The 444,935-nt window shown below is 66.3% G+C and carries 436 protein-coding genes, 5 tRNA genes and 45 pseudogenes (2 of these 486 only partly in view); 225 read left to right on the top strand and 261 right to left on the bottom strand.

All coding sequences use genetic code 11. The features are described 5' to 3' along the window. The 4 genes and pseudogenes from P1N55_RS08545 to P1N55_RS08530 all read right to left on the bottom strand — a co-directional run. A protein-coding gene (locus P1N55_RS08545) for a CheF family chemotaxis protein (protein ID WP_276278488.1) crosses the window boundary here: on the bottom strand, positions 1–251 show its 5' portion. The gene continues 616 nt to the left of window position 1, outside the view; only the first 251 of its 867 coding nucleotides appear in the window; the start codon lies at positions 249–251; its stop codon lies off the left edge, out of view. A 54-nt stretch (positions 252–305) separates the two neighbouring features. After that, positions 306–1,116: pseudogene (locus P1N55_RS08540) on the bottom strand (undecaprenyl-diphosphate phosphatase). A 112-nt stretch (positions 1,117–1,228) separates the two neighbouring features. Further along, positions 1,229–1,426 (bottom strand): hypothetical protein, encoded by a 198-nt coding sequence (locus tag P1N55_RS08535; RefSeq protein WP_276278487.1) that lies wholly within the window; start codon positions 1,424–1,426, stop codon positions 1,229–1,231. A 35-nt stretch (positions 1,427–1,461) separates the two neighbouring features. Beyond that, entirely contained in the window at positions 1,462–1,632 is a 171-nt protein-coding gene (locus P1N55_RS08530; RefSeq protein ID WP_276278486.1) for a hypothetical protein, read from the bottom strand. 17 nt (positions 1,633–1,649) lie between these two features. Between P1N55_RS08530 and P1N55_RS08525 the strand changes: the two genes are divergently transcribed. The 5 genes and pseudogenes from P1N55_RS08525 to rnhB all read left to right on the top strand — a co-directional run bounded on the left by P1N55_RS08525 (position 1,650) and on the right by rnhB (position 5,562). Next, positions 1,650–2,351, top strand: a complete 702-nt coding sequence (locus P1N55_RS08525) for a mechanosensitive ion channel family protein (RefSeq protein WP_276278485.1) — start codon at positions 1,650–1,652, stop codon at positions 2,349–2,351. Between the two features lie 60 nt (positions 2,352–2,411). After that, a complete protein-coding gene (locus tag P1N55_RS08520; protein WP_276278484.1) occupies positions 2,412–2,753 on the top strand; it encodes a DsrE family protein in 342 nt (113 codons plus the stop codon). A gap of 45 nt (positions 2,754–2,798) precedes the next feature. After that, positions 2,799–4,075: pseudogene (locus tag P1N55_RS08515) on the top strand (tRNA pseudouridine(54/55) synthase Pus10). A 246-nt stretch (positions 4,076–4,321) separates the two neighbouring features. Continuing rightward, a complete protein-coding gene (locus P1N55_RS08510; RefSeq protein ID WP_276278483.1) occupies positions 4,322–4,858 on the top strand; it encodes a ferritin in 537 nt (178 codons plus the stop codon). A 68-nt stretch (positions 4,859–4,926) separates the two neighbouring features. Then, positions 4,927–5,562: a ribonuclease HII gene (rnhB, locus tag P1N55_RS08505; RefSeq protein WP_276278482.1), complete on the top strand. Its 636-nt coding sequence runs from the start codon at positions 4,927–4,929 to the stop codon at positions 5,560–5,562. 526 nt (positions 5,563–6,088) lie between these two features. Here the strand turns inward: rnhB and P1N55_RS08500 are convergent. The 4 genes and pseudogenes from P1N55_RS08500 to P1N55_RS08485 all read right to left on the bottom strand — a co-directional run bounded on the left by P1N55_RS08500 (position 6,089) and on the right by P1N55_RS08485 (position 9,463). Continuing rightward, positions 6,089–7,642, bottom strand: a pseudogene (locus P1N55_RS08500) (preprotein translocase subunit SecD). Then, on the bottom strand, positions 7,639–8,502 hold the full coding sequence (gene secF, locus P1N55_RS08495; protein WP_276278481.1) for a protein translocase subunit SecF: 864 nt from the start codon (positions 8,500–8,502) through the stop codon (positions 7,639–7,641). Before secF ends, P1N55_RS08500 begins: the two are co-directional and overlap by 4 nt. Before the next feature lie 64 nt (positions 8,503–8,566). Then, the gene (locus P1N55_RS08490; protein ID WP_276278480.1) at positions 8,567–9,031 is read right to left on the bottom strand and encodes a DUF5812 family protein; all 465 of its coding nucleotides are present in this window, start codon (positions 9,029–9,031) and stop codon (positions 8,567–8,569) included. Positions 9,032–9,088: 57 nt separating this feature from the next. Then, complete coding sequence (locus tag P1N55_RS08485) at positions 9,089–9,463, bottom strand: hypothetical protein (RefSeq protein ID WP_276278479.1); 375 nt, start codon at positions 9,461–9,463, stop codon at positions 9,089–9,091. Between the two features lie 287 nt (positions 9,464–9,750). Here P1N55_RS08485 and P1N55_RS08480 point away from each other — a divergent pair, with 287 nt between their 5' ends. The 3 genes from P1N55_RS08480 (at position 9,751) to P1N55_RS08470 (ending at position 12,112) form a co-directional block, all read left to right on the top strand. Further along, a complete protein-coding gene (locus P1N55_RS08480) occupies positions 9,751–11,043 on the top strand; it encodes a glucose-6-phosphate isomerase (RefSeq protein WP_276278478.1) in 1,293 nt (430 codons plus the stop codon). Positions 11,044–11,113: 70 nt separating this feature from the next. Further along, on the top strand, positions 11,114–11,902 hold the full coding sequence (locus P1N55_RS08475; protein ID WP_276278476.1) for a CPBP family intramembrane glutamic endopeptidase: 789 nt from the start codon (positions 11,114–11,116) through the stop codon (positions 11,900–11,902). 63 nt (positions 11,903–11,965) lie between these two features. Next, positions 11,966–12,112, top strand: a complete 147-nt coding sequence (locus tag P1N55_RS08470; RefSeq protein WP_276278475.1) for a CopG family transcriptional regulator — start codon at positions 11,966–11,968, stop codon at positions 12,110–12,112. On the opposite strand, the gene P1N55_RS08465 is transcribed toward P1N55_RS08470, so the two are convergent. Further along, entirely contained in the window at positions 12,109–12,567 is a 459-nt protein-coding gene (locus P1N55_RS08465; RefSeq protein WP_276278474.1) for an NOB1 family endonuclease, read from the bottom strand. The genes P1N55_RS08470 and P1N55_RS08465 overlap by 4 nt on opposite strands. Beyond that, positions 12,568–12,807, bottom strand: a complete 240-nt coding sequence (locus tag P1N55_RS08460) for a PRC-barrel domain-containing protein (RefSeq protein WP_276278473.1) — start codon at positions 12,805–12,807, stop codon at positions 12,568–12,570. 406 nt (positions 12,808–13,213) lie between these two features. Between P1N55_RS08460 and P1N55_RS19675 the strand changes: the two genes are divergently transcribed. From P1N55_RS19675 to P1N55_RS19920, 5 genes are all read left to right on the top strand, one after another. Beyond that, entirely contained in the window at positions 13,214–13,411 is a 198-nt protein-coding gene (locus P1N55_RS19675; RefSeq protein ID WP_346430010.1) for a plastocyanin/azurin family copper-binding protein, read from the top strand. Positions 13,412–13,597: 186 nt separating this feature from the next. Beyond that, on the top strand, positions 13,598–15,406 hold the full coding sequence (infB, locus tag P1N55_RS08450; protein WP_276278472.1) for a translation initiation factor IF-2: 1,809 nt from the start codon (positions 13,598–13,600) through the stop codon (positions 15,404–15,406). A gap of 59 nt (positions 15,407–15,465) precedes the next feature. Next, positions 15,466–15,816 (top strand): hypothetical protein, encoded by a 351-nt coding sequence (locus P1N55_RS08445; protein WP_276278471.1) that lies wholly within the window; start codon positions 15,466–15,468, stop codon positions 15,814–15,816. Next, entirely contained in the window at positions 15,809–16,444 is a 636-nt protein-coding gene (locus P1N55_RS08440) for a site-specific integrase (protein WP_276278470.1), read from the top strand. The genes P1N55_RS08445 and P1N55_RS08440 overlap by 8 nt, the downstream gene beginning before the upstream one ends. Beyond that, a complete protein-coding gene (locus P1N55_RS19920) occupies positions 16,425–16,838 on the top strand; it encodes a tyrosine-type recombinase/integrase (RefSeq protein WP_407067193.1) in 414 nt (137 codons plus the stop codon). The genes P1N55_RS08440 and P1N55_RS19920 overlap by 20 nt, the downstream gene beginning before the upstream one ends. Here the strand turns inward: P1N55_RS19920 and P1N55_RS08435 are convergent. Continuing rightward, entirely contained in the window at positions 16,835–16,993 is a 159-nt protein-coding gene (locus P1N55_RS08435; protein WP_276278469.1) for a hypothetical protein, read from the bottom strand. The genes P1N55_RS19920 and P1N55_RS08435 overlap by 4 nt on opposite strands. A gap of 101 nt (positions 16,994–17,094) precedes the next feature. Between P1N55_RS08435 and P1N55_RS08430 the strand changes: the two genes are divergently transcribed. The 3 genes from P1N55_RS08430 (at position 17,095) to P1N55_RS08420 (ending at position 18,609) form a co-directional block, all read left to right on the top strand. Next, complete coding sequence (locus P1N55_RS08430) at positions 17,095–17,238, top strand: hypothetical protein (protein WP_276278468.1); 144 nt, start codon at positions 17,095–17,097, stop codon at positions 17,236–17,238. A gap of 582 nt (positions 17,239–17,820) precedes the next feature. Next, complete coding sequence (locus P1N55_RS08425; RefSeq protein WP_276278467.1) at positions 17,821–18,069, top strand: hypothetical protein; 249 nt, start codon at positions 17,821–17,823, stop codon at positions 18,067–18,069. Between the two features lie 72 nt (positions 18,070–18,141). Then, a complete protein-coding gene (locus tag P1N55_RS08420; protein ID WP_276278466.1) occupies positions 18,142–18,609 on the top strand; it encodes a zinc ribbon domain-containing protein in 468 nt (155 codons plus the stop codon). A gap of 3 nt (positions 18,610–18,612) precedes the next feature. Here the strand turns inward: P1N55_RS08420 and P1N55_RS08415 are convergent, their stop codons facing one another. Further along, positions 18,613–19,224 (bottom strand): hypothetical protein, encoded by a 612-nt coding sequence (locus P1N55_RS08415; RefSeq protein WP_276278465.1) that lies wholly within the window; start codon positions 19,222–19,224, stop codon positions 18,613–18,615. Positions 19,225–19,515: 291 nt separating this feature from the next. Here P1N55_RS08415 and P1N55_RS08410 point away from each other — a divergent pair, with 291 nt between their 5' ends. The 14 genes from P1N55_RS08410 (at position 19,516) to P1N55_RS08345 (ending at position 29,233) form a co-directional block, all read left to right on the top strand. Continuing rightward, complete coding sequence (locus P1N55_RS08410) at positions 19,516–19,971, top strand: hypothetical protein (protein WP_276278464.1); 456 nt, start codon at positions 19,516–19,518, stop codon at positions 19,969–19,971. A gap of 68 nt (positions 19,972–20,039) precedes the next feature. After that, complete coding sequence (locus P1N55_RS08405) at positions 20,040–20,351, top strand: hypothetical protein (protein WP_276278463.1); 312 nt, start codon at positions 20,040–20,042, stop codon at positions 20,349–20,351. Positions 20,352–20,425: 74 nt separating this feature from the next. After that, positions 20,426–21,001, top strand: a complete 576-nt coding sequence (locus tag P1N55_RS08400; RefSeq protein ID WP_276278462.1) for a hypothetical protein — start codon at positions 20,426–20,428, stop codon at positions 20,999–21,001. Between the two features lie 451 nt (positions 21,002–21,452). Continuing rightward, positions 21,453–21,692 (top strand): hypothetical protein, encoded by a 240-nt coding sequence (locus P1N55_RS08395; RefSeq protein WP_276278461.1) that lies wholly within the window; start codon positions 21,453–21,455, stop codon positions 21,690–21,692. 362 nt (positions 21,693–22,054) lie between these two features. After that, positions 22,055–22,456 carry a hypothetical protein gene (locus P1N55_RS08390; protein WP_276278460.1) on the top strand — a complete coding sequence of 134 codons (402 nt, stop codon included), beginning with the start codon at positions 22,055–22,057 and terminating at the stop codon, positions 22,454–22,456. 148 nt (positions 22,457–22,604) lie between these two features. After that, a complete protein-coding gene (locus P1N55_RS08385) occupies positions 22,605–23,045 on the top strand; it encodes a hypothetical protein (protein ID WP_276278459.1) in 441 nt (146 codons plus the stop codon). Between the two features lie 27 nt (positions 23,046–23,072). After that, entirely contained in the window at positions 23,073–23,315 is a 243-nt protein-coding gene (locus P1N55_RS08380; protein WP_276278458.1) for a Sec-independent protein translocase subunit TatA/TatB, read from the top strand. Between the two features lie 3 nt (positions 23,316–23,318). After that, the gene (locus tag P1N55_RS08375) at positions 23,319–25,538 is read left to right on the top strand and encodes a hypothetical protein (protein ID WP_276278457.1); all 2,220 of its coding nucleotides are present in this window, start codon (positions 23,319–23,321) and stop codon (positions 25,536–25,538) included. Between the two features lie 430 nt (positions 25,539–25,968). After that, on the top strand, positions 25,969–26,310 hold the full coding sequence (locus tag P1N55_RS08370; protein ID WP_276278456.1) for a hypothetical protein: 342 nt from the start codon (positions 25,969–25,971) through the stop codon (positions 26,308–26,310). Between the two features lie 32 nt (positions 26,311–26,342). Then, a complete protein-coding gene (locus tag P1N55_RS08365) occupies positions 26,343–26,600 on the top strand; it encodes a hypothetical protein (protein WP_276278455.1) in 258 nt (85 codons plus the stop codon). Next, a complete protein-coding gene (locus tag P1N55_RS08360) occupies positions 26,597–27,427 on the top strand; it encodes a hypothetical protein (protein ID WP_276278454.1) in 831 nt (276 codons plus the stop codon). The genes P1N55_RS08365 and P1N55_RS08360 overlap by 4 nt, the downstream gene beginning before the upstream one ends. After that, positions 27,424–27,825, top strand: coding sequence for a hypothetical protein (locus P1N55_RS08355; RefSeq protein ID WP_276278453.1), 402 nt, complete (start codon positions 27,424–27,426; stop codon positions 27,823–27,825). Before P1N55_RS08360 ends, P1N55_RS08355 begins: the two co-directional genes overlap by 4 nt. Before the next feature lie 72 nt (positions 27,826–27,897). Further along, on the top strand, positions 27,898–28,680 hold the full coding sequence (locus tag P1N55_RS08350; protein WP_276278452.1) for a hypothetical protein: 783 nt from the start codon (positions 27,898–27,900) through the stop codon (positions 28,678–28,680). Positions 28,681–28,879: 199 nt separating this feature from the next. Then, the gene (locus P1N55_RS08345; RefSeq protein ID WP_276278451.1) at positions 28,880–29,233 is read left to right on the top strand and encodes a hypothetical protein; all 354 of its coding nucleotides are present in this window, start codon (positions 28,880–28,882) and stop codon (positions 29,231–29,233) included. A gap of 523 nt (positions 29,234–29,756) precedes the next feature. Here the strand turns inward: P1N55_RS08345 and P1N55_RS08340 are convergent. Continuing rightward, positions 29,757–31,148: a DNA methyltransferase gene (locus P1N55_RS08340; RefSeq protein WP_276278450.1), complete on the bottom strand. Its 1,392-nt coding sequence runs from the start codon at positions 31,146–31,148 to the stop codon at positions 29,757–29,759. A 140-nt stretch (positions 31,149–31,288) separates the two neighbouring features. On the opposite strand from P1N55_RS08340, the gene P1N55_RS08335 reads away from it, so the two are divergent. The 4 genes from P1N55_RS08335 to P1N55_RS08320 all read left to right on the top strand — a co-directional run bounded on the left by P1N55_RS08335 (position 31,289) and on the right by P1N55_RS08320 (position 33,552). Next, positions 31,289–31,624 carry an ArsR/SmtB family transcription factor gene (locus P1N55_RS08335; RefSeq protein ID WP_276278449.1) on the top strand — a complete coding sequence of 112 codons (336 nt, stop codon included), beginning with the start codon at positions 31,289–31,291 and terminating at the stop codon, positions 31,622–31,624. Positions 31,625–31,757: 133 nt separating this feature from the next. After that, positions 31,758–32,540 carry a hypothetical protein gene (locus tag P1N55_RS08330; protein WP_276278448.1) on the top strand — a complete coding sequence of 261 codons (783 nt, stop codon included), beginning with the start codon at positions 31,758–31,760 and terminating at the stop codon, positions 32,538–32,540. Between the two features lie 152 nt (positions 32,541–32,692). Beyond that, on the top strand, positions 32,693–33,286 hold the full coding sequence (locus P1N55_RS08325) for a site-specific integrase (protein WP_276278447.1): 594 nt from the start codon (positions 32,693–32,695) through the stop codon (positions 33,284–33,286). Between the two features lie 38 nt (positions 33,287–33,324). Further along, entirely contained in the window at positions 33,325–33,552 is a 228-nt protein-coding gene (locus P1N55_RS08320; RefSeq protein ID WP_276278446.1) for a hypothetical protein, read from the top strand. Between the two features lie 19 nt (positions 33,553–33,571). On the opposite strand, the gene P1N55_RS08315 is transcribed toward P1N55_RS08320, so the two are convergent. The 3 genes from P1N55_RS08315 to P1N55_RS08305 are packed head-to-tail and all read right to left on the bottom strand — an operon-like array spanning position 33,572 to position 34,774. After that, positions 33,572–34,054, bottom strand: coding sequence for a hypothetical protein (locus tag P1N55_RS08315; RefSeq protein ID WP_276278445.1), 483 nt, complete (start codon positions 34,052–34,054; stop codon positions 33,572–33,574). Between the two features lie 39 nt (positions 34,055–34,093). Next, positions 34,094–34,498 (bottom strand): TraB/GumN family protein, encoded by a 405-nt coding sequence (locus tag P1N55_RS08310; protein ID WP_276278444.1) that lies wholly within the window; start codon positions 34,496–34,498, stop codon positions 34,094–34,096. Between the two features lie 3 nt (positions 34,499–34,501). After that, on the bottom strand, positions 34,502–34,774 hold the full coding sequence (locus P1N55_RS08305) for a hypothetical protein (protein WP_276278443.1): 273 nt from the start codon (positions 34,772–34,774) through the stop codon (positions 34,502–34,504). A 195-nt stretch (positions 34,775–34,969) separates the two neighbouring features. Between P1N55_RS08305 and P1N55_RS08300 the strand changes: the two genes are divergently transcribed. From P1N55_RS08300 to P1N55_RS08285, 4 genes are all read left to right on the top strand, one after another. Then, on the top strand, positions 34,970–35,152 hold the full coding sequence (locus P1N55_RS08300) for a hypothetical protein (RefSeq protein ID WP_276278442.1): 183 nt from the start codon (positions 34,970–34,972) through the stop codon (positions 35,150–35,152). A 341-nt stretch (positions 35,153–35,493) separates the two neighbouring features. After that, positions 35,494–36,354 carry a hypothetical protein gene (locus P1N55_RS08295; protein WP_276278441.1) on the top strand — a complete coding sequence of 287 codons (861 nt, stop codon included), beginning with the start codon at positions 35,494–35,496 and terminating at the stop codon, positions 36,352–36,354. Beyond that, positions 36,347–36,955 (top strand): gluconate 2-dehydrogenase subunit 3 family protein, encoded by a 609-nt coding sequence (locus P1N55_RS08290; protein WP_276278440.1) that lies wholly within the window; start codon positions 36,347–36,349, stop codon positions 36,953–36,955. The genes P1N55_RS08295 and P1N55_RS08290 overlap by 8 nt, the downstream gene beginning before the upstream one ends. After that, on the top strand, positions 36,952–38,625 hold the full coding sequence (locus tag P1N55_RS08285; RefSeq protein ID WP_276278439.1) for a GMC family oxidoreductase: 1,674 nt from the start codon (positions 36,952–36,954) through the stop codon (positions 38,623–38,625). The genes P1N55_RS08290 and P1N55_RS08285 overlap by 4 nt, the downstream gene beginning before the upstream one ends. A 68-nt stretch (positions 38,626–38,693) precedes the next feature. Here P1N55_RS08285 and P1N55_RS08280 read toward each other — a convergent pair whose 3' ends face one another. Continuing rightward, entirely contained in the window at positions 38,694–39,047 is a 354-nt protein-coding gene (locus tag P1N55_RS08280; RefSeq protein WP_276278438.1) for a DUF5811 family protein, read from the bottom strand. 230 nt (positions 39,048–39,277) lie between these two features. Between P1N55_RS08280 and pan2 the strand changes: the two are divergent. The 4 genes and pseudogenes from pan2 to P1N55_RS08260 all read left to right on the top strand — a co-directional run bounded on the left by pan2 (position 39,278) and on the right by P1N55_RS08260 (position 43,087). Next, positions 39,278–40,497, top strand: a pseudogene (pan2, locus tag P1N55_RS08275) (proteasome-activating nucleotidase Pan2). Between the two features lie 67 nt (positions 40,498–40,564). Beyond that, positions 40,565–41,257 carry a ferredoxin Fer gene (gene fer, locus P1N55_RS08270; RefSeq protein ID WP_276278437.1) on the top strand — a complete coding sequence of 231 codons (693 nt, stop codon included), beginning with the start codon at positions 40,565–40,567 and terminating at the stop codon, positions 41,255–41,257. Positions 41,258–41,296: 39 nt separating this feature from the next. After that, positions 41,297–42,511, top strand: coding sequence for an outer membrane protein assembly factor BamB family protein (locus tag P1N55_RS08265; protein WP_276278436.1), 1,215 nt, complete (start codon positions 41,297–41,299; stop codon positions 42,509–42,511). 105 nt (positions 42,512–42,616) lie between these two features. Further along, complete coding sequence (locus P1N55_RS08260; protein ID WP_276278435.1) at positions 42,617–43,087, top strand: pyruvoyl-dependent arginine decarboxylase; 471 nt, start codon at positions 42,617–42,619, stop codon at positions 43,085–43,087. Between the two features lie 69 nt (positions 43,088–43,156). Here P1N55_RS08260 and P1N55_RS08255 read toward each other — a convergent pair whose 3' ends face one another. From P1N55_RS08255 to truA, 3 genes and pseudogenes are all read right to left on the bottom strand, one after another. Beyond that, positions 43,157–43,501, bottom strand: a complete 345-nt coding sequence (locus P1N55_RS08255) for a HalOD1 output domain-containing protein (RefSeq protein ID WP_276278434.1) — start codon at positions 43,499–43,501, stop codon at positions 43,157–43,159. Between the two features lie 145 nt (positions 43,502–43,646). Continuing rightward, positions 43,647–45,434: pseudogene (gene pepF, locus P1N55_RS08250) on the bottom strand (oligoendopeptidase F). A gap of 136 nt (positions 45,435–45,570) precedes the next feature. Next, on the bottom strand, positions 45,571–46,368 hold the full coding sequence (gene truA, locus P1N55_RS08245; RefSeq protein ID WP_276278433.1) for a tRNA pseudouridine(38-40) synthase TruA: 798 nt from the start codon (positions 46,366–46,368) through the stop codon (positions 45,571–45,573). 96 nt (positions 46,369–46,464) lie between these two features. On the opposite strand from truA, the pseudogene P1N55_RS08240 reads away from it, so the two are divergent. Beyond that, positions 46,465–46,970 (top strand): annotated as a pseudogene (locus P1N55_RS08240) (N-acetyltransferase family protein). A 1-nt stretch (position 46,971) separates the two neighbouring features. On the opposite strand, the gene hisS reads toward P1N55_RS08240, so the two are convergent. The 5 genes from hisS to P1N55_RS08215 form a co-directional block, all read right to left on the bottom strand. Further along, positions 46,972–48,279 carry a histidine--tRNA ligase gene (hisS, locus tag P1N55_RS08235; RefSeq protein WP_276278432.1) on the bottom strand — a complete coding sequence of 436 codons (1,308 nt, stop codon included), beginning with the start codon at positions 48,277–48,279 and terminating at the stop codon, positions 46,972–46,974. A gap of 76 nt (positions 48,280–48,355) precedes the next feature. Continuing rightward, a complete protein-coding gene (locus P1N55_RS08230) occupies positions 48,356–48,955 on the bottom strand; it encodes a DUF7411 family protein (RefSeq protein WP_276278431.1) in 600 nt (199 codons plus the stop codon). Beyond that, positions 48,956–49,306, bottom strand: a complete 351-nt coding sequence (locus P1N55_RS08225; protein WP_276278430.1) for a DNA-binding protein — start codon at positions 49,304–49,306, stop codon at positions 48,956–48,958. A 441-nt stretch (positions 49,307–49,747) separates the two neighbouring features. Further along, positions 49,748–50,209 carry a 30S ribosomal protein S19e gene (locus P1N55_RS08220; RefSeq protein ID WP_276278429.1) on the bottom strand — a complete coding sequence of 154 codons (462 nt, stop codon included), beginning with the start codon at positions 50,207–50,209 and terminating at the stop codon, positions 49,748–49,750. Positions 50,210–50,292: 83 nt separating this feature from the next. Next, positions 50,293–51,336 carry a lysylphosphatidylglycerol synthase transmembrane domain-containing protein gene (locus P1N55_RS08215; protein ID WP_276278428.1) on the bottom strand — a complete coding sequence of 348 codons (1,044 nt, stop codon included), beginning with the start codon at positions 51,334–51,336 and terminating at the stop codon, positions 50,293–50,295. 78 nt (positions 51,337–51,414) lie between these two features. Between P1N55_RS08215 and thiL the strand changes: the two genes are divergently transcribed. Next, on the top strand, positions 51,415–52,281 hold the full coding sequence (thiL, locus tag P1N55_RS08210; RefSeq protein WP_276278427.1) for a thiamine-phosphate kinase: 867 nt from the start codon (positions 51,415–51,417) through the stop codon (positions 52,279–52,281). A 7-nt stretch (positions 52,282–52,288) separates the two neighbouring features. Here thiL and P1N55_RS08205 read toward each other — a convergent pair whose 3' ends face one another. After that, positions 52,289–53,485, bottom strand: a complete 1,197-nt coding sequence (locus P1N55_RS08205; protein ID WP_276278426.1) for a site-2 protease family protein — start codon at positions 53,483–53,485, stop codon at positions 52,289–52,291. Positions 53,486–53,673: 188 nt separating this feature from the next. Then, a pseudogene (locus tag P1N55_RS08200) lies at positions 53,674–53,923 on the bottom strand (DUF7123 family protein). A 331-nt stretch (positions 53,924–54,254) separates the two neighbouring features. Between P1N55_RS08200 and pyrH the strand changes: the two are divergent. The 5 genes and pseudogenes from pyrH (at position 54,255) to argS (ending at position 60,730) form a co-directional block, all read left to right on the top strand. After that, positions 54,255–54,941 (top strand): UMP kinase, encoded by a 687-nt coding sequence (pyrH, locus tag P1N55_RS08195; RefSeq protein WP_276278425.1) that lies wholly within the window; start codon positions 54,255–54,257, stop codon positions 54,939–54,941. Between the two features lies 1 nt (position 54,942). Beyond that, a pseudogene (gene lysS / locus P1N55_RS08190) lies at positions 54,943–56,582 on the top strand (lysine--tRNA ligase). 38 nt (positions 56,583–56,620) lie between these two features. Then, positions 56,621–57,064, top strand: coding sequence for a hypothetical protein (locus P1N55_RS08185; RefSeq protein ID WP_276278424.1), 444 nt, complete (start codon positions 56,621–56,623; stop codon positions 57,062–57,064). 57 nt (positions 57,065–57,121) lie between these two features. Further along, complete coding sequence (locus tag P1N55_RS08180; RefSeq protein WP_276278423.1) at positions 57,122–58,888, top strand: site-2 protease family protein; 1,767 nt, start codon at positions 57,122–57,124, stop codon at positions 58,886–58,888. A 51-nt stretch (positions 58,889–58,939) separates the two neighbouring features. Next, on the top strand, positions 58,940–60,730 hold the full coding sequence (gene argS / locus P1N55_RS08175; RefSeq protein ID WP_276278422.1) for an arginine--tRNA ligase: 1,791 nt from the start codon (positions 58,940–58,942) through the stop codon (positions 60,728–60,730). A 10-nt stretch (positions 60,731–60,740) separates the two neighbouring features. Here argS and P1N55_RS08170 read toward each other — a convergent pair whose 3' ends face one another. After that, complete coding sequence (locus P1N55_RS08170; RefSeq protein WP_276278421.1) at positions 60,741–61,553, bottom strand: MinD/ParA family ATP-binding protein; 813 nt, start codon at positions 61,551–61,553, stop codon at positions 60,741–60,743. Positions 61,554–61,892: 339 nt separating this feature from the next. Between P1N55_RS08170 and prf1 the strand changes: the two genes are divergently transcribed. Continuing rightward, on the top strand, positions 61,893–63,146 hold the full coding sequence (gene prf1, locus P1N55_RS08165; protein WP_346430026.1) for a peptide chain release factor aRF-1: 1,254 nt from the start codon (positions 61,893–61,895) through the stop codon (positions 63,144–63,146). Between the two features lie 16 nt (positions 63,147–63,162). On the opposite strand, the gene P1N55_RS08160 is transcribed toward prf1, so the two are convergent. Together P1N55_RS08160 and P1N55_RS08155 are read right to left on the bottom strand one after the other, a co-directional pair. Then, positions 63,163–63,576, bottom strand: a complete 414-nt coding sequence (locus P1N55_RS08160; RefSeq protein WP_276278697.1) for a GNAT family N-acetyltransferase — start codon at positions 63,574–63,576, stop codon at positions 63,163–63,165. Between the two features lie 296 nt (positions 63,577–63,872). Then, a complete protein-coding gene (locus tag P1N55_RS08155; protein WP_276278419.1) occupies positions 63,873–64,292 on the bottom strand; it encodes a hypothetical protein in 420 nt (139 codons plus the stop codon). Positions 64,293–64,537: 245 nt separating this feature from the next. Here P1N55_RS08155 and P1N55_RS08150 point away from each other — a divergent pair, with 245 nt between their 5' ends. Next, a complete protein-coding gene (locus P1N55_RS08150; protein ID WP_276278418.1) occupies positions 64,538–64,924 on the top strand; it encodes a hypothetical protein in 387 nt (128 codons plus the stop codon). On the opposite strand, the gene P1N55_RS08145 is transcribed toward P1N55_RS08150, so the two are convergent. From P1N55_RS08145 to ahaH, 11 genes and pseudogenes are all read right to left on the bottom strand, one after another. Then, on the bottom strand, positions 64,921–65,313 hold the full coding sequence (locus tag P1N55_RS08145) for a DUF6276 family protein (RefSeq protein ID WP_276278417.1): 393 nt from the start codon (positions 65,311–65,313) through the stop codon (positions 64,921–64,923). The two genes, P1N55_RS08150 and P1N55_RS08145, sit on opposite strands and share 4 nt — an antisense overlap. Positions 65,314–65,404: 91 nt before the next feature. After that, positions 65,405–66,097, bottom strand: a complete 693-nt coding sequence (locus P1N55_RS08140; protein WP_276278416.1) for a V-type ATP synthase subunit D — start codon at positions 66,095–66,097, stop codon at positions 65,405–65,407. A gap of 86 nt (positions 66,098–66,183) precedes the next feature. Continuing rightward, positions 66,184–66,936, bottom strand: a complete 753-nt coding sequence (locus P1N55_RS08135) for a bacteriorhodopsin (protein ID WP_276278415.1) — start codon at positions 66,934–66,936, stop codon at positions 66,184–66,186. 94 nt (positions 66,937–67,030) lie between these two features. Continuing rightward, positions 67,031–68,458 (bottom strand): ATP synthase subunit B, encoded by a 1,428-nt coding sequence (locus P1N55_RS08130; protein WP_276278414.1) that lies wholly within the window; start codon positions 68,456–68,458, stop codon positions 67,031–67,033. Between the two features lie 2 nt (positions 68,459–68,460). Beyond that, positions 68,461–70,221, bottom strand: coding sequence for an ATP synthase subunit A (locus P1N55_RS08125; protein WP_276278413.1), 1,761 nt, complete (start codon positions 70,219–70,221; stop codon positions 68,461–68,463). Between the two features lie 2 nt (positions 70,222–70,223). Then, positions 70,224–70,550: a V-type ATP synthase subunit F gene (locus P1N55_RS08120; RefSeq protein WP_276278412.1), complete on the bottom strand. Its 327-nt coding sequence runs from the start codon at positions 70,548–70,550 to the stop codon at positions 70,224–70,226. Continuing rightward, entirely contained in the window at positions 70,547–71,623 is a 1,077-nt protein-coding gene (locus P1N55_RS08115) for a V-type ATP synthase subunit C (protein WP_276278411.1), read from the bottom strand. The genes P1N55_RS08120 and P1N55_RS08115 overlap by 4 nt, the downstream gene beginning before the upstream one ends. Beyond that, the gene (locus P1N55_RS08110) at positions 71,620–72,204 is read right to left on the bottom strand and encodes a V-type ATP synthase subunit E (RefSeq protein WP_276278410.1); all 585 of its coding nucleotides are present in this window, start codon (positions 72,202–72,204) and stop codon (positions 71,620–71,622) included. The genes P1N55_RS08115 and P1N55_RS08110 overlap by 4 nt, the downstream gene beginning before the upstream one ends. 21 nt (positions 72,205–72,225) lie before the next feature. Continuing rightward, a complete protein-coding gene (locus P1N55_RS08105; protein WP_276278409.1) occupies positions 72,226–72,480 on the bottom strand; it encodes a F0F1 ATP synthase subunit C in 255 nt (84 codons plus the stop codon). Positions 72,481–72,708: 228 nt separating this feature from the next. Further along, positions 72,709–74,938, bottom strand: a pseudogene (locus P1N55_RS08100) (V-type ATP synthase subunit I). Next, complete coding sequence (ahaH, locus tag P1N55_RS08095) at positions 74,925–75,257, bottom strand: ATP synthase archaeal subunit H (protein WP_276278408.1); 333 nt, start codon at positions 75,255–75,257, stop codon at positions 74,925–74,927. Before ahaH ends, P1N55_RS08100 begins: the two are co-directional and overlap by 14 nt. A gap of 145 nt (positions 75,258–75,402) precedes the next feature. Between ahaH and P1N55_RS08090 the strand changes: the two genes are divergently transcribed. Beyond that, positions 75,403–76,023, top strand: coding sequence for a methyltransferase domain-containing protein (locus P1N55_RS08090; RefSeq protein ID WP_276278407.1), 621 nt, complete (start codon positions 75,403–75,405; stop codon positions 76,021–76,023). Positions 76,024–76,030: 7 nt separating this feature from the next. Here the strand turns inward: P1N55_RS08090 and P1N55_RS08085 are convergent, their stop codons facing one another. After that, positions 76,031–77,272 carry a DUF7094 domain-containing protein gene (locus tag P1N55_RS08085; RefSeq protein ID WP_276278406.1) on the bottom strand — a complete coding sequence of 414 codons (1,242 nt, stop codon included), beginning with the start codon at positions 77,270–77,272 and terminating at the stop codon, positions 76,031–76,033. Between the two features lie 151 nt (positions 77,273–77,423). Between P1N55_RS08085 and P1N55_RS08080 the strand changes: the two are divergent. Further along, positions 77,424–78,531: pseudogene (locus P1N55_RS08080) on the top strand (helix-turn-helix transcriptional regulator). 3 nt (positions 78,532–78,534) lie between these two features. Here the strand turns inward: P1N55_RS08080 and P1N55_RS08070 are convergent. Beyond that, positions 78,535–79,569, bottom strand: coding sequence for a phosphoribosylaminoimidazolesuccinocarboxamide synthase (locus P1N55_RS08070; RefSeq protein ID WP_276278403.1), 1,035 nt, complete (start codon positions 79,567–79,569; stop codon positions 78,535–78,537). Positions 79,570–79,704: 135 nt separating this feature from the next. Here P1N55_RS08070 and cofH point away from each other — a divergent pair. Then, positions 79,705–81,014 (top strand): annotated as a pseudogene (cofH, locus tag P1N55_RS08065) (7,8-didemethyl-8-hydroxy-5-deazariboflavin synthase subunit CofH). Positions 81,015–81,292: 278 nt separating this feature from the next. Here the strand turns inward: cofH and cofG are convergent. The 5 genes from cofG to P1N55_RS08040 all read right to left on the bottom strand — a co-directional run bounded on the left by cofG (position 81,293) and on the right by P1N55_RS08040 (position 86,126). After that, complete coding sequence (gene cofG / locus P1N55_RS08060; protein WP_276278402.1) at positions 81,293–82,399, bottom strand: 7,8-didemethyl-8-hydroxy-5-deazariboflavin synthase subunit CofG; 1,107 nt, start codon at positions 82,397–82,399, stop codon at positions 81,293–81,295. 33 nt (positions 82,400–82,432) lie between these two features. After that, positions 82,433–83,038, bottom strand: coding sequence for a 2-phospho-L-lactate guanylyltransferase (gene cofC / locus P1N55_RS08055; RefSeq protein WP_276278401.1), 606 nt, complete (start codon positions 83,036–83,038; stop codon positions 82,433–82,435). Beyond that, positions 83,039–83,767, bottom strand: a complete 729-nt coding sequence (locus P1N55_RS08050; RefSeq protein ID WP_276278400.1) for a hypothetical protein — start codon at positions 83,765–83,767, stop codon at positions 83,039–83,041. Between the two features lie 22 nt (positions 83,768–83,789). Next, positions 83,790–84,974, bottom strand: a complete 1,185-nt coding sequence (locus tag P1N55_RS08045; RefSeq protein ID WP_276278399.1) for a tubulin/FtsZ family protein — start codon at positions 84,972–84,974, stop codon at positions 83,790–83,792. A gap of 246 nt (positions 84,975–85,220) precedes the next feature. After that, positions 85,221–86,126: a complex I NDUFA9 subunit family protein gene (locus P1N55_RS08040; RefSeq protein WP_276278398.1), complete on the bottom strand. Its 906-nt coding sequence runs from the start codon at positions 86,124–86,126 to the stop codon at positions 85,221–85,223. A gap of 117 nt (positions 86,127–86,243) precedes the next feature. On the opposite strand from P1N55_RS08040, the gene tmk reads away from it, so the two are divergent. After that, on the top strand, positions 86,244–86,837 hold the full coding sequence (gene tmk, locus P1N55_RS08035) for a dTMP kinase (protein WP_276278397.1): 594 nt from the start codon (positions 86,244–86,246) through the stop codon (positions 86,835–86,837). On the opposite strand, the gene P1N55_RS08030 is transcribed toward tmk, so the two are convergent. Both P1N55_RS08030 and P1N55_RS08025 read right to left on the bottom strand, forming a co-directional pair. After that, positions 86,834–87,157, bottom strand: coding sequence for a hypothetical protein (locus P1N55_RS08030; protein WP_276278396.1), 324 nt, complete (start codon positions 87,155–87,157; stop codon positions 86,834–86,836). The two genes, tmk and P1N55_RS08030, sit on opposite strands and share 4 nt — an antisense overlap. A 44-nt stretch (positions 87,158–87,201) precedes the next feature. After that, positions 87,202–87,432 carry an Lrp/AsnC family transcriptional regulator gene (locus P1N55_RS08025; protein ID WP_276278395.1) on the bottom strand — a complete coding sequence of 77 codons (231 nt, stop codon included), beginning with the start codon at positions 87,430–87,432 and terminating at the stop codon, positions 87,202–87,204. Between the two features lie 112 nt (positions 87,433–87,544). Here P1N55_RS08025 and P1N55_RS08020 point away from each other — a divergent pair, with 112 nt between their 5' ends. Further along, positions 87,545–88,231, top strand: coding sequence for a potassium channel family protein (locus P1N55_RS08020; protein ID WP_276278394.1), 687 nt, complete (start codon positions 87,545–87,547; stop codon positions 88,229–88,231). A 1-nt stretch (position 88,232) separates the two neighbouring features. After that, positions 88,233–88,463 carry an Lrp/AsnC family transcriptional regulator gene (locus tag P1N55_RS08015; RefSeq protein ID WP_276278393.1) on the top strand — a complete coding sequence of 77 codons (231 nt, stop codon included), beginning with the start codon at positions 88,233–88,235 and terminating at the stop codon, positions 88,461–88,463. A 134-nt stretch (positions 88,464–88,597) separates the two neighbouring features. Here P1N55_RS08015 and P1N55_RS08010 read toward each other — a convergent pair whose 3' ends face one another. The 5 genes from P1N55_RS08010 to P1N55_RS07985 form a co-directional block, all read right to left on the bottom strand. Then, positions 88,598–89,110, bottom strand: a complete 513-nt coding sequence (locus P1N55_RS08010; RefSeq protein ID WP_276278392.1) for a DUF5813 family protein — start codon at positions 89,108–89,110, stop codon at positions 88,598–88,600. A gap of 45 nt (positions 89,111–89,155) precedes the next feature. Continuing rightward, a complete protein-coding gene (locus P1N55_RS19670) occupies positions 89,156–90,808 on the bottom strand; it encodes a histidine kinase N-terminal 7TM domain-containing protein (protein ID WP_346430009.1) in 1,653 nt (550 codons plus the stop codon). A 216-nt stretch (positions 90,809–91,024) separates the two neighbouring features. After that, a tRNA-Leu gene (locus P1N55_RS07995) sits at positions 91,025–91,109 on the bottom strand. A gap of 40 nt (positions 91,110–91,149) precedes the next feature. Next, entirely contained in the window at positions 91,150–91,491 is a 342-nt protein-coding gene (locus P1N55_RS07990; protein WP_276278391.1) for a ferredoxin, read from the bottom strand. 51 nt (positions 91,492–91,542) lie between these two features. Continuing rightward, positions 91,543–92,319, bottom strand: coding sequence for an MOSC domain-containing protein (locus P1N55_RS07985; RefSeq protein ID WP_276278390.1), 777 nt, complete (start codon positions 92,317–92,319; stop codon positions 91,543–91,545). Between the two features lie 91 nt (positions 92,320–92,410). Here P1N55_RS07985 and P1N55_RS07980 point away from each other — a divergent pair, with 91 nt between their 5' ends. Then, on the top strand, positions 92,411–94,735 hold the full coding sequence (locus tag P1N55_RS07980; protein ID WP_276278389.1) for an amino acid permease: 2,325 nt from the start codon (positions 92,411–92,413) through the stop codon (positions 94,733–94,735). A gap of 48 nt (positions 94,736–94,783) precedes the next feature. Then, entirely contained in the window at positions 94,784–95,722 is a 939-nt protein-coding gene (locus P1N55_RS07975) for an alpha/beta hydrolase (protein ID WP_276278388.1), read from the top strand. 5 nt (positions 95,723–95,727) lie between these two features. Here P1N55_RS07975 and P1N55_RS07970 read toward each other — a convergent pair whose 3' ends face one another. Further along, entirely contained in the window at positions 95,728–96,276 is a 549-nt protein-coding gene (locus P1N55_RS07970; protein WP_276278387.1) for a peptidylprolyl isomerase, read from the bottom strand. Positions 96,277–96,365: 89 nt separating this feature from the next. Between P1N55_RS07970 and P1N55_RS07965 the strand changes: the two genes are divergently transcribed. Continuing rightward, positions 96,366–97,352: an SDR family oxidoreductase gene (locus P1N55_RS07965; protein WP_276278386.1), complete on the top strand. Its 987-nt coding sequence runs from the start codon at positions 96,366–96,368 to the stop codon at positions 97,350–97,352. A 20-nt stretch (positions 97,353–97,372) separates the two neighbouring features. Here P1N55_RS07965 and P1N55_RS07960 read toward each other — a convergent pair whose 3' ends face one another. The 3 genes from P1N55_RS07960 to P1N55_RS07950 all read right to left on the bottom strand — a co-directional run bounded on the left by P1N55_RS07960 (position 97,373) and on the right by P1N55_RS07950 (position 99,763). Beyond that, positions 97,373–97,855: a carotenoid biosynthesis protein gene (locus tag P1N55_RS07960; RefSeq protein ID WP_276278385.1), complete on the bottom strand. Its 483-nt coding sequence runs from the start codon at positions 97,853–97,855 to the stop codon at positions 97,373–97,375. 49 nt (positions 97,856–97,904) lie between these two features. Beyond that, positions 97,905–99,047 carry a S1C family serine protease gene (locus P1N55_RS07955; RefSeq protein ID WP_276278384.1) on the bottom strand — a complete coding sequence of 381 codons (1,143 nt, stop codon included), beginning with the start codon at positions 99,045–99,047 and terminating at the stop codon, positions 97,905–97,907. Positions 99,048–99,169: 122 nt separating this feature from the next. Continuing rightward, complete coding sequence (locus tag P1N55_RS07950) at positions 99,170–99,763, bottom strand: NADPH-dependent F420 reductase (protein ID WP_276278383.1); 594 nt, start codon at positions 99,761–99,763, stop codon at positions 99,170–99,172. Positions 99,764–99,981: 218 nt separating this feature from the next. On the opposite strand from P1N55_RS07950, the gene P1N55_RS07945 reads away from it, so the two are divergent. Genes P1N55_RS07945 through P1N55_RS07935 form a run of 3 tightly spaced genes read left to right on the top strand, consistent with a single transcriptional unit; the run spans position 99,982 to position 101,525 of the window. Further along, positions 99,982–100,143, top strand: coding sequence for a hypothetical protein (locus tag P1N55_RS07945; protein ID WP_276278382.1), 162 nt, complete (start codon positions 99,982–99,984; stop codon positions 100,141–100,143). Positions 100,144–100,150: 7 nt separating this feature from the next. After that, positions 100,151–100,555, top strand: a complete 405-nt coding sequence (locus P1N55_RS07940; RefSeq protein WP_276278695.1) for a nuclear transport factor 2 family protein — start codon at positions 100,151–100,153, stop codon at positions 100,553–100,555. Positions 100,556–100,577: 22 nt separating this feature from the next. Then, the gene (locus tag P1N55_RS07935; RefSeq protein WP_276278381.1) at positions 100,578–101,525 is read left to right on the top strand and encodes a DMT family transporter; all 948 of its coding nucleotides are present in this window, start codon (positions 100,578–100,580) and stop codon (positions 101,523–101,525) included. Here P1N55_RS07935 and P1N55_RS07930 read toward each other — a convergent pair. Beyond that, positions 101,512–102,597, bottom strand: coding sequence for an anthranilate phosphoribosyltransferase (locus tag P1N55_RS07930; protein WP_276278380.1), 1,086 nt, complete (start codon positions 102,595–102,597; stop codon positions 101,512–101,514). The two genes, P1N55_RS07935 and P1N55_RS07930, sit on opposite strands and share 14 nt — an antisense overlap. A gap of 108 nt (positions 102,598–102,705) precedes the next feature. Here P1N55_RS07930 and ahbB (P1N55_RS07925) point away from each other — a divergent pair. Both ahbB (P1N55_RS07925) and mptA read left to right on the top strand, forming a co-directional pair. Next, positions 102,706–103,858: pseudogene (ahbB, locus tag P1N55_RS07925) on the top strand (siroheme decarboxylase subunit beta). 92 nt (positions 103,859–103,950) lie between these two features. Next, positions 103,951–104,895 (top strand): GTP cyclohydrolase MptA, encoded by a 945-nt coding sequence (gene mptA / locus P1N55_RS07920; protein WP_276278379.1) that lies wholly within the window; start codon positions 103,951–103,953, stop codon positions 104,893–104,895. A gap of 10 nt (positions 104,896–104,905) precedes the next feature. Here the strand turns inward: mptA and P1N55_RS07915 are convergent, their stop codons facing one another. Next, on the bottom strand, positions 104,906–105,712 hold the full coding sequence (locus tag P1N55_RS07915; RefSeq protein ID WP_276278378.1) for a TrmB family transcriptional regulator: 807 nt from the start codon (positions 105,710–105,712) through the stop codon (positions 104,906–104,908). A gap of 81 nt (positions 105,713–105,793) precedes the next feature. Beyond that, positions 105,794–107,416 carry a DUF255 domain-containing protein gene (locus P1N55_RS07910; RefSeq protein ID WP_276278377.1) on the bottom strand — a complete coding sequence of 541 codons (1,623 nt, stop codon included), beginning with the start codon at positions 107,414–107,416 and terminating at the stop codon, positions 105,794–105,796. A 181-nt stretch (positions 107,417–107,597) separates the two neighbouring features. Between P1N55_RS07910 and P1N55_RS07905 the strand changes: the two genes are divergently transcribed. The 5 genes from P1N55_RS07905 to P1N55_RS07885 all read left to right on the top strand — a co-directional run bounded on the left by P1N55_RS07905 (position 107,598) and on the right by P1N55_RS07885 (position 111,265). Next, positions 107,598–108,875 carry a cytochrome P450 gene (locus P1N55_RS07905; RefSeq protein ID WP_276278376.1) on the top strand — a complete coding sequence of 426 codons (1,278 nt, stop codon included), beginning with the start codon at positions 107,598–107,600 and terminating at the stop codon, positions 108,873–108,875. A 72-nt stretch (positions 108,876–108,947) separates the two neighbouring features. Beyond that, positions 108,948–109,517 carry an FxsA family protein gene (locus P1N55_RS07900; protein WP_276278375.1) on the top strand — a complete coding sequence of 190 codons (570 nt, stop codon included), beginning with the start codon at positions 108,948–108,950 and terminating at the stop codon, positions 109,515–109,517. A 91-nt stretch (positions 109,518–109,608) separates the two neighbouring features. Then, positions 109,609–109,682: transfer RNA gene (locus P1N55_RS07895), tRNA-Ile, on the top strand. Between the two features lie 171 nt (positions 109,683–109,853). Beyond that, positions 109,854–110,081: a DUF2249 domain-containing protein gene (locus tag P1N55_RS07890; RefSeq protein WP_276278374.1), complete on the top strand. Its 228-nt coding sequence runs from the start codon at positions 109,854–109,856 to the stop codon at positions 110,079–110,081. Positions 110,082–110,332: 251 nt separating this feature from the next. After that, entirely contained in the window at positions 110,333–111,265 is a 933-nt protein-coding gene (locus P1N55_RS07885; RefSeq protein WP_276278373.1) for a hypothetical protein, read from the top strand. A 5-nt stretch (positions 111,266–111,270) separates the two neighbouring features. Here P1N55_RS07885 and P1N55_RS19915 read toward each other — a convergent pair whose 3' ends face one another. The 5 genes and pseudogenes from P1N55_RS19915 to P1N55_RS07865 all read right to left on the bottom strand — a co-directional run bounded on the left by P1N55_RS19915 (position 111,271) and on the right by P1N55_RS07865 (position 113,837). Further along, positions 111,271–111,468: a helix-turn-helix domain-containing protein gene (locus P1N55_RS19915; RefSeq protein ID WP_455429089.1), complete on the bottom strand. Its 198-nt coding sequence runs from the start codon at positions 111,466–111,468 to the stop codon at positions 111,271–111,273. A gap of 39 nt (positions 111,469–111,507) precedes the next feature. Beyond that, positions 111,508–111,894 (bottom strand): annotated as a pseudogene (locus P1N55_RS20115) (helix-turn-helix domain-containing protein); the annotation flags it as partial. A gap of 83 nt (positions 111,895–111,977) precedes the next feature. After that, positions 111,978–113,049, bottom strand: a pseudogene (locus P1N55_RS07875) (radical SAM protein). Continuing rightward, entirely contained in the window at positions 113,046–113,348 is a 303-nt protein-coding gene (locus P1N55_RS07870) for a CGCGG family putative rSAM-modified RiPP protein (protein WP_276278372.1), read from the bottom strand. Before P1N55_RS07870 ends, P1N55_RS07875 begins: the two are co-directional and overlap by 4 nt. A gap of 69 nt (positions 113,349–113,417) precedes the next feature. Then, on the bottom strand, positions 113,418–113,837 hold the full coding sequence (locus P1N55_RS07865; RefSeq protein WP_276278371.1) for an SRPBCC family protein: 420 nt from the start codon (positions 113,835–113,837) through the stop codon (positions 113,418–113,420). A 164-nt stretch (positions 113,838–114,001) separates the two neighbouring features. Between P1N55_RS07865 and P1N55_RS07860 the strand changes: the two genes are divergently transcribed. The 3 genes from P1N55_RS07860 to P1N55_RS07850 are packed head-to-tail and all read left to right on the top strand — an operon-like array spanning position 114,002 to position 115,420. Then, positions 114,002–114,625: a helix-turn-helix domain-containing protein gene (locus tag P1N55_RS07860; protein ID WP_276278370.1), complete on the top strand. Its 624-nt coding sequence runs from the start codon at positions 114,002–114,004 to the stop codon at positions 114,623–114,625. Positions 114,626–114,678: 53 nt separating this feature from the next. After that, entirely contained in the window at positions 114,679–115,239 is a 561-nt protein-coding gene (locus P1N55_RS07855; RefSeq protein WP_276278369.1) for an isopentenyl-diphosphate Delta-isomerase, read from the top strand. 34 nt (positions 115,240–115,273) lie between these two features. Next, the gene (locus P1N55_RS07850; RefSeq protein ID WP_276278368.1) at positions 115,274–115,420 is read left to right on the top strand and encodes a hypothetical protein; all 147 of its coding nucleotides are present in this window, start codon (positions 115,274–115,276) and stop codon (positions 115,418–115,420) included. An 88-nt stretch (positions 115,421–115,508) separates the two neighbouring features. Here P1N55_RS07850 and P1N55_RS07845 read toward each other — a convergent pair whose 3' ends face one another. From P1N55_RS07845 to P1N55_RS07810, 8 genes are all read right to left on the bottom strand, one after another. Continuing rightward, the gene (locus tag P1N55_RS07845) at positions 115,509–117,179 is read right to left on the bottom strand and encodes a sensor histidine kinase (protein WP_276278367.1); all 1,671 of its coding nucleotides are present in this window, start codon (positions 117,177–117,179) and stop codon (positions 115,509–115,511) included. Positions 117,180–117,246: 67 nt separating this feature from the next. Further along, positions 117,247–117,573, bottom strand: coding sequence for a hypothetical protein (locus P1N55_RS07840; protein WP_276278366.1), 327 nt, complete (start codon positions 117,571–117,573; stop codon positions 117,247–117,249). 155 nt (positions 117,574–117,728) lie between these two features. After that, positions 117,729–117,881: a hypothetical protein gene (locus tag P1N55_RS07835; protein WP_276278365.1), complete on the bottom strand. Its 153-nt coding sequence runs from the start codon at positions 117,879–117,881 to the stop codon at positions 117,729–117,731. 65 nt (positions 117,882–117,946) lie between these two features. Then, positions 117,947–119,740, bottom strand: a complete 1,794-nt coding sequence (locus P1N55_RS07830) for a hypothetical protein (RefSeq protein ID WP_276278364.1) — start codon at positions 119,738–119,740, stop codon at positions 117,947–117,949. An 81-nt stretch (positions 119,741–119,821) separates the two neighbouring features. Next, positions 119,822–120,064, bottom strand: coding sequence for a hypothetical protein (locus tag P1N55_RS07825; RefSeq protein WP_276278363.1), 243 nt, complete (start codon positions 120,062–120,064; stop codon positions 119,822–119,824). Between the two features lie 69 nt (positions 120,065–120,133). Next, on the bottom strand, positions 120,134–120,499 hold the full coding sequence (locus P1N55_RS07820; RefSeq protein ID WP_276278362.1) for a hypothetical protein: 366 nt from the start codon (positions 120,497–120,499) through the stop codon (positions 120,134–120,136). Between the two features lie 186 nt (positions 120,500–120,685). Beyond that, on the bottom strand, positions 120,686–122,428 hold the full coding sequence (gene ilvD, locus P1N55_RS07815) for a dihydroxy-acid dehydratase (RefSeq protein WP_276278361.1): 1,743 nt from the start codon (positions 122,426–122,428) through the stop codon (positions 120,686–120,688). Positions 122,429–122,487: 59 nt separating this feature from the next. After that, positions 122,488–123,360: a hypothetical protein gene (locus tag P1N55_RS07810; RefSeq protein ID WP_276278360.1), complete on the bottom strand. Its 873-nt coding sequence runs from the start codon at positions 123,358–123,360 to the stop codon at positions 122,488–122,490. A 183-nt stretch (positions 123,361–123,543) separates the two neighbouring features. Here P1N55_RS07810 and P1N55_RS07805 point away from each other — a divergent pair, with 183 nt between their 5' ends. From P1N55_RS07805 to P1N55_RS07790, 4 genes are all read left to right on the top strand, one after another. After that, positions 123,544–124,509: a beta-ribofuranosylaminobenzene 5'-phosphate synthase family protein gene (locus tag P1N55_RS07805; protein ID WP_276278359.1), complete on the top strand. Its 966-nt coding sequence runs from the start codon at positions 123,544–123,546 to the stop codon at positions 124,507–124,509. A gap of 311 nt (positions 124,510–124,820) precedes the next feature. Beyond that, the gene (locus P1N55_RS07800; protein WP_276278358.1) at positions 124,821–125,657 is read left to right on the top strand and encodes an RAD55 family ATPase; all 837 of its coding nucleotides are present in this window, start codon (positions 124,821–124,823) and stop codon (positions 125,655–125,657) included. A gap of 84 nt (positions 125,658–125,741) precedes the next feature. Then, positions 125,742–126,623, top strand: a complete 882-nt coding sequence (locus P1N55_RS07795; RefSeq protein WP_276278357.1) for a hypothetical protein — start codon at positions 125,742–125,744, stop codon at positions 126,621–126,623. After that, entirely contained in the window at positions 126,616–127,155 is a 540-nt protein-coding gene (locus P1N55_RS07790) for a hypothetical protein (RefSeq protein ID WP_276278356.1), read from the top strand. Before P1N55_RS07795 ends, P1N55_RS07790 begins: the two co-directional genes overlap by 8 nt. Before the next feature lie 11 nt (positions 127,156–127,166). On the opposite strand, the gene P1N55_RS07785 is transcribed toward P1N55_RS07790, so the two are convergent. After that, positions 127,167–127,958, bottom strand: a complete 792-nt coding sequence (locus tag P1N55_RS07785; RefSeq protein WP_276278355.1) for an SDR family oxidoreductase — start codon at positions 127,956–127,958, stop codon at positions 127,167–127,169. Positions 127,959–128,054: 96 nt separating this feature from the next. On the opposite strand from P1N55_RS07785, the gene P1N55_RS07780 reads away from it, so the two are divergent. The 3 genes from P1N55_RS07780 (at position 128,055) to P1N55_RS07770 (ending at position 129,880) form a co-directional block, all read left to right on the top strand. Next, on the top strand, positions 128,055–128,378 hold the full coding sequence (locus P1N55_RS07780) for a transcription factor S (RefSeq protein WP_276278354.1): 324 nt from the start codon (positions 128,055–128,057) through the stop codon (positions 128,376–128,378). A 191-nt stretch (positions 128,379–128,569) separates the two neighbouring features. Further along, the gene (locus tag P1N55_RS07775; protein ID WP_276278353.1) at positions 128,570–128,938 is read left to right on the top strand and encodes an NUDIX hydrolase; all 369 of its coding nucleotides are present in this window, start codon (positions 128,570–128,572) and stop codon (positions 128,936–128,938) included. 66 nt (positions 128,939–129,004) lie between these two features. Further along, a complete protein-coding gene (locus tag P1N55_RS07770; RefSeq protein ID WP_276278352.1) occupies positions 129,005–129,880 on the top strand; it encodes a hypothetical protein in 876 nt (291 codons plus the stop codon). 45 nt (positions 129,881–129,925) lie between these two features. On the opposite strand, the gene P1N55_RS07765 is transcribed toward P1N55_RS07770, so the two are convergent. Next, positions 129,926–130,750, bottom strand: a complete 825-nt coding sequence (locus P1N55_RS07765) for a ZIP family metal transporter (RefSeq protein WP_276278693.1) — start codon at positions 130,748–130,750, stop codon at positions 129,926–129,928. Between the two features lie 87 nt (positions 130,751–130,837). Beyond that, positions 130,838–131,530 (bottom strand): SDR family NAD(P)-dependent oxidoreductase, encoded by a 693-nt coding sequence (locus tag P1N55_RS07760; RefSeq protein ID WP_276278351.1) that lies wholly within the window; start codon positions 131,528–131,530, stop codon positions 130,838–130,840. A 201-nt stretch (positions 131,531–131,731) separates the two neighbouring features. Between P1N55_RS07760 and crtD the strand changes: the two are divergent. From crtD to P1N55_RS07740, 4 genes and pseudogenes are all read left to right on the top strand, one after another. Then, positions 131,732–133,214: pseudogene (gene crtD, locus P1N55_RS07755) on the top strand (carotenoid 3,4-desaturase). A gap of 3 nt (positions 133,215–133,217) precedes the next feature. Next, positions 133,218–134,097: pseudogene (locus P1N55_RS07750) on the top strand (prenyltransferase). Beyond that, positions 134,090–134,953, top strand: coding sequence for a bisanhydrobacterioruberin hydratase (cruF, locus tag P1N55_RS07745; RefSeq protein WP_276278350.1), 864 nt, complete (start codon positions 134,090–134,092; stop codon positions 134,951–134,953). The pseudogene P1N55_RS07750 and the gene cruF overlap by 8 nt, the downstream one beginning before the upstream one ends. 42 nt (positions 134,954–134,995) lie before the next feature. After that, positions 134,996–136,099, top strand: a complete 1,104-nt coding sequence (locus P1N55_RS07740) for an NADH:flavin oxidoreductase/NADH oxidase (RefSeq protein WP_276278692.1) — start codon at positions 134,996–134,998, stop codon at positions 136,097–136,099. Between the two features lie 17 nt (positions 136,100–136,116). Here the strand turns inward: P1N55_RS07740 and P1N55_RS07735 are convergent, their stop codons facing one another. Next, positions 136,117–137,124, bottom strand: a complete 1,008-nt coding sequence (locus tag P1N55_RS07735) for a DUF368 domain-containing protein (RefSeq protein WP_276278349.1) — start codon at positions 137,122–137,124, stop codon at positions 136,117–136,119. A 57-nt stretch (positions 137,125–137,181) separates the two neighbouring features. After that, positions 137,182–138,502 (bottom strand): annotated as a pseudogene (locus tag P1N55_RS19660) (phosphoribosylamine--glycine ligase). 238 nt (positions 138,503–138,740) lie between these two features. Here P1N55_RS19660 and P1N55_RS07720 point away from each other — a divergent pair. The 4 genes from P1N55_RS07720 (at position 138,741) to P1N55_RS07705 (ending at position 141,429) form a co-directional block, all read left to right on the top strand. Further along, positions 138,741–139,013, top strand: coding sequence for a DUF7553 family protein (locus P1N55_RS07720; RefSeq protein ID WP_276278346.1), 273 nt, complete (start codon positions 138,741–138,743; stop codon positions 139,011–139,013). Between the two features lie 169 nt (positions 139,014–139,182). Then, positions 139,183–139,335 (top strand): DUF1059 domain-containing protein, encoded by a 153-nt coding sequence (locus P1N55_RS07715; protein ID WP_276278345.1) that lies wholly within the window; start codon positions 139,183–139,185, stop codon positions 139,333–139,335. Positions 139,336–139,425: 90 nt separating this feature from the next. Continuing rightward, positions 139,426–140,985, top strand: coding sequence for a 2,3-bisphosphoglycerate-independent phosphoglycerate mutase (gpmI, locus tag P1N55_RS07710; protein WP_276278344.1), 1,560 nt, complete (start codon positions 139,426–139,428; stop codon positions 140,983–140,985). Positions 140,986–141,132: 147 nt separating this feature from the next. Beyond that, positions 141,133–141,429 carry a DUF5789 family protein gene (locus P1N55_RS07705; protein ID WP_276278343.1) on the top strand — a complete coding sequence of 99 codons (297 nt, stop codon included), beginning with the start codon at positions 141,133–141,135 and terminating at the stop codon, positions 141,427–141,429. Here P1N55_RS07705 and P1N55_RS07700 read toward each other — a convergent pair. Then, positions 141,426–142,070, bottom strand: a complete 645-nt coding sequence (locus P1N55_RS07700; protein WP_276278342.1) for an RNA 2'-phosphotransferase — start codon at positions 142,068–142,070, stop codon at positions 141,426–141,428. The genes P1N55_RS07705 and P1N55_RS07700 overlap by 4 nt on opposite strands. Before the next feature lie 27 nt (positions 142,071–142,097). After that, a complete protein-coding gene (gene treF, locus P1N55_RS07695) occupies positions 142,098–143,660 on the bottom strand; it encodes an alpha,alpha-trehalase TreF (RefSeq protein ID WP_276278341.1) in 1,563 nt (520 codons plus the stop codon). 211 nt (positions 143,661–143,871) lie between these two features. Between treF and P1N55_RS07690 the strand changes: the two genes are divergently transcribed. Further along, positions 143,872–145,584 (top strand): alkaline phosphatase D family protein, encoded by a 1,713-nt coding sequence (locus P1N55_RS07690; protein ID WP_276278340.1) that lies wholly within the window; start codon positions 143,872–143,874, stop codon positions 145,582–145,584. A gap of 90 nt (positions 145,585–145,674) precedes the next feature. Next, complete coding sequence (locus P1N55_RS07685; protein ID WP_276278339.1) at positions 145,675–146,349, top strand: MBL fold metallo-hydrolase; 675 nt, start codon at positions 145,675–145,677, stop codon at positions 146,347–146,349. Positions 146,350–146,356: 7 nt separating this feature from the next. Here the strand turns inward: P1N55_RS07685 and P1N55_RS07680 are convergent, their stop codons facing one another. The 5 genes and pseudogenes from P1N55_RS07680 to P1N55_RS07660 form a co-directional block, all read right to left on the bottom strand. Beyond that, positions 146,357–146,668, bottom strand: coding sequence for a DUF7126 family protein (locus tag P1N55_RS07680; RefSeq protein ID WP_276278338.1), 312 nt, complete (start codon positions 146,666–146,668; stop codon positions 146,357–146,359). Beyond that, positions 146,665–147,582, bottom strand: a complete 918-nt coding sequence (gene guaA, locus P1N55_RS07675; RefSeq protein ID WP_276278337.1) for a glutamine-hydrolyzing GMP synthase — start codon at positions 147,580–147,582, stop codon at positions 146,665–146,667. Before guaA ends, P1N55_RS07680 begins: the two co-directional genes overlap by 4 nt. Next, positions 147,582–149,244 (bottom strand): annotated as a pseudogene (gene pyrG / locus P1N55_RS07670) (glutamine hydrolyzing CTP synthase). The gene guaA and the pseudogene pyrG overlap by 1 nt, the downstream one beginning before the upstream one ends. Before the next feature lie 139 nt (positions 149,245–149,383). Continuing rightward, entirely contained in the window at positions 149,384–149,566 is a 183-nt protein-coding gene (locus tag P1N55_RS07665; RefSeq protein WP_276278336.1) for a hypothetical protein, read from the bottom strand. 61 nt (positions 149,567–149,627) lie between these two features. After that, the gene (locus P1N55_RS07660) at positions 149,628–150,998 is read right to left on the bottom strand and encodes a hypothetical protein (protein ID WP_276278335.1); all 1,371 of its coding nucleotides are present in this window, start codon (positions 150,996–150,998) and stop codon (positions 149,628–149,630) included. Between the two features lie 100 nt (positions 150,999–151,098). Between P1N55_RS07660 and P1N55_RS07655 the strand changes: the two genes are divergently transcribed. Next, positions 151,099–152,349 (top strand): outer membrane protein assembly factor BamB family protein, encoded by a 1,251-nt coding sequence (locus P1N55_RS07655; RefSeq protein ID WP_276278334.1) that lies wholly within the window; start codon positions 151,099–151,101, stop codon positions 152,347–152,349. On the opposite strand, the gene P1N55_RS07650 is transcribed toward P1N55_RS07655, so the two are convergent. Then, positions 152,350–152,952: an alpha/beta hydrolase gene (locus P1N55_RS07650; RefSeq protein ID WP_276278333.1), complete on the bottom strand. Its 603-nt coding sequence runs from the start codon at positions 152,950–152,952 to the stop codon at positions 152,350–152,352. Positions 152,953–153,012: 60 nt separating this feature from the next. Here P1N55_RS07650 and P1N55_RS07645 point away from each other — a divergent pair, with 60 nt between their 5' ends. Continuing rightward, on the top strand, positions 153,013–153,855 hold the full coding sequence (locus tag P1N55_RS07645) for a PspA/IM30 family protein (RefSeq protein WP_276278332.1): 843 nt from the start codon (positions 153,013–153,015) through the stop codon (positions 153,853–153,855). Here the strand turns inward: P1N55_RS07645 and P1N55_RS07640 are convergent. The 6 genes and pseudogenes from P1N55_RS07640 to thrS form a co-directional block, all read right to left on the bottom strand. Then, positions 153,852–155,717: a COG1361 S-layer family protein gene (locus P1N55_RS07640; RefSeq protein ID WP_276278331.1), complete on the bottom strand. Its 1,866-nt coding sequence runs from the start codon at positions 155,715–155,717 to the stop codon at positions 153,852–153,854. The genes P1N55_RS07645 and P1N55_RS07640 overlap by 4 nt on opposite strands. Positions 155,718–155,775: 58 nt before the next feature. Then, positions 155,776–156,564, bottom strand: a complete 789-nt coding sequence (locus tag P1N55_RS07635; protein ID WP_276278330.1) for an ABC transporter permease — start codon at positions 156,562–156,564, stop codon at positions 155,776–155,778. Further along, positions 156,557–157,543 carry an ABC transporter ATP-binding protein gene (locus P1N55_RS07630; RefSeq protein ID WP_276278329.1) on the bottom strand — a complete coding sequence of 329 codons (987 nt, stop codon included), beginning with the start codon at positions 157,541–157,543 and terminating at the stop codon, positions 156,557–156,559. Before P1N55_RS07630 ends, P1N55_RS07635 begins: the two co-directional genes overlap by 8 nt. A 42-nt stretch (positions 157,544–157,585) precedes the next feature. Then, positions 157,586–159,510 (bottom strand): annotated as a pseudogene (locus P1N55_RS07625) (SLC13 family permease). A 50-nt stretch (positions 159,511–159,560) separates the two neighbouring features. Further along, positions 159,561–160,601 carry a hypothetical protein gene (locus P1N55_RS07620; protein ID WP_276278328.1) on the bottom strand — a complete coding sequence of 347 codons (1,041 nt, stop codon included), beginning with the start codon at positions 160,599–160,601 and terminating at the stop codon, positions 159,561–159,563. A gap of 58 nt (positions 160,602–160,659) precedes the next feature. Next, complete coding sequence (thrS, locus tag P1N55_RS07615; RefSeq protein ID WP_276278327.1) at positions 160,660–162,588, bottom strand: threonine--tRNA ligase; 1,929 nt, start codon at positions 162,586–162,588, stop codon at positions 160,660–160,662. A gap of 426 nt (positions 162,589–163,014) precedes the next feature. Between thrS and P1N55_RS07610 the strand changes: the two genes are divergently transcribed. From P1N55_RS07610 to P1N55_RS07585, 6 genes and pseudogenes are all read left to right on the top strand, one after another. Next, entirely contained in the window at positions 163,015–163,446 is a 432-nt protein-coding gene (locus P1N55_RS07610; RefSeq protein ID WP_276278326.1) for a universal stress protein, read from the top strand. Between the two features lie 63 nt (positions 163,447–163,509). Further along, positions 163,510–165,051 carry an ATPase domain-containing protein gene (locus tag P1N55_RS07605; protein ID WP_276278325.1) on the top strand — a complete coding sequence of 514 codons (1,542 nt, stop codon included), beginning with the start codon at positions 163,510–163,512 and terminating at the stop codon, positions 165,049–165,051. After that, positions 165,052–165,612: a DUF7504 family protein gene (locus P1N55_RS07600; RefSeq protein ID WP_276278324.1), complete on the top strand. Its 561-nt coding sequence runs from the start codon at positions 165,052–165,054 to the stop codon at positions 165,610–165,612. It abuts the gene before it with no gap. Between the two features lie 109 nt (positions 165,613–165,721). Continuing rightward, positions 165,722–166,232: pseudogene (locus P1N55_RS07595) on the top strand (gamma carbonic anhydrase family protein). Positions 166,233–166,293: 61 nt separating this feature from the next. Then, a pseudogene (locus tag P1N55_RS07590) lies at positions 166,294–168,238 on the top strand (hypothetical protein). 112 nt (positions 168,239–168,350) lie between these two features. Next, a complete protein-coding gene (locus tag P1N55_RS07585; protein WP_276278323.1) occupies positions 168,351–168,824 on the top strand; it encodes a redoxin domain-containing protein in 474 nt (157 codons plus the stop codon). A gap of 79 nt (positions 168,825–168,903) precedes the next feature. On the opposite strand, the gene P1N55_RS07580 is transcribed toward P1N55_RS07585, so the two are convergent. Genes P1N55_RS07580 through P1N55_RS07565 form a run of 4 tightly spaced genes read right to left on the bottom strand, consistent with a single transcriptional unit; the run spans position 168,904 to position 172,278 of the window. Continuing rightward, entirely contained in the window at positions 168,904–169,935 is a 1,032-nt protein-coding gene (locus P1N55_RS07580; protein ID WP_276278322.1) for a dipeptide epimerase, read from the bottom strand. After that, a complete protein-coding gene (locus tag P1N55_RS07575; RefSeq protein ID WP_276278321.1) occupies positions 169,932–170,942 on the bottom strand; it encodes a DUF1611 domain-containing protein in 1,011 nt (336 codons plus the stop codon). The genes P1N55_RS07580 and P1N55_RS07575 overlap by 4 nt, the downstream gene beginning before the upstream one ends. 31 nt (positions 170,943–170,973) lie before the next feature. Beyond that, on the bottom strand, positions 170,974–171,867 hold the full coding sequence (locus tag P1N55_RS07570) for a Vms1/Ankzf1 family peptidyl-tRNA hydrolase (RefSeq protein WP_276278320.1): 894 nt from the start codon (positions 171,865–171,867) through the stop codon (positions 170,974–170,976). Between the two features lie 45 nt (positions 171,868–171,912). Then, entirely contained in the window at positions 171,913–172,278 is a 366-nt protein-coding gene (locus P1N55_RS07565; protein ID WP_276278319.1) for a DUF5802 family protein, read from the bottom strand. Positions 172,279–172,419: 141 nt separating this feature from the next. Here P1N55_RS07565 and P1N55_RS07560 point away from each other — a divergent pair, with 141 nt between their 5' ends. The 3 genes from P1N55_RS07560 (at position 172,420) to P1N55_RS07550 (ending at position 174,789) form a co-directional block, all read left to right on the top strand. Beyond that, the gene (locus P1N55_RS07560) at positions 172,420–173,058 is read left to right on the top strand and encodes a DUF1405 domain-containing protein (RefSeq protein WP_276278318.1); all 639 of its coding nucleotides are present in this window, start codon (positions 172,420–172,422) and stop codon (positions 173,056–173,058) included. Positions 173,059–173,152: 94 nt separating this feature from the next. Beyond that, positions 173,153–174,091: a hypothetical protein gene (locus tag P1N55_RS07555; protein WP_276278317.1), complete on the top strand. Its 939-nt coding sequence runs from the start codon at positions 173,153–173,155 to the stop codon at positions 174,089–174,091. A 50-nt stretch (positions 174,092–174,141) separates the two neighbouring features. After that, positions 174,142–174,789 carry a metalloregulator ArsR/SmtB family transcription factor gene (locus P1N55_RS07550; RefSeq protein WP_276278316.1) on the top strand — a complete coding sequence of 216 codons (648 nt, stop codon included), beginning with the start codon at positions 174,142–174,144 and terminating at the stop codon, positions 174,787–174,789. Here P1N55_RS07550 and P1N55_RS07545 read toward each other — a convergent pair. Beyond that, positions 174,781–175,293 (bottom strand): YybS family protein, encoded by a 513-nt coding sequence (locus P1N55_RS07545; RefSeq protein WP_276278315.1) that lies wholly within the window; start codon positions 175,291–175,293, stop codon positions 174,781–174,783. The genes P1N55_RS07550 and P1N55_RS07545 overlap by 9 nt on opposite strands. 106 nt (positions 175,294–175,399) lie before the next feature. Here P1N55_RS07545 and gatD point away from each other — a divergent pair, with 106 nt between their 5' ends. Beyond that, positions 175,400–176,647, top strand: a complete 1,248-nt coding sequence (gatD, locus tag P1N55_RS07540) for a Glu-tRNA(Gln) amidotransferase subunit GatD (RefSeq protein ID WP_276278314.1) — start codon at positions 175,400–175,402, stop codon at positions 176,645–176,647. Between the two features lie 52 nt (positions 176,648–176,699). On the opposite strand, the gene P1N55_RS07535 is transcribed toward gatD, so the two are convergent. Then, the gene (locus P1N55_RS07535) at positions 176,700–177,488 is read right to left on the bottom strand and encodes a hypothetical protein (protein ID WP_276278313.1); all 789 of its coding nucleotides are present in this window, start codon (positions 177,486–177,488) and stop codon (positions 176,700–176,702) included. Between the two features lie 241 nt (positions 177,489–177,729). Here P1N55_RS07535 and P1N55_RS07530 point away from each other — a divergent pair, with 241 nt between their 5' ends. Further along, positions 177,730–178,626: a GNAT family N-acetyltransferase gene (locus tag P1N55_RS07530; protein ID WP_276278312.1), complete on the top strand. Its 897-nt coding sequence runs from the start codon at positions 177,730–177,732 to the stop codon at positions 178,624–178,626. Here P1N55_RS07530 and P1N55_RS07525 read toward each other — a convergent pair. The 3 genes from P1N55_RS07525 to P1N55_RS07515 all read right to left on the bottom strand — a co-directional run bounded on the left by P1N55_RS07525 (position 178,623) and on the right by P1N55_RS07515 (position 182,208). Beyond that, positions 178,623–178,901 (bottom strand): ubiquitin-like small modifier protein 1, encoded by a 279-nt coding sequence (locus P1N55_RS07525; RefSeq protein WP_276278311.1) that lies wholly within the window; start codon positions 178,899–178,901, stop codon positions 178,623–178,625. The genes P1N55_RS07530 and P1N55_RS07525 overlap by 4 nt on opposite strands. 101 nt (positions 178,902–179,002) lie before the next feature. Continuing rightward, positions 179,003–180,973, bottom strand: a complete 1,971-nt coding sequence (locus P1N55_RS07520; protein ID WP_276278310.1) for a potassium transporter TrkA — start codon at positions 180,971–180,973, stop codon at positions 179,003–179,005. Continuing rightward, positions 180,970–182,208: a potassium channel family protein gene (locus tag P1N55_RS07515; protein ID WP_276278309.1), complete on the bottom strand. Its 1,239-nt coding sequence runs from the start codon at positions 182,206–182,208 to the stop codon at positions 180,970–180,972. Before P1N55_RS07515 ends, P1N55_RS07520 begins: the two co-directional genes overlap by 4 nt. Before the next feature lie 104 nt (positions 182,209–182,312). Between P1N55_RS07515 and P1N55_RS07510 the strand changes: the two genes are divergently transcribed. After that, positions 182,313–183,500, top strand: a complete 1,188-nt coding sequence (locus tag P1N55_RS07510; protein ID WP_276278308.1) for an NAD-binding protein — start codon at positions 182,313–182,315, stop codon at positions 183,498–183,500. A gap of 5 nt (positions 183,501–183,505) precedes the next feature. Here the strand turns inward: P1N55_RS07510 and P1N55_RS07505 are convergent, their stop codons facing one another. From P1N55_RS07505 to P1N55_RS07490, 4 genes are read right to left on the bottom strand one after another with little or no spacing between them, the layout of a single operon-like run. Next, a complete protein-coding gene (locus P1N55_RS07505) occupies positions 183,506–184,990 on the bottom strand; it encodes an HPP family protein (protein ID WP_276278307.1) in 1,485 nt (494 codons plus the stop codon). 48 nt (positions 184,991–185,038) lie between these two features. After that, positions 185,039–185,764 (bottom strand): nucleoside phosphorylase, encoded by a 726-nt coding sequence (locus P1N55_RS07500; RefSeq protein ID WP_276278306.1) that lies wholly within the window; start codon positions 185,762–185,764, stop codon positions 185,039–185,041. Positions 185,765–185,810: 46 nt separating this feature from the next. Beyond that, a complete protein-coding gene (locus P1N55_RS07495; protein ID WP_276278305.1) occupies positions 185,811–186,293 on the bottom strand; it encodes a hypothetical protein in 483 nt (160 codons plus the stop codon). Between the two features lie 45 nt (positions 186,294–186,338). Then, on the bottom strand, positions 186,339–187,175 hold the full coding sequence (locus P1N55_RS07490; protein ID WP_276278304.1) for a DUF63 family protein: 837 nt from the start codon (positions 187,173–187,175) through the stop codon (positions 186,339–186,341). Positions 187,176–187,265: 90 nt separating this feature from the next. Here P1N55_RS07490 and deoC point away from each other — a divergent pair, with 90 nt between their 5' ends. Further along, positions 187,266–187,919: a deoxyribose-phosphate aldolase gene (gene deoC, locus P1N55_RS07485; RefSeq protein WP_276278303.1), complete on the top strand. Its 654-nt coding sequence runs from the start codon at positions 187,266–187,268 to the stop codon at positions 187,917–187,919. Between the two features lie 59 nt (positions 187,920–187,978). Next, positions 187,979–189,262 (top strand): tRNA (N(6)-L-threonylcarbamoyladenosine(37)-C(2))-methylthiotransferase, encoded by a 1,284-nt coding sequence (locus P1N55_RS07480; protein WP_276278302.1) that lies wholly within the window; start codon positions 187,979–187,981, stop codon positions 189,260–189,262. Between the two features lie 4 nt (positions 189,263–189,266). Here P1N55_RS07480 and P1N55_RS07475 read toward each other — a convergent pair whose 3' ends face one another. Continuing rightward, positions 189,267–190,178, bottom strand: a complete 912-nt coding sequence (locus P1N55_RS07475; protein WP_276278301.1) for a cation diffusion facilitator family transporter — start codon at positions 190,176–190,178, stop codon at positions 189,267–189,269. Between the two features lie 24 nt (positions 190,179–190,202). Beyond that, positions 190,203–190,760, bottom strand: coding sequence for an HIT family protein (locus P1N55_RS07470; RefSeq protein ID WP_276278300.1), 558 nt, complete (start codon positions 190,758–190,760; stop codon positions 190,203–190,205). A gap of 237 nt (positions 190,761–190,997) precedes the next feature. Between P1N55_RS07470 and P1N55_RS07465 the strand changes: the two genes are divergently transcribed. Then, positions 190,998–191,201, top strand: a complete 204-nt coding sequence (locus P1N55_RS07465) for a DUF7835 family putative zinc beta-ribbon protein (protein ID WP_276278299.1) — start codon at positions 190,998–191,000, stop codon at positions 191,199–191,201. A gap of 7 nt (positions 191,202–191,208) precedes the next feature. Here the strand turns inward: P1N55_RS07465 and map are convergent, their stop codons facing one another. From map to P1N55_RS07450, 3 genes are all read right to left on the bottom strand, one after another. Next, entirely contained in the window at positions 191,209–192,105 is an 897-nt protein-coding gene (map, locus tag P1N55_RS07460) for a type II methionyl aminopeptidase (protein WP_276278298.1), read from the bottom strand. Between the two features lie 38 nt (positions 192,106–192,143). Then, complete coding sequence (locus P1N55_RS07455) at positions 192,144–192,461, bottom strand: hypothetical protein (RefSeq protein ID WP_276278297.1); 318 nt, start codon at positions 192,459–192,461, stop codon at positions 192,144–192,146. Between the two features lie 210 nt (positions 192,462–192,671). Continuing rightward, the gene (locus tag P1N55_RS07450; RefSeq protein WP_276278296.1) at positions 192,672–193,520 is read right to left on the bottom strand and encodes an isoaspartyl peptidase/L-asparaginase; all 849 of its coding nucleotides are present in this window, start codon (positions 193,518–193,520) and stop codon (positions 192,672–192,674) included. 162 nt (positions 193,521–193,682) lie between these two features. On the opposite strand from P1N55_RS07450, the gene icd reads away from it, so the two are divergent. Continuing rightward, entirely contained in the window at positions 193,683–194,945 is a 1,263-nt protein-coding gene (icd, locus tag P1N55_RS07445) for an isocitrate dehydrogenase (NADP(+)) (RefSeq protein WP_276278295.1), read from the top strand. A gap of 199 nt (positions 194,946–195,144) precedes the next feature. On the opposite strand, the gene P1N55_RS07440 is transcribed toward icd, so the two are convergent. The 3 genes from P1N55_RS07440 to P1N55_RS07430 form a co-directional block, all read right to left on the bottom strand. Further along, positions 195,145–195,987, bottom strand: a complete 843-nt coding sequence (locus tag P1N55_RS07440) for a hypothetical protein (RefSeq protein WP_276278294.1) — start codon at positions 195,985–195,987, stop codon at positions 195,145–195,147. 138 nt (positions 195,988–196,125) lie between these two features. Then, positions 196,126–196,941, bottom strand: a complete 816-nt coding sequence (locus P1N55_RS07435) for a hypothetical protein (protein ID WP_276278293.1) — start codon at positions 196,939–196,941, stop codon at positions 196,126–196,128. Between the two features lie 65 nt (positions 196,942–197,006). Continuing rightward, positions 197,007–197,348: a cupin domain-containing protein gene (locus P1N55_RS07430; RefSeq protein ID WP_276278292.1), complete on the bottom strand. Its 342-nt coding sequence runs from the start codon at positions 197,346–197,348 to the stop codon at positions 197,007–197,009. Positions 197,349–197,830: 482 nt separating this feature from the next. Here P1N55_RS07430 and P1N55_RS07425 point away from each other — a divergent pair, with 482 nt between their 5' ends. Together P1N55_RS07425 and P1N55_RS07420 are read left to right on the top strand one after the other, a co-directional pair. Continuing rightward, positions 197,831–198,355, top strand: coding sequence for a DUF5817 domain-containing protein (locus tag P1N55_RS07425; RefSeq protein ID WP_276278291.1), 525 nt, complete (start codon positions 197,831–197,833; stop codon positions 198,353–198,355). Continuing rightward, positions 198,352–198,705, top strand: coding sequence for a hypothetical protein (locus P1N55_RS07420; RefSeq protein ID WP_276278290.1), 354 nt, complete (start codon positions 198,352–198,354; stop codon positions 198,703–198,705). The genes P1N55_RS07425 and P1N55_RS07420 overlap by 4 nt, the downstream gene beginning before the upstream one ends. 12 nt (positions 198,706–198,717) lie before the next feature. Here the strand turns inward: P1N55_RS07420 and P1N55_RS07415 are convergent, their stop codons facing one another. From P1N55_RS07415 to P1N55_RS07400, 4 genes are all read right to left on the bottom strand, one after another. Continuing rightward, positions 198,718–198,846, bottom strand: coding sequence for a hypothetical protein (locus tag P1N55_RS07415; protein ID WP_276278289.1), 129 nt, complete (start codon positions 198,844–198,846; stop codon positions 198,718–198,720). Positions 198,847–198,957: 111 nt separating this feature from the next. Further along, on the bottom strand, positions 198,958–200,175 hold the full coding sequence (gene hmgA / locus P1N55_RS07410; protein WP_276278288.1) for a hydroxymethylglutaryl-CoA reductase (NADPH): 1,218 nt from the start codon (positions 200,173–200,175) through the stop codon (positions 198,958–198,960). Positions 200,176–200,223: 48 nt separating this feature from the next. Continuing rightward, entirely contained in the window at positions 200,224–201,048 is an 825-nt protein-coding gene (locus tag P1N55_RS07405) for an aldo/keto reductase (RefSeq protein ID WP_276278287.1), read from the bottom strand. Between the two features lie 46 nt (positions 201,049–201,094). Then, positions 201,095–202,039: a MogA/MoaB family molybdenum cofactor biosynthesis protein gene (locus P1N55_RS07400; protein ID WP_276278286.1), complete on the bottom strand. Its 945-nt coding sequence runs from the start codon at positions 202,037–202,039 to the stop codon at positions 201,095–201,097. A 157-nt stretch (positions 202,040–202,196) separates the two neighbouring features. Between P1N55_RS07400 and P1N55_RS07395 the strand changes: the two genes are divergently transcribed. Beyond that, positions 202,197–203,306, top strand: coding sequence for a mandelate racemase/muconate lactonizing enzyme family protein (locus P1N55_RS07395; RefSeq protein ID WP_276278285.1), 1,110 nt, complete (start codon positions 202,197–202,199; stop codon positions 203,304–203,306). Positions 203,307–203,667: 361 nt separating this feature from the next. Here P1N55_RS07395 and P1N55_RS07390 read toward each other — a convergent pair whose 3' ends face one another. Beyond that, complete coding sequence (locus tag P1N55_RS07390) at positions 203,668–204,747, bottom strand: tyrosine-type recombinase/integrase (protein ID WP_276278284.1); 1,080 nt, start codon at positions 204,745–204,747, stop codon at positions 203,668–203,670. A gap of 129 nt (positions 204,748–204,876) precedes the next feature. Here P1N55_RS07390 and P1N55_RS07385 point away from each other — a divergent pair, with 129 nt between their 5' ends. Further along, complete coding sequence (locus tag P1N55_RS07385; RefSeq protein WP_276278283.1) at positions 204,877–205,347, top strand: helix-turn-helix domain-containing protein; 471 nt, start codon at positions 204,877–204,879, stop codon at positions 205,345–205,347. Between the two features lie 88 nt (positions 205,348–205,435). On the opposite strand, the gene P1N55_RS07380 is transcribed toward P1N55_RS07385, so the two are convergent. Continuing rightward, entirely contained in the window at positions 205,436–206,056 is a 621-nt protein-coding gene (locus P1N55_RS07380) for a hypothetical protein (RefSeq protein ID WP_276278282.1), read from the bottom strand. 407 nt (positions 206,057–206,463) lie between these two features. Here P1N55_RS07380 and P1N55_RS07375 point away from each other — a divergent pair, with 407 nt between their 5' ends. Then, a complete protein-coding gene (locus tag P1N55_RS07375) occupies positions 206,464–207,687 on the top strand; it encodes a copper amine oxidase (protein WP_276278281.1) in 1,224 nt (407 codons plus the stop codon). A 139-nt stretch (positions 207,688–207,826) separates the two neighbouring features. Here the strand turns inward: P1N55_RS07375 and P1N55_RS07370 are convergent, their stop codons facing one another. The 10 genes and pseudogenes from P1N55_RS07370 to P1N55_RS07325 all read right to left on the bottom strand — a co-directional run. Next, positions 207,827–208,405 carry a DUF1524 domain-containing protein gene (locus P1N55_RS07370; RefSeq protein ID WP_276278280.1) on the bottom strand — a complete coding sequence of 193 codons (579 nt, stop codon included), beginning with the start codon at positions 208,403–208,405 and terminating at the stop codon, positions 207,827–207,829. A 22-nt stretch (positions 208,406–208,427) separates the two neighbouring features. Further along, complete coding sequence (locus P1N55_RS07365) at positions 208,428–209,873, bottom strand: DUF262 domain-containing protein (RefSeq protein ID WP_276278279.1); 1,446 nt, start codon at positions 209,871–209,873, stop codon at positions 208,428–208,430. 126 nt (positions 209,874–209,999) lie between these two features. After that, entirely contained in the window at positions 210,000–211,757 is a 1,758-nt protein-coding gene (locus P1N55_RS07360; protein WP_276278278.1) for a hypothetical protein, read from the bottom strand. Positions 211,758–212,262: 505 nt separating this feature from the next. Then, positions 212,263–212,333, bottom strand: a tRNA-Pro gene (locus tag P1N55_RS07355). Between the two features lie 27 nt (positions 212,334–212,360). Continuing rightward, positions 212,361–213,824, bottom strand: a complete 1,464-nt coding sequence (locus P1N55_RS07350) for a sensor histidine kinase (RefSeq protein WP_276278277.1) — start codon at positions 213,822–213,824, stop codon at positions 212,361–212,363. A gap of 55 nt (positions 213,825–213,879) precedes the next feature. Beyond that, on the bottom strand, positions 213,880–214,776 hold the full coding sequence (locus tag P1N55_RS07345; RefSeq protein WP_276278276.1) for an RNA-guided pseudouridylation complex pseudouridine synthase subunit Cbf5: 897 nt from the start codon (positions 214,774–214,776) through the stop codon (positions 213,880–213,882). Between the two features lie 3 nt (positions 214,777–214,779). Then, entirely contained in the window at positions 214,780–215,358 is a 579-nt protein-coding gene (cmk, locus tag P1N55_RS07340; protein WP_276278275.1) for a (d)CMP kinase, read from the bottom strand. A 41-nt stretch (positions 215,359–215,399) separates the two neighbouring features. Then, positions 215,400–216,296: a DUF106 domain-containing protein gene (locus tag P1N55_RS07335; RefSeq protein ID WP_276278274.1), complete on the bottom strand. Its 897-nt coding sequence runs from the start codon at positions 216,294–216,296 to the stop codon at positions 215,400–215,402. 56 nt (positions 216,297–216,352) lie between these two features. Continuing rightward, on the bottom strand, positions 216,353–217,003 hold the full coding sequence (locus P1N55_RS07330) for an adenylate kinase (RefSeq protein WP_276278273.1): 651 nt from the start codon (positions 217,001–217,003) through the stop codon (positions 216,353–216,355). Positions 217,004–217,355: 352 nt separating this feature from the next. Continuing rightward, a pseudogene (locus P1N55_RS07325) lies at positions 217,356–218,222 on the bottom strand (homoserine kinase); the annotation flags it as partial. Positions 218,223–218,335: 113 nt separating this feature from the next. Between P1N55_RS07325 and P1N55_RS07320 the strand changes: the two are divergent. From P1N55_RS07320 to P1N55_RS07300, 5 genes and pseudogenes are all read left to right on the top strand, one after another. After that, positions 218,336–219,684 (top strand): annotated as a pseudogene (locus tag P1N55_RS07320) (NAD(P)/FAD-dependent oxidoreductase). Positions 219,685–219,730: 46 nt separating this feature from the next. Continuing rightward, complete coding sequence (locus P1N55_RS07315) at positions 219,731–220,351, top strand: hypothetical protein (protein WP_276278272.1); 621 nt, start codon at positions 219,731–219,733, stop codon at positions 220,349–220,351. Between the two features lie 48 nt (positions 220,352–220,399). Continuing rightward, positions 220,400–221,017, top strand: a complete 618-nt coding sequence (locus P1N55_RS07310) for a hypothetical protein (protein ID WP_276278271.1) — start codon at positions 220,400–220,402, stop codon at positions 221,015–221,017. Positions 221,018–221,067: 50 nt separating this feature from the next. Beyond that, positions 221,068–221,601, top strand: coding sequence for a hypothetical protein (locus tag P1N55_RS07305; RefSeq protein ID WP_276278270.1), 534 nt, complete (start codon positions 221,068–221,070; stop codon positions 221,599–221,601). Further along, positions 221,598–221,846, top strand: coding sequence for a hypothetical protein (locus P1N55_RS07300; RefSeq protein ID WP_276278269.1), 249 nt, complete (start codon positions 221,598–221,600; stop codon positions 221,844–221,846). Before P1N55_RS07305 ends, P1N55_RS07300 begins: the two co-directional genes overlap by 4 nt. A 13-nt stretch (positions 221,847–221,859) precedes the next feature. Here the strand turns inward: P1N55_RS07300 and P1N55_RS07295 are convergent, their stop codons facing one another. Continuing rightward, positions 221,860–222,462, bottom strand: coding sequence for a DUF6149 family protein (locus P1N55_RS07295; protein ID WP_276278268.1), 603 nt, complete (start codon positions 222,460–222,462; stop codon positions 221,860–221,862). A gap of 130 nt (positions 222,463–222,592) precedes the next feature. Here P1N55_RS07295 and P1N55_RS07290 point away from each other — a divergent pair, with 130 nt between their 5' ends. The 7 genes and pseudogenes from P1N55_RS07290 to carB all read left to right on the top strand — a co-directional run bounded on the left by P1N55_RS07290 (position 222,593) and on the right by carB (position 229,759). Continuing rightward, on the top strand, positions 222,593–223,843 hold the full coding sequence (locus P1N55_RS07290) for an NAD(P)/FAD-dependent oxidoreductase (protein ID WP_276278267.1): 1,251 nt from the start codon (positions 222,593–222,595) through the stop codon (positions 223,841–223,843). A gap of 49 nt (positions 223,844–223,892) precedes the next feature. After that, positions 223,893–224,111, top strand: coding sequence for a hypothetical protein (locus tag P1N55_RS07285; protein ID WP_276278266.1), 219 nt, complete (start codon positions 223,893–223,895; stop codon positions 224,109–224,111). A 51-nt stretch (positions 224,112–224,162) separates the two neighbouring features. Continuing rightward, the gene (locus tag P1N55_RS07280) at positions 224,163–224,579 is read left to right on the top strand and encodes a DUF7124 domain-containing protein (RefSeq protein WP_276278265.1); all 417 of its coding nucleotides are present in this window, start codon (positions 224,163–224,165) and stop codon (positions 224,577–224,579) included. Positions 224,580–224,630: 51 nt separating this feature from the next. Beyond that, on the top strand, positions 224,631–225,401 hold the full coding sequence (locus P1N55_RS07275; RefSeq protein ID WP_276278264.1) for a hypothetical protein: 771 nt from the start codon (positions 224,631–224,633) through the stop codon (positions 225,399–225,401). A gap of 52 nt (positions 225,402–225,453) precedes the next feature. After that, positions 225,454–225,991, top strand: a pseudogene (locus P1N55_RS07270) (DUF5815 family protein). A gap of 176 nt (positions 225,992–226,167) precedes the next feature. Continuing rightward, entirely contained in the window at positions 226,168–226,392 is a 225-nt protein-coding gene (locus P1N55_RS07265) for a hypothetical protein (protein WP_276278263.1), read from the top strand. Positions 226,393–226,516: 124 nt separating this feature from the next. Further along, on the top strand, positions 226,517–229,759 hold the full coding sequence (gene carB / locus P1N55_RS07260) for a carbamoyl-phosphate synthase large subunit (RefSeq protein ID WP_276278262.1): 3,243 nt from the start codon (positions 226,517–226,519) through the stop codon (positions 229,757–229,759). 61 nt (positions 229,760–229,820) lie between these two features. Here carB and P1N55_RS07255 read toward each other — a convergent pair. Together P1N55_RS07255 and P1N55_RS07250 are read right to left on the bottom strand one after the other, a co-directional pair. Next, a pseudogene (locus P1N55_RS07255) lies at positions 229,821–230,345 on the bottom strand (methyl-accepting chemotaxis protein); the annotation flags it as partial. Continuing rightward, positions 230,336–231,001: a PAS domain S-box protein gene (locus P1N55_RS07250; protein ID WP_455429088.1), complete on the bottom strand. Its 666-nt coding sequence runs from the start codon at positions 230,999–231,001 to the stop codon at positions 230,336–230,338. The gene P1N55_RS07250 and the pseudogene P1N55_RS07255, both read right to left, overlap by 10 nt. A 305-nt stretch (positions 231,002–231,306) precedes the next feature. On the opposite strand from P1N55_RS07250, the gene P1N55_RS07245 reads away from it, so the two are divergent. Beyond that, positions 231,307–232,233, top strand: coding sequence for a 2-dehydropantoate 2-reductase (locus P1N55_RS07245; RefSeq protein ID WP_276278258.1), 927 nt, complete (start codon positions 231,307–231,309; stop codon positions 232,231–232,233). Between the two features lie 177 nt (positions 232,234–232,410). On the opposite strand, the gene carA is transcribed toward P1N55_RS07245, so the two are convergent. Then, a complete protein-coding gene (gene carA / locus P1N55_RS07240) occupies positions 232,411–233,454 on the bottom strand; it encodes a glutamine-hydrolyzing carbamoyl-phosphate synthase small subunit (RefSeq protein ID WP_276278257.1) in 1,044 nt (347 codons plus the stop codon). Between the two features lie 101 nt (positions 233,455–233,555). On the opposite strand from carA, the gene P1N55_RS07235 reads away from it, so the two are divergent. Then, entirely contained in the window at positions 233,556–233,969 is a 414-nt protein-coding gene (locus P1N55_RS07235) for an Lrp/AsnC family transcriptional regulator (protein WP_276278256.1), read from the top strand. An 83-nt stretch (positions 233,970–234,052) separates the two neighbouring features. On the opposite strand, the gene P1N55_RS07230 is transcribed toward P1N55_RS07235, so the two are convergent. Then, the gene (locus P1N55_RS07230) at positions 234,053–234,427 is read right to left on the bottom strand and encodes a rhodanese-like domain-containing protein (RefSeq protein WP_276278255.1); all 375 of its coding nucleotides are present in this window, start codon (positions 234,425–234,427) and stop codon (positions 234,053–234,055) included. 102 nt (positions 234,428–234,529) lie between these two features. Here P1N55_RS07230 and P1N55_RS07225 point away from each other — a divergent pair, with 102 nt between their 5' ends. Beyond that, positions 234,530–235,396 (top strand): mechanosensitive ion channel family protein, encoded by an 867-nt coding sequence (locus P1N55_RS07225; RefSeq protein WP_276278254.1) that lies wholly within the window; start codon positions 234,530–234,532, stop codon positions 235,394–235,396. A 1-nt stretch (position 235,397) separates the two neighbouring features. Here the strand turns inward: P1N55_RS07225 and P1N55_RS07220 are convergent, their stop codons facing one another. Further along, positions 235,398–236,942 (bottom strand): DEAD/DEAH box helicase, encoded by a 1,545-nt coding sequence (locus P1N55_RS07220; RefSeq protein ID WP_407067192.1) that lies wholly within the window; start codon positions 236,940–236,942, stop codon positions 235,398–235,400. 185 nt (positions 236,943–237,127) lie between these two features. Beyond that, positions 237,128–237,754: pseudogene (locus P1N55_RS19910) on the bottom strand (DEAD/DEAH box helicase); the annotation flags it as partial. 230 nt (positions 237,755–237,984) lie between these two features. Here P1N55_RS19910 and P1N55_RS07215 point away from each other — a divergent pair. Further along, positions 237,985–238,812 carry an IS5 family transposase gene (locus tag P1N55_RS07215; RefSeq protein ID WP_276276370.1) on the top strand — a complete coding sequence of 276 codons (828 nt, stop codon included), beginning with the start codon at positions 237,985–237,987 and terminating at the stop codon, positions 238,810–238,812. 7 nt (positions 238,813–238,819) lie between these two features. On the opposite strand, the gene P1N55_RS07210 is transcribed toward P1N55_RS07215, so the two are convergent. The 3 genes and pseudogenes from P1N55_RS07210 to btuC all read right to left on the bottom strand — a co-directional run bounded on the left by P1N55_RS07210 (position 238,820) and on the right by btuC (position 241,461). After that, the gene (locus P1N55_RS07210; RefSeq protein ID WP_276278253.1) at positions 238,820–239,047 is read right to left on the bottom strand and encodes a hypothetical protein; all 228 of its coding nucleotides are present in this window, start codon (positions 239,045–239,047) and stop codon (positions 238,820–238,822) included. Positions 239,048–239,168: 121 nt separating this feature from the next. Then, positions 239,169–240,374, bottom strand: a complete 1,206-nt coding sequence (locus P1N55_RS07205; protein WP_276278691.1) for a heme ABC transporter ATP-binding protein — start codon at positions 240,372–240,374, stop codon at positions 239,169–239,171. A 17-nt stretch (positions 240,375–240,391) separates the two neighbouring features. Further along, a pseudogene (gene btuC / locus P1N55_RS07200) lies at positions 240,392–241,461 on the bottom strand (vitamin B12 ABC transporter permease BtuC). 59 nt (positions 241,462–241,520) lie between these two features. Between btuC and P1N55_RS07195 the strand changes: the two are divergent. Together P1N55_RS07195 and P1N55_RS07190 are read left to right on the top strand one after the other, a co-directional pair. After that, entirely contained in the window at positions 241,521–242,633 is a 1,113-nt protein-coding gene (locus tag P1N55_RS07195; RefSeq protein ID WP_276278252.1) for a PGF-CTERM-anchored ABC transporter substrate-binding protein, read from the top strand. A gap of 64 nt (positions 242,634–242,697) precedes the next feature. Beyond that, positions 242,698–243,435: a 5-formyltetrahydrofolate cyclo-ligase gene (locus tag P1N55_RS07190; RefSeq protein ID WP_276278251.1), complete on the top strand. Its 738-nt coding sequence runs from the start codon at positions 242,698–242,700 to the stop codon at positions 243,433–243,435. 19 nt (positions 243,436–243,454) lie between these two features. Here P1N55_RS07190 and P1N55_RS07185 read toward each other — a convergent pair whose 3' ends face one another. The 3 genes and pseudogenes from P1N55_RS07185 to P1N55_RS07175 form a co-directional block, all read right to left on the bottom strand. Next, positions 243,455–244,906 carry a dihydrolipoyl dehydrogenase family protein gene (locus P1N55_RS07185; protein ID WP_276278250.1) on the bottom strand — a complete coding sequence of 484 codons (1,452 nt, stop codon included), beginning with the start codon at positions 244,904–244,906 and terminating at the stop codon, positions 243,455–243,457. Between the two features lie 78 nt (positions 244,907–244,984). Further along, positions 244,985–247,507, bottom strand: coding sequence for an efflux RND transporter permease subunit (locus P1N55_RS07180; RefSeq protein ID WP_276278249.1), 2,523 nt, complete (start codon positions 247,505–247,507; stop codon positions 244,985–244,987). After that, positions 247,508–249,431: pseudogene (locus P1N55_RS07175) on the bottom strand (COG1361 S-layer family protein). Between the two features lie 224 nt (positions 249,432–249,655). Here P1N55_RS07175 and P1N55_RS07170 point away from each other — a divergent pair. Then, positions 249,656–250,282 (top strand): TetR/AcrR family transcriptional regulator, encoded by a 627-nt coding sequence (locus P1N55_RS07170; RefSeq protein WP_276278247.1) that lies wholly within the window; start codon positions 249,656–249,658, stop codon positions 250,280–250,282. A gap of 16 nt (positions 250,283–250,298) precedes the next feature. Here P1N55_RS07170 and P1N55_RS07165 read toward each other — a convergent pair whose 3' ends face one another. Both P1N55_RS07165 and P1N55_RS07160 read right to left on the bottom strand, forming a co-directional pair. Then, positions 250,299–250,556, bottom strand: coding sequence for a hypothetical protein (locus P1N55_RS07165; protein ID WP_276278246.1), 258 nt, complete (start codon positions 250,554–250,556; stop codon positions 250,299–250,301). A gap of 356 nt (positions 250,557–250,912) precedes the next feature. After that, positions 250,913–251,488: a response regulator gene (locus P1N55_RS07160; protein WP_276278245.1), complete on the bottom strand. Its 576-nt coding sequence runs from the start codon at positions 251,486–251,488 to the stop codon at positions 250,913–250,915. 140 nt (positions 251,489–251,628) lie between these two features. Here P1N55_RS07160 and P1N55_RS07155 point away from each other — a divergent pair, with 140 nt between their 5' ends. Further along, complete coding sequence (locus P1N55_RS07155; protein ID WP_276278244.1) at positions 251,629–251,916, top strand: hypothetical protein; 288 nt, start codon at positions 251,629–251,631, stop codon at positions 251,914–251,916. Here P1N55_RS07155 and P1N55_RS07150 read toward each other — a convergent pair. After that, the gene (locus tag P1N55_RS07150) at positions 251,913–252,764 is read right to left on the bottom strand and encodes an NAD(+)/NADH kinase (protein WP_276278243.1); all 852 of its coding nucleotides are present in this window, start codon (positions 252,762–252,764) and stop codon (positions 251,913–251,915) included. The two genes, P1N55_RS07155 and P1N55_RS07150, sit on opposite strands and share 4 nt — an antisense overlap. Positions 252,765–252,872: 108 nt before the next feature. Here P1N55_RS07150 and P1N55_RS07145 point away from each other — a divergent pair, with 108 nt between their 5' ends. Together P1N55_RS07145 and P1N55_RS07140 are read left to right on the top strand one after the other, a co-directional pair. Next, positions 252,873–254,096, top strand: coding sequence for a KaiC domain-containing protein (locus P1N55_RS07145; protein ID WP_276278242.1), 1,224 nt, complete (start codon positions 252,873–252,875; stop codon positions 254,094–254,096). Positions 254,097–254,150: 54 nt separating this feature from the next. After that, entirely contained in the window at positions 254,151–254,594 is a 444-nt protein-coding gene (locus tag P1N55_RS07140) for a universal stress protein (protein ID WP_276278241.1), read from the top strand. A gap of 2 nt (positions 254,595–254,596) precedes the next feature. Here P1N55_RS07140 and P1N55_RS07135 read toward each other — a convergent pair whose 3' ends face one another. Next, entirely contained in the window at positions 254,597–255,028 is a 432-nt protein-coding gene (locus P1N55_RS07135) for a universal stress protein (protein ID WP_276278240.1), read from the bottom strand. Positions 255,029–255,199: 171 nt separating this feature from the next. On the opposite strand from P1N55_RS07135, the gene P1N55_RS07130 reads away from it, so the two are divergent. Both P1N55_RS07130 and P1N55_RS07125 read left to right on the top strand, forming a co-directional pair. Beyond that, the gene (locus P1N55_RS07130) at positions 255,200–256,318 is read left to right on the top strand and encodes a hypothetical protein (RefSeq protein WP_276278239.1); all 1,119 of its coding nucleotides are present in this window, start codon (positions 255,200–255,202) and stop codon (positions 256,316–256,318) included. Beyond that, the gene (locus P1N55_RS07125) at positions 256,263–256,571 is read left to right on the top strand and encodes a protein kinase family protein (RefSeq protein ID WP_276278238.1); all 309 of its coding nucleotides are present in this window, start codon (positions 256,263–256,265) and stop codon (positions 256,569–256,571) included. The genes P1N55_RS07130 and P1N55_RS07125 overlap by 56 nt, the downstream gene beginning before the upstream one ends. Positions 256,572–256,574: 3 nt before the next feature. Here the strand turns inward: P1N55_RS07125 and P1N55_RS07120 are convergent, their stop codons facing one another. Then, on the bottom strand, positions 256,575–258,398 hold the full coding sequence (locus P1N55_RS07120) for an ATP-binding protein (RefSeq protein ID WP_276278237.1): 1,824 nt from the start codon (positions 258,396–258,398) through the stop codon (positions 256,575–256,577). Between the two features lie 89 nt (positions 258,399–258,487). Between P1N55_RS07120 and P1N55_RS07115 the strand changes: the two genes are divergently transcribed. Next, positions 258,488–259,279: an endonuclease/exonuclease/phosphatase family protein gene (locus tag P1N55_RS07115; protein ID WP_276278236.1), complete on the top strand. Its 792-nt coding sequence runs from the start codon at positions 258,488–258,490 to the stop codon at positions 259,277–259,279. Positions 259,280–259,384: 105 nt separating this feature from the next. Beyond that, positions 259,385–259,722: pseudogene (locus tag P1N55_RS07110) on the top strand (DUF7113 family protein). Position 259,723: 1 nt separating this feature from the next. On the opposite strand, the pseudogene P1N55_RS07105 reads toward P1N55_RS07110, so the two are convergent. After that, positions 259,724–260,973, bottom strand: a pseudogene (locus tag P1N55_RS07105) (DNA double-strand break repair nuclease NurA). A gap of 123 nt (positions 260,974–261,096) precedes the next feature. On the opposite strand from P1N55_RS07105, the gene P1N55_RS07100 reads away from it, so the two are divergent. Then, complete coding sequence (locus tag P1N55_RS07100; protein WP_276278235.1) at positions 261,097–262,014, top strand: sodium:calcium antiporter; 918 nt, start codon at positions 261,097–261,099, stop codon at positions 262,012–262,014. Here the strand turns inward: P1N55_RS07100 and P1N55_RS07095 are convergent, their stop codons facing one another. The 5 genes and pseudogenes from P1N55_RS07095 to P1N55_RS07075 form a co-directional block, all read right to left on the bottom strand. Continuing rightward, positions 262,015–262,407: a DUF7522 family protein gene (locus P1N55_RS07095; RefSeq protein ID WP_276278234.1), complete on the bottom strand. Its 393-nt coding sequence runs from the start codon at positions 262,405–262,407 to the stop codon at positions 262,015–262,017. 96 nt (positions 262,408–262,503) lie between these two features. Next, positions 262,504–263,742 carry an ornithine cyclodeaminase, nickel-pincer nucleotide-dependent gene (locus P1N55_RS07090; protein ID WP_276278233.1) on the bottom strand — a complete coding sequence of 413 codons (1,239 nt, stop codon included), beginning with the start codon at positions 263,740–263,742 and terminating at the stop codon, positions 262,504–262,506. A 68-nt stretch (positions 263,743–263,810) separates the two neighbouring features. Then, entirely contained in the window at positions 263,811–264,197 is a 387-nt protein-coding gene (locus P1N55_RS07085) for a hypothetical protein (RefSeq protein WP_276278232.1), read from the bottom strand. A gap of 75 nt (positions 264,198–264,272) precedes the next feature. Further along, a complete protein-coding gene (locus tag P1N55_RS07080) occupies positions 264,273–265,007 on the bottom strand; it encodes a class I SAM-dependent methyltransferase (RefSeq protein WP_276278231.1) in 735 nt (244 codons plus the stop codon). A 3-nt stretch (positions 265,008–265,010) separates the two neighbouring features. After that, positions 265,011–265,896 (bottom strand): annotated as a pseudogene (locus P1N55_RS07075) (aldo/keto reductase). A 77-nt stretch (positions 265,897–265,973) separates the two neighbouring features. On the opposite strand from P1N55_RS07075, the gene P1N55_RS07065 reads away from it, so the two are divergent. Beyond that, positions 265,974–266,675 (top strand): SOS response-associated peptidase, encoded by a 702-nt coding sequence (locus tag P1N55_RS07065; protein ID WP_276278229.1) that lies wholly within the window; start codon positions 265,974–265,976, stop codon positions 266,673–266,675. A gap of 105 nt (positions 266,676–266,780) precedes the next feature. Here the strand turns inward: P1N55_RS07065 and P1N55_RS07060 are convergent, their stop codons facing one another. Then, a complete protein-coding gene (locus P1N55_RS07060; protein WP_276278228.1) occupies positions 266,781–266,909 on the bottom strand; it encodes a hypothetical protein in 129 nt (42 codons plus the stop codon). Positions 266,910–267,030: 121 nt separating this feature from the next. Between P1N55_RS07060 and cysK the strand changes: the two genes are divergently transcribed. After that, positions 267,031–267,960, top strand: a complete 930-nt coding sequence (cysK, locus tag P1N55_RS07055) for a cysteine synthase A (RefSeq protein ID WP_276278227.1) — start codon at positions 267,031–267,033, stop codon at positions 267,958–267,960. An 18-nt stretch (positions 267,961–267,978) separates the two neighbouring features. Here the strand turns inward: cysK and P1N55_RS07050 are convergent, their stop codons facing one another. The 3 genes from P1N55_RS07050 to P1N55_RS07040 all read right to left on the bottom strand — a co-directional run bounded on the left by P1N55_RS07050 (position 267,979) and on the right by P1N55_RS07040 (position 270,216). Continuing rightward, positions 267,979–268,329 carry a hypothetical protein gene (locus P1N55_RS07050; protein WP_276278226.1) on the bottom strand — a complete coding sequence of 117 codons (351 nt, stop codon included), beginning with the start codon at positions 268,327–268,329 and terminating at the stop codon, positions 267,979–267,981. Positions 268,330–268,449: 120 nt separating this feature from the next. Beyond that, entirely contained in the window at positions 268,450–269,061 is a 612-nt protein-coding gene (locus P1N55_RS07045; protein ID WP_276278225.1) for a translation initiation factor IF-2 subunit beta, read from the bottom strand. 57 nt (positions 269,062–269,118) lie between these two features. Then, complete coding sequence (locus P1N55_RS07040; protein ID WP_276278224.1) at positions 269,119–270,216, bottom strand: CapA family protein; 1,098 nt, start codon at positions 270,214–270,216, stop codon at positions 269,119–269,121. 162 nt (positions 270,217–270,378) lie between these two features. Here P1N55_RS07040 and P1N55_RS07035 point away from each other — a divergent pair, with 162 nt between their 5' ends. Further along, on the top strand, positions 270,379–270,666 hold the full coding sequence (locus P1N55_RS07035; protein ID WP_276278223.1) for a HalOD1 output domain-containing protein: 288 nt from the start codon (positions 270,379–270,381) through the stop codon (positions 270,664–270,666). A 6-nt stretch (positions 270,667–270,672) separates the two neighbouring features. On the opposite strand, the gene P1N55_RS07030 is transcribed toward P1N55_RS07035, so the two are convergent. The 3 genes and pseudogenes from P1N55_RS07030 to P1N55_RS07020 form a co-directional block, all read right to left on the bottom strand. After that, on the bottom strand, positions 270,673–271,728 hold the full coding sequence (locus tag P1N55_RS07030; protein WP_276278222.1) for an ABC transporter ATP-binding protein: 1,056 nt from the start codon (positions 271,726–271,728) through the stop codon (positions 270,673–270,675). After that, positions 271,718–273,567 (bottom strand): annotated as a pseudogene (locus tag P1N55_RS07025) (ABC transporter permease). Before P1N55_RS07025 ends, P1N55_RS07030 begins: the two are co-directional and overlap by 11 nt. Before the next feature lie 4 nt (positions 273,568–273,571). Continuing rightward, positions 273,572–274,633, bottom strand: a complete 1,062-nt coding sequence (locus tag P1N55_RS07020; protein ID WP_276278221.1) for a thiamine ABC transporter substrate-binding protein — start codon at positions 274,631–274,633, stop codon at positions 273,572–273,574. Between the two features lie 140 nt (positions 274,634–274,773). On the opposite strand from P1N55_RS07020, the gene P1N55_RS07015 reads away from it, so the two are divergent. The 5 genes from P1N55_RS07015 (at position 274,774) to P1N55_RS06995 (ending at position 278,134) form a co-directional block, all read left to right on the top strand. Further along, positions 274,774–275,430: a sugar phosphate isomerase/epimerase family protein gene (locus P1N55_RS07015; RefSeq protein WP_276278220.1), complete on the top strand. Its 657-nt coding sequence runs from the start codon at positions 274,774–274,776 to the stop codon at positions 275,428–275,430. Between the two features lie 56 nt (positions 275,431–275,486). After that, complete coding sequence (locus tag P1N55_RS07010; protein WP_276278219.1) at positions 275,487–276,599, top strand: thiamine pyrophosphate-dependent dehydrogenase E1 component subunit alpha; 1,113 nt, start codon at positions 275,487–275,489, stop codon at positions 276,597–276,599. Positions 276,600–276,622: 23 nt separating this feature from the next. Then, the gene (locus tag P1N55_RS07005) at positions 276,623–277,372 is read left to right on the top strand and encodes a hypothetical protein (protein ID WP_276278218.1); all 750 of its coding nucleotides are present in this window, start codon (positions 276,623–276,625) and stop codon (positions 277,370–277,372) included. A 90-nt stretch (positions 277,373–277,462) separates the two neighbouring features. Beyond that, entirely contained in the window at positions 277,463–277,615 is a 153-nt protein-coding gene (locus tag P1N55_RS07000) for a hypothetical protein (RefSeq protein ID WP_276278217.1), read from the top strand. 57 nt (positions 277,616–277,672) lie between these two features. Then, positions 277,673–278,134: a nucleoside deaminase gene (locus P1N55_RS06995; protein ID WP_276278216.1), complete on the top strand. Its 462-nt coding sequence runs from the start codon at positions 277,673–277,675 to the stop codon at positions 278,132–278,134. Between the two features lie 2 nt (positions 278,135–278,136). On the opposite strand, the gene P1N55_RS06990 is transcribed toward P1N55_RS06995, so the two are convergent. From P1N55_RS06990 to P1N55_RS06965, 6 genes and pseudogenes are all read right to left on the bottom strand, one after another. Further along, positions 278,137–278,292 carry a hypothetical protein gene (locus P1N55_RS06990; RefSeq protein ID WP_276278215.1) on the bottom strand — a complete coding sequence of 52 codons (156 nt, stop codon included), beginning with the start codon at positions 278,290–278,292 and terminating at the stop codon, positions 278,137–278,139. 105 nt (positions 278,293–278,397) lie between these two features. Beyond that, positions 278,398–279,063: a helix-turn-helix domain-containing protein gene (locus P1N55_RS06985; RefSeq protein ID WP_276278214.1), complete on the bottom strand. Its 666-nt coding sequence runs from the start codon at positions 279,061–279,063 to the stop codon at positions 278,398–278,400. Positions 279,064–279,234: 171 nt separating this feature from the next. Continuing rightward, positions 279,235–279,429, bottom strand: a complete 195-nt coding sequence (locus tag P1N55_RS06980; RefSeq protein WP_346430006.1) for a DUF1328 family protein — start codon at positions 279,427–279,429, stop codon at positions 279,235–279,237. Between the two features lie 390 nt (positions 279,430–279,819). Beyond that, positions 279,820–280,050 carry an amphi-Trp domain-containing protein gene (locus tag P1N55_RS06975; protein ID WP_276278213.1) on the bottom strand — a complete coding sequence of 77 codons (231 nt, stop codon included), beginning with the start codon at positions 280,048–280,050 and terminating at the stop codon, positions 279,820–279,822. Positions 280,051–280,252: 202 nt separating this feature from the next. Then, the gene (locus tag P1N55_RS06970; protein WP_276278212.1) at positions 280,253–280,441 is read right to left on the bottom strand and encodes a hypothetical protein; all 189 of its coding nucleotides are present in this window, start codon (positions 280,439–280,441) and stop codon (positions 280,253–280,255) included. Between the two features lie 114 nt (positions 280,442–280,555). Further along, positions 280,556–281,450 (bottom strand): annotated as a pseudogene (locus tag P1N55_RS06965) (nucleoside hydrolase). A 269-nt stretch (positions 281,451–281,719) separates the two neighbouring features. Between P1N55_RS06965 and P1N55_RS06960 the strand changes: the two are divergent. The 3 genes from P1N55_RS06960 to arsB all read left to right on the top strand — a co-directional run bounded on the left by P1N55_RS06960 (position 281,720) and on the right by arsB (position 283,787). Next, a complete protein-coding gene (locus P1N55_RS06960; protein ID WP_276278211.1) occupies positions 281,720–282,118 on the top strand; it encodes an ArsR/SmtB family transcription factor in 399 nt (132 codons plus the stop codon). After that, a complete protein-coding gene (locus P1N55_RS06955; RefSeq protein WP_276278210.1) occupies positions 282,115–282,558 on the top strand; it encodes a low molecular weight phosphatase family protein in 444 nt (147 codons plus the stop codon). Before P1N55_RS06960 ends, P1N55_RS06955 begins: the two co-directional genes overlap by 4 nt. 65 nt (positions 282,559–282,623) lie before the next feature. After that, on the top strand, positions 282,624–283,787 hold the full coding sequence (arsB, locus tag P1N55_RS06950; RefSeq protein WP_276278209.1) for an ACR3 family arsenite efflux transporter: 1,164 nt from the start codon (positions 282,624–282,626) through the stop codon (positions 283,785–283,787). Between the two features lie 208 nt (positions 283,788–283,995). Here the strand turns inward: arsB and P1N55_RS06945 are convergent, their stop codons facing one another. Next, positions 283,996–285,516 carry a phytoene desaturase family protein gene (locus P1N55_RS06945; protein ID WP_276278208.1) on the bottom strand — a complete coding sequence of 507 codons (1,521 nt, stop codon included), beginning with the start codon at positions 285,514–285,516 and terminating at the stop codon, positions 283,996–283,998. A gap of 102 nt (positions 285,517–285,618) precedes the next feature. On the opposite strand from P1N55_RS06945, the gene P1N55_RS06940 reads away from it, so the two are divergent. After that, on the top strand, positions 285,619–286,683 hold the full coding sequence (locus P1N55_RS06940; protein WP_276278207.1) for a Brp/Blh family beta-carotene 15,15'-dioxygenase: 1,065 nt from the start codon (positions 285,619–285,621) through the stop codon (positions 286,681–286,683). A gap of 164 nt (positions 286,684–286,847) precedes the next feature. On the opposite strand, the gene P1N55_RS06935 is transcribed toward P1N55_RS06940, so the two are convergent. Both P1N55_RS06935 and P1N55_RS06930 read right to left on the bottom strand, forming a co-directional pair. Further along, positions 286,848–287,315, bottom strand: coding sequence for a nucleic acid-binding protein (locus P1N55_RS06935; RefSeq protein WP_276278206.1), 468 nt, complete (start codon positions 287,313–287,315; stop codon positions 286,848–286,850). Then, positions 287,315–287,566, bottom strand: a complete 252-nt coding sequence (locus P1N55_RS06930) for a hypothetical protein (RefSeq protein ID WP_276278205.1) — start codon at positions 287,564–287,566, stop codon at positions 287,315–287,317. The genes P1N55_RS06935 and P1N55_RS06930 overlap by 1 nt, the downstream gene beginning before the upstream one ends. 287 nt (positions 287,567–287,853) lie before the next feature. Between P1N55_RS06930 and P1N55_RS06925 the strand changes: the two genes are divergently transcribed. The 3 genes from P1N55_RS06925 to P1N55_RS06915 all read left to right on the top strand — a co-directional run bounded on the left by P1N55_RS06925 (position 287,854) and on the right by P1N55_RS06915 (position 290,372). Then, a complete protein-coding gene (locus tag P1N55_RS06925; RefSeq protein ID WP_276278204.1) occupies positions 287,854–288,273 on the top strand; it encodes a hypothetical protein in 420 nt (139 codons plus the stop codon). Positions 288,274–288,505: 232 nt separating this feature from the next. Continuing rightward, on the top strand, positions 288,506–289,108 hold the full coding sequence (locus P1N55_RS06920; RefSeq protein WP_276278203.1) for a hypothetical protein: 603 nt from the start codon (positions 288,506–288,508) through the stop codon (positions 289,106–289,108). A 49-nt stretch (positions 289,109–289,157) separates the two neighbouring features. Then, complete coding sequence (locus tag P1N55_RS06915) at positions 289,158–290,372, top strand: MFS transporter (protein WP_276278202.1); 1,215 nt, start codon at positions 289,158–289,160, stop codon at positions 290,370–290,372. A 9-nt stretch (positions 290,373–290,381) separates the two neighbouring features. Here P1N55_RS06915 and P1N55_RS06910 read toward each other — a convergent pair whose 3' ends face one another. From P1N55_RS06910 to P1N55_RS06860, 11 genes are all read right to left on the bottom strand, one after another. After that, positions 290,382–291,569 carry a redox-regulated ATPase YchF gene (locus P1N55_RS06910; RefSeq protein WP_276278201.1) on the bottom strand — a complete coding sequence of 396 codons (1,188 nt, stop codon included), beginning with the start codon at positions 291,567–291,569 and terminating at the stop codon, positions 290,382–290,384. A gap of 132 nt (positions 291,570–291,701) precedes the next feature. Continuing rightward, a complete protein-coding gene (locus tag P1N55_RS06905; protein WP_276278200.1) occupies positions 291,702–292,706 on the bottom strand; it encodes a deoxyhypusine synthase in 1,005 nt (334 codons plus the stop codon). 61 nt (positions 292,707–292,767) lie between these two features. Continuing rightward, complete coding sequence (locus P1N55_RS06900) at positions 292,768–293,331, bottom strand: SprT family zinc-dependent metalloprotease (protein WP_276278199.1); 564 nt, start codon at positions 293,329–293,331, stop codon at positions 292,768–292,770. 23 nt (positions 293,332–293,354) lie between these two features. After that, entirely contained in the window at positions 293,355–294,122 is a 768-nt protein-coding gene (locus tag P1N55_RS06895; protein ID WP_276278198.1) for a Nif3-like dinuclear metal center hexameric protein, read from the bottom strand. Positions 294,123–294,158: 36 nt separating this feature from the next. Next, on the bottom strand, positions 294,159–294,896 hold the full coding sequence (locus P1N55_RS06890) for a hypothetical protein (protein WP_276278197.1): 738 nt from the start codon (positions 294,894–294,896) through the stop codon (positions 294,159–294,161). A 45-nt stretch (positions 294,897–294,941) separates the two neighbouring features. Next, entirely contained in the window at positions 294,942–295,307 is a 366-nt protein-coding gene (locus P1N55_RS06885; protein WP_276278196.1) for a hypothetical protein, read from the bottom strand. 89 nt (positions 295,308–295,396) lie between these two features. After that, positions 295,397–296,194, bottom strand: coding sequence for an agmatinase (speB, locus tag P1N55_RS06880; RefSeq protein WP_276278195.1), 798 nt, complete (start codon positions 296,192–296,194; stop codon positions 295,397–295,399). Positions 296,195–296,196: 2 nt separating this feature from the next. Continuing rightward, positions 296,197–296,577 carry a translation initiation factor IF-5A gene (locus P1N55_RS06875; protein WP_276278194.1) on the bottom strand — a complete coding sequence of 127 codons (381 nt, stop codon included), beginning with the start codon at positions 296,575–296,577 and terminating at the stop codon, positions 296,197–296,199. Between the two features lie 67 nt (positions 296,578–296,644). Then, entirely contained in the window at positions 296,645–298,354 is a 1,710-nt protein-coding gene (locus P1N55_RS06870) for an ABC1 kinase family protein (RefSeq protein ID WP_276278193.1), read from the bottom strand. A gap of 18 nt (positions 298,355–298,372) precedes the next feature. Then, complete coding sequence (locus P1N55_RS06865) at positions 298,373–298,729, bottom strand: Hsp20/alpha crystallin family protein (protein ID WP_276278192.1); 357 nt, start codon at positions 298,727–298,729, stop codon at positions 298,373–298,375. An 88-nt stretch (positions 298,730–298,817) separates the two neighbouring features. Continuing rightward, positions 298,818–299,591, bottom strand: a complete 774-nt coding sequence (locus P1N55_RS06860; protein WP_276278191.1) for a GIDE domain-containing protein — start codon at positions 299,589–299,591, stop codon at positions 298,818–298,820. Between the two features lie 92 nt (positions 299,592–299,683). On the opposite strand from P1N55_RS06860, the gene P1N55_RS06855 reads away from it, so the two are divergent. Next, a complete protein-coding gene (locus P1N55_RS06855) occupies positions 299,684–300,613 on the top strand; it encodes a molybdopterin-binding protein (RefSeq protein ID WP_276278190.1) in 930 nt (309 codons plus the stop codon). On the opposite strand, the gene P1N55_RS06850 is transcribed toward P1N55_RS06855, so the two are convergent. From P1N55_RS06850 to ahbB (P1N55_RS06820), 7 genes are all read right to left on the bottom strand, one after another. Further along, on the bottom strand, positions 300,610–301,242 hold the full coding sequence (locus P1N55_RS06850; RefSeq protein ID WP_276278189.1) for an HAD family hydrolase: 633 nt from the start codon (positions 301,240–301,242) through the stop codon (positions 300,610–300,612). The two genes, P1N55_RS06855 and P1N55_RS06850, sit on opposite strands and share 4 nt — an antisense overlap. Before the next feature lie 99 nt (positions 301,243–301,341). Then, positions 301,342–301,758 (bottom strand): LWR-salt protein, encoded by a 417-nt coding sequence (gene lwrS / locus P1N55_RS06845; protein ID WP_276278188.1) that lies wholly within the window; start codon positions 301,756–301,758, stop codon positions 301,342–301,344. A 1-nt stretch (position 301,759) separates the two neighbouring features. Next, a complete protein-coding gene (locus P1N55_RS06840; protein ID WP_276278187.1) occupies positions 301,760–302,038 on the bottom strand; it encodes a 4a-hydroxytetrahydrobiopterin dehydratase in 279 nt (92 codons plus the stop codon). A gap of 58 nt (positions 302,039–302,096) precedes the next feature. Continuing rightward, the gene (locus tag P1N55_RS06835; protein ID WP_276278186.1) at positions 302,097–302,387 is read right to left on the bottom strand and encodes a hypothetical protein; all 291 of its coding nucleotides are present in this window, start codon (positions 302,385–302,387) and stop codon (positions 302,097–302,099) included. A 1-nt stretch (position 302,388) separates the two neighbouring features. Next, positions 302,389–303,732: a glutamyl-tRNA reductase gene (hemA, locus tag P1N55_RS06830; RefSeq protein ID WP_276278185.1), complete on the bottom strand. Its 1,344-nt coding sequence runs from the start codon at positions 303,730–303,732 to the stop codon at positions 302,389–302,391. Beyond that, on the bottom strand, positions 303,729–304,376 hold the full coding sequence (locus tag P1N55_RS06825; RefSeq protein ID WP_276278184.1) for a precorrin-2 dehydrogenase/sirohydrochlorin ferrochelatase family protein: 648 nt from the start codon (positions 304,374–304,376) through the stop codon (positions 303,729–303,731). Before P1N55_RS06825 ends, hemA begins: the two co-directional genes overlap by 4 nt. 68 nt (positions 304,377–304,444) lie before the next feature. After that, positions 304,445–305,500, bottom strand: a complete 1,056-nt coding sequence (gene ahbB / locus P1N55_RS06820; RefSeq protein WP_276278183.1) for a siroheme decarboxylase subunit beta — start codon at positions 305,498–305,500, stop codon at positions 304,445–304,447. Between the two features lie 103 nt (positions 305,501–305,603). Between ahbB (P1N55_RS06820) and P1N55_RS06815 the strand changes: the two genes are divergently transcribed. After that, positions 305,604–305,888, top strand: a complete 285-nt coding sequence (locus P1N55_RS06815) for a DUF7577 domain-containing protein (protein ID WP_276278182.1) — start codon at positions 305,604–305,606, stop codon at positions 305,886–305,888. A gap of 2 nt (positions 305,889–305,890) precedes the next feature. Here the strand turns inward: P1N55_RS06815 and P1N55_RS06810 are convergent, their stop codons facing one another. Next, positions 305,891–306,301 carry a DUF5778 family protein gene (locus tag P1N55_RS06810; protein ID WP_276278181.1) on the bottom strand — a complete coding sequence of 137 codons (411 nt, stop codon included), beginning with the start codon at positions 306,299–306,301 and terminating at the stop codon, positions 305,891–305,893. Between the two features lie 146 nt (positions 306,302–306,447). Further along, positions 306,448–306,642 (bottom strand): cold-shock protein, encoded by a 195-nt coding sequence (locus tag P1N55_RS06805; RefSeq protein WP_276278180.1) that lies wholly within the window; start codon positions 306,640–306,642, stop codon positions 306,448–306,450. Positions 306,643–306,754: 112 nt separating this feature from the next. On the opposite strand from P1N55_RS06805, the gene uppS reads away from it, so the two are divergent. After that, positions 306,755–307,687 (top strand): polyprenyl diphosphate synthase, encoded by a 933-nt coding sequence (gene uppS / locus P1N55_RS06800; RefSeq protein ID WP_276278179.1) that lies wholly within the window; start codon positions 306,755–306,757, stop codon positions 307,685–307,687. Positions 307,688–307,696: 9 nt separating this feature from the next. Here the strand turns inward: uppS and P1N55_RS06795 are convergent, their stop codons facing one another. Together P1N55_RS06795 and P1N55_RS06790 are read right to left on the bottom strand one after the other, a co-directional pair. Beyond that, positions 307,697–308,596, bottom strand: coding sequence for a hypothetical protein (locus P1N55_RS06795; protein WP_276278178.1), 900 nt, complete (start codon positions 308,594–308,596; stop codon positions 307,697–307,699). Positions 308,597–308,641: 45 nt separating this feature from the next. Beyond that, the gene (locus P1N55_RS06790; protein ID WP_276278177.1) at positions 308,642–309,250 is read right to left on the bottom strand and encodes an undecaprenyl diphosphate synthase family protein; all 609 of its coding nucleotides are present in this window, start codon (positions 309,248–309,250) and stop codon (positions 308,642–308,644) included. 123 nt (positions 309,251–309,373) lie between these two features. Here P1N55_RS06790 and P1N55_RS06785 point away from each other — a divergent pair, with 123 nt between their 5' ends. Continuing rightward, the gene (locus P1N55_RS06785; protein WP_276278176.1) at positions 309,374–310,717 is read left to right on the top strand and encodes a DUF92 domain-containing protein; all 1,344 of its coding nucleotides are present in this window, start codon (positions 309,374–309,376) and stop codon (positions 310,715–310,717) included. Further along, positions 310,714–311,130 (top strand): GNAT family N-acetyltransferase, encoded by a 417-nt coding sequence (locus P1N55_RS06780; protein WP_276278175.1) that lies wholly within the window; start codon positions 310,714–310,716, stop codon positions 311,128–311,130. The genes P1N55_RS06785 and P1N55_RS06780 overlap by 4 nt, the downstream gene beginning before the upstream one ends. A 22-nt stretch (positions 311,131–311,152) precedes the next feature. Here P1N55_RS06780 and dnaG read toward each other — a convergent pair whose 3' ends face one another. Further along, positions 311,153–312,451 (bottom strand): DNA primase DnaG, encoded by a 1,299-nt coding sequence (dnaG, locus tag P1N55_RS06775; RefSeq protein ID WP_276278174.1) that lies wholly within the window; start codon positions 312,449–312,451, stop codon positions 311,153–311,155. Positions 312,452–312,644: 193 nt separating this feature from the next. Between dnaG and P1N55_RS06770 the strand changes: the two genes are divergently transcribed. The 4 genes from P1N55_RS06770 (at position 312,645) to P1N55_RS06755 (ending at position 315,332) form a co-directional block, all read left to right on the top strand. Continuing rightward, positions 312,645–312,989, top strand: a complete 345-nt coding sequence (locus P1N55_RS06770; RefSeq protein ID WP_276278173.1) for a tRNA-binding protein — start codon at positions 312,645–312,647, stop codon at positions 312,987–312,989. A gap of 73 nt (positions 312,990–313,062) precedes the next feature. Beyond that, complete coding sequence (locus tag P1N55_RS06765) at positions 313,063–313,272, top strand: DUF3311 domain-containing protein (RefSeq protein WP_276278172.1); 210 nt, start codon at positions 313,063–313,065, stop codon at positions 313,270–313,272. A 1-nt stretch (position 313,273) separates the two neighbouring features. Continuing rightward, positions 313,274–314,800 (top strand): sodium:solute symporter family protein, encoded by a 1,527-nt coding sequence (locus P1N55_RS06760; protein WP_276278171.1) that lies wholly within the window; start codon positions 313,274–313,276, stop codon positions 314,798–314,800. An 85-nt stretch (positions 314,801–314,885) separates the two neighbouring features. Beyond that, positions 314,886–315,332: a YgaP-like transmembrane domain gene (locus P1N55_RS06755; protein WP_276278170.1), complete on the top strand. Its 447-nt coding sequence runs from the start codon at positions 314,886–314,888 to the stop codon at positions 315,330–315,332. A gap of 22 nt (positions 315,333–315,354) precedes the next feature. Here the strand turns inward: P1N55_RS06755 and P1N55_RS06750 are convergent, their stop codons facing one another. Then, positions 315,355–317,547 (bottom strand): amino acid permease, encoded by a 2,193-nt coding sequence (locus tag P1N55_RS06750; protein WP_276278169.1) that lies wholly within the window; start codon positions 317,545–317,547, stop codon positions 315,355–315,357. A 34-nt stretch (positions 317,548–317,581) separates the two neighbouring features. After that, positions 317,582–318,286, bottom strand: coding sequence for a universal stress protein (locus P1N55_RS06745; RefSeq protein WP_276278168.1), 705 nt, complete (start codon positions 318,284–318,286; stop codon positions 317,582–317,584). 102 nt (positions 318,287–318,388) lie between these two features. On the opposite strand from P1N55_RS06745, the gene P1N55_RS06740 reads away from it, so the two are divergent. From P1N55_RS06740 to P1N55_RS06725, 4 genes are all read left to right on the top strand, one after another. Next, positions 318,389–319,303, top strand: a complete 915-nt coding sequence (locus P1N55_RS06740) for an HFX_2341 family transcriptional regulator (protein WP_276278167.1) — start codon at positions 318,389–318,391, stop codon at positions 319,301–319,303. A gap of 254 nt (positions 319,304–319,557) precedes the next feature. Next, positions 319,558–321,063, top strand: coding sequence for a hypothetical protein (locus P1N55_RS06735; RefSeq protein WP_276278166.1), 1,506 nt, complete (start codon positions 319,558–319,560; stop codon positions 321,061–321,063). A gap of 229 nt (positions 321,064–321,292) precedes the next feature. Continuing rightward, entirely contained in the window at positions 321,293–323,995 is a 2,703-nt protein-coding gene (locus tag P1N55_RS06730) for a valine--tRNA ligase (protein ID WP_276278165.1), read from the top strand. 49 nt (positions 323,996–324,044) lie between these two features. Next, positions 324,045–324,437 carry a hypothetical protein gene (locus tag P1N55_RS06725; RefSeq protein WP_276278164.1) on the top strand — a complete coding sequence of 131 codons (393 nt, stop codon included), beginning with the start codon at positions 324,045–324,047 and terminating at the stop codon, positions 324,435–324,437. 10 nt (positions 324,438–324,447) lie between these two features. Here P1N55_RS06725 and P1N55_RS06720 read toward each other — a convergent pair whose 3' ends face one another. Together P1N55_RS06720 and P1N55_RS06715 are read right to left on the bottom strand one after the other, a co-directional pair. Continuing rightward, a complete protein-coding gene (locus tag P1N55_RS06720) occupies positions 324,448–325,221 on the bottom strand; it encodes a DUF1405 domain-containing protein (protein WP_276278163.1) in 774 nt (257 codons plus the stop codon). A gap of 70 nt (positions 325,222–325,291) precedes the next feature. Next, positions 325,292–326,764, bottom strand: a complete 1,473-nt coding sequence (locus tag P1N55_RS06715; RefSeq protein WP_276278162.1) for an ATP-binding response regulator — start codon at positions 326,762–326,764, stop codon at positions 325,292–325,294. A gap of 172 nt (positions 326,765–326,936) precedes the next feature. Here P1N55_RS06715 and pdxS point away from each other — a divergent pair, with 172 nt between their 5' ends. The 3 genes from pdxS (at position 326,937) to P1N55_RS06700 (ending at position 329,587) form a co-directional block, all read left to right on the top strand. Then, a complete protein-coding gene (pdxS, locus tag P1N55_RS06710) occupies positions 326,937–327,845 on the top strand; it encodes a pyridoxal 5'-phosphate synthase lyase subunit PdxS (RefSeq protein ID WP_276278161.1) in 909 nt (302 codons plus the stop codon). A gap of 6 nt (positions 327,846–327,851) precedes the next feature. Further along, positions 327,852–328,313: a thiol-disulfide oxidoreductase DCC family protein gene (locus P1N55_RS06705; protein ID WP_276278160.1), complete on the top strand. Its 462-nt coding sequence runs from the start codon at positions 327,852–327,854 to the stop codon at positions 328,311–328,313. Positions 328,314–328,384: 71 nt separating this feature from the next. After that, positions 328,385–329,587, top strand: coding sequence for a mechanosensitive ion channel family protein (locus P1N55_RS06700; protein WP_276278159.1), 1,203 nt, complete (start codon positions 328,385–328,387; stop codon positions 329,585–329,587). Here P1N55_RS06700 and P1N55_RS06695 read toward each other — a convergent pair. Then, positions 329,584–329,892 (bottom strand): hypothetical protein, encoded by a 309-nt coding sequence (locus P1N55_RS06695; protein WP_276278158.1) that lies wholly within the window; start codon positions 329,890–329,892, stop codon positions 329,584–329,586. The two genes, P1N55_RS06700 and P1N55_RS06695, sit on opposite strands and share 4 nt — an antisense overlap. Positions 329,893–330,093: 201 nt before the next feature. Here P1N55_RS06695 and P1N55_RS06690 point away from each other — a divergent pair, with 201 nt between their 5' ends. After that, entirely contained in the window at positions 330,094–330,678 is a 585-nt protein-coding gene (locus P1N55_RS06690; protein ID WP_276278157.1) for a DUF2150 family protein, read from the top strand. 302 nt (positions 330,679–330,980) lie between these two features. On the opposite strand, the gene P1N55_RS06685 is transcribed toward P1N55_RS06690, so the two are convergent. After that, positions 330,981–331,205 carry a hypothetical protein gene (locus tag P1N55_RS06685; RefSeq protein ID WP_276278156.1) on the bottom strand — a complete coding sequence of 75 codons (225 nt, stop codon included), beginning with the start codon at positions 331,203–331,205 and terminating at the stop codon, positions 330,981–330,983. 18 nt (positions 331,206–331,223) lie between these two features. Between P1N55_RS06685 and P1N55_RS06680 the strand changes: the two genes are divergently transcribed. The 4 genes from P1N55_RS06680 to hmgB all read left to right on the top strand — a co-directional run bounded on the left by P1N55_RS06680 (position 331,224) and on the right by hmgB (position 336,034). Further along, the gene (locus tag P1N55_RS06680; RefSeq protein WP_276278155.1) at positions 331,224–331,946 is read left to right on the top strand and encodes a hypothetical protein; all 723 of its coding nucleotides are present in this window, start codon (positions 331,224–331,226) and stop codon (positions 331,944–331,946) included. Positions 331,947–331,959: 13 nt separating this feature from the next. After that, a complete protein-coding gene (locus P1N55_RS06675; RefSeq protein ID WP_276278154.1) occupies positions 331,960–332,331 on the top strand; it encodes a type IV pilin in 372 nt (123 codons plus the stop codon). Positions 332,332–332,371: 40 nt separating this feature from the next. Continuing rightward, positions 332,372–334,603: a PKD domain-containing protein gene (locus tag P1N55_RS06670; RefSeq protein ID WP_276278153.1), complete on the top strand. Its 2,232-nt coding sequence runs from the start codon at positions 332,372–332,374 to the stop codon at positions 334,601–334,603. Between the two features lie 93 nt (positions 334,604–334,696). Beyond that, a complete protein-coding gene (gene hmgB, locus P1N55_RS06665; protein WP_276278152.1) occupies positions 334,697–336,034 on the top strand; it encodes a hydroxymethylglutaryl-CoA synthase in 1,338 nt (445 codons plus the stop codon). 138 nt (positions 336,035–336,172) lie between these two features. Here the strand turns inward: hmgB and P1N55_RS06660 are convergent, their stop codons facing one another. From P1N55_RS06660 to P1N55_RS06650, 3 genes are all read right to left on the bottom strand, one after another. Then, a complete protein-coding gene (locus P1N55_RS06660) occupies positions 336,173–336,880 on the bottom strand; it encodes a helix-turn-helix domain-containing protein (RefSeq protein WP_276278151.1) in 708 nt (235 codons plus the stop codon). Positions 336,881–336,940: 60 nt separating this feature from the next. After that, complete coding sequence (locus P1N55_RS06655; RefSeq protein ID WP_276278150.1) at positions 336,941–337,498, bottom strand: type IV pilin; 558 nt, start codon at positions 337,496–337,498, stop codon at positions 336,941–336,943. 368 nt (positions 337,499–337,866) lie between these two features. Beyond that, the gene (locus P1N55_RS06650) at positions 337,867–338,439 is read right to left on the bottom strand and encodes a hypothetical protein (protein WP_276278149.1); all 573 of its coding nucleotides are present in this window, start codon (positions 338,437–338,439) and stop codon (positions 337,867–337,869) included. Between the two features lie 143 nt (positions 338,440–338,582). Here P1N55_RS06650 and P1N55_RS06645 point away from each other — a divergent pair, with 143 nt between their 5' ends. Next, complete coding sequence (locus tag P1N55_RS06645) at positions 338,583–340,067, top strand: replication factor C large subunit (protein ID WP_276278148.1); 1,485 nt, start codon at positions 338,583–338,585, stop codon at positions 340,065–340,067. A 7-nt stretch (positions 340,068–340,074) separates the two neighbouring features. Here the strand turns inward: P1N55_RS06645 and P1N55_RS06640 are convergent, their stop codons facing one another. The 5 genes from P1N55_RS06640 to P1N55_RS06620 form a co-directional block, all read right to left on the bottom strand. Continuing rightward, positions 340,075–341,058: an amino acid ABC transporter permease gene (locus P1N55_RS06640; RefSeq protein WP_276278147.1), complete on the bottom strand. Its 984-nt coding sequence runs from the start codon at positions 341,056–341,058 to the stop codon at positions 340,075–340,077. Continuing rightward, complete coding sequence (locus P1N55_RS06635) at positions 341,055–341,798, bottom strand: amino acid ABC transporter ATP-binding protein (RefSeq protein WP_276278146.1); 744 nt, start codon at positions 341,796–341,798, stop codon at positions 341,055–341,057. Before P1N55_RS06635 ends, P1N55_RS06640 begins: the two co-directional genes overlap by 4 nt. Then, entirely contained in the window at positions 341,795–342,469 is a 675-nt protein-coding gene (locus tag P1N55_RS06630; RefSeq protein ID WP_276278145.1) for an amino acid ABC transporter permease, read from the bottom strand. The genes P1N55_RS06635 and P1N55_RS06630 overlap by 4 nt, the downstream gene beginning before the upstream one ends. 4 nt (positions 342,470–342,473) lie before the next feature. Beyond that, complete coding sequence (locus tag P1N55_RS06625; RefSeq protein WP_276278144.1) at positions 342,474–343,256, bottom strand: basic amino acid ABC transporter substrate-binding protein; 783 nt, start codon at positions 343,254–343,256, stop codon at positions 342,474–342,476. A gap of 63 nt (positions 343,257–343,319) precedes the next feature. After that, positions 343,320–343,835: a COX15/CtaA family protein gene (locus P1N55_RS06620; protein ID WP_346430025.1), complete on the bottom strand. Its 516-nt coding sequence runs from the start codon at positions 343,833–343,835 to the stop codon at positions 343,320–343,322. Between the two features lie 151 nt (positions 343,836–343,986). Here P1N55_RS06620 and P1N55_RS06615 point away from each other — a divergent pair, with 151 nt between their 5' ends. Both P1N55_RS06615 and P1N55_RS06610 read left to right on the top strand, forming a co-directional pair. Next, entirely contained in the window at positions 343,987–345,897 is a 1,911-nt protein-coding gene (locus P1N55_RS06615) for a methyl-accepting chemotaxis protein (RefSeq protein ID WP_276278689.1), read from the top strand. Positions 345,898–346,002: 105 nt separating this feature from the next. Then, positions 346,003–348,253: pseudogene (locus P1N55_RS06610) on the top strand (NADP-dependent malic enzyme). Positions 348,254–348,301: 48 nt separating this feature from the next. Here P1N55_RS06610 and P1N55_RS06605 read toward each other — a convergent pair. The 6 genes from P1N55_RS06605 to P1N55_RS06580 form a co-directional block, all read right to left on the bottom strand. Further along, entirely contained in the window at positions 348,302–348,553 is a 252-nt protein-coding gene (locus P1N55_RS06605) for a hypothetical protein (protein ID WP_276278142.1), read from the bottom strand. Positions 348,554–348,829: 276 nt separating this feature from the next. After that, positions 348,830–349,477 (bottom strand): ribonuclease H family protein, encoded by a 648-nt coding sequence (locus P1N55_RS06600; protein WP_276278141.1) that lies wholly within the window; start codon positions 349,475–349,477, stop codon positions 348,830–348,832. Positions 349,478–349,521: 44 nt separating this feature from the next. Continuing rightward, a complete protein-coding gene (locus P1N55_RS06595; RefSeq protein WP_276278140.1) occupies positions 349,522–349,764 on the bottom strand; it encodes a hypothetical protein in 243 nt (80 codons plus the stop codon). A 195-nt stretch (positions 349,765–349,959) separates the two neighbouring features. Then, on the bottom strand, positions 349,960–350,370 hold the full coding sequence (locus P1N55_RS06590; protein WP_276278139.1) for a hypothetical protein: 411 nt from the start codon (positions 350,368–350,370) through the stop codon (positions 349,960–349,962). Positions 350,371–350,415: 45 nt separating this feature from the next. Beyond that, positions 350,416–350,853 (bottom strand): pyridoxamine 5'-phosphate oxidase family protein, encoded by a 438-nt coding sequence (locus tag P1N55_RS06585; protein WP_276278138.1) that lies wholly within the window; start codon positions 350,851–350,853, stop codon positions 350,416–350,418. Between the two features lie 329 nt (positions 350,854–351,182). Further along, positions 351,183–351,437, bottom strand: coding sequence for a hypothetical protein (locus P1N55_RS06580; RefSeq protein ID WP_276278137.1), 255 nt, complete (start codon positions 351,435–351,437; stop codon positions 351,183–351,185). Between P1N55_RS06580 and P1N55_RS06575 the strand changes: the two genes are divergently transcribed. Next, positions 351,364–352,071 (top strand): dihydrodipicolinate synthase family protein, encoded by a 708-nt coding sequence (locus P1N55_RS06575; protein ID WP_276278688.1) that lies wholly within the window; start codon positions 351,364–351,366, stop codon positions 352,069–352,071. The genes P1N55_RS06580 and P1N55_RS06575 overlap by 74 nt on opposite strands. Positions 352,072–352,296: 225 nt before the next feature. Here P1N55_RS06575 and P1N55_RS06570 read toward each other — a convergent pair. Then, positions 352,297–352,441, bottom strand: a tRNA-Met gene (locus tag P1N55_RS06570). 140 nt (positions 352,442–352,581) lie between these two features. Between P1N55_RS06570 and P1N55_RS06565 the strand changes: the two genes are divergently transcribed. After that, entirely contained in the window at positions 352,582–353,574 is a 993-nt protein-coding gene (locus P1N55_RS06565; RefSeq protein WP_276278136.1) for a DUF7115 domain-containing protein, read from the top strand. Positions 353,575–353,580: 6 nt separating this feature from the next. On the opposite strand, the gene P1N55_RS06560 is transcribed toward P1N55_RS06565, so the two are convergent. Further along, positions 353,581–353,955, bottom strand: a complete 375-nt coding sequence (locus P1N55_RS06560; RefSeq protein ID WP_276278135.1) for a DUF5830 family protein — start codon at positions 353,953–353,955, stop codon at positions 353,581–353,583. 75 nt (positions 353,956–354,030) lie between these two features. On the opposite strand from P1N55_RS06560, the gene P1N55_RS06555 reads away from it, so the two are divergent. Then, positions 354,031–354,693 (top strand): TVP38/TMEM64 family protein, encoded by a 663-nt coding sequence (locus P1N55_RS06555; RefSeq protein ID WP_276278134.1) that lies wholly within the window; start codon positions 354,031–354,033, stop codon positions 354,691–354,693. Here P1N55_RS06555 and P1N55_RS06550 read toward each other — a convergent pair. Both P1N55_RS06550 and P1N55_RS06545 read right to left on the bottom strand, forming a co-directional pair. Continuing rightward, entirely contained in the window at positions 354,668–356,455 is a 1,788-nt protein-coding gene (locus P1N55_RS06550) for a PAS domain S-box protein (RefSeq protein WP_276278133.1), read from the bottom strand. The two genes, P1N55_RS06555 and P1N55_RS06550, sit on opposite strands and share 26 nt — an antisense overlap. A gap of 44 nt (positions 356,456–356,499) precedes the next feature. After that, positions 356,500–356,622, bottom strand: coding sequence for an HVO_2523 family zinc finger protein (locus tag P1N55_RS06545; protein WP_276278132.1), 123 nt, complete (start codon positions 356,620–356,622; stop codon positions 356,500–356,502). 107 nt (positions 356,623–356,729) lie between these two features. On the opposite strand from P1N55_RS06545, the gene P1N55_RS06540 reads away from it, so the two are divergent. Both P1N55_RS06540 and P1N55_RS06535 read left to right on the top strand, forming a co-directional pair. Next, positions 356,730–358,232, top strand: a complete 1,503-nt coding sequence (locus P1N55_RS06540) for a molybdopterin-dependent oxidoreductase (protein WP_276278131.1) — start codon at positions 356,730–356,732, stop codon at positions 358,230–358,232. A 154-nt stretch (positions 358,233–358,386) separates the two neighbouring features. Then, a complete protein-coding gene (locus P1N55_RS06535; protein WP_276278130.1) occupies positions 358,387–358,539 on the top strand; it encodes a hypothetical protein in 153 nt (50 codons plus the stop codon). 53 nt (positions 358,540–358,592) lie between these two features. On the opposite strand, the gene P1N55_RS06530 is transcribed toward P1N55_RS06535, so the two are convergent. Beyond that, complete coding sequence (locus tag P1N55_RS06530) at positions 358,593–362,876, bottom strand: LAGLIDADG family homing endonuclease (RefSeq protein ID WP_276278129.1); 4,284 nt, start codon at positions 362,874–362,876, stop codon at positions 358,593–358,595. Positions 362,877–363,400: 524 nt separating this feature from the next. On the opposite strand from P1N55_RS06530, the gene P1N55_RS06525 reads away from it, so the two are divergent. After that, a complete protein-coding gene (locus P1N55_RS06525; protein ID WP_276278128.1) occupies positions 363,401–363,589 on the top strand; it encodes a hypothetical protein in 189 nt (62 codons plus the stop codon). Here the strand turns inward: P1N55_RS06525 and trpG are convergent. The 4 genes from trpG to trpD are packed head-to-tail and all read right to left on the bottom strand — an operon-like array spanning position 363,586 to position 367,497. Continuing rightward, complete coding sequence (gene trpG / locus P1N55_RS06520; protein ID WP_276278127.1) at positions 363,586–364,236, bottom strand: anthranilate synthase component II; 651 nt, start codon at positions 364,234–364,236, stop codon at positions 363,586–363,588. The two genes, P1N55_RS06525 and trpG, sit on opposite strands and share 4 nt — an antisense overlap. Beyond that, the gene (gene trpE, locus P1N55_RS06515; protein ID WP_276278126.1) at positions 364,233–365,861 is read right to left on the bottom strand and encodes an anthranilate synthase component I; all 1,629 of its coding nucleotides are present in this window, start codon (positions 365,859–365,861) and stop codon (positions 364,233–364,235) included. Before trpE ends, trpG begins: the two co-directional genes overlap by 4 nt. Next, positions 365,858–366,505, bottom strand: coding sequence for a phosphoribosylanthranilate isomerase (locus tag P1N55_RS06510; RefSeq protein WP_276278125.1), 648 nt, complete (start codon positions 366,503–366,505; stop codon positions 365,858–365,860). The genes trpE and P1N55_RS06510 overlap by 4 nt, the downstream gene beginning before the upstream one ends. Beyond that, a complete protein-coding gene (gene trpD / locus P1N55_RS06505) occupies positions 366,502–367,497 on the bottom strand; it encodes an anthranilate phosphoribosyltransferase (protein WP_276278687.1) in 996 nt (331 codons plus the stop codon). The genes P1N55_RS06510 and trpD overlap by 4 nt, the downstream gene beginning before the upstream one ends. 179 nt (positions 367,498–367,676) lie before the next feature. Between trpD and P1N55_RS06500 the strand changes: the two genes are divergently transcribed. After that, a tRNA-Val gene (locus P1N55_RS06500) sits at positions 367,677–367,751 on the top strand. A gap of 520 nt (positions 367,752–368,271) precedes the next feature. Here P1N55_RS06500 and P1N55_RS06495 read toward each other — a convergent pair. The 4 genes and pseudogenes from P1N55_RS06495 to P1N55_RS20110 form a co-directional block, all read right to left on the bottom strand. Then, positions 368,272–368,400: pseudogene (locus P1N55_RS06495) on the bottom strand (cytochrome C biogenesis protein); the annotation flags it as partial. Further along, positions 368,397–368,603, bottom strand: a pseudogene (locus P1N55_RS19650) (TlpA family protein disulfide reductase); the annotation flags it as partial. The pseudogenes P1N55_RS19650 and P1N55_RS06495, both read right to left, overlap by 4 nt. Then, positions 368,600–369,205 (bottom strand): SCO family protein, encoded by a 606-nt coding sequence (locus P1N55_RS06490; RefSeq protein ID WP_276278686.1) that lies wholly within the window; start codon positions 369,203–369,205, stop codon positions 368,600–368,602. The pseudogene P1N55_RS19650 and the gene P1N55_RS06490, both read right to left, overlap by 4 nt. A gap of 529 nt (positions 369,206–369,734) precedes the next feature. After that, a complete protein-coding gene (locus P1N55_RS20110) occupies positions 369,735–370,094 on the bottom strand; it encodes a DUF7471 family protein (protein WP_455429083.1) in 360 nt (119 codons plus the stop codon). 186 nt (positions 370,095–370,280) lie between these two features. Between P1N55_RS20110 and P1N55_RS06485 the strand changes: the two genes are divergently transcribed. The 3 genes and pseudogenes from P1N55_RS06485 (at position 370,281) to P1N55_RS06475 (ending at position 371,662) form a co-directional block, all read left to right on the top strand. Beyond that, positions 370,281–370,820, top strand: coding sequence for a winged helix-turn-helix transcriptional regulator (locus P1N55_RS06485; RefSeq protein ID WP_276278124.1), 540 nt, complete (start codon positions 370,281–370,283; stop codon positions 370,818–370,820). Between the two features lie 148 nt (positions 370,821–370,968). Continuing rightward, a pseudogene (locus tag P1N55_RS06480) lies at positions 370,969–371,361 on the top strand (IS6 family transposase); the annotation flags it as partial. Positions 371,362–371,470: 109 nt separating this feature from the next. Continuing rightward, positions 371,471–371,662 carry a hypothetical protein gene (locus tag P1N55_RS06475; protein WP_276278123.1) on the top strand — a complete coding sequence of 64 codons (192 nt, stop codon included), beginning with the start codon at positions 371,471–371,473 and terminating at the stop codon, positions 371,660–371,662. Between the two features lie 443 nt (positions 371,663–372,105). On the opposite strand, the gene P1N55_RS06470 is transcribed toward P1N55_RS06475, so the two are convergent. Continuing rightward, the gene (locus tag P1N55_RS06470) at positions 372,106–373,065 is read right to left on the bottom strand and encodes a DHH family phosphoesterase (RefSeq protein ID WP_276278122.1); all 960 of its coding nucleotides are present in this window, start codon (positions 373,063–373,065) and stop codon (positions 372,106–372,108) included. Positions 373,066–373,167: 102 nt separating this feature from the next. On the opposite strand from P1N55_RS06470, the gene P1N55_RS06465 reads away from it, so the two are divergent. Continuing rightward, positions 373,168–374,826: a minichromosome maintenance protein MCM gene (locus P1N55_RS06465; RefSeq protein ID WP_276278121.1), complete on the top strand. Its 1,659-nt coding sequence runs from the start codon at positions 373,168–373,170 to the stop codon at positions 374,824–374,826. A gap of 48 nt (positions 374,827–374,874) precedes the next feature. Here the strand turns inward: P1N55_RS06465 and P1N55_RS06460 are convergent, their stop codons facing one another. Then, positions 374,875–375,042: a hypothetical protein gene (locus tag P1N55_RS06460; protein ID WP_276278120.1), complete on the bottom strand. Its 168-nt coding sequence runs from the start codon at positions 375,040–375,042 to the stop codon at positions 374,875–374,877. Positions 375,043–375,286: 244 nt separating this feature from the next. Here P1N55_RS06460 and P1N55_RS06455 point away from each other — a divergent pair, with 244 nt between their 5' ends. The 3 genes from P1N55_RS06455 (at position 375,287) to P1N55_RS06445 (ending at position 377,536) form a co-directional block, all read left to right on the top strand. Beyond that, the gene (locus tag P1N55_RS06455; RefSeq protein ID WP_276278119.1) at positions 375,287–375,673 is read left to right on the top strand and encodes a hypothetical protein; all 387 of its coding nucleotides are present in this window, start codon (positions 375,287–375,289) and stop codon (positions 375,671–375,673) included. 463 nt (positions 375,674–376,136) lie between these two features. Further along, positions 376,137–376,703, top strand: a complete 567-nt coding sequence (locus P1N55_RS06450) for a metallophosphoesterase (protein ID WP_276278118.1) — start codon at positions 376,137–376,139, stop codon at positions 376,701–376,703. A gap of 395 nt (positions 376,704–377,098) precedes the next feature. Further along, positions 377,099–377,536, top strand: a complete 438-nt coding sequence (locus P1N55_RS06445; RefSeq protein WP_276278117.1) for a hypothetical protein — start codon at positions 377,099–377,101, stop codon at positions 377,534–377,536. 17 nt (positions 377,537–377,553) lie between these two features. On the opposite strand, the gene P1N55_RS06440 is transcribed toward P1N55_RS06445, so the two are convergent. The 4 genes from P1N55_RS06440 to P1N55_RS06425 all read right to left on the bottom strand — a co-directional run bounded on the left by P1N55_RS06440 (position 377,554) and on the right by P1N55_RS06425 (position 380,408). Further along, entirely contained in the window at positions 377,554–378,093 is a 540-nt protein-coding gene (locus P1N55_RS06440) for an AAA family ATPase (protein ID WP_276278116.1), read from the bottom strand. Next, a complete protein-coding gene (locus P1N55_RS06435) occupies positions 378,059–379,207 on the bottom strand; it encodes an ATP-binding protein (RefSeq protein WP_276278115.1) in 1,149 nt (382 codons plus the stop codon). The genes P1N55_RS06440 and P1N55_RS06435 overlap by 35 nt, the downstream gene beginning before the upstream one ends. A gap of 80 nt (positions 379,208–379,287) precedes the next feature. Then, the gene (locus P1N55_RS06430; protein ID WP_276278114.1) at positions 379,288–380,010 is read right to left on the bottom strand and encodes an outer membrane protein assembly factor BamB family protein; all 723 of its coding nucleotides are present in this window, start codon (positions 380,008–380,010) and stop codon (positions 379,288–379,290) included. Next, positions 379,944–380,408 (bottom strand): outer membrane protein assembly factor BamB family protein, encoded by a 465-nt coding sequence (locus tag P1N55_RS06425; protein ID WP_276278113.1) that lies wholly within the window; start codon positions 380,406–380,408, stop codon positions 379,944–379,946. The genes P1N55_RS06430 and P1N55_RS06425 overlap by 67 nt, the downstream gene beginning before the upstream one ends. Before the next feature lie 256 nt (positions 380,409–380,664). Between P1N55_RS06425 and P1N55_RS06420 the strand changes: the two genes are divergently transcribed. Further along, on the top strand, positions 380,665–382,068 hold the full coding sequence (locus tag P1N55_RS06420) for a HEAT repeat domain-containing protein (RefSeq protein ID WP_276278112.1): 1,404 nt from the start codon (positions 380,665–380,667) through the stop codon (positions 382,066–382,068). After that, a complete protein-coding gene (locus P1N55_RS06415) occupies positions 382,055–383,542 on the top strand; it encodes a HEAT repeat domain-containing protein (protein WP_276278111.1) in 1,488 nt (495 codons plus the stop codon). The genes P1N55_RS06420 and P1N55_RS06415 overlap by 14 nt, the downstream gene beginning before the upstream one ends. A gap of 342 nt (positions 383,543–383,884) precedes the next feature. Here the strand turns inward: P1N55_RS06415 and P1N55_RS06405 are convergent, their stop codons facing one another. Next, positions 383,885–384,601: a hypothetical protein gene (locus P1N55_RS06405; RefSeq protein WP_276278110.1), complete on the bottom strand. Its 717-nt coding sequence runs from the start codon at positions 384,599–384,601 to the stop codon at positions 383,885–383,887. 420 nt (positions 384,602–385,021) lie between these two features. Between P1N55_RS06405 and P1N55_RS06400 the strand changes: the two genes are divergently transcribed. Beyond that, positions 385,022–385,378 (top strand): hypothetical protein, encoded by a 357-nt coding sequence (locus P1N55_RS06400; protein WP_276278109.1) that lies wholly within the window; start codon positions 385,022–385,024, stop codon positions 385,376–385,378. 13 nt (positions 385,379–385,391) lie between these two features. On the opposite strand, the gene P1N55_RS06395 is transcribed toward P1N55_RS06400, so the two are convergent. Next, complete coding sequence (locus tag P1N55_RS06395; RefSeq protein ID WP_276278108.1) at positions 385,392–385,706, bottom strand: lycopene cyclase domain-containing protein; 315 nt, start codon at positions 385,704–385,706, stop codon at positions 385,392–385,394. Between the two features lie 107 nt (positions 385,707–385,813). Here P1N55_RS06395 and P1N55_RS06390 point away from each other — a divergent pair. Together P1N55_RS06390 and yqeC are read left to right on the top strand one after the other, a co-directional pair. Then, a pseudogene (locus tag P1N55_RS06390) lies at positions 385,814–386,955 on the top strand (CBS domain-containing protein). Positions 386,956–387,377: 422 nt separating this feature from the next. Further along, a complete protein-coding gene (gene yqeC / locus P1N55_RS06385; protein ID WP_276278107.1) occupies positions 387,378–388,112 on the top strand; it encodes a selenium cofactor biosynthesis protein YqeC in 735 nt (244 codons plus the stop codon). Positions 388,113–388,125: 13 nt separating this feature from the next. Here the strand turns inward: yqeC and P1N55_RS06380 are convergent, their stop codons facing one another. Then, a complete protein-coding gene (locus tag P1N55_RS06380; protein WP_276278106.1) occupies positions 388,126–388,752 on the bottom strand; it encodes a molybdenum cofactor guanylyltransferase in 627 nt (208 codons plus the stop codon). Next, positions 388,745–389,320 (bottom strand): hypothetical protein, encoded by a 576-nt coding sequence (locus P1N55_RS06375; protein WP_276278105.1) that lies wholly within the window; start codon positions 389,318–389,320, stop codon positions 388,745–388,747. The genes P1N55_RS06380 and P1N55_RS06375 overlap by 8 nt, the downstream gene beginning before the upstream one ends. A 127-nt stretch (positions 389,321–389,447) precedes the next feature. Between P1N55_RS06375 and fdhF the strand changes: the two genes are divergently transcribed. Next, entirely contained in the window at positions 389,448–391,577 is a 2,130-nt protein-coding gene (fdhF, locus tag P1N55_RS06370) for a formate dehydrogenase subunit alpha (RefSeq protein ID WP_276278104.1), read from the top strand. Between the two features lie 9 nt (positions 391,578–391,586). Here the strand turns inward: fdhF and P1N55_RS06365 are convergent, their stop codons facing one another. Next, positions 391,587–393,812, bottom strand: a complete 2,226-nt coding sequence (locus P1N55_RS06365) for a CDC48 family AAA ATPase (RefSeq protein ID WP_276278103.1) — start codon at positions 393,810–393,812, stop codon at positions 391,587–391,589. 221 nt (positions 393,813–394,033) lie between these two features. On the opposite strand from P1N55_RS06365, the gene P1N55_RS06360 reads away from it, so the two are divergent. Then, positions 394,034–394,450: a universal stress protein gene (locus tag P1N55_RS06360; protein WP_276278102.1), complete on the top strand. Its 417-nt coding sequence runs from the start codon at positions 394,034–394,036 to the stop codon at positions 394,448–394,450. Positions 394,451–394,496: 46 nt separating this feature from the next. After that, entirely contained in the window at positions 394,497–395,804 is a 1,308-nt protein-coding gene (gene larC, locus P1N55_RS06355; RefSeq protein ID WP_276278101.1) for a nickel pincer cofactor biosynthesis protein LarC, read from the top strand. Here larC and P1N55_RS06350 read toward each other — a convergent pair. Both P1N55_RS06350 and P1N55_RS06345 read right to left on the bottom strand, forming a co-directional pair. After that, positions 395,801–396,613: a hypothetical protein gene (locus tag P1N55_RS06350; RefSeq protein ID WP_276278100.1), complete on the bottom strand. Its 813-nt coding sequence runs from the start codon at positions 396,611–396,613 to the stop codon at positions 395,801–395,803. The two genes, larC and P1N55_RS06350, sit on opposite strands and share 4 nt — an antisense overlap. A 25-nt stretch (positions 396,614–396,638) precedes the next feature. After that, entirely contained in the window at positions 396,639–396,833 is a 195-nt protein-coding gene (locus P1N55_RS06345; RefSeq protein WP_276278099.1) for a hypothetical protein, read from the bottom strand. 115 nt (positions 396,834–396,948) lie between these two features. On the opposite strand from P1N55_RS06345, the pseudogene radB reads away from it, so the two are divergent. After that, positions 396,949–397,658 (top strand): annotated as a pseudogene (radB, locus tag P1N55_RS06340) (DNA repair and recombination protein RadB). A 7-nt stretch (positions 397,659–397,665) separates the two neighbouring features. Here the strand turns inward: radB and phoU are convergent. Continuing rightward, positions 397,666–398,346, bottom strand: coding sequence for a phosphate signaling complex protein PhoU (gene phoU, locus P1N55_RS06335; protein ID WP_276278098.1), 681 nt, complete (start codon positions 398,344–398,346; stop codon positions 397,666–397,668). Between the two features lie 235 nt (positions 398,347–398,581). On the opposite strand from phoU, the gene P1N55_RS06330 reads away from it, so the two are divergent. Beyond that, positions 398,582–400,129: a TrkH family potassium uptake protein gene (locus P1N55_RS06330; protein WP_379690202.1), complete on the top strand. Its 1,548-nt coding sequence runs from the start codon at positions 398,582–398,584 to the stop codon at positions 400,127–400,129. 2 nt (positions 400,130–400,131) lie between these two features. Here P1N55_RS06330 and trkA read toward each other — a convergent pair whose 3' ends face one another. Next, on the bottom strand, positions 400,132–401,460 hold the full coding sequence (gene trkA, locus P1N55_RS06325) for a Trk system potassium transporter TrkA (protein ID WP_276278097.1): 1,329 nt from the start codon (positions 401,458–401,460) through the stop codon (positions 400,132–400,134). 177 nt (positions 401,461–401,637) lie between these two features. On the opposite strand from trkA, the gene P1N55_RS06320 reads away from it, so the two are divergent. From P1N55_RS06320 to P1N55_RS06300, 4 genes and pseudogenes are all read left to right on the top strand, one after another. Beyond that, positions 401,638–402,105 (top strand): universal stress protein, encoded by a 468-nt coding sequence (locus P1N55_RS06320; protein WP_276278096.1) that lies wholly within the window; start codon positions 401,638–401,640, stop codon positions 402,103–402,105. Continuing rightward, positions 402,098–404,337 (top strand): annotated as a pseudogene (locus tag P1N55_RS19645) (amino acid permease). Before P1N55_RS06320 ends, P1N55_RS19645 begins: the two are co-directional and overlap by 8 nt. A gap of 108 nt (positions 404,338–404,445) precedes the next feature. Continuing rightward, positions 404,446–405,399, top strand: coding sequence for a S49 family peptidase (locus P1N55_RS06305; RefSeq protein WP_276278093.1), 954 nt, complete (start codon positions 404,446–404,448; stop codon positions 405,397–405,399). After that, the gene (locus tag P1N55_RS06300) at positions 405,392–406,441 is read left to right on the top strand and encodes a DUF4350 domain-containing protein (RefSeq protein ID WP_276278092.1); all 1,050 of its coding nucleotides are present in this window, start codon (positions 405,392–405,394) and stop codon (positions 406,439–406,441) included. Before P1N55_RS06305 ends, P1N55_RS06300 begins: the two co-directional genes overlap by 8 nt. Here P1N55_RS06300 and P1N55_RS06295 read toward each other — a convergent pair. Next, positions 406,438–407,901, bottom strand: coding sequence for a DUF5518 domain-containing protein (locus P1N55_RS06295; RefSeq protein ID WP_276278091.1), 1,464 nt, complete (start codon positions 407,899–407,901; stop codon positions 406,438–406,440). The two genes, P1N55_RS06300 and P1N55_RS06295, sit on opposite strands and share 4 nt — an antisense overlap. 2,003 nt (positions 407,902–409,904) lie before the next feature. Between P1N55_RS06295 and P1N55_RS19905 the strand changes: the two are divergent. The 5 genes and pseudogenes from P1N55_RS19905 to P1N55_RS06265 all read left to right on the top strand — a co-directional run bounded on the left by P1N55_RS19905 (position 409,905) and on the right by P1N55_RS06265 (position 415,928). Next, a pseudogene (locus P1N55_RS19905) lies at positions 409,905–411,565 on the top strand (ABC transporter ATP-binding protein). Further along, positions 411,566–412,618: an SDR family NAD(P)-dependent oxidoreductase gene (locus tag P1N55_RS06280; protein ID WP_276278088.1), complete on the top strand. Its 1,053-nt coding sequence runs from the start codon at positions 411,566–411,568 to the stop codon at positions 412,616–412,618. Next, positions 412,597–413,535 carry an NAD-dependent epimerase/dehydratase family protein gene (locus P1N55_RS06275; RefSeq protein ID WP_276278087.1) on the top strand — a complete coding sequence of 313 codons (939 nt, stop codon included), beginning with the start codon at positions 412,597–412,599 and terminating at the stop codon, positions 413,533–413,535. Before P1N55_RS06280 ends, P1N55_RS06275 begins: the two co-directional genes overlap by 22 nt. Next, a complete protein-coding gene (locus tag P1N55_RS06270) occupies positions 413,532–414,797 on the top strand; it encodes a DegT/DnrJ/EryC1/StrS family aminotransferase (protein WP_276278086.1) in 1,266 nt (421 codons plus the stop codon). Before P1N55_RS06275 ends, P1N55_RS06270 begins: the two co-directional genes overlap by 4 nt. A gap of 81 nt (positions 414,798–414,878) precedes the next feature. Continuing rightward, positions 414,879–415,928: an N-acetylneuraminate synthase family protein gene (locus P1N55_RS06265; RefSeq protein ID WP_276278085.1), complete on the top strand. Its 1,050-nt coding sequence runs from the start codon at positions 414,879–414,881 to the stop codon at positions 415,926–415,928. A 15-nt stretch (positions 415,929–415,943) separates the two neighbouring features. Here P1N55_RS06265 and P1N55_RS06260 read toward each other — a convergent pair whose 3' ends face one another. The 8 genes from P1N55_RS06260 to P1N55_RS06225 all read right to left on the bottom strand — a co-directional run bounded on the left by P1N55_RS06260 (position 415,944) and on the right by P1N55_RS06225 (position 424,721). Then, positions 415,944–416,711, bottom strand: a complete 768-nt coding sequence (locus tag P1N55_RS06260; protein ID WP_276278084.1) for a methionyl-tRNA formyltransferase — start codon at positions 416,709–416,711, stop codon at positions 415,944–415,946. Next, entirely contained in the window at positions 416,708–417,721 is a 1,014-nt protein-coding gene (locus tag P1N55_RS06255; RefSeq protein WP_276278083.1) for a PseG/SpsG family protein, read from the bottom strand. Before P1N55_RS06255 ends, P1N55_RS06260 begins: the two co-directional genes overlap by 4 nt. Beyond that, positions 417,721–418,377: a fumarylacetoacetate hydrolase family protein gene (locus P1N55_RS06250; protein WP_276278082.1), complete on the bottom strand. Its 657-nt coding sequence runs from the start codon at positions 418,375–418,377 to the stop codon at positions 417,721–417,723. The genes P1N55_RS06255 and P1N55_RS06250 overlap by 1 nt, the downstream gene beginning before the upstream one ends. A gap of 191 nt (positions 418,378–418,568) precedes the next feature. Further along, on the bottom strand, positions 418,569–419,252 hold the full coding sequence (locus P1N55_RS06245) for a cytidylyltransferase domain-containing protein (protein WP_276278081.1): 684 nt from the start codon (positions 419,250–419,252) through the stop codon (positions 418,569–418,571). A gap of 110 nt (positions 419,253–419,362) precedes the next feature. Further along, positions 419,363–420,967 (bottom strand): capsular polysaccharide export protein, LipB/KpsS family, encoded by a 1,605-nt coding sequence (locus P1N55_RS06240; protein WP_276278080.1) that lies wholly within the window; start codon positions 420,965–420,967, stop codon positions 419,363–419,365. Between the two features lie 64 nt (positions 420,968–421,031). Further along, a complete protein-coding gene (locus tag P1N55_RS06235; RefSeq protein WP_276278079.1) occupies positions 421,032–422,039 on the bottom strand; it encodes an N-acetylneuraminate synthase family protein in 1,008 nt (335 codons plus the stop codon). A 473-nt stretch (positions 422,040–422,512) separates the two neighbouring features. Beyond that, positions 422,513–423,271: an acylneuraminate cytidylyltransferase family protein gene (locus tag P1N55_RS06230; RefSeq protein ID WP_276278078.1), complete on the bottom strand. Its 759-nt coding sequence runs from the start codon at positions 423,269–423,271 to the stop codon at positions 422,513–422,515. After that, positions 423,264–424,721 carry a glycosyltransferase gene (locus P1N55_RS06225; RefSeq protein ID WP_276278077.1) on the bottom strand — a complete coding sequence of 486 codons (1,458 nt, stop codon included), beginning with the start codon at positions 424,719–424,721 and terminating at the stop codon, positions 423,264–423,266. Before P1N55_RS06225 ends, P1N55_RS06230 begins: the two co-directional genes overlap by 8 nt. Positions 424,722–424,931: 210 nt before the next feature. Here P1N55_RS06225 and P1N55_RS06220 point away from each other — a divergent pair. From P1N55_RS06220 to P1N55_RS06200, 5 genes and pseudogenes are all read left to right on the top strand, one after another. Continuing rightward, positions 424,932–425,690: pseudogene (locus P1N55_RS06220) on the top strand (DUF4910 domain-containing protein); the annotation flags it as partial. A 35-nt stretch (positions 425,691–425,725) separates the two neighbouring features. Beyond that, positions 425,726–426,283: a DUF4910 domain-containing protein gene (locus P1N55_RS06215; protein ID WP_276278076.1), complete on the top strand. Its 558-nt coding sequence runs from the start codon at positions 425,726–425,728 to the stop codon at positions 426,281–426,283. After that, a complete protein-coding gene (locus P1N55_RS06210; protein ID WP_276278075.1) occupies positions 426,280–427,116 on the top strand; it encodes a hypothetical protein in 837 nt (278 codons plus the stop codon). The genes P1N55_RS06215 and P1N55_RS06210 overlap by 4 nt, the downstream gene beginning before the upstream one ends. A gap of 117 nt (positions 427,117–427,233) precedes the next feature. Further along, entirely contained in the window at positions 427,234–428,877 is a 1,644-nt protein-coding gene (locus tag P1N55_RS06205; RefSeq protein WP_276278074.1) for a hypothetical protein, read from the top strand. A gap of 11 nt (positions 428,878–428,888) precedes the next feature. Further along, positions 428,889–429,650 (top strand): CatB-related O-acetyltransferase, encoded by a 762-nt coding sequence (locus tag P1N55_RS06200; RefSeq protein WP_276278073.1) that lies wholly within the window; start codon positions 428,889–428,891, stop codon positions 429,648–429,650. 27 nt (positions 429,651–429,677) lie between these two features. On the opposite strand, the gene P1N55_RS06195 is transcribed toward P1N55_RS06200, so the two are convergent. Continuing rightward, on the bottom strand, positions 429,678–430,628 hold the full coding sequence (locus P1N55_RS06195) for a hypothetical protein (protein WP_276278072.1): 951 nt from the start codon (positions 430,626–430,628) through the stop codon (positions 429,678–429,680). Between the two features lie 85 nt (positions 430,629–430,713). Here P1N55_RS06195 and P1N55_RS06190 point away from each other — a divergent pair, with 85 nt between their 5' ends. The 4 genes and pseudogenes from P1N55_RS06190 to P1N55_RS19640 all read left to right on the top strand — a co-directional run bounded on the left by P1N55_RS06190 (position 430,714) and on the right by P1N55_RS19640 (position 434,226). Beyond that, complete coding sequence (locus tag P1N55_RS06190; protein ID WP_276278071.1) at positions 430,714–431,724, top strand: O-antigen ligase family protein; 1,011 nt, start codon at positions 430,714–430,716, stop codon at positions 431,722–431,724. A gap of 5 nt (positions 431,725–431,729) precedes the next feature. Next, positions 431,730–431,993 (top strand): hypothetical protein, encoded by a 264-nt coding sequence (locus P1N55_RS06185; protein ID WP_276278070.1) that lies wholly within the window; start codon positions 431,730–431,732, stop codon positions 431,991–431,993. A 104-nt stretch (positions 431,994–432,097) separates the two neighbouring features. Then, on the top strand, positions 432,098–433,039 hold the full coding sequence (locus P1N55_RS06180) for a glycosyltransferase family 2 protein (RefSeq protein WP_276278069.1): 942 nt from the start codon (positions 432,098–432,100) through the stop codon (positions 433,037–433,039). Between the two features lie 106 nt (positions 433,040–433,145). Beyond that, positions 433,146–434,226, top strand: a pseudogene (locus tag P1N55_RS19640) (glycosyltransferase family 4 protein). A gap of 36 nt (positions 434,227–434,262) precedes the next feature. Here P1N55_RS19640 and P1N55_RS06170 read toward each other — a convergent pair. Both P1N55_RS06170 and P1N55_RS06165 read right to left on the bottom strand, forming a co-directional pair. After that, the gene (locus tag P1N55_RS06170; RefSeq protein ID WP_276278068.1) at positions 434,263–434,787 is read right to left on the bottom strand and encodes a hypothetical protein; all 525 of its coding nucleotides are present in this window, start codon (positions 434,785–434,787) and stop codon (positions 434,263–434,265) included. A 3-nt stretch (positions 434,788–434,790) separates the two neighbouring features. Next, positions 434,791–435,264: a hypothetical protein gene (locus P1N55_RS06165; protein WP_276278067.1), complete on the bottom strand. Its 474-nt coding sequence runs from the start codon at positions 435,262–435,264 to the stop codon at positions 434,791–434,793. Positions 435,265–435,414: 150 nt separating this feature from the next. On the opposite strand from P1N55_RS06165, the gene P1N55_RS06160 reads away from it, so the two are divergent. The 3 genes from P1N55_RS06160 to P1N55_RS06150 all read left to right on the top strand — a co-directional run bounded on the left by P1N55_RS06160 (position 435,415) and on the right by P1N55_RS06150 (position 439,163). Next, positions 435,415–436,320: an alkaline phosphatase family protein gene (locus P1N55_RS06160; protein WP_276278066.1), complete on the top strand. Its 906-nt coding sequence runs from the start codon at positions 435,415–435,417 to the stop codon at positions 436,318–436,320. Between the two features lie 69 nt (positions 436,321–436,389). Then, positions 436,390–437,721 (top strand): sulfatase, encoded by a 1,332-nt coding sequence (locus tag P1N55_RS06155; protein ID WP_276278065.1) that lies wholly within the window; start codon positions 436,390–436,392, stop codon positions 437,719–437,721. Then, positions 437,718–439,163 (top strand): sulfatase, encoded by a 1,446-nt coding sequence (locus P1N55_RS06150; protein ID WP_276278064.1) that lies wholly within the window; start codon positions 437,718–437,720, stop codon positions 439,161–439,163. Before P1N55_RS06155 ends, P1N55_RS06150 begins: the two co-directional genes overlap by 4 nt. On the opposite strand, the pseudogene P1N55_RS06145 reads toward P1N55_RS06150, so the two are convergent. Beyond that, positions 439,155–440,235, bottom strand: a pseudogene (locus P1N55_RS06145) (glycosyltransferase family 4 protein). The gene P1N55_RS06150 and the pseudogene P1N55_RS06145 overlap by 9 nt on opposite strands. Before the next feature lie 137 nt (positions 440,236–440,372). Here P1N55_RS06145 and P1N55_RS06140 point away from each other — a divergent pair. Next, positions 440,373–440,720 (top strand): annotated as a pseudogene (locus tag P1N55_RS06140) (transposase); the annotation flags it as partial. Here P1N55_RS06140 and P1N55_RS06135 read toward each other — a convergent pair. The 6 genes from P1N55_RS06135 to P1N55_RS06110 form a co-directional block, all read right to left on the bottom strand. Continuing rightward, a complete protein-coding gene (locus tag P1N55_RS06135) occupies positions 440,615–441,124 on the bottom strand; it encodes a hypothetical protein (RefSeq protein WP_276278771.1) in 510 nt (169 codons plus the stop codon). The pseudogene P1N55_RS06140 and the gene P1N55_RS06135 sit on opposite strands and share 106 nt — an antisense overlap. A gap of 94 nt (positions 441,125–441,218) precedes the next feature. Further along, on the bottom strand, positions 441,219–441,830 hold the full coding sequence (locus tag P1N55_RS06130) for a hypothetical protein (protein WP_276278063.1): 612 nt from the start codon (positions 441,828–441,830) through the stop codon (positions 441,219–441,221). Positions 441,831–442,015: 185 nt separating this feature from the next. After that, positions 442,016–443,482, bottom strand: a complete 1,467-nt coding sequence (gene secY, locus P1N55_RS06125) for a preprotein translocase subunit SecY (protein ID WP_276278062.1) — start codon at positions 443,480–443,482, stop codon at positions 442,016–442,018. Positions 443,483–443,488: 6 nt separating this feature from the next. After that, positions 443,489–443,986 (bottom strand): uL15m family ribosomal protein, encoded by a 498-nt coding sequence (locus tag P1N55_RS06120; RefSeq protein ID WP_276278061.1) that lies wholly within the window; start codon positions 443,984–443,986, stop codon positions 443,489–443,491. After that, positions 443,986–444,450, bottom strand: a complete 465-nt coding sequence (gene rpmD / locus P1N55_RS06115) for a 50S ribosomal protein L30 (RefSeq protein ID WP_276278060.1) — start codon at positions 444,448–444,450, stop codon at positions 443,986–443,988. Before rpmD ends, P1N55_RS06120 begins: the two co-directional genes overlap by 1 nt. Next, positions 444,450–444,935: the 3' portion of a 30S ribosomal protein S5 gene (locus tag P1N55_RS06110; RefSeq protein ID WP_276278059.1), read on the bottom strand. 153 nt of this gene lie beyond the right edge of the window; 486 of the gene's 639 nt are visible here — the last part of the coding sequence; its start codon lies off the right edge, out of view; it ends in the stop codon at positions 444,450–444,452. The genes rpmD and P1N55_RS06110 overlap by 1 nt, the downstream gene beginning before the upstream one ends.

Genomic DNA, 444,935 nt, shown 5'->3' with positions numbered 1-444,935 from the left:
TTGTTCCCGATCTCGAGTACCGCCGTGTCGCCCGGCGGTCCGTCTGGCACGACGGCGTCGGGGTCGCTGGGGACGCGTATCTTCGAGTGGGGGATCTGTTGTTTGCCGCCGTTGGTGGCCAGGATGAGGCGCTTGTTGGTGACGACGAACCGGCAGGATTGCCACTGGGGGTCCGCGACCGGGTCCCCGTCCCGGACGACGTACTGGAAGTCGCCGGACGTGTCCACTATCTTCTGTTCGTCGCCACTCATGGCCGCAACTACTGGAGCGTTGTCGCCGAACGATATATAACTTCCATCGTGTTCTCAGAGTGCGACGAGGAGGCCCGACGACGCCGAGGCCGCCGAAGGCGGTACAGACAGCCCAGAACGGTACCGTCCGGACCAGACGGACCAGCGCACCGACGGTCAGGTACCCGACGACGGCGCTGACTCCGAGTGCGACCACGGCCTCGCCCGGTTCGATGGCGGGGACGCCGTCGTCGACCAGCACGAGTGCGTTGGCTGCCAGCGCGGCCGGAATCGACAGCAGGAACGAGAGCCGGAGCGAGGACTCGCCCTCGTGACCCCGCAGGAGCAGGGCGCTGACGGTGGTCCCCGACCGCGAGACGCCCGGGAGGATGGCCAGTCCCTGCAGGACGCCGACGAAGACGGCGTCGAGGCCGTCCGGAATCTCGCGCTCGCCCAGCGACAGGGCCGCGGCGAACCGCTGGAGCAGGCCCGTCAGGACCAGCAGGCCGCCGACGAACGCCAGGAACAGGCCGCCCTCGAGGTCCGAGACAGCGGCGTCCAGCAGGAGATACGCCGGGAGTCCGGTGACACCCGTCGCGACCGTCGCGACCATGATGAACGAGAGGTCGGCCGTCTCCGACGCGAAGGGGCGCCGCGAGAGGTCGCGGACGGAGGCCAGAATCTCACGGACCTCTGTGCGATAGTAGACGATGGCCGAGACGGCCGTCCCGGCGTGGAGAAAGAGCGCCAGTCGTGTCGCGGCCGCCGAGGAGACGCCCGTGAGCGCCGTCGACGCCAGCGCGACGCCACCCTCGCTGGAGACGGGGATCCACTCCAGGACGCCCTGGAGGATTCCCAGTACGACGGCGACCAGCATCGGGTTCATATGCACGGTGCAGTCGGTTCTCGGACATAGGCGGTTCGGTTTCGCGAGCGCTCTCGGTCCGGTCGCCCCCCGCCCTGGCCGGCCGGAGCGGCCAGTATTTATACTGTGATGTTCATTTATTGATATGCAACTGGGAAGTCCTCTCGTGGAGGCCCTGGCGGCCCTGCCGGTCTGGCAGGGTTTCGCCGTCCTCGTGGCGTCCGGCCTCGTCCTCGCCGCGCTGGTCAACGTGCTCGGCGACCGGTACATGCGCCGGGTCACGGACCGCATCGACGGCGAGGTCGACGACATCGTCCTCCGGGCGGTCCACACCGGGCTCTATCTCACCCTCTCGGTCGGCGGGCTCTACGCCGGCACGCAGGTGTACGAGGTGTCCCCGGACGTCGCCGTCCCCCTCGAGGCCGGGACGCTCTCTGTCGTCATCGTCGTCTGGATGCTCCTGTTGATCCGGGCCGGCCGGAAGGTCTCCGGGGCCGTGCCCGACAGCCGGTACGTCGACCGCCAGGTGGTCCCCATCCTCCAGAACGTCTGGAGTGCCCTCGTCTCCGGCGTCGGCGTCTTCCTCCTGCTGGTGCTGTGGGACGTCGACGTCACCCCCCCTGCTGGCGTCGGCCGGCGTCGTCGGCATCATCGTCGGCCTGGCCGCCCGCGACACGCTCGCGAACTTCTTCGGGTCGCTGTCGCTGTATCTCGACGGCACGTACAAGGTCGGCGACTTCGTCGTCTTAGAGACCGGCGAACGGGGCCGCGTCGAGGACATCTCGGTGCGCTCGACTGTCATCCGGACCCGCGACGACATCCTCGTGACCGTCCCAAACGCGACGCTGAACAGCGCCGCCATCGTCAACGAGTCGACGCCGCGGCGCAAGCGGCGCATCCGCGTGCCGGTCGGCGTCGCCTACGGCACCGACATCGACCACGTCCAGGAGATCTTGATGGACGTCGCCGAGAACGAGGAGTTGGTCATCGAACGCCCGAAACCCCGCGTCCGGTTCCGCGAATTCGGCGATTCGTCGCTGAACTTCGAACTGCTGTGCTGGGTGTCGAATCCGGCGCTGACGGCGCGTGCGACCCACAAACTCAACAGCGAGATCTACCACCGGTTCCAGGCCGAGGGCATCGAGATCCCGTTCCCGCAGCGCGACATCTCCGTCTCGATGGCCGACGTGCCCGGCGACTTGTTCGAGCGCGAATCGACCGGGATGCCGACGGACGGCGGCCACGACGAGCAGTGATCTGCGCGACCACTCTACTCCCTGAGTGAAGTTTTTCTGCTGACACGTTCAGTGGTGCGTATGGGCGCACTCGTTCATCTCACCACCGACGTCGAGGCCGACCGACAGCACGCACTGCGCTCGACGACCGTCCTCCAGACAAACGAGGAACTGGGACTCGAGGAGGTTGCCCTGCTCTTGCACAGGGACGCCGTCTGGATGGTCGCGCCGGACGGACCCGATCGGGAGTGGGTCGTCGACCTCGTCGACGCAGGTATCACGGTCACACTCGGCCGGACGTGCCTCGACGCACGCGACATCTCCTACGATGCCGTCCCGGATGGCGTCGACCTCGTCCCGAGCGGCGTCAGCGAAGTCGTCCGGCGACAGCAAGCGGGTGCCGCCTACGTCAAGATACCGTGAGGACGGGTCGAAACGCAGTTACGGACCCGTCTCGTCGTACCGACAATGACCGTACTCGAGGACGCCCGGGCCGCTCTGGAGACCGGGCCGCTCTGTGACGCCTGTCTCGGCCGCCTCTTTGCCGACCGCAGTTTCGGCCTCGCGAACGCCGACCGGGGCCACGCCCTCCGGGTGACGCTGGCGCTCGAAGCCGACGAGCCCTTCGAGCCCGACGCCGACTGCTGGGTCTGCGAGATGGAGACCGACCGCATCGAGTGGTGGGCCGAGCAGGCCGCGACCGCCGCCCGCGGCTACGACTTTTCGACCTACCAGGTGGGAACGCGCGTCCCGCCACTGCTCGAGGAGAACGACGCCCTCCTCCGTGAGGACGTCGGCCTGGACGAGGACGCCGGCGAGCAATTGAAAACCGAGTTCAACCGGGAGGTGGGCAAGCGCATCGGCCAGCGCACCGGTGCCGAGGTGGAGTTCGGTCGCCCGGACGTCCAGTTCACGCTCGACCTGGCGACCGACGGGGTGGACGTCCGGGTCAACTCCGCGTTCGTCTACGGCCGCTACCGGAAACTCGAGCGGGACATCCCCCAGACGAAGTGGCCCTGCAACGACTGTAACGGCACCGGGCTGTGGCAGGGCGAGCCCTGTGAGGGGTGTGGGGCAGCGGCTACCGCTACGACGAGAGCGTCGAACAACTGACCGCGCCCGTCGTCCAGGAGGCGATGGACGGCGAGAGCGCGACCTTCCACGGCGCCGGCCGCGAGGACGTCGACGCGCTGATGCTCGAGTCGGGCCGCCCGTTCGTCATCGAGGTCGACGAACCACGGGTGCGAGACGTGGACACCGACCAGCTCGAGGCCGACGTCAACGAGTTCGCCGACGGCAAGGTCGAGGTCGAGGGCCTGCGTCTGGCCACCTACGAGATGGTCGAGCGCGTGAAGGAACTCGAGGCCTCGAAGACCTACCGGATGGACGTCGCGTTCGACGCGCCCGTCGCGGCCGAGGCCCTGCAGGACGCCCTCGACGAGCTGACCGGCGCGACCATCCACCAGGAGACCCCCCAGCGGGTCGCCCACCGCCGGGCCGACCTCACCCGCACCCGCGAGGTCTACGACGCGACGGGGGAACTGGTCGACGACCGCCACGCCGACATCCGCATCCACGGGGCCGGCGGCCTCTACGTGAAGGAACTGGTCTCGAGCGACGAGGGCCGGACCGAACCGAGCCTCGCCGGGCTGCTGGGCGTCGGTGCCGAGGTGACCGCGCTGGACGTCGTCGACGTCGAGGGCGAAGACGAACCGTTCGAGAAAGCGGCGTTCCTGAAAGAGTAGGACCCCGGACTTCGTGGGGCAGGAACGGTCGTCCTCAGAAATCGGACATTTCTGATGGGCTGTGCAAGAGCGCCGCTCTTGCGAACGCGGGGGTTCACTGAGAGCGCGGCCCCTTTCAACTCCGCCCAGGCCGTCCGGCCTACGGCCGGGGTTTTCTGGCTCTCCGAAGAAATCATCGCTAACGTAAACTCCACCGGTGGGTCGACCCCAATAGTGATGCTGTGTTGGCGAGTAGTTACTGGAGCTATGCTGAACGAGCCCATCGAAGACGCATTGAACGAACAGATCAACGCCGAGATATTCTCCGAGTACCTGTACCTCTCGATGGCCGCTTACTTCGAAGACGAGGGGCTCCCCGGATTCGCGTCGTGGATGCGGGCCCAGGCAGACGAGGAACACGAACACGCGATGCGGATCTACGACTACGTGCTCGAGCGCGACGGACGCGTGACGCTGGACGCCATCGACGCTCCACAGACGACCTGGTCGGACCCGGTGACCGCCTTCGAGGACGCGTACGAACACGAGGTGGAGATCTCGAGGTTGATCGACGACCTGGTCGCGCTCGCTCGCCAGGAGAACGACAACGCGACCGAGAACATGCTCCAGTGGTTCGTCGCCGAGCAGGTGGAGGAGGAGGCGACGGCACAGGACATCCTCGACCAGCTCAGACTGGTCGGTGACGACGGGCCCGGGCTCCTGCTGATCGACCGGGAACTCGCGCAGCGACGCGGCGGTGCAGATGGGGACGAAGGCGCCGAAACCGAGGCTGCACCGGAGTAACGGAGTCTGGAGCGTCTCTGTGGCCACCGACCGCAACGCCTAACCCCCTGCCCTCGAACCGACCGGGCATGCGATTCGGCGTCGACGAGGCCGGCAAGGGCCCGGTCCTGGGGTCGATGTTCGCCGCGGCGGTCCGGGCCGACCCGGCGACACTGCCCGAAGACGTGGGCGACTCGAAGGGAATCGCGCCCGAGCGCCGCGAGACGCTGGACCGAACGATCCGCGAGCGGGCCGACGCCGTCGCCGTCGCCGAGGTCCCGGTCGAGCGCATCGACGACCCCGAGACGGACATGAACACGCTCACCGTCGCGGCCCACGCCGAGGCGCTCGCCGGCGTGGCCACCGACGGCCTCGCGGGGACCGTCGACGCGGGCGACACCGATGCCGGGCGGTTCGGGCGCCGGGTCGCCGACCGGGTCGACGTCACCGTCGAGATTCGCGCCGCGCACGGGGCCGACGAGACGGACCCGCTGGTCGGCGCGGCCTCCATCGTGGCGAAAGTGGCGCGTGACGCCCACGTCGACGGGCTGGCCGAGACGTACGGCGAGGTGGGATCGGGGTACCCGAGCGACCCGGCGACCCGCGAGTTTCTGGCCGAGTACGTCGAACGGGAGGGCGAGTTGCCCGCGTGTGCACGCACGTCGTGGTCGACGTGTGCCGACGTCCTGGCGGCCGCCGAGCAGGCGTCGCTGGGCGAGTTCTGAGCGGAACGCCGCGGCCGCTCACGGGCGGTAGCGACGGAAGAATCCCCCTGGACACGGTTTGGACCTGGACGGCAGATGTTTTCGACAGCCCGTTCGGCCCGTCCAGCAGCGTTGCCAACGTTAGCCGGGCTTCCACCGGCGTTGTCCTCGCGGACTTTAGCTGGGCTTTCACCAGCTTTTGTCGGCGTGCCGGGTTCCCGAACGCCGGTCACCCGACGTCCGGTACTTGGCCTTCACACCGTTCCGGCCGGCCGGAACGGTTGTGGGCTGTGGCGGTTCTGCTTCAGAGCGTTAACCTCGGAATCCTGTTACGGATCGCTTGGTTGTTGCCCCCAACGCATCCCGTCTCCTCCTGTACGGATGGTTTGAGATGCGTCGTCCAGTGTGTCCCCGCGTTCCAGCGGGAATAGATAGTAGGGCGGCAGGGATAATAAATCATTCTATCAATATTTTGCATTGAGTGACACGAGTGGGTCGCACGCCACCGCTGGCCGTGCCAGTTCGTGCCGTGGAAAAACCCGGCCGCTCAGTCCTCGTCGAGCACGAGGTTCCGCAGGATGTCGCCGTAGGCCGGTCGGGTGACCAGCACGCCCAGCAGGACGCCGACGATGGTGATGATGGCGAACCCGGAGAGGTCACCCAGCGGGAGGACCACGAGCGGGCTCATCGCGATGATGGTCGTCGCCGCCGCGGCGCCGATGACCCAGAACGCCTTGCGGAACCGGCTCTCGAAGACGCGGCCGGTCCGGACCTCCCCTTGCTGGAGGATCTCGTCACCGATGATGATGAGGTCGTCCACCCGTCCCGATGACGGCGATGAACCCGGCCAGATGCGAGAGGTTCAGCGGGTACTGGACGAACGAGACGAAGCCGAGCAACAGGAACACCTCCGAGAGTGCGGTGACGACCATCGGGGCTGCCACCTCGATGCGACCGTAACGGACGTAGACGACCATGCTGACCGCGATGACCGCGAGGATGCCCGTGATCAGCGAGTTCTGCTGGAAGCCCTCGGCGAGCGCGGGGTCCAGCGAGAGGCTGTCGTCGTTCTCGAAGTCCAGCGGCGCGGGCAGGCGACCGGACTTCAGGCTGAGTTCGACCTCGCGGGCCTCCTCCATCGACCCCGTCGACATCACGAACGTCGGGTCGTTGACGAACTCGCCGTTGGCAAAGGATGCCCCCAGCCCCTGCGTGACCGGCGCGACGAAGACCGGTTCGCCGTTCAGCGTCGCGACGATACAGCGCTCGTTTCCGTTGAGGCTGCTGGGGTTACTGTGGTTGTAGTTGTTCGGGTTACAGACCGTCTGGCCGTCGAAACCGCTGGCGGCCATCGTGCTCGCGAACTCCTCGGCGGCGCTGGCCTCGACGGTCACCGGGACGCCCGGCCCGGAGTCGCTCTGGCGCGCGGTCCCGATGCCCGCGAACTCGTCCTGATCTAAGACCTGCTCGCGGACGTGGCTCCCGTTCTCGACGGGGTAGACGGCGTAGACGCGGACGACGCCCCGCTCTTCGAGGATGTCGACGAGTTCGCCCCGGTCACGGTCGGGGCGGTGATGCTGATGAACGTCTGTCCGCCCGGCACCGCCACCTCCTGGACCGACCCGCCGCTGAGCGCCGACTCCGTGATGCGGCGGTCGACGCTGTCGACGACCTGGCTACGTGTCTCGTCGGTGACGCCGTCGCGTATCGTCTCCGGCTGGAGCCCCTCGGCTTCCAGTGCGGCGCGGAACTCCGACTCGGTGACGTTCTTCGAGAACACCTCGACGGTCCGGGTCTCGTTCGCGGCGCGGACGTCGATGGGGTCCAGGCCGAGTTCGTCGGCCACGGCCTCGGTCACGGCGGACTCGTTGTCGAAGGCGACGTCGACGCCCTCCGCGGTCATCCCGACGACGGGCGCCCGGATCCGGGTCCCGCCGCTGAGCTGGATCCCGAACTGGAGGTTGGTCAGCTGTCCCTCGGCGGCGGCCCCGTCCTCGGGCGCGGCACCCGGCGGCGTGCCGGGGACGAACAGCGCGACGGAACTCGCGAGCAGGAGGACGACCAGTAGCGCGATGCGCCAGTTGTCCCGCAGCGTGCTCATCGGTTCACCCCCTCGTACTTGTACCAGCGAAGCAGCGTGACGTTGAGCATGTAGGTGTTCATCAGGTCCGCGGAGAGTCCGAGCACGAGCACGAGGCCGATGTCGGCCATCAGGTCGATGCCAAAGAGCGTCGCGGTGACAGCCATCACGGCCATCGCGGCGATGGAGGTCACCGTCATGGTCACACCGGTCCGCATCGCGCGGTAGGTCGACTCGTAGAAGCTGCCCGACCGGCGCAGCACGTGGTTGTTCAGCAGGATGTCCGAGTCGACGCTATACCCGATGAGCATCAGCAAGGCGGCGACGATACCCAGGGAGAGCTTGATGCCAAGCAGGTTCATGACCGCGACGGGGATGACGATGTCCGAGAACGCCGAGATGACGATGGCGATGCTCGGGACGAAGGTCCGGAAGAAGACGAACGCGAGCAGACTCATCCCGACGAAGGCCACGCCCAGTCCCAGCACCGCCAGGCGCTGGTTCTCCGCGCCGAAGATCGGCGAGGTAGAGCCGCTTCCGAGGACGGTCATCCCGTCCCTGGACTCGGCGCTGTCGCGGATGTCGTCGATGTTCGAGGACTCGAACGTGACGATGTAGCGATTCTCGGCCTGCTCGATGCCCTGTACCGACGAGACGGGTTCGTCGAAGGTGGCGCGAATCTCCTCCTGTGACAGCGTCGTCTCGACCGTGATCTCCGACCCGCCGGTGAAGTCGATGCCGAAGGCGACGGGGGCCCCGGTGACTGCCCACCAGCCACCGATGACCGCCAGCGCCAGCACCAGCACCGCCAGCGGTATCGCCACCAGCTGGCGGTTCGTGTACCGGGTGTAATCGACCTCCGGGACCTCGTACTCGACCATGCGCGACGGTGTGGTACGACTCCGAATAAGCCTTCTCAATCCCGGTCGACCGCTCCACCGCCCGTCAGTCCGGCAGGTACCTGACGCTGACGACGCCGGCCGCGGTCCGCACCTCGACCCGGTCGACGCCGAGTCGGGCGGCCCGCGTGACCGTCGCCTCGTCTTCGACGACGTCCGCGGCGGCGTCGTCGGTCTGCTCGTCGGCGACGGTGAGGACGTGAATCTCGCCCTCGCCGGCCCGTTCGCGCGTTGTCAGTTCGCCGACCGACTGCTCGGCCGCCAGCGACCTGACCTGGGCGGTCGGCTCGAGGGCCACCCGCTCGACGGGAATGGTCCGCCGGTCGTGTATCTCGGCCGTGTAGGTCACCTCCATCGGCGGTTCGGGTTCGACGGTGGCCTCGACGACCTCGCCGGCCTCGACCCCGGGGTTCTCCGAGAGGGTCAGCACCTGTGCGTCGGCGACGTCGCGCAGCGTCACCGTCGCCGCTTCGGCGTGGACGACGAGGAAGGTTCCGTCCTTCGTGGTCATGTCACCCGGTAGTCGGCGCGCGCTCTTCCGGGTTTCGAAGCGGACCGGCACGCCTGCTCAGGCGTCCACGTCGCGTCGGAGGAAGCGATGGACGGCGTACATCAGGCCCACGGCCAGCAGCGGCGGCACGAGGCCGGCCAGTTGCGGGAGCGAGTAGAGCATCTCGACGACGGCGCTGTCGGTCGGTTCCTGGAGGCCCGGGGGCACCGACGCGACGAGACCGACGTACAGCGACGCGACGAACACGAGCGCCGAGAGCGCGAGCGCGCGGTCGTACCGGACCGAGGACCCGGTCCGACGGTGCCGGCGCGCGACGAGCAACACGGGCGCGAGCAGCGGCGCCACGACCAACAGGCCGACGAAGACGACGAAGGCCCGCGAGAAGGTGAACGTCCCCCCGGTGACGGCGGCCGACTGACCCAGGAGTACCACCAGTCCGAGGGCGAACACCAGCGCGATGGCGAGCGAGAGGAGGACGGCGACCGCGACGTAGCTCTTGAAGAGCCACGACTCGCTGGCCCGGAACGCATACGGGAACGCCCGGGAGCCCGTCGTAGGGCTCCGGCACGGCGTCGGCTGCCGACTCCGTCGACGTGTCTGTCATCACCCGGGCTAGGGGCCAGGAGGTGGTTAAACGCCGTGTTTCGTCGCGGCAGGGACGACATGGCCGCCACTCCGTGTGCCAACAGTATTTGTGGGCGGGGCGAGAGTCCCCGCGTATGCACCTCGACATCGGTCCCGCACTGGCGGCGACGGACCCCGGCATCGACGAAGCGGCCCTGGAGACACTCGACGACAGGGTCGCGTCCGCCCACGAGCGCATCGCGGCGGGCATGGCCGACGACGAGTTCGGCTACGCCTCGCTGAACCTCCCCGAGACGACCGACGCCGAGGCGATCCGGGCGGCCGTCGACCCCGTCTCGGAGATGGAGTACGTCCTCACCGTCGGCATCGGCGGGTCCGCGCTGGGCGCGAAGGCGATCACGGCGGCGCTGGCCGAGGACCCGGGGCGCCACGTCGTCCTCGACAACGTCGACCCCGAACACGTCGAGCGGACGCTCGCGGACCTCCCGCTTTCCGAGACGGCCATCAACGTCGTCTCGCGTTCGGGGACCACCGCCGAGACGCTGGCGAACTTTCTGGTCGTCCGCGAGGCCTACGAGCGGGCCGACGTCGACTGGACCGAGCGCATCGTCGTGACCACGGGGGAGGCGGGCCCCCTGCGTGAACTCGCGGACGACCACGACCTGCCGACGCTACCGGTCCCCGAGGGGGTCCCCGGCCGGTTCTCGGCGCTGTCGTCGGTGGGCCTGGTCGCGCCGGCCATCCTCGGGCTCGATATCGAGGCCGTCCTCGCGGGCGGGGCGAGCGCGGCCGACGACCTCGGCCCGTCGCTGTTTGACTCGCCGGCCTACGCCTACGGCGCCGTCTGTTACGCCCTCGAGGAGGCGGGCGCGTCGGTCAACGCGATGATGCCCTACGCCGAGCGCCTGGAGGTCTTCGCCGAGTGGTTTGCCCAGCTATGGGCCGAGAGCCTCGGGAAGGCAGGTCGCGGCCAGACACCCGCGCGGGCCCTCGGCGCGACCGACCAACACTCCCAGCTGCAACTGTATCGGGCCGGACCGGGCGACAAGGTGGTCACGTTCGTCCGCCCCGGCGAGCGCGCCGACGTCCCGATCCCCGATCCGGGCCACGACTCGCTCGCCTATCTCTCCGGGACCGACCTGGGCGACCTCATCGACGCCGAGTACGAGGCGACGGTGGCGAGCCTCCCGGCGGCCGACCGGCCGGCGCTGGACCTCCAGGTCGACCGGCTCGACGCGCAGGCGGTCGGCGAACTGCTCTATGCGATGGAGGCCGCCTGCGTCCTCGTGGGCGAACTCGCCGACGTCGAGACGTTCACGCAGCCCGCCGTCGAGTGGGGCAAGAACGCGACCCGCGGGCTGATACGGGGCGTCGAGACCGACGAGACCCGCATCGTCGCCGAGCGGACCACCTACCGCATCGACTGACGCGACGGTCCCGGCGGGGCCGACCGGTGGGGTCTTGAACGTCGGCGTCCAAACTGGTGACACACATCGCATGGCCCTCTCTCGCCCGTACGTCGAGGTCGCTGACAGGCAACTGCTGGTCGTCAACGTCGTCCGTGCCCTGGCCGTCGTCGCCGGCGCGTTCCTGCTGGGGTCGATCTTCCAGAGCCTCTTCGTCGCGATGCTCGGCTCCCCGTCCCAGGAAGCACTGCGTCAGTCGCCGCCGTTCTACTTCGTCGCGAACGCCACCTTCTTCGTCGGGTTCTTCGCGACGGTGCTCTGGGTCCTCAAGCTGCGTCACGACGAGCCCCTGATTCACGTCCGGACGCCGCGGTGGGCCGACGCGGGGTGGGTTCTCGGCGGCGTCGCGGCTCTGTTCGTCGCCGCCGTCGCCGTCGGCGCCGCGCTGGACGCCATCATCTCGGTGCTGGAGTCGGTCTTTGGCGTCTCGACGACCGTGGCGACGAACCAGATCATCGACATCGGCCAGGCCAACCCGGAGCTGTTCCTGTATCTCATTCCGCTCCAGCTGCTGTTTGTCGGTCCGGCCGAGGAACTCCTCTTTCGCGGCGTCGTCCAGGGACTCTTGCGCCGTTCGTTCGGCGTCGTCCCCGGCATCGTCTTCGCGAGCCTCCTCTTTGGCCTGGGCCACGTCTTCGCGCTCTCGGCGGGCGACGCGTGGACGATGGTCTTTCTCACCGCCTCGCTCGGGCTGATTCTCGGTGTGCTCTACGAGTACACCGAGTCTATCTTGGTGCCCGTGCTGACCCACGCCCTCTGGAACGCGACCCTGTTCCTGTCGCAGTACCTCTCGGCCGTCGGCGTCGACCTCCCGGTCTGACACTATCGCCGCATGACGGCTGTCTGACGGGTGTTTAAGCCAGTCGTTTGAATAGGTCGTGGTATGCCCACCCGGTTCACGGTCGTGTGTGACGACGACCAGGCCCGGGCCGTCGAGATGCTGGCGCGCCGGTACGGTATCACCGAGGACGAGGTGCTCCAGCAGCTGATCGATCTGGGGCTGGAATCGCTCGAGGAACGGCCGGTCTAGGCCGGATTCTTCCGCGAGAGCGAGCTGCCACAGACGGGACAGCGGTCGTGGTTCTCGTCGAACTCGCGGCCACACCCCGCACACTGGAAGTGCCAGTCGCGCTGTTCGGTGATGCCCTCGCGGGCGATGACCTCGACGCGCACCTCGAGTTTCTCGGCGACGTTCTGCATGGCGTAGTCGTCAGTGACCAGCCGCCCGTCGAGTTCGAAGGCGGCGGCCACCAGGCGAACGTCAGTCTCCGAGAGTTCGGCGAGGTCGCCCGTCTCGCGGGCCGCGCGTTCGATACGTTCGACGGTGTTCCCCTCGGGGATGTGAAGGTGCATCCCGGTGCCCTCCAGCGCGTCGAAGCGGAAGGCCGCCTCGTCCTCCAGTTCCTCGCGGACGAGCGGTATCGACGCGGCTTGCTCGCCGGTGTGATACTCGTTGATGAAGGCCGACGAATCCAGAACGTACATCTACCGGTCGATTATCATGTGGTCCTTGACCGCGCGGACCCGTTCGACGGGGACGATGAGCCGTCCCTGGTCGCTGTACTCGAAGTCGGTGTTGCGGAGCGTCTCGGCCGGTTCGATGACGAGGTTCTTCAGCGCCCCCGAGGAGAGGTCCATCGTGATGTTATAGAGGCTGCCCAGTTCGGCACCGTCTGCGCCCATCACGTCCTTCCCCGAGAGGTTCTCTGCGAGTATCTCTGCCATACTCTCCTTTCCGAGTCCGGTACCATAAACGCCACGGGGTGTCAGACGGGCGTCGGCCCCAGCGTTAAGCGTCGCCGGGCCCGAGACTGTGTATGAGTCGACCACGACGCCACTTGCTTGCGTCACTCGCTGTGGGACTGACCGGCGCGTTCGCCGGGTGCGGTGGCGACGGCGGTGACGAGACCCCCACCGAGGACCCGACGCCCACCGAGACGGCGACGGCGACTGCTACCGCGACGCCCACGGCGACACAGACGGCCACGCCCACCGCCACGGTAACGGAGACGCCGACACCGACAGCCACCGACGCTGTCGACGCCGCCCAGCGCGTGGCTGTCGGTCCCGGCGACTTCGTCTTCGACCCGGAGACGTTCTCGGTCCCCGCCGGAAGCACCGTCCTGTGGGTGTGGGAGAGCAGCAACCACAACGTCAAGCCGTCGTCGACACCGGACGGGAGCGACTGGACCGGCACCCCGGGGACAGTCAGATCTTCGACACCGGCCACACCTACGCGTACACCTTCGAGGTCCCCGGCGAGTACGCGTACTTCTGCCGGCCCCACCGGAGCCTGGGGATGACCGGGTCGTTCACCGTCACGGAGTGACGGCGTCGGCGGGGCAGACTCGCCGCCGTGTTCGACCCCGTCCCCGAACCGGGCACCCAGTGACACCGCGACCGCCGCCGGGAAGGCACAATCGCCACGTGGTGGCGCCACACACACGGTCTCGGGCGATGACGATGAACTTAACTGGCACCGGAAACTCCCTCAAGACAACTTCTGGAGCCATCTATGTCTGACACGGACGCCACACCAGAGACCGACGCCGCATCCCTCCGAACGCCGATCGTCGCCGTCCTGGGCCACGTCGATCACGGCAAGACGAGCCTGCTGGACCGCATCCGCGGATCGGCCGTCACCGCCGGCGAATCCGGGGCCATCACCCAGCACATCGGGGCGACGGCGGTCCCCCTGGAGGTCATCTCCGAGATCGCGGGCGAACTCGTCGACCCGACGGACTTCGACCTCCCGGGCCTGCTGTTCATCGACACGCCGGGCCACCACTCCTTTTCGACGCTGCGCTCGCGCGGCGGGGCGCTGGCCGACATCGCCATCCTCGTCGTCGACGTCAACGACGGGTTCCAGCCCCAGACGCTGGAGGCCATCGACATCCTCAAGCGCACCCAGACGCCCTTCGTCGTCGCCGCGAACAAGGTCGACACGATTCCTGGCTGGAACCCCAACGAGGGCGCACCGATCCAGCAGACGATGGAGAAACAGTCCGAGCGCGTCCAGTCGGACTTAAACGAGAAACTCTACGAGATCATCGGACAGCTGTCCGACAACGGCTTCTCCGCGGACATGTACTGGCGAGTCCAGAACTTCCAGAACAACATCGGCGTCGTCCCGGTCTCCGCGGAGACCGGCGAGGGCATCCCGGACCTGCTGACCGTCCAGATGGGCCTGTCCCAGCGCTACATGAAAGAAGAGATGGAGATCGACGTCGACGGGCCCGCCGTCGGGACCGTCCTCGAGGTCAAGGACACGCAGGGCTTTGGCGCGACGCTCGACGCCATCATCTACGACGGCACCATCCACAAAGACGACACCATCGTCGTCGGCGGGCTTCAGGGCCCCATCGTCACGGACGTCCGCGCGCTGCTTCGCCCGCGGCCCTTAGAGGAGATTCGCACCGAAAAGCAGTTCGAGCAGGTCGACGAGGTGGCGGCCGCCGACGGCGTGAAGATCGCCGCGCCTGACCTCGACGACGCCATCGCCGGCGCGCCAATCCGCGTCGTCCGCGACCGTGACCGCACCCAGGTCATCGCCGAGGTCGAGGAGGAACTGGCCGAGATCGAGGTGACCACCCAGGAGGAGGGCGTCGTCGTCAAGGCCGACACGCTCGGGTCGCTGGAGGCCATCTCCAGTACGCTCGCCGAGGAGGAGATTCCCATCATGCGCGCCGAGGTCGGCGCCGTCGCCCCGCGGGACGTCCGCGTCGCCGAGACGGCCAACGAACCGACCCACCGGGCCATCCTGGCGTTCTCCGTCGACGTGCTCGACGACGCTCGCCGACTGGCCGACCAGGAGGGCGTCGAACTGTTCGAGAACGACGTCATCTACCAGCTCGTCGACGAGTACGACGAGCACGTCACGGCCATCGAGGAGGCTCAGCAGGAACAGATTCTAGAGAACATCACCCGCCCGGCGAAGTTCCGGATTCTGCAGGACCACACCTTCCGGCAGTCCGACCCCGCCGTCGTCGGCGTCGAGATCCTCTCGGGGGCGTTGCGCCGGAACGTCAACGTCGTGAAGTGGGATGGCAACGAGGAGAAGCGCGTCGGCCACTTAAAGACCATCCAGGACGAGGGCGAGGACGTCGACGAGGCCCGGACCGGCGAGCGCATGGCCGTCTCCATCGACGGCCCGACGGTCGGCCGCCAGATCGAGGAGGGCGACGACCTCTGGGTGGAGATCCCCGAGAAACACGCGAAGATCTTAGAGCAGGAGCTCACCGAGGACATCAGCGTCGACGAGCGCGAGGCACTGTCGATGTACTTAGAGAAACAGCGCAAGCGGGATCCGTTCTGGGGGAAGTGAATCAGACTTTACTTAACCCATACGTAAGACCTTAGTTCCGGGCGCATAGACACATCCTCATGGAAGAGGGTTACACCAATTTCACATTGCGGATGAAAGAGGAAGATCGGGACGAGTGGAAGGACGCCGTGGAATACTCCGACCAATTCAGTAGCCTAAGCCAATTAGTCCGCTACTCTGTTGAACAAGAGATTAGGCGCATAGAAGACCGCCAAGAAGGAGACCTAACTAAAGAAGAAAAAGAAATCCTGAGTAAAATAGAACACGAAGAAAACAGAACTAGAGACATACTAAGAGACATTCAAGAAAAACTAAACGAATTACAAGAAACAAATCTATCCATTAGTGAGGCCAAAGTGTTAGAAAAAGAACAAACCGCTACAATTCTAGAAGGAATTGAAGATGAGTGAAAACGAAAGTAAAGAAGAAAAAACTAGAGGGAGTAATAAAGAACGAGAAAAAGAAATACAAGACTTAACCCTCGAATCTTACTATAAAGACCTAAAGAGCGACCGACCCGACAAAGACACAGCAGGAATCTACAGAGAGACTTTCATATACTTAGAAGAATGGATTCAAGATAAAAATAGCATAGACTCATGGAGAGATTTACAGCCAGAACATCTGTCCCTGTTTCGGTCGCATCTGAAAGACGACGAAGGACTTTCAGGACTCACTCGAAAACAGCACTTCCAGCGCCTAAGGTCGTTCTTTCGAGACCAAGATGACACCGAGGAACTGGTTGAGAAGATCAATGGGTGGAAGTTCGAACGGCAGACCTTGGAGGCTAAAGAGACTAACAACGAGGTTAATTTCCTAACCATACCGGAATACCAGAAAATAGTTGATGCCTGCCAATCCACAAGAGAAGAGCTAATAATCCGTGGTCTCTGGGAGTTAGGAATTAGGCGAGCAGAATTTGCGGAGCTGAAGATAGACCATCTCAACCGAGATATACAGACCGTAGACGTAGACAATAAAGAACTGGAAGACCCGAGAGATACCATATTCAGAGGAATTGAAACCTGTACTATCTGAATGGCTCGACTACGGAGGACGTGACCAATACAGTAAATCCGCCGACTCCGACTATTTGATCGTAACCCAACACTCCGAACAGGTGAGACCCAATTATATTAACAAAATCGTTCGGCGGGTAGCAGACAGGACAGACGTGACTAAGGAGATCACAGACGACGCTAAAGGTAATACAAGATGGTTCCCCACAGCTCGACATTTCCGCAACTCCTACGCTACCCACAGAGCAAATTCTGGTATGGTCCTAAGCAAATTATCCACTCTAATGGGGCACATGTCGGAAGAAACCACGGCTCGCTACTGTGCCGATCTCACTGAGGAGCTAATAGACGCCAACGACAACCACAGACCCAAATCTAAAAATATGGCTGAAGAACTGGCAAGAGAGCTTTAATCCTCCAAGTGGTCGGCGTCCTCGATCTCCGTGAATTCTAAGCCCTCCCCTTCAATGCGGAGAAGCTCCCCATCCTCTTCGTGTACCACAATAGCCGTCCTCTGGTCGTCATCAATGAAACAGTCCATCTCATCTGTAACCTCTCTTGAATCCATATTAGAATAGAATAGACTCGAATGTAAAATAGTTTCTAGTATTAATAACTTGCGATAAACTTTTAATATAGTAGATATAACAATAATATAGTAAGATAACAATGAGCCTCCAACAGATAACAAGAGAAGAGAAGGAAAACGAACAAGAAGACACACTAGCCAGAGTATGCGACACCCATTCTCTCCTCTACGATCCCGACGAGAACTGTCCCAAATGTATAGAAAACGAGCTTCTCAACTCCTAAGCTCCTTGTTCTATAAATAGATGTGGCGAGACACAACAGAAATAATGTTGTGTGTGTTGGCAGGATACACCCCTAAATTATAGAGAGAAAGTAAAGAGACGAACTATTCTAATACCTTAACTAGAAGTAGAACATGAGCCGTTGTTGGGGACGACTATAAACTATTGTTGAAGTGAACGAATGAACGTAGTGAATGAGAGAACGAAACAATACACTACTTAGAAAGACACTATATTATTAGTATATTAGAGAGTAGAAGACTTGTAAAGGTAGAAAAACAGTATTTACACCCCATTTACAAAAAGTATAGAAAGGTTTATAGGGGTGTAAATACTTTTAGCAAAGGCAAGAGTTGTTCTTTAGCTAAGGGTATATTTTGCTCTGCGCATTTACTTAATGCGCTTGAGCAAAAAAACGACCTACTCTCTACTCCGTCGCCGTCCCTCGATTCTCTTAGACTGTTGAGAGTGCCGTGAGAACTTATTAAGTATATGAGCTAATACATTCCACCAATGTCTGGAGAAGAGTACGACATAAAGTGGAGACGAGATAGCAATAAACCCCGACCAGAAGACGAGTTAGATGTTGAAAGCCGAAGAGAAGCATTACAGGAAATCCTCGAAGACCTTGATGTTGAAGAAGAAGTTGAGCCTGAAGCCTGTTGGACGGAAATTAGGAGGAGATCTGCCCTACTTTACCATCGCCAATTTAGCCCTCGCTACAACCCAAACGGCAATAATGCTCAAAAACTACATAGAGAACCAAGGAGACAAAGCCGTTCTATCTGACGAAATAAAAGAGAAGATCGACGAATACCACGAAGACCAATAAAGACTACCCGACTCATAGAACAGTCTTAGAGACTTAGGTTTATCAGAGTAGCTGGTATACAACACGCATATAATGGCATACTGTTCCAATTGTGGGGCTGAACACGACCCAAGCGACTCATTCTGCCCGTCGTGTGGTGACGATCTCGACGGGCCAACCGAACCCGAGAGACAAACGGAGAGCGAATCACCGACAGCAAAGGAAACTGGAACGTGTGTGAAATGCGACTCAGAAATATCGGTAGAGGCAGATAAGTGCCCAAATTGTGGTTATGAACCAGCAGCTCACGGAATCCTCGGTTCAATAGGAGTTGGTCTTTCGGCGGGTGCGTCTATCCTCTTGGGCGGTCTCATCCTGATTATTTGGGTCGTAGCAATTGGTACAGACTTTGGCATTCAGGGCGCACTCACACTCACCGCCTTCTTTGGGTTTATCCTACTATTCCCACTCGGGATTCTCTATGCGACCATACAGAAAGAGATGAAAACACCGACCGGGCAGAAGAAGGACTGGCGAGAAGAAATTCTCGGAGACGACTAACGGTTAGAAGTCAACGTGGCGAACGATGGAGAACCTAAATCGCTCGTGAGGAACCCAATGTTCCATTCGTTCAGGAGTCCCGCCCTCACCCTCATACTTCTCTGCCTTCTCCAGTAGAATTTCCGCTAGCTCCTTCATGGGAACAGCACCGCCTCGGTCTTCGATCTCCTCGATTGCCTCCTCGGTTACGGGGTGCGTTCGGTCGTCATCAGGTCCCGAAATCTTGTAGACTTCGCCCCCAGTTTCCTGATCGAGATACGTATTCACCCGATCCAACATTTCGATAGAAGCCATCTCAGTCCATACTATCGTTTCCAGCAGCTCGTCGTCTATGTCCAATTCATCCTCTAACGGAGAACGAACAGACCTCTGGCTGTATCCTTCCGTACTCTCCAGCTCTTCCTTCAGTTTCTGGGCGATGGTGCGTGCCTGTTCTTCCGTTACGTCGTAGTGTTCGTAGACGATCCCAGTTCGTTTCTCGACGTTCACTCGGTCTTTAACAGCCCACTCTGGAACGTCAAACACGCCACCCGTTTCTACAGACTCGTTTTCTTCGTCGCTCCCCGAGCTGTCACCACTACTGAGAGCGTCCGAAACCTTATCGAAGAGTCCCATAACCGAGAGTGTGAGTCCAAGTACACATTAACTTGCGGGGCTCAGTCCAACTCCCCACTCACACACAAAGACCCCATCCCTGTACCCTTAACACACACAACCGAATTATTGTAGCGAGATGCTACATCTATTTTTGAAACGCCTGAAAAACGGCAATAGAGAGAATATAGAGGTTTAGAGCTATAGCCATAGAAAACATACCCTCCCTATACCAGTAACACACACAACTAAGATAATGTAGCAAAACACAACAAAACTTATAGGAGAGAAAGAATAAAGTAAGTAGTACAAATGAGCGAAAAAGTACAATTGAATATCAAAGTGGAAAAAGAAACGAAAGAAATAATCGAACAAGAGAGCGAGCGCATAGGTGGTTCTAAGCGGTTTATGGGAACATACGTGGATAGAGTCATACAAAATGAAGGAGACGATTCTAAGGCTATTCTGGAGCGCCTAGATAGGATAGAGGATGAGTTAGTAGATACCGAAACAATAGAGAAGAGTAGACCACAAGAAACCCAAACAGATGAGAGCCAAACAGAACTGGAGCAGAAGGTAGAGCAAGGAGAGCCAATCGACCCAAGCGAACATGACCTTACGCAGATGAAAGGGTCCGGTCAAGCAATGGAAGCTGCTGAGTTAGTCGTTAGGCACGAGAAGGGAATGACGGAAGAAGAGATCGAGGAGCTGTTCTCTTCTATGTTCGATTACTCGGTTAACGCTGCGAGACAGAAAGAAAGGCTCTGATGGGTCGTCTAAACAAGATCGACATAGTAGACGACCAAACCCTACGAAGTCGTCTCGTAGATACAGAGATGGGCGACTGGGGCTGGCATAAGATGTCGGAGACAGGTAACGAGACTATCAGCCCACACAGGAACGTAAGCAATCCGAAGGAGTGGTATATGGACACTCACGGGAGAAACCTGAACCAGTTCCTAACCGACAAGGTAGCAACGGACCTAAGCGAAGAATACGTTACAGACGAAAGACAGAAAGAAGCTCTCCAAATCCTAAAGTCACGGCTCGAACACATCAGAGAAGATCTGGATGACGAGCTAGTTCGGGACCGAGTGGAGTTTCTTATGGTGGAAGTTCAGAACCAGATTAACAACCTCGAAGACTAACTATTCTCCTCCCTTTCTGCCGTAAATCAACAGCAGGCGACAGCCCTTTAGTGTCATATATTCAATAATTATGTATGAGCGTTACAGTATACGACGAAGAAAATGACGAAGAAGTTCAGATGGGTAGAGTTCCGATTGAAGACAACTGTGAGGAGTTCCTTCGGACCTTGTACGACGCCGAGGAGTACCTATCGACGCAGACAATAAAAAGTCTCACAGGACTAACACGGCAGAATATACACTACCGATATAACAAGTTCGGACGCAAAACATACACCGAAATAATAGACGTTAGAGAAGTTGAAGACGACTATCTCCCTCGTCACAAAGACCAGATGTTAGAGGCTGCTCTAACAGACAAAGGAGAGAAGCTAATTGACCAAGGGCTTCTCGGAGATCCAAACGCAGAGATGGAGCAGGAGACCGTCGAGATCACCAAGGAAAGGTATGAGGACATGGAAGAAGAAATAGACAGTCTCCACAACCAAGTCAACGCTCTCCGGGATCAGCTCAACGAGTTAGAAAGATCTTCCAGAAAGAACCGAACAGAGATCGAGCAGATCAAGAGTGGAAGCAGAGAATGGGCATCTTCGCATTGGCAACGAAGAAGGCTCTTCAGAAGACAGATGTGGGCTTCAGAGAGTGCTTAGAAGAGGCTCGTGATGAGAAGCAATAGTTTTCCCCACCTTTTCCCTTCGACCCCCTTCAAACCCGTCTAACAGGCGTCTAATCTAATACCCTTCAGAGACCCGTCTAGGTGGGGTAAATGGGCTCGCCCGACATTATATGTTCATATAAGAACTAAAAAGACGCTACAGCACAACCCAAATTCAAATCTTCTTAGAATAACTCAAATTCAACCTCTAAGAGAAACCGAACCCCAACTAATGAGAGATCACCTAACCCCATCCTCCAGTAACACACACAACTCTCTCTTTACTGTGAGTCACTACACGAGAAGGAAAGTCCAACTGTACTAAGAATACCTAACCCTATATCCGAATAACACACACAACTAAAATAATGTAGCAAAACACAACAAAACTTAAAGGGTGGGTGAATAAATATACATATACAATGCGAGAAAATACTGATCCTAGAATGGACAAAGACGCAGAACAGTACGACAAATACAGACAAGAAAAAACACAAGAAGCTAAGAACGAGATTCAGGAACACGAAGACCAGATTCTTAAACTGGTTAAAATCAATGCTGGCAGTCAAGAAGTGGTTTACCTGTTACCTGACGAAATCGACCCACGAGACCTAAGCGGGATGAAAGGAGGATCTGACAAGTGGGCATGGATTGAGACACAAGAAGCCTACAAAAATATAGCATAACAATGAACGACACACAACACAAACCTAAGACAGAAGCACGAGTTGAAGAGTTACAGAATAAACTAAATGCGTTCGAGTACTTGAAGATTTCAGAGGTACAAGACGATATAAGTCTAGATATACAAACAAACGAACTTGGAATTAAAATAAGTCGAACGGAACAAGTTGATATTGACACTCTCGCCTATGTGATAGATCCAAAGGCGACAGTGGAGTTTTACAGTACTCCTGAAGAAGTTGTTAACTCGGAACGATAAACTCCTTATCTTTTTCTTTCAATTGCTTTTAATCGGGTTAGAATCGTCTCTATAAGAAAAATATAACTGTAGGGCAATTCTATAGAGGATTAGAGGTAAACCAGAATGCCCTTTGAGAAAGTTAGCGGTCGAGCAAGCGGAGATGCGACAATTAGCCTCAGAAAATCAGGAGGAATCGGAATCAGTACCGCAGCAATGGAGCAATGGTTCGAAGACGCTGAAGGGGCAGAGATCTACTTCGATGAAGAAGAGCGACGGTTGGGGCTCAAGCCTGTCGAGGAGTCCACTGACGACTCTTATTCCCTCTCCCGGTCGAACTCGGGCGGGTCTATCGTTCCCATGTCGATCCTCAAGAGGTACGATCTCGTGCCTGAAATCACGCAGAAGTACGAGCCCGAGATCGAGAAGATCAATGGAGACACCGAGCTGATCACCATTTCAGTAGAAGATCCCGTGGGCACGTATGGGTCGCCCGCAGAAACGAAGACGAAGAAGAATAGAACTTAACTGTTCTATACTATTCTAGAGTCATATTTGGGCTAGAGATACATCTAACCTCAATATTTATATAAACTTAGTAGGCCATCCTATAACGATTCTAGAACAATGTAGAAGGATTTAAATACTACTTGTGATTATTTATAGAATCGCAACAATGGTTTCAGAATATGTAATGGGGTTACATCACAATCAATCTCTTGACGAGATGGATTCGTGGGACGCCCTCGCCTTTGGTATCGGTAGTATAGGATTTATGATTCAGCTTGGGATTATCGGGACGATCTCTGTGTTAGGATTTGACCTCACAGCGTCAGTCTTCTCCGACCCATTCACAGTTACAATCGGGTTTATAATGGTAGAGGCTTCGGCACTCGCCATTTTCCTTACTAACAGGTTTACAGCCTCCACATTCGGACAGATGAGCCTATTAGAGCAAGGGTCGCTATTGACAGCACTTGGGACGCCTATATTAGTAGCAGTTTCCCCTGCCGTTATGGGATTCGTCCAGACGAACGTGTGGACTATGCTAATCTTCGGTGGAGTCGGCGTCACTGGACTCTTCCTAAGCGCAGTCGAGCCACGAACGGCGAAGTAAACCCTCTAACACGGTGATTTTCAATTTATGTTCACTCCACTATTCGCAGGCATTCCGGGCGGTCCAGAGTTGTTAGTTATAGCAGGAATTGCGGTCTTGCTATTCGGAGCTAACAAGATCCCCAAGCTAGCCAGATCCTCAGGTCAGGCAATTGGGGAGTTTAAAAAGGGTCGTCAGGAACTCGAAGAAGAAATAGAAGAAACTACAGAGATTAATGAAGAAAAACTTAACAAAGAGGAACAGACACAAAAAGAAATAACTACAAATTAAACTATGACAGAAACAGAACTAGAAAACAGAAACGAAACAGTAGAACAGGCAAGAAAAGAAGAACAGAAGGGCTATATGCTCAATCGTAGGCGGATGCTCCAAGCAACCGCAGGAGCAGGAGCGGCAGCCGTAGGATTCGGAGCAGGAGGAGACGCAGTACCTCAGCAGCTACAGGCAGTAGACGACGCAGAAGCTTTCGCTCCCCTCGTCGTGGGCGCAGGCGTCGTCTTGGGTACTCTCTCAGCCTCCGCCATGACGGACATAGCAGGCGAGACCACAGCTATCGTCCACGACTTCCTAACGGACGCAGACACGCAGATCAAAGACAAAGATAGCCCTGTGAGAGAAGCGGCACACAGTACCGCTATACAGGCTCAGGGCACTTCTACGCAGTTCTTGGACAATTACGAGAACAACCTTCGGTTTATTGAAGGCAACGTCGAGCAGGTAGCCGACCGAGACCTTATCACAGACTTCGACACGATCACGTCGGAAAGTGGAGCGGTTAGTATTGCTGAATCCGCCGCCTCCTCGTACCTGAACAAATCCGTCGATCAGGTCTTAGAGACGTACAACTTCCAAGCCTTGAGCGCCAAGCAGATTATGGAACAGCTTGATACAGCAGGCTTCTCTGGCGATTATGGAGCTGTTGAGGTTATCCATGCGTCACAGTCCTCGGATCTAAGCAACGTGAGCGGTCAGGCTCACATAATCTTAGAGGATAATATAACATTCGACACTGGTGGCGGGACTGCGGCAATGAATCAGTTCGACAACTTATACATCAAGGGTAATGGATACAGCATCAACTCAGACGCCACCTATACTATCGATCAAAACAGCGGTTGTTCAGTCGTATATAAAGATGTGACAGTGGACAAGATCCGTCAGGAGGACACTGCTAACTACTACAATACTACTGTTGACAGCTTCACAGACAGCTCGGGAGTCGATTTCTACCAAGAGAATTCAGACCTTGCGAGCAATAGTATGAACGAAGTTAGTAATCCTATTGATATTCCAGTTACGGGTTCTTCCTCGATAACTCTCGACCCAGCCGACATTTCCAGCACTGTAACGACTACAGGCGTCACGAACAGCTCGGAAGAAACTGTAGATCTTCCAGCCGTAGAAGAAACGCTCGCTTCCAGCTATTACTCCGAGGACAACCCCGCCACGCTAGCAGTTCCATACGATACCAGCGCAGGGGCATTTGTTGACCATACCACTAAGTCGTTAGTGGTTAGAACTTCGACTTCAGGCACGGCAGACTATGCGAAAGTGCTTCCAATGGTGGAGTTCTGGGATGTAATCAATACCCGAGACTCTCTCTCCTCGAATGCGTTCGATTCAGTAGCGCAGTACGCTACAGATATGTACAACGACTACATCAGCCAGAACGACACTGTAGGCGACCTAAGCGGTGACGAGCGGGCAGAATTCAGCGATCTGGTGAAAGACATTAACACCGACGACCCACGTTCGGTTATTCAGAGCTATGTCGGCCTATATGATGGACTAATGCGTCCGTATGAAACCTCTGTAAAACTTGAAGGAGTTAGTACCGGAGACACATACTCGGGCGTACTATTCAGCACGGACCTAATGTCGCTCACAGGCGGCACAATCTCCGCTGGTGATATATTAGATGTGGACGGCGGGAGCAACTCAGAAACGTTCACGAGCGTAGCTCAAGGCGATACTGTCACCGTCTCGAATGTACCGATCCAGTCCATTACCAGCGCCACCGACAGCGGCGGAACTGATGTTTCCGCTGATGTTTCTGTTGTGGACGGCGAAGCTGGAGAGGTTGAATATTTCGGGTCGTCTACTATCGACCTAACTCTGGAATACAACTACGGAGTCCAGAGAGCCTTCGTTGTAGACACAGACTCTCTCGAAGGTAAAATGGCGAAAGACCTCACTGGCGAGGACTTCGTAGTTAACGAAGTTCTCGACGGCGGAGAGAGTGTAGGAAGCCTCGACGTGAGAGACTACGACTTCAAGGATACCGACCTTACAGAGTCCGCTAACGCCCTCGAAGACCTCGAAGTAACGATTAGCCGCACAGACGGCAGCGGAGGAGGCGGTGGTGGAGTCATTGACGAGAACAACGCCATCTATGTGATCCTCACTGTTGTCGGTCTCGGTGGGGTCGTCGCATGGCTAAACCGACAGGGCGGTGAAGGAGGCTCTGGAGGCTCCAGATCGGGCGGGTGGTAAAATGCCCCGAGACGCCCTAATTACAGGGCGCTCGCTCTTCATCAGTTTCATCTTTACCGTAGGCTATGCGCTCTTCAGCGACATAGTGAGCGACCTAACACCGCTCGGTCTTCCATTAATCCAGCGTATTGTATTGTTCTTTGGAATAATCCTCACTCTAAACGCCTTCTTCAGGTACTACCAAGACGTGGCACAGTGATAATATGATTTGGATATTATACCAACTCGCAAAGATTCTATTTAAGCCCAAGATTCTGATAGTGACAGGGCTATTCTTCGGTGTTCTACACCTTACCGGGATATATCCGTTCCCTGTATTTGTAGCAGATACAGTCCTGCTTATCGGAGATATAATCGCTTGGGCCTCAAATAAAATTCTCGAATCAATAGCACAACATTTACAAGACAGTTTTAGTCTTTAGTGTAATATATGAAGACTAGTGTATTCCTTTCGTTTTTGGTTATATCTAGTTGTTTTCTTGGAGTGGGAACAGTAGCAGCACAAGAACAACCAGATGAAGACGAAACGACGGAAGAAGAGCAAGCGCAAGACAAAGCACAGGACGAAGAGAACAGTAGAGACACAGAACCAAATAAAATTCAGACTTTGAACAGAGACGTAGGAGAAATAAGAATTACAGAAGTTAGGTGGTACGATAACAGAGTAGAAATAGATGTAGAAAAGATAGGAACAGGAGAAGTTCGAATCTCCTACGTACCTAACCAACGGGCAGAAATCAAGAAACATTCCAGTGGGAAGGTACAGTTTTAAGAGAAAACGAAGGGACTCTAATAGCTCATGGAGTGGATCGAGTAGATGAAGTCACTATCTCGGCAGGTTTCCCTGTCACTCAAACCGTCATAGAGCGCCCCTCAGTCTTCGAGTTATGGGAAGAGATCACTTCTAAAGCAACTTCCGAATATATCCCACACGCAGCATTTGCGGGCGGTATTGGGGCAATTATCGGACTCTCCCTATACTTTAGAAGAATCAAGAAGAGAGCCAAAGGAGGATTTGAAGAAATGCTTACAGGTAAATATCATAAGAAACCAGAACAATGACAGAACAAAATACACAGCAAAAAAGAAGCGTAGGGCATAGAGTTTTAGATGGATTAGGACACGGATATACAACCTTACGTTCATATATTCCTATCTTGCTCGTAATAGTTGGATTAATTGCGACAGCTTACGCAGTTGTACGGTTCAACATAACACCTTCCGACGTTCCAATATGGGCGTACATTATGGTCTTGTCGTGTCTTCCCCTAATTCTCCTCGCTTACGTCTTAGCGCCTAAAATAAACGATCTCCTCGGGTTATGGAATCCGAAGCGAGGAATGATTATCGAGCTGAACGCAACCCAAGCCGACCGAGAAGGGAACGTAGAGGCACGAAAGTCTCCATTTCTCGCACATAGAGCGCACCCCGACCTGATCGAACAAGTAGAGTTCAACGGACTGAAGCGAACATTCAATGTCGCAGATATGAGGCTCTGGTTCGTTACCCACTTCGACCCCGAAGAAATGGAAGCGCAAGCCGCAGCAATTAGCGACGTTCCAGAAGAAGTTCTAATGGCTCACCAAATGGCGCTCGAAGAGCAGAGAGCGAGGAATAACGTACTCGTGAGGGGCGCTCGGGCAGTCGTAAGGCAAGCAGACAAGATCATAGACCAGACCGCCGAGCAACACCACTACAGCCTTGAACAGAAGGAGCAGGGAATGAAGCACTACGACCGTAAGAGCGCCGTTGAAGCCGTTAAAGAAGAGATCCCAGAGTTCGAGAAGGCAATGGAAGGAGACTTCGTTAAAGATGAATTCAAAGACAAACTAGAACAAGAAAGCAAAGAAGAACAAGAGAATACAAAACAGAATGGTGGTGAAGAATGAGTATAGACAGCGAAAAATGGAATGGAAAGGATCTGCGAGGAGCGATAGAGAACGGAAACCTCCAAGCACTCGTCCATGTCGGAATGATGGACCAAGACGACGCCGACTACATATCTGATTATCTCCAGAAATACCGTCCCAGAAAGGCTACAGATCCAGTTGACCCGAAGAAGACAAACAAATACAAGAAGCTCGTAGAGCGGGCGACAGGGCGGCAGATCTCGGAGATAATGAACAGGTCAGATATAGCCCAAGCCGCCTATATGTCGGGTATACAGTCCGACAGAGTGGAAGCTACGGGTTACACCAAGATGCTCGATCTATTCCGACCTGCTGCTAATCAGGGCATATTCAAAGGGGCAAAGGGTAGTGGGAAAGCACGAAAGGAGGAGACTTAGCCCTTCGAGCAGTTGATTTAGGCATAGTTGACTACGTAGTTACCAACATCAAGTTCGAGGGCATTGGAGAGTATGAAGAAACCCGAGAACAACAACTCTGGGCGTGGTTCGACAACCCAGAAGATCCCGACGTTACCCGTAATGCCCGAGGTTACGTTCACGGAGAAAATGTCTACGATACTTGAAGAAGCAAAGAAGCCCGGTGAGCGGCTAATTCTAATAGACGAGTTCTCCACAGTTGGAAACTACATCACGGGCGGAGGAAATGATAAGAACAAGGTCCTCGGCAAGGTCATAAACGCTCTAAGAAAGAACCCGAACGGATCAAATAGATTCGTAGTGGTCGGACACCAGCACGACAACGACATTCTCCCTATTGTAAAGCACAACTCCGACTTCTTAGTAGAAGCTACAGGAAAGGTTGAGACGGGCGACGTAGACCACGCCAGCATATACACCAGCGACGGCGAAGACTCGGCGTGGGACGACTACCAGAGCCGAAATGAAGCATTCCGAGTCCACGGGCTGAAAGATATTCCCGACGACTCCCCCTATTCCATTGATAGCAACCACTTCGCACACATAGAATTTGACTTAGATAACCCAGAGAAGCAGATACAGCGAGGTATGCTGATAGATGGATGGGAAGCCTTCCAAGAGGAAGAAGACGATCAGGGCGGCACACAGGACGACAGAGCGCCCTCACAGTGCCAAGCCGTCACCAAGAGCGGCGACCAGTGCGCTAAGGAAGCTCGCTACCCCACAGAAGAGCCTCGATACTGTGGCACTCACAGAACACAAGTTCCCGACGATATATCAAAAGCCCCTACTTCCGAAACCAAGGAATCTATCTAGAATCTGATAAGTGGCCTCGCACGGGCGCACGCTCGCCCGCATAGCCCGGTATACCACACACACACCTGCCCCGCCATAGACACTCATATGTATACACGTATTGATACAAATAGTGACCAAAAACTAGAACGAAACTAAACTAGAATACAAACAAACAAGGTAAGATTTAACAATAAGATACAATATAAACCTAAATGTTATGTCTGAATGGTATAGAACGCTGAAAGACAGCGGTTTTAATTATATTGCGACAGTAGAATCAGAAGAAAAGATATACAACTACCTTCTAGCAACAGAAATAGATCTATTTTACTTAGAAGATATATGGGTTTCAGTTCTGGAAGGCAAAGCAAAACTAATGTTCGAACATGACGCTGAAACGGTTCTAAACAGAGCTGAAAAAGTAGAGATTCACAAACCAGAATATATCGTTAACGAGGTGATCAAAAATGGAACCAATCTTAATTATTGCGTCTACAGCAGTAGCAACCTACTTCGGGACGAAATGGTATCTCACCCACGAGCAGAAGACCGACTACTGTTTCTCGTGTAGAACAGAAAGAGCAGGAGAGTGTTGTTCAGAATGCGGAGATGAGTTAGTATACTGTAGCACGCAACCAATTTCGGACGAGTACGAACCGATCTACGGAGGTGAGAGAGATGATTGAGCTGATGCCTACGCTGATCGTGAATATAACTCTCGGAGTAACTTTGGGTCTTGTACTTGCTCAACTGATCCTACTGTTCGAGATGTTAGTCTTCGCAACCCAAGTATAGAGTAAACGAATGGAGATCCAGTATATTTTCTATTGGGAACAGATGCAGAATGTTACTTATCTCGGAGTTCGTCTATCGTATAACTCCTAATGCGCTCTAAATCGTCAAAGGTAGTGTCTGGATCTTGTTTATAAACCCTATTGTCTTCGATGACGTATCCCTTCGATTCGAGCTTATGAAGACTCGTGCGAACCGTACTCTCAACGTTGCCAGTACTCCTCATCAAGTCTTTCACTGTCAACCCATCATCTGACTCGAAAATCATCTTCGCTACCTCATACTGAGACATAGACGTAGCTCTATTCTGGTTTTGTGAGGATCAGGACATTCTCCTCGATATCGTCGTAGTCAGCCGTTGTCGCTGCCATATTTCGCCACAGGTTCACTTCTGGCTCCTCGAAGCCAACTCGGTTCTGTGCTAACTCGCCCAGAATTTTAGCTGTCTCTACTTCAACCTGCCAGTAACTCCCGGAATCGCCTACAACATAAGCTGCCTTTCCACCGGGTGCAAGGAGATCATACACCTGCTCGAAGTGGTGTTGCATCCCGGCGAAGTACTCCTCAATAACTCTCGGATAGTACTTCCCAAAGCCGTGTGAGATATCTTCTTCCTCTATAATCCGCTCCATTTCAGCCACAATAGAGTCTACCCGGTCATTCTCCCTGATATTAACCTGCTCGCCTTCATCATCAGCAACATAGATGTTCTTCGTGTGCGAGCGAATGTTGGCCTTCTTGATTTTCTGTAGGTCTTTATTGTCGTCTGCGGCGTTCAGCCAAATCAGTTCGAGGCGCTGATTTCGAGTATAGTCATGTTCAGCCGGATAAGGAGGCGACGTAATGAGATAATCAACCTCTCCTTCGTGCTTGTCGGAGTTGAGCAATTCAGACTCTTCCCGTAGAGTATCAGCTAACTTGCGAGCATCAGCACGGAGGATCTCAGCCTCACCGGGATCAACCTCACCTGCTGCCATCGCCTGCTGGACACTCTCTAAATCGTCCTCTATCTCTTGCAGCTTGTTCTTCAGAATAGTGAATACGTCCTTGTCTCCCTCTTGCTTCCTATCTCGGGTAGCCTCTGGGCCAAACCTAACGTTGCCTACATCCTCAGGGAGAATCGCAATCATTGCTAGGCGGAACAAATCAGTCACGTCATTGTCAGGCATCTCCTCGACGTGGTACTTCAGCACCTCCATCTTCTTCAGCGGCTTCTCGGAGAGCCAACCCTTGGGAGTCTTCTTGGGTTCGGTGAAGTCGTACTGAGATAGATCTACTTCATCTCCATCCGAGCTGCCGAAGGAATCCAGAGTCGTGTTGCCCTGAGAACTAATCTGTTTGAATATCGGTTGAAGCGTAGACAGTAGCTCGGAACGACGGGAGCGGAATTCATCTAAATCCACATCCCAGTTTGTTTTACACCGAGCAGAGAGAACTGATGCAGGGGACGTGTCCGTTCCTATACTGTCAATCCCGAGCTTCTTAGCTGCTAAGGTAGTCGTTCCAGTTCCATTGAATGGATCTATGAGAAGGTCATCCTGCTCAATATCGAATTCATCCACGAGACTGGTGATTACTCTGTCCGAGTAGGCGTACACGAACCTATACCAGTCGTGTATATCAACGTCGTCCAGTCGCCCGATATTACTCTGGTGTTTCAAGTTATCTGCGTCTGCGTTTTGCGGGGTATTCATATTTGTGTTCCTCTCTGGAGGTACGCTGTCCTCTCATCCAAGTTGGGACTAGATATCTTTATAGTTTTTCGATGGTCGTCTAGAAAGGTGTTCGATATGGACCAAGCAGTTATTCAAGAGACAATCATCTGATCGACCCGATGATCGACAGCACCGACCTCACTGAACAAGAAAAATTACTCAAGAATCTCGCAGACGAGAAACGACTACGTATACTCACACACGTCGTTGATGGACCAGTCGCAGCACCAGAGCTAGCCGAGAAAGACGAATTCGAAATAGATAGTGAATCAATCCTCTACCACCTCAACAGACTCGAAAACACTGGAATCATCGAATCATCCACAGTACAAGGGCCATACAAACGACCGAGGAAAGAATTCAGGCTCTCTGGTAACGGTCGCCGTCTTATGCTCGAAGTAGTCGAAAACGAATACCACTTCGAATTCCGAGAGCCACCCGTCGCACCAGAATAATTCCTTCTCTACCTCATCAACCTTCTCAGCTGACGGAATAAATCGAATAACTATAAAGATACCAAACGGATGACTTTCTAGTTATGTCAAATCGAGGATAGGTTATTGTATCGAAGTGTCATCGGTTCGCTCGATGGCAGGTAAATACCAGCGAATCATCGAACACGTGTTCGAACAGAAAGTAGAACAACTGGGTCAAACCGTCGAAGACCCACTTGAAGAAGACGTTCCATTCCACCGGGACGATATCGGAGACGCCATGGACGAGCTGGACATTGAAGTAGGGAACGTCCCAGACATTCCATACGCCTACCGAAGCCGCCGTCCACTCCCTGATTCAATCGCACAGCACGGGTATAGTGCGATCATCATCGACGACAACCGCCCCGGTGAAGACCCAACATATCTCTTCACCAAACGCAACCAGCTGATCCCCGTCCCCGACACTGTAGACGAAACCCACACCACCAGCGTCGATGCACTCCCTGAAGCCGTCCGTGACTACATCGGAGAAGATGAACAAGGCGTACTCACACAAGTACGATACGCAGAGATACTGGACGACTTCACTGGACTCGACACCTACCACCTCACCAGTCACCTGCGGTTCCGAGTCCAAGGGAGAGAGGCCGAGCTGGACGACCTCTACATCGGAGAGGACGATAATGGGTCACATCATGTCCTTGCAGTTGAAGCGAAGGGGAAAGGTGAAACCCTCAATCGAAATCAGCTAATCCGTAACACCCGAGGAATAGAACACAAGAGTCAGTACCCCAACTCAGTCAGGACACTGGCTGTGAAACTGGACGATGAAGGCGATATCTACCTATTTGAATTCGAGGTATTTGAGGACGCAGATGGAGACGACCGAGTAGAAACAGAACGGGTGTGGAAGTACACCTTCGAGTCGGAGTAGCTGAACAACAACTCTTCTGACGTTACTCTGTACTATTGGAGTAAACGGGTTGTAGTACAACTCGTGTAGATATTCCTGATGAAGCCCAATATAGAACGAAAATAGAGAAACATACAAAGATTTTTAAACGGAAAGAACATAAGTAACCGTGTATGGTTAGAATAGATGATTCAGAACATGAGGTCAAAGTATGGTTAGATTATCCTGATGAAGTAGAACAGGTAGAAGAAAAAGCAAGGAGTAGAGATTGGGAACAAGAAATTTTAGTTCAATTATGCGCCCGTGTTGGTTGCCGAGTTTCTGGAGCGTTGACCGCTAAACCTGAAAATCTCCGTTGGAATAGCGATGGAGAATATTGGGAAATGGAGCTGAAGGGCAAGAACACGAAAGGTGGAGTAAAGACTGTCAGAGATGCTTACGTCCCGAAAGAAGTCAAGAATAATCTTGACCGATACCAGTCTGAGAGAGAAATTGATGATTCTGAGCCGTATGTGTCTAAGAGTGTAGACACTGCTCGACGTTGGATTCGTGAGATTACTAACGAATTAGCTCAAGAGACTGGAAATGAGCGGTGGCAACACGTCTCCAGCCACGATCTCCGCCGAAGTTGGGCTAATCATCATCTGGTCGAAGAATCCGTGAATGTGAGAGTTATGATGGAGATTGGCGGTTGGAGTAGTTACCAAGCCATAGAACCCTACCTCGGAAAGCCGACCCCGAGCAAAATTGGGAGCGAAATGAAGTAGCCGACAACACTTTAGGAACTTTTTATAAATGTATATGTATGGGAAGCAAGAAAGAAACAGTAATAGTTGAACTCGATGAAGAGAAACTAGAACAAGTTAAAGACGTGATCCGAGAAGCTGATCGAGATAATATCCCACTGAACTTGACATACATATCCAAAAAGTGTGATCTGGACGCTCGAAGTATCACATACGCCGTCGCCATCCTATTCTACAGGGGCGAGATCTACACTCCAAATCGGAACAAGATCGAGCTTACACCCTGAGCCTTCTTTCTTGCGACCCCTATTCTAACCATTCCGCTACTTCCTCAACAACATTAGAAAGGCTATCAGCACCGCCAGAATAGCCTTCTAATGCTTCTTCGTTGTGTTGCTCAAGTACGTAGACAAACTCCGTAGAGGCGTACTTTCCTTGCCTAATCTGGACTTCTGAACGCTCGCCAGAGAATCGGCTAAAGAAATAGGGCGGGTCGATGTAGATCTTCTTCAGATTGAGGCTGAACAGGTCGGCTACATAGTCCGTAGAAGTAGAGCCAGAATCAGCCACGAAACGAGCATTTAGAAGCGTGGTTTTCTGCCACAACTGGTAATTGTCGTAATGGAATGTATGCTGTTCTTCCCCGTTCTCGATTAAACGAATCCGCCCGAAATCCGACTTAGAAAACCACTCAGAGTCAATCTCCCAGAACTCCTCTGGTTGGTCTATACTCGGTAGCGATACAAACGGAAGCGCACCCACGGACTTAACGAATGTTCTTCGTTCCATGTCTAATTAATTTGTATTCTAGTTCTATTTATATTCCTGTTAAACTTTGGCCGTGGAACCGTTATTGTTGTCTCTGTTTTCGTTGCTAGAAGTTTCCACAGGCTTTGTAATAGAATCATAAACATCGTACATCTCTAAGAGGACCTGAAGACTCTGGCGAGCATTCAATACCAGCATACGCTCTTCCCGGTCGTCGGGGCGATTAGAAGAAATCTTAGAATAGAGTCGGTCTAAGTCGTCGTCTACCGTGTTCAACTGGTCGAGGGTCGGATCTTCAGGCAAGAGGTAAACGCTCCAGTCTCCCTTGCGATTCAGACGCTTAATCCAGTTATTAGTCTCCTCCACCAATTGCTCTTGTTTCATCTTCGTAACCTGAATAGGGAGAGTTTCAGGATCTTCCTCTTCATCGTCTTCCTCCGTGTCGGAGCTGAAGAACCCGAACATCAGTCATCCCAAGAACTGGCTAAACATATCCTCACGCTCGATCTCCTGATACTCGCCCACGAGAGCCCGAGTCATAACCTCAGAGAACTCCGCCGAACACATCTCAATAATCTCCCGAAGCCCCGTCTCCTCACTCGACGCCTCTATAGCAAGGTCATAGGCTTCAATACGGAAACGATCATTCCCCTGCGTCTTATCCTCAAGCCGTTCCAATTGATCTTGGAGTTCCTCTACTTGCTCTTCTAAGCTACTGTCGTCCGTGGTGGAATCGGACATTATGAAGGTCGCCTCACCTTCTCATACGGATCGGCTAGGGAAATAAGTTACGTAGAATCTAAGTAAGACACGGACCCGTTCTGGGGCAAGTGACGGGCGCCGGCCACACCAGATTCGTGCCGGAGGTGGGACTCATCTCCATCCCGCGGGCGAGTAATAATATTTAATTAGCGGGCGTGTCTACCCGCAGACACGATGCTCGGTCTCTCGACACCTGACCTCGTCCTCCTCAGTATCGCGCTGTCGATGCTGGTGGCAGCCGTCGGGGGTCTGACCTCCTCGCTGAGTCTCTGGACCGCACTCGGTGCGGGCAGTCTGCCCGCCGGCGGCTCCATCGGCTACGCGCTGTTCTGTGACCCGCCCGACGACACGGCGTGACGCCGGCACTGGTTGCCGGTAGTCGGTCCCTACTCCCGCCCTGAAACGTCGAATCTGCGTGTTTTGCTGGCTGAGCACGCTCCCCCGCGCCAGGGCCGTCTCCCACCGTGACGACCGACCGGATTCGAGGCGGCGACGCCAGCAACCGACTCAGCGAACCCGAACGAGGCGGAGACTGGAACTGTGGCGTTCGTACGGTTTCTTCGGACGACTTTCCGGTTCTGCACCCTCGCTCGACCGTGCCCGCGGCACTTCAGGGACTCTGTTACTATGCCAGTCTGGTCGTTCTGTCCACGTATATGTGGGAGAAACTACAGCGGTCTTCGGTCGCCACACCGGTGGTGCCCGAACACGTCGCCCTCGCGTCGGGGGCCGGCTTCCTGCTCGTGGCGGTGGCCACGTCGGCCAGGATTCCGGTCGCCGTCGTCGGTGGCCTCCTGGTCGCTGCGGCGCTGTTCGTCGGTCCGTCGGCCGCGCTCGGTGGGACCAGTGGTCTCGTGATACACGACCTGTTCCGCGGTGCCGTCGGCGTTGGGACGCTCACCCTCGCCGTCTGGCTCTGTGTCTTCGTCGGGCTACTCGCGTGGTTCTCGCCCGCCCTCGCCGGCGGCCGTGCCCGTCTCTCGGTCCGGTCGCCCCCGCGCGCGCTCCGGTCCTACGTCGTGGGCACCGTCGTCGCCGGGCTGTACGCCACGGCGGCCTCGGCGTGGGTGGCGACGGTGGCCGGCCACGAACGGTTCTACACGGCCGCAGCCGACCTGCTCCCCGGCGTCCTCGTCGCCGGCCTCGTCGGCGTCGCCGCCATCGTCACCGCGCGACGTCTCGGCCGTGCTGTCTCGGTCCCGCGAGCGACCGTGGGGACCCGACCCGGCCGGCTGACGACCCTCGCCCTGTTCGTCGTCGGGGCCGCGTGGCTCGTCGGGGCCATCGGCACCGACCTGCTCGCGCACGACCTGGGCCTGTTCCCGACCGACATCCAGCTTGCCTACTACGTCGCCGGCCTGCTGGGAACCGGGTCGCTCGTGGCGACCGTGGGCAGTGCGGTGTTACTGTCCGTTTACCGCTACGGCGAACTCGCGGTGGTGCTGTCGGCGCCGCTGGCCGGCGTCCTCTCGTGGGTCCTGGTCAGTCTCGGTCGGACACGGGTCCAGTCGCCGACGCCGGACATCGATTTCGTCAACGGGGGGACCGATAATGACTGACAGCAAGTCGACCCTGACGGACACGCGCGACGACCTGCCGTCGCTCTCGCGGCGCCAGCTGCTCGCCGCGCTCGGCGGTGCGGCCGTCGCCGCCGGTGGCTACGGGTACGGCGTCGGAGGCGGTGCGGGCCTGACTCCCGGCGGCGGTGGCGACGCGAGTGACGCGCCCGCCTCGGACGCCCACATCGAGACACTGACGGCCCTGGCCGAGGCCATCTACCCGCCCTCGATGCCCGTCGACGAGTCGTGGATCGAGAACCGTGTCTTCGGCCGCGTCGAGCCCCAGGAGGGCCACTTCGACCAGCTGGTCGCGGCCGTCGAGGCCGTCGACGAACACGCGCGGGCCCGGTTCGGCGGGCCGGTGACCGCCCTCTCGCCCGGGCACCGCCGCGGCGTCCTGCACTCGATGGGCGCCACCGAGGTACACCCGACGGCGGACGGCACGACCGCCGAGCGGGTCCGCTTTTACCTCCTGGGCGACCTGCTCTACGTCATGCTGACCGCGCCCGAGAGCAGCGACCTGACGGGCATCGCCAACCCGCCGGGGTACCCCGGCGGCACGGACGTCTACAAGCGCGGGCCGGGAGGTGACGGCCAGTGAGCGACGGCAAAGACCGGTCACCGTCGCCGGCCGACGTCTGTATCGTCGGCGCGGGGCCGGCGGGCGCTATCATGGCCTACTCGCTGGCGCGCCGGGGTCACGACGTCGTCGTCCTCGACGCCGGGGAGCGCTACACCCAGCAGGACCACCACCGCCGCATGGAGATGTGGTTGCGCCCCGACTTCGAGCGCGAGGCCTTCTGGGTCGACGAGGCCCGGGACCGCTACTCCTCGACCGGCGACATCTTCGCGCGCCTGAACAAGGTCCGTGTCAAGGCCGTTGGCGGCACGTCGCTGCACTGGGACGGGAACACGCCGCGGCTCCACGAGAAGGACTTCGAGATGGAGTCCCGGTACGGCCTGGCGACGGACTGGCCCATCTCCTATGCCGACCTGAGCCCCTACTACGACCTCGCCGAGCGCGAGATGGGCGTTTCGGGTATCGACGACAACCCCCACGGGCCGCCGCGGGACTCGCCGTATCCCCTCGAGGGGTTCGCGCCGAGCTACTCCGACGAGCTGTTCAGGGAGGCCTGCGACGAGCTGGGCATCTCGATGGCCACCCAGCCCAAGGCCATCAACTCGGAGGCCTACGACGGCCGTTCGGGCTGTATCGGCTACGGCGTCTGTAACGCCTGCCCGTCCGGCGCGAAGTACAGCGCCGAGGTCCACGCCCGCAAGGCCGAGGCCGAGGGCGCCCGAATCGTCGACCAGGTGCAGGTGCTCGCTATCGAACACGACGACGACGGCGACTCGGTCGAGTCCGTCGTCTACGTCACCCCCGAGGGCACCGAGTACCGCCAGGAGGCCGACCACTTCGTCGTCGCCGCGGGCGGCATCGAGACGCCGCGCCTCCTCCTGCTCTCGGACTCGGACCAGTACCCTAACGGCCTCGCCAACTCCAGTGGCGCCGTCGGCCGGTACCTCATGGACCATCCGAGCGTCGAGACGCGGGCGGTGCTGGACGACCCCACGTGGCAGAACAACATCGGCTGGGTCTCCAGTCGGAGCGACGAGTTCTACGACCACGAGGACCCGGTCCCCGGGAGCTTCCACCTCACGTTCGGCAACAACGCGGCGTCGAACTCGGGCGGCGCACAGACCCGGGACCCGGCGATGTCCCAGCTCCTCGGTGCGGTTGGCTCCGTCGAGGACATGGCCGGCCTGGCCACGGACCCGTTCAGTCAGACCCAGCTGGGCGAGGACCTCGAGCTCCCGACGACGGACGGGCCGCCCTATCCCGTCTCCATCCGAGGCGCGGGCGAGATGCTTCCCCGGGCCGAGAACCGGGTGACGCTTGACCGCTCGACGACCGACACGTACGACCGGCCGGTCCCCTCCATCGAACTCTCCGACAGCGACCACGAGCGCGAGACCATGGCGTACTGTCTCGAGGTGCAGGCCGACATCATGGACGCCCTCGGCGCGGAGATCACGGGCACGCTGACACTCGAGGACCGCGAGATGAGCTCACACCACATGGGGACCACCCGGATGGGCACCGACCCCCAGGAGAGCGTCGTCGACGAGTATTGCCGGACCCACGACCTGGGGAACCTCTGGATCGCCTCCTCGAGCGTGTTCCCGACCGGCGGTGCCAACAACCCGACGCTGACCATCGCCGCCCTGGCGCTGCGGACCGCCGACGTCATCGACGAAGAGCTGCGCTAATTCGGTGCGAAAGACCGCTCGAGACGTGCCGGCGGCGGCCGGACAGAACGAGTGCGTTCGGTGGCGACTTACTGTGCGGTCGGGGCGGTGTCCTCGCCCAGCACCTGCTTGACCTGCAGGGCGGCCGAGGCGGCGATACCCTGGGCGAGCTCGTCGCGTTCGTCCGACGTGATGCTCGAACTCTCGGCGTCCTCCGGTCGGTAGTCCGCGCTGACGACGGAGCCGACGGGCGGCTGGACCGCGATGGTCGCCCGCGGGCCCGTCTCGCTGTTGTGGATCTCAGAGCCCACTACGAACTCGCTGGGGAGCAACTCGCGGGTCCGGGCCGCGACGCTCGCCAGGTCCTTCCGGAGCTGGTCGCGTTGCTCGGCGGTGAGCGTCACTTCCTCCGTCTCTCCACCGAACGGCGAGTTTCCATACATGGACGTTCTCCCATACTTAGGGGGTGGGGTACTAAAACCCGGTGGCTTTACAGCGGCGCCGAGACGCCCTGCTTCGCCGGCACGCGACGGTCGACGCGACGAGGGATCACGGACTCCTGTGACTGGTCCGACCCGGCATGTCGTCGCGCGAAAAACCTTCGGCCTCCTGTGAAACACTCCCACGACCCAAAGGAACTTTGTCCCCCAGCCCTCTACTTACGGCCACCCAAATGTCGCGTAGTCCCTCGCTTCCGGAGCGACCACGGTTGGAGCTCGACCCCGACATGACGCCCGACGAGCGTCTGGAGGCCCTCCGGCAGCACTTCGCAGAGATTGTCCGCGTGAACGAACAGCTCACAGAACAGCTCGACTCCGCCCGGAGCCGGCAGGAGGACCTCACCGGCCGGGTCGAGAAGCTCGAACGGGAAACGAGACGCTGAAGACGTCGTCGCTGTACGTCGCGACGGCCGAAGAACTGACCGACGACGGCGTCATCGTCAAGCAACACGGCAACAACCAGGAGGTCCTGACGGAGGTCTCGCCCTCGGTCCGGGACGATCTTGAGGCCGGCGACCGGGTCGCCATCAACGACTCCTTTTCCATCAAGACCATCCTCGACCCGGAAACCGACTCGCGGGCTCAGGCCATGCAGATCTCCCAGTCGCCCGACGTCACCTACGACGACATCGGGGGTCTCGAGGACCAGATCCGCGAGGTCCGCGAGGCCGTCGAGGCGCCGCTGGTCGACGCGGCGCAGTTCGAGACGGTCGGCATCGAACCACCGAGCGGCGTCCTCCTCCACGGGCCGCCCGGCACGGGCAAGACGATGCTCGCGAGGGCCGTCGCCAACGAGACGGACGCGACGTTCATCAAGATGGCCGGCTCGGAACTCGTCCGGAAGTTCATCGGCGAGGGCGCACGCCTGGTGCGTGACCTCTTCGAACTCGCCGGCGAGCGCGAACCGGCCATCATCTTCATCGACGAGATCGACGCCATCGCCTCGAAGCGCACCGAGTCCAAGACCTCCGGCGACGCCGAGGTCCAGCGGACGATGATGCAGCTGCTCTCGGAGATGGACGGCTTCGACGACCGCGGCGAGGTCCGCATCATCGCGGCCACCAACCGCTTCGACATGCTCGACCGCGCCATCCTGCGCCCGGGCCGGTTCGACCGCCTCATCGAGGTGCCCGAACCCGACGCCGAGGGTCGCGAGCGCATCCTCGAGATTCACACCGAGGAGATGAGCCTCGCGGACGCGGTCGACTTCGCGGCGCTCGCCGACGAGACCGCGGGGCTCTCCGGGGCCGAACTCGCCTCGCTCGCGACAGAGGCCGGGATGTTCGCCATCCGCGACGACCGGACGACCGTCGAGTACGACGACTTCCGGGACGCCCTCGCGAAGATCCGCGAGGAGGAAGACGAGAACACCGGCCCCATCGCCTTCGTCTGACGGCGACCCGGGGACGGCAAACCAGTGTGGGAACACAAATTTATACGCCACCTCGCTAGTGGCAGGCGTGGAATCACCGTTCGAGATTCTCGGCGTCGACCCGGACGCCGACGACGCCACCATCGTCGACGCCTACCGCGACCGGGTCAAGGAGGTCCACCCGGACCAGGGCGGGTCGGCCCGCGAGTTTCGGATGGTACAGACCGCCTACGAGCGCATCCAGGCGGGCTATCGACCCGGCGACCCGGTCCCCGACCCCGACCCGGCGGCCCCGGCGGACCCGGCCGGCGCGGACGAGGAACCCGACACCGAACCCGCGGAGCCGCCCGACCCCGAGGGGCTCCGGGTGGAGTATCTGGACTACGAGGCCGTCGTCGACCGGGGCTGGTCGCTCGAGGACCCCGACCTCTTCGAGCGGGCGGCCGACGCCGACCTGGGGGCGGCCGCGTACGGCGAGTTCCGGGCCAGCGAGGACCAGACGCTGCTCGAGGCCGCCGAGGAGAGCGGCCTGCACTGGCCCTTCGCCTGTCGCGGCGGCGCCTGCACGAACTGCGCGGTGGCCGTCGTCGACGGCGAGATGCCGTCGCCGGCCAGCCACGTCCTCCCGCCGGACCTCTTCGAGCGGGGCATCCGCCTCTCGTGTATCAGCGCGCCGGTCTCCGACGACATGAAGATCGTGTTCAACATGAAACACCTGCCGGAGGTCGCGGAGTTGCTGTTGCCCGCCAGCCGGTTCGAGCAGGCCCGCTCTCCGGAGTGACGCCGCGCGTTTAAGCCGCCCCACCCGGTAGCGCCTGCCATGACAGAGGCGGGACAGACGAGACGGGCCTTCCTCGCGGCCGCCGGTACCGCCGTCGTCGGGTCGCTCGCGGGTTGTCAGTCGGGATTCGACCCGCTGGCCTCGACGGCGCTCGACGAACACGCGGCCACGCAGTTCCGCCAGGGGCCGCTGAACCAGGGGTATCAGGACCGCTCGATACCCGCGGCCGTGACGGAGGCGTGGTCGGTGCCGACGAACCGTGGTGACCACACCGCCGCGAAGGGGAGTCCCGCACCGACGCCGGACGGCGACGTCGTGCTCGCCGACGACACCGGACGCATCCGCCGGCTCTCGCCCGGCGGCGAAGTGCTGTGGGCCGCGACCATCACGCAGGCGACCCGCGGGAGCCACGGCACTCCGGTCGTCGCCAACGACACCGCCTACGTCGGCACCTACGACGGGGCGCTGTCGGCCATCGACCTCGCGTCCGGCCGCCGCCAGTGGCGCACCGAGCTGGGCGACGCCATCGGAGCGAGTCCCACCTACTACAACGGCACGTTGTACACGGCCGTCGAGCACGCCGCGCCAAGCGGGAGCGTCGCGGCCGTCGACGCCGCCACCGGCGACGTCCAGTGGCGCGACACCTGGCCGACGAACCACCCCCACTCGACGGTGGCGCTGGACGTTGAGGGCGGCCGCCTTCTCTTTGGCTCGAACGACGGGCACGTCTACGCCTGGTCGTTCCCCGACCTGGAACGTGAGTGGTCCTACGACACCGGCGGCGACGTGAAGGCGCCTATCGCCATCGCCGACGGCGTCGCCGTCGTCCCCTCGTGGGCCGCGACGGTGACAGCGCTGGACGTCGCGGACGGCTCGGTCCGCTGGACCTTCGAGACCGGCCAGGACAACATGTGCGCGCCGGCCGTCCACGACGGCACCGTCTACGTCGGCAGCCACGACGACAACGTCTACGCCATCGACCTGGAAAGCGGCGAGGAGCAGTGGCGCTTCGAGACCGGCGGGTGGCTCATCGGCAGCGTCGTCGCCACGCCCGACCACGTGCTGATCGGCTCGTACGACACCCACCTCTACGCGCTGGCCCGCGCCGACGGCAGCGAGACGTGGCGCTTCGAGGGACGGGGCCACGCGACCAGCGCGCCGCTGGTCACCGAGGACGCGATCTATTACGCCGAACGGGCCGTCGACGGCGAGGCGAGTCGGCCCGGGATGTGCTACAAGTTGATCTCCGAGTAGTTCTGGTGCTCTCTCCGAGTGCCACGTCTGTCACCGACCCTGTCACCAGAGACGCCGACACCGAGAAGCGAAACCCCTTACCTTCCGGGTCGTCCACCAACGCCTATGAGCACGATTCGGGTCGTGTGGGGGACCGCCCACGGCCCGACGGAGCTGTCCGCGTACGACGCCGCCCTCGCCGAGGCGGGCGTCCACAACTACAACCTGGTGACGCTCTCGTCGGTCATCCCCGCCGGGCCGGACATCGAGGTCGCCGGGACGGCGCCGGACCTCGGGCCGCCGGGCGAGGCGCTGGAGGTCGTGCAGTCGGCCGCCACCGCCGCGCCGGGCGAGCGAGCAGCCGCAGGCATCGGGTGGGCCCGCACGGCCGACGGTCCCGGCATCTTCTACGAGGTCGACGGCGAGGATCCCGACGAGGTGCGCCGGGAGATCCGCGAGGGACTCGCCGCTGGCCGGGACCTGCGCGAGTGGGACTTCGTCGAGGAGACCGTCCACGTCGAGTCGGTCGCGCCCGCGGACGACTACGCGAGCGCGGTGGTGCTGGCCACGTACGGCGAGAGTCACCCGGTCGTCTGAGTGGCGGCGCTGGCCCGCAAGTCGTCAGCACCTCGCGGGGCGCGAGATACACTCAGCTTCCCGGTCCGCTCAATCACAGATCGCTTTCTCGAATACCGGTCCAGTGTCGGTACTCTGTGTGGGGTCACACACACGGAGCGCGCCGTCGCTGCGAAGGTAGACCTTCCATCCCAGAACGGAGAACTGCAGCAGTGTGGGGCGGGTCGACGGCGGGGTGGTCTCCGAGAACAGTCGGTCGACCGACTCCAGGTCGATCTCGTCGTACAGCGAGGGGAGTTCGAGTGACGCGACGCCTTCGGCGGCCGCGACAGCCTCGACGACCGCTTCGGCCGGGCTGCGTCCGGCGTCGCCGCCGAACCGCGTTCCGACGACTGGGGTACAGTCACACCGCGGTGACGGTTTCGAATATTGCATCGCGATAGTGTAATATCTCCACAATATTAAACTCACGTTGAGTCTCGATAACAATGTACGTATCCCCCGTGGGCCGGTATCCGGACTGCCGCTCGGTCGATGCCCGGGGCCGTTGGGTGGCCACACGCCCGCTGCGTCGGCTGTGTCAGTTTAGCCTCGCGAACTCGTCGAGGTACTCGGCGTAGGTGTCGAGCGCCGACTCGACCGGTTCGGGGCTGGCCATGTCGACGCCGGCGTCACGCAGGAGTTCCAGCGGGTACTGCCGGGAGCCGCTACGCAGGAAATCAATGTAGCGCTCGGCGGCCCCCTCCCCGTGTTCGAGGATGTTGTCGACCAGCGCCACCGCCGCCGAGATGCCGGTGGCGTACTGATAGACGTAGAACGCCCGGTAGAAGTGCGGGATGCGCATCCACTCGCGGGCGATGCGGTCGTCGAGTTCGGCGGGGCGTAGTACTCGCCCTTGAGGTCGGCATAGAGGTCGTCCAGGCGGTCCGGCGTCAGCGGCTCGCCGGCCTCGGCCATCTCGTGGGTGCGGTGCTCGAACTCGGCGAACATGGTCTGTCGATAGAGGGTCGAGCGGAACCGTTCGAGGTACTCGTTGAGGACGTGCCGGCGCAGTCGCTCGTCCTCGACGGTCTCTAAGAGGTGGTGGGTCAGCAGCGTCTCGTTGACCGTACTGGCCACCTCGGCGACGAAGATCTCGTAGCCCGAGTAGACGTAGGGCTGGGTCTCGCTGGTGTACTCCGAGTGCAGCGAGTGGCCCAGCTCGTGGGCCAGCGTGTACATCGACTCGACGTCGTCCTGGTAGTTCAGCAGGATGAACGGCTGGGAGTCGTACGTGCCCCCGGAGTACGCTCCCGATTGCTTGTGTTTCGTCTCGTAGACGTCCACCCAGCGGGAGTCCAGCCCCGTCTCTAGGCGACTCTGGTAGGCATCGCCCAGCGGCGCGACGGCGTCGACGACGTACTCGCAGGCCTGCTCGTACTCGATGGTCGGGGACTCCTCCTGGACCAGCGGGACATAGAGGTCCCACATCCGCAACTTCTCGACCCCGAGCGCCTCGCGCTTGAGGTCGGCGTGCCGGTGGAGGGTGTCGAGGTTCTCGTCGACGGTGTCGACCAGAGTGTCGTAGACCTCCGCCGGAACGTTGGGCCCGTCGAGGGCGGCCTCGCGGGCGGTGTCGTAGTTGCGCGCCCGGGCCATCTTCACGTCGGTCTTGACCGAGTTCTTGTAGGCCGCGCCGACGGCGTTGCGGACCGTCCCCCACTCGTCGTAGAAGGCCTCGTAGACCCGCTCGCGGAACTCGCGGTCCGGATGCTTCTGGAGGGTGGTGAAGTTGTTGAGCGTGATGGGCTGGTCGTCGCCCTCGGGGTCCTCGACGGTCGGGAACTCCATGTCGGCGTTGGCGAGCATGTTGTACACCTCGCCTGGCGCGCCGGTGACCTCCCCGAGTTCGGCCAGGAGCGACTCGACCTCGGCCGAGCGGGTGTGGTTTCATTCGGAGGACGTCGTCGAAGTAGTGGTCGTACTCCTCGAGGGCGGGTTCGGCGTCGACGAGCGCGTCGATGTCGCCGTAGTCCAGCTCCTGCAGTTCGGGTTCGAGAAAGGAGGCCGCGCTGCTGGCGTCGGCGGACAGCGACTGGGCGCGGGCGGTCAGCGCCTGGTAGGTGTCGTCGGTCGTGTCCTCGTCGCGGCGCATCCGGGTGTAGGCCGCGACGTTCGAGACGGTCCGCATCGTCCGCTCGTAGGTCTCTAGGGTCTCGAGCAGAGTGTTGGCGTCCTCGGTCGCCCGGCCCTCGTAGGCCGCGAGGTCCTCGACCAGCGACTCGGCCTCCTCGAAGGCCGCCTCCCACTCCTCGTCGGAGGCAAAGAGACTCTCCAGGGACCACTTGTACTCCTCGTCGACCTCGCTGCGTACGGGTACCGAACTCATGGCCCGGCGTAGGGTCGGCCCGGAAGTAAGCCTTTCCAGGCTCACTCCAGGTGGTGTTTCGTCGACCGATTGCGGATACGAACAGCCAGAAAGCCCCGGCTGGCTCTCTGAACCAATGCTAGTCTAAACCTTGCTCTCACTCCAGCCCTTCGAGGACGCTGTCGGCGACGCGGGCCCCGGCCCGGCGCTCGGCACGCAGGTCGGCGAACACCTCCTTGGCGCTCGCGGCGGCCTCGGGGTCCGTCTCGAAGGTCACGTCCGGGTACGCCACGCCGGTCAGCACCAGCGGGGACGCCGGGGCGGGAGCGACGCCCTCGGGCCCCGGCAGCGGGTCGGGCCCGAGGACCCGGTCGACCTTCTCGAGTGTGGCCTCGCTCCGGGCGATTTCGGCGACGAGGCCGACTACCCGCCGGACGAGCTGGCGACAGAACCCCCCGGCCCGGAGCGTGACGACGAGGAACGCGCCGTCGCGCTCCAGCGAGCCGCGAAGGTGCCGGACGGTCCCGGACTCGTCCGGGGTGAGGTTGTGGAAGTCGTGCTCGCCGGTGAGCGCGTCGAGGGCCGCCCGCGCCAGGTCCTCGTCGGCGTCTGGCGCGTGCAGGTGGTACGTGTACCGGCGCTCGGTGGCGTCGTGTGTCGCGTGGAAGTCCGCCGGTGCGGGTGCACTCGCCCACACTCGGACGCTCGCCGGGAGTTCGCTGTTGAACGCGGCCGGCGAGAGCCACTCGGGGGCCGCAAAGGCGACGGTCTGGGCGACGGCTGAGACGCCGGCGTCCGTGCGCCCGGCGGCGGCGTACCCCTCGGGGGTGTCGCCGTCGGTCACGCCGAGGCGGTCGAGCGCCGACAGGAGCAGCCCCTCGACCGTCTCGACGTCGGGCTGGCGCTGGAAGCCGTAGTACGGCCGGCCGTCGTAGGCGACGCGGAAGGCGCGCATCGACGGCCCTTGGCGGGCAGGGCACTTGTGCCGTCCGGCTCTCGCTCGGCGAGAACGGCGGCGGGGTTTATTGCCGTCCCGACTAACCCCCGAGACATGGAGTCGTCCGCCGAGGAAGGCACCGAGTTTCCCCGCCCGCCCCTGGAGTTCACCGACCGGGCCGGCCACGACATCCGGATCACCGCCTACGACGGGGGGCCCGACCCGCTCGCGGAGATGTACCTCGACTACGACGACGACTCGCGGGCACAGGGGCTCCCGCCGCGCGGCGAAGCCCAGATCAGGGAGTGGCTCGACGACCTGCTCGCGGAGGGGCTGAGCGTCGCCGCCTGGCACGAGGCCCGGGTCGTCGGCCACGCGGTGCTGTTCCCGTACGACGAGACGGCGGAGTGGCCATCTTCGTCCACCCCGAGTACCAGACCATCGGCATCGGGTCACGGCTCATCAGGGTCCTGCTGGGGTACGGCCAGGCCAACGGGCTCGGCCACGTCTGGCTGGCAGTCGAGCGGACGAACCTCGTCGCGATGAACCTCTACAAGTCGGTCGGGTTCGAGACGACGGTCCGGGACCGGGCCGAACACGAGATGGAACTCGAGCTGTGACTCACTCGGCGAAGTCCTCGAAGGTCGGCCGGTCGTACTCGCCCGGGAACTCGGCGAGCGGCGCGGTGGTCTGTTCGCCCTCGTCCATCTCCTTGAGCGTCACCTCGTCGTTCGCCAGGTCCTGCTCGCCGACGATGACGACCGTCTCGGCGTTGATACCGTCGGCGTAGCCCATCTGTGCGCCGAAGGAACGGCCGGCGACGTCGCTCTCGACGACGTGCCCCTTCTCGCGCAGGTCGCGGGCGATCCGTGCGGCGGTCGGCCGGGTGTCGCCGACCTGCAGGACGTAGTAGTCCGTCGAGAGTTCCTCCTCGGGCCAGACGCCGGCGCGCTGACAGAGGAGGCCGAGCGTCGCGTGGCCCGGCGCGAACCCGACGGCCGGGGTCGGCTGGCCACCGAAGCCCTCGATGAGGTCGTCGTAGCGGCCGCCGCCGAACACCGAGCGAGAGACCTCGCCGGTCGAGTCGAAACACTCGAAGACGACGCCGGTGTAGTAATCGAGCCCGCGGGCGGTCGTCAGCGAGAGCGTCAGGTGCTCGCGGACGCCGAAGTCCGCCGTGGCCGCGAGGACGGCCTGGAGGTTCTCCGTGGCCTCCCGAACTGCCTCCGAGCCCGTAATCTCGGCCAGCGCGTCGAGTTCGTCCGCCTCGACCTGGAGCATCTCGTCGAACTTGTCGGCCTGGCCGTAGTTCAGGCCCGCCTCGACCAGCAGGTCGTGGTACTCCTCTTGGTCGACCTTCGCGCGCTTGTCGACGGCGCGGATGGCCTCGCGGACGTCCACGTCGGCCTCGAACGATTCGAGGAGGCCGGCGAGGATGTCGCGGTGGGAGACCCGAATCTCGAAGTCGTCGCCGGTCAGGCCGAGGTCGGTCAGCATGTCGACGGCGACGGCCAGGATTTCGGCGTCGGCGGCGGGCTCCGACGACCCGAAGATGTCGACGTTGGTCTGGTAGAACTCGCGGAAGCGGCCCTGCTGGACCTGCTCGTAGCGCCAGAACGGCCGGGTCGAGACCCACTTGATCGGTTTGGAGAGCTCCTGTTGCTTGGCGACGACCATCCGGGCGACGGTGGGCGTCAGTTCGGGTGTCATCGCCACGTCGCGGCCGCCCTTGTCCTCGAAGCTGTAGAGCTCCTCGACGATCTCCTCGCCGCTCTTGTCGACGTACATTTCGGTCGGTTCCAGCGCCGGCGTCCCGATCTCACGGAAGCCGTAGCGGCGAGCGGTGTCCTCGAGCGTGTCCATCACCCACCGGCGGGCTCCCATCTCCTCGGGGTAGAAGTCGCGAAAGCCCTTGACGGAGTCGTACATGTCGCGGCCTACAGGCACCGTGCGCTTGAACCTGTCCGTTCGACCCGGACGGCGGCTGCCGCCCGTCCTGGACCGGTCAGGTGCGGCCCCGGACGCGGGACTGGGTGTGCTCGGGGAACACCGACGTCACGGCGTCGGTGCCGTACTCCTGGGCCAGCAGCGCCCGCAGTTCCACCTCGTAGTCGCCCTTCCGTATCTCGTCGCTCGGTCCCGTCTCGACATCGAGCGAGGCGGCGGCCATGGCGTCGATGGCACCGCGGCCGACGCCAGCCAGCGGTGCCAGGTAGTCCACGTCGAAGCGGTCCTCGACGCTCTGGGCGAACGGTCGCTCCACGGTCGGTACGCGGTCGTCCCGGCGGGTGCCGTCGGCGACGGCGTCGAGCGCGTCGGTCCACCCGCCTTCGGCGACCGTCTCGACGGCGTGCTCGTGGACCCGCTGGATACCGTTGCGCGGAAAGCCGTCGGCGTGCATCCGGTCGACAGCCTCGCGGGCGACGGCGGGGTCCAGTTCGACCGTCTCGTGAGCGAACCCGACGCTCGCGGCCGCCTCACGGGCCGGTTCGGGGTCGACGACGCCGAACGTACAACTGACGAGCCTCACGTCGTAGAACTGCTCGAGCAAGAGGGCGGCGAGCGTCGAATCCTTCCCCGCGCTGTACAGCAACCCACAGCGCATCTACCGGCGCTTGATGTCGAAGCTCTTCGAGTCCGGCGTCAGCTCCGAGAGCAGCTGTTTCATCTTTTCCTCGTCGATCTGCTCGCCGAGACGGCCGGCCCGGGCCAGCGAGACGATCTGCTGTTCGACCTGCTCGCCGACCTCCGGCTTGGACATCTTGACGGTGTTGAGCCGCTTCCGGGCCCCGTCGGAGAGGTGCTGGCGGAGGATGGCCTTCTTCTGGGCCTCGGCCTGCTCCTGGGCGGCTTGCTGGGCCTCGGCGTCCCCGCCCTCGCTCTGTTGCTCTTTGAGCTGTTCCATCTTCTTCTGGCGGAGTTCCTCGAGCTCTTCCTCGCTTGGGTCGCCACTCATGACTGGCTAGACGTACTGGAGTCGGGCGGAAAACAATTTCGGGAGGTAGCGAGGGCCTGAGCGAAGCGAAGGGCCTCGAAGCGGAACGGTGACCAGAGGGAGCCGTGAAGCGGGAGGTAGCGAGGGCCTGAGCGAAGCGAAGACCCTCGAAGCGGAACGGTGACCAGAGGGAGCCGTGAAGCGGGAGGTAGCGAGGGCCTGAGCGAAGCGAAGACCCTCGAAGCGGAACGGTGACCAGAGGGAGCCGTGGAGCGGGAGGTAGCGAGGGCCTGAGCGAAGCGAAGACCCTCGAAGCGGAACGGTGACCGGAGGGAGCCGTGGAGCGGGAGGTAGCGAGGGCCTGAGCGAAGCGAAGGGCCTCGCCATCTCGAGCGGGGAGCGTTAGCGACTCACCCGCCGCTCGAGGCGGTCGAGAGTGACGGAAGAACTGGAGAGCGGTGGTCAGGCGTAGCGTTCGAGGTCCGGACGGTCGAGGGACTCGAGGACCTCGCTGGCGGTGTCGTCGAGGAGACTCCGGCCCTCGCCGGTGACGCGGCGGCCGTCGTTCTCGCTGGTCTCGACGTAGCCGGCCTCCTCGAGCTGCTGGAGGGCGGTCCGGATGATGTTCCCCGAGCCGTCGGTCTTCTGGTGTGGTCGGACGCGGTAGCGGGTCGTGCCCTGCTTGGAACTGCCGTACTCGGTCTTCAGGCGGTTGACCCCGACGGGGCCGTCGACGGCGACCTTGCGGAGCAGGCTGGCGGTGCGTCGCGGCCAGAAGTCTTCCTGCTCCGGGGGCAGTTCCTTGTCGACGCCGGTCTTGGTGAACGCGGCCCACTCCGGTGCTTCGATGGCGTCCTCCTCGGCGAGCGTCTCCGTGAGGGCCTCGATGAGGTCCTCGGCGGGAACGTCGTAGAGTGTCGTCATTGCCGCTTTCTTTCCGTCGCCGTCATTTAAGCGCATCGTTCCCTGGTCCGGAGAGTGAACCGTTCACGTGCCCCCTCGCCGCGTCACTCGTCCTCGCGGTTCAACTCGACGGCGCGGTCGACGCCCAGCGCCGTCGCGACGCCGCTGCCGACGATCGTCGGGAGCAGGTAGGTCGCGCCGCGGTGGACGAGGACGGCGGAGGTGGCCGCCGCCGCCGGGACCGGGGCCGTCGAGACCAGCAGCGTCACCAGGACGGCCTCGATGGCGCCGGACCCGCCGGGAAGCGGGGCGAGACTGGCGATGCTGCCGACCGGGATCACGAGCAGCACCGTCGACGGTGGGACGCTGTACCCGACGGCGTACAGCGACGTCCACAGCGAGGCGGCCAGACAGGCCCACCCCAGCGCCGAGAGGCCGAGCGTCTGGAGCAGCGTCCACCGGTCGGTCGCGACGCGATCGATAGCCTGGAAGAAACTCTCGATGCGGTCCTCGATGATCCGGGCGGTGGGCGGCGAGCGACGGGGCGCGATACGGCCGAGGAGGCGGATGAGCGGGGTGAAGAGCCTGACGACGGCGGCCTCCAGCTCGTAGCGGTACCGCCAGCCCAGGTACGCGGCGACGGGGAGACCGACGGCCAGGACGGCGACGGCGGCGGCGGCAAAGAGGAGGTTCCGGCCGAGTCGGACTGCCCCAGCCGCGACGAACGTGAACCCGACGATGGCGTAGCCCACCGAGGGGACGAAGTGGATGGTGTCGACGCTGGCGATGGCCGCCAGTCCGGTCTCGTACTCGCTGTCGGCGGCCGTCGAGATGAGCAGCGCGCTGAGCGGTTCCCCGCCCGCCTGGCCGAAGGGTGTGACGTTGTTCGAGAAGACGGCGCCAGCGAAGAGCAGGACTGCGCGGTGGGCCGCGATGGGCGCGTTCAGCGCGCGGAGGATGGTCCACAGCGCCAGGCCCCACGATGTGAGCCAGACGACGGCGATGGCGACCACAACCGCCACCGCCGCCGGGTCGGCGCGGGTGAGCGCCCGCACGGTGTCGTCGACGCCGACGACCAGCACCAGCGCCGAGAGCACGACCAGCGTGCCAGCGAAGCCCAGGACCGTCGCCCACCGGCTCTCGTCCATATCGGTGCCCTCGCGCGTCGCGGGTATGAAGGCACCGCAATCCCCGACCGTTTTGGGCACCGATCACCACTGACCGGTATGGACGAACAGGCCGCGCTCGCGCTCCTCGGTGACCGGTTGCCCGCGGCCGGCGACGACTGTGCCGTCGTCGACGGCCAGGTCCTCACGACGGACATGCTCCACGACCGCACCGACTTCCCGGACGGGACGACCCGCTACACGGCCGGCTGGCGGGCCGTCGGTGCCTCGCTGTCGGACGTGGCGGCGATGGGGGGTCGGGCGACGGCCGCAGTGGCCGTCTACGGGGCGCCGGCGTTCGACGCCGATGACCTCCTGTCGTTCGTCGACGGGGCCAGCGACGTCTGTACGGCCGTCGGCGCCGAGTACGTCGGCGGCGACCTCGACGGCCACGAGGAGTTCACCGTCGCGACGACGGCGCTGGGCGCGGTCGAGGACCCGGTCCTGCGCTCCGGGGCCTCGCCGGGCGAAGCGGTCTGTGTCACCGGGACGCTGGGCCGGACCGGGGTCGCGCTCGAACTGTTCGAGCGGGGCGAAATCGAGCGCGCGAACGCCCTCTTTCGCTTCGAACCGCGGGTGGCTGCCGGGACCGCACTCAGTCCCTACGCGACGGCGATGCTGGACTCCAGTGACGGTCTGGCCCGTTCGCTCCACCAGCTGACGGCGGCCAGCGGCTGTGGCGCCGCCGTCGAGTCGCCCCTGCCCATCGACGAGCGCGTCGACGAGGTGGCGGCCGACGCCGCTGAGCGCCGTGAACTCGGCCTCTTTCTCGGCGAGGACTTCGAACTTGTCTGCACGGTGCCGGAACCGGACCTCGACGCCGCCCGCCAGGCGGTCCCCTGCCCGCTCCACCGCATCGGCCGAATCACCGAGTCGGGCGTGACGCTCGACGGCGACCCGCTGCCGGACCGGGGCTACTCGCACTGACCGGCGGTCAGGCGGCCACGATCTCGAATGGGACCGGCGTGAAACAGGCCAGGCCGAGCGCGAAGGTCACCACACCCAGGGCGGCCCGCCGGCGGTCGAGCGTGTCGTCGACCGTCGGCCTGGCCGGGCCGGCGTACGCAAGCCCGGTCGCGAACAGCCCCCAGAACACCCACAGCGTCCAGACGCCGAAGCCGACCGGCGGCGGGTCGCGGGTGAAATAGAGGAAGCCGGCCAGCGCGAACAGGCCGCCCGGGACGGCCGCGGCGACCGTCTCCTGGCGCGGGCCCAGTATCGCGCGGACGATGTGCCCACCGTCGAGCTGCCCGACCGGCAGCAGGTTCAGGAAGGTGAAGAACATCCCGGCCCACCCGGCGAAGACGATGGGGTGGACGGCCGTGCCGGGGCCGTACTCCGCGCCGAGTCCCGCTGACCGGACCAGGAACTCGAGCGCCTGCAGGAGCAGCGGGTCCTGGAAGGTGATGACGTAGTTCGCACCGCCCTCAGCGACCCGTTCGGGGACGGTGATGGGGTCAAGCGAGAGGCCGACGACCGTCACGACGGCCGTCGCGACCAGGCCCGCAAGCGGGCCGGCGACGCCGATGTCGAACAGGACCGTCCGGTCCGGGATGCGGCCGCGGATGTTGATGACCGCGCCCATCGTCCCCAGCAGCGACGGGAATGGGATGAAGTAGGGAAGCGTCACGTCGACGCCGTGGTACCGCGCGGCCGCGTAGTGGCCCAGTTCGTGGATGCCCAGCACACCCAGCATCGCGACGACGAACGGCCAGGCCTCGAGGACGCGCCAGGGCTGTTCGAAGACCGGGATGTAGTACCACCGGCTGGCGCCGACGTACAGCGTCGAGGCGACGGTCACGAGCAAGAGGACCACGTTCAGCCACGGCACGCCGCCCGTGTCGGTCCCGGTGGGTTCGGCGACGAGTTCGTACGGTGCGGTCCGGCCCCGCGAGGCGTTGTCGAGGGTCGTCCCGCCGTCCGTCGGCCCTGTGGCGGCCGACCGCCGCTGGAGGGAGACCGTATAGCCCCGCTCGCGGAACAGGGGGCGAAGCTCGGCGAGGAGTGTCTCCGGGGGAACCAGCGAGTCACCGACGTACCGGACCGCCTCCCCGTCTCGCCGTACGGCCGTCACGAAGAACATGTCCGAGAACTCGGCCGGCGCGGGCGGGTCGTCGGCGGAGCGACTCATCGTCACTCGATATGGGCGCTGGCTACTAATATACTGTCGGCCATACCGGGCCGAAGGACCTCACTACCCGGGTAGGGTCGGCTATCCGGGCGTGTGACGGTGTGGCGTTCGGTGGACCCGCCGGGTCGGGCCGACCGGATGGGTCCGAAAGCGCGGACGATCGAAGGAGAGGGGACCGGCTGGGGCGGTTACGCGGGTTCGATGCGCCACGTGGTCGCGCTGGTGTAGGACCACTTCTCGACTTCGAAGCTCGGACGCGCTGTCTTTCAGCTTGACCATCAGCGCGCCGATCTCTTTCGGGGAGAGGCCGACTTCGTCCGCGATGAACTTGCTCTTGAAGTACATCTCGCCGTCGGCCGCCTTCTCGGTGAGGAAGGACTTCAGGCGTTCTTCTTTGGAGGGCTCTTCTTTCGTAGCAGGGGAAACTGTCGCGCTCATCTGTGTCACCTCACTACCCCCTTGCTCCGGGATGAGTATATAAAGAAAGGAACCTTCGAGTCTCTTCGGTCACTTTCAGCCGAAATCAACGAAAAATCGACTTTACGACGGTTCGAGAGGTGCTTAGAAATTTTACAAACGCTTCTGAGGGGGTAATTTGGCGAGCGACTGTGGGCGCTCTATTCCCTGTGTAAAACCGATTTCTCACGTACTCAACGCCGCATTTAACGGAATTTATTGCCGGGTGTGGCGTGGCGTCGGCCGGTCGAGGCGGCCGGTTCGTCAGTGGGCTTGACAACCCTTAAGACCGCATCGTGGCTACGCCGGGCCAATGAAAGTCGTCGTCTCCGTCGGGGGGAGCGTCCTGGCTCCCGACCTGGAATCGGACCGAGTCGAAGCCTACGCGGACGTCGTCCGGACGCTCGCGGACGCGGGTCACCGCCTCGGCGCCGTGGTGGGCGGCGGCCCGACCGCGCGGGAGTACATCGGCACCGCTCGCGAGCTGGGGGCAAACGAGATCGAACTCGATCAGCTGGGCATCGCCGTCACGCGCCTGAACGGCCGCCTGCTGACGGCCGCGCTCGACGACCTGGCCGCGCCCGCGCCGGCAGAGAGCTACGACGAGGGTCGTGCAGCCATGCGCCGGGGCGAGGTGCCGGTCCTGGGGGGTATCGTCGCCGCTCAGACCACCGACGCCGTCGCCGCCTCGTTCGCCGAGTACGTCGACGCCGACCTGCTCGTCTATGCCACCTCGGTGCCCGGCGTCTACGACGCCGACCCGAACGAGGATCCCGACGCGACCCGCTTCGACGAACTGACCGCCGACGAACTCGTCGACATCGTCGTCGGCAACGAGATAAACGCCGGGAGCAACGCCCCGGTCGACCTGCTGGCCGCGAAAGTCATCCAGCGCTCGGGAATCGAGGCGGTCGTCCTCGACGGGACCGACCCCGACCGCGTCCGCCAGGCCGTCCAGGACGACGCGGTCGACGGCACGACCATCGTCCCGGGGGCCTGACATGGCCGAAGACCCGTACGAGGTCGGTCGCGGCGGCCGGCGGGCGTTCTGGGCCGACTCGGTCGCCGACGCCGTCGAGGCCCGCGACTCCGAGGACCCCATCGTCGTCAAGGGCGGCGTCTCCCCCTCCGGCGTGCCCCACATCGGTCACTTCAACGAGATAATGCGTGGCTACTTCGTCGCCGAGGCACTGCGGGACCGCGGCCACGAGGTCCGGCAGGTATTTACCGCCGACGACAAGGACCGCCTGCGGAAAGTCCCCCGACAACTCGCCGACCTGGAGTGGAACGTCGTCGGCCTGGGCGAGGTCGACGCGGGCGCGCTCGGCCGGAACCTCGGCAAGCCCTATACCGACATCCCCGACCCGTTCGGCTGCTGTGACTCCTACGGCGCGCACTTCACGAACCTGCTGAAAAAGAGCGCCGAACTGGTCGGCGTCGACGTCGAGTTCGTCTCGAACACCCAGTGTACGCCGACGGCGAGTTCGAGGCGGTCACCCGACGGGTCCTCGAGCGCGCGGACCGCGCCCGCGACGTGCTCGCTGACTACCAGAACAAGGTCGACGAAGAGTACGTCCCGTTCGTCCCGCAGTGTGAGGCGTGTGGGAAACTCACCGAGGGCGTCACCGACGTCGACCTGGAAGTCGGCGAGGTCCACTACGTCTGTACGGACGTCGAGGCCGGCGACCAGACCATCGAGGGCTGTGGGCACGAGGGCGCCGCCTCGCTCCGGGACGGCAAGCTCCCGTGGCGCTTCGAGTGGCCCGCCCAGTGGGAGATTCTGGGCGTGGACTTCGAACCCTTCGGCAAGGACCACGCGGAGGGGTCCTGGCCCTCCGGCGAGGACATCGCGGAGAACGTGCTGGACATCCAGCCGCCGGTCCCGATGGTCTACGAGTGGTTCACGCTGGACGGCGAACCGCTCTCCTCGTCGTCGGGCAACGTCGTCACGGTCGACGAGGTGCTCGACCTCCTGGAACCGGAGGTCTTCAAGTACTTCTTCGTGAAGACCCCCCGCAAGCAGCGGGACTTCTCGGTCGAACACGTCGACCAGCTCGTCGACGAGTTCGACGCGTTCGAGCGGGTGTACTTCGGCGAGGTCGACCCCCACGAGGACGACGAGCGGGAACTGGCCGAGCGCGCGTACCCGATGGTCGTCGACGACCCTCGCGAGGAGCGCGTGCGCATCCCCTACACGTTCGCCGCCGTCCTGGGGATGACCGACGACCCCGACATGCGCGAGGATATCGCCCGGAAAGAGGGCCACATCCCCGACGACGCCCCCGAGTGGGCCGTCGAGGGCGCCCTGGCGCGGGTCGAGCGCGCCCGCAACTGGGCGCGCCGGACCGGCAACGAGTTCGACTACGAACTCAAGCGCACCGCGATGCCCGACGCCGACTTCGACGCGGCGACCGAGGCCGCGCTGGACGAACTGGCCGACTTCGTCGCGGAGGGCCACGACGGCGAGGAGATACAGGGCGAGATCTACGAGACGGCCAAGCGCCACGACATCGATATCGGCGAGTTCTTCGCGGCGGGCTACCGCCTGCTGTTCGACGACACGCAGGGCCCGCAACTGGGCCCGTTCATCGCGAAACTCGACCGCGAGTTCGTCGTCGCCCGGCTCCGCCGCGAGGCGTAGGCCGGCCGGTACACTGATTTGTCGGTCGGTCGCCACGTATGCACCGCCGCCGCGCCATAACGCTCGCCGGGACGACGTTGCTCGCGTCCCTGGCCGGGTGTTCGGTCCCGACGTTCGACGAGTCGAGTGGCGTCACTCTCGAACGCGTCACGGTCCGGAACTACCTCGACGAGTCGGTCCCAGTGAGCCTGCTCCTCGTGGCCGACGAGACAGTCGTCCGCTGGACGACGCTCACCGTTCCCGGCCCGCCCAACCCGTTTGCGGCCCTCGAGGACCTCCCCGACTCGCGACGGCCGTACGTCCTGTACGCGCAGGTTCCCGAGACCGACCGTGACAGACCCGTTCGCGCCGACCTCGTCGAGGACGCCGGCGAGCAGTCCTGTCTCACGGTGACGTTGGAAGTCCGCGCGAGCGAACGGGACGAGTCGACGGTGCCGACCGTCGTCTACGGGACCATCGGTCGCTGTCGCGACGCCCAGTGACTGGCCGACTGCGTGGAACCAAACTCTCTTGAATCGGTGCCCCCTCCCTAGCGGTAGATGGTGAGCACGCTGACGTGGGTCCTCGCGGGCCTCGTCGCCTACAGCTTCGTGGCGATGGTTCTCCGTGCCCGTGGCGTGGTACCCGAGTACGTCCGGTTCAGCGGCCCGATTACGACGATACACACCCAGCGCGGCAAGGCGTTCCTGACCTGGCTGGCCCGCCCGAAGCGGTTCTGGCGGGCCTGGGGGAACCTGGGTGTCGGCATCGCCATCGTCGTGATGGTCGGGTCCTTCCTGCTGGTCGCCGTCGGGGCCGTCCAGGCCATCCTCGACCCACAGCCCTCCGCGCTGAACGAACCGCGCAACGCGTTGGCGATCCCCGGCGTCAACGACTTCCTCCCGCTCTCGGTGGCGCCCGAGATCGTCCTGGGCCTGGTGCTCGGTCTGGTCGTCCACGAGGGCGGCCACGGCCTGCTCTGTCGGGTCGAGGATATCGACATCGAGTCGATGGGGCTGGCGATGCTGACCGTGGTCCCCGTCGGGGCCTTCGTCGAACCCGACGAGGAGGCGCTCCTGAAGTCGGACCGGGGCGCACAGACCCGGATGTACGCGGCGGGCGTGACCAACAACTTCGCGCTGGCCCTGGTCGCACTCGTACTCCTGTTTGGGCCCGTTGCGGGCGCGATCGCCGTCGTCGACGGCGTCCCGATCGGGGGCACGCTGGAAGGGACGCCAGCCGCCGACGCCGGCCTCGAGTCCGGCGACGTCATCACGGCCGTCGACGGCGACCCCGTCGCCAATGGCCGCGAACTGGAGGCAGTCCTCGCGGCGACCGACAACCAGACCGTGACCGTCTCGCGGCGCGACGGCGAGGCCGTCCGCGTCGAGCGAGCCGTCGTCGTCGCCAGCGCCGTCCAGAGCTCGCAACTGCGCAACGGCGATACCATCACCGCAGTCAACGGGACGGCGGTGGACACCCGCAGCGAGTTCGAGCGGGCCGCGCGCAACACCACCGTCGCGACGCTCCAGACCGAGGACGGCCGGACGGTGACCATGCCGCTTGGCAGTTACGTCCTCGTGGCCGAGGACGGCGCGCTGGCCGACGCGGGCGGCCCCGCCGGCGGGTCGATGGTCGTCACCGAGCTCGACGGCCAGCGGATCCACGACTCCCAGGCGCTGCTCGCCGCGCTCGACGCGACCAGTCCGGGCGACCGGGTGACCGTCACCGGCTACGTCGACGGCGAGCGCCGAACGTACGAGGTCACGCTCGGCTCGACTGCGGGGTCGGAGAACGGCATCCTCGGCATCAACGCGCTGGCGGGGGTCAGCGGCGTCTCGGTCGACGACTTCGGCATCGACGAGTACCCGGCCGCCACCTTCCTCTCCTTTATCGGCGGCGAGACGGACGACCCGACGGCCGACCGGGGCTTCTCGTTCGCCCAGCGGGTCTTCGGCGTGCTCATCTTGCCGTTCATCGGGGTCGCCGGCGGCTTCGGCTACAACTTCGCCGGGTTCACCGGCATCGCGACGAACTTCTACACCGTCCAGGGGCCCCTTTCCGTGCTCGGCACCGGCGGCGTCTTCGTGCTCGCCAACGCGCTGTTCTGGACCGGGTGGATAAACGTCGTCATCGGGCAGTTCAACTGCGTGCCGACGTTCCCGCTCGACGGCGGGCACATCCTCCGGACGACGACCGAGTCGTTCGTCTCTCGGCTCCCGATTCCCGACCGGCGCCGACTGACGACGGCCGTCACGCTGACCGTGACGCTGTCGATGATCGGCGGACTCATCCTGATGGTGTTTGGGCCCCGACTGTTCACCTGATCGGTCGACCCTTTCGTTACCCATTTACCCCCCGCCGCGAAAGCCGGGCGTATGTTCCTGCAGCTCCGCGCGGAGGTCGAGGACGCCCTCGAGTCCGCGCTCACGCGTCTCGACCTGCCGACCGACGACCTCGGTATCGAGGAGCCGCCGGCGGACGTCGACGCCGTCCTCGCCTCGAGCGTGGCCTTCCGCCTCGCCGGCGAGGTCGGCGCCCCGCCGCCGGAGGTCGCCGCCCAGGTCGCCGACGAGATCGACGCCGCGGCCTTTCCCTACGTCAGCACGGTCGCGACACAGGGCCCCTACGTCAACTTCCTGCCCAGCGACGCGTACTTCGCGGACACGCTCGATGCCGCGACCGACGGCGACTACGGCCGCCTCCCCGCCAGACACGAGCGCGTCGTCGTCGAACACACCTCGGCCAACCCCACCGGCCCGGTCCACGTCGGCCGGGCGCGCAACCCCATCATCGGTGACGCCGTCGCACGCGTGCTCGACTACGCCGGCTACGACGTCGACCGCCACTACTACGTCAACGACGCGGGCCGCCAGATCGCGGTGTTCACGTGGGCCTACGAGGCCTTCGACGAGAGCGACCTCCCGGAACCGGAGCGAGACGCCCCCGAGTACGAGATGGTCCGCTACTACCGCAAGGGCAACCAGTTCCTTGAAGAGGCCGACCCGGAGCGCGTCGAGTCGGCCGAGAGCGAGATTCAGGCCATCCTCCAGGGTCTCGAGGACGGCGACGAGGAGACCTACGAGCGGGTCGCCGAGGTGGTCGACACCGTGCTGGACGGAATGTGCGACACCCTCGAGCGCCTCCCCGCCGAGTTCGACGAGTTCGTCAAGGAGACCCGGTTCATGCGCGACGGCTCGACCGACGACCTGGTGGGCCGTCTGAAGGAACTGGACTGTGCGGTCTACGAGGACGACGCCTGGCAACTCGATCTGCCGGATTTCGAGAAGCACCTCGTCTTCCTGCGCTCGGACGGCACCTCGCTGTACACCACGCGGGACCTGGCCCACCACGAGTGGAAGTTCGAGAACTACGACCGCGCCGTGACGGTCCTGGGCGAGGACCACAAGCTCCAGGCCGACCAGCTCTCCGCGGCGCTGGACCTGCTGGGCAACGACACCGACCAGCTCAGTCAGGTCTTCTATTCGTGGGTCAACCTCCCCGAGGGCGGGATGAGCACCCGCGAGGGGACCGGCATCGATCTGGACGACCTGCTCGACGAGGCAATCGACCGCGCCCGCGAGGAGGTCGAGTCGCGGCTGGACGACCGGACGCGCAACGACCTCGACGAGGACGACGTCGAGCGCATCGCCCACCAGGTTGGCATCGGGGCGGTCCGCTACGACATCGTCTCCAAGCAACCGACGAAGGGCATCACCTTCGAGTGGGACCGCGCGCTCGACTTCGAGGCCCAGTCGGCGCCGTACGTCCAGTACGTGCACGCGCGGTGTTGTGGGATTCTCAGCGAGGCGCGGAACCGTGCCTCGGACAGTCGAGCGGTGGAACCGCGAGACGATGACGTCGAGGACGGGGTGCCCACAGCGCCGGACGCCGACGTCCTGCAAGAACCCGAGGAACGCGACCTCCTGCGGGTCCTCGCCCGCTTCCCGGCCGTCGTCGAGACGGCCGCCGACGACCTCCAGCCACACTCTGTCGCCACCTACACCCGTGACCTCGCGGAGACGTTCAACGCCTTCTACCGCGAGTGCCCGGTCCTCGACGCCGACCCCGAGACCCGTGCCGCACGCCTGGCGCTGGTCGCCGGGACGCGCCACACCGTCGCGAACGCGCTGGACGTGCTGGGCGTCGCTGCGCCGGACTCTATGTAGGGCCCGCGACTCAGTTGAACAGGCCGAAAACGCCGCCGGAACTCTCCTCCTCGTCGTCGGATTCGGATGTCTCGTCGACGAACCACTCGTCGTCCACGATGGTCTCGACGTCCTCGGTGGCCGTCTCGCCGTCGAAGAACACGCCCTCGAGCGCCTCGGCCAGTCGCATGAAGGCGTCCGAGGCAGGGGCCTCCGGGGCGCTGAACACGAGCGGTTCGTCGGCCGTCGCCTCCCTGCTGTCCGGGACGACCGCGAGCAGCGGGAACGAAAAGCGGTCCGCGATGGCGGCCACGTCCGTCTCGCGGGTCACCCGGTTGAGTATCGCGCCGACGACGGCCCCGTCGATGCGGTCGGCCAGTTCGGCGGTCTTTATCGTATCTCTCACGGCCACGTCGTCCGGCGTCGTCACCAGGACGATGCCGTCGGCCAGCCCCAGCGGGACCGCCACCGCGTCGCTCAGGCCCGCACCGGTGTCGACGAGCACCACGTCGTAGGCGTTGCGCAGCGTCTTGACGACCCGCCGGAGGTTGGCGGGGTCGGCGTCGGCGAAGGCGTCGAGCGACTGGTCGCCGGGGATGACCGTCAGCCCGCCGGGCGCGTCGGTGAGCGCCTCGCTCACGGGGCCGTCACCGGCGAGCACGTCGTGGAGGCTCCGGTCGGGCTCGACGTCGAGCATCGCCCCCAGGTTCGCCATCCCGAGGTCCGCATCGACGACCGCCACGTCGTACCCCAGCTCCTGGAGTCCGGCCCCGAGGTTGACCGCGGTCGTCGTCTTCCCGACGCCGCCTTTCCCGCCCGCGATTGTACAGACGTAGCCCGCCATGTTCTGATTGCTTGTCTTCAGGGTAGTGGGGCATATAAATCCTGCCGGCCGAACGCGTGCTGTCGGCTGTTCGCCGGAGCGTGTGTCTGTCCCTCCCCTGACGGGTGTTTCAGCACCGGAACCGCTCGTCCGACGGTCGGCCTGTCCGTGCGCTACGGACCGCCCTCGTTTCTGTTCCGCGGTTCGCTTCGCCCACCGCTCCACATCGAGGGTCTTCGCTTCGAACAGACCCTCGCTATCTCGCGGGTCACTGCGTTCCCCGCTCGACATCTGGGCGGCCCTCACTGCGTTCGGCCCGCCCCGTTCAACAGTTTCTTACCCACCACTAGCCAAACGGGGATAATGAGTGAGCAGGAACAGGAGCAGTCGGACAAACAGAAATACGAGTTCCGCAAGGTCATCGAGGAGCTCAAGGGATACAGCGGCTCGGGCACCCAGCTGGTCTCTATCTACGTCCCCGAGGACAAGCAGCTGAGCGACGTGGTCGCCCACGTCACGCAGGAACACTCCGAGGCGTCGAACATCAAGTCCAAAGACACCCGGACGGCCGTCCAGGACGCGTTGACCTCCATCAAAGACCGGCTTCGGTACTACGACAACCCGCCGGAGAACGGGATGGTGCTGTTCTCGGGCGCCATCGACACCGGCGGCGGCCGGACGGACATGGTCACCAAATCCCTCGAGAGCCCGCCGGACCCCATCGAGTCGTTCCGGTACCACTGCGACTCGGAGTTCCTCACCGAGCCCCTAGAGGAGATGCTGGCCGACAAGGGCCTGTTCGGGCTCGTCGTGCTCGACCGGCGCGAGGCCAACGTCGGCTGGCTCAAGGGCAAACGCGTCGAGGCCGTCAAGTCCGCCTCCTCGCTGGTCCCCGGCAAGCAGCGCAAAGGTGGCCAGTCCGCACAGCGGTTCGCCCGTCTGCGCCTGGAGGCCATCGACAACTTCTACCAGGAGGTCGCGGGGATGGCAAACGAGCTGTTCGTCCCCGAGCGCCACGAGATGGACGGCGTGCTCGTCGGCGGCCCCTCGCCGACGAAAGACGAATTCCTCGACGGCGATTACCTCCACCACGAGCTCCAGGACATGGTGCTCGGGAAGTTCGACGTCGCCTACACCGACGAGTCCGGGCTCTACGACCTGGTCGACGCCGCCGAGGAGGTCCTGGCCGAACACGAGATGCTCCAGGACAAGCAGGTCATGGAGGAGTTCTTCAAACAGCTCCACGACGGCGAGAAGGCCACCTACGGGTTCGACCAGACCCGGAAGAACCTCAACATGGGCGCCGTCGAACAGCTGCTCATCTCCGAGGACCTCCGGAAGGACGTCGTCGCCTACACGTGCGAGAACAGCCACGACGAGTTCGAACTCGTCGATGCGAACGCGAGCACCGGTGACCACGACTGTACCCGCTGTACCGCGACGGTCCCCGCCGAGGAGGGCAAACGAGAGGACGCCATCGACCACCTGATGGAACTGGCAGACCAGCGGGGCACCGAGACGGTGTTCATCTCCACCGACTTCGAGAAGGGCGAACAGCTGCTCAACGCCTTCGGCGGCGTCGCCGGCCTCCTGCGGTACTCGACGGGCGTGTAAACGACGGAGACACCGCTCACTCTATCTCTTCGGGCGACTGGTAGCGGGCGTAGAGCACGGCCGTACACGTACAGGGAGAGGCCTCGCAGTCCGCACAGTCGGTCCGCTCCTCGCGCCAGTAGCCGTCGATACGAGCGACCTCCCGGAAGCCAAAGGACTCCAGAATCCCGGCGATGGCGACGTCGTCGTCGCGCTCACGCCCGAGCGCGAACAGCGCCGTCGCGCCGTTGTCGGCACAGGTCTCCAGGCAGCGTTCGACCAGTTCGGTCCCGATACCGCGCTTCTCGAAGCCGTCTTTCACCGCGACCGTCCCGATGACGCCCACGCGGTCTGCGTGCTGCAGCGCCTTCGACAGTTCGGTCTCCGGGACGTTCAGCGACGACCGGAAGGCGTCCTGGTCGAGGACCCCACCCACGCAGAACCCGATCACCTCGCTCGGCACGGGGTCTCCCGGCCCGGTCCGGTCGGTTATCGACGGCTCGCCGAGCAACGAGTCGGTCAGGTTCGCCGCGAGCGACGTCTCCGTCTCGAAGCCGGTGTCGATCTGTGCGACGTGCCCGAAGTGCGCGTCGTCGGCGTCGAGTGCCCGCGTCAGTAACTCGGCCGAGACGTCCTCCGGTCCTAGCTGTTGCTCGGCGATGTCGACTGCCGCGGGGACGTGGGACCTGTGGACCGGGTGGATGCTGTACGCGTCGAGGACCGGGACGAACCGGTAGCGACCGGAGTTCAGCGTGTCGTTTCGCTCCTGATACCCCGACCACAGCCCCTCGAGCTCCCCGTCGTAGTTGATGTGGAAAAAGAAGTTCCCGATGGAGGTGTCGTGGGATTGGTCGAGTAGTAGATGCCGTTCAGGTAGCCGGTCTCGGACACCTGTCCCTCGAACTTCCACTCGATGTCCGAGTCGGGCATCTCAGAGACGCTCTCTATCTCCGTCCCACGCTGTGTCAGGGTCGCCGCCGCCGACTCGGTGACGAGCTCGCCGTCGACCTCCTGCTCCCAGGTGGTGATGTACTCGCCCGCGATCGGATACTGCCGCTCGAGATATTTGTTGTAGGCCACGTCCTTCGCCCGCATGACGCCCCCGACCAGCAACGCCGCCCCGATACCGACAACCACGTTCTCCACGGCGATCCCGAAGAGGTCCATGAGCGACCCATTTGGTGACGTTTACGTAAGTTCTATCGGTCGACTGGGGGCCCAAACGTACCGAGATGGATACCAGACGTACCAGTCCCGTCCGGGAGACGTCGTCTTCGGTACGTCCGGTGGACCTCGTCGGTTCGTGGGAATGTCCTCGAACGACGGTGTCACCGGGTCGGTTCGGCGCCTCGCCGGGGAGTATTGCACTACACGGACAAACTCTTAACTCGTCGCTCCCCGTAGATAGGACAATGACCACCGACAGCGAGCGCGTCAACAGGACGGACCCGTCGACGGTGTCGGACCAGGCCGACCGGGTCCTCGTTTCCTTCCGGTCGCCCGAGACCGACCCCGACGAGAACGAGGGCTGGTTCGTCGCCGACAGCGCCTGGCTCGAGGAGAACATGACCGAACCGACTTACCTCCGGTACCTCCGGTGGGCCCACGCCGGCCCCGTCGCCGTCGGCGACGAATGGGATGAGTTCGTCAACTGTGGCTGTGCGAGTCCGGAAGACGTGATTCTGCGCGTCGAGCGTGTCGAGGGCGGCACCGGCATCGGTGCGGACACGACCATCGACGTCGTCTCGCGAAAGCGGGTGCTGGAAGCCGACGACGCCAGTGCGGTCCGGGCTCCCTAGAGCAACTGCGCCAGCTGGTGGCGACGCGCCCCGAGGTTCACGAAGGCGTCGTCGCCGAACGAATCGTCCAGCCAATCGACGACCAGCAGCGGGTCGGTCCCCGCGCGCTCGACCCGTTCCAGCAACGCCGTGATCTCCTGGCGGTGCAGCGCGAGCGAGTCGAGCAACCCGACGAGCAACGCCATCGGTACCGCCGCCTCGGGGTTCGACGGGAAACTGTCGTCGAGCGCGGTGAGGTCGGGCACCGTATCCGGCGGGTCCTCGACGGGGTCCATCGTGAGACACGACCGGCAGAGACTCACCCCGACGGTCCCCTCGGGGAGGTACTGGCGCAACTCCTCGGCCACCGGGACCGCGACGGTCTCGCCACCGCAGTTCGAACAGGCCATGCCGGTAGTGCGTGTGGCGACAGGAAGAGCGTGACGGCTGGCACCCCCGGACCAGCAATCAGCGCGAGAACGAGAACGGCTCGGACGGGGGTCAGTCGTCGGCGGTGACGGGTTCGACTTCCTCTTCGGCGGCCTCCTCGGCCGCGATGGCGTCCTCCTCGGCCTCCTTCTTGGCCTTGATCTTCTTCATGCGGAAGATCTCCTCGCGTTCCTGTTCCTCGAGTTTCTGCTCGATGTACTCCTGGTTGTCATAGAGGTCGGGCAGGAGCTTGAACTCCAGGGCGTTGACGCGGCGCTTGGTAGTCTCGATCTCCTCTAACATCTTCTTCATCGCCGTCTCCACCTCGGCGGCGAGGATGATGGTCTCGAGCAGCTCCTCGTAGGCCTCGGCGGCCTCGTCGATGCGCGCGGAGGTACCCATCACGCCGTAGCCACGCTCGTCCAGCGACTTCTTGACCTTGCTGGACTCGATCTGGGGGACGACCACGCCCATGATGTTCTTCGACTGGGTCGTCAGTTCGGGGTGTTCCTTCAGCGCGGCGGCGGCGCCTCGCACGGCGACGTCCCCCTCCATCGCTCGCGCCATGTTGATGGCTCGCTGGGCCCGCTCGTAGTCGTCGCCCAGGTCCTCCCGGACGTCCTGGGCCTGGTCCAGGATGTCCATGAACTCCATGATGAGGCCGTCACGCTTCTTCTCCAGCGTGTCGTGCCCACGCTCGGAGAGCTCGATGCGGTCCTCGATCTGCATCAAGTTCTTCCGTGTGGGTTTGACGTCCTTCGCCATTACCGACTCTTTCAGGGCGGAGTCAGTTAACCGTTTTCAGTCGTGACTGGCGAGTGGTACACGAAAAAATGTCGTCGCGTCGGTCGTCAGTCGTCTGCCGGGGCCGCGCCGCTCGCGGTCGCCTGCGCAGCGCCGTCGAGGACGCTGTGACTGCGCAGCAGGATGAACCCGAAGCCGACCTTCGCGACGAGGTCGATTACCATGAAGCCGGCCGTCTCGATACCCAGCGTCACCAGGCCGAGCCCCTCGGTCCCGACGAGCCACCAGACCGGGTATATCAGCCAGACGACCAACACGAGGTTACGCAACGTGCGGAACGTCTGTTGGGTGTCGCTGGGCAAGTCGGCGACCCGGCCGGAGAGCGAACTGAACAGGAAGTACAGCAACACGAGCAGGAACGCCGTGCTGATACCCCACCAGACGAGTCGCTCCGCGCCGGCCGAGAGGACGCCGCTCCCCGCGCTGAGCGTCGCGACGACACCGGTGCCGATCATCAGCACGTCGAGGCTCACCAGCGAGGCGATGGTGTTGCGGTCGGCACCCGCGAGCAAGCCGAGGTCATAGAGCAACAGCGGCGTGGTGAACAGCCAGTCCGTGTACCGGGCCCAGTAGATGGGCACCTCCTCCCCGCCCAACTCGATTATCGTCAGTCCGAACCCGAGCGCCATCGCGAGGTAATTCACGAAGGCGATCGCTGTTATCAGTATCGTCGCGATGTAGAACTTCTGTCTTCGTTCGTCGGTCTCTCCCCAGCCGCGACCGATGAAGTACAACATGCCGAGGAACATCCCGGCAGTACCGAGCCACAGCCATATCGATTCGCCACCTGGTGCAGGCATAGTGCACCGGACACTACGTAGCACCTGTCAATATCTGTCATGCCAAAATAGTTAGGGACGGGGCACCACTGCGACGGCGAACCGCTCGCCGACGCTATGCTTCGGCTTCGACGGCCTCGGCCGCGGCGTCCTCGTCCTCGCGGTAGTTCTCCTCGATGAGCTCCTCGTCGATGCGGTTGAGCGCCTCCTTGGGCAGCATCGAGAGCAGGTCCCAGCCGAGTTCGAGCGTCTCGTCGATGTCGCGAGCCGTATCGAAGCCCTGGTCGACGAACTCGGACTCGAACCGGTCGGCGAAGTCCAGATACTTGTTGTCCAGGTCCGACAGGGCCTCGCGACCGACGATGTTCACCAGGTCCCGCAGGTCCTCACCCTCCGCGTACGCGGCGAACAGCTGGTCTTTGACGTCCGCGTGGTCGCCACGGGTCAGGCCCTCGCCGATACCGTCGTCCATCAGGCGCGACAGGCTGGGAAGGACGTTGATCGGCGGCTGGATGCCCTGGCTGTTCAGGTCCCGGTCGATATAGATCTGGCCCTCGGTGATGTAACCAGTTAGGTCCGGGATGGGGTGGGTGTCGTCGTCGCCGGGCATCGTGAGGATGGGCAGCTGCGTGACAGAGCCCTCGCGGCCCTCGATACGACCGGCCCGCTCGTAGAGCTGGGCCAGGTCGGTGTACATGTACCCGGGGTACCCACGCCGGCCGGGGACCTCCTCACGTGCGGCGCCGATCTCGCGCAGCGCCTCACAGTAGTTGGTCATATCAGTCAGGATGACAAGCACGTGGTAGTCCTTCTCGAAGGCGAGGTACTCGGCCGTGGTGAGCGCGAGCCGCGGCGTGATGGTCCGCTCGACGGCGGGATCGTCCGCGAGGTTCATGAAGACGACGGAGCGCTCCAGCGCGCCGGTGCGCTCGAAGTCGTCCATGAACTCGTTTGCCTCCTCGGCCGTGATACCCATCGCGCCGAAGATGACTGCGAACTCCGAACCCTCCTCGTCGTCGCCGCCTTCCTCTTCTTCGGGCACGGTCGCCTGGCGGGCGATCTGGAGCGCCAGGTCGTTGTGTGGCAGCCCCGAGGCCGAGAAGATCGGCAGCTTCTGGCCACGGACCAGGGTGTTCATGCCGTCGATGGCCGAGACACCCGTCTGGATGAACTCCTCGGGGTACTCCCGCGAGAAGGGGTTGATGGCCGCGCCGACGATGTCCTGGCGCTCGTCCGGGACGATCTCCGGCCCGCCGTCGATGGGCTGGCCGGTCCCGTCCATGACCCGCCCCAGCAGGTCCTCGGTGACGGGCATCTTCATGGTCTCGCCGAGGAAGCGAACGGACGCCTTCCGGTCGATACCGGAGGTGCCCTCGAACACCTGGATGGCGACGTAGTCGCTGGTCGACTCCAGCACCTGGCCACGGCGGGTCTCGCCGTCGCTCGTCTCGATCTCGACGATCTCGTCGTAACCGACCGGTTCGTCGGTCTCGACGAAGACCAGCGGTCCGCTGATTTCCGTGATTGTCTGGTACTCTTTCATCGTTAGTACTTCTCCTGGAGTTCCGCAGCGAGGTCCTCTTCTAAGTCGTCGACGTACGCGCCGTAGTCCTCCTGGACCCCGATCCGGTTGAGTCGCGGCGCGGCGTCGATGTCGGTGATCTCGTCGACGGGGACGCCCGCCTCGAGCGCGTCGAAGGCCTCGTCGTTGAACGTCTGGATGGCGTTCACGATGCGGTAGGTCTTCTCGGGCTCGCAGTAGGTGTCGACGTCGTGGAACGCGTTCTGCTGGAGCCAGGCCTCACGCAGGTAGCGCGCGACCTCGAGCGTGAGCTGCTGGTCTTCCGGCAGCGCGTCCTTCCCGACGAGCTGGACGATCTCCTGGAGTTCGGCCTCCTCGTCGAGCACGTCGATGGCCCACTGTCGGACCTCGGGCCAGTCCTCGCGGACGTTCTCGACGAACCAGTCGTCGAGCTGGTCGCGGTACAGCGAGTAGGACTCGTTCCAGTTGATCGAGGGGAAGTGCCGGCGCTCGGCGAGGTCGGCGTCCAGCGCCCAGAACGTCTTGACGATACGCAGCGTGTTCTGGGTGACCGGTTCCGAGAAGTCCCCGCCGGGCGGGGAGACGGCCCCGATGACAGACACGGAGCCCTCGGTGTCGTTGATGTTCTCGAAGTAGCCGGCGCGCTCGTAGAACTCGCTGAGGCGAGCCGAGAGGTACGCGGGGTACCCCTCTTCGCCGGGCATCTCCTCGAGGCGCGAGGAGATCTCGCGCATGGCCTCGGCCCACCGCGAGGTGGAGTCGGCCATCAGCGCGACGTCGTAGCCCATGTCGCGGAAGTACTCCGCGATGGTGATGCCGGTGTAGACACAGGACTCCCGGGCCGCCACGGGCATGTTCGACGTGTTCGCGATGAGGCAGGTCCGGTCCATCAGGGCGTTCCCGGTGGTCGGGTCCTCCAGTTCCGGGAAGTCCTCGATGACCTCCGTCATCTCGTTGCCGCGCTCGCCACAGCCGACGTAGACGACGATGTCCGCGTCGGCCCACTTCGCGAGCTGGTGCTGGGTGACCGTCTTCCCCGAGCCGAACGGACCGGGGATGGCGGCCGTCCCGCCTTTCGCGATGGGGAACAGGCCGTCGAGGATACGCTGGCCCGACACGAGCGGTTCGGTCGGGGTCTGCTTCTCGTCGGCCGGCCGCTGACTGCGGACGGGCCACTCCTGGCGCATCGAGATCTCCTCGCCGTTGTCCAGTTCGACGACCGTCTCCTCGACGTCGAACGAGCCGGACTCGGCCGAGACGACCTCGCCGCCCTCGTAGTCGGGCGGGACCATCACCTTGTGGTCGATGCTGGGCGTCTCCGGGACGGTCCCGACGATGTCGCCGGGTGCCACCTCGTCGCCGGCCGAGACCTCGGGGGTGAACTCCCAGGTCTTGTCCAGGTCGATACCGGGCGCGTCGACGCCGCGGTCGAGGTACGGGGACCCCATCTTCTCCTCCAGCACGTCGAGCGGGCGCTGGACGCCGTCGTAGATGGCGTCGAGCATGCCCGGCCCGAGGTCGACGGAGAGCGGCGAGCCCGTCCCCTCGACGGGTTCGCCCGGGGAGACCCCCGAGGTCTCCTCGTAGACCTGGATGGTAGTGATGTTTCCTTCGATCTCGATGACCTCGCCCATCAGCCCTTCCGAACCGACGTAGACGACGTCGTTCATCCGGGCGTCGAGGTCCCGAGCCGATACGACCGGTCCCGAGACGCTTTCGATGATGCCGTCCTCGCGGACGTCTGTGTCTGTTGCTTGGCTCATGATTAGTCTTCGTCCATCAGGTCGATTCCGATGGCTCGCTTGATCTGTTCACGCAGTCCGCCGCTCCCGGCGCCGCTCGCGCCGAGGGTCACCAGCACCGGTTCGACGCTGGTCTCTGCGTCCTTCCGGACACCACGGGAGAGACGCTCCATGTCGTCGTCGTGCATCACGACGATGCCGACGTCGTCGTCGGTGAGCATCTCCTCGACGGCGTCGTCCAACCGTTCGTCTTTCTCCTCGTTGGGGATGTCCGCGAACTTGCGGACGCCCGCCAGTCGGAACCCCGTCGTGAACTCCGGGCTCCCGACCACGGCTATCTCCTGGCTCATAGTATCACCAGTTCCTGTTCTATCTCGTCGGAGTCCAGCCCGGCCTCGCGACCGCGCGAGATGGCGCGGATGTTGTCGACCTCCCGCTCTTTCGAGAGGATATACGAGAGGACGGGACAGACCGACAGCGGATACCGGTTCGAGAGCTGCTCCGCGTACTTGAGGAGGGCGACGTCGAGCGCGCGCTCGAAGTCGATGAGGTTCTCGGCGTCCTCCAGCGTCTCCAGTGCGTCCTCTAAGTCGTCACCGTACGGGCTCTCCCGGACGGCGTTGACCAGCTGGTCGGTGTCGGTCGCCAGCTGGGCGAGCTGGCGCTCTTTGAACAGCCGACCGCCCTCGATGTAGTACTCCGCCGGGTCCATGTCGGCGCCGCTCCGGGCGAGCCGGAGGGCGTTCCGGAGGTTCCGGAAGTCGACCTCGGCCTGGAGGAACTCGATGTACAGCCCGGTCGGGCTGTCGACCTCCGGCCCGGTCGGGAGTCCCGACAGGAGCATCTCGTAGAACGCGCGGTCGACGGCGTTCTCCAGCGGGACGAGGACGCCGCTGTCCTCGAAGTCGCCGTAGGCAGCCGTGAGGGCGTCGCCGAAGATGGTCGTCTCGAGGGTCTCGACGACCTCCTCGATGCTCTCGGCGGCCAGCAGCTGCTCGAGCAGTCGCTCGTCGAACTCCCCGGCGTCGATGAGGTCGTCTTCGACCTCGGTCTGGGACGCCCCGGAGTAGATGCCCCGGATGATGGTCTTGATATTCCAGGCGTCGAACTTCCGCAGGTACCGGGCGATGTAGTCGTACAGCTGCCCCTCGGCCCAGTCCAGCAGGTCGTCGAAGTGCTTGGCCAGATTGCGGTTGAGGGCGTACTCGACGAGGTCGATACCGCTGTATCGAGCGCCGAGTGCGTTCATCTCGGTCTCGTACTCGGTCTCCTCCATGAAGCGGGCGATCTCGCCCGTCCCCATGCGGACCAGCTTCCGGTAGTCGTCGTCGTCGAACAGCGACGCGCGGCGGGACCGCACGCGAGCGACGACGTACTCGTAGTTGCTTCCTTGACCGCGCTTTGCGTCCGTTCGCAGGCTCATTGTGGGTCGAAGAGGCGGTCGCTGATGTCTCGCAGATTGTCCTCCCAGACCGTCTCCAGCAGCGAGTCGAACGTGTTGTTCACGCGGACTCGGGAGGACTCGCTCTCGACGACGACACCACCGAGGCAGTCTCGCTCTCCGGCGAACGCTGCACCGTCGTAGTCTGTGAGGACGTCTTCGAGCAGGTCCTGATCGTCGGCCCGGCCGTAGACGGCCAGGTCGTCGCCGTCGTCGAACTCCGCGACGGCGGCGTCCAGGAGCGCCCGGGTGAGCTCTTCGCGACGGTCGCCTCCGAGGTCGGCGAGTGCCGCCTCGACGTCGGCGCGGACGTCCTGGAGGACGTCACGGCGGGCGCCCAGTCGGGCCTGCTTGGCCTGCAGTTTCGCCGAGGAGAGGCGCTGCTCGCGCTCCTGGGAGATCTCCCGATCGACTTCTGCCTCGCGGTCCTCGCGGATCTGCTCGGCGTCGGCTTCCGCCTCGTCGATGATCTCCTGGGCGCGCTCGTCGGCCTCGTCGCGAATCTCGTCTGCACGCGCGCGGGCTTCGTCTCGAATGTCCTCTACGACTGTTTCAAGGCTCATTGTTGGAAAAGGGGGGTGCGTTTAGACGACGAAGACGACGACCAGCGCGAGGATGACGAGTGTCTCCGGGAGGACCGTCAGGATGAGGCCACGCCCGAACATGCTCTCGTCTTCGGCGACGGCACCGACAGCGGCAGCACCGATCCCACGCTCGGCGATACCGGCGCCGAGAGCGGCCAGACCGACGGCGAGTGCTGCGCCGGCGGCCGGCGGAATTGCTGGTGCGCTCGATCCCTGCAGTACAGCGTTGACAACGGGTGCGATGGATTCAATCATTGTTTGAAGTCCTCTCTGAGGTTGCTCGTGTCCGAACAGGCGTATGTGGCGCGACGTACTTCATAAAACTTCCCAAACTTGCTCAGCGCGTCGCTGTTCCGGCGATTTACGCTCTCGCTGGGCTGGGGATGAGAACTGATAACAGCCACCCCCCGTCGTGACTCGCCCGGCCGCGCCGCTCGTGGTTGGTGCAGAACCGGAAAACGGGTCACTGCGGTCCGGGACGCGTCAGTCCTCGGTCGTGTAGGTGCGCTCGTAGCCGAACGGGTTGTAGGGCTTGCCGCCGCCCTCGTAGAACTTCCCGAAGAACTCGACGTACTCGAGACGAACCCCCTGCAGGCCGGCGCTCGTGATACCGAGCACGAGCACGAGCAGGTGGCCGATGACCAGCACGAGCAGGCCGCCGATGACGCCGGCGATGCCCGAGTGCATCAGGCCGCCGAACATCACTTCGGTGACCTCGTGGCCGTGGTAGGTCCCCTGTTCGAGGTAGTACGCGGGGGCGTGGTTGATGCCGAAGTGCCACTCGGCGTCGGCGCCCGAGCCCGTGACCCACACGCCGAAAGAGGAGATTGACCACGAAGGCCATCCCCGCCTTGGCGAGCAGCACGGCGGCGAGTCGGGTATACGAGAGCACGTTGACGAGCACGTTGAGGAACTCGACGCCCTCGATGGGCTCACCGACGACCAGCAGGATCAGGCCGGCGAAGAAGACGGCCAGTCCGGCCAGGCCGATGACCGGGTCGAACCCGGCAAAGCCAAGCGGGAACGGGTGGCCGTTGAAGACGCTCTCGGGACCGACCAGCAGGCCGGGTGCGCTGCCCGAGGCACCGGCGAAGATCCAGGCCCACAGTCCAAAGAGCATCATGAGCCAGGACCCGCTCTCGAGGACCGCGTCCTTGAGGCCGTGGTTGAGGTTCTCGACGAAGTCGAAGATCCAGCCGACTGCGAGGTGGAGCATCCCGGCGATGAGGCTCAGGACGAGCCAGCCGAGTGCGTACTCGCCGTAGTGGGGCTGGAGGCCCTTGTGGATCGGCGGGTTGCCGCCCCAGACGATCTCACCGAGCTGGTGCAGCCCGAATATCTCGCCGTAGAGGACGCCAAAGAGCATCGTGAAGCCACCGGCCCACATCGCGACCCCGCCGAGGCTCCTGACGACGTCGCTGTCGAACCGGCTGTACAGCGCGTAGCCGATCAGCAGGTAGATGCTCCCGTACCCCAGGTCGCCGATCATGAACCCGAAAAAGGCCGGGAAGGTCAGGAAGAAGGCGATGGTCGGGTCGAACTCGCTGTACTTCGGCCGGTTGATGACCTCGACCAGCGCCTCGAAGGGTTTGACCGTCGCCGGGTTGTCCTGGATGACCGGTGGGGCGTCGCTGCCCATCGTGACGATGCCGCCGTCGGAGCGCACCGTCCCGCCGTCGGCGGCGGCCTCGCGGGTTTCGCCCTCCTCGTCGGCGGTGGCGGCGCCCTCGTCTGCGGCGGGTGCCGACGCCTCGTGTTCGACCGCCTCGGCGGCGTGTGCGTGACCGTCGGAGTCGTACTCGGCTATCTCGAGTTTCTCGATGTCGACGGCCTCGCCGACCTCGCTGCGGACCGCGTTCTCGAACTCCTCGTAGCGGTCGTTCGGGAGCCACCCCTCGGCGATGAAGGCGTTCTCGGTCGTCGCGAACGTCAGGGGTGCCTCGGCCTTCTGGACCTCGATGGAGAGTTTCTCCTCGGCGGCCAGCAGGAAGCCGGCGTAGTCCAGCCGGAGGTCGTCCAGTTCGTCCTGGACCGTCGTGAGCTTCGACTCGAGTTTCTGTCTGCGGTGCTGGAGCTCCTCGAGGTACGACGAGGGGTCGCCGTCGCCATCGGGGATCTCCAGCCCGGTGAACGTCGCCCCGACCAGGGCGTCCTGGACCGCGCTCTCGTCGGCCCTGGCGAAGATGGCGACGACGCCGTCCTCGTGGTCGACGCGGAACGTGTCGACTGGACTGTCGGCGAGGGCGACTTTCACCTCGTCGGGGTCGGCCTCGCCGACGACGACCGACAGCGACTCGTAGCCACGGAGGAGGTCGAGGTCGATGCCCAGCGTGACGAACGGCTCCATCGCGTTGATGCGCTCTTCGACCTCGCGGAGTTCGCCGCGGAGGTCGTCACGCCGGTCGTCGAGCTCGTTGACCTGCTCGCGGACGGACGCCAGTTCCTCCTCGATTGCCTCGTCGGTCACCACGCGGGTCGGGCCCGCGTCGTCGGCGCTGACGTCCAGAATCGACTCGAGCGACCGGACGGTGACCAGCTTCTCCGAGGCCTCGTCGGCGCCGTCGACGGGGTCGCCCGGCTCGAACCCGTCCCACGCGCCATCGTACTCGGTGACGTGGAGCATGTCGAGGTCGTGGACCGCTTCCACGATGTCCCGCATGGTGCGTTTCGACCCGGTCACCGAGACGCGGCACATCTTCTCAGGTCTGAGCATGTACCGCCTCCTCGAAGAGGTCTGTCACGTATTCGACCACCTCGTCGACACGTTCTTCGGCCGCTGCCTCGAGCTCGTCGCGGGCCGCCTCGCCGTCGGCGAGAATCTCCTCGCGCTCGGCCTCGATCTCCGAGCGGGCGTCGGCGAGCCGCTCTTCGGCCGCCGCCTCGGCCTCCTCGCGGGCCTGCTGGCGGATTTCCTCGGCCTCCTCGCGAGCCTCCTGGATCCGCTGCTCGCGGTCTTCCTCGGCTTCGGCGACGATCTCGTCGGCCTCCTGCTCGGCCTCTTTTATCTTGTCGAGAACTTCTGGCCGTGGCATTCTCTAATCGTACGGACGTTGCCAGAGCGCCTATTTGGTAGTTGCGAAACTTGCGCGTCGCGAGCGCACCGTAGCGCCGCCACAGCGGGTCAGCCGCCGTCCGAAATCCGGGGAATTATGACCGTCTCGCCCCAAGTACGTGCCAATGGGAGTTCTCGAGAACAAATCTCGCGCGCGGCTGTTCTACAAGTACCTCTCGAAGGTGTACGACCGGGTCAACCCCTTCATCTGGGACGAACGCATGCGCGACGAGGCGATCGACATGCTCGGACTCGACCCCGACGACCGGGTGCTGGACGTGGGGTGTGGCACCGGCTTCGCCACGGAGGGTCTGCTCCGCCACGTCGACGTCGTCTACGGCCTCGATCAGAGCCCCCACCAGCTCTCGAAGGCCTACGAGAAGTTCGGCAAGCACGGCGACGTCCGCTTCCACCTCGGCGACGCCGAGCGCCTCCCGTTCACGGACGACACCTTCGACGTGGTGTGGTCCTCGGGCTCTATCGAGTACTGGCCCAACCCCGTCGACGCTCTCGTGGAGTGTCGCCGCGTCGTGAAACCGGGCGGTAAGGTGCTCATCGTCGGCCCCGACTACCCCAAGTCGTCGGTCTTCCAGAAGATGGCCGACGCGATCATGCTCTTCTACGACGAGGCCGAGGCCGATCGGATGTTCGAGGCGGCCGGCTTCGACTCCTTCGAGCACCACATCCAGCAGTCCCGGCCGGGGAGTCCACGCGCCATCACGACCGTCGCGGACGTCCCCGAGTAACGACGGCTCACTGGACCGACGAGTCCACGTCGAGGTCGGTCCGCTCGACCTCGAGTTCGGTCCCCTCGACGGTAGTCACGGTCACGTTGTACGCGCCGCGAGGTTCGACCGTCCACAGGGTCCCGTCGGCCCCGGTCTCACCGACGCGCTGACCACTCACCGCGACGGTCCCCTCGACCGGCGCGCCGGTCTCGTTGTCCGCCACGACCACGCGAAGCGGGCCCGTCTCGTACGCCCGGTTCACGGTGAGGCGGACGGACTCCTCGACGGTCGTCTCCGAGGACGTCGGTTCGACCGTCGAGAGCTGGCGGTACTGTATCTCGCGGAACACCTGGGTCGACCCGCCGTCGAGGTACGCCGTCAACCGGCCGTTGGAGTGGTCGGCGGTCAGCTGGTAGATGTTCGTCCCCCCGAAGCTCTGGACGCTGGGTAGCTGGCGGTCGTAGAGCCACGGGTACAGCGACTCCGCGCGGTCGGCGGCGTTACGCAGGCGGTCGCCTTCGCTCTCGGCGAACTGGTCGGTGGCCCCAGGAGACCGCTGGTCGCCGAGGTGGGTCTCGCGGACGTACTCGCTGTCGGTCACGAACGCGAGCGTGTACCCGTCAGTCGCCGTCTCGAAGTAGACGGGACCGCTCGTCGACTGCCCGGACAGCGACCGGCCCAGCTGTGTGGCCACCGGCCCGGTGAGCATCCGGAGGTTCCCCTTGGTGTTCTCGAGCTGGGTCCGTCGCTCGCGCCCCAGCGAGAAGTCGGGGTTGTTGCGCTCGGTGCGTTCGATTCGCCGCAGGCCGTCCGCGAGCGACCGGGCCTCGGCGTCGACCAGTGCGCGCACCGTCACGAACTCGGCGACCGACCCCGAGTCGCTGGCGGCCGCGAGCGCATCGCGCTGCTGTCGCTCGAGCTCGAGCCGGCGCTCCTCGATGGCGTCGAGGCGGGCATCGACGAGCGCCGCACGGGCTCGTTGCGAGTCGGCGCGGATGAACCGCTCCTCGAAGGCCTTGGTCTCGTGTTCCTGGTGGAGTTGCCGGGACCCGGCCGCGACGGCCGTCCCGACCTCGACGTCCGGCGAGGTAAAGGCCGTCGTCCGGACCTCGCTCTCGGGAATCGACAGCTGGTTCGTCGTCCCATTGATGGGCGTGATCTGGTACGTGCCGCCGTCCCCGGCGGCGAGCGCGGGCGTCGCAACCGCGGCAGGAGGCGCCGTCACCATCACGAGGATGGCGACGAGGAGGGCGGGGGATGGGCGCATCACCACGGCGTACAGCCCGCCAGTACAAAAATCCCTGCATTCCCTACCCCGGATAGACGGCGGAGAGTGCTCAAGACGTTTCAAAACGTCCGGAGACGTTTTATTCTCGGATGGAAAGGGTTTGCTCCGGACCGTGCAGTCTCGAGGTGAAATGTCCCCGCGGGTACTGGCCGCCCTCCTCGCTCTCCTCCTCCTCGTTCCGGCCGCGACCCCTGCCGTCGGTGCGACGCTGGGTGGCGGCGGCCCCGTCGCACAGACGACGCCCACTACGTCGGTCACCGAGAACACCACGTTCTACCTCCAGATACGGGCGAACGGTGACGCGCGGTGGACGATAACCGACACGTACGCCCTCGAAGACGAGAACGACACCCGGGCCTTCGAAGACCTCGCCACCGCCTACGTCGAAGGCGAGAGGGAGGTCGGGTGGGAGCAGTCGTTCCGGCGGGCCAGCACCGCCGCGAGCGAAGCCACCGGCCGGCAGATGAACGTCACCAGCGTGCGGCGAGATTACGTCGTCAGCGAGGGGAAAGGGACCATCGTCCTCGAGTTCACCTGGACCAACTTCGCGACCGTCGAGGGCGACCGCCTGGTCGTCGGTGACGCGTTCAACACCACCGACGGCACCTGGCTGGGCCACCTGACCGAGGAACAGCGACTCGTCATCTCCCCGCCGACGGGCTACGGCGTCCTGAGCTCGCCCCCCTTGACGGCCGTCGAAGGCGGGGAACTCCGGTTCGAGGGGCCCCGGACCTTCGAACCGGGCTACCTGCGGATCGTCTACGCGGGCGACGCCCCCACCACGACCACCGCGCCCGAGACGCCCGACGACGGCCCTGTTCGGCGGCGGGTCGCTCTGGCTGGGCGGCGCCGCGGTGCTCATCCTCGGGCTCGTCGTGGCCGTCGGCTACATGGCCAGGCAGGGAGCCGCCCCGCAGGCCGCAAGGACGAACGACGCTGACGGTGACGCCGAGGCCGCTGCGAGCGACGACGTGATGGCCGACGCGACGGACTCGGACGACAACGCCGACGTCGACGTCGAACTGCTCAGCGACGAGGAGCGCGTGGAACGCCTGTTAGAGCAGAACGGCGGCCGGATGAAACAGGCCCGCATCGTCAAGGAGACCGGCTGGTCGAACGCGAAGGTCTCGCAGCTGCTCTCGTCGATGGACGAAGAGGGCCGCATCGACAAACTCCGCATCGGCCGGGAGAACCTCATCTCGTTCCCAGACGAGGACATCGGCGACTTCGAGGAGTAGCCCTCAGAGCTCTGCGGCCGCGTCGACGGCCTCGGGGAGCGAGGGTGCATCAAAGACGTCGCCGCCGACGTAGGCGTTCGTCCCGGCACAGTAGAGGTCGCGGGCGACCTGGACGACCTGCTCGTCCAGCGGTTCCGGGTCGAGATCACAGAGGGACTTCCAGTCGGCGATACCCGCCTCGGTGGCTCGCTGTTTCGCCTCGGAGACGGCTGCGACCCACTCGGGCTGGGTGCGCTTGTGGTACTGGCGGACGACCTCCTTCGAGACCTGCTGGCCGTCGTAGGAAAAGCGGTTCTCGTCGAAGGTGCCGACCACGTCGGCGACCCGTATCTGGCCGCCGTGGTACAGGCACTCGATCTTCCCGTCCTCGTGGACCAGGTCGGCCGTCTCGGCCTGGCGATTGAGGATGTGGTTGACTGCCAGCGCGAGTTCCTCCAGCCGGTCGACGCTGGCGGCCCCGGCGATACGGTCGGCTTCCTCGCGGTCGAGGTAGCGGTCCTGTTCCTCGTACTTCGTGGAGAACTCGACGACCGGCGTCTCGAGGTCGACCGGTTCGTCGGGCCACTCGTCGAACGAGAGCCCGTGGTCGGCCGGGTCGGTCCGCGAGCGCAGCGAGGACCCGACCGGGACGCGGTTGCGGAAGACGATCTCGAGGGGGACGAGGAAGTTCTCGCCCGCCTCGTCGTGGTAGGCGTCGTAGTCGTAGGTGCCGTCGGCGAAGGGCAGGTCGGGGACCTGGGTGAGCGAGATGACCATCTCGCGTGGCGGCTGGCCCACCGAGAGCGCGTCGCCGAGATCCAGCACCTCGTCGTGGCCGTCGACGCGGACCCCCTCGTAGTGGGTCGACACGTGGTTCTCCGCTAACAGCTGGAAGTTGAACGCGCCCATCGTACACAGCGAGGCGCCCTTGTCGGGTATCTGGTCGGGCATCTTCCCCCAGTCGAACACCGAGTAGTCGTCCGTGAACACGAACGAGCCACGGCCCAGCTCGTCGGCCGTCGCGGGTTCGTCTACGCGGAAGTCCTTGACGCTCGTCATTGTGACCGCCTTTTCGGGCCGTGACAAAGAGGTTTGCACTTCGACAGCGCGCCGGTCACCAACCTTTTTCTCCGCCACTCCCCTTCCGTTGGACAATGTCCGACGCCCGAGTCCTCGCGCCGTCCGGTCGACACCGTGGAGTTCAGTCACCGACCGGTGACCGACCAATCCTTCGAGAACGCGCTGGCGAAGGCTCGCGACGGCGTCCGCCTCTCGGTGGCCGACGGGGTGGAACTGCTCACGACCGGTACCGACACCGAGGGCATCGACCCGCGACGGAAAGAACGGGTCCTCGAGGCGGCCGACCGGCGCCGGGCCGAGGTGGTCGGCGACGAGGTCACCTTCGTCGCAAACCTCAACAACAACGTGACGACGGCCTGCAACACGGGCTGTCTGTTCTGTAACTTCAAGGACCGCTCCGAACAGTTCCGGAGCGACTATCAGGAGTCTCACGGCGGGTTCACGAAGACGCCCGCCGAGTCGCGCGACATCGTCGCCGATGCCGTCGACCGGGGTATCTACGAGGTCTGTTCGGTGTCGGGACTGCACCCGGCGCTCACACTGGACGACGAGCACCGCGAGCTACTCGAGCGCAGCGACCGGGGCGACCTGAACTACCGCTCGCCGGGCGAGTACGACGTCGACCCGGGCACCTACTGCGCACAGATACGGGCGATGGACGTCGGCGGCGTCCACGTCCACTCGATGACCCCCGAGGAGGCCTACCACGCCCGGCGCGGGACCGACTGGTCCTACGAGGAGGTGTTCCGCCGACTGAAGGCCGCGGGCCTCGACAGCGTGCCGGGGACGGCCGCCGAGATTCTCGTCGACGAGGTACGCGAGGTCATCTGCCCGGGGAAGATCGGCACCGCGGAGTGGCTGGAGGCGATGGAGGCCGCCGCGAGCGTCGGCCTGGGCACCACGGCGACCATCATGTACGGCCACGTCGAGAACGAGATGCACCGGGTCATGCACCTAAAAACGTCCGCGACCTGCAGGACCGGACCGGCGCCATCACGGAGTTCGTCCCCCTCTCCTTCGTCCACGAGGCGACGCCGTTGTACGAGCGCGGCATGGTCGAGGGCGGCGCCACCACCGCCGAGGACGAGTTGATGATCGCCGTCTCGCGCCTCTTTCTGGACAACGTCGACCACATCCAGTCGTCGTGGGTCAAGTACGGCGACACGCAGGGGCTGAAGATGCTCACCTGCGGGGCCGACGACTTCATGGGGACCATCCTCTCGGAGGAGATAACCAAGCGGGCCGGCGGCGACTACGGCGAGTTTCGCTCGGTCCGGGAGTACGCCGACATGATCCGGGCCATCGGTCGGACGCCGGTCGAGCGGTCGACCGACTACACCGAGCGTCGGGTCGTCGACCCGGACGCCGACGTGATCGGCCCGCGACTGGGGCCGAAGGCGGACGGGACGCCGCTGCTCGAGTGAGCCCGCAGCTCGACGGGTCACCCGCCCGGACGGGAGACGTGAAACTCTCTATCTGTTGTCATTGTGCGCAGAAAACGGTTTGAAACCCGGGAAATTGTCAGAGGCGGACCCGGGCCACTGAAAACAGAGGGTGGGACCGGTATATATCTCTGGCCTAGTTGACTAGGTTTGACTGGTATCTGACATCCCTGAGTGCTGTCTCGAGGGTGTGGGCATCGCTCCGGACGCGGCCCTCGTGGGGTCTCATCTCGACCCACCCAGAACCATCTCGCCCCGGTTCACGGATCGGCCGGCGACTGCTCCCCGGCGAGCACCGCGCGGAACCGCTCGCCGGCCGCGGTGTCGGCGTCGATGGCGGCCTCGACCCGTGGCGAGAGCCACCCGGACTCGACGAACCGCTCGTAGACTGGGAGGCGTTCGGTGAGCGGGACCCCGGCCGCCTCGGCGACGGCCTCCAGTTCGCGCAGCGCCGGCCACTCGTACTCGGGGTTGATGTGGTCGACGGTGACCGGCGAGACGCCACCCAGGTCGTCGACGCCGCAGTCGGTCAGGTCGCGGGCCGGCGCCAGGTTCGGCGGGACCTGGACGGCCACCTCGTCGGGCAGTCCCGCCCGCGCCATGGCGGTCACGCGGCGCATCGTCGCCAGGTCCGGCGACCCGCCCCGCCAGCGCTCGTTCTCGACGACCGGCTGGACGATGACCTCCTGGATGTGGTCGTACCGGTCGTGGAGCTCGGCGATGGCGAGGATGCTCTCGGCGCGGGCCCGCCAGTCCTCGCCGATGCCCACGAGAATCCCGGTGGTAAAGGGCACGCCCAGTTCCCCCGCCGTTCGGAGCGTCGCGAGGCGCTGGCCCGGCGACTTCGACCGGGGACCGCCGTGGGCCTGTACCTCGGCGGTCGTCTCCAGCATCACGCCCATCGAGGCGTTCAGGTCGGCGACGGTGGCCATCTGCTCGCGGGTCTGGTCGCCGGGGTTCGCGTGCGGCAGGAGCCCCTCCTCGAGGGCAATCTCACAGGCCTCGCGAAGGTACTCGTGGATGCTCTCGTGGCCCAGCTGTGCCAGCCGGTCGTGTATCTCGGTGTAGCGGTCGTCGGGATCGTCGCCGAAGGTAAAGAGCGCCTCCGTACAGCCGGCGTCGGCCCCGCGGTGGCAGATGTCGCGTATCTCCGCCGGCGTGAGGAGGTCGGCCTGGCCCGGCGGATCGTAGTACGTGCAGTAGGTGCAGGTGTACCGGCAGGCGGTCGTCAGCGGGACGAAGACGTTCCGGCAGTAACTGAGCTCGGTTGCCGGGTCCACGTCGGCCGGCGTGACCGATAGCAGGCGCTCGATGGCCGCGTCCGCTATCGAGACGTCCACGTCGTGGTCGGCGGCGCCCGGTATCACGTCACGGGGTCGGGCCCCGACCACCAAAAGCCTTCACTCCCGGGTGACGCCGACCCGACCGTCCGTCACGTCGAGTTCGAAGCCGGCGTCCCGGAGCCAGTCGACCGCTGCGCCGTCGCCGTGGAGCAGGACCTCCGCGAGGTCCGCCGGTTCGTCGACGTCGGTCGCCAGGCGGCGGGAGTCGACCTCCGCCAGGCTCGCGCCGACGTCGCGGGCGATGCGTCTGTGGTCCCGTATCGAGGCGCCGTGGTAGTCCACCCGGAAGTCGGGATGGCGGCTGACGAAGGCGTTGGTCCCGCCGCCCAGGCCCGGTGCCAGCACGACGTCCGTGTCGGGCGTGAACAGGCGGGCTATCGCCTCGGGCGTCGCCAGCGGCAGGTCGGCCATGACGACGGCGAGATCGCCCCGCGAGAGGTAGTCGTTGACCAGGGCGTCGAGCCCCCGGTCGTCGACGGTCGTTGGCGCCGGGCAATCTATCGGCGCCGTCGTCACCACCGTCGGATCGTGTCCAGCCCCGTCGAGCGCCGCGAGGACGTCCGTGAGCATCGCTTCGGTGAAGGCCAGTCGCTCGTCGGCGTCGAGAACGGGTGCGAGGCGAGTCTTGGGATTCGACCCCGAGACGGGGACGACGACGCGCATCTACAGTTTGCTGTAGTCGTCTCCCTGCTGGGAGTACAGGTAGTAGCCCCCGCCGGCGAGCAGGAGGAGGACGACGAGTGCGCCGCCGGCTATCAGCAGCGTCCGGGTCGTCTGCTGGCTCTGCTGGGCACTCTCGGCGGTGTTCCGGGCCTGGTTCGCCAGGTCGATGGCGTTCTGGAAGTTGCCGTTCTCGTAGGAGGAGACGGCGCTGTCGACGAGACTCTCGGCTTCCTCGTTGCCGCCGGCCGCCTCGATGCTCTCCTGAGCGGCGTCGATGGCCTCACGGGCCTCCTTGCTGTCCTCGGTGAAGTGGTGGGCCGTGTCGTTCTGGAACTCCTGGGTGTTGTTGCCGGTCTGGCGCGAGAGCGTCGCGACCGTGAACCGTTCTTCCGGCGCGTACGTGTAGTTCTCGACTGCCGGGACCGTCCCCGACAGCTCGATCTGGACCTCGTCACCGTTGTCGTCGATCTCCAGGTCCTGGGAGATGTTCTGGCTCCCGTAGGTGTCCTCGCTTATCTGGGTCCCGGCACGGAGCACCGTCACCTGCCAGCTGACGCTCTCCAGTTCGGTCGTTCCTCGGAGCGTCCACTGGTTGGGCGCGTCTGTGAACGGGTCGTCGATGGTGTACGTGACCGTGACCTCCTCATCAACTGCCGCCTCGGACGGAACACCGTCTGCAGCGACCGAAAACGCGGTGGCCGTCCCCGCAAACGCGAGCAGGCCAACCACACACAGCAGAGCGAGTGTTCCCTTAGAACAGCGGATCGAGTTCATCTTCGTCGTCTTCGACTAACTCCTCTAAGTTATCTTCGCTTTGGCGCCTGATGTCGTCGATGTTGTCCTGTGCCTCGATGGCGACCTGCTGGAGTTCCTTGATGCGCGGGACGTTGTGCACGCCGGCCAGCAGGATGGACGCGGCGACCTTCGGGGAGTTGGTCGGGTAGTCCCCGCCGCGGACCTCCATGGAGCCGGTCTGCTCCTCCAGCCACTTCCGCCCGCGCTCGATTCCCTTCCGGTTCAGGTGCTCGGGTGGGCCGGCCATGACGAGTAATGCTCGCTCGGCGCCCTCGATCTCACAGGGCAGCGTGAGGCGGCCGAGCGCGGCCTTGCGGACCAGGGACGTGATCCGGTTGGTCGTGTTGGCCGTGTCCATGCCGTCGTCGGTGCCGTCGTCGCCGCCCTTGAACCGCGAGAGCAGGCCCCCGCCGTTGGAGGATATCTCGACGTCCTCGGAGGCGTACCCGACCGTCGAGACGCCGCCGCCGTCGAGCGTGTTGATGATCTCCGAGGAGTCGACGACGCTCTCGGCGACGTTGTCGCCGGCCGAGACCTCGCCCGCGCCAAAGAGGACACCGAAGCGACGGACGATCTCCTCGTTGATGTGGTCGTAGCCGCCCTCGACGGATTCGCCGGTCTGTCGCCAGGCGTCGTTGTCGAACACCATCAGGTTGTCCACCTCGCGAACGAACGTCTGGAACGAGCGGGCGGCGTTCAGCGTGTAGATGCCACCCTCGTCGCTGCCCGGCAACACGCCGAGCCCGTAGACGGGTTCGGTGTAGATGCGCTTGAGGTGCTTCGCGACGACCGGCGACCCGCCGGACCCGGTCCCGCCCCCCAGCCCCGCGACGATGAGGAACGCGTCCACCTCGTGGACGGGGATGTTGTCGATGGCGCCCTGGATTTCGTCGATGTCCTCCTCGGCAATCTCCGCGCCGAGCTCGTTGTCGGCACCGACGCCGTGGCCTTTCACGCGTGCCTGTCCGATGAGCACGCGGTTCTCTTCCGGTACCTGGTTCAGACCGAGCAGGTCGGCCTTCGCTGTGTTTACCGCGACAGCAGCGCGGACGATTCCCGAGTTCGTCTTCTCGTCGTACTCGAGGAACTTGTCCACGATCTTGCCGCCGGCCTGCCCGAAGCCGATCATCGCGAGTTTCATGCTTTGGTTCTCCGGTTAAAAAGGGCAATGCGGATTGTACGGATGCTTTATGCCCAAATCTCAATCGTGAGACCCCAATTCGGCAACGAGAATAAACTTCGAGAAGGATTGTTCTACAACGTGATTTCCTGTGTCTCGACCTTCGAAACCGGTAATCTGTTCCAACTGACGCGGATAAACTCCACGGGAGTTCTCAGTGTCGGTTAATTTCGTTCGCGCCTATTGGAAACGGCCGGTCGGGTGGGGTCACCCCTCGACGCCGAGGTACGACCCGAACGTCTTCATCTCGTCGGGGTCGACGCCGAAGGTCTCCACGTCGTTGGTCGCCGGGGCGTTGACGAAATCGAGCCCCTCGTACTGGTCGCTCCCCATCGGAAACCCGAGCGCGCCGAGCACCGGTAGCCCGATCTTCGCGAGCGGCATCGGGAGCGGGACGATGGTGATGGGTTTCCCCTCGGCCTCGAAGACCAGCTCCGTGGCCTCGCGCAGGGTCAGCACCTCCGGGCCACCGACCTCGTACGTCTCGCCGACGTGCTCGTCGCCCTCTACGGCATCGGCCAGCATCGGGACGAGGTCCTCGACCCAGATGAGCTGGAAGGTGGCCTTCTTACCGCCCCCGGGCAACGGGTAGAGCGGGACGCCGGGCGCGAATATCTGTTTCAGACGTTTGGTGAAGTAGACGAACTCGTCGCCCTCGCCGAAGACGATGGAGGGCCGGAAGATTATCCACTCGAGGTCCGAGTCCCGGACCACCTCCTCGGCCTTCCCCTTCGCGCGGAGGTAATGCGTCGCCGCGTGCGGGGCCGCACCCAGTGCGCTCATCTGGAGATACCGGTCGACGCCGTGCGCTTCGGCGGCCTGTACGCAGTGTTTCGTGCCCTCGAGGTGCACCCGCTCGTGCATCTCGTTGCCGCCCTCCGGCTTGAACAGCGGCGTCAGCGCGGGAAGGAAGACGACCGCGTCCTTGTCCTCGAAGGCTCCCTCGATGCTCTCGTAGTCGGTTACGTCACCCGTCTTTCGCGTGACGCCCGTCGGGAGGTCGGCGTCGTGCGGGTTCCGAGAGAGCGCCGTGACGTCGTGCCCCCGTTCGTCAAGCTCTTGACACAGGTACTGTCCGATGAAGCCCGTCCCACCGACCACGAGTACGTTCATACCTGACATATCGACCGGCCATACTGTAAAGGTACGGCGCAACTTGTATGGTCCGTGACCCGATAGCACGCCGGACGACGTCGGGGTGCTTACGTACCCGCGGGCCGACACCCGGATATGCTCGTCACGCTCGAAGGCCTCGACGGCAGCGGGAAGTCGACGGTCTGGGACCGTCTCGCGGCCGACGACGCCCTGCCGGCCGACGCCGTCTTCACCCGGGAGCCCACGGATACCTGGTACGGCGACTGCGTCCAGCGCTCTATCGACGACGACGGTGCCGACTCGCTGGCGGAGCTGTTCCTCTACACCGCCGACCACGCCGCCCACCTCGGGGAGACCGTCGAACCGGCGCTGGCGGACGGGCGACTCGTCGTCTCCGACCGCTACTCGGACTCGCGGTACGCTTACCAGGGCGCGACGCTTTCCGACGCCGACGCGTTCGAGGACGCCCTGGCGTACGTCCGGCGGGTCCACGAACCCTGGACACGGCCGCCTGACCTCACCGTCTACCTCGACGTCGACCCCGAGACGGCCGCCCGGCGCAGCGGCGCGACCAACAAGTTCGAGGCGGCCGACTACCTCGCGGACGTGCGCGAAAACTACGAACGGCTCCTCGCGGCCGACCCCGAGCGGTTCGTCCGCGTCGACGCCACCGAGTCACCGGACGCCGTCTACGAGCGGGCCCGCGAGGCGATTCTCGCCCGCCGCTAGTTCAGCGAGGCCGGCAGCTCCACCTCGTCGGGCGCGGGCATCCAGACGTAATCGAAGGTCATCCCGACCGCCAGCGGGACGGCGATGGTGAGAAACAGCGTCGGCCCGGGTCCGAGGCTCAGGCCGTCACCGAGCGGGAGCGGACCGCTCAACACGAGCAGGACGACGAACATCGCGACCGGACAGAGCAAGAGCGCATAGAGGAGGCTGCCCCATCGCGTCTTCAGTCTGACGCGGAAGAACCGCGTCATCAGTGCCGTCATCGCGCTGTTGAGCAGGACGATGACGAGCAGGCCGACGATACCGAGGACGCTGACCATGCCACCGCTACGGGGCCAGTCCTCTTTTCCGTGTCGGAACGGCCTCACTCCAGACAGATGTAGGTCCGCGTGTCGGCGACGCCCTCCAGGTTCCGTATCTGGGAGGACACCGAGTGCATGACGTCGTACACCTCCGTCCCCGACGCCTCGGCGATGATGTCGTACTGCCCGGCGACGATGTGGGCCTCGCCGATACCGTCGGACTCTCTGACGGCGTTCAGGAGTTCCTCGGACTTCCCGGCGACGGTCTTGATCATAATGAAAGCATTTACCATACTATGCTATGACGTGCCAACCAACGAAAAGGTTTCCCGCGGGGCGGGTCGTCCCGCGCCAGTCCGTCGATTTCCCGGGGTACTTTTATTCACCCGTCTCGTACGGCCCCACATGAGATTCGTTATCGTGGGTGCAGGTCGCGTCGGTCTCCGGACCGCGCGCGTCCTCAAAGAGAGCGGACACGAGGTCGTCCTCGTGGAGGTAAACGAGACGACCATCGAGCGCGCGCGAGACGCCGGCTTCGAGGTCATCGCCGGCGACGCTGGGATGGAAGACACGATCGAGCAGGCCTACCTGGACGGCGCCGACGCGCTGGGCGCGCTCACCGGCGACCTCAACACCAACTTCGTCGCCTGTATGGTGGCCAAGGAACACGGCTGCCGGACGGTCATGCGCATCGACGAGGACTACCGCGAGGAGATCTACCGCCGCTACGCCTCGGAGGTCGACGAGGTCATCTACCCCGAACGGCTGGGCGCCATCGCCGCCAAGAACGCGCTGCTTGGCGGGAACATCCGCGCCGTCGCCGACATCGCACAGAACCTCCAGCTCGTCGAGTTCACCATCGCGGAGGGCTCGCCGATGGAGGGGTACTCGCTGTCGGAACTCGAACTGCCCGCGGACTCGCAGCTGATGGCCCACGCCAAGGGTGACTTGCCACTCGGCCTGCCGAACGCCGACGAGACGCTCGAGGCCGGCGACAAGGTGGTCGTGCTCGCGGACTTCAACAACCTCGCGGACGTCCGGAGCATCGTCGTCGGTGACTCCGAAACGGCGACCGCACTCGGAGGTGCCTGAGATGGTCACTGCATACGTCATGGTCAAAGCCCACACCGGCGACGCGGACCGCCTGCGAAACGAGATCGAAGCCATCGACGGGGTCGTCGAGGCCCACATCGTCGCCGGCGACGTCGACCTCATCGCGAAGGTCGACGTCGACACGCCCGCCGCGGTCAAGGACGTGGCCGCCACCCACATCCAGGACATCGAGGGCGTCGAGAGCACGCAGACGTATATCGCGATGGACTGAAGACTAAATTTTTACTTCGGGGGGTTCCACCGGAACCCCCACTCGCAAAAGTTTAGTACAAAAAGCCGCAGCGCGCGGAACCGCGCGCTGCGGGGAAACGGCTCGCTTCGCTCGCCGTATGCACAGGGTACTACCTACAACGGCGTGCCGCCGCGGTTCCCATCGCTGCCGCCCGTACTCGCGGCGTCCATCAGGTCGGCGACGACGCCGACGTAGTCGTAGCCCGGGACGATGCCCTCGACGTACGTCCCCTGGACGTACTCGACGAAGGCCTTCGCGACGTCGGCGGCCTGATTCCCGGTCCCGAGACTGAACCGGTAGGTGACGACGACCTCCTCGCCGTCCTGTTCGACGACGTACTCGTCGAGGTCGACCGACACGCGGGTGGCCTTCGGTGCGTCCTCGAGTCGGCGCTCGAACGTCTCGAACCAGCCGTCGCGGACCGCCTCGCCGACCTCGTCGCTGGTCGCGGCCTGGAGCGACGGCGCTCGGACCGTCACCTCGACGTCCGTCCGCCACTGTTCGCCCTCGCTCGCGGTGACGTGACCCGCGAACCCCGTCGTCTCGACGGCGTAGCCGCCGCCGGCCGGCACGAACGCGTCGTGCCGGTCGAAGATCCTCCCGACCTCCGGTGGTACCTCGGTCATCGGCCATATATTGGCGTCTGGCGCGGAAAAACGCGTCGTCTGTGGCTACCTCACGAACTCGACGCCGGTGAGTTCGAAGCGCGCGCCACCGCCGTCGCTCTCGGTGACCCGGATCTCCCAGTCGTGGGCGTGGGCGATCTGCTGGGCGATGTTCAGTCCCAGGCCGGTTCCCGCGTCCGTGGTGGAATACCCGGCGGCGAATACCTGTTCCCGGGCCGCTGTTGGGATGCCGGGACCGTCGTCGGCGACGTAGAACCCGTCGGGCAGGTCACCGATGGTCACGGTCACGTCCTCGCCGCCGTGTTCGACGGCGTTCCGGAGCAGGTTCTCGAGCAGTTGCTGGAGCCGACTCCTGTCGGCCCGTACCACCCGGTCCGTCTCGGTGACGACCCTGGCCCCCTTCGTCTCGACGTCCCCCCAGCACTCGGCTGCCAGCGTCGCGAGGGAGACGGGCCGCATCTCGGAGACCGATTTCCCCTCCCTGGCGAGAGTCAGCACGTCGGCGATCAGCGTCTCCATCCGCTCGTGGGCCGCGGCGACGGCTGCGAGGTGGTCGCTGTCGTGTTCCGCCCGGGCCATCTCCAGTCGGCCGATGGCGACGGTGAGCGGATTCCGGAGGTCGTGGGAGACGACGCTGGCGAACTGGTCTAACTGCTCGTTCGTGCGCTCCAGTTCCGCCTCTCGCTCTCGTCGCTCCGTGACGTCGTAGCAGATGACGACTCGTCCGCGCCGCCCGTCGTCACCGATGTGCGAACTCGAACACAGCAGGTGACGCTGTTCGCCGTCCGTCCGAACCGCCGCTTCGGTCTCGCGTCCGTCGGCAGCGGTGAGTGCCGGGCGGACGTCGCCGTCGACTGGCTCGAGGACCGCGGTCACCGGCACTCCCGTGACGCCGCCCGTGATGTCGAACAGCGCCCGAGCGGCCGGGTTACAGTCGACCACGCGGTCCTGGTCGTCGAGGATGAGGACGGTATCGGTGAGCGCGTCGAGCGCCGTCCGTCGGGCCACCGGCGAGACATCGAGGAATCGGCCCCTGAACACGACCACGGCGAGGACGCCGGCCGTCAGGAGGAAGCCGAACGGCGCGACGTCGAAGGGGGCGAACGCGACGTCGAACAGCGAGACGAGTGTCGCGCCGACCGACGGGACGACCGCGAGCGCGAGCAAGGTCGTCTGTGTCCGTCGCACTCCCCTCGACTGCGTCGCTTCCAGCGCTAGCATACCCGTCCCGACCGCGACGAACAGGTACGAGACGCCCGCGTGTACCCAGAACCCGTGATTGTACTCGGGGACGAGCACGACGTTCTCGACGGCTGTCGCCGGGCCCAGGACGAACTGGTGGGCCGGATTCGTCCAGATGAGCACCTGCATGACGACGATCCAGCAGCCGAGCGCGCCGAGCACCGTTCGCGAGACGTCGACCCGCTCGGTCACCTCGAACGCGAGCACCAGCCACCCGACCGCCGCGAGTTCGGCGGCGAGCACGAGCACGTTGTAGACCAACCGCGAGAGCCCGTAGTCGCTCGTCGAGATGTCGACCGCCGCGGCGAACGCCCAGAGCGCCGTTCCGGTGACGAACAGCGCGAACCCCAGGCTCCCGGGCTTGTCACGGTTTCTGACCGGGAGTGCGAGGAACCCCACCGAGAGCAGAATCGCGAGAATCCGGCCCGCAACGAGGAGTTCTGGACTGAGCGACATCGGTGTCCTCACCGTTCGCTACTCTGACGGGGGATTTCAACTATTCGTCAAGTGTATGACACCTGGTTCGAAACGGGCCGTACTGCTTCGGTTCGAGGCAACGAATGCGAGGGATGGGATTCGAACCCGATGCAAACGCTCACTCCGTTCGCGTTTCCGTGATTCGAATCCCACCGTTCGATTCCCACGACTCTCACGTCCGTTCGAGTCGGAGAATGCGAGGGATGGGATTCGAACCCATGGACCCCTACGGGAGCGGGTCTTAAGCCCACCGCCATTGGCCAGGCTAGGCGACCCTCGCGCACTCGGTCATGCACACCGAGGGGGAAAACGGGTTTCGATTACCAGTCGACCGAGAGGGTGCCGTCGCCGTGGGGGTCGGGCGCGATCTCCTCGTTCGTTCGGCGGTCGACGACGTGGATGATGCCGCGGCCCTTCTTCGCGGGGCAGGCCTCTGCGGCCGCGACGTTGTGGTCCAGATCCTCCTCGCCGATGAAGTAGGTCCGCGGGGTTGCGATGCCGGTGTCGAGGTCGAGCTTCCAGTTGCGGGACATCTCGGCGCACTTCCCGGCGCCAAAGCACTTGTTTGCCTCGAAGATGATCTTGTAGGGCTTTGCCTCGACGGGCGGGGCGTCCTGTTCGCCGAACTCGCTTGGGTCGACGGGGTCGTCGGCCTCGGTCATCGGTGTCTGTTCGACGTCGACGGCCTTTCGATTGTCGGTTCCCGCGAGCGCTCAGTCGACGAGCGCAACCTCGTCGCCAACGCGGACGGCCCCGCCGCGCCCGGCCGTGGGGACGCTCGCGATGAGCATCACGGTGTAGCAGTGGTCGAAGGCGTCCCGGTCGGCGAAGTCGGGGAACGTTGCCTCGCGGCGCTCAACGAACCGCTCGCGGAACCCCGGCGTGGGGTCGCCGGTGTCTGGGTCCCGTTCGGGGACGACACAGCGGCCACAGGGCGTGTCCCCCTCGAAGCGGACGTCACCGACGCGGAAGGCGGGGGCGTCGTCGCCGACGAAACGGTCCTCCCAGAACGCCGGGACGCCACCGACCTCGACGTTGGCCCGGAGCCGTCGCCGCACGCTCTCGACGGTGAGGCCGTCGAACCACGAGGCGACGGTCTCTACGGTGGCGGTGCTGACGACCGACGGCCCCAGTTCGCGGCGGTCGACGAAGCCCAGCTCGGCGTCGCGCTCGAGTGAGAGGTCGAGGTCGAAGACCGACCCGAACCACGCCGCCGCTCGCCGGCGACCGGTCGCGTCGTCGACGTCGAACGTGGCGGCGCCGTGTCCGGGCGCCGAGACCGAGAGCCGCCCGGTCTCGGGGTCGTAGTCCGTCGTCACGTCGTGGACCTGGTCGGTCCGCTTTCCGTTGACGACGTCACCGTCCCCGTCGAACAGCGCGAACTCGCGGTCGTGGGCCAGCGTGCCACCGTCGACGATGCGTGCGGCCGCGCGGTCGACGCCGTCGAATCCCTTCACCGGGTAGACCGTGAGCCGCTCGAGGTGGGCCATTGGGGAACCGTCGGCGGCCGTACTATTGAGGGCTGTGGCCCGGAGCGCCAATTCGGGACTTTTTATTGACCCTCCTGAATATACTTGCCCAATGGTACAGCACACACGGACGCTCGATTTCAAGATCGCGTTCGCGATCGGCCTCGGGACCATGATCGCGGCGGGTATCTTCTCGCTGTCCGGGACCGCCGTCGCCGCCATCGGGTCCAGCGCCGTCATCGCGTTCGTCATCGCCGCGGCCATCGCGGGCGTCACCGCCGCCGCCTACTCCGAGTTCGCCTCCATCTACTCGGAGAACGGCGGGGGCTATCTCTTCTGTTCGCAGACGTTCGAGGACCGTGACCTCCTGACCTACGCCATCGGGATGTCGCTGTTCCTCGGCTACACCGGGACGACCGCCTTCTACCTGGCGACGATGGACGAGTGGTTCTTCCGCTTTGTCCTCCCCGAGTGGCTCCACTTCCTGCCACACGGCACGACGGGCGTCGTGACCGCGCTCTTGCTGGGTGTGCTCAACGCCCGCGGGACCGAGGAGAGCGGGGGGTTCCAGCTCATCGTCACCGGCGCGAAGGTCGCGGTCCTGATCGCCTTTATCGCCGGGGCGTTCACGTTTCGTGGCCCCGGCACCGCCGTCGGCAACTTCGCGACGAGCTTTGGCGGCGACGCCATCAGCATCCTCGCCATCTCGGCGCTCGCGTTCATCACCTTCTTTGGGTTCTCCGCCATCGCCGCCAGCGCGGGCGAGATAATCGAGCCACAGCGCACGGTCCCGCGGGCCATCGCGGCCAGTATCGTCACCGTGACCGTGCTCTACGCGCTGGTCATCGTCGCGATGGTCAACTCGCCGGTCCCCGCCGAGATCATCGCCCAGGAAGGTGAGACGGCGATGGGCCGTGTCGCCGCCGGGTTCCTCGGGAGCATCGGCGAGTCGCTCATCGTCGCCGGGGCCATCTTCTCGATGGTGTCGGCGTCGAACGCCTCCGTGCTCGCCGCGAGTTCCATCGGGTCGCTGATGGGCCGGCAGGGCCAGGCCCCCCGGCGGTTCTCGCGCATCCACCGCGAGTACGGCACGCCGTTCTGGAGCGTCGCCACGGCGACGGCGACCATCATGCTGCTCATCGTCATCTTCATCGGCGTCTTCCCGACGGAGGGCGGCCTCGGTTCGGCCGTCGGCCTCAATCTCGGGCTGACGGCGCTGACCGGGTTCGCGACGCTGAACCTCCTGCTGCCGCTTGCCGTGGTCAACGTCGCGCTCATCTACTCCCGGCGGAAGTACCCCGACATCGACCGCGGCTTCCGGGTCCCCGGCGTCCCCGTGGTCCCGATCATCGGCGTGCTCGCGAACCTCGGGCTCATCTACAATCTCCCGGACCGCGGGGTCATCACCGGCCTGGTCCTGACGGGCACGCTCGTCGTGGCCTACCTCGCATGGGGCGGCAAGCCCGACACCGAGGAGATGTTCCACGAGGTCGTTCCGGAGACCCCGAGCCCAGGCGCTGCGGAGGCCGAGGCGGCCGCGCCCGGCGAACAGTTCCGCGTGCTGGTCCCCATCGCCCGCCCCGACCGGACGCTGCGGTACGTGAAACTCGCCGCCGCGCTCGCGAACGTCTCCGAGAAGGACGCCATCGTCCACGTCCTGAACGTCACCCAGGTCCCGGACCAGACGCCCTGGGAGACGGTCGTCGAGACGGCCTCGAAGCGCACCGAGATCATCAAAGAGGAGGTCGACGGCGCCGACCTCGACGTCGAGTACACCGTCGAGGGCCACACCTGCCGAGACATCGCCTTCGACATCCTCCAGACCGCCCGCGACGACGAGGCCGACCTCATCCTGATGGGCTACCCCGAGCGCCACCAGGAGGTCACCGAGACGGTCGAGCGCGAGGCCCCCTGTGACGTCTTCTTCGCCGATCGGACCGTCGACGAGTCGGACCTCGAGATCATCAACATCGGCGCCGGCGGGGGGCCACACCACCAGGCCGTCCTCCCGCTCGTGAACGCGCTGGGCCAGCGCGGGAGCGCCCTGCACCTCATCAACGTCGCCTCCGGCGAGGCCGGGGCCGACGAGACGCCCGGGACGACGCTGGACGCGCTGGAGGGCGTCGAGACCACGCAGGTCCACAACGTCCGGGCCAGCTCGGTCGCCGACGGCCTCGTCGAGACGGCCGCCGAGAACGGCGGCGTGCTGGTCATCGGGGCCTCCAGGGACCGCTGGCTCCGCCAGGCCATCTTCGGCAACACGCCCGACGAGGTGGTCGCACTCGCCGCCGAACGGGGCGTCCCCGTGCTGGTCTACGCCAGCCAGACGCCGCTGTCGGACCGCCTGACCGAACGGCTGTTCCCGGTCACGCGCTACCTCAGAAAGCGGTTCTCGCGCAAAGGGTCCAAACGTGGCGGCAGCCCCGACTGGGGCTGAGCGGGCGAGCAGGACAGTCTTAAGCCGCTCTCGACTGTCTCTGGGTCTGTGACCCGAACCCCGCACGACGATGTCGCGGCGTTTCTGGACGACCTGGCAGCGTCCGGAACTCCCGACGTCGCCGACCTGGCAGTCGAGAGCGCCCGGACGGTCCACGACGACCTCCTGTCTGTTCCAGCGGGCGAACGCGACCCCGTCGAACGCGTCCGTAATCTCGAGATTCCGGGTCCCGACGGGGCGGTCGGTCTCCGTATCTACGACCCGGCCACCGCCGGGCCTCGCCCGCTGTTCGTCTATTTCCACGGTGGGGGCTGGGTTTTCGGCACTGCCGACGCACACGACCACCTCGCGCGGGCCATCGCGAACGCGGGCGACTGCACCGTCGTCGCCGTCGACTACCGCCTCGCGCCGGAACACCCGTTCCCCGCGGCGCTCGCGGACTGCTACACGGCGACGGAGTGGGTCGCGGACCATCCGGACGTCCTCGGCGGCGACCCCGAGCGCCTCGTCGTCGGCGGCGACAGCGCCGGCGGCAACCTCGCGGCTGCGACCTGCCTCCGAGCCCGCGACGCGGACGGGCCCGACATCGCTCACCAGGTGCTCGTCTATCCGGTACTGGATCGAAATTTCGAGACGGACTCCTACCGGGAGAACGCAGAGGGCTACCTCCTCACGCGTGCGGCGATGCGGTGGTTCTGGGACCACTACCTCGAGTCCTCCTTCGACGCGAAGAACCCCTACGCAGCGCCCCTGGAGGCCCGCGACCTCTCGGGGCTCCCGCCCGCGACGGTCGTCACGGCCGAGTTCGACCCGCTCCGGGACGAAGACCTCGCCTACGCCGAGCGGCTACGGGACGCGGGCGTCCCGGTCGAGGTGCGACGCTACGAGGACATGATTCACGGGTTCCTGCCGATGCTGGCCGACCCGGACCTCGACGCCGCTCGCGAGGAAGTCGCCGCCATCGGTCGGACGATACAGTCGCTCTGACCGCGTCAGCGGTGGATCTCGACCGACTCGAGCACGATGTCGTCGGTCGGGTTGTCGCTGTGGTCCGTCTCGGTGCTGCCGATCGCCTCGACGACGTCCATCCCGTCCGTGACTTCGCCGAAGACGGCGTGCTTGCCGTCGAGGTGCGGCGTCGCGGCCAGCGTGATGAAGAACTGCGAGCCGTTGGTGTTCGGGCCGCGGTTCGCCATGCTCAGTTTCCCGGGGCCGTCGTGTGTCAGGTCGTCGTGGAACTCGTCGTCGAAGGTGTAGCCCGGGCCGCCCCGTCCCGTCCCCGTTGGGTCGCCCATCTGGATCATGAAGTCGTCGATGACCCGGTGGATGTCGATGTCCGTGTACAGCGGGTCGATACGCTTCTCGCCCGAGTCGGGGTCCTCCCAGGCGCCGGTGCCGGGGCCGACCTCGGTCCCCTCGTAGTCGTTTGCCCCTTCCGCCAGACCGACGAAGTTCGCGACGGTGTTCGGCACCTTCTCGTCGTACAGTTCGACCTCGATGTCGCCCTCGCTGGTGTGGAGCGTGGCAGTCAGGTCACTCATACCCGGCCCAAGGGGAGTGGGCGGGAAAAGCCTGCCCACTGGGGCTGCGACCCGACGGTTTTTTGCTGATTGCCTGACCCCTTCCGGGCATGCACATTCTCGTCACGGGCGGGGCAGGCTTCATCGGTGGCCACCTCGCCGAGCGGTTCGCCCGCGACGGCCACGACGTCGTCGTGCTGGACAACCTCGATCCGTTCTACGACCTGGACATCAAGCGCCACAACGTCGAGACCGGTCGCGAGGCTGCCACCGAGGGCGGCGGAAACTACGAACTGGTCGAGGGCGACGTCCGGGACGCCGACCTCGTGGCCGACCTGGTGACCGACGCGGACTACGTCTACCACCAGGCCGCCCAGGCGGGCGTTCGGCCGAGCGTCGAGAACCCCCGGAAGTACGACGCGGTGAACGCCGACGGCACGCTGAACGTCCTGGACGCCTGCCGCGACGAGGGGATCGAACGGTTCGTCATGGCCTCCTCCTCGTCCGTCTACGGCGTCCCGCAGTACCTCCCCTATGACGAGGTCCACCCGACGACGCCCGTCTCGCCCTACGGGGCCTCGAAACTGGCCGCCGAGCGCTACGCCTGTGCCTACGGCGAAGTGTACGACTTCCCGGTCGTCGCGCTGCGCTACTTCACCGTCTACGGGCCTCGGATGCGCCCGAACATGGCCATCTCGAACTTCGTCTCGCGCTGTATGAACGACGAACCGCCGGTCATCTACGGCGACGGCACCCAGACGCGGGACTTCACCTTCATCGAGGACGTCGTCGAGGCCAACGTCACCCTCTTAGAGGAGGACGCCGCCGACGGCGAGGCCGTGAACATCGGGTCGACGGACAACATCGAGATCAAGACGCTCGCCGAGGAGATCCGCGACCAGATCGCCCCGGATCTGGACCTGGTCTACGAGGAGCGCCACGACGCCGACGCCGAGCACACGCACGCCGACACGTCGAAGGCGTCGGAGTTGCTGGGCTACGAGGCGAGCCACACCATCCGCGAGGGCGTCTCGAAGTTCATCGACTGGTACGCGGACAACCGCGAGTGGTACGAACCGCTCGTCCGGCGCTCCTGAGGCCGACTTCGAGGGACCTCTCAGACCCGCCCGACCAGCTCGGGCAGCAGTGCCGTGACGAAGATGATGGCGAGCCACCCGGCGAAGTTCCACCAGGGGACGCCGTAGAAGCGCGGCCGCGAGACCCACGAGGGTGGGTACCGCCACAGGCCGTCGCGGAGGCCGACCGGGTCCGTCGCCACGTCCGACAGCGTCGCGAGGACCGCGGCGAGTGCGGCCGCCGGGACGGCTCCGGGGACGACGAGCAGGGCGAGGCGGTAAAACAGGTAGACGACCGCCGGCCACACCAGCACGACCGTGACGGGGACGCCCGCGACCTGTGGCTCGATGGCGTGTTCGAGCAGGCCCAGGCGGACGACCGCGGCCTCGAGCACGAACGCCAGCGCCGCGCCACCGAGGAAGAGCGCGGCGGCGTCCGCCAGCGGCCACGTCACGAGCGCATGGGCCACTGCGAGTGCGACCAGCACGAGGTTCGTCACCTGGAAGCGATGGCGAGGATCCATCGGTGGCGGGTCGGGCCGGCGTCACAAAGGTCGTTCGGGAGCGCCCCGCTCAGTTGGCCAGGCCGCGGTGGCGGCGCCGTCCGTCGCGTGGGTCCCGACGCCGGTGACCGTGTTGCCCACCGCGGCGATCGGGTGGCCCGCGCCGCCGGTCACGGGGGTCTGGGCCCCGCTCGGCGTCGCGCCGGCCCTCGTTGCGCTCGTCGCTCCGGCCGCGCCGGCGGTCACCCCAGCGCGGCCGCGACCCGGGCACCGGGCGCTCCCGGAGGGTGACCGACTCGGCGCGCTCGGTCCCGTCGCGCAGGAGCGTCAGCGAGACGCTGTCGCCGGGGTCGGCGCTCGTCAGCAGGTGACTCGTCAGTTCCTCGGTCGACCGGACGGGTTCGCCGTCGATGCCGACGACGACGTCGCCGCCGGTGGGGACGTCCCGGCCGCGGACACGAACGACCCGGTCACAGCCGCGCAGGCCCGTCTCGGCCGCGGCGTCGCCGACGTCGACGATGAGCACGCCCGTGGGTTCGTCGAGGCGGTTCGCCTCGGCGACGGTCGGGGAGACGTCGACCGTGCGGACGTTGAGGTACGCCGGACGGAACACGCCCTCGTCGATGAGCGCGGGGACGACGCGGTTGACGATGACCGGCGCGATGGCGAAGCCGATGTTGTCGCCACCCTTCGCGCGGTTGACGCCGACAACCGTCCCGTCCAGTCTGAGGAGCGGGCCGCCGCTGTTGCCGGGGTTCACTGCGGCGTCCGTCTGGACCGTCTCGGGGATGGTGAAGCCGGTTCCCGTCGGACTCGAGCGGTTCGTCCCGCTGACGTAGCCGACGGTGATGGTGCCGTCCAGGCCCATCGGGTTGCCGATGGCCGCGACGCGCTCGCCGGGGTCGGGGTTCGCCTCGGCGACGGGGAGCGCGACGGCGTCCTCGGGCAGGTCATCGACGGCGACGACGGCGAGGTCGGTGTAGGGGTCGTCGCCCACCACCTCGCCGGTGCGCCACTGACCGTCGTGGAAACGCAGCTCCACGTAGTCGGTGTCGCCGACGACGTGCTGGTTCGTGAGGACGTAGCCGTCCTCGACGACGAAGCCGGACCCGGCCCCGCCGCGCTGGCCGCCGGTCTCGGTCGTGACGTACACCGAGACGACGGAGGGAATCGCGTGCTCGTACAGCTCCTGTATCGTGCGAGTCTCTGCCATGTGTGTGTGTGTTTCGAGTCACGACGGGGGCATCCCCGCCAGGCTGACTCACATTTGGTAACAGATAACACTATTTGACGGTTTCGGCAGTTGCGAAACGATCGCGTTCGATTTCCGGAGGATCACTCCTCGAGCAGTCGGAAGGCGATGTCCCGGCCGTAGGTCTGGCTGAGCGATATCCAGAACCGGGCGAGGTGCTCTAGGTGCTCGGCGGCGTCGACATCGCCGGCCCGCAGCGGGTCGAACCCGAGGTCCCGCGCCAGCCCGGCGACGACGTCGCAGGCCCGGAGGTCGTCGCCGGCGAGGAACATCGTCGCGGGCTGGCCGTCGACGACGGGGTCGGCCAGCCGCTCGGCGCCGACGGTGTTGAACGCCTTGACGACGCGGGCCTGTGGCACCGTCTCCGCCAGGCGGACGGCCAGCGAGCGGTCGTCGCTCGCGAAGGGGTACTCGTTGGTGGTGTCGACGACGGGTTTCTCGGCGAGTTCGTTTTCGAGGTAGGTGGCGACGTCGGTCACCGCCCCTGCCGGGAGCGCCAGGACGACGACGTCGCCGAAGGCGGCGGCCTCGCGCTGGCCCCTGACCTGGACTCGGGTGCCGTCGGCCGCCGTCGAGTCGGGCGTCCGCGACCCGAGGACGACGTCGTGTCCCGCCGCCGCCCACCCCGACGCCAGTGCGCTCCCGACCGCTCCCGTCCCGATGATGCCGATATCCATACGTGACATACAGGCTACATGCTCGAAAGCGTATCGCCCACCGGCACCGGATTTTTCACCGCCCGCCGCGACCACCAGTCTGTGACAGACGACAGGGACCCGGAGGACACGCTCCGGGAGTGGAAGGACGCCATGCAGGGCGAACACGCCGACGCCATCGCGAACCCGGACCCCGACGCGGACCACCGCATCGAGGGGTCACACAGGTCTCCTACCGGGTGTACTTCGCCTACGACGAGGGTGCTGGGACGCTCGAACGGGACCGCACCGAGCAGGTCGACGACCTCTCTGACCCCGAACTGCGCGCCTGTTCGTGTGGGGTCCGCGGGATGACTCCCGAGGAGGCGCTCGAACACGTCCGCACGGCCAGGGAAGACTGAGATGCCCGTGACCGCCCGTGAGACGGTCCGGGCCTACTACGCGGCGCTCCGGGCCGGCGACCCGCTGGGTCGGTTCTTCGCCGACGCCCGTACCGGTGACGACCCCGTGGTGAAGGCCGGCATCTCCGAGCGCCTCGTCGGGACCGACGCCGTCCGCGAGGGCCTCCGGACCCAGACGGCGACGACCACGGACTGGACCGTCGAGAGCGAGGCCCTCCGGGTCACCGACCGGGAGCGACACGCGTGGTTCGGCGACCTGGTGCGACTGGGCTGGAACGACCTGGCACGCGACGCCGCGTACGACCTCGAGACGCGCTGGAGCGGGACGCTCGAGCGCCGGCCCGCAGCCAGCGACGGGCCCGGAGACTGGCGGTTCGTCGGGATGCACGTCAGCACGGCACGGGCCCTCTGAGCGGGACCGAACCGAGTCCCCTATGGGGCTCGGAGCCGGCACTGCCGACGTGGACCATCGATTCCGTACCGTCGCCCTCTTCGTCACGCTCGCCGTTCTCTGGGGCTTCTCGTTTCTCGCGATCGCCGTCGGCCTGGAGTCGCTCGAGCCAGTCCTCTTTGCGGCCTTCCGGTACGACGTCGCCGCCGTGTTGCTGCTTGGCTACGCGCTGGTCGGCGAGCGCGAGTGGCTCCCGACCGACCGCGCCAGCCTCGCCGCGATACTGGGTGGCGGTGTCTTCCTCATCGCCGGCAACGGCTTCCTCTTCGTCGGCCAGCAGACCGTCCCGAGCGGGGTGGCGGCCATCCTCCAGAGTCTGGTGCCCATCGCCACGTCGCTGTGGGCGCTGGGGCTGCTCCCCCAGGAACGTCTCTCGGCGCGAGGGGCGGTCGGCATCCTGCTGGGCTTTCTCGGCGTGGCGCTGGTCGTCCGCCCGGACCCGACCAACCTGCTCGGGGCGGGCATCGTCGGCCGCCTGCTCATCCTCTGTCAGGTGCTCTCGGTCTCGCTGGGCGGCGTCCTCGTCCAGCGGGCCCGGCCGACGCTGGGGAACGCGGCACTGTCGGGGTGGTCGATGCTCGTCGGCGCGCTCGTTCTCCACGGCGTCAGCCCCACCGTCGGCGAGGCGTTCGCGCTCCCCGCGACGCCCGTCGCGTGGGTTGCTGTCGCTTACCTCGGCGTGTTCGCCACCGCCGTCGCCTTCTTCATCTACTACACGCTGCTCGACGTCCGGGGCGCGCTGGAGACGTCGCTGGTCGCGTACATGGTGCCAGTCGTCGCCACCGTCGCCGGCGTCCTCGTCCTTCGGGAGTCCGTGACGCCGCTGACGATAGTCGGGTTCCTCGTCGTCGCGAGTGGCTTTTTCGTCCTCAAGCGCGAGGCCATCGCGGCGCTCGCAACCGAGCTTCGGGCTGCACTCAGAACGCCGTGAGGTCCTCGAGCACCGCGGCGGCGCCCCCGTCGTCGATGACCGCGCGGGCCTGCTCCAGTCCGTCCTCGATGGTGTCGGCGTTCTGGCCGGCGTAGATGCGAAGCGCGGCGTTGAGCGCGACGGCGTCGGCGAAGCCATCCTCTCGCTCGCCCACCAGGACCTCCTCGGTGACCGTCGCGGAGTCTGCGGCCACGTCTGCCACCTGCAGGTCCTCGCTCGTGAGGTCCATGCCGTAGTCGGCGGTCAGAATCTCGAAGTCGGCGATGTCGTCCTCGTCGGACGCCTCGCCCTCGACGGGCCACTCGGCGACGATGGTGTCGCCCGGGCGCACGTCGTCGTAGCCCTCCATCCCCTGGAAGAACAGGGCGCGCTCGACGGTGCTCTGTTCGGACGCGGCGAGCGTGCGGGCCATCTTCTTCGCGAAGGCCAGGTGGTAGAAACTCCCCAGGTGGACGCTGGCGTTGGCGGGGTTCGCCAGTGTCTCGACGGTGTTGACGAACGAGCGGACGCCCATCTCGTCGCGCCGGTCCCAGAGGGCGTGGATGCCCGGGTTGAACTTCGGCTGGTAGTAGAAGCCGAAGCCGACCTCGTCGACCATGTCGGCGCTCTCCTGGGGTTCGAGGTCCGTCCGGACGCCCAGTTCGTCCAGGACGTGCTTGTAGGCGTCGTGTTTCTGTGTGGGGATGCGGTCGCCGGAGTGGGTGACGATCGGCGTCCCAGCGGCGGCCGCCACGACGCCCGAGGCGACCCCGAGGATGGCCGACCGGTCCTTGCCGTCGTAGTTCGCCCCGCAGTCGACTGGGTCGGCGTCGGGCTCGGCGGTGACGACCGACTCCTCGCGCATGACGTCGACGTACGCCCCCAGTTCCTCGGGCGTGTTTCGCTTCCAGCGATTGGCGAGCCAGAACGCGCCCAGCGTGAGCGGCTCGGGTTCGCCGTCGAGGATCCGCTGGAACGCCTCACGTGCCTGCTCGCGGGTCATGTCCTCGGCTGACTTGTGCCCGGAGCCGACGACTTCCGTCATCAGTCGTTTCAGCGGCCATTCGCCGTACTCCCGCGTCGCTTGCGCCATGTGCCGGGGTTGGGGTTTGAGTTCAAAGCGGTGTCGCTTCGTTCCCAGAACGCAGGAACGCCCCGACAGCCCGAAAGTGATACACCCATTCGTTCCTAACGAGAGCCAATGACCCTCCAGTCGGGTGATTGGCGCGAGGACATCGACGACGTGGACGCCGCGCTCATCGACGGGTTCCAGAGCGACTTCCCGGTCCAGGAACGGCCCTTCGAGGCCGTCGGGGACCAGCTCGGTATCACGCCCGAGGAGGCACTGGAACGCGTCGAACGGCTCCGCGACGCCGGCGTCTTCCGGCGGTTCGGGGCGGTGCTGAACCCGCCGGTCATCGGGTCCTCGACGCTCGCCGCAGTGAGCGCCCGAGGAGCGCTTCGACGAGGTGGCCGAGGTCGTCAACGGCTACCGCCAGGTGAACCACAACTACGCCCGCGACCACGAGTGGAACATGTGGTTCGTCGTCACCGCCGGCTCCCGGGAGAAACGCGACGAGATCCTGGCCGACATCGAGGCCCGGACCGGGCTGTCGGTGCTGGTCCTGCCGATGCTCACCGACTACTACATCGACCTGGAGTTCCCGGTGGTGAACGGGGATAGATTCGCCCGGGAGAGCCGTCCGACGGACGGGTCTCCGGACGAGCGAGTAGCGAGGGATCGGAACGGTCCCTCGGACCGTGCAAACGGGCCGGAGGCCCGTGAGCAGACGGCGAAGTCGCGAGCACGGGAGAGCACCGAGCACACCGACGCCAGCGCCACCCGGATCAGCGAGGACGCCACCTCCGACCTCACTGACCTGGACCGACGTGTCCTGCTGGAGATCCAGGAGGGGTTCCCGCTGTCGGCGACGCCGTACCGCGACATCGCGGCGGCTGTCGACGCCGACGTGACCGAGGTCATCGACGCCATCGAGGGCCTGCTCGCCGACGGGTGTATCAAGCGCATCGGCTGCGTGGTCAACCACATCGTCACCGGCTTCGACAGCAACTGCATGGTCGTCTGGGACGTCCCCGACGACGAACTCGACGAGCGCGGCGAGGCCGTCGGCGAGTTGCCATACGTCACCCTCTGCTATCACCGCCCGCGCCGCCCTGACCAGGACTGGTCGTACAACCTCTTTACCATGATCCACGGGCGCGAGGCCGACGCCGTCGACGCCAAGATCGACGAACTCGCCGCCGACCACCTCCCGTTCGCCCACGACCGCCTCTATTCGACGGCGACGCTGAAACAGACCGGGGCTCGCTACGACGACATCGTCGGCGAGTGAGTCCTCGAGCCCGTCGATGACGAACGTTCCGTCGCAGACCCCGATCTGCCCTTCCGAAAGCAATAACCGCGTCTCGTCCTAACGACGGGTCAATGAGCCAGCAACTCCCGGACGTGCAGGCGTCGAGTCCGGACGTGACAGTCGGTCTCAACCGCGTCGGCGTGACCGGCGTCGAGAAACTCCTCAAACTGGGGCGGAAGAACCAGGACCCCATCGTGCTCATGGCCGAGTTCGAGGTGTTCGTCGACCTCCCCTCGTGGCGGAAGGGAGCCGACATGTCCCGGAACATGGAAGTCATCGACGAGACCCTGGAGACGGCGGTCTCCGAGGAGGCCTACCGCGTCGAGGACGTCTGTGGGGACGCCGCAGAACTGCTGCTCGAGAAGCACGACTACACGACCCGGGCCGAGGTCAGGATGGAAGCGGAGTACGTCACCCGCGAGAAGACCCCCGAGTCCGGGATGGCGACACAATCGACCGCCGACATCATCGCCTCGGCGTCGGCAACCGAAGAGGGCACCAGCGAGGAGATCGGCGCCCGCGTCGTCGGCATGACGGTCTGTCCCTGCTCGCAGGGGATGTCGACGGCCCGCGCCCGCGAGACGCTGCGAGGCCTGGACGTCGAGGACGAGGTCATCGAGGAGTTCCTGGCGAACGTCCCACAACCGGGCCACTCCCAGCGGGGCCACGCCACGCTGACCGTCGAGAGCGACGGCGCGCCGGAGGTCGACCTCAACGAGCTCATCGAGGTGGCTCGGGACTCGATGAGCGCCCGCATCTACAACCTCGCGAAGCGCCCCGACGAGGACCACATGACCTACGAGTCCCACAGGGACGCGAAGTTCGTCGAGGACTGCGTGCGGTCGATGGCCGAGGGCGTCGTCGAGCACTTCCCGGACCTGCCGGACGACGCCATCGTCACGATGAAACAGTCCAACGACGAGTCCATCCACCAGCACAACGCCCACGCCGAGCGGGTCGCCGAGTTCGGGACGCTCCGGACCGAGGTCGAAGAAGACCGCCTCGCCGACGACTGAGACAAGCGGCTCAGGGCGGGCCGATGGGCGTCGCGTCCGCCCAGTGTTCCGTGAAGGCGTCGCGGACGTCACGGGTGAACTCCGGGTCCTTCAGGTCGATGACGCCGAAGGTCTCCTCCCGTCCCAGCGGGTGGGGTACCTCGATGCACACCTCGACGTCGTCGATGAGCTCGAACGTCGTCGAGACGTTCTGACTGGCGCGGGCGGCGTAGTTGTCGTACGGCGAGAGACGCTCGTAGTACTCGCGGTTGGCGGCGTCCGGGAGGTCCTCGAAGAGGTCCGGCCGGACGAGCAGGGACACCTCGACGCCCCGCTCCAGCGCGGCCTCGAGCTGGTCGACGATGCGCTCGGTCGCCGCGAGGATGTCCATCTGCCTCGCGGGCGCGGTGCCCACGACGACGATGTGGTCGTCGGCGGCCGCCAGGCGCTCGAGCAGGAGGTCCAGCGTCTCCTCGGGGCCGACCGCCGCCGTCCAGAACGGCTCCTCGACCGGGTCGCCGGTCTCCAGCTGGTCGCCCAGGTCGTCGACGATGTCCTCGTACTGCTGGGCCTTCTCGTCGAGCTCGCGCTTCTTGTCCTCGAGCAACCGGTCCAGCGCCGTGTCCGGTTCGACGGCGACGTACTTCTTGGGGCGACTCGCCGTCTGACTCCGCACCAGGTTGTACGTCTCGAGGCTGTTCAACACGTCGTAGACCCGCCCCATCGGGACGTCGCTCGCCCGGGACAGCTCTTTCGCCGTCGTCGGACCGGTCTCGAGCAGCGAGCGGTACGCCCGCGCCTCGTACTCGGAGAGCCCCAGATCGCGTAGGCTGGCCATGGTCGTTCCTGACGGCCGGGTCGCAAAAACGTATCGGGCGTTTACTGTTTTCGCGAGTGCGCCCCGACTGCCTGCGACTGCTTACCGGTCGCCCTCGCCGTCGGTGAGGACGGCCTCCAGGGCGGCCGGCGTCGACGCCGACCCGGCGACGGCGCCGTCCTCGACAACTCGGGCGGTCCCGTCGCCGTCGGGGTCGGGGACGACGGTCGTCTCGTGGTCGGCCAGACGGAGCGCCGCCCGGTGGAGGTCCGACCCGGCCTCGGTGCCCACCGTGACGTGCCGAGGGTCCTGGAGGCGGGCCGCGACAGTGGCGTAGCCCGCCACCTCGACGCCCATGCGTTCGGCCGCGCCGGCGAACGATTCGACGGCCTCCCGGGCCGTCTCCCGGTACGCCTCGTCCCCGGTCAGCGCCGCGAGGTCGACGAGCGCGTCGGCCAGTTCGACCGTCGCGTCCAGTGGGTGCAGCGACCGGCCACAGAGTCCGGCCCCGCTGTCGGGGCCGTCGCGGAACGCGCCACTGGCCTGCTGGCGGTGCTTGACGGTCCAGTCGGCGACGGCTTCGGCGGGTCCGGCCTCGCCCAGCACCTGCCAGCTCGCGGTCAGCCCCTGGAGCAGCTGGGCCTGGTCGCCCAGCAGCCCCGACTCGCTGTCCGCGCCGTCGTAGTGGGTCACCTCGCCGTCGTCGACCAGCGTCTCGCAGACGTGGTCGCGAGCGCGCCGGGCGTAGGACGCCGCCCGCTCGTCGTCCGTGTAGGCGTGGTACCAGCACAGCGCGTCGACGGCCAGGCCGTTCCGGTCGGCGAACACCGTCCCGTCGACGTGGGGCGCGTCCGCGTCCTCGCGCTCGCCGGCGCTCATCCGGTAGTAGTCGTCGTCGCCGGCCTGGCTGCCCGCGAAGGCGTCGCCCGTCCAGAGGTCCGTCGTGAGGTACTCGATGGTCCGGACGGCGGCGTCGCGGTAGGCCTCGGTCCCCGTGTACCGGTAGCCCAGCGCGAACGCCCGGACGAGCGCCGCGTTCTCGTCCAGCAGTTTCTCCCGGCGCGGGTTCCCCCAGTTGCGCTCGGTGGCGTACCGGTAGAACCCGCCGTCGTAGGTGTCCAGCAGGTGCGTTCGAATCGCTTCTAGCGTCCGCGTCGCCTGGTCGCGCGCTCTGACCAGCGCGAACTCGATGGTCCGGGGCAGCGGAAACTTCACATCTCCACCCCAGCCGCCGAACTCGTCGTCGAACGACCCCAGCAGCTGTTCTATCATGTGCTCCTCGATGCGCGGCCGCAGGTCGCCTGCCGGCGGCGCCTCGTCTTGCAGCTGGCGGGGCACCGACCCGGCGGACTCGCCCTGGGCGTCCCAGGACTCCCGGACGCTGTCGAGGATGCCCCGGAACCCCTCCGGGCCGAGGAACGTCGCGCCCGTGATGACCTCGCCGCTGGGCGTCAGGAACACCGTCGAGGGGAACCCGCCCATCGTGTAGCGCTCGCGGACCCGTGGGTTCCGGTCGGCGTCGACCCGGACGGGGACGAACCCGTCGTTGATGTTGGCCGCGATGCGCGGTTCGCCGAACGTCGCCCGGTCCATCGCCCGGCACTCCGCGCTCCAGGGCACCGAGAGCGACAGCAGGACCGGCTTGCCGGCGCCGGCGGCGCGCTCGAAGGCCGCGGGCCCCCACTCGCGCCACTCGACTTTCGTGTCCGCCGCGAACTCGTCCATGGCGTCGTGTCGGAGGTGGGCGTACAAATGCCCTCTCATGGGCGACGAAAGACGGAACTGTCGGCTGTCCCAATCCGCAACATGGCCAGCCACCAGGCGGCTCGCGAGGATTCGGGACCGGTCACACCCGGCGACCGACCCCCCACGCTCGGACGCGTCCCGGGTCGACAACACGCTCGCGATGCTGCGGGACCCGCTGGGTTTCTACGACCGCGCGGGGCGCGTCGACGCCGACGTCGTCGGCTACCACGTCGCGCGGACGCGGGGTTACTTCCTGACCCACCCGGACCTCGTCGAGCAGGTGCTGGTCACCGACGCCGCCGACTACGAGAAGGGACAGCTGCTCTACGATACGCTGGGCCAGTTCATCGGCGAGGGCCTGTTCCTGCTCGAGGGCGAGGAGTGGCAGCGCCAGCGGACGGCGCTCCAGCCCGCGTTCTACCGCGAGCGCATCGAGACCTACGGCGAGACGATGACCGACTTCGCGCGCGACACCGCCGGCGGGTGGACCGACGGCCAGCGGGTGGCCGTCCTCCCCGAGATGCAGTCGCTGACGCTGCGCATCCTCGGGAAGACGCTGCTCGACGTCGACGTCGACGCGACGGCCGCCACCCTCGAACCGTTGCTCGACGCACTCCGGGACCGACTCGACCCGCGGACGCTCTCTGCCTACCTCCCGCTGTCCGTGCCGACGCCGGTCAACCGCCGGGTCCGGCGGACGCGGGCGGCCTTCGAGTCGACGCTCGACGACGTCGTCGCCAGGCGCCAGCGCGAAGACGCCGCGACGCGCGAGGCCCGCGACGACGTGCTCTCCCTGCTGCTGTCGCTGGACGACGAGACGATGGACCGCGAGCGCCTCTCTCACCAGTTGCTCACCTTCCTCGTCGCCGGCCACGACACGACGGCGCTGACGCTGACCTACGCCTGGTTCCTGCTGGCGAACCACCCCGAGGTCCAGCGGCAACTCCACGCCGAGCTCGACGCGACGCTGGACGGCGCGGACCCGACGCCGGCGGACCTCTTCGAGCTACCCTACCTCGACGACGTGCTAACCGAGGTGCTGCGACTCTACCCGCCCGCGTTCACCGTCTTCCGCCAGCCGACCCAGCAGGTGACGCTGGGCGGCTACGACGTCGGCCCCGAGGCGCAACTGACGCTCCCGCAGTACCTCGTCCACCGCGACGCGCGGTGGTACGACGACCCCGACGCCTTCCGCCCGGCGCGCTGGACCGACGACTTCGAGGCCGACCTGCCGGACTACGCCTACTACCCGTTCGGGGGCGGTCCGCGCCACTGCATCGGGATGCGCTTCGCGCGCATGGAGGCGAAACTCGCCATCGCCACCATCGCCCAGCGCTACCGGTTCGAGGCGGGCACCGAACCCCCGCTGGACCTCGCGATGCGCATCACGCTCGCGCCGGCCGAGCCGGTCCGCGTGCGGGTCCACGAGCGTGGGTGACCCGGGCGAGCGACCGCCAGTGCCAGCTGGCCGTCTCGAAAGGCGTTTGGGGCCGGCCCCACTACGACGGGTATGCTCCGGGTCATCGGGCTGCTGTTGCTCATCCCGCTGTTCGACATCGTCCTGCTGGTGACGGTCGCCATCCCCTTCTTCGGGCCGCTGGTGACCGTCGCCCTGGTCGTGCTGACCGCGCTCGTGGGGATGTTGCTGGTCCGCGCGGAGGGCCGGGCCACCCTCCGGGCCATCCAGGAGAAGGTCGTGACCGGCGAACTCCCGACGAACGAGCTCATCGACGGCGGCCTCCTCATCGCGGCCGGCGCGTTCTTCCTCACGCCCGGCCTGGTGACGGACTTCGTCGGCCTGCTGCTCGCGGTGCCGTTCACGCGGTACCCCATCCGCGCGGGACTTCGGCGGTGGGTCATCGTCCCCTACGTCGACGCCCGGACCGGCGGCCTCGGCAGCGGCCAGATCTACATCGGCGGCTTCCCCGACGAGGACGGCGCGCCCGCGGGCTCCGGAGCGGGCGGGCCCGGCCCTGGCGGCGCCTCCGGGTCCGGCGGTGGCTCGGGGACCGACGACCGCTCCAGCGGGTTCGACCCGGACCAGGCCACCGACGTCGACTTCGAGGAACGCGACAGCTGACTGGCGGTTCCCTGGTGCGGTTTCCCACGCTCGGCGGGGCGAAACGTTACCCTTTTCAATACCCCTCGGGTACACTCTGATGCGCTCACCTGGGCCAATAGCTCAATCAGGTTGAGCGCTCGGCTGATAACCGGGAGGCTCTCGGTTCAAATCCGAGTTGGCCCACTCCAACCGGCGACCGGTTCCGGTCGCTATTGGGGTCAAAACTCCCCAGCCATCTCATCTACGACGACATTCGCGAGCGATGCCACCGTCGGGCGCGCCAGCGGTCGACGCGCCGCTCGGACGAACACGTTCGGGGACAGCGATTGCTCGGTGGGGACGGACTATCCCGGTATGGCAGCGGACACCTCAGTCACCGAACTCGACGTCAGCGCCATCGACGGCGAACCGTTCCCCGAGATCGTCTCGGCCCTCGAGACGCTCGGTTCCAAGGAGACGCTCCGACTCGTCAGCGCCTTCGAACCGGTCCCCCTCTACGACGTGTTGGACGCACGGGGATTCGCCCACGAGACGGAACGAGTCGACAGTAACATGTGGCATGTCACCATACGACGCGAGTGAGGCACACGACGGGTGACTCGCTCGCAACTCGTCTCCCAGGGGTCACGGGGCTTCGTCGCCGCGAGCGCCGGCTTTCTCCTGGCCGCCCACGTCGCGATGCTCCTGGACGCCGGCCGGCGGGTTGTCGTCCCGCTGGCGCTCTACGGCTTCGTCCTGCACGTGCTGTTCGGGAAGGCCTACGCGCTGGTCCCCTCGTACTTCGACCGGCCGCTCGCGGCCCCGCGTGCCCCGCTGGTCCACTCCCGCTCTCGGTGCTCGGTGCCGCCGGCATCGCGCTCTCGCCGGTCGGTCCCGGGTGGGTCGGACCGCTCGGTGCGGGCCTGTGGGCCGCCGGGGTCGCCGTCTTCGTCGCGACGCTCGGGTGGACGCTCCGGGACAACCTGACGGGCGCCGCCACGGGGACCGGCGGAGCCAACGCCCACCGCGAACCGGTCGACCGGGCGGCCAACGCCGTCGTTCCCGTCGCGCTGGGCTACCTCGTGCTCGGGACTGGCGGGCACCTGTGGACGGTGACCGGCGGGGCGCCGCTGGCGACGATGCAGGCGTCGCACCTGCTCGCGGCCGGCACGGCGGCGCTGTTCGTCTTCGGCGTCGGCTTTCGGCTGTTCCCCCGGTTCCTCGTGGCGAGTCCGCCCCGCACCCTGGTCGCCGTCGTGCTCCCGACCGGAGCGGCCGGACCCGCCCTCCTCGGGGTCGGGCTGTTCGACCCCCTGTTCGTGCTCGTCGGGGGTGCGTTCGAGGCGTTCGCCGTCGTCGGGTTCGCGCTGGCGTACCTCGTCCTGTTCGCCCGCTCGGACCGCCGCCGGGTGGGCTTCTATGCGGTGCTGGTCGCCGTCCTCGCGGGCGTCGCCGGGGTCGCGCTGGCGCTCGCCACCCTCGTCGTCGGGCGCGACCCGGCGCTGGTTAGCGCCCATTACCGGACGATGCTGCTGGGCTTCCTCGGCCTGACCGCCGTCGGCGCCGCCTACCAGTTCTACCCGCCGTCGGTCGGGCAGGTACCGTTCGCGTCCGACCGGACGGCGCTGGTCTCGATCGCGCTACTGGCCGGCGGCCTGGCTGTGCAGGTGGGCGGCGGCCTGACCGGGCTACCGGTGCTCCAGACGGCGGGCGAGGCCGTCGCGCTCGGCGGGGCTCTCCTGTACGCGTGGCTGCTCAACGGGGCGTTCGCTCGACAGCGCGGCTGACCGGCTCAGTTCTCGACGATGCTGCCCAGCAGTTTCGTCTCGGCGGCCGCGAGGTGTTCGGCGAACGTCGAGACGGTGATGTCGAGCGCCTCGGCCACCTCGCCGGCGTTGGCCCCTTTCGGGTACTCGAAGTAGCCCATCTCGACCGCCGTCTCGAGCACCTCGCGCTGGCGGTCCGTGAGCTGGCCGCGGTCGACGAGCACGGAGTCTTCGCTGGCAGCGGTGCCATTCTGTCGGAGCGAGCGCAGGGAGACGCCCTCGTAGAGGTCCCGCATGCGGGTCACGATGGCTCGGACCCGGTCGATGTCCGGCGCGTAGAACGTCAACAGCAACTGGCCGTCCTCGGCCTGGACGTCCGAGACGGGACAGGCGAACTCCTCGACGGACTCGCAGGGACAGGTCGCCGCCCGCTCCTCGAGACGGTACCGACCGCCCCGGTCCGCTTCGAACACCCGCTGGACGTCGGTCCGGTCTGCGACGGGCCCGTCGTCCGTCACGGTGAACTCCTCGACCTCTCGCCCGTCGGTGCCCACGGTGCTCCGGGCGACGTTGGTCACCACCGTGCCGGCCTCGTCCGAGATGTTCGCGATGGGACAGGCCTCGCCGGAGTCGACCGAGAGCTCGACTCTGATCCCCGATGCGCTCATACCGGTCCCTTCGACACACCGGTACAAAACGCTCCGCGCCAGTTCCCAGTGGCTGAAAAATCCCCTCAATCGGCCGGGTGCTGGTCGGGGACCGACCCGTCGAATCCCGGGGTCGTAGGCACACAGCGGATCCGCCGCCAGCGGGTCGCCCGTCGTCGCGTAGGCCCGCGACCGGCTCCCGCCACAGACACCCCGGTACTCGCAGGCCCCGCATTTGCCGGTGAGCGCGTCGTCGTCGCGGAGGCGCTGGAACAGCGCCGAGTCGCGGTAGATGGAGACGACCGACTCATCGCGGACGTTTCCGGTGGACTCGGGGAGGAAGCCCGACGGGTACACTTCGCCGGTGTGGCTGACGAAGGCGAACCCCTTGCCGGCACGGATGCCGGTCCGCCGTCGCGGCGGGGCCGCGCCGCCGTCGCGATCCTGGATGCCGACGCGGCGGAAGTGGGGGGCTTCGGTCGTCTTGACGCCGAACGGGGCCGCCTCGCGGACCTCGTGGAGCCACGCCATCACGCGCTCGGCCCGGGCCGGGTCGACGGGCGTCAGCACCCGGCCCCGGCCGACCGGCACGAGGAAGAACACGGACCAGAGGACCGCCCCGAGTTCCGCGACCCGGTCGCGGATGGCCGGCAGTTCCGACACCGTCTCCGCACAGACGGTGGTGTTCACCTGCAGCGGTACGTCGAGGTCACGGGCCGCCTCGGCAGCCGCCATGGTCGACTCGAAGCTGCCCGAGACGCCCCGGAAGCCGTCGTGGGCGGCCTCCGTGGCCCCGTCCAGCGAGAGCGCCAGCCGTCTGAGTCCCGCTCGCTCGAGGTCGGCCAGTCGCTCGCGGGTGAGCGACGACGTCCCGCTCGGGGTCAGCGTCATCCGCAGGCCCCGCTCGGTCCCGTACTCGACGAGGTCGGCCACGTCGTCGCGGGCCAGCGGATCGCCGCCGGAGAGGACGACCAACTGGCCCTCGCCGAACGCGGCCGCGTCGTCGAGCAGGGCCATACCCTCCTCGGTGGACAGTTCCGCGGGGTGACGCTGTGGGTTCGCGTCGGCCCGGCAGTGCTTGCAGGCCAGCCCGCAGGCCTGGGTCACCTCCCAGATGAGCACCAGCGGCCGCTCGTCGACGGCGACGGCCGGGGTCATCGACCCTCGACGTGGACGCGGGTGACGTGTCCGCCACAGCCACACTGCTCGACGTACTCGCTAGCCACCTGCGCCCCGAACTCCGCTTCCAGCGCGTCGAAGAGGTAGGTCTCCGGGTGGCCGTGGGCGGCGTGGGTCACGAGGTTGACGTGGTTCCCCGGCGTCGTGTGCTCGACGGCGGTGAGGGCCTGTTCGACGACCAGCGCGCGGTCCTCGGCGTGGACCGGCCGTTCGAGGTTCGCCGACCAGGAGTTGTCGTGGACCGACTCGGTGACCGGCGGGACGTCTGTCTCGGGCATGCTCCCAGATAGCACTGCCACCGCCCTCTGTCCTCTCCCGCAGATGTTCGGGTGCTTAAACGGGTCCGGTCACGCGGCGACCTGGCGCTCGAGCCAGTCCAGCTGGGCGGTCAGCTCCTTGCGACGCTGGCGTTCCACGATGGTCGCGTCCAGCACCTCACCGATCACCGCGAAGTCGACGGCGCTGAACTCGGTGGTGGCAGTCACCTCGGCCCCCGCCGGCACTTCCTGGACGGTGTACTCGGTCCGCATCGTCTCGAAGACGCCCTCGCGTTGTTCGTAGGCGAAGACGGCCCCCTCGACGTCGACGACCTCCAGTTCGAGTTCGATGTCGAAGAGTCCCATCCGGTTCTGGAGGGTGATACGATCGCCGTCGACGGTCACGTTGTCCAGGCCGAGCGCGTCCATGAACGGCTGGACGTCCGTTATCAGGGCCCTGACCGTCTCCGGGTCGGCGTCGACCGTCCGCGAAAGCGTGACCCGTTCCATGGTCGAACGCGGCCGCCGACGCAGATAAGCCTTGGCCGGGCCCGAACGGGTTCGGCCCGTCATTTACCGGGGTTCGGCGGGCAAGTGATATAACTACGGGCGAACAAACCGAACATGTTCGGGACTACACCCTCCATAGCAGGGCGAATATCTTCGGACATACGATGCCACGCGCAGAACTCTCGCTCACGATACCGGAGGGGACCTGGATCGGCGACGTCTCGCGGAGCCACGACGTCACCTTTCGCATCCTCGCGGCACTGCCAGGCGACGAGTCGGGCGTCGGCCTCGCCGAGGTGACCGCGCCTGACTTGCCGGCGGTGCTCGCCGACGTCGAACGGCGCGACGTGGTGACCTCGATGGAGATTCTCTCCCACCGCGACGACACGGCGCTGATACAGTTCGAGACGTCGATGCCCCTGCTGCTCTTTCCCGTCCAGGGCTCGGGCATCCCGCTGGAGATGCCCTTCTCGCTCGAGGACGGCGAGGCCTCCTGGGAGGTGACGGCGCCACAGGAACGGCTCTCGCAACTGGGCGACCAGCTCGACGAGTTCGGCATCCCGTTCCAGGTCGAGCGCCTCCACCAGCGTGTCGAATCCGAGCAGCTGCTCACCGAGAGCCAGCTGGAACTCATCGAGGCCGCCGTCGAGCAGGGCTACTACGACACGCCACGGGACTGCTCGCTGACGGACCTGGCCGAGGCCGTCGGTATCGCGAAATCCACCTGCAGCGAGACGCTCCACCGGGCTGAGGAGAAGATCATCAAGCAGTTCGTCGACGAGCGCTGACCCGCGCGGAAAGTCGAAGCGCGTAAGAATCCCCTCCGAGATTGTGCTGACATATGAGCACCGACGCCGACGGCACACACAAGAACGCCGAGCAGGACGTCATCGCGGTGGACGCCGACGACAACGAGCAGGGACTGGTCAACCGGCTCGAGGCCCACACCGGCGACGGCATCCGGCACCGGGCGTTCACGGCGCTCCTGTTCGACGAGGACGACAACGTGTTGCTCGCCCAGCGGGCCGCGACCAAGCGCCTCTGGGACACCCACTGGGACGGCACCGTCGCCTCCCACCCCGTCGAGGGCCAGAGCCAGGTCGAAGCGACGAAGGAACGACTCGACGACGAACTGGGCATCTCGCCCGACCAGTACCGCGACCTCCGTGTCACCGACCGCTTCGAGTACAAGCGCTACTACGAGAACGCGGGCCTCGAGTGGGAGGTCTGTGCGGTCCTGCAGGCGACGCTCACCGACACCACCCTGGACCCGAACCCCGAGGAGGTCGACGGCCTCATGTGGGTCCCCTACGACCGCCTGTGCGAGCACCCCGAGTACTACCGGCAACTGCGCCTCTGTCCCTGGTTCGAGATCGCGATGCGGCGCGACGACGAACGCTAGCTATCTTTTCACGACCCGAATCCGTGAGCGCCGGATGCCCGCTGGCTTCCTCGCGCCGCTCGGTATCGTCGCCGTCGTCTTCGTCGCCGTCGACCGCCACCAGGAGACCCGCCTGGTCGACTTCCTGACCGCCGGCCGGGAGCGCCTCGCGGCCTTCGCCGGCGTGGCGCTGGTCCTTTAGGGGGCGCCGCGCTCACCGGCGCCGCGGAGATGTTACTGGCCGCGGGTCCCTCTCGTCCTCTCGGTCGCTTGCCGGGCGCGCCGCTGCCTCACTCCCGGGCGGCCCGCGGCAGCTCGATTTCGACGGTCGTCCCCGGCCCGTCGACGAACGACAGGGTCCCGCCGACGTTCCGGACGACCCACTTCACGAGCCACAGGCCGACCCCCGATCCGTGCTGGAGCGGCGTCTCCTCCCCGGCGCTGATCACCTCGCGCTCGTGGTCGGCGATGCCCGGCCCGTCGTCCTGGACGCGGACCGTCACCCCCTCGTCGCCGGCGTCGACGTCGATGGTCACCGTCACGGGGCCGTCGCTGTGTTCGACGGCGTTGTCGACCAGTTCCTCGAAGGCGAGTGTCAGCGACGGCCCGGCCAGCACGCGGAGGCCGTCCGGGCAGTCGGCGACAACCGCCGCGTCGGGGTAGCGCTCGCGCGCCTCGGCGACGACGGGGTCGACGAGGTCCGCCAGGGCCAGCGGCCGCGGCGTCTCGGCGTCGAGCGCCTCGGAGACGGCACCGATCTTGTCGCTCCGCTCGACCACCTCGTCGACCGTCGAGAGGATGCGGTCGATGCGTTCGTGGCCGTCGGCGTCGGCGTGGTCCGCGAGCAGGTCGGCGTTGCCCCTGACGACGTTCATCTCGTTGCGGATGTCGTGGCGCAGCAGGCGGTTGAGGACCGTGATGCGCTGCTCGCGCTGGCGGCGCTCGGTGACGTCCCGGAGGCTGACGAGGTGCCCGGAGACCGCGCCGTAGGTCCGGTACAGCGGCGTCACGCGGACGTCGTAGTAGCGGACCGCGCCGTCGTGTTCGAGGCGCGTCTCGGTGTGGGCCCGCTCGTCCGGGCCGGGGATGGCTGCGGCCAGTTCGGGCCGCTCGTCCTCGAGGCGGCGGCCAAGCAGGGCGACCGGGTCGGCGTCGAAGAGGGCCGCGCCGGCGTCGTTGACGTCGACGATGCGCCCGGCCTCGTCGACGATGACGACCCTGTCGTCCATCTCCTCGAGGATGGCCTCCCGTCCCAGGTCGCGGGTGACCGGCGCCACGTCGAGCAACTGCCCGCCGAGAATCGCCGCCGAGAGGACGACCCCCGAGACGACGTAGCCCAGGCTCGTCGGGTCGAACGGGGGCGGGAGCACCGCGAGCAGGTGCAGCGAGTGGGCGGCCATCGGCACCGTGATGACGGCCACGAGCGCGACGCCCTGGGTCCGGAACAGCTGGTTCGTCCGCACCATTAGCCGCGCGAGGAGGACAGCCCCGACCAGCACCAGCGCCAGGACGTAGGCCAGGTGGGCCCAGCGGACCAGCCCCCAGACAGGCACGAGCGTGCTCAACTCTCCGCGGCTCGCCGTCTCGAGGCCGCGCCAGACCAGTCCGTGCGAGGGGTTGGACCACACCAGTGTGACGAAGACGGCCGGTTCGACCAGCAGCAGGCCCACCCGGCGCCGACTCAACCAGTGGGGATGGCCGGTGTACTCGAGGACGGCGACGAGCCAGGCGATGGGCACGACGACAGACAGCGTCAGCTGGACCTGGAGGAGCCACTGCATCCTCGCCAGGTCGTGGACGGCCAGTTCCAGCCCGTAGGCGACCGTCCAGAGGCTCGCGGCGACGACGAACGTCGCGAGCGGACCGGCGCCGGGCCGGTCGCGATGGAGCCAGACCAGGAACGCGACGCCCATGCCGACGACGGACGCGAGCAGGACGGTCGCGAGAGTCGCCAGCGCCATGTTGGTCGGTCTACCGTGGACGCCCTGATAAGGGTTCCTCGGCGATTACAGGGGTTGAAAATCGGTGTCACTCCGCCCGCGAGCGCAGCGCCGACCAGACGGCGATGGCCGCCAGCAGGAACGCGGGCACCAGCGGGAGCGTCAGGTACGCCGCCCTGAGCGTCAGGCCGAGCGACGCGACGACCCCCTGGGCGGCCGGGAGCACGAGGATGGCGCCGGGGACGACCAGGAACGCCACGACGACCATCCCGACGAGCGTCCACCCGTGCCAGCCGAACTCGTCGCTCGTGCCGGCCTGTTTCGGCGGTTCCCCGCTCGGGCGGTGGACGTACCCCTCGGCGTCGGTCCCGGTCTCGGTCTCGCGCTGCTCGCTCGCCGCGTCCGAATCAGCCATCGGACTCACCGTCCGGCCCTGCGGTGTGGACCCCGGGCCGTTCGCGGCCGGAACGGACGCCGCTGGAGATCCCCCGGCTAGCGTGTCCCGCGTCCTGTACTGCCTGCATACCTCGCTGTCGGACCAGCGAGCGCAAAACGCTGGCGGTCCGGAGACTACTTTGGCGGTCCGTCCCCGATGTCGACCAGCGCGGTCCTGTGGCCGTACGTCTCGCCGTGGCCGTCCTGCTCGTCAAGCGCGGCGTCGTGTTCGGAGAAGATACCCTCGAACGCACACTCCCGACACACCAGATGATACAGCCCGCTCATGGACAATCGTATCTATGTATGTCTGGATAAAATTTTCGAACGAACGGCGCTGAAGGAAGGGCCGACTACCCGCGGTACAGGACGAAAAGCACCAGCGCCAGTACCACTCCGACCACCGGGAGCGCGTTCTCGGCCGCGCCCAACGTCGAGGACACTCCGGCCGCACCGCCGGTGGTGGCCGTCGGCGTGGCCAGCGGGTCGGTGCCCGCCTTCACCTCCGCCGCGTCGTCGGTGCCGTCCCCGTCGGTGTCGGCGTCGGTCGGGTCGGTCCGGAGTTCGTCCTCGCGGCCGTCGCTCAGGCCGTCGCCGTCAGTGTCGGGGCCCGCTGGGTCCGTCTCCCCGGCTACCTCCTCGGCGTCGTCCAGGCCGTCGCCGTCCGTATCGGCGACCGTCGGGTCGGCCCCGACCGCGAGTTCGCGGGCGTCGGGGAGCCCGTCGCCGTCGGTGTCTCTCACCGTCGGGTCGCTCCCGACCGTCACCTCACGGCCGTCAGTCAGGCCGTCGCCGTCGGTGTCCGGGGTGAACGGTCCGGTCCCTGCCGTCCGCTCCTCGTCGTTGGTGAGGCCGTCGTCGTCGTGGTCGTCGATGCGCACGCCGGCGTACAGCCACGGGTCGTCGGGCAGCGTCTCGTCGTGGCGCCCGGTCAGCACCCGGTCGAGGAACGCGTCGAGGTTCCGGCCGGCCACCCGCTCGACGATGTCGGCAAAGACCGCCCGGGTGATCTCGCCGTCGTGGCCGTTCATCCAGTACATGACCTGCTGGAAGGTCTGCTCGCCGTCGGTCTCCTGCTGGATGCGCGCGTCGACGAGCGCCACGACGCGGGCGCCCTTCGAGTACTCGACGTCGGCGTCGGGCCACGACTCCGGGGTCGTCAGGTCCGCTCCGGCGTACGTCGTGTCGGTGACGTGCTGGCGGAACGACCGGTAGGTGACGCCGCCAGTGCGCAGGGCGACGAACGCCGCGTAGTACTGGGCGCTCCCCTCGTCGACCCACGCCATCGCACGGCTGGTGTCGTAGGCCTGGCGCTCGTGGACGTACTCGTGTATCCAGGTGTTATCGAGCGTGCCCGTCTCGCTGTCCTCGTGCACCCAGTAGGACCCAGACGACCCGGCCGCGCCGCCGCCCCGTATCGGGTCGGGCGCGACGAAGACCGTGAGGTCGTCCTTTCGCGGCGCGATACGGAGCTCACGCATCCCGGCCAGGAGCGTCGTCTCGATGGCCGTCCGGTTTGCCCGCAGGTCGGCCTGGTCCGGGACGACGACGCGGACGGTCCCGGCGTCGCTCTCGTTGCGGAACGTCTCGTGGGGGCCCAGGTGGACCCGAAAGTCCGTCGCGACCCCCGGTTCCCCGTCGGCGACGCGGTACTGCGGCTCGAAGACCGGCTGCTGACCCGTGTACCACCACTTGACGTACGGCGTCACCGCCCCGGTGCCGAACTGTGCCCACTCGTCGGTGCCGTAGCCCGAGCGCCCGAACCCGTCCCCGTGCATCGCAGAGGCCCGGTACGTGACGCTCGGGTCCGAGGGCTGTCCGTCCCACGTCAGTACGGTCCGGCCGTCTTTCGTCTCGCTCTCGAAGCCCCGGTCGCCGGTCACCACGGCGTCCTCCGGGAGGGACAGTTTCAGCTTCGACAGTGTCCCCGGCGGGTCGAGGGAGACGGAAACACGGATGACGCCCGGGTCGTCCGGGACCCGCTCGAACGTATACGTCGGCGAGAGTACCGGCTGACTCGCCGCCAGCGCCCGCGAATTGTCCGATTCCAGTGCGCCCATCGCATCCGTCGGCTGTGCGAGTGCGGGCCCGACCGCCGACGTCACCAGGAGCAGTCCGACGAGCACCGCCGTCCCGTGCCAACTCATCCAGCTGCCCTCCTCGGGTGGCCGGGTAATATCTTGGCCCCCGGCTATCAGGGTCGAAACTGGCCCCGGTGCCGGACTGGCTCACCCGCGCGTGATATCGATAAGGCCGCGCTTGACCGCGTCCATGAACCGGTCGTCGAGGGTCATCTCCTCCCACTCGTCGGGGCGCTCCTCCGCCGGAATCTCGGTCAGCGACTCGAGCAGCGACTCGTGGACGAACCGGCCGTGTTCTCCACACTCGACACAGGTGCGGATGAGCGACTTGACGGCGAACTCTCGCTCGACGGTCGCCTCACACCTGGCACAGACGTACGTCTCGGGCACACCCCTCGCTACGTGCCCCTGCTATTCGGGTGTTGTGACTCGCGGCCGTCGCCGGCCCCCGTCGGGACCCTACGAGGCGGTGCTGGCGCTCGCCGGTTCCGCGCTCCACCGCCGGCGCACGTACAGCAGCGGGAGCATGACGAGCGCCGCCGTCGGCACGGTCACGACGAGGACGACGGCGATCAGGATGCTGCCCGTCGCCACCAGCCGCGGCCCCCACACGAACGCGTAGACGACCAGCCAGCACAGTGTCGTCCCGAGCGCGGTCACCGCGCCGGCGGCAGCGCCACGGCGGAACGAGTACGCTCCACGGCGCTCGACGACGGTCCACCAGGCGGCGGCCCCGACGGCGGGGACCGGCAGCGCTAGGAAGACCGCCGGGGGACCCGTGGTGAACGGGAGCAACTGCCCGAGGGCGTCGGTCACCGCGCCCATGCGCCACAGCAGGACCGTGCTCCAGAGGAAGGCGTACGCGCCGGCGGCGAGGGCCCACCTGGTCGCGGGGCGACGCCGGTCGCGGAACGGGGACCAGCCGGCTCCATGCGCGTCGCTGTGGGTGCCTGCACCAAAGAATTTGGCACGGAGCGGCCGGCAGCAGCCGATAGGGACGGCCGGACCGCCTCAGTCCCACTTCGCGCCGGGATTCGTCACTGCACCGTTGGCCGCCGACCCGAACGCCTGCTCGTACTTCGCCAGCACCCCGTTCGTGTACGGGGGCTCGGGTTCGTCGCGTGCCTCGAGGCGCTGCTGGATCTCCTCGTCGGAGAGGTCGACCGCGAGCGTCCGGTCGGGGATGTCGACGGTGACGTGGTCGCCGTCCTGCAGGGCGCCGATTGGGCCGCCGACGTACGCTTCGGGGGCGACGTGGCCGATCATCGGCCCCCGCGTGGCACCGGAGAACCGGCCGTCGGTCAGCAGCGCCACGTCGTCCTCGTGGCCAGCGCCGACGACGGCGGCGGTGACACCGAGCATCTCGCGCATCCCGGGGCCGCCGCGTGGCCCCTCGTTGCGGATGACGATGACGTCGCCGGACTCGATCTCGCCGGTCTGGACGTACTCCATGGCCGCTTCTTCGCCCTCGAAGACGCGGGCGGGGCCCTCGTGGTGGAACTTGTCGTCGCCGGTCACCTTCAGGACGCCCCCGTCGGGCGCGAGGTTGCCGGTGAGGATCTTGATGGCACCCTCCTCCTGGTAGGGCTCGTCGACGGTGTAGAGGTAGTCCTCGTCGATGGTGTCGTCGTCGGGCAGTTCGCCCTGCTCCTCGAGGTGGGCGAGTTCCTCCGCGATGGTCCGGCCGGTCACGGTCATCGCGTCGCCGTGGAGCAGGTCGGCCTCGAGCAGACGGCGGACGACCACGGGCACGCCGCCGACCTCGAAGAGGTCGTTCATGACGCGGGTGCCGCCGGGCTGGAGGTTCGCAATCTTGGGCGTCCGCCGGGAGATCTCGTCGAACTCCTCGATGGAGAGGTCGATGTCGGCCTCGGCGGCCAGCGCGAGCAGGTGGAGGACGGCGTTGGTCGACCCGCCGATGGCAACCTGCAAGGCGATGGCGTTCTCGAAGGACTCCTTCGAGAGGATGTCGGAGGGCGTGCGGTCGTTCTCGATGGCGTCCAGCACGAGGTCCCCGGCGCGTTCGGCCACGTCGTAGCGCTCCTCGTGTTCCGCGGGCGGGGCGGCCGATCCGAGCGGGGCCAGCCCCAGCGCCTCGGAGATGGAGGCCATCGTGTTGGCGGTGAACATCCCGCCACAGGAGCCCGCGCCGGGACAGGCGTGGCGCTCCATCTCGTCGAGTTCGTCCTCGCTCATATCGCCCTCGGCGACGGCGCCGACGCCCTCGAAGACGTTCTGGATGGTGACCTCGCGGCCGTCGTGCTCGCCGGGCATGATCGAGCCACCGTAGAGGAAGACGCTCGGGAGGTCCGTCCGGATGGCGGCCATCATCATCCCGGGCAGGTTCTTGTCACAGCCCGCGACGGTGACCAGGCCGTCCATGCGCTCGCCGAAGGCGACCAGTTCCACGGAGTCGGCGATGATCTCGCGGGAGATGAGACTCGCTTTCATCCCCTCGGTCCCCATCGAGATGGCGTCGGAGATGGTGATGGTACCGAACTCGATGGGCATCCCTCCGTTGTCGTCGACGCCATCGTAGGCGGCGTCGGCGACGTCGTCCAAGTGGACGTTACACGGGGTGATGTCGGCCGCCGGGTTGGCGAGGCCGACCATCGGCGAGGCGAGGTCCTCGTCGTCGTACCCCATCGCGCGGAACATCGCTCGGTGCGGGGCGCGTTCGGTCCCCTCTGTCACGTCGTTGCTCGGGAGGTCCGGGTCCTTGCCCGGACGCTCGCGGCCGTCCTGCTGGCTCATACTCGGCAGTTGCCGCCGGGAACCTTAAGAACACGGACTATGGTGTTCGGTCGCGTCCCTCACTCGCGGCTGTCGCCGCCGTCGGCGTGGGCCGCCAGTGAGTCGTAAATCTGCTGTTCGATCTCGCTGGGGTCAGGTTTGTCCTCGTGGTCCGAGAGCCGGCCAGTCACGTAGGTGAGGACGCCGAGGTCCTGGAGCAACTGGCGCGTCTCGCGCATCTCCAGATCCAGGGCGAGCTGGACGCCGTGGAGAGAACTCGACTCGGCGACGGCGTCTCTGACCGTCTCGGGGGTGACGCCCTCGGGGAGGTCGACCCCGCCGAACTCGGGGGGCTCCTCGTCGGCCGTCGCCAGCGGTGTCGTCTCGGCGTGCCCGTCCTGGCTGTGGGTGTCCTGGCCGTCGCTCGCGGATGCCACGTCGTCCGCGGACTCGTCACTCGCGCCGGCCCCGCCGTCGGCCGTCTCGTTGCTCGACGTGTTCGGTTCGTGGATGCCGTGTTTCATCATGTTCCGGCGCACCGTCTGTGCGGTGACGTCGACGTCGAGCGCCTCGGTCATCGCCGCGAAGGAGTCGTACCGTTCGTACACCTCGCGGAGGCGGTCCGGGTCCTTGTATGCCGGTGGTCCGTCTGCCGCTCGCTCGCCACCGGCGGACGAGTCGGTGGTCGCTGGTGTTTCCGGGGCTAGCTCCGGCAACTCGGCGGTGTCGAACGTCATCGAGACGTCGACGCAGACGCGGCCGTCGCGGTATTCGGCATCGGCGACTTCGACGTGCTCGGCCCCTGCCGAGAGGTCGAACGGGAGCGCCACTCGCATCGTGGTCGAGAGGGCCTCGCCCTCCGTCGTCGCCGACACACTCTCTACGCCGACGCCCTCCGCCCGTTGGGCCTCGACGAGGCGGGCGAGCGCGTGCAGAGAGGTATCAATCGACATGTCGTCCGGAGGTTTCCCGCTGATGAGTATGTATCTTTCGCCGGGCCTGTCAGGCGTGTTCAGCTACGGCGTCGTCGGGTTGGTGACACACTACGTCCCGGGAGGTCGTCACTCACGTACCATCGGGACGGCGGCCGTCCGAAAGACGCTACCTTGATTTCTGGGCGTCTCGAACCGGCGGCCATGGCGACGGTCACGACGGCCGCGCGACTCCACTTCGGCTTCCAGAACCTCGCGCTGGCACACGAGCGACTCTACGGCGGCGTCGGTCTTGCGCTCGCGGAGCCACGGCTCGTCCTCGAGGCCGAACGGGCCGACGGCGTGGCCTGTGCCGACGAGGACGTGGCACCGTACGTCCGCCGGGCCGTCGAGGTGCTGGGCGTCGAGGGGGCCGCGGTCACCGTCGACGAGCGCTACCCGCGCCACGTCGGCCTCGGGAGCGGGACCCAGCTCGCGCTGGCCGCCGTCGTCGCCGTCGGGCGCGCCTACGACCGGGCGGTCGACGTCCGGCGCCTGGCGCCCGCGCTGGGCCGAGGCGGGCGTAGCGGCGTCGGCGTCGCCACCTTCGAACACGGCGGGTTCGTCGCCGACGGGGGCCACCCGACCGAGCGCTTCACCGCCGAACCGCCGGCCGAGGGCGACTGGGACGTGCCCCCGGTCGTCGCGCACCACGACCTGCCGACCGACTGGCGGTTCGTCCTCGTCGTGCCCGACGCCGGCCCCGGGCAGAGCGGGGCCGAGGAAGACCGGAGCATGCGCCAGACCGTCGAGCGGGCCGACCCCGGCATCGCCGACGAGATTGCGATCCTGCTGACCCGCCAGCTGCTCCCCGCCGTCGCGACGGGCGATCGTCGCGGGTTCGGCCAGGCGGCGGCCCGCCTCGGCCGACTCAACGGGGCCTGGTACGCCGACGAGCAGGGTGGCGTCTACCGGCCGCCCGCCGGCCAACTCGTCGAGCGACTCGGCGACGAACCCGCGATAACCGGCGCCGGACAGTCCTCGTGGGGGCCGGCGGTCTGGGGACTGACGGACGCCGAGCACGTCGACGTGGCCCGTGCGGCCGGACAGGCGGCACTCGAGGCGGCCGGCGTCGACGGGCAGGTGCAGGTCGTCGCGCCGCGAAACGAGGGTGCGCGCGTTCGCGAGTGACCGGCTCCGGGTCCCCGGCCCTGTCAGATCCGCGACGCGGCGGACTGACCGGGTCGGGGGCGCCGCTCTCGCCCGGACGGTGGCGCCTCACAACTCGGTCGGGCACTGCCACGCGTGGTCACGATTCCGCCCCGAGGTCGCGGTTCGAGGGACTCTGTAAGTCCGACACTCGTCACGTAGGACGGGAAGCGTCTTTCGAATCATCTCGTCTGCCGAGCGTCCGCCCGGACTCTCTGCACCGATTGCTACTCACGTAGACACCACCCGCCCGCAGGCCAAGCGTTTATGAACTCGTGTGGGCGAGTGGGTGTATGGACCGTCTCCCGTTCGGGGTCCGGCAGCTGGACTCGGTCATCATGGGTGGTGCACCGGCAGGGAGCGTCGTCTTGCTCTCGGGCGAGGCCGGTGCCGGGTCCCGGGAGTTCATGCACACGAGCGCGGTGATGAACGCGCTGGGTCACGTCGACGAGGACCTGTTTGACCTGCACTACGGGTCGCTGGCGGCCGACGCCGTCCTGCCCGACGAGATCCACTACCTCTCTTTCACCGCGAGCGAGGCCCAGCTGAGCGCCGAGCTGCGCATGGAGATGGACGACGAGCTCGTCGCCGCCGGGATAGACGGGCTCGAGTTCCACGAGCTGTCGGAGCGGTACTTCCACATGAGCCCGGTGCCTCGCCAGTGGTACGCCGACCAGACGCCCAACATCAAGGACCTGCGGGCGCGCCACGAGCGGACCGACCTGCTCGAGGCGTTCGGGATGACGCTCAGCGACGTCGCCCCGGGAAACCTCGTCGTCATCGACTCGCTGTCGGACCTCGTCAGCGCGCTGGGTGAGGACGTCGACTGGACCGACATCACCTTTCTCGTCGCCGGCCTCCAGAAGGCTGCTTTCGACTGGGGCGGCCTCATCCTGTTGCACGTCAACCCCCAGACGCTCTCGAGTGTCAGACACGGGCAGCTCTCAGATGCCGCCCACGGGACCCTCGAGTTCGCGTGGGCCTCGGGCGGGTCAACCCGGGCGCGGACGCTCGTGGTCAAGCAGTTCCGGGGCGCACTCTCACAGATCGAAGACGAGAACATCGTCCAGTTCGAGACGGAACTGGGCGACGCTGGCTTCGACATCAGCGACGTCCGCAAGATACGGTAAGCACGCCGTACGTGCCATCACGAGTCTCGTTCGTTGAAATCGGCGGACAACGCTTATCACTGTGCCAGAGGTATGAAACCCGTAATGGCGAGTGAGCCGACCGAGGAGGGGGTGGTCACCGTCGACCTGTCCGACGGACTCGACGAGTGGCTGGACGAACAGGCCGCCGAGCTCGGCGTCACCCGCGACGTACTCGTCACCCAGTTGCTCGCGTCGTACCGCGCCACCACCGAGCTCGAGGAGGACCGGCCGCTGTCCTCGCTCGTCGACGTCGACCTCGAGGCGGCCGTCGAGGAGTCCGTGGGGGACCGTATCGACGCGGCGGCCGCCGCGTCCGTCGACGAGCGCCTCGACGCCGCGGTCGACGACCGACTCCCGGACCTCGCCGACGCCGTCGAGAGCCGTCTCGACGACCGCTTCGAGCGCGTCGAGAGCGACTTCCAGGAGAAGCTCGACGACGTCCGCGAGCGGGTCATCCAGCTGAAACGGGAACTGGACACCAAGGCGCCGGCGGGCCACGACCACGAGGCCTTCGAGACGCTCTCGGAGCTGGAAGAGGAGGTGTGGGACCTCTCGGCGGCGGTCCAGTCGCTCCGTGCGGACGCCGAGGCTCACCGCGAGGAGACCGAGGAGAGTCTCTCGGACCTGGAGGACCGGTTCGAGGAGACCGAGGACCGTCTCGAACGGGTCGCGTGGGTCGTCAGCGACCTCCGGAGCGACGCGGGGGGGCGGGACGCCCATCAGCAGGCCGTCGAGCGCATCAAGCGGGCGGCGGCCCAGGAAGGGATCTCGACGGCGACCTGCGAGAACTGCTCGGAGCGCGTCGACGTCAGCCTGCTGACGGACCCGGAGTGTCCCCACTGCGGGTCGACCGTCTCGGACGTCCGCCCCGAAGGCGGCATCTTCCGCAAGAAAGCGCGGCTCGTGACCGCCGCACAGCTCGAGGCGGGCGATACCGATGAGTGACGAGGACCCCTTCGAGGCGTTCGACCCGGTCGACGACCGGGAGGGCGACCCGTTCGAGGGCTTCGAGCGACCCGGCGAGACGGACGCGGACGAGGACGAGGCCCAGACGGCCGAGGCCGACGCAAGGGCGACCGACGATCCGTTCACCGACCTGGACCCCGGAGACGGCGCCGCGGCCGAGCAGCCGGCCCCGGGCGCCGACGACCCGTTCAGCGACATGGCGGACCGGGAGGGCGACCCCTTCGACGCCGAGAGCGTCTTCGAGCGCGTGGACGTCGACACCATCGACGCCGACAGCGTGTGGGCCGAGATAACGGGCGACGCCGACCTCTCGGACGCCCCCGCCGAGTCGCGCTACGCAGAGGTGTCGAAACACCGCTACTGCGAGCAATGCGAGCACTTCTCGGCGCCGCCGGACGTCCGCTGTACCAGCGAGGGGACCGAGATTCTCGAGTTCACCGACATGGAGCAGGTCCGCCTGCTCGACTGTCCGGTCGTCGCCGAGCAGCGCGAACTCGCCGACGAGGAGTGAGTCCCGGCCGGCTAGCTCTTCCGGGGGTCGGCGGCGACGAGGTTCGTCCACCCGCCGTCGACGGTCAGGGGCGTCCCCGAGATGTACCTCGCGTAGTCGCTCGCGAGCAACAGCGCGGCGTCCGCGACGTCCCCGGGGTCGCCCAGTCGCTTCAGCGCCGGAATCTCCGCCCACTGTGCCTCGGCCGCCTCGGTGGCCAGCGTGTCCGTGTTCTCGGTGTGGAGCGCGGTCCGGATCATCCCTGGATGGATGGAGTTGACGCGGATGCCCCGTTCGCCCAGTTCCGCCGCGAGGCCGTAGGTCAGCAACGTCACCGCCCCCTTCGACGCCGAGTAGGGGACCTCGCCGCCGGCGCCGTTGAGCCCCGCCACGCTGGAGACGTTGAGGATGACGCCGCCGTCGTCCATCGCCGCCGCGGCCAGCTGGGCCCCGAAGAACGTGCCCTTGACGTTGACCGCGAACAGCTCGTCGAACTCGTCTTCGGTCACCTCCATGGCCGGCTTGCGCCAGTATACCGCCGCGTTGTTGACCATGACGTCCAGGCCGCCCAGTTCGACCGCCGTGGCCATCGTCGCCTCCAGGTCGTCCATGTCGGTGACGTCGCACTCGACGAACCGCGCGGCGGCGTCGGTGTCCGACTCGATGACCTCGGTGGTCGGCCGGTCGGCCTGCCGCGGCTCCCGGCGCACGTCCGCGACGACCACGTCGGCGCCGTGTTCGGCGAACCGGACGGCGATTGCCCGACCGATGCCACTCGCCGCACCGGTCACCACTGCCACCTTGCCTTCGAGCAGGGCTGTCATACGTCACCACCACACAGGCGGGCGAGGTAAATCTCCCGTCGGCGCCCGCGCCGCCGAGGAGTAACGACTTTGCCGCCGGCACCCACACCTCCGGTCATGCAGTTCTGTGACGACTGCGGGTCCATGATGCACGCCGACGGGGACGAGATGGTCTGTCAGTCCTGTGGCGCCCGCGTCGAGAAAGACGCCGACCGCGCCGCCGCGTTCGTCACGACGGACGAACAGAGCGACGACGACGTCATCGAGACGGAGGAGGGCGCGAACTTCGAGGGCAAGCCGACCGCCACCGACGTGACCTGCGACGAGTGTGGCCACGGCAAAGCCTGGTACACCATCAAACAGACCGGGTCGGCCGACGAACCGCCGACGCGATTTTTCAAGTGCCAGGACTGTGGCCACCGCTGGAGAGAATACAACTAACTCCCTGCGGGTCCGTGCTCCCCTATGACACTCGAAGCCCGGACCCGCGAGGCCGTCAGGGCCGAACTCGAACGCCTCGTCGACGCGTACGGCGAGGTGCCCGTCGACCGCGAGACGGTCACGAACGAGCCAGACCTGTTTTCGGCAGGGCGCGAACTCGCCGAGGAGGGGTGGCTGGGCGAGGCCGGGGCGTGGGTCGAGAACGAGGCCGGCGAGATCCTGCTCGTCCGCCACGAGGGCGCGCCCGACACCTGGGGACGCCCGGCGGGGCCCACGACCCCGGCGAGGGCCTCGCGGACACCGCCCGGCGTGCGGTCCGCGAGACGACGGGCGTCGAGTGCGACCTCACGAGCCTCTACTTCGCCCGCTGGAAGACCGTGGTCAACGCCGCCGACGACGACGAGCGGTTGCACATGCTCACCGTGGAGTTCGAGGCCGCGGCGACGAGCGAGGACGTGAGCGCCGGCGCCGACGGGGTGCTCGAGGCGTGCTGGTTCGGGACGCTCCCGGACCGTCTCCACGAGGTTCCCGCGCGGAAGGTGGCCGACGACGGCGAGTGACCGGACACTCAAAACCCGCTTGAAGCCACCTGAACCCTCTTACGCGGGCCGTACTAAGGCGTGTGTATGAAGCGCCGCGCGCTCCTCGCGCTCTGTGGGTCCCTCTTTGCGACGCCCGGTTGTGTCTCGCTGACCGGCGGGCCGCTCGACGGTACCGACACCCTGACGCCTGCCCCGCCACCGGACATCGACACGGACGATGGGACGCGCACGGGCGTGGGGACCGTCACCGTCGAGTCAGCTGCCGTCCAGCAGGGTGTCGTCGGCCCCGACAGCCCCGACTCTATCGGGGCGTTCGACGACGCCGAGCGGTACCTCGTGGTGACCGTCGCCGTGGACGGCCCGGCGCCCGAGCGGGAGGCGTTCGCCCTTCGGGTCGGTGACGACGTCGTCCGACCCGCGACGTTCACCAACGGGCTCTATCGCGACGGGAACTGGCGGGTCCGATACGGGTCGGCGGGGGGCCCGCTCGTCTTCCCGCTCTCGGCGGTCGGTGCCGACGACGATGTCCGCCTCGAGTGGCCCGGCGGATCGTGGACGCCGCCGGACCGGGTCCGCGAGCGCCTGACGGTCCGCCTCCCCGGGTTCGCCGTCTCCCTGGACGGGCCGACGGAGGTCGGGCCCGACGACGACCCCGAGATAACGGTGTCGGTGACCAACGTCGGCGACGTCGGGGGCCGGTACGTCCTCGCGATGAACCGCTCGGGGCCCCGCGTCGCTTTTGCCCCCGTCCGGCGACTCGCCGGTGAACTGGACCCTGGGGAGTCCGTGCGTCGGACCTTCGACGCGAAGAGCCCTTACGACGCAGACTCACCGACGGTGACGACCTACCTGCTCGACGCGCCGGGCGACCGGCAAGACGCGACACTGCGCATGGTGCCGGCCGCGGAACCGACCGGGACGGCGACCCGGCAGGACCGCGCTCACGTGACGCCACCGTAGCGACCCGCTGGCCTCGCGGGCCCAGAAAACGTGGTGCGCTGCCGGTCAGACGAGCGTCCAGGCGACGACGACGACCACCGCGCCGAGGACGGTCGACCCGACGGCGTGGGTCCGCAGCTCGTCCAGCAGGTCGTGGGAGTGTTCGTGCAGCGAACAGGCCTCGTCGATCTCGCTGCCGGCCTCGCAACTCGGCAGGAAGTCCATGGCCACGTGGAGGAAGATACCGGCGGCGAAGCCGAACACGAGCGCGTTGACGACCGGGGCGTCGGGCACCGTCACCAGCGCCATGGGGATGGCGGTGAGGCCGACGCCCGCAGCCGGGAGCAACAGGCCGGTGGCGGACTGGCCGTTGCGGGCCAGGCGGCGGGCGGCGGCGTAGCCGGCGGGCCCCTTGTGCGAGACGATGGCCAGGCCGAGCAAGAGCCCCAGCGACGGCATGGAGGCGTAGACCAGACCGATGATGAGCCCCGCCGAGAGGGCGTGGGCGGCGATGGCCGCCGTCGTCGTGTCGATGCCCGCGTCGACGTGGGTCAGGCGGTGGCCGATGGTGTGAGTGGCGTAGCCGGCGACCACGCCCAGCGCGATGCCGATGCCGCCGATGCGTGGGGTGCCCGCAGCCGTCCCCAGCCCCATCGCCTGGGGGACGAGGAACATCGCGGCCGAGGTTATCATCGCCCCGCTCGCGAGACCGTAGCCCCAGACCAGGCGGTGTGGGCTCGTCCGGTCGGCGTTCGCCCCCAGCCACGCGCCGAGCGCCATCGCCGCGAAGGCCACCCAGGAGATGACCAGCACCTTCTCGGCCCCGCTGGTGACGGCAACGGCCGTCAGCACGACCAACCCGACGACGCTGGCGACGCCGGCCACTGATATCTCCCGCGTGTTATTAAACTGCAACCCCGTTATTAGCCATTAGTTTAGACGAGTGGGATTCTTAGTAATAAATCCGTCGGTGCCGCCCTAGCGCGTGGCCTCGCGGTAGTCGCCCCAGTCCAGGACGCTCCCGTTCAGTTCCTCCTCGGCGACGTCCTCCAGGGCCCAGCGGACCATCCGGGCGACGGCCTCGGGGTCGCGACCACCGTCGCCGGACAGCGACGTCGAGACCTGTCCTGGGTCGACGGCGCCGATGGGCACGCCCAGGTCGACGGCGAACCCGCGGACGATGGCCTCCGCCGCGGCCTTCGAGACGGCGTAGGACCCGTAGCCGGGCATGCCCTCGCGCGCAACGGCTCCGGTGGGGACGACGATGCGCGCGTCGTCGGCCAGGTATGGCATCGCCTCGCGGACGGTGGCAAACACGCCCCGAGCGTTCGTCCGCATGTGGTCGTCGAAGGCGGCGTAGGACTCCTCTGACAGCGGCGTCTCGCCGGGGGACCCGTGGTAGACGCCGGCGTTGGGGACGAGGTACGTGATGGACCCGCCCGCTTTGGCCGCCTGTTCGACAAGGCGTTCGACGTCGAACTGGTCGCGGACGTCGGCCCGGAGCGCCGTCACCGCCCCGCCCTCAGACTCGATGTCGTCCGCGACCGCCTGTATCTCGTCGGCGTCGCGCGCACAGAGTATCACGTGCAATCCGGCCGCTGCCAGCGTGCGTGCCACCTGTTCGCCGATGCCCCGGCTCGCCCCGGTGACGACGGCAGTTCGGTCGCTCATACGGGGAATGTGGACGGCTGTCATGTTCAGGGTTTTCCCGCCAGTACCGCTGTCGCTACCGGCGGTCGACGGTGCGAACGCACCCCGTCGATTCGACGGAGGTCCCGGCAGGCGCCCGATGCCGGCCGTGTGTGCCTGTCGGTCCCACACCAACCCAGTATGGCGCGCCTTTATTGTCGTTCCAGCGCGGACATGTACGCAATGAGTCATCTGTCCGGGACGGAGGTGCTGGTCGTCGGTGGCGGGTTCGGCGGTCTCTCTGCCGCGTGCTACCTGGCCGACGCCGGTGCCGACGTCCACGTGCTCGAGAAAAACGAGCAACTCGGGGGACGGGCCTCGCGCCTCGAGGCCGACGGCTTCCGCTTCGACATGGGGCCGTCCTGGTACCTGATGCCCGACGTCTTCGAGCGCTTCTTCGCGTACTTCGGGCGCGAACCGGGCGACTACTACGACCTCCAGCGCCTGGACCCCCACTACCGCATCTTCTTCAAGGACGGGGACCGCCTCGACGTCAACGGCGACCACGACGAGATGCGTGAAAGTTCGAGGCCTACGAACCCGGCGCCGGCGAGGCCTTCGACGAGTATCTGGCGACCAGCGAGCGCCACTACGAGACGGCGATGAACAAGTTCGTCTACGAGGACCGCTCGAGCCTGCGGGACTGGGTCGACCTGGACGTGCTGACCGCCGCGCCCGTGGGCCTCCAGCTCGTCGGGTCGATGCAGGGCCACGTCGAGGACTACTTCGAGCACCCGAAGCTCCAGCAGATCATGCAGTACACGCTCGTGTTCCTCGGCGGGTCGCCGGCGAACACGCCGGCGCTGTACAACATGATGAGCCACGTCGACTTCAACCTCGGCGTCTACTACCCGGAGGGCGGCATCGGCGCCGTCGTCGACGCGCTGGTCGAACTGGGCGAGGAGATGGGCGTCACCTACCAGACTGACGCCGAGGTGACCGAGATCGACCGCCGGAAGGACGGCTTCCTCGTCGAGACGGTCGACGGCGAGCAGTTCCACCCCGACCGCGTCGTCGTCAACGCCGACTACGGCCACGCCGAGCGCGAACTGCTCCCCCAACACGAGCGCCAGTACGACGACGACTACTGGGAGTCGCGCACGTACGCCCCGTCGGCGTTTCTGCTGTACATGGGCGTCGAGGGCGACGTCGACCCGCTGGCCCACCACACGCTCGTCCTGCCGACCGACTGGGGCACTTCGAGAGCATCTTCGACGACCCGGCCTGGCCCGAGAACCCTGCGTACTACTGCTGTGTCCCCTCACAGACCGACGACACCGTCGCGCCCGACGGACACTCGAACCTGTTCGTGCTGGTCCCCATCGCGCCGGGCCTCCACGACGGCGAGGCCATCCGCGAGGAGTACCGCGAGAAGATCCTCGCGGACATCGCCGCCAACACCGGCGTCGACCTGCGCGACCGCATCGTCTTCGAGGAGCAGTTCGCCGTCTCCGAGTTCGGCGAGCGCTACAACGCCAGCGAGGGCACCGCCCTCGGCCTGGCCCACACGCTGCGCCAGACGGCCCTGCTCCGGCCGAACAACCGCTCGTCGGCCGTCGACGGCCTGTACTTCACGGGGTCGTTCACGACGCCGGGCATCGGGATGCCGATGTGTCTCATCAGCGGCGAGCACACGGCCGAGGCGCTCATCGAGGACTGCGAGTAACGAATGGACACCGTCACGGACCGCCTCTCGGACGTCGTGCCCTCCGCCGAGTCGCGCGTGGGGTACCTGCTGCGGCTCTCGCGGCCCCGCTTCTGGCTCTACCTGGGCGGCCCGGTCATCGTCGCCGTCGCCTACGCCGCCGACGGGCCCGCCGACTTGTTCTCGCCGCTCGCCGTGGCGCTGTTCCTCTACTTCACGCTCCCGGCCAACGTCTTCCTCTACGGCGTCAACGACGTCTTCGACGCCGACGTGGACGAACACAACCCGAAGAAAGACGAGGGTCGTGAGGTCAGCTACCGGGGCGACCGGGTGGCGCTGGCCGTCGTCGTCCTCTCGGGGGTGCTCGCGCTCGCCTTCCTCCCGTGGCTCCCGCCACTGGGTGCTCGCGCTGCTCGCGTGGGGAGCCCTCTCCGTCGAGTACTCGGCCCCGCCCTTCCGGTTTAAGACGACGCCGTTCCTGGACTCGCTGTCGAACGGCCTGTACATCCTCCCCGGCGTCGTCGCCTACGCCGCCATCGAGGGGGTCGCCCCGCCCGCGACGGCCGTCGCCGGCGCGTGGCTCTGGACGATGGGGATGCACACCTTCTCGGCCATCCCCGACATCGAACCCGACCGCGAGGCGGGCATCCGGACGACGGCGACGTTCCTCGGCGAGTCCAACACGTACTACTACTGCGTGATGACGTGGCTGCTGGCCGCGTTCGTGTTCACCTACACGCACTGGGCCTTCGGCCTCGTCCTGTTGCTGTACCCGGGGCTCGTCTTCGGCATCCTCGCGGTCGGCGTCGACATCGACGAGGCCTACTGGTGGTACCCGGCCATCAACACGCTCGTCGGCACGGTGTTCACGCTGGGTGGCCTGTGGGTGATGCTCTATGGCTGACCTGGACTGGTCGCCGCCCCGGACGCGGGCCGAGGCCACCGCCCGGCTGGACGCGCTCGTCCGCGAGCACCGCTTCACCATCGCCGTCGTCTTCCCGCTGGTCGGCGCGGTGACGCTCCTGGCGAGCGCCGAGGGCCTGCTCCCGCCGCCGCTGGCGTTCAACCCCTTCTTCGTCCTCTTCGGGACGCTCGTGATGCGCCTGCCGCTCGTCGCCGGCGTCTTCCCTCTGATAACCCGGAGGGGCGCCCTCGCGCTGGCCGTGCTGACGGGCTACGCCTACGGCATCGAACTGGTCGGGGTCCGGACCGGCTGGCCCTACGGCGAGTTCGCATACGGCGTCGACCTCGGCCCGATGCTGCTGGGCGAGGTGCCGCTTGGACTCCCGATATTCTTCTTCCCGCTGGTGTTGAACAGTTACCTCCTGGTCATCCTCCTGCTCGGGCGGCGCGCCGCCTCGACGCCGATCCGCCTGCTGGCCACGCTGTCGACGGTGCTGCTGGTCGACCTGGTGTTAGACCCCGGCGCCGTCGGCATCGGCTTCTGGGCCTACGAGGTCCAGCAGTACTACGGCGTCCCGTGGTCGAACTACCGGGGGTGGCTCCTCTCGGGGACCGTCGCCGTCGTCCTCTTCGACGTCGGCTTCGAGCGGGCGGGCCTGCGGCGGCGCCTCGACGAGTGCGAGTTCATGCTCGACGACCTGGTGAGCTTCGTCGTCCTGTGGGGGGCCATCAACCTCTACTACGCCAACTGGATCCCGGTCGCGCTGGCGGCCCTGCTGGGTGCTGGCCTGCTTGTGACCGACCGCTTCGATTTCGACCTCTCGGATACCCGGGTGGGCCGGACCGTCCTCCGGTAGCCGGACGACGGGACTTTGAGCCCACCCGCCCAAGCGGTGACGATGAGCGACCTCTTTACCCCGCTGGAACTGCGCGGGACGACGATTCCCAACCGCGTGATGGTCTCGCCGATGTGCCAGTACTCCTGTGCGGACCGCGACGGCCTCGCCACCGACTGGCACCGCGTCCACCTCGGGTCGCGGGCCGTCGGCCGGGCCGGCCTGGTGATGACCGAAGCGACCGCCGTCGAGGCCCGCGGGCGCATCTCGCCCGAGGACCTGGGCCTCTGGAGCGACGACCACGCGGCGGCACTCGCCCCCATCGTCGACTTCGTCCACTCGCAGGGGAGTACCATCGGCGTCCAGTTGGCCCACGCCGGCCGGAAGGCCTCGACCCGGCGGCCCTGGGAGGGCCACGCGCCGCTGGGCCCCGACGAGGGCGGCTGGTCCGTCGTCGGCCCGACCGACGAGCCCTGGCCGTACGAGGACGCCGAGCCCCCCGAGACAGAGCGCCTCGACCAGGCTGGCATCGAGGGCGTCGTCGACGCCTTCCGGACGGCCGCCGAGCGCGCTCGCGACATCGGCGTCGACGTCGCCGAGGTCCACGCCGCCCACGGCTACCTCCTCCACGAGTTCCTCTCCCCGGTAACCAACCGCCGCGAGGACGACTACGGCGGCGATTTCGAGGGGCGTTCGCGGCTCGTCCGCGAGGTGACCGCGGCGGTCCGCGAGGTGTGGCCCGACGACCGGCCGGTCTTCGTCCGCATCTCCGCGACCGACTGGCTCCCCGACCGGGATTCGTGGACCGTCGACGACTCGGTCCGGCTGTCGGACCGCCTGGCCGACGTCGGCGCGGACCTCGTCGACGTCAGCGGCGGCGGCATCCTGCCCGACTCCCGGCCTGCATACGCGGGACCGAACTACCAGGTCGAGTACGCCGAGCGCATCCGTGCGGAGACCGAGGCCGATATCGCGGTGGGTGCCGTCGGCGGCATCACCACGCCGGAACAGGCCGAGGCCGTCGTCGCAAACGGGCGAGCCGACCTCGCCATCGTCGGCCGGGAACATTTGCGGGACCCCTACTTCACGCTCACCGCCGCCGAGGCGCTGGACGCCACCGACGAACTCGAGGGACCGCCACAGTACCGGCGCGCAATCGGCTTCTGACGCCGGCCGCCGACGGCTCACACCGAGTCGAGATCCAGGTCGACGGCGTACCACTCCAGCGCCAGCAGGACGAGGGCGCCGACGACTGCCGCACCGGCGAACGCCAGGACGACGTCCTGTGAGAAACCGGGGTCCTCGGCCACGCGCTGGACCGGCGCCCGCAACGCGCCGACGACCAGGCCGACCAGGAAGGCCAGCGTCGCCCGCCGGTTCCGGTCGAGCGCGCGCCGGACCACTCGCGAAATGGTAAACAGGCCGACCAGGCCGCCGAGAACGAACGTCACGACGACGGTCCCCGTCGTCACGACCTGGTTGAGGGATCCGCCGGTGACGAGCGCGGCCAGCGAGTCGACGAACTCGCTGAGCGTCGTCGACATCCGGGTGTACTGGCCGAGGATGACCAGCAGGAGCGACCCCGAGATACCCGGGAGGATCATCGCACTGACGCCGACGGCGCCGGCGACGAAGACGATGAAGAGCCCGCCGCCGTCGAGAAATGCGATGGGCCCGGACAGCAGGAACGCGACGACGACGCCGACGACGCCCGCGACGACCTGCAGGCCGGTCTCGACGTCGAGCGCGCGAAGCAGGATGACCGCCGAGGCGGCGATGAGACCGAAGAAGAAGCCAAACAGCAGCGCCGGAGTCTCCTGGTTGGCGACGTGGATGACCCGCGTGACGACGACGACGGCCGTGACGATGCCGACCAGCAGCGCGGCGAGGAACCAGACGTCGACCTCCTCTAAGATGGCGAGTGCCCGCCGGCCGGAGACGCCGCCGTCGACCGGCGCGAGTGCCCGGAGGAGGGCGACGGCGCGTTCGGGTGTCACCGCGGTGACCGCGGCGATGAGCCGTTCGTAGATGCCGGCGATCAGCGCGATAGTCCCGCCCGAGACGCCGGGCACGCCGTCGGCGGCACCCATACAGAGTCCGATGACGAAGGTCTTTGCCCACTCGCGAACCGGGGGTATCGACCCGCGGAGCGTCGGCAGGGACTCCGTCGCCCCATCAGGCGTGGTGGTCATTACGAGTGGGTTGTGCTATCGGCCCAATAGCCCTTGTGGACCGCGGCCCGATCCCGCTCAGTCCCGGCCCGGCCCGAGATACCCCCACGCCTGCAGGCGGTCGCCGTCACCGTCGATCCACCGCTCGCCGATGTCGTCGCGGTAGTACATGTTCGGCATCACGATGTCGTCGATCCGGTCGTACGCCTGCTCACGCGCCGCCTGCATCGTCTCTCCTTTGCCGGTCACGACGATGGGCATCCCGTTATTCCCCGCAGCGCGCCATTGCCCATCGATTTTCTTCGCGTCTTCAAGATGGATTCCCTCCCGACTCTCGGTCTGAAAGACCACGGCTGCATTCCGGGAGTTCTCATCGTATGTCTTCTCGTCATCGAACGGGAAGGGTGGCAGGACGACGCGGACGCCGATCTGGTACCCATTGTGAACCTCCAATTCTGGGTCATTTCCGTGTGCGAGGTTGTAGAAGAACCCCCCCCCGTCGACGACTCGAAGGACTCTTCCTGGAGTGCGATGGTCGGGTACCCGAACCGCGGCGTGAACTCGAGCGGGTAGATGCCGGATTCGTTGACGATGCAGTTGATGTCGATGCTCCCAACGTAGCCTTCGTTGGCCAGCCACCCTTCGAGCTTGCCGAAGGTCTCTTGGAACAACTTGTTCTGGGCAGCCCAGAACATCGAGGTTCCCATCTCTCCGGTGGATGGTCCGATATTTCCCGGAAATAATTTCTTATGCTCAAAATTGAAATTGACCTGCTCAATGAACTCCTCACCGTTGAAGAACCCACAAATAGCGATCTCGACGCCCTCGACTTTCCGCTGTAGCTGAAACCCCTTCATCCGATGCCCCCACGCCTTCTTGTAGGCCTTCAAGACGTCAACCACGTCACTCCCATCGTCTTCGTTGCCGACATACAAGAGCCGTTTGACGTTCTGCACTTCCCCGAGTGGTTTGATGACGTAGGGGGCTGGGTTCTCCTGCACATGCTGGATACCCTCGTCGAAGTCGTGGAAGATGTGGTGCTCGATGGTATTGACACCGTGCTCTTCGAGGATGTCCATCGCGTAGCCACGGTCTTCTTCGAGGTGGTCAGTGTTCGGCGTTCCTCCAACGACGGCCTTCCCTTGCTCACGGAGCTCGTTCGCAAGTTGACCTGTGCCGACATCCGAACCAACCCATATATCGTCGAAATGATGACATCAGCCCACTCAACATCTGCCCGCCAGTCGTCAGTTTTCGGCACGAAACCATCGCCGATTTCCTTGTCACTCTCGGCCTCGATGTAGTACTTCACGTCGTGGCCCTCGCGGTGAACCTGCCACGCGAGGTCGGTGATCAGTGCGGCGTCGGCGGAAATGAACAGGAAGTGCTTGGATTCCATCGGTCTGAGTTACACGGCGGTCCCTGCGTCGCCGTCCCGGTGGTTCTCGCGCGCTTTGCGGGCCCGTCCGGAGACAGTCTCGTTGCGCGCGGCGTCGCGTACACGAGGGCGGGGTCGTCGCATACCGGCCGTGGGACCGGGCGACTCCTAAAGATGTGGGCTCGGTCCGGCGTCACCGATGGCTGCAGGATTGCCCACCAGCCGAACCGTTTTATCCCTCATCGCAGAACCACCATGTATGACACGCGAGGAACTCGCGACAGCGAGCGACCTGCTCGAATCGGCAGCCCAGGACACCGCAAGCGAGGACGCCCGCGAGCGCCTGGCGGACCTGGCCGACCAGCTCGACCGCCTGTCGACGGCCGACCGGGGCCCAGACCACGGCCGACTCGCGCGCATCCAGTCGGCGCTCGCGGACCTAGAGGACGGCGACGGCGCCGACGTCGCGGCGACGCTCGAGAACGCCGACGACCAGCTCAACGCGTACCGGTCCGACCTCGAGGGCGTCTGAGCGACGGCCACTCGGCCCGGCCCCGCTCGTACGACGGGGTTACCGACCGACGGAACCGCTCCCGTCGGGCGGTCGTGCGCGGCCGGCGCCACCGCCCGTCCCCGACCTTACCGGACCTAAGTCCCTGCTAACTACGGCCCGCCGCCGTCTCTCTCCGGTGGGTCCCACCATGGCACACCAATACAGCTGCAGCGCGTGTGAGTTCCAGGTCCGGTCCGAGGACCAGGACGAGGTAATCGAACTGGTGCGAACACACGCCCAGGACATGCACGACAAGTCGTTCAGCGCAGACCAGGTCCGCGACGGCATCCAGACGGTCTGACGACGGACTCGACGGAGCCCGCAGGGCACAGCGTTCCGAATCAGGTCGTTGACCGACAGTAACTTACCCCGGTCACGACTTCTCACAGGCATGGACGCAGGGCTGATTGTTCTGGACGGCTGGGGGCTGAACCCCGAGACGGACGTCCGTGACGCGGTCGCGGCGGCCGAGACTCCGAACTTCGACCGCTACTGGGCTGACGGGGCTCACTCGACGCTCGAGACCCACGGACGACGCGTCGGGCTCCCGGAGGGACAGATGGGCAACTCCGAGGTCGGCCACCTCAACATCGGCGCGGGCCGCGTCGTCAAGCAGGATTCGGCGCGCGTCTCCGACAGCATCGCTCGCTCGCGCGGCGACTCACCGCCGGACGACGCCGCCGAGGACCCGCCCTTCTTCGAGAACGAGGAGATTCTCTCTGCCTTCGAGTACGCCGAGAACCACGACGGTCGGGTCCACTTCATGGGGCTGGTCTCGGACGGCGGCGTCCACTCCTACCAGGACCACCTCCACGCGCTCGTCGAACTCGCCGGCGAGCGCGGCACCGACGCCGTCTCCCACGCCTTCACCGACGGCCGCGACACCTCGCCGACCGGCGGCGAACGCTACCTCGCTGAACTCGAAGCCCACGCCGAGGAGCACGGGACTGGGCACGTCGCCACCGTCGTCGGGCGCTACTACGCGATGGACCGCGACCAGAACTGGGAGCGCACGCGCCGGGCCTACGACGCCCTGGTCCACCGGGAGGCAGATCACCACGCCGAGGACCCGGTGGCGGCCGTCACGGAGTCCTACGAGCGCGACGTCACCGACGAGTTCGTCGAACCCACGACCGTCGGCGACCACGCCGGCATCGAGGACTGCGACGCGGTCGTCTTCTTCAACTTCCGGTCGGACCGCGCCCGCCAGCTGACCCGCATGCTCGCGGACATCCGGCCGGAGGACTGGGGCGACGACACCACTCCGCCGGACGTCCGACTGGTGACGATGACCCGGTACGACGAGACGTTCGACCTGCCCGTGGCGTTCCCGCCCAACCAGCCCGAGCACGTGCTGGGCGAGGTGCTGGCCGACGCCGGGAAGACCCAGCTCCGACTCGCCGAGTCCGAGAAGTACCCCCACGTCACCTACTTCCTCAACGGCGGCCGCGAGGTGGCCTTCGACGGCGAACGCCGCGAGATCATCGAGAGCCCGGACGTGCCCACCTACGACCTCCAGCCGGAGATGAGCGCCCCCGCGGTCACCGACACCGCGCTCTCGGTCATCGAGAGCGAGGACCCCGACGCGCTGGTGCTCAACTACGCGAACCCGGACATGGTGGGCCACACCGGCGACTTCGAGGCCGCTATCGAGGCCGTCGAGGCCGTCGACGAGCAGCTCGGTCGCCTGGTCGAGGCCATCACCGCGGCCGGCGGGCACGTCCTCGTCTGTGCCGACCACGGCAACGCCGACGACATGGGCACCGAAGACGACCCCCACACCGCCCACACCACGAACCCGGTGCCGTTCATCTACCTCGGCCCAGACCAGACTGCTGGCGGGTACACGGCCCGCGACGGCGGTACGCTGGCCGACCTCGCGCCGACGATGCTCGCGCTCATGGACGTCGACCAGCCCGCGGAGATGACCGGCGAGTCGCTGCTCGAGTAGGGTCGGCGGGGCGGCCGGACCGGCCGGATGTTCGGCCCCATGCGTTCTCTCGACGGGTCGTTCCTCGCTCGCGGGACTGCCTCGAGACGGTGGATCCTCACACAGAAACCATAATGTTTTTGATTATCAATACGCAGTCCCACCCGGATGGAGTACGCAGACACCATGCAGCTGTTCGAACAGGCCTTCGAGTATCCGGCCGACAGGACGACGGTCGTCGAGCAGTTGGGCGAGGTCGAGCTGGCGACGCCGGCCGGCGAGTCGACCACCGTGGGCGCGGTCTTGCACCGGACCGACGAGTCCTCCTACGCGTCCCCGGACGACCTCTACGCGTCGCTGGTGGGGAACCTGGAAGACGGGTTCGTCGGCCGGAAGTACTACGACGACCGGGCGGGCATCGAGACGGGCGTCGACGAGGTCAGGGGTGAGAACGTCTCCTTCTAGTCGATTCGAGTGAGGTGCCGTGGGGGGACGCGGTCGGTGGTGTAGGTGGCGACGCCCCGCTCGACGACGTTGTGGCCGTCGGCGGTCATCGCGGCGGCGTCGACCGCAAGGACGACGGGGTCGGCGGCGTGGCGCGAACCGACCTCGCGAGCGTCGGCGACCGTCGCCGAGAGGTGGACCTGCTGGCGCCCCATCGGCCGTAGCCCCTCGTCGAATATCGCGTCCAGGTTCCGGGGTGCCGTTCCGTGATACAGCTCGTCGGGAGCCACCCCGTCGCCCGCTTCGAGGTCGACGTCGACGGAGTGGCCGTAGGCGGCCCGGATGGGACGGTTCTCTCCATCGCCGGCCACCTCGAACCGGTCCTTCGGGTCGGTCGCGACGACGCCCGCGACGTGCTCGCGGGTCGCCCAGTCGTACTGTTCCTCGACGGCCGCGACGAGCGCGTCGAAGGGCGTCCAACCCGCCGCGTCGAGTTCGATGTCGGCGTCGTCGGGGAAATGCCTGAGCGCGCCGCTGGCGAACTTCGAGAGGCGCCGGCGGTGCGCCCCGTCCAGCACGTGCTCGCTCTCGGCCCCGCAGTCCGGGCAGGTGGTGCCTTCGTGGTAGCCGTGGGTGGGACAGCGCGCGATGGCGTCGGGCATCGCGTCGTCGTCGGCGACGGAGGGGTTTCAGTTCGTCGCCCGCGCCCGTCCGGGGAGGGGCGTCTCGTCACTCTCCTCGAAGGTCCGGGCGAGCGCCAGCGCCACGCCGTTGGTCCAGCCGAAGCCGACTTGCACGTCGTACTCGCCGACGTCGCTCGCCTCGCGGCCGGCGACGACGTCGTACTTCTCAAGCATCGCGCCGCTCTCCCAGTACACCCGGCGGTTCAGGTCCAGCCACCGGTCGGCGATCTCGCGGGCCAGGTCGTCGTAGCCGTACCGGCACAGGCCGACGACGGCCATGTACTGCAGCGGGGCCCAGCCCTGCGGCCAGTCCCACTGCTGGTCCGTCTCGGTGAGCGTGGTCACCAGGCCGCCCGACTGGAGGAACTCCTCGCGGAGGGTCGCGGCGACGGCAGCGGCCTGCTCGTCGGTGGCGACCTCGACGAACAGCGGGACGACGGCGGCCAGCGTCCGGCGGTCGGTGCGCTCGCCGGCGGCGAAGTCGTAGTCGGCGAAAAAGCCCGCGCTCTCGTCCCAGCAGTACTCGGTGACGACGTGGCGCCGGCGGCCGGCGAGGCGCTCGTAGCGGTCCGCGGCGGCCGCGTCACCGGTCCGGCGACACCAGTCGGCAAGCGTCGCCTCCAGGTCGTACAGCATGGCGTTGAGGTCGACCGGCACGAGGTCCGTCGTCCGGAGGCTGGTCATATCGCCGGGGTCGGCCTGCCAGCGCGAGGAGAAGTCCCAGCCCGACTCGGCGGCCGCGCGGACGTCGCGGTAGAGCGACGCTCGGCGGTCGGGCGCGACCCGTTCGGCGAGTTCGACGTCTTCGCGGTAGGACTCCGGCCGTGGGCCCGCGTGGTCGTCCCAGTAGCGGTTGGCGACGACGCCGTCGTCGAGGCGGACGACGCGGCGGTGGGCGGGCGTCTCGGGGCCGAGGGCGTCGGTGCCCGACAGCCAGTACTCGTGCTCGCGGCGTAACTGCGGCAGGTACTCGAGGCCGGCGTCCAGCCCCTCGGCCTCGACCAGTAACTTGACGTACTGACAGAAGACGGGCGGCTGGGAGCGCCCGAGGTAGTAGCGCCGGTTGCCGTTCGGGACGAACCCGTAGCGGTCGACGAGCGCCGCGAAGTTGTCGGCCATGTCCCGGACCCGCTGTGTCTGTCCGTCCGCCGCCAGCCCGACGGCCGTGAAGTAGGTGTCCCAGTAGTATATCTCGCGGAACCGGTTGCCCGGCTGGACGTACGGACGTGGGAGCGCCAGGAGCGTCGAGTGCGCCCGGCCGTCGTCGGCCGGGCTGTCCAGGAACGACCAGAGGTCGTCGATGTGGGCCAGCATCGACGTGTCCGTCGGCGTCTCCAGCGTGGGCGGGTCGCGGTCCGGGAGGTCGAAGTGTTCGGCGACGAACGACGCGAGGTCGGGGTCGTCGGCCGCCGCGAACCGCTCGCGGATGGTCTCGGGGGCCGTCGTCGGCACGCTGTCGACGAAGGTCTTCGAGTCCGCGAAGGTACTCGACCGCTGGACGGCCTCGAAGAGGGGACCGGAGAGCTGGGGATACGCCGACCTGTCGGTGTGCGTCCCTGGGCGTGTCATCGACTAGACGACTTCCAAGGGTTCACTTAGGGGTTCGGATTCGCACACGGGACTGTCACGAACGACGATTCGATACTCGCCCGGTTCCGTACGGAGACGCGACGGGCGGAGTGCCCCGCGAGCGGTCGCGTTCCCACGTAAGCTCGAGTTAGCGTGGTCGGCAGCTCGCTAAGACTCGGATTACAATCTGCCCGCGTCGCCTGGGGCGGGTATGCCTGATGAATCAGCCATCGACGCGGGCCGCCGGCGGGTCCTGGCTGCGACACTGGCCGCCGCGCTCCCGGTCGACGGGGTCGCCCGCGCCCACGGCGTGCCCGACCTCCCGGCCGCGAGCGTCGCCGACGGGACCGGCGACCAGTCGGTGACGGTCTTCCCCCAGGGCGTCGCCAGCGGGGACCCGACGACGAGCGGCGTGATTCTCTGGACGCGAGTCGCACCCGACGCCGTCGACGACGGGACGCCCCTGCAGGTGACCGTGGCCCGCGACGACTCCTTCGAGGACGTCGTCGGTTCGTGGTCGGTCCCGGCCGACCGTCTCGGCGACCACGACGGGACGGTCAAGGTCGACCTCGACGGGCGTCTCGACCCCGACACCGAGTACGCCTACCGGTTCGCCTCCGACGGCGCGACCAGTCCGGTCGGCCGCTGCCGGACGCTCCCCGCGGCCGACGCCAGTCCCGACAGCGTCCGGCTCGGGCTCGCGACCTGTCAGAACTACCGCCGGGGGTACTACGGCGCGTTCCACCACCTCGCGGACGAATCCGTCGACTTCCTGGTCCACCTCGGCGACTTCATCTACGAGCGCGGTGGGGACGGCGACGTCCCCGGCCGGTCGCTGTCGCTGCCCAGCGGGGAGTCCGTCGCGATGGGGCTCGAGGACTACCGCCACCTCCACCGGACCTACCGCTCCGACGCCTTCCTCCAGGAGGCGCTGTCGGTCCACACGCTGGTCCAGACCTGGGACGACCACGAGATAGTCAACAACCGCTACTGGAACTACAGCGAAGAACGGCCGTACGCGGGCGAAGGCGACCATCCCCGGAACGACGACGGCGAGTTCATGACCCGGCTGTTCGCCGACGGCATCCGCGCGTGGTGGGAGTACACGCCCACGCGGGTCCCCTACGACCCCGACGCCGAGTCGGTCCTGGATCAGCTGGAACTCTGGCGGTCGTTCCGGTTCGGGGACCTCGTGGAACTGCTCGTCACCGACGAGCGCCTCTACCGGACCAGCCCGACCGACGGCTCGCAGCTCGGCGCCCGGCCCGACGACGGTGCGAGCGACGGGAGCGGCCGTGACGATGAGGGCGAGGACGACGATAGGGAGAACGACGACGGCGACGACCTGGCCGAGACGATGCTCGGGTCGACCCAGCGCGACTGGTTCACCGACCGCCTGTCCGAGTCGTCGGCGGCGTGGGCCGCCTGGGTCAACGAGGTCCTCGCGATGGAGTTCGACCTCGACCTGGGGGCCGTCGACGTCCTGAACGGCGACGCCTGGGACGCGTTCCCCGAGGAGCGCGAGCGCATCCTCGACAGCGCCGAGGCGGGCGAGGCCGCCTTCGTCGCGCTCACCGGCGACATGCACAGCACGCTCACGGGCTACGTCGAGCGCGACGGGGACCGCGCCGGCGTGGAGTTCATGACGCCCGCGGTGACGAGTCGGAACCTCAGGGACCTGCTCTCGCTGCCGAACGACCGCGAGACCCGACGGCTCATCGCCGACTTCGTCAAAGACGAGAACCCACACGTCGAGTTCTTCGACAGCCACCGCTGGGGCTACGCCGTCGTCGAGTTCACCCCGGACGCCTGCACGTTCTCGGCCTACGCGGTCGACCGCGCGACGGACTCGACGGACGCCAGCCGACGGCTCCTGACCCGATACCGCTGCCCGGCCGATAGCTACGAGCTCTCTCGGGTGTGACTCAGCGGCGGCCCGGTCACGCGGTTCGGGCCCGCTCTCACGGCCCTGCCAGCCCGACAGTATTAGTTATCGCTGGCCCAACGCCCCGGTATGGTGACGGCACTCGCGGACGGCGTGTGGTGGTACGACCTGGGCGGGGTCAACGCCTACCTCGTCGACGACGGCGGCACGCTGACGCTCGTCGACGCGGGGATGCCCTGGCACGGGAACGCGCTCGTCTCCGGTATCAACCGGGCGGGCTACGAGTTCACCGACCTGGACCGGATCTTGTTGACACACTACGACTTCGACCACGTGGGTGGGCTCCCGTCGTTCGACGGTGTCGACCTGACCATCTACACCGGCGTGGCCGACGCGCCGCTGGTGACCGGCGACAGGACGCCGTCGGTCGGGACGCTGAAGGGGGCGGTCCAGCGGGTCGCCTCGTTCGTGGTCGACGCGCCGTCGAACCCCGTCGAGACGGTCGCCGACGGGCACACCGTCGGCAGTTTCACCGCCTATCACACCCCGGGCCACACCCGGGGCCACGTCTCCTACGTCAGCGAGGACCTGGGGGTGGCCTTCCTCGGTGACTGCGTTCGCGAGTCCGGCGGCGAGTTCGTCCCGTCGCCGTGGCACCTCAGCGCCAACACGCGCGAAGTCCCGGTGAGCATCCGCCGCCTCTCCCACCGCGCCGGCGACTTCGAGGTGGCCGGCCCGGGTCACGGCGTGCCCTTCCGCGTACGGGGGAGCGAGCGGCTGGCGGCGCTGGCCGAGACCCTCTGAAAACGACCTACAGCTCCTCGGCGACGGCCTCGGCGCTCAGCAGGTTCGGGTCCACGACGAGGTCGGTCTGGCGGCTCGCGAAGTCCGGCAGCGACCCCTCGGCGTAGACGACCACACGCAGGTCCGGGTTGAGGTCCTTCGCGACGACGATGGAGGTGGCCTGTGCCATCTCGGTCAGCAGGTACACCTCGGCGTCGTGGATGCCGGCCTCCTCCAGCCCGGGGCGGTTGCCGACGTCGGCGACGGTGACCTCGTGGCCCTCCGCCTCGAGTGCGGCCGCCACGCTGTCCGGGTCCGAACCGACGACTGTCACCTTCATTCGTACTCGATGGTCGCGGGCGGTTTGTGGGTCACGTCGTAGACGACGCGGGCGACGTTCTCGTGGGCGCCGGTGATGCGGCTCTGCATGCGCTGGAGCGTCTCCCAGTCTATCTCCTGGGCGCGGGCGGTCATCCCGTCGCGCGACTCGACGGAGCGGACGGCGACGACCCAGCCGTGGACGCGGTTGTCGCCCTTGACGCCCGTGGCCTTGCCGATGACGGCGGCGAGCGCCTGCCACGGCTCGTACTCCTCGAGTTCCTCCTCGACGACGTGGTTGGCCTCGCGGGCCACCTCCAGTTTCTCCTCGGTGACCTCGCCGATGATGCGCACGGCCAGGCCGGGGCCGGGGAACGGCATCCGCTCGGAGATGATCTCCTCTAAGTCCAGCGCGCGGGCCACCTCGCGGACCTCGTCCTTGTAGAGGTTCCGCATCGGCTCGACGATGCCCTCGAAGTCGATGCGCTCGGGGAGGCCGCCGACGTTGTGGTGCGATTTGATGGTCCCCTCCGATTCGATGCGGTCGGGGTAGATGGTCCCCTGGACGAGGTAGTCGGCCTCGACCTCGCGGGCGACGGTCTCGAACTCCCGGATGAACTGCTCGCCGATGATGTGGCGCTTCTCTTCGGGATCGGTCTCGCCCTCGAGCTCCTCGAGGAACCGGTCCTGGGCTTCGACGATGCGCAGCGAGTCCATGTAGTCGAACGTCTCGCGGATCTCGTCGGTCTCGCCTTTCCGCATGAGACCGGTGTCGACGTACACCGCGGTCAGCTGGTCGCCGATGGCCTCGTAGGCCAGGGCGGCGGCGGTAGAGGAGTCGACGCCGCCCGAGAGCCCGATGACGGCGTGCTTGTCGCCGATCTGCTCGGCGATCTCGGCCTTCGCGTCCGCGATGAACTCCTCGACGTCGACCATCAGTGGCTCACCTCCTGCTCGGCGTCAGCCTCGTGGGGATTCTCGCCCAGCACCGCCTCCAGCAGGCCGACGAAGGGCGGACTCGCCCGCGTCGGTCGGGAGCGGAACTCGGGGTGGAACTGCGTCCCGATGAAGTAGGGGTGGTCGTCGGGTGCGAGTTCGAGAATCTCCATGCGGTTGTTGTCGCGGCCGGAAAAGTGCAGGCCGCCGGCCTCCAGGTCCTCGATGTACTCGGGGTTGACCTCGTAGCGGTGGCGATGGCGCTCCGTACAGGAGTCGCCGCCGTACAGCGCGGCGGCGAGCGTCCCGGGTTCGATGTCGGTCTCCTGGGCGCCCAGGCGCATCGTCCCGCCCATGTCCTCGACTTCGTACTGCTCGGGCAGGATGTCGATGACGGGGTGGGGCGTGTCCTCGTCGAGTTCCGTCGAGTGGGCCCCATCGAGGCCGAGGACGTTCCGGGCGTACTCGATGACCGCGAGCTGGAAGCCCAGACAGAGCCCGAGGTAGGGCACGTCGTTCTCGCGGGCGTAGCGGATGGCCTCGACCTTCCCGTCGGTCCCCCGGGAGCCGAAGCCGCCGGGGACGACGATGGCGTCGGCGTCCTCCATGCGGAGCGTGTGGCGGTCGTTCATCTTCTCGGAGTCGACCCAGGTGACGTTGACGTCGACGTTCTTCTCCAGGCCGGCGTGTTTCAGCGCCTCGTGGACCGACATGTAGGCGTCCTCGAGGTCGTACTTGCCGACCAGCGCGACCTCCACCTCGCCCTCGGTGTTCTGGGTGACGAGGTCGCGCCAGCGATTTTCTCGCTTCCCCTCTGGCAGGGCCTCGTCGGCGATGTTCAGTCGCTCCATCACGTACTCGTCGAGGCCTTCCTCCTCGACCATCAGCGGGACGTGGTAGATGTCGTCGACGTCCGGGTTCGAGAAGACAGCCTCGGTGGGGACGTCACAGAACAGCGCGATCTTCTCCTTCGTGTCGATGTCGAGCTTGTCCGAACACCGGCCCACCAGGATGTCCGGCTGGAGGCCGATGCTGCGCAGTTCTTTCACGGAGTGCTGGGTCGGCTTGGTCTTTTGCTCGCCGTTCTTCGAGTAGGGGACGAGCGTGACGTGGGTAAAGAGGATGTCCCCCTCGTCTTCCTCGTGGGCGAACTGGCGCAGCGCTTCGAGGTAGGGCATCCCCTCGATGTCGCCGACGGTGCCGCCGACCTCGATGATACAGACGTCGTTGCCCTCGGCGGCCTCGCGGATGCGCCGCTTGATGTCGTCGGTGATGTGGGATGATCTGGACCGTGCGACCGAGGTAGTCGCCGGCGCGCTCCTTCTCGATGACGTGCTGGTAGGTCTTGCCCGTCGTGACGTTGTGGTCGAACGTCATGTCGATGTCGAGGAACCGCTCGTAGTTCCCCAGGTCCAGGTCGACCTCGCCGCCGTCTTTCAGCACGTAGACCTCGCCGTGCTGGAACGGGTTCATCGTCCCGGCGTCGACGTTGAGATAGGGGTCGATCTTGACCGCTGTCACGTCGAACCCCGCGTTCTTGAGAAGACGGCCCGTGCTGGCGGCGGTGATGCCCTTGCCCAGGCCTGACATCACGCCACCGGTGACGAAGATGAACTTCCGACCCAGTTCCGGGTCGTAGTCCGTTTCGGGTTCGGTCGGCATACTGACGGTGAATCCCGTGTCGTCAAAACGGTTTCGGAGCGCGCCATCTTCGCCACCGCGTGGCACTGTCGAGACACCGAACGTTGGACCCGGTCGGCCCGGAAACCTAGCGGTCGAGCCGAGGCCAACCGCGACAGTGCTACGTGGGGACGAACCGGTGGACCGTCACCAGCACGGCCAGCGCCAGCGCGGAGAAGATGGCGTCGTCGAGCGCGGCACCGACCGTCAGAAAGAGGGCCAGTCCGGCGGCGAACCCGGCGACCAGCGAGACCGTCCCGTGTCGGGTCGTCCGCGCGACACTCGGCCTGGCAAGTATTGCCATGGCGTATTAATTATCATGATGTATATTAAGTATATTGTCCCTGAGAGCCCGCCACCTGCGCCTATGCGACGACCGGACGCGAGATGATCCAGAGCGAGAGGACGGTGTAGCCCACCATGACCACGACGAGCGGGGCGTGGGCGCGCCGACCCACACGGCGGCCGTACCGGTCGGTGGCGACGGCGTGGGCCGCGACGACGGCGACGAGGTGGCCGCCGACGACCAGGCCCACCTGCGACGCCCAGAACCCGGCCACCGGGAGCCAGGCGGTGAGGGCGGGCGTGAGTGCGCCGCCGGTCGCCAGCCCCACGAGCGTCCCCAGGTTTCGCAGCACGAACGGGTAGGTGTGGGCCACCTCGTAGGCCGCGGCGATGGGCACCACCGACCCGGCGAACGCCGTCGCCGTCGCGGTCCATCCGGTGGGGCCGGCGATTCGGTCGACGGTCCAGACGGCGATGCCGTAACTGGCGAGAAAGAGCGCGAACCCGCCCAGGTAGAGGCCGACTGCCGTCGGCGTCGGGCCGCCGTCGCCCGTCAGCGCAGTCAGCAGCGCCTGGAACTCCGGCGTCTCGGTGAGGCCGTCGAAACTGACGGTGTACACCGCCGCGACGGCAACGGCGACGACAGAGCAGTCGGCCACCGGCCGGGTGCAGGCCCGCCACGGGCCGCGAGCATAGAGGCGATAGTGGCCCCGCTCGCGCTCGACGGACAGCGGCGAGACGCGGGCGAGCAGGCGGTAGAGAACCGCGAACGTGTCGGCCCGGTGGAGCCAGGGCCGGCCGAACGCCAGCGCGCCCACCACCATCGCGAGTGCGTAGGCGGCGACGGCGGTCGCGGTGAGGCGCGGCGAGCGCGGGACCGTGGTGAGGTTCTCGACGACGCCGACGAGGACGAGGAAACCCGCGAGCGCCGGCCAGACGCCGAGGCGGTCGGGATACGCCCAGCGTCCGAGTTCCCGCCCCTCGAGCCACGAGAGTCCCTCGTAGAGCGTCGCCCACGGCGAGACGACGCGCCAGGGGCTCCCGACCAGGATGGCGACCAGTCCGAGCCCCTTCAGCCAGACCGGCCAGAACAGGACCGTCGCGACGTTCTCTGCACGGACCTGCGGCCCGAGGAGGCCGCCAGCGACGACGGCGACGAGCGCCAGCAGGCCGAGCGCGCGCCCGCCGACTACGCTGGCGCGGACGACCCCCGGCGGCACCGTGACAGCCCAGTCGACCGCCACCCGTCCCGTCCGGTCCTCGCCCACGGCGAGCCAGCCGGCCGTCACCGCGACGGTCAGCCCGGCCCCGCCGTAGAGCAGCCACAGCGGAATCGGCGCCTCGATGCCCCCACCGACGGCGCCGTGGGCGCTCGCGACGCCGGCCGTCCCGACGAGCGCGAGCACGGTGAGGAGGGCGGCCGGAAGTGCCGGCTGCCAGCGACGACTCATTGCCGGCACTCGCCCGTCGGCGGGCAAGTAGGTACCGCTCTTGCCCGACGGGCGCACACGATAGATGGGCTTATCCCCGGCCGACGGGGAGTGAGCGACGATGCGACTCCGGACCGTCGTCGTCGCGCTGGCCGTCGTCGCTGCCCTCACGGGTGCCGTCGCCGTCGGGTTCGTCGGGAGCGGCGGCGGCCTCGACCAGCAGTGGGTGAGCGACACCGCCAGAGAGAACGAGGTGAACCACCACGCCGTCGGTGTCGGCCCGCACGACGAGGTGGTCGTCGCTCCCGTGGCGGCCGTCCCGAACGCCGAACCCATCGGCCCCCACTCCTGTTCGCTCGTCCGCCTGGACCCACGCGACGGTACGGCGCTGTGGAACTGGTCGGTGCCCGCCGAGGACTGCTTCACCCACGCGCTCACCCAGCCGGCCGTCGTGGACGTCGACGACGACGGCGACCTGGAGGTCGCGGTCAGCACGACCCAGCACGCGCTGGTCGTCCTCGACGCCGACACGGGGGTCGAAGAGTGGCGCGTCCCGCTAGACACGTACGGCTACGGCCAGCCCGCGGTGGGCGACGTGACCGGCGGGCCGGGCCTGGAACTGGCGACCAGCGACATCGGCGGGACCGTCGTGCTCGCGCGGAGCGACGGCACGACGGCCTGGCGGGCCGAGACGGACATGCCCGTCTGGGCGCGCCCGTGGCTCACCGACGTCGACGGCGACGGGAACCGGGAGGTGCTCGTCGGCGGCGGCGACGGGGTCGTCGCCTTCGCGGGCGACGGAACGGTCCTGTGGAACGTCTCGGTCCCCGCGACGGAGGTGACCGTCGCGGACACGGCCGGCGGGACGACGGTGCTCGCCGGCGACGACCAGACCCTGTCAGCGCTCGGCGGTGCGACGGGCGACCAACGGTGGAACCGGACGGTGTCCGGGACACCTCGTATCCACGCCACCGGTGACGCCGACGACGACGGCGATACGGAGGTGTACGCGGGCGTGGGCGACAACACCGTCGTCGCGGTCGACGTCACCTCGGGCCGCGTCGAGTGGGAGACGCCCCTGGGCGGGGGCGAGCGTCAGTCGATGTTCGCGCCGGTGCTGGGCGACGTCGACGGCGACGGCACCCGGGACGTGGTCGCGGTGACCAACGACGGCACCGTCGCGGTCCTCGACGGCGCGACCGGCGAGGAGCGGGCGGCCTACGAGCGGGACGTCCGTATCTGGACGTTCGCCTCGACGGCTGACCTCGACGGCGACGGCGACGACGAGATTCTGGTCCGCTACGGCGACGGCCGCGTCGTCGTGCTCGACTGGACGACCGGCGGCGGGTCCGTGCTCCAGACCGTCGGCTGATCAGCGGTGCGCGCGGAAGAACGCGGCGACGACGTCGCCCACCGTCGCGGTCTGGCCGACGAAGTGGTGGTCGGCCCGGAGCGACTCGACCGCGTGGCCCCGGTCCCGCGCTCGCTCGACGACCGGCCGCCAGTCGACAGTGTCGTCGCGCCCGCCGTAGACGACCTGGGTCGGACACCGGACGCCGTCGAGCGCGTCGGCCACCGACTCGCCGCCACTCTCGGCCGGCGGGGCGAGCGCCGAGAGGGCCGCTGGCGCGTCGGCCTCGCTGTCATCGCTCAGGGCTGCGGCAGCCCGAATCGCGATGCCCGAACCGAAACTGTACCCGAACAGCCCCACCGAGGCGAATCGCTCGGCGGCCCACGCGACGGCCCGCTCGGCGTCGCCGCGTTCGCCCCGTCCCTCGTCCCACGGCCCGTAGTCGATGCGGAGGACGGCGACGTCGGGCGCGAGCGCGTCGCTCACGGCACGGAGCCGCTGGTCCGACCGGGACCCTCCGAACTGCGGGTGTGGCGGGCAGGCGACGACCGCGCGGTCGGCGGCCGGCGAATCGAGCGTCCCGACGACGTCGCGCCCGCCGGGGAGACGCACTGGCTCGCTCATCGTCTGTCACTCGCGCCCTGCGTGTAAGAAATTTAAGTCTACGGCCCCGAATCTGCTGGTATGGGAATCCTCTCACGTGCGTCCTACGTCATCCGGTCGAAGCTCAACGCGGTCCTCAACCGCGCCGAGGACCCGACCGAGACGCTCGATTACTCCTACGAGCAGTTGCGCAACGAACTCCAGGACGTCAAACAGGGCATCGCGGACCTCACGACACAGAAGAAGCGCCTCGAGATCCAGAAGCGCCGTCTCGAGGAGAACGTCGAGAAGCACAACGACCAGGCCCGGCAGGCCGTCAAGCAGGACCGTGACGACCTCGCGCGCCAGGCCTTGGAGAAGAAGAAACAGAAGATGACCCAGATCGAGGAACTGGACAGCCAGATCCAGGATCTCCAGGCCCAGCAGGACCGCCTGGTCGAGCAGAAAGACGAGCTCCAGCGCCAGATCGAGCAGTTCCGGACCAAGAAAGAGACGATGAAGGCCCGCCACGAGGCCGCGCAAGCGTCCGCGCGCGTCAACGAAGCCATGACCGGGGCCGGCGACGAGATGGCCGACGTCAGCCGCGCCATCGAACGCGCCGAGGAACAGACCGAGGACATGGAGGCCCGCGCCCAGGCGATGGACGAACTGCGCGAGGACGGCGTCCTCGACGACCAGCTCTCCGACAAGGACCAGCTCGATCGGGAGCTGGAGGAGCTCCAGCAGGACGGCGAGGTCGACGCCGAACTGGACACGCTGAAAGCCGAGATGGGCAAAGCCGACGAGCCCGCCGAGTCCGAGACGGACGTGGATCTGGAGGCGGAACTGGAGTCGGACGGCGATGACGCGACCGAGGCGTCGACCGTCGACGACAGCGAGGTCGAGTCAGAGCTCGAGGAGCTGAAAGAGGACGAGCAGTCCTAGCGGCGAAGCCACCAGTAGCCGACGCCGAGGACGACGGCGACGACGACCACGCCCACGCCGAGGACGACCACGCTGCCGGCCGCGCCTTCTTCGACGGCCACGTCGACCGCGACGTCGTGTGGGCCGTCACGGACCGTATCGCCGTCCGCGTCCGTCGCGACGACCGTCACGGGCAGCGAGTGCGAGCTCGGGACCGCGTCCTCCGCGACCGACACCTGGAACGTCACGACCGCCGACTCGCCGGGGGCAAGCGACGCGACGTAGGTCTGTGGGGCCTCGCTGGAAAACGGCGGCGCGGGCTCGAACTGCGGCTTGACGTCCCGGAGCGGTTCGTCGCCGACGTTCTCGACCCGGACGCGAATCCGCGTCTCGGAGTCGGGCGGGACGGTGGTGTTGACGCCAGTCACGGCAAACAGGTCGCGGTCGACGACGGAGACGGGGACGGTCAGCGGGCCGGTCCGGACGGGTCGGTCCGACGCCGTCCGCGCCGTGACGTTTACCGGGAGCGAGTGCGTGTTCGTGACGGCGTCGGGCGACACCGAGAGGTCGAACGCGACGGTCGCGGACTCGCCGGGGTCGAGCGACTCGACGTACGCTCGCGGCGCCTCGCTGGAAAACGGCGCGGCCGCGTCGAGTCGCGGTTCGACGTCCCGGAGCGGCCGGTCGCCGACGTTCTGGACCCGGACGCGCAGTGTCCCGTCGGTGCCCGGCGTGTAGGTGGCGTCGACCGCCGAGAGCGCGAGCAGGTCGGCGTCGCCGACCGGGACCGACAGCACCCGGACGTCCAGGTGGCGGCGCTGATCCGCGGTGTCGGCGTCCAGTCGGTACTCGACGCCGACGGTGACCGGGCGGGGACCGCCCTCGGCCGCCGCGGGCACGGCCACCGGGAACGCGAACGGGCGGCTGGCGCCCGGTTCGAGGTCGCCGACCGGGACGCTCGGCTCGCCGAAGCGAAGCGACGTCGAGGGCGAGGACAGCGTCACGACGACGTTCCGCGCCGTCCGGTTCCCCCGGTTGGTGAGCGTCCCGCTGACCGTGCTCTCGACGCCGGCGTGCAGGTCGGCGGCGACGTCGCGCACGGCAAACTGCAGCTCCGGTTGCGGGGTCACCCCGACGGCACCGAGGGCCTGTGACACGTCGAAGCCGTTCTGGTCCGTGTAGGCCGCCGTCGCAGTGAGCGCGTACTCCTCGCTGCGGGCGTCGCCGTCGGCCGAGAGCGTGTAGGTGACTGTCGCCCGGTCGCCGCGGGCCAGGCGGCCGAGGAACCGGCTGGCCGACTCGCGCCCACTGAAGGAGAGGTCGGTCCCCGCCGCCGAGAGCGCGAGCCGGGCGTCGCTGGCCGTCGCCGAGCCGACGTTCTCGACGGTCACCGAGACGGTGCCGCGTTCGCCGACGGCGACGTCGGACTCGACGTCGACGATGCGCAGGCGCGGCCGGTCGGCGACCCTGACCGTCGCCCGGACGGTATCACTCTCCTCGTCGTTCCCGTCGCCGAACACGTAGTCGACGGTCAACGGGATCTCGTAGGTTCCTGGCTCGGTGTCGGCGGGAACGACGAGCCGAATCGGTACCGAGGCGCGTTCGCTGTCCGGCATCCTGTCGAGGAAACGGGGGCCGGACTGGATGGTAAACGGTGTCTCCCCGGCCGTCGCTTCGACAGTCACCTGCCTGGCAGTGATCGCCTCGTTGTCGACGTTGTCCGGGTCGTTGACGAGCTCGACGATCACCGTCTGTTCGCTCCCGGGAAACAGCGTCGGCTCCGGGACGCTGGCGCTGAAGTTGGGGTCACGTGTGGCGCCGGTGACGACCAGCGGCTGGGCAACGAGGAGACAGACGACGAGGAGGAGGGCAAGGCGGTTCATCGCGTTCGGGTTTCGATGGTCGATAGACGACGGGCGAGGTGAAAAGTGTTTGTCACGTTCATAGGTCGGCCCTGAGGAAGAGCGCCCGTGTGACGGCGAGCAGGACGAACGCGGCTAGCAGGAGGACGATGGCCCCGGCGACATCGTAGGTCTGGTCGACGAGAATCTCGGTCGTGTCGTAGTAGCGCGTGGGCGAGACGGCTCCGAGCGCCTCGAAGTCGGTGGCGGCGGTCACCGAGTCGAAGACGAAAAGCAGGAAAACGGTCGCGATACCGCCCCGCTGGGCCAGATCACCGCGGGGAACCAGGACCGAGAGCAGCATCCCGATGCTGGTACAGGCAAGCAGGTACGGGACCGAGAGCAGGTGGACCATCACGAGGTCGACGACGTGGATGGATTCCCCGATGAGGAGCACCGCGGCGTAGACAAACAGCGGCATCAGGAGGTTGAGGACGACGATGGGCGTCAGCAGTGAGAGGTACGTTTCGACGACGACGCGCGAGCGGGAGACGGGTGTGGCAAGCAGGAGGTCGAGCCGGCCGTTTTCGACGTCGCCGGCGATGGCCCCGCCGGCGGTGTAGGCCATGTAGAGGCCAAACAGCAGGACCCAGACGAACTGGTAGAACTCGGCGGCGAGAAATCCCTCGATGGTTCCGAAGGCGCCCCCGCCGAAGCTCTCCTGAAACGCGTCCGGGAGGCTCTCGACGTAGGCTTCGAAGTCGACGCCGGACGCCTCCACCGACGGGAAGATACCGATGACGAGCAGGCCAAAGAGCCCGAGACCGACCGCGAGCGCCAGCGTGCTCCGGACGCGGCGGTTGGCCTCGTAGCGGGTCACCTCAAACATCGTCCGCCTCCATGCCGGTCACTGCCGCGTCCCTCCCGGCGTCCGGGTCGTCGCCGGACCCGGTGGCTGTGTCCCCGTTCCGCTCCGACGCAGTATCGACGGGTGCGTCGCCATAGAAGTGCATGAAGACGTCCTCGAGCGGCGGTTCCTCGATCTCGAGGTCGACCAGGTCGTACCCGGTGAGGTGGGCGACCAGGTCGTCGTAATCGCCGGTGAACGTGAACTGGGCCTGCCGGCCGACGAACTCGGCGTCGCGGACGCCGGGGAACTCGAAGTCGGCGGCGTCGACGGGGTCGGCCGTTGTCACGCGGACCCGCTTCCCGCCACGCGCCAGGAGGTCCTCGACGTCCTCGAGGGCGGCGAGATGTCCCTCGCGGATGATGCCGACGCGGTCACAGACTCGCCGGACCTCGCCGAGGATGTGCGACGAGAAGAAGACAGTGAGCCCTCGGTCGCGCTCCCGCCGGAGGAAGTCGTTGAAGTGCTCCTGTTTCAGCGGGTCCAGGCCGGAGGTCGGCTCGTCCATGATGACCAGGTCGGGGTCGTGCATGAACGTCTGGACGATGGCGAGCATCTGCCTGTTGCCCGTCGAGTAGGCCCGTATCTTCCGGTCGAGCGGCGGGTCGAACAGGTCCAGCAGTTCCCCGCGGCGCTCGTCGCCCTTGAGCTCGGCCTGGTAGTCGAGGAAGGTCCGACCGGTCACGCCCTCGTCGAACCCGGGCGTGGCCGGCAGGTAGCCGACGTCGGCTTTCGCCTCGAGCAGCGCCTGTTCGTCGCGGACGTCGCGCCCCAGCACCGTCGCCGACCCCGCCGTCGGCGACTGGAAGCCCAGCAACATTCTGATGAGGGTGCTCTTTCCAGCCCCGTTGGGGCCCAGGAACCCGAAAATCTCGCCCTCGCGGACCGAGAACGTGAGGTCGTCGTTGGCCACCGTCTCCCCGTAGACCTTGGTGAGCCCGTCGACCTCGATGGCGGCCATACGTGTCAGTACGCGGTTACGACTCTTAAGCGTCCCCGTGGGTCACAGCGGCCAGACGAACGCCACCGCAAGGGTGGTGACCACACAGAGGAGCAACTGCAGGGGGACCCCGACCCGGAGGAAGTCGGTGAACCGGTAGCCGCCGGGCCCGTAGACCATGAGGTTCGTCTGGTACCCGATGGGGGTGACGAACGCGTGGGCCACGGCGAAGGTGACCACGAGCAGGAACGGGAAGCCGGCGACGCCGGTCCGGGTGGCGGTGGCGACGGCGATGGGAATCATCAGCACGACGGTTGCCACGGGCGTGATGATCGCGGCGACGAGGGCCGTCACGAGGTAGAACAGCGCAAGGACGAACAGCGGCGGGAGGAGGCCGGCCACCCCGACGAGCAACTCGCCGACGAACGCCGCGCCGCCCGTCTCGCGCATCGCCAGGCCGAGCGGCAGGAGGCCGGCCAGCAGGAAGACGACGTTCCAGCTGACCGCATCGTAGGCCCGCGAGGCGCTCAGCCGGTTCATCGCGACCATCGCAACGACGCCCCCGAGCGCGGCGATGTAGATGGGGACGACGTCGAGCGCGGCGAGCGCGATGGCCGCGAGCAAGATACCGACCGGGAGCAAGGCCCCGGCGTCGAGGTCGGGCGGTTCCACGTCGTGGATGACGTCGAACAGCTCCGGCGGCCCCTCGGTGAGCGAGAGATAGCCCTCCTCGTCTAAGTGGAGTATCTCGTCGATGGGTGTCTGGACGAGAAGTGTGTCGCCTGCCTCCAGCGTGACGCCGGCGAGGTCCTCCCTGACGATGCTGTCGCCCCGTCGGATGGCAAGCGCCGTCACGTCGAAGCGCGAGCGCAGCTGCGCGTCGGCCAGCGTCCGCCCGCGGAGCCTGGACTCCCCGTGGACGACGGCTTCAGCGAGGATACCGGCGTGCCCGCTCTCCGCGAGCAGTTCCTCGGTCACGGACTCCCGGGGCAGCTGGCGCAGGCCGAACGACTCCCCGAAGCGGTTGACGGACTGGCGACTCCCCCGGACCGTCAGGACGTCCCCCGCTTCGAGGGGCCGGTCGGTGGCCGTCGCGAAGAAGGAGTCGCCGTCGTGGTCGACTTGGAGGACGTCGACGTCGACGAGGCTCCTGACCGCGGCGACGGCCTCGATGTCGGCGTCAGCCGGAGTGGCTCGCCCAGCGTCTCGGCGGCGGTGGCACGAACCTCGTCGGGGACCGTCCGGTCGAGCGCCTCCGAGACGGTCAGGCCGACGAGCGGCGAGGACTCGCGGACCTGCAACTGCGCGAGGTACCGGTCCATGTCGAACTCCTCGGTGAAGTCCGCCGCGGGGTGGACCCGCTCGGGGACCAGCCACCGGCCCACGGTCAGGAGGTAGGCGACGCCGACGAGCAGGACCACCACGCCGACGGGTGTCAGCGTGAACATCGAGAGGCGCCGTCCGAGCAGTTGGGCGGCGAAGTCGCTCGCCAGCAGGTTCGTCGCGGTCCCCACGAGGGTGAGCGTCCCGCCGAGCATCGCGGCGTAGGAGAGGGGCAGCAGGAGCCGCGAGGGCGAGAGCCCGTAGCGGTCCGACAGCCCGGTCACCAGCGGGATGAAGATGGCGACGACGGGCGTGTTGTTGACGAAACCCGCGCTCACGCCCGTCGTCCCGACGACGGCGGCAAGCAGGCGGCGCTCGTCGCCGCCGGTCGCCGTCGCCAGCTTCCCGCCCAGCCAGTCGACGATGCCGGCGTCCTCGACGCCCGCGCTCAGGATGTACATCGCGACGATGGTGACGACGGCCGGACTGGCAAAGCCCTCGATGGCCGCCCGTGGGGAGACGCCGGTGTGGGGCTCGAGCACCGCGAGCGCGACCAGGACGGCGATGGCGGTCATGTCCGGTGGGAGCCACTCGGTGACGAACAGCACCAGAGCGGCCCCGACCAGCGCGAACACGATGAGCGCGCCGGTCGACAGGGGCGTCATGTGTCGGCGAGACGACCGTTGGGTAGAAAAAACCGTAGGCCACCGGGCTCTCAGTCCCAGTCGACGTCGACCGAGCGGTCCGTCTCCCGGAGGATGAAGGGGCCGATGGAGAGTGTCCGCTTGGTGATCGTCACGATGCGGAGGACGTACGCCAGCAGGATGGTGAAGGGCGCCAGCGAGAGCGTCGTCGTCGCCGCGAGGATCCACAGCGAGTCCGCCGCGCCGGCCGTGACTCCCGTGAAGTCCCGCGGGTCGAAGAACACCTGCGCGACGATGGCGACGGCCAGGGCCGGCACCGCGACGTACAGGAGCGCCCGCGAGAGGTTCGACAGCTCCCACTGGAAGTACAGCGTCTTGAAGTGCTCGCGGGCGGGGCCGAACAGTTCCAGGGTCTCGGCCAGGTCCCCGAGCTGGTCGTCGACGTCGGCCGGGAGCGCGTCGGCGTGCTCCTCGCGGATGCGCCGGGCCGCGTAGAGCTTCCAGGAGTAGTTGTAGTTCAGGGCGGCCTTCAGCAGGTCGAACTCCCCGAAGGTGGCCCCCTCGAGCGCGTCGGTGACCGTCTCGGCGTTCCCCACGACGGAGTCTACGTACCGCGTCAGCGACGTCTTCGCGTCCTCGCTCAGGTCGCTCTCCTCGACGCTGTCCCGGATCGTCTCGGCCTGCTCGCCCGTCGCCCGGACCAGCGAGCGCAGGAAGGCCGAGGGCTCGGCCGGACTCACCGTCGTCCCGACGGCGTCGGCGACGTCGTCCCGGAACCGCATCGCGCCCTCCATCCGGTCGCGCTGGTCGCCGACGGCGCCCAGCTCCTGTGAGAGGAGCAGCTGACTCAGCGTCAGGACGAGGGTCACGCCGGTGATGGTGCCCGTGATGAGCGCCTGGTAGAGCGTCTCGACGGGGTCGCCCCGCGTGAGCAGCGTCTGTGCCGGCGTCGGGTGGAGCACGCCGGCGGCAACGACGGCGACGAACAGGACGGCCGAGAAGACGCCTGCGACGACGCGCCTGTCGGCGTCGAGCAAGAGCCAGAGGAACTGCGTGCTCTCCTCGGCCCGTTCCTCTATCGTGTCGCTCGGCTGGTCGGCCGAGTCGTCCATGTCCCCTCGTCAACCGTCCGACGTAAAAACCCACGCTCCCCGGTCGGGGGTCGTTCCGCTACCGGCCGGCAAAGAAGGTGACTGCGGTCCGCTTCTGGTCGATCTCGGTGTGGAGGTGGTCGCGGAACTCGCCGAGGTCGACGTCCTTCTCCTCGTTTTCCTTGCGGTCGCGCACGGAGATCGTGCCGTCGTCTTCCTCGTTGTCGCCGATGATGAGCATGTAGGGCACCCGGTCGTCGTGGGCCTGCTGGATCTTGCGGCCGACGGTCCACGAGCGGTCCTCGATCTCGACGCGGACGTCGCCGAGCTCGTCGGCGATCTCCTCGCAGTAGGGGATGTTGTCGTCGCTGACCGGCAGGATACGGACCTGCTCGGGGGCCAGCCACGGCGGGAACTTCCCGTTGTAGTGCTCGGTCAGCACCATGAAGAACCGCTCGTAGGAGCCAAAGAGCGCTCGGTGGATGATGACCGGGCGATGGTCCTCGTTGTCCTCGCCGGTGTAGGTCAGGTCGAACCGCTCGGGCATGTTGAAGTCCAGTTGCACGGTGGGGCCGTCCCAGTGGCGGCCCAGCGCGTCCTCGAACGCGAAGTCGATCTTCGGCCCGTAGAAGGCGCCGTCGCCCTCCTCGACGACGTAGTCGATGTCCTGGCCCTCGAGGACGGCCTCCAGCTGGGACTCGGCTTTCTCCCAGATCTCGTCGCCGCCGACGCTCTTCTCGGGGCGGGTGGCGAACTGGACCGTGTAGTCGAGGTTGAACGTGTCCAGCGTGTCGAGGATGATGTCCATGATCGCGAGGACTTCGGTCTCGATCTGGTCCGGCCGGACGAACAGGTGGCCGTCGTCGATGGTGAATGCCCACGTGCGCGAGAGCCCCGAGAGTTCGCCGCGCTGTTCCTTGCGGTAGACCTTCCCGTCCTCGAAGTACCGCACCGGGAGGTCGCGATACGACCAGGACTTCTGGTCGAAGATGGTCGCGTGGCCCGGGCAGTTCATCGGCTTCAGGCCGTACTCCTCGTCGTTGACGTCCAGCAGGAACATGTCGTCGACGTAGTTCTCGTAGTGGCCCGACTTCTTCCAGAGTTCCGTGCGGAAGACGTGGGGCGTCTCGACCTCGTCGTAGCCGGCGTCGCGGTTGAGGCCCGCGACGTAGTCCGACAGCTCGTTCAGTATCTTCTTGCCGTTGGGCTCGTACAGCGGGAGACCCGGCCCGGTCGTGTCGTCGATGGAAAAGAGGTCCATCTCCTGACCGATCTTGCGATGGTCCCGTTCCTTGGCCTTCCGCCGGTTCTCGAGGAACTCGTCGAGTTCGTCTTCGGTGGGGAAGGCGGTGCCGTAGACCCGCGTCAGCGTCTCGTTGTCCTCCTCGCCACGCCAGAAGGCTGCGGAGATCTCCAGCAGCGCGAATCCGCCGATCTCGCCCGTCGACTCGACGTGGGGACCCTGACAGAGGTCGTAGAACTCGCCTTGCGTGTAGAAGGAGACGGGATCCTCGCCGGCGGCCTCCGTCTCGAGAATGTCCTGCTTGAACGGGTTGTCCTCGTAGCGCTCGAAGGCCGCCTCGCGGTCGACCAGTTCGCGCTCGATGTCGTAGTCCTCGGCGATGATGGCCTGGGCCTCCTCGCTGATGGTCTCTAAGTCGTCCTCGTCTAAGTCGACGCCGGTGATGTCGTAGTAGAAGCCGTCGTCGGTCCACGGTCCGATGGTCAGCGTCGCCTGGGGGAACTCGCGCTGGAGTGCCTGGGCGAAGACGTGGGCCGCGGAGTGACGGAGCACGTCGAGGTACTCCTCGCTGCTCTCCGTGACGATCTCCAGTGTGACGTCGGTCTCGATGGGCGTGTGCTTGTCGACTAGGTCGCCGTCCACCACGCCGGCGACGGTGTCCTTTCCGAGTCCGGGCCCGATTTCGTAGGCGACGTCTTCGACCGTGCTGCCGGACTCCATCTCGAGGGTGGACCCGTCCGGCAGCGTGACCGTGACCGTACTCATATACCTGCATACGATAGCGGCCGGGGATAAGTGTATTGAGATAGCGAGGGTCCGACCGCAGGGAGGACCCTCGAAGCGAAACGGCGACCGCAGGGAGCCGTGGAGCAATAGCGAGGGGCGCGAACGAGCGCAGCGAGTGAGCGGCCCTCGAAAGCGAGCGGGGAACGCAGTGACCCGCGAGCAATGGCGAGGGCCTGAGCGAAGCGAAGGGCCTCGAAGTGACGCGGTGAGCGAAGGGCGCGACCGAAGGGAGCGCCTCTCGGGAAAGCGAGCGGCGAAGCCGCGAGCAGCGAGGCACGCCTCCGGTGGGACCCTCGACAAAAGCGCCTCGCTGAACCGACGAGCGCGACGCGGCACCACTCCCGTCGGGTGAGAGCGACCACCGAGAACTATGTGGGCCGGGGACGCACTCCCGGACGAGCACCCATGTACGACCACGTACTCGTCGCGACCGACGGCAGTTCGGGCTCTGTCGAGACGATCTCGCACGCGATCTCCATCGCACGCGACAACGACGCGGTGTTACACGGCCTCTATGTCGTCGACAAGCGGCTGCACCAGGCGGCCGAGAAAGACGTCAAAGCGGACGTCCGCGAGTCGCTGCGCGAGGAGGGCGAGGTGGCGCTCGACGACGTCACCGTCCGCGGCGAGGAGGCGGGGCTTGAGGTCAGGACGACCATGGCCGAGGGCATCCCGTACAAGACTATCGTCGAGTACGCCGACGAGGAGGGAATCGACCTGATTACCGTGGGGACCCACGGCCGGACCGGCCGCGACCGCGTGGCCAACCTCGGGAGCGTCACCGAACGGGTCGTCGAGAGCTCGCCGGTCCCGGTGCTGGTCGTCCACATCGAGTGAGCCGCGGTGCCTCGTTAGGCATCACGCCTTTTATCCAGGAGTCCGACCCACCGATAGAACCACATGCCTGTTCAGACAGGGAGTCAGACGCTCGACGACATCCTCGACGGGGGGATCCCGGAGAACCGGACCGTGCTCGTCACCGGGGGGCCGGGGACGGGGAAGTCGACGCTCGCGATGCAGTTCCTGCAGGCGGGACTGGACCGCGGCGAGGACTGCCTTTTCATCAGCACCGAGCAGACGTTCGAGGAGCTCGAGGACTCGTTTTCCGCGTTCGACTTCCGGATGGACGACGAGAATCTCACCGTCACGTCGCTGCACGCGACGCCGGGACAGACCGTCGACGGCGACAGTGAGCGCGAGCTGACCCTCGAGACACTCGAGGGCGGCACGATGCTCGGCGGCGAGTACTCCGCCCCGTTCGAGTCGAAGTACATCACCCAGTACTTAGAGCGGTTCGCCCCGGCCGACCGCGTCGTGCTCGACTCGGTGTCGGGGCTGTCGGCCATCGGGGACGACCGGGACGTCTTTCGGCGGACGCTGCTCGATTTCATTCGCCTCCTCAACGACGAGTTCAGCGCAACGGCGATGTTCACCGCCGAGGAGTCCGAACCGTCGCTGGCCCAGTCGGACGTCAAGACGGTGGCTGCCAGCGACGCGGTCCAGTTCAACGCTCACGGCGTCCTTCGCCTCTGGCGTGAGAACGTCGGCGGCGACTACCACCGGTTCCTCGAGGTGGTGAAGATGCGCGGCGTCGATCACGACTCGCGGATCCACGAGCTGACGTTTACGCCGGCGGGGATCCGCGTCTCGCCGCGCCTGCGGACCCACCCCGGGGAGTTCGTCCCCTCGGACCACATGGCGACCGGGATTCCGGGCCTCGACGCGCTCATGGGCGGGGGCATCGTCTACGGGGGGACCTTACTGTTGAAACACGACGGGCAGGCCAGTCCCCACTCTATCCTGACGAACCTGATGGCGCAGGCTGTCGACGACGGGATGGCCATCGCCATCGCCCCACCCGTGGAACTGCCGCCCAAGCGGCTGCGCAGTATCATCGACGACCGCATCGGCGACATGGACGAGATGCTGAACGACGACCGGCTCTTCCTCATCGACTTCGCCGACATCTGGGAGAACACGCGGCGCAACGTGTTCAAACCCCACACCTACGAGGACGAGGACACGGCCGGAGTCTTCCGGACCATCGACGACCGGCGGGGCGACCAGTCGATGTTTACCGTCCTCAACGTCGAGTCACAGCTGCCGGTCTTAGAGAACGACGAACTCCGGCAGGTTCGCTTCTGGGAGGAGCAGAACCTCTACCGGGCCGACGACACGACGATGTACCTGTTCAACCCCGCGACGCTGTCGGACGAGCTCGCGGCGTTCTACGAGAACGGAGCCTGGCAGACCCTGGAGACGTGGGTCTCGGACGACGGGCTGCAGTACCTGGAACTACAGAAGTCACCCAGTGGATTCATGGGGGCGACTCGCCTCGTCGAGTACGTGCAAGACGAACCCTACATGCGGATTCAGCAGCCACCGGGTGCGGGGACGAGTGTGCCTCGGCACGAGTCGCCCACCTCTCCGGAGGGCCAGTAGATGGCAGAACCGGACCCCCAGCCCGGGACGAACACCCTCGTGATGGCGCCGTCGCTGAGCAGCGCGAAGCAGTCGACCTGTCTCTCGCTGCTCGAAGCCGACAGGCGCCAGCGACTCGACGTGTTGCGAATCACCTACTCGGCGTCGCCGACGGAACTGGTCGAGTCCTGGCGCGAGACCCACGGCGCTCTCCCCGGCCGGATGGGCATCGTCGTCGTCGGCGACGGCGCGGGCCTCGGGCGGCCGAGCGACGAGGACCTGCCCGAGAGCGTCTTCGTCACGACGGCCAATCCAAACGACATCACCGGCCTGGGGATGCGCCTCAACAACTACCTGGCCGACGTCGAACCGGAGAGCCAGCTGGCCGTCTGCTTCGACTCGCTGACCGAACTCCTCCAGTTCGCCGACATCCAGTCGGCGTTCAAGTTCCTCCACATGTTCGCCGGCCAGCTGCGCGAGGTGGGCGCGGTGGCGCACTTCCATCTGGACCCCGGTGCCCACGAAGACCAGACTATCAGTCGGCTGAAGCCGGTCTTCGACGAGGCCGTCGACTGTGCCTGACCGCACCCCTATCGGACCCGTCGCCGACAGGTCGAGTCCGGCGTAGTTGCCTCCGAGTGATAGGTTACTCGACCGGTATCTTTTCGGACCGCGCACTCGCTGTTGGTGTATGGACAGCCGTGAGTACGAGTTCGAGGGCGACTCGCCGGAGATACACGGGTACGCACACGTCAGCCGCGAGTCGACCGTCGTCGGCGACGTGACCATCGGGGCCAACGCGAACGTCTGGCCGGGCCGTGCTGCGGGGCGACGTCGGCCCGGTCGAGGTCGGCCGACAGACCGCCATCGGCGACGGTGCGATCCTCCACGCGTCGACGGTCGGCGAGAAGGTGATGGTGGGCCACGGCGCCGTGCTCAACGACGCCGAGGTCCGCGACGGCGCGCTCGTGGGCTTCAACTCCACCGTCAGCGAGGCGGTCATCGGCGAACGATCGATCGTCGCGATGGGCACCGTCGTCCCGCCGGGCTACGAGGTGCCGGCGGAATCGTTCGTCCGGGGCAGTCCCGCGACGGTCACGCCCTTGGAGGAGACGAACATCGACCCCGACCAGGTGTTCGAGGCGTTCTCGTCGGGTGACTACGCGAACCTGGCCGCGCGTCACGAGGACCTCTTCGAGTGACTCCCCTGGTGGTCCGCCACCGACGAGGTACTTATAAACAACGCGCGTACACACTCCAGTTATGGACGACATCGTCGACCTGGTGACCAAGTCGCTCGCCGACGAGACGGACCGCGAGTTCGGCGCCCGGGTCGACGAGCAGGCCGACGCCCTCCGCGAGGCCATCGCGGCCGGCGAGTTCGACAACGAGGGCTTCTCGGTGGGGCTGGAGGTCGAACTCTACGCCGTCAACGCGAAACCGGAGCCACCGGAGCCGGCCCCCGAAACGAGCGACGACGAGGACGGCGAGATCGACCCGGCGGACCTGGACGAGGACCTCTCCGGGTCGTCGACGGGCAGCACCGCCTGGGACGGATCGCTGGAGGCCCCGGCCGAATCCGAGTCAGGGGGCGGGACCTCGCTCGAACCAGCGGGCGACACGCCGTCGCCCGGGACGGTCGACGACGAAGACGACGCCGACGACGCCAGCGACGCAGACGAGAGCGACGACAGGGAACGGTTCGGGCCCGGCGAGGGCCCGTCGCTGGACATCGACCCCGACAGCCCGCTTGCCGAGGACCAGCCGGGCGTCGAGGCACCCGACCCGAGCGACGACGAACCGGCCGTCGAGGCGACCGAGGCGGCAGACGACGAGCCGTATATGGACCCCGAGGACTGGGAGGGCCGGCTCACTCGCCTGCCCGACGCCGTCTTCGAGGGCGAGGCCAACAAGGAGCTGGGCCTGCACAACGCCGAGGTCAACACCGCCCAACACCTTCGACGAGACGGGGATGGAGGTCCAGACCACGGCCGTCGAGATGCAGACCAAGCAGGCCCGCCAGCAGGCCGAGAAGCACAACTGCGACCTCGTCCTCGACGCGATGTGGACCATCCCGCCCGAGGAGGGCAGCCGGGCGTACCTCTCGGCCCACGAGGTCCGCGACGGCGTGACTATCGCCGAGAACATGCGCCAGGCGCCGCGGTACGTCGCTCTGGACAACGAGGCGCTGCACCACGCCGCCGGCGCCATCGACTTCGAGGTCCCCGGCTACAGCGGCTCGTTCCCGAGCATCCTCTTCGAGTCGCTGGCCACCTCGATCCAGCCCCACCTCGGGATTCCCGACGCCGCAGCGTTCCCGGCGTACTACAACGCCGCCATCCGGACGCTCGGGCCGCTGCTCGCCCTCTCGACGAACTCGCCGTTCCTCCCGGCGGACCTGTACGACGAGGACGTCGACGGCGAGTGGCTCTGTGAGAACACTCACCACGAGCTGCGCATCGACGCCTTCGAGCAGTCGGTCAACACCAGCGCGAACCCGAAGGTCCGGGTGCCACGAGACATCGACAGCGTCACCGACGTCGTCGACCGGGTCGTCGCCGACGACCAGTTCGGCCCCTTCCTCCGGGAGTGGCTCGAGGACGGGCCACGGGAGAGCCTGGAGGACGACATCTGGGAGTTCGATCACAAGCGAGGGACCTACTGGCGGTGGCTGCGCTGTGTCGTCGGCGGGACGCCGGTCGAGGGTGCCTGCGACGAGCGCTCGCTGCGCATCGAGTACCGCCCGCTGCCCACCCAGCCACACGTCGACGACATGATCGGCCTGCAGGCGCTGACCGTCGGCCTCGTCCGGGGGCTGGTCGCCGTCGACCACCCGCTGGGGGAACTCCCCTGGCAGGAGGCCGAACGGAGTTTCTACAGCGCCGCCCACGAGGGGCTGGACGCGGACCTCTCGTGGGTCACCGTCGACGGCCGGCGCATCACCGACCACGACGAGATCTTCGAGGAGGTGTTCCGGTACGCCCGTCTGGGGCTCGGCGAACAGGACGTACCCGAAGCTCGCATCGACGAGTACCTCGCCCCCATCGAGAACCGCTACGCGGCGGGCGAGACGCCCAGCTCCTGGAAGATCGCTCGCGTCCGGGAGTCCCTCGAGGACGGCGCGACCCTGCGGGCGGCCATCACCGACATGCAACGGGACTACCTCGCGGCCTGTCGCGACTATCACTCCTTCGACGAGTGGCTGTGAGCGGCGGGCGCGACGTTCGTCTTCGACGACCGCGGCCTGCGGGTCGAACGTCGGGCGCGTGCCTCGTCCTGTCTAGCCACTTTTATTCGCCCGTGATTCCAAGGGTCGGGCGATGGTTTCCACTGGTGACACAGCCCCGACGTTTACAGCGACGGTAGCCAACGGCGAAGTCGAAGCCTTCGACCTGGCCGACGAACTGGGCGACGGCCCGGTCGTCCTCGCTTTCTTCCCCGGCGCGTTCACGCCGCCGTGCTCGAACGAGATGGTCGCGCTCCAGGACCACCTCGGGGACTTCGAGGCCGCCGGCGCGACAATCTTCGGCGTCAGCGCCGACTCGGCGTTCTCCCAGAACGCCTTCCGCGACGAGCACGACCTTGGCTTTTCCCTCGTCAGCGACATGGACCGCGACGCCATCGAGGCCTACGGCCAGCGCATCGACATCGAGGACCTCGGCCTGCTGGGCGTCGCGAACCGTTCGGTGTTCGTCGTCGACGACGACGGCAAGGTGACCTACACCTGGGTGGCCGACGACCCGACGAACGAGCCCGACTACGCGGAGCTCCTCGAAGCCGTCGAGAGCGCCTGAGGTCACCCGACTACGGTTTCTCGACCCCGCCGTAATTCCACGGTGGGACGCGGCTCGTCCGGACTGCTGACGGCCAGGGTTAGTCCGCGCGCCGCGTGCCCGTCCCCGCCTCGACCGAGCGGAGGTCGAAGACGGCCCCGTCAAGCGGGACGCCCTGGTAGGGGTCTTCGGCCAGCAACAGCGCGCCATCGAGGTCGACGTAGTCGACCAGCGGCGCGAGGTGGACGGCCGCCGCGATGGAGGCGTCGGACTCGACCATGCACCCGAGCATCGTCTCGAGGCCGTGAGCGTCGGCCGTGTGGAAGAGTCGCTTCGCGGCCCGGACGCCGCCGCACTTGACGAGTTTCGCGTTGACGATGTCGCAGGCGTCGGCCACCCGCGGGACGTCGCTCGGGGCGACACACGACTCGTCAGCCGCCACTGGAATCGACGTGGCCTCGGTCACCGCGGTCAGTCCCCTGAGGTCGTCGGCCGCGACGGGTTGTTCCAGCATGGTCACGCCGGCGTCCTCGAGCCAGTCGACGGCGGCGGCGGCCTCGTCGGGCGTCCAGGCCGCGTTGGCGTCGACCCGGAGCTCGGCGTCGGGGGCCGCGTCCCGCACGGCGTCGAGGCGGCCCCGGTCGTCGTCGGTCCCCAGTTTCACCTTCAGGAGCGAAAAGCCCGCCTCGGCGGCCGCCTCGGCCTTGCTCGCCATCTCCGCGGGGGTGTCGATGCCGACGGTGTAGGTGGTCGGCGGGACGGCGTCCGGGTCGAGGCCCCACTGCTGGTAGAGCGGAACCCCGAGCGTGCGGGCCGACAGGTCGGCCAGCGCGATGGAGACGGCGCTGCGGGCCGCCGGCTGGTCGGGCGCGTGCGCCCGCATCCGTCGCTCGACGTGCTGGCCGGCGTGGGGGTCGCCCACCGACTCGACGATCCCCAGCAGGTCGGGGAGCACCGCCGCGACGCTCTCGGCCGTCTCGTCGTAGTACGAGGAGGGCGTGACGGCCCCGACGCCGGTCGTCCCCTCGTGGGTCAGCTCGACGACGACGGACGCGCTGGTGCGGGTCGTCCCGCGGGCGATGCCGAAGGGCGCGGCGATGGGGAGGTCGAACCGCTCGACGGACCCGTTCATAGGATCGCGTCGAGGACGTCGTCGGGGACGCCAAAGCGGACGGGGTCGGTCGCCGGGACGTCGATGGCCTCCTCGTAGGTGGCGACGGCGTCTTCCGCCGCTCCCTCGTCGAACCCGCGGGTGTTCAGCATCCCGGCGACGACGGACGCCTCGGCGACGGGGTCGGCCAGGCGCTCGTAGAGTTCGGCGTACTCGTCCAGCGGCGGGATGCGGACCGACTCGTAGCCACGGATGGCCTGGTGGTCCTGCTCGTGACACAGGACGAGCGCGTCGGGAGCCGACCCGTGGAGGATGCTCGTCGTCACGCCGGAGTAGGCGGGGTGGGCGAGCGCCCCCTGGCCCTCGACGATGAGCAGGTCGGCGTCCGTGGGCGTCTGGACCAGGCGCTCGACGGCCCCGGCCGCGTAGTCGGCGATGACCCGGTCGACGACGATGCCCCACCCCTCGATGGCGACGCCGGTCTGTCCGGTCGGGACAACCTCGGCGTCGATGCCACGCTCGCGGGCGGCGTCCCTGAGTTCGTAGGAGGCGGTCATCTTCCCCGTCGAGCAGTCCGTGCCGACGGTGGTGACAACGCGGGCGTCGACGTCGCCGGCGGTCCCCTCGGCCACGGTGAGGTCCTCCGGCGGCTTGCGGATGTCGTGGAGGTCGGCGTCGTGCTCGTCGGCGAGTCGGACGAACTCGTCGTCCTCGGCCAGGAAGAAGTGCAGGCCCGAGAGGACGTCACAGCCGCGTTCGAGCGCCTCGCGGACGTCGGGCCGCCAGGACTCGTCGAAGCCGCCGCCGATGGGCGAGATCCCGATGAGGAGCGCGTCGACGTCGGGGGCGTCGGCCATCGAGGCGACGATGGGGGCGTCCTGGACGTCCGGGAGGTGGTCGTGGACCCGGTCGCCGGCCAGGTCGCGGTCGAGGACGGCCCGCACGTCGTGGTCGCCGTAGCGGAGCAGCCCCACGGCGGTCTTGGCGTGGTCGGGAAACTTCTCGTGGGCGAGGACTGCGAGTTCCATGTCCGAATCGACGCGCCCGCCGCGCCTAAAGTTATGGCACTCGGAGCCGGACCGTCCACAGCGACCGGACGGCGTCGTCGAGCGCGGGTTCGGGGTCCCCCGTCGCGTCGACGGCCCGGGTCGCCGTGGCGAGGGCCGCGAACTCGTGGATGACCGAGCGCTCGCCGACGACGTACAGCCGCTCCGGCGACACCGTCTCGATGGCCGCCCGACACCGGTCGAGGTGGGTGTCGATCTGCTGGTCACGGAGACGCTCGAAGCGCGACTGGGAGAACCCGCCCTTCGAGTGCTGGCTCTTGAGGTCGGAGTCGAACCCGTGGAAGGCGGTCCGCTCGCGCCCCTGGTACTCCCCGAGGGCAAAGAGGCCCGACCGTACCAGCGCGACGGCGTACTCGCCGGTCGGTTCGAACCAGGACCGTTCCAGTTGCACGCGGTCGGCCCACGAGGCGAAGGGATCCGGTGCGACGGGGACCGAGAGACACGCCGACAGCAGGCCGGCGTCGTCGGTGACCGCGAGGCAGGGGGCGGCACGCGCCACGAGTTCGGCCCGGTCGCCGAAGGCCTCGCGGACCGACTCGGGCAGGTCGCTCTCGGCGGCGACGTACGCGGTGAACACCCCTTCCGGGCCCGTCTCGAAGGACGCCAGGCGGTCCAGCACCGCGGTCAGGCGCTCACCGCGCAGTTGTTCCTCACTCCGGAACGACCGGTCGCCTTCGTCGTCGTTCAGGCGCGCGACGCGGTCCTCGAGTTCCGCGACGCGGTCCTCCAGGCGATTGACCTCGCGCGCTGCCTCCTGGCGCTCCGTCGTGGCGTCGGCCCGCCGTTCCTGCTCGGCCTCGAGTTGCCGTTCGAGGTGGTGCTTCTCCGCTTCGAGGGTCTCGACGCGCTCTTTCAGCGCCGCTCGGCCGAGCAACCGGTCCAGCATCGACTGGAAGGCGTGGGGGGACGGGCTTAAATCCTGCCGACCGCGCTACTCGGCCCGCTCGGGGTGCGTCGGCGTCCCCTCGGCGACCGAGAGCAGATGGGCGGCGTGGTCGGCCTTCGCGAGGAAGACCTCGCGGAGACTCGGCGGGTTCCGGACGCCGATCTCCTCTAAGACGTCCCGGGGAATCGCCAGCGTGTCGGCGGGGACTTCCTGGGCCCCGTGGACCGCGAAGTGTCGGGCGCCGAGCTTCATCACCAGCGGGAGATCTGTGCGCTCTACGCCCTCGCCGGTGGCGTACAGCTGCTGGTTGACTCGCTCGTGTTGTTCGCGACACATCGTGGCCGCCCGGTCGTCGGTCGGTTCGACGTAGAGCCGACCGAGGTAGTAGCCGCGGGAGAACTGTTCGAACATCGGGTCGTGTGAACATACAGCACGACAGCATATAGTAATTGGCCCATACACTTATATCGTCGCACAATGACACCGCCGCTGTGTGGTGGTTCCGACGGCGACTCCGACAGGGCTTTCCCCCGAGGCCACCCGTACGGTGACATGGAGCCCGAACGAGGGCCGCTCCCGCGTCGGTACGCCCGGTACTACCTGGAGAACACGCCGAGCCTGGTGTGGCTCATCGTCGTCAACGTCGTCGCGATGCTGGTCGGGGTCCGCTTCTACGTCGAGACGATGCCCGACGTCTTCACGTTCCTCTGGCCGCTGTACGCCGACTCGCCCGCCGCGCTGTTCCTGATGACGCTGTCGCTGGTGACGCTGGTCCCCTTCCTGGGCGAGTCGCTCGACGACGTCCCCGTCTCGGTCCCGCTCGCGTACCTCCATACCATCGCGTTCGTCTGGCTGGTCAAGATGGGCCTGTGGACGTTCGTCGCGCTCAACCTCGGGTTCGACGCCTACTTCCCGGCTCCCTGGGCGTACTTCGGCATCATCGTCACCCACCTCGGGTTCGTCGCCGAGGGACTGCTGGTCCCCCACTACGCCCGGACGACCCGCGGCGCGCTGGCGACCGCGCTGGTCGTTGCCCTGGCCAACGACGTGGCCGACTACGGGTTCGGGTACTTCCCGCCGCTCCGGTACGACCCCGGCCTCGCGCTCGTCGCCGCCTCCGTCGGGCTCTCCGTCGGCGCCGTCGCCATCGCGTGGCATCTGCTGCCGAAACTCGGCGAGACGGCTCGATAAACGCTATTGGACGGTCTGTGTGGGTGGGGGCGGTCGGTGAACGGAGTGAACGGAGCTGTCGATTTTTAGGGTCTCTGGGTCTACTGGGGATACGATGAACCAACTGCAGGCCGTTCTCCTCGCGCTGATCGCGGTTCTCGCTGTCGTCGTGGCCCCGGCCGCATCGGCCCAGACGGCCACCGAGTCGGCGACGTCGTCGCCGACGGCGACCCCGGCGGCGAACGACAGCGAGGCCGACGAGCCGGCCCTCGGGACGCAGTTGACCGCCTTCCTCCAGTCCAGTTCGGCCGCGGCCAACGACTCCGTGGAAAACGGGATGTGGAAGGCGAACTTCGAACGAGCCGACGCCACGCAGCGTGAACGGCTCGTCACGGAGCGGGCGGGGGTTCTGGAACGCCGTATCGAGCGCTTAGAGACCAGGAACGAGACGCTTCAGCGACGCTACGAGAACGGGGACCTGACCCGTCCGGCGTACGTCGCCCAGCAGAGCCGCCTGTCGGCCCGCATCGACGCGCTGAAAGGCGCCGTCGCGGACACCGATAGCGCGGCCGCCGACGTCGGGGTCGACGACGGCAGACTCGACCAGCTCAAGCGGAGCGCCAGCGAACTGCGCGGCCCCCAGATCGCCGACGTCGCTCGCGGTCTCGCCGGCGGGCCGAAACTTGAGGTCCCCGGAAAGGGGACCCCCGGTCCGGACGCCGACGGCCCCGGCGCGCCGGGCGAGGTGGACGTGAGCGGCAACGGAACCGGGGCGAACGTGACGCAGGCCGCCGAGAACGCCACGGCGGACGGCGACAGTGCGCCGAACAATGGCGAGGACGCTTCGAAGGACGGCGAGAATACCAGCCGGGGCGGTGAGAACGCCCCGCGGGGCCCGAAGGAACCCGGCCCGCCGGAGAACCCCGGCCAGGGCGGGCAGCCGGACGCAACGGAAACCGAGACCGAAATCGACAGTGCGACCGAGACTGGCCCCGACGGTGGCGGTATGGTCGGCAGGGCCATCGAGGTGCTGGTCGCCGCCGGCCTCGTTTGAGACGAGCGCGAGAGTCACGCTTTTTACCCGCGGCCCCTAACCTCAGGTGAATGGACTCTGCTGCGTTACTCGACCTCCTGGGAAACGCCAACCGCCGCCGAATTCTGCGGCTCCTGGCACACAAACCCTGTTACGTGACGGAGATAAGCGAGTACCTCAGCGTCAGTCCGAAGGCGGTCATCGACCACCTGAAGAAACTCGAGGACGCCGGCCTCGTCGAGTCCCGAACCGACGAGCAGCGCCGCAAGTACTTCTCTATCGCCCGGAACCTGCGGCTCGAGGTCCGGGTCTCGCCCTACGAGTTCGGGACCAAGAGTGCCTACCCGGCCAGCCCGAGTTTCGACATGTCCACGTGCCGCCATCTCACTATCGACGTCAGCGGCGATGACGCCGGCGACCTGAAAGCCCTCACCCGGGAACTGCAGCGACTAGAACAGCTGGAAAACGAGCTGTCGCTGGCCCAGCGGTGGGTCCAGGGCCGCGTCACTGATGTCCGCGACCGGATCGACGAGCGCGTCGAGAACGGGGACGGGCGCCTGTTCGCCGAGATCGTCAGCGCGCTCTCGAACGGACACCGGTCGGTCGAGGCCATCGCCCGCGACATCGAGGCGCCGCCCGAGATGGTCGAGGAGGCGCTCGGGCGACTCGAGCGCCAGGACATCGTCGAGTCCGACCGCGACGGCTGGGCGTTACGATAGGTCCCGCGTGAGGCCGTCCCGGAGGTCGCGACCGAAGTAGTGACCGATTACGGCCAGCAGGAGGCCGATACCGGCGGCGATGGCGAACAGCCTGGTCCCGTCGAACCCCTCGAAGACGAGGGCCCGCGGGAGGAACTGGAGGAAGATGGCCAGGCCAGCGACGGTCCCACCGGCCAGCGCCATCTCGACGTACCGCCCTCGTCTCGAGAGCAGCCCGTAGACGAACCCGCCCAGCGCGATGCCCAGGACGCCGGTGAACGGGATCAGCGGGATCACGCCCCCGACGCCCATCCCGAGCGCGACGGCGACGAACGACCCGACGAGCGCCCGGAGCGAGAAGAACCGGCCGAGGCCGCGCTCGCCGTTCGCCGTCGACTCGCGGGCCGCCGCCCCGTCCGTCGTCCGACCCAGGCTGCCGACGTCGAATCCCAGAGTGTCGTCACCGGCAGTCGAATCACCCGACGGCTCGCGGTCGCGGGTCCGTTCCTCCGTTCGCTCGGACATACCTCCCTCTGGGGGTGGGACGCCTATGGTCCTTTCGGGCGTGTGTCAGAACCTGGCCCGTCCCGAAACGAGTGGGTTCAAGTCGCGCGGGCAGGAAGGGGCGCGCATGAACGCAGGCGACCGGGTCCGCGTCGACCGCGCGGGCCAGACCTACGAGGGCGTCTTGCTCCCCTCCAGTACGCCCGACCACCTCGTCGTCAAGCTCGACGGCGGGTACAACGTCGGCATCGACCGCGCGGACGCCGACGTCGACGTGCTGGAGTCGGACGTCTACGACGTCGAGAGCGCCCAGGACGAGCAGGCCCAGTCCGAGATCGAGTTCGACGACGACCTCCCGACGGTGTCGCTCATCTCGACCGGCGGGACCATCGCCTCGACCGTCGACTACCGCACCGGCGCGGTCACCGCCCAGTTCGACGCCGAGGACGTCCTGCGGGCGGTGCCGGACCTCGCGGGGATGGCCAACTACCGTGGCCGCGTCGTCGCCAACATCCTCTCTGAAAACATGACGCCGGCCGTCTGGCAAGACCTCGCACAGGCCATCTACGAGGAGATCGAGGCCGGCGCGGACGGCGTCGTCGTCATGCACGGCACCGACACGATGCAGTTCTCGGCCGCGGCGATTGCCTTCATGCTTGACACGCCGGTGCCCATCGTCTTCACCGGCAGTCAGCGCTCGGCGGACCGCCCCTCCTCGGACAACGTGATGAACGCCGTCTCGGCCGTCGAGGCCGCGAAGAGCGACTGCGCGGAGGTGCTGGTCTGTATGCACGAAGACGAGTCCGACGACCGCTGTGCGCTCCACCGTGGGACCCGCGTCCGCAAGAACCACACCTCCCGCCGGGACGCCTTCGAGACGGTCGGCGCGAGACCGCTCGGTTGGGTCGACTACGACGTCGACGGCGACAACACGGTCACCTTCCGTCGCGAGTACACCGAGCGCGGCACGACCGACCTCGCGCTGGCCGAGGACCTAGAGACCGACGTCGAACTCGTGAAGTTCACGCCCGGGATGGACACCACGCTGCTCGAGACGGCCGCCGAGCACAGCGAGGGCATCGTCATCGAGGGGACGGGCCTGGGTCACGTCAACACCGAGTGGATCTCGGTCATCGAGGACCTCGACGTCCCCGTCGTCATGACCAGCCAGTGTCTCGAGGGGCGGGTCTGTGACCGCGTCTACGACACCGGGCGTGACCTGCTTGACGCCGGCGTCATCGAGGGCGGGGACATGCTCCCCGGGACGGCGAAGGTCAAGCTGATGTGGGCGCTCGAAAACAGCAGCGACGTCGCAGACACGATGCAGGAACCGCTCGCCGGCGAGATCCAGGACCGATCGACGCCCTGGCTCTGATCGGGTCTCTCTCGAATATGGCCTCGAAAAATTCGCTCGGTTCGGTCGGCTCTTACTTGTTTCGAGCGTTGCCGGGCGTCGTCAGCACGACGTCGTCGTAGTAGTACGTCGCGTCCTTACCGAAGTTGATGCTGTTGAAGATGAACTCGAGGAACTGCGTGCTCGGCGCGAATACGTTGTATCCGCGCTCGTCGACGACGAGTTTGTTGTTGATGCGCCACTTGAGTGCAGCGCCGTCTCTGAACCGCTGGAGCTGGGCTTCGACGTCGACCCAGCCACCTTCCTCGGGGTCGATGCCGAGTTTCTTCGGGAGGCCGAGATCGATCCACTTGTCGGTGACGAAGTTGCCGTCCTCGTCGGACTCGTAGACGTACGCGCGGAACTGTGCGTCACCCGTGTCGCTCGCGCCGCTGTCCTGATACGCGAGGATCGGATAGGCACTGATGGCCCCGTCTGCGTTCCCGAGGACGGGCCAGACACCGGACTCGTGTGCTTCGCCGTCGGTCTCCCACGCCGGGTCGATGTAGAAGCGGTACGAGAGACGGGAGCCTCTGCCAGCGTACCAGTACGAGCCGTCTGCATCCTGGTACTTTTTGCCCTGATAGCGGTAGAACCCGCTCGTCTCGGCCGTTTCGTCGATGTCGATACAGAGCCGTCCCGAATCCGTCGTCCATGCCTCTGGAGCCCGGCGGTCGACGACCCACCCCGCGCTCGAACTCGTGTTGTCAGCGGCATCGTCGCCGTCGCTGAAGTCGAGGTCGAACACGGCGTTGGGCTGCTTTGCCTGTGCGCCCGTCGCAGACAGGGGAAGCATTGCTGCGCCGGCCGCGAGGCCACTCATCTGTAGAAACGTTCGTCGGTTTGGCAATTCATCCATCAGGTGGTTAGACAATTGACAAGTATATAAAATTATGTTATCTATAGAATATGATTGGGCAGTGTTAACTTCTGTACCAATATGGTTCGAATGTCGTATTCAGGGGAAGCGTGCATAGACTCTCCCTAGTGCGGTCTCGATTCCACCGGTGTGACACTTACGAACCCGCCGTAGGTTTTTGACCGATGACGACCCACTTCCCGGTATGTCCATCCGGGTTCGACAGGCACGCCACGACGACTACGACGACGTGGCCGCCTTCTGTGCCGACGTCTGGCCGGACCGCGAGATGGTCGACTACATCCCGGAGGTGTTCGACCGGTGGATCGACAGCGACGGCGCGGACCAGCGGACCGTCGTCGCCGAGGCGGCCGACGGGTCGGTGGTGGGCGTCTGTCAGGGCCTCCTGCTCTCTCCCACCGAGGCGTGGCTCCAGGGGATGCGGGTGGACCCCCACCACCGGGGCGGAGGCCACGGCCTCGCGATGGTCGAGGACCTCTTCGCGTGGGCCCGCGAAAACGGGGCGACGGTCGCCCGGAACATGGTGTTCTCGTGGAACGGCGCCGGCCTGGGACAGTCGGTCGCCGCGGGATTCGAGCCAACCTGCGAGTTCCGGTGGGCTCACCCCGAACCGCGCGACGCCAATCCGTCGCTGCCCGTCGCGTCGGACCCGGCGGCGGCCTGGACGTACTGGACACACAGCGACGCCCGGACGGCGCTGTCGGGGCTGGCGCTGGACCCGGGCCGGAGCTGGGCGCTCTCGGAGCTGCCGCGGGCGACGCTCGACCGGCTGGCCGACGAGCAAGCCGTCTTCGCCGTCAAAGCGTCGGGGACGCGGGGCATGGCCTGTCGGGTCCGGACCACTGAGGACCCCGCGGACGACGGGTCGCTGGCCGAGTACGCCGTCGGCGCGTGGGCGGACGCAGACGCCGCGGCGGCGCTGTTCGACGCGGTTCGCAGCGACGCCGCGGCGCTGGGGGTCGACCGGACGCGGGTGCTGATTCCAGAGACGCCGCGACACGTGGCCGAGGCGGCCGCTGCCCGCGCCGGCATCAGCGAGTGGCCGGACTTCGTCCTGACGGCGGACCTGACGGGACTCTAGCCGCCGCTGACCGGCGGGAACAGGGCAAGTTCCGTCTCGGGGTCGACGGCCGTCTCCATGCCGTCGCCGCGGGCGAACGGGTCCTCGCCGTCGACGAGCACCTGGATGTGCGGCGCCAGGTCGCCACCCTCGTCGAGGACCTCCTCACGCAACCTCGGGTGGGCCGCGAGGAGCGCGTCCAGCGCTGCCTCGACGGTGGCGCCACCCTCGACGTCGACGGTGACCGACTCGCCGCCGGCGACGTCGCGCAGGTGGGCGAACAGTTTCCACTCCATAGTCGGGTAGGGGTGCGCGCGCGTAAAGAGCGTTCCGTCGACTCAACGGGTAGTGGTTAGTTACGAGATTGCGGTCGTGACCAGCCGGGGCTTTCTGGCTCTCAAAAACGATTGCTGCTAAAGTAACCACCGCCACTCAGCGGTCCTCGATGTCGGTTGCATCGTCGACTGCGTCCTCGTCCTCGCCGTCGGTTTGCTCGTCGGGCACGCCGGTCTCGGACGTCTCGTCGGCAGCGTCTGCCTCGCCCGGCGGCGTCGGTGTCGGCAGCGTCGCTCTCCCCCTCCGACGGCAGGCGGTCCTCCGGGTCCCAGACCTCGACGTCTGCCGAGGAGGTGAGGAAGTCGTCGATGTCGACGTCCTCGTCTCCCGCCTCGGCCGTCAGCGAACCGAAGCCGCCGTCCTCGGGCGGGTCAGTGTCGTCGTCTCCGTCGGCTTCGACCACGCCACCCTCCCCCGTCGGGGGGTCGGTACTGTCTTCGCCGCCGGCGTGTCCGTCGGCCGGTCCCGTCGTCGCGTCGTCGCTCGCGTCGGGGCCACCGTCGGCTGGTTCCCGGTCGTCGTCCGTGTCGGCCGATTCGGAACCGTCGCTGTCGGCTGGTTCGGGAGCGTCGGCGTCATCCACATCCTCGACCTCGAGTTCGGTGGCCGGCGCGTCCTCGGCGTCGGTGTCCGTCGGCACTGTCTCGCTCCCCGTCTCGCCGGTGTCGTCTGCTCCGTCGGCGTCGGCCACCGCAGCGGTCGCCGCATCGGCGGCCGCACTCGCGTCCGCCGTCGCGCCGTCCGTCGGAGTGTCGTCGTCGGCCGGTTCGTCTCCGCCCGTTCGCTCCCCTCCGGCGTCCGCCCCGTCCGGGAGGTCGCCGTCACCTTCAGCATCGGTGGCCGGTGACACCTCGGGGGGCGCGTCCACGTCGGCGTCCGTCGCCGTGCCCTCGGCGTCCGTCTCGATGCTTCGCAGCGCCGCCGGTTTCGCGATGAGATAGAGGACGTCGCCGGGCGCGAGCGACTCGCCCGAGGCGGGAATCGTCCGCGGTGCGCTCTCCTCGCGGGTGATGGCGACCACCGTCGCGTCGACGGTGCCGACCGTCGCACCGTCGAGGGCGCTCCCGGGCCCGACGGTGACGGTGCCCATCGTCTCGTCGGCGGCCCGCAGGAGCGAGGCGAACTCGCGGTCGGGGCGCTCCTCGACGGGCAGGGTCACGAGGCGGTAGCGTTCGGTCTGGTCGACCTTCGGCGTCTCGGCGGCGTCGATGGCGACGGTGACCGTCTCGCCGGCGACGCCGCGCAGCTCGCCCGTCAGGAGTCGCCGCGGCGGGTCGGTCCCCCAGACCTGGACCAGGTCGCCGGCGCTGGCGGCGTTGGCCGGGTCGGCTCGGATGGCGACGGCGTTGGTCGAGGGGGGCAGCGTCGGGCCGATGCCGGCCGCCCGCGACCCGATGGCGAGGTAGGTCACCGCCCCGCTCTCGTCGAGTTCGACGTCGACGTGGCCGACGCCGTAGTCGGCCTTCAGCCGCGAGACCAGCCGGGTCCGGAGCTCGTCTCTGGTCAGCCGGCGGGGGAAGAGGAACCGCCGGTTCTCGAGGGTCTCCTTGGTCGCCTCGGGCATCGGGTCGTAGCCGACGATGTCGTCTATCGTCTCGGGGAGCTTGACCGAGGTGACACGCCCGACCGTCTGGACGATCTCGCTTACGTCGGCCTCGACGTCACGCCCGCCCGTCGTCACGAAGAGGTCCGTCCCCAGGCGGTCGCCGATCTTCAGCCCGGTGTACGAGGCGACGCCGCCGACGGCGAACGCGGCGAGGTTCGGCAGGACCGCCCGCAACTGGAGCACGTCCTCGTCGCCGACGATTACCTCCCCGAGGGCCGTCGTCGTCCCGAGGTACAGCGCGACGACGGTCAGGCCAAAGAGCACGGCCAGCCCGTTCGGGACGTGTTCGCGGACGTACCAGCGATAGAGGAGCGCGACGAGCCCCGAGACGGTGGCGACGGCGATGCCGAGCCCCAGCAGTTCGGCCCCCTCCTGGAGCACCATCGCGGTGGCGTCGCCGCTCTGGAGGAGCACGGTCCCAGTCACGCGACCGCCTCCGCGAACGCGTCGAGTGCGTCCCTGTCGCCGACCGCGTACAGTTCGTCGCCGGCCTCGACGGCGGTGTCGCCGCCCGGGCCGACCCGCCACCCACCCGGTTTTCGGACGGCCATGACGCCGACGCCGTAGGTCCCGCGGACGCCGGCCTCGCCGAGGGTGGTCCCGTCGAGGGCTCCGTTGGGGCGGACGCTGAGTTTGCGAAACCGGTTCCCGGCCCGCCGCAGGAGCGAGACGAGTTCGTACTCCCGGCGGACGCCCCGGGGCTCGACGACCACCTTCGGTTCGGCGGCCCGCAACAGCGGCTGGACGTCCGTCCGGGTGACGGCGACGGTGAGTCGACCATCGCCGCCGGTCGTCGTCGGCGCCCGGACCGGCGCGGGCGGTTGCTCGGGGCCCTCGACGTCCGGTTCGTCGGGCGTCTCGGGTTCCGCCGGCGGCTCGACGGCCGCGTCGGGCTCGCCACACCGCGCGCTGACGACGGTGCCCCGGACCTGCGCGTCCGTCGTCAGAATCGTCACCTCGTCGTTTCGCGCCAGGCCGGTCGGCAACAGCGCGTCGACGGAGACGGCGTGGCGACCGGTCCCGACGCGCTTCGAGAGTCCAGAGAACGGTGGAGCGGCGACCACGGTTGCCCGCCCCCGCTCGTCGACGGAGACGGAGACATCGCCCAGGTCGAACTCGGTCTTGAGCCGGTCTTCCAGCCGGGCCTCGAGTTCGCCGATTCTGAGGTCGGCCGGGAAGGTCCACTCGCTTCCCCGAATCTCCGCCCGGAGCGGCTCGGCGAGTGGTGGGTACCCCTCCATGTCGGCCACTTCCCCGACGACCTGGATGCGGACCTCGTCGCGCCCGCCCATCATCTCGATGACGTCGGTCGAGATGCGCCGGTCGCGCAACTTCTCGAGCGAGAGGCGCTTGGGGAACTCCGCACCCATCTTGTCGCCCTTGCTGTGGGCGTACATCGACACCATTCCGACGAGCAGTATCGCCGTGACGATGCGCTCCGCGTTGGGCAACTGCGTTATCGACTGGTCCGCGAGCGCCAGGAGCCCCCCGCTGACGCCCGCCAGGGCGATGGCGAGCAGGGCCACCGGGAATCCGGGGAGCGTTACCCCGGTGAAGTACTTGAATCCGAACCCGAGCGCCCACGAGACGAGCGCCGGGATGACGCCCACGAGCAACCCCAGATAGATCCCCATGAGAATTTCGAGCGGAAGGGAAGCCATGTCCCCACCGTGAGCGGCGAGTGCCAAATGGGTTCCGGCAGTTCGGGGCCGTTTGCCGGTCGAATGATAGCATATATAGCCCGTCGAGTCGGAATCGAGCAGGTATGGACTGGTCGCGCGACTGGCTCGGGGCACGGGCGACGATACTCCTGCCGACGCTGGTGGCCGTCCTCTCCTTTGCGACGGGGGTCATCAACATCAGCGACGTCACCGTCTCGGGACCGCTCGCGGTGTACATCCCGGAGACCATCCAGCGGACGGCCGGCTTCACCGGCGCGCTCACCGGGTTCTCGCTGCTGTTGAGCGTGGTCGGCCTGCGCCGGCGACTCCGAACCGCCTGGTACGCCACCGTCGTCTTGCTCCCGGTGTCGGCGCTGCAGGGACTCGTCCAGACGTCGGCGTTCTCGTTCCCGCTGGTCGTCCTGTCGCTGGTCTCGCTCCCGACCATGCTGCTGAACCGCCACCGGTTCACGCGCGACATAGACCTGACGACGGCCCAGCTGGCCGCCGGGGCCGCCCTGATCGCGGCGCAGGTGTACGGCACCGTCGGCACCTACGCGCTGCGCGACGAGTTCGGCAGCGTCTCGACGGTGACCGACGCCTTCTACTACTCCATCGTCACCGCCAGCACCGTCGGCTACGGCGACCTGACCCCACAGACCCAGCAGGCGAAGCTGTTCGCCATGTCGGTGGTCGTCCTCGGGACGGCCAGTTTCGCCATCGCGCTGGGGTCGCTGCTGGGCCCGGCCATCGAACAACGCCTCTCGGAGGCACTCGGCAAAATGACAGACGCACAACTCGACCTGCTCGAGGACCACGTGCTGGTCCTCGGGTACGGCGACATGACAGAACCGGTTATCGAAGAGTTTGCGGACGCCGTCGACTACATCGTCATCACGGAGGACACGGACGTCGCCTCGCGCCTCAAGCAGCGGGATATCCCGGTGCTGACCGCCGACCCCAGCGACGAGGATCCGCTGATACGGGCCGGCATCGCCGACGCGCGTGCGGTGGTGGTCGCGACCAGCGACGACGCCCAGGACGCCCTGGCGATACTGACCGCGAACAACCTCAACCCAGACGTGAACATCGTCGCGGCCGCCGCCGAGCGCGAGAACATCGAGAAGCTCCGGCGGGCGGGGGCCGATACGGTCATCAGTCCGATGGTCATCGGCGGCCACCTGCTGGTCCAGTCGGCGCTGGGTCGGGAGGGCATGGAGAGCCTGGCCGATCACATCACCGAGGTCGACGACGAGGAGGCGGCCGCGGAGATCACCGGCGAGGGCGAGTAAGTCGCCTACGCGTGGCCGCTGTCGACGATGGCCACGTCCGTCTCGACGTCCTCGAGGCGCTCGAAGGTCGGCGGCGAGACGAACCGCGAGGCTGCGCTGCGGTCCTGACTGGCGCCGATGACGACCAGGTCGTACGCTCTCCCGGTCGACGAGAGGAAGTCGGTGATGGTCGCGCGACTGACCCGCGTCTCGATGTCGCCGTCGAAGGGGTCGACGAGGCTCGCCAGCATCTCCTCGGCCCGTCGCCTGTCGTCCCGGTCGCCGATGCACGTGCCGACGGCCACTCGCCCACTCTTGCCCGCCAGCCGCGTCGCGAAGTCCACCATCCGGTTGGCGACGTCGCTGGCCCGCCGGACGGGGACGAGGACGTCCTTCCAGCGGGTCCGCTCGCTCCGCGAGCGGTGCACGACGACGTCTAGCTCGGCCCGGAACAGGCGACGGAGGAAGGGAGAGAGGGCGCCGTGCTCGCTCTCGTAGGGCGCGACGACCAGGTCGCAGTTCGCCTCCTCGGCCGTCTGGATCGCCGTCGCGGCGGGCGTGCCCGTGTCGACGGCGACGGCCACCTGACAGGGGACCCCCACCTGTGTCTCGATCCGCGCGGCGTGGGTCTCGAGCCAGTCGACCTGGGCCTTGAGGTTGTCCGCGCCCGTGAGACTGCCCGGCGTGTCGCCGCCGGTCGGGTCCAGGGCGTGGCCGCCGTCGTGTTGGGGCGTCTCGTCGGCGGTCTCGAGCAGCGAGCGTTCGGCCTCGGCGGCCGCCGTATTCGAGACGAGGTCCAGCAGGACCACCTTGCCCGCCTCGTGGGCGGCGGCGAGTCGCGCCCCGAGCATCGCCGTCCGGCCGGCGTGATCCCCGCGCATCGGGACGAGAACCCGGTCGTCGCCTTGGGTCGACTCGTAGATGTAGGTGGCGCGGCGGTCGTAGAACTGGTCGCGCCAGACGACGAAGACGCCGGCCACGAGCGAGCTCGCGAGAAAGATGCTGCCCAGGAACGCGAGGCGCTGGTCGGGGCCGACGAGCAGCGTCAGCAACGCCGTCGCGTGGGCCGACGGTTCCTCGATGTCCAGCGGCCACGTAATCGCGCCAGTGGCGAAGACGGCGAAGGCAGCGGCGGTCGCGTTGACCTGGAAGGTGCCGGTTGCGGTCGTCAGCACGGCGCCCGACAGCCACAGCGCCGCCAACCCGCAGGCGGCCCCGATGGTCAACCCGGCGACGAACTGCCCCGGGTTCGAGTACTTGCCGTGCGGGTCGACGAACAGCGTGAAGGTGCCGGCCGCGAGCGGCGGGAAGAGCAGAAAGCTCAGCGACGGGACGGCGTTGGCCACGGCGGTGACAACCCAGATGAGCAACGGGACGAACACCAGTACCGAGAGATGGACGAGGTGGTCGGTCCGCTCGAGCCACCGCCGCAGATCCCGGAGCTCGCGCCGTTCGAATCGCCGGACCCGCGCTGCGACGAGGCGGACCCGCTCGGCGATTCGGTCGAGCATATCCCGTCGAAGGGGCGAGCGTCGGTTAAACGCACCGGCGGCGGGCGGTCACAGCGACGCTGCGGCGCTCAGGCCGAGCTCGATGGCCCGCTCGACGTTGTCCTTCGCCTTCTCGGGCAGCTCGTCGGCCTCGGTCTCGCCCTTCTGGGTCCCCTCGACGAGGTTCCCGTCGACGGTGCAGATGGCGCCCGCGCGGAGCCCCTTCCGGCGGGCCAGCGAGAAGAGCGCGGCGGCCTCCATCTCCACCGCGAGGAGCCCGGCGGCCTCCCAGTCCGCGACGTATTCGTCGGTCTCGGCGTAGAACGCGTCGTCGGTGGCGACGGGGCCGACGTGGACGTCCTCGCCGTTGGCCTCGGCGGCGTCGACGAGCGCCGAGAGCACCGCGTAGTCCGGCACCGCCGGCACGGTCTCGGACTCGTATCGTTTCGTCGTCCCCTCGTCTTTGGCAGCGCCGGTGGCGACGACCATGTCGCCGATCTCGATGCCTTCCTGCAGCGCGCCGGTCGTGCCGACGCGGATGAGCGTCTCGACGCCGACGGCCGCGAGTTCCTCGACGGCGATAGCCGCCGAGGGCGACCCGATGCCGGTCGAGCAGATGGTCAGGTCGCGCCCCTCGTAGGTGGCGTTGACGAGCTTGTACTCGCGGTTCTGGGTGACCGTCTCGCTGTCCTCGCAGTGGGCGGCGATGCGGTCGACGCGCCCGGGGTCGCCGGGGACGAGCGCGACGTCGTTCAGGTCGCCCGGTTCGACGAGCAGGTGGGGCTGTTTGGCCATGTGGCGGAGTTCGGCCGGCCCCCTCAAAGTCGGCGGGGATTCGCGGCTACAGCCCCAGCAGATCGACCGTCACCGGGACGAGCAGCGCAACCGTCACGCCGTAGATGAACGACGACAGCGCCCACTGCTGGACGATCCGTTCCCGGTCGGCGTCCAGTCGGCCGCCGGCACGGGGCATCGCCACTCGCTCGAAGAAGTAAAAGACGAACAGCACGAGGCCGGTGGCGCCGACCAGGTGCGGAATCGCCGGGACGCCGTTCAGCGAGGCGACCGTCGGGAGGACGAGCGAGAGGACCAGCACGACGGCGCCGTACAGCAGGGTCGCCACCGTCCCGGTGACGTGGTGGACGGCGACGGCGAACACCTGACTGACCTCCGTCGGGTCGGAGCCGGTCAGGCCGGCGGCGGCGACGTAGGCGGGGAGGTACCCCTCGGGCTGGACGACCATCGGGACGTTCATCAGCACCGCCGCGACGAACCCCGAGAGCAGACAGACCACGACCCACTGGCCCAGCGAGAGGGTGAGCATACCTACCGCGTCGGCAGGGGGGGCAAAGAGCGTTTTGAACCCGCCTTATTGGGGGAGAAAGAGGAACAGCACCACGTTGTTACTCGCCGGGCCGAGGCCGACGGCGGCGACGAAGGAGATCAGCAGGCTCGCCTCGGCCGGTTCGTCCTCGAGATACTGGTGCATCAGGACGACCACGGCCACGGCGACGAGCAGTTTGACGAGGATGAAGAGCCACCCCGACCCGAAGACGGGGGCCGTCGGGAGCGCCCCGGCGAACTCCATGATCTCCCTCGGGAGCGGCGAGCGCTCGCCGATGCCGAGGATGTCCGTCCCAACGGCCGTCGAGACCCCGTCGAGCGCGTGTGCGAACACGACCACCGGAGCGGCGTAGCGCGTGCGGACGAAGACCGGCGTCCGCCAGAACGCGACGACGGCCACCGTCACCAGCGAGACGATGGCGGCGACGACGACGGAGGCCGTCGGCCAGACGACGCTCAGGCGGTCCGACTGCACCGCCATCGCGATGGCGATGACCAGCAGCACCGTCAGGACGCCCGTCCCGACTAGGCCCAGGTTACGGCTGATGTTCCTCGCCGACCCGCGCTGGACGCCCACCAGCGAGAGGACGACCCAGGTCAGCCCGACGGTGATGAACGTCGTCATGTACACCGCCGGCGTGCCAAACAGCGGCTGGACGGCGGCGTCGTAGGCCGCGATGGGGCGCTGGTTGAACGCGTGGAGCACCCCGCCGATGGCCATCCACGGCGCGAGGGCGACGACCGTGCGCTGATCGATAGGCGGTTCCAGCGCCCACAGGAGCGACCCGACCAGCACCGTCCCGCCGACGAGCACGAGGAGATACAGCAACGGCGGGAGTCCGAACCCCGTAGGCAGTATCATCGTTCTCCACGCGGACCCGGAGGGGGGAAAACTTTCCGGAGACGGCGTGCTCGTCGGGACGTTTACGTGCTGGCCCGGTGTCTAGCCCCCATGGACGTCCCCGAGCGCATCGAGCACACCGTCCTCGGACCGACGACGACGCCCGACGACGTGCGGGCCTGCCTGGACGCGGCGGTTCGCCACGGCATGCGAGCGTGCGTCCCCCCGTGTTACGTTCCGCTCGCCGACGAGTACGCGAACGTCCCGCTCGTGACGGTGCTCGACTTCCCACACGGCCAGGGTGCGACGGCCCCGGTCTGCCGGGCCGCCCAGCAGGCCTGGGACGACGGGGCCGACGAGCTCGACGTGGTGTGTAACGTCGGCCTGCTGAAAGCCGGTGCGGACGACGCCGTCCGCGACCACGTCGCCGAGGTGGTCGCGGCCGTCCCCGTCCCGGTGAAGGTCATCGTCGAGGCGCCGCTGTTGACCGACGCGGAACTCCATCGCGTGGGCGCGCTCGTCGCCGAGGCGAACGCCGACTTCTGCAAGACGGCCACCGGGTTCAGCGAGGGCGGCGCCACCGTCCACGACGTCGAGATACTGAGCCAGTACCGCCCGGTGAAAGCCAGCGGCGGCGTCGGGTCGTGGGCCCAGGCCGAGGCGCTGTTCGAGGCCGGGGCCGAACGCATCGGTGCCTCGAGCGGCGACGTCATCGTCGAGGAGTGGCGCGACCAGCGCGGCAGCGAGGGAACCGACGGGGCGTGACCGGACGGGGCCAACCGTCGCCCTTTTTGCTCCCGGCACGAACTGTCGGGTGACCGCAGATGGCTCGCTACCACATCGAGACGTACGGGTGTACCTCCAACCGGGGGGAGACCCAGCAGATCGAGCAGGCGCTCCGCGAGGGGGGGCACCACCCCGCCGAGGGCCCCGAATCGGCGGACGTGGCCATCCTCAACACCTGCACGGTCCTCGAGAAGACGGAGCGCAACATGCTCGAGCGAGCCAGGGAACTCGACGCGGAGACGCCCGCCGACCTCGTGATAACGGGGTGTATGGCCCTCGCCCAGGGCGAGCAGTTCCACGCGGCCGGCGTCGACGCCGAGGTGCTCCACTGGGACGACGTGCCCCAGCACGTGCTCAACGGCGAGTGTCCGACCGTGACGCCCGACACCGAGACGGTGCTGAACGGGGTGGTCGGCATCCTCCCCATCGCCCGCGGCTGCATGAGCGACTGCTCCTACTGCATCACCAAGCAGGCGACCGGCCGCATCGACTCACCCAGCGTCGAGGAGAACGTCGAGAAGGCCCGCGCGCTGGTCCACGCCGGCGCGAAGGAACTGCGCATCACCGGCCAGGACACCGGCGTCTACGGCTGGGACACCAATCAGGGGACGAGCCTCCTGCCCGAACTATTGGACCGAATCTGCACCGAGATCGACGGCGAGTTCCGGGTTCGCGTCGGGATGGCGAACCCGAAGGGACTGCACGGCGTTCGCGAGGAGCTCGCGGCCGTCTTCGCCGAACACGACGAGCTGTACAACTTCATCCACGCGCCCGTGCAGTCCGGGAGCGACGACGTACTCGCGGACATGCGCCGCCAGCACGACGTCTGCGAGTACCTGGAGGTCGTCGAGGCGTTCGACGACGCGCTGGACTACTGGACGCTCTCGACGGATTTCATCGTCGGCTTCCCGACCGAGGACCCCGACGACCACGACCAGTCGATGGACCTGCTCCGGGCGACCAGCCCCGAGAAGATCAACGTCACGCGCTTCTCGAAGCGGCCCGGCACCGACGCCGCCGAGATGAAGGGGCTGGGCGGCCAGACGAAGAAGGACCGCTCGAAGGCGATGACCGAATTGAAGATGGACCTGACCGGGCAGGCCTACGAGGAGATGGTCGGCCGGACGTCGTCGGTCCTGCTGGTCGAGGACGGCACCGAGGCGTCGCTCGTGGGCTACGACGAGGCCTACCGCCAGGTCGTCGTCGCCGACGCCGAGGACCGCGGTCTGGCGGTCGGCGACGTCGTCGACGTGGAGATTACGAGCCACAACACCGTCTACGCCTTCGGCGAACCGCTCTCCCGGGCGCGACTCGCCGACTGAGCCGCTACCAGTCCGCGAGCCGTTCGACCTCGTCGTCGTCCTTCCACTCACCGAGCTCCTTGGGGTCGACGTGGACGAAGACGTCGTCGACCTCCGGCAAGTCCCTGACCGACTGGATGACGGCCGTCTCGATGTCGTGGGCCTCGTTCAGCGTCCGCTCGCCCTCGACCTCGATGTGGAGGCTCACGTCGATCTCCGGGCCGACGTAGTGGGCGATGACGTCGTGGGCCCCTTCGACGTCGGGGTGGGCCAGCGCCCGGTTCAGAATCTCCCGGCGGAGTTCCTCGGGTGGTGCACCGCCGACGAGATACGTCACGTTGTCCCGGACCACGTCGACGCCGGTATAGAGGATGCCGACGGCGACGACGATGGCTGCCAGCGGGTCGGCGACGGGGAAGCCGAGTAAGGCCCCGGCCACGCCGACGAGCGCCGCCCCCGCGGTGAGGATATCGTTGCGGTTGTCCTTGGCCGTCGCGACCAGCGCCGGGGAGTTGCGCTCCCGGCCGGCCGCGAGACAGTAGCGGTAGAGGCCGTACTTCGCGGCCGCCGAGAGGAGGAGGACGCCCACCGCGGCGGGCCCGCTCGTCACGCTGACGTTCCCCGTCAGGAGGGCACTGCCGGCCTGCCAGAGGACGACGCCGCCGGCGACGAAGATGCCCGCCGCGACGAACAGCGAGACGAACGGCTCGATGCGCTCGTGGCCGTGGGGGTGTTCGAAGTCCGGCGGCTGGGTCGTCAGGTAGAGGCCGGCGACGATGACCAGCGAGTAGGCCGTGTCGGCCGCGCTGTTGACCGCCTCGGACTGGACGGCGAGGCTCCCGGAGGCCAGCCAGACGACGCCTTTCAGGACGACGAGCGTCAGGTTGACCGCGAGCACCAGGAGGCCGACCCGCCGGAGGGTGCTACGGCGCGACATCTATCCGGAGGTAACAGGGGGGAGTCAAAGACCCTTCGGGGGCGTCTCGACCCGGACAGCGGTATCGGGGCCGGGCAGGATGGTCCCGTCCTGCTCGGCGAACGCCTCGTGGAGGCGGTCGTAGGTGTCCGCGACCGCTTCGACGACGACCTTGGTGTCGGCGACGACCGGCATGAAGTTGGTGTCGCCCTCCCAGCGCGGGACGACGTGGGTGTGGAGGTGGTCGCCGATGGAGCCGCCGGCGGCGGGACCGCCGAGGTTCAGGCCGGCGTTGAAGCCGTCTGGCTCCATCGCCGACTCCAGAGCGGCGAGGGTCCGCTGTTTCAGGTGTGCGTGGTCCAGCAGGGTCTCGTCGTCGAGGTCGCCGTACGAGCCGGTGTGGGTGTGGGGGATGACCATCGCGTGGCCCGGGTTGTACGGGTAGTTGTTCAGCAAGACGTAGGCGTGATCGCTCCGGGCGACGACGTTGTGCTCCCGGTCCGCGTCGTCGTCGCGGAACGAACAGAACACGCAATCGACGTCGGGGTTCTTCTCGTCGCGTTCGACCCACTCGATTCGCCACGGTGCGAACACCTGGTCCATGTGGCGACAGTCCGGCCCGGTATCCTAAACGGCTTCGCCGTGTTCGATAGGGGTATATAAATGCGTCGGCCGTTCACGCCGGCGAACAGTTCGTTCACGGTCGAACTAGCCCCCCTACCGTCCACCGAAATCCCGTCCAAATCCCCCTCAAACCGGCCTTGAGCGCCGTAAAACGAACTGAACGGTGGCGAACCGAATGGGGTATTTATGCACATCTCGCCCCGAGACGGGAGTAGCATGGCAACAACGAAGCAAGGCGTCGACCACGAGGAAGGCTGTACGGCTTGCGGATCCGAGACACCGCACGCGGTCAGCGTCGAGATACTGACCGAGAGTCCCGACACCGAGTCGGAGAACGCCGCCTTCTCCCGGGAACCCTACCGGGTGAGCACGTGCCTGGTCTGTGGTACGACCGAGACCACGCGGATGAACAACGCCTGAGGGGGGCCTATCGCGACCGGGTCGTCACTTCCACACCGTCCTCGGTGACGATGACGGTGTGTTCCTTCTGACTGACGTACTTCCCGTCTTCCTCCTTGAGCACGGGGTAGCCGTGGACGATGTCGGCCTGCTTGAGCCGTCGCAGGGCCATGCTGGCCCGCGGCGAGTCGAGCCACCGGGCGGCGAACGGCAGCGTCTTGTACTCCTCGACGACCTGTTCGAGGACCTGTCGGGCCTGTCGATTCCGGACAGACCCCTCCCGTTCGAGGGCGAAGATCTCCTCGTCGGCGCCCTCCTGGACCTTCCCGCGGCCGTCGGTGGCGAACGGTTCGATGGCGACGACCATCCCCGGTTCCAGCGTCGCGCCCTGGGAGACCTCGCGGTTCGGGATGTTCGGCGACGTGTGCTGTTCCCAGTGGCCGAGGCCGTGGCCGGTGAGGTTGACGACGGGGTTGTACCCGTAGCCGTCGATGACCTCCTCGACGGCCGCCCCGATCTCCCCGACGTCGACGCCAGGGCCCGCCACCTCGAGCGCGGCGTCCAGCGCCTCCGCCGACGCCGCGGTCAGTTCGTCGTGGCCCGAGAGGTCGACCGTCACCGCCGTGTCGGCCAGCCAGCCGTCGACGTGGACGCCGATGTCCAGGTTGACCATCTCCTCGCCGAACGTGCTGTCGTCGTCGCGAGACGGCGTCGCGTGGGCGGCCTCCTCGTCGATGGAGATGTTGACCGGGAACGCGGGTTCGCCGCCGAGTTCGCGGATCTTGTCCTCGGCCCACTCGGCCACTTCGAGGTGGGAGACGCCCACCTCGACTCGCTCTGCGGCTTCGTCGCGGACCTGTGCCAGAATCTCGCCGGCCTCGCGGCACTTCTCGTACTGCTCGGAGTCGAAATCCACATCGCTCATGGCTCCGGGTTAGCGGGTCCGACTGAAAGCGTTTGTCGTTACGCCGGCCGCCGCGTCCGCGTCAGGGCTCCGTAGGCGGCGAGGACGGTCACCGTCAGTACCGCGGCGGCGCCGGCAAACAGGCCGACCAGTTCGCGGGGCGAGAGGGCGCTCCCGGGGCGGCCGGTCACCAGCGCGTAGCGCGTCGCCAGCGGGTCGACGTACAGCACGAGCACGCTGCACCCGAACAGGACGACACAGCCCGCGGCGGTCCCGGCCTGGAGCCAGCGGGTCCCGCGGCGTGCCGCGTCACGGGCGACGACGACGGCGGCCAGGGCGGCGAAGCCACAGGCGAGTGCGAGGAGGGCGAGACTCACTGGCGACTATTCGGCGGCGAGGCGAATAACTCTTGAGTCCGATTCCTGACGCCGATATGCGAAGGGAGACTCTCTGAAACCGCCGTGTTCGATCCGATTTCAACGGTTGATACGTCCCGTCTGACGGAGGCCGGTCCGTTCAACGGCGAGTTGAACGGTCTGAAGGATGCCCTTGACCGGGGACGGACGGCGCCGGGACCCGAATCCCGCCTACCGTTCGGCTCGCGCGGTCTGCAGCGCCTCGGTGTTGTACTCGACGCCGACGTGGCCGGCCGCGTCCATCACGACGACGCCGGCCTTGCCGCCGGTCTCGGCGTCGAAGGCCGCGAGGGTCTCGTCGGCGGCCTGTCGCGGTCCGAAGGTCGCCAGCGCCTCGACGACGCGCCGGGCGAGACCGAACCGCGCGATGGCCTCGCCGTCGCCGGTCACGCTCGCCCCGCCGCGCTCGTCGGCGTAGAAGCCCGCGCCCAGTTGCGGGACGTCGCCGACCCGACCGGCCAGCGCGAACCACCGGCCGGCCGTCGAGGTGCTCACCGCGAGCCGGTCGCCGTCGGTCGCCACCGCGCCCACGGTGTCGGTCCCCTGGAAGTGCTCGCGCACCCACGCCAGGTGGTCGCGCCGGTCGCGGCCCGGCGGGTCGGCCGCCGTCCAGCGCTCGCGCGTCTCGTCGGTCAGGAGCGTCTCTCCGGTCTCGATACCGCTCGCTCGGGCGAGTTCGACCGCCGGGTCGCCCGCGAGCAGGAGGTGGGGCGTCTCGCGGGCGACGACGCGCGCCACGTCGGTTGCGTGTGCCACGCCGGGCATCGCGCAGGCGCCCCCGGCGACGCCGTCGGCGGTCATCACGCCCGCGTCGGTCCGGACCGTCCCGTCGCTCTGGACGGCGCCGCCGACGCCCGCGTTGAACGTCGGGTCCCGTTCGAGCGGCCGGACGGCCGCACAGACCGCCTCGAGCGGGTCGGCGGCGGTGCTCGCGTCTGCCGCGGCCGCCCCGAGCGTCTCCTGTCGGGCGGCGGGGTCCTCGGGCGCGCTGCCGGCCCCGCCGTGGACGACGACGTGCATACCCACAGCTCGAGCGCCGGGGAGAAAACGTCTCGCCAGAGTGACTCCCTGGTATCCCCAGTATTGTGGTGGGCCACCGATCCCGTCGCAGTCGTGTGGTCCTCGTTACCGTATCAGGCGCAAAACGGCAATCCTTTACCATCGACTATCAATCACGCGGATATGGGCTACGATTACGACAAGGTCGACGTCCCCGAGGCGGGACAACAGATCGAGGTCACGGAAGACAAGACGCTCGACGTCCCCGAGAAGCCGATCATCCCCATCATCCACGGGGACGGTATCGGGACGGACGTCGGCCCGGCCGCCCAGAAGGTGCTGGAGGCCGCCGCGCAGGCGACCGGTCGCGACATCGCCTGGATGCGCGTCTACGCCGGGTCGTCCGCTCGCGACATGTACGGCGAGAACCTGCCCGACGACACCGTCGAGGCCATCAAGGAGTTCAACGTCGCCATCAAGGGGCCGCTGACGACGCCCGTCGGCGCCGGCTTCCGCTCGCTGAACGTCGCCCTGCGAAAGACCCTGGACCTGTACGCGAACGTCCGGCCGACATACCACATCGACGGCGTCCCCTCCCCGGTCAAGGAACCCGAGCAGATGGACATGGTCACGTTCCGGGAGAACACCGAGGACGTCTACGCCGGCATCGAGTGGGAGGCCGGCACCGACGAGGTCGAGCAGGTCAAGGACTTCGTCGAGGACGAGATGGGCTTCGACAGCACCATCCACGACGGCCCCGTCGGCATCGGCGTCAAGCCGATCACCGAGTTCGGCACCAAGCGCCTCGTCCGCGAGGCCATCGACTACGCCATCGAGAACGACCGCGACTCGGTCACCCTGGTCCACAAGGGCAACATCATGAAGTTCACCGAGGGCGCCTTCCGCGACTGGGGCTACGAGGTCGCCGAGGAGGAGTACGGCGAGGACGTCCTCACCGAGGACGAGCTCTGGGAGGAGTACGACGGCGAACAGCCCGAGGGCACGCTGGTCGTCAACGACCGCATCGCCGACAACATGCTCCAACAGCTCCTGACCCGTACCGGCGAGTACGACGTCATCGCGACGATGAACTTAAACGGCGACTACATGTCCGACGCCGCCGGCGCCCAGATCGGTGGCCTCGGCATCGCCCCCGGCGCGAACTTCGGCGAGGCCCGCTGTCTCGCAGAGCCGGTCCACGGCTCCGCGCCGAAGTACGCCGGCGAGGACAAGGTCAACCCGACCGCGATGATCCTCTCCGGCCGCCTGATGCTCGAGTACATGGGCTGGAAGGACGCCGGCCAGCTGGTCCGCGATGCCGTCGAGGAGACCATCTCCTCGGGCCAGGTCACCTACGACCTGGAGCGCCAGATCGAGGGCGGCACGAAGCTCGCCACCAGCGAGTTCGCCGACAAGGTCGTCGAGAACGTCGAGCGACTCTCGTAGAGAGTCGCTCGTGCTCTGACGGCGAAGCCGTCAGAACATAGAGAAGCTGGCCTGAGGCCAGTGCTCTGATCTTCGCGGTGCCAACCGTCGAGGCGGTCCCGTAGCGACCACCTGACGCTGCCGTAGCGCCAGACCGGCGCGCACTCGCGCAAGCGAATGCTGCCGCCGACGTGGCAGCAGGTCTCCTTTCCCGACGCGGCTACCTATCCCGGACGAACAGTGGCAGTCGCTGGCCAGTGCGGTCCCCGACGGTGGACGGTTCGTCGGTCCAGGCGGGCCGGTCGACCGACGCGGTCCCGACGTCGGTCACACGGGTCTCTCGCCGCACCTCGACCGGTCGACCGTTGTATATCGCCGAGTAGGTGACGTGGGCGACCACGACGACCCCGTCGTACCGGACGTGCATCTGGAGTCTGAGGTCGGACGGATCGCTGAGGACGATCGGGACGACGAAGTACTCGCGGTTGTCGAACCCGCTGCCGGCAAGCAGGACGCCGCCGTCGGGCGTCCGTCGCGTCGGTGCGACGTTCACCCCCGCGAGGTCCCCTTTCAGGTGGTGCCGCTCGGTCAGGTCCGTTATCGGGGCGTCGCTCTCGGTGCTCCACTGGCGGACGTCACGCTCGCCGTCGGCCTCCTGGTTCCAGTAGCGCGTGACGACGTACGTCCCGTTGCTCCAGAACTTGACCGCCGCCCGCTCCTGCCCGCCACCGGCCGTGTCCCGTTCCTGGTAGAACCGCCCCTGGTAGGCCCCGGGGCCGGGTTCGACCGTCCGCGTCTCGTTGGTCCGGCGCAGCACCGTTCCGTCTTCCGCCCGTATCTCCTGGACCGTGGTCAGTGTGTAGCTCGTCGTCGCCAGCGACCGGACGTGTGCGTCGACCACCTCCGCCGCGACGACGCCGTCGCTGGTGACGCCCGGCGGGTACCCCTGGCCGTCGGTGGGCACCGGTGCCGGCGTCACCGTCGCTCGGTCGTCCGAGGAGACGACGCCGCCACAGCCGGCAAGTGCGACGGCGAGCGCGAGGACCACGGCGTACCGGCCCATTGGTCGTTCCAAGGGAGCCAGTCACAAACCGTTTTCGCGGGCTCACGGCAGCCAGGGCGCCGTCTGTGGACCCGCGGGGACGTCGCGCCAGTGTTCCTTTCCACGCCGAATCCACCTGACGGTCCGGAACGCCGCCGGTCAGGAGAAGCCGGTGTACTCGTCGCCCGGTGTGCTGTTCTCGACCCACGGCGGCTTCGCGACCGGTGTCGTGCCGACCGCCGTCACCCGCATCGTCCGCTCGACGCGGACCCGCTCCCCGTTGTGGGTCGCGTCGTAGGTGACACGGGCCGCGCGCACGACGCCGTCGTGGCGGACCCGCATCGCCAGCGAGAGGTTGCGCGGCTCGGCGACGACAAGCGGGACGATGAGCAGGGTCCTGTCGCGCACGCCGCTGCCGGCGAGCAGGACGCCACCGTCGGGCGTGCGCCGCACCGGAGCGACGTCGACGCCGGCCAGGAACCCCTCGAGGTGTTGTCGGTCAGTCAGGTCCGTGATCGAGGGGTCACGCTGTCCAGGCCACCGCCGGACCTCCGGTTCCCGGTAGGGATTTGCCGTCGTGTACCGCGTGACCAGCAGGGACTGGTTACCCCAGAACTCGATAGTCGACCCGCCCCCGTCCTCGTACAGGTTCGTCTCGAGATAGAAGTGGCCGCGATACGACTCGGCGCCCCGCGAGACGCGCCGAGTCTGGTTGATGCGGAGGAGCGGCTGTCCGTCGGGTGTCCGGACTCGCTGGCGCGTGGTCAGCGTGTAGTTGGTCGTCGAGAGCCCCCGGGCGTGTGCGTCGGCGAGCGTCGCGGCGTCGACGTGCCCGTCGGTGACGCCGGGCGGATACCGCACCGCGTCCGTCGGCACTGGCGCGGGTGTCACCGTCTCCGGTGGCTCCGAGGAGACGACGCCGCCACAGCCGGCAAGCACGACGGCGAGTGCGACCAGGAGCGTGGCCCGGCCCATTCGTCTATCTGGGGCTTCGAGGGACAAACCGCTTTCGCGGGGTGGCCGTTCCCCGCACCGTCGGTTCACTCAGCCTGCCAGTCCACGTCGACCCGCGGCGGGCTGAACACGTCGATGCCGGTCACCGGCTCGTCGGTCCGGTTCTCCGCGCGGTGGGGTTCCCCGCTCGACACGACGTAGGAGTCGCCCGGGCCGATGACGTACTCATCGCCGTCGGCGACGAAGGTGAACGTGCCACGGACGACGAAACCGACCTGTTCGTGGTCGTGGCTGTGCTCCGGGACGACCGCGCCCGACTCGAAGTGGAAGTGCTGGACGCTCATCCGTTCGCCGGCAGCCATCTGTGTCAGGTGGACGCCGTCGACGACTTCGACTGTCTCGTTTGCCGCCTGTGGGACCTCTTCCATGCCCGCCCCGACACCGCCGGCGACCCTAAGCGTTGGGTAGTGTTAACTTGAGATATTCAGGTTGTGAACAGCCAGAAAGCCCCGGCTGGCTCCAGTCGGGGGTGGTTCGAAAGACCTCCGGTCTGTCGTCATCACGAGAGAGCTTCGCTCTCTCGAACGACCTCCCTGCGCTCCTCACTACGTTGCGGTGCTTGCTTCGGCCGCCTTCCCGGAGCCAGCCACCGGGAGAGCAGAGCTCTCCCGAGCAATCGGCGCGAAGCGCCGATAACGCCCCTTTCAGTCCCGCCCAACGCTGGATGGTCAGCCGGCATGGGTGGGACTGAAAGGGGCCGTGCTATCGGCGAACCCCGACGATGCAAGCACCTACTGGAGCGCAGCGAGTCGCGGGAGCCGATAGCACGGGGGCTTTCTGGCTCTGCAGGTTGACCACCGCCAAGCGTTGGGTCGGTGGATTCACTACGCTCGCGCCCCGACGCACGGCCATGTACGCGGTGGTCGGCTGTAGCGAGTGCAGCGCCCTCTGGGTCGTCGAGGGGCGGCCGGAGACGACCCGATGTCCCCGGTGTGGGACGCGCAAGCAGCACGCGAAGCGGCGAAAGTTCGTCGAGACGGACGACGAAGCCCACGCCCGCGAGGTCCGGGCCTCGATGCTGGCCAACCGGCAGGGCGAGGGCGACGCGTTCGCCCAGCTGGATTCCTACGCCGACTTGGACCGTCAGGTCGAGTCGTCGGGAATCGACGACGAGACGTACCTCGAGTCCTCGGGCATCGACAGCGAGGCCGTCGCCGCCGCCGGCGAGCGCGCCGAAGGGGGCGCACGAAGCGGGTCGAGCCGCAAGGAGACGGTCCGTGCGGCGCTCCGTGACCTCGACGACCCGACCGAAGACGCCGTGGTCGCCTACGCCAGCGAGCGCGACGTCCCGGCCGATTACACCCGCACCGCACTCGAGAAGCTCCGCCGGGCTGGTGAGGTCACCGAGTCGGGCGGGACCTACCGCCTGCTATGACCCGCCGGCTCGACGTCGAACCCGGGCCCGCCGTCGTCGGCGCCCTCGTCGGACTCGCCGGCCTGCTGTATCTCGTCACGCCGGTCGTCCGGCCGAATCCGATACCCGTCGGCGATGTCGCGGTCAGCACGGTGGCCCTCTCGGCGGCGGTCCTCACCGCAGGGTTCACGCTCGGCGCCGTCGTCTTCGCCCGCCGTGGGCACCGGCTGTTCGCGCTCGCCCACGCCGTCTTCGCGGTGGCGTGGGCGCTGCTGGTGGTCGGGCCGCTCGTCGGCAGCGGCGGCGTCCTGCTGGCGGGCGTCGTCGTGCTCGTCGCCGGCGTCGGCTTCCTGGTGAGCCAGCGGCGGTGAGACGCGGGCCGGTCAGAGCAGACCGAACGTCGTCGCCAGACCGACCAGCGCCGCGAGCGTCGTCGCGAGCAGCTTCAGGTGGTGGAGGAGCCGATGGGCGCGCGATACCGTCGTCTCGGCGTCGGGGATGTTCAGGGACATGGTGGTGGTGCGCCCGCGGGGATGGCCCGTCGGACGCACGGCAAGGTACCGGACGGCGAGGGATAAACCGGCGCCAGCCACGGACCGGAACTGAAAGTGGTCCCGTGGGTGTCAGCGCCCCAGTTCAGCGTGGGCCGACGAGAGGTGCCGCGAGGAGAGCGCCGCGAGCAGGGAGAGTTCGCCGGCCAGCACACCGGCGGCGATGACCTCGGCGACTGCGTCGGCGTTGCTCCCTGGCGGGTCGCCCCCGCCGGCGTAGCCCAGCACGTCCAGCGCCTCGGACTGGGTTGGCAGGCCCGTGCCGCCGCCGACCGACCCGACCTCGAGCGAGGCGAGCGTGACGGAAGCGTAGAGCCCCTCTTCCCGGGCGTCGACGGTGGTGATGGTGTTGCTCCCCTCGACGACCTGGGCGGCGTCCTGGCCGAGTGCGAGGAAGGCGGCGGCGACGACGTTGGCGGCGTGGGCGTTGAACCCCAGCGCGCCGGCCTTCGCCGAGCCCACCAGGTTCTTGCGGGTATTGGCCTCGACGATGGCCGCCGTCGTCGTGTCGAGGCGCTCCTCGACCTGCTCGTGGGGGATCAGCACGTCGGCGGCGACGGTCCGGCCCCGGCCCTCGACGGCGTTGATGGCCGCGGGCTTCTTGTCCGAACAGAGGTTGCCCGAGAGCGCCACGAGGTCGGCGGGCGTCTCATCCTCGATGACGTCACAGGCTGCCTCCGTGGCGATCGTGGCCATGTTCATCCCCATCGCGTCCTTGGTGTCGTAGGAGAACCGGAGGAAGACGTTGTCGCCGACGACGTAGGGCGTCACGTCCTGCAGTTCGCCGTGGTTCGTCGTCGACTCGGCGGCCTCGGCCAGGTCGTCGACGTGCTCGCGGACCCAGGCCGACACTTCGCCGGCCTCGGCGACGTCCTCGACGCGGAACACGGGCGCGCGGGTCATCCCGGACTTGAGGACGCGGGCGGTCGCGCCGCCGGCGTTCCGGATGGTCGCGACGCCGCGGTTGACCGAGGCGACCAGCGCACCCTCCGTGGTCGCCAGCGGGAGGTGATGGTCGCCGGATGCGGCCCCGCCGTCGACGGGCAGCGGGCCGACGACGCCCATCGGGATCTGGGCGGCCCCCACCATGTTCTCGATGTTCGGTTCGGCGTCGGCGGCGTCGAATGCGTACGCGCCGACCGTCTCGAGGTCGGCCCCGGTCTCCTCGGCCAGCAGGTGCCGGCGGGCGGCGGCGGCCGTCCCGGCGTCGGCGTGCTCCTCGAGCTCGTACAGTCGCAACTCGCCCTCGCGGACCCGCTCGGCGAGCGCGACGGCGTCGGCATCGGTCATACAGGCCGGTAGCGGGGGAGGCCCCTAACAGTTGCTCTCTGTCCCGCGTCAGAACGGCAACTGCGAGCGCAGGAAGTGATACCCTGTCTTCAGTCGGTTCGGGTTCCGGATACGTGCCATCTCTTCGTCGGTCAGTTCGAAGTCGAAGACGGCGAGGTTCTCCGCGAGGTGCTCGCGGCTGGACGCTTTCGGGATGGTGGCCACGCCCTCCTGCTGGACGAGCCACCGGAGCGCGACCTGTGCCGGCGACTTGTCGTAGCGGTTGCCGATGGTCACGAGCACGGGGTCGTCGAGGACGCCGCCGCGGGCCAGCGGGCTGTAGGCGGTCAGCAGGACGTCGTGGATCTGACAGTAGGTCAGGAGTTTGCGCTGGTCCCAGTAGGGGTGGTACTGCACCTGGTCGGTGAGGATGGGCGCGCTCGAGGTCTCGCGGGCCCGCCGGAGCATCGGTCGCGGGAAGTTGCTGACGCCGACGTGCCTGACGAGGCCGTCGTCGACGAGGTCGTTCATCGCGCCCAGCGTCTCCGACAGCGAGGCAACGAGCGGCACGTTCGGCTGGTGGATGAGTAGCAGGTCCAGGTAGTCGGTGCCGAGGCGCTCGAGGCTCTTTCGGGTCGAGCGGCGAACGCGCTCCGCGGTGCGGTTCCGGGCGTCGAGTTTCGTCACGAGGAAGAGGTCGTCGCGGTCGACGGCGGCGTCATCGATGCCGCGACCGACCTGTCGCTCGTTGCCGTAGGCCTGTGCGGTGTCGACGTGGCGATACCCCATCTCGAGTGCCGTCGCGACCGTCTCCCGGCACGCCCGCCCGGTCAGCTGCCAGGTTCCCAGTCCGAGCGCGGGGACCGAGGCGCCCCGGACCTGAATCTCCTCCATGGGCCATCCAGGGGTGCGACGGACAAAACGCCGATGGTCGGGGCGGCTACTCGTCTCGCAGGTGGGCGACCAGCTCGCCCGCCTCGGCCGCGACGATCTCCTCGACGCCGAGCGCCGCGGCCTCCTGGTCGCCGGGCAGGCAGAACACGGGCGTCGACTTCGCGACGCCGGCGGTCGTCCGCACCGCGACGATGCCGGTCCCGATGTGCTCGAACAGGAGCGTGCGAAACGCCTCGCCAAAGCCCGGCAGCGCCTTCTCCAGCAGGGGGTGGACCGCCTCGATGGCCACCTCGTCGCTCCGGATGCCGGTCCCGCCCGCCGTGACCACGACGTCGACGTCGTCGCGGCCGACGAGCGTGTCGACGGACTGTTGCACGCCGTCGAAGTCACCCCGCAGGCGCTCGCGGGCGGTGACCGCGTGGCCGGCCCGTTCGAGCGCCGCGACGATCTTCTCACCCGTGGGGTCACGCTCGTCGCCGGCGGTCCCGATGGTGACGACCGCCGCGTCGACGCTCGCTGACTGAGGCCGGGCCGACGCGCCCTGCTGTGGTTGCGCCGACTTGCTCCCCACCGGGCCCGACTGCGCTGGCTCGCCCGCGTTCGACGCTCGGTCCTGCTGGGCGGGTCGCTCTTCCGGTTCCGTGTCGTCCTCGGCCGTCGAGACGAGCGGGTCGGCGCCCCGTTCGGTCGCCGCCGTCGCTTCTCCTGCCACCTCGGCCGGCGTCTCTCGGGACTGTTCGGCCGCCGTCTCGTCGTCCCCGTCGGACTGCTCGGTCTCTGTCGCGTCGGCCGCTGTTTCGTTCGATTGCTCGGTCCCCGCTTCGTCGGCCGTGTCCTGCTCGTCGTCGGTCGGGTCGCCCGATTCGTCGGCGTCCGGGGCCGTATCGTCGCTCTCGTCCGTCGATTCCTCGGCCACGTCCGCCTCCTCGTCGTCATCGTCGTCGCGCCCGCCGAGTCCCCGGCGCGTGTCGCGAGACTGGAAATCGACCATATCGGTCAGACGGCAGGGCCGGGTAAATATCTCCGGATGGGGGGCGAACCTGTCGGCATCGTCGCCTGAATCTCCCTCCGTGGGCTCGAAGCGGTCCGGTGCGTGACTCGATGGCCGCTGTACCAGGACTCATTAGGATGGCGACACGACGGTCGCCATGGAAGTCCGTGAAGTCGACAGTTTCGCGATATCGATCCCGCTCGAGGAACCGGTGGCGTTCGCGACCCGCGTCGTGGAAGAACGCGACCACGCTATCGTCCGCATCCGCACCGAGGACGGCCTCGAGGGCGTCGGCTACACGCTCGGGTACGGCGGCGCCGGTCTCGTCGCCGACGCAGTGGCTGAACTGCTCGCCCCGATGGTCGAGGGAGAGGACCCACGCGACACGACGCGGCTCTGGCGGGAGATGTTCGACGGGACCGTCCAGATCGGCCGCAAAGGCGTCCTGCTGCGGGCGATATCGATCGTCGACACCGCGCTCTGGGACCTCAAGGCCAAAGCCGCGGGGATGCCCCTCTACAAACTGCTCGGCGGGAGCAACGAGCGGATTCCCGCCTACGCCAGCGGCGGCTACTACCGCGACGAGAAGGGGCTGGACGGTCTCCGGGACGAGATGGAGCGGTACGTCGAGCGCGGCCACGACGCGGTGAAGATGAAAGTCGGGCGCGAACCGATCGACCGCGAGGTCGAACGCGTCGCGGCCGTCCGCGACGCCATCGGTCCCCACCGCACGCTCCTGATGGACGCCAACGGCAAGTGGGACACCAAACAGGAGGCCGTGCGGGCCTGTCGGGCCTTCGCCGAGTACGACCCCTACTGGATCGAGGAGCCAGTGATGCCCGACAGCGTCGAACTCATGGCCGAAGTCAACGACGCCCTCTCCTATCCCGTGGTCGCGGGCGAACTGGAGTTCTCCCGGTACGGCTTCGCCGAGCTCCTCCGTGAGGGCGCCATCGAGATCGTCCAGCCGGACGTCTCCGTGGTGGGCGGGGTCACCGAGTGGCTCCGGGTCGCCAACACCGCCGCGAGCCACGACGTCCCGGTGGCCCCCCACTACAACTGGGACCTGCACGTGCAGTTGCTCGGCGCGATCGAGAACGGGCTCTGGGCGGAGTACTTCTACCGCGACTCGGATGTAAAGGCGTTCGACGACGTGCTCGAACACCCGCTGGAACCCGAGGACGGCGACCTCCCAATCCCCGACCGGCCGGGCCACGGCGTGACCTTCGACGAGACCGCACTGGAGTCGTACCGGCTCGACCGCTGACGTCCGGCGGCGGTCGTGCATGCGGATAAACTGCCCCCATCCCACGTCACTCACGCTAGAATCGCCTTTCTTTCTGACGTGGGCATACGGCGCGCTCTGCGCGCCGTTTCACCGGACGCGAACGCAGTGAGCGTCCGGCCGTTTTTCCCCACGTTTTTACAAGGAGCCCTCTCCGCAGCGAGCCGGAGGCTCGCGAGGAAGGGCGACGCCGTAAAAAGTGGTAGTGGGACCGCCGGAGACTCGCTGCGCTCGTCTTCGTGCTCCCATTTTCGCTCCGCGAAAAGTGGGACCGCCGAGATGAACCAACCGGATTCGAAGATGTGAATCCGGGAAAGGTGGTAGCGACTCAGAGTCATACACATCATTCGAGGTAATTCCGCCTCGATTCCATCCGCTTGAGCAGGTCTGGTTGGTCGTAGTGGGTGCGAATGACCTCCGGTGTGGCATTCACCCGTTCGGACAGAACCTCAGGTGGCCACCCTTCGTCACGATGATGTGTAATCGAGCCCGTCCGAACCCGATGTGGGGACCGTGCTGAAGGACACCGCGACTCGTAACCGTGCTCGCGGGCTTCACACTCATCTGGATCGCGGTCGTGGGGACAGAGTCCGTACCGGCAGGGTTGGGTAATGATATTGAACCGTGAACGGATGGCTCCCTTCGACATCCTGCCAGATCCCTTCCGACTGGAGAAGAGAGGTTTCCGACCAAATTCGTCCTCTACCTCGGGACGAGATACTTCGATGTACTCTTGCAGTAATTCGCCAACCTCGTTGGATAGCCCTACTGGTCGCTCACCTTCTCTCTGGTTCTTGAGTGGTGTATCAGTATCTGGCCGGTGGCGAAAGTAGACGAAAGGAATCTCAACGGCTTCTAAATCTTCGGGGTCAAGATCGTCTTGGTGTGCGAGTCGTTCGAGGTCGTCGTCGACGAGGTAACAGTCGCGAAGGTCGAGAGAGCGGAGAGCACCAAGCCGAGCCCCAGTATGCCATGCAAGAGCGAACAGCGTGTGATCTCTACTCGCAAATTCGTAACGTCGGAGATTACCGAGAATTGTGCTGGCTCGCTGGGCCGATAGTTTTTCTTCATTAGCTCGTTCAGCCTTCGAGAGTGTCGGCACGTCTACCTTCGCTGGCAGCTCTGGCGGGACGGCTTCTACGTCGGCACAGAACTCCAGGAACAGTTTGATTGTGCCCAACTGGTTATTCAGCGCACTCTTACTCAGACCATCAGCCTTACGCGATGAATTATACCGAAACACATCACGTCCGGAGAGGTCATTGAGATTGTTGATATTCTCTTTTTCTAGCCATTCGATAAATTTCCGAACCCGATAAAAATAGCTCTGGACCGTTTCATCCGACTTTTCAGCACGTTGCCCGTCGATCCACATTTCTAGAGCTTGACGGGGATCAAGCGGATCGAGATTTTTCGGATTCATCTACCGTCAAAGATTCGACCCGGCCACATAAACGTTTTCACGAATTCGTGAACACAAAATAGAGTAGATGAATTAGTAGCCATATTTTAGCGAATGGATTTTTACACAGCGACTTCGAAACCACAAAACATGGATGACGACGAACAGCCGGATTGGCTGACGGAGATGGACGAAGAAATATTGGAAATTCTGTCCACAGGGCTTACTCTCGGTCCGACGGCTATCGCTCAAAATATAGATCGGTCGCGAGAGGGTGTGTCCAACCGCCTGAACTCCCTACAGGCAGGTGGGTTAGTAGAGAAGGTAGACCGAGGAAAATACAAGTTGACAGATGAGGGACTAAGAATCCACTTGGGGTGGGATTCAATCAAAACCTATGGTCAGACTGTGGCGGAAAGAATTGGTCAAGTCCGAGAAAGGGCAAAGAAAGAGCGACTAATTCAGCAAGATCTTGGCGTCTCAAAAATAGAATACGAGAGACAAGTGATTGAGGAGCACGAACGACTAAAAGAGCTAAAACCGGATGATGAAGATATACTCTCCGAAGCGATTGAAAACGTTGAGACGAGATTACGCGAGGAGAAACAGAATGACTCTTGAGGGATTTAGACTCAATCAGCCGGATAAAATGGAGGCTCCGTGCCAGTAGTAATTGTCGTAGGCGGTTGTAATTAGTCTTGATTCAGTCCTATTCTAAATCGTCTAAATCAATTGGGGCAAGAGCACGTTCTTTTTTTAATAGATATATCGGATTAGTGAATGGTAAGTAGCTCCCCTTTCCACGATACTGCTCGCTATATCTGAGTTTAAATGCTTCATGAGCTATTGTATTGTAATCTGCCCAACCCAGCAGTAAGCCGATAGCCGAATCAAAGCGATTTATACTTTCGCGAAAATCTATCCCCTGTAAGATACAGAACGCAAAATAATCTATATGTCTGCCCCTCAGTACCAATTTATCAGTGTCTTCAGGTCTGCCATACTCCATTTCATAAGTTCTAAATCGTGTTATATCAATTGAAGACTTTACATCAATATTTTTATCATTAATTTTGAAATCTGAATCACCATATTCCGGTTTGCTGTTTTTATGTGATTCCTCATGCAGATACTCCCATTTGTTATCGACCGCAAAATCACGGAGAAAAGCTCGGAAAGTGTATTCACCTAAGTTCCCGATAAGCTTTCTTTTTATTTGTTTAGCTTCTGGATCTTTGTTGGATGGACGATCTTGTGCTTGTGCTAGCGCTTGATTTTTCGCATCGTTGAATTCGTCTTCTGTATAGCGATACCAATAAACCACTGTCAAACACTCTATGTGATATTTGATTGTTAAGTAAAAAAGACTACTTCTACAACACTGAGTATAGCGAGAAATCAGAAATCAGATTCATTTTGTGTTACAGATATCCAGATATATTGCGTTATTAGGGTAGATGGAACCGGCTTTTCAAATAGTATTTCCCTGCACGACTATCGACCCACACCATCTTCTAATCATGAAATACCAGACGGTTTCAAGTTCTTACGATCTATAATGCGAGCTATTGATGCAACGACGTAACTTGCTTACCACTCTTTCTGCCAGTGCGGTTTCTGTACTGGCGGGCTGCCCTGGAGTACTCTCAGAAGAAAGTACGACTCCCACTTCCGAGCCCACCTCCGCCCACTTCGACGCCTAAACCACAGCCAAAGGTTAGTTGGTCAGAGGACTGGGTGAGCGGAACGAAGTACCGCGTAACCGCCAACGTCCAACTCAATGGAGCCGAAGAGGTGCTGGTCAAGCAGGGAACTACCTCAGGTGACACTATAGCTACGATTGCCTCAAGTGGGAACCACACGATTGCTGGACCAAACACGAGCAAGGGACCGATTGAGATGGGGCGGGTACTCTTTCTCGTCCGGCCGACGGAATCGGAACTTGAAGGATTGAACACGAGTGAGACCGTCGGAAACCACTCTGTCGGAAGCCAAGAACAACCGACGTTTCCCGTCCATCTAAGTGGCCTTCATGGGAGCACCGACCCGAACCTCGAAACGAGCGGGTCTATCTCCAGAACCTTCGAACAGAAGACCGATACTGGCCCAACAGCGCTCTCGCTGGAGGTTCCCGAAGTCCTGTATCAGTACTACAAGAGCCGGGACAGGACCCGCGAATACGGCGCGTACGTTTCAGACACGTACGACGACCAGTACATCAAGGGGATTGTGAACGAGTTCGAGCGTTTCGGCAAGGAGCGGGGACTGAACGACGCTGGGATTATCAATCAGATGATGACCTTCGTTCAAAATCTAAAATATACGAGCGACAAGGTCTCCGCCGGGTATAACGAGTATCCAAAGTACCCGATTGAGACGCTGGTGGATCGAGAAGGTGACTGTGAGGATAGCTGTATTCTTTTGGCGTCGATGCTTGAGCAGTTTGGATACGGATCTACGCTCCTAGTCTTCCGTGACAAGCAGCACATGGCGCTCGGTATTGCTGGTGGTGAAAACATCCCAGGGACGTCCTTCCAGAACGACGGACAGCAGTACTACTACGTCGAGACGACAGCGAAAGGCTGGGGAATTGGAGAACTGCCTCCCGAGATGGAAGGCGGCACTCCCGAGTTCCGACCGATACATGATAGCGGCGTGCTGGTGTTCTCCTACGCCGTTGACACTCCTGCTTCAGGTGGTGCAGCCGTCGAAGTTACGATGCAGAACGTAGGTGATGGGACGGGTACGGCTCAAGCAAAAGTCGGATTCGAGAACGCGAACGAGAATCTGGTCGCATCAGCCCAGAGCCAAGCCAAGCAACTCGAACCACAAGCGGAGTACACTACTACTCTTAATATCCTGCCACCGGATGATCAGCAGCTACGCGCGAAGGTTCAGGTGATTATGGATGGTACTGTCCAAGATACGATAACGAGCAAGTGGAAGAGTCCACAGGCTTAGAAGTCAATTCTGCAGACACAACCTTCCCTAAGTGAGTACACTGTGACAGATATAATGGATTATGAGCGAATATAGTACCAAACTAGAATCAACAGTTAGTCAAACTACGGTGGACAGTGGATACCGGACGCTCACTTCTTCATTGAACAGAAAGCAATCTCGCTCTTCCTGATAGGAACTCCTCTATCATTCTTTTTCCCCTCTCTTCAACCAGAGCCTCAACGTTCGCGATGTTGGAGTATTTGTCGAATTCACTCGACTCTATGCCTGTGAAATTCTCTATTTCGGATTTAAGCCATGGATCCGAAATTTGATTTAGACTCTTGGCACTTTTTGAAGTATTCTCTCTCTCCGGGATTTCTGCGAGATTTGCAATGTGATTTTCATATCGCTGCAAGTCTTCATCAGCTGAACTCTCAAATTCTTTGCTCGGTATTATATGATCAATTGACATTCTGCCCGCATCCGTTGGCCGTTTCTCTGTCAACACATAATAATATCGAAGAAGAAGCTTCACACGACTGCTTGGATTTTTATTATTTAATTGATCTTGTCCCTCGATGTGGCCATCTTCAACCAAATCCTGAAGAAGACTTTTCCAGTCTTCTGAATCTACAGGAGAAAATAGAGAACTATCTTCGGTGAGGTTCTTGAGATTATTTGCCGTTCTTGTATCACTTGAGCCACTCCAAAGCCTTGTAACATACTCATAGATCATACGATCAAATAGCACGGCACCCTTATTTTCGAGTTTGATAATTTGCTGAAGTGCTGGACGTTGGCTTACCCAGAATTTCCCAGTATTTCAGCATACAGAGTAAGTAGTTAACAGCAACTGCCTCAGAAGTCATCCGAACTAATGGATCACCCCATGCCTTCCAGAAACTAACTATACTGTGCCCAGAAATATACGATTCAATATGATTTAATTGCTGCTCAAGTTCCGTAGATCCCCAGTTAATATTTTCATTTTTGGCTAAGGCCTCGAAATCATCTTTAGAAATGCCATTGAGATAATACCCACTCATCAACTTGAATCCAATTCGAACTTTCCGCTCAAAACTATATCCCTCCTCGGGGAATAGAGTTGGAACTTCTAATCGACTATACAGCGTTGCAGGACGATCCCATCGAACAGCTTCTTGACGTGAGACCTCCATCTCTTTTTGATACAATCGTTCAATGTCTTCAAGAATCTCGTCACTGGGATTTTCAATATCTATGTTGTACGCAGGTTTGGCAGACAAAATTTCAACAGCAGTTAAATCAGTTCCTTCACTGTTGATGATCTCAAATATTTTCTTTTCGTCATTTGCGGTAGCGTCCCTCACTTCCATATATCCTATCTTTCTGTTGCTGAGTGTTGTATCAAGATCGTCTAAGGCTGAAAACACCCTATTTATTTGATCCCAATTACGATCAATCTCTTTTCTTATTGTCTCTTCTTTGGAATTCTCGTTGTTTCCGGGAGTCTTACCGGCCATCAGCCAGTCGTATAGATCGTCCTGGGAGAAATCACTCATATCCGGTGTCGTTCGGCCGCCTGAACGGTACTCTATCCAATCAAGCAGCTGTTCGGTATCTACGAAACGGTATCCAGAAGGAGGGTCTACTATATAATCTAAGTTTGATATTTCATCTCTGAAATCGAAAGGTTTCGTAATTCCACTGGCCTTCTTTCTTTTAGGATGTACCGTTAGAATTATATCTAACAAACTGATAAGATTCTCATCTTCTCCTTGGTGTGAAGAGTCAGCGTAAGACACCGAATCGGTCTCCTCATCATCATCCGGTAGATCTTCATCAATTTCTTCATCCTCGTCGTCTACATCTTCTTCAAATTCACCAAAGTACTGATCAACATATTTCCAATATTGTTCTCTCAGATCGTCCTCGGAGACGCCCAGATTAAAACCAATGGCAGATCTTGCCCAGTCATAGACTCTTTCTGGATTCCTCATTTCATCTAGAGCAAAGCGTCTCTGCCTACCATCAAGGAGATATTTTTTATCCGCATCTTTTGAGAGAACGATGACTCCAAGGGGGTATCCTTTAAAAACACTTAGGCAAAGTTTGAAATTATCTTTATCCGTCCAAGTTAATTTCCTCTGGAATCTTGGCAACTCAATTTGGCTATCATCTACAAATGAGTTAATCGACTCAGTATTAAGATCGTAACCGGGCATAGCAATTCGATATGATGACTGTTATAAAAAAATTACCCTTATTGATAAATCTTATATAATATCCAATACATCGCCATTTAATGGCCTGAGTCTTAATTGTGGTCAGTGGCAATTTGAGATTCTTAATCATTTTAATTTCTCGTGGCCCCTACTTAATTCACTATTTGGGATATCCCAATATGCATATGCTCCAATATAATTCACAACACATCGAAATTTGGCATCCTGAGGTAGTATTGAACGGACCTGCGGTCTTTCCACATCCGAAATTGCCCGCTCTATAGCGGCGTTGAGATCGTCAGTGTCATCCCACTGCCGACGAGCAAGTCTTTCTCGTATCTCTCGCTCACTAACCGCCTGAACAGAGTCGAGCGAACACCACCGAACAGACTCCCGAACGTCCGGGTCTTGCAGGTGGTCATTCGGGTCAATCCCCTCAGCGATCGATTTCGAGCAGGACCAGAAACGACGATTCGTTGCCCAATACAACGCAAGCTTCCACGTCGCCGCTTTGTCTGCATAGGTTTCCCGGTTGTCTTCGGACTCAGCGAAAGTCTCCGTGGCGTCGAGCAGGGAGCCGAACGTCGCGCTCAGGTACTTGCCAAGGTACGCGCCAGCTGTCGATTCCAGATCTTGGCCGTCGTCACCGAACTCTATCAATTCGTGCGACCGGGTTCGCTCGCGGACCCAAGCTTCATCGTGGTTATGGTCACCGAACCGGTACCAGTCAACGAAACCTTCGTCGTCTTGGAACTCAGGGTCAAGGTCGTCTAGGTCATCACGATAGATTAGCGGATACACGTCGACGATCTCGCCTTGTCCGTAGTCGGCCCACTTCTTCGCCAGCTCCGGTTTGTCGCAAAGCCACGGGAGACCATCCTTGTCTCGGGTAGGAACGTCGAAGAACAAAACGTGCAAGTGCGGGTATCCCTTTTCAGTGAACTCCAGCGCCTTGATGTAGTCCGGGCGGTCACGTGGTCGCCCGGTCACGTCGTTGTCGAGGTCGGGACGCCAGCCGGGAACGTCGGCGCAACGAGTGTCCGATTTCGTCGAGGGGTCTGAGTCGAAATACGACAACAGTCGGTTGAAATTGTCGTTTATTGAGTCTATGCCATCAAGCAAGGAATCCTGACGATTCGGGTCGGTCGTCAGCGTCACCAGAACAGCGTTATCCGCGTTCTGGTAACCGTATTCGAGTGCATCATTAAACCGAGCGAACTGTTTGGAGACGCGCCCTGAGTCATTAAACCGAGTTTTGTAGTCCTTCGTCATCCGCCGAGTGGTCTCACCGCCACGTCGATCGACGAAGTGAACGTCGAACAGTAGCTTGTAGTCCTTGATGCGATTGAGGTAGGATGTAAAACCGTCTTTCAGCAGCTCACGGAGGTCATCATCCACAGAATCTACACGAGAGAGGTAGTTACGGAGAAACTCGCGATCGTAGGTGACACCCTCGTTTTGACGTGTTTGACTAATGCCTTCTGTAATCAAGTCAAGAAGCCGGAGGGTCGGAGTCACGAATAGGACCCCTGAAGACCGCGATTTCCGCACATAGGGGCCTTCTGGTTCAACGAGATCTTCGATGAACCGATAGACGAACTGGTAATCTGGGTCGGACCCTTCGACACGTTGGCAGTTCTCAGGAGACACCCCTTTGACAGCGTAGGAGACAACGTGAGACAACGGCGTTCCCTCTGGATGACCCGCTATGAACTTTGCAACCCGTACACGCTCTTCGTCACGTTCGGTCAACGAGCCATCTATGAGCTGACCGTAGCCGAGTAAGTCGCGCTCCTCCAGGAGGTCCGCTAAGACGGGAGTGTTACATCTGTCGGCAAGGTCAAGACCGCCCAGATGTCCTGGTGGGTCGACACGGCTGCGCATCAGTGCGACCCCCCACAGGCAGGAACCGCGTTTGTCGGACAGGTGAACGCGGTAACGATTCCCCTCCCCCTTCGGGGTCGGGGGAGACGCTCAGGCTTCCGGGTCGCCCCGCAAGGGGGCGCTTCCGGCTGGTCGAGCCGGTGCGGACCGCGATTGGCGCTCGCGGTCCGGTCCGGGCTGCTCGCTCCGCTGTGCTGCCGGGCAAACCTGTTCTCCCGCTCCTTCGCTTTCGGTGGTTTGTGAAGACTGGCCGAAACAAATGGAAAACACACCGATGCGCCAGCCCCCGTGAAGGGGGCTGTCGCGAGGTCGACGAGGAGAGAAAGAACCGATTCCCATTCAGGAAGGGTGGCTCGGTGGGTGGGTTGGCGATACCAGTTATCGGAAAGACTGTGAGGGGAAAATCTGGTATTTAAAGAACGATTTATTTTCTCGAATCGGCAAGAGGTAAACTGACCGCTCGCATAGCTAAACTGTCGCAGTGAGCATCTGTGAAAACGTTGAGTGGGACCGCCGAGATTCGAACTCAGGTCCGACGCACCCCATGCGCCGAGGATACCGCTACCCCACGGTCCCGCATTTCGGCAGAAGGTTGTCCCCGACTTATGGGTGTCGTTTCGCCGCCGCCGCGGGCACGTCACCGACGCGGGGGAGGCGGACCTCGAACACCGACCCGCGGGGAACGTTGTCGGTGAGTTCGACGGTGCCGTCGTAGCGGTCGACCAGCGCCCGGACGATGTAGAGGCCGAACCCGGTCCCGTCGCTGGCCGGCCCCTTCTGACCGCGGCCGAAGACGATGTCCTTCTTCGCGTCGGGGACGCCGGGGCCGTTGTCGGTAACGAGTGCCGTCACCCACTCGTCGGCCGTCTCGACGGCGACGGAGACCTCGGGCGTGTCGGCGTCGTTGTGGCGGATGGCGTTGGTGAGCAGGTTCTCGAAGACCTCCGCGAGCATGGGGTCGGCGTCGACGACGACGTCGGGGCAGGGGTCGGACAGCGAGACGTCGGCCTCGGGGAAGCTGGTCTCGACGGTGTTGGTGACGGTCCGGAGCAGCTCTCGGAGGGCGACTCGCTCGAGCGGTTGGTGGCGTTGCAGGGTCCCGTTGAGTCGGTTCACCCGACCCACGAGGTCGGCGATGGCTTCGCCGCGCTGGCGGATGGCCTCGACGTGGTCGCGATTGTCGTCGGTCGTCTCGAGCAGGTCCGCCCGCGCGAGGACGACGTGGATGCCGTTGAGGACGTTGTGCCGGAGGACCTGGTTGAGAAACGAGAGCGTCTCGCGCTGGTCCTCAAGTTCCTGTTCGTAGGTCACCCGGTCGGTGACGTCACGGAGCGCCGAGAGGTGGTGGCCGGGGTAGACGTCGCTCGTCGCCGCGAACTCGACGATGCGTCTGGTCCCGTCGGCCCGGACGAGCGGGAACTGGCCGCGGCCGGCCTTCTCCTGGCGGAACGCGGACCACGCCGTGTCGAAATCGAAGTCGGTGGCGGCGAAGTCCTTGATGGACAGCCCGACGAGGTCAGTCCGGTCGACGCCGAACAGCGTCGCGGCGGCGGGGTTGGCGTCGACGTAGGTGCCGCTGTCGTCGGCGACGACGAGGGCGTCGTGGGTCCCCTCGAAGACGGCCCGGAACTTGCCGGCGGTCTCCTCGAGACGGCGACGCTGCTGGTGGTCGCGTGACTCGAAGTAGCCCACCAGGAGACCGCCGACGGCGCCGGCGATGCCGGTGTTGACCGCGACGAACGGCCCCTCCGAGAGCGGCTGGCCCAGCACGGCGACGTGTGCCACGGTGCCCACGCCGATGCCGAGGCCGACGGCCGCGCACGCGAAGGTCCACCGGGAGATGCGGGCGAGGTCCGACGCCGGGACCTCCTGCCGGTAGAGCCACGGGCCAGCGGCGACCAGGAGGGCCGCGAGTGCCGCCGGTGCGAGGATGCCCATGGCCATCGTGAGGAGCGTCTGCGTGTGCCTGAAAACGTGGACGAGCGGGAACAGCGACAGGAAGAGGCCAAAGAGGCTCACTCGCGCGGCCATCTCTCGACGTCGGTCGCCGCCTCGTGTGCCAGCCATTCCCAGGTCTACGCCCGATTTGCCGGCAGTCGCTATATGTTCGTCGATGGACTCGCTAGACGAGCACCCGTTCGAGTGACACGACGACGCCCGCGTCGGCATTGGGGTCGCCCGCGAGCGTCCCCAGACAGACGGCGGCCCCGTCCGGGGTGTAACAGGCAACCAGCGCGTCGCGCTCGGGCGCACGCTCGCCGACCTGTGCGGGCGCGACGTCGAGGACGCCCGGGGCGTAGACCGGTGCGCCGTTCGCGACCTCGCGGGCGGCGCTCGGGGCGATGGTCACCCGGGGGAGGTGGACCAGCGCCCGTTCGGCTGGCTGGACGACCTCGCGCAGGGGCGCGTCGTCGCCCTCCTCGGCGAACGCCAGCGCGTCGATCAGGTCGTGCATCGTCGCCAGGTCGCCGTCGTCGAAGGTCCCGGTCGCGGTGCGCCGGAGGTCACCCATGTGGGCGCCGGTCCCCAGCGCCAGGCCGAGGTCGTGACACAGCTTCCGGACGTAGGTGCCAGACTCACAGCGGATCCGGAGGAGCGCCCGGCGCTCGTCGCGTTCCAGAACCTCGAGCGCGTGGATGTGGCGGCTGCGCAACCGGCGCTTGACGGCGCTCTTCCGGGGCGGTTTCTGATAGATCTCGGTCTCGAACTCGGCGACGACGTCGTCGAAATCCGCGGGGGCCGTCTCGTGGAGCTCGAGGACGGCGACGTACTCCTTGTCGGCGTCGTCGAAGACCCGGGCCATCCGGGCGGCGTCGCCCAGCAGGGCGGGGAGACAGCCCGTGACCTTCGGGTCGAGGGTGCCCCCGTGGGCCACACGGTCCTGGCCAGTGGCGTCGCGGACCCACCCGGCGACCTGGTGGGCGGAGGGGCCGGGGGGCTTGTCGAGGTTGACGACGCCGAACGCGAGCAGGTCGTCGGGCGAACGGTCGTCCGGTGGGCCACGGAGCGGGGGCGACATCGGTCAGAACTCGTAGCGGACGTTCTCGATGGGTGCCTTGCCCTCGTCGCCGTCGAGGCTGTAGGACTCGACGGCGTGCAGGGTGACGCTGAGGACGCCCTGGGGGTCCCAGCGGGCCGTGTTCACCGACAGATCGTAGATAGAGAGGTCGTCGAAGTCGATGTCGTAGTAGTCGCTGTAGCGCTGGGCCTCGCTCGCACCGCGCTCGCGGGTCTCCGTGCGGGCCTGCTCGAAAGGCTTGTTCTCCCGGGTGGCGATGCGGTCGGCGCGGACGTCGAGTGGCGCGGTGAGCCACAACTTCATGTCGGCGTACTCGCCGGCCATCCAGCCAGCGAGGCGGGACTCGAGCACCAGGTCGTCGCGCTCCTTGGCGATGTTGCGCAGGCGCCGGTCCAGGTCGCGGTCGATCTGGTCGTCCTCCTCGGCGGCCTTGTTCAGCTCCAGGGGCGTCATCCCCCGGTCTTCGGCCAGCGAGCGGAAGATGTCCCCCCCGCTGACGTGTTCGTACCCCAGGGCGTCGGCGAGGCTCTTCGCGAGCGTGCTCTTGCCGCTCCCGGCCGGCCCGGAGACTGTGATCAACATATCCGAGTTCGCGTGACCCGCGTAAAAGAGGCTGTCTGTTCCTATCCGGTCGGGGACGTCTTGACGTTCAGCGCCTTCCTGATGACCTGGGTAAAGGAGAGCGAGCACAGGAAGTACCAGACGATCCAGGCCTGCATCGGGCCGACGACGCCCTCCTTCCAGGTGGTGACCTCACCGAGGATGGGGAGGACGGCGACGGGCGACGGGAGGCCCGACAGGCCGGGGCCGAAGACCATCCAGTAGATCCACAGGAAGATGGGGATGTTGATGAGCATGATCCAGACCATCGGGCGGAACTGTTTCTTGAACATGCCCATCTGGTCGGACATGAGCTCCATCTGCTCTTTTTCCAGTTTGTCCAGCGCCTCCTGGTCGTCGCGCTCTTTGGCCTTCTTGCGGCGCTCCTTGAGGTCCTCCATCTTCGCCTGGTGGTCGCCCATCCCGGACATGTCCATGAGGTTGTCCTGCAGGATGGTTGAGTTCGCGCCGGTGATGACCGCCAGGACCAGGATGACGAGGTAGAAGGGGAGGATGTTCGCCAGCGGCCCCAGCGCGATGTCGAGGACCCCGCCGATGGCGTCCCGGACGGAGTTGATGGAGTACCCGGCAAAGAGGCCGAGCGTCGCCAGGCCGGCCAGCTTGTCCCAGGTCGACCAGCCCCCGTCCTCGTCGTCGTCCTCGCTGGGTGCCGCCTCCGACTCCGAGAGCGCCTCGCGGACGCCCTCCGGGTCCTCGATGACGAACCCCTCGCCGTCGGCGTCGACGAGCAGGCCCGACTCGATGAGTCGGCCCCACTCGCCGCTCGTGAGGTCGTCGCTGACGTCGGCCCAGGTGACTGTGCCCTTCTCCTCTGCGACCGAGAGCGCCGTCGCGAGCGCCTCGGTCATCTCCTCGCCGTCGTCGGCGAGTCGTTCTACCTTCGGCGCGGTGCTTGCCATTGAGATGTATTCAGCGACGGCGGCTTATCAAGTTTACTGTTCGTGCGCGAGCGGGATCAGGCCGTCTCGGCGTCGATGGCGTCCCGGATGTCCGACCAGACGCCGTCTGGCGCCTGCTCGCCGTCGATAGCGACGAAGCCAGCGTGGTCCTCGTAGTGGGCGATGACGGGCGCGGTGTTCTCGTCGAAGACGTCCAGGCGGTTGCGCACGGACGCCTCGTTGTCGTCGTCGCGCTGGATGAGGTCGCCGCCACACTCGTCACAGACGCCCGCCTCCTCGGGCGGGCTGAACTCGACGTGGAAGTTCGCGCCACAGTCGTCACACACCCGCCGGCCGGTCAGGCGGTCGACCAGCTCCTCGCGGGCGACCTCGAGCGACAGGACCACGTCGAGGTCGGTCATGTCCTCGAGTTCCTCGGCCTGGTCGAGGTTGCGCGGGTAGCCGTCCAGCACGAAGCCGTCGGCGGAGTTCAGCGCCTCCTCGACGATGGCGTTGACCACCGCGTCGGGCACGAGATCGCCGGCCTCCATGTACTCGCGGGGGGTGTCGTACTCCGTGTCCATGTCGCTGATGTCCATGTCCTTGTTCGCGCGGAGCGCGTCGCCGGTCGTGACGTGCTCGACGCCGTAGGTCTCGGCGATGTTCGCGCTCTGTGTCCCCTTGCCCGCTCCCGGCGGGCCCAGAATCAGGATTCGCGGGTTCGACATACTCGGCGGTTCTCGGGCGCCCGTTAAATGGTTGTCCAAACCGCTTCGGTGTCGGGCGGCGGTCGGGTTCCCTATCAGTCGGTCAAAAAGAATATCAGTAACGTCGACAATTCTACGCGTAATGGGGTCCTCGCTGCTTCGACAAGTGTTGGCGCTCTTCCACGGTACAGAGGAGGAAACCGACGGCACCGACGACGGTCCGGAACCGACGACGACCATCCTGCGCACCTGCCCGGACTGCGAGAAGACGTTCATCGTCGAGGACAGGGACACCTGCCCCGACTGCGACACCCCGATGGACGAGACGCCCAACGAGCGCGACTTGGGGTTCTGGTAGCCCCTCGTCAGAACAGTCCGCGCCCGACCCGATGCGGGTCTGGTAGACGCGGGCGTCGACACCGCGGTCACCGAAGGCGTCGAGCATCGCGCTCGCGATGGCCCGCTGATCCCCGCCGTGACACGCCGCGATGACGGTGGGACCGGCCCCGGAGATGGTGACGCCGGTCGCGCCCGCCGCGAGCGCGGCCTCCCGGACCTGTGCGTACCCGTCGATGAGCTTCGCCCGGGCCGGCGTCACCACGCTGTCGTGCATCCCCTGGCCGACGAGGGCCGGGTCGTCGCGGTGCATCCCGGTCGTCAGCGTCGCCGCGTTGCCGACGGTCTCGACCAGTTGCTCGACGCGTGCTTGCTCGGGGACCACCCTGCGGGCGTCCCGCGTCGAGACGACGATGTCGGGGAGACAGGCCACCAGCGGGATGTCCGCGTCGACCTGGGTGACGCCGTCGGGCGTCGCGATGGTGAACCCGCCCATTATCGAGGGCGCGACGTTGTCGTCGTGGGCGTCGCCCGAGACGACGGCCTCGCCCTTCGCGGCGATGGGGACCAGCTCCTCGCGGGTGTACCCGCGGTCGTACAGTTCGTTGAGGCCGACGGCGGCCGCGGCGGCGCTGGCAGCCGACGAGCCGAGTCCGGAGGCCGGGCGGACGCCCTTGTCGATCTGGATGTGTGCGGGCGCCTCGAGCGCCTCCGCCACGGCCCCGACGGTGTTTTTCTCGGGGTCCTCGGGGATGAACTGGCTCCCCGCGCCCGTCACCTCGATTGTCGTCCGGTCGGCCTTCGAGAGGCGGACGACGTCCGCCGGCCGCTCCAGCGCGACGCCGAAGACGTCGAAGCCACTCCCGAGGTTCGCGCTGGTCGCCGGCGCCCGGACGGTCAGCATGCCTGCGAATTTTTCCAGTGACGGCAAAAAGGTAGCGAACCGCTCCAACCCCGGCCACGGGGTGACAGCCCAAAAACACAAGGTAAATCCGCGGGCCCCGGATACGCCAGGGTATGATTGGCGTCGTCGGCGGCGGCATCGCCGGACTGGCTGCGGCCTATCGGCTGCAACAGCGCGGCCACGAGGTCCGCGTCTTCGAGGCCAGCGACGACCTCGGGGGGCTGGCCGCCGTCTACGAGACGGCCGGCGATCCCATCGAGAAATTCTACCACCACCTCTCGAAGTCCGAGGAGACCATCGTCGAGCTGGCCGCGGAACTGGGCCTGGGCGACGACGTGGAGTGGCGCGTGGGCGAGAACGCCTACTACGTCGACGGCGTGGTCCACCCGATGGACACGCCCTGGGAGATCCTGGCCTACACCTCTCGCTGTACGACAAATTCCGGCTGGGGATGCTCGTCCTCGACGTCGACGTCCGCGGCGGCGTCCCCTCCTTCGACAGTTACGAGCGCCTGGAGGACTACGAGGACGTCCCGATCGAGGCGTTCGTCGTCGAGCACACGACGCGGGGGGTCTACGACAACTTCTTCGAACCGCTGCTGGACGCGAAGTTCGGCGACCGGAAAGACGACGTCAGCGCCGCGTGGCTCCTGGGCCGCGTGAAGTTCCGCGGGGAGCGGGACATCCTGAACGGCGAGATTCTGGGCTATCTCGACGGTGGGTTCGGCCGCCTGCTCGACGCGCTGGTCGACGCTGTCGGTCCCGAGAACATCGAGTCGGGAACCAGAGTCACCGACCTCGAGACGACGGACGGCCGCGTCTCGGCCCTGACCGCCGAGAGCGACGACGGGACCCGAACCCACGAGGTCGACGGGGTCGTCGTCGCGACGATGCCGAACGTCCTGGAGGAGCTGACGGGCTACCCCTGTGACATCGACTTTCAGGGGACCGTCTGTTCGGTCGTCAGCATGGACGAGTCGCTGCTGGACACCTACTGGCTCAACATCGCCGACGAGGCGCCCTTCGGCGCGCTCATCGAGCACACGAACTTCGTCCCCGCCGAGCGATACGGCGGCGAGCACCTGCTCTACGTCGCCCGCTACGTCCAGGACCCCGCGGAGGCCATCTGGCAGCAGGACGACGACGCGGTCCGCGAGACGTGGCTCTCGGGCATCGAGGACCTCTTTCCGGACTTCGACCGCGAGTCGGTCGACTGGGTCCGCACGGCGCGCAACCCCCGGACGGCGCCGGTCTACGAGCGGGGCTACCTCGACATGGTGGTCCCCTACGACCTGGGCGAGGCGGTGGCCGAGGGGGTCTACTACGCCGGGATGGCCTCGCGGGCGCAGTACCCCGAGCGGAGCCTCAACGGCGCCATCGTCGCCGGCTACGAGTGTGCCGACCGCATCACTGAGCGGGAGGCCGCCGCGCCCGGCGTCGAGCAGTCGGTCGGCCGGGAGTAGCGCCGAGGTCGCCCATTCTTTGTGCTGGCTCCCCACGTGCCGGTAGATGCGTCGCCGGTCGCTCCTCGTCGGGGTCGCGGGCCTGTTCGCCGGGTGTGGGAGCCCCGGGTCAGACACCACCGACGGCGACGGGGTGACGGTGACGCCGGCCCCGGTACCCTCTCCGACGGCGGTGGCCCCGCGGCGGCACTTCGCGGACGAGTTCTGCCCCCGGTTCGACCGGCGCACCGACCAGACCGTCTGTGGCCACACGCAACCGGCTGACTCGGGCCTCCGGTTCACGACGGACCGGGCCGTGGCACGGCTCGTCGACGACCGCCTCGCGGACCCGCTCCGGGTGACGCTGTCGTGGTCGCTGGAGGGACCCCTCGCCGTGTTCGCCCGGACCTGGTACCTCCGCCGGCGCGACGGCGACGGCTGGACCGGCGTCGAGACAGCCGCCGCCGGCGACCCCGTCGTCCGTATCGACGGCGGGGACCAGTTCCACTGGGTGCTCGACACGCGGTCCCACGACACCGGGGCGGCGACAGTCTCGGTGGCCGTCCCGCTCTCGCCCGGCCGGTACGCCTTCGCCGTCCAGACCGTCGGCGGCGAGTCGCGGCTCCACACAGAGTCGGTCGTCCTCTTCGACGTGGTCGCGCCGGAGGACGACGGGACACCCGGGTAGCTGACGCGCGGGCATGGCACTCTTGGGGGTTCGGTCCGTACGGCGGGTATGCGACGCCGCGCGTTCCTCGCCGGGGTGACGGGCCTGTTTGCCGGGTGTGGCGGTTTCGCTGCCGGCCGCGGGAGCGACGACTCGGCGGACCGAGAGACGGTGACTCCCGCGCCGGTGCCGACCGAGGAAGCGACGCCCGGCGTCGGCCGCCGTCGCTTCGCGGCGGAGGGCTGTCCCACCATCGACCACCGCACCCACCAGACCGTCTGTTCACACACCCAGCCGTCGGACGCCAGCCTCAGACTGACGCCGGACCGGGCCGTCGCGCGCCTGGACGGCGACCGCCTCCTCACGCCGGTGCGGTTCACGCTCCAGTGGACCGCCAGCGGGCTCCTCTCGGTGTTCGCCGACAGCTGGTACCTCCTGCGAAAGCGCGGCGACGAGTGGACGGGCGTCGCGACGGCCGCCGGGCGGGACCCGGTCCGCCGCCTCGAACCCGGCGAGCGGTTCTACTGGGTGCTGGACACCGTCGACCACTACAGCACCGACCGCATCGAGTCCGTCGTCGCCGACCTCTCGCCCGGGCGGTACGCACTGGGCGTCCAGACGGTCGGGGACGCGTCGGCGCTCTACTCCGAGTGTCTCGCCTTCTTCGACGTCGTCTCGAACGGGTGAACCCGCGCACGCGGCGAACAACCCAAACCGCTGGCCAGTCAAGGAGTCGTATGCGTCGCCGAACACTGCTCGCGTCGGTCGCGGCCTCGCTCGGTGCCCTGGCCGGGTGTCCCGGCCGAACGACCCCGGAGCCAGTGCGCTCGGTCACACCCGCGCCGGTCCCCACCGGCGACGAGCCCGACGACGAGCGAGCGACGGTGGCGACGGCCTCTTCGACCCCCGTGTCTGTCTTCCAGTTCCCCTCGTCGCTGGGCTGTCCGTTGCTCCCCGGCGACGCGGACGTGTACGTCTGCTCGCCGCGGGCCTACTCGGGCGGCCTCGAGCTGTACCCCGACCAGAACCCGTTCATCCTCGGCCCGGCCCGACGCCCCGACGACAGGCTCTCGTTTACCCTCACGAACCGCTCGACGACTCCCTTCGAGACACGGACCGGACGGTGGCTGCTCGCTCGGAACGACCCGGACGGCTGGAACGTCCTCGCGAGGGGCGCCGCGACGGGAGACTCACGATCGGCGCCGACGAGGTGGTCGGCTGGACGCTCGCGCTCGGGACGGACGGCGAGACGTCGCCCCAGCCGACCGTGACCGCGGGAGAAGGGATGGACCGAGGCGGGAGCGGGAACGCGACCGGCGACGAGAGCGGGGACGGTCCAGCGAACGAGACTGACGACGGAACCGCGACCGAGCGGTCCGTCCGGCGGACCGTCAGCATCGACGCCGTGGAGGGAATCTACTCGTTTGGCGTCCACGGCTTCCACGAGGGAGGCCGGCTCGTCGCGTTACAGGCGCCGTTCGTCATCGACGTCCGCGGCGCGGAACGCTCCCGGTGACGCCGGGCCCGGCTCAGTCGCTCCGGGCGTTCTCGACGTCGTCGTCGACGACCGGCGAGTCGGTGACGCTGACGTCCTCGGGTTCCTCGGTCCCGCCGACGACCACGTCGCCGTCCTCGGTCTCGACGTAGACGTCGTCGGCGAACCCGCCCACGGCGTGGGGGTGCTCGGGGTCCTCGAGCCGCTCGGGCGTCGAGGGGGCCTCGACGACGCCATCGGCCGGTGCGAAGGCCCCGAGCGGGTCGTCGATGGTGATGTCGTGTGTCTCGAAGAAGTCGGCGTAGCGCTCGTAGTGGACCTCGAGTTCGTCGACGGGGATCTCCATCATCTCCGTCCACCCGTGGTTGTAGAAGTCGAAGTTAGCCTGGAGGTGCGTTATCTCGCGGGCCTCGGCCTCCGAGTAGTCGGCCTGGAGCGCCGCCACGTAGGTGTCCATCGTGGCGTCGAAGAAGTCGTCGAGATGGTCGCGCCGTTCCTCCCGGCGGGCCTCGTCGGCCTTCCCGATGAATATCTTGGTGTGGAGTTTCACGAGCCCGTAGTTGGCGACCGACCGGATCCCGGGGGTGGTCAGCGCCTTCTTGCTCGCCCAGTGGCGCGGGTTCTGGTGGAGCTTCATCTCGACCCGGCCTATGGACTGTGTGGTCTTGAAATCCCCGACTCTACCCGCTCTCGACCGCCCTCCGCCGGCTTTCGCAAACGATACCCAGATAGCAATCCACATTAGGCCCTATCCTCTACCGTCGTGCATGAGCACGTCGCACGTGATTATCGGTGACGGCATCGCGGGAGCCTCCGCGGCCGAGACAATCCGGGAGAAGGATCCGGACGCGTCAGTGACCGTCCTCACCGACGAGGGCGAGGCGCTGTACAACCGTATCCTCATCAAGGAGTTCGCGAAGGGCAAGCTCCCCGAGGCCCCAATCTCCATCCACGACCCCGAGTGGTACGACGACCGCGACATCGACCTGCAGCTCAACACCCACGTGACCGACATCGACACCGACGCTCACGAGGTCAACACCCACACGGGCGACACCTACGAGTACGACAAACTCCTCGTCGCCACCGGCGGGACGCCCGCCCAGCTGCCCGTCGAGAACTCGGACGCCGACGGCATCGACCACTTCTGGACGTTCCAGGACGCCCGCCGCATCGCCGAACACGCCGAGGACGCCGAGCAGGGCATCATCGTCGGCGCCGGCCTGCTGGGCATCGATCTGGCGGCGGTCTGTGCCGCCCAGGGAGTGGACGCGAAGTACCTGATGCGTGGCAACCGCTGGTGGCGCTACGCGCTCTCGGAGGACGGCGCGGAGATCATCCACGACGCCCTGCGCGAGAACGGCGTCGAACCGGTCTTCGAGTCCGGCGTCGACCGCTTCGAGGTCGACGACGACGGGCACGTCACCGGCGCCGTCGACCCCGACGGCAACCACTACGACGGCGAGTGGGCCGGCGTCGCCATCGGCCTCAACTTCAACACGGAGTTCCTCGGCGACACCGACATCGAACTGGACGACGGCGTCGTCGTCGACGAGTACATGCAGACCGCCGCCGAGGACGTCTACGCAGCCGGGGACATCACGCAGTTCTACGACACCATCCTGAACTCGCGGGCCCAGAACGGCGCCTGGGGGTCGGCGAAAGAGCAGGGCTCGGTCGCCGGCCAGAACATGGTCGCAGACGACGAGGCAAAGGAGTTCCGCTGGGTCTCCTCGTACTCGATTACGCACTTCGACTTCCCCTTCCTCTCCTTTGGCCACCCCGCCCGCGGCGACGACGAGGCCGAACGGAAGTACTCCGACAGCGAGTGGCGCCGGCTCGCCTTCGAGAACGGCCAGCTCATCGGCGGCGTGCTCATCGGCGACCTCTCCCAGCAGTCGAAGTTCAAGAAGCTCATCCGCGAGGAGCGCCTGGTCGCCGAGAAGAAGGAGATGCTCTTGGAGAAGGAAGTCGACCTCGAGGCCGTGAAGGAAGCCGCGCCCGCCACCGCCGAGTAGACACCGACACCGTCGCCACCGTTTTCTCGCTCCCGCCCGTAGCACGCGTATGCTCCGTTCGCTCCTCGACCGCCTGTGGGGCCGCCGTCTCGAGGCGGGATCCGACGCGGACGCCGAGGACGCCGACGACGGCGGCTTCGTGCGGTCCGTCCTCGACGCCTCGGTCCTGACCGGCCACGGTGGCGGCAACCCCGAGGCGGAGCGGGAACTGGCCGCCGTCCAGCGGGAGGCGGCGATGCTCGAACGGGAAGACCGCGACCGGGACTGACCCGCTCTCGAGAACGACGCGCTTTTTTCCGCCGCCCCCGCTCTTTGCGACATGGACGGCGGCAGCGGCGATATGACCCTCGCGTTCGACTTAGACGCCCTCAAGCAACTGGCCTATCCCGACAGCGTGTTCACCGACGCGCGCCAGTGGTCGGAGTACGTCGGTGTCATCTCCGAACAGCCAACCTACGTGGTGACGAACTTCACGCGGAAACACCGCATCCGGCAGGACTTCTTCTCGGGCCCACGCGGCCGCGAGGAGAGCCTCACCAACGTCCGAGACCAGTTCGACACCGACCGTCACGTCTTCGTCGGCACCGGCGCGGACGACGCCGAACTGGCCGAGTCGGTCGGGTGGGAGTACCTGTCCGTCGAGGACGCCGCGGCGGCCGCGGGGTGGGAGCTGGGCGAACCCCAGGCGCCCGACGCGACGGACGACGAGGACGAACGGCGCGACGACTGGCCCTGACACGGGCGACGTTCAGCCAGATTTATCTTTCCGTCACGCGCCGGATGTGACATGACTCTCCGAGTCGGTGCCGCGCTCGCGGACGGCCTCGACGACCTCTTGAGCCGGCGCGGCGTCACGGTCCTCGGCGTCTTCCTCGTCTACAGCCTCCTCAACACCGTCCTCTGGCAGTCTGCGTCTCCAGCCATCGACCGGTCGCTGGCCGCCGTGCTCCCCGGTGCGACCCGGGCCCCGCCGGCGGTACCGACCCAGTCGCCGCTGGCGCTCGACCTCTCGCTCGGTGCCGTCTTCGCCCTGCTCGTCGTGCTGTTTGCCGCCGGTGAGCTCCTCCGTATCCTCGCCATCCGCCTGTTCGCCAGCGAGGCGGACGTCTTCGACCCGGCGGTCACGGCCGACCTGGGGCCGACGATGGTGACGGCGCTGGTCGCCGCCGTGCTGACGGCCGTCGCTGTCGCACTCGGGACGCTGGTGTTCGTCCTCCCCGGCGTCGTCCTCGCCCTCCTGTTCTTTTTCGTCCGCCAGGAGATCGCGCTGAACGACAGTGGCGTCCTCGAGGCCATTCGCGAGAGCATCCGCCTGGTGACGGACAACGCCGTCCCGGTCCTCGCACTGGCGGCGGTGCTGTTCGTCCTGGGCGTCGTCGTGTCGCTGCCGCTCCAGTTGGTGGGGATTCCGGGCCAGTCGCTCGCGGTCACGCTGGTGACGACGGCGCTCTCGCAACTGGTGACCGTCTTCGGCATCGCCGTCGTGACAAGCGCCTACCGCCGTGTCGCCACCGGCCACGCGCCCGGCCCCGCTCCCTCTATCGACGAGGCGTTGTGACCTCCCGGCCGGTATCGCGGCTTTTAACCACGCGAGGACCCACTCTCCGGCAATGGCAGAACCGCGCGTTCCCGGGGGCCGCGAGTCCGAACTCGAACTCCCCTGTGGCGAGGTGGTCGACACCCACGACGACCTCCACATGGGCATCCGGGAGTTCGACTGCGACTGCGGGGGGACTCACGCCGTCGTCCTGGACGCCCATCCGCTGGCCCGCTTCGTCCCCGAGTTCCTAAGAGGAGATACTCACCGAGACCATCGAACCGGCCGACGACCACGAGCAGTTCACGATGGCTCACCTCATGGGCGTCGTCATCGAGGAGTTTCCCGACCAGGTCGCCGTGGCCGACGCGTCCGACGACGGCGCTGTGGGCTTTGCGCTGGCGTGGGTGACCGACTTCGACTCGCGGCGCCTCCACGAGATCGTCGTCGAACTGCTCGTGGAGCTGATGGAGCACGCGGTCAGCCACGCCGAGGACGACGTGGTAGTCGAGGAGTTCGAACAGCAGATGCTCCAGTTCGACGTCGCGGCGTTCGTCGACCAGTACCGCCGGGAACGGAACTTCGACGACCGTCACGACACCGCCATCTGAGCCTCGGGTCGGTACTGCTTCCCGGCGGGCCCTCGGTCGACCGCCGAAAAATTTTCAGACGGTTGTCGTCTTCGTATGACACGGGCTACCACCTCGCCGTCTGTCGGTTTCGCCGAAACCGCCGTACGACGGTTGTCTGACGGTGTTATATGGTGTATGAGGCCCTGAATGGGTATATGGCCATACGTCATGGCGAGTTCGAGCGCATCCGGTCCGTGCTCGAAGACGCCGACGCGGATGAGCCCATGACCGCCCGGGAGATACTCGAGGTGCTGGCGGAACACGACGAGGAGTTCGAGAGTGCTCACCGCGTCGCGACGGTACTGGGGCGGCGCGCCCAGACTGACGACGTGGAGGTCATCCAGGGGCAGCCATATCGGTACCGGTTCCTCGACAACTGATTCTGGCCGGGCAGGGGTGAGACGGCCCCCGTGTGACGGACCCGCATTACGAAATTCGAAATCGGACTTCGAGACTCGTACCATTTCGCCGGGCTTATTACGATGTGTGGGCTCGGGTCGGGTAATGACAGCCGAGGAAGACCGCACAATCCTGCTCATCGGGAGTGGCCCGATCAAGATCGGACAGGCAGCAGAGTTCGACTACTCCGGTGCGCAGGCCTGCCGGGCGCTCCAGGAGGAAGGCGCCCGCGTCGTCCTGGTGAACTCGAACCCCGCGACCATCATGACCGACCCGGAGATGGCCGACAAGGTGTACCTCGAACCCATCAACACCGAGGCCATCTCCGAGATCATCCGGAAGGAACAGCCCGACGGCGTCATCGCCGGCCTGGGCGGCCAGACCGGCCTCAACGTCACCGCCGAGCTCGCCGAGGAGGGCGTCCTCGAGGAACACGACGTCGAGGTCATGGGCACGCCGCTCGACACCATCTACGCGACCGAGGACCGCGACCTGTTCCGCCAGCGCATGGAGTCGATCGGCGAACCCGTCCCGGCCTCGACGACCATCTCGCTCGACGAGGACGAGTCGGTCACGGACTTCGACGAGGAGGCCTTCCGCCAGCGCGTCGAGGACGCCGTCGAGGCGGTCGGCGGCCTCCCGGTCATCGCCCGGACGACCTACACGCTCGGCGGCTCCGGCTCCGGCGTCGTCCACGAGTTCGAGGAGCTCGTCGAGCGCGTCCGCAAGGGCCTGCGCCTCTCGCGTAACAGCGAGGTGCTGATCACCGAGTCCATCGAGGGCTGGGTCGAACTGGAGTACGAGGTGATGCGCGACGCCGACGACTCGTGTATCATCATCTGCAACATGGAGAACATCGACCCGATGGGCATCCACACCGGGGAGTCCACCGTCGTCACGCCCTCCCAGGTCATCCCCGACGAGGCTCACCAGGAGATGCGCGACTCCGCGCTGAAGGTCATCCGCGAACTCGGCATCCAGGGCGGCTGTAACATCCAGCACGCCTGGCGCGACGACGGCACGCCCGGCGGCGAATACCGCGTCGTCGAGGTCAACCCCCGCGTCTCCCGTTCCTCGGCGCTGGCCTCGAAGGCGACCGGCTACCCCATCGCCCGCGTGACCGCGAAGGTCGCGATGGGCAAGCGCCTCCACGAGATCGAAAACGAGATCACCGGCGAGACCACCGCCGCCTTCGAACCGGCCATCGACTACGTGGTCACGAAGGTCCCGCGCTGGCCCAAGGACAAGTTCCGCGACGTGGACTTCGAGCTCACGACGGCGATGAAGTCCACCGGCGAGGCGATGGCCATCGGCCGGACCTTCCCCGAGAGCCTCCTGAAGGCGCTTCGCTCCTCGGAGTACGACCCCGCCGTCGACTGGAACGAGGTCGACGACGACGAACTCGAAGCGGAGTACCTGATCAAGCCGACGCCCGACCGCCCCTACGCGATGTTCGAGGCGTTCGACCGCGGCTACACGGTCGAGGAGGTCGTCGAGCTGACCGACATCGAAGAGTGGTACGTCGAGCGGTTCGAGCAGGTCGCCGACGCCGCCGAGGCCGCCCAGCACGGCGACTTCGAGACGGCCGCCCAGGCCGGCTTCACCGACCAGGAGATCACCGCGCTCGCGGGCGGTGAGTTCAACGACACCCACGCCTCCTGGCTCCCGGCCGTCGACGACGAGGACGAGGAAGCCGTCGAGGCGGCCACGGACGGTGCCGGGGTCTCGGTCGACACGGTCGAAACACAGACCACCGACCGCGACTTCAAACTGGTCGACACCTGCGCCGGCGAGTTCAGAGCGACGACGCCGTACTACTACTCGACGCGCGATCCGGTCTCGGGCATCGACCGCGACGAACTGATGGTGAACCGCGACTTAGAGAGCGTGGTCGTCGTCGGCGGCGGCCCCATCCGCATCGGCCAGGGCGTCGAGTTCGACTACTGTTCGGTCCACGCCGTCCAAGCACTCGAGGAGGCCGGCATCGAGGCCCACGTGGTCAACAACAACCCCGAGACGGTCTCGACTGACTACGACACCTCCGACGGCCTGTTCTTCGAACCGGTCACCGCCGAGGAGGTCGCCGACGTCATCGAAGCGACGGAGGCCGACGGCGTGATGGTCCAGTTCGGCGGCCAGACCTCCGTCGACATCGGCCATCCCCTCGAACAGGAACTCGAGCGCCGCGACCTCGACTGTGAGATCATGGGGACGTCCGTCGACGCGATGGACTTAGCCGAGGACCGCGACCGCTTCAACAAGCTGATGGACGAACTCGGCATCGCCCAGGCCGAGGGTGGCACCGCGACCTCCGAGGAGGAGGCCCTGGAACTGGCCCACGACATCGGCTACCCGGTGCTCGTCCGTCCGTCCTACGTTCTGGGCGGCCGCGCGATGGACGTCGTCTACAACGACGACGACCTCCAGACCTACATCGAGGAGGCGGTGCGTGTCTCCCCGGACAAGCCGATCCTCGTCGACGAGTTCCTGGCCGACGCCGTGGAACTGGACGTCGACGCCGTGGCCGACGGCGACGAGGTCCTCATCGGTGGCGTGATGGAACACGTCGAGACCGCCGGCGTCCACTCCGGGGACTCGGCGTGTATGATCCCGCCGCGCTCCCAGGAGATCAAGGACGTCATGCCCCGGATCCGCGAGGTGACCGAGGACATCGCCGACGCGCTCGATACGGTCGGCCTGTTGAACGTCCAGCTGGCGGTGCGTGACGGCGAGGTGTACGTCCTCGAGGCGAACCCGCGCTCCTCGCGCACGGTGCCGTTCATCGCGAAGACGACCGGTGTCCCCATCGCGAAACTCGCGGCGAAGGTGATGGCCGGCGCCTCCCTCGACGAACTCGACGTCGAGGAGCAGATCCCCGAGCAGGTCTCGGTCAAGGAGGTCGTCCTGCCCTTCGACCGCCTGCCGGGCTCTGACCCGCGTCTCGGGCCCGAGATGAAGTCCACGGGCGAGGTGATGGGCACCGCGGGCTCCTTCGGCAAGGCCTACCAGAAGGCCCAGATGTGCGTCGGCAAGCCCATCCCGCTCGACGGGACGGCGCTGGTCGACCTCCCCGTGCTGGGCTACGAGGAGCACTTCGAGGTCCAGGACCTCGACGACTACGCGGACGTCGAGGCCGTCGTCGAGGCCATCGAGAACGACGACATCGACCTCGTGGCCTCGCGCAACCGCGACGTGCTCGAGGCCTGCGTCGAGAACACGGTGACGTACTTCTCGACAATCGAGAGCGCAGAGGCCGCACTCGAGGCCATCAACTCACAGGACCAGCCCCTCGCCGTGCAGGCCATCAGCGAGCGCCCGAAGACCGCGCGCAAGTGGGGCGGCGAGTAAGGCGCTCCCCCCCGCCACTGTGGATCGCCCGCGGTGGCCAGTCACGGTCTTTGGTCCGCCCTCACAGCTCGCTCTGGATGTCCAGGGCGTCCATGCTGTCGACGTCCTCGCTGATCTCCGTCACCGTCGCCACCTGTTGCTCGTTCGCGGCAGCGATGGCTTTGGCCTCCTCGGCGACCCGTTCGAAGTCCTCGGCGGTCTGGTCGACCATGCTGGCGATCTCCTCCGTCGAGGCGGCCTGGTCGTCGGTCGCGTCGGCGACCTCCTCGACGCCGTCGGAGACGTCTTCGACGACCGCCGCGATGCTCTTGAACGTCTCGCCGGAGCCACGGACTTTCTCTGCCCCCTCGACGACCACCTCGTTTGTCTCTTCCAGACTCTCGACCGTTTCGGCGGTGTTCGCTCTGACGGAGGCGACGATCTCCTCGATTTCCGAGGCCCGTTGCTGTGACTCCTCCGCGAGCGATTTCACTTCGTCGGCGACGACGGCGAAGCCGCTCCCGGCCTCGCCTGCGCGTGCCGCCTCGATGGAGGCGTTCAGCGCGAGCATGTTCGTCTGGTCGGCGATGTCGTTGATCACGTCGACCACTCGTCTATCTGTTGGATGCTCTCGTTGAGCTCCCGGATGTCGCTCGTGACCTCGTCGGCCGCCGCTTCGATCTCGGACATGATCTCGATCGTCTCTTCGGCCTCCGTTGCACCCTCCTCGGCTTCCGCTCGAGCCCGTGTGCTGATACTCTGGACTTCGTCGGCGGTCGCGGCGATCTCTTCGACGGTCGCGCTGAGCGAGGCGACCTCCTCCGAGACCTCCGTGACCGCTTCGAGCTGGGCCGTCGCCTGGTCGCTGATGTCCTGTGAGTTCTGTGCGACGTCCTCCGAGGAGGCTTTCAGCTCGTCGACAGCGCGTTTGATGCTCCCGGTCGCCCGCTTTCGGTCCGAGATATCGTGGAACGTCTCGCTGATCGCGACCACGTCGCCCGCCTCGTTCCGGATGGGCTTGACGACGAGCTCGGTGGGGATCACCCGCCCGTCGTAACTCTCCTTTTCGACCTCGGCGCGTATCTCGTCCGTGCCGCCGTCGACGATCTGTTTGAGCGTGCAGTTCCCGGTACCACAGACCTCCGGGTTGCAAAACTGGTCGTAGCACTTGATCGCCTCGCTCTCCTCGGCGTCGACCCCACCCAGTTCGGTCATCGCATCGTTTTCGACGACGACATTGAACTCGAGGTCCAGGATGCGCATCGCCGCCCCCGTCGATTCCATCACCGCACGGAGGTTGTCGGTGAGAACCGTCTCCAGTTCGTCCCCGGGGAGTTGTTCTCCCGCCTCGATGCGTTGTGAGAAGTCGGTTCCGGCCGTCGCACCACCTTCCATCGCCATAGTGGTGTATCTCGGCACAGTATTTCAAATTATACCCAATATTCTCACACAGTGAGAATCGAGCGCTACTCGACGCTCTCCCCGTCGCTGGCGTGTCTGTGCCAACACGGGAACCAGTCGGTTCGCTCCGACCGAACAATTACCCCCTAGACTGGCGTAGCCCCGGTATGAAGTTCGCAGTGTTCGGTGCCGGTGGTATCGGCGGCTATCTAGGTGCGAGACTCGCCGACGCTGGCCACGAGGTCCATCTGATTGCCCGTGGAGACCACCTCTCGGCCCTCCAGGCGGACGGGCTCAGACTCGAGAGCAGCTTCGGCGATACCACGGTGGACTGTCCGGCGACAGACGACTCCAGTGCGGTCGGCCCCTGTGACTACGTGCTCTTCTGCGTGAAGGCTCAGGACACCCGCGAGGCCGCGACGGAACTCGACCCATTGCTCGGCGACGACACTGCCGTGGTCTCCCTGCAGAACGGCGTCGACAACGAGCAGTGGCTCGCCGAGGCGATAGGCGAGGGCCACGTCGTCGGGGGCGTCGCCTACATCTTCTCGACGATTGCTTCGCCCGGCGTCGTCGAACACACCGGCGGTCCAGCCCGGTTCGTCTACGGCGAACTCGACGGGGAGCGAACCGACCGCATCGAGGCGCTGGACGCGGCATTCGGCGAGTGCGTTGGGGTCGACGCCGTCCTCGCTGACGACATTCACGTCGAACTCTGGCGGAAGTTCGCGTTCATCTGCGCCCAGTCCGGGATGACCGCCGCCACGCGCCTCCCGGTGGGGGCTATCCGCGAGGCGGACGCCTCGTGGACCATGTACCGCCGCATCGTCGAGGAGGTCTGTGCGGTCGCTCGCGCCGAGGGCATCGCCCTCCCCGACGACACCGTCGACGAGTGGCTGGACTTCGCCCGCGACCTGGACGCCGACTCCTCCTCGTCGCTGTACTACGACCTGACCCACGAGAAGCCCATGGAGCTCGAGGCGCTCAACGCGGCCGTGGTCGAACACGCCGCCGACGTCGACGTCGAGGTCCCGATGAACGAGGCCGTGACCGGCATCCTGGCACCGTGGGCGGAACGGTTCGCCGAGGGCTGACCGGTCGAAAAACTGGCGGCCCGTCGCTCCACTCAGGCCCTCGCTGCTCGCGGTTCCCTGTGGTCACCGCTCGCTATCCGAGGGCCGCTCCCGTCGGTCGCGCCCCTCGCTATTCCTCCACGGCTGGTTTCGCTCGCCGTTCCGGTACGAGGCCTCTCACTACGTTCGAGCCCTCGCTTACTGCGTCATTCCCAGCACGTCGTCGAAGAAGCCCAGCGAATCGTGGGGACCGGGATGGGCCTCGGGGTGGTACTGACGGGTGATGATGTTCAAGTCGTCGTTCTCCAGGCCCTCCGGCGTGTCGTCGTTGACGTTGACCTGCGTGACGTCGAGTTTGTCGCCGGGGTCGGCGACGGTGTAGCCGTGGTTCTGGGTCGTCATCACGACCTGGTTCGAGCGGAGGTCACGCACCGGCTGGTTGACGCCGCGGTGGCCGAACTCCATCTTCTCGGTCTGGCCGCCAAGGGCGTTTGCGACGACCTGCTGGCCGAGACAGATGCCCGCAAGCGGGACGTCGCCGACGTACGTCTCGACGAGTTCGCCGGCCGCCTCGAAGTTCTCGGGGTCGCCGGGGCCGTTCGAGACAAAGAGGAGGTCGGGGTCGATGGCCTCGACGTCGGACTCGGTGGCGTCGTAGGGCAGGACGTGGACGACGGCGTCGCGCTCGACCAGCGACTCGATGATGGACCCTTTCGCGCCGCAGTCGACCAGCGCGACGGTCGCGCCGTCGCCATCGGCGTTGTGGACCGTCGCGTCCGCGACGGAGACCTGCGACCCGATGTCGACGTGTTCGGACATGTGCTTGCACTGGCGCAGTTCCGCCAGCGCGTCTTCCTCGGTGACGTCGGGGCCGGCGGCGATGCCACACTTCATCGCCCCCTCGTCGCGGATCTCGGTGACGATGTCGCGCGTGTCGAGGTGGTCGACGGCGGGGACGCCCTCGCTCTCGAGCCACTCGGCCACGTCGTCGGTCATCTCGCGGGCGACGGCGCCACGCGGGTGCACGCGGTCGGACTCGAAGCGCTCCTCCCGGACGCCGTAGTTCCCGATGAGCGGATACGAGAACGTGAGAATCTGCTCCTCGTAGGAGGGGTCGGTCAGACTCTCCTCGTAGCCGGTATAGGCGGTCGTGAACACCACTTCGCCGCGAGCGGTCCCAGGGGCGCGGGCGCGGGCCTCGATGACGCGTTCGCCCTCCAGCGCTACGTATGCATCAGCCATTACGAGATGCGTATACAATGTCGCCTCATAAGGATTGCTTTCGAAGGTGAGTTACGATTTTCGTAATCCTCAAGTCGGGGGAGGGGTACTCTCCCATCTCGATGGACGACCTCGACAGCCAGATACTCTCGATACTCCGGCGGGACGCCCGAACCCCGTACACGGAGATCGCAGACCAGGTGGGTACCTCGGAAGGGACGGTCCGCAACCGCGTCGAGCGACTCGTCGACGAGGGCGTCATCGAACGCTTCACCGTCGCGACGAGCACCGGGAACGTCAAGGCGATGATCGAGGTCGGCGTCGACGTGGACGTCGACACGGCCGCCGTCACCGACCACATCGCCGAGTGGCCCGCCGTCGACTTCGTCTGGCAGGTCTCGGGCGAGCAGGACATCGTCGTGGTCGTCGACGCCGCCGACACCGGCGCGGTCAACGACCTCATCACGCAGGCCCGGGAGCTGGACGAGGTCGTGAGTACGAAGACGAGGCTAATTCTGGACGAGAGAGTTGGATGAACGATTGCGCGAGGTCGGACCGCGACCGCGAGTGACGAACGGCGACGCCCTGAGCGCCGAGATCGGCGTGTCCGTCTCTGTCCTCACCTGAGTTTCCAGAGCAGCGACCGGAGCTTGTAGGTCAGCGACCCCCGCTGGTAGCCGCGCCAGGCGCTCATCCCGCCACGGAGCGTCGCCGCGTCGTACCCGGTGTCCTCGAGCAGCGCCGTCGCCCGCTTCGCGACCACGCCCATCTTGCACACGACGACGACGTCCCGGTCGGTCGGGACCTCGTCCAGGCGATCGCGGAGCGACCCCTCGTCGCCACGCCGCAGGTCGCCGTAGACCGGGATGTTGTGACTCCCCTCGATTGCCCGCTCGCTGAACGACCCCGCCGGCCGGATGTCGAGCACGAACGGGTCCTCCGCCGCCGACGACTCGAGACGGGCCTCCAGCTCGTCTGGATGGACGAAACGCATCGTTCGAGTCTTGGCCCGAGGGCACAAAACAGCGACGTTTCGCGCGGTCACGGCCTCGGCACGGCGCCCGACATTCATGTACCAGGGGTCGGAAAGAGTGGTATGCAGGTTCCGGACCCGTTCTCGGGGAACCTCTCGTCGACCTACGCACAGCTGGTCGAGGACGGCGCGGAGTTCCTCATCGCCGCCGCCGTGCTCTATGCTGCCGGCCGACTCGTGTTCGTCCCGCTCGTTCGCTGGGGACTGGGACGGTCGAACGTCGACCGGACGCTCGAGAGCGCCCTCGTGAGCAGCTCGCATCTGCTGGTGGTCATCCTCACCGTCGTCGTCGCGGCGAGCGTCGCGGGGTTCCAGGGCACGCTCGCAGGGTCGACGCTCGTCGCCGCCGGCGTGACCATCGCGGTGGGCCTGGCCGCCCAGGACGTGCTCGGCAACTTCGTCTCCGGCGCGTTCATCGTCACCGACCCGGACGTCAACGTCGGCGACACCATCCAGTGGGACGGCAACCGGGGCGTCGTCGTCGACATCGACCTCCGGGTGACCCGGGTGCGAACGCCCGACAACGAACGCATCATCGTCCCGAACACCGACCTGGCGACGAGCGCAGTGATAAACGAGACGTCGACGGGCCCCATCGGTGTCTCCTACGAGTTCGGCGTGGGCTACGACACCGACCTGGACCAGCTGGAGGCCATCGTCAGGAACGTGGCCCGCGACCTGGATCACGTCGCCGAGAGTCCCGAACCCATCGTCGCGGTCGACGACCTCGCGGCGACGGCCGTCGTGGTCGTCGGCCGCGTCTGGGTGCCGAACAACCGCCGGAACCGGGTGCCGTCCGTCCGCTCGGCGTTCATCCGAAGCGTCCACGAGGCCTGTCGGGCGGAGGGCATCGACTTGAGCGAGACGAGCCAGCACGCCGTCGCGGGCGAGCTGGCGGTCCACGACCCGGATCCCGACCGGTCCGGGTGACTCAGTCGCCGTTCGTGAGGCCGTCCAGCAGGTGTGTCGCGCCGTGCTTGTCCAGCGGGTCGTTCGCATTGCCACAGTGTGGCGACTGCACGCAGGCCGGACACCCGTCGGCGCAGTCACACGACCGTAGCATCGACAGCGTCGTGTCCATCAGCCCGGCCACCTCCCGGTAGGCGGCGCGCGTCAGTCCGATACCGCCGGGGTACCCGTCGTAGATGAAGATGGTCGGCTCGCCGGTGTGGGGGTGTCGCGGCGTCGACAGGCCGCCGATGTCCCCGCGGTCACAGAGATACTCGAAGGGGAACATCGAGATCATCGCGTGCTCGGCGGCATGGATCGATCCGGGGAAGTCGCCTGCGCCACCGTCGGCGGCCGTCTCGGCCGTGCCGGCCCGCTCGTAGTCGCCGCGCCGGAGCGGCGCCTCGATGTCGCTCGGGACGGTGTAGTACAGCGCCTTCGTCTCGAGGCTCGTCTCGGGCAGGTCGAGCGGCCGCTGGCCCAGCACCTCGCCCGAGGAGCCGTCACGGCGCTCGTAGCCCGTTATCTGCTTGCGCATCGTGACCGAGGCAAAGCGCACGGGCACGTCCGCGCGGGCCGGCAGGGCGCGCTCGTCTACGTCCGTCTCGACGGTGATTGTCTTGTCGTGGAGCACGCGCGTGTAGTAGTCCGCCCATGTCCGGTCGAGTTCGGCGACGCCCGCCGACAGGTCGAGGTCTGTCACCTCGTACCGGCGGCCCTGGTGGTGGTAGACGGCCCCGGGGTGGGCGTCGCGCAGCGCGTCCTCGAAGGGCAGGCGCGCAACGACGTCACCGTTCGCGACGAGCTTCACCTCCCGGTCGTCGACGGTCCGCAGGTTCATGTCGTGGTGGGGCCGCCCGTTCGAGAGCCACCGGATCCCCCGGTCGGTGGTCCGGCGGTCGAGTTTCCCCGCCGACTCGAGGTCCGCGACCACGTCGGGGAACGTCTCGCCGAAGTGCCGGTCGTCGTCGGGCGAGAGCCAGTTCTCGCCGGCCGCGGCCAGCACGTGGTCCGGGAGCAACTGCTCGTTCTCGGGGTTGGTGACCGCTCGCTCGGCCCCCGTGGTGAACAGCGCGTCGGGGTTGCGCAGGACGTACTGGTCGAGCTGGTCTTCGCCGCCGACGAGGACGACGAGGGCGGGGTCTTCGCCCCGGCCCGCGCGGCCCGCCTGCTGGAAGGTCCGCATCCGCGTGCCGGGGTAGCCGTCGACGAGCACGGCGTCCAGGCCACCGACGTCGACGCCGAGTTCCAGCGCGCTGGTCGACCAGACGCCACGGAGGTCGCCCGACTGGAGCCGTGACTCGAGGTCCCGCCGGCGCTCGTCGGTGAGCGCGGCCTGGTACGCCCCACGCCGTCGGCCAGGTCGTGGTGGCCGCGGCTCCGGAGCTCGTCGGCGCTGTCGCTGGCGTAGCGCTCGGCGGTCTGGCGCGACCCGGCGAAGACGACCGTCTGGAGCCCGCGTGCCACGAGGTCGACGAACAGGTTCTTGGTCTCGACGTGGCTGGACTTCCGGCGGCCGCTGCCCCACCCCTCGCCACCCTCGTACTCCGGGGGGTTCCACAGCAGCCAGTGGCGCGGCCCGCTGGCGCTCGTGTCCTCGTCGACGAGCGCGAACGACGACTCGGGCTGGCCGGTGACGCCGGCGGCGTGCTCGACAGGGTTCCCGATGGTCGCCGAGCAACAGACCCACTCCGGGTCGGCGTCGAACCGTTCGGCCATGCGCTGGAGGCGGCGCATGACGAGCGCGACGTGGCTCCCGAAGATGCCCCGGTAGCCGTGGACCTCGTCGATGACTACGGTCTCTAACCGCTGAAAGAACCAGTCCCACAGGCGGTGGGCGTGGGGGAGGATGCCGTAGTGGAGCATGTCCGGCGTCGTCAGCAGGACGGTCGGCTGGCGCTCGCGGATGGCCTCCTTCTCGGACTTGGACTGTCGCCCGGTGTACTGGGCGACCGAGACGCCCGAGGCGAAGCCCAGCCCCTGCGCCAGGTCGGAGAGCGTCTCGGTCTGGTCGTTGATGAGCGCGACCTGCGGGGCGACGTAGAGGGCGGTCGCGCGCCGGTCGAGTGCCCGCTCGAAGGCCGGAATCGTGTACGCCAGGCTCTTCCCGCTGGCCGTCTCCGTCGCGAGGACGACGTTCTGCCCGTCTCGAACGGCCTCGACGGCGGCCGTCTGGTGGGCGTAGCACTCCGTGATGCCCTCGTCCTCGAGGACGCTCTCGAGTCGCGAGTCGAGGTCGACGTCGGCGAACCGGGCGTCGCGGCCGGGAACGGTCCGCTCGTCGACGATCTGGCCCTCGTAGTACGGTCGGGTCCGGAGCCACGCGATGGTGTCGTCCACGGGCGGGCTACGGGCAGGAACAGTATCGGTCTTGCCGTTTCTGGCCGTGGTGACAGGGCCTCGAGAGTCGTCACTCGAACAACCAGCCGGTCTCAGTCCGCAGCGTGACTGCTCGTCGCGGTCGCTCGGCCGGTCGTCACGTCCGTTCGCTTGGCTCTGGTGAATCGCTGTATAGCGCCGGTTTCGACCGTTAGAACTAGGAGTATGAAGCGGGAAACCGCCGATGATCCATGTCGAAGATCTCCCGCTTCACAAAGAAAGCGGTCCAGTTAGCTAAAAATGCTGTTGGTGAGCGAGGCGAAGTCGCCGCCCCCGAAGGGGGTGGCGGCTTCGCCGAGTATGCGGTGGTGTCGCTGCACTGTCTGCGGGTTTACCTGGAAAAATCCTACCGAGAGGCACTTGATTTGCTGAGCGAGATGCCACAAATACTCGGGGAGATCGGCCTCGACGCGGCCGATCTCCCCGACCATTCCACGCTAGTCAAGTGGTTTGACAGAATTAAGACAGCACTCTGGCGAGTGCTGCTGCGCCTGTCGGCGCAGCTGCACGACCCGAGCGGTCACGCCGCCATCGACGCGACGTTCTTCGACCGCGAAAACGCTAGCAAGCACTACTGCCGACGGACGAATTACCGCGTCCAGACGCTCAAAACAACTGCTCTCGTGGACACAGAAAGCCAAGCAATTCTGGACGTTCACTGTACGACCGAGAAACGTCACGACACACAGCTCGGCTGGCAGGTCGCCCGCCGCAATGCGGGCGACCTCGCCAGCCTCGCTGCCGACAAAGGCTATGACTGGATGGATTTACGCGAGAAACTCCGCGAAGAGGGCGTAAGACCGCTGATTAAACATCGAGAGTTCCGGCCCATCGATCACGCGCACAACGCGCGGATCGATGGGCCTCGATACCGCCAGAGAGCGATGTGTGAGACCGTTTTCTCGACGATCAAGCGCACGCTCGGCGACGCTGTGCGTGCGCGAAATTGGTACGGTGAATTTCGTGAACTCGTTTTGATGTGTGTCGTTCACAACATCAAGCAGTCTCTGAAACCGTGAAATCAAGCTACGTCTGGCGATTCACCACGGCCGTTCGCTTCATCTCCTCGCGGGCCTCGCGGAGCCGATGCTTGCTCTCCCCGAACGCCTCGAAACACTCGCCCAGCCGGTTCATGTTCTCGCTCATCTCGCCCATGAGCTCGGTCGTCTCGTTCATCGACGCGACGAGGTCCCGGGTGTTCTGCCGGTACTGGTCGAGGTCGAACGTGGCGTCGGTGGTGGACTGCTCGGACATACTCTGATGAATGACCTGCCCGTGTGTGGTGACTATACCTAACTTTGTTGGGCCTCGGTGGCCACTGGCCGTGTGACGATCTGGACCGGGGGACTTCTCGCCGTGCCCTTGCCGGGTGCCCTCACTGCTGGACTCTCGTGTCCTGCCCGGAGTCGCCGGACTGTGGCAGGTCGCGGATGGCTGCGGGCAGCGAGTCGACGTCCGTGACGGTCGTCCGGCGGGAGTCTATCGCCGGGACGCCCTCGCCCGCGACGGCCACGAGACGGCGGGCGGCCGCGACGACGGCCTGGTTCCCGTCGCCGACGTCGCCGGCGACGACGGTGGCCTCGGCCCCGCGTGCCAGTTCCCTCGCCCGGTCGCGCGAGCCCTGATCGATGCCGGCGAACGGCGGGACCGTGACCACCTCGCAGTCCAGTTCCCGCGCTCGCTCGGCGGCGGCGTCACCGGCCGGAACCACGCCGACGGACACCTCGAAGCCAGCGGCGACCAGTCGCGCGACGGCCGCCGCGGCCCCCCGCCCGGTCCCGACGACGTGGACCTCCGCCCCGGCCGGGTCGCGCTCGGCCAGCGGCGTGACCAGCGGTGCGTCGGTTCCCGGCTGCGTGGTCACGAGCGTCTCCGCGTCGAAGGCGTCGCCGAGCGTCTCCCTCGTGAGGACCGATGCGGGGTCGCCCGCGGCGCGGACGTTCCCGTCGGCGAGCAGGAGTAGTTCGTCGCAGTAGCGCGCGGCGAGGTTGAGGTCGTGGATGGCCGCCACGGCGGTCTTGCCGTCGGCCACGAGGGCACTGACGAGTTCGAGCGTCCGGACGGCGTGGTTGATGTCGAGGCTGGCCGTCGGTTCGTCGAGCACGAGCACCGGCGTCTCCTGGGCCAGCGCCCGCGCGAGCAGGACGCGCTGACGCTCGCCGCCCGAAAGCGAGGTGAACTGTCGGTCCGCGAATCGGGTCACGTCGGTCCGGTCCATGGCCGCCGCGACGGCCTCGCGGTCCGCCGGGCCGAGGCGCTCGAACCGGCCGAGGTGCGGCGTCCGCCCCATCTCGACGACCGTCTCGACGGTGAAGTCAAACGAGAGCGTCGTCGCCTGGGGCGTGCTCGCGACGAGGCGACTCACCGCCTTCGCCGACCGGTCGGGGAGCGGGTTGCCCGCGACGCGGACTCGCCCCTCGTCGGGCGTCAGCGTCGCCCGGAGCGCCCGCAGCGTCGTGGTCTTGCCGGCGCCGTTCGGGCCGACGAGGCCGACGAGCGTCCCCCGGTCGACGGTGAAGTCGACGTCCGAGAGGACCTGCACGTCGCCGAACGATACCGACAGGTTCCGGACGTCGAGCATCGGCGACTCGCCGGCAGTCATAGTTCGTGCACCTCCCGCTGGCGGAGGAGATAGAGGAAAAACGGCGCGCCGAGCGCGGCCGTGACGATGCCGACGGGCACCTCCGCGCTGCCAGACCGGGCGAGCGTGTCCGTCGCGACGAGGAAGGAGGCCCCGCGAGCGCCGCCGTCGGCAGCAGAATCCGGTGGTCGGGGCCGACGAGCAGGCGCATCACGTGCGGGACGATGAGGCCGACGAAGCCGATGATGCCGGCGACGGCGACGCCCGCGGCCGTGATGACCGCCGAGACGGCCAGCAGGACGCGCTTCGTCCGCTCGACCTCGATACCGAGGCCCTGTGCGTCCTCCTCGCCGAGCAACATCACGTTCAGGTCACGGGTGTAGGCCAGCAGGACGAGAAAGGGGACGGCGACCAGCAGGAGGCTGGTCGAGACGTCGAGCCACGTCGCGCTCTTGAGGTGTCCCATCAGCCAGAACAGCGCCCGGCGGATGCTCTCGCCGGCCTGGAGCAGGAGGAAGGAGACGACGGCCCCGAGGAACGTCTGGATGGCGACGCCGGCCAGCAGCAGGGTCGCGACCGGCGTCTCGCCGTTGCGCGTCGCGATGAGGTAGACCCCGAAGGCGGCGACGAGCGCCCCCGCGAAGGCCGCGCCGCGCAGGCCCAGACCGAACGGGACGGCGAAGGGGACGACGATGAACCCGACGGCCCCGACCGCCGCGCCCGAGGAGACGCCGATGATAGAGGGGTCGGCCATCGGGTTCCGGAAGATGCCCTGCATGATGGTCCCTGCCGCCGCCAGCGAGAACCCGACGACGGCACCCAGCAGGATGCGCGGCAGGCGGACCTGCACGACGATCTGCCGCTGGACGTCCTCGACGGGGTAGGCGAACGGTGACGTGGTGACAAGCCGGGGCACGCCGCCGGCGAGCTCGACGCCGGTCGGCAGGGCGAGTGCGTTGAGGAGTATCTTCCCGACGGTGGCCGGCGGAATCCAGACCGGCCCGATGCCCGCACTCACCGTGACGACGGCCGTGAGCAGCGCCACGAGGGCGGCCGTCCACGTGAGGAGCCGTCCGCTGCGTCGCATTATTGAAAACCCACTTGCAGTAGGTAAATATTTATTGTTACTCCGTTGCGGATAGAGTGATGAGACGGTACGCGACACTGCTGGTCGGATTGCTCCTCGTGACGTCGCTTGTCGGTGTCGCACCCGCCGCCGGCGGGCCGGCGGCGACGACGAGCGAGCACTGCACGTTCCCGGTGACGATGACCGACGCGACCGGGACCGAGATACCCATCGAGGAACGCCCCGAGCGCGTCGTGACGACGAACCCCTCGGCGGCCCAGACGATGTGGGAGATCGGCGGCCGCGAGCAGGTCGTCGGCCTCACCCAGTACGCCTCGTATCTCGACGGCTCCGAGAGCCGGACCAACGTCTCGGCCGGGTTCGGCGTCAGCGTCGAGACGGTCGTCGGCGCGGAACCGGACCTCGTCATCGCGCCCAACGCGAGCGCGGGCGACGTGGAACCGCTCCGCGAGGCCGGCCTGACGGTCTATCACCTCCGGGCCTCCGAGGACATCGCGGACGTCCGCGAGAAGACCGAGACCGTCGGGCGAATCACCGGTAACTGCCAGGGCGCGGCCGAGGCCAATGCCTGGATGGACGCGAACGTCGAGGCCATCCGCGAGCAGACCGCCGACGTCGAGGATCGTCCGACGGCACTCTACCCGCTCGGGGGCGGCTACGTCGTCGGCGGGGCGACGTTCATCGACGCACTGCTCCAGCTCGCGGGTGCGGACAACGTCGCCGCGCGGGACCACACGGGGTACCCGCAGCTGAGTGACGAAGTCCTCCTCACGCTTGACCCCGAGGTGCTCGTTCTGGCCGCCGGTGACGACTCGCTCGTCACCCAGGAACCGTACGCGAGCACCACCGCGGGCGAGACCAACAGCACCGTCGTCGTCGAGCGGCGCTGGCTCAACCAGCCGGCGCCACGGAGCGTCGTCTTCGCCGCGCACAACCTGACGCGCCAGCTCTACCCCGACCGGTACGACGAGGACAGTTACGTCGCCCGGTCGGACGTGACAGTCGCCACCGAGACGGAGACGGCGACACGGACGGACGAGCCGACACCGGCCTCGCCCGCCCTGACGACCGAGCCGTCGACGACAGACGGCGGGAGCGGGCCCGGATTCACGCCGCTGGCCGCGCTCGTCGCCGCCCTCGCGGCGTCGCTCCTGGCGCTGCGCCGCCGGTAGGCTCGGTCGCACTTCGAGGGCATCGTCCCGCTGAAGGCACTCCGGAGCGAACGACTGCCTACCGATGGAGAAACAGGCCATCCGCGAACGGGTCTGGGATGCGCTCGAAGCGTCGGGCGCGGCGCGGTTCCCGTTCCCGCCCCACGGGCGCATCCCCAACTTCGCCGGGGCCGACGCGGCGGCAACCCGACTCGCCGACACCGACGTCTGGAACGACGCCGAGAGTGTCAAGGCCAACCCCGACGCCCCACAACTCCCCGTCCGCCGGGCCGCGCTCCGGGCGGGCAAGACGGTCTACATGGCGGTCCCCAGACTCCGCGAGGCGGCGTGTTTCTACGAACTCGACCCTGAGCGACTGGACGACGTCGAGGCCGCACCGACCGTCTCGCACGTGGCCGACCACGCCCGGCAGGTCCGGCCCGAGGCCGTCGAGGGGGTCGACCTCGTCGTGTCGGGGTCGGTCGCCGTCACCGAGGACGGCGCTCGCGTCGGCAAGGGCGAGGGGTACAGCGACCTCGAGTTCGCCGTCCTCCGGGAACTGGACCTGGTCGACGCGGACACCACCGTCGCGACGACGGTCCACGAGCTGCAGGTGGTCGACGGCCCCGAGAGCGCGCTCGGGACGGCCGCCGTCGAGGTGCCCGTCGACGCCCACGACGTGCCGATGGACCTCGTGGTGACGCCCGACCGGACCGTCGAGACGGCGACGCCCTTCGACCGGCCGGCAGGCGTCGACTGGGCGGCGCTCTCCGAGGCGCGAATCGACGCGATGCCGGTGCTTGCCGACCGGGCGCCGGACTGACGTCGTTTCCCGCCGCTGCTCAGGACTCCAGCGCGGCCACGCAGTCCCGGATGAGGCCGTCGAAGTTCTCGGGCAGCGTCGGGTGGTAGGCCCGGTCGGGCAGGTCGCGCACGTCCAGGCCGTTCTCGACGACGATCTGGAGCATCTTCGCGAACGAGTCGGCGTGGTAGTGCAGGCCCTGCCAGCCCAGCACGGTGCCGTCCTCGGCGTCGACGACGAGCTTCGAGAGCCCCTCGGGGACGTCCTTGGACTTGAAGACGCCGTCGTCGCTGGCTTGCCGGGTCGCGGTGACCACGTCGTAGCCAGCCTCTTTCGCCGACGCCTCGGTGTGGCCCACCCGAGCGAACGGGTAGACGCCCAGCCCGGAGAAGATGACGTGGTGGTGGACGTTCTCGTAGGGCTGGGGGTCGGCGCCCGCTTCCTGGCGGAGGATGTTCGCGGCGGCGGTAAAGCCCTGCTCCTTGGCGACGTGGAGGATGGGCTCTCGCCCGTTGACGTCGCCGACGGCGTAGACGTGGTCGGCGTCTTCGGTCTGCATCGTGTCGCGCACCCAGTCGCCCGCGGCCGAAATCGAGGTGTTTTCCAGCCCGAGGCCCTCGACCGTGGGCCGGCGGCCGGTGAAACAGAACAGCTGGTCGGCCTCGTAGGTGGCCTCGCCGCCATCGCCGGACTCCGTCCGGCTGTCCGAGGAACTCCGTTCCTCGCTATCTTCGAACTCGACGTGGAGTCGAACGCCGCCGTCGTCGGTGGGTTCCAGTTCGCACTCGTAGCAGTTCGTCGGAATCTCGACGTCCCAGTTGTCCTCGTAGATGCGGCGAGCCTCGTCGCCGAAGGCCGGGTCGGCCTCGTCGATGGGGCGCTCGTCGTGCTCGATGACGGTCAGTTCCATCCCGCCGGCCTCCGCGAGGTAGGGGACCATCTCCATCCCGATGTAGCCAAAGCCCATCACGATACCCGAGTCGGGGAACTCGGTGGCGTCTAATACGTCGGCGCTGGTCATGAAGTCGACCTCGTCGATGCCCGGCGTGTCCGGGACGTTCACCGACGACCCGGTGGCGACGACGACGTAGTCGGCCTCGAACTCCTCGCCGCCGGCCCGGACGGTGTGGTCGTCGACGAACGTCGCGGTGTCGTGGACGAAGGTGACGTCGTCGCGCTCGGCCATCTCGTGGATGGAGTCCCGGCGGTGGCCGGCCCACCCGAGCGTGTGGTCGTCTTTCTGTTCGACCACCGCCTCCAGGTCGACGTCAGGCGGGTCGCCCGTCAGGCGGTGGTCGTGCCGGGCCTGGAACCGGTGGGCGGCCGCCGAGAGGACTTCCTTCGACGGCATGCACCCCTCGAGGATGCAGAGGCCGCCGCCCGGGTCGCCGTTGTCGATGAGCGTGAGTTCGATTCCGTCTTCCTCGACGAGGTCACCGGCGACGGCAGCGCCCGCGCTCCCGTAGGCCCCGATGATGACGACGTGGGTCATATCCGGGGCAAAGTGGTGCGCCGGGATAAAGCCTTCAGTGCGCGTGTGACTGTCCGACACGAGCGAGGAGCGGTCGTCTCAGTCGTCGTTGCTCTCGGTGGGTCGGGGCGGCTGCGGACGGCCGACGTCGAACAGCGACCCGACCAGCCCGCGTCGGCGGAGGATGCGGTCGCGGACCACCAGCACCGACGGGAGCACAAGCAGCGACGTGAGGAACGCGTAGGCCACCGACATCGCGGTGAGGATGCCGAACTGGCCGATGGCGGGGAACACCGCCAGCGCGAGCACGCCGATGCCGAAGACGGTGGTGAGCATGCTGCCCAGCAGCGCGCCGCCGGTCCCCCGGACGGTCCGGTCGAGCGCCGTCACCAGGTCGTTGTCGTGCATCTCGTCGGCGAACCGGTGGGTGACGTGGACGGAGTAGTCGACGCCCAGCCCGATGGTGATGGCGAGCATCGTCGCCGTCAGCGCGTTGAACGGAATCTCGAGCAGGCGCATCGTCCCCGCCAGCAGCGCGACGGTGACGATGACGGGCACGACGTTGGCGATGCCCAGCGAGGGCTGGTCCTCGAGCACCCAGTAGATGAACACCAGGAACAGCGAGGCGCCGGCCAGCGCGATGGCCAGCGACTGGATGGCCGACTCGAAGATGACGTCGGAGACGGCCTGGAAGACGACGATGGAGCCGGTCGCGGTCGCCTCGTAGCGGAAGTCCTCGGCCACCTCGCGGGTGTCTTCGGTCACCTCGGCGTCGGTCGCGTCTGACTCGACGGTGTAGACGACCCGTGCGCTCCGGAAGTCCTCGGTGATGTAGTTGAGCGCCTGGTCACGGGCCGGCGAGTCCAGCAGGTATGCGTATATCTCCCCGAGGTCGTCGTCGGGGACGCCGTTGTCGTTGCGGTCGTTGGCCTCGACGAGGGCGCGGAACTCGGGGTCGCGTTCGGCGTGGTCCTGGATGACCGTGACGATGGATGTCGAGGACGCGCGCCCGTCCTCGCGGACGAACGAGTCGGGCGGGTCGTCGCCCGCGCGATACATCTGTTCCAGGGCGTAGTCTTTCTTCATCGGCCCCTCGACGTAGACGGTGGCCTGACTGCTCTGGGTCGTCGCGAACTTCTCCTCGAGGAAGTTCAGGTTCTCCGTGACGCTGTACTCGCTTGGCCGGAACGGCTCGGGGAGCGAATCGATGAACTCGGGGTTCTCCTCGGGCGGGAGGAAGTCCTCCTGGGAGAACGACGTCGAGACGCCGGTCGCGTAGGCGCTCGCGCCGGCCGAGACGACCAGAATCACGAGCAGGAAGATGACGGGCGCCCGCTCGGCGATGACGACCCCGCCCCGGAGGACGCCGCCGAGCGCCGAGGACTCGCTTGAGCCCAGCGCCGATTGGCTGAAGGTCGGGATGGGGTACCGCTCGCGCAGGCGGTCCAGCTCGACCTTCGCGGCCGGGAGGAAGACCCCGAAGATGAGGAAGGTGAAGATGATACCGACGGCGGCCACGTACCCGAAGTCCTGGATGGGTGGCAGGTCGCTGGTGACGTTCGCCAGGAAGCCGATGACCGTCGTGCCGGTGACGATGAAGAACGCGACCAGCAGCTGGTCGGTCGTGATGCGCATCGACTCCACGATGTCGGTCCCCTCCTCGCGTTCCTCGCGGTAGCGGTTGACCGCGTGGATGCCGAAGTCGATGCCCACCGCGAGCAACAGGGGCGGGACGGCGATGAGCATCTGCGAGAAGGCGATACCGGCCAGACCCATGAACCCGAACGTCCACACGATGGCCATGAAGAGCGCGAGCAGGCCCAGCGCCATGTCCGCGAGGTCACGATAGGCAAGCGAGAGGAAGACGAGGATAAAGAGGACCGCCGCGGGCACCGTCAGGATGAGCGAGTCGCCGACGACGTTCGAGAACTCCTGGGCGATGATGCCCGAGCCGAACACCCGGATGGTCCCCTGGTCGACGGAGGACACCGTGAACTCGGCCTGGCGCTGGATGCTGGTCAGCGGACTCGAGCCGCCCTGGCCGGACCCAGAGGAGATGCCGGCGGGGATCTCGTGGGTCACCAGGCCGATGGTCGCGGACGCCGACGCCGACCCGCGGTTGAAGTCGTTGCTCACGAGCGACCCGAACCGCGGGTTCGTCTCGGCTGCCTCGCGGACCGCGACGTCTATCTCGCGCTCCGTCGCGGACTCGACGGCGCGAATCTGTGCCTCGGTGGTCGTCGCCGACGGGTCGAGTTGCTGGGCGACGATGGCCGCCGCGCTCGACGTTGAGGTCACCCGGAGGTCCTGGTGTTGCTCCAGCCGGTATTGGGTCTCCAGCATCCGCAGGATGGCGTCCTTCGAGAGAACGTTGTTCCCCTCCTGGATGAGCTGGGTGGCGCCCGTATCCGGCGAGAAAGCCGGCGAGAACTCAGTGTTGACCCGCTCGAGGGCCTCCTCGGCCGGGAGGCCGGTGGTGAACTGTTCGGTCCCGGCCTCGGTCGAGACGCTCCCGAGGCCCACGCCGAACAGCACCGTCACGACGAGGAAGGCCAGGATGACCTTCCGGGAGTCGTGGACGATGCGGTCGTCCGCCCAGTCGATGTACCGCTGGTAGTCCATCTATCTGAACCTGACGTAGCCGCCGATGGCCACCACGGCGACCAGTCCGACGACCGCGATGGTCCCGAGCGGGAGGCCCCCGCCACCGCCGCGTTCGGTCACCTCGATGGGCACGCGGTAGGTGTCGGAGATGGGGGTGTCACCGTCCGGTTCCTCGTACTGGAAGTCCAGCGAGACGGGGTAGGACTTGGCCATCGCGCTGCCGCTGGCGCTGATGCCAAACCGGATGGTCGCGGATTCGCCGGGGTCGAGCGACGGGATGAACGCCTCGTCGTCGGAGACCGAGATGGGCGAGTCGGCGAACAGCTTCGCCGAGATGTCGGTCAGCCGTTCGTCCCGGTCGTTGGTGACGGTCAGTTCGATGGTCGTCGACTGCCCGGCCTGGACGCTCGTGTTGCCGGTATCGACGGTGAACTCGTCGGTGCTGGGGTCGACGGTCGCGCGGACCTCGATGGTGTCGCCGCGCTCTCGCTCGCCGTCGGGGGCGCGGTAGGACGCGCTGAAGTCGAACTGTCGCGGCCCGGCGTCCGCGCTGTCCGAGACGTCGACGCCGAACTCGACCGGCGCGGACTCGCCGGGCGCGAGGTCACCGACGGCGTACTGGGTCTCCTGTGGCGAGAGGTTGCTGTGGTCGCTCTCCCAGTGGAGGACGACGTTCCGGACGGGGCGGTCGCCGGTGTTGATCAGCGTGCCGCGGATGCGCCCGTCGGTGCCGGCCCGGAGGGAGGCGTCGACGTCGCCGAGTTCGAACGCCTGTTCGGGCTCGGGCCGCAGGCCGAGCGGTATCGGGTCGCTGGCGGCCGAGTCACCCTCGGGGTCCTGGTAGCCGACGGTCGCCGAGAGGGCGTAGACCGTCTCCCTGGCGTCGGCGCTGACGTTGGCCTCGACGCGGACCGTCCGCTCTTCGCCGGGTTCCCAGGTCCCGATGAACTGGTTGGCCGAGGACGCCCGGCCGAATGTGACGTCACTGCTCTCGGAGACGATGTTCACGGTGGCGAGGTTGGCCACGACCGGCCCCTCGTTGCGGATCGTCACCGCGTAGGTGCCACTGGACCCGATGGGCGCGTCGCTCTCGATGTCCGTGACGGTGAACTCCTGGGCGCGGGCGACGGTGATGCCGACGGACGACTCGGGCGAGGTCTGGCGGGCCCCATCCTCGTCGTCGAACTCGACGGCGAGGCCGAACTCGTAGGCGTCAGGTTCGGCGTTTGTGGCCGCGCCGACGCGGTAGCGGAAGGTGCGCTGCTCGCCGGCGTCCCAGGACTCGACGAAGCGGGACCCGGCCTCGGCGCCGCCGACGGTGATATCCTGACTGCGCGAGGTCAGCGTCACCGACGCATCACTCGCGGCCTCTTTCCCGGTGTTCTCGACGGTCACGGCGACCGCACCGGTCGAATCGACGCGGGCGTTGGACTCGACGTCCACGACGTCGAACGTCGCCTGCTCGGAGACTTTCAGAGTGACGTCGATGGTCCTGCTGACCGACGATTCGTCGCGTGCCCCGTCGGTCTCGGATATGAAGTTCGTGTACTCATACTCGAGTCGGACCGGAATCTGGTACTTCCCCGGCTTGGCGTCCTCGTCGACCGAGATGTCGAAAGGCACCTCCGTGGTCCCCTCGGGGAACGTGCCCACGGCCTGCTTGTTCGTCTGGACCGTGATGGGCGCGCCGCCGGTGTTCATGCTGACCGTCAGCCCGCGTGCGGTCGTCACCTCGTTAGTGAGCTTGTCGTTCGTCGACCCGGATTTGACGGTCCCGCTGTTGACGAGGACGACGTCGAGCGTCGTCTCCTCGCCCGGTGCGACGGTGTTGTCGACCAGGGTCGCATCGATGTCGGGACTCCCGGTGACGGCCCAGCGCCGTCCCGGAGAGGACGACCAGGGCGGCCATGCCCACCGTGAGTACGAGCGACCTGGTCTTCATGCACCCACCCCGTCCGTCGGTGTGACTTTCGGCGGTACGGCACTCCCACACGGGGCGGTCCAGGGCGACCACTCCGACACTCCTCGTCGGTTGCGAGGCTCGAACAACCGTTCAACCATTTCTATCGAACGAACGTTCGGTTCAAGTATCAACGTTGTGGTTCGACCCGATTGCGGGGTCCGACCGAAAAGATATATCTGTGGCCGAACGAATATTCGGTCGGGATGAGTGAAGGGTTACCGTTCGCGGGCGAACCGGCCGATTCTCACGAGGCAATCATGCGAGCGACGTTCTGTGCCCTCCAGGAGCACGGTTACGCGGGCCTGTCCATCCAGCGCATCGCCGACCAGGCCGACCTCAGCAAGTCGACGTTCTACCACCACTTCGAGGACAAGGAGGACCTCCTGCTCTCGTTCGTGGAGTTCATGCTCGCCGAGTTCGACCGCGTCTTCCAGCTCGAGTCGACCGGCGACCCGGCCGAGGACCTGCGGACGTATCTCGCCTTGATCACCGGCGACCACCCGGCCATCGCCGGCCGTCCCGAGGAAGACGAGGTGCTCTCGACGTACCTCGAACTGCGCGCACAGGCGATCCGGAACCCCGAGTTCCGGGCGAAGTTCACCGAGATGGACGAGGGATTTGCCGCCCAGCTGTCCGACCTGCTGGCGGACGGTATCGAGGCCGGCGTCTTCGCCGACGTCGACCCGGACCAGACCGCCAGGTTCCTGCTGACGATGGCCGAAGGGAGCATCTTCAAGAACGCGACCCGGACCGACGACCCCCTCCCGTCGCTCCAGGAGTCGATAGACAGGTACGTCGAACGCGAGATTCTCGCCGACCGGGCGGCGTAGTCCGGCGGTATCGGAGTCAGGACGTGCTGCCGTAGCCACGACCGAGGAGCAGACCGGCCACGTTGAGGACGACGACACCGAGGAGGACCAGCAGCGACTGCGCGTCGAGGCCGCCAAATAACAGCAGGGGATACGCGAGCGGGGACAGCACACCAACCCAGAAGCCGACGAACCGCAGGGGGCGGAGCGCGAGCGACTGGACGAGCGAGCGGACGGGGGCGTTCTCGTTGGGGACCGATTCGGCGGGCGATTCGAAGGGCGTGACGATAGACATAGGTATCCTCCTCGCCACACACTATGCCACCTACCCCGATATAAACCGCAGACCGTTACGGATAATTCGCATCGTTCGGGACGTTTTGCGGCGGGTCAGGCGGTTCATTCCCTCGTTTCACGGTCCGCTAAAACGTTTTTTTTAGATGGCTTTTTTTTACGTTTTATTCTTCTTTCTCAGGCAGTATAGCGGAACTCGACTCCGGTCCGGACCTGCCCCCCGCGGGGCTCGCCGTCGGCCAGGGCCGTCGTCGCCGACTCGACGAGCACCGCGTCACGGTGGGCGCGCTGTCGCTCATCGGCGTGATACTGACCGTCGACGGCGTGGCCGTACTCCAGTTAGGGAGCACCCACGGCTCAGTTAGGGTGGCGGTCGATCTCCTTGAACGCGGCGTCGACGTCACGAAACTCCGACAGCGTCTCGTCCATCTCCGTTTTCAGCGCCTCGGCGCGCGCTTTCAGCGACGCGATGTCCTCGTTTTCGTCCAGCGACTGGGCCGTCTTCTCGGCCTCCAGGAGGGTGAGTTTCGAGGTGACCTCGAGGTATTCGGCCATCCGGTCGTCGTACCGGCGGGCGGCCAGCTGCTGGTCGATGGCGGCCACCAGGTCGTCCTTGTCGATGGGCTTGCAGAGGTAATCGTCGAACGGCATATCGAGGATGTCGAAGTCCGGGTCGACGGCCGTAATCATGATGACGCGCGTATCGAGGTTCCGCTCGCGAATCTCGGCGAGCACCTCGTCGCCCGAGACGTCGGGCATCCGCCGGTCCAGCAGGATGACGTCGACGTCCTCGCCGACCTTCTCTAGGGCCTCGGCCCCACCGTAAGCCGTCTCCGTCTGGTACTCGTTGCGGAGGCGCAGTGCGTAGACGTCGGCGACGTCCTTCTCGTCGTCGGCGACGAGTACCGTCGCGTCACTTGCTGACTCTGACACGGGTGGGTCTACTGTCACCGACGTATATAATATTTCGGCGCCAGGGATCCGGATCAGACAGGCTGGCGGGGTCTGGACCCGCCACGCCCGGAGCGTAACGGAACTTTAAAGATTGCGTCAGGGTGAATTCTGACCTACGAATGCTCGCGCTACCGCTCCAGGTCATCGACAGCTTCTTGCTGCAATACACTATCGGTGATATCCTCCTGTTCGGGTTCGTAGTCGGCGCTATCGGCATCCTGCCGACGCGCTCGCTCCGGATGCTCGGGCTCCACACCATCGCAATCGGGGTCATTCTGCTGCTGACGCCGGCGTCGGCGATGGAACCGAACGCCGGGAGCGTCCTCGCGTCCTCGTTCCAGTACAAACTCTTTGGCCTCGTGTTGCTGGTCATCGCCCCGGTGCTGTACGCCGTCGGCCGACGCTAACCCAGTTTGTTCAGTGCGGTGAAGAAGTCGAGCGGCGGGCCGGCCAGCCGGACCGGTTCGCTCCCGCGCGCGAGCGTCACGCGCTCCGGCGGCGTTATCTCTTCTCTGATGCGGCCGTCGCTCACTACCACGGCACGCGGTGCGTCGTGTACGGCGACGGTCACGTCGCTGTCGGTGCCGACGACCAGGGGCGGCATCGGCTCCTCGCCGGCCATCTCCGTCACGACGAGGCCGGCGACGTCCGGGTGGACGAGCGGGCCGCCCTCGCTGAGGTTGTAGGCGGTCGACCCCGTCGGCGTCGCGACCAGCACGCCGTCGGCGTGACCGCGGTTGTACCGGGACCCGTCGACGGTGATCTCGAACGTCGCGCCGCCGCCGCTGCCGCGGTGGCCGGCCTGGACCACCACCTCGTTGAGGGCGGGGGACAGCTCCCAGTCCGAGCCGCGGGCACGCAGGCGCGGCACGGCCCGGGTCCGCGCGCTCCCGGTCTTCTGGATGTGCTCGACCTCCGCGACGACCGTCTCGACGGCCTCCTCCGGGGCGATGGCGTTCAGGAACCCGACCTCCCCGAGGTTCACGCCCATGATGGGCGTCGACCCGGCGCCGCGGGCCGCAAAGAGGAAGGTGCCGTCGCCGCCGATGCTGACCACCAGGTCACATCCGTCCATCGCTTCGACGGGGGCGGTCGACGCCCTCGACCCGGCCCACTCCTCGTGGTCGCGGAGGGCCGCCCCGGTCGTCTCGTCGACGACGACTGACGCGGACGCTTCCTCGAGGCGCGTTACCAGCGTGACGGCCAGCGACACCGCCCTGTCGTTGTCGCGCTGGGCGACGATACCGACGCTCATTACGTCACCGTTCCGCCCGACCGGTTATAAACCCTCTACGACGGGCTTATGGTGGTCCGCACGTGAACTCGTTTCCATGGGTCGCTGGCGTGGCCGGAGGTCGGGCGGATGAGCGACGGGAGCTCCGACGACGACTGGTTCGAACGGGCGTTCAGAGACGAGGAGGCCGACTCGGAGGCGGAATCGTCGACCGACGACGACGGACCGTTTGCGGATTCGACCGACGACACCGACGCCGGATCTGACCAATCTGACAGCCCCTTCGAGAGCGGCGACGGGGACAGCCCCTTCGACGACGCCGGGACTGACCAATCTGACAGTCCCTTCGAGAGCAACGACGGGGACAGTCCCTTCGAGAGCAACGACGGGGACAGTCCCTTCGACGACGCCGAGTCTGACCAGTCCGACAGCCCCTTCGAGAGCGGCGACGGGGACAGTCCCTTCGGCGACAGTGGCAGCGAGAACCCGTTCGACAACGAAGACGGGGAGAACCCGTTCGCCGACACCGGCGGCGACAGCTCGTTCGACGACGGCGGCGACGGCGGCGATGGCAGCCTGTTCGACGACGACTTCGCGAGCGAGTTCGGGATGGCCGGCGGAGGCGACGAGGAGTTCCAGGACGAGGACTTCGACTCGGACATCCCCCGCATCGACATCGGCATCGAGGGGCTCGACGGGATGATCCAGGGCGGGATCCCGAAGCGCCACCTCGTCGTCGCCATCGGGTCGGCCGGGACGGGCAAGACGACGTTCGGCCTGCAGTTTCTCCACCACGGCCTGGAAGTCGGCGACACCTGCATCTTCATCACGCTTGAGCAGTCCTACCGGAGCATCATGGACACCGCCGACGACCGGGGGTGGGGATTCCGCGAGTACGAGGACGAGGACAGACTGGCGGTCATCGACCTCGACCCGGTGGAGATGGCAAACAGCCTCGACAACATCCGTAACGAACTGCCCGACCTCATCGAGGACTTCGACGCCGACCGGCTGGTGCTGGACTCGGTATCCCTGCTCGAGATGATGTACGACCAGCCGGCCAAACGCCGGACCGAGGTGTTCGACTTCACCCGCTCGCTGAAGGAGGCGGGCGTCACGACGATGCTCACCTCCGAGGCCAGCGAGGACAACCCCTACGCCTCCAGACACGGCATCATCGAGTACCTGACCGACGCCGTGTTCGTCCTCCAGTACGTGCGCGGGTCGACCCAGGAGACCCGCCTGGCAGTCGAGATTCAGAAGATACGGAACGCCAACCACTCCCGGGAGACCAAGCCCTACGAGATAACGCGGGACGGCATCTCAGTCTATCAGCAGGCCAACATCTTCTGAGGTCGACGTGGCCGTTTCGTCAACACTTATCTGATTACCCGAACAGGCGTTCGTATGGTTCTGCTAGTCCCCTTCGACGGGTCGTCCCTCTCGAAAGCGGCACTGGAACGCGCCGCGGAGTTCAGCGAGTACCGCGGGGAGGAAGTCGTCGTGCTGAGCGTCATCCCCGACTCGGTGGAACTCGCACTCGAGCGGGACTGGCTCGACCCCGAGGAGACCTTCGACATCGACAAGATAGCCGAGAAGCTCGAAGGGCAGGCCGCCGAGATCGCCCCGAAGGCTCGCTTTCGCGCCGAGATTCCGGAGAACGTCAGCTCGATGGCGTCGAACACGACCGACGTGGTCCGGACCATCCGGACCGTCGCCAACGAGGAGGACGCCTCCATCATCTTCATCGGCAGCGAGAACGCCGGGCGCGTCTCGACGCCGGTGACCAGCGTCGGCGCACCGGTCTCCGAGGACCCGCAGTACGACGTCCACATCATCCGGCACGCCTAGGCCTACCTGATGACGGTCACCGGAACGGTCGCGCGCCGGACGACGAGTTCCGCGACGCTGCCCAGCAGGATGCGCGAGACGCCGGACCGGCCGTGGCTCCCCATCACGATCTGATCGACGTCGTGGTCGGCGGCGTAGTCGACGATGGTCTGGGTCGGCCGGCCGACCTCGAGGACGCGCTCGACGTCCGTGACGCCGGCCTCGGAGGCGTCCTCCTCGAACTCGTCGAACAGCGCTTCGGCGCTTTCCTTCTGGTCCTCGTACCACTCCTCGGAGAAGGAGGGGACGGACGCCTGGGCACTGTACCCGGCCTCGGCGGGGTTGATGACGTGCAACAGGACGACCGTCGACTCGGGGAACTCTTCTAGGACGTACGCCAGGGCGTCGGCCGCCTGTTCCGACCCGTCGACTGGTACGAGTATCCGTTTGCTCATGGTACGAGTGGACACCCCGTCGGGCTTGAATGTTCGCCTCGAGTCCGGTGCCGGCGTCCCTTCCCGCTCGACCCGCCGTGGTCGGCGCGACGCCAGTCGCCCTGTCATGTCCGGAAATTATTTCTTCCCACGTGACAGTTGTTGTGGACGACTATGGCTGGTGGGGACTCGATGGGCAGGGGGACAGCGGGCGGTGGCCCGGGCGAGCAGGACGCGGGGGCCGCCCTCGAGCGGACCAGACCGCTCGAACTTCGCGAGGACGACGAGGAGTGGGTCCTCTGTGCCTACCGGGAGGGGCCGGCCACGCCCATCTCGACGCACGAGGCCCGCATCGGCGGGGTGCGAGCGGGTCGGGAGACGATGGACGACGACGGTCACCCGTGTCTGCTCCAGTGGGGCGCCACGGACCGCCTGGGCAACGTCTACTGGAACCCGCTGTACGAGCGACTCGAAGTCAGGTACGACGACCTGCTCGAGGCCTGGGCCGTCGTCCCGGCCGAGGGCCACGTCCTCTTCGAGACGGCCCCGGCGAAGCAGCGAGCCTGCTCGCTGGGACGGTCGGTCCAGCACGCGTACCACTTCAAGCACCTCGAGGTGTACTCCCCCGACGACGAGCGCCAGCAGGTCGTCGACCACCGGTTCGTCGAGGACCCGCCCGCCGCACCCGCCAGCGCTGGCGTTGCGGACGACCCGGAGCAATCGACTGACGGCGACGCCGGCCCAACCGACGGGTCACCGGACGACGACTCGCCGACCCCGGCGCAGGTCCTCGACGCGGCCATCGCGGACCTCTCTGCGGTCACCGACGTCGACACGTCGGGCCCGGTCCACCGCTACCGGGCGACCGACGCGGACGACGAACCGGTCGAGATCGCGACCCTGTCGCCGGCCTTTACGAGCGACCGGTCGGTGATGACCGCGTTCATGTCGGCGGTCACCGACTGGGAGACCATCGCGGACGCGGCCCACGTCACGGCGGTCCGCGACGTCGGCATCGGCCCGGCCCCGTGGGTCGCCTACCCCGCGGGCGAGGGGACGCTCGTGGACCACGTCGCGGACCTCTCGATGCGCCAGCGACTGCGCGTCGTCTGTGACCTCGCGTCGGCGCTCGACATCGCGACCCGATACGACCTCCCGCGCCGGGGCATCCGCCCGGAGACCGTCTGTCTCGTGGCACGCGGCGACGAGATGCGGGCGACGCTGTCGGACTGGGGGCTCCAGTGGGCGGTGACCGATGCCGTCGGCGAGCAGCTGGTCACGCCCTACACGGCCCGAGCAGCTGGACGGTGAGACGACGCCGACGACGGGCACCTACCAGCTGGGCGCGCTCGCGTACCGGTTGCTGGTCGACCGGGCGCCCTTCGAGGCGGACGTCGACCTGGCGGCGGCCATCCGGGAGGGCGACCTCACGCCCCCGGGCCAGGTGAACCAGGCCGCGTCGCCACTCGACGACGTGCTGGCCCGGGCGATGGAACCGGAGCCACGGGACCGGTACACCAGCGCGACGGCGTTCCGGGACCGGCTGGTCGACGCGTTCCGGTAGCCGTCAGTCCCGGCCGTGGCGGGTCACGCAGGTCGAGAGCCCGATGAGCTCGACCGGTTCGGAGTTGTCCGGCGAGTAGACGACCCGCTGGCCTTTCTCCATGTAGGGCACCTTCGACTCTAAGTTCGACGGGATGTTGACCGCCTTGATGGCGTCCTCGTCGCCCAGGTTCAGGACCATCGTCGTGTTGATCTGCTTGAACACGGGGTCGGCGATGTCCTGGGGGTCCTGCGTGATGAGATACAGGCCCAGGCGCTCCTTGCGACCCTGTTTGGCGGCCTCGGTGAACTTCCCGATGACCTTCCGGGCCTGGACGCTGTCGGCGTCGGTCAGGAAGTTGTGGGCCTCGTCCATCCCCACCACCAGGGGCGTCTCCTTGATGCGGTCGTAGGTCGGATCGTTCGAGAGCTTCTGGTCGATGAGGAGGCTCGAGACGGCCAGCACGACGGTCGAGGCCGTCCGCGAGTCGGTGATGTGGTAGGTCGGGATGACCGTGAGCCCGCCGTCCCGGACCAGCTGGGGTATCTGGTCGGTGATCGGCCGGGCGTCCTGGTCGAAGACGGCGTCGAACCCGCGCACCCGGCGTTTGACGGCGTCGAAGGTGGCCTCGTGGACGTCGCCGGCCTCGTGGAGTTCCTCCTTCATCGCGGGGTCCGAGAGGAAGGTCTTGAAGTCGTCGTAGGTCCCGCTCGACCCGTACTGGCGCCGGAACCGCGGGAGCAGCGTGTTGACGAGCGCGCCGTACTGGTTGTCGTTGAGCGCCGACCCGGCGATGAGCCAGGGGTTCTCGTAGACCAGCGAGAACGGGACGGTGAACTCGACCTGCTCGGCGCCGTGGTGGCTGGCGCTGTAGTCGGCGCCGGCCACCTTCGGGACGAACGCGATGGTGTCGTCGTAGCCGCCGTGGGCGACGCCCTCGCGCTCGCAGCGGCGCGCGAACTCGTCGGTCATCGCCGGATTGTCGTCGTGCATCTGGGCGTACTCGTCCTGGGGGTCGAACTGGACCACCGCGAGCTCGGGGGTGCGGCCGTCGCCCATCTCGTAGGTCCGCCCGAGGTACTGGCGAAGGACGTTCTTCGAACTGTGGGTCTTGCCCGACCCCGTCCCGCCGGCGACGAGCGTGTGCCGGAAGACCAGCGGGTCGCCCGCGTCGTAGTCGTCCTTCAGGCGGTAGTCGATGGTCGGCGGTTCGGCCGCCGTCCGGACCTTCTCGCCGCCGACCGAGAGGTGCCCCAGGAAGACGCCGTCTTCGGGAATCTTCAGCCCGGTCTTTATCTCGGTCTTGTCGGTGGCCTCCCGGACCACCGTCTCGGGCTTGGGCACGCGGTCGGTCATCCGGCGCTTGAGCTCGCCGCCGTCGGTGTACAGCACCGCGACGGGGTCGAGCTCGGCGATGAACTTGAAGTCCTGCTCGTCGATGCCCTGCTCGCGCATCGCCCGGCGAGCGTGGATCTCGGTGGCGTCGTCGGCCCGGAACTCCTGGGCGTACTCTAAGGCGGTGATGCGACAGAACAGGCGCTCGCCGTCGGGGTAGGGGACCAGCAGGTACTTGCCGATGCGGACGGCCGAGCGGTTCGCGGCGGTGACGTAGGCCCGGAGGCAGGTCTCGTCGGCCTCCTCGCTGATGCGGAGGCCGCCGGCCGCCGAGAGGACGCCGAGGCCGGCGTCCGGGGCCACCGGGTCGGTGTCCATCTGCTCGAAGGTGTCGTCTGTCGAGTCGACGCTCGTCGCGGCTGTGGCGGACTCACCGACGGGGTCGCCGTCGTCGGCCGGGTCCTCCCCGGCGTCGTCGGCGCTGAAGTCGGTGAAGTCCCCGAGGTCGGACATACCGGGGCGGACGGCGCCGAGCGACAAACCGCTTTCCCCACCGGAGCGGAAGTGAAACCTTACGCCGGTGGGCCCCCGACTCCCCTCACATGGACGGGTTGCGGGTGATGACGTTCAACGTGCGATACGACACGGCCTCCGACGGGCGCGACGCCTGGCCCCACCGGCGCCGCCTCGTCGCCAGTACCGTCCGGTTTCACGGGCCGGACGTCGTCGGCATCCAGGAAGCGATGGCCCACCAGATGCGCGAACTGGAGGAGCTGCTGCCCGGCTACGACTGGGTGGGCGACCCGCGGGACTCTGTCGCGGCGGGCGGCGAACACACCGCCGTCGGGGTCCGGACCGACCGGTTCGAATGCGTGGCGACGGAGACGTTCTGGCTCTCGGAGACCCCGGAGACGCCCGGCAGCGTCGGCTGGGACGCCCGCTACCCCCGCGTCGCCACCCACGCCCGCCTGCAGGACCGCCGGTCGGACCAGCGCCTCCTCGTCCTCAACACCCACCTGGACCACGAGGGCGAACGGGCTCGACGGGCGGGCATCGAGCTCGTCCTCGACCGGTTCGACGCCGCGGTCGGAGCCGACCCCGGCCTGGTGATGGGCGATTTCAACTGCGTCGTCGGCGACCCGGCCCACGCCGCCGCCGTCGACCACGAACTCCCCGACGGGCGGCGCCTGTTTGACACCCGCGGCCTCGCGACCCACCGCCACGGCCCGACGACGACCCGGTCGGACTTCCACGACCTCCTCCCGGACATGGGCATCGACCACGTCTTCGTCACCGGCGAGTTCGACGTCGCCACGCACGCCGTCTGCACGGACCGGGACGACGACCACTACGCGTCGGACCACTTCCCGGTGGTCGTCGACTGCACGCTGTAGCGCCCGCCTCTCCCCTTCGTGTGGTGTGTTCCCGCAGCGCACGGGCCGCGAGGCAAAAACGGTTTCGGAGGGACCCTTTTGCCGCTGGGCCGCCTACCGTCTGGCATGTTGCTCATCCGAGGAAACGCCGGCGGGACCGGCCTCACCGGCACGCTGTTCGAACCTGGCGAAGAACCCCCGTCGTTCAAGGGGCACCCGACGAGGGGGCGCCGTACGTCTGGGTCTGTGACGCCTTCTACGAGGTCGAGAGCGGCGGGAGCACCCAGCAGATCGGCGACCGCGAACTGCGGGTCGCCTTCGAGTCGCCGATGCCCCGCGGCTTCGAGACCCGCGAGGCCGCCATCGAGGCCGCGAAGGACCACGTCAGGACGCAGTTCGCGCGCGTCGGCGTCGACGCGGCCGACGTCGAGATCACGGTCCTCCAGGCCGGCGAAGCCCACTGAGTCAGAACGCTTCCGAGACCGCGCCCCACCGCTCGTCGTCGTACGCTTTCTCCCGGTCGGTGTCGAACTCCCGCTCGATGCGCCGCGTGAGCTCTTCGCTCCCCTGGCGGTCGATTCGTGCCAGTTCGTCGGCCTTGGCCACGGCCAGGGGCGGTCCCCGTTCGGCCGCCACGTCGTGGAGCACCTGCCTGGTCAGTCGCTCCCGGCGCTCCGGGTCGCGCGTGAACGCGTACGGCGCCTCGACGCGGAAGACCAGGTCGGTCCGCGGGTCGTACAGGGCAAAGAAGGTCACTTCGTAAGCCTCGGCGTCGAGCGACCGCTCGACGCCCAGCGCGTCGCCCCCGGCGGCCATCACGCCGTCGGTCCCGCCCCGCGAGACGAACCAGTTGGTGAAGGTCAGACAGTCCCGCGCGAGGTCCCCGTCGTCGGTCCGCCGTTCCAGCACACGACGGAAGAAGGAGGCGTCGTTGACCCAGGGAGCAGCCGTCTTGCGACGGACGGCCCGGGTGAGCGTCTTCGCGGCGGAGTTCTTGACGAACCCGACCAGCGGGACGTCCCGCTCGACGAACCGTTCGACGAGCTCGACGTAGTTGCCCACGACGGTCTTTGGCCGATCGTCCTCGGCCAGTAGGTCCGCCACTCGGCGTCGCGCTCGGCCCACCGGAGGAGCCCAGTTGGGTAGATGGGCCCGTCGAGGACGAATAGGTCCTCGACCACGTCGGCGTTCGTCAGCGCGTGCCGGCTCTCGGCCAGGTACAGCGCCAGCGCGTGGACGACCCGCTGTTCGTACCGGTCGACCTGTGGCACCTCCAGCACCCGACGGCGGGCAAAGCCCCGGTCGTCCGCCCGCCAGTCGCCGTCGAACTGCACCGTCGAGTCGTTCGTGTGGACGGCCATGATGATGGTCCGGGCGCGGTGCAGGTCGACGTCCGAGGGGACGGCGCTCATCGCGGCCTGTGCGACGTCCAGGACGAGTCCGTTCTTGAACGTCGTCGGGTTGATGGTCCCCGAGTCCAGGCCGTGCTGGGTGGGATACGGGGGCTCCTCCAGCGCGACATCCTCGATGGGCACCTTCCGGCGGCGCTGCTCGTCGAGCGGTGCCAGCACCTCCGTCCCGTCCGCCCAGAGCGGGTCCAGGAAGTTTTCCCAGACGTCCTCGGCGACGGCTCCCTGGTCGCTCGTCTCGACGGTCCTGCCCACCTGTCCCGCGAGCTGGGCGATGCCGTCGACGTGGACCGGGTCGAGTGTCATGTCCGTGGATTCGCCGGGCGTGGCATAACTCTGGTGGGGCACAACAGTTAGGGGCTTGCTGGCGGTAGGCCGGCACGTGTCGCCCCGTCGGAACCCGTCTCCGTCCGTGCCGAGGTGTCGCTGATGGTCCTGTTCGACGCTCTCTTCGTCGCCGTGGCCGTCGTGGCGCTGTGGTTCGGTGCCGACCAGTTTGTCACCGGCGCCGCCCGCGTCGCGAAACGCCTCGGCGTCCCGGGGCTGGTCATCGGGCTCACCGTCGTCGCCTTCGGGACCTCCGCCCCCGAGTTCGCGGTCACCTTGGACGCCGCGTTCGCCGGCCGCCCGGACATCTCCGTCGCCAACGTCGTCGGGTCAAACGTCCTCAACCTCGGGTTCATCCTCGGCGGCGTCGCGCTCGTCCAGGCGCTTGCCACCTCGCGGACGCTCGTCCGCCGGGACGCGCTCTTGCTCATCGTCGCGACGGGACTCCTGCTCGTGTTCGTCGGCGACGGCCGCCTGAGCCGGCCGGAGGGAGCGCTCCTCTTTGCGATACTGGTTGGCTATCTCGTCGTCCTCGTGCGTCTGGGAAGCGAACGCGTCACGGCGCCGCCGGACGAGTCGTTCGGCTGGCTCGACGCCGGCCGTCTGGTCGGCGGCCTGGCGCTGGTCGTCGGTGGCGGCCACCTGCTCGTCCTCTCGGCGGTGGACATCGCGGAGGCACTGGGCGTCTCCCAGTGGGTCATCGGGCTCACCGTCGTCGCCGCCGGCACGTCGCTGCCGGAGTTCGCCACCTCGCTGGCGGCGGCCAGGCAGGGCCGGATGGGGCTCTCGGCGGGCAACCTCGTCGGGAGTTCGCTGTTCAACGTGCTGGGCGTCCTCGGCCTGGCGGCGATCGTCCAACCGCTGCCCGTCGAGGCCGTCGGCGTCGAGTCGACGGCGTGGCTGCTCGGGACGGTGGTGCTGGTGGCGGTGCTGTTCTACACCGACGAGACGCTCACGCGCCTGGAGGGCGGGATACTGGTCGCGCTCAACGTCGTCAACTGGGCGCTGAGTCTGCTGTGACTACTCCTTGCCGGACTCCTCGCGGAGCAGGCGCTGGACCGCCTCGGCGATCTCCTCGTAGGAACTCATCGAGAGCCCGTCTGTCGTGATGAGCACGCCCTGGCGCTCCGTGGTCACCCGGAGCAAGTAGCCGTTCTCGAAGGCCCGGACCGTGAACTTGTACTCGCCGAGTTCCGACTCCTGGTAGGCGTTCTTGGTCTGCTTGTAACCCTGCCACTCGTGGCCGACGAACTCGTTTAAGTCGGCGTCGCGTTCGAGGTCCTCCCGCAGGTAGAGCTGCTCGAAGTTCGCCCGGGTGAAGTACGTCACAGAGCGCAGCGAGTCCCCGGTGGCCGTCCGGGCCGTCGTGACGATGCTGTCGGCGAGGTCCTCCGTGAGGATGTTCCGGGTCATGCCTGGACCGAGACGGCCCACCCTCTTAACGTCCCGGTTACCCCACCATTTTTCACACGTCGGTCTGCCCGCCGGTCGGCCCGCCGTCGGAGAGTTCTACGGCGCGGTGCCGCCCTCGATGAGTTTCTCGGCCAGCATCGGGACGAACGTGCCGACGTCGGTGACCATCCCAACGGCCTGGGCGGACCCGCGGTCGAGCAGCTGGGTGACCGTCGCGGGGTTGATGTCGACACAGACGACCCGGGTGGTCGAGGGCAGGCAGTTGCCCACCGCGACCGAGTGTAGCAGCGTCGAGAGCATCAGCACCATGTCGGCCTCGTGGGCCTGCTCGCGGATGGCGTTCTGGGCCTCGATGGCGTCGGTGATGGTGTCCGGGAGCGGACCGTCGTCGCGGATCGACCCCGCGAGCACGAACGGGCGGTCGTTTTCGATGCACTCGTACATCACCCCGGACTCGATGGTGCCGGACTCGACGGCGGCCGCGATCGAGCCCTCGCGGATGACCTCGCTGATGGCGTAGATGTGGTGCTTGTGGCCGTGGCGAGGGTGGTCGAGGCTCTCGGTGTCCATCCCCAGCGAGGTGCCGTAGAGGTCCCGCTCGATGTCGTGGACGGCGAAGCCGTTGCCGGCCGAGAGCATGTCGACGTACCCCTCGCGGACCAGGCGCGCGAGGTCCTCGCGAGCGCCCGTGTGGATGACCGCCGGGCCACAGACGGCCAGGACCGTCCCGCCTGCCCGCTTGGTCTCTCGGATGGCCGTGGCGATATTCTCGATGGTCGTCTCGGAGGGGCGCTCGGAGGAGACGCCGCCGCGCATGAACCCGAAGGCGCCGCCGGAATCCCGGGGCCGCGACGGCGGTTCGACCTTGATGCCCATCTCGCCGGTGACGATGCGGTCGCCCGCCTCGACGGCGTTGAGGACCTTCGTGTACGCCCGCGGCCCCTCGCTGTCCTCGACGACGACCGCACAGTCCATCTCCATGTGCTCGACCTCGAGCCACTCGCCCTCGTAGCGGACGAACGTCGGGTGGTTGGTCGTCGAGTAAAAGCCCTCGGGGACGACCTGATCGGCCGGCGCGGATTCGAGTTGCACGTCCTTGGGGTTTGCGGGGTTGGCCCCGTTCTGGTGGAGCTCGTGGACGATGGTCTGGAGCGTCGCCGCGTCCTCGGCCTCGACGAGGAGGCGCGCGTAGGACTCCTCGTCCTTGTGGCGGCCGATGTCGAACGCCTCGACGGTAAAGGAGCCGCCGAGGTCCATGATGATGCCGAAACAGGCGCCCATCGTCCCGGAGTCGATGATGTGTCCCTGGAGCTCGACCTCGCGTGAGACTGTCATACCCACAGTGAGGCGTCTCCCGGGTAAGACGATTTGGGCACCGCGTGATACCGCAAGGCCCCGACGACTCAGGCCTCCTGGACCGACCGGTCGACGGTCCAAGAGACTCCCGCGTCGGTCCCCCGAAGACGGTCGTAGAATCGTCTGAGGCCGTCAGATTCCGTCGTGGGCAGGACGTGCAGCCGGACGGTCCCGTCGCGCACGGAGACCCGGAACACGTCCGTCGTCTCCTCGTCGCGGACCAGCCACAGCGGCATCGGCAGGTCGTGGAAGTCGCCGTAGCGGTACGGCCCGTCGGCGAGGATTCCGGCGACGACGGCGGCGAGGTCGGCGGTGGCCTGCTCGCTGTTCGGGACGAGTTCGAACGTCGTGCCGCCCTCGTACTCGACGCCGCTCCCGTGGGGGTAACGCCGCTCCGGGCGTCGCGGGATCGAGAAGGACGGCTCCGACGTCATGGCGCTGTGTGCCACGCTTGGGCGCCATCCGATTTAAACTCGCGGGCGACCCTGGCTCTCGCCCGGGTCGCCTGGCTACTCGGACCAACGGAAGGCGAGACTGTACATCCGCCCGGTGGACGCCGCGCCGACGTCCGCGGCGACGCGATCGGCCGCCCGTTCGAGCGGGGCGCCCAGGTCGTCCGGGAGCCGGCCCGCCGCCTCGCAGGCCGCTCGGGTATGGGCCGACAGGTGGCTCTCGGTCCAGGGGACCGGGTCCAGCAGCGTCCGCTCCCGGTCGAACGACCAGCCGTGCCCCTCGAATACGCGTTTGAGCAGGGCAGCGGGGTAGAATGTCAGCGCTGGCCGACCGTCGGCGAGTTCGCTTGCGGCGTTCTCGACGGCAAAGAGGCGTCGGACCGCCGCGTCCTCGGGGAGCGGGTCGTAATCGTCGACAACGAGGTGACTCCCGGGCGCGGCGACCCGCGTGAGTTCCGCCGCGACATCCTCCAGCGCGGCGGGGTCGAGGAGATTACAGAGTCCGTGCGCGGAGACCAGCTCCACCGAGTCCGGGCGGAGCGGCGTCGCCCGGAGGTCGGCCCGGACGACGTCAACCCGGTCGTCGTCGCCACAGCGCCGCTGGACGGCTGCTGCGTGGTCGGCGTCGTCGGTGACGGCGTAGACGCGGCCTGCACCCGACTCGAGCAGGCCGGCTGTCGTGTTGCCGACGCCGGCGCCGGCCTCCAGGCAGACCTGGCCCTCGACCGGCCGGTCGGCGAGTGCGGCCCTGACTGTCTCGGGGACGCCCGTGCCCAGTGTCGACCCGGGCACGGGTCAGTGGTGCAGTTGCTCGGGCACCGGGCTGTCGTCGTGGCGGGCGGCCTCCACGACGGAGCGCTGGGTGGCCTCGTCCATCCCGTCGTAGCGGTCGGCGGCGTCAAGCACCATCGAGACCAGCTTCGGGTCGCCCGGCGAGACGACGCTGGTCAGGCCCCGGGCGGCCGCGAAGTCGAAGCGCTCGCGGATCTCGTCGGGGCGGGCGACCGGTTCGTACCAGTTCGCGAACGGCCGGTCCTCCTCGTAGCGTTCGGACTCGGGCGGCCACGGCCCCTTCGCGAAGGCCTTGATGCCGAGCGTGCCGACGTCGTGCTCCTCGGCCAGTTCCAGAACGCCCTCGTAGTCGTGTTCGGCGTCCCCCTTCGCGGCGACGACGGGATTCAGCGGGAACATCACCGTCTCCAGGTCGTCGATGCGCTCGATGGCCGCCTTGATGAGGTCCGGATCGCCGTGGCTCGTCAGGCCGATGTGGTCGACGAGCCCCTCGTCTCTGGCGTCGCGGACGGCCGCCAGGGCGCCGTCCTCGGCGGTGATCGCCTCGAGTTCCGACTCGTACTCGAGGCCGTGGACCTGGTAGAGGTCGATCTTCTCGATGCCCATGCGGGTGAGCGACAGGTCCAGCTTTCCGGCGGGCGCCGTCGTAGTCGCGCTCCTGGGTCTTGCAGCCGAGAAATATGTCGTCGCGGTACTGGCGGAGCTTCGGTCCGAGTTTCAGCTCCGCGTCGCCGTAGGTCGGCGCGACGTCGAAGTGGTTGACGCCGTAGTCCAGCACGTGCTCGACCATCTGGTTGGCGCCCTCCTGTTCGAGCCAGTTCAGGGCGATGGTGCCGAAGGTCACGACGGTACTCTCGTGTCCGGTGGCACCGAGTGGGCGGGTCTCCATATCGGGAGGTCGACCCGGACGCGCAAACTGTTGGTCCCCGGCGTGGGTTTTTGCTCCGCGCGCCCCTCTCCTCGCGTATGTGTGGCCGCTACAGCCTGTTCGCCCCACCCGCCGACGTTGAGGCGCGGTTCGACGCCACGTTCGCCTTCGACTTCGAGCCCCGGTACAACGCGGCGCCGAGCCAGTCGCTGCCCGTCGTCGCCAGCGAGGCCGACGACACCATCCAGCGCATGGAGTGGGGCCTGGTCCCGTCGTGGGCCGACGACCGCTCGGACCACGGCTACATCAACGCTCGCGCGGAGACGCTCTCGCGGAAGCGGTCCTTTGCCGACGCCTACGCGTCCCGGCGCTGTCTCGTCCCGGCCGACGGCTTCTACGAGTGGGTGAGCGAGGAGGGCGGGAAACAGCCGTACCGCGTCTGTCTGCCGGACGACGCGCCCTTCGCGATGGCCGGGCTCTACGAGCGGTGGGAACCGCCACAGCGCCAGACCGGCCTCGGCGAGTTCGGCGGGAGCGGCGCCGGCGGCGGCCAGGACGACGTCGTGGAGACGTTCACCATCGTCACCACCGACCCGAACGAGGCGGTCGCCGACCTCCACCACCGGATGGCCGTCGTCCTGGACCCGGACGAGGAGGAAACCTGGCTCCACGGGTCGGTCGACGAGGCGGCCCAGCTGCTGGACCCCTACGACGGGCCGATGCGGACCTACCCCGTCTCGACGGCGGTCAACAGTCCCGCCAACGACTCGCCGGACCTCATCGAGGTGGTGGACAGCTGAACGCACTGGACCAACGACGTCGCTGTCGGACTCTCCAACCTGAGGAGTGGACTGACCGAACCTGACGCGCGAACGTCGCCGGGGAGAAACACCGCGGCACCGGGGCTATTCGCTCGGACTGTTCCGCCGGTTGAACTGGTACACCATCGCCCACAGCGTCTCCTCCTGGGACTTCCCCAGCGAGGCCGCTTCGAGTTGGCGGTACAGGCCGTCTGATACGGTTATCTCGGGCATCGACTGTATCGAGGTGCGGAATATATGTAAACTTATTGATACTCGGAGGTGAGTAAATCGTTCCGTTACCCTCAGTATTTGGGGTCTATCTTCACCTGTCCGACCGGCCAACTGCGGGTGTATGCAGTCGTTCGCAGATCGCGCGCAGGCCAGCAAAGTCGCGTCTAGCGTGACCGACCTCGTCGGTGAGACGCCGCTGGTCTGTCTCGATTCCTTCGCCGACAACCTGCTTGGCAAGGTCGAGGCCGCCAACCCGTACTCGGTCAAGGACCGCATCGCGCTGTACATGGTCGAGGCGGCCGCCGAGTCCGGGGCCCTGCCAGAGGACGGCACCGTCGTCGAGGCGACCAGCGGCAACACCGGCATCGGCCTCGCGGCGGTCTGTGCCGCCCGCGACTACGACTGCGTGCTGACCATGCCCGAGTCGATGAGCGAGGAACGGCGCCGCCTCCTCTCGGCGCTGGGGGCCGACCTCGACCTGACGCCGGCCGACGACGGGATGGGCGGCGCCATCGAGCGGGCGAACGAACTCGCCAGCGCCGAGGACGCGGTTCGGGCCCGGCAGTTCGAGAACGAGGCCAACCCGCGCGCCCACCGCGAGACCACCGGCCCCGAGATCTGGTCCCAGACCGACGGGGCCGTCGACGCCGTCGTCGCCGGCGTCGGCACCGGCGGGACGATAACCGGCATCTCCGAGTACATCGAGGAAGACGAGGGCGCCGACCTCACGTCCGTCGCTGTCGAACCCGCGTCCTCGCAACTGCTCTCTAACGACGACCCCGACAGCCACGAGATCCAGGGCATCGGGCCGGGGTTCGTCCCGGACGTCCTCCGGACCGACCTTCTCGACGAGGTTCGGACCGCGAGCAAGACCGACGCCATCGAGGCCGCCCGCCGACTCGCTCGCGAGGCGGGCCTGCTGGTGGGCATCTCGTCGGGCGCGGCGCTCCACGCGGCCACCGAGTACGCCACCGACAACCCCGATGAGACGGTCGTCGTGGTCCTCCCCGACACCGGCGAGCGGTACCTCTCGACCGACCTCTGGGCGTGAGGCCGGCGTCGGTCCCGGTCACCGGACGAACTCGTGGGGGTTCGTGTCCTCGGTCAGCGCCCGGCCGTCGTCGTCGGCTCCGAACGCCTCGCCGGCCAGCAGGAGATACAGCGAGGCACCAGTCGAAAGCACGACGCCCGCCAGGGGGACGGCGAGCGTCGCACCAGCCAGGAGCGGCAGTATCTGGAGGACGCCGATGCCGCCGAACGCGGTGACGCCGACCCAGCGCCCAGGCCCGACGGCGTGCGATCCCGACGCCTGCCGGGAGGAGCAGCAGTCCCAGCAGTGTCCGCCCGACCGCGAGGACGAGGGGCGCCGTGCCGGACGTCGCCAGTGTTTCGACTGCCCCGGTGACCACGTGGACGGCACCGAGCCCCAGCGCCAGCGCCGCGACGACGTACAGTCCCGTCTCGCCGCTATCCCGACCCATGGCAGGCGCTCGTCGTGGCTCCCGTAAGTGCTTTCGGTCGAAAACCGCCGACTGGAAGTCTACTGGACGCGACCGAACGCGAGCGTCCCGCTGATGCTCTCGATGTAGGCGTTGACCACCTGGCCCTCCTGAGCACCGGAGACGAAGATTGTGTACTTGCCCTTCTCTGCGACGCCGTCGCCCTCCCGGCCGGTGCCGGTGATCTTGACCTCGTAGGTCTCGCCCTCCTCGAGGGTCGGGCGCTCCTGCTGTGTCTGCTTGCTCGCGCCCTTCGAGACCGGGCGGAAGGCCCCACAGGCCTGGCAGCGCAGCATGTCCACGCCGTCCTCGGTCTTGAGGACGGTGTCGGGGAGCCCACACTCCGAGCAGGTGACGTACTCGGCGACGTAGGCGTCGACGGCCGCCTGGAAGTCCGCGGTGTCGAACGACCCGTTGTAGCGGGCCTCGCGGCCGTCGAACTGGCCGTTTGTCCCGAACTCGCGCTGGATGCTGCGGTGGAGGTGCTGGGGGTCACGCGAGAGCGCGTCGGCGATGGCCCCGAGGTTAGTCAGGCGCGTAAAGGCGCCGTCGGTCTGTCCCTCCGGGTCTGGGATCTTGAGGCGTTCGCCGCTTTCCCGGGGCTGGTCGGGCAGTACGTCGTAGGCTCTGTCGAGCGCGTCGTCGTAGTTCATACCGGAAACACGGGGCTGGAACCTAAATGGGTTCCGTGATAGTTCCTCGCACCGGGTTCAACACGACAGCGGGAGTCTGAGGCCCTCGCCCGCCCGGGTGAACGACGACCCGAACGGGGACGACAGCTGTCGCATTCGCTCGCGGAGCCACGCCGCCGCGTCCGCGCCGGCCCGGGTCACCTGCGCATCCACAATTTCGACTGGAGCTAGCTCCAGCGCGTCCAGCGTCCCGTCGGCGACGACGAGCTCGAACAGGAACGACCGGTCGTTGTGCAGGTCCGGCTTGACGAGGTAGTCGTCGACGAAGTCGCCGGCGTCGTAGACGATGGGGCGGCCCCGGTACACCTCGACGCCCTGGACGACGTGGGCGCTGTGGCCGTGGACGACGTCGACGCCGTTGTCGACAAGCCAGCGGGCGAACGCCTGCTGCGTGGCCGAGGGTTCGACGACCCAGTTTGGCCCCCAGTGCAGCGAGGCGACGACGAGGTCCGGATCGGCTGCGCGGGCGCGTGCCAGCGCGTCCCCGACCCACTGGCGGGTCAGCGGATTGTTGGGGTCGAGGGGGACGTAGGCGGCGCCGGGGCTGTTGGCGCAGGCCGCGTACAGCGGCGCCTGGTCGGTCAGCGCGACGACGGCCACGTCGAGGTCACCCGCCCCGACCACCGTCGGCGCGAAGGCAGCCCGCCGCGTGTCGCCCGCCCCGGCCGTCGGTATCCCGTCGTCATCGAGGTGCTCGAGCGTGTCCTGTAGCGCGACGGGCCCGTAGTCGAGGACGTGGTTGTTCGCGAGGCCGGCGAAACTGGTGCCGACCTCGGCCAGCGCGGGGACGGCCCACTCCGGGCCGGCACGGAAGTAGTAGGTCCGGCCCGGGTGGCGCTCGCCGCGGGCCGAGACGCAACACTCGAGGTTGAGAAAGAGGCCGTCGAGGGCACGAAGCCGACCGGCGGTGTCGCCCCACACGTCGACCGGGTCGCGCCCGTCCCACCGCTCGTCGACGCCTCGCCCGAGCATCACGTCCCCGACGAAGCCGAGGCGGTGCTGTCCGTCCGTCCCGACCGACGGGGGGCAGTCGGCCGTCGAGTCCCGGCCGGAACCGAGACAGCCCCCGAGGCCAGCCAGTCCCGTCGCGAGGAACCGTCGACGTGTGCGTGGCACGGGTACTGTCTCTCAGGCGGGCGAGAGACTTGAATTCCGGTGTCACGGGGACCGGTCGCGTCGGCCTGCCGGGCCCAGCCGGGCCGTATCTGTTGCCTTCGTGGGCGCGATACGTTCATTTCAGAGACAAGTTTTATGTACATTTGTTTACTATATCTCCACATGAATCCCTCCCGAGGTGTAGTGGAGCGTCGAGCACTGGACGGCACTGAACTCTCACCGGCGGTCTCGATCGTCAGCGCCGTGGCCGACGCCGCGAACGCCGACGTCGACGACCTCGACCCGCTCGAGACGGTCGTTCCGGTCGACGCGTTGAACCGGCTGGCAGCGACCGACGGTACGCGCTTGGACTTCGAGTACGAGGGGTACGTCGTCGACGTCGAGGGCGGGGAAGCGGTGGCGGTCCACGCTCCAGAGGCCGAGACCGGACTGACGGCTGCTGACGACTGACCCCGCTCACTCCGGCAGAACGTGGGCGTCGCAGGGATCGAACCCGACACAGACGGTCCCCGACGGTGGGTCCTCGGTGCGGACCAGCAGTTCCCGCTCGCCCCAGCCCACCCGCACCCTGGTCGTCCCGCCGAGGAACTCCGCGCTCCGGACCGGCCCCGAGAGTCTGTTCTCCTCGCCCGCGAGCGAGAGTCGTTCCGGGCGCACACAGACGGTAACGCTGTCGCCCGGTGCGACGTCGTCTGCGACCGCTATCGACAGTTGCTCGCCGCCGACGGCGACTGTCGCCACGCCGTCCACGACGTCGCGGACCTCGCCGGTGAAGACGTTGTTGTCGCCGACGAACTCGGCGACGAACTCGGTCGCTGGCTCCCGGTAGACGGTCCGCGGCGTCCCCACCTGCTCCGGTCGTCCCGCTCGCAACACCGCCACCCGGTCGGAGACGGCCAGCGCCTCCTCCTGGTCGTGGGTGACATAAATCGTCGTGATGCCGAGTTCCTCCTGGATCTCGCGCACCTGCACCCGCAGCCGCTCCCGGAGTTTCGCGTCGAGGGCACTCATCGGCTCGTCGAGCAGGAGGACGTCCGGCCCCGGCGCGAGCGCTCGGGCCATGGCGACCCGCTGTTGCTGGCCCCCTGAGAGCGTGTCGGGGTCGCGGTCGGCCATGCCCGAGAGATCCACCAGATCGAGCAGGTCGGCGACGCGTCGCTCCGTGGCGACGCCGCCGGGCGGGTCGGCGAAGTTGAGGCCGTAGGCGACGTTCTCGCGGACGGTCATGTGCGGGAACAGCGCGTAGCTCTGGAAGACGACGCCGACGTCCCGGTCCTCCGGCGGGACGCCGGCCACGTCCTGTCCGCCAAAGCGGACCGTCCCCTCCGTCGGGGCCTCGAACCCCGCGAGCAGGCGCAGCGTCGTCGTCTTCCCGCAGCCCGAGGGGCCGACGAGCGTGAAGAACTCGCCCTTCTCGACGGCCAGCGAGACGTCGTCGACGGCCGTCGTCCCGCCGTAGCGCTTGGTGACACCCTCGAGCTCGACGGCCGGCGGGCCCCTCTCAGAAGGCATCCGTCTCACCCCCCAGGTGGTCGATGACGAGGAAGCTCGCGCTCGTGACGACGAGCAGGACGACGCCCATCGCCGTCGCGGGACCGAGTCGCCGGCCGATGAACCGCTCGATGGCGATGGGCATCGTGAACTGGCTGGTGCCCGAGGCCAGCACCACCGTCGCCGAGAACTCGCCGATGGAGATGGCGACGGCGAAGGCCGCGCCGGCGACGACGGCCGGCCAGACGAGCGGGAGCTCGATGTCAGCGAGCACGCGTGCCCGCGACGCGCCGAGCGCCCGCGCGGACTCGACCAGCGAGCGGTCCAGCCCCGCCAGCCCGGGCGCGACGGTGCGAACGACGAACGGGTAGCCCGCGACGGCGTGGGCGGCCACGATGGCCAGTGCACCACCGACAGCGACCCGCGTCCCGCCGACCTCGACGCCGAAGACCAGTCCACGGAGGAGGCCCAGGCCGACGACGATGCCCGACACCGCCAGCGGGGCCATCGCCACGGCGTCGAGCACCTTCCGCCCCCGGTAGCGACGCGTCGTGAGCACGGCGACGACGACGCCCATGGGGAGCGCCACCGCGAGCGCCGCGCCGGCGAACAGCAGCGAGTTCCGGACGGCGTCCCACGGCTGGACCTGGAAGGACGCTCCCGAGACCTGGCGCTCGAGCAGGAACTCGTAGTGGGCCAGCGTCGGGCCGGTCGGCCCGGTGAGGCTCGCGTAGACCATGCTCGCGATGGGCGCGACGAACACCGCCAGCGCGACGACGACATAGAGGGCGAGGCCGACCCGCGGCGCGAGTTCCCGGACCGACAGCGACGGTGGGCGCAGCGGCCGTCGCGGGAGCGGCCGAATCCCCTCGGCGGCGACGGTGTGGCGCGCCTCGTAGCGGAGGTAGGCGTACAGCAGCGCCAGCGAGATGCCGAGCTCCACGAGCGCCAGCGCGGCAGCCTCGGCGTACTCTAGGTCCCGGACGAGGCGGTAGACGAACACCTCCACGGTCGCGAGTTCGAACCCCCCGAGCGCGAGGACGATGGGGAAGGTCCCGAAGGTGAACACGAAGGTCAGCACGGTCCCCAGGACTACGGCCGGGTATATCTGGGGCGCCACCACGTCACAGAAGGCCCGGGTCGGTGACGCTCCGAGACTGCGAGCCGTCTCGACGGCGCTGGCGTCGACGGACTCCCAGGCGGCCGTCGTCACCCGCGCGACCAGCGGCGCGTTGTAGAACGCGTGGGCGACGACGACGGCCTCCAGCGAAAAGAGCAGGTCGACCTGTCCGAGGCCGAGCGCAGCACGGTATTCAGCGTCCCGTTCTGCCCGAACGTCGCGACGAACCCCACCGCCACCATGATCGAGGGGAGGACGAACGGGAGGATGGTCAGCGACCGCAGCGTCCGCCGGCCGGGGAACTCGTAGCGCGACAGCAGGTACGCCGCCGGCAGGCCGAGCGCGACGCTGGCGACCGAGGAGAGCGCCGCCTGGTAGGCCGTGAAGCCGACGACGCCCAGGCGGGGGTCGCCCGACAGGAGGCTGTCGAGCACCACCGACGGCGGCGTCCCGGTCAGCACCCGCGCGAGCTCGCCGAAGTAGAACGGGTCGGCGAGGACGGCCCAGAACACCGACAGGGTCGCCCGCCCGTCGACGACGACGCTCTCTCTGAACACCGTCGCCACCGGGTAGTAGAAGATGGCGAGCAACAGCAGGACGGTCCCGGCCGCGCATATCGGCAGGGCGTGTCGCTCGGCGACCTCGCGGGCGCTCGCCCGGACCCGGTCAATCAACCCGGAGGTACCGCGCCGCTCCTGCGTCGCGCCCCCGTCGCCGTCGACCGCGTCGGTCCCAGCCACGGCGTCAGTTCTCGGCGAACTGCCGTTCCCAGTCGTCGATCCAGGTCCCGACGTTGCCGGCGAGGTCGTCGTAGGTGAAGGTCACCGGCTCCGGCGGTTCGTGGGCCAGACTTGCGTAGTCGTCGGGCAGCTGTGCGTCCTCGGTCGCCGGGAAGGCGACGTTCCGGACCGCGATCTCGCCCTGGACCTCGGGCCGGAGCATGAACGAGAGGAACTCTCGGGCCAGGTCGGGTTCGTTGGCGTCCGCGAAGACGGCCATCCCCTCGGGGTTGGCATAGCCCTGGTCGTTCGGGAACCGGACCTGGTGTTTCTGGAGGTCCGCGTCGTTGCGGTCGGCGTAGACCTGGTCGGTCGAGTACGAGACGACCATCGGGGCCTCGCCCGAGGACCACGCGCTGTAGGCGTCGCTCCACGAGCCCAGCACCCGCACGTCGTTCGCCTGGAGGTCCGCCCAGTAGTCCAGGTAGCCGTCCGGGCCGAACTCCGAGACAGTGTGCAGGAGGAACGCCCGCCCCGTCGCCGAACTCGCCGGGTTCTGGGCGATGAGGTCCCCGGCGTACGCCGATTCGAGCAGGCCGTCGAACGTCTCGGGGGCCGTCATGGTCGTGCCGTCGTAGACGAGGCTGACGTAGCCGGTGTCGTAGGGCACGGCGCGGTTCTGGGGGTCGAACGAGAGGCTGGACTTGACGCCGTCGGTCCCGTCAACGTCGTCGGCCGCCGCGAACAGCCCCTCCTCGAGCTCCCGGTCGATCCGGACCAGGTCGTCGACGGTGAGGCCGACGTAGACGTCCGTCTCGGTGTCCACCCCGGCGGCCTGGCGCTCGATGTAGTGGTTCACCTCGTTTTCCGGGGTCTGCCAGACCAGTCGCGCGTCGAACTCGGCCTCGAACTGCTCTTTGAGCCACGCACCGGGGCTCGTCGAGGGCGCGTCGATGAACGCGCTGTAGGTGCCGACGACGAGCGTCCGTCCGTCGTCCGATTCGGTCTGTCCCACGATGCCGCTACACCCGGCGACGGTCGTCGCGACGGCCGCACCCGCCGCCGAGAGGAAGTTCCGGCGTCTCATTACCCGGTGGTTTCACTCGGTGGTACATAAGCGGACCGTTACGCGACGACGGCACAGTCGGCCGACGGAAGGGGCGAATCACCGGCCCCGGCCTGCCAGGCCCCGAGCGTTATGGCGCTCCCGCTCGCAGGGAGATGCACATGGACCTCGTCGGCAAGTGTCCCCCGAATTCCGACGCGCTCGACGCGGCGGCGGCACGGGGGTTCGACCGGGTGGAACTGTACCTCTCGCAAGCCGCCGTCGAGGACGTCGAGGCGACGGCCGCGACGGTCGAGCGTGCGCCGGTCGGCGCTGCGTCGGTCCACACGCCCCACGCGGTGCCCGAGGACGGCGACGCCTTCCACCGGGCGGACGACCTGGCCACCCGACTGGATGCGTACCTGGTCGTCCACAGCCAGTACGCCCAGCACACGCACACCTCCCAGCTCGAGGCCCACGGGTTCGCGGCGCCACACGGCTACGAGAACAACCCCGGCGCGAGCGTCTTCCACCTCGAACGCCAGCTGTTCGATCCGGGCCACGAACTCGTCCTCGACACGGCCCACCTCTACGCGGCCGAAGCGGACTATCTCGAGGCGCTAGAACGACTGCTGCGGACCTACGGTGACCGGATACCGGTCGTCCACCTCACCGACGGGACCCGGACACAGGACGGCCTCGCAATCGGGCGCGGCGACATCGACCTCGAGACGACGGTCCAGCTGCTCGAGCGCCACTACGACGGCATCGTCGTCCTCGAGGTGATGCCCGACGACCAGCTCGAGGGGCGACGGACCGTCCTGGGCTGGCTGGACTGACCGCGACGGCCGGACGCACCTTTTTTACACCGACCACCCCAGGGTACTGGTACCGAATGACAGACGACGTGCTCGACAGGGCACCGGACGACCGCGTACAGATCCTCGACGCGGACGGCGAGGTCGTCGCTCCGGGACTCGTCCCCGACCTGTCCGACGAGACGCTGGTCGAGATGCTGCGGGACATGCGCTTCGCCCGACGGCTGGACGAGCGGCTGATCAGCCTCCAGCGACAGGGTCGGCTCGGCACTTACGCCTCGCTCGCCGGCCAGGAGGGGTCACAGATCGGGTCGACGTACGCGCTGGCCGACGACGACACGCTGTTCTTCCAGTACCGCGAACACGGGGCGCTGGTAGCCAGGGGCCTCCCCTGGGAGTACGTCCTCTACTGGATGGGCCACGAGGTGGGCAACGCCGCGCTCGCGGACATCGACGTCTTCCCGCTGAACATCTCCATCGGCGGGCACATCCCCCACGCAGTCGGGTGGTCCTGGGCGGCAAAACGCCAGGGAGACGACCGGGTTGGCGTCGTCCACTTCGGCGACGGTGCGACCAGCGAGGGCGACTTCCACGAGGCGATGAACTTCGCCGGCGTGTTCGACACGCCGACGCTCTTTGTCTGCAACAACAACCAGTGGGCCATCTCGGTCCCTCGCGAGCGCCAGACCGTAAGCGAGACCATCGCCCAGAAGGCCGACGCCTACGGGTTCGACGGCGTCCAGGTCGACGGGATGGACCCGCTGGCGACGTACGTCGTCACGGAGGCCGCCCGGGAGCGGGCCCTGGACCCGCCGGCGGGCACCGCGCGCCCGATACTCCTCGAGGCGGTCCAGTACCGCTTCGGCGCCCACACGACCGCCGACGACCCGGAGGTGTACCGCGACGAGGCGGATGTCGAGCGGTGGCGCGACCGCGACCCACTCGACCGCTTCGAGACGTTCCTGCGGGACCGCGGCCTCGTCGACGACGCCCGCCTCGAGGCGATGGACTCCGAGGTCGAGGACACGCTCGCGGCCATCGTCGACAGGGCGACCGACTACGCGCCGGACCCAACTGACCTCTTTGCCGACGTCTACGCCGAGTCGACGGCGAACATCGACGCCCAGCGGGAGTACTTCGAGGCGCTGCGCGAGCGCCACGGCGACGACGTGCTGCTCGAAGACGGGTGAACGCGGTCGACACCGGGCTCGTTATGTCCGTCGCGGTGCTCCCCGGAGTCGTGACCGAGTGGCCACCAGTCGACCCGACGGAGACCGACGCCATCGCCGAGCACCGCGACGAGGTCCTGGCCGCGGTCCGTGATCACGCCGGGCGCATCGCCTACGAGCTCGCCCGCCTCGAGGGCGGGGATTACGGCCAGCGGACCGTCGAGACAGACCGGGGCGAGTGGACGGTCAAGTACGAGGGCGGCGACCTGGAGTATCTGCGGTTCGACCCCGGCCGCGGCGCGGAGACGTACGTCGTCTCGACCAAGCGCCCGCCGGACCCGGCGGCCCTGGCCGACGCGCTCGCCGACTACGGCGCGTTCGTCGAGGGGTTCAACGACTACGTTCGCTCGCTCAGCGGCGTCCTCGACGACGTCTCGACGGACTTTCCGGCGGTCGAGTCGACCGACGGCGTCGTGGCCGAACGCGACCGGGTGCTGGACCGCGTCCGGGAGGTCTGTGACCGCATCGCCGGCCAGCTCCGGCGCTACGAAGGCGGCGACTACGGCACCTTCACGACGCGGGTCGGGGGCACCCGCTGGGAGCTGAAGTGGGACCGCGACGGCGTCTCGTACCTCCGCGTCGGCGGGTCGAGTGGCGTCTACCTCGTCTCCCAGTACGACCACCCCAGCGCGGCGGACATCCGGGAGTACGCGCCCCGGTTTTGCGACTTCGTCCGCGCGTACAACGACCACGTAGACGACCTCGAGGCTGATCTCGCCACTGTCGACCTGTAGGCGGGCCTCCCATTGTTGCCCCAGAATATCAATCATGACAACGAAATAAGGGGATTCATTACTTCGGGGTCCACGGGCGAACGAGCGGCTATGGGACAGGATCAGCCATCCGACTACGCCTACCTGCGCGTCGCCGAGGAAGGCGACGTCGACGCACTCGTGCTCGCCTTCCGCAAGGACGGCCGCCTCTACGAACTCGCGGAACTCGAACCCCCGGCAGAGGCGTCGCTCGCGAAGTTGTGACGCTGGCCGACCGGCCAGCGCCCGAGGCTATACCCCTCTCGGCCCCGTCCTGCGGGTATGGCCTGTACATTCGAGACGTTCGACCACGAATCACACCTCGGTCGCGCGTTCACGCTCGCCCGCGAGGCCGCCGAGCGCGGCGACCGGCCCTTCGGGTCGGTGCTCGTCCGCGACGACGCGGTCGTGATGGAGGCCGGCAACCGCGTCGTCACCGAGGACGACGTCCGTGCGCATCCGGAACTCACGCTCGCGACGCGCGCCATCCGCGAGTTGACGCCGTCCGAACGCGCCGAGACGGTGCTGTACACGAGCACCGAGCCCTGTCCGATGTGTGCCGGGGGTATCCGCCACGCGGGTCTGGGACGGGTCGTCTACAGCGTCGGGGGCGACGAGATCGGCGAGTTCACCGACCAGGGCGCCCCGGTCCGGTCCGCGGCCGTCCTCGCGGGCGTCACCGACGTCGTCGGCCCGCTGTGCAACGAGTCGGGCCGGGCGATACACGAGGCGTACGACTGGTAGCCTCAGCGGTTCCACTCGTAGAACCACCATGCGCCGCCCAGCGCCATCAGTCCCAGGCCGAGCGCGGAGGTGGCCGGCTCCGGAATCACGAACAGCACGAACCCCACCAGCACCATCGTGACCGGTTCGACCTCGTCGAGATATTGCACCATGTCCATACGGGCCAGTTGACTCGCCGATATCTTAAAACAGGTCGGCGCCTCCGATGGCTGGCCCGTCAGCGATAGCGCCCGGTCCCGCGCCACTCGACCGGACCGGACCGCTCAGAGGTCCATGCTGACGTCGTCTGGGTGCAGGGTGTTCGCGACGAGCGTCCGGTGGCCGCGCCGGAACTGCTCGGAGAGGGCCTGGTGGGACACGTCGAGCAAGTCGGCGAGCTCCTGGAGCTCTATCTCCCGCGGAATCTCGTAGTAGCCTCGTCTGTACCCCTCCTGGAGCGTCTCGTACTGGGCCTCGCTGAGTCCGTACTGTCCACGCCGGAAGGACCCGGAGAGCTGGTAGATGCGCTCGAACTCGAGGTCGATGTCGTACTCCTCACAGAAGTCGTGGGTCGTCGACACCGACTCGTGTTCGGGGTAGAGAATCCGGAAGCGCCAGGCGGTGTGCTGGCCCTCCGCGTCGACGATGGTGGCATCCTCCTCGAGGAGGACGAACAGTATCAGGCGGATGTGGGCCATCCACGCCATGCGAAAGAGCGTCTCCTCCTCGAACTCGGCGAGCAGTTCGACGTCCTCGGTGCTCGAGTCGGCCTCGAGCGACTGAAACAGCGGTTCCGTCTCCGCGCCGCCGGCCCACAGGAACGGCATGACGCGGTCCGTCCCGTCGGCGACCAGGCGCAGGATGTCGAACGTGACGTCGGGGTGCTGCTGGAGCGTCTCGTGCAGCGCGAACTGCTCGGCGGGCAACGTGGCCTCGACCATCTGGCTCATGAGTCGATGCCGACACACGAGTCCAGACGCGGTTAACTATGCGGCCCGTATCGACCGGACAGTCGACCGGTAAGCTCCTGTTTCGTCGACAGGGGTCACGGCGACATCGGCGGCGTCACCGCCAGACGGCGGTCGGTAACCTCGGACGACCCACCCGGAGCCAGTCGCCGGTCACAGGAGGAAGGCGACGACCGCGAGGACGAGGAAGACGAGCACCAACAGGCGGGCGATCTCCATCGAGACGCCGGCGACCCCGCGGAACCCGACCAGGCCCGCGACCAGTGCGACGGCGAAGAATGCGATGGCCCACGAGAGGAACTCGCCGCCGACGACGAGCGGCGCGGCGGCCAGCAGTACCTCCAGCATCAGCCGTCCCTCCGCCGGGGCGACCGGTCGCTGTCGCGTACTGTTCGCGACACCGGACTCACTGTGCGGGGCGGTCGCGTCGCGCTCGCTCGTTCGGGGGACTGTTCGGGTGGGGCCGCGCGGTCGTTCGCTCGGCGCTGGGTCATCATCACGTGCCCTAGTCGGTGGCCCTCCCGGGAGTGGCCGTTGCCTGCTCGTGCACCCCCTTTTTCAGTGGGTCACCGCCATCGACACAGCGCGACCGGGAAGGCTGTCTCTATTGGCCCCACGTGACCGGCAGCGTGTGCACCGGCACCGACGGTCGGTCGCTGTCGCTGGCGTCGAGTGCACGCGGGAAGTGTCGACAGAGCCGCGAGCCAGCCCGGGAGGAGGTAGCGACTCCGGCGGCGGTTACTTGACCTCGAGCTCGGGGTTGCGGTCCGAGTCCTCGCTCTCTTCGGTCTGCCAGCTGAGTTCGACGGTCACCTCGTATTCCCGCTCGCTCCCGACCAGGGGGTCGTCGGCCTCGACCGCGACCTCGAAGGAGAGCCGTTCGGGCGGGTTGATCGTCGCGCTGTCGTCGCCGACCATGACTGTGACCCGCGGGTCGTCGGGGTCTGTGTCACGCCGCCGTCTGTCCACCGGGGCCGTTCGAGCGTCCCGGTGTCGAGCTCTGCGGCGAACTCACGTAGATACTCGGCGACTTCGGTCCGCGTCATCTCCCGTGTGGAGTCGATCTCGGTCATTGGAGACCGACTGGGGGGTCGGCCCGGTCCCGTGTCGGCGTTGTCGCTGCACGTGCAGGTCGGGCCGACACCCGCCACCCCGGCCCTGCCACGGCCGCTTACGACAGCAGCTTGCCAGAGAGCCAGAGGCCGATGCCCGTGGCGAGGAACAGGGCCCCGATGACCGACGTTATCGGTTCGGGGACGACGAACAGGAGGACCCCGACGAGGAGGAGCAGCGACGTGGCCGTGCCGCCGGGGAGCTTGTCTGTGAGAGTACCGTTCGAGTCGGTTGATTCGTCCGCCATGCGGTCTCTGCTAGGGCCGGGTCCCGCGTACCGGTTCTGTCTGCAGGTGCAAGCCACTTTTCCAGGCCGTCTCACCGCGCCCACCGGCTCCCGGAACGACCGTGAGCGCACGGCCTACAGCGACCGTTCGGGGTCGCCGTGCAGGAGCGTGTCGAGCACCATCCGCTCGAACTGCCGCTCGTCGACCGATTCGACCACGCGCGTCCGCGGGTCGCCGTCGGTGACGCCGTGTTCGTCCACGAGGCTGTAGCCCCGCGTCAGCCCCTCGCGCTCGTCGACGTCGACGAAGTAGGTACCGGCCGCGGTCACCAGGTCCGGACACAATAGGCAGGCCATCGCCAGGGGGTCCGGTAACGTGACGCCGTCGACACCGCGTTGCTCGCGGGCGAACGCGCGGCTGAGCGCGGTGGTGGTCGAGAAGAAGTCGGCGTAGGCCGTCTCCGCGTCCGCGATGCGCTCTAAGGCCGCCCTCGATGACGCCCTGTCGCACCGTGAGGCCCCAGTCGACCAGCGTCACGTCGAGTTCGCGCAGCGCGACCTTCGCGGCGTCGGGGTCGGCCCAGAAGTTGAACTCCGCGGCCGGGGTCTCGTTGCCCAGCGTGTTCACCGCGCCGCCCATCACGACGACATCGTCCAGCAGGTCGCCCAGGGCCGGTTCCCGCCGGAGCGCCAGCGCGACGTTCGTCAGCGGGCCGAGACAGGCGAGACTTACCTCGCCGGGCGAGGCCCTGGCGGCGTCGACGATGGCGTCGACAGCGTGTTCGTCGGCCGACGGGATGGCGGTGTCCGGGCGCAGGGTACCGCCCAGTCCCCCCTCGCCGTGGACGTGGGTGGCGTGGTCGAGGTCCTTCACGAGCGGTCGGCGCGCTCCCTCGTAGACCGGTACGGACTCGGCTCGCCCGGCGAGGTCGAGCGTGTACTTGGCGTTCTCGACCTCGGACTCGAACTCGACGTTGCCGGCGACGACCGTCAGCGCCTCGACGGTGACCGACTCCGAGCAGAGGGCCATGAGGATGGCCTGGGCGTCGTCGACGGCGGTGTCCGTATCGATGATGAGTTGCTGCGCCACGACTCCGATTCGGTGGGGTGACAGTTAACAGTCCCCCTCGGTGGCCCGCGCTCGCAGCGTACATCTCGGTCAGGCGGATCAGCCGCTGTGACCGGTCGCCTCGGTGCAGCTGCTATCGCGGAGCCTGCTCCGGAGCCGCGTATCGCGCACCCCGACCTGTCTCCGCTGTCTCGACAGACATATATGAATGACTGTTCAATCGATCATCTATGAGCTCACAGACGGACCGGCTCGAACGACTCATCACCGAAGAACGTGGTGGGTGCTGCGAAGCCGATATCGAGGAACGACTGGATTCGCTGCGCTCGTATCGGTCGGCTGCCTCCGCCAACCCCGACGCCGAGCTAACGGCACTCAAGACGCTGGGAAACGATACCCGATACAACATCGTCCGATTGCTGACGACCGCGGACCGGGAACTGTGTGTCTGCGAGATCAACCCAATCTTCGACGTCAGCGACAGCGCGATCAGTCACGCCCTTTCGGACCTCTACGACGCCGGGCTGGTCACGCGGCGAAAAGACGGGACGTGGCGGTACTACGAGACGACCGACCGGGCCGAGGCGCTTCTGAGGGCCCTCGACGAGACGCGTGAGGGTGATCGATGAGCGACACACCAGTTCGTGTGGCGTTCGTGTGTGTCCAGAACGCCGGGCGGTCACAGATGTCGACTGCGTTCGCCGAACAAGAGCGGGAACGTCGGGGTCTCGAGGACCGCGTGGAGATTCTCACCGGCGGCACGCATCCCGCTGTACACGTCCACGACGTCGTCGTCGAGGTGATGCGCGAAGACGGCTTCAATCTCTCGAATCGCGTGCCACGGGAGATCTCGACGGCCGAACTCGAGTCGTGTGACTACGTCGCCACGATGGGCTGTTCGACGCTCGAACTCGACGCTGACGAGTCCGATGTCGACATTCGTGACTGGGCGCTGGACGATCCAGATGGGAAAGACCTCGACCGAGTCCGAGAGATCCGTGACGAGATTCGCAACCGCGTTCGTTCGCTTTTCGACGAGATCGAACAGGAGTTGGGCAAGAGTGACTGAAACGTCCGAATCCCCGTCGGAGTCCGGTCCCGACGTACAGACACGGCGGAAGGGGTGGGTCGCCGATGAGTAGCGTCGACGCCCACGACCACGGCCCGAACTGTGAGTGTGAAAGCTGTGGCGACCCGCGGTCGATGGACTTCCTCGATAAGTACCTCACTGTCTGGATCCTCGGGGCGATGGCCGTCGGCGTGGGACTCGGATTCGTCGCCCCGTCGGTAACCCGGCCGATTCAGAACTTGCACCTCGTCGAGATCGGGCTCATCGCGATGATGTACCCGCCACTCGCGAAGGCCGATTACTCCCAGCTGCGAGCGGTGTTCAGCAACTGGCGTGTCCTCGGGCTGAGCCTCGTGCAAAACTGGTTGATCGGCCCGACGCTCATGTTCGGGCTCGCCGTGATCTTCAGTGGGCTCGTGCCGGGCCTGCCTGCTCGCCCCGAGTTCTTCCTCGGTCTCGTGTTCATCGGGATGGCCCGCTGTATCGCGATGGTGCTCGTCTGGAACGAACTCGCAGAGGGCTCGACCGAGTACGTCACCGGGCTGGTGGCGTTCAACAGCCTCTTCCAGATCATCACGTATGGTGTCTACGTCTGGTTCTTCGGACTCGTCCTCCCGCCGTTGCTCGGGATGGAGACCCTCGTCGCGGGCATCGAGACGTTCAACGTGACCCCGATGCAGGTGTTCCAGGCGATCGTTATCTTCCTCGGCATCCCGTTCGTCGGCGGGTTCCTCACGCGGTACGTCGGCACGCGAGCCAAGAGCGAGGCGTGGTACGACGAGACCCTGGTCCCGAAGATCGACCCACTCACGCTCGTCGCGTTGCTGTTTACGGTCATCGTGATGTTCGCCACGCAGGGCGAGAACATCGTCGCTTCCCCCGGTGACGTGCTCCTGATCGCCGTCCCGCTGACGATCTACTTCGTCGTGATGTTCCTCGTGAGCTTCGGGATGGGCAAGGGCATCGGCGCGGACTACTCGACGACGACGGCTATCGGCTTTACGGCCGCCTCGAACAACTTCGAACTCGCAATCGCGGTCGCCGTCGCGGTGTTCGGCGTCGGCTCCGGCGTCGCGTTCACGACCGTCGTCGGCCCGCTCATCGAGGTACCCGTCCTGCTGGCGTTGGTCAACGTGGCCCTGTACTTCCAGCGCAAGTTCGATTGGAGTGGTGCCACGACCGGACAGCTCGGCAGGGCTTCCTCCACACCGCCAACCGAAGACGACTGAGGGCGCGACACGCCCAACAAAGGCGCCCTCGTCGCCCGTCGCCTCGGTGCCGTCTACGTCGTAAGGGCATCCGGGGCCAGATTGCTGCTGCCCTCGCCGACAACCGGCGTCAGGTTCGGAACCGACATCGAGGGCTTTCTGGTTGGACTGCCCCGGGTGCAACACCCCATCCAGTCGCGGTAGCGATCGCGTACCCACGACCGTCCGGTCAGCGACCGGGGACGGTGGCGGGGTCCGTGACGAGGTCCGGGTGGTCCTCGAAGACAGCGTCGGCGGTGTGCTCGCCGCTGATGAGACACATCGGCATCCCGATGCCCGGCGTGGTGTACGCGCCGGTGTAGTACAGTCCGTCGCGGCCCGCCCGGTGGCCCGGCCGGAGCGGCCCGGTCTGGAAGAGGGTGTGGGCCAGGCCGAGCGCGGTCCCGTCGGGGTCGCCGTAGTATTTCGCGAACTCGCTGACGCAGGCCGACTCCTCGACGACGATGCGGTCACGCAGGTCGACGCCGGCGTGGGCCGCCAGGTCGTCGAGCACCTGCTCGCGGAACCGCGCCCGAACGTCCGGGCCGTCGTCCAGGCCGGGCGCGATGGGCACGAGGACGACGACGGCGTGGTGACCGTCGGGTGCGACGGTGTCGTCGGTCTTGGACGTGACCGAGAGGTAGTACGCCGGGTCGTCGGGCCAGCGCGGCGACTCGAAGATGGACTCGAAGTGGGCGTCCCAGTCGGTCGGGAGGACCAGCGTGTGGTGTTCCAGCGGCTCTAGATCCCCCTCGACGCCGAGGTAGAGCATGAACGCCGAGGGCGCGTAGGTCCGGTCGTCCCAGTAGCCGGGGTCGTGATCGCGGGCCCCGGAGTCCAGCAACTCGCGTTCGGTGTACGCCGGGTTGGCGTTGCTGACCACGAGGTCCGTCGTTCGCTCCCCGGCGTCGGTCGCGAGCGTGAACTCGCCGGCCGACCCGTCGATCCCCTCGACGGTCACGCCCGTCTCGATGGTCACGCCCGCCTCGCGACACAGCGTCGCGAGCGCGTCGACGACGCTGGCGATGCCCCCCGTCGGGTAGAAGACGTTGAGGTTCAGGTCGACGTGACTCATGATGCTGTACAGCGCCGGCGTGTTGTGCGGGGACCCGCCCAGGAAGACCAGCGTGTACTCGAGCAACTGCCGGAGCTTCGGGTGTTCGACGTACCGGGCGACGTAGTCGTCCATGTTCCCAAACAGGCGCAGACGGGGCGCCAGCGGCAGGAGGTCGGTGTCGACGTAGTCTCGGAACCGCTCGCGCCCCTCGTAGACCACCCGGTCCATCGCCAAGTCGTAGTTGCGCTCGGCGCCCGCGAGGTACTCATCGAGGGCCTCGCCGGCGCCGTCCTCGTAGGACTCGAATATCTCTCTGACCTGCTGGCGGTCCGGCCGGACGGTCACCGAGTCGCCGTCCTTCCAGTGGACCCGGTACTGCGGGTCCAGTCGCTCCAGCTCGTAGTACTCGCCGGGGTCGCGCTCGAAGTGGGAAAAGAAGCGCTCGAAGACATCCGGCATCAGGTACCACGACGGCCCGGTGTCGAAGCGGAACCCGTCGCGTTCGAGGACGCCCGCGTGGCCGCCCACCCGGTCGTGCTGTTCGAGCAAGGTCACGTCGGCCCCGGCCTGCGCGAGGTACGCGGCCGCCGACAGGCCGCCGAAGCCGCCCCCGACGACTGTCACTTCCGAGTCCGTGGAGAGCCCGTTCGCCATACGCGTGCTGTCGGGACTGGGGCCTTGAGAGGCTGACCCGCGTTTTCAGTCCCCGGGATTCCGAGCGGCGTTTATGTTGCGTGTATCGATAACACACGGCTGATGAGCGCGCTCACCCAGGGGTTCCTCGACCGATGGCACCGACGCGCTGACCCACATCCGTCGCTGACGCTCTCCCGGGCGACGCTCGCCGTCCTCGCCGTCGCCTTTCTCGTCGCCCGGGCCGCCGGGATCACTGTCCCCTTGCGCGCCCAGATGGTCGTGTATCTCGTCGGGATGGTGGCGCTGAACCTCCCTCACGGGGGGTACGAGCACTTCGAGAACCTCCGTCGGCGCCGTCCGACGTTCCGCTGGCGGTACGTCGGCCTGTATCTGGGCGCCATCGCGGCGTTCGTGGGCCTGTTGCTGGTCGCCCCCGTCGCCGGCCTGGCGCTCGCGCTGGTCGTCGCCATGGCCAAAGGCGGTCTCAGCGGCGTCAAGGTGATGGACGCCACGACCGGGAGCGACCACCTCCGCACTCGGCCCCAGCGGTACCTCGCGGCGGCGGTCCGGGGCGGCGCGGTCATGCTCGTCCCCCTCTTTTTCTGGCCCGACACCTTCCACACGTTCAGCGCGCTGATGGTGGGGCTGGTCGACCAGGGAGCGCTGGCGCCGTACACCCAGTACTTCGACACCACCCGCCTGCTCGCGGGCGTCGGCTACGGCGCGGGGCTGGTGGCCCACGTGGCGCTGGGGTACGTCCGCGGCGGTGGCCGGTCCTGGCTCGTCGACGCCGGCGAGTCGCTCCTCCTGGCCGGCTTCTTCGCCGCCGTGCCCGTCCTCGTGGCGGTGGGCCTGTACTTCCCGTTCTGGTACTCAGCGCGGCAGGTCGCCCGGACCCAGACCCTCGACGCCGACCCCGTCGGCGACGCCGACTGGGACCTGCTGGGCGGGGCCGACGCCTCGACCGTGGCCCTTCGCGCCTGGGGCGTGCTCATTGCCGGGGCGCTGGCGACGTTCACCGTGCTGGCGGCGGTCTACTGGGTCGTCCCGAACCCGTTGGCCGGCGCCGGCCTGCTGCCCGGCGCGGTGGCGTTCTGGAGCATCTTCATCAGCATCGTCGCGTTCCCGCACGTCGTCGTCGGGTCGGTGCTGGACCGAGAACGGGGTATCTGGTACGTGCCCTGAGCGGATACACGTCTCTCGGCCGCCTCCGGGTAGCAGTGCTGACGGTTGTCTCAGACTGCTCAAGGCAATCCGGTGGTGGTATAGGGAAACCGCCTCTGCACTCACGACTCACGATCTATCCACAGTGAATGTGTTTAGGGCGGCTACCGAGCCCGTTCGTCCCGTTACTGTTCGTCCAGCAGCTGAATACCGCGCTCCACGACGGCGTCCGTCACGAAGAGACTCGTCTCCCGCTGGAGCGCCCGCATGAGGGACGCCGCTTCGCCCCTTTCGATCAGTCCCCGTCCGCAGCCGAGCGCGATGACGCCGATGGAGCCGTGTACTTCGACGCCCACGTCGGAAGCCGCCTCCCGGGCGACGAGGTCGTCCGTCAGCAGGACGACTTCGTGTTCTTTCGCGACGGCTATCGCGGCGCGTTCTCCGGCGTCCAGTTCTTCGGTTTCGACGTGGCGTTCGTCGGCTTCGACGCGTTCGTACGGGATATCGGACAGCGCGTCCGGAACGCCGCCAGCCTCGACTTCCCGGTACACCGTTTCCGGAACGAGGAGCGTGTCGAATACCGACAGAAGGTCGAGTGAGTCGATCTCGGCGAGGTGAATGACCGGTCCCGCGTCCGGGACGGCCGCAAGCATCACGCGTTGAGTCCCCAGTCAACATCCTCCTCGACGACCGTACGCTCCCGTTCGGCGCGTTCGACCTTCGTCCGACCGACTCGCTCGATGGCCTCCTCGCGGTCGAGTTCGCCGTCGAGGTACCGCGCGAGCACCAGGTCCTCCCACAGGTCTTCGAGGCCACGTTCGAGTGCTCGCTCGAAAACCTCGGACTCGGGAAGGCCGCGCGCCTCCGCAATCTCTCGAACTCGGTCGGAAATCTCGGCGGCCATACTGTGTGCTTGCTCGGCAACGTTCTTAAAACCGTGTCTGACCTCGATGATGAACTGACCGGGGCCTATGTCTACCGTGGCCACAACTAGATACCCTTAGAGACTCCGTCTCCCCTCAAAATGGCGGCCTCGGCACTCATAGGGTTCGTCACGGCCCGGGAGTCACCCGAACTCGGCCCTGGGGGTTCGTCATCGGCCGGGCGGGGATAGACGCCCCCGCGCCAAGACGGTTGTCCATCGCGCACAGGGGAACAAACGATAAACCGCGGGAGAACCTCCGGACGGGTATGAAGCGACGTCGGTTCCTGGGGCTCGCGGGTGCGAGTGCCGTCGCCGGACTCGCGGGCTGTGGCGGCAGCGAGACGACGGGGGAGTCCATCGAGGACCACCCGGCCGCGGCGGACCTGGTGAACCAGCCGCGACAGGGGGACCTGAACGGCCACGTCGTGCTCGCGTTCGAGGACCCGTCCTGTGAGCGCTGTGCCGCCTTCCACGAGAACACCGTCCCGACGATGCGGTCGAATCTCGTCGACCCGGGGCTGGGGCCTACGTCGTCCGGACCTACCCGGTCATCTTCCCGTGGGGGGAACCGGCCACTTACGCGCTGGAGGCGACCTTCGCCCGGGACGCGGCGGCCTTCTGGTCCCTGCTGGAACACTACTTCGCGGCCCGGTCACAGTTCGACCGGGAGAACGTACTGGACCTGACCGCCGACTATCTCGACAGCGAAACCGACCTCGACGGGGCGGCGGTTGCGGCCGACGCCGAGAACCGGACCTACGACGACCAGGTCCAGGCCGACATCCAGGCCGCCGAGAACGCCGGCCTCGGGCAGACGACGCCCATCGTCCTGCTCTTTCGCGACGGGAACTTCGTGACGAAGGTCAACGGGAGCATCAGCTACGAGGTCATCGCCGAGGCGCTCGGGGAGGCGGACTGATGGGCGCGATGCGGCAGGCGATTCGGCTGCCGACCCGGCGCGACGACTGGCGGCTGATGGCCCGGACGGCCCGGCTCGTCCTGACACTGCCGACGTACGCCGTCGTGGCCGTCGTGGCCGCCGTCGTCGCGCTGACGGTGTTCGTCGTCTCGCTCAACGTCACGCTCGTGCTGGACCTCGTCGTCGGCGGGTCGCTGCCCCTCTCGAGTCGCCTGGTTGTGCTGACCGAACTGTACCCCTTCGTCGGCACCTCGTTCCACCCGGCCCAGGGCCTCTTGCTGGTGGTGGTCGCGCTCCTGGCCGGCGTCGACGTCGCGCTCGCGGCCTATCACTTCCGGGAACACGGGCTGGACCTCCAGCAGGGGGGCGCCGGGGCCGCGGGCCTACTCCTGGGGACGCTCGGTGCGGGGTGTGCGGCCTGTGGCTCGGCGGTGCTGCTGGGCCTACTGTCGCTGCTGGGCGTGTCGACGTCGCTGCTCTTCCTGCCGCTTGACGGCCTGGAGTTCGCGCTGCTCGCGCTGGCCGTGCTGACGCTGTCGGTGTACTGGCTGGCCGAGGGGATGCGCGGCGGCGAAATAAACGGCTGTCCGGTCGACGTCTGAGGCCGGCGAAGGGACAGCGGCTTACGTCCGGCGGTGGGCGTCCACGGTAATGGGTAGCGACCGGACCGTCGGGGCACTGACCTGGGCACTCTTGCTCGCCGCGACGCTGGGCTACACCTGCCTGATGTTCGCCTGGTTCTCGCTGCCGGCGTACCTCTCGACGCTCATCGAGGCGTTCGGTCTGACCGGTGCGCAGGCGGGGTTGCTCGCGGGCGCCGTCCCGCTGACGTACGTCCCCGTCGCGCTGTTCTCCGGCGTCGTCGTCGACCGCGTGGGCCCGTTCAACGGGCTGGCGGTCAGCGTCGCTCTGGTCGGCATCGCCCAGCTGGGTCGGAGCGCCGCGACGGGGTTCCCCGCCATGCTCGCGTTCACGGTGGTGCTTGGCGTCGGTGGCACCGGCATCACCTTCGGCCTCCCGAAGCTCGTCTCGACGCTGTTCCCGAGCGGCCGGACCGGCCTGCCCTCGTCGGTGTACTTGCTGGGCGCCTCGGCCGGGACGGCGAGTGCCTTCGCCATCGGCCGCCCGATTCTCGGGCCGGCGCTGGGTGGCTGGCGACCGCTGTTTTACTACACTGGACTCTTCGCGCTCGGGTACGCCGTCGTCCTGGGTGCTCTGGCGGTGTTCGGGCCGACACCAGGTCGCGGTTCGAGCGCCCCGTCGTTCTCCCGCGAGTCGATGCGCCGCGACCTGGCGACCATCCTCCGGCACCGGGACCTGCTGCTCGTCGTCGCCGTCGGGACCATGTACCTCCTCGTCGTCCACGGGATGCAGGGCTGGCTGCCGACGATTCTGGAGGCCCGCGGTGCGGCCCCCGGGCGTGCAGGTCGTGCGACCGCGCTCCTCGTCGCCGCGAACGCCGCCGGCGTCCTGCTGGTCCCGGCCGTGACGGACAGGATGGGTCGTCGCCGTGACGCCATCCTGATCTGTGGCGGCGGTATCCTGGTCGGCGTCGGCACGGTCGCCGCCGCCGGAACCGGGCTCGTCCTGACCGCCGGCGTCGTCGCGACGGGCCTCGGGGTCGGCGGCCTCGCGCCGCTCGTGCGCGTCATCCCACCGGAACTCGAAGGCATCGGGCGCGCTCGCACGGGCCTCGCCGTCGGCCTGGTCTTCGCCGTCGGCGAGATCGGTGGCTTCCTCGGGCCGGTGCTCGTCGGGACGGGCCGGGACCTGACGGCGTCGTTCCTCCCGGGGCTCGCGTTGCTCGCGGCCGGTGGCGTCGTCGTCGTCCTCGCGGGCAGTGCGCTCCCGTCACTCGACGGGTGAGCGGGTCGCTCAGTTCGTGGTCGTGATCTCGATGACGTCGCGGTGGTCGAGCTCGGAGTCGGCGCCGACCTGCCGGCCCGAGCGGACGTCGTGGGCGTGCAGGAAGCCGTCGCCGATGTCCGAGTGCAGGAAGTACGCGAAGTCCTCGGCGGTCGACCCGTCGGGCAGGACGAAACAGTCCTGGAGGAAGGTGCCGTCGTCCTGGGGTTTTCGCGCGCCGGGAAAGACGGCGATGGCCGACAGCTCCTCGAACAGCGCCGTCTCCAGGGCCTGCTGGACGCCCGTGCCGTCGAAGTCGCCGACGAAGTCCCGGATCTGTTCGAGGCCCTGCTCCTTCTGTGCGGGCAGGTCCGCCGTGACCTCGAAGTCGTCGTCGCCGGGGCGATAGTCGAGGACGCCCTGCTCGTCGCCGTTCTTGAGCGCCTTCTCGGCGTGGGCCGACACCGGGACGAACGTGAGGTGGTCGTACGCCGGGTCCGCGGTTATCTCGTCCCAGTTTGCCTGGGCTGTCTCGGTGTCCATCTTGTTGGCCGCCACCAGCATCGGCTTGGTCCGGATGCGGATCTCGCGGGCCAGCACCTCGCGGTCGTCCTCCTCCCAGGTCTCCGGCTCGAGTTCGAGGTCAAGCGAGAGCACGACCTGTTTGATCTCGTCTTCGTTGATCTTGAACGCCGACATCTGCTCGGCGAGGTCCTCCTCGATGGCCTTCTCCTCGCCGTGGTAGCCCGAGTGGTAGCGCTCGATGCCCTTCTCTAAGATGTCGAGGTACCACATGTCCAGTTCCGCCTCGAGGAAGTCGATGTCCTCGCGGGGGTCGTGGTCCTCGGTGGGTTCGCCCTCGAGGTCCGTCTCGCCGGTGAAGTCGACGACGTGTATCAGCACGTCGGCCTCGTTGAGGTCGGTGAGGAACTGGTTTCCAAGGCCCTTGCCCTCGTGGGCGCCTGGAACGAGGCCGGCCACGTCGACGAGTTTCGTCGGGACGAACCGGACGCCGTCGGCGCAGTACCCGTGGTTTGGGGTACAGGCGTGTTCGAACTCCGGGGCGGCGCACTGCACACGGACGTACGCCTCGCCCACGGAGGGATCGATGGTCGTGAAGGGGTAAGCCCCCTCGGGCACGTCGTTCATCGTCGCGGCGTTGAAGAAGGTGGACTTGCCGACGGAGGGTTTGCCGACGAGTCCGATCTTGTAGCTCATTGGGTGCCTAGAGCGGAATCGGCGGCTAAAACGTTGCGAGAGCCATCGAGAGCGGGTGTGCGTCGCAAACCCACGCCACCAGGCCGCGCACTCTGGGCCCGAGCGGGGTCGGGTACCGACCTCCCGACCGACTCACAGCCCGGTGCGTTCGCGGGCGGCGGCGACGACCAGCGGCAGGGTGATCGTCGCGTCGGCGTACACCGAGACGTTGCGGGCGTCCTTCTCGAGTTTGCCCCACGAGCGGGCCTCGTCCAGCGTCGCCCCCGAGAGTCCGCCGGTGCTGGAGGGGTCCATCGTCAGCTGGACGGCGTAGTCGTAGGCGTCCGGCGAGACCAGCATCGTCTGGAGGACGTAGTTCTTCGGGACGCCCCCGCCGACCACCATCGCGCCGGCGCTGTCGGCCTCGTAGGCGATGTCCGTGATCTGGGTCATGTCCGCCAGGGCGTCGACGGTGAACTCGCTCGTCTGTGCGTACATCCACGCTTGCAGGCCCAGCACCGAGTCCTGGAACGCCGGGCAGTAGACCGGCACGTCGTGTTCGGCGGCCGCCGCGAGCACGCCGGCGTCCTCGGCGACGTCCTCGCGCTCGTTGACCTCGGCGTTGGCCCGTCCCATCTCCTCGGTCATGCGCTGGATGGAGACGGTCCCCTCCGATTCGAGCACCGGGAACACCTCCTCGCGGAGGTGGCCTTCGAACAGCGCGAAGTGCTCCTGGGGCAGGTAGACGTTGTAGATGCGGTCGACGCCCTCGTCCCGCAGGTTCTCGTCGTGTTCCCGTTCGGTCCGGTCCGCGGGGGTAACCTCGCCGTGGTGGTGCTTGCCCCCGATGGCCTCGATGGTGTCGTGGGTCAGGTTCGCCCCCGTCGTCACCAGGACGTCGATGTGCCCGTCGCGGATGAGTTCGCTGACGATGGTGCGCATCCCCGTCGGCACCATCGCGCCCGCCAGGCCGAAGAAAGTCGTCACGTCCTCGGCGAGCATCTCGCTGTAGACGTCGACGGCCTCGTGGAGGTCGCTCGCGCCGATGCCGGCCTCGCCGTAGCTCTCGGCGAGTTCCCCGACGGTCATCCCCGCCCGGACCTCCGCGTGGCCGATGGGGTCGTGGCTGAACGTCTCGCGGTCGTCGTGGTCGGTCATCGTGGTCCAGTGGTCGGCCCGACGGCTTGAACGGCGTGGTTCGCGACGACAGCCGGGCCGCTCAGGCGAGTTCGAGCGCCGCCCCACAGCAGTCAGACCGGTAGCGCGCTCGCTCCCGGACGAGCTTGCAGTCGCGGTAGCGTCTGGCGACCAGGTCGCCACAGGACTCGCAGGTGAGGACGTACTTCGGCTCCGAGAAGGCCGGACAGTGGACGTCGGTCTCCAGGTCCGCCGCGCGCGCCCGGAAGGCGGCGCCGTGGTCGGTCGTCCCGTCGCGCTGGTACTGCTCGACGTGGACGAGTTCGTGCCGGAGCGTCGCCGCCCACTCCGCGCGGTCGAACGCCTCGAAGGCGGCCCAGGTCAGCGACACCGTACAGGGCAGCGGACGGCCGTCGGCCCCGTCGACGCGCTCCCAGTCGTAGGGCTCGCCGACCGTCGCGTCGGGCAGTTTCGGCCGCTTGACCGCCGCCGCCCGCCGCTTGGCCCGGGTCGACACCTCCCAGTCGACGAGGTCGAACCGGACCGAGACGCCCCACTCGCGGCGGACCTCGCGGCAGTAGGCCCGCGACCACGCGAGGAGGTCGTCGTGGCTGTCGACCGCGTCGTAGGCAGGGGGCTCGGTCACGGCAGTGGTCTCGCTCGCTCCGGCTAAAGCCCTGTCGGGCAGTCGACGAACGTGGTCTCGAGCCCCCACTCCTCGATGAGCGTCTCCAGCGAGCGGACGCCGAACGTCTCCGTGGCGTAGTGGCCGGCCAGCACGACGTTGATACCCGCTTCGCGGGCTTCGTGGTAGACTTGCTGTTTCCCCTCGCCGGTAATCAGGACGTCCGTGCCGGCCTCGACGGCCTCGTCCAGCCAGTCGACGCCGCTGCCGGTGACGACGGCGACGTCCTCGACCGTCGACGGGCCGAAATCGAGCACTTGCACGTCCCGGCCGCCGGTGTCCAGCGCGTCGTCCAGGGTCGAGGCCAGGTCGGCGACGGTGGTCGGCTCGGTCAGCCGGCCCTGCTGGCCGATGTAGACGCCACCCGTCGTCCCGAACGGGGCGCGGTTGTCCAGGTCCAGCAGGTCCGCGAGGCCGGCGGCGTTCCCCAGGGTCTGGTGGCCGTCCAGCGGGAGGTGGGCGACGTACAGCGCCAGGCCGTCGTCGACCAGCGGCGCGATCCGCCGGTAGTGGGTCCCGGTGACCCGCTTCATGCCGCCCCAGACGATGCCGTGGTGGGTCACCAGCAGATCCGCGCCAGCGTCGTTCGCGCGGTCGATGGTCTCGACGGCCGCGTCGACGGCGACCGCGACGGTCTCGACCGGTTGCGTCGCCGGCCCGACCTGCAGGCCGTTCGGACTCGCGTCGACGTCGGCGTAGGCGTCGATGTCCAGTCGGTCGTCGAGTCGTGCCGCGATGTCGCCTGCGTTCATAGACGGGCGTTCAGGTCCACCGCTGGTATGCTTTTCTCACTCCGTGCTGACGAACTGTCCGTCCTCCTCGCCGATGAGGCCCCGCTCTATCGCCGCCTCGGTGATTGCGTCGAACTGCTCGGGGTCGATGTCGTAGGCGTTGACCGCCACCTCGCGAATCTCGGCCCGGTCGACCGGGAACGGGCGGTTCTGGAGCAGGCGCATCACCTTGCTGTACTCCAGCCTGGTGAGGGACGGCTGGTCGTCGTCCGCACCGTTCGCGCTCGCGTCCTCCTCCGTGTCCGATGCCGTGGCAGCACCCGCCTCGTCTGCGTCGTGGTCGTCGGCAACAGCACCGTCGTCCGTCTCCGCGGCGCTCCCCGTCGAAGTGGTCTCGCCGGGCTCCCCTGCACTCGCGGCCGCCGAGGGCTCGGCCGTCCCCTCCGTGTCCGCGCCAGCCTCGGGACTGTCGTCGACCGGGGTCTCGTTGGCGTCGCCGACCACCGTCGGGTCCGGCTGGGGCTCCAGTCCAGACTCGTCGAGGAGCCCGCTCGTGTCGTCGTCGGCCGCCGCCGTGTCGCTGGTCGTCGGGCCCTCACTCCGGGCCTGGTCCGCCCGGGCCGCCGTGACGACAGTCTCGACGACGGTGGCGAGCTTGCGGCGGCAGGACGAACAGAGGACGACGGTCTGCTGGGTCTGCTCGCTCGGGTGTAACTGCTTGGGCACGACCGGATACTCGGAGAGCGATACGTCGTGGGCGACGCCACAGAAGTAACACGACGAGAGACGGTCCATGGTCGGTCTATTCCGTCGCCCCTAATAAAACGGTCCCCGGCGGTTTCAGGGTGTCCCGGGTGCGGGGTCGGGCAGGTCGTCGCGCATCCGCTCGTCACTCAGGTCGTGGAGGTGATGGTCACAGAGGCGCGGCGTCTCGGGCGTCACGTCGAAGTCCACGCCGTGGATGTGGACGTCGCCGTCGACCTGGACTGTCACGGCTTCCCACTTGGGGAGGGCCATGAACCCGTCGCGGTCACAGAGGACACAGCCACCCTCGCCCTGTTCGTACCGGTCGAGCGACTTCCCGAAGAAGGTCGCGATGCAGTTCGTACAGAGGCAGCCGATGGCCTCGTCGCGGACGACGTCGACCACCGCCCGGTTGTACGCGCTCCGGAGCCGACAGGCCGTACAGTGTAGTGCTGTGCCCATCCTCGCTATCTCGCCACACACCGGACCCGCGTAAAACAGTTGCTAACAGGGCTATATCGGGGTATGTAGCGGTCCGGTCTCGAACGTATCTACGCCGCGTGGGCGAAGACGAAGGCCCGCAGGAGCTTCGCCGCCAGCGTCGCCGCCTGCCCGTCGTCCCGGTCGTTGACCTCGACGACGTCGAACCCGACGGCGTGGGGCGCCACGGCCCGGACAACCTCGTGCATCTCGGTGGGGGCGAGGCCGAACGGTTCCGGCGTCCCGGTCCCCGGCGCGAACCCGGGGTCGGCCGCGTCGACGTCGACCGAGAGGTAGGCCCGCTCGCCCTCGATGTCGGGCGTCCAGTCGCCCACGTCCTCCGGCGGGACGACGGTCACGTCGGCCTCGGCGGCCCGGTCCCACTCGATCTCGGAGCCGGTCCGGGCACCGAGTACGACGGCGCGGTCCGCGACGTCCAGCGCGTGGTGGGTCACCGTCGCGTGCGAGTACGCGTCGCCGGCGTAGGACGCCCGCAGGTCCAGATGGGCGTCGAGACAGACGAACACGTCCGGGTCGAGCGCGCGGACGCCGGCGACGGAGACGGTGTGTTCGCCGCCGACCAGTAGCGGCGTCGCGCCCTCGCGGTCGAACTCGGCGACGGCGCTCTCCAGGAACGTGAGGTACTCCGCGGTGTCGGCCGTCGGGCCGACGTCGCCGTGGTCGTAGACGGCCAGTTTCGTGAACTGCTGACCGGTGTGGTGGTCGTAGTCGTCGAACCCCTCGGCGAACTGGCGGACGCGGCGCGGGCCGAAACGGGCCCCGGGCCGGAACGACGTGGAGGCGTCGAGGGGCGCGCCCACGAGCGCGTAGTCGGCGGCCTCGCGCGCCGCGCCAGCGCCGGGGAACATCCTTACGACCGGGTGATGAGGCGCTGGTCCTCGTACTCGAGGTATTCGATCTCGTCGTCGGGCTGGAGGTCGACGTCCTCGGGCTGTCGCATCGTGAACGTCTCGTAGGTGTCCAGGTCCATCACCTGGGCGTCGTTCCCGTCCGTCGAGACGACCTGGCCCTGCTTCCGGGTGATGATCGGGACCCATACCTTCGCGTCGACCGGCTGGGACAGCGACCGCTTCTTCTTGTCGAAGACGCCGCGGGCGTCGATGCGGGCCTTCGCGCTGCCGTGCTTGCCGGGCTTTGCCGTGCTGTAGGAGTCGATCTTGCACGGGGTGTCCTCGATCATCACGTAGCTGCCCTCGTCGAGTTCACGAACCTCGGTCTGCTCTTTTGCCATACGGCGGGATTGCTCCCGTGCCGGTATAAACGGTTTGGAATGGTGCAAGCGCGGTCGTCGGGCCCGTTCAGGACCCGTCGCCGCCCTCGTCGTCGAACGAGGTCGCGAGCCCACCGGAGGGCTCCACCTCCCGTTCGCGCATGCTCTGGCGGGTGAACTGGGGCTTGGCTCGCACGCCCTTCTTCGTCCGGAACGACCACCACAGGCCCGCGAGGAGCGCCAGCACGACGGCGCCGGCGACGGCCGCGACGAGCTGGGTCGACTCGGCGTAGAGGAACGCCGTCGAGAACAGCGTGCTCGCGAGCACCATGCCCATGATGAGCCGTTTGGTCATCCGCTCGAGCAGGCGGTCGGAGTCCTCGATGTCGGCCCTGACGACCAGGTCCTCGCGCTCGACGCGGTCCAGCACCGACTCGAGCTTCGGCGGGATGCGGACCGCCGACCGCGTGGCGTCCTGAATCTCCTGGGCCCGGTCCTCGACGAAACTCCGGGCGCCGGCAGCGATGAAGCCCTGCGACTGGAGGTACCCCGTCGCGACCTCGATGAAGTCGAAGTCGGGATCCAGGGTCACACAGACCCCCTCGACGACCGTCGCGACCCGCAGGACGAGCGCCAGGTTCGAGGGCAGGCGCAGCGGGAACTCGTAGATGGTGTCCTCGACCTGCTGGACGATCTGCTGGACGCGGTACTGCTCGATGTCCTCCCCGCGGGCGTCCGCGATGGCCAGTTCCATCACGTCGCCCATCACCTGTCGATCGGCCTCCGGGGAGAGGGTCCCCATCTCGATGAGGGCGTCGAGGATGGCGTCGATGTTCTGGTCGGCCACCGCCGCGTAGAAGTCGACGATCTTGTCCTGGACGAACGGGTCGACCCGACCGGACATCCCGAAGTCGTAGAAGACGAGCGTCCCGTCGGGCTGGACGGCGAGGTTCCCCGGGTGGGGGTCGGCGTGGAAGACGCCGTCGTCGATTATCATCTGGAGGTACGCCCGCTGGAGCGTCTCGGCGAGCTCGGTGCGGTCGATGCCGCGTTCGTCCAGGTCGTCGATGTCGTTGATCTTCGTCCCGGGGACGTACTCCATGGTCAGCACCCGGCGCGTCGAGTGGGAGTCACGGACCGTCGGGATGCGGATGCGGTCGTTCTCGAGGAAGTTCCCGCGTATCTCGGTCAGCATGCGGGCCTCGCGCTCGTAGTCCATCTCCTCGCGGATGGTCTTGGCGAACTCGTCGGCCAGCGTCTCCAGCGAGAACGACCGGGCCTCGCCGACGAAGTACATGATGACCGGGAGCGACCACTTGATGACCCGGAGGTCGGCCTCGACCAGGTCCTCGATGCCGGGCCGCCGTATCTTCACCGCGACCGGGTCGCCGTCGACGGACGCCCGGTACACCTGGCCGAGCGAGGCCCCGCTGATCGCCTCCGTCTCGAACTCGTCGAAGCGGTCCTCGACCGGGCCCAGGTCCTCCTCCAGGACGACCTTCGCCTCGTCCCAGGCGGCGGGTGGCACCCGGTCCTGGAGTTTGGAGAACTCGTCGATGTACTCCGGCGGGAGGATGTCCGGGCGCGTCGAGAGCAGCTGTCCGAGCTTGATGAAGGTGGGCCCGAGAGTGAGCAGCGAGTCCAGCAGCGCCTGTGCGCGGGCGCGGCGCTGTTCGGGCGTGACCTGCCGGGCCGCCCCGAACAGGACGAACCGCTTGCGGTCACGGGCGTACGCCAGCAACAGCGGGAGGAACTGGCGGGCGACGACGAAGAATCGCCAGTAGGCGCGGAAGTTCACCGACAGGGCACCCCGATGTCAGGCCTCGTCGATGGGTATCGTCGTGCTCGGCGCGGCCGATGCCTTCGGGAGGCGGAGCTCTAAGACGCCGCGCTCGACGGTGCCCTCGGCCCCGCGGCCGGTGGCGTCCGGCGGGAGCGGGAGCTCGACGTCGAGAAACACGGACCGGTCCTCGCGGACGAACCGGAACTCCCGGGGAACGTCTTTGGTGCGCTGTCCCTCGATGATGAGTCGCCCCCCCTCGACGCTGACGTCGAGGGTCCCGGCGTCGACGCCCGGCAGGTCGAGGACGAACAGGTAGGCGTCTTCGGATTCGAGTACGTCCGCAAACACGGCATCGGGGAGGTCTCGTAACGCCTCTCGCAGCGCTGACATACCCGCTCCTTGGGGTGGCGGTGCGTTAAACCCGGCGGTCGGAAGCGCGTGCCGCGTGAACAGGGAACAGGGCCCACGCCGGATCTCTTCACGGAACGACCGACGCGAGAAACCCAAGCAACACCAGCGTGAAGACGGCGCCCACGACGAGTCGCCACAGCGCCCCGCGGGCGATCCGCCAGGCGGTGCCCCGCTCGCTCGTATCGGAGATGACGAACGCCGGCGCGCCGTCGCCCGCCCCGACGACGACGTCGACGAGGTTACTGCCCCACTCCGGTGCGGGGCCGCGACGGGCCACGCCGTAGACGTAGACCCGCTCGCCCACGTCGAGACGGCGTTCGGTGAACCGCTGTCTGTTGCCGACGTGCAGCTCCGTCACCAGCAGGTTCACCGTCCGGTCCTGGGCCTCGACGCTGTCGGTCGACGCGACGTAGCGCGCCAGGCGGTCGGGCAGTTCCGTCCCCGGCGGGACGGTGACGCTGTGGGCCTCGAAGTGGACGTCCGCGCCGGTGGGATCGACACGGACCCGGTCGGTGCCGTCGTCGAGGACGAAGTCGACGCCGCCCTGCCCCGAATCCAGCGTCTCCCAGTGGGTAGTTTTTCCCGAGGAGCGCCGCTCCTCGACCTCGTAGGTGTAGGCCAGACACTCGCTGCCGGTGAACGGGGCGGTGACGGTGCCCTCGTCGCCGGCGACGGCCGTCCCGAGGAGTTCCACGGGACCGGTGTATCCAGACAGCGACCGCACCGGCATCGGGTCGTTCCGGAGCACGTGATAGACCGGAACCAGCTGCCGGAGGCCGGACCAGAGGAGGTAGAGGCCGACGGCGGCGAAGCCGAGGGCGAGCAACTGCGGGAGGACCATGGTGTATGGGCGCACTGGACGGGGATTAAATCTTGGTCGACCCCGCGGCCGGCAGACCCGGCGCTTTTTGCCCACCGACCCGAGGTGCGGGTATGACCGTGACACCGTCCGGGGATGGGGGTCGGCTCTCGCTCGAGACCGCGCGACGGACCCTCGGCGGCTACGCGGTCCCGGTCGACCGGACCGACCGGGTCCCGCTGTCGGTGGCCGTGGGCCGCGTGCTGGCGACGGACGCGACGGCGAACGCGCCCGTCCCGGGTGCCGGCCTCGCGCCAGACGACGTCGTCTTCGAGGCCGGGACGCAGGTGCGCCCGGGCGACGTCGGCCTGCTGCGGGCCGCCGGCGTCGGCGAACTGCTCGTGAGACAGCGCCCGCAGGTCGGCATCGTCCCGACGGGCGACGAGGTGGCCGCGCCCGAGGCCGGCGGCGAGGGCGGTGTCGAGACGGCCGGGTTCACGCTCGCGCAGTACGTCGACCGCTGGGGCGGGAAGGTGACCTACCGGAACGCCGTCGCCGACGACGCGCCCGCGCTCCGGATGGCCGTCCAGCGAGACCTGACCCGCGACGTGGTCGTGGTGACGGGCACCGACCCGGGCGACACGCTCCGGTCGGTGGTCGCCGACCTCGGCGACGTCGCCGGCGACGGCATCGCCGTCGACCCCGGCGGCGAGACGGGCCTGGCCGTCGTCCGGGACCGCCCAGTACTCCTCCTGCCGGAGTCACCCGTCGGCGCCCGCGTCGCGGCTGTCCAGTTGCTCAGGCCGCTGCTCAAGAGTTTTGCCGGGGCCCCGCTGGCGCCCCATCCGACCCGGACGGCGACGCTGACCGACGGGCTGGCGAGCGACGCGTCGGTCCGGTCTTACGTCCCCGTCTCCGTACGGGACGGTGAGGCGACGCCGATGCCGGGCGCCGACCTCGAGACGGTGACGCGGGCCGACGGCTGGGTCACCGTCCCGTCGGGACACGAGGGGTTTCCTGCCGGGGACTCCGTGGCCGTCGAGAACTGGGACTACCTGCCCTAGCGGAGGTCGAGCAGCGACTCGACGCGGTGGTCACCCATCACACAGTAGCCGTCGGCCTCGTGGGAGCGGCGCTGGACGTGGACGCCGTCGAGGCCGGCGTTCCACGCCGCGCCGATGTCCGCGGGGTTGTCGCCCGCCAGGACGCCCACGTGGCCGTTGTGGGCGACGCCCATGTCGCGCATCGCCAGCTGGACGGGCGTCGGGTCGGGCTTCCAGCCGATGTCCTCGTCACAGCAGACGACCGTCTCGAACCAGTCGCCGATGTCTAAGTGCTCGAGCACGGGGTCCGTGAGGTACTCCTGGCAGTGTGTCACCAGCCCCACCGGTTCCGGCTGCTCCGCGAGGAACCGCTCGGCGTCGTCGTAGAGGTACGTGGCCTCGGCTCGCTTCCGTGGGTCCTCCTCCTCGTGGAAGACCGCCCAGAACCGCTCGGGGTCGATTCCCTCGTCGGCGAGGAACCGGTCGCGCGCGCCGCCGAAGCCGTACCAGAGCGTTTGCACCTCCTGGTCGGTGAACCCCACGCCGAGTCGGTCGCCGACCCGGTCCATCACGTGCCGGGGATACCAGGGCTCGATGTCGACGAGCGTGCCGTCGAGATCGAACAGCCAGAAGTCGTACGGGCCGGTCATCAGGGGACTGCGATGCTAGGTGCGAGACCAATAAAGTCTTTCTGCCCCTACTACCGTGGTAGAGAATACCTTACAAAGACCGGTCGGCGACTGGGAGCCTCAGTCGCTCGCCTCGACGCGAATCGAGCTCCCGAGGTACTTCGAGAGCACCTCGGTGACGTCGTCGGCGTTGAACGCGTCGAGGTCCGCCGCGATGGCGCTCTCGAGGTCCTCGAGATAGTCGTCGGTCGTCTGCAGTTCGCGGAACGACGCCGAGACGACCCGGACGTCGAGCGCCTCCGTGGCCAGTCGGCAGAAGTGCGCCTCGTCGGCGAGGTTCCCGCGCCAGCAGTTGTCCCGAAAGAACAGCCACCCCTCCTCGCCCGGTGGGTCCGCCCGGCGGTACAGCGTCGTCTCGAAGGTGTCCGGGTCGGTGGACAGATCCGGCGTCGCCGGGTCGAGCCGGAACTCGATCTTGAACACGTACCGGACCGGGGCGTCGCGGGGAGGCGTCGGCGCGCCCTCGGTCGGGGGCATCTCAGTCGTAGATGCCGTTGAGCCGCTCGGCCAGCTCGATGTCTTTCTCGGTGATGCCGCCAGCGTCGTGAGTCGTGAGCCGGACCGCCACCTCGCCCCAGGTGATGGTCATCTCCGGATGGTGCCAGGCGTCCTCGGCCAGCCCCGCCGCGGCGCTCAGGAAGCCCGACGCGTCCAGGTAGCCGTCGAAGTCGAAGGCCCGGACGATCTCGTCGTCCTCGCGCGCCCAGCCGTCCGGCATCCGGTCCGCTATCTCGGCGTCGGGGAGTACGTCTGCCATGTCCCATCAGTCGGCTGCCAGGTGCAAAACAGTTGCGTCGCCCGTGGCGGTCGGCCGCTCACTCGTCGTTCGAGAGGGCCTTCCGGAGTCGCCACTGGACGGCGACGACGGTGACGACGGTGACGTTGATGGCGACAAAGAGCCAGGTCGGCAGCGACGCGTTCCGGAGGCCGTACCAGACTGCGGCGAGGCCAAAGGCGACTACGACCAGGCTCCCGTAGGTGAACGCCTGCATCAGGCGGCGGTGGTCGAGGCGCTGCTGTTCGGTGTAGCCGGTCACCTCCAGGAGTCCGCTCGCGGCGAGGACGACGATGCCGACACCCACGATGACTGGGACGGGCGCGACCATCTCAGTCGTCAGTGAGCTGTTCGAGTGCCGCCGGGGGCATCCGGTCGCGCATCTCGGCTGGGACGTCCTCGGGGCTGGCCCCCGCGAGCGCGGCCGGCGACGGGGCGTCCTCGGGGCCGAACTCGGGGTCGAACAGCTCCAGCGCGGTGTGGATTGTCGACCAGTCGTCGTCCTCGGCGGCGTCCCGGAGGCTCCGGGTCGGCGCGGCGAGCAGCTGCGAGACGATGGCGTCGGCCATCGACTCCAGTACCTCCTGCTGGTCCTCGTCGAAGTCCGCGGCCGACAGCGCCGTGTTGAGCTCGGCGGCCTTGACCTGCTCTGCGCTCTCGTACATCGTCGAGATGACCCGGTCGGCGCGCTTGCGCTTGTACTGGGTCAGCAGGTGGTCGAATTCCTCGTCGACCAGCGTCTCGACGGCCTCGGCGGCCTCCCGGCGCTGCTTTCGCGTCTCCTCGGTCACCGACTCCAGCGCGTCGAGGTCCCAGACCGTCACGTCGGGCACCTCGCCGGCGTCGGCGGGCACGTCCCGCGGCTGGGCGAGATCGACGACGTACGTCTCGCCGGCGTCGGCGAACGACCCGGCGTCGAAGACGTGGTTCGGGCTCCCGGTGGCGGTGACCACGACGCTCGCCTCCGCCAGGGCGGCCTCCGCGGCGTCGAGGGCGACGGCGCTCCCGTCCGCGTCGACGGTCGCCGCGATGTGTTCGGCGTGGGGGACGGTCCGGTTGGCGACGATGACGCGCTCGACGCGGTCCGAAAGCGCCTTCGCCGCGAGTCGTCCCATCTCGCCCGCGCCGACGACCAGCGCCGTCTCGCCCGCCAGTGACTGTTCGGCTTCGACGAGCCTGACGGCCGCCGAGGCCAGCGAGACGACGCCCTCGTTTATCGCCGTCTCCGTGCGGGCTCGCTCGCCGACGTGGATGGCCTTCGTGACGCCGTCCTCGAGCGTCGACCCGATGCCGCCGACGGCGCGGGCGTCCTCGTAGGCGTCGCGCAACTGGCCGAGAATCTGGTCCTCGCCGAGGACGATAGACTCCAGCCCCGCGGCCACCCGGAGGAGGTGTCTGAGACTCGCCTCGTGGTCCAGCTCGACGACGGCGTCGTCGTCGACGGCGGCCGTGACCGTCGCGAGCGCCTGCTGGCCGAGCTCGTGACTCGGCGCGACGACGTAGGCCTCGGTCCGGTTGCACGTCTGGAGCGCGATGGCCTCCTCGACGCCAGGTTCCGAGAGCAGTGCCTCGACGGTGTGGCGCTGGCTATCGGCCGCGGCGGTCTCGAGTTGGTCGACGCTCGCGTTCTCGTGGGAGACGCTCGCGCCGACGATGACTCCAGTCTCGTGTTTCACGACAGATCACCGTGGACGTCCGCAATCTCGTCGTCCGCTACTTGTCGTGCTTTGGACCTGCCCCTATCTAAAGCCTTCCAAACGTCTCGTGACCTGACAACGCGTCTGACAGCGTCGCGTCGCTCCGCCGGCGGGACGTCCCGGGCCCGCAACTCCTCGCGCAGGTCGCCGGCGAGCCGCGCCATCTCCCCGGCGCCGGCAACGTCCGCCTCGAACCGCTCGCGGAGGTACTTCGAGAGGGCCGGTGCGGTGCCGCCCGTCGCTATCGCCACGGTCACGGGGCCGTCCCGGACCGTCGCCGGGACGGTGACGGCCCCGACGTCCTGCCCACCGTGGTCGTCGGCCCGGTTGACCAGCGCGCCGTGGGCCCGCGCCGCGTCGGCCGCGGCGTCGTTTACCGTCGCGTCGTCCGTCGCGGCGACGACGAGCGCGGGGTCCAGTCGCTCGACGTAGCCGGCGACGGCGTCGGCGTCCGGGGCGTCCCGGATCAGTTCCGCGGCCCCGAACTCGTGGTCGCCGAAGTCGGGACTGACGACCACGACGTCCGCCTCGGCCGCGAACCGGCGGGCCTTCCGCGCTCCCACCGGTCCCCCACCGAGGACGAGCACCCTCTCGCCCTCGAAGTCGTGCAACAGCGGTATCATCCGGGCACCGCCCCCGCCGTCCGTTCCATCGTCAGGATGTGGTTCGCCATTGGTTATAAACGCTCGCCTCACCGTGTCTCGACGTTGGCCTTCGCTCGCTCGTCTAAGCGGATGCCGGTCTTCTTGAGGATGCGCGTCGAGAACAGCGTGTCCCAGTCGGCCTCGCCGACGTCCCAGTACTCGGACATTCGCTCGTGGACCTGCTGGATGCGCTCGTCGCTCTCGGCCTCGCTGCGGCCGTGGGTCATCGCGAAGAAGTTGTACGGCCAGACCCCCTCGTGGCGCGGGCGCTCGTAGCAGTGGGTGACGAAGTCGAACTCGGCGATGGCGGGCCCCACATCGTCGATGACCTCGTCGGGGACGTCCCAGACGGTCATCCCGTTCTCGCTGTACCCGAGCGCGTAGTGGTTCGGGATGAGGCCGACGCGGCGGACCTTCCCCTCCTCGTTGAACCGCTTTACTGTCTCGACGACCCACTCGACGTCGGCGCCGATGGCGTCGGCCACGTCGGCGTAGGGCGTCTCGGTCACGGGGAGGCCACCCTGAATCTCCAGTACGAGGTCGAGCTCCGCGGGCGTCAGCGACCGCCGGTCGGTCGGCGTTACCTCGGGGCCGGCGGCCGAGCAGTCGACAGCCTGGGTCTGTGGTCCCTCGACGGGGAACTTCGCGCCGACGTGGAACTCCTGTTGTTTCGGGAGGTTGTACGTCTGCTCGCCCGTCTCGGCCTCGATCTCGGCGAGCACCTCGTCGACACGGGCCGCGTCGGCCACCGAGAGGACAAACCACATGTTGAGGTGGGGGTGCTCGCGCTCGTAGTTGTGGGCCACCTCCGGGTGGGCGTTGACCAGGTCGGCGTGCTCGTCGTAGCGGTCCTCGGGCGCGTGGGTCGCCACCAGCGTCGCGGTGCCGCCGATCTCCTCGGCGTCGATGAGCGCGCCGAAGCGGCTCAACACCCCCGCCTCGTCCAGCCGCTGGACGCGCTCGAGCAACCCGTCGGCGTCGACGTCGACCCCGGTCTCGCGGAGCGCGGCCGCCGCCGGTTCGAAGGGCCGTTCGACCACCGGAAACCCGCCCTGGAACGCGTTCAGGACGGCGCGGTCCACCGTCCCGAGGTCCTCGCTCATACCGCGCCCTCGGGTCTCAGTGAGTATAAGCGACGCGGGACGCGGTGGGTGGCGGCCGCCCACCGGCGGAGGATTTTACCGCTTCGCGCCCGTAGTTTCGTTGATGCTGATACCCACCACCGAACTCGCCGTTCGGCTGCTGGTCTTCCTGTTCGTACTGGTGGGTGCGCCGCTGTCCTTTATCATCATGTTCCGGCTCATCGACTACGCTGCTCACGAGCCACTCGTCGACGAGTTCCGCGGGAAGCGCGTCGGGATGGACACCGGCCAGCTGAACGCCTACTTCCAGCGGGCCGACATGGATTCGGTCACCTGTCACATCTGTGGCGTCGCCAACGGCGAGACCTACACCTACTGCCACAACTGCCAGGAACGCCTCCGGACGTAGCCTTACTCGCCCTCGACGCCGGTGACTTCGTAGCCCGCCGCCTCGACGTCCGCGAGAATCCCCTCGTGGTCCGCGCTGGCCTCGTAGTAGAAGACCAGGTCGAACGACCCCTCGCGGAGCAGCTGCTGACACTCCCAGACGAACTCCTCGCCATCGAGGGTCAGGCCCTGGTGCTGGTTGGACGCGAACTCGGGGTCGTCGCTGCCCGAGTAGACGAAGGTGTCCCGCGGGTCGTGGCCGGCGCCCGCAGCGATTAGCTCGCCGACCTCGATGGTCGTCTCCATCATCTCGATCTCGTCGCTGCCGTCGTACTCCGTGTGGACGATGGCCCCGTTGAGCCGTATCTCGCCGGGTTCGAGCAACTGCTTTGTCCGGCGGTACAGGTCCTCGTCTATCGCGTCGGCGTCGGTCATGGCTGTCGGTCGGCCGCGCGCGCTCTAATGTACTTCGAAATCCGTGTCGAAATCCGTGCCTGCGGCTGGGGGCGGGGTGTATCGAGCGTGCCACGGACCGGACTCACGTCGGGACAGAGACACGCTGTCAGAAGCGAGCCGCTCGCTTACAGTCGTTTGAGATTCTTTGCGCGGGGGCCCTTATCGGCCTGTTCGATGTCGAACTCCACCTCTTGGCCTTCCTCGAGGTCCGGACCGCCGACGTCTTCCATGTGGAAGAACACGTCCTCGTCCGAGTCTTCGGTGTCGATGAAGCCGTAGCCGCCAGTGTCGTTGAAGAAGTCTACCGTACCGGTCGCCATTGCAACTCTCCGTAGGACACCGGAGTATTAAAATGATGTGGCTATATTCCGACAGGACCGCCGCAAGTCACGTCGCGGCTGCGAGCCACAAAATCCTTATCGGCCCGTTGATATGCTGTATACGATGCGACAGCGGGTCCGCGAGGTGGGGTACGCCGCCTACGAGCGGTTGCTTCGATGGGAACTGTCCGGGACGCCCAGCCACGTCGCCGTCATCCAGGACGGGAACCGACGCTACGCCCGCGAACGTGGTGAGGACACGACCGAGGGCCACCGGCAGGGCGCCGAGACGACGGAGGCGCTGCTGAACTGGTGTGACGAACTGGGCGTCGAGGAGGTGACGCTGTACGCGTTCTCGACGGAGAACTTCAACCGGCCCGAGGACGAACGGGAGCACATCTTCGACCTCGTGGAGTCGCGACTGCGGGAGTTCGCCGACTCCGAGCGCATCCACGACGCGGGCGTCCGCATCCGCGCCATCGGCGAGACGGACCTGTTGCCCGACCGGGTCCGGGACGCCATCGACTACGCAGAGGGTCGGACCGCCGACTACGACCGCCTCCACCTCAACGTCGCGCTGGCCTACGGCGGCCGCGCGGAACTGCTCGGGGCCGCCCGCGACGTCGCCCGCGCCGTCGAGGCCGGCGACATAGAGCCCGGGGACGTCGACGCGGACGTCCTCGAGGAGTTCCTCTACGAGGGGCCGACCAGCGACGTGGACCTCATCGTGCGGACGGGCGGCGACGAGCGCACCTCGAACTTCCTCCCGTGGCACGCCAACGGCAACGAGGCGGCGACGTTCTTCTGTACGCCCTACTGGCCCGAGTTCCGGAAGATCGACTTCCTTCGGGCCATCCGGACCTACGAGAACCGCGAGCAGTCCTGGCGGACGACGCGGGCCCGGCGCGCGCTCGCGCTCGTCCGCGCGCTCGAACACAGCGAGGTGCCCGACGCCCGTCGCGTCCTCTCGCGGTTCCGGGACGCGCTGCCAAGCGGCGAGCGCGAGGCCGCAGAGGTCGAGGACGACTACGAGACGGCCGACTGACTCTCGCGATTACCGTATCGTCCCGAACGGCGGCCGGTGGACCCAGAGCCCGCCGCCCGGCGTCACCAGCACCGACAGCGGCGCGTCGCGGTCCGGCGGCGCCCGGGTGAGGTCCCACTCGGTGGTCGTCGTCGGACCGTCCGGTATCGAGGCGGTCAGCCGGTAGGTCCCGCGCCGCCGGGTCACGCTCCCCTGCTGGATACCGCGGTCGTAGCGCACGCGATACTCCCGTTCCAGGACCGTCGTCGGTCCGTCCTCACCGAGGTATTCGACGGTGACCGCCACGTCGTGTGGCTCCGGGTGGACGTTGTAGACCCGGTACTCGGCGTGCTCGCCCTCGCAGGGGGGCGCGAAGTTCTCAGCCTCGTCGTCGCTGGCGAAGACGTCCGAGCAGTGGAAGTAGCGGTCCTCGAAGTGACCCACGCGAACGACGAGGTCGGGGCTGACGAAACAGAGCGCCGGCAGTTGCCCCCAGTCGGCGTGGACCCCGTCGGCGTAGTTGGCGTACCCGGTGCCCGTGGCGACGACGTAGTGGCCACCGGCACGGGCGACGTCGTGTGCAGCCGTGGCGCGCGCCGAAATGTCCTCGACGTCCGTGTCGTGCAAGGAGTTGTAGATGCGGGCCCGCTCGAAGGCCTTCGCGTACTCGACGGCGGCCTCCCGCCCGGCCTCGGCGGGTCGGTCGGGGTAGGCTTCCGGCCCGTCGGGCTGGTCGGCGTAGACGCCGCTCGCTGTCGGGGTCGGCGGTTCCGTCGCCGTGGGCGACTGCGACTCGGTCGCGGAGGTGTGCGTCTCGGTCGGTGACTGCTCGTCGCCCGGGGGGTCACGGCCGAGACAGCCGCTGCCGACGCCACAGATCGCCAGGCCACCCGCCCGGAGGAGGGCACGTCGGGTCGTGCGGGGGGACATGGTCGACGGTCCCGCCGCCGGCGGAATAGGCTTTGTGTGGCCGCGTCACCGGCCGAACCGGCGCTGGCGCTCCTGGTAGTCCCGCAGCGCCCGCAGGTAGTCGCGCTTGCGGAAGTTCTGCCAGTTCACGTCGGTGAAGTACAGCTCGGAGTACACCGACTGCCAGATCATGAAATCCGAGAGCCGCTCCGCACCGGTCTTGACCACGAGGTCCGGCGCCGTCGGAAAGACCAGGTGCTCCTCGACGGCCGCCTCGTCGATGTCCGCGGGCGCGAGGTCGCCCCGCTCGACGCCCTCGGCGAGTTTCTCGACCGCCGTCGCGAACTCGGCCTGGCCGCCCAGGCCGATGGATATCTGGATGGGGGCGTCCGCGGCCGTCTCGTCGTCCGGGCCTCTGACCGCGATGGGTCTCGGCGCCCGGAGACCGTCGAGCTCGCGCCGGAGCGTCCCGACCACCTCCTCGTCTAAGACGCTCACGTAGACGACGAGCGTCTCGGCGCCGTACTGGACCGCCCACTCGAAGAACTGTTCTAAGGTCGCGTACGCGCCCTCGGCCAGGAGGTCACGCTCCGTGATGACCAGGGCGACGGTCTCGGGGAGAGTGGCGTCGCTCCGTCGGAGTCGGACTGCGAGGTACCGTTCGTACAGGCCCACGACGGCTACTGTGAGACGAGCGCCAATAAACGCACGGACGCGGCCTGGTCGCCCGCGCCGCCCGGTATCCCGGTGCCGCGTAGTTCGGAAAGGGTAAGTGCCTCTCGGGGATACCGGCGGGACGTGACAACGGCAGTCCGACGAGCGGGGGCCTTCGCAGTCGTCGCGACGCTGGCGTTCGCCGTGCCGGCCGCGACCGGACTGCGGTCGCCCGCGCTCGCGACTGTCGTCGCGACGGGCCCGTTCGTACTCGTCGCGGTACTCTCGCTCGTCGCCGTCGACCAGGACTCGGCGTTCTTCGAGCTGTTCGCGCTCCCCGGCGACTACCAGGACGGGAAGCTCTACGGCCTCGCGGCCTTCGCGCTGGCCGTCGCCGGCCTCGCGCTGCTGGCCGTCCAGTTTGGCCTCCCAGTGCCCGTGTTCGTCGCGACGGTGCTCATCGTCGCCTACGGGAACCTGGGCCAGCGCCTCTCGTATGCCTACGGCAGCGACGGCGTCGTCGCCACCGCCGGGTTCGTCGTCCTCGGGGCGGCGGCCGGCACTATCGGGTTCGTCGCCGCGGCGCTGTTCCAGGTCGGACCCGTCCGGCTCCCGCAGGTCGTCTTCCTCGCAGTGACCGGTGCGCTCGTGGCCGCGTTGCTCCGGGCGGTCCTGTTCGAGCGGGACTACCCCCTCGTCCTGCTCTCGGTCGGGCTGCTCTCCTGGCTGTTCTTCGAACTGGACCCGACGGTCGCCCCGGTCCGCCTCGCCGTCGCGCTGGCCGTGACCGCCGCGCTCGGCTACCTCTCGTACGCGCTCGATACGGCCTCGCTTCCGGGGATGCTCACCGGCGTCCTCCTCTCGCTGCTGACCATCGTGCTCGGCGGGTTCGGCTGGTTCGCGATGCTCATCGCCTTCTTCGGCCTGGGCGGCCTCTCGACGAAGTACCGCTACGACGAGAAACAGGACCGGGGCATCGCCGAGGAAAACGAGGGGGCCCGCGGCAGCGGGAACGTGCTGGCGAACTCCATCGTCGCGCTCTTTGCGGTTCTCGCGGCGGCCGCCAGCCCCAGCCACCTCGCCGTCGACCCGACGCTGTTCCTGTATGCCTTCGCCGGGGCGGTGTCGGCGGCGATGACCGACACCTTCTCCAGCGAGTTCGGCGGCCTCTACGACAACCCGCGGCTCATCACGACCCTCCAGCCGGTCGAACCGGGCACGGACGGCGGCGTGACCTGGCAGGGCGTCCTCGCGGGCCTGGCCGGCGCGGCCATCATCGCCGGCATCGGCGCGCTCTTGCTCGAGGAGATGGGGTCGCTCGGTGCGACGGTGGTCCTCACCTGCGGACTGGTCGGGATGTTCGTCGACAGCATCCTCGGCGCCACCGTCGAGGGCGGTGTCGTCGGGAACCAGGCCGTCAACATGCTGGCGACGCTCGTGGCCGCGCTCACGGGCGTCGGCATCGTCGTCGCCGTCGGCCTGGTATGATCCGCGAGGCCACCACAGCGGACCACGACCGCCTCCGCGAGATTCAGGCCGCCGCGCTCGACGCCCCCTGGCCGGGCCTGCTGGACGTGGCCGTCGACGGCCCGCCGACGCTGCTCGTGATAACCGACGGCCTCGTCGTCGGCTACGCGCTGGTCGTCCCCGACCACCCGGTGGCTTACCTCGCGGAATTCGCCGTGGATCCCCGCCTCCAGGGCCAGGGCTACGGGAGTCAGCTCCTGACCGCGCTCGTCGAACGCCTCCGCGAGGCGGGCTTCGAGACGTTACGTCTCACCGCCCGGGCCGACGACGAGCGGGTCCGGTCGTTCTACGACGGCTTCGGGTTCGAGAAGCGGGCTGACCTGCCGGACCACTACGACGACGGCGACGGCGTGTTGCTGGTGCTGGCTCTCTGAACCGGGCCCCGAGAACTGCGCCTCAGTCCGCGATCCGGACCTGTACCGAGGTGGGCTGTTTCACGTACTCGCCGTCGCGAGCCGCCACGACGACGTCCACCCCGCGCTGTGCGGCCACGTCGACGACCTTCTGGGTGCACTCGCCGTCGAGCACGACGGTGCTCGGGCGCTGTTCGCACTCGCCGACGAGTGAAACGGCGTCGGCGGCGGGCCCCTCGTCGAGTAGCTGGCCGTCGGCGTCGAGCAGGCGCACCGTGTCGCTCCCGCGCTGGATGACCGCCGCGACGTGGTCCGAGAGCGTCGTCGGTTCCGCGGCGTCCGTGGCCGTCTCGGCGTCGCGCTCGGCAGTCGATTCGGCGTCGGCCTCGGCGACTGTCGTCTCTGTCCCGCTCTCGCCCGCGGCGATGGCGGTCGCCCCCTCGTCGTCCGCGGCGTCGGGCGCGTGTTCGACGGCCGTCGAACCGTCGGTGCGCGCGGCCTCGCGGTCACGGTCAGCGAGGGCGTGGGCGGGCGACTCGGCGTCGGCGACCGTCTCGTAGGGAATCTTGTCGCGCAGCGCCGCCATCACCTCGCCCCGCGAGAGGTCCTCCACCGAGCGGTCCCGTGGCGCGACGGCGACGAAGTCAACGTCGCCGACCTGGCTCAGCTCCTTGAGGATGAGGTCGCCGCCGCGGTCACCGTCAAGAAACGCCGTGACGGTCCGCTCGCTCGTCAGGTCCGCGACGCTCTCGGGGACGTCCGTACCCTCGACGGCGATGGCGTTCTTGACGCCGTACTTCAGCAACTGGAGCACGTCGGCACGCCCCTCGACGACTACGATGGCGTCGGAGTCGGCGACGCGCGGCCCCGCCGGCAGCCCTTCGTACTCGGAGATGTCGGCGACGCGGGCCTGCTGCCGGACCGTCTCGACGATGTCCTCGACGCCCATCGACTCGGCTTCGAACTCGGATAAGATCTCCGTCGCCCGCTCGACGACCTCGCGGCGCTTGGCGCTGCGGACGTCCTCGATGTTCGACACCTCGATCTCGGCCCGGCACGGGCCGACCTGTTCGATGGTCTCTAAGGCCGCCGCGAGTGTCGCCGTTTCGACGCGGTCGAGCCCGCTCGCGATGGTTATCTCGCCGAACGTCTGGCCGGCCTTCGACTGGATCTCGACGTCGATGCGACCGACTTTCTTGGCGTCCTGCAGCGTCCGCAGGTCCATCTCTTCGCCCAGCAGTCCCTCCGTCTGCCCGAACACGGCGCCGACGACGTCGTTTCGCTCGACGACGCCCGCGGCGGTGATGTTCGCGTGTATCAGATATTTGGTTGTATCGTTCATCCTCGGACTCCGAACCTGGTCCGTCGGCCGACACGACCCGACGAACCGCTGTCACTGCCAAGACGTAGTTGGTGACAACAAAATAACCTTGCGCACCGTCCGAGAGCGTCCTCGCTCGCTGTCACCTCGCCCCCGGGCTCGGCCGTGGTCTTCCGGCCCGGAGGTTCAGGTACCCCGGCCCCGTGGCGGGGGTATGGGACTCACCGAACCCGACATCGATCCCGCACAGTTCCTCGAGGACGTGGAGATGCGCGTCGGCGACGTCGTCGCCGTCGAACCGTTCCCGGAGGCCCGCAAGGACGTCTACAAGCTTCGCGTGGACGTCGGCGACGAGGTGTTGCAGTCCGCCGCGGGCCTGACCGACTGCTACGACGAGGCCGACCTGCTGGGCGCGCAGGTCGTCGCCGTCGTCAACCTCGGAACCGTCTCCCTCGCGGGGTTCGACAGCGAGTGTCTGGTCACCGGCGTCGACGGCCCCGACGGCGTGGTCCACCTCACGACGGAACGAGACGTCGAACCTGGCACACGGGTATACTGAAGAAATGTTCTTCACCACGACTTGGTGAAGATTCGTTATTGATATATACCCGGACTGTTTAGACATGACCGATATGAGACTCGTGCGGACAGCCGGGTGGACCGTCGTCGCACTACTGCTGATGGCCCTCGCGGTGCCGTGGTTCCTCTGGCGAGACGCGACCGTCGCGTTCGGACTGCCGCTGTGGCTCTGGTGGCACGTCGGCTGGATGGTGCTCGCGAGCGTCGTCTTCGCGGTCTTCGCGCGGACCGACTGGGGCCTGGGCGTCGAGGAGGTGGCCTGAGATGGCCGAGACCGCACTCCAGCTGGGCATCGTCGGCGCGTACATGCTGGTCGCGCTCGCGGTGGGCGTCGTCGCCTACCGGCTGACCGACCGGAGCGCAGAGGACTACTACCTCGCGAGCCGGACGCTGGGCACGGTCGTCCTGCTCTTTACGACCTTCGCGACGCTCCTGTCGGCCTTTACCTTCTTCGGCGGCCCGAACCTCGCGTTCGCGGCGGGCCCCGAGTGGATCCTGGTGATGGGCCTGATGGACGGCATCATCTTCGCCGTGCTGTGGTACGTCATCGGCTACAAGCAGTGGCTCGTGGGCAAGCGCCACGGCTACGTCACGCTCGGCGAGATGCTGGGCGATCGCTTTGGCTCGACGCCGCTGCGCGTGCTCGTCGCCGGTGTCAGCCTCGTGTGGCTGTTCCCGTACGTGATGCTCCAGCAGAAGGGCGCGGGACAGGCCATCGTCGGCCTGACCGAGGGCGCGGTGCCGTTCTGGGTCGGCGCCGGCGGCATCACCCTGTTCATGATTGCCTACGTCGCCGTCTCCGGGATGCGCGGCGTCGCCTGGACCGACACCATCCAGGGCCTGTTCATGCTCTCGCTCGTCTGGCTGGCCGTCGCGTGGCTGCTCACCGACATCGGGGGCGCCGGCGTCGCCACCGAGCAGATGGGCGCGGCCAACGGCGAGTTCCTCGCGCTGGGCGGCGGGCTCTACACCCCGCAGTTCATCATCTCCAGCGCCGTGAGCATCGCCTTCGGCGTGACGATGTTCCCCCAGATAAACCAGCGCTTCGCCGCCGGGTCGAAGACAGTCCTCAAGCGCACGTTCGCGCTGTGGCCCGTGCTCGTCCTTCTCCTGTTCGTCCCCGCGTTCATGCTGGGCGCGTGGGCCGTCGGCCTCGGCGTCGAGGTCCCACAGGGGAGCAACGTCGTCCCGGTCCTGCTGGGCGAGTTCGCGCCGACCTGGTTCGCCGCGCTGGTCATCGCCGGCGCGATGGCCGCGATGATGTCCTCCAGCGACTCCATGCTGCTGTCCGGGTCGTCGTACCTCACCCGGGACGTCTACCGGCCGCTGAAGCGCGCCTTTGGCTCCGGCTCCAGCGACGCAGACGACGCCCGCGAGGCGCTAATCGCCCGCGTGGGCGTGGTCGTCTTCGCGACGCTCTCGTTCGTCGCCAGCCTCTACTCGCCGGGGACGCTCGTCCAGATCGGTGACACCGCCTTCAGCGGGTTCGCACAGCTCACCGTCCCCGTCGCGCTGGCGCTGTACTGGGGCGGGACGACCCGCTACGGCATGTACGCCGGCGTCGTGGGTACGCAGGTGTTCTACGTCCTGCACGTCTTCCCCGTCGTCGAGACGCTCACCGGACTGGCCGGTCTCTCGGTGGCGCTCTCGGGCACCTACATGGGCTGGACGCCCGGCGTCGTCGGTATCCTGCTTGGCCTCCTGCTGACCGTCGGCGTCTCGCTCGTGACCACCGCGGCCCCCGACGAGAACCGCAGCGTCTACCGCGTCGACGGCGTCGAGGCCGACTGACCGCGCCGTTCGACCGAGTGACTGGGGGGTATCTGCCCTCGCCGGGAGGTGAATATACAAGACCGTCCGGGCCCTAGGGAGACGCATGGAACTCCCAGAGAACGTCGGTGGGAACGACCGCCGAGCCCGTGCCGCGCTCGCGGCCCTGCTCACCGTCGCTGCGGTTCGCGCGTTCCGGAGCGGGAAGCGAAAGCGCGCCCTCCTCGTCGCAGGCGGCGCGCTCGTCGCTGGCTTCACCGCCGTCACGAAGCACTGTCCGGCAAACGCACGCCTCGGTATCGACACGGCCGAGGGTATCGCCGACATCGACATCGAAGACCGGAGCGACCTGGTGGCCGACGCCGACGACGCGACTACCGACGAGGCGGCGAGCGAGGACGTGGAGACTGTGAGCGTCGCCGTCGGCGGCGACGGCGGGACGGCCACCCAGCGGGGCCAGCTGACCTGTGCGTTCTGTGGCGAGCCCATTGTCCCGGGCCAGCGCCGCAGCCCCAACGCCCAGGACGAGATCGTCCACGACTCGTGTGAGTGAGGGGCCGCCCCTGGTCGGTGCCTCAGTCTGAGCCCCGGGGAACCGGCTGCTCCGCGCTCCGGACCAGGGCCACGTTCGTCGCGGCGCTCGCGAGCGCGCTGCGCACGGGTGCTCCCGAATCCGTCGCCGCCTCGGCGTGGCTCACGCAGACGGTCTGATACTCGCCGATCACCGCCTGAATGCCGGCCCCGACGTCGTCGTCGACGACCACCTCGGTGGTGTACTCGTCCGGTTCGAGCCCGGCGGCCGCGGCGGCTTCGGCCACGAGGTCCGCGCCGCGCTGGCGAGCCGCGGACTCGTCGCCCTCGGCGGGCACGACGGCCAGCAGGGTCGGAACGACGTCCTCGACGGTGGCGAACTCGGCGACGCGGCGGGCAACGCTCGCGGCGTCCCGTCCGGGCGCGACGAGGCCGACGGGCGTGCCGACGGCGCCACGGAGCGTCACGAGTGCGACATCGCACGGCGCGTTCTCGAGGATCGTGGCGACCGTCGGACCCGTCACGGCGTCGCCCCCGGTGGTCTCGCCGCTCCACCCCAGCAACACCTCGTCGGCGGCCTCCTCCTCGAGCACCGAGAGCAGCGCTTCGCCCGTGTCTGCGGCAGTGAGTGCCCGCGTCCGCAGGGTCACGCCCATCTCGTCGGCGAAGGCCTGGGCGTTCTCGAGCAGGTCGCGCTGGTGGTCGGCGCGCTCTGCCTCGACGTTCTGGAGCGGGGACTCGTGTTCGACGTGGACGACGTTCACCGCGACGAGTTCGGGGTCGGCCACGTCGGCGTTGGCGCGGGCGCTGGCCGCGGCGAGGCGCAGCAGGCCCCGCTGTGTCTCGGGGTTCGCGACCGGTACGACCACCCGATACGCCGCTGCGGGCGGACCCCACAGCGCGTCGCGGAGGAGCCCCTCGCTGACGACGCGACCCCTCGCGTAGACGGCGTACCACACCACGCCGACGACGATGATACCCGTCCCGATGGCGACGATGACCGGCGCCATCTGCGTGACGACCACGATCGACAGCAGAACGCCGAGCACCGGGACGACCGGGTACAGCGGCGACGGGAGGCTGAATGAGGGGTCGTACTCGTCGGGGTCGGCCCGGCGGAACACCACGAGCGAGACGTGGACCAGCGCGTAGGCGACCAGGAAACTGAAACTCGCCGCCTCGGCCAGCAGAGAGACGATGGCGTCGACCCGGAGGCCGACGAGGATGAGCGCCGCCGTCAGCGCGCTGGTCGTGACGATGGCGCGGTGGGGCGTGAAAAATCGGGGGTGACTCACGTTCAGCCACTTCGAGACGACGCCGTCCCGCCCCATCGCGTAGACGACCCGCGAGGCGGCCAGTATCGACGAGTTCGAGCTGGAGATGGCCGCGACGATAGCGGCGAAGACGATGGCGACGGCCCCGGCAGGCCCCAGGTACGCCGTCGCCACGTCCGCGACGGGGATGGGCGAGTCACCCAGTCGGTCGTAGGGGATGACGCCGGTGCTGACGAGCATCACGAGCACGTAGAGGATGGTCACCAGCACCACCGAGAGAATCATCGACAGCGGGATGATGCGACCGGGGTTCTTGATCTCGCCGGCGACCGTGGCGATGATCTCGAAGCCCAGGAAGGAGATGAAGACGATGCCCGTCGTCGCGACGACGCCGCCGGCTCCGGCGGGCGCGAAGGGTTCGAGGTTGCCGGGCTGGATGAAGAAGACGCCGACGACCACGAAGACGACGATGACCGCTGTCTCCGAGCCGATCATCACGTTCTGGAGGGAACTGGACTCCTCGGTCCCGTAGTAGTTGACGCCGGTCAGTAGGGCCAGGCCGGCCAGCCCCAGCAGGATGATGAACCCGCGCCCGTCCAGAAAGGGGACGGGTTCGACGATGTACTGGCCGAACCCGACCATGTAGAAGGCGCTGGCGAACATCAGCCCGCTCCACATCCCCCAGCCGACGACGCTCCCGGCGAGGCTCCCCAGGGCCCGGTTGACGTAGTGGTAGCTCCCGCCGGCGATGGGCATACCCGTCGCCAGTTCCGAGAGCGACAGCGCCGCGAGCAGGGCGACGAACCCGGCGATGGCGTACGAGACCGAACTCGCGGGTCCGGCGTTCCGGGCGGCGATGCCCGGCAGGATGAAGATGCCCGCACCGATCATCGTCCCGCCGCCAAGCGTCATCGCCTCGAGGAAGCCCAGCGTCCGTTCGAGCTCGCCTCCGTCGACGCTCATCGACGGCTCCCTCGTCGGTCGATCGGGGCCGCGTTCATTCGGTGTCCCTCACGATGAGTGCCGGGCTCTCCAGGTCGTCGACGACGTGCGAGAGGACGTCGCCGATGATGCGCTCGCGCAGGGACGGCTCGGACTCCCCGAGGACGACGATGTCGAACTCGTTGCCGAGGTCGACGATCTCCTGTGACGGGTCGCCCTCCGCCGAGAGTTCCCAGCTGACCCGCTCCTCGTCGACGCCGAACTCTTCCAGGCGGTCGGTCGCGCCCCGGAGCAGGAACTCGCCGTAGCTCTCGTCTGCGTCCTCGGTCACCGAGTGGAACAGCGTCACCGTCGCGCCGGTGGCCTCGAGCAGCCGCGCGGTCACCGAGATGATGCGTTCGAGGTTCACGTCGCCCCGGATGGGCACCAGAACGCGTTCGATCTCGGTCACGGCCCCCGGCGCCAGCACCGCGTCGCAGTCGTACTGGTCTGCCACCCGGTCGATGGTCGCCTCGCGGTCGTGCGTGAACACGAGGACCTCGGTCAGGTCCGGCCGGCCCCCGGCGACGTCGACCAGCCGGGCCTCGGCCTCGGCCTCGTACTCGTCTTTGATGAGCGCCGGCTCGGCCTGGTCGGGCACCGGGAAGTACCCCAGCAGGACGACCTCGAGCGGCGAGAGCACGTCGAGGATGTCGAGCGCCGGCGGCTCGTCCGAGACGTCGACCGGCACGAGGATGGTCAGTTCGTCGATGGGTGGCATCTGTCCCCTGACGGTACCCCGGCCAGTACTGTCAATGCTTCGCACGATTTTGCACTGGCCGGAATCTGGTGGCTTTTATCCCTGCTGGGCGACCTAGCACGTATGCAGACCCACATCGTCCCGGTCGGCTTCGACTACGACCGGCTCATCGCGCCGCTGGTCCGCGAGCGCCTCGGCGTCGACCGCGTCATCTTACTCGAGGGGGCGGTCGGGTCCGAGGCCAACGTCGAGTACTCGCGCAACCTCGCGAAGAAGCTGGAGCAGGACTTCCAGAACCTGCTGGGGGCGGAGACCGAGCGGTTCGTCATTTCGGACGTCTACGACTACGACGACGCCTTCGAGCAGGCGTTCGAGCTCATCAACGCGGAGCTCGACGCCGGCAGCGAGGTCTGGGTCAACGTCTCGGCGATGCCCCGCACCATCTCATTTGCCTTCGCGACCGCCGCCCACTCCATCATGGTCGAGCGCGAGGGCGACCGCGACCGTATCCACACCTACTACACGGTCCCCGAGAAGTACCTCGAGACGGAGCTCGCCGAGGAACTGCACAAGCAGATCGACCTGCTGGAGGACCTGCAGGAGTCCGACGACGGCGACGTCTCGGCTCGCGCGGCCGAACGCCTCGAGACGGCCCGCGACCTGCTCGCGGAGTTCGACGAGCGCGGGACGACCATCGGCGCCAAGGAGATCGACGGCTCGCACATCGTCGAACTTCCGGTGGCCTCCTTCTCGAACGTCAAGCCCTTCGAGGAGGTCATCCTCTTTACCCTCGGGGAACACGGCGAGTTCGAGTCCGTCTCGGAACTGGCTCAGGAACTGGCCCGTGACCTCGGCGAGGAGTACACCGACTCCTTCCGCTCGAAGGTTATCTACAACGTCGACCGCCTGGGCCCCGGCGGCAAGGGCTACATCGAGCAGGAGGAACACGGCAAATCGTACCGGACGCGCCTCTCTCGCATCGGCGAGCTGTGGGTCCGTGCACACTCCGCAGAGGACCGCGACCACGATCTGCTCTGACGGCCAAGGTCTCCGGGCCGACGGGGATCTCAATACGGAATCTTAGCATGTCGTTATCGGTGTAATCTACCCATTCGACAAGGCTGCGCCGATTCGGCTCTCGTTCTGGGACACTCTGTGCCGTCTCGAGCGGGACGTTACAAGGTTGTTATCGACACAATGTGAGACTTACAAAACCCCTTTGCCGACAGTTGTCACACTGTGCTAGTCCCACATTCGCGTCCGGACGCACGCCGTCCGGGAGGGGGGAACAGATGAGCCGTGATTCTGGTGCCGTCGACCTCGCGACAGTCGCGGTTCTCGCCGCGGCCACACTTCTCGTCGTCGGGTCGGTGACTATCGGGGGCGGGATCGGTGTGAGCGAACTCGTCGGACCGTCGAATCAGGTCGAATCCGACCTCTCCGGTCCGTCGAACCAGGTTGCATCCGAGGATCGGAGTCCGAGTTCGCCGTGTCTCCCGGACGAGGAACTGGTCGCAAAGTACAACTGGGAAGCGGTCAACGGCGGGTACGACTTCGTCCTCGACCAGGGTGACGACGTGGTGACTTTCGACGTCCTGACGTACTCCGACGACGACCCCGCAGAGGGCCCGACGAAGGTGGAGTGGACCTCCTCGGTCCCGATAGACGTCGTCGTGGTCCAGGCTGGCGGGGGAAGCCAGGTCGAGCAAGCCATCGAGAACGACCCCGCGACGACATCCGGGACAGTCACCACGGAGAAGGGCATCAGCTTCCTCGCGTTCTGTAAGAAACCGACGGAGACTGAAACGGAAACGGAGACCGAGACCGAGACGGAGACGGAAACGGAGACCGAGACTGAGACTGAGACCGAGACCGAGACCGAGACTGAGACTGAGACGGAAACTGAGACCGAGACTGAGACCGAGACCGAGACGGAGACCGAGACTGAGACTGAGACTGAGACCGAGACCGAGACGGAAACTGAGACCGAGACCGAGACTGAGACTGAGACTGAGACGGAAACTGAGACCGAGACTGAGACTGAGACGGAAACTGAGACCGAGACTGAGACGGAAACGGAAACGGAGACGGAAACGGAGACCGAGACCGAGACTGAGACGGAGACGGAAACGGAGACCGAGACCGAGACTGAGACGGAGACGGAAACGGAGACCGAGACCGAGACCGAGACTGAGACGGAAACGGAGACGGAAACGGAGACCGAGACCGAGACTGAAACCGAGACCGAGACGGAAACGCAGACCGAGACGACGACCGAGTCGCCTGACCCGGAGACGATCTACTGGCAGGTCGACTTCGGTCCGGGTGACGAACCGCCGGACCCGCCGTACTACGCGACGAACGACCTGGACCTGATGGCAGCGCTGGGGAACTCCGACGACGGCGTGACCCAGAACCCGTCCCTGTTGCGCCAGGAGCGATCGGGCCAGCTGAAGAACGTCACCATCGAGGGGCGGTCGTTCACGTTCGACGACGCCGACGCCCCGACGCAGGTCACCGTCGAGTTCACCGTCAAAGAGGGGGCCCCGGAGCGTAACCTCCACCTCGCGGTGTTCATCCTCCCGGGTCCGTTCGACTACGACGAAGTCGACGAGCAGGAGTTGTACGCTGTCGCGAACGGCACCTTCGAAGGCGGTGAGACCGGGACGCTGACGCTCAGTATCCCACAGCAGTCCGGCCCACTGGCCTCTCTCGGCGAGTTCTCGCCGCTGCTGAACCTCGGGCTGAGTATGCTGGCAGTCGGGCTGGCCATCGTCGGCCGACGGCGACAGTACTGAACCGCGCTCACTTTTTTCGACGCACTTCATCCTACCCCGTCGCCCCGGGCCTGTCGTGCTCGTTCAGAAACCGAAGTCGTTTAGCCCCCGGTTGGCCCATATACGTGTAGATGACGCGTCGAGCATCCACGCCGCCCGTTCTCGTACCCGTAGTAGGGGCCCCCTCGCCCCACTAACACCACCCGCTCGACGCCCGCACCGTTCTCGACCACCCACCCAGCGTTCAGACATGAGTGACACACAGGACTCACCGACGGAGGAATCGACCGCCGACCAGCACACCCTCGACGGGGAGTACGACCCCAGCGAGGTCGAACCCAAGTGGCAGGACCACTGGGTCAACGCCGACACGTACGCCTACGACGGGGACGCAGACACCCGCTTTTCCATCGACACGCCGCCGCCGACGGTGTCGGGGAACCTCCACATGGGCCACCTCTACCAGTTCACGCTGCAGGACTTCGTGGCCCGCTACCACCGGATGGCCGACGACACGGTCTACTTCCCCTTCGGCTACGACGACAACGGCATCGCGAGCGAGCGCCTGACCGAGCGGGAACTCGACATTCGTCACCAGGACTACCCGCGCCGCGAGTTCCAGGAGAAGTGCCGAGAGGTCTGTGCGACCTACGAGGACGAGTTCACGCAGGACGTCCAGTCGCTGGCCATCTCCGTCGACTGGGACAACACCTACAAGACCATCGAACCGCGTGTCCAGCGTATCTCCCAGCTCTCCTTCCTGGACCTCTACGAGCAGGGCCGGGAGTACCGCCAGCGCGCGCCGACCATCTGGTGCCCCGACTGTGAGACGGCCATCTCGCAGGTCGAACAGGAAGACGAGGACAAACACACGAAGTTCAACGACATCGCCTTCGACCTCGTCGAAGACGGAGACGGTCCGGTCGAGGACGAGACGTTCACAATCTCGACGACGCGCCCGGAACTCCTGCCGGCGTGTGTCTCCGTCTTCGTCCACCCCGAGGATGACGAGAACCAGCACCTCGTCGGCGGCACGGCGAAGGTCCCGCTGTTCGAGCAGGAGGTCCCCATCATCGCCGACGAGCGCGTCGACATGGAGACCGGCAGCGGCATCGTCATGTGCTGTACCTTCGGCGACCAGAACGACATCGAGTGGTACCAGGCCCACGACCTGGACCTGCGCCTGGCCATCGACGAGTCGGCGACGATGACCGAACTCGCCGGCGCCTACGAGGGCATGAGCACGACGCAGGCCCGCGCGGCCATCATCGAGGACTTGGACGTCGAGGGCTACCTGCTCGAGTCGCGCGACCACGAGCACACCGTGCAGGTCCACGAGCGCTGTGGCGTCGAGGTCGAGTACCTGGTCACCGAGCAGTGGTACATCAAACTGCTCGACAAGAAGGAGGAGTACCTCGAGGCCGGTCGCGAGATGGAGTGGTTCCCCGAGAAGATGTACTCCCGGTACCAGCACTGGATCGAGGGCCTGGAGTGGGACTGGTGTATCTCGCGCCAGCGCGACTCCGGGATTCCGATTCCGGTCTGGTACTGCGACGACTGTGGCGAGCCGGTCCTCGCGGAACCCGAGCAACTGCCCGCCGACCCGCTCTCCGACGACCCGCCGGTCGACGCCTGTCCCGAGTGTGGCCACTCAGAGTTTACGCCCGAGGAGGACGTCTTCGACACGTGGGCCACCTCGTCGCTGACACCGCTGGTGAATGCTGGATGGGATTGGACAGCCGACGAGGGTGCGACGGACGGGTCCGTCACCATCGCCGACGGCGAGTTCGAGATGTCGATGCCCGAACTCTACCCGTTCGACCTGCGCCCGCAGGGGCACGACATCATCTCGTTCTGGCTGTTCCACACCGTCGTCAAGTGCTACGAGCACACCGGCGAGGTGCCCTTCGAGAACGTGATGATAAACGGGATGGTGTTGGACGAGAACCGCGAGGCGATGTCCAAATCGAAGGGCAACGTCATCCCACCCAGCGAAGTTCTGGAGGAGTTCCCGGTCGACGCCGCCCGCTACTGGGCCGCCGGGACCTCCATCGGCGACGACTTCCCGTACAAGGAGGGCGACCTGGAGGCCGGCGAGCGCCTGCTCCAGAAGCTCTGGAACGCCTCGCGCCTGGTCGACCAGCTCACGCCCGCCGAGGTGCCCGCCGAACCCGACGCCCTCTCGGCGGTCGACCGCTGGCTGCTGGCCGAGCTCGACGAGACAATCGAGTCGGTGACCGCGAAGTTCGAGGACTACGCCTTCTCGAAGGCCCGCAACGAACTGCGGTCGTTCTTCTGGAACACCTACTGCGACGACTACCTCGAGATCGCCAAGCAGCGCCTCTCTGACGACGGTGACACCTCGACCGAGTACACGCTGGTCCACGCCCACCGGACCTTCCTCCAACTGTTCGCCCCCTTCCTCCCGCACGTCACCGAGGAGCTGTGGGTGCAGATCTATCACGAGGAAGGCTCGGTCCACACCACCGACTGGCCCACGCCGGGCGGCTACGAGGCCGACCTCGAGGCCGGCGAGACGGCGATGGAGGTCGTCTCCGCGCTCCGGCGGTACAAGACCGAGAACGGCCTGCCGCTGAACGCCGACCTCGAGCACGTCGAGGTCTATGGCCACGTCGACGGCTTCGAGCAGGCCATCGCCGAGGCGATGCACGTCGCGACGCTGGACGTCTTCGAGGACGCCCCGGACATCACGACCGAGGTCAGCGACATCGACCTCGACTACTCCATCGTGGGTCCCGAGTTCGGGAGTTCGGTGGGCGACATCGACGCCGCCATCGAGGCGGGCGACTACGAGATCGACGGCGACACGCTGGTCGTCGCCGGCGGCGAGTTCGAACTCGACGACGAGATGTTCGCCGTCGAGGAATCGCGCACGTACTCCGGCGAGGGCGAGATGACCGAGACCGAGTCCGCCGTCGTCGTCGTTCGGTAAGACGGCCGGCCGCCGCGGGTTTTTTGACCGGTCGCGGTGTCGCTTCGCTGTGTTCCAGTCGCTCGCGGACCCGCTGTTTGCCGTCCCGTTCCTGTTCTCGCTGGGCGTCGGCGTCCTCGGGGTCGTCGTCGGCACGGCCTACCGCTGGTGGGCCGGCCGGCGTGCGACCGCTCGAGTGGACCATCTGCGCGCCAGCGCCGGCGGCCTGGGTCTCGCGGGCATCGGCGTCGCCAGCGTCGCCCTCGGCTTCGACTACGCCGGGACGCAGGCGCGACTCCTCGACGGAACGGGCATCGAACCGTCGCTCGTCGGTCGCCTGGGGCGTCTCGTGCCCTGGGAACTGGTGGCCGCCGGCGTCGGTATCCCCGCGCTGGCGGGCGTCTGTGCCGCGATGGCGCTCGCCGCCGTTGCCAAACACCGGGGCGAACCAGGCGAGGCCTGACCGGCGGCGATCACTCGCGGGCCCGCTTCACCTTCTCGATGCGGGTCGCGAGCGCGAAGAAAGTCGCCAGCAGCGTCAACACGACGGCCCAGCCGGCCGCCAGGTCGTGGGCCAGCACGGTGTGGTCGAACTGGCCGGCCGCCACGAGCGGCTCCCCGCGGAGCCAGGTGTGGTGTGGCCCGTCCAGCACCGGGACGAAGTAGTCGACCACGTCGTTGAACCCGTACCAGACGACGGCGACGGCGACGGCCGGGACGCTGAACGATGCGTACCGGTGGATGAGGAACGCCTCGACGGCCATCGCCATGTGGCTCAGGATGAGAAACCAGTAGAGCCAGGCGGCGATGCCCTCCGGGCCGTTGACGACCAGTTGCACGAACGGCGTCCAGAGGCCAAGCTTGATACAGCCGAAGAATGCCAGTGCGTGGAGCCACTCGGCGTCCCGGTCGAGCTTCCAGGCGGCGAAAGAGAGCCCGATGAACAGCGTCGCCACCGGCGAGTCCGGAATCAGAGGGTAGGCAAGCACTGGCGCGGCGCCGAGCTGGCCCTCGACCAGCGGCGCCGCGAGTTCCAGAGGTCGGCCGGCGTAGTACCAAAAGCCAAAGACCGTGCCCAGCAGGTTGACGAGGGCGATGGGCCAGGCCAGTCGCAGGCCGACGTTCTCCAGCCACTGCGGGAGCGGCGCGACGTAGCGGGGCAACCCCTCGGGGGGCGGGAGCGGCGCGTCGAAGACCCGGGCGACGAGCCCCTCGATGCGACCGCCGACGCTCTCCTCGGTAGCCATATCCGTGGCGTGGGGAGGCGAGCTGAAAACGGTAGCGGTCGGGCGAACCGAGCGCGATTGCGCCGTCTGCTCAGGTCCGAATCTCGAAGCGCGCGCCGCCGGCGTCGCTCTCGGTTATCGACAGCGTCCACCCGTGGCGCTCGGCCACCGTCGAGACGATGGCCAGTCCGAGCCCGGTCCCTTCCAGAGCCGTCGTGTAGCCCGCCTCGAAGACGGACTCGTGTTCGTCTGCGGGGATGCCGGGACCGTCGTCGGCGACGAAGAATCCGCCGTCGGCGAGCGAACCGACGGTGACGCTCGCGTCGGGTCCGGCGTGGTCGATCGCGTTGTCGACGAGGTTGTCGACCAGGCGGCCCAGCTCCGTCTGGTCGGCCTCGACGGTCGGGAGGCCGCTCACCGAAAGTGTCGCGTCGCCGGTGGAGTGGCTGGCCCACGTCTGCTCGACCACGTCGGCCAGGTCGACCGGCTCCGGCGTCGGGTCCGTCTCCCCGTGGCGGGCGAACCGGCTGAGCTCGTCCGCGAGTGCCGCGATGCGCTCGTGACTCCGTTCGATCGACGTCACCCGCTCGTCGTCGACGTCCTCGAGCAGGGCGACGTTCGAACTCGCGACCTGCAGCGGCGAACGGATGTCGTGGGCGACCTCTGCAAGGAACTGCTCTAACCGCTCGGTGTGGCGCTCGAGGGACTGCTGGTAGCGTTTCCGGTCGCTGATGTCGACGGTCACGCCGATGAGCCCGAGCACCCCGCCGTCCTCGTCGCGCCAGGGAACCTTCGACGTGAGGACCCACTCGTCGTAGCGCCGCCGGTCGTCGACGACGTCCTCGCCGTAGTTGTCGTTGAGGTACTCGAAGCTGTAGTTGCCGTCCGCGTCCTCGGCCTTCTGTTCCTCCTTGTGGACGATCGGCTCGCCGTCCTCGATGACGCGCATGTCGTCGAGCATCGTCGCCTCGCCGTTCGTGTCGCAGTACAGTTCCGCGTCGGTCTTGCCGACCATCGCCTCGGGATCCCGGACGTACGCGTCGCTCACCCGCACGTGGCGGCCTTCACGATCCTTGACGTAGACGTGGTGGGGAATCTGGGAGAAGATGCTGTCCAGCAGGCTGCTCTTGCGGGCCAGCTCACGCTCGCTTCGCGCGTGGTCGACGGCGTTCTCGATGCGGTTCGACAGCATCTCGAACGTCTCGCGGTCCCCGCTCTTCTGGACGTAGTCGGTGACCCCGGCCGAGATGGCCTCGCTCGCGACGCTCTCGCTTCCCTTCCCGGTAAAGAGGATGAAGGGGACGTCGGGGTCGACCTCACGGACCCGCCGCAGGAGGTCGATGCCGTTCAGCGGCGCCATGTTGTAGTCCGAGACGATACAGTCCACGTTCGCCGTCTCCAGGCGGTCGAGCACTTCGAGCGGGTCCGCGAGCGTCGTGACCGTCAGGTCCCCCGCGTGGCGCTCCAGCATCTCCGCCGACAGATCCAGAAACCGGCGGTCGTCGTCGACGTGGAGGACCTGTGCGGTCGGAGGCGGTTCGAACCGGTCCCACGAGAGCGACATTGCCAGTAGTACGGCGGTTCGTTCATAAAAAATCATTCCCGGCTCTCACAGATGAAAGCCCCGCTCTACCGCTCCCCGGGCGCGTGAACCCGTCGACAGCGCCGCCGTCCGGGGCTCGTGGGCGAACCGCCAAGGACACGGGTTAAGTAAATCCAGTCCCAAGCGAACGCCAATGACCGAAGCTACCGACCTGGAGGACCTCCGCCGCGGCACCGAACTCGTCAAGCGCGGCTTCGCGAAGATGCAGAAGGGCGGCGTCATCATGGACGTCGTCACCCCAGAGCAGGCCCGTATCGCTGAGGACGTCGGTGCAGTGGCGGTCATGAACCTCGAAGCGGTCCCGGCCGACATCCGCAAGCGCGGCGGCGTCGCCCGGATGGCCGACCCTGCCTCCCTGCAGGCAGTCATCGACGAGGTGTCTATCCCGGTGATGGGCAAGGCCCGCATCGGCCACGTGAAGGAAGCCGAGATTCTCGAAGCGGCGGGCGCCGACATGTTAGACGAGAGCGAGGTGCTGACGCCGGCGGACGACCGATACCACATCGACAAGCGGGAGTTCACCGCGCCGTTCGTCTGTGGGGCGCGGAACCTCCAGGAGGCCCTGCGGCGCATCGACGAGGGCGCGGCGATGATCCGAACCAAGGGCGAGGCCGGCACCGGCGACGTCAACCAGGCCGTCCACCACCAGCGCAACATCAAGGGCGCCATCCGCAAGCTCGAGGGGATGAGCCACGAGGAACGCGAGAAGTGGGCCCGCGAGCACGAGGCCCCCGCCGACCTGGTCCACGAGACGGCCGACATGGGCCGACTCCCGGTCGTCAACTTCGCCGCCGGCGGCATCGCGACGCCCGCCGACGCCGCCCTGATGATGCACCACGGCTGTGACGGCATCTTCGTCGGCTCGGGCATCTTCGGCGCCGAGGACCCCGAAGCGATGGGCCGGGCCATCGTCGAGGCCGTCAACAACTGGGACGACGCCGAGGCGCTGACCGAGATCAGCACGAACGTCGGCAAGGGCATGAAAGGCGACGCCAACGTCGACCTGCCGGACGAAGAGAAGATGCAGGGCCGGGGCGTATAGGCCCGTATGGAACCACCCGCCGAGACCGACCGCGACGCGGCAGCCATCGTCGACGACCTCGACCAGCCGATACTGCTGTTCGACGGCGTCTGCAACCTCTGTAACGGGTTCGTCCGCTTCGTCGTCAAGTTCGACGACGCCGGCGAGTTCCTGTTTGCCCCGCTGCAGTCGGACGTGGGCCAGGAGCTGTCGCGGCGCCACGACCTGCAGACCGAGGACTTCGACTCGGTGGTCCTCGTCGAGGGCGGCGCGGTGTACACCAAATCCGAGGCCGTCCTCAGGGTCTGTCGCCGCCTCGACGGCCCCTGGCCCCTGCTGTCGGCCTTCTCGGTGGTCCCGACCGGCCTCAGCGACCGTGTGTACGACCTCGTCGCGGAGAACCGCTACCGGGTCTTCGGGAAGAAAGACGCCTGTCCCGTCCCCGAACCGGCGCTTCGCGAGCGGTTCGCGAACCGGACCTTCGAGTGAACGTCGACGGACCGTGGTGCTCGGCCGCTGAGAGGACAACACACAAGGCAGCGCCTCCCTAGCGGAGGGACATGCAGCAGTCGCAGGTCGCGAGGCTCACCCAGCAGGCACTCGAGATACTGGAACGGCTGACGACCACGGAGGGTCGACTCGCCGTGAGTGCCGGCCTCCTCTTTCTGACGGCCGTCGTCGCGTTGCTGGTCCTGCCGCTCGCGGTTCGGCAGGTCCAGCGCCTCGTCGCCTCCCGGTACATGTCCGGGTACGTCGCCGAGACGGCCGACGCCGTCGGCGCGTACGTCCCAGCCTCGTTCTCGGGGCTGTTGCTCCGACTGGCCCAGGTGAGCGTCCTCGGCGTCGCCGGCCTCGGGATGCTGGTGGTCTGGGGGCTGTTCGAGTGGGCCGTGACCATCACGGACCTGTTCATCTCGGCGGTGCCGGACCTGTTCAAGGGCGGCCTCTCGCTGCTTCTGGTCGTCCTCGGGTTCGCGGCTTCAGAACAGCTGAAGAAGGCCGTCGGGCGCTTAGGAGAGGGGTCCGACCGGGTCACGCAACACCAGGAGGAGATCATCCTCCGGGTGGGTCAGGTCGCCATCGTGGTGACGGTCCTGGCCGGCGCGTTGACTCTCTGGGGGGTCAACCTCAGCGGCCTCCTGGTGGGGGCGGGTTTTCTCGGCATCGTCGTCGGGATGGCCGCCCGGCAGACGCTCGGGGCGCTCATCGCTGGGTTCGTCCTGATGTTCTCGCGCCCCTTCACCATCGGCGACTGGGTCCAGATCGGCGACAACGAGGGCATCGTCACCGACATCACCATCTTCAACACGCGCGTCGAGAACTTCGACGGCGAGTTCGTCGTCATCCCCAACGACCGTGTCGCAGACCAGGCCATCACCAACCGGAGTCAGAAGGGGCTCTTGCGGCTGACGCTGGACGTCGGCGTCGACTACGAGACGGACCTCGAGTGGGCCAAGGACGTGGCTCGCGAGGCGATGACCGACGTGAAACACGTCGTCGACTCGCCCCCGCCCCACGTCGTCCTCAAGCAGTTCGGTGACTCGGCTGTCGTGATGGAACTGCGCTTCTGGATCGACCACCCGACTCCACCACGGAAGTGGCGCGCCATCTCGGCCGTCGTCAGCGAGGTCAAGACGCGCTTCGACGGCGAGGGCATCACGATTCCGTTCCCACAGCGCACCCTGTCGGGGCGCGACGACGGCCTCGACGCCAGGATCTCGACCGAGGAGGAGCGGGTCGTCGCCGACGGCGACGGCGACTAGTCGAACAAGCCGTCCAGGAGGAGGCCCAGGCCGGCCGACCAGCACCCCGCGAGCAGCGCGTAGGTGCCGAGCTGGAAGAGCGTCGCGTGCCCGGTGCTGACCGTCGGCGCGGCGTTCAACGTCCGGGTGGCCGCTTCGAGACCGGCAAGCGGCGAGCCCGCCGACGCGAGGAAGCCGGCGAAGGTGCCGACGACGAGCGGCAGCGTGACGACGACGGCGACGAGCCCCGCCTGCTGTGCCACGGCGCCGACTCGCGCGGGACTGACAGAGTGCCGGCGACCGCGCGTGGGCTGCCGCTGTGACATGATATAACAACACGCACCCTGGAATGATAAATCCCCGACACGCTCGCGTCCGTGTGCTCGGGCGACATCGGCCCAGGCCCACGTCGTCCCCGGCGCCTGGGTCTAGGTGCCCGTGGCCGCGGAACCGCCGCACACGGGGGCTGTCACCCACCTGCAGACCACTGTCGAAACTACTATCCCCGGTCGGACGTACGGGTGGGTATGAGCACTCCGCCGGGGGAGTATTACACCGACGAACGCTGGCAGAACTGGATCGAACGCATCGACGAGGAGGACGTCGACCCCGAGGACGAGGACTCCGCGCGCCTCCTGTTGAACCTCCAGGACGACGCTGCCATCGCCGTCGCGAAGATACTCACCGACTACGAGGACGGGACGATAGACGAAGAGACGACCCTCGGCGAACTCGCCGACGTCCGCGAGATCGTTCTCTCGGAGATCGACATCGACGACGAGGAGAAACTGATGCTCATCGACGGCGTCCAGACCTCGCTGGTCTGTGTCTTCTACGCCGCCGAGGAGTACGTCGCCGAGGGCGTCACCGACGACGCGACCGTCGCCGAGTACGTCCAGGCCGCCGCCGACGCCGAGGCCGAGGACGACCTCGACGCCGCCCTGGGCTACTGCGTCCAGGCCGGCACCCGCATCATCGACGGCGACGAACTCGCGATAGACGTCGCCGAGGACATCGAGTACGGTCTCGTCTCCGAGTGGGTCAACGGCCTCGACAGCCTCCAGACGGCGCTCTCGGACCCGGAAGTCGTCGAAGAGGACGACGAGGCCTGAGGCCAGCACAGCGATTGATAGTGGGGCAGATACCTTTTTACCGCGGACTCTGCAAGCGAGAGCATGGCGCTGGTGGGTGACGAGCGCGGGCAGGCCGTCCAGATAGGGGCGGTCCTCCTCTTTGCCGTCCTCATCGTCTCATTCTCGACGTACCAGGCGTTCGTCGTACCCAACCAGAACCGGCAGGTGGAGTTCAACCACAACCAGCAGGTCCAGCGGGACATGATCGAGGTGCGGAACACGCTGTTGGAGACCTACACGGGGGGGAACGACGGGTACGCCGAGCTGACGCTGGGGACGAACTACCCCGCTCGCCTCGTCGCGACGAACCCGGGGCCGCCCGGCGGATCGTTGCGGACGACAGAGCAGCGCTCGATCGTCGTCGAGGAGCAGGGACGGGGAACGACATCACCGACGACGTCTGTCCTGGCACCGACGTCCAGACCCGGTTCCTGGAGTACGAACCCGGATACAACGTCTATCAGGGTGCAGGGACGCTCCGCTACGAGCACTCCGTCGTCTATCACGACTTCGGCTCGGAGGCCGTGCCGCTCACCGACCAGACGGTGGTCCGTGGCGACACCATCGAGCTCGTCCCCATCACCCGGGCGTTCGACGTCGGCGGGACCCAGACGGTGGCAGTCGAACCGCGAGCGGGCCTCCTGGACCGGACGCAGGTGAGCGACGTGCGCGTCACGCTCCCGACGGAACTGTCCGAGCGTCGCTGGGAGACGCTCCTCGACGGTGAGGTCCCGCCGGGCGACGTCACGGTGTCCGGTCCGACCGGGAGTCGAACCCTCGAACTGACCCTCGACGGCGACTACACGCTGGCGTGCGGGCCAGTGGGCATCGGGGAGGTGCCGCCGTCGGGCGAACGCGGCGGCGGCATCGACGACATCAACCCGGCCGCGCCGGGCGAGATCCGACTGACGGACGAGTTCAAGAACGGGCAGGAACTCACGCTCGAGTTCCAGAACTCCGGTGACGACAACTCGTTCATCGAGGCACGCATCAACTTCTTCGAGGCACAGGGTGGCTCCAGCCCCTCGCAAGCAGTCATCCGCGAGGAGGGCGCCACCGACTCGGGAACTCTCCAGGTCCGTGGCGACTTCGTCCAGCTCGACCCGGACCTCGACCTCGAGGGCGACGATGCGACGACGCGGATCGTCCTCGATTTCGACCAGAACCTCAACTCGAACGACTGGCTCGTTGTGAGCATGCAACTGGAGACGGGCGAGACGGCCCTGTATTTCATCCCGGTGCCGTGACCGGAGAGGACCGATGACGAGACAGACCCGCACCACCGACAGACAGGCCAGCACCCGCGGCCAGTCTGAGGTCATCGGAATCGTCCTCCTGACGGGCGTCGTGGTCCTCACGACGGCCGTCGTCGCCGTCGTCGTCGTCGGGAACGTCTCGACCCAGGCCCAGAGTGCCCCGCTGGTCGACGTCGAAGCGAACGCGACGACCGAATACGTCACCGTCGAGCACGTCGGCGGCGACAGCCTCGACGCCGACGCAGTCTCGGTCGTCGTCGCCGGTGACGGTCGGGCCCGCTACGAGCTGACGTCGTTCACACAGCGCGTCGGCGGCGCCCCCCTCCCGGTTCGACCCCGGCGATCAGTGGCGTCGGGCCAACGAGGTCGGTGGTGACCGACTCACGGTTCTGGTCGTCGACGAGGGCTCGAACACGGTGGTCGACGAAGTGCGCGTGTCGGTCGACGTCACGACATTCGCTCGCTTCTCCTGGGTTCCCGATCAGCCGACCCAGGGCGAGACCATCTCCTTCGACGCGAGTAACAGCGACGTCGAGGGCAGCACGCTCACCAGCTACGAGTGGGACTTCGACGACGACGGGACGACCGACGCGACCGGACAGACCGCGAGCACGTCTTACTCAGACGACGGTACGTACCCGGTCTCGCTGACTGTCACCGCGGTCGACGGGCGAACCGCCACGACGACGAAGACGGTCACCGTGTACAACGCGTTCCCTGCGCCGGCTTTCACTTACACCCCGAGCAGTCCCGATCCCGGAGAGAGCGTCTCGTTCGACGCGTCCGGGTCGAGCGACCCCGACGGGACGATCTCGAGTTACGCCTGGGATTTCGACGACGACGGGACCACCGAGGCCACCGGGCAGACGGCCACCTTCTCCTACCCGTCGGCGGGTGACTACACGGCCCGGCTGCTCGTTACCGACGACGACGGCGCGACCAACGGCGAGTCGAAGGTGATCAGCGTCGCGAGTCCGAGTCCGCCGAGCGTGTCGATTACGGGGACGAGCGTCACCGGGAGCGGCAAGAGCGGCAAGTACGACGTCGACGTCACCTTCCAGGCGACAGACCCAGACGACGACATCTCGAACTACACGGTGCTCCTGTACGACAGTTCGGCGATGAACACGGAACTGGACCGGGTCATCGCGACGCCCTACGATGGGTCCTCGACGACGGTCACCGTCAGTGATAGCGACTCGAATACCGGAGAGACGCCGCTCTACGTGGTCGTGCGGGTCGGCGACACCACTGACCGGGTGGGGACCGCCTCGAAGATCGTCGACGACAGCAACGCTGCACCGACGGCGAGTTTCACCTACTCGCCCAGCGACCCCGAAACCGGCGAATCCGTCTCCTTCGACGCGAGCGGGTCCACCGACCCCGACGGAGACGCCCTCAGTTACGCCTGGGATTTCGACGGGGACGGGACGACAGACGCGACGGGGAAGACGGCGAGCACGACCTTCGGGTCCACCGGCAGCAGGAGCGTCGAACTCACGGTCACCGACGGGAACGGCGGGTCGGACACGGAGACACAGACGGTGACTGTGAGTTCGGGAAGCGGCGGCCCACAGCAGGACCCCGGGTTCGCGTACGAGGACGTCAACAACGACGGCCTCTACTCGTCGGCCGACGGCGACTTCCAGGTCGACGTGAGCGACGGCACGTACGACGCCGCCAGCAACGGGAGTTCGCTGGTCGTCCCGGACAGCGTGAGTGCCATCTCGGCCTCGAGCGTGTCGCTCAAGGGCCGGAGCGTCACCGTCGAGACGGACGTGACCTCGAGCGGTGCCGCGACGCTCGAAGCCTCGACCGGGACGCTCGACATCGGCAATCAGCGCGTCGAGTCGAACGGAGGTGGGCAGGCGCTGACCCTCTCGGGGGACACGATCAGTGCCACTGGTGCGACCGTCGTGAGTGCCGGGAAACTGACCACCACCGCGGGATCGAGTATGGACTTCAGCAGCGCGACTGTCCGCTCACAGGGCGGTGGGCAGGTACTGAAGCTCTCCGGCGGCGATCTGACCGCGACGGACGCGACGTTCACCAGTGCAGGCAAGATAACGGTGAGCAGTGCACCCACCATGGACCTCACGCGAGCGACCATCCGCTCGGAGGGCAGTGGACAGGAGCTGAAGCTCTCCGGTGGCGACCTGACGGCGACGGACGCCACGCTCACCAGTGAAGGCACGGTCACGGTGTCGCTGTCGGGGGCGCTCGACGTCGACGGCGCGACCATCGAGTCGCGTGGGAGCGGGCAGGAAGCCAAGTTCGACGCGGCCAGTATCAGGGGCGTCGGTGCCACCGTCGACAGCGCTGGAAGCATCACCGCCACCGCCAGCAGCGGTGCGGTCACGTTCACCGGTGCGACCCTCGACGTCGTCGACGGGTCCAACCAGGGCATCGCGCTCACGTCGAACGGCGAGATGTACGTCGACAACGCCCGACTCGTCGGCGACGAGTTCAGCAGTTTCACTGGGAACAGGCAGAACAATGGGAACATGCTGTACGTCGGCGGCGCCGTCTTCGAGGACGGGAGCGGACGGGCGAAGGAGTTCGACATAAGCCCCGGTGACCGGCGTGGTGGCGGGTCGAAGCCGCCACAGAACGTCGACGGGACGCCACAGAAAGGCACGGTCGTCTAGTCGACTTCCGAAGCCCGCACCAGCGCCCATTATTCGACAGCCGTCGAATAGATAGTCGACAAACCCTTATGGACCCGCGGTGACCCTCCAGTCATGACTGCCGTCGGCATCGACGCGATAGAGATCTGGACCGGCAAACTCAAACTCGACCTCGCCGAGACGTTCGCGCCGGCGAAGGACGACGACCCCGAGAAGTACACCAAGGGCCTGGGACTCCACGCCTCCTCGTTCCCCGACGTCTACGAGGACATCGTGACGATGGGGGCAAACGCCGCCCATCGACTCATGGAGCGCAAGGGGCTCGAACCCGACGACATCGGCCGCATCGACGTGGCCACGGAGAGCTCCTTCGACAACTCCAAGCCCGTCTCCACGTACGTCGCGGGCTGTCTCGAGCAGGTCTACGACGGCGACTTCCACCACGCCAACAAGGGCGAGCGCAAGTTCGCGTGCATCTCGGGGACACAGAGCTTAGACGACGCGTACAACTGGATTCGCGCCGGACGCAACCGCGGCCGGGCGGCCATCGTCATCGCAACCGACACGGCGCTCTACGCCCGCGACGACCCCGGCGAGGCGACCCAGGGGGCCGGCGCCGTCGCGATGCTCGTCGCCGAGGACCCGAACCTCGTCGAGCTGTCGCCCGAGCAGGGCTTTGGCAGCGCCGACGAGACGGACTTCCTCAAGCCCAACCAGCAGTTCCCCTCCGTCGACGGCAAGCGCTCGGTGAACGTCTACCTCGCTCGCATGCGCGAGGCGCTCGACGACTACGCCTCGGTGGCCGGCGACATCCACCCCGAGGACTACCCGCTCATCCCCTTTCACACCCCCTTCCCGGGGATGGTCCGGAAGGCCGCGGCGCTGGGCTACCGGCACATCGTCCGCGGGACCGACGTCGAGGACCTGCTCGCCGAGGAGATTGGTCACCAGCCGACCCGCGAGCAGTTCGAGACCGACGACGAGTTCCACGCCGCGATCAAGGAGTACACGGACGCGCTGACCGAGACCGAGCGCTACCGGGACTGGTACGCCGACACCATCGAACCGACGCTCGACATCGCGCGCCACGTCGGCAACTGGTACACCGGGTCGGTCCACCTGGCGCGTGCCTCCGGGCTGAAACACGCCCGCGAGCACAACCGTGACCTGGACGGCCAGCAACTGCTGGTGGCCTCCTACGGGTCCGGCGCCCAGGCCGAGGTCCACGCCGAGCGCGTGGTCCCCGGCTGGGAGGAGGAGATCGCCCAGCTGAACGTCGACGAACAGATCCGCAACCGCCACGACCTCACGTTCGCGGAGTACGAGGCGGTCCACGACGTCCACAACCACGAGCAGGAATCCGACGCCGAGGAGTTCACCGCCCCCGAACAGGAGTTCGTCTTCGACGGCTGGGGCCGCATGGGCGAGCGCAAGTACCGCTTCGTCGAGTGACGCGGTCCGGGCTTCTCAGGTTCGGCCCGGTCCACGACGCCCGAATCACGGTTCTCGGTCACGGCTGTCTCCCGAGGCGCGAGTACGCAGCGGTCGTCGACGACCGCTGTCCCCACTCGGATCGCGGACGCGCCTGTTTCAGGGCAGCGACCGCAGTCCCGACAGCAGGTCCTCGAGGTCGACGTCCGTGACCGCAAGCGAGAAGTCGTCGATGCGGGCGAGGTCCTCGGCGTGGTCCCAGACCGCGTCCCCGTCGAGGCCGTGCAGGATGACGGCGTTGGGCGTCGGCGAGACTACGCGTAAAGCGACCAGCGGCGACTCGCCGCGAGTGACGTTCGTGAACACGAGCGCCCGGTTGGTCGACTGGCCGTAGAGCTGGTAGAACTCGTCAGATGAGAGCGTGGTGATGGCGGCGATGGAGTTGATGACGGTGTGGCCCGCGACGGTGTCCTGGCCGCCCCGTGAGAGTTCCTCGGCCCCGATGGCGTCGTACACCCGGTCGACGCCGACGTTGGCCGGGTACTCCCGGAGGTCGTGGACGACGTCGCTGTCGAACCCGGCCGAGAGCACGCGGGCGTGCTGTCGGATGTGGTCGCCGCCGCGTCGTTCGTCGATGTCGAGCAGCCCCCCGACCAGTCGGCGGACGATGCCGATACCGGGGTTGTCGCGCCGGCCGCTCTCGTAGTCGGAGATGACCGACGGCGAGACGCCGATGTGGTCGGCCAGCTCGGTCTGTGGCACCTCGAAGTCCGTGCGCCACTTCCTGAGCGTCGCGCCGGGGTCGTCGCTCAGCGCGACCTCACCGGCCATCTTCTCGGCGAGCTGGGCTCGCGTTCCCCGGGCCATTGGGTCGAACGGTTGTGAGTCGTGAACTAAAGCGTATCGGAACGGCGACCACTCGTGGGCTCAGGTCGCCGAGAGCGTCGCCTCGACGACGACGCTCCCGGTCGGTTCGTGGACGACGGCCACCTCGATGGGGTCGCCCGGTGCTATCGTCCCACCACCGGCGTTCAACTGGACGGCGATGGCCGTGCCGGCGGCCCAGCGCCGACCGCCATCGGCGATGACACCGCCGACGCAGTTGTCGTAGACGATGTTGTGGTCGTCGTCGACGAGGTGCCGGTCCCCCAGCTGCGTCCCGGCCACGGGCACGCCGCGGACGCGGGCGCTCGCGCCCCGGGCCGGCAGATTGATGACGAGTTCGATGGCCGCGGGCGCTACGGGGTCGCCCCCCTCGTGGACGATGCGGACCACGTTCTCGCCACAGCCGGTCGAGGGCCCGGTCTCGAAGGTGGCCGTCGAGTGGCTGACCGACGGTGCGGGGGCTAACGCCGCGACGTCGAGGCCGCCGACGGTTCCACCGACGACGGCGACCAGGGCGACCGTAAGGCCGACCAGCAGGACGACGCCGACGACGGCCGTGGTCGCTCGGTCGTCCGGTCCCGAATGCTGTCTGCCGGACACACGCCGCCCTGGTCCCGTCCTCGTATAAGAATGGTCGCCCGCCGGTCACGGCGGTGTTTACTTTAGCGGTGATTTCTTTGGAGAGCCAGAAAGCCCCGGCCGGCTGAACTCGGGGGACTCGCTGCGCGCTTCGCTCACTGCGTTCGCTCCAGTGCTTGCGTCGTCCGCCGTCGTTCAGCCGGCCGCCCCTTTCATCCCCACCCGAAGCCGGGTGATCAGCCGGCATGGGTGGGGCTGAAAGGGGCCGCGCTCTCAGCGAACCCCGGCGACGTAAGCACGCGAACGAAGTGAGCGCGCGCAGCGAGCCGCGGGAGCTGAGAGCGCGGGGGCTTTCTGGCTGTTCACGACCTGAATCTTGTAACTAAACACTACCTCGGCCACTCGGCCAGCGTGGCGCCGACGACGGCCCCGAGGCTCCCGAACACCACCGGATACACGATGCCGGCGAGCACCACGGCCGTCAGCAGCGTCGGCGACCCGCCGCTCCCCTCCCCGACGCTGACGGTGAACAGGACGGCGCCGACGATGGTGGCCGGGAGGTAGCCCAGCACAACGGCGGGGCCGGATCGCAGGGCTTCGGCGGCGTCTGTCGCGCCGCCGAGTCGGGCGGTGGCCAGTCCCGCAGCGGTCAGCAGCGCCGGGGGAATCACGTACAGCAGCGCCGACAGCCCGTCGGACTCGGCGATGAAGTTCACCGCGTCGGTGCCACCCAGCAACGGGACGTCGACGGTGATGGTCGTCGTGACGAACTGTGCGTTGAAGAATATCCAGCCGACGATCTTCCACGAGGCGTTCTCGTCGCCGAAGGCCTCGGCCAGGCCGGTCAGCAGCGAGTCCCGGACCGTCGAGATGGTGAGAGCGTAGACGAACACGTACGCGAGGACGAACGCCGCGAGGCCGGCGACGGCGCCGGCCGCGAGGCTACGGCGGGTGTCGTTCATGGCAGGTGCGTCGAGTCGTGCCGGTGGAAAGTGTCTTCTGGCCGGCGCCCCGTCATCGGTCCGGACGGTCGGGATCCCGATGGCGACGCCACGGACCGCTGACTCCGCAACAACTAACCCCGCCACGCACCTGCCTCCTCGTAATGGACTGGACGGAGAAGTACCGCCCGACGACACTGTCGGAGGTCCGCGGCAACGACAAGGCCCGGGACGCCTTCGAGGAGTGGGCCCGGACGTGGGACGACCACCGCAAGGCCGTCATCCTCCACGGGGCGCCGGGCGTGGGCAAGACCTCGGCCGCCCACGCGCTCGCCAACGACATGGGCTGGCCGACCATCGAACTCAACGCCAGCGACTCCCGGACCAAGGACGTCATCGAGCGTGTCGCCGGCGAGGCCGCGAAGTCGGGAACCCTGACCGGCGGCGGAACGGGCCGTCGACTGGTCATCATGGACGAGGCCGACAACATCCACGGGAACGCCGACCGCGGCGGGGCACGCGCGGTCACGGCGCTAGTCAAGGAGGCCAGCCAGCCGATGGTCCTCATCGCCAACGAGTTCTACGACATGTCAAACGGCCTGCGCAACGCCTGCCGGGACATCGAGTTCCGGGACGTCTCGCCCCGGTCTATCGTCCCGGTCCTCCGGGACATCTGCCGCAAGGAGGACATCGAGTACGAGGCAGACGCGCTCCAGCAGCTCGCCGAGCAGAACGCCGGCGACCTGCGCGGGGCGGTCAAGGACCTCCAGGCCATCGCCGAGACGGCCGACCGTCTCACCGCCGGGGACGTGGTGACCGGCGAGCGCGACACCACCGAGGGAATCTTCGAGTACCTAGACGTCGTCCTGAAGGAGGCCGACGCCGAGACGGCACTGAAGGCCAGTTACGACGTCGACGAGACGCCCGACGACCTCATCAACTGGATCGAGGACAACGTGCCAAAGGACTACGCGGGCCCCGAACTGGCCCGCGCCTACGCCGCCCTCTCGAACGCCGACCAGTGGCTCGGCCGGGTCCGGGAGACCCAGAACTACTCGTTCTGGCGCTACGCGGGCGACGCGATGACGGCCGGCGTCGCCGCCGCCCGCGACGGGACCAAGGGCGGGTGGACCCGCTACGGCCCGCCCAGCTACTGGTCGAAGCTCGGCCGCTCGAAGGGGACGCGCAACACCCGCGACTACATCGCCCAGCAGATAGCCGTCGTGGACGGCGTCTCGATGCGGACCGCCCGCCGCGAGGTTCTCCCCTTCCTCTCGACGATGACTCACCACTGCCGCAACCGCGAGCTGACGGTGGCGATGGCCGCCGCCTACGACCTGGAGGCCGAGCACGTCGCCTACGTTACCGGGTCGGGAAAGGACACGAACAAGGTCCAGTCCATCGTCGAGGACGCAGAGGCGCGAAAGGAGGACGCGGCCGTCGAACACTCCGGGGGCGCCTTCGAGGGCGGGTCCGCGACGGCCCCCTCCGACGACGCTGACGAGACCGACGGCGCGACCGAGGCTGACGAGGCGGGGACCGGCGACCAGCAGGGGACGCTCCTCGGCGACAGCGACGCCGGCGACGACGCCTCGGACGACGCGGACGCCGACGACGACCAGCAGTCCGGCCTCTCGGATTTCATGTGACCTGCCGTCAGGCCTCTCGTTTGCCGCCGAGGCCGGGGAGCGCGGTCTTGGTCTCGACGCCGTTCATCAGGACCGACGCGGAGATGACAAGCGCCAGGTAAAACAGCGCCGCGAGCACGTACAGCTCGGTGTAGCGGAACGTCTCGTTGGCGATGGACTCGGCCTGGAAGAACAGCTCCCGGACCGTGATGAACGCCGCGAGCGAGGAGTACTTGATGAGATAGACCAGCTCGTTCGACCAGCTGGGGATGGCGTAGCGCAGGCCCTGCGGGAGGACGACATAACGGATGCTCTCGACCTTCGAGAGTCCGATGGACCGCGCGGCGGTCAGCTGGCCGGCGTCGACCGACTCCAGGGCCGACCGGATGTACTCGGCCTGGTAGGCGGCGCTGTTGAGCGTGAAGCCGATGATGGCGACCCAGGCGGCCGTCCCGGGGACGTATCCGACGCCGACCCCCGGCACCTCCCGGATGATCTGGGTCAGCGGCAGGCCGAAGTACAGCACGAACAGCTGGGCCAGCAGCGGCGTCCCGCGGATGAGCTCGGTGTACGACAGCGAGACCCACCGGAGCCACCGGCCGCCGTAGACCCGCGCGACAGACAGCGGCACCGCGAGGACGAACCCGAGCGCGATGCCGCCGACGGTGAGGACGATGGTGAGCCACGCGCCCCGACCGAGTGCCGGCAGCGACGGAATCGCCCCGACGACGAAGGAGAACAGGCCCGCGAGGAACGCGAACGGGGCGCCGAACAGACCCAGCGAGGCAGCGACCGAGAGCAGCGTCTCCCTGGCGGCCTCGAACGGCCCGACCGGGAAGAACGACTGCTCTCTGGGCACCGCCAGCCCGGCGGGCAGCAGGAAGTCGTTGGTCCAGCGGGCCAGCAGCCACCCCCAGAACACCGCGAGGCCGATGAGCGCCCATGGCTGGTCGGTGTCGACGGTGACGGTGGTCCGGACCTCGTCGGCGACGGACGGCTCGTCGGTGCTCATTGGTGGGTCTCTGCCTGCAGTCCGGTGAGGAAGGCCCTCGTCCGGTCGTGTTCGGGCCGTTCGAACAGCTGCTCGGGCGGGCCGGACTCGACGACGGTGCCGCTGTCGAGGAAGTGGATGTCGTCGGCCGCCGAGCGGGCAAAGCCCATCTCGTGGCTGACGACCAGCATCGTCATCCCGCCCGCGGCGAGGTCACGCATCACCTCGACGACCTCGCCGACGAGTTCCGGGTCCAGCGCGCTGGTCGGTTCGTCGAACAGCATCAGTTTCGGTTCCATCGCGAGCGCACGGGCGATGCCGACGCGTTGCTGTTGGCCCCCGGAGAGCTCGGCCGGGTACGAGTCGGCCTGTGCGGCCAGCCCGACCTGCTCCAAGTGTTCCATCGCTCGCTCCCGGGCCTCGGCCTTCGGAACGCCGAGCACCCGCTTCAGCCCGAGCGTGATGTTCTCGACGGCGGTGAGGTGCGCAAAGAGGTTGAAGTCCTGGAACACCATCCCGACGTCCTGGCGCAGTTCGTTGACGTCCGTGTCGGGGCCGTACACCGGTGTCCCGTCGAGCCAGACGTCGCCGCTGTCGATCTCGGTCAGCCGGTTGATACAGCGCAGCATCGTCGACTTGCCGCTGCCGCTCGGACCCATGAGGACGTCGACGTCCCCCCGGTCCATCTCGAAGCTGACGCCTTTCAGTACCTCCTCGTCGCCGTAGGACTTGTGTACGTCCTCAACGCGTAGCAGTGTCATCTGTTCTCACCCGACGGGATCGCGTAGTAGTCGGACAGCCGGTCCAGGCCGCGGTTCGTCGCGAACGTCAGCACGAAGTAGATGGCGCTGATGGTAAGAAAGACCTCCAAGACGGCCGTCGACCGGCCGCTCTGGGTAAACAGGTCGTTTCCCCTGGTCAGCAGTTCGGCCAGGCCGATGGCGAAGGCGATGCTCGTGTCTTTCAGGACGATGGTAAACTCGTTTTGAAAGCCCGGCATGCTCCGGCGCAGCGCCTGTGGCACGACGACGTACCGGATGGCCTCGAACCGGCTCATACCGACCGAGCGGGCCGCCTCCATCTGCCCCTCGTCGACGCTCTGGAGCGCCCCGCGGAAGATCTGTGACTGGTAGGCCGCGCTGCGCAGGCCCAGCCCGACCGTCGCCGTGATGAACGCCGACTTCGAGATGGAGACGACGAAAAAGAGCACGAGCATGATGACGACGATGGGCGTCCCCCGCAGGACGACGCCGCCCGTGCTCACCACGCGCTCGAGGATACCGTCGCCGTACACCTCGATGGCCCCCGCGGGGAACCCGGTGAGGAAGCCGAGCAACAGACTGGTCAGGGTCAGGCCGACGGTGATACCCGCGCCGGCCAGCAGGTAGTCGAGGTTCGCGAAGACGAACGCCCAGTCGCCAGCCTGGAGCATGTCGCTACTGCCCGAACCACTTGCCGGTCAGTTCCTGGTACGTGCCGTCCTCGCGGACCGTCGCCAGCCCCTCGTTGAGCGCGGTCTGGCGGTCCGTGTCCCCGTCCCGGATGCCGAAGCCGAAACGCTCTCCGGTCTCGTAGGTGAACGCGACCTCGACGGGGCGGTTCGCCGCGAACGTGTCTGCGACGGGCACGTCGATGACGACGGCGTCGACGTTGCCGTTCTCCAGGTCCTGGATGGCCAGCACGTAGTTGTCGTAGGCGTTGTACTGGTTCTCGGTTATCTCGTCGCCGACGAGTTCGTCCTGGACGACGCCCTCGCCGGTGGTCCCCTTCTGGGCGCCGATGGGGCGGTCGCTCAGGTCGCCGAGGCTGCCCGGCGAGAAGCTCCCGTCCGCCCGGACGACGATGGCCTGGTCCGAGGAGTAGTACGGGTCGCTGAAGTCGATGGTCTGATCGCGCTCGTCGTTGATGGTCATCCCGGCGGCGATGACGTCGATGTTCTCGTTCGTGAGCGCGGGGATCAGGGAGTCGAACTCGAACTCCTCCCAGCCCTCGAACTCGTAGTCGGTCTCGTCGACGACGGCCTCGAGCAGGTCGATGTCGAAGCCGACCAGGTCGCCGCCCTCCTTCATCTCGAACGGCGGGAAGCCGGGCGCGGTGCCGGCGGTGATGGTCTGTGAACTGCCCCCGCCGCCGCCCGAACAGCCGGCGACAGAGAGGGTCACTGCCGCCCCGCCGACGGTCGTGAGGTACTTCCGACGTGAAAGGGTGGACTCTGACATACTCCCACTGTCGGAGAGGGCCCGAATAGGTGTTACGAACCAGGCCGAACTGGCGCTACGGGCTCAGTCGTCGGCGCTGGCGGTGGTCCCGGTGTCTGCCGCCACCCGGTCGGGGCCGGATTCGACGTCGGTGTAGGCCCAGGCCGTCCCGGCGACGAGGGCGGTCAGGATGGTCAGCGCGGCGGCGTGGTGGAGCACCTGTGCGACCGCGCCGAAGTTGAAGATGGTGTTGGCCCCGAGCAGCACTTGGACCGGGAGCACGGCCAGTGCGACGCCGGCGGCGTACCGGATTCGGGTCGCGTACTCGCCCCGCCAGGCCGCGACGGTCGATCCGAGGATCATGAAGCCGGTTATCATCGCCACGAACCGGTGGAACCACTCGACGAAGCTCATCCAGTTGGCCGGGAAGAGGCCGAGCCACCCGTCACAGAACGGCCACCGACCCGCACAGGTCAGTCCGGCACCGACCGCGCCCGTGTACACGCCGAGCAGGATGAGCGCGAACGTCAGCGCCGTCGTCGCCGCCAGCAGTCGCCGAAAGCGGACGGTCATGTCCGACTCTCGGAACTGTAGGTATATATTTTCGGCCCTTTCGCTCGGGTGGGGCTCTCTGTCTGTTGACACCCGACGGTGCGTCGAGACGCCATCGCCCTCGGCCCCATTTACAAATCCGATATTCGAGGCGGCACAGTTAAGAGCGACTGCTAATCTCGTTCAACCAGTGCTCGATATGCTGTCGGAACTGCTCAGTCGTGTGGTCGCCGGACAGACGAACGAAACGGGCGAGTCGTCGGTCGAGACGGACGGTGGCACGGCCGTCGCGGCGTCGCGGCAGCCCCTGGAGCGGGCCTACCGGCCCGACCCGGACCGGCTCGCGTCGCTGTTCGAGACCGGCGAGGGTCGGTCGCTCGCCGAGCGACAGGTCACCGGCCAGTTCGACCTCGACCAGGGCGCGGTGGAGACACTCGTCGCGGACTACACACAGGCCGGCGTCGACCGGGACGGGTTCGTCGCCGCCCAGGGCGTCGCCACCGAGGCGCTGGTCGAGGCCGCCTTCGACCAGCTCAGGACCGCCCTGGGTCCGGACGCGGGGGCCGAACTCGACGCCGTCCAGGCCGACCTGCTCGAGGGACTGGACAGCGTCAGGGGCGTGACGGAAACGGGCGTGGCCGCCTACGAGGGGAACGCGGGCACCGACGGCACTGCCGGGACCGGGCCCTTCGACTACCACGACGTCGTCCACCACGTCGGCACGCCGCTGTTCGTCCTGGACCCGGACGGCGAGATACTGGCCTGGAACCAGTCGCTCGAGAACCTGACCGGCGTCGCCGAGGCCGAGGCCCAGTCCATGGAGATGGCCAGCATGGCCTTCTACCCGGACGGCCGACGCGGCAAGACGCTGGCCGACAAGGTGCTCGACGCGCCCGAGCGGACCCACGAGAAGTACGACGTCCCGAAGGTGGAGTCGGTGGATTTCACCCTCTATCGCGACCGGAGCGTGATGCAGGACCAGCACGGCGACGACCGGCACATCTCGTTCAGCGCCGCGCCCCTGTACGACGACGCGGGTGACCTCGTCGGCGTCGTCGAGATGGTCCAGGACCGGACCGACGAGGCCGAGCGCCACGAGGCCGTCACGTCGCTGGTCGACGAGCTCAGCACGACGATGCACGCGCTCCAGGCCGGCAACCTCGACGCTCGCGCCACCGTCGAGGACGACGCCCACCTCGACGACGCGCTGCTGGACGTCGTCGACGCGCTCAACCGGATGGCCGACCAGCTGGCGACGATGACCCGGCAGGTCGACACCCAGACGGCCGAACTGGCCGACGCCATCGACCAGACCGCCGACGCCGCGACGACCGTCGAGTCCCGCGTCGCCGAACAGACCGAGGCCCTGGAGTCGGCCGCGGAGACCGTCCACGAGGTCAGCGCCGGCATGGAGGAGGTCGCCGCCACGTCGAGCGAGGTCGCGTCGTCGGCCGAACGCGCGCTCTCGGCGGCCGAGGAGGGCGCCGAAGCCAGCGAGACGGTCCAGCATGTCACCGACACGCTCACCGAGGCCAGCGAGGAACTCGTGGGGAGCGTCACCGACCTCGAGTCCCGGATGGACGAGGTCAACGAGGTCGTCGAGGTCATCGCCGACGTGGCCGAACAGACCAACATGCTCGCGCTCAACGCCAACATCGAGGCCGCCCGCGCCGGCGAGAGCGGGAGCGGGTTCGCCGTCGTCGCCGACGAGGTCAAGAGCCTCGCGAACGAGACAAGCGAGCACGCCGGCGAGATCGCCGACAGCATCGAGACCATCCAGGGCCAGGCCACCCAGACCGCGGAGATGGTCGAGACCTCCCACGAACAGGTCGAACGGGCCGAAGACGAGATCGAGCAGGCCCTCGACGCGTTAGACGAGATAACCGACGCCGTCGAGGCGGCGGCCGACGGCATCCAGGAGGTCGCCGACGCCAACGGCGACCAGGCCCAGGCCGTCGAGGACGTCACAGCGGCGATAGAGGACGCCCGGACGCACGCCGAGGCGGCCGAGGGCGCCACCGAGCAGATCGTCTCGGCCACCGAACAGCAGACCGCCGCGGTCGACGAACTCGTCGCCCGGGTCGACGAACTCGCGGACGGCAGTCGGTGACGGCCCCGACGCCGACGCCCGCGCGGAGGTTCGTCGCGTGTCGAATAAGGCCCCGTCATTTGACGCAATAGCGGGCTTTTTATTGGGTGCGTGTCACCTCCCGCTATGGGATTAGACGAGGACGCACTCGATTACCACAGCCGGGACCCCCCCGGGAAGATAGAGATCGCGACGACCAAACCGACGAACACCCAGCGCGACCTCTCGCTGGCGTACTCGCCGGGCGTGGCCGCCCTGTGAGGAGATCGCGGCGAACTCCGAAGACGCGTTCACGTACACCGCCAAGGGCAACCTCGTGGCCGTCGTCTCCGACGGCAGCGCGGTGCTCGGTCTCGGCGACATCGGTCCCGAGGCCTCGAAGCCGGTCATGGAGGGCAAGGGCGTTCTCTTCAAGCGCTTCGCCGACATCGACGTCTTCGACATCGAACTGGACGCCGACGACGCCGACACCATGGTCGAGACGGTCAAGACGATGGAACCGACCTTCGGGGGCATCAACTTGGAGGACATCGCCGCGCCCGCGTGTTTCGAGGTCGAACAGCGCCTCAGCGACGCGATGGACATTCCCGTCTTCCACGACGACCAGCACGGGACGGCCATCATCTCCGGGGCTGCCCTCATAAACGCCGCCGACCTCGCGGGCAAGGACCTGGCGGACCTCGACATCGTCTTCTCCGGGGCCGGCGCCTCGGCCATCGCGACCGCCCGCTTCTACGTCTCGCTTGGCGCCCGGAAGGAGAACATCACGATGTGTGACTCCTCGGGCATCATCACCGACGCCCGCACCCGCTCGGAGGACCTCAACCGGTTCAAAGAGGAGTTCGCCCGGGACGTCCCCGACGGCGACCTCGCCGACGCGATGGCCGGCGCCGACGTGTTCGTGGGCCTGTCGGTCGGTGGCATCGTCGACCAGTCGATGATCCAGTCGATGGCCAGCGACCCCATCGTCTTCGCGATGGCCAACCCCGACCCCGAGATCACCTACGAGGACGCCAAGGCCGCACGCGACGACACGGTCATCATGGCGACGGGCCGCTCGGACTACCCGAACCAGGTCAACAACGTGCTCGGGTTCCCCTTCCTCTTCCGTGGCGCGCTCGACGTTCGCGCGACCGAGATCAACGAGGAGATGAAAGTCGCCGCCGCGGAGGCGCTGGCGACGCTCGCCCGCCAGGACGTCCCCGACGCCGTCGTCAAGGCCTACGGCGACACGCCGATGCAGTACGGGCCCGACTACATCATCCCGAAACCGCTCGACCAGCGCGTCCTCTTCGAGGTGACGCCCGCCGTCGCCAGGGCGGCCGTCGAATCCGGCGCGGCCCGCAAGGAGATCGACCTCGACGCCTACCCCGAGCGCCTGGAGGCCCGCCTGGGCAAGTCCCGCGAGATGATGCGGGTCGTCCTCAACAAGGCAAAGAGCGACCCCAAGCGGGTGGTGCTGGCCGAGGGTCACGACGAGAAGATGATCCGGGCAGCCTACCAGCTCGTCGACCAGGGCATCGCCGAACCCGTCCTGCTGGGAGACGCCGACCGCATCGAGGCGACGCGCCGGCGCTTCGGACTGGAGTTCGACCCCGTCGTCGTCGACCCCGAGACGGCCGACGTCGAGGCCTACGCCGACCGGCTGTACGAGCTCCGCCAGCGCAAGGGCGTCACCCGCCGCGAGGCCGACGAGTTGGTCCGGAACGGCAACTACCTCGGCAGCGTCATGGTTGAGATGGGCGACGCCGACGCGATGCTGACCGGCCTGACCCACCACTACCCGTCGGCCCTGCGGCCGCCGCTTCAGGTCATCGGGACGGCCGAAGACGCGAACTACGCCGCGGGCGTCTACATGCTGACGTTCAAGAACCGGGTTATCTTCTGTGCCGACACGACGGTCAACCAGGACCCGACGGCGGAGATCCTGACCGAGGTGACCCGACACACGGCGGACCTGGCCCGCCGGTTCAACGTCTCCCCGCGGGCGGCGATGCTCTCGTACTCGAACTTCGGGAGCGTCGACAACCCCGGAACCCGGAAGCCACGGCGCGCCGTGGAGCGCCTCCGCGACGACTCGCGGGTCGACTTCCCCGTCGACGGCGAGATGCAGGCCGACACGGCCGTCGTCGAGGACATCCTCAACGGTACCTACGAGTTCTCCGAGCTCGAGGACCCGGCGAACGTCCTCGTGTTCCCGAACCTCGAGGCCGGGAACATCGGCTACAAACTGCTCCAGCGACTCGGCGGCGCCGAGGCCATCGGCCCGATGCTCGTCGGGATGGACAAACCGGTCCACGTCCTCCAGCGCGGCGACGAGGTCAAGGACATCGTCAACCTCGCCGGCGTGGCCGTCGTGGACGCACAGCAGGAGTGACTGCGGGGGCCGGGTTCGTCGCACCGTATACGCCGCCGGTCGCGAGCGTCAGACCGTCCGACGGCCGCCGGTCGGAGGGTTGAGAAAGAGGGCGTCGAGGACGCCGAGCAGACAGACGATCCCCCCGCCGAGGAGGGCCGTTCGCAACGGGACGTCGAACAGTCCCGAGACGGCTCCCGTCAAGACGAACGCGACCGGGATACCCAGCAGGACCAGGTCGTACCTGGTCAGCGACTCGAGGGGCGTCGTTTCGCTGCGATACGCGCTGCCTCGGCCGTGTCGTTGGTCACCGGTACTCATCGTTCCGCCTCCTGGCTGCAGCTATGTGTCGATTGCTACTAACATTTTCTCTCGTGACCACGAGCGAACGTTCTGTGACTCTCCTCCAAGTTACTTCCGATTATCTTGATAATGTATTCAAAAGTTACAAAGCGGAATCTGACCGGGGTAGAACGTCCTAACGAGGTGCTGCGCGCCGCTGCAGACGTCGCGTCGTGGGGGCGAATCTCAGTCCTCGATCAGGTCGGTCGTACTGGGCGAGTGTCCCGCCAGGGGGACGCCGGTGGCCGGCCTCGGTCAGTCCGAGACGCCGCGCTCGGCCCTGGAGGGCGGCGGGACCTGCTCATCGGTCGCTCGCATCCCCGGACGGACGCAGCGATCGGCCTCGCCGTTGACGTGGGCGTACTGGTCCGGCGCGTTCGCGAGCGGATGGGCCGGGTTCCGGTCACCGGAGATACGGGCGGCCCGGACCTCCTGGAAGCCGTTGATGCGCGCCTGGATGCCCCGCCAGTGAAGGCCGGTCCCCCGCGGCACCGACACGGCGTGGGGCGGGTCGTAGGTAGAGCCGTGTGTCGCCAGGACCTCGGCGTTGACGTTCTCGGCGAGCTGGTCGTGGTCGATCAGCAGCCCGACCCTGGCGTCCGGTGGCGCCCGCGCCGCCAGGACGTCCAGACCGAGGTGGAGCGCACGGTACTCCGCGACGTTGTTGTCCGGGGCCGAGTCGGGCACGGACAGGCGGACGACGCGCTCTCCGTCTAGCGTTTCGACGACGATCCCGAGCCCCCCACAGTCCCCGTCTGTCCCCGCGCCAGTCCCGTGGGGACGGAAGGACCCGTCGGTCGCGATGTAGAAGTCTCGGTGGTGACTGCGCGGCGGGTGCGCGATGTGAGGGGTGGGTGATTCGTCGAACAGGTCTCGAAGTGACGGCCGGCCGTATGCGGCCATACGTCTACTTATTCGACCTGCTTTATAAATATTCCCCGGGAAAGTCAGCGCCCGCGGTGTGAGTGTCCGACCAGCAGCGCGACGGCGTTACAGGCGACCAGGGCGACGAAGGCCGTCCGCGTGGACGCAGACCCCAGTCCCGAGAGGAGGAGCGGGACGTACAGGAACGGGAGGGCGATGGCCATCCAGAACGCGATGCCACGGATGGGTACCAGGAGGGACTCGCTCGAGGTCGGGACCGACCTGTCGAGGAGGGCGAACAACTCGTTTGCTGGGGGACTCGACATAGGGGGACTCACCCGCTTGTAGCGGTGGCAATATCTTATAACGGTGCGAGAGTTCGGCACGTTTCGACTCGTTTCACGGGGTCGAACACGGCGACTCGGACATTTCATCACCGGGAGAGCGACTTCGAGACGTTTTATCGGCCCCGCTCGTCCGCTAACGGTACCACGGAGCGGTGACAGACGACCACCGTTCGTTCAGGGCCCGAGTATCGAGATGCTAACTTCGTGTCCCACCGCAGGGATCACGACGGCGTCGACCACGTGGGTCGGGACGGCCTCGCGCCACTCCCGCACGCGCTCCTCGTGGTACGTTCGGTGTCGCTCGACGCTGTAGGCGTCGTCGGTCGCCTCGCGCAGCTCGTCCTCGGTCACGTCCGGGGTCGGGAACGGCGGGACTGCGTCGCCGAGTAGCGTCTCCGGCTCGACGTGGACCGTCCCGTCCTCGCCGCCGTCGTCCACCACGTGCAGGCGTGCGCGCATCCGACCGCTGTACGGCGGCGTCACCCGGAGGACGACCCGTCTCGTCTCGCGGGCGTTGGCCTCGGCGGCCGCCACGAGGTCATCGGCGTGTACCGCGAGCGAGCGAATCGCTTCGGGCCCGGTCATCGCGAGCGACTAGGGCCTCCGGGTATCAAAACCACGCGCTTTGTCCTACATCCTGGCGGAGTAGTCCCAGGTGTGGAGGCGGTCCGGCGTCACCGTGATGGTGACTTCACGACGCTCGGGCGAGAGCAGGCGCCGGGCCAGGGGCGAGGCGGTGTCGCCCAGATACCGCTCGAGGAGGTTGCGCAACACTGCTTTCTCCTCGTCCGGCGTGACGCTCGCAGTGCCGTTGCCCCTGACGCCGCGGTACGGCGGCTCGTTCGTCGAGACCTCGAAGGAGACGTGCGCGTCGGCGTCGAGGTAGCGCACCACGTCGGCGTCGGCCGACGTCGCACACTCGAACCGGCCGTCGTCGTACCGGTACCACAGCGAGAGCATCCACAGGTCGCCGCTCGGCCGACGACAGCCGAGTCGGAGGGGCACGACCGTCGACTGGAGGAATCGCTCGGCCTCGTCCGACGTCCACGCGCCGGTGACGGTGACCATCGTACGTCTGGTACGGTCTGCCGACACGTCAACCCCTGTGTTACCCCCAATGTGACGTCTCACACTGACTGGTCCGTCGTCACGATATTCACACCGGATACCCGGGGCCGTGGCCCGGGCCTCTGTGGGAGTGCCATCCTGGGTGTGGTCGTCGACGACGTTCGTCACTCTGTGACAGCAATCATCACCGAAAGCGTGGTCAGCGCGTCCACACGTGGCGTTCGGAGGCCACGCGCGTCCGCGAGCATCGGGGACCGCTGGTCGCGTGACGCCGCGGCAACATATCACACCGGAACCTATTACTCGCCCGCCCCTCCACACCCGGTATGTCACCGCTTGGCAATGGCGTCTTCCCCCCGATTCCGACACCGTTCGACGACACCGACAGCGTAGACTACGACGCGCTCGCGGACGTGATCGACCACGTCGAATCGGGCGGCGTGAACGGCTTCGCCCGTCGGGACGACGGGCGAACGGTCGACCCTCGCGCCCGCCGAGCACCGGGACGTCATCGAGTTCGCCGTCGAGGAAGCCTCGACGACCGTCGTCGCCGGCACCGGCTCGCCCTCGACCTGGGAGACCATCGAACTGACCCGCCACGCCGAGGACGTCGGTGCCGACGGCGCTCTCGTCCTCGGTCCCTACTACTCCCGGCCCAGCGAGGACGACACCGTAGAGCACTATCGGGCCGTCGCGAACGCCGTCGACCTGCCGATAGTCATCTACAACTTCCCGGCGGGGATGGGCTTCAACATCACCCCGGACGTCGTCGAGACGCTGGCCGCCCACGAGAACATCGTCGGCATCAAGGACTCGAGCGGCGACATGGGCCAGCTCAACGACCTCTGTGCCCGGACTGCGGACATGGACTTCGACGTCATGTCGGGCTGGGACTCGCTCGTCCTCCCGGCGACGGCGGCGGGGGCCGTGGGGCTCGTCGGGGTCTGTGCCAACCTCTTTCCCGGGGACGCCGTCCGGCTCCTCGAGGCCGGGACGGACGGCAATGCGGCCGCCGTCCGGGACCTGCACCACGCGATGGTCCGCCTCGAGGACGCTGTGCTCGTCAAGAATCCACAGATCACGATCAAGAAGGGGCTGGAGGTCCTCGGCGTGATCGACAACCCCGCCCCGCGGGCCCCCCAGCAACCGCTCGACGACGAGCAAGCGGCGACGGTCACGGCGGCCATCGAGGACTACCTCGACGAAACGGAATCGTAGTTCGCTCCTCCGGTCGAGTTCGTCGCCTCCCACAGCATTCTTACGGCGATGCTGCTCACCGACGTTCACAGCGGTTGTAGAATGCCCGGGGAGGGCTCCGAACCACGGGAAGAGCAAGCTCTTCCCTGTTCTCGGCTCGCTACACTCGCCGAGACCCTACGGGTTCGTCACCTCCGAGGCATTTCACGGCGTCACCACTCACTCCGTTCGTGGTTCCTTGGAAAATGCCCGGGGAGGGCTCCGAACCCTCGATCTCCGCATGGCCCAGGTCCGGGGTGTGACGAGCACCCCACGGGTCATGTCGGGTAGGTACCGCATGAGTCGTGAGACCCTATGAGTGCGGCGCTATGTCCAGCTAAGCCACCCGGGCGCGGGTGCAGTCTGTCGTTGGCCGCTTGCCGTCTTGAAGGTTCTCATCTGCGCGCAGGCTGTGGGGCTCTCACACGGGCACACCGTCAGTCGGAGTTACACCTGACCCGGATTTAAGCCACCGGGCAGGAATTGCCTCCCATGGACATTCCGGACCTCGTCCGACAGGAGCTCGGGGACGAGGCTGTCCGGGCCGGCGTGAAACTCGGCGACGACGACGTCGTCTGCTTCACACCGACCCGGGCGCTCGTCTACCGAGGCGAGGGGTTGCTCAGCGACGAGAAGGTCACAGCCTACCCGCTCGAGTTCGAGCGCCTCGCCATCTCGGAGGGCCGACGCAAGACCAAGTTCACGCTGCTGTACGTCGACGAGAAGCGCGAACTCACCGTCCCGCTCAAGCGCGGCGACCAGATGCTCGAACGGCTGCTCGAGGGCAAACTCCAGGCCGGCGGCGTCGTCGACGCCGACGAGAGCGTCACCGGGGTCTTTCGCTTCAGCGAGCTCACCCTCGTGGTCACCGAGGCGCAGCTGCTCAAACACGTCGGGAGCGCGACCTGGGACGCCGACTTCGAGCAGTTCTCCTTCGCGGACCTCACCGACCTCCAGTTCGAGGAGGGGAGCGTCGCGACGGCCATCGTCGTTTCCTTCGGCGAGCGACCCGAGCGCATCAAGGCCCCCAACGAACAGGCCCACGCCGTCCGGCGGGCCCTCGAGGACGCCGTCTTCGCGTACCACGACGTCGCGTCGCTGGAGGCGCTCGCGGAGAAGGTCGGCCCCGACGAGGACGAGGACGGCGACGCGGCCGGCGGCCTGGGCCTCGAGAGCGGCATCGACCCGCTCGTCAGCGACGAGCCAGCGGAGGACGAGGGCGAAGCGGCGGCAGACGCCGGGGAGGTGGCCGTCCAGTCCCAGTCTTCGACCGGCACCGCGACGGGGTCACAGTCCCCGGCGTCCGCGTCGACCACCACCGAGGCGGCGCCGACGCCGTCGGCTGACGAGTCCGACGCGGATATCGCCGCCCTGGAGTCCCAGATCGCCAAGCTGACCGAGGCCGTCGAACAGCAGAACGACCGGATCCAGCGTCAGGAAGAGACGATCGAGCAGCTCATCAAAGAGCTCCGCCAGGGCCGCTGAGGCCGCTCACTCGTCGTCCCGGCCGAGCACCTTCCGGATACACGTCGAGCCGAAGGCACCGAGTTCGCCGCCGTCGAGCTGCACGAAGTGGCCGGTCCCGATGTCGGCTTCACAGCGCCGGCAGGTGAACGACCCCTCGCGGACCACGACGTCGGCGTCGAAGTTCACGTAGGTGCCCCGCGAGCGGGGCCTGACGAGGCCGTCGTCGCGGTCGATGACCCCGCGCATCGCGGCGGTGTCGAGAATCTCGCGCTGGACCTGCGGGTTCGTCGTCACCGTCTCGATGCGGTCGATTGCATCGGCTACCGACAGCTCGGCGTGCTCGAGGTGCGCGAGCAGTTCGACCCCGAGTTCGACGGGGTCACGGTCGGGGTCTGCCACGCGATTGCCTACTCGGGCCGCCGGATTAACCCTTACCACAAGAGGTTTGTCGCTGTGTCCCACTCTCGGAGGTAGATGGACCGTCTCGCGAAACGGCAGGTGGTCGGGTCGGCGGCCCTGGTGGTCTTCGTCGCCGTCGCGACGGCGATTCTCTCGCCGGCGCGGGTCGTCGCGGAGGTATTGCATCTCGCCGACCACCCGGTATACCTGGCGGGCGTCATCGTCTTCCTCTATCTCGTCCGGCCGCTCTTTGCCTGGCCGACGATGCCGCTCTCGGCGTTCGTCGGGTTCGTCCTCGGGTTCGAGTACGGGTTCCCGGTGGCGCTGATGGGGGCGCTGGTCACCTGTCTCATCCCCTACCGGTTCGCCCGCCGGGCCGGCGAGCAGGGAGGGATGTTCGGATGGCTCGGCGACTCGGGTCGCCAGATTATCGAGGTGACCGGCGAGACCCGCGGGGTGCTCGCCGCGCGCCTCTCGCCCGTGCCGGCCGACCCCGTCTCCTACGGTGCCGGGTTCGCCGGCGTCTCGACGCGCTCGTTCGTGGTCGGTACCTTCGTGGGCGAGATTCCGTGGGTCATCGTCGAGGTGCTCGCCGGGGCCTCGATGCGCTCGCTGTCGCTGTCGGGCCTCTCCATCGAGGTACTCCCGCAGCTGGTCTTGCTCTTTGGCGCGATGGGGCTGCTGGTGCTCGCAGGCCCGGCCTACCGCCACGTCACCGGTCGGCCGGAGTCGTCGTGACGTCGAAGCGCGCCCCGCCCGCCGCGCTCGTCCGCACGTCGACTGTCCAGCCGTGTGCGTCGACGATGTCCCGGACGATGGCGAGGCCAAAGCCCGTGCCGCCGTCGCTGGTCGTGTAGCCCCGCTCGAACACCTGTTCCCGGTCCGCTTCGGGGACACCGGGGCCGTCGTCGGCGACGTAGAAGCCGGTCACTGTGCCGTCGGTTTCCTCGACGGTACCGACCCGGACCGTCACCTCGTCGCCGCAGTGTTCGACGCAGTTGCGAAACAGGTTCTCGAACACCTCCCCGAGCCGTGCCGTGTCGGCCTCGACGACGGCCGTCGACTCGACCCTGAGCGTCGCCGTCGACGCGTCGACGTTCTGCCAGGCCGCCCGTGTGGCCTGTTCGAGATCGACTGGGCTCGTCTCGCTGACCAGTTCACCCTTCCGGGCGAGCGTCAGCAGGTCCTCGATGAGTTCCTCCATCCGCGCGGCGCCCTCGGCGGCCGTCTCGAGGTGTCGCAGGTCACCCGATGACTGCGCGAGGTCGATGCGGCCCTGGACGACGTTGAGCGGGCTCCGCAGGTCGTGGCTGACCACCGACGCGAACTCGGCGAGCCGTCGCTCCCGCTCTTTCCGCTCGGCGATGTCCCGTATCACGCCCGCCGACCCGGTGAACTCGCCGTCAGCCTGTGGGAGCAGTGCGATGTGGTTCTCGCTGGGGACGCGTTCCCCGTCCGCGGTCACCATGTCCATCTCCAGGGTCGCGTGGTCGCTGTCGCCCTCGAGCAGGTCGCGGATGACCGACTCGCCGGCATCGACGTCCGCCTCGGTCATGATGCGGCCGATGTGCTCGCCGACCAGTTCGTCGTGGTCGTAGCCCGTCATCTGACAGAGGGCCTCGTTGACGGAGGTGAACCGGCCGTCGGCGTCGAGCGTGTACACCGGGTCACCGACCGCCTCGACGATGGTCTCGTAGCGCTCGAGTTCCTCCTCGCGTGCCTTCCGCTCGCTGATGTCCCGGATGACCCCGACGGAGCCCACGACCCGGCCCGCCTCGTCCAGCAGCGGGGCGACCTTGTTCTCGTTTACCGTCACCGTCCCGTCGGCGTCGACGGTGCGCATCTCGAAACGGGCCCACGTCCGCTCGTCGTCGTCCGCGAGTCGCCGGAGCGCCTCCGTCCCCGTCCGGACGTCTGCCTCGGGTGCGAAATCTGCCGGTCTGGCGCCGACGATGTCGGCTTTCGGCGTGCCCAGGTGCGACGCCATCGCGTCGTTCGCGACCTGGATCTCCCCCGAGCGGTCGAGGACGTACATCGCGTCCCCGACGTTCTCGACCAGCGTCTCGTACCGGTCGAGCTGTCGTCGGGTCGCCGCGAGCGCGTCGGTCGCCCGCCGGTGCTCGACCGCCCGCCGGATTCGGTTGGCGAGCACCGCGAACTGGTCGCTCCCGGTCCGCTTTCGCTGGAACTCGGTGACGCCGGCCTCGATTGCCTCGCCCGCGACGTCGTCGGTCCTCGTAAAGAGCACGAACGGCAGGTCAATGGCCGCCGATTGGACAGCCTCGAACAGCTCGAGGCCGTTCATCACCGGCATGTCGTAGTCGCTGACGACGCAGTCGAACGATCCCGTCTCGGCCCGGTCGAGGGCGGCGAACGGGTCCGACTCGCTGGTGACGGCGATGTCGTCCGCGACGCGGTGGACCTGCACCGCTGCCAGCGCCGCGAAGTCCGGGTCGTCGTCGACGTACAGGACGTCGATCCCGTCCGCCTCGCTACTCATTGCCCGGTCTAGCGAGGGCCGACCGTATAAATCCGGCACACGGCTCAGTAGAAGGTGTCCGCGCAGTCGTAGACTACGCCGTGTTCCGGACAGACGTACTTGCAGTGGCGGTGGTACATCGGCCGGTCGCACATCGGACAGGGCCGCCCCCCCGCGTCCTCGCTCATTGTCGATGTCTCGGGTCCGGGTGGCTTCGCTCTTGCGGACGACGGAGCCACAGAGTCGGGTCGAAATTGGAACAAACCCTTTTGCCGACTACGCCCTTCGGTAGCGTATGCCGAACGACGTCCTCGAGACCCCGGGCGGCCGTCTGCTGGTCAGCGTCGCCGCCGGGGTCGCCGGACTCGCCGGGTCGTACGCGGTCACGGGATACGCGCCGGCGTTCGTCGCCTCCCCCATCGAACGGGCGCTCGCCCGGTCGATGCCGGGCGTCGTCGTCTCCTATGCCATCACGTACCTGGGGAGTCTCGGCCAGCGACTCAACCTCGCGGTGGCACTGCTCGTGGCCGTCGCGTTCGTCGCACTCGCCGCGCGAGCGGCGCTGCTGACGGGCGCGGCGACGAACAACCGCCTCGTCCCGGGCGTCGGTACCGCCGTCGTCACGTGGGCGGTAGCGGCCGCCCTGACCGGCGAGCTCGTCCTCGCTGCCGGGCCGGCCCTGGCGGCGGCGGCCGTCGTCGTCCTCGCTCAGGTGCTCGACGAGGCCAGCGACCGGCTCTCGCCGGTGTCGGCAAAGCGTCGCCGCGCGCTGACGACCATCGGCGCAGCGCTTGGCGTGAGCGCGCTGGGCTACACACTGGGGAACCGCCGACCAGCGACTGCCTTCGGGGCCGACGCGCCCACGCTCGAGGCCCCCGGCGCCGACCTCGCCGACGTCGAGCAGAAGCTCGCGGTGGCCGAGGCGAGTTCCTTCGATTTCGACGGACTCGAACCACTCGTCAGCGACCGGTTCTACGAGGTCGACATCAACTCCATCGACCCCGCCCTCGACGCCGACGAGTGGTCGCTAACCGTCACCGGCGCCGTCGAGCAGGAGGTCACCCTCGAGTACGACGACCTCCTCGAGATGGAGGCCGAGAACCGCTTCGTGACGCTGCGCTGTGTCGGCGAGATGTTGAACGGCAAGAAGATGGACAACGCGCTGTGGACCGGGGTCCCGGTCGACCAGTTCCTCGAGCAGGCCGGCGTCCAGAGCGACTGCGAGTGCGTGATGCTGCGGGCCGCCGACGGCTACTTTGAGGAGTTCCCGCTCGACGCTCTGCGTGGCGGCCTGCTCGCCTACGGGATGAACGGCGCCGTTCTCCCCCGGGGGCACGGCTACCCCGTCCGCGCGCTGGTGCCCGGTCACTGGGGCGAGGTCAACGTCAAGTGGCTCACCGAGATCGAACTGCTGGAACGCGAGGCGAAGGGGTACTGGGAGAAACGCGGCTGGCACGGCACCGGCCCGGTCAAACCCGTGGCGAAGCTCCACTACGACGAGGTGCTCGGGAACGGCCGTCGCCGCGTCGGCGGCCACGCCTACGCCGGCCTCCGGGGGATCTCCCGCGTCGAGGTCTCGACGGACGACGGCGCGACCTGGAACCGGGCGACGCTGTCGAATCCGCTGCCGGGCGAGGACGTCTGGCGCCAGTGGCAGTACACCTACGACCGTCCCGAGGAGACCCACACGGTCGTCGTCCGGATGGTCGACGACAGCGGTCAGGTCCAGACCGACGAGATAGCCGGCAACTTCCCCAGCGGCCCGTCCGGGTGGGTCTCGAAGCAGTTCCCGGAGTAGAAACGCCCGACTACCGGCCGCGTACACGGTCGCTTACGGCGAGTTACCGGTGCATAACGAGGTGGCTCGCCGACGGAGTGTCGGGTCGAACTGGCATGCACCGTACCCGCCCGCACCCGACCCGTCTCGCCGACGGCCCACAGACGGGGGCCCGATGAGCAACCAGACGGCCCCCGGCCGGCAGGACCCAGACCCGGACCCCGTGCCGGACGACGTCGAGATAACCGAGTTCGGCGGCATCCGGGTCGCGTACGTCCCCGGCGAGGGGGAGTCCTGGATCAGCGGCTGGGTGGACGTCCCGCGATAGAAACCGCCGACGGCGAAGACGAAATTCAAACTCCGCGTGTCACACTGACCGCGTCAGCACTCGGACCAGCCACAGGACTCGCAGGTCTTGCAGCCCTCCGAGTAGTACAGCGACAGCGATCCACAGTCGGGACACTCCGGGCTCTCGCCAGCGTCGATGAGATCCTGCTGGTCACCGCCGGTGTCCGTGCTGGCACTCCCCTGTGCGGCCTGGGGGCCGCCGTCAGACTGCGTCTGACGTGCTCCGTCGTCGACTGACGACGGACCGCCGTCGGTGTGCGTCGAGGGGTCGGCCTCGGCGACGTCCTCGTCCTCGGCGGTCTCCTCGAGGGTCACCTGCTGCGGATAGGCCTTGTCGACGTCGCCGTCGAGGTACCGGCGCAGGGCGGTGCCGATGGCGTCCGGGATGGACTGGATCTGCTCGCCTTTGTCCCAGGCGACCTTCGGCGACCGGATGCCCTGCAGCTCGTCGGCGATCTCCTCGGGGTCGACGCCCGAGCGCAGCGCCGTCGAGATGGTCTTTGCCAGCGCCTCGGTGAAGGAGGCGGTGAAGCCGCCGGAGTTGCCGATGTTGGCAAAGAGTTCGAACGGCCTGTCGGCCGTGGGGTCCTCGTTGATGTTGACGTACAGTTTCCCGTAGCCGGTGTCGATGCGCTGGGTGACCCCGTGGAGGACGTCCGGGCGAGACTGCTTCTTGGCGTACTCGCTTTGCTCGCCGTCGGCGACGCTCAGGATGTCGTCGACGGACTCCGCGAGGGCGGCCTGGACGGCCTCGTCCTCTAAGAAGCCCTCGATGCCGCCGAACATCTCCTCGATCTGGGCGACGATCTCGTCGGCGTCCATGTCGGCGAACTCGGCGTTCTGGGCGCGCGTGGTCAGCACCTGCTTCGAGCGGGTGCCGTCGCGGTAGTAGGTGACGCCCTTCCCGCCGTGGTCGTAGATGTACTCGAAGACCTCGGCGGCGTCCTCGATGGTCGAGTCGTTGGGGGCGTTGACCGTCTTCGAGATGGCCGAGTCGACGCCCTCCTGGCAGGCGACCTGGACGCCCGCGTGGTCGCGAGCCGAGAGGTCGCCGGTGGTGACGAACAGTTCGCCGATGGCGTCCGGGACCGTCGTGAGGCCGGCGACGCCGTCGAAGCGGTTCTCGGCCATCTGCTCTTGGGCCTCCTCCTTGACGGCCTCGACGTCGATGCCGTTCTCCTCCAGTGCTCGGAGGAAGTAGTCGTCGAACTCGACGAGCATCTCGTCGCCCTGGACGTCGTCGGAGACGTTCTTGTAGTAGGCGACGTTGTAGATGGGCTCACACCCGCCGGTGGTGTTGCCGATCATCGACGTCGTGCCCGTCGGGGCGATAGTCGTCGTGTTGTGGTTGCGGATGGGGTAGCCGTCGGCCCAGTCGTCTGCGTCCTCGCCGGTCTGTTTCTCGAACCACTCGCGGTATTCGGTCGGGTTCGCGTACTTGGACTTGTCCCACTCCTCGAAGACGCCCCGCTCCTCGGCGAGTTCGTGGCTGGCGGCCTTCGAGCCGTGGTTGATGTGGCACATCAGCTGGCGAGCGACCTCGTTGGCCTCGGGCGAGCCGTACTCGACGCCAAGTTGGATATACAGCTGCGCGAGGCCCATGATGCCCAGGCCGATCTTGCGCATCTCGCGGACCTTCTGTTCGATCTTCTCGACCGGGAAGTCCGACATCGTGACGACGTTCTCGAGGAAGCGAGTCCCGAGTTCGATGCGCGTATCGAACTCGTCCCAGTCCATCGCCTCGGAGAGGAACGCGTCGATGGCGTCCTCGGTCGAGTCGTACTCGTCGGCGTGCTCCTCGGCCCAGACGCGGTAGTCAGGGGCGTCCTGGGCGGCGAGCGTCGAGAGGTTGATGTGCCCGAGGTTGCAGGCCTCGTACTCCTCGAGTGGCTGCTCCCCGCAGTTGTGGACTACGAGGCCGTTCGCGACGAACGAATGGGTATCGGGCTCGGTGAGGTCGTACACCGTCTCGTGGCCGTCGGCTTCGACGGACTCGACGGTGGCCTCGAACTGCTCGCTATACGGTCCGCGGTCGTAGCTCTCGAGGCGCTCCGCGAGCGCTTCGTTCTTCGAATCGAGAAGGAATCCGATTTCGTCACGGAAACGGACGAGATTGTCCTTGGCGATGACGAGGTCGTGGTCCGCTTGGCGGTCGTACATCGCGGTGCCGCCGTTTCCGTCGGGGAGTTCCTGTGGACCCGCTTCGTGACGCTCCTCGTATATCTTGCTCGCAATGCCGAAGTTAAGCAGGAGCGTCTGGACCTGCTTGAGCAGGTCGGTACTCGTGCTCGTCAGCCGGACGGAATTTCCTTTCTCCTTCGTACCCTGTACACCGCCGTCTGCAGTGAACAGTCCGCGAAGGAAGCCCCGTGCCATCTCCTCACTGCCGCGCATGACTGCGTCGGGGACCTGCAGTTTCTCCTCGACAAGTCCGGCGTCTTCGGCGTACTCGTACAGCCGCTCGGAACGGATGCGCTGTTCGAGTGCCTGTGCGCCGCGGTAGTCGTCGTCCCGGGCGATGTCGCTGACACCGATGTCGTAGTTTGCGGTTCCGGTCGGCTCGCGGACGATGTCGTTTACGTCCTCGGCAAACTGTTCGGATAGTTCCGCATCTTCGTCGTAGAAGTTCAGGGCGGCGCGTTCCTCACCGTGTTTGAGATGACCGTCACCGACAGCCCAACCGAGGACGCGGCCTTCCTCAGCGGAACCGTGCCGGCCGAACGAACCCTTGCGGTTCTGGACGTGGACGGTGTCATCGGCGGCGAGGTTCTGTGCCTCGACCCAGCCGTCGTCGGTCATGACGCGGTGGTCGGCGGTGAGGCGGAGTTCGTAGCCTTCCTCGGTAGTCAGCTTGTAGACGTCTTTCTCACCGGTTTTGTAGACGCTGCTGGCCTCTTTGACTGTCTCCTCGCTGAGACGACCGTCGACGACGACGTCGCGAGCGGCGCCCTGCTCGTAGAGTTCTTCGGCCGGAAGGAGGCCGTTCTCGGTGCTGATGAGCGTGTCACCGGTGACACACGGATTTGTCGCCAGGATCTGGTGGTCGGGGTGCTTCTCGACGTCGAAGGAGTGCTGTTTGTTGACGCGCTCGAGGTAGATGACGCCCGGTTCGCCGTTCTCGTGGGCGCCCTGGACGATCCGCTCCCAGAGCTTCTCGGCGGGGATCGAGAGCACCTCGCCGGCCTCGACGTACTCGCCGAGGTCGAACATCTCGTAGAGTTCGACGGTCTCGGCGGTGGCGACGTGGGGCTCCTCGGTCCGCGGGTTGGTGAAGGTGAAGTCCTCGCCGTTCTGCAGGGCCTCCATGAAGCCGTCGGTGATGCCCACGGAGATGTTGAAGTTCGAGAGGTGGCCCTCGACGGCGTTCCGGAGGTGCTTGGGGACCTTCCCCTCGTCGTCGATGAGTTCGCGGGCCTCCTCTAAGGCCTCGGCGAAGGAGTTGTGCGTGAAGTCGTCGGGGTCGTTCAGGCGCAGGGTCTCGGCCAGCGAGACGTCCTTGTTCTTGGCGTGGATGAACTGGATGACGTCCGGGTGGGAGACGCGCATGACGCCCATCTGGGCTCCGCGTCGGGCGCCGCCCTGGGCGATGGTCTCGCACATCTGGTCGTAGGTCCGCATGAACGTGATGGGGCCGCTGGCGATGCCGCCAGTCGACCCGACAGGGTCGCCGTACGGGCGCAGGCGCCAGAACGCGTAGCCCATGCCACCGCCGGACTGGAAGACCTGTGCGGCCTCCTTGGCGGTCTGGTGGATGTCGTCGATGTCGTCGCCGGGGGAGTCGACGAAACACGCCGACAGTTGCTGGAGCTCGTCGCCGGCGTTCATCAGCGTCGGCGAGTTCGGCATGAAGGAGAGCTGTTCCATCTGCTCCTGGAAGGCGTCCGCGGTCTCCTCGACGTGACTCCGCACGTCCTCGGGGAGTTCGGGGACGACGGTGTCGTAGGCGAACTTGTTGACGTTGTACACCGAGAGCGTCGTCTCGGTGTCGTCTTCGGCCGTGGTCCCTTTCCCGAACACCTCGGCGGCGAGCTCGTCGCGCCGGGGGTGGTCGGGCTTGAGCTGGTCGGGCGTGACCGTGACCTCGACGTCCTGTTTCTCGGCCTCGAAGACGGCTTCGGCGAGGGCGATGTTCTTCGCGACGCGCTCGAAGAGGTCCTCGGGGGCCTCGACGATGTCGCCGTTCGCGTCCTTCCGGAGGTACCGCGCCGGGAGGATGTTGTTGTAGGCGTTCCCGGTCAGCCGCTCTTCGAGCGTGTCGCCGTCGGTTCGTTTGATGGGGAGCGTGAGTTCGTCGGCGGAGAGGTCCGCGTCACTCATCTCACTGTCCTCCCACCCACAGCGCCCCGCTGGCGGTCGATTCTTCGCGTGGATGCTGGCCGAATCCCTGTCATTTCTGGCGGCAGATACGTATTCATGGATGGCGTATAACCCTGTTGAACTGCAGATTCCTCGCGTCCCGTCGGTCACTCGGAGTCGTAACTACGGTGGTTGTCTGTCGGTGCGTCTGCTGGATCGCGCGAACGATCTCGCGTACGACCTGTAGAAAACGGCGGCATCTTATTAATGGTGAGCAGACCGAAGTGAAAGTGAAAACGGACCAGACAGAACCGACGGACGAAGTCGGAATATCCAGTAGAAACCGGAGGGGGTTTTCGGGTGGAGGTAGCGGGCGACCGCTCTACGCCCCCGCTCTCTCGGCCGGCGTCTGACGCCTTTCCGTCCTGCGGTTTGTCGGTAACTCGGTGGTCGCGGGGCGCGCGCCCCGACCGCACCGGCTGCCCGCCTGCTGGCAGGGCTCGCTGGCCACGAAGTACTTGTGTCACGGATGCATCATACTACGTATGCTTCCCCTGTTGCAACTCGGGCAGTTCGCCTCGCCGCCGGCGCTGCTGGTCGGCCTAGTCGCCCTCGCTGTCGTCTTGCTCGTCGGCCGCGTCGTGATGAAGATGGCCTGGCGTCTGGTCGTCCTCGCCATCATCGCCGTCGCGGCGCTGTGGGTGCTCGGTATCCTGGGATTCCAGGTACTCTAGACGCCCGCGAGGAAGTTCCGGATGACGTCGTGGCCCACCGACGTGAGCACCGACTCGGGGTGGAACTGGACCGCCTCGATGGGGTACTCGCGGTGGCGGACGCCCATCACCAGTTCGGTGTCGTCGTCGTGGTCGCTGCTGGCCGCGCTGTTTGCGGCCGTCGTGGCACTCACCTCGAAGACGTCGGGCACGTCGACGGCGATAAGCGAGTGGTACCGCCCGCCCTGGAAGCCCTGCTCGAGGCCGCGGAAGACGCCTTTCCCGTCGTGGGTGATGGAGAAGGCCTTCCCGTGGATGGGCTCGGGTGCGCGACCGATGGTGCCGCCGTAGGCGTAGACGGCCGCCTCGAGGCCGAGACAGACGCCAAGCGTCGGAATATCGGGGCTGAGTTCGGTCAGCACGTCCATGGTCACGCCGACGTCGCGCTCGTTTTTCGGGTGGCCAGGCCCCGGCGAGATGACGATGGCATCCGGGTCGTAGGCCTCGATGTCTGCGAGCGACGCGGTGTTCCGGACGACCTCCGTCTCGGCATACTCGGAGACGTACTCTACGAGGTTGTAGGTGAAGGAGTCGAAGTTGTCGACGAACAGCACCCGGAGGTCCTCGCTGACCGGTTCGTCGGCGACCGCGGCGGACGCCGAACTCATCGGTCACCCTCCCCGCTCGCGGCGAGTTCCTGATTCGTCTCCGACGGGCCGTCCTCGATGCGCTCGAGCGCCGTGAGCACGCCGTCCATCTTCTGCTCGGTCTCGACGTACTCGCTTTCGGGGTCCGAGTCGGCGACGATGCCCGCCCCGGCCTGGACCGTGATGCGGTCGCCGACCGGGCCGTCGTCGGCGACGTCGCGGGCCTCGATGGTCGCCGAGCGGATGACGATGGCCAGGTCGGTGTCGCCGGCCCAGTCGAAGTAGCCGACGCCCCCGCCGTAGGGGCCCCGTGGCGAGCGTTCGAGTTCGTCGATGATCTCCATGGCGCGGATCTTCGGTGCCCCGGAGAGCGTCCCCGCGGGGAACGCCGCCCGCGCGGCGTCGAAGGCATCGGAGTCGGCGGCGAGTTTCCCGGTCACCGTCGACTCGATGTGCTGGACGTGGCTGTACTTCAGGACGTTCATGAATTCCTCGACGCGCACCGAGCCGGCCTCGGAGACGCGCCGGACGTCGTTTCGCGCGAGGTCGACGAGCATCGTATGCTCGGCGCGCTCCTTCCCGTCAGCGAGCATCTCGCCGGCCAGCCGCCGGTCCTCCACGGGGGAGTTCCCGCGCGGGCAGGTGCCGGCGATGGGGTTCGAGACGACGTGGTCGCCGGCCACCGACACCAGCGTCTCCGGGCTGGCCCCGATGATGGTCAGGTCGTCGTAGCCCAGCAGGTACATGTACGGCGAGGGGTTGACCTCCCTGAGCGCATCGTAGAATCCCAGAGGGTCGACCTCGCCGTACAGTTCGCGGGTCCGCGAGATGACGCCCTGGTAGATGTCTCCCGAGAGGACGTACTCCTTCGCGCGCTCGACGGCGGCCTCGTACTCGCCTTGCGGGCCGGCGTGTTCCTCGCTGCGCGTGAAGCCGCCGGTCGACAGGGGATCGAGGTCGCCCAGGACCTGTTCGACGCGTTCGGCCTCCGCCTCGAGCTCGTCGTATCGCGCCCCGGCCTCCTCGCCCACGCGGACGACCGGTGTGAACACCAGTTCGACCGAATCTTCGACGTGGTCGAAGCGGAGCGTCGCCGTGGTGAGGACGAACTGGGCGTCGGGGAACCGCGAGTCCGGGCGGTCCAGCCCCACCTCGTCGAGCCAGAGGTCGTAGACGGCGTCGTAGGAGAGAAAGCCCACGAGGCCGCCCTCGAGGTGCTGGCGGTTCATCTCCGGGAACCCGCGCAACTCGGCGTCGGGCATCGCTGCCCGCAGGTCGTCGACCACGTCGCCCCCGTTTGGCGTCACGAGGTCCGCGTACCGTTCGTCGAACACTTCGACGTCGCTCTCCTCGCCCCGGACGGTGACGACGGCCCGCGGGTCGTAGCCGACGAAGGAGAACCGCGCGTGACGGTCGTCTGTGTCGGGTGCGAACGCACCGTCGGGGTCGCTGGAGGCGACCTTCTCGGCGCTCTCTAGGAGGAACGTGTAGTCGTTGGCGGCCACGTCGCTGGTCCGCCCGGTCAGCGCGGCGTAGGCGGTCAGCGGCTCGACGTCGACGTCGAGTTCGGCGGCCGCGCGTACGACGACGGGTCGATCGGCCTCGGCGAGCTCGACGAACTCCTCGCGGGAGACGTCGAGGCTCACGCCGACACCTCCCGGTCGGCCGCGGCGACGCCCTCGACGAACGCTTCGACGGCGTCGTGGTCCTTCTGCCCGCCGCGCTGTTCGACGCCGGAGGCCACGTCGACGGCGAAGGGCCGGACCGTCTCGACGGCCTCGGCGACGTTCTCGGGCGTGAGGCCGCCGGCGAGTAGCACCGGTACCGAGAGCGAATCGACGACCTCGCGGGTACGTTCCCAGTCGTGGGTCTCGCCCGTCCCACCGGCCCCCTCGGCGTCCACGGAGTCGACGAGCAGGGCGTCGGCGTGGCTGGCGTATGCTTCGAGGTCGTCTGCCTCGGCGTCGACGACGGCGACGATGGACTGGGTGACCCGGCGGTCGAGCGCACCCAACTCGGCCGGACTGAGGCCGTCGTGGATCTGAATCGCGTCCGGTTCGACCGTGTCGACGCGCTTGACAGCATCCTGCACCGTCCGTGGCATGGTCACCAGCACGCTGGTCACGAGCGGCGGGACGCCGTCGACGAGCGCCGTCGCCGTTGCCCCGTCGACCTCACGGGGCGTGTCGACCGGGACACCGTGGATGACGCCGACGGCGTCGGCCCCGCTCCCAACGACGGCGTCGCGGTCCGCGGCGTTCGTGACCCCGCAGACTTTCACGCGCGTCATTCACCCACCAGATCCTCGAGTTTCGAGGCGGCTGCGCCGGAGTCGATGGCCTCCCGCGCCATGTCGACCCCCTCAGTATGGGAGTCGGCGGCGCCGGCGACATAGATGGCCGCGCCCGCGTTCGCGAGGATGATGTCCCGTTTCGCCCCCGTGATCTCGCCCGTGACGATACCGCGGAGGTCCGCGGCGTTCTCCTCGGGGCTCCCGCCCGCGACGGCGTCGATGCTGGCCGTCTCGAGGCCGATGTCCTCGGGAACCAGCGTGTACTCCTCGATGTGGGTGCCACGGACCTCGGCGACGGTCGTCTCGCCGTGGATCCCGATCTCGTCCAGCCCGTCGCCGTGGACGACGAGCGCGTGGTCGACGTCCAGACGCGCCAGTGCCTCGGCGACCATCGGGACCAGCTCGGGGTCGTAGACGCCCAGCACCTGTGCGTTCGCGCCGGCGGGGTTCGTCAGCGGCCCGAGGATGTTGAAGACGGTCCGCATCCCGAGTTCCTTTCGCGGACCGATGACGGCTTTCATCGCCGGGTGGAACACCGGCGCGAGCATGAAGCCGATCCCGTCGCGTTCGATGGCCGCTTCGACGGACGGCGGTTCGGCGTCGACGTTCACGCCCGCCACCTCGAGCACGTCGGCGCTTCCAGAGGAGGAAGACACCGAGTAGTTCCCGTGCTTGGCGATGGGGACGCCCGCCCCGGCGGCGACGATGGCGCTCGTCGTCGAGACGTTGATCGTGTCGTAGTCGTCGCCACCGGTCCCGCAGGTGTCGACGAGCGTCTCGCGCTGGGGCGAGATGGTCCGGGCGGCGTCGCGCATCCCCTGTGCGAAGCCGGCGATCTCGGCCTCCGTCTCCCCTTTCGCCCGAAGCGCGGCCAGCAGGGCGCCGATCTGTGCTTCCGTCGCTTCTTCGAAGACGAGCGTCGCGACCTCGCGTGCCTCGTCCTGTGTCAGGTCCTCGCCGTCCGTGACGCGTTCGATGTACTCCTGCATTGTGTCCACCAATGAACTCTTTCGTGTTGTGATGTACAAATCCGCACACTCACTTAACCTTGTCGGGCTCGAGGTCGTTCGGGTGGCCGTGTGGGCCGAATCAACAGACGCCGTGCGGGTCCGGAATTCGAAACCTTCAATTATACCCCCCGGCAAGAATGAGTTGCACTCAGCAGTGAGGGTTCGTGGTCTAGGTCGGTTATGACACCTCCTTGACATGGAGGAGGCCGGCGGTTCAAATCCGCCCGAACCCACTCATTCTGTCGCGAACAACTCGTGAGCGACGAACTCGTCCGTGAGGGCGATTTGAACCAGGGAACAGGAGGTGAGCGAGCGCCGCGAACGAACGGGAGTGACCGTGGTTCACAATCCGCCCGAACCCACTTCTGACGACGCAATCGACGAGCGTAGCGAGTCGCGTTCGTCGTCTGTATGGTCACGCGGATTTGAGCCCTGGAAGACGAGCGAAGCGAGTCTTCCTTCGGTTCACAATCCGCCCGAACCCACTCTTTCTGCCGCGAACAACTCGTGAGCGACGAATACGTCCGTGAGGGCGATGTGAACCAGACGAATCGCGCGCAGCGAAGCGAGCACGTCTCGGCGAGGTTCACAATCCGCCCGCCCCTCTCAAGGCGAACTTTTTCGGCAGCGACAAGTCCGCCCGCACAGTCCTGTCTGCCCAGTAGGCGGTGGTCCGGTGTCTGCCGGACCGTCGGGGTTTACCCACCGCTCCCCGAATGCTGCGGCGGATTCATCCACGACCGCGACCTCTCGTTACAGCACGCGGAGTTCGAACACTGCGAGATAGATCTGCCCGCCACCGGCCACTATCATCACCACGGCCGCAATCTGCTTGACTCGTCTCGAGTACGTCCCCAAGGAGCGCCAGGTGTCGATTCGAACAGATCGACCACGGTGACAGTATCCGGTGTCGGCACGAGCGCCTGCCCGGCAGTCGATCCGCGGGCATCCAGGGTCTCGACGCGGATTGGCAGCTGATCCTCACCTCGCGATTGTCCGTCCGGCAACCCGTTTTGGGTAACCCACAGACTACCCCCGGTGAGTACGAGCCCTGCAACCGCGGCGACGGCTTGCCGACGCTTCACGCCTCTCTCACCGTTCTGAGGTCGGAGATGATGGTCTCTTTGTCCGTCGATTTCGCGCGATAGGTGCGCTCGACGAACCCGTCGGCGTTGACGAGCAGCGTCAGGGCCGAGTGTGTGAACATATACGTGTCCATGTCTTCGGGTTCGGTGCGCTGGAAGGCGACGCCGAACTGGTCCTGTACGACTGCCCCGGCTCGCTCCTTTGAGTCAGGCCGGAGGAAGTGCCAGTTTGCACGATCGGCGTCGACGTTCATGTCGTCGGCGTACGTCCGAAGACGCTCGGCAGTGTCGCGGGCGGGGTCGAACGTTGTCGGGAAGAACGAGATTGCGTCGCTGTACCCGTTGGTTTGGGCGTGGGCCTGGATGTTTCGCTGTGTCGAGATGAGGACGGGACAGACGGTTCGGCAATGACTGAAAAAGAACGTGAGGAGTGACGGCGTCTCGACGTCACGCAGACGAATCGCTCGGGAATCGACTGGTGCGGGGACAGTCACATCCGGAATCTGTTCGCCCCACACCGGATACGGAACGTCGCCGCTCTCGACTTCGCGATCGGGTTCTCCGAGGGCGACGTCAGGATTCGAATCGCCGAGGCCACCGATCGCTCCAACTGCTCCGGTCGACCTGAGTAAACGTTCACCTGTGCACGATTGGGACTTACGACCTCGAACATTTGGAGCATCTGGTTCGGGTCTCGAATACACGCCCCTGCGTACGCTTGGCCGGTTCTCGCTCGCCAGGATTCGAATACTGCGCTTCTCGTCGCAGAGACGAACCAGCGGGCTAGAACTGGACGTCTTCCGGTATTCCATGTTCGTCGATCGGGACCGGTACAGCAGCCAACCACGGGCGCGAACTGATGCGAGACAGGTTGCCCGGACACGTTCAGTCAGCGGTTGGCGGTATCGGCGACCACTGCATGCCTGAGGTACGATTGCTCTCACGCGAGTCACTCCCCGGTATTCGTGGGCGAGTGCTCTCCCGAATCTCGACGCGTTCGAACGCTGAACCAGCGTGGTCATCTCCGAACCATATTCGGCGCGCCATGCTCACCATGTAGCGTCGTGGCCCAGCACCTGGCGAGGAAATACCCGCCTGTCGATTGCTGGGGAACTCGCCGTACTGCGTAGCTCAGTTGGATCTGCGCCGTCGTCTTTCACTGGTGCGAGCGTAGTAGACTGCAGTGAGTACGAGCACCATCATAACGACGTCAAGTGAGTGTTCGAACGAGTGATGCATATCGGTACTCATACCGCTTGTAAGAGACACGAGTCCCAAGCTCGTCTTCCCGAGGAACGTCGAAAAGGAAACCGTGATGAGTAGGTAGGAAATCGTCCGTCGCTTAACGAACGCCACGGCAGAGAGTGACGCGACAAGTATCGACAACACCGTGCCGGTGCCAAGGGCGACGATAAGCAGACTATCGGACGGTGACTCTCCGAAATGGAGTGGCAATAGAACGTCAGTGGTGAGTGACGATATCGAAAGCATGTGAGTGAGATCCAGAAAGCCGATGTGGCCGGTCGCGTGTAGCTACTCACAGTAGCCAGGTCGACTCACAAGTTGTGGTTCGATCAGCGAACCCGAACGGTGGACCGTGAGATATAGAAGCCACTGCCCAAAGATATCTGTACAGTCGAATCGGTGAGTTCGCTTCCCAGCCGAGAATCGCAAACAATGACCGGAACACGAAATCGAATTGCACGTCAGGTTCGTCGGAATCCTGGCATCCATTTCAATGAACTCACCCGGACGCTCAATCTTGCACCAGGGCAGGTCCAGTACCACCTGCGGAAACTCGAACGCTCCGATGCTGTCGTCGAGGAATCGCTGTACGGCCGAACGCATTATTACACGCCGGACTACGGGACCTGGGAACGGGGGGCGTTGGCCGTGCTCCGTCGAGAAACCGCCCGGGACGTCCTCGTCTACCTCATGGCTAACGGCCCGAGTGCACCCAACGCAGTGGCCGACGGGGTGAATATCGCACGGAGCACCCTCGAGTGGCATCTCAATCACCTCGTCGAACAGGATCTCGTCGAGAAGCAGCGCGACACCCGTAACCGCGTCACACTCGTTATCACACATCCAAAGGACACCGCCCGGATGCTTCGGCTGGTGGAGCCGTCGATTGCAGACCGCCTGGTTGACCGGTTCACGCGGCTGGTTGACGGGCTGCTCGCCGGTGAACCAGACACGGATGGGGACGGATCGTGAGACGAACGTAACTCCTTGGAAACCCGACCCATTCTCCTGCTTGCGATCGAGTTCCAGAGATCAACTCGATGGAGATTGCGATCGCCCACGACGTGAGCGTCTCTCTGAGTAGCGAGGCGGGGTCATCACATCTCTCTCGCACGGCAAAAATCGGATCGCACTCGACGGAACAGTGATTCGCCGCAACGATCAGCAGTTCTGGCTGTACGCCGCCGAACCGCAGTCGAACGAACTGCTTCACGTCCGGTCGTTTGCGACGACCAAACCTCCTCACGGAAATTTTCCTGCGCGAACTCCGGGAAAACCCGTTGTCGAAACTGCCGTCTTTCTCGTCGATGACGCGCAACGCCGCCAAACTGCACTTCCCCGAGCTGGACTCCGATTTCAGACGTGTCGCCACGGATCTCGGAATGCTGCCGAACATCTCTCGAGAGTTGCAGCGTCGAACCTCGTCGTTCTCAGACCGCTTCTGGTACGTCGACCCGGAAACCACCGAAGCTGGTTACAGCGCTTCGCTCGATGGCGCAATGCTCCAAACTAACCACAACCACCTTCACTGCGGGATAACACAGTGGTGGTGTCTTCCAGGGGACGGTTCTCACGTCTCGTTCTGTCATTAAATATATTATAAACGCTTAGTAAGCAATTGTATGGGTTCGGACCTCTACTGGTTTGTAATCAGCCCAATAAGTGCGGTGGTTACCATGGCTATCGCGTTGGCTTATGCCGACGGGATCTGGCGTTTGCTCCTGCTCGGTATTGCCGTAGTCGAAGCTCTCCCTCTGTTGTTGCTTCTTCTGGGCTATGCACTCTCCTCTGTGGTTGCGGATGAGGTACACTGAATCGACTCTCCCCGGTCCTGTCGTCGGTCTCTACGACGTGTCCGATTGCCGAGGGACAGGGAGCGTTTGTCCGAGTCCACTCCGTCGAACGTCACGAAAGTGGGTGTGGTCATTCCAACACACCACACGTGCTATCTCGCCGGTTCACCGACCGATACGTTGCACTCTGGATTCAGTTTGGGTCATTATGGTCCGCCATTTCACACAATGTCAATAGGGTGGCCGGAACGACACGGGGGATCAAGGACCACCTCATACCGGTACCGTGGATTCTCTCTGGTTCACTCTCTGCGATCGGAATGGCCACCGTTTGTGGAACGACTCGCTCCCCGGCGGGAATCACGGCTTGCAACGGCGGAAGGCTGTCACGCAGGAGTGGTACGCGACTGAGTGGATCAGGGGCCAATTGGAGGGGGAGCTGTCTTCGAGGGTGTGTCGACCAGTTAGGTCAGCGGGCCGAATTGGATACCCAACCGCTCCTCGATCTGAGTGACGACTGCTGCTTCGACTGCCTCGAGATCAGTCGACGCGACCTTTGCGACGCCGGCAGTAGCGTGGCCGCCAGCATCGCCTCTCAGTGCGTCCGCAAGTGGTTCTAACACATCTTCGGGGAGTGACATCTCCGTTTGGTCTGTGGTACTCGCTACGACTCGCGTGTGGTCGTCCCGGTTCGACAGGACGACCCCGATATTTGCTCCTCCTTCGAGGAGCAAGTCGGCGGCCGCGCGTTCGTGCCCGCTCACCTGGGTAACAAGCAGAAGTCGATTTCCGGCCTTGTAGCCGTTTGCCCGGACCACGGCTTTTGCCGTCGCCACCCGTTCACTCCACGGTGGCTGGCGCTCCCACAATGTCGCGATATCAGTATCTGTCGCCGAAGCGGTGCCCAGCAACTCACAGACCAGTCGTCGGGTGTCTGGCATCACGACCGCACGGAACTCGGTATCGTCGAGGATGCCAGCGGCCAAGGCCTGCGCACCAAGTGGGGGAATATCGATGTCGTGAGCGGTGAGTACATTCGCCACCAGCGCTGCCGTCGCCGGCGCCGCTGTATCGACCCGTTGGTACGTTGCGTGTGCGTAGAGGTCATCGGGTTCGTGGTGGTCGACAACGAGTAACGGCGTTTCGGTGGTGGTCGGGTCAATCGGCGCAATACGCTGGCGGGATGGCGCATCGACCACAATCTGGAGGTCGTAGGCTCCCAGATCCGGGTCCCTGACGACTGACTGGTCATCCAATAAGCGATCCGCCGATCCAGCGATAGGACCTGGCGTCGCGATATCGACGTCGGCCGAAAGCGTCGTCGCCAGGCCGACAGCTGCCCCGACCGAATCCAGGTCGGCATGCCTGTGGACGATGACGACGATTCGCTCACTCTCGACCAATTCGGGCAGCGGTGCTTCCATCTACCGCCCGATAGTCGCGGAGGAACTGAAATATTTACCTGGACCCGTGGCCGGTACCCACTCCGGATAGACATTTGGGGCCTCGTGCGACTATATGATATCATGGCGGGCACCGACAACCCAGTTCGTCGATTCAGAGCGTTCTTCCGTCACGCCGATTCGGTGCCATCGGGGGCAGGTGGTCGTTCTGTGCCGGAGCGCTCACTCGTCGTGGATTGGCAACGTCTCGCTGACTTTGACCCCGACCTGGCAGATCGATTGCTGGCCCACCCGGACGCTACCGTGGGGTATGCTCGTGAAGCGTTGACGAGCATGGGAGTCACCTGTGCTTCCACCGGACGACTTCCCCAGCTTCGATTTCGCAATCTCCCCACAGATACGCCTCCAGAGGACTTGGCAACCGTGCAGTGTGGTCAGCTCGTCTCGATATCCGGGAGAGTGGTTGCAACGACCGACGTGCGGCCGATACTCACGGTAATAACAGTTGAGTGCCAGCAGTGCGGGACAGCCACAAAAGGTCGGTATTTTGGCCTGGCAACGCCTGAGATAGAATCTTGTTGGTCGTGTGGTCGGGACGAAAACGTGTCTGTAACGATGGATTCGGACTGCATCGATACCCAGTACGCTCGACTGTCAGTGCCCGATTCGGTCGGCGCCGCTCGGCGGGAGACGATTCATGTTCGCCTCGACGGGGCCCTCACAGCAGTGACACCGGGGGAATTAGTAACTGTAACTGGCGTTGCTCGTCCGTGTCAGCGGACCGAACTCAACCCAGCGCCCACGGTTCAGACACGGTTTGTCGACTGTTCTGATATCGTCCTGCGAGATCTCGGTCTCGAACCGACTCGGGCCGAGCCGACGTGGACACTGGGAGACCTTGCGGCACGACCCACGTATCTCGGTGCCCTCGCCAATGCAGTCGCCCCATCTGTCCCTGGGTTCTGGCTGGCAAAGCTAGTCCTCGCACTCCTGTACGTTACGCCGACCCCAGTCGGTTCACAGTCTTCCGAAAGCGGCCCGAATATCCTTCTGCTAGCTTCGGACACCAGTCACCGGCGTCGGATTCTGGAGGCATTCTGTGAGCTAGATCCAGCCACACGGTACCAGTCGCTACCCGAGTCGAGCAGTCCACCGATTGTCGCCGAAGTGGAAAAACGAGCGTCGCGCTGGTGGGTCGAAACCGGGCCGGTCGTGCAGGCTGCTGGTGGTATCGCGGCCGTTGATGGGATTGAATACCTCGCCGAAACGCAGCGGCCGTTCTTGATTCCAGCGCTCACCAAGCCACGTGTTAGACTTGCGAAGGCCGGCATAGACATCTCGCTAGATACCTGTGCCCGACTCGTCGCCACTGCGACCCCGACGGTGGAACACCCTGAGGATCTGCAGAACGCCGCCCCACTTAACGATGATGTGCTCGAGTTATTCGACCTGCAGGTGACTGACGGTGCGGCCGAGACGATCAGTCAGTCCGAACTCACGCAAGTGTGGGTCGAGGGGACAGACACTGTGTCAGCGTCGGATGACGTAACGTACGACCGACCGGAAACCGAGGTGTATCGGTCGGCCCTGACGCAGGCACGATACATGGGGCAACCAGAGATAGACGCCGCTGCTCTGGACCGACTACGCGAGTCCCATTGTGACCGTGCTGTGGTAACATGGGCGGCAACGGCGCTCGCTCAACTGTGTGGCCGGCAGTCTGTTCAGCCAAGAGATGTCTCCAGAGCCGAACGTGTTGCCGCCCTGCTCGATTCAATGTAGTCTATCATTCTGGTACCGGCGACTGAAACCATTGACTCCAATACAAACTCACTGTCTCTGTATGCCGGAGATGATCTGGACCGTATCCGGCTGGATCGTCTCCGAGAAACCATCGAACACCAGATGCAGGAAGCACAGCGACGCCGGGTCGGTGCTGTTGCAGAAAACCAGAGCCAGGCTACCAGTCTGGTAACCGGTGAAATCGAAGCTCTCCACCAGGTTCTACGATACCGACCTCGGAAACTGCGATGCCTCGCTCGATGCGCTCCGATTCTGCTGTACTCTGATGAAACACTGATAATAAACGAGGGGTTCAAAACGGTGGCTCGGAAGTAGATTTACTTTACAGCAAACTAGCATCTCTTTACGGAGAATTGCACTGTGTGATCCGCGATACTGAAGAAATCACCACCGCCATGCTGGTGAATAGAAGACTGAACCGCCAATATGCTCAGCAATCATGAGCGACAACAGGGAGACAGTGATCGAAGAATACGGCAACGACTGTCGGATTGTTCACGAAGAGCGGAATTACCCCGATCTCTACCATGTTCTCGGGTCTGCGGGGCAGATGAAGTCGTTTGAGAACCTGCACGCAGCACGACTGTACGCCGACGTCTACACGATCCTCGGTGGATTCGATGAGAAGCAAACCGGCAAACGTGGCATCCCACCGGCTATCGCCCGGGCTAGCGAGGAATTACGGATGACCTATTTTGCGGTCCAAATGTCCGTTACGTACGCTGCATTGGCGTTTGAGGTGGACGACCTCGTCATCCACGACGCTATTGAGCGTGTTCATGCGCGGGCGGAGTCACAGCGCTCACTGGCTGACAACGATGCCTAGACTACCCAGGTACTTCGGTCGGGAGGTAGCTCCGAGCGCTCGTTAGTGCGACCGTTCTCGACGCTCGGACGGAACCGGTCTGACGCGAGCGACCCTGAAACAAACCTGGACGATGCGACTATTGTGGATGTGACACTCATGGACAGACCTACCAGCAGACCCCTGAGTTGTAGGCACTTCACGGTTTGTCTATGCGATTGTCTTTGATCTTGGCCGCTTGACATCCCACCCGTCGGGTGGGGTCGGTTCTGGCAGTCGGTCGGATCCAGATTGGACGACTTGTTGGACGTTTGCTCCGTTGACTAGCTATGAGTGTCGAGATAAGTGCCACCACACCGTCTTGACCGTGGAGTCGAAAGTGTACTGACAAACCTGTGCTTTGGAAGCACACCTCAATCAATTATAGATGCCTCTCTGTCATTCATGCGGTCATGGAGTATCGACAGATAGGGGGTGAGGACAGATGAGCAGATACGTGATCTCCGACCATCACTTCGGGCACTCGCGTATCATCGGATACACTGATCGGCCGTTTAGTTCGGTTGGGGAAATGAATCAGACACTGTTGAATCGCCACTACGAGACGGTCGGTGAGCAGGATACACTCGTCCATCTGGGTGACGTGGCGATGGACATGCAGACTGGTGACGAAACAATCGAGTTTTTCGAGCGATTAGGTGGTGATGTATTGGTCCGTGGCAATCACGACGTCGGGTTAGATGCCGACAGAGCCCCCTTCCCGGTCCTGGACGCGTGTATTCTCAGCCACGGTGAACGGGAGTTTTACTGTACACACCGACCCGAAGACGTCCCGGACGACTGGGATGGCTGGGCTATCCACGGCCATATGCATAACAACGACACGGACACGTATCCGTTCGTTGCAGCTGACACGCGTCGAGTCAACGTCAGCAGCGAGCTGCTGAATTTCCGGCCTCTTGCGCTGGATACCCTGGCTGGCATTCTCGACGCTTGCCCTGACGACTCACGAATCCGCGATGTGGACACCGCCCGGAAGGAACTCGGATAAGGCACTTCACTCGCTCCGACCGCGGGATAAACGATTCCGTTCCCGACAAAGACAAAAATATGTCCGCTGACTCAGCCTTCCGTCGGTCTCACAAGTGGCGAGCCGTTCGTTTTGCGAAACTTCATGGCACGCCTCGAGTCGTAGCGGACTGTGCGAAGCGTACGCTCCTTGGTCTCGGTGTCCGCGAGAGCGTACTCGGCCATCCCGGTCCAGGGCCACCGCTCTCCGAATGAAACGGGCGTCCGACTGCGCCAGGATTGCAGACGAGGATGTCCTGGTCCGGTGAGCCCACCAGCTCGCTGTGTTGGTGGCGCGTGTGGCCGAGCAGTATCATCTCCAGCTCGTCCTCGACGGTACGAGCAGTCTCTTCGAATGACTGTGGGTAGACGCCAGTGATGATGGCCGTCGAGTACCCACCCAGACGGGGCATCAACCGGGTCATGGACGGTGTGGAACGGGACCGCTCTGTGCTCAAATCGAAATGGTTCGATACACCGACCGCTATCGATTCCAGCTCCAATCGGCTCGTCGTGGGTCCCAATCAGGGAGACGATCACGCCGTCGAGTTCTTCAAGCCAGTCCAGCAGAGAGACCACAGACGAACGGATAGTGCGGTCGCCGCCATACAGAACGGAGTCACCGCTGCCCACGGTATCGTTCCAGTTCGTGACCAGGGTTTGGTTCCTCTCCTGGACCGAGCCGAATCGTCAGTCGCAGTCGTCGATGATATGACTGTGGGCAGGATGGATGTCGGAGACCAGATCGTCCCCAGTGTACTGTCAAGGAAGCTCACAGTTTCTGTCGTGGGAAACCGACCAGAGGAACGTTCCTGAGAGCGGTCGGTCCGATGTCAACGAAACCCGTGGCGGTCGTCTGTCTGTGAATCTGTCCGCAATCCACTGACTGCGCTTCGTACGTCCGTCCGTGTCACCACGAGCGACTCCCGGTCACCACTGTCGAACTCGGAAACGGCGAACTCCAGTGATTTTCGACAGATTGTTGCAATATCGGCCCCTGAAAGATCGGGGAGGTCGAGGGAGACGAACCAGTCGGCTGTTACCGGGTCAGCCAGTGGTAATCCATCAGCCTGAATCTCGAAGATAGCCCGAGTATCGGCTGTATCGGGCTGTGGGACCTCGATGAACGTATCGAACCGGCCGGAGCGGAGCACGGCAGTATCGAGCTGATCCAGTCGATTGGTTGCCGCCAGGACGAGTACGTCAGCAAGTGGTTCGAGCCCGTCAAGTTCCGACAGGAGCGTGTTCACCATGTCGTCTTTGTACTCATTGCTATCGCTGGTACGACTGGGGGCCAACGAGTCAAACTCGTCGAAGAATACGACACTGGGAGCGTGGTCACGGGCAGCCCCGAACAGTTCCCGAAAGCTCACGCTCGGATTCGCCCACAAGGGGTTGTTCCAACTCCGGACCTTTCACTGAGAGGAAGTGGTAGTCTAACTCGTTGGCGACTGCCTTGGCCAACATCGTCTTCCCGTTCCCCGGCGGTCCATGGAGGAGTATCCCCTGCCCGATGGAGTAGCCAGCATCGCGAAACGTCTCGCTGTACTCGACGGGAATCGTGACCGCTTCACGGAGCCGCTGTTTCTCCGATTCGAGCCCACCGATATCCCGGAACGAGATGTCGGGGACGTCCGGCTCGAACTGCTCGTCTGTGCTGCCAAATCCGAAGAGACCGGTATCGGCCGACTCATCGAAGCGCTCTGCGTTAATCTCATCGAGGGCCGTCTGGATGTCTGTCGGGCGGACTGTCACCGGTACGTCAGAGCGTGTTCTCCGACGGGCTAAGATAGCCCGTTTGACCGCGGTATGCAGATCTCGCACCGGCAACTCGTGTGTATCCAGATCTTCGATACGACACTCCCCGTGCGTGTCCAGTCTTGCAATGCCCGCTCTTTCGGCATCCGATAGGGCACTCTCGAGTTCGCTATGTCGATACTGCTCGGTCGGCTCCGGGACGTCGACCACGAACTCAAAAAGCGCGTCGTTGCGGATCAGGTCGGAATCATCATCCGTCGCCGTGGCAATGACGAGCACCTGCGCGTGGGTCGTCCGGACCGAGTCGAGGTGTTGCCGGAGATGTGCATACTCTTCCTCGTCGAATCCGAAGTCGTCGAGACACTCGAGCACCACGACACTCGGCTCACGTTCACGAGCGGCTTGGAGGGTCGCTTCGATATTGGTCCCGCTGTCGCTGAACCCGCCGGAAACAGCGTCCACACGAAAGAACGTATAGTCGCCGTCAAACTCTCCAGTGAGTGCTCGTGCGAGCTTCGTAGTCGGGGACCGGTCGGAGTTGCCAAACAGGAGGACCGAGGACGTCACGAACGAATCATATCCGACATTTTCGGTGACGGTCCGTCTGAGCCGCTCCTTTACCTGCGCAAAATCTTCGATAGCATCGAAACGGCCGAGGGGCTCAGTCGATACCGTCACACTGTCGGCAAAGACTGACTCGACGGGCTCTCGGTCTGGCGTGTCAGTCATCGCGACCACCAGCGTACGTGAGCGCGACCGGACAAATCATTGTCTGTCGATAGACTGTCGACAGGGACTATTCAACGTATTCATGTGACCGCAAATATACCATCTACATCCGTTGTCACGTAGAAGACACCATCCGCATACGCTGGGACGGTATTGAGTCTCTCAACTGTCGTCGATCGTCGTTGCACTGCGGTATTCGAAGCGAGGTGGTACTCGATCAATCCGTTGTTGGAGACGGAACCGTACACCCGTCGGTCACCGTCGGCACCGATGACCAGTGGGGCGGTGACTCGCTGGTCGAGTGGATGATAGCCTACTAGTCGCCCGTCGACGGCATCGAGTTCCACGATTCCCTCGTATACCCCAACGAAGAGTGACTCCCCGTCCGTGACCGGCTTGCTATCTAACAGTCCCCCGCCGAGTGGAATTAGCGGATCGGTGGAATCGGGGTGCTCACGAATGGTCTCGCCGATATCGATCTGCCACAGGATCTCGCCACTAGTCGCATCGAGACACCACTGTCTCTCACTTCGAGTAATCAGGTACGCACGGCCATCATCAACCACGGCCGGTGTCTGCACGTGACCGTTCAGGGCCGTCCGCCACTGCTCGGTACCACATTCCGCGTCGAGCGCTACTACGTCCTCGCCGTCTCCAAGGACGACCAACCCTTCGCCGAGCGCCGGGGTCTTTTTGTGGCGCTCGCCAGTTAGTCGCCAGACCGTCTCGCCAGTCTCTACGGAGAGCGCACGACAGACTCCGTCGTACGTTGGGACATAGACGCGTTCACCGTCGGTTGCCACGGCCGTCCGCCCGCCCTGACCAAATCTCTCGTCCACTGGACGTCGCCGGTCGACAGATCAAGCGCAGACGTCGTCGACTCGGTGCGGTTCAGGTCGTCGAAACCCGAGACGAACACTGTTCCATCAGCTATCGCTGGCGCCGCGAAGACACTCGGGACATCAAGTTCGGTTCGCCAATGCTCTCTACCATCAATTGCATCAAGTCCATAGACGGTTCCATCCATATCGCCAAGGACGACGAGTTCGTCGCTGACAACGGGCGACGCTCGCAACTCGCCGTCCGTGTCAAACGACCAGATGGTATCGAACGTCTCCCGAGTCCGTTGCCCGCCGAGACGGTCCGAAACGTATCCGCTGTTTTGTCTATCGGCGTGTACGGTCGGATACGATCCAGTCACACTCCAGTTTCAGGTGATACACATATAGGATTTTTCCGTTTGCTCACAGTAGTACCACGGGAGACACAGAGATGGGTGACTGGGTCGAGGACATGGCGCGGGTCGAAGAACTTCGGCAGCGGGTCGAAGCGGAACCTGACACTGTGGTCTCGTCGATTACGGACCTACTTGAACTGGCACACACCGGGCAGTGGGCGGTCCAACGAACCGCAGTCAATACTCTCGGAGCCGGGTTGCGACACCGGCCTGCAGCGGGGTGTCGGAACTGGATGCCCTCGTCCGGACAGCATTCGACGAAGACGTCCCGTCGCCCGGGCAGTGGCGCAACGGCCTCGTCGCCGTGGCTACCGTCGCCCCGGAGAACACCCGTGACGCCGCTATCGAGCGTTTCGAAACCATCCCGTCAGCCCAGCGCGATGACACCGGGGAACGATGTGTCGCTCGGGCACTAAAGCACATTGCCCTCGACGAGCCGCACGTGCTCGCGGACTCTTTGGACGCACTTCGTGCCATCTGCCGATCGAGCGCTCCCGAAGCCCGGCGCCACCTCCTCGGGGCGCACCTCGCACTGCTCGAAAGCCACCGTGAATCGGTTCGACCGGTGCTTTCAGACCTGCTAGCGGAGTTCGGAGCCGGTGCTGGTGCGACTCGTCGCGTGGCTGCCGACCTGCTCAGTGGGCTCGCACGTGATCGAGAAGATGGTCCGGACGTCGTCGAGGTGATGATTCGCTGGTTGGCCACCCATCCGCGGCGGCCACGCGAGCATCGTCCACGGTTCGATCCACGAGAACCAGTGATGCGACCGTCACTGATTGGGACGCCGTCCCGGGGCACGCTCGGAGTCACCCAGATTCTCGCTCGTGTGGCAGAGGAGACACCGACCGCCGTCGCGCCACATTGTGAGGATATCGCCGCATCGCTTGTGGCATGGGAGAGTACGCCGGACGACCAGTGGCCCAGAAGTCACCTTGCACGCGCGCTCGCAGCTGTCGCTCGGCAACGGCCTCACGCAGTTACCCCGGTTGCCGATACGGTGTTGAAGATGCTCGACGACGACTCCGAGTTCGTCCGGTTCTGGGCTGCCCGGATGCTGCTCGCGATGTATCCTGATCGACCCGACATCGTCTCCCCGGCCACGGTCGGAACGCTCCTGACCGACACGAACGCCGACGTTCAAGGGCTCGGGGCGGACCTCGCTATTGCCTGTATCGCGGACCCCATCGTCAGTCTCGACGGGCTCGTCCCGGAACTTCGATCAGCACTCTCAGCGGACGACGGGGTTACCGGCAAGCGGATACTCCGCATTTTCGCAGCAATCGCTCACGACGACCCGGAAGCGGTCCGGCCGGCGCTACCGACGCTGGAGGGATTTCTCGACGATGTCCTCACTGCGAGTGACGCTGCGGCCGTCTTCGAAGCCGTCGCTACGGAGGATGCAGCGGCTGTGTCTGATGCCGTCCCGACACTGGTCGACTGCTTGTTCGCTGACACAATTGCAGTTCGGACCGCAGCCGCTGAGACGCTCGCTACAGTCGGTGCCGAACAGCCATCTCTACTCGAGTCCCAGCTGTCGGTTCTATTGACCGTCGTCGAACAGCCTCACGCTGGCGTCGACGCCGTCGGTGACGTACTCGTAACCGTCCCTGATGCCCATCGATGACGACCGGACCGTCTTCGAGTTCGTCTGTGCCCGGTCAACGGCCGATGACCCGACAGTCCGGCGGACAGCGACGCGCCTTCTCGGTGCGTTTGTCGAGGCCGACACCGAGACCGAGGCGGCGGTAGCGGCACTCAGGAACCGAGTAGCTGACACCGACGAAGGAGTACAGGAAGCGGCGCTCAAGGGCCTTGCGACGTACGTTTCCGAGACGGGTGCAGCGTCCCTCGTCCGGTCGTGCTACCGGACGGATACAGCCCACTGGCGGGCGGTCAGTGCCACCCTGCTCGCCCGGGCGACGCTGTTCGACGGCGAATGGCCGTCGCCGTCGTTCCAGTGCTGGCTGGCCGACCGTCTCCACGAAACCACAGGCGAGACTCGCAGATCGTTTATCGAAGCCGCGGGCGCCATCTGTGAGCAGTCCGACGCCGCAGCCGAACTCGTCTCAGCGCTACTGGCGTCGCTGGATGACGACGCTGTCTCCGACACAGCCTTCACCGCAGTCCGACGTGTCGTCACCGATGGCGAAACGACAGTTCCCGCAGCGGACCTGGCGCCTGCTGTCGAGCGGGCCGTACTCGACCCCGACCGACACATCCCGTCGGCCGGTCACGCGCTCCTCCCGCACGTCGCCGCCGATATCGATGCCCCACAGCGGGTAGCGGACCAGCTCGTGGACTGGCTCGCTGCGGGTCGGGGCGACGCCGGTCACCTGTCGGCGGCGCTCGCTAGCCTCTGTCGTCGCGACGTGACGCTCTCGGAGACGGATCTCGTCGCGGCACTCAAACGCCACGCCGTCGACGAGTCGGGGTCACCACGGCGCAGCGTTTGCCAGCACTGTGGGCGCGTTCTCCGGGAACTCGACGGCGCTGAGGCACTCCGCGAGACGTTCGTCCCGATCGCCAGCGGGGGGCCACCAGAACGACAGGCTGCGGCCTACAGTGTCTTCGTCTCGGTGGCGGACGTGTGGCCTGCCGGGGTCCGGCCCGCCGTTGGTACGATCCGAGAAGGGGTCCGAGACGACGATACACGAATCAGTGACCCAGCGCTGTCGGCGCTTGTCGCTGTCGGCCGCGAGTCGCCGGCAGTTCTTCGCCCGATAACGGAGTGGCTCACATCTCGTCGGGCTGCCTCGAATCGGATCGAACCACGCCGGCGCCGGTACGAGGCGATCGCACTGCTGGCCGCCGACGATGATCGTCTTCCTGAGGCTGTTTATGATCCGCTCAGATCTGGGTTGTTGGACGACGACACGACAGTCGAAGAGTACGCACTCGAAGCCACAGCCGAACTTGACGACCCGCGCCTGGTACCGCTGTTACGTCGGCTTGACAGTGGTGTGCCTGACTGGAACGTGACGCCGACCCATTGCAACACAGCGTCCGACGGGAACTCTGACCATCCGTTCGACACCCTACTCCCAGCAGACGAGCGGACGCTTACCGCTAGCGACGTACTGGATCAGTACGGGCGATAGCAGACGGTTTCCGTTCTTCGCCGGCTCCCCTAACGTACTGAAGCGTTGAAAAATGCCCACGCGGGAATCCACTTCTGGTGTCGTCCCCACAGTATCTGCGCCAGGGACATCCGAATGCTGTCGAACGGATCTCTCGAGAACTGCAGCGTCGAACCCGGTCGTCTTCGGACCGCTTCAGTCACGTCGACCCGGAAGACGCCGAAAACTGGTCGCAGAGCGTCGCTCGCTGCTCCGAACTACTCACTACCTTCGCGCCATGCCGGACCTGCTGGTGCGACACGACCGAGCAACGCAGCGAGTCGGGCTCCTTCGATCAACGCCGAAAAATGAGCTGTCCGGCAGTCAGACGCCGACCTCGGCGCTGTCCCCGGTTTGGCCTTGCGCGTCAGCGTCACCGGACCCGGTGGTCGCCGCCTCGTTCTCGACGGTCACGACGAACGACGTCGAGAACTCGGGGCGGTCGGGATAGCCCGACGTGCCCGTCAGTTCCGACCCGTCGTTGGCGTAGAGCACGTACTGCGAGCGCAGGACGACCTTCGTCTTCGTCGTCGACCCGTCGGTGTCCGCGTAGAGGTACGACGCCGGTGCCGGGTTGTCTGGCAGTCCGTAGCTGTTGTTGTAGTTGTTCTCCCGGTTGCGCTGGATGATGCCCCAGTCCGAGTCCGAGGCGATGTGTCCGGCGCGGCCTTCGTCGTACTCGCCCTTGAGGACGATCTCCTCGCCGTTGCCGCCCCAGCTGGTGCCCTGAGCGGTGTCGATCTTGTCCGTCTGATGGATGGTGCCCGACCACAGCGTGCTGCCGCCGCGCTTGAGCTCGACGCTGACGATGATCTTGAAGTACCCGACTGGTTCGTCGAAGCCGTCCCAGGTCATCCGACCCGTGGTCCGGGTGGCGACCCACTTGATGCGGCCGTCGTCGCTCACCGCCTTGGCCGGATCGCTGATGCTGCCGCCGGCAGTCGCCGATGCTCCTCCCGTAGTCGCCAGGAGGGCACCACCGCCGAGCGCACTCGTTCCCACGATTCCACCAACCGTCTTGGCAAAGTCACGACGTTGCATGATTGACTCCCCCACGGGTCGCGTGAACGCTGTCAGTCTACCACTTGACTATGTCTCCCCGACAACTCCACCCTCACCGACCGTGGGTGGCCGTCGCTATCTCCGGAACGGTGTTTGCAATATGCCACATAATCTACCATATATGATTATTAATCGACGTTCACAGTTGGAATACGTGGCCTAACCGGGCGAAAACGTCGACTAAGACCCGCAATTGACGGCCTGGTCCTGCACTCCGCCACCACCGGTCTCAGTCCACCAGCACACGCTCGTACGACCCGACGTCCCTGTCTCGTGGCCGGCGGTAGATACGCGGCAATCGTCCAGGCCGTTCGCCCCGTAGAATCCGATCTGCAGGGCAGGTGCCCCCATCCGGGCGTCTTTCAATAGTTTCTTAGCGGAGCCTTTGGACCGTCTGGTATGGACGAAACACTCGATTCGTTACAACCGTTCGAACAGTTCGTCTTGCTCTCGGTGGTCGAGCTGACCGCCGAGGACGCGGCTCCGGTCCACTCCTTCGAGGTCGCCGAGACGGCACGGGCTCACCTCGACGACATTGACCGGGACCCCTTCGGCGGGGTCGAGCGCCAGATGGTCATCTCAGCACTGCAGGCTCTCGCCGACGCGGGGCTCTTAGCGAAGACGAAAGCCGAGTCCCCGACCGGCAAGGGCCGACCGGGCTACGACCTGGCCGTCGAGTCCGGGGTGGTCCTCGACACCCTGGCGGGCACCGAGGGGCTCGGGTCCTACGCCGAGACGATTCGCGCGGGTGTCTGAGCCGGGTGGCGCCTCAGTCGTCGTCACGCGGGTCGCCGTGGAGCGTCTCGTGCAGGCCGACGACCAGCGCGGGGACGACGATCATGAAGATGTGCTCTTCGATGGGGATGCCCAGCAGGTCGACGCCGGTCCGCAACTGGATGGCGAAGACGCCCACGGTCAGCGTATACCAGTCCCAGACGTACGCGACGGGATAGAGCACGACGATGGTCTTCGCGGCCCGCCGGAGCGCCCCGGCACGCCAGAGCAGACCGGCCGCGACGCTCCCCCAGAGGACTTCCGTGACGAGGTAGGTGTAGGGTCCGAACACGCCGATGTCGGGCAACATACCCCAACGAGAGCGGCCACCGTCTAAAGGCTGATCCGCTTCCCGTCCGGCAGGAATCAAACCAACCTTGATAACCCTTCACAGCGAAGGTCCGCCTGTGAAGTACTATGGATATTGCTGATATCGCTACGAGAGAGTTTGTCGAAGTCGACGCGGGCAAACGGCTTGGGAAGGTCCGGTCTATCTTCGAGCGCGAGAACCCGAAAGGGATAATCGTCACCGACGACGGCGAGTACGCCGGCGTCATCACGCAGAAACACTCGTCCAGTCTCACGTCGAGGACAACGCCAAGGCCGGCGCGATGACCAGCTCCGCGCCGAAGGTCGGGCGCCGGGACGACGTCCGGGAGGTGGCCCGCGTCCTCGTCGAGGGCGGCACCAAGATCGCGCCGGTCTTCGAGGGCGATTCTCTCTGGGGTATCGTCACCGAGGACGACATCCTGGAGGCCGTCCTCGAGAACCTGGACGCCCTCACCGTCGACCAGATCTACACCGACAACGTCGTCACCGTCGCCGAGGACACCAACGTCGGCCAGGTCATCAACCACCTCCGCGAGCACGGGATCTCCCGTCTCCCCGTGCTGGACGACGCCGACGCCCTGACGGGGATGGTCACCCGCCACGACGTCGTCGACGTCGTCGTCCGCGACATGAACAAGGCGACCACCGGCGACCGCGCCGGCGAGATCCAGCGCATCCTCGACATCCCGGTCTACGACGTGATGAGCAGCCCCGTCGAGACGGTGACGCTCGACGCCTCCGTCCGGGACGCGGTGGCCCGGATGCTGGAGAACGACTTCGCCGGGCTGGTCGTCACGCCTGAGGACGACGACATCCACGTCGAGGGCATCGTCACCAAGACCGACGTGCTGCGGGCGCTGACCTTCACCGAGGAGGACCACATGGACGTCCAGATCACCAACATCAACCTGCTGGACACCATCTCCCGCGACGACCTCCGGAGCGACATCGGCGCAGTCGCGGACAAGTACCAGGCGATGCAGGTCCAGCACGCCCACGTCCGGTTCCACGAGCACAAGGAGAAGCTCCGCGGCACCCCGCTCATCCAGTGCCAGATCCGCCTCCGGACCAACAAGGGCCAGGCCGCCGGCTCCGGCGAGGGGTACGGGGCCGAGATGGCGTTCAACGTCGCGCTGGACAAACTCGAACGGAACGTCCTCGAACTGAAGGGCGTCCAGGCCGACGAGGAGTACCGCGGCCAGGTGCTCCGGAAACTCGGCGAACTCTAGCCACTTTTTACTGCGGGGGGTCGCCGGAGGCGACCCCCGCTTGCAAAAACCTGGGGAAACTGCCGAGTGCTCGCTTCGCTCGCACTCGGTGAAACGGCGGCTTCGCCGCCGCATGCTCGTTTGCCCTGCCCTGCCCTGCCCTGCCCTGCCCTGCCCTTCGTACGTCGTCGTCGTCCCGTCGTCGTTCGCTCGCTCGCCGCTGGAATCGCCCAGTGCGGTACAGCCGGCCAGCGCCACGACGAGTCCGGGTGCGGTGCCCCGGAGGACTGTTCGGCCAGAGAGTGGTCAGCCGATGATATGACTGATGGTAAACTTATATAATCTCTCATTTGAATACTGGAATAACAGGCACACGGGAATGGCCGCGACCCTCGCCGTCCGACCGGCAGAGTGAGGTGTGCCGGCACCGAAGCATCCGGTGGATGGACCTGACAGTGGCTCTCCAGGCCCGGGAGGGCCTGGTCTGTGTCGTCGGCGCGGGCGGCAAGAAGTCAACACTGTACACCCTCGCCGAGCGACTGGACCGCGCCGTGGTGACGGCGACCGTTCGCATCCCGATATTCGATGACCGCGTCGCGACGGTACGTGTCACCGAGTCACCACTCGAAGCCATCGAGGCAGCGGGCGACGACACGTGGCCCCTCGGACTGGTCCCCGAGCAGGAACGCCCCGACCGGTACCGCGGCTACGACCCCGAGACGGTCGAGGCGATAGCCGCGGCCGACCCCGTCGGCACGACGCTGGTCAAGGCCGACGGCGCGCGCACCCGCGAGTTCAAGGCCCCCGGCGACCGGGAGCCACAGCTCCCGGCGGCGGTCGACGTCGTCGTGCCCGTCGCGAGCGTCCAGGTCGTCGGCGAACCCCTGACCGACGCGGCGGTCCACCGGCCGGAGCGCGTCGCCGCGCTGACCGGCCTCTCGATGGGCGAGGAGATTCGGTCCGAACACGTCGGACGGGTGCTGTCGAGCCCCGACGGTGGGCTGAAGGACGTTCCCGACGGGGCGACGGCGATTCCGCTCCTCAACAAGGTCGACGACGACGAGTGGGGGACCGTCGCGCGGGAGATCGCGGCCGTGATTCACGAGCGAGCGGACGTGCCGCGGGTCGCGCTGACGTCGATGCTCGCCGACGACCCGCTGGTCGCGGTGGTCGACTAGCGCGGCGTCGCACCTACCTCTCTCGCTCCCGGAGTCGCTCGGCAGCGGCCGCGAACTCATCGGGAGTGTTGATATTCTCGAAGGACTCCGTCGAGGCGACCGACTCGACGGCCGCTTCCTCGACGACGACAACGTCCTCGAGCTCGTCGATGGGCCGGAGTATCCGCGGGTTCTCCGCCTCGAGCGCGATATCGCAGGCCGCGACCATCGCCTCGGTCCGGTAGACCGCCTGGGTCGTCTGGAACCACCCGGACGACAGTCGCGGGACGGCGGCATCCGCGCCCGCGGCCCGGTCGAAGAGGAACTCTAGCAGCGCCGGTTCGACGAAGGGCATGTCGCAGGCGACGACGGCCGCGTACTCTCCGCCGGCCTCGCGCAGGCCGTTCCGGATGCCCGCGACGGGGCCCCGGTCGGGCTCCTCGTCCTCGCCGTAGCGCACCGGCAGCGGATAGCCGGCCATCGCCTCGCGGACGGCGGGCGTCTGGTCGGGCCGGCAGTTCACCACCAGCTCCCCGACGACGTCGAGGAGGCGGTCCGCGACGCGGCGAACCATCGGGGTGCCGGCGAGCGTCGCGACGGCCTTGTCGGCCCCGCCGAACCGGGTCGAGCGTCCGCCGGCGACGACGACGCCGCTACGCATCGCCGAACTCCGCGGCCCAGAGCCGCCAGAGGGCCCGGTAGAGCGTCCAGGCGTCGACGCCGGTCCGGTCCATGACGCGCCGACAGGCTTCGTCGAACGTGCGGTACTCGTCTCTCGCGGGCGGGTCCGGGTAGGGCTCGTCGAGCTCGCCCGCCGCCCGGAGAACCCGCCATGTTCGCTCGTCGACGGCGACGTACCGCTCGGGCGCGAGGAACTGGAGGAAGGCGGAGGCGACCGGGACGTCCACGCCCGCCAGGTCGGTCAGCGCCGCCAGCGCCCCAGCGGGGCCCTCGTCGTCGGCCGTGACGGCTTCGAGCGTCTCCAGCACGGTCCCGAAGTCGTTGTCGCGGAAGGTATCCTCGACCGCGCGGCGCTCCCGGTCGGGGTACGCACCGAGGTAGCGACGGACGTACCACCGGACGACCCACTGGACGTCCCGGCGGCCGTACTCGCCGCCGGCGAACGTGTCCGGGAGGATGTCGACGTGTTGCTGTTCGACGTCGTACAGCGGCTCGACCGCGGCGTACTCCCGCGCCCGGTCGCGAACCACTGACTCGGTGAGGTCCATCACGTTGCCGTACGTCCCTGTGCCAGGTGAACGTTCGCCTCGCTGGATCGAACCGGCGTCGACGGTCCCGTCGAGGAAAAGTACAACTCGCTGGGGCGAGGAACGTCCGAGTAAGACAAGTGTTCACATGTCACGAAACAACCCCCCGGTGAAGACGATCTGCCCGTACTGCGGCGTCGGCTGTGGCATCCAGGTGCAACCCGGTGACGAGCCCGGCGACATGCGGTTCGTGCCGTGGGCCGACGCGCCGGTCAACGAGGGCAGCATCTGCATCAAGGGCGGCGCGGCGACGGAGGTCGTCGACCACGAGGACCGACTGACGGACCCGCTCGTCGAGGAAGACGGCGAGTTCCGGGAGGCGACCTGGGAGGAAGCCTACGACCTGATCGTCACAGAGATGGAGCGCATCCGCGAGACCCACGGGCCCGACGGGATGGGCTTTTTCGGCTCGTCGAAGACGATGAACGAGGAGAACTACCTGCTCCAGAAGCTCGCGCGCCGCTACGGCACCAACCAGGTCGACAACTGCACGCGGATGTGCCACGCCTCGACGGTCTGGGCCCTCCGGACCAGCCTCGGGATGGGCGCGATGACCAACAGCATGGCCGACCTCGAGGACGCCGCCGACGTCCTCTGGATCCAGGGGGCCAATCCCGGCGAGCAACACCCCATCGCCAACAGCCAGTACTTCCGGCAGGCCGTCCTCGAGGGCGCGACGGTCGTCCAGGTCGACCCTCACGCCAACAAGACGACGCGGTCGTTCGACATCGAGGGGACCGAGCGCCACATGCACCTCCAGCTGAAGCCCGGGACGGACATCCCGCTGTTGAACGTCGTCCTCAAGACTATCCTCGAGAACCACGAGGAAGAGCCCGATGCGGGCTGGCTCGACGAGAAGTTCGTCGCGGAACGGACCGAGGGATTCGAGCACCTCCAGGAACGCCTCGAAGACTTCGATAAGGCCGCTGCCGCCGAGACCTGTGGCGTCCCGCTCTCTGACATCGAACGCGCCGCCGAGACGTACGCGATGGCGAACAACGCCGCCATCTTCACCGGGATGGGCATGTCCCAGCACACCTGCGGCGTCGACAACGTCCAAAACGAGATCAACCTCGCGCTCGTCACGGGCAACCTCGGCCGCCCGGGGACTGGCGTGAACCCGCTCCGCGGGCAGAACAACGTCCAGGGGACCTGCGACGTCGGCGCGATGCCAAACGTCCTGCCGGGCTATCAACTGGTCGACGACGACGAGGCCCGCGAGTCAGTCGAGGACGTCTGGGGCTTCGAGGTTCCCGGCGAACCCGGCCTCACGAACGTCGAGATATCTCACGCCATCGGCGACTCCGTCTTCGGTCTCTATGTCATGGGCGAGAACCCGATCATGAGCGAACCCGACGGCAACGCCACCGAGCGGCGCTTCAGGGAGGACCTGGAGTTCCTCTGTGTCCAGGACATCTTCATGACCGAGACCGCCGAACTCGCCGACGTCGTGCTGCCTGCGACGACCTGGGCGGAACGCGACGGCACCGTCACCAACACCGACCGGCGCGTCCAGCGGATGCGCGGCGTCCACAAGGTCCACGAGAACACCCGCCACGACCTCGACATCCTCTGTGAAGTCGGCACCCGGTTGTTCGGCGGGGGGTTCGACTTCGACGGGCCCGAGGCGGTCTTCGAGGAACTGCGCCAGGTCTGTCCCATCATGCACGGCATGACCTACGACCGCCTCGGCGAGGAGGGCATCCACTGGCCCTGCTACGAACCGGGCGACGAGGGCGACCAGTACCTCTACCAAGACGCGTTCGAGACCGAGAACGGCCGCGGACAGATCGAGGGCGTCGTCCACCAGGAACCCAAGGAGGCCCCCGACGACGAGTACCCGCTGGTCCTCACCACCGCCCGCCTGGAGGAACACTACAACACCGGGACGATGAGCCGGCGCTCGCCGACGCTCTCGCGCCAGCACCCGGAGAACTTCGTCGACATCCACCCCAACGACGCCGAGCGGTACGACATCGAGGACGGCGACTACGTGACACTTCGGTCCCGTCGGGGCGAGATACGGGTCCGTGCGGACGTCACCGAGGACATCAAGGAGGGCGTCGTCTGGACCACGCCGCACTTCGCGGCCGCCTCCGCGAATCGGCTGACGAACGACGTGCTCGACGACCGGGCGAAGATTCCCGAGTACAAGGCCGCGGCGGTCGAGATCGACGTCGAGATCGAAGCCGACGACGACGCCAGAGCGGACGACTGACGGTGGGGATTACTGGAACCCGATACGGCCGCTGCCGCCGGCCTGGCGCTGCGGGCTGGACCCGCCCTTGAACTCCTCTTCCATCTGCTCGTAGTAGTCCCGGATGTCGTCGTTGATGGTCGGCCGGACGCTGTCCATGGCTTTCCGGAAGTGGCGCATCTCGACCTCGTCGGCGTCGTCGTCCTCGCGCAGCGCCTCGATGGCGGCCTCGCGGGCGATGGACTCCAGATCCGAGCCGACGAAGCCCTCGCTTATCTCGGCCAGCTCCCGCAGGCTGACGTCGGGCGAGAGCGGCGTGTTCTCGGTGTGTATCTTGAGGATCTGCTCGCGTCCCTCCGTGCTGGGTTCGCCGATCATCACCAGCCGGTCGAACCGGCCCGAGCGGATGAGCGCGGGGTCGATCATGTCCGGGCGGTTGGTCGCGCCGATGACCATCACGTCCTCCATCTCCTCCAGTCCGTCCAGTTCGGTCAGCAGCTGGTTGACGACGCGCTCGGAGACGTTCGAGCCCATCTCGCCGCCGCGGCCGGGCGCCAGCGAGTCGAGCTCGTCGAAGAAGATGACGGTGGGCGCGACCTGTCGGGCCTTCCGGAAGGTCTGGCGGATGGCCTTCTCGCTCTCCCCGACCCACTTGCTGAGCAGCTGGGGTCCACGAACCGAGATGAAGTTCGCGTCCGTCTCGTTGGCGACAGCCTTGGCCATGAGCGTCTTGCCGGTCCCCGGTGGCCCGTAGAGCAACACGCCAGAGGGTGGGGTGACGCCCATGCGCTCGAACTTCTCGGGTGAGTTCATCGGCCACTCGACGGCCTCCTGGACCTGTTCTTTGGCGTCGTTGAGGCCGCCGACGCTATCCCACGAGACCTTCGGGAGTTCGACTAGCACCTCCCGCATCGCGCTCGGCGAGACCTCGTTGAGCGCGCCCTTGAAGTCGTCCCGTTTGATTATCATCCGGTCGATGAGGCTCGGCGGGATGTCCTCCTGGTCTAGGTCGATCTCCGGGAGGTACCGGCGCAGGGCCTTCATCGCGGCCTCCTTGGTCAGGCTCTCGATGTCGGCGCCGACGAAGCCGTGGGTGTCGGTCGCCAGTTTCGAGAGTTTGACGTCGTCCGACAGCGGCATCCCGCGGGTGTGGATCTGGAGGATCTCCTCGCGGCCCACCTCGTCGGGGACGCCGATCTCGATCTCGCGGTCGAAGCGGCCGGGGCGACGGAGCGCGGGGTCGACGGAGTCGACGCGGTTGGTCGCGGCGATGACGATGACCTGGCCCCGCGACTCGAGGCCGTCCATCATCGTCAGCAGCTGGGCGACGACGCGGCGTTCGACCTCGCCGGTGACGTCCTCGCGCTTGGGCGCGATGGAGTCCAGTTCGTCGATGAAGATGATGGAGGGCGCTTCTTCGCTGGCGTCCTCGAAGATCTCGCGCAGTTGCTGTTCGGACTCGCCGTAGTACTTCGAGATGATCTCGGGCCCCGCGATAGAGAAGAAACTGGCGGAGGTCTCGTTGGCGACCGCTTTCGCGAGCAGGGTCTTGCCGGTGCCCGGCGGCCCGTGCAGCAGGACCCCCTGGGGCGGCTCGATGCCCAGCTTCTTGAAGATCTGGGGGTGTTTCATCGGCAGTTCGACCATCTCGCGGACCCGCTGGATCTCGCCCTGGAGGCCGCCGATGTCCTCGTAGGTGATGCCGCCACCGGTCTTCTCGAAGCCGGAGATGGGTTCCTCGCGCAGTTCCACCTCGGTGTCCTCGGTGATGAGACAGACGCCCTCGGGCTCGGTCTCGACGGCGATCAGCGGGATGGCCTGGCCGGGCGAGCGCATGAACGGGTGGTTCGTCGAGGACATCACGGGGACGATGTCGCGCTCGACGACCGGCCGCTTGAGGATCTGCCGTTTCACCATCCCGGCGGCGTCCGAGCCGAACTGGACGCTGGCCTCCTCGGGCGGCGCGAGCACCAGCTTGTCGGCTTTCTCGGCTTCGGCCTTCCGGATGGTGACGCGCTCGCCGATGCCCACGTCGGCATTTTGGCGGGTGAAACCGTCGATGCGCACCGTGTCGGTGTTCCAATCCTGCCGGTCGGCGCGCCACACCTTGGCGGCGGTCGTGTCGCTGCCCTCGATCTCGATGATATCACCTGGAGAGAGCTTGAGATGCAACAACGTATCGGGGTCCAGACGGGCGATGCCGCGCCCCGAGTCGTTCGGGTACGCTTTCGCCACTTCTAGTTGCACTTCGTTCATAGTAGACTGGGTTACCGTACAGTCGGGTATCCCGAGAGATATGCTTTATGCTACCGGCGGCCACGAGGGGACGGCGACGGATATTTACGTGTCGTGCTATCAGGGCGCACGTCGTGCCGGACGGCACGGCGTCAGGTCCCGTCCGCGGCGGCGTCGCGGAGTCGTCCACAGGACCTGCCGGCACCGCCGTCTTTGATAGGGGTGGCCCCGATACGCCGGGTATGGTATTTCTCGTCCCGTTCGACGGGTCGCCCCAGGCGGAAACCGCACTCGACCGCGCCGTGACCTACGGCGCCGCGCTCGACACCGACGTCGTCGCGGTGAGTCTCGTCCCGACGGGCTCGGACTACGCACAGCGGCGCCGCCGCGTCGACCCGACCGAGGACTTCGCGGCCGAGACGGCGGCGAGCGACCTGCGCCGGAAGATCGAGGAGGCCACCGACGACGCCGAGCTCCGCTACGAGGACTTCAGCGCGTACTCGGCCTCCGAGCTCTCCGAGACCATCACGCAGGTGGCCCGCGACGTCGATGCCAGCGTCCTCTTCCTCGGCAGCAACGACACCGAGGACGTCGTCGTGCCGATGACCGAGGTGGGCGACGACGACGCCTTCGACGTCCACATCGTCAGGCAGCGGTGAGCGCCGACAGCGTGGATTTTTAGCCGCCCGGCGCCTCGCCTCGCGTATGCGAACACTCGCCTTCGACGGCCGGATGGGCGCCGCCGGCGACATGGTCCTCGGTGCGCTCATAGCGGCCGGCGCCGACCGCGCCGCCCTCGACCCCGTCGAGGAGGCCCTCGACGTGACCTACGACGTCTCGACGGTCGACCGGAGCGGCGTCGCTGCGACGCGCGTCGAGGTGCTGCTGACCGGGGACACAGCGAACCACGACGACACAGACGGGAGGTCCGGGCACGCCCACACGCACGACCACGGCGACTCGGACCACGAGCACACGCACGGCCACGACGATTTGGACCACGCCCACACGCACGCCGAAGGGCACGGCCCGGCCCGGACCTACACGGAGGTCGTGGACATCGTCGAGGGGATGGACCTCCCCGACGGCGTCGAGGCCGACGCGCTCGCCATCTTCGAGATTCTGGGGACCGCCGAGGCGGCCGTCCACGGGACCGACCTGGCCGAGACGCACTTCCACGAAGTGGGTGCCGACGACGCCATCGCCGACGTCGTCGGGGCCGCGCTCCTGCTCGCGGACCTCGACGTCGAGCGCGTCGTCACGACGCCGGTGTCGGCCGGCGAGGGCACCGTCGAGATGAGCCACGGCACCTACCCGGTGCCGACGCCAGCGGTGGTCGAGATCGCCGAGCGGGCCGACTGGTCGCTGGCCGGCGGCCCCGTCGCGGCCGAACTCCTGACGCCGACGGGCGCGGCTATCCTGGCCTACGTCGCCGAGGGCGTCGAGACCCTGCCGCCGATGAACGTCGCCGACTCGGGCTACGGCGCCGGCGGCCGGGACGTGTCCGACCGGCCCAACGTCCTCAGGGCGATGGTCGGCGAGACGAGCGGCAGCCTCCGCCGTGACGACATCACCGTCCTCGAGACGAACGTCGACGACGTCTCGCCGGAGGTGCTCGGGGACCTGCAGCGCTCGCTCGGTGCCGTCGGCGCACGCGACGTCACCGTCGTGCCGACGACGATGAAGAAGTCCCGACCGGGCCACCTCGTGAAGGTGGTCTGCAAGCCCGAACGGGCCCAGTCTGTCGCCCGCCGGCTCGCCGCGGAGACCGGGACCCTGGGCATCAGAGAGCACGGCGCGGGCCACCGCTGGATCGCCGACCGCGAGTTCGAGACGGTCGCACTCTCGGTCGACGGCGAGTCCCACGAGGTGACGGTGAAGGTTGCCGCCGACGAGACGGGCGCGGTCTACGACGTCAGCGCCGAGTACGACGACGCGGCGGCCGTCGCCGAGGCCACCGGGCTGACGATTCGGGAGGTAATGCGCCGGGCGGAACGGACCGTCCAGTCCTAACTGTCCCGGTCGGCCACGCCGCCGCTTGCGGTCGGGTCCGCGTCGCCCGTGTCGTCCGTTTCCTCGCTCCCGCCGTCCTCGTCACCGCGGTGTTCGGCCAGTGCCTCCGCGATGGTGAGATCGCCCACTGCCACCCGCCGGGCCAGCAGTTCGTCGATGGCGCGGTTCGTCTCGCTCTCCTCGCGCGAGCGGTCCTTGATGCGCTGGAGCTCGCCGGCGGTCGGTTCGATGGTCCGGCTCGCGACCTCCTCACCGTCCATGCGGGCGATGTTGACCGCCGCCAGCACGTCGCCCATGCCGCGGGCGCCGCGCCCGAGATACGGCGTCGTCCCGGACTCGTCGACCAGTTCGACCGGGACGTCCTCGATGTCGTCGATGATGCGCGCGCCAACCAGGCGGGCGCCGTCCCCGATGCGGACCAGCGGGTCCGGGGCGTCCTCGAGTTCCGCCCGGACGACGTCGCCGGCCTGCGCCGCGGGCACCTGGAACGCGGCGACGACCACGTCGCCGTGCAGGACGGCGATGCCCGGTCGCTCGCCGGGGTCGATGCCGACGACGGTCCGGCCGTCGGTCCCCCGGAGCGTGGCGACGGTCGCCTCGACCGCACTCCGCGGGTCCTCCGGGTCGGCCTCGACGACCTGGACGCCTGCTGGCACGTCGACGGCCTCGTCGGTCGCGACGATGGCGACGTCGACGCGGTCGGGCCACTCGTCGCCGGGTTCGATGGTGGTGAAGGTGACGCCACGGTCGCGCAGCTCGTTGACCACGCCGTGGTACACCTCGAAGTCCTCCGTGGCGACGACTATCACTGCCGTCCCTTGGTACGAGGGGAACTTACGCCTGCTGGGTCGGCCTGCCAGACCGCGTGGCGAGGTGATACTCACCGCGAGAGCAGATACCGGCCACGACGACGAAGTCGACGTCCTCTCGCCACACACAGACACCGCGCCAGACGAGCCCCGTGAGGAGTACGAGGCCGACCGCCGCGACCGGGAGCTGGAGGGACCCGGGTGCGGACCGAACGTCCATGCGCGACGTATCTGCCAGGAGCACAATCTGAGTATCCGAGACTCCAAACTCGATTGCGGCGTCCGGCGGGAGCCAGGTGCGAGCGTTTTTATCCGAACCTGACCAACCCCCTGCTGTGAGCGAGTACGTCTCGACCGGGTGCGGGCCCATCGACGACCTCCTGGGTGGGGACTGGAACGCGGCGCGGTCACGCAGGTGTACGGCCCGCCGGCGTCCGGCAAGACCAACCTCGGGCTCTCGGCGGCGCTGGAAGTCGCCGCGGGCGGGGACGCCGCCCTCTACATCGACACCGAGGGGCTCTCGGCCGACCGGCTGCGCCAGGTCGCCGCCGGCTGTGCGGCCGGCACCGACCAGACCGTCGACGACCTGGCGGGCCGGCTCATCGTCTCGGAGGTGCTGGACTACGACGAGCAGGCCGAGGCGGTCCAGGACGCCGCCGAGTTCGCCGCCGAGGTGGAACTGGTCGTCCTCGACAGCGCCACCGGCTTCTACCGCCTGCGCCGGACCGACGCGGACGGCGGCGAGACCCTCCGGGACGTCGCTCGGCAGATCACCCACCTGCTCTCTCTGGCCCGCAAACACGACGTCGCGGTCCTCTTTACTAACCAGGTGTTCACCGACCCCGACAGCGACCGCCCGACGGCGCTGGGAGGGCACACGCTGAACCACTGGTCGGGGGCCATTCTCCGACTCGACCGCTATCGGGGCGGCAACCGCCGGGCGACGCTGGAGAAACACCGCGCCAAGCCCGCCGGCGACACCGCCCAGTTCAGCATCACGGACGAGGGACTGGTGGGCACCGACGGGCCGGAGGCGCCGCGGTAGGTCGCACTCAGTAGATGAGGTCGGCGTCGTTCTCGACCATGTACAGCGTGCGCGCCGCGATGTTGACGGCGTGGTCGCCGACGCGTTCGATGTCCCGAATCGTCAGGAGGAGGCGCGAGACGTCGGCCATCATCTGCTCTATCTCGGCATCGCTGGATTCGGCGTCTATCTCCCGTTCGATGAGTTCACGGACGACCGTCTCGGAGGCGGCCTCGCAGCGCTCGTCGATGTCGTCGTCCATCTCGGCGATGGCGTAACAGCGCTCGGCGTCCTCCTCGGCGTAGGCCATCATCGACTCCTCGATCATGTCGACGACGCCGTCGGCGATGGCCTGGATGTCCACCTCGGGGAAGACGTCGCGTTCGGCCTCGAGCGAGTACTCGCCGAGGTTCGTCGCCAGGTCGGCGATGCGTTCGAGGTCGGTGATGACCTTGAACGAGGCGGCGATGAGTCGGAGGTCGGAGGCGACCGGTTGCTGCAGTGCCAGCAGGTCGATGCAGTCCTGTTCGAGGTCCAGATAGAGCTGGTTGACCTCGTCGTCGCCCTCGATGACGTCCCACGCGAGGTCCTCGTCCTTCGATTCGAGCGCACGGAGCCCCATCTGCAACCGCTCGAGGACGACTTCGGACATGTAGAGGACGTCCTCCCGGAGCGACTGGAGCAGCTCCTGATACGATTCACGTGCCATGGGTGGGCAGTCTACTCCTGTGGGATAAGAGCCTTTCCCTTGTCTCAATACTCCCCAATAGTGCTCTATACCGCTATGTTCGGACCGAGTCGGGGCGGCCGCGTTCGTCCGCCGGGTGCGTCTCTGCCAGTTTTAAGGGGGTCGGGGCGGCACACTGGGCCATACTCGCCCGTGTACCGCCACACGCAACCCGCACGGCACGTGCCCCCGTGCCCGAACATGAGTACCCGTTGAGATGTCGAACCGAATCACTACTGTCGTCGCCTGGCGGACGAGCATCGCCCTGACGGGGACCGTCGTGAAGTTCCTCGCGGTGGCGATGCTCGTGCCCCTGGCCGTCGCGCTGGCCTACGGCGAGGACGTCGGCGTCTTCGGTATCTCCATCGTCGTGACGGTCCTGGCCGGCATCGCCCTGGAGCACGTGGACGCCGGGGACGACCTGCGCTCGCGCGAGGCGCTGCTGTTCGTCGCCGTCACGTGGTTCGCCGTCGCCGTGGTCGGCGCGCTCCCGTACGTCCTGGCAGGGATGGGCACCGACTCGACGCTCGCCGACCCGACGAACGCACTGTTCGAGTCGATGTCGGGCTTTACGACGACTGGGGCGACGGTGATGGGGTCGATCGGCGTCGAACAGCACTCACACGCGGTGATGCTCTGGCGCCAGCTCACCCAGTGGCTCGGCGGGATGGGCATCATCGTCCTCATGGTCGCCATCCTCCCGGAGCTGTCGGTCAACGGCGCCCAGCTGGTCAGCGAGGAGGCCCCCGGCCCGCAACTGGAGAAGCTGACCCCGCAGATAGCCGAGACGGCCCGCATCCTCTGGAAGGCCTACTTCGTCTTCACGGCCCTGCTCGCCGTGTTGCTGTACGGGCTCCATCTCGTCGGTCTCGCGCCCGAGATGACCCTCTACAACGCCGTCGCACACGCGTTCTCGACGCTGCCGACCGGCGGGTTCTCCACGAAGGCCGACAGCATCGCCGCCTTCTCCGCGGCGGTCCAGTGGGTCATCATCCCCTTCGTCGTCGTCGCGGGCACGAACTTCGCGCTGTTCTGGCACCTCCTGGACGGCGACCTCAGACGCCCGCTGGAGGACCCCGAGTTCCGGGCCTACGCCGGCGCGACAGCCGTCTTGACCGCCATCGTCGCTGGGTTGCTGTTCACCGGTGCGGCCCCGCGGCTCGCGCTCGGCGGGGCAACCGCGGGCGTCCCGGAGAACGCGCTCCGGCAGGCCGCGTTCCAGGTCACCTCCTTGCTGAACTCGACGGGCTATGCCACCAGCGACTTCGCCCAGTGGGCGCCCCACGGCCAGCTCGTCCTGCTGTTCACGATGTTCGTCGGGGGGTCGGCCGGGTCCACGGGGGGCGGCATCAAGGTGGTCCGCTGGCTTATCGTCCTCAAGGTGCTCCGGCGGGAACTGTTCCACACCGCTCACCCCGAGGCCGTCCGCCCGATTCGCCTGGGCAGCCACGTCGTCGACGAGGAGGCCATCCGCGGGGTGACCGGCTTCACGCTCCTCTATCTCATCCTCTTTGGCCTGGGTGCCGTGTTCATCTCGCTGGACGCCATCCGCGTGGGCATCACGCTCACGCCGCTCGAGGCCATCGGTGCCAGCCTGGCCGCCATCGGCAACATCGGCCCGGCCTTCGGCCGCCTCGGTCCCTTCGGGTCGTACCTGATGCTGCCGGACACGACGAAACTCGTGATGATCGTGCTGATGTGGGCCGGTCGGCTGGAGATAATCACCGTGCTCGCCATCTTCACCGGCGCGTTCTGGCGGCGGTAGCCCTACAGCGCCGTACTCGCCTCGTCGAGAACGTCGGTGTCGACGAAGACGACGACGTGGTCGCCCGCGTGGACGACGGTGTCTCCGCGCGGGATGACGAGTTCGCCGTCGCGCGTGATGGCCCCGATGACCACCCCTTTGGGCAGGTCGCCGACGGACTCCCGGATGGGGCGGTCGACGAGGACGCTGTCGGCGTCGACCTCTATCTCCAGGACCTCCGCACGGTCGGACTCGATGATGGCGACGTTCTCGGCCCCGTGTTCGTGGGTGAACCGCGTTATCTCCTCGGCGGTCACCTCGCGGGGGTTGATTGCGACGTCGACGCCGACGGCCTCGAACAGCTGGACGTACTCGCCGGCGTCGACGACGGCGACGGCCCGGTCGGCGCCCAGTCGCTTGGCCAGCAGGGCCGCAAGCAGGTTCTTCTCGTCGCTGTCCAGGGCCGCCACGACGGCGTCGACGGCCTCGACGTGTTCGCGTTCGAGGAACTCCCGGTCGGTCGCGTCGCTCTCCAGGACCGTGGTCCCGGGCAGTTCCTCGGCCAGCTCGCGGGCTCGTTCGGGGTCGCGTTCGATGAGCCGCGGGCGAAGCCCGCGCTCCTGGAGCATCCGGGCGGTGAGGTAGCCGATGTCGCTGCCGCCGACGACGAGGACGTCCCGCGCGCTCTCGACGTCGGGGGCCACCTCGTGGGCGAAGGTGTGGACGCTCTCTCGACTCCCGATGACCACCACCTTGTCGCCCGCCTCCAGCACCGTGTCCCCACGCGGGATGACGACGTCGTCGTCGGTCAGGATAGCGGCGAAGGTCAGCGACTCGTAGCGGTCGGCCTCGGCGACGGTCTGGTCGGCGACGGGGCTGGCCGCGCCGATCTCGAACTCGGCCATCTGGACGACGCCGTCGGCGAACGTCTCGACGTCGCTGGCCGCCGGCAGGCCGATGACCCGCGTGATGGTCTCCGCGGTCATCAGGTTCGTCGCGACCATGTAGTCGACGCCGAACGCGCCCTCGGAGTGCGACCAGGTATCGAGGAACTTCGCGTTCACCCGCGAGATTGTGAATGCGCCCGAGACGGTCTTTGCCGTCCCGCAGGTGACGATGTTGGTCTCGTCGTCGTCGGTGCTGGCGATGACCATGTCGGCCTTCGCGATGCCGGCCTCCCGGAGCGTCTCGAGTTCGGCCCCGTCGCCCTGGACGCCCAGGACGTCGACCTCGTAGACCAGGCTCTCGACGCGTTCGCCGTCGATGTCGATGACGGCCACGTCGTGGGCGTCGGCGAGGCTCTCGGCGATGGTCGATCCGACCTCGCCGGCCCCGACGACTATGACGTACATCGGCGCGCCACCTCGTGGTTCATGTTCCGTCCGTAGCGCCGGCCGGGTGAAGTGGGTTTCCATCGGGGCAACCGCGAAGATTCCTGGGGCTTAATACGTCCGCGCCCGGGTGAACGCGTATGTATCAGTCGCCCACCGTCGTGCGACCGTCGCTGCGGTCCGACCGGAGGCACCACCATGGCTGACCTGCTTGAGCGGGTCCTCCTACCGGTCGCGAGCGAGGAGGACGCCGTCACGTCGGCACGGGCGCTCGCCGCCCAGGACTACGGCGAGGTGGTCCTCGTCAACGTCGTCGAGAAGGCCGGCGGCGCGATGGACAAGGCCGGCGTCGAACAGCGCGAGCTCGCCGCCGAGGAGATGTTCGAGGCCGCGCGGGCCGTCCTCGGCGACGTCGAGAGCGACATCTACTACGGCACGGACGTCGTCGAGACCATCTTCGACGCCGCCGACGACATCGACGCCTCGGCCATCGTCGTGACGCCGCGGGGCGGCAACCGGTTCGTCCGTCTCATCACCGGCGACGTCGCCCTGGGACTGGTCACCGAGAGCGACCGGCCGGTGGTGGTCCTGCCCGACCGCGAGGAAGCGGACGCCGAGGAAGCAGGTGCGACAGACGAGGCGACGGAGGCCGGCGACGATGGGTGACGAGGAACTCGCGAAGGACCTCGGCCCGCTGGCCGCACTGACCATCGGCGTCGGGACGATGATCGGCGCGGGCATCTTCGTCCTGCCCGGCGAGGCCATCCTCAAGGCCGGGTCGCTGGCCTCCGTGGCGTTCGTGCTCGGCGGCGTCATCGCCATGTTCACGGCGCTGTCGGCCAGCGAACTCGGGACGGCGATGCCCAAATCCGGCGGCGCGTACTACTACGTCAACCACGCGCTCGGCCCGCTCTTTGGCTCGGTCGCCGGGTGGGCCAACTGGCTCGGCCTGGCCTTCGCCAGCGCGTTCTACATGGTCGGCTTCGGACGCTATATCGCCCGCATCTTCGGCATCAGCGGGACGATCGGGCTCGGGCCCGTCTCCATCTCGATGGTCAAGATCGCCGCGCTCGTCGGCGCGGCGCTGTTCATCCTCGTCAACTACGTCGGCGCCAAGGAGACCGGCCGCCTGCAGAACATCATCGTCGTCGTCCTCGTGGCGATCCTCGCGGTGTTCACGCTCCTGGGGACGCTCCGTGCCGAACCGGGGAACCTTCCCGACCCGAGTAGCGTCGTCGTCACCCTCGAGACGACGGGCCTCATCTTCGTCTCGTATCTCGGCTTCGTCCAGATCACGAGCGTCGCCGAGGAGATCAAAGAGCCGGGCAAGAACCTCCCGCGGGCGGTCATCGGGAGCGTCGTCATCGTGACGGTCATCTACGCGCTCGTGCTCGTCATCATGAGCGCGGCCGTCCCGCAGGGCTTCATCGCCGACGTCATCACGAGCGGCCAGGAAAACCCCATCGCCGTCGTCGAGGTCGGTCAGTACCTCCAGGGGGCGCTGATGGGCGGGGCGCTCCTCTTTGGCGGCCTGCTGGCTACCGCGTCGAGCGCGAACGCCTCCATCCTGGCGTCGTCGCGCATCAACTTCGCGATGGGGCGCGACCGCATCGTCACGCCGGCGCTTAACGAGATTCACCCCCGATTCGGGACGCCGTACCGCGCCATCGGCATCACGGGCGCGCTCATCCTGCTTTTCATCGTCGTGGGCGACCTGACGCTGCTCTCGGGGCCGCCTCGGGCCTGCACCTCATCATCTACGGCCTGCTGAACTTCGCGCTCATCGTGATGCGGTACGTCGCGCCCGAGGAGTACCAGCCGGAGTTCATCGTGCCGCTGTTCCCGCTGTTGCCGATCCTCGGTGCGATCCTGTCGTTCGCGCTGCTGGCGTTCGTCGAGAGCGCCGCCCTCCTGCTCACTTTCGGCATCAGCGCGGCGGCCATCCTGTGGTACGTCGCCTACGCCCGCACCCGGACGGAGAAGCAGGGCATACTCTCCCAGCACGTCCTCTCGGAGGCGAGCAAGTTTCCGGACGCGGCGGTCAACGCGGCCGCCGAGGTCCAGCCCGACGGCGGTAAGTACCGCGTGATGGTCCCACTGGCGAACCCCGCCCACGAGAAAGAGCTCATCACGCTCGCCAGCGCCGTCGCGAAACAGCGCGGGGGCACCGTGGTCGCGACGCACATCATCACCGTCCCCGACCAGACGGCGCTTGCCAGCGCGGCCGAGCGGGCCGACGAGATCGACGAGACCTCGGCCCAGCTGCTCGAGAGCGCCCGCGAGGACGCCGAGACGTTCGGCGTCGAAGTCGAGACTCACACCATCCTCTCGCATCGCTCCTTCGAGGAGATATTCGACGCCGCACGGACTCACGACGCCGACCTCGTGGTGATGGGCTGGGGTCCCGACTCCCACGGGTCGCCCGGCCGCGCCGAGTCGGCGATGGACGAGCTCACCCAGACGGTCCCCTGTGACTTCCTCGTCCTGAAAGACCGCGGGTTCGACCCCTCGCGCATCCTCCTGCCGACCGCCGGCGGCCCGGACTCGGACCTCTCGGCCGGCATCGCGCGGATGCTCCAGGCCGAGTACGACTCCGAGGTGACGCTGCTCAACGTCGGCAAGGACGAGGCCGAAGCAAGGTCGTTCCTCGAATCGTGGGCGGCCGAACACGACCTCACCGACGCGACGCTCCGGCCCGAGACGGGCGACGTCGAGGACGCCATCGAGCGCGCCGCCGAGGACGCGACCATGCTCCTCATCGGGGCGACCGAGGAGGGCCTGTTGCGACGCCTCGTCTCCGGGTCGCTCGTGCTGGACGTGGTCGACGACGTCGAGTGTTCGGTGCTGCTGGCCGAGAAGCACCGCCAGCGGAGCCTGATCGACCGGCTGTTCGGGTGAGACAGGCCCGGCGTTGGACCCGGCCAGCCCGGCCGTACCCTCTCGGCGACCGGGAGCGAGTGCGGTATGTTGACGAACCTTTACGGCGCTCACGCCATAAGGGGTGCCATGGGTATTGCCGACAGAGCAACGCCGGCGACCGTTGCCTCCTATATCGTCGTCGTCACTGCCGCCATCGTCGTCGTCGCGACCGTCGCGCCGCCCCTCATCACGGCCGTCCAGCCCTCCGGCCCCGACCAGAAGCAAGTCGCGGTCATCTCGGTGCGGGGGTCGACCAACGACGCGAACGTCAACGCAGTCCAGGACGCGCTGCGCGAGGCCAGACAGAACGAGTCCATCGCCGCCGTGGTCCTCAGCATCGACAGCTCCGGCGGCCCGGTCGACTCGAGCGAGGAGTTCTACCTCGCGGTCAACCGGACCGCACGCGAGATGCCGGTCGTCGCCTACGTCGAGGGCGTCGCGGCTTCGGGCGGGTACTACGGCATCGCCCCGGCCGACGAGATCATCGTCAAACCGAGTTCGACTGTCGGGAGCGTCGGCGTCATCGTCTCCGCGCCGCTGAGTCTCATCGAGGACGCCGAGCAACAGGGCGAGGCGCTCGTCCGGTCCGGGCCCGACAAGGCACAGGTGTCGCGCGACCAGATCCGCTCGGACATCGAGACGCTCCAGAGCGCCTTCGTCGGGACGGTCATGCGCCACCGGGGCGAGGACCTGACGGTCTCGCGCGAGGAAGTCGAGAACGCAGACGTCTACCTGGGTGCGACCGCCGTCGAGAACGGCTTCGCCGACCGCATCGGTGACAGCGGCACCGCCATCCAGCGCGCCGCCGCCCTGTCCGACGAGATTCAGGGCGACAACTACGGCGTCGTCTACGACGGCGCCGGTCCCGACGTGACGGTCATCGTCCTGCAAAACGAGGTCGAACGGGTCGACGGCGACATCGTCTACGTCAACCGGACCGGCCAGGCGAACGATGAGTTCGTCCAGCCGGTGACGTACTGGGCCGTCTGGGGCGTCCCACGTGGCAACACGACGACCGTGGAGGTGACGGCCGATGGCTGAGGGCCGCGTCGTCACGCTGCTGGGCACCTTCATCGCCGTCGTGGTGGTGTTGCTCGCGGCCGCTGCCCTCTTCGGGTTCCTCGGCTCCGGGGTGGTGGGAACTGACACGAGCGAGGCCGTCCAGGGCCAGTCGCCCTCGCACTTCCAGCCCGGCGCCATCGCCGATCCGGCGGACCCCGAAGACGGCGAGATAACGGTCGAGACTGACGCCGAGTCGAAGTCGATCCTCGTCGACACCCGCCACAGCAACGGGTTCTCCGAGGAGGACTTAGAACCCGTCGGCGACGCCCTGTTCAGGGCCGGCCACGAGCTGAACTTCTCGAAGGGGAAGGGCGGTGACCGGTACGACGACACGCTTGCGCGCCACGACGCCCTGCTCGTCATCAACCCCCGCGGGGCGTTCAAACCGGCTGAGCGCGATGCCCTGAAGGACTTCGTCGACGACGGCGGGCGCGTGGTGGTCCTCGCGGAACCAACGCAAGTCAGCTCCAGCGGCGGGCTCTTCTCGTCGGCCCGGCAGGAGTCGTTCGGCCCGACGGAACTCGCCCGGGCCTACGGCTTCCGGGTCGGCTCCGAAGCGCTGTACAACCTCGACGACGACGCGAACGACAACAACTTCAAGAGCATCTATGTCACCCCGCCCGGGAGCGGGGCCCTGCTTCGCGGCGTCGACACCGTCACCTTCGACACCGCCGGCCAGGTCATCGTCCGGAACCCCGACGAGACGAAGACGCTCCTGACCGCCGCCGAGGGGACCCGGACCCTCGAGACGCGCCGCGAGGGGACCTACGTGACCGCCGCGCGCAACGGCAGCATGGTGTTCGTCGCGGACTCGGACTTCATCTCGAACAACGAGGTGTACGACGCCGACAACGAGGCGTTCGTCGGGAACTTACTGGAGTTCCTCGTCGGCGGCCAGTCAACCGGCGGCGGGTCAGCGGACACGCCCGACGAGGAACCGACCGAAGAACCCACGGACGAACCCACCGAGGAACCGACCGAGACGCCGACCAACGAGTCCTCGGCCTCGCGTTCCGGCTAGTCCCGGTAGCGTCCGTTCCCGACCTCGAGTTCACCCGGCGTTCGGTACCAGCCGGTTCCCGGGCCGCGGAGTTCGACGGCGGTCCGCTGGCGATACTCGTTGCCGGTCCAGCCCCCCGAGAACCACTCGTTCCGACCGTCGAGCTCCGTCCCGACGTACACCGTCGCGTTCGGCGGACTCTCGTAGGCCGCGTACACCCGGCTCTCGTACTCGTAGCACCGGTGTCTGTCCGACCGCCCGAACTGGCACTCGACGTCCGTCTGCTCGTACCGGGGCTCGAGCAGCGGTTCGGTCCCGAACGGGTCCGCCGTCTCGATGGACTCGTTCGATCCGAGCGCGACTGTGAACGTGAAGCTGCCGTCGTGCTGGACGCCCATCGCCGGGTCCGACGGGTCGTACTCCTCGGGCGGAATCCGCTCGCGCCAGCCCATCGTCTCGTTTTGCACCTCACGGTAGTACACCCGCGATACCTCGATCCGCTCGGCTGAGATGGCGAGCATCCGTCCGTGGTCGGTCTCGACGATGTCGTACGTGAAGTTCACCGGTTGCGGGTCTCTCATCGAGCCCTCGACCGCCGGGACGTACCGGTCGTACCGGGCGCTCTCGACGAACTGCTCGCCGAGCGCGGATTCACCGTCGACCTGCGGGAGCGGAACGTAGAAGGTGGCGTTCTCGAGGCTCTCGTCCGCCGAGAGCGTGACCCGGTACTCGAGGGTGCTCTCCGTGGTCCGGTCGACCCGCTGGTCGCCAAGCAGGGACAGCCCACCGACCAGGAGGCCGAACAGGACCACGACCGCCACCGCGCCGACGCCGACGGTCCGCCAGTCGATGGTGCTGCCACGGCCCCGCGTGAGAAACCGGTAGCCGAGGACGGCGACCGCTGTTCCGGCGATGAACCCGATTGGGAGTCCGACCAGTGCCGAGGGCCAGATGAACGGATCGAGCACCGCCGTCAGCGCGAGCGCGACCGCCAGGAAGGTGACGACGCCGGCGACGAGACTCGCGGCGATAGCGGCCCAGTGGCGGCCGGGACTGCGACTCACATCCCCGGTCCCAGCCGAACTGTCTCCTCCTGCCGTCACCTGTCTGTCTTCCGCGAGGAGTGTCCCGAGCGCGCCGCCGATGCTCGCGACGACGACCTGGCCCAGCGAGGCGAGCAGCGACAGCGCGGCCGCGATTGCTAGGCCTCCGAGGGGGACCGCCGGCGAGACGAACGGGAGGTCACCGAAGCGGACGAACAGGACGACGCCGGTCACGAGGGTACTCAGCGCCGCCATGAGGACGCCGGCCACCGCACCCGCGATGGCACCGCGCGTTGTGTCCCCGCGCTCGAGATAGCCCGCGATACCGCCGCCGAGCAACGGTGCGACGAGCACTACGATCGGTACGATGCCGAACGCCGCTCCGGCGACGCCGCCGATGGCGCCGTTCCGGAGCGTCTGTCGTGTCAACGAAGCCATGTTTTGGGCGACTCGACGGGGCGACTTAGGGATAGCGCCTGACTCGGTACCGCACTGTCGGCCCGTCGTCGAGGCGTCGACTCGAAACTGAACGGTTTCATACGCCCAGTGACGGACGGTTTCCCAGATGGAATACACACAAAGTCAGAAAACGAGGATGGTGGTTACGGCTGGACAGTCACTCGAGTTGGGGGATTGATGCCCGTTTATTGGACAACCTTGGCCAGAGCCGCCGCTAGTAGAGGGACAAACTGAGAGAATCGAAACTAGAAGGGCCTGGCATTCTGTCTGGCGAAGCTGCCCATGCAGGCAGCGGTATCCAGGGTGTAGACGAGGTTTTAGAGCGTCAAGAAGTATTGGTCGGTGAAACACTCCGGAACTTTTGTACTTTCCAAGGTTGGCAAAACCCACAGACTGCAACAAGGTTGGGCGGTTCCTAGAGCTGAGTCGTCTGGAATCTATCTATTCCTATCCGATTACGGGGCAGCCAATCATAAGCAGAATCTGCCTGAGTATCTCACTGAGCACCCACAGAGCCGTTTTTGAAAAGCAGGGAGCCAACCGCCAAGCGGAAACTTGCTCCTGACTATCTGATCTAGGCATCTATTCAGACATCCTCACACTACTAAGCGGGGCGTTTCCCCAAGGTTGGGACGAACGTGTACTCCCTATATCTATGCTGGGCGGTTTTCCCAGCTGTGTATTCCGATCGGGCCAGTAGCGGTGTCAACTACTCTATCAAACTCCAATTTGCGCATACTGACTGATTCGCTCGCTGAGGGAGAGGCTCGTCCATCCACACGGCGCTGGATTCTTGTATGAAACGTAATTGAGAACGAGATTTAGTGCCCCAGGAATTCATTAATTGATCAAAGTGGGGTGCTGATGGCCAGTCATCATTAGGAAATAACCACTCGGGCTAAAGGCAAAGTTCCTCAATTGGTCGACGGCGAACAGGGATAATTTGAGTTTATCACCTGATAGTTCGGACCCGATGACTATGAGAAGTTCCGGACTACTCAGGACGCTGACGAGTGCCAGTGGGATTGCTGCCGTTATCACCGGGTGTCAGTCTAGTAGACTGACTGAAGTTCACTTACTTCACCCTCAGTGCACAGTTGCGACACGACCGGCGGAAACAGCGGATTGAACACGCTGAGAGGTAGGGTCAGTAGCCCGGAGATGAGGACTGCTATCCGGTTGATGCCGACTGTTGACTCGGCGAGAAGGAACCCAACCATCAGATGCCTTTCCGATTGCACAACACCGAACCGACGTCCTTGAGTGTCAACGGAACAGTGTACGAGTGGTCCTCTCATACACCCGTCCCTGTATGTTAGCCAGTGATGTCGGTTCAGTGTATGCATAGAGCAACATCATGGTCACCACACATCTGGCGCATCATCGTCGTATTGTGATAAATCTGTTATCATATACGTATTTCTTGCTGGTTTAACCGAGAAACTATTGGTCTTTTCAGGTCACAGGGGGAACTCACGACATACTCCTATCAGTGAGTGTGATTACTCGTCATAATTTCGAAATTGTAGCATCGTAGTCTTCTGTGTTGACCTCGGAAGTCAGCGTCCTGAATGTTTTTAGTAGGTCATTCCAGAACTTCGCACCTCTCTAACTGCTTCAGCCATATCGAACTCGAAACCGTGGGAAACTGGTTGTAGATTGTCGCCCGCTCGCAAAATGTTCCTAACTGATTACTATCGGGACATATCGCTGTGGTCACATAAGTCAGAGGCGACCAAATCAGTAAAATGGCTGGACAGTAGCATTTAATCCGTCTTTCCTACCCGTATCAGCTATCGAATCCATTTTGTACCTCGACAGGGTATCATGGCTACAAAGACGTGGTCTCTCAGGATATCTCTCTCAAAGAGCGATTCCAAGCCCTCCTTCGGGCCGCGGAGTATCGCCCAAAACTCGCGATTGGAGCAATCCTACTTAGTATCGTAGCAGCGTTCTTTGAGGGTATCGGGTTGAGTTTCATCATGCCCATCGTTGAACTCGCCCGAGGAGATGTTGACCCCAGTGAAGCTTCCGGACTCCTTGGTTTGTTCGCCGATGTCTATAATTTCTTAGACATTCCATTCTCACTCGCCTATTTGGTCGTCGGTGCGTCGCTCGTACTGTGCGTCCGCTTCACGATGAGTTTCGTTGTCGGATGGTTCCGTGGCGCGATCGAGACGTACTACGTGCAATACCTTCAGAATGAGGCGTTCACTCATGCCGTCGGCGCTGAGGTGACCTACTTCGACAACGAGGGATCCGACGACATCTTGAACGCCATCGTCACCCAAGCCGAGTACGCTGGGCGAGTACTTAGACATATTGTCAGGACTGTCGAACTCCTCTTCTTGACTGTAATGTATCTGTCGCTGGCACTGTATCTTGCGCCGGTACTGACAGTCATTACGGCAGCCATCTTCGGGTTCCTCTCGTACCTGTTCACCTCCGTTCTGGGATCGGGATACGACCTTGGCGACCTTGTCGCCGACGCCAACGAGCGAATTCAACAGCATGCACAGGCGGGAACACAGGGGATTCGTGATATCAAGCTGTTTAATCTGCAAAGTGAACTCATGGAGCGTTTTTCGACTGCCGTCAATGACTTTACGACAACGCGTGTGAAGTACTATCGAAACCAACAGGCGATACAGAACTATTATCAGTTATTGACGGCGGTGATGATGTTCGCACTTATATATGTTGGACTCTCCTTCTTTGAACTCAGCATCGGCGAACTTGGCGTGTTCCTGTTCGCCATGTTCCGACTGGGTCCACGGGTGAGTTCGCTGAACAGTTTGGCGTATAACCTAAATGCTGACCTACCACACCTTGTGAGGACACAACGGTTCATTGACCGACTGAAAAAGCGGTCCGAGCCTGAAATGCAAGCCTACCAGTTCCGGACTCTGTCACCCAGGTTGAGTTTGACGATGTGGACTTCTCCTACGAGAGCGCAGAAGATCAGGTCCTCCAGAATCTAAACTTTGCCGTACGGCGAGGCGAGTTTATCGCCTTTGTCGGCCCTTCGGGCGCCGGCAAGTCCACAATTGTATCGTTGCTGGCTCGGCTGTACGAACCTACCGACGGCGATATTCTGGCCAACGGCAAGTCGATTGCCGATTTCGATATCGACGACTGGCGAGAGAAGGTTTCCGTCGTTCGCCAGAAACCGTATATATTTAATGATTCCCTCCGAGCGAACGTCACGATTGGAAACAGAGACGCTTCGCAAGCAGAAATAGAAAGGGTATGTGAGGTCGCGCAGGTGTCCGAGTTCCTTGACGACCTCTCCGACGGGTACGAGACGCCACTGGGGGACGATGGAGTACGTCTCTCCGGGGGCCAGCGACAACGAATTGCACTCGCAAGAGCCCTACTCACGGATTCGGATCTACTCGTTTTGGACGAGGCCACGAGTGATTTGGATACAGGAATCGAAAACGATGTACAACACAATATCGAAGCGATGAACAGAGATTATGCAATGATCGCTATCGCTCACCGTCTCTCAACTGTTCGAAATGCCGACCGAATCTATGCGGTGGAGGACGGTGAAATCGTCGAAGTCGGATCACACGAAGACTTGATCACAAACGACAGCACCTATGCACAATTATACATGACACAGCGGGAGGGCGCATAGATGTCTAACTACTCAGAGTTCATCTCCAACAAGAAGTTTCTCATCACAGGCGGTGCCGGGTCAGTGGGTCAGGCGCTTGTTGACCGGTTGGTTGAAGAAGACGTAGACGTTATCAGAATGCTTGATAACCACGAACCAGGTCTCTCTCGCCTGAAATCTAAGCACGACGACGAAAGACTCCGCTTCCTCCTGGGTGACGTGCGAGACAAGGATCGACTGGGGCGAGCTATGCAAGACATTGATGTCGTGATCCATACGGCGGCGATGAAACACGTCGATATCTCCGAGTACAACCCATTCGAAGCCGTCAAAACGAACGTCGTTGGCCTCCAGAACGTCGTAGACACCGCCATTGATTCCACGGCGACCCGGCTCGTGTTCACCAGCAGCGATAAGTCTGTCCACCCGGCAAACACGATGGGGACAACGAAACTGCTCGGCGAGAAACTGGTCGCGGCCGGCAACAAGTACAGCGGTCGCAGCGACCTCAACCTCGCGTCGGTGCGATTCGGGAATGTGCTGGGGTCCTCGGAGTCAGTCGTGCCCTTATTCCGCGAGCAGATTCGCGACGGCGGCCCCGTGACGCTCACCGATGAACGCATGAGCCGCTTTTTCATCACCGAGAGGGGAATCTCCGACCTGGTGCTAGAGGCCGCCACTAGCACTCGGGGTGGCGAGGTGTTCCTCCACGAAATGTCGGCGGCGCGCATCGAGTGCCTCGCTGAGTCTATGATCGAAATACTTGCCCCGCAACACGGCTATGATCCGGAAGATATTGACATTGAAATCGTCGGGCGCCGCGTCGGCGAGACTCTGCACGAGAAGGTGATGACCGAACGAGAAGCGGCCCGTGCTGTTAAAAAAGGTTCGATCTACGCTATCCCCCCTGAGAAGGGCTCCGACGGCTATCTTAGTCACGAAGGATTGGATAGCTACGAACCCCCCGGCAAAATCGTTCGGTCCTCCGAACAGGCTGAGAGCTCTCCCGTGAGGAAATCGCCGCACTTCTCGAACGAACGGGGGTGTGCTGAATGGCCGAGACCGTCCTCGTGACTGGAGCAGCCGGATTCATCGGCCGGTGGGTCACGAAGGAGTTGCTTGACCGCGGGTACCGCGTCCGGGGCTACGACGACCTCTCGGGTGGCAGTCGGGAGAATGTCGCAGCCGTCGCCGACGACCCGTCGTTCACACTCGTTGAAGGCGACGTCCGAGACGCTGACCGTGTGGCCGCCCAGTTCGACAACGTCGATCTGTGTCTGCACCTCGCGGCCGAGATCGACGTCCACGAGAGCCTCGAAGACCCAGAATCGCACTTCGAAACCAACGTCGTCGGCACCCAACACGTCCTCGAGGCCTGCCGGCGGACAGACACCCGTCTCACGCTCGTCGGCACCTGCATGGTCTACGACGTCGCCAACGCCAATGGCGGCATCAACGAGGAACACCCCGTCGACCCCGCCTCGCCCTACGCCGGGACGAAACTCGCCGGCGAGGACATCGCGATGTCGTACTACCACGGCTACGACTTGCCTGTCACCGTGCTGCGGCCGTTCAACACCTACGGCCCCTTTCAGAAGACGGGCAACGCCGGCGGCGTCGTCTCCATCTTCACCAAGCGCGATCTGACGAGCGAGACCCTGCATATCTACGGCGATGGGACGCAGACACGCGACCTTCTGTATGCCACCGACTGTGCGCGTTTCGTCGTCGACGCAAGCGAACACGACGATGCAGTCGGCGAGGTAATAAACGCCGGCACCGGCAAGGACGTGAGCATCAACGAGCTCGCCGAACTAATAGCGACCGGCGACACTGCGATCGAACACGTTGAGCACCACCATCCCCAGAGTGAGGTCGATCGGTTGCGCTGTGACTCTAGCAAGGCACGCGAGTTGCTGGGCTGGGAGCCGACCGTCTCGCTCGAAGAGGGTGTCGACCGACTGCGGACGTGGATGCGCGAACGAGTATGACCGACGACTCGACGCCGGATGACGATCCGACACCGGCCGGCGGCGATGCCGACCACCCGGTACTCCACGGCGACGGTACCGACACTCCTGCGGCGTACGGCGGTACCCCGGTCCGCGAGGAGAGTATGGGCTACGGCGGGCAGTCGATTACAGAAGCCGACAAGGAAGTGGTCGCCGAGGCGCTAGAGGGCAACTACATCACGCGTGGGCCGACGGTCGAGCAGTTTGAGAATCGTGTCGCCGATCTCGTCGGCGTGGACCACGCCGTTGCCGTCACCTCCGGGACTGCGGCGTTGCATCTCAGTGGTCGCGTCGCGGGCTTCAGTGCCGGCGACGAGGTGATTACGACCCCTCTCACATTCGCCTCGACGGCCCACGCCGCCACCTACGCTGACGCGACCCCTGTCTTCGCCGACATTGACTCCCATACCCGGAATCTGGACCCCGACGCTGTCCGGGCGGCGATAACCGAGGACACTGCGGGGCTGATTCCGATGCACTACGCCGGGCACCCGCCCGACGTCAAGGTCTTTCTCGACATCGCCGACGAGCACGACCTCACCGTCATCTGGGACGCCTGTCACGGATTCGGTGGCACCCACCGGGGTGAACCCGTGGGCTCGCGACCGGATATGGCCATCTTCAGTTTCCACCCGGTCAAGAACGTCACTACTGGCGAGGGTGGAGCGGTCGTCACCGACGACGACCGCCTGGCCGAGCGCCTGCGCCGACTGCGCTCGTTCGATATGAACTACACCCCGAAGGGCCACGAGGACGAACCCTGGTACCAGGTCACCGAGGGCGAAGGATACAACTACAACATCACCGACTTCCAAGCGGCACTCGGGATCTCACAACTCGACCGGATAACCGAGTTTAAGCGCCGTCGCGACGAGATCATCGCCCGGTACGACGAGGCCTTTGCCGACGTCCAGGGGTTGCGAACGCCGCCCGACGCCCCGAACAGCGACCCGATTTATCACCTCTACGCGGTCGAGGTGCGGGAGGGATTCGGTTGTGACCGCACCGAGTTCGTCAACGCGATGCACGCCGAGAACATCTACGTCCAAGTCCACTACGTGCCGCTGCACTTCCATCCGTTCTTCCAGGAGGAGTTCGGCTACGAACGGGGCGACTTCCCGGAAACCGAACGCGTCTACGAGGGACTGGTGAGCCTCCCTCTGTATCCGGCGATGGACGACGGGGACGTCGCGGACGTCGTTGAGGCAGTCCGGCGGTTGCACGCGTATCACGCCGGGTGACCGTCGCTTTCGGGAGTCGACGCGGGGACGCTGGTCCGGTCGAGTAGGTGATTTTTTCCTCGTGGTCGTCGTGGAGCGGGTATGGACACCTTCGAGATCGGCGACCGGGCGGTCGGACCCGACGAACCGACGTACATCGTCGCCGAGGCGGGTTCGAACCACAACGGGCGTCTTGAGACCGCGTACGAGTTGATCGACGTCGCCGCCGAGGCGGGGGCGGACGCCGTCAAGTTCCAGACGTTCCGCGCCGAGGACCTCTATGTCGAGGACAGCGGTGGCGTGGAGTACCTCGACGACGACCGGTCGATCTACGACATCATCGAGTCGATGGAGATGCCCTACGAGTGGATCCCGGACCTGGCCGAACGCTGCCGGGACCAGGGCGTCCACTTCCTCTCGACGCCGTTCGATGAGCGCTCCGCAGACCACCTCGCGGAGCACGTCCCCGCCTGGAAGGTGGCTTCCTACACCAGCTCGCACCACCCCTTCCTCCGGCACCTCGCCGCCACCGACAAGCCGGTGATCATGTCGACGGGCGCCCACGACCACGAGGACGTCGCCGATTCTGTCGATGTGCTCCAGGCGGCCGGCGTCGACGCGCTCGCGCTGTTGCACTGCGTCGCCGCCTACCCGACCCCTCTCGACGACGCCAACGTCCGCGTCGTCGAGACGCTGCGGGAGTCCTTCGACGTCCACAGCGGCCTCTCGGACCACACGCTCGACCCGGTGGTGGCACCGTCGGCCGCCGTGGCACTCGGGGCGACGGTCGTCGAGAAGCACTTCACGCTCGACAAGACCCTGGAGGGGCCCGACCACGAGTTCGCGCTCGAACCCAACGAACTCGACCGGATGGTGGCGGCCGTCCGCGACACCGAGCAGGCCCTGGGTTCGGGCGAAGTCCGGGTCCTGGACGTTGAGGATGAACTCCACGAGAAAGCCCGCCGGGGCGTCCACGCTGTCAGTGACGTCGCAGCCGGCGAAACCGTCACCTACGACGACGTCCGCGTCCTCCGCCCGGGCGAGCTCGAGCGCGGTCTCCATCCCCGCCATTACGACAAAATCGTCGGGAAGACGGCCGCCCGGGACATCGACAGCGGGAAAGGCATCAAGTGGTCGGACCTGACGGAGTGAACGGCACTCGCGCCGTCACTCCTCTGCGCGCTTGATGTCGACCTCAACGAAATAGCGTTCGCCGTCGATCTCGACGTAAGCGTTGTCGTATGGCGGGAACGTGAGTGCGCGCAGTTGGTCGAGCAACGCTCCGACCGGCATCGACTCGTCGGGGTCGAGTTCACAGAGGTCGTCGAACTCGTCTGTCGTGTGGTAGGTGCCCGCGTCGTCGTCCTGGGACAACGCCGATGCCTCCCCGGCCTCGACGGCGGGCCAGACCTCTTGGAACAGGTCGACCTGCGCGTCTTTAAGGCGCTCGTAGAGGTCTCTCCCGGAGTCCGAGAAGTCTGTCTCGACCTCTCGCTGGGCGACGATATCCCCGGTGTCGATACCCGGGTCCATGTAGTGGAGCGTGACGCCGGCGGGCGTCCCCTCGACGATGCTCCAGACGTTCGGGTTCGCCCCCCGGTTGTACGGCAACAGCGCCGGGTGCAGGTTGAGACAGCCCTCGGCGGGGATCTCGAGGACTTCCTCGGGAACGATGTGAGAGTAGCCACACGAGACCAGGTAGTCCGGTCCGGCCGCCTCGACCACCCGTAACTGCTCTCTCGTGGTCAGAAGCGAGTGGACGAAGACGCCGTCGCGGTCGCAGAGGTATTCGTAGACGCGCTGACCGGCGTCGTTTAGGCCGAGAAAGACCACCGTCGTCTCGCTCCCGCTGTCAGCCGTCTTGCTGTGCCCGTCGTCACGCTCGCAACCGGCGCGCCCGCCGTCGTCCGTCTCGTCGCGCTCACCGTCACTCATGCGTCCGCGTTCTCCCCTGGCAGTGAAAGGACTTCCCCAGCCACGCGCTCGGTACCGCGACCGTCGACCAGTCGCCGCCCTCGTTCGCAGTAGGTGCGCCGCCGTTCCGGGTCCAGGAGCGCCTCGACGCCACGGCGGATGGCTTCCTCGCCGCCGTCTCGGTCGAGGACGACGGCGGCGTCGCGCTCGCGGAGCGCCCGAGCGATCGGCGCTTGGTTGTCGACGACCGGCCGACTGACGAACGGCGTCCCGAGCGCGAGCAGTTCGTAGACCGTACTCCCGGCGGTCGTCACCGCCACGTCCGCCCGGAACAGGCGCTCCGGGAGGTCGGGTGGGTCACGAACCACCCGCACGTCGGGCGATAGCGCGGCGGCGGCTTCTACTGTCTCGGCTTGTGCGTCCGAGCATCCGGGCCCGACCACCGCGTCGACCCGCAGATCCAGTCCGTCGAACGCCCGGACCGCCGCAGGCGTCAGGCCTGCGACGTCGCTGCCCCCCATGGTGATCACGGCGCGCTCCGGGTCGTCGCGCCACGGCGGGTCCCGCTTGGCGCGCTCGCGGATCGACTCCCGGAGGAGCGTGTACTCGGTCCCGAGACAGGTCTGTGGACGCTCGCCGACGAACTCGTAGTTCCGGTCCGATCCGTAGAGGTTCCAGTTAAAGAAGAGGTCGGCACAGACCGCGTGGCGCGTATCATCTTGGTGGACTGCGAGCGGGACCACCTCGCGGAGGGCCTGCTGGTAGTCGGTATCGATCGGGTACGCGTCGGTGAAGACGGCGTCCGGGCCCGCGCCAGCGATGTAGTCGATGAGCGGACCCGGGTCACCGCGAGCGGGCAGTTCGACGATGCCGACGCCCGTCGGACAGACCGTTTCGACCGGACCGGGCGTCGTCGTCGCGTAGGTGACGCCGTGGCCCCGCCCGAGGAGTTCTCCGGCGAGGGCACCCGTCCGGACGAGGTGACCGTACCCGACGTCCGCGTCGCCGTCGGCGCGAACGACGAGGCGCATTAGACGCGACGGATCGGATTCTCAAGCATCCCGATCGACTCGACTGAGGCAGTCACCGACTCCGCGTCGTCGAGCGTCCGTCGTGGGTTCCCGGGGTCTCCAAGTGCGACGACATCGTTCGGTTCCAGCGGCGTGATGTGGCTGGCAAACGAGACCATCTCCCCGATCCCGAAGGCCATCTGGTTCGTCGACCCCGATACCGATACCTGGCCGTCGACCCGCACTTCGACGTCGAGATCTACGTAGTCGTCGACCTCGCCTTTCGACCGGTATTCGGTCAGGATAGGCGAGAATGTTGTGAGGATTTTGTACCCGACGCCCGTGACCATGCCGTGGTCGGGGTCGGACCAGCCCGGCCAGTCGCCGGCGGCCGTGACGTCGTTCGAGACAGTAAAGCCCTCAATAGCGTCCCAGGCCTCGCTCTCGGAGGCGCGGTGGATCGGTGCGCCGATGACCGCCGTGAGTTCGGAAGCGGGCTTTACCTCCTCGACGCGGTCGGGGATCTCGATGGCTGCGCCCTCCGGGACGACTGCCGCGTCGGGAACGACCCACGCGTCCGGCCAGCGGTACCGGCGATTTTTCTCCTCCTGGTGTGACGAGAAGGTCCCCCCGAGCGCGACGAACGTCCCGATGTCCTCTGTTTCGAAAGTGGGCATACCACTCGACAGTCGGCGCCCGCACAAGTACCTTTCCTGTGGAGAGCGGGGACGGGGACTCGCATTGTCACGTCCAGTCGGGTTGCGGCTCGTCGAGGTCACGGCGCGTCATGCGACCGCCCTTCGGTTTGCCGAGCGAGCGACAATCGTCTCTGGTCCGTAGCCAGCGTCCACTCTTGGCGTCAGTGATATCAGTCGATCTCACGCCTAGACCGGTTCTCGGCCACCCACTCTATGACCGCTCGCGGGCCGTCCCCGACTGCGGCGACCGCATCGGAGAGCGTCCAATAATCCCCGGGCGTATCGACGGCGACGTGAACGCCAGCGTAAGGCTCTAACTCCGGATTCGGTGAAAACCGCGTCCCCCACCGGTCAGGGTTCGCCCGCGGTCGCTTGACCGGGTGGTCGGCACCAGCCTCGTCGAGTTCCGCGAGTAGCGATCGGTCAAACACGTCGACGGCTGTGCCGATCGGCATTGCGTCGGTGTTGTTCGTGGTGTATCGGGCCCCGGTTCGACCATGTTCGTCAAGCAATCGCTCTACCTCCTTCGATGGAACGAACGGGCAGTCGCCGGTCACGCGGACTAACCAGTCTGCACCCGTTCGGTCGGCGACAGTCCGGTGACGACTGAGCAGGTCGTTTTCGGGACCGGTCGCGCACTCGACCGCCGCCCGACGACACCATTCTTGAACGGCCTCGTTCTCCGGCGAGTTACCCGTGGTCACGACGACGGGGGGACCGTCAGAAGTCGAGCACTGGTTGACGACGCGCTCGAGGACGCGGGCACCCCCAATGTCCAAAAGCACTTTGCCGGGCAGTCTTGTCGACCCCATCCGCGCTTGGACGCTTATCACCGTGGACACTGTCACGTTCACGGCCGATAAATGGAGAGTGACCCCGAAAAAGTCGCCGTTCCACATGGAGCGGAGTGGGTGGTCGGTTTGCCCACCCTGAGGTCACCGAGGGAACCGGGCGCCCGTGACGATCAGCTCCTGACAACCGGATCACCGGCCAAGATGCAGTCCACGATCGTATCGAACGGTTCGTTGCCCGGCGTTAGGTCGTCGTGTTCGACATCCCTGTACGCCGTATGATCGAACCCCGAGACCGAGTAGTAGGGGAAATCGAGTTCCTTCCGGACCAGCAGGAGGTGGGCGTACCGACGAGCGCGATCGCGCATCTCGGGCGTCACCTCAAGCTCCGCGGCGGAATCGATCATGTCACAGTACTCTGCGAGCGTGTCGGGGTCGAACGTGAAATCGAAGTCGCGATAGTGGGCCTTGCCCACGACGACGGCGGGATACCCGTAGTAGGCCATCTCGAGACCGACCGTCGAAGCGTACACCAGTCCGGCGTCGAGTTGCTCGATGAGTTTGTATGTGTCGACGTCGGTGTCCGGTCGGAGGACATCCACATTGTCTGGGACGTCGGCGACGTTGTCGTGAATCCAGTCGTACATCTTCTCGTTGGTCTTCCGACCGAGTTCGCCGGGATGTGGCTTGATGATCAGTCGCGTGTCGTCTTTCGTTCCGACGTACTCGATGGTCTCGGTGACCCACTCGAAGATGTCCTCGAAGATGATCTGCTCGACCTCGATGGCGGCGTCCCAGAGCACGTGTGTGAACAGTCCCAGCACCGTCTCCGAGTCCTCGGCCTCGACGGTCTCGTTCGCGCCCTCTGTGTAGTGGACGCGGACCTCGGAACCATCCTGACGGCCCGCCATGATATTGTCAACCTCGACACATTTGTTGTCGCTCAGCGGTGTCGAAAGCACCTCCTCGACGTAGTCGGCGTCGGTGAACGTCTGGTGGGAGTGCTCGTTCGACAGGTCCCCGAACAGAATCTTCTCCGACCGGAACCCCGAGGCGTGGTAGGTTCGGGCATCGAGTCCCCGGTTCGCGGCGACTTCGAGGAGCATCCCCTCGTACATATAAACTGGTCGCGACCCGATCGCCACGTCGATTGACGTCCGGTCAAGCAGCGCCTCGAGCGCGTCAACGAGCACCAGCGAGTTCCGGAGCAACTCCCGGTAGACACGTCCTTCTTCCGGGTCTTCGAAGTCGACGTGGTATTTCCTGAGCGCCTGCCGGGTCGACCCGAGTGCGAACGTCGAGACGTGGACATCCCGGTAGGTGACATCCCTGAGGTCGTCGTATCCGCCGAGTGACGGAGGTTCGTAGCCGCTCGGGAGTACCTCACCGACGGTCGCGTGGTCGAAGCCGAACTGCTGGAGGATTCGGTTACCCTTGTAGTGGCACTTCGAACACGTCGCAGGGGACTCCCCTCTGTCGAACTGTCGCGGGCACATCCCGAGATCGCCGTCACAGACCAGAAACATCGGTTCGTAGCCCCGAACCCGGAACGCGTGGGCGAGGATCGACGAGGTGTATGTCCACGCATGTTTCCCCGACTCGACGAGCGGAAACAGCACCCGTCCTTCGACGTCCTCGGCTGCCAGCGAGTACGAGGCGATGCGCTCGTCCACGTCGAAGTCAATGTCGTTGTCGAGCATCTCATAGTATAGAGAGAGGACTGGACCGTCGACACCGCCCCGTCGCGCGGTGCTGAGTACCTTGTCTTTCAGATCCATGTGAGTGCACCAAATCTGCGCCGGCAAATAACGCCTTCGCTGTCCGGTATCGACACAGGTCCTCTCACTCCTCGACGTCAGCCTCGATCAAGATAGTGTTCGCAGCGAGGTCCCTCGTCACTCGAGTCCCGACCACGTCGTCGATCCGACGCGGGTCGATACCTGTCGCCGGTCGCAGCGCTGTCAGCACGTCCTCTGTCAGGTGGTCGCCCACCGAAACCGGTTCGGAGACCGCGAGGCTACGTCGCATGTCGGTACGGATCTCCTCCTCTACCGGCAGGTAGGTCTCGCGGTCCCAGTTGTCGACCATCGCGGCGATGCGCTCGCTCTCCTCGACGATGGTTGCCATCTCTTCGGGGTTCGCTGAAAGGCGGTGGTCGCCGACGTTCTGGGACTTGTCGAGCGTGAAGTGCTTCTCGATCACGGTCGCACCGCGGGCGACGGCCGCCAGCGGCGCGCGGACGCCGACCGTGTGGTCGGAATACCCCACGGGCACGTCGAACTCCTCGGCGAGTACGTCCATGAGTTCGAGGTGGGCCTGCTCGTCGGGCGTCGGGTACGAGCCTACGCAGTGGAGCAAGGTGAGGTCGACGTCCGGCAGTTGCGCGACGGCGGTCCGTACCTCGTCTACCGTCGCGAAGCCAGTCGACATCACGACCGGTACGCCGAGGTCGTTGAGATAACGCAAGAAGGGAACATTCGTCACCTCGCCGGAGGCGACCTTGATAAAAGGTGCGAGTTCGGCGGTTAGGTCGGCCAACTCGCGGTCGAACGGGCTCGCGGCGAAGTCTACGTTGTTTTCGTCTGCGAGGGCGGCGAGTTCATGCCATTCGTCCTCCGTGAGCTGGAGGCTACGAAAACGCTCGAACTGGGAGTCGACATCGTCGCTGGCCAGCGGGAGCGGGTCGGCATCCTCAACGATGAGCGTCTCGGCGCGATAGAGCTGGAACTTAACCGCGTCCGCACCTGCTTTTGCGGCCGCCTCGAGGTAGCGTTTCGCGGTATCGACGTCGCCACCGTGGTTGCCGCCGACCTCGGCGATGATGTACGGTGTGTCTCCGCGGAGACTCATGTCTTGACGGAGTGTGGGGCGGGGCTTAAAACTCGCGAACAGCGGCGAACCAGTGTCGGACTCAGTTACTGCTCTCCGAGGTCGAGTTCATCAGAATACGCTCTCATCCCATCCCTGTTTGGTGGATTGCGAAAGATTGCTACATTTTCGAAGCCTCGCAGGAGTCCGTGTCGTGGAGCTGTTCAACATCCTGTAGGCGGAAGACACAATGTTACTCGAGTTTTACACGGCCTACAACTCGTAGCGGTCGTTAACCGTCGCTCTCGGTCACTCTGTATCGTCGATATCCGGAACCATATTGAAGAGATTCATCAACTCTGGACGACGAACGACCTGAACATCCCAATCACCATCGAGCCGGAGGAACTGGAACGAAAGATACAGGCGACGATCGACGAGTGAGTTCGCTTGTCCGGGAGTCGCGAGTCCTGGCACCGTGCCCGGACGGTTGACCGTCGTCGAGTGACCGGCGCTTAGTGTGCCCCGTCCGTCGACGGCGGTTCGACACCTGGCGGAAACTCCGCCTCGGGCCCGTCGTAGGCTGCCAGCGCTCGCGCGAGCTCGAGCTGGAAGTCGGTGTCTATCTCGACTGTGGACCGACCGGACTGGACGACGGCGCGCACGTCCTCGCCTAGCGCGAAGTCGTCCCCATCCCACTCGAAGAGCAACTCAGTCTGTCGCAGGTAGATCGCTCCAGTGAAGCCGTAGACATCGGGCCGATCCTGACGCTGCTCGGCCGCGGTCACCGTCACGCCCTCCAACGGTTTCACGCGGTCACCCTCCAGTCGATAGGCGCGGTATGGATGGGTCTCGGTAACCCGTTCGACGCTCACGACCGAGTCACTGCCTGTCTCTCGTATCTTCTCGACAGCAGTGTCGATGTCCGTGCTCGGATTGAACGGCGAGGTGGGCTGGAGGCCCAGCGTGTAGGTCGGCGTACCGTGTTCCTCACGCCAGTACTCCGCGGCGTGTGCGAACGCGGCGATTACCGGAACGTCGTCCCCAGCGAGGTCCGCTGGCCGCGTGAACGGCACGTCGGCACCGACCTCTCTGGCCGCGTCTGCGATGGTCTCGTCGTCCGTCGAGACGATCACTTCGTCGACGTGTTCGGCGCCCACTGCCGCCTCCACCTGATAGGCGACCAACGGCTTGCCGTCGATCAGACGGAGGTTCTTTCCGGGGACACCCTTCGAGCCGCCGCGGGCCGCCACGACCGCAAGGACGTCAGTCATCGTCGTTCTCCAGTTCGCTCACCGGCGTTTCCGTCTCATTCGCCGTCTCCAGAACGCGCTCGCACAGCGAAAGGTCGAGCCAGGAGTCGACGTGGACCGACGCGTGGCGCTGCATCAACACGTGTCCGACGTGTTCACCGATGATCTGCGAGCGGTTCCGGACCACGGACGGTTCGGTCACGTAGAGGCCACCGTTCTCCTGGTAGAGTCCCTCCTTCTCCTCGCGGAGGAGCCGCTCCTCGAAGAGCGGTTCGAGCCCGAACTTCCCCGGTTGCCAGAGGAACTTCTTGTTCTGCTCGACGCCGATGACCGAGTCGACCGAGAAGATCTGCTTCGTGTCGAGAGCCTCGTCGACGTGGGCGGCCGTCCGCAGCGGTGAGACGTACGGGAGGATGGCGACGACGTCCGGTTCGTAGGCGCCACTGGCGGCGACCACGTCCAGGTGGTTGGCAACCACTTCGGCGAGTTCGACGTGCGTGGCTGCCAGTCGCTCCGGACGCAACGCGGGGACTTCGGCGCCCGCATGGCGAGCTACCTCGGCGATCGCTTCACTCTCCGTCGAGACGGTGACCTTGTCGACGCGGTCGGCTTCGAGTGCCGCCTCGATCGTGTACTCGATGAGCGGTCGCCCGCAGAGTTCGTACAGGGCGAGCGGTTTCCCGCCGAGCGGGTCGCCTACCCCATCGGGGGCGTCGATCCGGCGTTCCGTCCGGGCGGGGATCACCGCGAGCACTTCGCGGTCGACGAGGTCGCCCTCCAGTTTGGTCTCGACGAACTCCCGTTTGACTGAGCGCCGGGCGTCGAGACGGCCGCTCAGGTTCGTAGACATGCTCTCGCCGTGCTGGCGGTAGTACATCAGTGGGAGGTTGACGTTCCTGACGTCGAACTCCGAGATGAACCGGATCCAGAAGTCGTAGTCCTCCTGGTAGTCCAAGGACTCGTTGTATCCACCGAGTTGTTCCCATGCAGACTTGCGGTACATCGCGCCGGCCGCGAGCGGGCTCCGATTCAGCAGTTTGATCTCCTCGCCCACCTCAGGTAGGCGGACGTGGTTGATGATATCCTCTCCGTCGTCGAACGTGTAGTAGTCGGGGTAGACGAGGTCGATGTCAGGGTTGGCGTCGAGGTAGTTCGAGAGGACCGTCAGGATGTTTTCGTCGAAGTAGTCGTCGGCGTCGAGTCTGACGACGTATTCTCCCTCGGCGGTGTCGATTCCGGCGTTGGCCGCTGTGGGGAGACCTTCGCCTGACAGTCGAACGGTCGTAAACAGGTCCGGGTACTCGTAGGTGTACTCGCGGAGAATTTCGGGGGTTTCGTCGGTAGAACCGTCGTCGACGACCACTACCTCGTAGTCGTCGTAGGTCTGGTTCACCGCACTGTTAAGACAGGCCTCAAGGTACTTGGCGTAGTTGTGTGCGGTGACGACGACGCTGACTTTCGGAGAGGCCATCCGTATACCGTGGAGGTCTCCCGGCCACGAAAGTATAGTTGTCGTTTTTTTGGTACAGGGATCTCTGGTTGCACCACGAGTCGCCCTCACAGACCGCCGGACGCCGAAACCGGTGTCGTCAGAACGATCGTAACGTAACTCGCGCGCCAGTCCCGGCGACCAGCAAGTAGAACGGTGCCGTTTTACTCCGTCACTATCTGTCACGAATAGATGACCGGAGCAAGTTTCGACCGTGTAGAGGAGTTATTCGCGGACCTTTTCCCGCTGACGCGGAGTCTGACCGGGAACGGCGTCCGACAGACGCTGGACAGACTCTCGGACGTGACGCCGCTGAACGTTAGGACAGTCCCGTCGGGAACGCCGGTCTACGACTGGGAAGTACCCCCGGAGTGGAATATCCGTGACGCATACGTCACTGATAGCAGCGGCAAGCGTGTTGTTGACTTCGCGGACAGCAACCTCCACGTCGTCAACTACAGTGTACCGGTCGATGTCGAGCTGTCGTTCGACGAGCTCAGCGAACACCTCCACACGCTCCCGGGGATGCCCGACGCTATCCCGTACCGAACGACCTACTACGAGCGCGATTGGGGGTTCTGTATACGCCACGATACGCTAGAGGCGATGGACGAAGACGAGACCTACGAGGTGTACATCGACAGCGACCTCGACCCCGAGGGGGAACTCACCTATGCCGACGCCAAGATCGAGGGAGAAAGCGAAAGAGAGTACATAATCTCGACGTACTGCTGTCACCCATCGCTCGCCAACGACAACCTCTCGGGACTCATCCTGGCGACGCTGCTGTTCGAGTTACTCCGACAGGGATCGACGCACCACTCCTACCGGCTGATTGTCGTCCCGGAGACGATCGGCGCGATAAGCTATCTACACGAACACGAAAACGCGATGAAAACCGTCGACGGTGGGTACGTCGTCACGACCGTGGCGGGACGGGGACGTTCGATTATAAGGAGTCGTTCGAGGGAGATCATCCGGTCGACATGGCTGCTCGCTGGGCGCTCGCGGGCGACGAGTACGACGAACACGAGTTCGCTCCGACCGGCAGCGACGAGCGACAGTACGGCACGCCGGGCTTTCGCATTCCGACCGGGACCATCGCGAAGGACAAATATTATGAATACGACGCCTACCACACATCGAAAGACGACCTCTCGTTCGTCTCTAGCGAGGCACTCCTAAAGACCTTCGACCGGTACGCCCGAGCGATCAATCTCCTCGAGACCGACCGCGTCTATGAGCGAGTCGACCCGCATTGTGAGTTCAAACTCGACAGACACGACCTACATCCGACAACTGGTGGGCAGAAGAAACAGCCGGGCCACCTGAAGGGGGAAGACCACGAGTCGTTCGAGTACCGACTGGACGACGGCGAGGCAGCATCCGGTGACGTCTTCGACGCGATCAATTGGCTGATGTTCGGGTGCGATGGCGAAACGACTTTGTTCCAACTGGCTAATCGCTCCGGCATGAACCCACGTACCCTCCACCGGGCTGCCTGTGAGCTGGTCGACGCGGGGCTGCTGGAGGAGTCAGCATGAAACTACTCCTGTTTTCCGGAAGTCACGCCCGACACGTCTACGTCCACGAACAGATGATTGCATCGGACGACTTGGAGATCGCGGGGATCGTCTCGATGCAGCGCGAGAGCACGCTGCCCGATCCGCCGGTGGGGTGGCCTGAACACGACCGGGAGCTCTTCAAGCACCACTTCGAGCGACGCGATGAAGTCGAACGGGCGACCTACGGCGACCGGTCGGTCGAGCGCTACGAGGACGTCGCTCCGACGCTGTTCGTCGACAGAGACGAACTCAACTCCGAGCGGGTTGCGGAGTTCGTCTGCGAGGCCGACGCCGACGCCTGTTTCATCTTCGGTTCCGGCCTAATCCTTGACCCCGTGTTACCGGTGCTTCCGGAGTGGCGGCTCAACTTTCATCTGGGACTCTCCCCGCGGTACAAGGGGTCTGCGACGCTGTTCTGGCCGTTTTACTTCCTCGAACCGCAGTTCGCCGGGGGGACGCTCCACCAGATTGTGCCCGAACCCGACGCTGGCGGCATCGTCCACCACACTGTCCCGGAACTGGAGCGGGGTAACGGCGTCCACGAAACTGCTGCCGACGTCGTCGTCCAGTTCGCCGAGGAAACCGTGATGCTGCTCGAACAGCTCTCCGAGGCCGGTTCGCTCCCTGTCGAAAAGCAGACGCGTACTGGAAAACTCTTTCTCTCGGACGACTTCGACCCGCACCACCTGCGGGTCCTCTACGACCTCTACGACAACGACATCGTCGACGAGTACCTCGATGGGAACCTCGGGGAGCGCGAACCCGACGTGATAGACGCATTTGAGAAACTTAATCTCGACAGGCCAAAGTAAACGGGCAAAGAGTCTAAGATACTAAAGGGCGGTCTGCTACACACCACCCACTTTTAAATTGACGAGACGGAAAATGTGAAAGGGTTTTCTGTCGGTTCGCTCTACCGGTTTCTATTGATGCCGACGAAACACGACCTCAAGTGGCGGGCAGTCGAGTCAGCTTTGTCGGTCGCGTCGACCATGGGCCAGCGCGAGCGACTGCTCAACCAGGTCGTGAATCGAATCACAGACGAACACGAGCTCGTCGACGCATCGATCCGAGAGTTCGAGTACGCGGGGGCCTCGGAGGGGATGATCCTCTATCCGCTTGTTCAAGGCCGGTCCCCCGTCAGGAACTACATGGTCTGTGCGCTAGCTCACGCTTTTCGCGTGCGCGGGTACGAACCACTTGTTCTCCTCTGTGATGCGAGCCTCGAGATGTGTATGAAAAGGCGTCATGACGAGCACGACGACGCCAGGTGTGCTGTATGTACTCACACTGGTCGGAAACTGTTCGATGCGTTCGGACTCGATCCGATCTATCTGAGCGACGTTCCTGTCAATACAGGCGAGCAGTTCTCCGTTGACGACCCCGAAGACCCGTTCGACGTTGAGTACGGTGGTGTCGACCTCTCAAATTTCGCAATCGGATCAACGCGGAATAGACTCAAGCGAAACGAGATCAACCTCGAAGATGCAGAGACGCGGATGATGTACGAAGGTTTTCTTCGGAGCGGTGCCCATCTCGTCGATGCGACCGATCACCTCCTCAATCAACATGACGTTACCCACGTGCTGGGGAACCATCCAGCGTACCTCTATGGTGGCGTCCCGCTCGCGGCAGCTAGAGAACGAGGCGTCCAGACGATCACGATCATGGGTGGCAAGCGAGACCGGACGCTCATCGTCGGCTACTTCGACGACGCGACGCCACTACCGACCTACACTGATCAGGCATATCTCGACGAGGTACTAGAACGCCCACTGAAAGATGAACAGAACGAAGAACTCGACGAGCTAATCGAGGGGCGACGCGACGGGTCGACGGTCCGATACCACTACGCTGGCGGTGCCGACGAGTCCGTCGATGCGGACGACGAAGCGCTGATGGTTGGGGTGTTTTCGAATCTCATGTGGGACGCCTCGCTGGGTTCGAAGGCGATCACGTTTGCCAACCCCTACGAGTGGGTTGTCCAAACGCTATCGACACTGACCGGGCACGAGAGCGTCTCTGTGATACTCAAACCCCATCCTGCCGAAGCGATGCGTGATTCCAACCGCCGGCTCGACCACTGGCTGCAGCGAGAACACCCCGAACTCGTTAATCGTATCGATCTATTACCACCCGACACTGATGTCAGCCCCTACGAGATGATAGCCGATATCGATATTGGAGTCGTCTACAGCACGAACCTCGCCTTGGAGATGGCGATTGAGGGGATCCCAGCAATTGTCGCAGCCGACGTCCACTACAGAGGTCACGGTTTCACCATAGACCCCGAAGGCCGGGAAGCGTATCTCGAGACGCTCCGGAACATCGAGGACATCGAAATGACCGCCGAGATGCAGACGCGGGCCCGTCGGTACGCCCACCTGCTGTGGGTCCGCAAACACATTCCGTATCCGGTCTACGAGACGAGTTCGAAAGACGATTTTGGGAGCGTCCACGCGCTCCCCGTCGACCACGACGATTTAACACCCGGGAACAAACACATCGATTTCGTAATCGACCGCGTGCTCGCAGGCGAACCGGTCGTCCAGCCCCTTCGGGGAGACAACTGACTGAGGTCGAGATGCCACCTACACAGCGCCTCAAGTCGGCGATTTCCCGCCTCCTCTCGAAGACTGGTTACCCTGCCATAGTTCGCCATGCCCTCACCGCCTCGCCGGCCTCAACTTGGTTCGAGGTCTCCGAGACGGCCACTATCGCGCGCGGTGCCCGACTGGAGGGTGACGTCGAAATCGGGCCCGGCGCGCAGATCGAACGCGACGCATACGCGCGTGGAAGGATTGAAGTCGCCGACCGTGCTCGGATCGGTCCTGAGTCCCGGTTGGAGGGGACGGTCATCGTCGGCGCAGGAACAAACCTCGTCAGAGGGGTTGAAGCGGTGGGCGACGTCAGGTTCGGGAAGTACAATGCAATCGCGCGACGGGCGACACTCGAATCGCGCAACCATGAGATGCACAGACCGTCTCTCCAGATGCGGTTCTATCGCGACCGACTCGATGACGAGCTCCCGCACGTTTCAGACGGACCGATTCGAACCGGTCATGACGTCTGGCTCGGCGCTGACGTGACCGTCCTCTCGGACGTTGAGGTCGATACGGGCGCGATCGTCGGCGCCCGATCGGTCGTTACCGACGACGTCCCTCCGTACGCAATCGTCGCCGGTGTCCCTGCCGAACATAAGGGCTGGCGGTTCGACGCCAATACCCGCGAACAGTTGCTCGACATCGCCTGGTGGGACTGGAGCGATGACCGGATTGCACGCAACGCCGAATTTTTCCGGACGGATCTCAGAAACGTCGACGACCTTGACGCCCTCATCGTTTGAGGAGGCGTTCCGACGTCACCGAGACATTCACCTGTATCCGAGTGCTTCCAGCCGTCGGCTGGCGGCGTCTCCGACTGACTCGGTAGCACGCGAGCGGTCGCCAGCGGCCACCCGCTTGCGCTCTCCGCGCTCGAAGACCAGCCACGGAACCTTGACTAGTTCAGGCGTGTAGATGCCGTAGGGGTGGCCGTACAGACGAAAGGGGAGCGGACCGACGCGCTCGCCGGCCATGTTGCCGTGATCTGATGTGACGACGGTCCGGCCCGCGAAGGCGTCGAGGAGTTCCTCAACGTGCGGGAGGACGAGTTCGAGGTTCTCGATATAAGCGTTCCAGACCGTCTCGTTGTTGAGTTCTCCAGCCTGGAGTCGTTCCCACACGGTTGCGTGGTCGCGGTCAGCGTCCGCCTCGCCGTCGGCGAGTCGCCGCGAGAGCTCGACCCCGGACTGCTCCCCGATGGCCTCGCGTCCGGTTTCGCCGACAAACGGATAGTGGGGTTGCATGTAGTGGACGACGATTCGCTTATCGGGATACTGTTCGTGGGCCTCAATGGCCGCTTCGGTCACCGGACCGGGCGGGACCGTCCCGAGTTTTTCGTCCCATGCAGACTCCCAGACACTCACCACCTCATAGCACTCGTCGCTCAGGTAGACATCTACCTGTGGATTGCCGGTGACATACACCGTATTGAGCAGGTCGGCGCCGACGAAGTTCTCCGTGAGGAACTCGGGGGTGTTCGATCCACGGGAGCGGCGCGACTCCAGTCGGTCGGCGTGCCAGCCAGTCTCTGCGAGCATGTCGTAGCGACAGGCGTCAAACAATACTAGGTTGTCCCAGTCTTCCTTGAGGACGCGGATTCCTCGCTGAGTCCAGCGGTAGTACGTCGTCCTGAGGAAGTGGGGAATCGCGACGTCGCGCCACCAGTAGCGGTCGGTCGCATTCGCCCGAATTGTCCGAAGATACCGCTTTAGTCGCACCATTTCGATATTTCCAGCGGTCGGGTTAATACTTTATGACCGAAGCCGCGAGAGAAGGGTTTACTGTGACCCGCATGAATGTCGAAATATGTCGACGTTTTCAGATAATGGTTATGAAACTCAATCACCGGACACAGCGCTGTCCAACGTTTGTTTCTGGCTCGCTCTCGCGGTCGTATTTATAGTTCCGTGGCGCAACGCATACTATCCGTCCGGAACCTTTACAATCGGTATCTACGTTGGCGCGGTTTTCGGATTCGCATGGACCCTGAAGGTGTTGCTGACAGATACGACGCGCTCGCCGAACATATTCCACATCATATTCGTGGTCTTCGCCTGCCTGAATCTGGTCTCGATACTGTGGGCAATCGATCCCGGTCGGGCGCTGGCTCGGTCAATCCGATACATCTACTTCACGGGATTTCTCCTCGCACTGTGGGATACGCTCCGAACGCGCCGGGATCTGCTATACGCGCTCCAGGCGTGGGCGTTTGGCGGAGCGGCCCTGCTCACGACCATCGGGATCAAAGCGGTTTTCGGCGTAGTCCAGCGCTATGAAGCGTACAACCGCATATCGGCAATTGGGTACGGGCCCAACAGTACCGCGGTATTCCTCGCACTGACGATACCCGTTGCCTGGTATCTCGCCCAGTCCGAAGACGCCCCAGGCGGGACTTGGATGACCGTCTTCAACTACCTCTACACCGTCCTCGGATCTGCGGCAGTCTTCGCCACCGGCTCCCGGGGTGGCCTCATCGCGTTTGTCCCCGCTGTCGGCTTCGTCGTCGTCTACGGCTTCGAAAACCCACTGATCCGCCGTCACCGCTGGACATTTCTCATCAGTGGTGCTGTAGCGGCTGCGGTAGTCCTTCAGTCAATCCCGTCGGTCACCTACAGAAGACTCGCCACGCTTCCGGCGGCGATTCTCAAAAACCTCCAGGGTGACGGACGGATGCGCTTCTGGCTGGCCGGCCTTGACGTCTTCCGCGAACATCCAGTCCTCGGCGTCGGCAGCGCCGGGTTCAAACCCGCCATGATCCCGTACTTCGGCCGACAGCACTCACCCCACAATACTTTGTCTCTGTCGGCGTCGACTTAGGACTGGTGGGACTGGTCGTCTACGGAGCCTTGCTCGCGGTCGTCGTCCGGCACCTCATCCAGCGCGACCGGACACTGTCCCGGCTCTGGATGACGTTATTCGCAGTCTGGTTCGTCGCCGCTAACGCCTTCGGCTACCAGACGGCAATCTCGACCTACGTGTTATTTATCTTAATACTCGTCGGAGCCTACACTCCGGACGCGACCGGGACTGAGAGAAACCGGGAGTTGGACAGCGGCGCGACCAGACCGCCCGGCGAGCAGTTGTAGCCGAATACCTGACCTGGCCGCGAAACGGGCCCGGCCGGATGACGACACGAATTCGACGGCGGCCAGTCGAGCATTTAAATACGCCGGTGGCGAACGGTCGCGATGTGTCGTCACCGCTCGTCAGCGCGGTCGTCCCCACCTACGAGACCGACAGCGACGGAACCGTCGCCCGCGCCGTCCGGAGCGTCGCCGCGCAGACCTACGATCCAGTTGAGCTCGTCGTCGTCGACGACTGCTCGCCGGAGCCGGTCGCGGACACCGTCAAGGACGCCGACGCTGCAGGACTCGCCGACGTGACCGTCGTACGCCACGACGAGAACCACGGGGCGAACGCCGCCAGAAACACGGGTATCGAGGCTGCTGACGGGGAGTTCGTCGCCTTCCTCGACGCGGACGACGAGTGGCGCCCGCAGAAGATCGAACGGCAAGTCGCTCGCTACCGCGAGACCGACGAGTCGGTCCGGGCGGTCTACACCGGCATCGAACAGGTCGGGCCGGCAGGCGAGACGACCGCGGTGTCGACCGCCGACCGCGAGGGCGACCTGCGAAAGCGCCTCCTGCTGGGCAACGTCGTGGGTTCGTTCTCCGTGTTGTTCGTCGCCGCCGACGCGCTCGGAGCGACCGGTCCCCTTGACGAGCGGTTCCCGTCCTGGCAGGACTGGGAGTTCTACGTCAGGCTCTCCGCGAACACAGAGTTCGCGGCAGTGGCTGCCCCGCTCGTGGTCAGGCACAACGAGGGCGAACAGATAAGCCGGAACTACCGGGCCAAGGCCGAGACGTCGGCGCCGCTGCTCGTCGAAAAGTACGGTCCGGTCGCCGCTGAGTACGGCCGCCTCTTCCACCGGCGCTTTCGCGGCCACCTGGCCCACGAACTCGGCTACGCCGCTCTCGCCAACGGGGAGTACGCCGCCGGCCGGCGCCACCTCCTGTGTGCTGTGGCGCTGGACCCGTTCCAGCCCAACGTGTACCCGCACCTGCTGGCCGCGCTCGGCGGCGAACGTGTCTACGAGGGCGCCCGGCGACTCAAGCGTACCCTCGTCTCGTGACGGGACGAAGCGTGACCCCAGTCGCACGTTGGGCCGCGAATTCCGACCACCTCGACGGTCGCTCGCCATCACAACGACTAACCGCCGACCCGCCGATGCCACGAACATGGTGTCGGTCCTGTTCCTCGTCGGGTCGGTCTCGGCGACGTCTATTCCCGTGGAACTCGCTATCGTCCTCGCCCGGGAGACCGACACCGACGTGACGATCGTCCCCTTTTACGACGACGAACCCCCCGATGGCATCCCGGGACTGGACGCCGTCAACGTTGCGGCTCTTGGCGCTGACTCGCGGTTCGACCTGGGTGCGTTCCGGGCGCTGTGGACCCAGTTGCGCGAGCATCGAGTGGACATTCTCCACACCCACGACAACTTCCTTGGGTCTGCGGGACGGGTCCTCGGGGCGCTCGCACGACGACGCATCGTCGACACCGAACACCGTGCGCACGACTCCATGACCACGCTCCAGAATCTCGCCAACGCCCCGACGCTCCCGCTGTCGACAGTTGTCGTCGGCAACTCGCAGACAACGCTCGATTCGTTCGGGCTGGTCGAGCGGGCGCTACTGAGTGCGGCGCAGACCCCAACAAGAGTCATTCACAACGGCGTCGACGTCAAGCGCGTCCGGGCGGCGACGCCTGCCGAATTCGGCGCGGGACCGACGGTCGTTTGCGCGGCACGGTTCGTCCCTGTGAAAAACCACCAGACGCTCGTTCGTGCGTTTGGGCGGCTGCTGGAAGACCACCCCACCGCACGGCTCGTCCTCGCCGGTGACGGCCCACGGCGTCCGGCCATCGAATCCCTGGTCGCCGACCTCAGGGTCGAAGACGCCGTCCGGTTCGTCGGGTCGGTGTCCCGCGAACGGGTCTACGAACTGTACGCCGGGGCGGACGCGTTCGCCATCGCCTCCCGCGCGGAGGGTTTGCGTCGCCGCGGTGGAGGCGCTGGCCGCCGGGCTCCCCGTCGTCGCGAGCGACATCCCCGTCTTCCACGAGGTGCTCGGCGACGCCGCGGCTTTTGCGGACCCGGACGACCCCGGCGCGTTCGGCGCGCGACTCGCCGAGATGCTCACGGCGTCCGACCGGGCGGCGCAACTCGGCAACGCCAGCGTCGAGCGGGCCGAGCAGTTCCGAATCGAGCGGACCGCCCGCGAGTACGCTGCTGTCTACAACGACGTGCTGAGCGAGTGACGAGGCGACCGGCCGTCGTCGGGGGTCGACTCGTGTTCACTCGGCCGCGGACGCCTCGCCGTCGGGCAGGAGTCGGCCGTGCCGCCGGTAGCGGTCGGCGAGGAAGACGGCGATACTCACCGTCAGCGCTGTCCCGAGCACCCGCGGGTCGGACGTGACGTAGAGACTGGGCGTCGGCGGCCGCCACCAGGTGAGCGGGTAGAGGTAGAAGTCGGCTCGCCCGTCGGCGTAGACGCGCAAACCGTCGACGAGCAGCGACGACAGCCCGCCGAACGCGATGAAGGCGTAGGCCCGCCGCCAGCGGTCCCCGAAGAACACGGCGACGGCAGCGGCCAAGAGGAGGGCGCCCCCGAGCCGATTGAAGCCGGCGAACGCAAGGTCGACGCCGAACACCGACCGCACGTCGAGGAGGCCGAAGACGACGATTTTGGCCTTCACGAGGTCGGGTATCGCCGCTCCGCACATGGCAACAACGACCCACTGGCGAGGGACCTCGACCCACCAGCTCGTGACAGTAAGGACGACGTATGGCACGAGGACGTGGGTGAGAAGATCCGCCATGGCTTATCGCACCTCGAACGTCAGCGTCTGGAGGTCGAAGCGCCAGTACCGGAAGAAGAGGGCAAGGACAAACAACGCGCCGACGGCGGAGACGACGTACTTGTACGCCTTGGAGGCGCCGGCGGGGTTGACAACGCGGACGGTTTCGGCGGCGACCGCGCGACCGGGCCGGAATACGCCGTAAACCTGCACGACGCCGCCGGGTCGCACGCTGGCGTCGAAACCGTCGACGGTGGCGGTGAACGCACCGCCGGCGTACATAACCCTGACCCAGCCGGTGCCTACAGTCGCGTCGACCTCGACGACGTCGCCTTGAACGAACACTTGCTCGCCGACGTACTCGCCGGGCTGTCGGTCGAGTTCCTCGTAGGTCGGGTACTCCCAGTGGTCGCTCCGGTGAGTGCTGTAGTGAGTCCCGAGTCCGAACACCCCCGCGACGAGTATGAGGGCGACGAGGATGCGGACGAACGTGTGCATGGACGACCGGTTCGCCGGGAACTATCTGTACGTTTCGGTGTCGGTCGCACAGTTCGAACCCGAGTCACACCGTGCCCAGACCGGACGCGGATTACCCGAGTGCGCGACGGGGACCGTCACGTTTTTATCGATATCTCTGCTAAGGCGAGTATGTATTCCCTCTCGGACCTGCAGACCGCTCTAGACAACCCGGAGTGGTTCGCCAGGGAGGCCAACCGGCTCTGGGCCCACCGGCTGAACCTGCACGACCACAACCCAGAGGGGATCGATGTCTTCGCGGCCGACTGGGACAACCTCGTGATCTTGGACGCCTGCCGCTACGACGAGTTCGAGCGGGCCTGTGACCTGCCTGGCGACCTGTCGAAGGTACAGTCCCGTGGTGCCACGAGTTCAGAGTTCGTCCGCGGGAATTTCTCAGGCCGACAGCTACATGATGTCGTCTACGTCTCTGCGAATGTTTATTATCCATACCTTCGTAACGAGATTAACGCCGAGGTCCACGCGTTCATTGGGCTCCATGAGGGCGAGATGCGAGACGCTGGAGACGGCCTGACGACCCATCCGGAGACAGTGACAGAACACGCGCTGGCTGCACACGAGTCCTACCCGAACAAGCGACTCATGGTGCACTACCTGCAGCCTCATCAGCCATATATCGGACCGTATGGCCGTGAGCGGTTCGACGCAGGCCGTGGTCTCATCGACACGGTGAAAAAAACGAACCCGACACGCGAAGAACTGCTCAGAGCTTACCGCGAGAATCTGGATCTCGTTCTGGACGAAGTGGAGACACTGTTGGCAGAACTGCCCGGGAAGACGGTTATCTCTGCCGACCACGGCGAGATGCTCGGTGAACGGATGCGACCGATTCCGCTAACCGACTACGGGCACCACGCCGGCGTCTATATAGACGAACTCATCGAGGTTCCGTGGTTCATCGCTCAGAACGGTCCGCGGAAGGAAGTCATCGCTGAACCGCCAAGTGAATCTGCTAATGACAGGTACGATCGTGAGGCCCTAGCCGAACACCTTGAGGCACTCGGGTACCGGGAGTGAACGCAGGCCTGAGGCGGCCCGAGCAAGGGTGAGAAACTCTTAATCCACTCTATCGAAAAGGGGTACCTAATGACTGATATCAACGTCCTTCTCCTCACCATCGATTCTCTCCGCTATGATGGCGTTTTTACCGAGGAGTTCGAGACGCCGACGTTCGACCAGTTAGCTGATACCGGTGTGACGTTCGACAGTTGTTACTCACAGGGTATCAGCACCGCTCCGTCAATGACCGCGATACTGACTGGGCGATATCCGCTGGACTACGGAGGTCACTGGTATCTGGAAGAGAGTCAGCCGACGATGGCCGAGGAGTTCCGCCGCAACGGTTATGCGACGGGGGCGATTCACTCGAACCCGAATGTCTCGCGTCTAAGAAACTTCCACCGCGGCTTCGAGACGTTTGAGGAGAACATACTTCCGTATGATCCGGATGGCTTGGTCACGAACGCCCCAGACGATTTGTTGCGGTATGCAAACAAGGTCGCACGAATCCTCCGGAGGACGCCGTATAAACCAGCGGGGAAAATAAACGCGAGCCTCCTGTCTTGGATTCAATCTCGAGAAGAGCCATGGTTCCTCTGGACGCAGTACATGGACGTCCATGGTCCGTACCTGCCTGGGGACGAATTCAGCTACCGGAACAAGTTCAAGTCGGAACGACTCTGGCGAAAGGCTGCTGTGACATCACCTGACGAAGTTACCAAAACGGAACACGAAGAACTCCGGCGGAACTACAAGAAAGAGGTGGAATACCTTGACGCCGAAATCGGTCGGTTCCTCGACGAGCTAAACGCGGAGGGCAAACTCGCTAATACCGCCGTCGTCATTGTGAGTGACCACGGCGACGAATTCTTCGAACATGGTCGTTATGGCCACGGGAACCTGCCATACGACGAACTCACACATGTTCCACTCATCGTACGCTTCCCAGAATTCGTCGACGTTCCACAACCAACCACTGTCAATGAACTTGTAAGAACGATCGATGTCCTCCCGACGATGTTGGATCTTGTCAATGCAGATCTTTCCGCAGAAATGGAGGCCCGAATGGTTGGGAACTCGCTACTACCCGTAATTCGAGGTGACAAGTCAGGGTGCGACTGCATCGTAACAGAGAAAGAAATGCGAGGAGAAACCGCCCTCCGATTCGGGTTTCGGACGGACCAGTGGAAGTACATCTACGACGGCAAGACCGATGACCACCTCCTGTATGATCTTGGAGTGGACCCGTCGGAAAACAGAAACGTTGCCGCAGATAATCCAGAAATCGTTGACCGGTTTCGTGATCGACTGCAAGCCCGTCTCGACAGTATCGAAGAAACCTCGAGTAGCGTCCAGATTCCAGATCTTGAGGATGGCGAAGGAGTCTCTGAACGGCTCCGGGCACTCGGGTACAAATGAATGTCGTTCTGGTCGTTATGGACACTGTCCGCCACCGTAGCTTCGACATCGGTGGTGATGCCGATGTACCACTAGCGGAGGTGTCGACCGACATGACTATGTTGACGAATGCGTTCGCGACAGCACCTTGGACGCTGCCGTCACACGGATCACTATTTACTGGAACATACCCGTCTAAGCACGGCGCTCACGCGGGCCACAAGAGACTTGAAACCGATGTCACCACGCTAGCCGAGGTGTTAGCGGCGAATGGCCACGAGACAGTCGCCGTCTCGAACAACACTTGGATCAGCGAGGAGTTCGGTTTCGAGCAAGGATTCGAGACGTTTTATAAGACTTGGCAGTACATCCAATCAGAAACCGACTTCGGGACAATTGCCCGACAAGAAGAGGGGGTAGCGAAAATCACACAGGCAGTAAAGACAATCTTCGATGGGAACCCGATTACGAATCTTGCGAACGCGACGTATGGACAGTTCTTCAGGAAGGCTAACGACGACGGGGCAGCCCGTACAAACAAGTGGATAGAGTCATGGTTGTCCACGAGAGACGACAGACGACCATTTTTTCTATTCGTGAACTATCTCGAGCCGCATCTCGAATATCGGCCGCCGAAACAACACGCAGTTGCGCAACTCCCCGACGGCATCAGCTACGACGACGCGATGGCGGTCTCACAGGACGCGTGGGGGTATATTACCGGGACAGTTGAGCTGACCGACGACGACTTTGAGATTCTGCGGTCGCTGTACAGGGCGGAAATTGCCTACCTCAACGAACGGATTGCGACACTCGTTGACGCGCTAGAGGCCGCCGGCAAATGGGAAAATACCCTGTTCCTCGTCACGAGTGACCACGGCGAGAACATTGGGGAGCACGGTCTGATGGACCACCAGTACGCACTCTACGACACTCTCCTGCACGTCCCGTTGTTCATCCATGGCGGGCCTTTCGACGGTGGCGACGTCAATGACCTCGTCCAGTTGACCGACATCCCACCGACTGTCCTTGACGTACTAAATATCGATGCACCGGAGGCATTCAAGCAGTTTCAGGGCACCTCGTTCCATCCTGACGCCGACGAGACCCGCGAGTTCGCCGTAGCCGAGTACCTTGCTCCCCAGCCCTCTATGAGTGCCCTAAAAAAACGAGTCGGTGAACTCACGGACAGTGTACGTATGTACGACCGGTCGCTGCGCGCGCTGCGCACCGATCACTACAAATACATTCGTGGATCCGATGGTTCACAGGAACTGTATGACGTTAAGATTGACCCTGACGAAACGGACAACATCGCCGAAGCAGAGCAAGAGGTCGTGGCTAAACTCGACCAACAGTTAGACGAGTGGCTGGACTCATTCGAACACGCCAAGAACGCGGACGAGGTGGCTATGGATGACGATACAAAATCTCGCCTTGAGGAGCTTGGCTATCTACAGTAGTCCCTGGAGTTCTTTTGTGGTCCGTTCGACGGTAGTATCCCAGCGAAAGTCCTCAACGGCGATATCGCGACCGGTCATCCCGAGACCCGGTTCGTCAAGCACCCGCTCCAGCGCGGCTTGATACTCTTCGATATTACCGATCGCTACCGTCTCGCCAGCCCGCTGAACCACCGGCGCAGTGTGTTCCAAATAACTCGATACTACCGGGACACCCGACGCGAACGCTTCCAGCACTGTCCGAGGTAAACCTTCGGCACGGCTAGGCAATAAGAGCGCATCGGCAGCGCGATACGTGGCCGGCATCTCATTGTACGGAACTCGCCCGAGAAACTCCACCCTGTCATGGCTCATCTCTTCGAGTTGCGGTCGCATCGGTCCGTCGCCGACGACGTAAAGTCGCGCGTTCGTGTTCGTTGGAAGACGCGAAACCGCCCGAACCGCATCCTGTGGGCGTTTCCCTTCGACCAGTCGACCGACGAATAACACCACAGGCCCCTCATGGTCAATCCGCTCACTAGGTGGCCCATCAGGAGTAAAACGATCCGTGTCGACACCGTTGGCGATGACCTCAATTGGCGAAGTGACGCCGAAATCCCTTACCCGCTCTTTGTCCTCTTGCGTATAACAAAACACTATGTCTGCTTGGTTGAACGTCCATCGTCCACCGGTCCGTAGGTACAAATCAAACAGCCACTCCAAGGCATTCTGTGAATAGAGTCCGTGGTTAGTAATCGCCAGCGGAACGCCATCCAGTACCCGGTTCAACGCCGCCAGATTCGTGGAGAAGTAAAGGTGAGAGTGAGCGTGGATCACGTCGAAGTTGCCCGCTGTCTGTAAAGCGCGCGATACCCAGTGAGATTTCGTTGTTTAGCAATTCGACTGTTGCCGACCGGCGTACTATCGTGTATCCGTCTCGCTCTTCCCGCCGTGGCAAACTCTCGTCGTCAGAGACAGTCAGCACCGTTACGTCGTGGCCCATCGCAGCCTGATCCCGGCTCATCGCGTGAACGTGGTAGCTGCCACCACCGGGAACCTCGGGATAGAGGTTTTGCGCAACTCTCAGAATCCGCATATATCCCGACGTTGCCCGAGAGCCTGTAAGAAGGTACTGGTACCATCCAGCCGGGTGACTTTGCTCTGTTGAATAGCGATCTAATCAGCCGATATCAGTAGTTTAGAAGGATGAAGCCGAGGAATTCGACTCTGTCCATGGAAATCGATCTCCTCGACTTCGTTGAGCACTGTCGTCGGCTAGCTAAACAAGCATTGGGGAAGGACGCGGGCGAGCCCGCCAGCGGCGGGTTCGCCCGCTGGGTTCACGTCGTTCTGCACTGCTTTCGGCTCGAAGAAGGCCACAGCTACCGTGAAACGCCGAATCGGCTGAAGTATATGGCCGAGATTCGTGAAGCACTCGGCTTAGATTGGGACGATGTGCCGGACTACAGCACGATCTACAAATCGTTTGACCGGCTGAAAATGTGGGTGTGGCGGGCGCTGCTGCGCGTTTCAGCGCAGCAGCACCCTGTCTGCCAGAAGAGCCGACAGACGAGTTCGTTTCGTATCTTCGAGAAGTCGGTCGCTCCGGGCGGATGGTCGAACAAGGGCTTCAGTTCCTCGTAATCGGGGGCGATGATGTCTTCCCGACCTTCCCGATGCAGGATTCGCGTGTATGCGGCGTTGTTGCTGATGTCGTATTGATTGGGGAGCGTAATCTCGGCCGTGGGATTCTCGATGTCGTTCGGTCTGTCGGGGTCGGTCGAGATCCAGTGGTAGAACTTACTGACAGAGGCGAACCGGTTCGAGATCGTCGTCTCGGCGAGGCCGTCGCCGACCATCGCGTGGACGAACGCGTCTACGGTCTCCTCGTCGGCCTCCAGCGGGTCGTAGCCTTCTTCGGCACACCAATGTAGCCACGCTTCGGCTCCTTTCTTCCGACGGGTGATGGTGGTGTCCTTGTCCACGAAGGCTGTGAGCCATCCAGCATAATCGTCGAACAGCTCCTGGTACTCGTCCAGTTCGCGTTTCGACCCGAACTGACGTTGTCCTGCCGTTCCATCAGAAGTCACCCTCCTTGTCCGGTTCGGGAACTTTCGAGCCCTCGACGAATTCGAGGGCTTCGTCCATGTTGTCGACCTCGGACGATTCTTCCAGTGTCGCACGGAGGTCCATCTCGTCGGGAACGCTGCTTTCGGCGGTCGGATCGACTTCGTACCAGCGACGCGTCCCCTCGTCGATGACGCTTTCGACGTTCACCGTCGGCTGTCGCTCCAGGTAGATGAGCGCGCGTCGAACTGTCGAACTCGATTCGTCGATGTGGGCGCTGATGTCCTGAGCGGTACCAGTCAACTTCGGGCGTTCATGGGCTTCGAGCTTGATCTTGTATAAGGGGGTAAACGCGATTAGGTGTTCCTCGTCCTCGACGACCGGCAATACATCGTGGCAGCGATGGGCGATACGGAGGAGTTCCTGCTCGTCAATTTCTTCTGGCTCTGCGTCGCCAAGTGTCGCGTCGTCGAGTTGCGTCTCGACCGCCTCTAGTCGTTCGTGGATGGTGTCGAGCGACTCTGTGAGTTTGTCGGGGACCGACTGCTCGTCGTCCTCGTGGTTCTTGAGCACCCACTTCCCCTTGATCGTGTTGCCGACGGCGGTCTTGATCAGGTCGGTCATCGTCGAATGCCGGGATTCCTCGACGTATTCGAGCCACTCTCGCTTGTGCTCGGGATCGATACGGATGCGGATATGCGGAGAGGGTTCGTCGTCGTTCGAAGAACCGGAAGCCGTACACCCCTGTTCAGGGAGGAGCTTGAAAGAATTACCGGGGGTAGAGAAGTGTGTTTACAGAGCGAACACACTCAGCCGAACATCTGGCGCATCATCGGATGCATCTCCATCAGCTGCTCCTCGGCGATCTCCTCGTACAGCTTGTACGTGATTGAGACCGTCAGCAGCAGCCCAGTTCCGGAGACACCGCCGATGGTGCCCATCATGTTCGCCAGGACGGCGAGCAGGCCCACGAGCGCGCCGCCGATGATGGTCACCTGCGGGATGTACCGTTCCAAGACCTTCTCGATGACGCCGACGTTCTGGCGGAACCCGGGGATCTGCATCCCGGAGTTGTGGATCTGTTTGGCCGTGGCCTCGGGGCCCATGTCGGTGGTCTCGACCCAGAAGACGGCGAAGATGGCGCCGCCGACGAGCATGAACGTCAGGTCGACCCCGATGCGGATGAGGATCTGCCAGACGGGCTGGCTGGCCGACTCGAGCCACCACATCCACTGCTGGGGGCTCTGGATGGGGGCCAGGAAGTAGAACAGCCCACCCGTGGGCTGGCCGTTCGAGTAGGTCCCTAGCCACGCGGGCATTGACGCAAGCTGAGCGTCCAGAATGCGCCCCAGGAACTGGATGTTGGCCTGGAGCGCCCGGACGAGGATCATCGGCAGGACGCTGGCGTAGATGAGCTTCACGGGGAAGCGACCGCGCGCGCCCTTGACCCGGGCGTTCGAGAGCGGGATCTCGACGCGGACCGACTCGGCGTAGACGACCACCGCGAAGATGAGGACGGTGGTGATGAGCGCGAGGATGCGCCCTTGGCCGAGGATGATGGTCTGGAGCCCTTCCAGTGCGAGCACCGGGCCGGTGGACTGCTGGCCGGTGATGAAGAGGAACCAGGTGTGGATGATGCCGCTCTGGCCGCCGATGACCGGCGTCGTCAGCAGGCCGCCCAGTAGCCGCTGGCTGACGCCGGCGACGATGAACAGCCCGATACCGGAGCCGACGCCCCACTTGGAGATGACCTCGTCCATGAAGAGGATGAGGACACCGCCGACGAAGATCTGGGCGAAGATGAGCCACTGGACGCCGGCGGTGCCGATGCCCAGCGACTGCGCGACGGCCGGGTCCGCCGGCAGGAAGCTGCCGGCGAAGACCATCGGCAGGCCGGTCAGGCAGATCATCACGATCACGAGCAGCTTCTGGAGGCCCTGGTAGAGGACCTGGTCACGCGGGTCGTTTTGCGTGTCCAGGCCGAGCAGGTCGGCACCGCCGAGCAGCTGCAACACGATGGAGGCGGTGACGATGGGCCCGATACCCAGTTGCATGATGCTCCCCTGTCCGGAGGCGAGAATCGAGGCGAAGCGCCCGAAGACCGCCTGGCTCTGGTCGATGTCGAGGCCGAACAGCGCGACGTTCGTCAGGAAGAAATACAGCAGCAACACGCCCCCGGTCCACGTCAGCTTGCGCTTGAACGGGATGTGTTTCTCCGGGCGGCGGACTGCTGGCATCCGGACGAGCAGCGGTTCGGCGGTGTCCTTCCAAGTCATGGGTCGTTATTCCTCGTCGTCCGCGTCTGCATCCGCGTCCGCGTCGGCGGCCTGGCGCTCCTGGCCGCGTTCGGTCAGTTCGGTTGTGCCCCCAGCCGCTTCAACCTTCTCCGTCGCCTGCTCGGAGAAGTCGTCCGCGACCAGCGTGAGCTCGTTGCGAACCTGGCCGGCGCCGAGCACCTTCACGACGTCGACGTCGTGGCCGTCGTCGACCACGTCGCGGACGTCGATACGGTAGCCGTCGCCGTCCTCTTCGGCGACGCCGTCGGCGGCCAGCAGCGCCGCGTCCTCGTCGAGCTCGCGGACGTCGACCGTCGCGACCTCTTCTTGGACCTTCTGTGGGCGCTTGAAGCCGCTCTTGCCGAGCGGTTCGTAATTGTGCATCTCGTGCTTGTCGCGGCCGGCGGCCCCGCGACCACCGCGGTGACCAGCCCCGCGTCGGTTCTTGTGCGAGCCGCCGCCGTGCGTGCGCGAGCCGCGCTGTCGTCGTTTCTTGCTCGTCATTATCGCATCGCCTCCAGGAGGTCGTCGATGTCCTCGGAGTCGTGGCGGCCGAGTTCGCCGCCCTCCGTGACCGGGTGCTTGATCCCGTCGTGGCCGCCCCGCGGCGGGTGCAGACGGAGCGTGGGCGAGAGGCCCTGCTCTTGCAGGGTCGTCTCCTCGGAGATGAGCGCCCACGCCAGCCCGGCGATGTCGTCGTAGTCGGTGTTCTCGGCGACCCACTCGTCGTCGACGTCGTCGTCACCCTCGGCGGGTTCGGCACGCGTCTCTAAGAGCAGTTCGAGGGTCTCCTGGCTGGGCTCGCCGAAGGCCACGTAGTCGTTGACCTTCGACACCATGCCGCGGTAGGTGTCCGTGTCGGGGACGAGGGTCGCGTGATTCACGTGGTGGATGTTCAGCATCTTCAGCGTGTCGTGGATGTCGGTATCCATGTTGACGTCGCCACGGAGCTGGACCAGTGCGTGCATCACTCGATCACCTCACGTTTCTCGAAGGTTCGTTCGGGCACACGGGCTTCGGCCGTGTTCTGAAGTGCGTTGAACGTCGCCTTCGCGAAGTTGACCGTCGTGCGGGTGTTGCCCGACGAGCGGGTCCAGATGTCCTCGATGCCGGCGAGTTCGAGCACCTTGCGGACGGTCTCCCCGCCCGCGAGCCCCAGGCCGCGCGGGGCGGGCTGGAGCTCGACCTCGACGCTCCCGGCCTTGCCCTCGGTGCGCAGCGCGACCGTGTGCGGACGGCCACAGCCACACTCCCAGGACCCACAGCCACGGGAGACGTCGATGATGTTCAGCTTCGCGATGTCGATCGCCTTCTGGATGGCCCCGCCGACCTGGTCGTCACGCCCCTCGGCGTAGCCGACCAGTCCGTTGCGGTTGCCGACTGCGACGACACAGCGGAACTTCACCCGCCGGCCGGAGTCGGTCATCCGCTGGACCATGTTGATGTCCAGCAC

This window comes from Haloarcula regularis (assembly GCF_029338315.1).
Lineage (GTDB): Archaea > Halobacteriota > Halobacteria > Halobacteriales > Haloarculaceae > Haloarcula > Haloarcula regularis.
The sequence above is the reverse complement of the archived record's forward strand: the minus strand, read 5'-3'. Positions and strand labels throughout refer to the sequence as shown.

Excerpts from the sequence above, each read along its gene's own strand:
- P1N55_RS08425 (WP_276278467.1), top strand. The coding sequence starts at position 17,821 with ATGTTGAAAGCCGAAGAGAAGCATTACAGGAAATCCTCGAAGACCTTG.
- P1N55_RS07680 (WP_276278338.1), bottom strand. The coding sequence starts at position 146,668 with ATGAAGGTGACAGTCGTCGGTTCGGACCCGGACAGCGTGGCGGCCGCA.
- P1N55_RS07860 (WP_276278370.1), top strand. The coding sequence starts at position 114,002 with ATGCCACGCGCAGAACTCTCGCTCACGATACCGGAGGGGACCTGGATC.
- larC (WP_276278101.1), top strand. The coding sequence starts at position 394,497 with ATGCGAACACTCGCCTTCGACGGCCGGATGGGCGCCGCCGGCGACATG.
- P1N55_RS06270 (WP_276278086.1), top strand. The coding sequence starts at position 413,532 with ATGACCGACGACTCGACGCCGGATGACGATCCGACACCGGCCGGCGGC.
- P1N55_RS06400 (WP_276278109.1), top strand. The coding sequence starts at position 385,022 with ATGGACGAAACACTCGATTCGTTACAACCGTTCGAACAGTTCGTCTTG.
- P1N55_RS07430 (WP_276278292.1), bottom strand. The coding sequence starts at position 197,348 with ATGGAAGAGGTCCCACAGGCGGCAAACGAGACAGTCGAAGTCGTCGAC.
- P1N55_RS06530 (WP_276278129.1), bottom strand. The coding sequence starts at position 362,876 with ATGAGTGACGCGGACCTCTCCGCCGACGAACTCACGCTCCCCATCAAA.
- P1N55_RS08220 (WP_276278429.1), bottom strand. The coding sequence starts at position 50,209 with ATGACGACACTCTACGACGTTCCCGCCGAGGACCTCATCGAGGCCCTC.
- P1N55_RS08520 (WP_276278484.1), top strand. The coding sequence starts at position 2,412 with ATGGGCGCACTCGTTCATCTCACCACCGACGTCGAGGCCGACCGACAG.
- P1N55_RS06810 (WP_276278181.1), bottom strand. The coding sequence starts at position 306,301 with ATGACCGACGCCGACGCGATAGACGAGGACCTGTACCGCCGGACAAAG.
- cysK (WP_276278227.1), top strand. The coding sequence starts at position 267,031 with ATGCAGTCGTTCGCAGATCGCGCGCAGGCCAGCAAAGTCGCGTCTAGC.
- P1N55_RS07310 (WP_276278271.1), top strand. The coding sequence starts at position 220,400 with ATGCGACGCCGCGCGTTCCTCGCCGGGGTGACGGGCCTGTTTGCCGGG.
- P1N55_RS06225 (WP_276278077.1), bottom strand. The coding sequence starts at position 424,721 with ATGGCCTCTCCGAAAGTCAGCGTCGTCGTCACCGCACACAACTACGCC.
- P1N55_RS06905 (WP_276278200.1), bottom strand. The coding sequence starts at position 292,706 with ATGACCGACCACGACGACCGCGAGACGTTCAGCCACGACCCCATCGGC.
- P1N55_RS07560 (WP_276278318.1), top strand. The coding sequence starts at position 172,420 with ATGGAGCCCGAACGAGGGCCGCTCCCGCGTCGGTACGCCCGGTACTAC.
- P1N55_RS07935 (WP_276278381.1), top strand. The coding sequence starts at position 100,578 with ATGGGGCTCGGAGCCGGCACTGCCGACGTGGACCATCGATTCCGTACC.
- P1N55_RS07045 (WP_276278225.1), bottom strand. The coding sequence starts at position 269,061 with ATGAACTACGACGACGCGCTCGACAGAGCCTACGACGTACTGCCCGAC.
- P1N55_RS08490 (WP_276278480.1), bottom strand. The coding sequence starts at position 9,031 with ATGACCACGAAGGACGGAACCTTCCTCGTCGTCCACGCCGAAGCGGCG.
- P1N55_RS06150 (WP_276278064.1), top strand. The coding sequence starts at position 437,718 with ATGAATGTCGTTCTGGTCGTTATGGACACTGTCCGCCACCGTAGCTTC.
- P1N55_RS07335 (WP_276278274.1), bottom strand. The coding sequence starts at position 216,296 with ATGGCAAGCACCGCGCCGAAGGTAGAACGACTCGCCGACGACGGCGAG.
- P1N55_RS06675 (WP_276278154.1), top strand. The coding sequence starts at position 331,960 with ATGACGAGACAGACCCGCACCACCGACAGACAGGCCAGCACCCGCGGC.
- dnaG (WP_276278174.1), bottom strand. The coding sequence starts at position 312,451 with ATGAACGATACAACCAAATATCTGATACACGCGAACATCACCGCCGCG.
- P1N55_RS08170 (WP_276278421.1), bottom strand. The coding sequence starts at position 61,553 with ATGGCGGGCTACGTCTGTACAATCGCGGGCGGGAAAGGCGGCGTCGGG.
- P1N55_RS08375 (WP_276278457.1), top strand. The coding sequence starts at position 23,319 with ATGACAGAAACAGAACTAGAAAACAGAAACGAAACAGTAGAACAGGCA.
- P1N55_RS08415 (WP_276278465.1), bottom strand. The coding sequence starts at position 19,224 with ATGGGACTCTTCGATAAGGTTTCGGACGCTCTCAGTAGTGGTGACAGC.
- P1N55_RS06695 (WP_276278158.1), bottom strand. The coding sequence starts at position 329,892 with ATGTCACAGCGGCAGCCCACGCGCGGTCGCCGGCACTCTGTCAGTCCC.
- P1N55_RS08360 (WP_276278454.1), top strand. The coding sequence starts at position 26,597 with ATGACAGAACAAAATACACAGCAAAAAAGAAGCGTAGGGCATAGAGTT.
- P1N55_RS08335 (WP_276278449.1), top strand. The coding sequence starts at position 31,289 with ATGATCGACAGCACCGACCTCACTGAACAAGAAAAATTACTCAAGAAT.
- P1N55_RS08280 (WP_276278438.1), bottom strand. The coding sequence starts at position 39,047 with ATGTATGGAAACTCGCCGTTCGGTGGAGAGACGGAGGAAGTGACGCTC.
- P1N55_RS07605 (WP_276278325.1), top strand. The coding sequence starts at position 163,510 with ATGCCTGTTCAGACAGGGAGTCAGACGCTCGACGACATCCTCGACGGG.
- P1N55_RS08260 (WP_276278435.1), top strand. The coding sequence starts at position 42,617 with ATGAGCACGATTCGGGTCGTGTGGGGGACCGCCCACGGCCCGACGGAG.
- P1N55_RS06345 (WP_276278099.1), bottom strand. The coding sequence starts at position 396,833 with ATGGACGTTCGGTCCGCACCCGGGTCCCTCCAGCTCCCGGTCGCGGCG.
- P1N55_RS06825 (WP_276278184.1), bottom strand. The coding sequence starts at position 304,376 with ATGATACCGCTGTTGCACGACTTCGAGGGCGAGAGGGTGCTCGTCCTC.
- P1N55_RS07780 (WP_276278354.1), top strand. The coding sequence starts at position 128,055 with ATGCAGTTCTGTGACGACTGCGGGTCCATGATGCACGCCGACGGGGAC.
- P1N55_RS06635 (WP_276278146.1), bottom strand. The coding sequence starts at position 341,798 with ATGACACTGCTACGCGTTGAGGACGTACACAAGTCCTACGGCGACGAG.
- P1N55_RS07930 (WP_276278380.1), bottom strand. The coding sequence starts at position 102,597 with ATGGCGCAAGCGACGCGGGAGTACGGCGAATGGCCGCTGAAACGACTG.
- P1N55_RS08290 (WP_276278440.1), top strand. The coding sequence starts at position 36,347 with ATGACTGACAGCAAGTCGACCCTGACGGACACGCGCGACGACCTGCCG.
- rpmD (WP_276278060.1), bottom strand. The coding sequence starts at position 444,450 with ATGCACGCACTGGTCCAGCTCCGTGGCGACGTCAACATGGATACCGAC.
- P1N55_RS06365 (WP_276278103.1), bottom strand. The coding sequence starts at position 393,812 with ATGAACGAAGTGCAACTAGAAGTGGCGAAAGCGTACCCGAACGACTCG.
- P1N55_RS07035 (WP_276278223.1), top strand. The coding sequence starts at position 270,379 with ATGAATCCCTCCCGAGGTGTAGTGGAGCGTCGAGCACTGGACGGCACT.
- P1N55_RS06540 (WP_276278131.1), top strand. The coding sequence starts at position 356,730 with ATGCCGAACGACGTCCTCGAGACCCCGGGCGGCCGTCTGCTGGTCAGC.
- P1N55_RS08130 (WP_276278414.1), bottom strand. The coding sequence starts at position 68,458 with ATGAAAGAGTACCAGACAATCACGGAAATCAGCGGACCGCTGGTCTTC.
- P1N55_RS20110 (WP_455429083.1), bottom strand. The coding sequence starts at position 370,094 with ATGCTTTCGATATCGTCACTCACCACTGACGTTCTATTGCCACTCCAT.
- ahbB (WP_276278183.1), bottom strand. The coding sequence starts at position 305,500 with ATGAGCGAGGACCTCGGGACGGTGGACCGCGCCGTCCTGAACGCGTTC.
- P1N55_RS08020 (WP_276278394.1), top strand. The coding sequence starts at position 87,545 with ATGAGATTCGTTATCGTGGGTGCAGGTCGCGTCGGTCTCCGGACCGCG.
- P1N55_RS06995 (WP_276278216.1), top strand. The coding sequence starts at position 277,673 with ATGGCCTGTACATTCGAGACGTTCGACCACGAATCACACCTCGGTCGC.
- P1N55_RS07805 (WP_276278359.1), top strand. The coding sequence starts at position 123,544 with ATGGCGACGGTCACGACGGCCGCGCGACTCCACTTCGGCTTCCAGAAC.
- P1N55_RS07965 (WP_276278386.1), top strand. The coding sequence starts at position 96,366 with ATGCACATTCTCGTCACGGGCGGGGCAGGCTTCATCGGTGGCCACCTC.
- P1N55_RS07425 (WP_276278291.1), top strand. The coding sequence starts at position 197,831 with ATGTACGCGGTGGTCGGCTGTAGCGAGTGCAGCGCCCTCTGGGTCGTC.
- treF (WP_276278341.1), bottom strand. The coding sequence starts at position 143,660 with ATGACACGCCCAGGGACGCACACCGACAGGTCGGCGTATCCCCAGCTC.
- P1N55_RS06860 (WP_276278191.1), bottom strand. The coding sequence starts at position 299,591 with ATGGTCCTCCCGCAGTTGCTCGCCCTCGGCTTCGCCGCCGTCGGCCTC.
- P1N55_RS07870 (WP_276278372.1), bottom strand. The coding sequence starts at position 113,348 with ATGCCCGAGACAGACGTCCCGCCGGTCACCGAGTCGGTCCACGACAAC.
- P1N55_RS06920 (WP_276278203.1), top strand. The coding sequence starts at position 288,506 with ATGGGCGCGATGCGGCAGGCGATTCGGCTGCCGACCCGGCGCGACGAC.
- P1N55_RS07735 (WP_276278349.1), bottom strand. The coding sequence starts at position 137,124 with ATGACCACCACGCCTGATGGGGCGACGGAGTCCCTGCCGACGCTCCGC.
- P1N55_RS06605 (WP_276278142.1), bottom strand. The coding sequence starts at position 348,553 with ATGAGTACCGGTGACCAACGACACGGCCGAGGCAGCGCGTATCGCAGC.
- P1N55_RS06755 (WP_276278170.1), top strand. The coding sequence starts at position 314,886 with ATGGAACTCCCAGAGAACGTCGGTGGGAACGACCGCCGAGCCCGTGCC.
- P1N55_RS07535 (WP_276278313.1), bottom strand. The coding sequence starts at position 177,488 with ATGAGTGGCCTCGCGGCCGGCGCAGCAATGCTTCCCCTGTCTGCGACG.
- P1N55_RS06210 (WP_276278075.1), top strand. The coding sequence starts at position 426,280 with ATGAAACTACTCCTGTTTTCCGGAAGTCACGCCCGACACGTCTACGTC.
- P1N55_RS08180 (WP_276278423.1), top strand. The coding sequence starts at position 57,122 with ATGGTGAGCACGCTGACGTGGGTCCTCGCGGGCCTCGTCGCCTACAGC.
- P1N55_RS19670 (WP_346430009.1), bottom strand. The coding sequence starts at position 90,808 with ATGTCGCTCAGTCCAGAACTCCTCGTTGCGGGCCGGATTCTCGCGATT.
- P1N55_RS06475 (WP_276278123.1), top strand. The coding sequence starts at position 371,471 with ATGGGTTCGGACCTCTACTGGTTTGTAATCAGCCCAATAAGTGCGGTG.
- P1N55_RS07580 (WP_276278322.1), bottom strand. The coding sequence starts at position 169,935 with ATGAACGGGTCCGTCGAGCGGTTCGACCTCCCCATCGCCGCGCCCTTC.
- P1N55_RS07370 (WP_276278280.1), bottom strand. The coding sequence starts at position 208,405 with ATGATCTATGAGTATGTTACAAGGCTTTGGAGTGGCTCAAGTGATACA.
- ahaH (WP_276278408.1), bottom strand. The coding sequence starts at position 75,257 with ATGCCACGGCCAGAAGTTCTCGACAAGATAAAAGAGGCCGAGCAGGAG.
- P1N55_RS08030 (WP_276278396.1), bottom strand. The coding sequence starts at position 87,157 with ATGGTCAGCGTCCTCGGTATCGTCGGCCTGCTCGTCATCGTCCTGCTC.
- P1N55_RS07265 (WP_276278263.1), top strand. The coding sequence starts at position 226,168 with ATGGCCATACGTCATGGCGAGTTCGAGCGCATCCGGTCCGTGCTCGAA.
- P1N55_RS06645 (WP_276278148.1), top strand. The coding sequence starts at position 338,583 with ATGGACTGGACGGAGAAGTACCGCCCGACGACACTGTCGGAGGTCCGC.
- P1N55_RS08475 (WP_276278476.1), top strand. The coding sequence starts at position 11,114 with ATGGCCCTCTCTCGCCCGTACGTCGAGGTCGCTGACAGGCAACTGCTG.
- P1N55_RS07405 (WP_276278287.1), bottom strand. The coding sequence starts at position 201,048 with ATGGAGGAGATTCAGGTCCGGGGCGCCTCGGTCCCCGCGCTCGGACTG.
- cruF (WP_276278350.1), top strand. The coding sequence starts at position 134,090 with ATGGCTGACCTGGACTGGTCGCCGCCCCGGACGCGGGCCGAGGCCACC.
- P1N55_RS06250 (WP_276278082.1), bottom strand. The coding sequence starts at position 418,377 with ATGCCCACTTTCGAAACAGAGGACATCGGGACGTTCGTCGCGCTCGGG.
- P1N55_RS07250 (WP_455429088.1), bottom strand. The coding sequence starts at position 231,001 with ATGCGCATCCTGGACCTCGAGTTCAATGTCGTCGTCGAAAACGATGCG.
- P1N55_RS06170 (WP_276278068.1), bottom strand. The coding sequence starts at position 434,787 with ATGGCGGATCTTCTCACCCACGTCCTCGTGCCATACGTCGTCCTTACT.
- P1N55_RS07065 (WP_276278229.1), top strand. The coding sequence starts at position 265,974 with ATGTGTGGCCGCTACAGCCTGTTCGCCCCACCCGCCGACGTTGAGGCG.
- P1N55_RS07690 (WP_276278340.1), top strand. The coding sequence starts at position 143,872 with ATGCCTGATGAATCAGCCATCGACGCGGGCCGCCGGCGGGTCCTGGCT.
- P1N55_RS08385 (WP_276278459.1), top strand. The coding sequence starts at position 22,605 with ATGGTTTCAGAATATGTAATGGGGTTACATCACAATCAATCTCTTGAC.
- P1N55_RS08145 (WP_276278417.1), bottom strand. The coding sequence starts at position 65,313 with ATGGCCTGTTCGAACTGCGGTGGCGAGACCGTCGCGGTCCCGGTGGCC.
- P1N55_RS06750 (WP_276278169.1), bottom strand. The coding sequence starts at position 317,547 with ATGAGCGTCGACGGAGGCGAGCTCGAACGGACGCTGGGCTTCCTCGAG.
- P1N55_RS07720 (WP_276278346.1), top strand. The coding sequence starts at position 138,741 with ATGACACGCGAGGAACTCGCGACAGCGAGCGACCTGCTCGAATCGGCA.
- ilvD (WP_276278361.1), bottom strand. The coding sequence starts at position 122,428 with ATGAGCCAGCAGGACGGCCGCGAGCGTCCGGGCAAGGACCCGGACCTC.
- P1N55_RS08205 (WP_276278426.1), bottom strand. The coding sequence starts at position 53,485 with ATGAGTCGCTCCGCCGACGACCCGCCCGCGCCGGCCGAGTTCTCGGAC.
- P1N55_RS07100 (WP_276278235.1), top strand. The coding sequence starts at position 261,097 with ATGGTCCTGTTCGACGCTCTCTTCGTCGCCGTGGCCGTCGTGGCGCTG.
- P1N55_RS06815 (WP_276278182.1), top strand. The coding sequence starts at position 305,604 with ATGCTGATACCCACCACCGAACTCGCCGTTCGGCTGCTGGTCTTCCTG.
- P1N55_RS06395 (WP_276278108.1), bottom strand. The coding sequence starts at position 385,706 with ATGTTGCCCGACATCGGCGTGTTCGGACCCTACACCTACCTCGTCACG.
- map (WP_276278298.1), bottom strand. The coding sequence starts at position 192,105 with ATGAGCGATGTGGATTTCGACTCCGAGCAGTACGAGAAGTGCCGCGAG.
- P1N55_RS06415 (WP_276278111.1), top strand. The coding sequence starts at position 382,055 with ATGCCCATCGATGACGACCGGACCGTCTTCGAGTTCGTCTGTGCCCGG.
- P1N55_RS06265 (WP_276278085.1), top strand. The coding sequence starts at position 414,879 with ATGGACACCTTCGAGATCGGCGACCGGGCGGTCGGACCCGACGAACCG.
- P1N55_RS07345 (WP_276278276.1), bottom strand. The coding sequence starts at position 214,776 with ATGTCGCCCCCGCTCCGTGGCCCACCGGACGACCGTTCGCCCGACGAC.
- P1N55_RS07005 (WP_276278218.1), top strand. The coding sequence starts at position 276,623 with ATGTCCGTCGCGGTGCTCCCCGGAGTCGTGACCGAGTGGCCACCAGTC.
- P1N55_RS07015 (WP_276278220.1), top strand. The coding sequence starts at position 274,774 with ATGGACCTCGTCGGCAAGTGTCCCCCGAATTCCGACGCGCTCGACGCG.
- P1N55_RS06720 (WP_276278163.1), bottom strand. The coding sequence starts at position 325,221 with ATGGCTACCGAGGAGAGCGTCGGCGGTCGCATCGAGGGGCTCGTCGCC.
- P1N55_RS07470 (WP_276278300.1), bottom strand. The coding sequence starts at position 190,760 with ATGGACCAGGTGTTCGCACCGTGGCGAATCGAGTGGGTCGAACGCGAC.
- P1N55_RS08140 (WP_276278416.1), bottom strand. The coding sequence starts at position 66,097 with ATGGCGAAGGACGTCAAACCCACACGGAAGAACTTGATGCAGATCGAG.
- P1N55_RS07150 (WP_276278243.1), bottom strand. The coding sequence starts at position 252,764 with ATGAGCGTCGGTATCGTCGCCCAGCGCGACAACGACAGGGCGGTGTCG.
- P1N55_RS06925 (WP_276278204.1), top strand. The coding sequence starts at position 287,854 with ATGAAGCGACGTCGGTTCCTGGGGCTCGCGGGTGCGAGTGCCGTCGCC.
- P1N55_RS06330 (WP_379690202.1), top strand. The coding sequence starts at position 398,582 with ATGTCGAACCGAATCACTACTGTCGTCGCCTGGCGGACGAGCATCGCC.
- P1N55_RS07140 (WP_276278241.1), top strand. The coding sequence starts at position 254,151 with ATGGTTCTGCTAGTCCCCTTCGACGGGTCGTCCCTCTCGAAAGCGGCA.
- P1N55_RS07500 (WP_276278306.1), bottom strand. The coding sequence starts at position 185,764 with ATGGCCAAACAGCCCCACCTGCTCGTCGAACCGGGCGACCTGAACGAC.
- P1N55_RS06580 (WP_276278137.1), bottom strand. The coding sequence starts at position 351,437 with ATGGTCTCCCAGGTCGAGGGCGAGCCGGTGCCGGCGACGACGGTCGTC.
- P1N55_RS07700 (WP_276278342.1), bottom strand. The coding sequence starts at position 142,070 with ATGCCCGACGCCATCGCGCGCTGTCCCACCCACGGCTACCACGAAGGC.
- P1N55_RS06450 (WP_276278118.1), top strand. The coding sequence starts at position 376,137 with ATGAGCAGATACGTGATCTCCGACCATCACTTCGGGCACTCGCGTATC.
- P1N55_RS06445 (WP_276278117.1), top strand. The coding sequence starts at position 377,099 with ATGATGGCCGTCGAGTACCCACCCAGACGGGGCATCAACCGGGTCATG.
- P1N55_RS06760 (WP_276278171.1), top strand. The coding sequence starts at position 313,274 with ATGGCCGAGACCGCACTCCAGCTGGGCATCGTCGGCGCGTACATGCTG.
- P1N55_RS07890 (WP_276278374.1), top strand. The coding sequence starts at position 109,854 with ATGGCAGCGGACACCTCAGTCACCGAACTCGACGTCAGCGCCATCGAC.
- P1N55_RS06805 (WP_276278180.1), bottom strand. The coding sequence starts at position 306,642 with ATGGCGACCGGTACGGTAGACTTCTTCAACGACACTGGCGGCTACGGC.
- P1N55_RS08090 (WP_276278407.1), top strand. The coding sequence starts at position 75,403 with ATGGGAGTTCTCGAGAACAAATCTCGCGCGCGGCTGTTCTACAAGTAC.
- P1N55_RS07645 (WP_276278332.1), top strand. The coding sequence starts at position 153,013 with ATGGGAATCCTCTCACGTGCGTCCTACGTCATCCGGTCGAAGCTCAAC.
- P1N55_RS08105 (WP_276278409.1), bottom strand. The coding sequence starts at position 72,480 with ATGATTGAATCCATCGCACCCGTTGTCAACGCTGTACTGCAGGGATCG.
- P1N55_RS06205 (WP_276278074.1), top strand. The coding sequence starts at position 427,234 with ATGCCGACGAAACACGACCTCAAGTGGCGGGCAGTCGAGTCAGCTTTG.
- P1N55_RS07365 (WP_276278279.1), bottom strand. The coding sequence starts at position 209,873 with ATGCCCGGTTACGATCTTAATACTGAGTCGATTAACTCATTTGTAGAT.
- P1N55_RS07245 (WP_276278258.1), top strand. The coding sequence starts at position 231,307 with ATGAAGTTCGCAGTGTTCGGTGCCGGTGGTATCGGCGGCTATCTAGGT.
- P1N55_RS08255 (WP_276278434.1), bottom strand. The coding sequence starts at position 43,501 with ATGCAATATTCGAAACCGTCACCGCGGTGTGACTGTACCCCAGTCGTC.
- P1N55_RS08015 (WP_276278393.1), top strand. The coding sequence starts at position 88,233 with ATGGTCACTGCATACGTCATGGTCAAAGCCCACACCGGCGACGCGGAC.
- P1N55_RS07450 (WP_276278296.1), bottom strand. The coding sequence starts at position 193,520 with ATGCACGTCGTCGTCCACGGCGGGGCCGGCAGCGCGCCCGAGGACCCC.
- phoU (WP_276278098.1), bottom strand. The coding sequence starts at position 398,346 with ATGGCACGTGAATCGTATCAGGAGCTGCTCCAGTCGCTCCGGGAGGAC.
- yqeC (WP_276278107.1), top strand. The coding sequence starts at position 387,378 with ATGGACCTGACAGTGGCTCTCCAGGCCCGGGAGGGCCTGGTCTGTGTC.
- P1N55_RS07400 (WP_276278286.1), bottom strand. The coding sequence starts at position 202,039 with ATGGTCGATTTCCAGTCTCGCGACACGCGCCGGGGACTCGGCGGGCGC.
- P1N55_RS07555 (WP_276278317.1), top strand. The coding sequence starts at position 173,153 with ATGAACCAACTGCAGGCCGTTCTCCTCGCGCTGATCGCGGTTCTCGCT.
- P1N55_RS06875 (WP_276278194.1), bottom strand. The coding sequence starts at position 296,577 with ATGGCAAAAGAGCAGACCGAGGTTCGTGAACTCGACGAGGGCAGCTAC.
- P1N55_RS08215 (WP_276278428.1), bottom strand. The coding sequence starts at position 51,336 with ATGGACGAGAGCCGGTGGGCGACGGTCCTGGGCTTCGCTGGCACGCTG.
- P1N55_RS07010 (WP_276278219.1), top strand. The coding sequence starts at position 275,487 with ATGACAGACGACGTGCTCGACAGGGCACCGGACGACCGCGTACAGATC.
- P1N55_RS07785 (WP_276278355.1), bottom strand. The coding sequence starts at position 127,958 with ATGACAGCCCTGCTCGAAGGCAAGGTGGCAGTGGTGACCGGTGCGGCG.
- P1N55_RS07635 (WP_276278330.1), bottom strand. The coding sequence starts at position 156,564 with ATGTTTGAGGTGACCCGCTACGAGGCCAACCGCCGCGTCCGGAGCACG.
- P1N55_RS06915 (WP_276278202.1), top strand. The coding sequence starts at position 289,158 with ATGGGTAGCGACCGGACCGTCGGGGCACTGACCTGGGCACTCTTGCTC.
- P1N55_RS06650 (WP_276278149.1), bottom strand. The coding sequence starts at position 338,439 with ATGAACGACACCCGCCGTAGCCTCGCGGCCGGCGCCGTCGCCGGCCTC.
- P1N55_RS08305 (WP_276278443.1), bottom strand. The coding sequence starts at position 34,774 with ATGTCCGATTCCACCACGGACGACAGTAGCTTAGAAGAGCAAGTAGAG.
- trpD (WP_276278687.1), bottom strand. The coding sequence starts at position 367,497 with ATGCAGGAGTACATCGAACGCGTCACGGACGGCGAGGACCTGACACAG.
- P1N55_RS06980 (WP_346430006.1), bottom strand. The coding sequence starts at position 279,429 with ATGCTGGAGGTACTGCTGGCCGCCGCGCCGCTCGTCGTCGGCGGCGAG.
- rnhB (WP_276278482.1), top strand. The coding sequence starts at position 4,927 with ATGCGATTCGGCGTCGACGAGGCCGGCAAGGGCCCGGTCCTGGGGTCG.
- P1N55_RS07130 (WP_276278239.1), top strand. The coding sequence starts at position 255,200 with ATGGGCAGGGGGACAGCGGGCGGTGGCCCGGGCGAGCAGGACGCGGGG.
- P1N55_RS06990 (WP_276278215.1), bottom strand. The coding sequence starts at position 278,292 with ATGGACATGGTGCAATATCTCGACGAGGTCGAACCGGTCACGATGGTG.
- P1N55_RS08040 (WP_276278398.1), bottom strand. The coding sequence starts at position 86,126 with ATGAACGTACTCGTGGTCGGTGGGACGGGCTTCATCGGACAGTACCTG.
- P1N55_RS06360 (WP_276278102.1), top strand. The coding sequence starts at position 394,034 with ATGGTATTTCTCGTCCCGTTCGACGGGTCGCCCCAGGCGGAAACCGCA.
- P1N55_RS06705 (WP_276278160.1), top strand. The coding sequence starts at position 327,852 with ATGGAACCACCCGCCGAGACCGACCGCGACGCGGCAGCCATCGTCGAC.
- P1N55_RS06130 (WP_276278063.1), bottom strand. The coding sequence starts at position 441,830 with ATGACCGACCTGATCAAGACCGCCGTCGGCAACACGATCAAGGGGAAG.
- P1N55_RS07575 (WP_276278321.1), bottom strand. The coding sequence starts at position 170,942 with ATGGAACTCGCAGTCCTCGCCCACGAGAAGTTTCCCGACCACGCCAAG.
- P1N55_RS07525 (WP_276278311.1), bottom strand. The coding sequence starts at position 178,901 with ATGGAGTGGAAACTGTTCGCCCACCTGCGCGACGTCGCCGGCGGCGAG.
- P1N55_RS06155 (WP_276278065.1), top strand. The coding sequence starts at position 436,390 with ATGACTGATATCAACGTCCTTCTCCTCACCATCGATTCTCTCCGCTAT.
- P1N55_RS06260 (WP_276278084.1), bottom strand. The coding sequence starts at position 416,711 with ATGAGTGACGGTGAGCGCGACGAGACGGACGACGGCGGGCGCGCCGGT.
- P1N55_RS07865 (WP_276278371.1), bottom strand. The coding sequence starts at position 113,837 with ATGGAACGGGTCACGCTTTCGCGGACGGTCGACGCCGACCCGGAGACG.
- fdhF (WP_276278104.1), top strand. The coding sequence starts at position 389,448 with ATGTCACGAAACAACCCCCCGGTGAAGACGATCTGCCCGTACTGCGGC.
- P1N55_RS06930 (WP_276278205.1), bottom strand. The coding sequence starts at position 287,566 with ATGGCCGCCGAGATTTCCGACCGAGTTCGAGAGATTGCGGAGGCGCGC.
- P1N55_RS07020 (WP_276278221.1), bottom strand. The coding sequence starts at position 274,633 with ATGAGACGCCGGAACTTCCTCTCGGCGGCGGGTGCGGCCGTCGCGACG.
- P1N55_RS08310 (WP_276278444.1), bottom strand. The coding sequence starts at position 34,498 with ATGTTCGGGTTCTTCAGCTCCGACACGGAGGAAGACGATGAAGAGGAA.
- P1N55_RS07465 (WP_276278299.1), top strand. The coding sequence starts at position 190,998 with ATGGCAACAACGAAGCAAGGCGTCGACCACGAGGAAGGCTGTACGGCT.
- P1N55_RS07275 (WP_276278264.1), top strand. The coding sequence starts at position 224,631 with ATGACTCTCCGAGTCGGTGCCGCGCTCGCGGACGGCCTCGACGACCTC.
- P1N55_RS07415 (WP_276278289.1), bottom strand. The coding sequence starts at position 198,846 with ATGTCCCTGAACATCCCCGACGCCGAGACGACGGTATCGCGCGCCCAT.
- P1N55_RS08265 (WP_276278436.1), top strand. The coding sequence starts at position 41,297 with ATGACAGAGGCGGGACAGACGAGACGGGCCTTCCTCGCGGCCGCCGGT.
- P1N55_RS06565 (WP_276278136.1), top strand. The coding sequence starts at position 352,582 with ATGGACATTCCGGACCTCGTCCGACAGGAGCTCGGGGACGAGGCTGTC.
- carB (WP_276278262.1), top strand. The coding sequence starts at position 226,517 with ATGACAGCCGAGGAAGACCGCACAATCCTGCTCATCGGGAGTGGCCCG.
- P1N55_RS07120 (WP_276278237.1), bottom strand. The coding sequence starts at position 258,398 with ATGTCCGACCTCGGGGACTTCACCGACTTCAGCGCCGACGACGCCGGG.
- P1N55_RS06945 (WP_276278208.1), bottom strand. The coding sequence starts at position 285,516 with ATGGCGAACGGGCTCTCCACGGACTCGGAAGTGACAGTCGTCGGGGGC.
- P1N55_RS07295 (WP_276278268.1), bottom strand. The coding sequence starts at position 222,462 with ATGAAGCTCCACCAGAACCCGCGCCACTGGGCGAGCAAGAAGGCGCTG.
- P1N55_RS06895 (WP_276278198.1), bottom strand. The coding sequence starts at position 294,122 with ATGAACGCAGGCGACATCGCGGCACGACTCGACGACCGACTGGACATC.
- P1N55_RS08340 (WP_276278450.1), bottom strand. The coding sequence starts at position 31,148 with ATGAATACCCCGCAAAACGCAGACGCAGATAACTTGAAACACCAGAGT.
- P1N55_RS07630 (WP_276278329.1), bottom strand. The coding sequence starts at position 157,543 with ATGGCCGCCATCGAGGTCGACGGGCTCACCAAGGTCTACGGGGAGACG.
- P1N55_RS07910 (WP_276278377.1), bottom strand. The coding sequence starts at position 107,416 with ATGGACGAGTTCGCGGCGGACACGAAAGTCGAGTGGCGCGAGTGGGGG.
- P1N55_RS07740 (WP_276278692.1), top strand. The coding sequence starts at position 134,996 with ATGAGCGACCTCTTTACCCCGCTGGAACTGCGCGGGACGACGATTCCC.
- P1N55_RS08155 (WP_276278419.1), bottom strand. The coding sequence starts at position 64,292 with ATGGACCTCTTCGGGATCGCCGTGGAGAACGTGGTTGTCGGTATCGGG.
- P1N55_RS07060 (WP_276278228.1), bottom strand. The coding sequence starts at position 266,909 with ATGCCCGAGATAACCGTATCAGACGGCCTGTACCGCCAACTCGAAGCG.
- P1N55_RS08315 (WP_276278445.1), bottom strand. The coding sequence starts at position 34,054 with ATGGAACGAAGAACATTCGTTAAGTCCGTGGGTGCGCTTCCGTTTGTA.
- P1N55_RS07530 (WP_276278312.1), top strand. The coding sequence starts at position 177,730 with ATGTCCATCCGGGTTCGACAGGCACGCCACGACGACTACGACGACGTG.
- P1N55_RS07280 (WP_276278265.1), top strand. The coding sequence starts at position 224,163 with ATGGACGGCGGCAGCGGCGATATGACCCTCGCGTTCGACTTAGACGCC.
- P1N55_RS06380 (WP_276278106.1), bottom strand. The coding sequence starts at position 388,752 with ATGCGTAGCGGCGTCGTCGTCGCCGGCGGACGCTCGACCCGGTTCGGC.
- P1N55_RS06190 (WP_276278071.1), top strand. The coding sequence starts at position 430,714 with ATGTCGACGTTTTCAGATAATGGTTATGAAACTCAATCACCGGACACA.
- P1N55_RS07915 (WP_276278378.1), bottom strand. The coding sequence starts at position 105,712 with ATGGCCAGCCTACGCGATCTGGGGCTCTCCGAGTACGAGGCGCGGGCG.
- P1N55_RS07390 (WP_276278284.1), bottom strand. The coding sequence starts at position 204,747 with ATGAATCCGAAAAATCTCGATCCGCTTGATCCCCGTCAAGCTCTAGAA.
- P1N55_RS07170 (WP_276278247.1), top strand. The coding sequence starts at position 249,656 with ATGAGTGAAGGGTTACCGTTCGCGGGCGAACCGGCCGATTCTCACGAG.
- P1N55_RS07315 (WP_276278272.1), top strand. The coding sequence starts at position 219,731 with ATGCGTCGCCGGTCGCTCCTCGTCGGGGTCGCGGGCCTGTTCGCCGGG.
- P1N55_RS06435 (WP_276278115.1), bottom strand. The coding sequence starts at position 379,207 with ATGACTGACACGCCAGACCGAGAGCCCGTCGAGTCAGTCTTTGCCGAC.
- lwrS (WP_276278188.1), bottom strand. The coding sequence starts at position 301,758 with ATGCCCCCGACCGAGGGCGCGCCGACGCCTCCCCGCGACGCCCCGGTC.
- P1N55_RS07760 (WP_276278351.1), bottom strand. The coding sequence starts at position 131,530 with ATGAGCGACCGAACTGCCGTCGTCACCGGGGCGAGCCGGGGCATCGGC.
- P1N55_RS07900 (WP_276278375.1), top strand. The coding sequence starts at position 108,948 with ATGCTCCGGGTCATCGGGCTGCTGTTGCTCATCCCGCTGTTCGACATC.
- P1N55_RS08435 (WP_276278469.1), bottom strand. The coding sequence starts at position 16,993 with ATGGATTCAAGAGAGGTTACAGATGAGATGGACTGTTTCATTGATGAC.
- secF (WP_276278481.1), bottom strand. The coding sequence starts at position 8,502 with ATGGTCGAGTACGAGGTCCCGGAGGTCGATTACACCCGGTACACGAAC.
- P1N55_RS06235 (WP_276278079.1), bottom strand. The coding sequence starts at position 422,039 with ATGAGTCTCCGCGGAGACACACCGTACATCATCGCCGAGGTCGGCGGC.
- P1N55_RS07665 (WP_276278336.1), bottom strand. The coding sequence starts at position 149,566 with ATGGCAATACTTGCCAGGCCGAGTGTCGCGCGGACGACCCGACACGGG.
- P1N55_RS06470 (WP_276278122.1), bottom strand. The coding sequence starts at position 373,065 with ATGGAAGCACCGCTGCCCGAATTGGTCGAGAGTGAGCGAATCGTCGTC.
- P1N55_RS07715 (WP_276278345.1), top strand. The coding sequence starts at position 139,183 with ATGGCACACCAATACAGCTGCAGCGCGTGTGAGTTCCAGGTCCGGTCC.
- thrS (WP_276278327.1), bottom strand. The coding sequence starts at position 162,588 with ATGAGTACGGTCACGGTCACGCTGCCGGACGGGTCCACCCTCGAGATG.
- P1N55_RS07570 (WP_276278320.1), bottom strand. The coding sequence starts at position 171,867 with ATGCTGGACCGGTTGCTCGGCCGAGCGGCGCTGAAAGAGCGCGTCGAG.
- P1N55_RS06455 (WP_276278119.1), top strand. The coding sequence starts at position 375,287 with ATGAGCGACAACAGGGAGACAGTGATCGAAGAATACGGCAACGACTGT.
- P1N55_RS06240 (WP_276278080.1), bottom strand. The coding sequence starts at position 420,967 with ATGGATCTGAAAGACAAGGTACTCAGCACCGCGCGACGGGGCGGTGTC.
- P1N55_RS06735 (WP_276278166.1), top strand. The coding sequence starts at position 319,558 with ATGAGCCGTGATTCTGGTGCCGTCGACCTCGCGACAGTCGCGGTTCTC.
- P1N55_RS06195 (WP_276278072.1), bottom strand. The coding sequence starts at position 430,628 with ATGGTGCGACTAAAGCGGTATCTTCGGACAATTCGGGCGAATGCGACC.
- P1N55_RS07395 (WP_276278285.1), top strand. The coding sequence starts at position 202,197 with ATGGAAGTCCGTGAAGTCGACAGTTTCGCGATATCGATCCCGCTCGAG.
- P1N55_RS06510 (WP_276278125.1), bottom strand. The coding sequence starts at position 366,505 with ATGACGCGCGTGAAAGTCTGCGGGGTCACGAACGCCGCGGACCGCGAC.
- P1N55_RS06555 (WP_276278134.1), top strand. The coding sequence starts at position 354,031 with ATGGACCGTCTCGCGAAACGGCAGGTGGTCGGGTCGGCGGCCCTGGTG.
- P1N55_RS07305 (WP_276278270.1), top strand. The coding sequence starts at position 221,068 with ATGCGTCGCCGAACACTGCTCGCGTCGGTCGCGGCCTCGCTCGGTGCC.
- P1N55_RS08405 (WP_276278463.1), top strand. The coding sequence starts at position 20,040 with ATGGGCGACTGGGGCTGGCATAAGATGTCGGAGACAGGTAACGAGACT.
- P1N55_RS06935 (WP_276278206.1), bottom strand. The coding sequence starts at position 287,315 with ATGCTTGCGGCCGTCCCGGACGCGGGACCGGTCATTCACCTCGCCGAG.
- P1N55_RS07840 (WP_276278366.1), bottom strand. The coding sequence starts at position 117,573 with ATGGCTGATTCGGACGCGGCGAGCGAGCAGCGCGAGACCGAGACCGGG.
- P1N55_RS07800 (WP_276278358.1), top strand. The coding sequence starts at position 124,821 with ATGGACCGTCTCCCGTTCGGGGTCCGGCAGCTGGACTCGGTCATCATG.
- uppS (WP_276278179.1), top strand. The coding sequence starts at position 306,755 with ATGCTGTATACGATGCGACAGCGGGTCCGCGAGGTGGGGTACGCCGCC.
- P1N55_RS07510 (WP_276278308.1), top strand. The coding sequence starts at position 182,313 with ATGGACTGGTCGCGCGACTGGCTCGGGGCACGGGCGACGATACTCCTG.
- P1N55_RS07420 (WP_276278290.1), top strand. The coding sequence starts at position 198,352 with ATGACCCGCCGGCTCGACGTCGAACCCGGGCCCGCCGTCGTCGGCGCC.
- P1N55_RS07350 (WP_276278277.1), bottom strand. The coding sequence starts at position 213,824 with ATGGCTGGCACACGAGGCGGCGACCGACGTCGAGAGATGGCCGCGCGA.
- P1N55_RS06715 (WP_276278162.1), bottom strand. The coding sequence starts at position 326,764 with ATGTCGCTCTCGTGGGACCGGTTCGAACCGCCTCCGACCGCACAGGTC.
- P1N55_RS06865 (WP_276278192.1), bottom strand. The coding sequence starts at position 298,729 with ATGTCAGCGCTGCGAGAGGCGTTACGAGACCTCCCCGATGCCGTGTTT.
- P1N55_RS08120 (WP_276278412.1), bottom strand. The coding sequence starts at position 70,550 with ATGAGCCAGGAGATAGCCGTGGTCGGGAGCCCGGAGTTCACGACGGGG.
- P1N55_RS07950 (WP_276278383.1), bottom strand. The coding sequence starts at position 99,763 with ATGGATATCGGCATCATCGGGACGGGAGCGGTCGGGAGCGCACTGGCG.
- P1N55_RS08345 (WP_276278451.1), top strand. The coding sequence starts at position 28,880 with ATGTCTGAATGGTATAGAACGCTGAAAGACAGCGGTTTTAATTATATT.
- P1N55_RS07385 (WP_276278283.1), top strand. The coding sequence starts at position 204,877 with ATGGATGACGACGAACAGCCGGATTGGCTGACGGAGATGGACGAAGAA.
- P1N55_RS06375 (WP_276278105.1), bottom strand. The coding sequence starts at position 389,320 with ATGGACCTCACCGAGTCAGTGGTTCGCGACCGGGCGCGGGAGTACGCC.
- P1N55_RS07795 (WP_276278357.1), top strand. The coding sequence starts at position 125,742 with ATGGCGAGTGAGCCGACCGAGGAGGGGGTGGTCACCGTCGACCTGTCC.
- P1N55_RS08400 (WP_276278462.1), top strand. The coding sequence starts at position 20,426 with ATGAGCGTTACAGTATACGACGAAGAAAATGACGAAGAAGTTCAGATG.
- P1N55_RS07955 (WP_276278384.1), bottom strand. The coding sequence starts at position 99,047 with ATGGCAGAGACTCGCACGATACAGGAGCTGTACGAGCACGCGATTCCC.
- P1N55_RS07845 (WP_276278367.1), bottom strand. The coding sequence starts at position 117,179 with ATGGCGCTGGCGACTCTCGCGACCGTCCTGCTCGCGTCCGTCGTCGGC.
- P1N55_RS08320 (WP_276278446.1), top strand. The coding sequence starts at position 33,325 with ATGGGAAGCAAGAAAGAAACAGTAATAGTTGAACTCGATGAAGAGAAA.
- P1N55_RS08440 (WP_276278470.1), top strand. The coding sequence starts at position 15,809 with ATGAGTGAAAACGAAAGTAAAGAAGAAAAAACTAGAGGGAGTAATAAA.
- P1N55_RS06300 (WP_276278092.1), top strand. The coding sequence starts at position 405,392 with ATGGCTGAGGGCCGCGTCGTCACGCTGCTGGGCACCTTCATCGCCGTC.
- P1N55_RS06200 (WP_276278073.1), top strand. The coding sequence starts at position 428,889 with ATGCCACCTACACAGCGCCTCAAGTCGGCGATTTCCCGCCTCCTCTCG.
- P1N55_RS07205 (WP_276278691.1), bottom strand. The coding sequence starts at position 240,374 with ATGCTCGACGTCCGGAACCTGTCGGTATCGTTCGGCGACGTGCAGGTC.
- trkA (WP_276278097.1), bottom strand. The coding sequence starts at position 401,460 with ATGTACGTCATAGTCGTCGGGGCCGGCGAGGTCGGATCGACCATCGCC.
- P1N55_RS07770 (WP_276278352.1), top strand. The coding sequence starts at position 129,005 with ATGAAGCGCCGCGCGCTCCTCGCGCTCTGTGGGTCCCTCTTTGCGACG.
- P1N55_RS06745 (WP_276278168.1), bottom strand. The coding sequence starts at position 318,286 with ATGCCACCCATCGACGAACTGACCATCCTCGTGCCGGTCGACGTCTCG.
- P1N55_RS06940 (WP_276278207.1), top strand. The coding sequence starts at position 285,619 with ATGAGCGCGCTCACCCAGGGGTTCCTCGACCGATGGCACCGACGCGCT.
- P1N55_RS07855 (WP_276278369.1), top strand. The coding sequence starts at position 114,679 with ATGAGCACCGACGCCGACGGCACACACAAGAACGCCGAGCAGGACGTC.
- argS (WP_276278422.1), top strand. The coding sequence starts at position 58,940 with ATGTTCCTGCAGCTCCGCGCGGAGGTCGAGGACGCCCTCGAGTCCGCG.
- P1N55_RS07850 (WP_276278368.1), top strand. The coding sequence starts at position 115,274 with ATGCCCGCTGGCTTCCTCGCGCCGCTCGGTATCGTCGCCGTCGTCTTC.
- P1N55_RS06730 (WP_276278165.1), top strand. The coding sequence starts at position 321,293 with ATGAGTGACACACAGGACTCACCGACGGAGGAATCGACCGCCGACCAG.
- P1N55_RS08445 (WP_276278471.1), top strand. The coding sequence starts at position 15,466 with ATGGAAGAGGGTTACACCAATTTCACATTGCGGATGAAAGAGGAAGAT.
- P1N55_RS08355 (WP_276278453.1), top strand. The coding sequence starts at position 27,424 with ATGAGTATAGACAGCGAAAAATGGAATGGAAAGGATCTGCGAGGAGCG.
- truA (WP_276278433.1), bottom strand. The coding sequence starts at position 46,368 with ATGCGCGCCTTCCGCGTCGCCTACGACGGCCGGCCGTACTACGGCTTC.
- P1N55_RS08465 (WP_276278474.1), bottom strand. The coding sequence starts at position 12,567 with ATGTACGTTCTGGATTCGTCGGCCTTCATCAACGAGTATCACACCGGC.
- P1N55_RS07550 (WP_276278316.1), top strand. The coding sequence starts at position 174,142 with ATGGACTCTGCTGCGTTACTCGACCTCCTGGGAAACGCCAACCGCCGC.
- P1N55_RS07165 (WP_276278246.1), bottom strand. The coding sequence starts at position 250,556 with ATGTCTATCGTCACGCCCTTCGAATCGCCCGCCGAATCGGTCCCCAAC.
- mptA (WP_276278379.1), top strand. The coding sequence starts at position 103,951 with ATGAGCCAGCAACTCCCGGACGTGCAGGCGTCGAGTCCGGACGTGACA.
- thiL (WP_276278427.1), top strand. The coding sequence starts at position 51,415 with ATGGACGAACAGGCCGCGCTCGCGCTCCTCGGTGACCGGTTGCCCGCG.
- P1N55_RS06985 (WP_276278214.1), bottom strand. The coding sequence starts at position 279,063 with ATGAGCCAGATGGTCGAGGCCACGTTGCCCGCCGAGCAGTTCGCGCTG.
- P1N55_RS07660 (WP_276278335.1), bottom strand. The coding sequence starts at position 150,998 with ATGAGTCGTCGCTGGCAGCCGGCACTTCCGGCCGCCCTCCTCACCGTG.
- P1N55_RS07600 (WP_276278324.1), top strand. The coding sequence starts at position 165,052 with ATGGCAGAACCGGACCCCCAGCCCGGGACGAACACCCTCGTGATGGCG.
- P1N55_RS07905 (WP_276278376.1), top strand. The coding sequence starts at position 107,598 with ATGCTGCGGGACCCGCTGGGTTTCTACGACCGCGCGGGGCGCGTCGAC.
- P1N55_RS06835 (WP_276278186.1), bottom strand. The coding sequence starts at position 302,387 with ATGGTCGCGCCCGTCCCAGTCATCGTGGGTGTCGGCATCGTCGTCCTC.
- carA (WP_276278257.1), bottom strand. The coding sequence starts at position 233,454 with ATGGCTGATGCATACGTAGCGCTGGAGGGCGAACGCGTCATCGAGGCC.
- P1N55_RS07475 (WP_276278301.1), bottom strand. The coding sequence starts at position 190,178 with ATGTCGCGCCGTAGCACCCTCCGGCGGGTCGGCCTCCTGGTGCTCGCG.
- P1N55_RS06690 (WP_276278157.1), top strand. The coding sequence starts at position 330,094 with ATGAGCACTCCGCCGGGGGAGTATTACACCGACGAACGCTGGCAGAAC.
- P1N55_RS08480 (WP_276278478.1), top strand. The coding sequence starts at position 9,751 with ATGCACCTCGACATCGGTCCCGCACTGGCGGCGACGGACCCCGGCATC.
- cofC (WP_276278401.1), bottom strand. The coding sequence starts at position 83,038 with ATGCGCGTCGTCGTCCCCGTCTCGGGGTCGAATCCCAAGACTCGCCTC.
- P1N55_RS06855 (WP_276278190.1), top strand. The coding sequence starts at position 299,684 with ATGACCGTGACACCGTCCGGGGATGGGGGTCGGCTCTCGCTCGAGACC.
- infB (WP_276278472.1), top strand. The coding sequence starts at position 13,598 with ATGTCTGACACGGACGCCACACCAGAGACCGACGCCGCATCCCTCCGA.
- P1N55_RS06525 (WP_276278128.1), top strand. The coding sequence starts at position 363,401 with ATGCTTCCCCTGTTGCAACTCGGGCAGTTCGCCTCGCCGCCGGCGCTG.
- P1N55_RS06795 (WP_276278178.1), bottom strand. The coding sequence starts at position 308,596 with ATGTCCCCCCGCACGACCCGACGTGCCCTCCTCCGGGCGGGTGGCCTG.
- icd (WP_276278295.1), top strand. The coding sequence starts at position 193,683 with ATGGGCTACGATTACGACAAGGTCGACGTCCCCGAGGCGGGACAACAG.
- P1N55_RS06590 (WP_276278139.1), bottom strand. The coding sequence starts at position 350,370 with ATGACCGGGCCCGAAGCGATTCGCTCGCTCGCGGTACACGCCGATGAC.
- P1N55_RS08410 (WP_276278464.1), top strand. The coding sequence starts at position 19,516 with ATGAGCGAAAAAGTACAATTGAATATCAAAGTGGAAAAAGAAACGAAA.
- P1N55_RS07155 (WP_276278244.1), top strand. The coding sequence starts at position 251,629 with ATGCTCGCGCTACCGCTCCAGGTCATCGACAGCTTCTTGCTGCAATAC.
- P1N55_RS07980 (WP_276278389.1), top strand. The coding sequence starts at position 92,411 with ATGGTACAGCACACACGGACGCTCGATTTCAAGATCGCGTTCGCGATC.
- P1N55_RS07650 (WP_276278333.1), bottom strand. The coding sequence starts at position 152,952 with ATGAGCGAGCCAGTGCGTCTCCCCGGCGGGCGCGACGTCGTCGGGACG.
- P1N55_RS06660 (WP_276278151.1), bottom strand. The coding sequence starts at position 336,880 with ATGGCCCGGGGAACGCGAGCCCAGCTCGCCGAGAAGATGGCCGGTGAG.
- P1N55_RS08350 (WP_276278452.1), top strand. The coding sequence starts at position 27,898 with ATGAAGAAACCCGAGAACAACAACTCTGGGCGTGGTTCGACAACCCAG.
- P1N55_RS07180 (WP_276278249.1), bottom strand. The coding sequence starts at position 247,507 with ATGGACTACCAGCGGTACATCGACTGGGCGGACGACCGCATCGTCCAC.
- P1N55_RS06320 (WP_276278096.1), top strand. The coding sequence starts at position 401,638 with ATGGCTGACCTGCTTGAGCGGGTCCTCCTACCGGTCGCGAGCGAGGAG.
- P1N55_RS07235 (WP_276278256.1), top strand. The coding sequence starts at position 233,556 with ATGGACGACCTCGACAGCCAGATACTCTCGATACTCCGGCGGGACGCC.
- cmk (WP_276278275.1), bottom strand. The coding sequence starts at position 215,358 with ATGTTGATCACAGTCTCCGGGCCGGCCGGGAGCGGCAAGAGCACGCTC.
- P1N55_RS07790 (WP_276278356.1), top strand. The coding sequence starts at position 126,616 with ATGAGTGACGAGGACCCCTTCGAGGCGTTCGACCCGGTCGACGACCGG.
- P1N55_RS06910 (WP_276278201.1), bottom strand. The coding sequence starts at position 291,569 with ATGAGCTACAAGATCGGACTCGTCGGCAAACCCTCCGTCGGCAAGTCC.
- P1N55_RS06615 (WP_276278689.1), top strand. The coding sequence starts at position 343,987 with ATGCTGTCGGAACTGCTCAGTCGTGTGGTCGCCGGACAGACGAACGAA.
- P1N55_RS06780 (WP_276278175.1), top strand. The coding sequence starts at position 310,714 with ATGATCCGCGAGGCCACCACAGCGGACCACGACCGCCTCCGCGAGATT.
- P1N55_RS07195 (WP_276278252.1), top strand. The coding sequence starts at position 241,521 with ATGAGACGGTACGCGACACTGCTGGTCGGATTGCTCCTCGTGACGTCG.
- P1N55_RS08135 (WP_276278415.1), bottom strand. The coding sequence starts at position 66,936 with ATGCCTGCACCAGGTGGCGAATCGATATGGCTGTGGCTCGGTACTGCC.
- P1N55_RS07185 (WP_276278250.1), bottom strand. The coding sequence starts at position 244,906 with ATGACCCACGTCGTCATCATCGGGGCCTACGGGAGCGCGGGCGCTGCC.
- P1N55_RS06595 (WP_276278140.1), bottom strand. The coding sequence starts at position 349,764 with ATGTCGAGTCCCCCAGCAAACGAGTTGTTCGCCCTCCTCGACAGGTCG.
- P1N55_RS08470 (WP_276278475.1), top strand. The coding sequence starts at position 11,966 with ATGCCCACCCGGTTCACGGTCGTGTGTGACGACGACCAGGCCCGGGCC.
- P1N55_RS07490 (WP_276278304.1), bottom strand. The coding sequence starts at position 187,175 with ATGATACTGCCTACGGGGTTCGGACTCCCGCCGTTGCTGTATCTCCTC.
- P1N55_RS07970 (WP_276278387.1), bottom strand. The coding sequence starts at position 96,276 with ATGAGTGACCTGACTGCCACGCTCCACACCAGCGAGGGCGACATCGAG.
- P1N55_RS06700 (WP_276278159.1), top strand. The coding sequence starts at position 328,385 with ATGCAGCAGTCGCAGGTCGCGAGGCTCACCCAGCAGGCACTCGAGATA.
- P1N55_RS06970 (WP_276278212.1), bottom strand. The coding sequence starts at position 280,441 with ATGGCGGACGAATCAACCGACTCGAACGGTACTCTCACAGACAAGCTC.
- P1N55_RS07435 (WP_276278293.1), bottom strand. The coding sequence starts at position 196,941 with ATGGGCCGGGCCACGCTCCTGGTCGCACTCGCCGTCGTGCTTGCCGGC.
- P1N55_RS06765 (WP_276278172.1), top strand. The coding sequence starts at position 313,063 with ATGAGACTCGTGCGGACAGCCGGGTGGACCGTCGTCGCACTACTGCTG.
- P1N55_RS08460 (WP_276278473.1), bottom strand. The coding sequence starts at position 12,807 with ATGGCAGAGATACTCGCAGAGAACCTCTCGGGGAAGGACGTGATGGGC.
- P1N55_RS06625 (WP_276278144.1), bottom strand. The coding sequence starts at position 343,256 with ATGTCAGAGTCCACCCTTTCACGTCGGAAGTACCTCACGACCGTCGGC.
- P1N55_RS06465 (WP_276278121.1), top strand. The coding sequence starts at position 373,168 with ATGGCGGGCACCGACAACCCAGTTCGTCGATTCAGAGCGTTCTTCCGT.
- P1N55_RS06295 (WP_276278091.1), bottom strand. The coding sequence starts at position 407,901 with ATGGCTTCGTTGACACGACAGACGCTCCGGAACGGCGCCATCGGCGGC.
- P1N55_RS07480 (WP_276278302.1), top strand. The coding sequence starts at position 187,979 with ATGGCTCGCTACCACATCGAGACGTACGGGTGTACCTCCAACCGGGGG.
- gatD (WP_276278314.1), top strand. The coding sequence starts at position 175,400 with ATGAACGCAGGCGACCGGGTCCGCGTCGACCGCGCGGGCCAGACCTAC.
- P1N55_RS07990 (WP_276278391.1), bottom strand. The coding sequence starts at position 91,491 with ATGACCGAGGCCGACGACCCCGTCGACCCAAGCGAGTTCGGCGAACAG.
- P1N55_RS07085 (WP_276278232.1), bottom strand. The coding sequence starts at position 264,197 with ATGACGTCGGAGCCGTCCTTCTCGATCCCGCGACGCCCGGAGCGGCGT.
- P1N55_RS07090 (WP_276278233.1), bottom strand. The coding sequence starts at position 263,742 with ATGACAGTCTCACGCGAGGTCGAGCTCCAGGGACACATCATCGACTCC.
- P1N55_RS08430 (WP_276278468.1), top strand. The coding sequence starts at position 17,095 with ATGAGCCTCCAACAGATAACAAGAGAAGAGAAGGAAAACGAACAAGAA.
- P1N55_RS07820 (WP_276278362.1), bottom strand. The coding sequence starts at position 120,499 with ATGGGCGCGGTGACCGACGCCCTCGGGCAGTTGCTCCCGTTCACCACG.
- P1N55_RS08010 (WP_276278392.1), bottom strand. The coding sequence starts at position 89,110 with ATGACCGAGGTACCACCGGAGGTCGGGAGGATCTTCGACCGGCACGAC.
- deoC (WP_276278303.1), top strand. The coding sequence starts at position 187,266 with ATGGACGTCCCCGAGCGCATCGAGCACACCGTCCTCGGACCGACGACG.
- P1N55_RS07545 (WP_276278315.1), bottom strand. The coding sequence starts at position 175,293 with ATGTCCGAGCGAACGGAGGAACGGACCCGCGACCGCGAGCCGTCGGGT.
- pyrH (WP_276278425.1), top strand. The coding sequence starts at position 54,255 with ATGAAAGTCGTCGTCTCCGTCGGGGGGAGCGTCCTGGCTCCCGACCTG.
- P1N55_RS07190 (WP_276278251.1), top strand. The coding sequence starts at position 242,698 with ATGGAGAAACAGGCCATCCGCGAACGGGTCTGGGATGCGCTCGAAGCG.
- trpG (WP_276278127.1), bottom strand. The coding sequence starts at position 364,236 with ATGAGTTCGGCGTCCGCCGCGGTCGCCGACGAACCGGTCAGCGAGGAC.
- P1N55_RS08390 (WP_276278460.1), top strand. The coding sequence starts at position 22,055 with ATGCCCTTTGAGAAAGTTAGCGGTCGAGCAAGCGGAGATGCGACAATT.
- arsB (WP_276278209.1), top strand. The coding sequence starts at position 282,624 with ATGAGTAGCGTCGACGCCCACGACCACGGCCCGAACTGTGAGTGTGAA.
- P1N55_RS06630 (WP_276278145.1), bottom strand. The coding sequence starts at position 342,469 with ATGCTCCAGGCTGGCGACTGGGCGTTCGTCTTCGCGAACCTCGACTAC.
- P1N55_RS06280 (WP_276278088.1), top strand. The coding sequence starts at position 411,566 with ATGTCTAACTACTCAGAGTTCATCTCCAACAAGAAGTTTCTCATCACA.
- P1N55_RS06275 (WP_276278087.1), top strand. The coding sequence starts at position 412,597 with ATGGCCGAGACCGTCCTCGTGACTGGAGCAGCCGGATTCATCGGCCGG.
- tmk (WP_276278397.1), top strand. The coding sequence starts at position 86,244 with ATGCTCGTCACGCTCGAAGGCCTCGACGGCAGCGGGAAGTCGACGGTC.
- P1N55_RS07640 (WP_276278331.1), bottom strand. The coding sequence starts at position 155,717 with ATGAACCGCCTTGCCCTCCTCCTCGTCGTCTGTCTCCTCGTTGCCCAG.
- P1N55_RS08085 (WP_276278406.1), bottom strand. The coding sequence starts at position 77,272 with ATGCGCCCATCCCCCGCCCTCCTCGTCGCCATCCTCGTGATGGTGACG.
- P1N55_RS06255 (WP_276278083.1), bottom strand. The coding sequence starts at position 417,721 with ATGCGCCTCGTCGTTCGCGCCGACGGCGACGCGGACGTCGGGTACGGT.
- P1N55_RS07360 (WP_276278278.1), bottom strand. The coding sequence starts at position 211,757 with ATGCGCAGCCGTGTCGACCCACCAGGACATCTGGGCGGTCTTGACCTT.
- P1N55_RS08325 (WP_276278447.1), top strand. The coding sequence starts at position 32,693 with ATGGTTAGAATAGATGATTCAGAACATGAGGTCAAAGTATGGTTAGAT.
- P1N55_RS08125 (WP_276278413.1), bottom strand. The coding sequence starts at position 70,221 with ATGAGCCAAGCAACAGACACAGACGTCCGCGAGGACGGCATCATCGAA.
- P1N55_RS07505 (WP_276278307.1), bottom strand. The coding sequence starts at position 184,990 with ATGCTCGACCGAATCGCCGAGCGGGTCCGCCTCGTCGCAGCGCGGGTC.
- P1N55_RS07145 (WP_276278242.1), top strand. The coding sequence starts at position 252,873 with ATGAGCGACGGGAGCTCCGACGACGACTGGTTCGAACGGGCGTTCAGA.
- P1N55_RS08300 (WP_276278442.1), top strand. The coding sequence starts at position 34,970 with ATGCTCGGTCTCTCGACACCTGACCTCGTCCTCCTCAGTATCGCGCTG.
- speB (WP_276278195.1), bottom strand. The coding sequence starts at position 296,194 with ATGTTCCCCGGCGCTGGCGCGGCGCGCGAGGCCGCCGACTACGCGCTC.
- P1N55_RS06405 (WP_276278110.1), bottom strand. The coding sequence starts at position 384,601 with ATGCAACGTCGTGACTTTGCCAAGACGGTTGGTGGAATCGTGGGAACG.
- P1N55_RS07030 (WP_276278222.1), bottom strand. The coding sequence starts at position 271,728 with ATGCCTTCTGAGAGGGGCCCGCCGGCCGTCGAGCTCGAGGGTGTCACC.
- P1N55_RS08225 (WP_276278430.1), bottom strand. The coding sequence starts at position 49,306 with ATGAGTGGCGACCCAAGCGAGGAAGAGCTCGAGGAACTCCGCCAGAAG.
- P1N55_RS07125 (WP_276278238.1), top strand. The coding sequence starts at position 256,263 with ATGCCGTCGGCGAGCAGCTGGTCACGCCCTACACGGCCCGAGCAGCTG.
- P1N55_RS07330 (WP_276278273.1), bottom strand. The coding sequence starts at position 217,003 with ATGTCGAACCCGCGAATCCTGATTCTGGGCCCGCCGGGAGCGGGCAAG.
- P1N55_RS07960 (WP_276278385.1), bottom strand. The coding sequence starts at position 97,855 with ATGGATCCTCGCCATCGCTTCCAGGTGACGAACCTCGTGCTGGTCGCA.
- P1N55_RS06840 (WP_276278187.1), bottom strand. The coding sequence starts at position 302,038 with ATGGCAGACGTACTCCCCGACGCCGAGATAGCGGACCGGATGCCGGAC.
- P1N55_RS06165 (WP_276278067.1), bottom strand. The coding sequence starts at position 435,264 with ATGCACACGTTCGTCCGCATCCTCGTCGCCCTCATACTCGTCGCGGGG.
- P1N55_RS08115 (WP_276278411.1), bottom strand. The coding sequence starts at position 71,623 with ATGAGCCTGCGAACGGACGCAAAGCGCGGTCAAGGAAGCAACTACGAG.
- P1N55_RS07115 (WP_276278236.1), top strand. The coding sequence starts at position 258,488 with ATGGACGGGTTGCGGGTGATGACGTTCAACGTGCGATACGACACGGCC.
- P1N55_RS08070 (WP_276278403.1), bottom strand. The coding sequence starts at position 79,569 with ATGACGAGCGTCAAGGACTTCCGCGTAGACGAACCCGCGACGGCCGAC.
- P1N55_RS08025 (WP_276278395.1), bottom strand. The coding sequence starts at position 87,432 with ATGGTAAATGCTTTCATTATGATCAAGACCGTCGCCGGGAAGTCCGAG.
- hmgA (WP_276278288.1), bottom strand. The coding sequence starts at position 200,175 with ATGACCGATGCCGACGCCGTCGCGCTCGCCGAGCGGGTCCGCGAGGGC.
- P1N55_RS06120 (WP_276278061.1), bottom strand. The coding sequence starts at position 443,986 with ATGACGAGCAAGAAACGACGACAGCGCGGCTCGCGCACGCACGGCGGC.
- P1N55_RS07620 (WP_276278328.1), bottom strand. The coding sequence starts at position 160,601 with ATGGACGACTCGGCCGACCAGCCGAGCGACACGATAGAGGAACGGGCC.
- P1N55_RS07810 (WP_276278360.1), bottom strand. The coding sequence starts at position 123,360 with ATGTCGATTGATACCTCTCTGCACGCGCTCGCCCGCCTCGTCGAGGCC.
- P1N55_RS07830 (WP_276278364.1), bottom strand. The coding sequence starts at position 119,740 with ATGAGTTGGCACGGGACGGCGGTGCTCGTCGGACTGCTCCTGGTGACG.
- P1N55_RS06585 (WP_276278138.1), bottom strand. The coding sequence starts at position 350,853 with ATGGTCACCGTCACCGGCGCGTGGACGTCGGACGAGGCCGAGCGATTC.
- P1N55_RS08185 (WP_276278424.1), top strand. The coding sequence starts at position 56,621 with ATGCACCGCCGCCGCGCCATAACGCTCGCCGGGACGACGTTGCTCGCG.
- hmgB (WP_276278152.1), top strand. The coding sequence starts at position 334,697 with ATGACTGCCGTCGGCATCGACGCGATAGAGATCTGGACCGGCAAACTC.
- P1N55_RS07000 (WP_276278217.1), top strand. The coding sequence starts at position 277,463 with ATGGGACAGGATCAGCCATCCGACTACGCCTACCTGCGCGTCGCCGAG.
- pdxS (WP_276278161.1), top strand. The coding sequence starts at position 326,937 with ATGACCGAAGCTACCGACCTGGAGGACCTCCGCCGCGGCACCGAACTC.
- P1N55_RS06545 (WP_276278132.1), bottom strand. The coding sequence starts at position 356,622 with ATGAGCGAGGACGCGGGGGGGCGGCCCTGTCCGATGTGCGACCGGCCG.
- P1N55_RS07135 (WP_276278240.1), bottom strand. The coding sequence starts at position 255,028 with ATGAGCAAACGGATACTCGTACCAGTCGACGGGTCGGAACAGGCGGCC.
- P1N55_RS06485 (WP_276278124.1), top strand. The coding sequence starts at position 370,281 with ATGACCGGAACACGAAATCGAATTGCACGTCAGGTTCGTCGGAATCCT.
- secY (WP_276278062.1), bottom strand. The coding sequence starts at position 443,482 with ATGACTTGGAAGGACACCGCCGAACCGCTGCTCGTCCGGATGCCAGCA.
- P1N55_RS06640 (WP_276278147.1), bottom strand. The coding sequence starts at position 341,058 with ATGAGCACCGACGAGCCGTCCGTCGCCGACGAGGTCCGGACCACCGTC.
- guaA (WP_276278337.1), bottom strand. The coding sequence starts at position 147,582 with ATGGTCGACGTCGAGGAGTTCATCGCGGACGCGAAGGCCGAGATCGCC.
- P1N55_RS07565 (WP_276278319.1), bottom strand. The coding sequence starts at position 172,278 with ATGTTCGAACAGTTCTCCCGCGGCTACTACCTCGGTCGGCTCTACGTC.
- P1N55_RS07290 (WP_276278267.1), top strand. The coding sequence starts at position 222,593 with ATGAGCACGTCGCACGTGATTATCGGTGACGGCATCGCGGGAGCCTCC.
- P1N55_RS08045 (WP_276278399.1), bottom strand. The coding sequence starts at position 84,974 with ATGAAACTCGCGATGATCGGCTTCGGGCAGGCCGGCGGCAAGATCGTG.
- P1N55_RS07230 (WP_276278255.1), bottom strand. The coding sequence starts at position 234,427 with ATGCGTTTCGTCCATCCAGACGAGCTGGAGGCCCGTCTCGAGTCGTCG.
- P1N55_RS06770 (WP_276278173.1), top strand. The coding sequence starts at position 312,645 with ATGGGACTCACCGAACCCGACATCGATCCCGCACAGTTCCTCGAGGAC.
- P1N55_RS07495 (WP_276278305.1), bottom strand. The coding sequence starts at position 186,293 with ATGCTCACCCTCTCGCTGGGCCAGTGGGTCGTGGTCTGTCTGCTCTCG.
- P1N55_RS08395 (WP_276278461.1), top strand. The coding sequence starts at position 21,453 with ATGGACAAAGACGCAGAACAGTACGACAAATACAGACAAGAAAAAACA.
- P1N55_RS08370 (WP_276278456.1), top strand. The coding sequence starts at position 25,969 with ATGAAGACTAGTGTATTCCTTTCGTTTTTGGTTATATCTAGTTGTTTT.
- P1N55_RS06550 (WP_276278133.1), bottom strand. The coding sequence starts at position 356,455 with ATGAGTAGCGAGGCGGACGGGATCGACGTCCTGTACGTCGACGACGAC.
- P1N55_RS06230 (WP_276278078.1), bottom strand. The coding sequence starts at position 423,271 with ATGACTGACGTCCTTGCGGTCGTGGCGGCCCGCGGCGGCTCGAAGGGT.
- P1N55_RS08150 (WP_276278418.1), top strand. The coding sequence starts at position 64,538 with ATGACCACCGACAGCGAGCGCGTCAACAGGACGGACCCGTCGACGGTG.
- P1N55_RS06960 (WP_276278211.1), top strand. The coding sequence starts at position 281,720 with ATGAGCTCACAGACGGACCGGCTCGAACGACTCATCACCGAAGAACGT.
- P1N55_RS06600 (WP_276278141.1), bottom strand. The coding sequence starts at position 349,477 with ATGGCCGCATACGGCCGGCCGTCACTTCGAGACCTGTTCGACGAATCA.
- P1N55_RS08420 (WP_276278466.1), top strand. The coding sequence starts at position 18,142 with ATGGCATACTGTTCCAATTGTGGGGCTGAACACGACCCAAGCGACTCA.
- P1N55_RS06885 (WP_276278196.1), bottom strand. The coding sequence starts at position 295,307 with ATGGGCACAGCACTACACTGTACGGCCTGTCGGCTCCGGAGCGCGTAC.
- P1N55_RS07985 (WP_276278390.1), bottom strand. The coding sequence starts at position 92,319 with ATGGCCCACCTCGAGCGGCTCACGGTCTACCCGGTGAAGGGATTCGAC.
- P1N55_RS08330 (WP_276278448.1), top strand. The coding sequence starts at position 31,758 with ATGGCAGGTAAATACCAGCGAATCATCGAACACGTGTTCGAACAGAAA.
- P1N55_RS08530 (WP_276278486.1), bottom strand. The coding sequence starts at position 1,632 with ATGGGGACCACCTGGCGGTCGACGTACCGGCTGTCGGGCACGGCCCCG.
- P1N55_RS07685 (WP_276278339.1), top strand. The coding sequence starts at position 145,675 with ATGGTGACGGCACTCGCGGACGGCGTGTGGTGGTACGACCTGGGCGGG.
- P1N55_RS06535 (WP_276278130.1), top strand. The coding sequence starts at position 358,387 with ATGAGCAACCAGACGGCCCCCGGCCGGCAGGACCCAGACCCGGACCCC.
- P1N55_RS07515 (WP_276278309.1), bottom strand. The coding sequence starts at position 182,208 with ATGGCTTCCCTTCCGCTCGAAATTCTCATGGGGATCTATCTGGGGTTG.
- P1N55_RS06955 (WP_276278210.1), top strand. The coding sequence starts at position 282,115 with ATGAGCGACACACCAGTTCGTGTGGCGTTCGTGTGTGTCCAGAACGCC.
- P1N55_RS07215 (WP_276276370.1), top strand. The coding sequence starts at position 237,985 with ATGTCGAAGATCTCCCGCTTCACAAAGAAAGCGGTCCAGTTAGCTAAA.
- P1N55_RS07585 (WP_276278323.1), top strand. The coding sequence starts at position 168,351 with ATGGTTTCCACTGGTGACACAGCCCCGACGTTTACAGCGACGGTAGCC.
- P1N55_RS06160 (WP_276278066.1), top strand. The coding sequence starts at position 435,415 with ATGTATTCCCTCTCGGACCTGCAGACCGCTCTAGACAACCCGGAGTGG.
- P1N55_RS07095 (WP_276278234.1), bottom strand. The coding sequence starts at position 262,407 with ATGACCCGGAACATCCTCACGGAGGACCTCGCCGACAGCATCGTCACG.
- P1N55_RS08380 (WP_276278458.1), top strand. The coding sequence starts at position 23,073 with ATGTTCACTCCACTATTCGCAGGCATTCCGGGCGGTCCAGAGTTGTTA.
- gpmI (WP_276278344.1), top strand. The coding sequence starts at position 139,426 with ATGGACGCAGGGCTGATTGTTCTGGACGGCTGGGGGCTGAACCCCGAG.
- P1N55_RS07655 (WP_276278334.1), top strand. The coding sequence starts at position 151,099 with ATGCGACTCCGGACCGTCGTCGTCGCGCTGGCCGTCGTCGCTGCCCTC.
- P1N55_RS06215 (WP_276278076.1), top strand. The coding sequence starts at position 425,726 with ATGGCTGCTCGCTGGGCGCTCGCGGGCGACGAGTACGACGAACACGAG.
- P1N55_RS08230 (WP_276278431.1), bottom strand. The coding sequence starts at position 48,955 with ATGCGCTGTGGGTTGCTGTACAGCGCGGGGAAGGATTCGACGCTCGCC.
- hisS (WP_276278432.1), bottom strand. The coding sequence starts at position 48,279 with ATGTACGACTCCGTCAAGGGCTTTCGCGACTTCTACCCCGAGGAGATG.
- P1N55_RS07835 (WP_276278365.1), bottom strand. The coding sequence starts at position 117,881 with ATGAGCGGGCTGTATCATCTGGTGTGTCGGGAGTGTGCGTTCGAGGGT.
- P1N55_RS06305 (WP_276278093.1), top strand. The coding sequence starts at position 404,446 with ATGGGTATTGCCGACAGAGCAACGCCGGCGACCGTTGCCTCCTATATC.
- P1N55_RS08510 (WP_276278483.1), top strand. The coding sequence starts at position 4,322 with ATGCTGAACGAGCCCATCGAAGACGCATTGAACGAACAGATCAACGCC.
- P1N55_RS07210 (WP_276278253.1), bottom strand. The coding sequence starts at position 239,047 with ATGTCCGAGCAGTCCACCACCGACGCCACGTTCGACCTCGACCAGTAC.
- P1N55_RS07285 (WP_276278266.1), top strand. The coding sequence starts at position 223,893 with ATGCTCCGTTCGCTCCTCGACCGCCTGTGGGGCCGCCGTCTCGAGGCG.
- P1N55_RS07610 (WP_276278326.1), top strand. The coding sequence starts at position 163,015 with ATGTACGACCACGTACTCGTCGCGACCGACGGCAGTTCGGGCTCTGTC.
- P1N55_RS08110 (WP_276278410.1), bottom strand. The coding sequence starts at position 72,204 with ATGAGCCTTGAAACAGTCGTAGAGGACATTCGAGACGAAGCCCGCGCG.
- P1N55_RS07440 (WP_276278294.1), bottom strand. The coding sequence starts at position 195,987 with ATGGGCCGGTACGCCGTGGTCCTCGCGCTCGCCGTCGCACTTGCCGGC.
- P1N55_RS07705 (WP_276278343.1), top strand. The coding sequence starts at position 141,133 with ATGGAGTACGCAGACACCATGCAGCTGTTCGAACAGGCCTTCGAGTAT.
- P1N55_RS07225 (WP_276278254.1), top strand. The coding sequence starts at position 234,530 with ATGCAGGTTCCGGACCCGTTCTCGGGGAACCTCTCGTCGACCTACGCA.
- P1N55_RS06740 (WP_276278167.1), top strand. The coding sequence starts at position 318,389 with ATGCAGACCCACATCGTCCCGGTCGGCTTCGACTACGACCGGCTCATC.
- P1N55_RS06850 (WP_276278189.1), bottom strand. The coding sequence starts at position 301,242 with ATGACCGGCCCGTACGACTTCTGGCTGTTCGATCTCGACGGCACGCTC.
- P1N55_RS06890 (WP_276278197.1), bottom strand. The coding sequence starts at position 294,896 with ATGGACCGTCTCTCGTCGTGTTACTTCTGTGGCGTCGCCCACGACGTA.